This window comes from Variovorax xiamenensis (assembly GCF_050916385.1).
GTDB lineage: Bacteria > Pseudomonadota > Gammaproteobacteria > Burkholderiales > Burkholderiaceae_C > Variovorax.
Map to the genome: position 1 here is coordinate 5,008,804 of NZ_CP139038.1, position 456,411 is coordinate 5,465,214.

Below are 456,411 nucleotides of genomic sequence, written 5' to 3' on the forward strand. Positions count from 1 at the left end.
GAACCGCGCCTTTGGCGGGAGCGGAGCCGATGCCGGCGTGGCCGGCGCTGGAGGCGCTTGCATGGTGGAAGCCGTCATGAGAATGCGGGGGAAGGTGTGTCGGAAACCAGTGCGTGGTAGAGGTCGCTCTCGGCGAGCCCCTGCGCTTCGAAGTCGTTGGCGATGCGGCCCTTGCGCATCAGCAGGATGCGGTCGCAGTTCTGCAGCAGTTCCTGCAGGTCGTCGCTCACCAGGATCACGCCCAGCCCCTGCTCGGCCAGCCGCTGCACGATGCGGTAGATGGTGTCCTTCGAGCCCACGTCCACGCCCACGGTGGGGCCGTGCAATATCAGCACGCGCGGCCCGATGGCCAGCCAGCGCCCGATGAGCACGCGCTGCTGGTTGCCGCCCGAGAGCGACTGCACCGGCCTGTCGACGTCCGGCGTGGCGATCTGCAGCTCGCCCACGGTGCGCTCGGCCAGCGCCTGGCACTGCCGCATGTCGAGCGCGCCGAAGCGCCCGCGCAGGCGGTTCAGCACCGCCGTGACGATGTTGTCGCGGATCGGCTTGTCGAGGAACAGGCCCTCGCTCAGGCGGTCTTCCGGCACGTAGCCGATGCCCTGTCGGATGCCGTCGGTGGGCGTCTTCAGCACGATCTGCCGGCCGTCGAGCAGCACACGGCCGCGGTCGGCGCCCTGCACGCCGGCCAGCGCCAGCGCGAGCTCGTTGCGGCCGGAGTCGAGCAGCCCGGTCACGCCGAGGATCTCGCCCTTGCGCAACGCGAAGCTCACGTCGCTGAACTGCGCGCCGCGGCCCAGCGATTCCACCTTCAGCAGTTCGTCGCCGCCGTGCGTGCCGTGGCGGTAGCGCTCGCCGTCGAGGTGCTTGCCGGTCATCCAGCGCGCGATCTGCGCCTTGGTGAAGTCGCGGATCGGCCCCTGCGCGACCTTCGTGCCGTCGCGGAACACGATGGCCTGGCCGCCCATGGCCATGCACTCGTCGAGCTTGTGGCTCACGAACAGCACGGCCACGCCCTGCTCGCGCAGCACTTCGACCACGTGCACGAGGTTGTCCACCTCCTTCTGCGTGAGCGAGGTGGTGGGTTCGTCCATGATGACCATGCGCGCGCGGGTGGCCACCGCGCGCGCGATGGCCACGAGCTGCCGCGTGGCGATGGGCATCTCGTCCACGCGCCGCGCGAGGAAGGCCGCGTCGGTCGGCAGCTTCACCGCCTGCAGCGCCCGCGTGGCGGTGGCCGCGACGGCTTTGCGGTCGAAGCGCCGTGCCAGCCGGCCGCCGGTGGCAACGAGCTGCTCGCTGAGCGCCACGTTCTCGGCCACGCTCATGTTCGGCAGCAGCGACAGGTCCTGGTAGACCGTCTCGATGCCCAGCGTGAGCGCCTGCAGCGGCGACAGCGACTCGTACGGCTGCCCGTCGATCACGATGCGCCCCTGGCTCGGCGGCTGCGCGCCCGAGATGATCTTGATCAGCGTGCTCTTGCCGCAGCCGTTCTCGCCGAGCAGGTGGTAGATCTCGCCGGCCTCGATGACGAGGTCGATGCCGCGCAGCGCGTGCACGCCCGCGAAGCGCTTGTGCACGTCCTGCACCTCGAGGAAGACCCGGCGCCCGGCCGTGCTCTCGGAGCTTGCCGGGCTTGCTTGCGTGGAAGGCGCGGTAAGAGTCATGGCCGGCGGAAGCTCAGAACGAGTACTTCTTGTAGTTCTGCTTGTCGACCTCGACCCAGGCCTGGCCCGTGACGATGATGCCGACGCCCGGGCCCTTCTTGACCGAGACCTTGTTGTAGCCCGGCACGCCCATGTCGGTGCCGTCGGTGATGGTCTTGCCGTCGAGCAGCATCTTGGCCGCCTTGTTCATGACGATGCCGGCGTCCTTCGGGTCCCAGAAGGCGATGCCGCCGACCGCGCCCGACTCGAGGAACTTGGCCGCCTCGCTCGGCAGGCCCGTGCCGAAGACGCAGATCTTGCCCTGCAGGCCGGCCTCTTCCACCGCGCGGCCGATGCCCAGCACGTCGAGCGACGACGAGCCCTGGAAGCCCTTGAGGTCCGGGTGCTTGCGCAGCATCTCCTTGGCCTTGCCGTAGGCCTTCTCGGCGTCGTTGAGCGACTCGTTCTTGGCGTCGACCAGCTGCATCTTGGGGTACTTCTTCGCGTTGGCCGCGCCGCCGTCGGCCCACTGCACCTGCGACTGGCTGCCCAGCGAGCCGACCAGCGAGGTCCACTTGCCCTGCTGGCCCATGCAGGCGGCCAGGCGCTCGTTGATGCGCGCGCCGTAGGCCGTGTTGTCGAAGGCCTCGATGTCGACCATGGTGTTCTTCTGGTTGTCGGCCTCGTGCGTGACGACCTTGATGCCGCGCTCCATCGCGCGCTTGAGCACCGGCTCCAGCGTGGGCGGGTCCATCGACACCACCGCGATCGCATCGACCTTCTTGGCCACCAGGTCTTCCACCAGGCGCTGCTGCTGGGCGGCGTCCGACTGGGCCGGGCCGATCTGGCGCGTGGCCACGCCCGGCGTGCTGCTGCCGAACTCCTTCACGCCCACTTCCATGCGGTTGAACCAGCTGATGCCGGTAATCTTCACCACGGTGACGATGTCCTGCGGCTTGCCCTGCGCATGCAGCGCCGAGGCGAAGGCCACGGTGCCGAGTGCCAGCACGGTGCAGGCGATCTTGGTTTTCTTCAGCATGTTCGTTTGTCTCCTAGCCCTCGGTGGTTCTCTGCGTCGCGCCAGGAGGGGGCTGATGCGGCGGTGCGCTGGTGCGCGAAACGGAGATGAAGCTGCGCAGGTCGGACAGGCTGAAGCGCGCCGATGCCAGGAAGAACAGCAGCAGCAGTCCCCAGGCGCAGTCGCGGAAGAAGTTGGAAATGCCCAGCAGGTTGAAGGTGCTCGACAGCAGCTGCAGCGCCACGGCCGAGAAGAACAGGCACACCATGCGCCCGTAGCCGCCCTGCGGCCGCACGCCCGCCATCACGGTGATGAGGATGGCGATGAGCAGGTAGGAGTTGCCGTAGTCCGACTTCACGCTGGCCGTGCGGCCCGCGATGATCACGCCCGCCACCGCCGCCAGCACGCCGCACAGCGCATAGGTGGCGATCAGCATGCGGCCCTGCGGAATGCCCGCGTAGCGCGCCGCCTTTGCGTTCGTGCCGAGCAGGAAGAGCCGGATGCCGAACGGGCTCTGCTTGAGCAGCCAGCCCACGGCCAGCAGCATCGCCACGAAGATCGCGAACGGAATGGGCACGCCCAGCACGTTCTCGTTGCCGATGGCCGAGAGCGGCTCCGCGTTGCCCACGCGCAGGCTGGAGCCGCCGGTGAGCACCACGGCCAGGCCGGTGTAGAGCAGCTGCGTGCCCAGCGTGCAGAGAATCGGCGTGAGCCCGGCGCGCGCGATCAGCACGCCGTTGAGCAGCCCGCCCGCCAACCCCGTCGCCAGCGCGATGGCGGCGAAAGACCCGGTGTAGAGCCACGGCGAGGCATCGGCATCCACCAGCATCGGCGCCAGCGTGGCAGCCACCACGCCCGAGAGATTGGCCAGCGCCACGCCCGAGAGGTCGATGCCGCCGTTGCCGGAGATCATCGACAGCGCCACGCCCATGGCCAGCAGGCCGAGCTCGGGCAGCTGGCCGCCCATCGACTGGAAGTTGTAGACGTCGAGGAAATCGCCCTTCGAGAGCACCGTGGCGACCACGAGGATCGCGACATTGATGCCGACCAGGAAGTTGAGCTCGCGGTCTGAAAACCTGAATTTCACGGAAGGCTCCTTTGCGGCTCGCGATTCAGGCCGCGGCCCGGCCCAGCAGCGCATCGACTTCGGCGCGCGTGGGCATCGACGGCGCGGTGCCCGCGCGCGTGACTGAAATGGCGGCCACGGCCGAGCCGAAGCGCGCGGCTTCCAGCGGCGACGCGCCCTCTGCCAGCGCGGCCGCGAAGCCGCCGTTGAAGGCATCGCCCGCGCCGGCCGTTTCCTTCACCGCGCCGGCATGGAACACGGGCAGGTGCACCGATTCGTTCGCGCTGTGCAGCAGCGCGCCCTTCTCGCCGAGCGTGATGAGCGCGCAGCCCACGCCCTTGGAAAGGAAGAAGTCGCCCGCGCGGCGCGCGTCGTCGACGGTCTCGACGGCGATGCCGCTGAGCGCCGCCGCCTCGTGCTCGTTGGGCGTGATGTAGTCGCACAGCGCATATACCGCGTCGTCGAAGGGCAGCGCGGGCGCGGGGTTGAACACCGTCACCGTGCCGGCAGCGCGCGCAAGCTCCAGGCCGCGCTGCGCGGCGCCGGCCGGCTGCTCCAGTTGCGTGACGAACACGCGCGCGCCGCGGATGGCGTCGGCGGCCGCATCGACGTCAGCCGAATCGATGAGCGCCGCCGCACCGGGCACCACGATGATCGCGTTGTCGCCCGTGACCTCGTGCACGTAGATGAAGGCCGCGCCGGTCGGCTGCGTCGCCACCTGCGGCACGCGCGGCGTGATGCCTTCCTGCGCCCACAGTGCCAGCGCATTGGCGCCGAAGGAGTCCTGCCCGAGCTTGGAGATGAAGGTCACCCGGGCGCCGGCGCGCGCCGCCGCAACCGACTGGTTCGAGCCCTTGCCGCCGGGCCCCATGGCGAAGCCGGAGCCGGCGATGGTCTGGCCCACGCCCGGGAGGTCGGCCGCGCGGAAGGCAAGATCTGCCACGAAGATGCCGAGCACGGCCACGCCGTGCTGTTGTTGCTGCTGATGCGGGGAAACGGCGGCCATGGCGATCAGGCCTCGGGGGCGAGCACGCCCTTCTTGAACACGAAGCAGCCGTAGAAGCGGCGCTCGCCGGTGGCGATCACGCAGTAGGCGCGGCGCGCGGCCTCGTAGAAGGCGAAGCGCTCGATGGAGCCCATCGGCCGCGCGCGCCCTTCGGCCACGTCGATCTCGCGCTGCATCTCCTGCTGCACGGGCGGAATCTCGGTGGGCGCACCCATGATCTCCATGCGCCTCGCCGGATCGTCCACCGCGTTGTCCAGCGGCAGCACCGAAAGAATGGCGCGCGCCGCCTCGGTGGTGCCCACGCCGTCGATGCGCAGCAGCCGGCCCAGCGAAGTCTGGCGGGCGACCGAGTCGGCCGGGAAATTGGCGTCGCACAGCACCAGCTCGTCGCCATGGCCCATGGCGCGCAGGGCGTAGAGCACGTCGGCATTGAGCAGCGGGTGGATGGACTTCAGCATGCGGTCTGTCTCCTCGAAATGAACGGCGTCGCGGTTGCGATCCTATGTAAAGAAAACGTTTGCGCAAACGTTTTCTATTTGGGGATTTCCCTTGTTTTCGATGTTGCGAACAACGGCTACGCGTTCATTCGCCATAGGGAATCCAGATGTTCTTGACCTGCGTGGCATGGCGCAGGAATGCAGCACCCTCGGCCGAAGCCGCGTCGTGCCAGTCGGTGGCAAGGCCGTGGTCGACCAGCGTGCGCTTGAGGTTGCCGACCGACAGCCGCTCGGCTTCGCGCGAGAGTTCCTTCGCGCCGAAGACCCAGAGCGCATCGACGTCGTCGTGCTCCGCCAGCGTGCGCGCGAGGCTCGCGGCCGGACCTGTCACGAGGTTGACGACGCCCGCCGGCAGGTCGGAGGTTTCGAGCACCTGGTAGAAGTCGGTGGCGACCAGCGCGTGCTTCTCGCCCGGCACGATCACCGTGCGGTTGCCCATGGCGAGCAGCGGTGCGAGCAGGCTCACGAAGGACAGCAGCGGCGCCTCGTCGGGGCACACCACACCCACCACGCCGATCGCCTCGACCGTGGCCAGCGCCACGCCGCGCAGCGGCGGCACATGCACAGTGCCCTCGTACTTGTCGGCCCATGCGCCGTAGGCGAACAGGCGGCTCACAGATGCATCGACCTCGGCCTGCGCGGCTTTCGCGGCAACGCCGGTCAGGCTCGCAATGCGCGCGGCGAACTCCCCGGCACGCGCCGAGAGGTTTTCCGCGAGGTAGTAGAGCGCCTGCGCACGGCGGTGCGGCGTCGCGCTCGACCAGCCCGCGGCCGAGCGCGCGGCGGCGACGGCGTTGCGGATGTCCTTGCGGTTGCCCACGCCCACTTCGCCGGCGCGCTGACCGTTGGCAGCAAACACAGGACGCGAGAGCTCACCGTCGGGCCGCACCTGCTTGCCGCCGATGAAGAGCTTGGCGGTGCGGTCGATGGCAGGCAGCGCAAGCGGAGACTCGCTCCTCGTGTCCGCAGCTTCGTTGGCCGCGACAGCCGCGCCGGCCAAGCGCGGCTTGCGCTGCGCCCACGCACGCGGCTTCAGGTACTCGTAGCAGCCTTCTCTCCCGCCCTCTCGCCCATAGCCCGATTCGCGATAGCCGCCGAAGCCCACGCCCGCGTCGAACAGGTTGGTCGCGTTGACCCACACCACGCCCGCCTGCAACTGCGGCGCGACGCCCAGCGCGAGGCCGATGGTCTCGCTCCACACGCTGGCGGCGAGGCCGTAGCGCGTGTTGTTGGCCAGTGCGACGGCTTCGTCGGGCGTGCGGAAGGTCATCGTCACCAGCACGGGGCCGAAGATTTCCTCGGTGGCCACGGTGGACGCCGGCTGCACGCCCGTCAGCAGCGTCGGCGGGAAGAAGCTGCCGCCCGGCGGCAGTTCGCCCGGCGCCTGGTAGCAGCTCGCGCCCTCGCGCACGCCGGTGGCGACCAGCGAGCGCACGCGTTCGAGCTGCGTGGCGTCGATCAGGCTGCCCATGTCGATCGCCTTGTCCAGCGGCGAGCCCACGCGCAGGGTCTGCATGCGGCGCTTGAGCCGCGCGATGAAGTCTTCGGCGATGCCTTCCTGCAGCAGCAGCCGAGAACCGGCGCAGCACACCTGGCCCTGGTTGAACCAGATGGCATCGACCACGCCTTCCACGGCAGCATCGATGTCCGCATCGTCGAACACGATGAAGGGCGACTTGCCGCCCAGCTCCAGCGTCAGCGACTTGCCCGTGCCCGCCGTGGCAGCGCGGATGAGCCGCCCCACTTCGGTCGAGCCGGTGAAGGCGATCTTGTCCACGCCCTCGTGCGCGACCAGCGCCGCGCCCGTGGCGCCGTCGCCCGTCACCACATTGAGCACGCCGCGCGGCAGGCCGGCCTGCGCCGCAAGCTCGGCGAAGAGCAAGGCGCTCAGCGGCGTGAACTCGGCGGGCTTGAGCACCACGGTGTTGCCCAGCGCGAGTGCGGGCGCGATCTTCCACGCGAGCATCAGCAGCGGGAAATTCCACGGAATGATCTGGCCGACCACGCCCAACGGCACCTGGTCGGCGAACTCGCGCTCCTGCAGTTGCGCCCAGCCGGCGTGGTGATAGAAGTGGCGCGCGGCCAGCGGCACGTCGAGGTCGCGCGTCTCGCGGATCGGCTTGCCGTTGTCGAGCGCCTCGACCACTGCGAGCAGGCGCGCATGGCGCTGGACCATTCGCGCCAGCGCATACAGATGGCGCGCGCGGCCGTGGCCGCCCAGCGCGAACCAGCCGGGCTGCGCGGCGCGCGCCGCAGCCACCGCGGCGTCCACGTCTTTCGCGGAGCCTTGCGCGACGCGGGCCAGGCGCTGGCCGGTGGCCGGCTCGGCCGTGTCGAAATGCGCGCCCTCCGATGCTGGCGTGAAGCGCCCGTCGATGAAGTGGCCGAAGCCTTCGGCATGGCGCGCGAGCCATTCGCGCGCGTCGGTGTCGCTCTCGGGCGCGGGGCCGTAGTCCATGGTGTCGAAGTAGCGCGCGACGTTGCTGTTGCTGCTGTTGTTGTTGCTCATCGGGCTGCTCATCCGATCGGGTGGCGGTTGTAGGCCGAGTAGCGGCCGGTGACGTGGTGCTCCAACTGGCGCTCGATGTCGGCCAGCAGCGTGGAAGCGCCGATGCGGAACAGGTCGGGCTCGAGCCAGTCGCGGCCCAGCTCTTCCTTCATGAGCACCTGGTAGTCGAGCGCCGTCTTCGCGGTGGAGACGCCGCCCGCGGGCTTGTAGCCCACGCGGAAACCGGTGCGGGCCTCGTACTGCCGGATCATCCGCAGCATCGCGAGCGTGACCAGCGGCGTGGCGTTCACGCCCTCCTTGCCGGTGGAGGTCTTGATGAAATCGGCGCCGGCCATCATGCAGACCATCGAGGCCTTCGCGACGTTGCGCAGCGTCTTGAGTTCGCCCGTCGCGAGGATCGCCTTCACATGCGCATCGCCTGCCGCGCGGCGGAAGTCGAGCATCTCGTCGTAGAGCTTCTTCCACTGGCCCGCCAGCACGTGCTCGCGGGTGATGACGATGTCGATCTCGGAAGCGCCATCGCGCACCGAGGCCTCGATCTCCTTGAGCTTGAGCTCGTGCGGAATCAACCCCGCCGGAAAGCCCGTGGACACCGCCGCCACCGGAATGCCGGTGCCGGCCAGCGCCTCGACCGCCGTCGAGACGAAGCGGTGATACACGCACACCGCGCCGGTGTGCAGCTTGCGGTCGACGAAGCCCAACGCGGCCAGCAGGTCGGGGCGAACCGGCATCACGGCCTTGGCGCAGAGCCGCTTCACGCGCTCGGCGGTGTCGTCGCCGCTGAGCGTGGTGAGGTCGATGCAGGTGATGGCCTTGAGCAGCCAGCCGGCCTGGGCGTCCTTCTTGACCGACCGGCGCCCGGGCAGCGTGGCCACGCGGCGCTCGGCGGCGGAGAGGTTGAAGCGGATGCCGTCGATCCAGCCGGTGTCGAAGGGCTGGGCGGTGTTGCGAGAAGCGGCGATGTGCGTCTGCGCGGGCGTCGACGTCATCGGTGCTGTTGCTGCTGCTGCGGCCGAGGCCGGCGCAGCCGGGCGCGAGCGCACCGCGCCGCTGGGGCGAACGAGGGAAGTGGAAGTCATGGATGGGCGGGCGCCGTGGCGCGCGAGGGCCGCGACTGCGGCGGGCAGGCAAGGGGCATGTCTTTTGTCTCCGGGCTGCGTCGTCTGGCGGCGCGGCCTTGATGTCGTTCGTGTTGGCACAAATGTTATTACAACAACATTTATCTGCGCAATATGTTTTTCAAACAACATTGAAACGGCATGCGATGCCCGATACTCCGTCACGTGGACCTGAGGAGACCGAACATGCGAAGAACCGCCGGAGCCGAGGCCCGGGCCGTGCGCCTGGCCAGGATGCAGGAACTCGTCGAGGCCGGCGGCCCGTTGCCGATCAAGCAGGCGGCGCAGCAGCTCGACGTGACGGAAATGACCATCCGCCGCGACCTGTCGTCGGCCGAATCGCCCCTCTCCGCCCTCGGGGGCTACGTGCTCGCGACCACGCTGCCGGGCGCCGAGCGCTACTCGCTCGACGAGGCCAGCGACCAGCACGCGGCCAACAAGCGCCTGGCCTGCGAACGCGCCGCCGGACTGGTGCAGCCGCACGACAGCCTGTTCATCGACTGCGGCACCACCATGGTCCATTTCGCCGAGGCGCTGCCGCCCGAGATGCCGCTGAGCGTGGTGTGTTACTCCACGAACATTGCCTCGGTGCTCAGCCGCCGCCCGAACACGCAGCTGATGCTGCTGGGCGGGCTGTACCACCCCTCCTCGGCCACCTTCTTCTCGGACGAAGGCCTGCAGTACCTCAGCAGGCTGGGCGTGAACAAGGCCTTCATCTCGGCGGGCGGTGTCGACCTGGAGCGCGGTGCGAGCTGCTCCAACTTCCATGAGGTGCCGGTGAAGCAGGCAGCCATCCGCAGCGCGTCGCAAAGCTTCCTGGTGATCGACGAGAGCAAGCTGGGCACGCTGCGTCCCGCGTTCTTCAGCCCGCTCGACGCCTTCGCGCGCATCGTGGTCGGCGGCTCGCCCGAGGCCTCGCTGAAGAAGCAGTTCAAGGACCTGCCGCTGGAATTCGCGCGCGCCTCCGACGCGTAGAAGAAGCGTGCGGCGGCGGCCGGGGCGCGACATTGCGCCGCCGCATCGATCAAGGAGAATCGCGGCGATGGCGCGGACCGGCACCCGGTCGGCGCACCCCACCCACTACCCGCGATCCCGCGGCCCCGCGATGAACACCGGCACCGTTTCCCTCGACGAGCACTGCCTCAAGATCCTCTCCGCGCTGCAGCACGACGGCCGCCAGACCGTGCAGCAGATCTCCGAGGCCGTCGGCCTGTCGCCCACGCCCTGCTGGAAGCGCATCAAGGACATGGAGGCCGCCGGCGTCATCCGCGGCTACACCACGCTGGTCGACCCCGAGCTGGTCGGCCTGCACGTCTCGGCCGTGGCCGAGGTGAACCTCGACCGCCACAGCGAGACGATGGTGCAGCGCTTCGAGGAGGCCGTGGCCGCGAGCCCGCAGATCATCCGCTGCGTGTCGGCCACAGGCCCCGCCGACTACATCCTCAATGTGACCGTGCCCGACATGAAGCACTACGAGCGCTTCCTGCACGAGGTGCTGTTCAGCCTGCCCGGCGTGACGCACGTGCGCTCGAGCATCGTGCTGCGCGAGATCAAGTCCGAGACCGCGCTGCCGCTGGACCACCTGCTGCCGGGCACGCCGCGCGCAACGGGCTCGCGGCGCGGCTAGGCCCGCATCGACGACAACGACAACGAGAACAACACGAACATGACCTTGCCGAAGACCTTGCCCCGCCTCGCGCTCACCGCGCTCATCCTCTCGATGAACGCCGCGGCCGCCCTGGCCGCGACGCCGACCACGCCGCCGACCGCCACGCAGAGCGCCGCCAAGGCCGTGCCCGGCGCACCGGTGCCCGCGGGCTCACCGCAGCAGACCGGCCCGGTCCACTTCCAGTTCGCCATCTACTACGCCAAGGCACCGGCCACCGACCCGATGGCCGCGCTGCGCGGCGTGCTCGGCAAGACCGGCGGCAGCCCGAAGCTCCAGGCCGCGATGCCGACGCCCTCCTCCGTCAACGCGCCCGTGGTCTTCGCGAACTGGAACACCACCACGGTGCTGAAGGAATACCGTGCGCCCGACATGGAGTCGCTGCAGCGCTTCGGCCGCGGCATCTCGCGCGAGCAGGCGGAAGCGCTGCAGAAGGCGGACAAGGCGCTGATCCTCGATTTCGCGCACCCCGTTCAGCAGTCCGCGGCCGCCATGCAGAAGGCGCTGCAGGTCACCCTGCAGGTCGCGCGCGACACCGGCGGCCTCGTGTGGGACGAGGAGACGCGCGAAGTCTTCTCGCCCGACGAATGGCAGAAGCGGCGCATCGACACCTGGGCCAACGGCCTGCCCGACGTCTCGCAGCACATGACCATCCACGCCTACCGCAGCGGCGAGATGGTGCGGGCCATCACGCTCGGCATGGGCAAGTTCGGCCTGCCCGACGTGGTGGTGAGCGACTTCTCGTGGTCGAGCAACCGCTCGATGGGCAGCCTCATCAACGCCTTCTCGCAGGCGATGGCCGAAGGCATCACGCTGGCGAAGCCCGGCCAGTTCGACATGGACCTGCGCGCGCTCAGGCACGCAGCGGCGCGCGACCCGATGCTCACGGGCCTGAAGCCCAACGCCGCGGCAGTGGCGAGGCTCTCGCTGGTCAACGGCACCTGGGAGAGCGGCGATCCGCAGAACAGGCTCTACGAGATCCGCTTCGACCGCTACAAGGGTCCCGACCGCTATGCGCAGCAGACCGCCATGCTGGTCTCGGTGTTCGGCGCCGACGAAGACTCGGTCACCCGCCTGAAGCACAACGACGAACTGCTCGCCGCCAGCAAGGCCGCCACCGCGCAGTTGCCCAAGCTGCGCGAGGCTTTCGCCAAGGGCCTGCAGCCGGGCGAATACATCCTCGTGAAGGCCCCCTTCACCACGACCGGTGGCGGCAACGAATGGATGTGGGTCGAGGTCACGCGCTGGAACGGCGATGCCATCGAAGGCCTGCTGAGGAACGACCCGGTCGACGTGCAGGGCCTGCACGCGGGCCAGATGGTGAAGGTTTCGCAGGCCAAGGTCTTCGACTACATGCGCCGCTACCCCGATGGCCGCCAGGAAGGCAACGAGACCTCGAAGATCATCGCGCGCATGCAGGGCGCGAAGAAGTAACACCGCCACCTGCGGCGGCGGACGGCCCGCCGGGAATGACGACGGTGAAGGCGCATCCCCTTCCGCCCGGCGCCGGCGCGAGCCCGATGGTGCCGCCCATGCGCTGGCAGGCCTGCCGCGCGATCGACAGCCCCAGCCCCGTGCCCTGGGCGACAGTGGCCGAGCCGCGATGGAACCGCTCGAACACCAGTTCGTGCTCCTGGGGCGGAATGCCCGGGCCGCTGTCGACCACCGACAGAACCAGCCCCTGCGCCTCGCGACGCAGCGTCACCACCACCTGCCCGCCGGTCTCCACGTACTTCACCGCGTTGTCGAGCAGGTTGCGCAGCACCGATTCGAACAGCGGCACGGGTAGCTCGAAGACGAGGCTGTCCGTGGATTCGAGCATCAGCTCCAGCCGCCGCAGGTCGGCGTCCCTCGCGGCCTGCGCCAGATGCCGCCGCGTGAGCTCCGCGACGTCGATGAACTGCGTCTCGGGGCGCTCGCCGCCGTCCATGGTGGCCAATTCGAGCAGTTGCTGGATCAGGTGCGAGCCGCGCGCGATGGCGTGCGCCAGGTGCTGCGCGGCCTCCTGCCGCTCCTGCGGATCGGTCGAGCGGGAAAGCACATGGGCCTGTGCACCGATCACCGCCAGCGGCGTGCGCAACTCGTGCGCCGCGTCGTTCACGAACGAACGCTCGCGCTCGACCTTGCCCCGCAACTGCGCGAGCAGCCCTTCGAGCGCCTTCACCAACGGCTCCAGCTCGGCGTACTTCGGATCGAAACCCAGCGGCGACAGGTCTTCCGCGCTGCGCAGCTTGATGCGCTCGCCGAGCTGCCGCAACGGCTTGATGCCCTGCGCGGCGGCGATCCACACCGGCGCGAGCACGAAGGGAAACGCGATCAGGAAAGGAAGGAAGAGCGAGCTGCCGAAGAAGCCGATGAGCCACGGTATGCCCGAATGCGGTTCGCCCAGCCACACCTGCCAGCGCGCGCTGCTGCCCTCGTACAGCCAGTAGCGCTGGCCGCCGAGCGTCACGTCAACCATCTTGTCGTTCTCGCCGCGCAGCGCGAGGCCTTCGACCTCGGGCGAGACGTACAGCAGGCGCCCCTCGCGGGTCTTCAGCTGGAAGACCACGTTGCCGGGCAGGCCGCCTTCCTGGCGGCGCAGCTCGTTAATGATCCGACCCGTGCCGTCGAGCACGCCGGCCGCGACATCTTCGTTCTCGATGACGGCCAGCGCCGCGTTGATCTCGCGGCCGGCGCGCACCACGTTCGAATCGGTGTTCATGCTCATGCTGAAGCTCACGAACATGTAGACCACCAGCGCGACCCATGCCAGCGAGAAGGCGAGCAGCAGCGACAGCGCCACGCGCCGCACCAGGCTGCGGCGGAACAGCCACATCATGACGCGAGCATGTAGCCGACGCCGCGAACCGTCTTGATCCGCTCCGCGCCGATCTTGCGGCGCAGGTTCGACACGTGCACCTCGATCGCGCCGAAGTCCACAGGCTCGCCCAGCGGGTCGAGCCGCAGCGACAGCGTGCCCTTCGGGATCACCGCGCCGGGCTCGCGGGCGAGCTCCAGCACCAGCTGGAATTCGCGCGGCGACAGGTCCAGCGTCAGCCCGCCCAGCCGGGCGACGTGGCTGCGCGGCTCGATCTCCAGGTCGCCGAAGGACCACACGTCGCTGGCCTGGTGCGCATAGCGCCGGCGCACGGCATGGATGCGCGCCACGAGCTCGGGCGTGGCGAAGGGCTTCACCACGTAGTCGTCGGCGCCGCCGTCCAGCCCCGCCAGCCGGTCTTCCAGCGCGGAGCGCGCGGTGATGACCACGATGGGCACCGTCACGCCCGAACGGCGCCAGCGCGAGAGCAGCTGCAGGCCCGAGCCGTCGGGCAGGCTCACGTCGAGCAGCACGCAGCCGCAGGCATCGCCCTCGAAGGAGCGCGGGGCGTCGGCGATGCGGCGCAGCCACTCGATGCTGAAGCCCTCGGCCTTCAGGGCCTGCGAGAGGGCGCGGCCCAGGTCAAGGTCGTCTTCGATGAGCAGGAGATGCATCGCCCGGATTGTCCGGCGGGAACCTTAAGCATTGCCAAAGGTTCGGAGGCGAACAATGATGCGCTCCTCCCTCTTTTTCCTTCTTCCCGGTCTCCCGGGCCGCCGCCCGCGCGCAAGAGTGGCGGCCAGCGCAAAACGGAGTCGCACAGAGTGAACACCGCCTTCGCAACCCTGCTCGTCGCCGCCGCGTTCCTGTCGGCGTGCGGCAACCACGATGCCGGCCCGCAGCCGGCGGCCCCGGGCCTGCAACAGCGCGCCGACGCCGTGACGGGCCATGTCACCGCAGCGGACGGCGACTTCGGCGGACCCGGCCTGGCCGGCGCCAGGGTGCTCTTTCCGGTCGGCGCCGACGCGAAGGCGATGACGGCCGTGATCGCCGCGCGCCTGGTCGAACGCGGTGCCCTGCGCTGGAACACGCGCATCGCCGAGGCCCTGCCCGAGCTGCGGCGCATGATGCTGCCGGCCTATCGCAACGTGACGCTCGAAGACCTTCTCGCGCATCGTGCCGGCCTGCCGGCCTTCACCACCGAAGACGAGTTCCGCGGCTTCCTGGCCGTTCTTCCGGAGGCCGTCCCGGCCGGCGCCCTGCCCACTACCGATGCCGGGCGTCGCCTCTTCTTCGCGCGCTGGCTGGTGCGGCAGCCGCCCGCGGGCGAGAACACCGGTTTCCTGTATTCGAACGCGGGCTACGCCCTCGCGACCACGATGATGGAACGCGCCACGGGCCTGAGCTACCGCGCGATGTTCGAGCAGGAGCTGGCCCATCCGCTCGGCATTGCCGGCACCTGGCGCGAAGCCGACGCGCGCGGCCCCTCCAGCCCGCAGGCCTGGCTCGACGCGATCATGCCGGCCGGCCGCTTCGCCACCACGGCCTCGACCTACGCGGGCTGGCTGCGCTGGCACCTGCGCGCATTGCAGGGCGACTCCACGCCCCTGCCCTTCGGCTACGTGGAGCGCCTGCGCGGTCTCTCGCCCGGCAGCTATGCGCTCGGATGGACGGGCGCGCTCGTCCAGGGACGGCCCGTGCTTCGACACGCACGCGGCGCCGAAGCCTCGCTGGCCGAGGCGCAATCGGACGCCGTCATCGACACCGACGGCGGCAGCGCGAGCTTCGCGCTGTCGCTCGCCGGCCAGGGCAGCGACAGCCCGCGTGCCTCCGCGATGCTCGACAGGCTCATGGCCGGCCTGAACAGCGACGCGCCCACCGCCAAGCCGCTCTTCGCGCAACTGCGCTGCCGGCTCAGCCGCTGCAGCTTCGTGATGAGGTTGCGCCGCATCGCGTGGCTGCAGGCGCTGCTGCGCTGAAGCAAACGACGCGACACGACGCAACGCAGCGCGACGAACTGGCGCAAACTGGAGACCCGCCCGATCACCGAGGAGCCCCGATGCGCATCCGCGAACTCGCCGCCGGCCTGCAGTTTCCCGAAGGTCCGATCGCCATGGACGACGGCTCCGTGCTGCTGGTCGAGATTGCGCGCGGCACGCTCACGCGGGTGCGCGCCGACGGGCTGGTGCAAGTGGTCGCCGACCTGGGCGGCGGGCCGAACGGTGCGGCCATCGGCCCCGACGGAGCCGTCTATGTCTGCAACAACGGCGGCTTCAGATGGCACACCGAAGCCGACGGCTGCCTGCGGCCCATCGGGCAGGCCGAGGACTATTCGGGCGGACGCATCGAGCGCGTGAACCTCGCCACCGGCCGCGCCGAGCGCCTGTACGACATGATCGACGGCGGCGCGCTGTGCGGCCCCAACGACATCGTGTTCGACGCGCAGGGCGGGTTCTACTTCACCGACCTCGGCAAGGTGCGCGAGCGCGACATGGACCGCGGCGGCCTGTTCTACGGCCATGCCGACGGCAGTGCCGCCGGCGTGATCGCGCGGCCGGTGATGACGCCCAACGGCATTGCGCTTTCGCCCGACGGCGGCACGCTCTACTACGCCGAGACCGAGGGCGCCCGCGTCTGGGCCTTCGACATCACCGCGCCGGGCCGCGTGCGCAAGGACGGCTGGCCCTCACCGCACGGCGGCCGCATGCTCTGCGCCTCGCCGGGCGGACACTACCAGCGCTTCGACTCGATGGCGGTCGACGCGCTGGGCAACCTCTGCGTGGCGACACTGCTGCACGGCGGCATCAGCATCGTGGCGCCCGACGGCAGCACGGTCGAACACGTGCCGCTGCCCGACCGCTACACCACCAACATCTGCTTCGGCGGGCGCGAGCGGCGCACGGCCTACGTCACGCTCTCTGGCAGCGGGCGGCTCGTTGCCATCGACGACTGGCCGACACCCGGCCTCGCACTGAACTTCGAGGCTTAGGAAACGACCTGGTAGTACAGGTTCTGCGGATGCCGGGCCTGCGCGAAGAAGAACCAGCGCTCGGCCAGCAGCCCCGGCGCCTGCACCAGCGCAGCGAGCAGCCAAGGCAGCACACCTGCGCCGGCAATGCCCCAGACCAGCAGCAGCATGGGCAGCACGAAGGCCAGCAACTGGAAGCCCAGCTTCATTTTCTTCAGCGCCGCCAGAGACGCGCCATGGAAGAACTCGCGCGTGTTGAACGAGCCGGCCGACATGCCCATCGACTTCTGCACCAGCTTCTGCGTGCGGATGCCCGTGGCGGACTGCAGCGTCGACTTGTGGCGAATGCCCGCGTTGCGCCTGAGCGCCGTGCCGCGCGCGGCCCACGCAGCGAGGGTTGCGACGAGCGCATACGGCCCGAACACCTGCACGAAGCGAGACTCGCCGGCCAGCGCCGCCATCGCGCAAGCCAGCACCAGCCCCGAAGACAGACCGATCAGCGTGAAATTGACGATGGTCAGTGGATGCGCCCATTCCTCGATGAAGCGCAGGCAGGCGTAGATCATCGCCGTGCAGTACCAGAGCAGCACGGCGCCCCACAGCGCGAACAAGGGCAGCAGCCACGACCACGGCGCCCCCATGCCGGCCCGCAGCGACAGCCACCACACCGCCACCAGCGCGATGAAGGCCGGCAGCACGATCACCTCGCGCGACATCCACGAGGTGCGCCACATCAGCACCGCGCGCCATGCACGCGTCTTGCGGCCCAGGTGCATGAACGAGGCGGCGAGTCCTGCCACGAGAAGCACTTCGGCCACGCCCAGCGCCAGGCCAAGGAAACCCGGCGCCAGTTCGAGCCCGAAGAGCACCGCCAGCGCGAGCGCGAACACCAGCCCCTGCGCAGCGCCGGCCAGCGTGGTGAAGAAAAGAATGGAGAAGGCGGGATGCATGCGGCTTATTCCTGTGCGTCCTGCCCTGCGGGCGTGATGCGCCGTGGCAGGTAGCGGTTGGCCGGGCTGGTCTCCCACTCGGGCATGAGCTGGTAGCCGCCGCGCTCGCGGATCGCCTTCGACACTTCCGAGTCCGGGTCCTTCACGTCGCCGAAGAGCCGCGCGCCGGTCGGGCAGGCCTTCACGCAGGCGGGCTTGCGGTCTTCCTTGGGCAATTGCTCGTCATGGATTCGGTCCACGCACAACGTGCACTTGGTCATGACCTGGCGTTCCTCGTCGAGCTCTCGGGCGCCGTAGGGGCAGGCCCATGCGCAGTACTTGCAGCCGATGCACTTGTCGTAGTCGACCAGCACGATGCCGTCTTCCTTGCGCTTGTAGCTCGCGCCCGTGGGGCACACGGGCACGCAGGGCGGGTCTTCGCAATGCAGGCAGCTCTTGGGGAAGTGGATGGTCTCGGTGACCGGGAACTCGCCGGCCTCGTAGGTCTGCACGCGGTTGAAGAAGGTGCCGGTGGGGTTGGCGGCGTAGGGCCGCTCATCGGCCAGCGGGCCCGCGCTGCCGGAGGTGTTCCATTGCTTGCACGAGGTCACGCAGGCATGGCAGCCGACGCAGACGTTGAGGTCGATGACCAGCGCGAGCTGCTTGGCGAGCGTCTCGCCCTGCTCGGCGCGCCGGCTGCCGCCCGCGGGCGACGGCACGAAGGCCGGAGCCGGCGCCATCAGGTCCTTGAGCCACTGCATCATTTCCGCGCCCTCCCCGCGAAGTAGGTCAACACGCTCGCCGCCTTGCCGAGCACGCCGGGCACCGCCGGCATGCTCGCCATCTGCGGATAGCTCTCTTCAGGCTCGCCCGGTTCGGCCGGCCGTATGCGCACGCGCACGTCGTACCAGCCGGCCTGCCCGGTGATCGGGTCGGAGTTGCTGATGGTCCCGCTCGCGGTGCCTGCGCAGGGCAGCTCCTCGCTGATCAGGTGGTTCAGCAGGAAGCCCTTGCGCGCCTCGTCCGCGCCCGGCGCGAGCTGCCATGCACCGTCGGCCTTGCCGATGGCGTTCCAGGTCCACACCGTGCCGGGCTCCACCGCCTCGCTGTGGCGCAGCATGCAGCGCACCTTGCCCCAGCGGCTCTCCACCCAGCACCAGCCGCCGTCGGCGATGCCCGCGGCTTGCGCGGTCACCGGGTTCACATGCAGGTAGTTGTGGCTGTGGATCTGCCTGAGCCAGGCGTTCTGGGAGTCCCACGAGTGGTACATCGCCATCGGCCGCTGCGTGAGCGCGTTGAGCGGAAACGCTTCGAGGTCGGTAGCCGCTTCTTCGAGTGGCGGATACCAGAAGGGCAGCGGATCGAAATATGTGTCGATGCGCTCGCGCAGCGCGTCGGGCGGCTGCCGCCCCGGGCTCTTGCCCTGCGCGGCGAGCCTGAAGCTCTGCAGCGTGTCGGAGTAAAGCGCCAGCTGCACGGGGTCGTTGCGCTGGCGCCAGCCCTTGTCCTTCGCGAAGTCGAGGTACTCCCGGTTCCAGTTGCGCATGAAGTGCATGGTCTCGGGCATGTGGTACTGGAACACGCAGTTGTTCTTCTCGTAGGCCTCCCACTGCTTCGGATTGGGCGCGCCGCGCAGGTGCTCGGTGCCGTCCTTGCCGCGCCAGCCCATGAGAAAGCCGATGCCCGGCTGCGGCTCGAAGTTGACGATGAAGTCGGGGTAGCCGCTGTACTTGCGCCCGCCCTCGGGCGTGGTGAAGGCCGGAAACTTCAGCCGCGAAGCCAGCTCGATCAGCACCTCCTGGAACGGCTTGCACTGCCCCGTGGGCGGCACCACCGGAATGCGCACCGAATCCACCGGCCCGTCGAATTCGGAAATGGGCCGGTCGAGCATGCCCATCACGTCGTGCCGCTCCAGGTAGGTGGTGTCGGGCAGCACGAGGTCGGCGAATGCCACGGTCTCGCTCTGGAAGGCGTCGCACACCACCAGGAAGGGGATCATGTGCTCGCCTTTCTCGTCCTTGCGGTTGAGCATCTCGCGCACCGCCATCGTGTTCATGCTGGAGTTCCAGGCCATGTTGGCCATGAAGATCAGCAGCGTGTCGATGCGATACGGGTCGCCCTTCACCGCGTTGGTGATCACGTTGTGCATCAGCCCGTGCGCCGACAGAGGGTGCTCCCAGGAGAACGCGTGGTCGATGCGGATCGGCGAGCCGTCGGGGTTGATCGCCAGCTCGTCGGGGCTGGCCGGAAAGCCCAGCGGCGCGGCGTTGAGCGGCGTGTTCGGCTGGATCATGCCGGGGTCGTTGAACGCGCGGTAGTTCGGCACGATGTGGCGCGGGTACGGCGCCTTGTGCCTGAAGCCGCCCGGCGCGTCGATGGTGCCAAGCACGCTCATCAGCACGGCCAACGCACGCACCGTCTGGAAGCCGTTGGAGTGCGCCGCCAGCCCGCGCATTGCGTGGAAGGCCACGGGGCGCGCCTGCGTGGTCTCGTGCTTCTTGCCCCACGCGTCGGTCCACGGGATCGGCAGCTCGAAGGCCTGCTTCAGCGCCGTCTCGCCCATCTCGCGCGCCAGCTTGCGGATGCGCGCCGCGTCGATGCCGGTGATGGCCTGCGCCCATTCGGGCGTGCAGCTCGCCACGCGCTCGCGCAGCAGCTGGAACGAGGGCGCGACGCGCGTTCCATCGGCCAGCGTGTAATGGCCTTCGAGCGCCGGATCGCAGCCGTCGGCAATGCCTTCGGGATACGCGGGCTTCACGCTGCCACTGGCCTTGTCCCACACCAGCTTGTTGTGCGGGTTGCGGCCGTCGCCCGGCGGGCCGCGCTCGGGATCGAAGGCGAACAGCCCCTCGCGCTCGCAGTCGTCGAGCACCACCAACTGCGGCGCGTTGGTGAAGCGCTTGAGGAAGGCGTGGTCCACCAGCTCGTTGCCGATCAGCTCGTGCAGCAGCGCCATGAACAGCGCGCCGTCGGTGCCGGGCTTGATCGGAATCCACTCGTCGGCGATCGCCGAATAGCCGGTGCGCACCGGGTTGATGGAGATGAAACGACCGCCAGCGCGCTTGAACTTGCTGATGGCGATCTTCATCGGGTTACTGTGATGGTCCTCGGCCGTGCCGATCATCACGAAGAGCTTGGCGCGCTCGAGGTCGGGGCCGCCGAACTCCCAGAAGCTGCCGCCGATGGTGTAGATCATTCCCGCCGCCATGTTGACCGAGCAGAAGCCGCCGTGCGCCGCGTAGTTGGGCGTGCCGAACTGCCGCGCGAAGAGGCCCGTGAGTGCCTGCATCTGGTCGCGCCCAGTGAAGAGCGCGAACTTCTTCGGATCGGTGGCGCGGATCTTGGCGAGGCGATCGGTCAGGATGTCGTAGGCGCGCTCCCAGCTGATCGGCTCGAACTCGCCCGCGCCGCGTTCGCTGCCGGCCTTGCGCAGCAGCGGCTGCGCGATGCGCGCGGGCGACACCTGCTTCATGATCCCCGAGGAACCCTTGGCGCAGATCACGCCCTGGTTCAGCGGGTGGTTCGGGTTGCCGTCGATGTAGCGGACCTCGGGGCCCTTCTCGCCCTCGCGCAGGTGCACGCGGATGCCGCAGCGGCAGGCGCACATGTAGCAGGTGGTGGTCTTGACCGTGGTGTCGGCCGTGGGCGTGGGCGCGACCAGCGGGTCGTGCACGGGCTCGCGAGACAGGAAGCTGAACACTTGGCGGTCCTTTGTTTTCAGGCGGGGTTCGCTCGATGGTATGCAGCCTCGATCAAACGAAAAAGCAGAGAATATCGCTCACCATGACCGGAAAAACAGATCAGTCCTCCAGCCAGCGCCTGCGCCTCAACCTGCGGCAGCTCGAGGTGTTCGTCGCCACGGCGCGCGAAGGCAGCACCCGCGCCGCGGCCGACCGCATCGCGCGCTCTCAATCGGCCGCGAGCAGCGCGCTGGCCGACCTGGAGTCTTCCGTGGGCGTGCAGCTCTTCGACCGGCTCGGCCGCCGGCTGGTGCTCAACGAGAACGGCCGCGCGCTGCTGCCCAAGGCACAGGCGCTGCTCGACCAGGCGGCCGAGGTCGAGGCGCTCTTCAGCGGCGAGCATGCGGCGCCGCTGCGTGTGGCGGCCAGCTTCACCATCGGCGAATACCTGCTGCCAGAGCGGGTTTCGACCTGGACCGCGCAGCATCCGCAGAGCCAGGTGCACCTGCACATCGCGAACACGCACGACGTGATCGAGGCGGTCGCGGGCTTCGACGTGGACGTGGGCTTCATCGAAGGCCCGCAGACGCACCCCGACCTCGTGGTGCGCGCCTGGCGCGAGGACGAACTCGTGATCGTCGCCGCGCCAGGCCACGAGCTGGCGGGGCGCATCGCCACGCACAGGCAGCTTTCGCAAGCGACGTGGGTGCTGCGCGAGCACGGCTCGGGCACGCGGCAGGTAACGGACGCATGGCTGATCCAGAACCTGGAGCAGGTGCACGTGGGCTTCGAGCTGGGCAGCACCGAGGCCATCAAACGGGTGGTGGCATCGGGCACCGGGCTCGCGTGCCTCTCGCGCTACACGGTGGCGCAGGCGCTGGAAGACGGGCATCTGGTCGAGCTGCGCACGCGGCTGCCGGCAGGAGTGCGGCGGCTCGCGACGGTGATGCATCGCGACAAGCTGCTGGGCCGCGCAACGGCCGACTTCCTGCGCCACTGCGGCGCCATCGTGCCGCGCCGCTAGGAGCCGTCAGCCGGCCGCTCGCAGCACGCGCGCCGTGTGCCGCGCGATCACGGCTTCTTCATCGGTGCGCAGCACCCATGCACTGACGGGGCTCTCGGCCGTCGTCAGCCGCGCAGCGCCGCTGCGGTTCGCGGTGGCATCGACATCCACGCCCATCCATTCGCAGTCTTCGAGGATGCGTTCGCGCAGCGCGGCGCCGTTCTCGCCGATGCCGCCGGTGAACACGATCGCATCGACTCCACGCAACGCCGCCGCGAGGCTGCCCATGTGCTGCACCACCTGCTCCGCAAAGTGGCCGATGGCTTCCGCCGCGGCAGGCTCGGCGGAAGCCTCCAGCACGCGCATGTCGCTGGACACGCCCGAGATGCCGAGCAGCCCCGATTCGCGGAACAGCAGCGCCTCGACCTTGTCGGCCGACATGCCCTGCGAGCGCATCAGGTACAGCACGACGGCCGCGTCGATATGGCCGCAGCGCGTGCCCATCGTCAGGCCGTCGAGCGGAGAAAAAGTCATGGTCGTCGCGACCGATCGGCCCTGCGCGATGGCGCACATCGACGCGCCGTTGCCCAGGTGCGCAACGATCACGCGCCGCTGCGCCAGTTCGGGTGCGATGCCCGCGAACTGCGCGACGATCGACTCGTAGGAAAGGCCATGGAAGCCGTAGCGCCGCACGCCAGCGTCGTGCAGCGCGCGCGGCAGCGCGAAGCGGCGGTTGATCTCGGGCTGCACCGCATGGAAGGCGGTGTCGAAGCACGCCACCTGCGGCACGCCGTCGAACGCAGCCATCGCCGCGCGCACGCCCGCGAGGTTGTGCGGCTGGTGCAGCGGTGCCAGCGGCTCCACCTGCGCCAGCGCATCGAGCACGGCCGCATCGATGCGCACCGGGGCCACGAAGTCCGCGCCGCCATGCACGATGCGATGACCGACCGCGGCGATGCGCCCTCCTCCCGACTGCTTCGCATGCCAGTCGAGCAGGGCCGCGAGCGCGCCCTGGTGCGAGGCTTGCGCGCCTTCGAGCGGCGTGTCGTGCAGCGTCTGCCCCTCGCCGTCGCGCACGCGCAGCCGCGCCTTCAGGCCCGCGCCGAGCCCGTCGGCCTGCCCCGACCAGCGCGCCGCCGGCAGCGGGGCATCGCCATCGCCTGCCGCGTCGAACAACGCGACCTTGATGGAAGACGAGCCCGCGTTGAGCGTCAGCAGCGAACCGGTCATGAAGTGGCTTGAGTTCAGACGTAGTCCTTGTACTTGTCGAGGAATCGTACCGGCTTCGACAGCGCGTCGCGGCGGAAGGGGTCGCCCAGCTCGCGCGTGCACATGATCTCGATCACGCAGGTCTTGCCTTCGTTCATCTGCATGTCGATGGCCTTCTTCAGCGCCGGGCCCACGTCCTCGAGCCTGTCGACCACGATGCCTTCGGCGCCCATGGCCTTGGCGATGCCCGCGAAGCTCTCGCTCTCGAGTTCGCCGGCCACGAAGCGGCGGTTGTAGAAGTCGACCTGGTTCTTCTTCTCGGCGCCCCACTGGCGGTTGTGGAAGACCACCGCCGTCACCGGGATGTCGTGGCGCACCGCCGTCATGATCTCGACCATGCTCATGCCCCATGCGCCGTCGCCGGCATAGGCCACGGCCGGGCGGTCGGGCGCCGCGCACTTGGCGCCGATCATGGTGGGCAGCGAGTAGCCACAGTTGCCGAAACTCATCGGCGCGAAGAAGCTGCGCGGCTCCTCGAAGCGCAGATAGCTGTTGGCGATGGCGTTGATGTTGCCGATGTCGGTCGAGACCATCACGCGCGGCGGCATGGCCTTCTCGAGCTCGCGCAGCACCTGGCGCGGATGCAGGTAGCTGCCGCCAGTGGGCGTCTTCTCGCCCTTGGCTTCCTCGATGGCGTCGAGGCTGAACTGGTCGCGCTCATGGGTCCACTCGTCGAGCTCTTTCTCCCACGCGGCCTTCTCGGCCTTGATCTTGTCGGCGCGCTCGGCCTTGGTGGCGTCGCAGGCCAGCGTCTTGCCCTGCAGGCGCTTGAGCAACTCCTTGGCCGTGGCCTTGGCGTCGCCGTGGATGCCCACGGTGATCTTCTTAACCAGGCCCAGGTTGGTGTGGTCGGCCTCGACCTGGATGATCTTGGCCTCCTTGGGCCAGTAGTCCATGCCGTGCTGCGGCAGCGTCCCGAAGGGGCCCATGCGCGAGCCGAGCGCGAGCACCACGTCGGCCTGCGCGATCAGCTTCATCGCGGCCTTGGAGCCCTGGTAGCCCAGCGGGCCGGCCCACAGCGGATGGCTCGCGGGGAAGGAGTCGTTGCGCAGGTAGCCGTTGGCCACTGGCGCGCCCAGGCGCTCGGCGAGTGCCTTGCACTCCTCCACCGCATCGCCCATGACCACGCCGCCGCCCGAGAGGATCACCGGGAACTTGGCCGAGGCCAGCAGTTCGACGGCCGCATTCAGGCTGTTCTCGCCGCCCGCGCCGCGCTCCACGCGCATCGGCTTCGGGATCTCGCACTGGATCTCGCCGTAGAAGTAGTCGCGCGGAATGTTCAGCTGCGTGGGCCCCATCTCGGAGATGGCGCGGTCGAAGCAGCGCGCCGTGTACTCGGCCATGCGCTTGGGGTTGTTCACGTGGCCCTGGTACTTGGTGAACTCCTGGAACATCGGCAGCTGGTTGGCCTCCTGGAAGCCGCCGAGGCCCATGCCCATGGTGCCGGTCTCGGGCGTGATCATCACGACCGGGCTGTGCGCCCAGTAGGCGGCCGCGACGGCCGTCACGCAGTTGCTGATGCCGGGGCCGTTCTGGCCGATCACGAGGCCGTGGCGGCCCGACACGCGCGCATAGCCGTCGGCCATGTGGGCGCCGCCCTGCTCGTGCACCACCGGAATCAGGCGGATGCCGGCGGGCGCGAAGATGTCCATCGCGTCCATGAAGGCCGAGCCCATGATGCCGAAGATGTCGGTCACGCCGTTGGCGACCATGGTTTCGACGAAGGCCTCGGAGGGCGTCATCTTCTGCACGCCCTTGACGGCTTCGCGGGTGGGTGCGGCGGGTTGCTTCTGGCTCATGGAAGGCGTCTCCTGAAGGGATGTGGCTGTGGGTTGAAGCGCGAAAAGTCGGAACTTCTTGTTCCGGAATTCGTTTCGGCGGAATATAGGACGCCATCCGCCTTGCGTCAAACAATTTACAAAAATCGGAACGTCTTGTCTCTTTTTTTGTGAAACGCATATGATCCGCGCCATGAAAATCGTCAAAGGCCTCACTCCGGAAGCGCAGGAACCGGCGGGCGACACGCCCACCATGCGCCTGTTCGCGCTGCTCGAAGTCATGGCCGCGAAGGACCAGCGCTACTCGCTGCAGGGCCTGGTGGAAGAAACCGGCCTGCCCAAGCCCACGCTGCACCGGATGCTCCAGCAGCTCGAAGGCGCGGGCCTGCTGCAGCGCGAGGGTGACGGGCGGCACTACGGCATCGGCACACGGCTGCGGCGGCTGGCCGAGAACCTGCTGCTCAACGACAGCCTGCACGGCGCGCGCCACACGGTGCTGCGCCAGCTGGTGGAGGAAATCGGCGAGAGCTGCAACCTCACGGCCCTCTCGGGCAGCGAGGTCGTCTATCTCGACCGCGTGGAAACCGCCGCGCCGCTGCGCTTCTACCTGCACTCGGGCTCGCGCGTGCCGGTGCATTGCTCTGCCAGCGGCAAGATCTTTCTCTCGCAGATGAGCGCGGCGCAGCGCCGCCGGCTGCTGTCGCACGCGCCGCTGGAGCCTTACACGCAAAGGACGCTGACCGACCCCGAGGCGCTGGAGAAGGAAGTGCAGCGCGTGCGCAAGGACGGCTACGCCATCGACCACGAAGAGTTCCTGCCCGGCCTGCTGTGCATCGCCACGCTGGTGCCCTCGGGCGACGACGCGCCCTCCAATCTCTGCATCGCGGTGCAGGCGCCGGTGATGCGGCTGGACGCCGCCAAGGCGAAGACGCTGCTGCCCGCGCTGCAGCGCGCCGCGCAGGCACTGAGCCGCATCGATGCCGACGCGGCCTCCGACCGCGCACTGGCCTGAATCGAACCCATATTTCCCGAGAGCCGCCATGACCGACACCGCCGACCTTCGACCCGACAGGATGCTCAGCGTGCGCGAGGTGTTCGGCATCGACTCCGACCTGCGCGTGCCCGCCTTCGACGAGCGCGACGACCACGTGCCAGAGATCGATGCGGTCTACCGCTTCAACCCCGACGTGACGCTCGCCATCCTCGCGGGCTTCACGCGCGACCGGCGCGTGATGGTTCAGGGCCTGCACGGCACCGGCAAATCGACCCACATCGAGCAGGTAGCGGCGCGCCTGAACTGGCCCTGCGTGCGCCTGAACCTCGACGGCCACATCAGCCGGCTCGACCTCGTCGGCAAGGACGCGGTGGTGCTGCGCGAGGGCAAGCAGGTCACCGAGTTCCAGGAAGGCATCGTGCCCTGGGCTCTTCAGCGGCCGGTGGCGCTGATCTTCGACGAGTACGACGCGGGCCGGCCCGACGTGATGTTCGTCATCCAGCGCATCCTGGAGCGCGACGGCAAGTTCACGCTGATGGACCAGAACCGGGTGCTGCGCCCGCACCCCTTCTTCCGCCTGTTCGCCACGGCCAACACCGTGGGCCTGGGCAATCTCAACGGGCTGTACCACGGCGCGCAGCGGCTCAACCACGCGCAGATCGACCGCTGGAACATCGTGGCCTCGCTCGACTACCTGCCGGCCGCGGAGGAGATCGCCATCGTGCAGGCGCGCGTGCCTTCGCTGGCCGACGCGGCGGGCACGAAGCTGGTGGCGTCGATGGTTGCCGTGGCCGACCTCACGCGCAAGGGCTTCGCGGCGGGTGACCTCTCGACGCTGATGTCGCCGCGCACCGTCATCACCTGGGCCGAGAACGTCGAGATCTTCAGAGACCCGGCGCTGGCCTTCCGCCTTTCCTTCGTCAACAAGTGCGACGACGCGGAGCGCCCGCTGGTGGCGGAGTATTTCCAGCGCTGCTTCGACCGCGAACTGAAGGAGTCGCACCAGCTCTCGCCGGATTCGCGCGAATGAACGCAGGGCCCGCGAGCGCGATGCAGCGCCGCGTGCGGCAGGAAGAGCTCGTCGCGGAGCTCTGCGCGGGCGTGGTCCGCGCATTCAGCGGCGAGCGCGACCTGCACTTTCGCGGACGGCGGCTGCATCGTGGCCGCGCCGCGCTTCCGTGGTTCGCGCCGCACCTGCACCCATCGCCGGAGACCGACGACTTCGCGTCCTTTCGCGGCGTGGCCGACGGCCTCGCACTGCGGCTCACCGCATCGGACGCCGCGCTGCACGAAAGCCTGCGCCCCGAGGAGCCGGTCGAGCGCATGCTGTTCGAGATGCTCGAGCAGTTCCGCGTGGAAGCGCTCGCGCCCGAACTCATGGCCGGCATGCGGCACAACCTGCGGCACCGGCACGAGCAGTGGTCGCTGGCTTTCCATCACTCGGGCCTGACCGACACCGCGCGCGGCCTGCTGCTGTATGCCGTGGCGCAGATCTGCCGTGCGCGCGTCAGCGGCGAGCAGGTGGTGGAAGAAACCGAGGACATGCTCGAAGCCACGCGCTTCGCGCTCGCGCCGCTGATCGGGCACGCATTGGCCGGGCTGCGCAAGGACCGCGCCGACCAGGCTGCATACGCCGTGCACGCCCGCGCCATCGCGCGCACGGTGGCCGCGATGCTGCACGAGGCCGGCGAGGAAGACGGCGAAGACGCCCGCGATGCGCATGTGGACGACAAGCGCAGCGTGTTCAGCCTCGTGGCCGACATGGACCAGGAAATCGTCGAGCGCTTCACCACCGCCGAGTCGGGCCGCAGCGAGGTGCTCGAAGGCGCGGGAGGCGCATACCGCGTCTTCTTCGATGCCTACGACCGCGAGCACGATGCCGCCGCGCTCGCGCGCAAGGAAGTGCTCGCGGACCATCGCGAACGTCTGGACCGTCGCATCGCCGCGCAGGGCGTGAACATCGCCCGCCTCGCGCGCGAGCTGCGCGCCCTGCTCGCCGAGCCCGAGCGCGACGGCTGGGACGGCGCGCAGGAAGAAGGCCTGGTCGACGGCCGCCGTCTCGCGCAGCTCGTGGCCTCGCCCACCGAACGCCGGCTGTTCCGCACCGAGCGCATGGAGCCGATCGCCGACTGCGTCGTCACCTTCCTCATCGACTGCTCGGGCTCGATGAAGGAGCACGCCGAATCGGTCGCGATGATGGTCGACGTGTTCGCGCGCGCGCTCGAGCAGGCCGGCGTGGCCTGCGAGGTGCTGGGCTTCACCACCGGCGCGTGGAACGGCGGACGCCCGCAGCGCGAGTGGGTGCGCGCGGGCCGGCCGCCGCATCCGGGGCGGCTCAACGAGCGCTGCCACATCGTCTTCAAGGCCGCGGCCACGCCATGGCGCCGCGCGCGCCCCGCGATGGCGGCGCTGCTCAAGGCCGACCTTTTCCGCGAAGGCATCGACGGCGAGGCCGTCGACTGGGCCTGCATGCGGCTGCGCCAGCGTAGCGAGGCGCGCAAGCTGCTGCTGGCGATCTCCGACGGCTCGCCGATGGACAGCGCCACGCACCTGGCCAACGACGCGCACTACCTCGACCACCACCTGCGCGACGTGATCGCGCGCCAGGAGCAGCGCGGCGACATCGCCATCGCCGGCATCGGCGTAGGCCTCGACCTGAGCCCCTACTACAGCCGCAGCCACGTGCTCGACCTGACGACCTCCAGCGGCAACGCCATCTTTCGCGAAGTCACCGAACTCATGGCGGGGCGCCATCGGCGCTGAGCCGTCGAGCCGCTGAGGCCTTTGGAACTACATCCAAGTCCCCGATTGACAAAGGGGGCACCGGGTTCATACATTGCGTTTCAAATTCAAGAACGCTGTTCCAATATCTGGAACACGAATGAAAGCCGAAGCCTCATGGACTCCACGCTTGCCAAGGGTCTCGCCGCCATCGAATGGATGGTGCGCCAGCAGCGCGACTGCCGCGTCACCGACCTGGCCCAGGCCTTCGGCATGGCGCGCAGCAATGCGCACCGCACGCTGCAGACCCTGGTGGAGTGCGGCTGGGCCGTACAGGACCCGGACACGAGCACCTATCGGCCGAGCCTGAGGCTCTTCGAGCTGGGCGCCATGGTTTCCGAGGCATCGGACATCGGCTCGCTGCTGCGCCCTCATCTCGCGCGACTGGCGCAGGCCACGGGCGAGACCATCCACCTCGCGGTGCTCGATGGCGCCGAAATCGTCTACCTCGACAAGTTCGACAGCCCCCTGCCCGTGGCCGCCTATTCACGCATCGGCGGCCGCGCGGCCGCGTACTGCGTGGCCTCGGGCAAGGCGCTTCTCGCGGCGGCAGGCCTGGGCGTGCCGGCGCTGCAGGAGTGCCTCGGCACGCTGGAGGCACACACCAAGAACAGCATCACCGACTTCGACACTCTTTTCAACGAGCTGGAACGCTCCCGCGCCCGCGGCTACGCCGAGAACCGCGAGGAATGGCGCATCGGCGTCTGCGGCCTCGGCGTGCCGGTGCTCAACGCACGCGGCGAGGCCGTGGCAGCCGTCGGCATGAGCGTGCCCTCGATCCGCTTCGCGCGCACGCAGGCGCGCGGGCTGGCAGATCACCTGATGGCCTGCGCGCGCGATGCCAGCGTCACGCTGGGCTATCGCGTGGGCACCGCACCGGCCGGGCCGTCGCCGATGTCGATCACAAAGAGAAGGAGACTCGAATGAAGCTGTTCTTCGCTTCCTGGCTGCGCGCCGGGTTGCTGGCCGCCACCGCACTCACCGCCCTCGCATCGCCCTTCGCCGCGCAGGCGGACAACGGCAGCGACTACCCGACGAAGCCGATCCGCCTAATCGTGCCCTACCCGCCCGGCGGCGGCACCGACGTGATCGCGCGCATCGTGCAGGAGCGCTTCTCGACCCTGCTCGGTCAGCAGGTGCTCATCGACAACCGCGGCGGCGCGGCCGGCTCCATCGGCACCGAGCTCGTGGCCAAGTCGCCGCCCGACGGCTACACGGTGCTCTTCACGCTCTCGTCGCACACCATCAACCCCGCCATCTACGCCAAGCTGAGCTTCGACACCGCGAAGGACTTCGCGCCCGTGGGCATGGTCGCGTCGCTGCCGCAGATCCTGGTGGCCAACACGCAGTTTCCGGCGAACACGGTGGCCGAGCTGGTCGCGCTGGCCAAGGCCAAGCCTGACAGCATCTCCTTCGCCTCGGTGGGCAACGGCTCTCCCGGGCACCTCGCGGGCGAGCTGCTGAAGCTGCGCACCGGCACGCAGATGACGCACGTGCCGTACCGCGGCGGCGGCCCGGCCGTAACCGACGTGATGGGCGGACAGGTGCCGCTGCTGTGGGTGTCGATTCCGGCAGCCGCGCAGTTCGTGAAGGCCGGCAAGCTCAAGGCGCTCGCCGTTTCCACCACCAAGCGCAGCGCGGCCTTCCCCGACGTGCCGACGATGCAGGAGGCCGGCATTCCCGATTTCGACGTCGACTCCTGGTACGCCGTGTTCGTGCCTGCAAAGACGCCGAAGCCCGCGATCGACAAGCTCAACCGCGTGATCAATACCGTCATCAAGGAACCGGAAATCCGCGACAAGCTGCTCGCGCAAGGCAGCGAAGGCGTGGGCGGAACGCCCGAGCAACTGGGCAAGGTGGTGAGCACCGAACTCCCGCGCTGGCAGAAGCTCGCGAAAGAAGCCAGCATCAAGGTGGATTGAGCCACACAGGTCCCCATGGAACATACGAACACCCCCTCCTCCCCCATCGCCGAGCTGGTGGCGCGCGCGCGCGCCGCGCAGCGCATCTACGAGACCTGGTCGCAGGCGCAGGTCGACACCGCCGTGGTCGCGGCAGGCTGGGCCATCATCGAACCCGCGCGCAACCGCGAGCTGGCCGAGCTGGCCGTGAAGGACACCGGCGTAGGCAACGTCGAGGACAAGGTGCGCAAGAACCACCGCAAGACCTTCGGCCTGCTGCGCGACCTGCACGACGCGCGCTCGGTCGGCGTGATCGCCGAAGACCCCGCGCGCGGCATCGTCGAGATCGCGCGGCCCGTGGGCGTGGTGTGCGCCATCACGCCGTCTACCAACCCGGGGGCGACACCAGCCAACAAGATCATCAACGCGCTCAAGGGGCGCAACGCGGTCATCGTCGCGCCATCGCCCAAGGGCTGGTCGACGGCGGCGCGGCTCATCGAATTCATCCACCAGCAGTTCGACCGCATCGGCGCGCCGCGCGATCTTGTGCAGCTGCTGCCGGCACCGGTCAACAAGCAGTCGACCGCCGAGCTGATGCGCCTGTGCGACCTGGTGGTGGCCACCGGCTCGCAGGCCAACGTGCGCGCGGCGTACGCGAGCGGCACGCCGGCCTTCGGCGTGGGCGCGGGCAACGTGGCGGGCATCGTCGACGAGACGGCGGATGTAGAAGCCGCAGCCGATCGCATCTTGCGCTCGAAGACCTTCGACAACGCGACGAGCTGCTCGTCGGAGAACAGCCTCGTCATCGTCGACGCGGTGCGCGCGAAGATGCTCTCGGCGCTGAAGGACCGTGGCGCCGTCATGCTCGCCGACGCGCAGAAAGCCACGCTGCAGAAGCTGATGTGGCCCGAGGGCAAGCTCTCGGCTGCCGTCATCGGGCAGTCGGCGCGCGTCATCGCCGAGCGGGCGGCCGAGGTGGATGGCGCCAACCGGGCCGCGTGGCAGGCGATTGCCGAAGCCGACACGCGCATCCTCATGGTCGCCGAGGACGGCGTGGGCCACGACCATCCCTTCTCCGGCGAGAAGCTGAGCCCCGTGCTCGCGGTGTACGCGGCGCGCGACTTCGACGAAGCCGCCGCAACGGTGGCGCGCATCTATTCGTACGAAGGAGCAGGCCATTCGGTAGGCCTGCACAGCGCGATTCCCGAACGCGCGCTCACGCTGGGCCTCACGCTACCGGTGTCGCGCGTGATCGTCGACCAGGCGCACTGCATCGCCACCGGCGGCAGCTTCGACAACGGGCTGCCCTTCTCGCTGTCGATGGGCTGCGGCACCTGGGGCAAGAACAACTTCTCCGACAACATGAACTACCGCCACTACCTGAACATCACGCGCGTGTCGCGGCCGATTCCCGAGGTGGTGCCGAGCGAGGAAGACATCTTCGGCGCCTTCTTCGCCAGCCACGGCGCGAAGTGAACATGACGGCGGCCGCGACCACGGTGCACGCGCTGATCGAGCGCCAGGCACAGCAGCAGCCGCACGCGGTGTACGCGCGCGCCACGGAATCGGAACAGCACATCGCCTACGGCGAGCTCGCGCGCGGATGCCGCCGCGTGGCCTCGGTGCTGCGCGGCCACGGCATGGAGCCGGGCGACACGGTGTCCTTCGTCATGCCCAACGGCCTGCAGACGCTGCGCCTGCTGCTGGGCGCGATGCACGGTGGCTTTCGCGTGAACCCGGTCAACCTGCTGTCGCAGCCCGAGCAGATGCACTACGTGCTCTCTCATTCCGACTGCCGCATGGTCTGCGTCGCGCCTGAATGGGAAGCGCGCGTGCGCGGCATCGTCGACACCTTCGACCGGCCGGTGAAGCTGATCGTGGTCGACCCCGAAGGCGACGCGCTGCCCGGCGAGGAAGAAGCCGCCGAGGACGTGCCGCCGCCCTCGCCCGATGCCGTCGCGTTGCTGATGTACACCTCGGGCACCACCGGCAACCCCAAGGGCGTGATGCTCACGCAGCGCAACCTGGCAGCCAACGCGCACGCCATCAGCGCCGAGCACCAGTTGCGCCCGTCCGACCGCGTGCTGGCGGTGCTGCCGCTCTATCACATCAACGCTTTCACCGTGACCATGCTAGCGCCGCTGGCGCACGGCGGCAGCCTCGCGATGCCGCCGAAGTTCTCGGCCGGCCGCTTCTGGGAGCAGGCCACGCAGACGCAGTGCAGCTGGATCAACGTGGTGCCCACCATGATCTCGTACCTGCTCGAAGGCCCGAGGCCACCGCTCGCGCAGACGCTGTCGATCCGCTTCTGCCGCTCCGCGTCGGCCGCGCTGCCGCCAGAGCACCTGCGCGCCTTCGAACAGATGTTCGGCATCGGCATCGTCGAGACCATGGGCCTCACCGAGACGGCGGCGCCCTCGTTCTCCAACCCGATGGACCCGGCCGCGCGCAAGCTCGGCTCGGTGGGCCGCGCCTCGGGCTGCATGGCCGGCGTGGTGGATGCGAAGCTCGCGGCCGTGCCCGACGGCATCACCGGCGAGATCGTCATCCGCGGGCCCAACGTGATGCTCGGCTACTACAAGAACGAGGAAGCCACCCGCGCGAGCTTCACGCCCGACGGCTGGCTGCGCACCGGCGACCTCGGCCATCGCGACGAGGACGGCTTCTTCTTCGTCACCGGCCGCATCAAGGAACTCATCATCAAGGGCGGCGAGAACATCGCGCCGCGCGAGATCGACGAGGCCCTGCTGAAGCACCCCGCCGTGCTCGAGGCCGCCTCCGTGGGCGTGCCCGACCGCCACTACGGCCAGGAGATCGGCGTGTGCGTCGTGCTGCGCGAAGGCAGCGCCTGCACCGAGAACGAGTTGCGCGACTTCGCCGCCACCGTGCTCGGCCGCTACAAGGCCCCCGGCCACTACCGCTTCGTGCAGGACCTGCCGCGCGGCCCCTCCGGAAAGGTGCAGCGCCTGAAGCTGATGCCGCTCTTCGAGGCATGACGGCGGCCGAACTGCTGGTGCCGCCGCTGGCGCCGGCGACGCTGGCCTACAGCCTGTGCGTGGTGTTCGCGGCCGGCATCGTGCGCGGCTTCGCGGGCTTCGGCTTCTCGGCCATCACCGTGGCGGGCATGTCGCTGGTGGTGTCGCCCGCGCTGGTGGTGCCCGCGATCTTCATGCTGGAGATCCTCGCCAGCCTGAGCCAGCTGCGCGGCATCGCCCGCGACGTGGACATGCCTTGGCTCGGCTGGCTGATGCTCGGCAACCTCATCTGCATTCCCATCGGCGTGGCGCTGCTCGCGTGGCTGCCCGAGACGCCGCTGCGCCTCTTGATCGGCGTGCTGCTGATGGCCGCCGCCCTGCTGCTGCGCGGTGGCGCGCATGTCGCTCTGGAGCCCACGCGCGGTCTGCGGCTGGTTGCCGGGCTGGCTTCAGGCTTCATCAACGGCGTCGCGGCCATCGGCGGCATCGCGGTCGCAGTACTGCTGAGCACCGCGAAGATGGCGCCTGCCGCATTGCGCGCCACGCTGATCGCGCTGCTGCTCTTCAGCGACGTGGTGTCGCTCATCAGCGCCGCGCTGATGCCTTCGTCGGCGCATGCATCGGGCAACTTGCTGGGGCCGGACACGCTCAAGTGGGCGCTGTGGCTCGCGCCAGCGATGCTCGCGGGCATCTGGTGGGGACAGCGCTCGTTCAAGGGCGTGTCGCCGGAGCAGTTCAGGCGGCAGGTGCTGAATCTGCTGATTGCGCTGGCGACGGTGAGCGTGGTGCGGTCGGTCGTGGGGCTGGTCTGGTGAAACCGGTCCGCGATCAGGCCGGCAGGGCCAGTTGCCCTGCGTCATAGGCCTCGCAATAGAGCGCCCAATCCTTTTCGACCTGCGCGGCGCACTGATGCGCCGCGTCCAGCAAGTCCCCTCGCCACGACTTCACCGAAGCACCGAAGTCGATCAACGCATCCGCGATGGCCGAGCCCTGCCGGCCCGAGCTGCGAAGTTGCGCCCAGGCCATGAGCTGCCCCATCTCGTCGATCACGCCGCGGATGTCGTCGAGCCTGGTGCGGCGTACATCCAGCGTCACGCGGTCTTCGCTGGGCTGAAGGCCGCGCAGCACGTACGACGACTTGCGGCCCACGATGGGATGCAGGAAGGCCATCGACACGGCCTGCATGCGACGCTGCAGGCCGACCACGCGGTGCGCCTCCGAAGGCCACACGGGCTGCTTCGTCTTCTTCAGGTGCGGAGCGAGGGACGATGGCAGTGCCTGCTTCAGGTCGAGCAGGAAGTTGGCGTCAGGCGAGCCCTTGCCTTCGACGAGCACGATGTACCGCTCCACGCCGAGGCTGCCGGTGCCGGCGATGCGGCGCGCCACGTCGAGCACGTTGAAGAAGCCCGGGTTGGGCTGCGAAGCGGCGAAGGTGCCGATCAGCTTCGTGACGCGCTCGCGCTGCGCTTCGGTGGCCTGCAGCGCATGCTTGCCGTCGCAGCGGATGAGGCGCCTGCGTCCCTTGCGGTCGCTGCGCCGGTCGAGGAACGCGGGGCGGGTGCGCGCCTTGAGGGTGTCGAGCAGATCCCTGACGAGGCCGCCGGCCGTGTCGCGCTCCACCCAGCGGGCCTTGCCCAGCGAGAGCGCATTGGCGTAGGAGTCGAGAAAGGCCCCGCACAGCGCATCGGCGTCGTCGATCGTCTGGCACAGGCCGTCGCCGGCCACCAGGATGCTCGAAAGAAAGCGCACCAGCTCCCAGGTCACCGGTGCGAGCGCTGCCTCGTCGAAGTCGTTGAGATCGAAGTACACGAGCCGGTTGTCGCCCTTGTAGCTGCCGAAGTTCTCCAGGTGCGCGTCGCCGCACAGCCAGGCTGCCGGCGCCTTGGAGAACAACGCGCCGGCCGGCAGCCGGTCGTAGAACAGGTGGCATGTGCCGCGCAGGAAGACGAAGGGGCTGGAGCGCAGGTTGGCGTACTTCATCGCGAGGCGCTCGGGGTCGCGGCCGGCGTTGAAGTTGCGGATGGTCTTGACGACGTTGGCCATGGCGTTTTTCTTTCTTCCCGCTTTCGCTTTCTCTTGTGGGTGCCGGATTCTCTGGTCGCACACCCACTCGAAGCTGACGAAGCGCCCTGCAGCGGCGCGCGCCCAGGTCAGAGCAGCCCGGCCATACGCTGCGCCGCGGCCTTCAGCGCATCGATGCGCCCGAGCGCGTCGTCCATCGACATGCGCGCCGTCGGCGCATGCACCGCCAGCGCGGCGCGCACCGCGCCGGCCGCGTCGCGCACCGGCACTGCAACCGCCACCAGCCCGGCGATGAATTCCTCGTTGTCGCGCGAATAGCCCTGCTTCGCGATCGCCTCGCATTCGGTGCGCAGCGCGTCGGCCTTCGTGATGGTGTTCGGCGTCATGCGCTCCAGCGGCAGCCCGCCGATGAACGCATCGCGCTCCTTCGCCGGCATCTGCGCCAGAAAGAGCTTGCCGCTGGCGGTGCAATGCAGCGGCACGTGCGAGCCCACGTCGAGCGTGAGGCGCAGCGGCCACTGGGCTTCGACGCGGTCGAGATAGAGCACCTGCGCGCCGTCGAGCGTGGTGAGGTTGCAGGTCTCGCCCACCTGGCGCACCAGCGCCGACAGCACCTCGTGCCGCAGCCCGCGCACCACGCCGTGGTTCAGCGTGTCGAAGGCCAGCCGGCGCAGCGCGGGGCCGACGGTGAAGGAGCGCTCGTCCACGTCGCGCGCGAGAAAACCCGTGGCCAGCAACTGGGTGCAGATGCGATGCGCCGTGCCCTTGGGCAGGCCGAGCTGCGCGGCCAGCTCGGCGAGCGTGAGGGCTCGGCCTTCATTGGCGAGCAGCGCCAGCAGGCGCAGGCTGCGCTCGGCCGAGGAGCCGGAAGCGGATACGGACTCCGGCTCCTCCGGGGGAATCGCCGCGGCAGATGCGCGTGCATTACGTGACATGCAGATAAACCTTATGGGCGGAAAAACATTCCAGGAATCGCTGGCCGTGCAAGAAGCCAGGCGGGGCGATTGTTCCACCGTCGGGCCCCGGGGTATTCCGGAAGCGCCGGGCAGGACATGTATTCGTCGACACATGGCGCGCTCAAAAGATCGATAAAAGCTCGCTTCGTAAACAAAAAATACGTCATTTGTTATCAAGATCAGAAAAATAAGAAGCAAGGCTTAAGAAACAGTATTCGTGGCCGAAAAGAGAAATACGGAAACCGGCCGCGCCCCGGAACGCGGCGCTTCCGGCAATGCGCATTGCCCTTTCTTTTCCTTCTCCAAGGATTTGGACCCATGAAAACTCTTTCGACCCGGCAACTGCTCGCCGGGACCTTCACCATCCTCGTGCTGCTGGTGCTGCTCGTGAGCCTGCTGGCCCAGCGTTCGCTGAGCGCGGCGGACCATCGCTTCTCGGGATACATCGCCGGCATCGCACACCGTCAGGCGCTCGCAAGCGACGTCAGCGTCGCAGCCAGTCAGCGGGCCATCGGCGTGCGCGACATGGTGCTTCTGGGCCATGGGCCCGATCGCGAATCGGCCAAGGCGATGGCGGTCGGCAGCAACGAGCAGCTGGAATCCAGCCTGAAGGAGCTCAAGGAAGCGCTCGAAGCCGGAGACGACATCACGGATCGCGAGCGGGCCATCTTTGCCAGGATCGAAAAGATCGAAAAGCAGTACCTGCCCATCGCGCTGTCCATCGTCGAGCTGGCGGGTGCCGGAAAGCGTGACGAGGCCATCGAGAAGATGAACGTCGAGTGCAGGCCGCTGCTCGTGCAACTTCTCGCCGCTTCGAAGGAATACACGGATCACAACGAAGAGATATCCCGGGCGAGCGTCGAAGCGTCCGCGGCGGCGTATTCCAGGCAGCGGGCGCTGCTGCTCGGCCTGGGCATTCTTGCCGTGCTTGCCGCCGTAGCGCTGGGCGTCTTCATTGCGCACCGTCTTTTCTCGGCTCTTGGCGACGAACCGGCCAGGCTCAGCGTGGCTGCCCACAAGGTCGCCCAGGGCGATCTGGGCGAAATCGACGGCGCCCGCAAGGCACCCGAGGGCAGCGTGCTGGCCTCCATGGCCGTCATGCAGCGCCAGCTGGTGGGCCTCATCGGCCAGGTCCGCTCCTCCGCCGACAGCATCGCCGCCGCGAGCGCCGAGATCGCTCAAGGCAACAACGACCTTTCCCGCCGAACGGAGTCGCAGGCGTCTTCGCTCGAAGAAACCGCGGCTTCCATGGAAGAACTCAATTCCACCGTCAGGCGCAACGCCGACAACGCGACCGAAGCGAACAGGCTCGCCGACAGCGCGAGCACCGTGGCCATGCGCGGCGGCGAGGTCGTGGTGCAGGTGGTGGAGACGATGAAGAGCATCAACGACAGCAGCAGGAGGATCGCCGACATCATCGGCGTGATCGACGGCATCGCCTTCCAGACCAACATCCTGGCGCTGAACGCGGCCGTGGAGGCTGCGCGCGCGGGCGAGCGGGGGCGAGGCTTCGCGGTGGTTGCATCCGAAGTGCGCAATCTCGCAATCCGGTCGGCCGACGCCGCCAAGGAGATCAAGGCACTGATCAGCGCGAGCGTCGATCGCGTCGAGACCGGCTCGGCCCTGGTGGATCGCGCCGGGGCAACCATGTCGGAAGTCGTCGAATCCATCAGGCGGGTCGCGGACATCGTCGGCGAGATCAGCACGGCCAGCTCCGAGCAGAGCCTCGGCGTCGCGCAGGTCAGCGAGGCCGTGATGCAGCTGGACCAGGCGACGCAACAGAACGCCGCGCTGGTCCAGGAAAGCGCGGCCGCCGCCGCAAGCATGAAGTTCCAGGCCGACCAGCTGGTGCAGGCTGTTTCGGTCTTCCGGATCACGGCCGGACGTCCCGACCTGGCACTCGTGGAGCGATCAGCACCGGCACTCCAGATCCCGGCAGAACGCGCCGTGGCCCAGGAGCCGGGAACGGCCAGATAGGAAGGAGGCATTCGGGTAAAACCTTAAAAATGGAACATTGCGTTCCGAAAATCAATGTCCTAGGATTCACCCAGGCGAAGCGATCGCTTCATCGGCCCGTGCCCACAGGGCCTTCCAGAACTTCCCGGGACCACCTTGCATGCCTGAAGAAGAGTTCGACTACATCGTCGTCGGCGCAGGCTCCGCCGGCTGCGTGCTCGCCGGCCGGCTCAGCGAAGATCCGGCCACCCGCGTGCTGCTGCTGGAGGCCGGGCCGGCGGACCGGTCGCTGTGGATTCACCTGCCCATCGGCTACGGCAAGACGATGTGGAGCCCCACCTACAACTGGCGCTTCGAAACCGACCCCGACCCGAACATGAACGGCAGGCGCATCTACTGGCCGCGCGGCAAGACGCTGGGCGGATCGAGCTCGATCAACGGCCTGATCTATATCCGCGGCCAGCGCGAGGACTACGACCACTGGGCCGCGCTCGGCAACGCCGGCTGGAGCTACGACGAAGTGCTGCCCTACTTCATCCGCTCCGAGGGCAACCAGCGCGGCGGCGACGCCTTCCACGGCGGCGAAGGGCCGCTGAAGGTCTCAGACATCGCGGCGAAGCACGAGCTGATCGAGGCCTTCATCGACGGTGCCGCGCAGACCGGCGTGCCGCGCACGAACGACTTCAACGGCGCCGCGCAGGAAGGCGCCGGCTACTACCAGCTCACCACGCACAAGGGCTGGCGCTGCAGCACGGCCAAGGCCTACCTGACGCCGGCGGTGAAGCGCCGCCCCAACCTGCGCATCGAGACCGAGGCGATGGCCGAGCGGCTGGTGTTCGACGGCCGGCGCGCCACGGGCATCACCTATCGCCAGGGCGGCGAGCTGAAGACCGCGCGCTGCCGCGCCGAGGTGCTGCTGTCGGCCGGGTCGCTTCAATCGCCGCAGCTGCTTCAGCTCTCGGGCATCGGCCCGCGCGCGCTGCTCGAGCGCTTCGGCATCGCGCCGGTGCACGAGCTGCCCGGCGTTGGCGAGAACCTGCAGGACCACCTGCAGATCCGCCTGGGCTACGAGTGCACCAAGCCCATCACCACCAACGACCAGCTCAACTCCTGGTTCGGACAGATGGGCATGGGCCTCGAATGGCTGCTGCACCGCACCGGCCCGCTGGCGGTGGGCATCAACCAGGGCGGCTGCTTCATGCGCGCGCTGAAGGACGAAAGCGGCCGGCCGGTGGCGGCCACGCCCGACATCCAGTTCCACGTCGCCACGCTCTCGGCCGACATGGCGGGCGGCAAGGTGCATCCGTACTCGGGCTTCACGATGTCGGTGTGCCAGCTGCGGCCCGAGTCGCGCGGGCACGTGCGCATCCGCTCGCTCGACGCGGGCGAGCCGCCGGAGATGCAGCCCAACTACCTTTCCACCGAACTCGACCGCGCGACCACCGTGGCCGGCGTGAAGGCCGCGCGCGCGATCGCGGAATCGCCCGCCATGCGCCCCTACGTGAAGCGCGAGGTCAAGCCCGGCCGCGATGCCGCGAGCGACGCCGACCTGCTGGAGTTCTGCCGCAACAACGGCGCCACCATCTTCCACCCCACCGGCACCTGCCGCATGGGCAGCGACGCCCTCGCCGTGGTCGATGCGCGCCTGCGCGTGCACGGCGTGGCCGGGCTGCGCGTGATCGACTGCTCGGCGATGCCGACGCTGGTGTCGGGCAACACCAACGCACCCGCCGTGATGATGGCCGAGAAGGCCGTCGACCTGATCAGAGAGGACGCGAGAGCGGCAGCGGCCGCGCACTGAGTTCCCGTTTCGAACCCCACGGTCCGCAGAGACCGCCACGACAACCTCATCGGAGACAGACATGAGCGCAAGCGACGAGAAAGCGATTCGCAGGGTGGTGGTTTCGGCCCTGGTGGGCGCCACCATCGAGTGGTACGACTTCTTCCTGTACGGCGTGGTGGCCGGCATCGTGTTCAACAAGCTCTACTTCCCGGGCAGCGACCCGGTGGTGTCGACCTTGCTGGCCTACACGACCTTCGCGGTGGGCTTCGTCACGCGGCCGCTGGGCGGCGTGATCTTCGGCCACTTCGGCGACAAGATCGGGCGCAAGAGCATGCTCATCATCACGCTGATGATCATGGGCGTGGCCACCTTCCTCATCGGCCTGGTGCCCACCTACGCGCAGATCGGCATCGCCGCGCCGCTGCTGCTCTTGCTGCTGCGGGTGGCGCAGGGCATCGGGCTGGGCGGCGAATGGGGCGGCGCGGTGCTCATGGCGTATGAATACGCGCCGAAGGAAAAGCGCGGCTTCTATGCCTCGCTGCCGCAGATCGGGCTGGCCATCGGGCTGTGCATGGCCTCGGGCGTGGTGGCGCTGCTGTCGTGGCTGCTCACCGACGAGCAGTTCCTCTCGTGGGGCTGGCGCATCGCCTTCCTGATCTCGGGCGCGATGGTGATGGTGGGCATGTACATCCGCCTGCACGTGAAGGAAACGCCGGAGTTCGCGGCGGTGAAGGCGCGCAACGCCGAGCTGCGCATTCCCTTCATGGACATGCTGCGGCGCTACCCCGGCAACGTGCTCAAGGGCATGGGCGCGCGCTACATCGACGGCGTGTTCTTCAACATCTTCGGCGTGTTCTCCATCAACTACCTCACGACCACCATCAAGATCAATCGCACCGAGGCGCTGCTGGGCGTGATGGCCGCGGCGGTGGTGATGTGCTTCGCCATTCCCTTCTTCGGGCGCATGTCCGACCGGCTGGGTCGGCCGCGCGTGTACATGTGGGGCTCGCTCATCACGGCCGTGTCGGCGTTTCCGGGCTTCTGGCTGATGACGCACAGCGGCGGCAACGTGCTGCTCGTCTGGCTGTCGATCATCGTGCCCTTCGGCATCCTCTACGCCTCGGTGTACGGGCCGGAGGCCGCCCTCTTCTGCGACCTGTTCGACGCGAAGGTGCGCTACACGGGCATCAGCTTCGTCTACCAGTTCTCGGGCATCTTCGCCTCGGGCATCACGCCGATCATCGCGACCGCGCTGCTCAAGTCGGGCGGCGGCGAGCCGTGGCAGATCTGCCTGTACGTGCTGTTCGCGGGCGTGGTGTCGGCGGTGTGCGCGTGGATGATCGGGCGCAGCGCCTCGCCCGCGGATTCGCCGGTGGCGGTGGCGTCGCGCTGAAGGCTCTCCCGAAGCTTCTCAAAGGGCCCCCCCCATGCCGAGGGCGCGCATCACGGCCGCGGTGCGCGTTTCCACGCCCAGCTTCACGTACACGTGCTCCAGGTGCTTGTGCACCGTGCGCGGGCTGATCTGGAGCAGAGCGGCGATCTCGGCGTCGGTCTTGCCACGCGAGAGCCAGTGCATGACGTCGCCTTCGCGCGGGGTGAGGCTGGGCGGCAGGGTGGCGGGCAGCGCAGCCTCCGCACGACAGGCCAGCCGGTACAGCAGCGCCACAGCCACTGCGTGCTCCAGCCCCGCGCGGCGATAGTGCTCGGCCTGCATCGAGGCGCGGCGGAACTCGCGCCGGCGCGGCGCCTTCATCGACATGCGGCGGATTGCATGCACGCCGTGGTGCCGCACGGACGACTGTCCGGACTCCAGCTGTTCCAGCAGGCGAAGTGCGCTCGCGCAATCGCCGCGCGTGAGATGCGTCATGGCATGCCCCTTTCACTTTCATCGTGCATACGCATTGCTGCGTATGGCGCCTGCCCGCGTCGAGACGGACGATGGCCGGTGTCCCTCTGCCGCGAAATCAGTATAGGCAGGCAGGGGACGCGCGAGCCGTCCGCCGGCGAAGGGGAAACACATGGCTATCGACGAAACAAGGCTTAACGCGTTCATGGGTAACTTCGTCCATGACATCGGCGCCGTGATGCACGCCGCAACCATCGTCGTGGGCGACCAGCTCGGCCTGTACAAGGAAATGGCCAAGGGCCCCGGCACCGTGGAAGAACTCGCCAAACGCACCGAGACCGATCCGCGCTACCTGCGCGAATGGCTCTCGGCCCAGGCTGCCAGCGGCTACGTGGAATACGAGCCGGCCAGCCAGCGCTTCTCGCTCACGGAAGAGCAGGCCTTCGCGCTCGCAGAGGAAGGCAGCCCGGCCTTCGTGCCCGGCGCCTTCCAGATCGCGGTGGCGCAGTTCAAGGCGGTGCCCAAGATGGTCCAGGCGATGCGTACCGGCCTGGGCATCGGCTGGCACGAGCACGACCCGGCGCTCTTTCACGGCACCGAGCGCTTCTTCAGGCCCGGCTACGCGGCCAACCTCGTGAGCCAGTGGATACCGGCGCTCGAAGGCGTCTCGGCCGCGCTCGAACGCGGCGCGCGCGTGGCCGACGTGGGCTGCGGGCATGGCGCGTCCACGCTGCTGATGGCGCAGGCCTATCCCGAGTCGAGCTTCGTCGGCTTCGACTACCACGGCCCCTCGATCGAGCGCGCGCGCGAGGCGGCGCGCAAGGCCGGCATCGACGATCCGAAGCGGCTGAGCTTCGAGGTCGCGAGCGCGAAGGACTTTCCGGGCAAGGACTACGACCTGGTGGCCTTCTTCGACTGCCTGCACGACATGGGCGACCCCGTCGGCGCGGCGGCGCACGTGCGCGCCAGCCTCAAGCCGCAGGGCACATGGCTGCTGGTGGAGCCCTTCGCCAACGACCGGCTGGAGGACAACATGAATCCCGTGGGGCGCGTGTTCTATTCGGCGTCGAACTTCATCTGCACGCCTGCCTCGCGCTCGCAGGAAGTCGGCCTGTGCCTGGGCGCGCAGGCCGGCGAGGCGCGCCTTCGCGACGTCGCCGCGCAAGGCGGCTTCGCGCACTTCCGCCGCGCGAGCGAGACGCCCTTCAACCTGATCTTCGAAGCACGTCCGTGAGGACATCCAAGGAGCTGCCGCCATGTCACGCCAATACATCGACTGCCGCGAGTACCCGAGCACGACGAACTGCAGCGTCGCGCTGAGCGCCGACACCGAGAGCGAACTGCTCGATGCCGCCGTCCAGCACGCCGTGACCGTTCACGGCCACACCGACACGCCGGAGCTGCGCAAGCAGCTCGCGAGCATGTTCAAGACCGGCACGCCGCCGCTGCAGATGCCGGCTGCGCAGAAGGTGCCTGCCTGACGCCGCTTCGCGCACCCGGCCATCGTCGTTGCTGCAGTGCACAGCGGCGATGAATACCTTCGGATGAATGCAGACCGGCGCCTCGCGATGAAAGCATCGCGCGCCGGTCGAACACGGCCTTGCCCGCCAAGCGCGCTTTGCAAAGTCGCGCTATGGTTCGCTGCCACCCACGGCGAACCAGAAAAAAGGCAAGGCCCATGATCGATATCAACATCAACGGCCAGTCCGTTGCCATCGACGCGCCCGACGACATGCCCCTGCTCTGGGCACTGCGCGACATCGTCGGGCTCACCGGCACCAAGTTCGGCTGCGGCATCGCCCAGTGCGGCGCCTGCACCGTGCACCTCGACGGCCAGCCCGTGCGATCGTGCGTTCTGCCGGTGGGCTCCATCGGCAAGAAGGCCGTCACCACCATCGAGGCCATCGAACAGACACCGGCCGGCAAGAGCATCCAGAAAGCGTGGCTCGACGTCGACGTGGTGCAGTGCGGCTACTGCCAGTCGGGCCAGATCATGTCGGCCACCGCGCTGATACAGCGCACGCCCAACCCCAGCGATGCAGACATCGACCTCGCCATGTCGGGCAACGTCTGCCGCTGCGGCACCTACTCGCGCATCCGGGCGGCCATCAAGCAGGCCGCCACCGGCAAGGCCGAGGTGATGCAGTCGGTGGCGGTGATGCCTGCAAGGAGCGCATCATGAAGCCGGTCGACCGTCTCGCCAGCGGCATCGGTGGCATCAGCCGCCGCGCGGCCCTGCAGGCCGGCGGCCTCGCGCTGGCCTTCACATGGCTGGGCACGGGCAAGGCCTTCGCCGCGATCAGCCCGAGGCAGCAGCCGGGCGACGCGGCCGCCGCGCTCGCCGACGGCAACCCGGCCTTCGCGCCGAACGCCTTCATCCGCATCGATGCCGACGGCGGTGTGCGGCTGGTGATGCCGATGGCCGAGATGGGCCAGGCGATCTACACCGGCTCGGCGATGCTGCTGGCCGAGGAGCTCGGCGTCGATCTCGACCAGGTGCGCGTGGAGCACTCGCCCGCGAACGAGGCGCTCTACGGCATGCCGCTGCTCGGCGGCCAGATCACCGGCGGCTCGACCAGCACGCGCGGCACCTTCGGCGTCTTGCGCGAAGCCGGCGCCGTGGCGCGCACCCTGCTGGTGAGCGCCGCCGCCGCGCAATGGAAAGTCGACCCGGCGAGCTGCACGGTGGCGCGCGGCGTGGTGAGCCATGCGGCCTCGGGCCGGCAGCTCGGCTTCGGCGCGCTCGCCGGTGCAGCCGCAAAGCTGCCGATGCCGGCCAAGGTGGCGCTGAAGGAGCCGAAGGACTTCAGGCTCATCGGCCAGCCGCTGCGGCGCGTCGATTCGGCGGGCAAGGTCAACGGCACCGCGCAGTTCGGCATCGACGTGCGCGTGCCGGGCATGAAGGTGGCGACTGTCAGGGCGAGCCCCACGCTGGGCGGCGTGCTGGCCTCGGTGGACGACAAGGCCGCGCGCGCCATACCCGGCGTGATCGACGTACTGCGCATCAAGGACGCGGTGGCCGTGGTGGGCGAGCATTTCTGGGCCGCGAAGCGCGGCCTCGAGGCGCTGAAGCTGCAGTGGACGCCGGGGCGCAACGCCACGCTCACAACGCAGCAGCTGCGCGCGGCGCTGGCCGACGCGCTCGCGAAGGACAAGGCCATCGTCGGCAAGGAAACAGGCAAGCGGCCCGAAGGCACGCTGGTGCAGGCCACCTACGACCTGCCGATGCTCGCGCACGCGACCATGGAGCCGCTCAACACCACGGTACACGTGCGGCCCGACGGCTGCGACGTCTGGGTGGGCACGCAGGTGCCGGCGCGCTGCGCGGGCGTGGCCGCGAAGATCACCGGCCTGGCCGAAGACAAGGTGACGGTGCACAACCAGTACCTGGGCGGCGGCTTCGGCCGGCGGCTGGAGACCGACTCGGTCGAGCAGGCCGTGGCCTTCGCGAAGCAGGTGCCCTACCCGCTCAAGGTGGTGTGGACGCGCGAGGAAGACATCCGCCACGACATCGTGCGCCCGATGTACCACGACGAGATCTCGGCCGTGGTCGACGGCGAAGGCCGCATCCAGTGGTTCGGCGACCGCATCTCGGGCGGCACGGTGCTCGGCCGCTGGGCGCCCGCCTTCATGGGCAAGGACGGCATGGACGGCGACCTGATCGAATGCGTGGCCGAGCCCTGCTACGACCTGCCGAACCTCAAGGTCGAATGGGTGCGGCACGACATGCCGGCGGGCCTGAACGTCGGCTGGTGGCGCGGCGTGGGCCCCACGCACAACCTCTTCGTGATGGAGAGCTTCATCGACGAACTCGCGCACCGCGCGAAGAAAGACCCGGTGGCCTACCGCCGCGCGATGCTGCAGAAGAACCCGCGCACGCTCGCCGTGCTCGACCTCGCGGCCAGCAAGATCGGCTGGGGCCAGGGCTCGCTGCCCGCACGCGTGGGGCGCGGCGTGGCCGTGGGCGATGCTTTCGGCAGCCGCGTGTGCGCGATCGTCGAGGCCGAGGTTTCGCCGCAGGGCGAGGTGCGCATGCGGCGCGCGGTGGTCGCGCTCGACTGCGGCATCGCGGTGAACGCGGGCTCCATCGAGGCGCAGGTCCAGGGCGGGCTGCTGTTCGGGCTGAGCGCGGCGCTCTACAACGAGATCACGCTGCGCGACGGTGCCATCGAGCAGAGCAACTTCCACGACTACCGCACGCTGCGCATCAACGAGTCGCCGCCGATCGAAGTGCACATGGTGAAGAGCGGCGAGGCGCCTGGCGGGCTCGGCGAGGTCGGCACCGCCATTGCGGCACCGGCGCTGGCCAACGCGATCTTCGCCGCGACGGGCGTGCGCCTGCGCGCGCTGCCTGTGAATCGCTCGCTGCTGGCGCAGGACAAGGAGGCCCTGAAGAAGAAGATCGCCGATGCAGGGCTCGATGAAGGGAGGACGGCATGAAGCGGCTCTTCAAGACCCTGGCGGTGCTGGTCGTCATCGGCGCCGCGCTCTACTTCTTCCTGAACCGCACCGACGGCTCCGCAGGCGAAGCGCCGGCGCTGGCCGGTGCGCCCAACGACGCAGCACTTCTCGTGCGCGGCGAATACCTCGCCAAGACCGCCGATTGCATCGCATGCCACACGGTGCCCGGCGGCAAGGGGCAACCCTTCGCGGGCGGCCTGCCCTTCGTGCTGCCCTTCGGCACGATCTACTCGTCGAACATCACGGCCGACCCCGAGACGGGCATCGGCAAGTGGACCGACGACCAGTTCGTGCGCGCGCTGCACGACGGCGTGCGCGCCGACGGCAAGCGCCTGTACCCGGCCTTCCCGTACACCTCGTACACCGCGCTGAGCCGCAACGACGTGCTGGCGATCAAGGCGTACCTGTTCAGCCTGCCCAAGGTGATCCAGCCGAACCGGGAGGCCGAGCTGGGCTTTCCGTTCAACCAGCGCTGGGCCATGGGTTTCTGGAACGCAGCCTTCTTCAAGAGCAGCCGCTTCGAGGCCGATGCATCGAAGCCGCTCGCCTGGAACCAGGGCAAGTACCTCGCGACCGCGCTGGGCCACTGCGCCGAATGCCACACGCCGCGCAACTTCGCCTTCGCGATGGAAAAGGGCAACGAGCTCGCGGGCGAATCCATCCAGGGATGGCGCGCCTACAACATCACCTCCGACGCGAAGAACGGCATCGGCGCCTGGAGCGACGCCGAGATCGCCGCGTACCTCACGACCGGCCATGCCGAGGGCCGCGGCTCCGCATCGGGCCCGATGGGCGAGGCGGTGGAGCACAGCCTGCAGTACCTGAAGCCGGAAGACGCCTCGGCACTCGTGAGCTACCTGCGCACGGTGCCCGCGAAAAGCGGCAAGAACCCGATCGAGATCGACGCGAAGGCGCCATGGGCGCTCGCGGCGAGCGCCGCCGCGCCGGCCGCCAACACGGCCGAGGGCCACGAGCAGGGGCTCAGGCTCTTCGCCGCCGCCTGCGCGAGCTGCCACCAGTGGAACGGCAAGGGCCAGCAGACCACAGACGCATCGCTGCTCGGAACGCGCGGCGTGAACGACCCCGACGGCTCCAACGTGACGCAGATGATCCTGCAGGGCGTGCGCATGCACGTGCACGACAGGGAGATCTACATGCCGGCCTTCGGCAAGGCCTATACCGACGCCGAGGTCGCGGCGCTGGCCAACTACGTCATCGCGCAGTTCGGCAACAAGCAGGCCGCGGTGACGCCGGAGTTCGTCGCGAAGCAGCGCGCGCTGGGGCCCAACCCCTGACCTGACCGGCTGGCCACGGGGTTTCGCCGCATCTACACTGCGGCCATGAAGAGAACAGGGGAAGCACAGCGTGGCCTGCAGCCGGTGGTGGAGCTGCGGAAGGAAGCTGCGTCGTATGCCTACTCCGTTCGCGCGCCCCGCTCCAGAGGCGTGATACCCCCCAGCTCTTACCGCAACAGCGGCTTCGCCACGCTGGCCGAATGCCTGGGCGACGTGGCGCGCGCGATGGGCGGCGACTTCGCGCGCATCTACGTGCGGCTCGACGGCCTGTGCGTCGGCGAGCGCGACATCGTGGAATTGCGCCGCGAGCCGGAGAAGGTGGCGGACGAACTGAAGGCCGGGCTCGAGGCCGAGCTGATGAAGGCCAGGGCCGCCCGCGCAATCAAGGCCGAGAGCGTGTCTGAGCCCGACGAAGGCTGATCGCGATCACCAGCCCCGCGGCCGCCGCGCATGCGCCGGCCAGGAACACACCGCCGTACCCTGCCCTGTCGGCCAGCAGCCCGGCCAGCGGACCCGTCAGCCCGTAGGCGACGTCCTGGAAAGCCGCGAACCCGCCCAGCGCCGTGCCGCGCAGATGCGGCTGCACCAGATGCACGACCTCGCGCCCCATGGACGGGAAGATCATCGAGCAGCCGAGCCCCGTGAGGAACGCGCCAACAAGGGCGAGCACAGGATCGGACGCGCTCCAGATCAGCGCCTGCCCCACGGTCTCGACGGCAAGCGAACCGATGGCCACAGGAAGTCCGCCCACGCGGTCCGGCAGATGCCCGAAGAGCACGCGCACCAGCACGAAACCGCCGCCGAAGGCCGTCAGGCCCAGCCCGGCGAAGCGCCAGTGCTGGTCGAGGAAGTGCAGCGTGAAGAACGCACCGATCGCCGCGAAGCCGATGCCCTGCAGGCACACGATGGTGCCGTGCGGCCAGACCTGTCCGATCACGCGCCAGAACGGCGGGCGCACGGCTCCGGGGTGTGCGGACACGCCGGCCAGGCGCCAGATCGCCAGCATGCCGAGGCAGGGCAGGATCACTCCGACGCCCATGACGCCGGCATAACCGAAGCGCTGCTGCAGCACGAGGCCGATCGGCCCGCCGACCGCCAGCGCGCCGTAGATGGCGGCACCGACCAGCGCCAGCACCTTCCCCGAGCGCACCGGGCCCACGAGCCCGATGCCCCAGCCGATGATGCCGACGCCGACCAGGCTCTCGCCGAGGCCGACCAGCAGTCGGCCGGCAAGCAGGACGAGGTAGGCCGTCCACGGCGACTGCGACAGCAGGCCCGCGGCCAGCGAGCTCAGCGCCCCGCTCACGTAGAAGACCAGCCCGCGCATCACCGCGGACTTGGCCCCGGCGCGGTCGGACAGGGTGCCGGCATACGCCCGGCTCAGGACGGTGGCGAGAAAGGCGATGCCGACGCCGAGGCCGGCCCACACGTTGCCCAGACCGAGCTGCCCGGTCACGAAGATCGGAACGACGGGCAGGGACATGCCGACGCAGAGATATGAAATGAAGAGGATGGCCGTCAGCAGCAGCAGGCGGCCTTGCGCGGGGTCGCGCGTCGATGATGGTGGCGATGAAGTTGCGGCTCGTGTCGATTGGAAAGTCATGGTGTCGTCCAGGTTCATGGTGTTCTCCCGGTCGATCGGAGCGCGCACGCGAACGCACCCCGACCGGCAAGGATCGTGGAGTGCGTTGGTTGACGTCAGACGCTTACGGCCAGTGCGACTGGCACTGCGGACACCCAGCGGTCCGCGTTGGAGTTGTCGTCAGCCGGCGTAGTAGCCGGGCTGGTCGATGTCGGACAGCAGGCCAGGGCCGGTCGGCGTCCAGTCCAGCCGCGCGCGGGTGCGCTCGCTGGACGCGGCCATGTCGGCGCCCGCGAAGTCTGCGAACCAGCCGAAGTGCTCTCGTCCGCGCGACTCGACCGGCAGGCCGAGCCGGCGGCCGATGACCGCGGCGATGTCCTTGAACGGGACGCCCTCGTCCGCGACGGCATGGAAGACCGCTTCGTCTCCGCCCTGCTCGATCGCGAGGCGGTAGATGCGCGCGGCATCGAGCCGGTGCACGCCGGCCCAGCGGTTCAGGCCTTCGCCGAGGTAGGCCGAGACGCCCTTCTCGCGCGCAAGGCGAATCAGGATCGGAATGAACCCGTGGTCTCCCAGGCCGTGCACCGAAGGTGCGAGCCGGACCGTCGCGGCGCGCACGCCGCTCGCCGCCAGCGCACGCGCGGTGGTTTCGGACTTGCGCACGAAGGACGGATCGGGAACATCCGCTTCGGTCGCGAGCCGCCCCGGCGCGAGCCGCGCGAGACCGGAAGTGACCAGCAGCGGGCGCCCCGAAGTCCCAAGTGCGTTTCCGAGCGTTTCGATCGCAAGCCGGTCCTGCCCGGCGTTCTCGGCGAACTTCGAGAAATCGTGGTTGAACGCGGTGTGGACCACCGCGTCCGCCGCGGAAGCAGCCTCGTGCAAGGCCTCGAGGTCGTCGAGCGTGGCGCGCACAGCCTGCGCGCCCGCCGCCTCGAGCTCGGCGGCCTTGTCGGCGGAGCGGACGAGACCGGCCACGCGGTGGCCCGCGCCGACCAGCTCCCGAACCACGGCCGAGCCGACCCACCCGGTCGCGCCGGTGACGAATATTTTCATTGCTGTGTTTCCTTGGCGGCCGGATTCATCCGAGCCGCATCGACAGTTCGACGTCCTCGCCGAAGGGCGTGGACATGTAGCCCGAGGCGGGCGAGCGCACGTGCGCGAGGTACTCGGGGCTGTAGTCCGCGTTGTCGGCGACGACGAACGCGCCCGGCTTCAGGCGGCTCTCGACCAGCGCGAGGATTTCGGGATAGAGCGCCTTGGCGCCGTCGAGCAGCAGCAGGTCGATGGATACCGGGAGGTCTGTGGCGAGCGTCTTCAGCGCATCGCCTTCGCGGATCTCGACCAGGTCGGCAAGGCCGCCGGCCGCGAGGTTGTGGCGGGCCCGCGCAACCTTGGAAGGCTCGAACTCGGTGGTGATGACGCGGCCGCCGCCGTTGTCGCGCACGGCCGCTGCGAGGTGCAGCGTCGAAATGCCGAACGAGGTGCCGAACTCGACGATGTTTTGTGCGCCGCTGCTGCGCGCCAGCATGTAGAGCAGCACGCCGGTCTCGCGCGAGACGGGAAGCGGAACGTCCTTGAGCCGCGCGTAGAAATCGAGATAGCCGGTCTTGCTGCGCATGAGCTTCGAGCGCTCTTCGTCGGAAAGGCCGGCGACCGCGGCGCTCATGGCCGGCGATGCCTCGGCGGCCTCGTCGAACAGGCGCTCCAGCAAGGGTGCCAGCGGTGTGGTGGTGAGGGTTGTCACAGGGGTTCTTCGTGTTGGAGTGAAGGTGCGCTCATAATATGAAGGAACATTCACATTTCCTATTCGCGTTGCGAACCCCCCCATGGCAGACCGCCGAAGCGCACCGATCTCCTCTAGAAGAAAGCCCAAGCAGGCCCGCTCCAACGAGCTCGTCGCCGCGATCCTCGAAGCGGCCCTTCAGGTTCTGGAGAAGGAAGGCGCCCGGCGCTTCACCACCACGCGCGTGGCCGAGAGGGCCGGCGTGAGCGTCGGGTCGGTGTACCAGTACTTTCCGAACAAGGCGTCGATCCTCTTCCGGCTGCAGAGCGACGAGTGGAAGCAGACGAGCGACATGCTGTGCGGCATCCTCGAAGACGCGCAGCGGCCGCCGCTGGAGCGGCTGCGCATGCTGGTGCACGCCTTCGTGCGCTCGGAGTGCGAGGAAGCCGGCATGCGCGTGGCGCTCAGCGACGCCGCCCCGCTCTACCGCGACGCGCCCGAAGCGCACGACGCACACGCCGCCGGCGACCGCGCCATGCAGGCCTTCATGCGCGAGGCTCTGCCCGATGCCGGCGACGCCGTGCGCGCCATGGCCAGCGACCTGGTCACGACCACCTTCAGCGCGGTCGGCAAGCAGTTCTCGGAAAGCCCGCGGACCGACGCCGAGATCACCGCCTATTCGGACGCGATGGCCGACATGTTCTGCGCCTATCTCCGGAGCCTCGGGCACGGGCACGAGCAGGAAAGCGGGCAGGAGAAGAAGGAAAAGAAGCGCCCTCGCCGCCCGGCGCGCTCCTAGCCCTTTTGTATTTCGCGCGAAACATTGCTTACCTCCTGATGCAGTTCAGGGGATGCCCGCGCCTGGCACCTCCGCGCCTGTAGTGCGTTGTGCCTCAACCCGCGACAGCTGCACGCGTCGCATGTAACGGTCGCACCGCCGATCGGCCCCGCCTGGGTACCCGCTTCCGGGCATATGCCCGGCCGCAACGCGTACTTACATTTTTGACTTGTAAATCGAAAACGACGGCATGTGCAGGCGTGGAAAGACGCGCGCCCGCACGCGGGAGCCTGCCCGTTCAGGTGACGAACGAACAAGTTGACAAGCCATGAACAAGGTTTTTCGGACCCTCTGGAATCCAGCCCGCGGCACCTGGGTCGCCGCACCCGAAACCTCGCGCGGCCATGCGCGCTCGGCCAGGTCGGGTGAATCGGCAAGCTTCGTCCTCGCCCCTGCGCTGGCGGCACTGCTGCTGGGCGCCGGCCCTGCCCTGGCGGCGGGCGGTGCCGGCGGCCAGCCCACCAACGACACCTCGCTGCACGCCGGCTCCGGCGGCGCCAACGGCACCGGCGGCAGCGGCGGTCTCAACGACACCACGGTGAACGCGAACGGGGGCGCCGGCGGATCGTCGACCGACGCGGGCCCGACGGCCGGCTCCAACGCCAACATCGGCTCCTTCGCCGGAGCCGCTGCCGGCACGGGCGGCGCGGCGGGAGCCGGCAGCAACGTCGTCGGCCCCGGCGTGTTGCAGGGCGACAACGGCGCCGCAGGCCAGTCGCAGACCGGCGACTTCAGCAACGGAAACGGCTACGGCGGCGGCGGCGGCGGCGGGTTCCAGGGCTCGTCGATAGGCAGCGGCGTCACCTCCTCTTCCAGCAGCTACACGGGCGGTACCGGTGGCGCGGGCGGCAACGGCTACTGGGCGGCCGGCGGCGGCGGCGCGGGCGGCTACGGCTCCATCCTCTCCGGGCCGACCGGCAACTACACCGCCTCCGGCAGCTCGACGGGCGGTGCCGGCGGCAAGGGCGGCGACGCCTTCTCGCAAGGCGGTGGCGGCGGCAGCGGCGGCGGCGGGTTCTTCCTGAACGCGACCACGCCAGGACTCTCGTACACGAACAGCGGCGCCGTCACCGGCGGTGCGGGCGGCGCGGGCGGCTCCGAACTGCTGCCGGCGCGCAGCAACGCATCCGGCGGTGGAGGCGGCGCCGGCGGCAACGGCATCACGCTGAGCGGCAGCGCGGTGTCGGTGACCAATTCCGGCACGGTGAGCGCGGGCGCCGGCGGCGCGGGCGGGGCCGGTGGCGGCGGTGCGGGCGGCACCGGCGCGCCCGGAGCCGGCGGCGACGGCGGTGTCGGCCTGCAGGCGACGGGCAGCAGCAGCACCACGATCACCAACAGCGGCTCCATCACCGGCGGCAACGGCGGCGTCGGTGGCGCCAACAGCAACGGGGGCGCGAGCGGCGCCAACGGCGCGGGCGGCGTCGGCGTGACGGGCGCCAACCTCTCCATCGTGCACAGCGGCAGCATCACGGGCGGCATGGGCGGCGACGGCATCACCCGCGCGGCAGCCGTGGAGTTCACCGGCGGAAGCAACAGCCTGACGCTGAATGCCGGCGCGATGCTGACGGGCGCCGTCGCCATCGACAGCGGCGCTACAGCCAGCATCATCGCGGGCGCCAACGGCCTGAGCCTGAGCAGCCCGCTGCTGCTGGGCGGCACGGGCACCATCGACACCAACGGCCACGACATGGGATGGTCGGGCCCCATCTCCGGAGCCGCTGGCCTGGTGAAAAGCGGCGCGGGCACGCTGACGCTGTCCGGCGCCAACGTCTACGCCGGCGCCACGAGCGTCAACGCCGGCACCCTTCGCGCCGGAGCGGCCGGCGCGCTCAGCAGCGCCAGCGCCTTCACGGTTGCATCGGGGGCGACGCTCGACCTCGCCGGCCAGAGCCAGACCATCGCGTCGATGGCCAGCGGCGGCACCGTCTCGCTGGTGGGCTCGGCGCCGGGCACCACGCTCACCGTCACCGGCCCGTGGGTGGGCAACGGCGGCACGCTGCGCCTGGGCACGGCGCTGGGCAACAGCAGCAGCGCGACCGACCGGTTGATCCTCAGCGGCAGCACCGCCATCGCCAGCGGCACGACCAACGTGCAGATCACCAACCTCGGCGGGCTGGGCGCGCTGACCACCGGCAACGGCATCGAGGTCGTCAGCGCGATCAACGGCGCCACGACCACCGCGCAGACCACGAAGAGCGCCTTCGCACTCGCGGGAGGCCACGTCGACGCCGGCGCCTACGAGTACCGGCTGTACGCGGCCGATGCCAGCGGTGCCGGCGAGAACTGGTACCTGCGCTCCAGCACCATCGTCACCCCGCCGACCAATGGCGGCGGCGGAGGCGGAAGTACCGGAGGCAGCAGCGGCGGAAGCGGAAGCGGAAGCAGCGGCGGCGGCATCTCCGTGCCTACCTACCGCGCCGAAGTGCCGCTGTACGCCGCGCTGCCCGAGCAGTTCCGCCAGGCCAACCTGTCGATGCTCGGCAGCATGCGCCAGCGCATGGGCGACGACGGCCCTCCGGGCAGCAACGACGCCGGCCCCGCCATGGCCGACCGCGGCTACCGCCAGGTCTGGGCCCGCATCATCAGCACCGACCGGACCATCAGCCAGGGCGGCACCGTGAGCCCCACCAGCAAGGGGCGTCTCACCGGCTTCCAGGCCGGCACCGACCTGTGGGCCGACGCCCACTGGCACGCCGGCGTCTATGTCGGCGAGCTCAACGGCGACATGCGCGTGAACGGCTTCGCGCGCGGCATCGTCAACTACGCGGCCGGCTCCAACGACCTGCGCAGCCAGTACCTGGGCGCCTACGCCACCTGGAAGAGCGACAGCGGCCTGTACGTCGACGGCGTGCTGCAGGCCGGGCGCCACCACTACACGGCATCGCCCGCGCTGAGCTACTCCGGCTCCGGCAAGGGCAACAGCCTGCTGGCTTCCATCGAAGTGGGCCAGTCGTTCGCCATCGCACCGGGCTGGACCATCGAACCGCAGCTGCAGCTGGTGCACCAGCACATCAGCCTGGACGACGCCGGCATCGCCGCCGCGCTGGTGCAGCAGCACAGCCACAGCGGATGGCTGGCGCGCGCCGGCGTGCGGGTGAAGGGCGAGATCGCCACCTCCGCCGGCCTGCTGCAGCCCTACGTGCGCTTCAACGTCTACCGAAGCGGCAGCGGCACCGACACCAGCCGCTTCATCGGCCCCGCGGCGTACACCGACATCGCGACCCGCACCGGCGGCACCAGCACCGAACTGGCGGCGGGCGCCACGCTGCAGCTCACGCCGAACGCGAGCCTGTACGCGGAGCTGGGCAAGCTCTGGGCCTCGGGCGGCGGCGTGCGCACGAAGAGCAGCGGCATCGAGGGCAGCGTGGGCGTGAAGTTCCGCTGGTGAGCTGCCGCGCGGACCTACGGCTGCCCGCCACCGCCGTCCGCGCGAACCGTCCCGACGACGGACAGCACCGCATCGATCACGGCCGCCGGATCGTAGAACTGGATGTCGTGGCTGGACTTCGGCAGCGACAGGTGCCTGCCGCGAGACGACCACGTCGCCTCCTCCGCGTGAAGCTGCTGCCAGATGGCCAGCACCTCGCGGCCCTGCGCGGGCGTGATCTTCATGCCACGGAGTTCGGCCTCGGTGTACGGCGCCATCGCGGTGAGCACCACCAGCGGGCGGCTTCCGAAGTCGCGGAAGGCGCCGGTTTCGGCGAGCACGGCTTCGGTCGCGTCGTTCTCCGCCATCTGCGTGACCATCGACTTGGGGGCGTAGGCGCGGACCGCCTGCGCGTCGTGCTCGCTCTGGTTCGGCGCCCGGGGCAGGAGCCTCGGGGCCGCCGCCCTCAGCAGGCCCGACCACGCCAGCGACACCGCGATGCGCGAACGCAGCGAGCGGGTTTCCGTCATGTAGGCGGCGACGCGCGCCACCTGGTCCGGATGCGACGGGTCCACGAGAACCAGCCCCGCCACCTCGTCGCCGAAGTACCGCGTGAAGGTCGTCGCATAGAGCCCGCCCAGCGACTGGCCGACCAGCACGAAGGGGCCGCGTTCGCCCGCGCGCGCCAGGGCTTCGTGGAGATCGTTCACCACCTGCTTCGCGCTGATCGGCGCGCCCGACGGGTCGCTCCACATCAGCCCCGCGCGGCTGTACGAACATGCGCGGGTGCGCGCCGCGATGGCGGGCTGCACCGCCGACCAGCTCAGCGCGCCATCGACGCTCAGCCCCGCCTCGAAGACGACGGTGGGCGAGCCGGAGCCGCGGCAGTCGAGCTGTATCCGCCGCCCGCCGCCGACGTCGACCATCTTCCCCGGCGCCGGGAAATCGCGTTCCGCCCGGTAGCGTCCCACCTGCTCGTAGACCACGCCCGCAAGCACGGCCAGCGCGAGGATTGCCGCGATCCAGAAGACGATGCGCATCGGAGCCAAGGATGTGTTCGACGAAGGCTTCACCGCGACCATGGTGCCACCGCCGGCCCGCCGAAGCCACCGGTCAGCGCTTCTTCGTGCGGGCGTCGCGCACCGGCCCCGGCACGAAGGCATTGGTGCGCTCGATGTAGTCGCGATAGGCGGGCCGGCGCTCGCCGATGTCGCTTTCGAGCATGCGCACGCCCGAGACCTTCAGCAGCAGCCAGGTCATGAGCAGCGGCGACACGATGCTCCACGCCCCGCCCCAACCCGTACCGCCTACGGCCATGAGCCAGATGCCCCACCACGTGCAGGCCTCGCCGAAGTAGTTGGGATGCCGGGTGTAGTGCCAGAGGCCCCGGTCCATCACCTGGCCCGCGTTCTTCGGGTCGGCCCTGAAGCGTGCCATCTGCGCATCGCCGATGGCCTCGAACAGGATGCCGGACAGCGCCAGCGCCGCGCCGACCGCGTCGAGCAGGCCCAGCGGCCGCGCGGCCGCCATGCCCAGCAGGAAAGGCGCCGACACGATCCACGCCAGCATCGCCTGCAGTGCGAACACGAGGTACAGGCTCCTGAAGCCGAAGTTCGGCTGGTTGCGCGCGCGGATCGCCTGGTAGCGGCGATCTTCGCCGTGGCCCCAGTTGCGCCAGGTGATGTAGATGCACAGCCGCAGCGCCCACGCCGCGCCGAGCACCGCCATGCAGAGCCCGCGCGCCGTCGGCCCCGCCGGCAGCAACGCGAGATACACGAGGCCGGCGCCCGCGATGAAGACCGGCCACATGCGGTCGACAAGGCTCGCGTCATGCCGCACCAGGCTCACCGCCCACGTCAGCAGCGCCAGCGAGGCCGTCCACGCGAGGCCTGCCAGCGCCACCGCCGTCATGCCGCCGCTCATGCGCGGCGCTCGAAGAGATAGTGGCTCACCCACCAGCGCTGCCCGTGGTCGAAGCCGAACAGCTCCGCCACCGACATGAAGAACAGCCGCCAGCGCGTCCACCACACCTTGGCCTCGTCGCCGTAGGTGGCCCGAAAGAGCGGCAGCAGCGCGTCGCGGCGCTCGTCCATGTTGCGCAGCCAGGCCTCGGCGGTGCGCTGGTAGTGGCGCCCTTCCCAGCGCCAGCGGCGCAGCAGGCGCAGGTCGTCCTGGCAATGCAGCGCCAAGTCGTCGCTGGGCATCATCCCGCCGGAGAAGAAGTAGCGGCTCATCCAGTCGCTCGGGTCGCGCACCTCGAAGGGATACGGCGCCTCGCGGTGCGCGAACACGTGCATGAAGAAGCGCCCCTCGGGCCTGAGCCAGCGCGCCACGTTGGCGAAGGCCCGCGGCCAGTTGCGCAGGTGCTCGAACATCTCGACCGACACCACGCGGTCGAAGCGCTCGTCGGTGTCGAAGACGTTGATGTCGCGGGTCAGCACGCGCACGTTGCCCAGCCCGCGCTCTCTCGCCTGCGCCTCGATGTACTCGCGCTGCGAGTTCGAGTTCGACAGCGCCGTGATCCAGCTACCCGGATAGTGCTCGGCCATCCACAGCGTGAGCGAGCCCCAGCCGCAGCCCAGCTCCAGCACGTCCTGCCCGTTCGCCAGGCCCGCGCGCTCGCAGGTGGCTGCCAGCGCGGCTGACTCGGCCTCTTCCAGCGTGCGGGTGCCTTCGGGCCAGTAGCAGCTGCTGTACTTGCGATGGTTGCCCAGCACCTCGCCGAAGAAGGCGGCGGGCACCTCGTAGTGCTGCTCGTTGGCCTTCTCGGGCAGGGGCGCGAGGCTGGCCGCGCCCATGCGGGCGACGAAGTCCTGCGTCAGGTCGGCCACCGCCAGCGCGTTGCCGGCCTGCAACTCGGCGAGCCGGTCCTTCAGCAGCCGGCGGATGCCCTGTCGGACCACGGTATCGGGCACCAGGCCCTTCTCGACCCAGCGGATGGCGAATGCGATGTCCTGCGGCATGTGCGTCTCGTCTTTCCTCGTTGGGCACGCGCGACGAGGCGTGCCGTGAATGGGTGTACGCAGCGAATCGGGTTTTGGATGAGGCTCCCGACCCGATGGCCGAAAGAGCTTCAGCTACAGTCGGCCACAACCCGGCCTTCCTGTCGAGCGGCCGCAACCCCATCTTCCCGACCGCATGCGTGACGTCCTCTATTACTCGCTGATGCTCCTGCTGGGATTCGCCTGGTACAGGTTCGGGCAGAACCTGCTGCGCAAGGGGCTTCGCGACGAGAACGACCAGTTCACCCAGGGCATCGTGGGGCCCGTGGGCTTCCTCATGGCCGCCGGCGTGGCCTGCTACCTGCTCTTCGCCGTGCTGCGTGCGCTGGTTAGGGGCGAGGTTCCATGCGTCGGCAAGGCTTGCTCGGGACAGCTCTACACCCTGGCGGCGCACGCCGGCGAGTACTGGGCCAACCTGTTCTTCATGGCGTGGATCGTGGTCGCCCTCGGCTACGCGATGTATGTGACGCTCAGGATCTGGTTCAGGGCCTAGGGCCATCCGGGCCGGCCGGAAAACTCGCGGGAGAACGCATGGAAATTCGCCAGATAGCCCCATCGGAACTCGGGAGCCTCCTGGAGCTGTACCGGCATCTCCACGAAGTCGACGATCCGTTGCCGGACGCCGCCATCGTCGAAGCCGTCTGGCAGGAACTGATGGACAACCCGCGCTACCGGTACTTCGGGGCCTACGCGGCAGGAAAACTCGTCTCCAATTGCACCATCACCGTCGTCCCGAACCTCACCCGCGGATGCAGGCCCTACGGCGTGATCGAGAACGTCGTGACCCACGCCGGCCACCGCAAGCAGGGCCTTGGCAAGGCCGTGCTCGCCGAGGCGCTGTCCTTCGCATGGGCGCAGGGCTGCTACAAGGTCATGCTGATGACCGGCAGGAAGGACGAGGCGACCTTCCGGTTCTACGAATCGGCGGGCTTCAGTCGCCATGACAAGCAGGCGTTCGTTGCGAAGCCGCCGGCGCCCGGGGCGGAAGCTGCATAAGGCCCGGAGTGCGACTTCCAGCTTTCGCCATGGCCGGCCGGCCTTTCGACAACAAGAAGTCGTGACCGACCGCGCGAGGCGGCGGCGCACACGCGTCGTCACCGCCTTCGGGGGCTGAACTCGTCGCAGCGCCTCTTCCCGGAAGAAAGCAGGCACTGCATTCTCTTGTCCTCGACACCCACCAGATCCATGTACGGACTCGTTCCCGTCGCGCCGTCGGGGTAGGTCACCAGGTAGCTGCGGCTGTCCCCGGGGGCTGTGCGAACCGTCATGGCCATGTCGTCGAACACCCGGGGCTCCAGGGACATGGTTCCCGATGCCGAAGGATCGAAGCTCGGCGGGAAGAAGCCCGACTTGGGCTGCAGCCGGACTTCGTTCTTCGAAGGGTCGTCCTTCACGAAGACCACGGGGAAATACTCGAACCGCATCCTCACGTTCGGAGAGCGGACGGAATCTTTCCTGCTCCTGAATTCGATCTTGTTTCCGTGCGAAACGACTTCTCTTCCGTTGACCAGGGGATTCCTGCTCCTGTATTTGAACGACGTTTCCAGTGACACCAGCTTCCACTGGCAAGGTCCTCCGGCATCGATGGCAAGACGCGCCTTGTACTCACCGTCGGCAGGCTCCCTGACAAGCTCGACCTTCCCGAAGTTCGAGGCTCGCATCAGGGCGGTACCGCTTTGCGACTGACCGCCCACGCCGTAGCTCCTCGCCTCCTCGCACTTTTCCGATTCGTACTCCAGCGAGACAGGCAGGGGCTCGAGGCCACCTTCCGGTTTCACCACCAGCGTCAGCCAGCGGGCATCGGCGGGAGGGCTTTGCGTGCGATCGGCCTTTTGATCCAGATCCAGGGCCGGGGCGCAACCTACCATTGAAAGACAGATCGTCAATATCGGGATGCCGGATTTCTTCATTTTTTTGCCGGCACAAAGTGGCCGGATTTTCCTGAGTCTGATCGGGCAAAAAGTGTATTTGACCCGGCCATTTCCGCGCCCGCCAAAGCACCGGCGCAGATACACGAGCCAGCGACGTTCCGTGATGAAGCAGAATTTGCTTCGCACACCTGCAGCGACTGTTCACCCGGAGCCCGCATGACCCAGCTCGGAAAGCCCGAAGACATCCCCCGCGCATTCGAAGCCGCATGGAACAGCCACGACATGGCTGCCCTCGGCGCCCTCTTCCACGAGGACGCGACGTTCGTGAATCGCTTCGGGCATTACGTGCGCGGCGTTGCGGAAATCGTCGCCCTGCATGAACCCATCCACGCGACCATCTACAGCGATTCCACGCTGGAAAACGAGTTGATCGACGTGGTCGCGCTGGGTGACGATGCCGTAGTCACGCACTTCTGGAGCCGCCTTGCGGCCGGCGCTGCGCATCCGGCGGGGCCCCATGCGGTGGATACGCTGATCCTCGCCGTGCTGACGCGGCAGGCCGATGGCGGGTGGCGGATCAAAGCGCTCGAGAACGTCACGCTGACCAATCCCCGCACGGGAGAAACGGTGCTGAGGGAGCGCAAGAGCGCCTGAGCCGACGGCGCGAAATGCCGCCGCGCTCGCAACTCGATCCATCGTCAACAGCCAAAGGAGACCCCGTGGCTCTTCGCGCCAGCTGCCTGTGCCAGGGCATCGCCATCGAAATCGACGGCCCCGTTCGCAACATGCTGTTCTGCCACTGCTCCATGTGCCGCAAGGCCCACGGTTCGCCCTTCAGGGCGCGGGGCCGCGTCAGGACCGACGATCTGCGATGGGTGCGCGGCGAAGACCTGATGCGGTTCTACGAGTCGTCACCGGGCGAGCACAGGGGCTTCTGCTCGGTCTGCGGCTCCAACATCTTCACCAGGTTCGATGCCCGGCCGCAGGAGCTGGGCCTTGCGCTCGGAATCCTCGACGACGATCCGGGCGGCCGCCCTACATGCCATGTGTTCGTGGGCTCGAAGGCCCCGTGGTACGAAATCGCCGATACGCTGCCCCGGCACGAGGCCTTTCCTCCCGGCTATGCGCCGCCCCAGGCCGAACCGGGCGACGGCTGATCGCGCCTTCAGACCGAAGACGCTTCCCTGTGGCTCGCAACAGCGCGCCGCCCGCGCTTGACGGCGTACATCGCCTCGTCGGCCAGCCGCAACGCCTCGGCCGCCGAAGTGCTGCGCGGATCGACGGCGACCACGCCGACGCTCGCGCCGCGGTAGTCGATCGTGGTGCCCTGCAGCTGCAGCTCGCCGACGGTGCTTTCGCCGAGCCGGTCGGCCAGCGATCGTGCCGCGGCGTTCGGCGACTCGCCGAAGGCGGGGCCGGCACCGATCACCACGAACTCGTCGCCGCCGTTGCGCGCCAGCATGTCGCCCGCGCGCAGCGAGGCCGACAGGCGAGCGGCCATGGCCACGAGGAAATCGTCGCCGATGTCGTGGCCGTGGGTGTCGTTGATCTTCTTGAAGCCGTCCATGTCGATGAAGCCGACCAGCACGCTGGTGTTGTCGCGCTCGCCCTGCGCCATCAGCCGGCGCAGGCTGTCGATGAGGGTCCGGCGGTTCGGCAGGCCGGTGAGCGCGTCGGTGGAAGCCAGGGTGACGACCTCGGCATGCGCCTTCTCCAGCTTCCTGTAGAGCAGCTCGCGCTCCACCTGCTGGCCGATCAGTCGGGCGAACAACTGCAGCACCGGCTCGGCATGCGGCGGCAGGGGCTGCTGCTCGGCGCTCGCGGCGCACAGGGTGCCGAACAGGTCGCCGCTCTCGGTCTTGACCGGGGTGCTCACGTAGGTCTGGATGCCGAGCTGGCGGGCCGCGTCGGAATCGCCCCAGCAGCTGGCGACGTCGCCGGTGTACATGCGGCCCTCCTCCATGGCACGCTTGCACAGGGTGTCGGCCCATGGCACGGTGAGGCCCTCGGGAATGCTCAGTTGCCTCACGTTGCGCGAGAAGAGGATGTGCTGCTGCCCCTTGTCGAGGTCGATGGTGGTCAGATAGGTCGACTCCAGCCCCGTCACAGCGCCGAGCATCTCGAGCATCGGGCGGGTCAGGTCTTCCAGCGTCCGGGCCGAAGCCACCGAGTCGGAGAGTTGTTCGATCAGAGATTCCATGGCCGACATTTTGACGGCGATGCGGCCCGGGCAGCCGTTTCCCCGTCGCCAGGAGGCTTTCGGACGGCGCTGCAACCCGGGATTCATCGGCTTATGCTTGGGCCGGCCTCCGGTTCGCGCGGGCCCCTTCCAGCAGGAAAAACCAGGAAAGACACCCGAAAACTCATGTTTGACCACGTCAAGTTCGGAGTGAGCGACTATGCGGCGAGCAAGGCGTTCTTCCTCAAGGCCCTCGAACCGCTCGGCGTAGCCGTCGTCTCGGAGGGCGTGCCGAGCTACGGCGTCGAGCTCGCCTCGGACAGCAAGGCCTCGCTGTGCCTGTTCCAGACCGACGAGAAGCCGGCGCACCTCCACCTTGCCTTCAAGGCGGCGAACCGCCAGCAGGTCGACGCCTTCCATCGCGCGGCCCTGGAGGCGGGCGGCAGGGACAACGGCGCGCCCGGCCTGCGCCCGCAGTACCACGCGAACTACTACGCGGCCTTCGTCATCGGCCCGGACGGGCACAACATCGAAGCGGTCTGCAGCGAGCCCGTGGCCTGACTGGCCCCGGGGCCGCGGCAGGATCAGCGCGTCGCGCGCGACCAGGCCTCGTACAGGTCCTCGCCTTCGTCGCGCACGGGCAGCGGGCGCACAGGCATCTCGCGCTGCTCGATGGGCCGGGCGATTTCCAGGTAGCCGCGCTCGGCCGAAAGGTCGTGCGGCTCGCCGTCTTCATTGGAGTAGGCGTAGTAGACCTCCTTCACGCCGGCCAGGTACATGGCCGTGAGGCACATGGGGCACGGGTAGCCGCTCGCGTACACGACGCTGCCCGACAGATCGGTGCCGCCCTGCGCCTTGGCGGCGATGCGCACCGCCTGCATCTCGGCATGGGCCGTGGGGTCGCACAGGGCGTCGACCTCGTTGACGGCATGCGCCAGCACCTTGCCGTCGCGCACCAGCACTGCGCCGAAGGGCCATGTCTTTCGCTCGCGCACGTTGCGCATGGCCAGGCGGATGGCGTCGACCATGTATTTCTCGGCGTTCGAATCGGGTTGGAGTTGGGCTTGGGCTTGGGCTTGGGTCATGGTTGGGAGCTCCGGCGGCAATCAGCTGCCGCGATACGTTGAAAAGAACCAGGGCGCGCACAGCATCGGCACGTGGTAGTGCTGCGCGGCGTCGAAGATGGAAAAGCGCACGGGCACCACGTCCGAGAGCCCGTCGGTGGCCTTGAAGTGGTCTCCGACGTGGAAGCGCAGCTCGAAGTGGCCGGTGCGCGCGTCCTTTGCCGCGAGCATGGGCGCGTCGGTGCGGCCGTCGGCGTTGGTGCGGGTGCTGTTGATGCGCGTGGGCGGATTGGTCGCCACGTCGTAGAGCTCCACCTGCAGGCCCGCCAGGGGCCGGCCGTTGGTGATGTCGAGCACGTGCGTCGAGATGCCGGTCATGTCGTTTCCTTTCCTTTTCTTTCGTGACTGCGATGGGCTCAACTGCCGCGCGAATAGGTGTAGCTCCACGGGCCGAACTGGATCGGCAGGTGGATGCGCTCCGCGATGTTCACCACGCGGATGCGCACCGGCAGCTTCGTCAGGAAGGGCGGCATGGGCAGCGCGGCCTTCTTGCCGGCGAAGTAGTCGTCCACGTGCAGCAGCACTTCGTAGTCGCCGGGCCGGTAGCTGTCGCCGACCAGCAAAGGATCTTCCGAGCGCCCGTTGCCGTTCATGACGACGCTGCGCAGCAGCCTGTAGCTGCCGCCTTCCAGCCGGGAGAAGTCGATGCGCAGGCCGGTGGCGGCCGCGCCGTGGAAGGTGTCCAGCGCATGCACCGTCAGGCGCGGGCTCACGCCGTGCAGCACGATGGGGCCGCTGGCCTGGGCCGGGCCCGCCGGCGCGGCACCCGGCTGCTGCTGCGCCAGCGCTGTGCGCGCGCTCAGCGCCGCCGCGCCCAGGGCCAGCCCCGAGAGCGCGAACTGCCTGCGCGCGGGTTGGGATACGACTTGATTCGCCATGCTTTGTCTCCTGTCGTTGTCTGCCCTTTTCCGGGCGAGGGAAGGCCTGGCCGGTGCGGGCAACGCACCGGCCGGCGGGAACCGGAACATGTCGTCGGGAAAGCGAAAAGGAGGTGGAGGCTTCAGCCGTCCACCAGGGCGTCGATGCGCCCGCGGGTGATGAACCCGATCTGTTCGAGCGCAGCGCGGTGCTCGGTCTCGGTGCTCGCCGCCGTGCGCGTGCGCATCGCCTCGAAGATCTGCTGCCTGGTGTTGCGGCGCACGGCGATGATGAAGGGGAAGCCGTGGCGCTCGCGATACGCGCGGTTCAGGCGCTGCATCTCGCCCAGCTCCTCGCGGCTGAGCGCGTCGAGGCCGGCGCTGCGCTGCTCGCCGACAGATTCGGCCGTCATCGTGCCCGACTGGGCCTCGCGGCCGGCCAGCTCGGGGTGGCCGCAGAGGAAGGCGATGCGGCGCTCCTGCGGCGCCTGCCGCACCACGTCGAGCATCGCGGCATGCAGCGCGTCGACGTCGGCAAAAGGCCGGCGCGACCAAGCGGCCTGCGCGACCCAGGGGGAGTTCTCGAAAGTCGGCCCGACGGCGGCGACGAAGGCGTCGCGGTCCATGTCGTTGAGTTCGGCCAGGTTCAGGCGGGTGGCGGTGAGGGACATCGTTCGTTCTCGGTGATGGCTGGTGCGATGGCTGCCGCTCAGCGCGCCGCGGCCGGCTGCTTGCGGTGCGAAGGCACGCAGGCCAGGATCAGCAGGGTGGCGCAGACCTCGACCGCCGCCACCACGTAGAGGCCGGGCGAGAGGCTGCCGGTGGAGGTCTTGATGAGCCCCAGCATCCAGGGCGCGCCGAAGCCGGCCAGGTTGGCGATGGAGTTGATCAGCGCCACGCCGCCGGCGGCCGCGGTGCCGGCCAGGAAGCGGTTGGGCATCTGCCAGAACACCGGAATGGCGCTCATGGTGCCGACGATGGCCAGGGTCAGGCCCACCAGCACGGCAAGCGCGCTATGCCCCAGGAAAAGCGCCACGCCCAGCAGCGACACCGCCCCGAGCGCCGCGGCCAGGCCGCAATGCCAGCGCGACTCCTGCTGCTTGTCGGAGTGGAAGCCGTTCCAGATCATGCCGATGGCGCCGCACAGGTAGGCCACCGCCATGATCCAGCCCACCGCCACCGGGTTGGTGAAGCCCACTTCCTTGACCAGCGTCGGGCCGTAGAAGGTCAGCGAGGAGTTGGCGGCAATGATGCAGAAGAAGATCAGGATCAGCAGCCAGATGCGCCCGCTCCTGAGCGAGGCCAGCATGCTGTGCTCGCGCTGCCCCAGCGAGCGGCCGTCGCGCTCGAGGTCTTCGTGGACCAGCTGGCGTTCGCGTGCCGTGAGCCAGTTGGCCTGCTCGGGCCTGTCGGTCAGGTAGAAGTAGGTGACGAAGCCGGCGATGACCGAGGGAATGCCCTCCAGCAGCAGCACCCACTGCCAGCCCGACCAGCCGTTCACGCCGTGCATGCCCGTCATGATGGTGCCGGCCAGCGGCCCGCCGATCACGCCCGCGAAGGCCGAGGCCGACATGAACATGCCGAAGGCCTTGGCGCGCCGGTCGTTGGGGAACCAGTAGGTCAGGTACAGGATGATGCCGGGGTAGAAGCCGGCCTCGAACACGCCCAGCAGGAAGCGCAGGAAATAGAACATCTCCGGCGTCTTCACGAACATCGTGGCGATGGAGGTCAGCCCCCAGCCGATGGTGATGCGCATGATGGTCTTCTTGGCCCCGATGCGCTGCAGCAGCAGGTTGCTCGGCACCTCGAAGAAGAAGTAGCCCAGGAAGAAGATGCCCGCGCCCAGGCCGTACATCGCCTCGCTCCACTTGAGCTCGTCGAGCATGGTGAGCTTGATGAAGCCGATGTTGACCCGGTCGATCCAGGCCAGCACCCACAGCAGCATCAGGAAGGGAATGAGCCGCCAGATGATCTTGCGGTAGACCCCGTCCAGCTCGGACGGGGTGGATGAAGGCCGGACCGATGCGGCCGCTGTGGTTGATGTCATGCTTGTCTCCATGTCCTTGATGTGGGGCGCCGCGATGCGGACCGGCAAAAGGAGCGCCGCCTGCGGAGGCACTGTAGGCACAATGGTCCCGCCGCGCGCACGGCGCGCGGAATGTGCGGCATAAACCAGAGCGATAGGTCGCGCCCCGCCAGGGCGCGCCATCCGGTCGAACCCCTAGACACATGACGAGAAGCCAGGACCTTGTCGACATCCACCTGCTGCGCGTGCTGGCGGCGCTGGTGGCCGAGCGCAGCGTTTCTCGCGCGGCGGTTCGCATGAACCAGACCCAGCCCGCCATCAGCGCGGCGCTGCGGCGCCTGCGCGACGCCTTCGGCGACCCGATCCTGGTGCGCGAGCGCGGCGGCATGGTGCCCACCGCCCGCGCGCTGCAGCTGCGCGACAGCGCGCGCGAGGTGCTCGGCGAAATCGACCGCATGCTGGCCGGCCCGGAGCGCTTCGAGCCCGCCTCCAGCACCGTGACCTTCACCATCGCCACGCCGGACTACCTGGCCGCCAGCTTCATGGCCGAGGTGGTGGCGCGCTTTCGCGCCGAGGCGCCGCAGGCGCGGCTGCTGATCCACCCGTTGACGCCCGGCTACGACTACGAGCGCGCGCTGGCACAGGGCGAGCTCGACATCGTGATCGGCAACTGGCCGCTGCCGCCCGAGCGCATGCACCTGTCGCTGCTGATCGAGGACGAACTCGTCTGCATGATGAGCCCGAACAACCCGCTGGCCGCACCGGGCGCGATGACGCTGCCGCGCTACCTGGCGGCCGCGCACGTGGTGCCCACGCCCTTCGCCAAGTCGCACCGCGCGGTCGTCGACAGCCACCTGGCCGGACTGCGGCAGACCCGCGACGCGCGCGTCTTCGTGCCCTACTACGCTATGGCGCCCTATCTCGTGGCCGGCAGCGACCTCGTCTTCACCACCGCGCGCCACTTCGCCGAACAGTTCACGCGCAGCCTGACGGTGGTGAACCTGCCGGCGCCCGAAGGATTTCCGCGCATGCGCTTCTACCAGCTGTGGCACGAGCGCTCGCAGCACCAGGGCGCACATCGCTGGTTGCGCGGCCTGCTCTCTACGGTGGGCAGGCACCTGGCAGAGACGGCACCGGGAGCGACGAGCGGGCCGCCCGTCGACGAAGCAGCCGACGGCTAGGACGAGGCCGAGGCCTCGCCGCCTTCGGTCATCCCCCGGCACAGCTCCAGGATCACCCCCCGCAGCCATCGGTGCGCGGGATCGCGGTCGAGGCGCGGGTGCCACATCTGCGAGATGGTGATCTGCTGCGTGGGCATGGGCAGCGAGAACGAACGCAGCGTGCTCTGCGCTCTCAGTCGGTCGAAGTACGAAGCGGGTATCAGGGCCACCAGGTCGGTCGCGGCCGCTATCGACAAGGCGGAGCCGAAGCTGGGCACGGTGACAGCGACGTTGCGCGCCAGCCCCATCGCCGCGAGCGCCACATCCGCCGGACCTTCCTTTCGGCCGTGGCGGGAAGTGACCACGTGGTCGCAGGCGGCGTAGCCTTCGGCGGTGATCTCGCCTTCGGCCAGCAGCGGATGGCCTTCGCGCACCGCGCCGATGAAGCGGTCCCGGTAGAGCGCCTGGATGCGCACCTCCGGCCCCGCCGAATCGCCGAGGACGCCGACATCGAGATCGATCAATCCCTCTCGCAGCGGGCGGACGTCCTTGTCGGGCTTGGGCGCGAAGCGCAGGCGCACGCCGGGTGCTTCCCGGGCGACCCGCGCCACCAGCACATGCGCGAAGGCTTCTATGAAGCCGTCGTTGGCCCTGATGGTGAAGAGGCGCTGGAGCGTGCGAGGGTCCATGCCGGCGTCGGCAGGCTGGAGGACAGCGCGCGACTCCTGCACCAGATCTCTCACGCGGTCGCGCAGTGCCAGAGCATGCGGCGTGGGCACCATGCCGCGCCCGGCGCGCACCAGGAGCTGGTCTCCGGTCGCCTCCCTCAGCCGCGCCAGCGTGCGGCTCATGGCCGATTCGCTCAGCCCCATGCGCTCGGCGGCCCTGGCCACGTTGCCTTCGGAGAGCAGTGCGTTCAACGCGGTCAGCAGGTTGAGATCGGCGTCCGGCATGCCCGACGCTAGCACAGCCTCACGGGTCCAGGCAGGCGCCGCATGCAGGAACAACCTGCGCGCCACGCTCTGGGCCGGCGCTTCATCGCGTCCTATTCTGGACCGACGCGATCGAGCGTCTCTTCAGGCCACTCCCATGCAGCTCTCACCTTCACTCCGCTCCGGTACTTCCAGTACCACTTCTTCTTCCTCTTCCTCTTTCGCCGACTCCCGCACCGCCGAAACCGAAGCGGCGAACGATGCCGATGGCCTGCCGCTGCCTCGGCGCATCGCAGCCGTCGCCGCCATCCTCGGCGCGGGTGCGCTCGTGGTGCTCGACGGCGCGATCGCCAACGTCGCGTTGCCGAGCATCTCCCTGCAACTGCACGCGACGCCTGCCGATGCAGTCTGGATCATCACGGCCTACCAGCTCGCGGTCGTCATGTTCCTGCTGCCCGCCTCGGCCATCGGCGCGAGGCTGGGCTATCACCGCGTGTTCGCCGGCGGCGTCGCGCTGTTCACCGCGGCGTCGGTGCTGTGCGCGCTTTCTCCGTCGTTGCCGTGGCTGGTGGCCGCGAGATGCCTGCAGGGGCTCGGTGCTGCCGCCGTGATGCCGCTCGGCCTGGCGCTGCTGCGCTTCACCTACCCGCGCCGGCTGCTTGCCCGCGCCATCGCCTGGAACGCGCTCGCGATCGCAGGCGCCACGGCGGCGGGGCCCTCCATTGGCGCCCTCATACTTTCGGCGGCGAGCTGGCCATGGCTCTTCGCGGTGAACCTGCCGATCGGCATCCTGGTGCTCGCCGCATGCACGAGGCTGCCGCGCGCTGCGCCGACGAAGGACCGCATCGACTTCTGGAGCATCGCGCTCAACGCGATCATGTTCGCCACGTTCGTGCTCGGCAGCGACCGGCTGCCGTCGAACCTGCTGCATGGCGCGGCGCTGCTCGGGGTCGCGGTCGTCTCCATGGTCCTGCTGGTGCGCCGCGAGATGCCGAAAAAGGCGCCATTGGTCCCGCTCGACCTGCTGCGCGTGCACTCGTTCCGCATCTCGATCATCGCGTCGGTCTGCTGCTTCACGGGCCAGATGGCCAGCTATGTCGCATTGCCCTTCTACATCCAGCACGAGCTGGGCCAGAGCACCGCGGCCACCGGCCTGCTGATGACGCCCTGGCCCCTGGCGGTGATGCTGGCCGCGCCGCTGTCGGCACGCCTGGCCCAGCGGGTGCCCACGGCATGGCTCTGCGCGGCCGGCAGCGCGTTCCTCGCAACCGGGCTGGCGCTGTGCGCGCTGTGGCCGATCCGCGGCAACCCGGCCCTGCCGATCGCGCTCTTCACCAGCCTCGCCGGCTTCGGCTTCGGTCTCTTCCAGACACCGAACAACCAGAACATGCTGCTCTCCGCCCCCAAGGAACGCAGCGGCGCGGCCGGTGGAGCGCAAGGGACTGCACGGCTCACGGGGCTGACGTTCGGAAGCCTGGCGATGAGCCTGGTGTTCGGTCTGCTGCCGTCGCACAGTGCGGTGCATCTGGGGCTGGCGATGGCGGCGCTGGCGGCCTTGGCCGGGAGCGTGGTGAGCCTGCTCCGGAGTCCGGGAAGGCCTGTCACCGCGTGATTGACGAGAAGGCAGGGCCGCCGATGCAGGAGAATCGATTGGCGGTCTCAAGCCAACCCACTGCAGGTGCGATGTGTTCTACATTGAATCGGATGTGCTTCGTCTCCTCCACGCGATTTCGTACTTCCGCTTCATGAAGCCGGAGGGCGCACTCCGGTTCTGGACGAAGCTGCGGGACGACGGAAAAGAGCTGGCCCACATGCTCCGCCAGTTCCCATCCGTGATGTACGAGCCGCTCGACACACTGTATGCATGCGCAAGAGCGGTGGCTTCGCTCGATGAAAAGCTCATCGCCGACCTGTCTGCCCACTACACATGGCGGGGCGTGACGCAAGCATCCTTTCTTGCCGCCCTTCAGCCCCATGCTGCCTACGCAAGCCATCTGCGAATGGCTCGCGACGGGGTTCCTCACAATCAATGGATCGTCGACCTGGCCCTCTGCGAGATACGTGGCTCATCGTGCAAGCCGTATCCCGAGCATCAGGCCGTTATCCGGGAGCTGCGCGAAGTCATCGCCTGCGTCTCGAAACAACCGGTCAGTCTGAGACGAGCGCCAACTGCAGAGGAATTGCTCCACCTGCAATCCGCCTCCGCCGAGATCTCGGATGCATACAAAAGAGGAGGCGTGGCACTGGCGAAGGCCGTGCTGGACGGTTCCGCCTGGCGGCCCTTTCTCTGAGCAGAGATTTCCTCTGGCACAGGAGCACGACGAGCTCGCAGCGGCGCTTCGACCAGGAAACCGCGATTTCTCCTGGTCATGTTGACAAATGTGAACTGGCACACATTCGTGGCCCGAAAGCGAATGCGGCCTCCTACTGCAATCCGTAGTATTCATTTTGTTTCACAACTGTCCTACGGAGCTTGCACGTGATGGCCTGCAGACCCTCGTTCCACCGAACGTACGAGCCGCTGAATGCGGTTCGCGGGTCCGCCGCACGAACGCGTGGCCCCACCGAGTCGAAGGCCACGTCCATGCCGTACACCTAGCCGTCGCCGCGTGCCGCGCGGATGCATTTCGCGAACCGCACGCCCTCTCTCCCGTGACCCGATAGCCGATCGCCGGCGCTCCCCGAAGGAGTGCCGTACTGCGTGAGGCCTTCGCACGTCCGGTGATTCCTGGTTTCCGTCTTGATTCCGCGCCGCAGCGCGGGATGGAGAACTGTTGCCGCAAGAAACGCGGCCTCTTCTCTCTTCACTGGGTTCGAGAAAAAGAAATTCGATCGAGGACGCAAATGGCTGCTCTCTCATCACCGACCGCCTGGCCTGCAGGCATGCATCGCCCCGCCGCATGGGCGCCGCGTGCATCCGCTGGAGGCCGCGCGCATGGCCCGCATGCCGAGGCCGCCGCCGACACCACGGCCAGGGCCGGCGCAACGCCCGCCGATCGTGTCGCGGCGCGCAGGGCCTGCGCCTTCGTGTTCGTCGCGAACCTGCCGCATCTCGCCGAGGCCTATGGGCAGGACTTCGCATCGGCCGCGAGCCTCGAAGTGCAGCGGCGGCTGTGCGCCAACTTCACCGCGTTGCCGTCGTCCGACATGGCCCGGCTGCGCGACGACTGCTTCCTGCTGTGGGCCAACGAGGCCTTCGACGGTGCGGCTTCGGGCGCACACGAGCCCGGCAAGCCGTCGCAGCCTTCGCGCCGGGCGAGCCGTCCCATCGAGACGCTGCTCGCGGTGCTCGGCGCCGAGCCCGTGCGCGCAGGCGGCATCGCCGCGCTGGTGCAGCTGCATGCCGACTGGATCGACGTGCGCTCGCCCGAGCAGCTCGGCGCCTCCGAGATCGAGCTCACGCTGTGGACCGCGCAGCCCTTCCCCGACTCGCGCGAAAGCCGGGCCGACGGCTGGCGCCAGCTCTATCGCGCCGACATGGACGTCGCGGTGCGCGTGAGCGAGGCGTTGCGCGCCGAGGAACTCTCGTTCTCGTGGCAGCCGGTGGTCCACCCCGGCAGCGTCGCGACCACGCTCTACCGCGGCGGCCGCGCGCGCATCGCGCCGGGCCGCGGCGACGCCGCCTCGCTCGTGCCTGAAGTGTTCATGCCGTGCCTGCAGCGCCTGGGCCTCACGCGCGCCTTCGACCGCACCGTGATGCGGCGCGCGGTCGCCGCACTGCGGCTGCAGCCCTCGGCGCACGTCGGCGTGAGCATCTCGGCGCAAGGCATCCAGATCGACCACTGGTGGGCCTCGCTGCTCGCGGTGCTCGACAGGGAGCCCGCGCTGGCCTCGCGGCTCGTCATCGAGATCTCGGACAGCGCCGCGCTGCCCGACCTCGAGGCGGCGCACGACTTCTGCGTGCAGCTGCAGCTGCGCGGCTGCCGCATCGCCATCCGCGACTTCGGCAGCGGCACCGACAACCTCGCGGCCGTGCAGGCCTGCGGACCCGACATCGTGAAGCTCGACGCGGCCCTGCTGCGCCGTGCGCGAGACAGCGAATTCGGCCGCGAGTGCCTGCGCGGAATGCTCGCCATGTGCGCGCACTTCGCGCCGCACGTGGTGGTCGAGGGCATCGAGCGCGACGACGACGTGCACATCGCATCCCGCGCCGGCGCGCAATGGCTGCAGGGCTACGGCGTCGGCCGGGAAGGAGGCAAGGCATGAGCATCCCCACGGACATGGAGCTGCGCCTCGCGCGGCTGAGCACCGACCTGCTGCTGATGCAGCGCGCCGTGCTGGAGCTGATGCAGGAGTGCAGCCCGCAGCCTGCCAACGCCAGCGAACACGACCTCATCGCCGCCGCGCAGTACCGCGCGCTCGAAGCCGCATTGCACGCGCCCAGGCCGCCAGCCTCGCCGTCGCTGCGCGGTGGCGAAGCCGGCAGCGAGGGCGGCGAGCTGCTCGCGTGGCCCGGCTTCCCGAAGCCCGTGCAAAGGGCGATGCGCGCCTGACCCGCCCGCATCGCGTTCACCCGATTCCCATGTTTTCCATTTCCTTCCGCAGGATTCCCATGCCCACCCAACTTGCCCAGGCCTTCACCGGCACTCGCGCAGCGCATGCGCACCGGCCTTCCGCCGCGTCGCGCTCCTCCTTCGCTTCGCGCTCCTTTTCGTTCAATGCCGCGCGCGCCGCGCTGTGCGCGCTGCTCGCCGTCGCGGGCGCATGCGCGTCGGCCAACAACGTCGGCGAGAACAGCGCCTGGCAGTTCCAGACCTCCGCCGACAAGGCCAACCAGGCCGCGGTGCAGGACATGATCCAGCGCAAGAAAGCCGGCTCCTACGGCGCGGCCAACTACACCACCAACAACTACGTAGGCAAGCAGTACAACTGCGACGTCACCTCGACCGCGCAGGGCAACCAGGGCACCAACAGCACCACCGCCAACTCGCCCGGCACCAGCGGCGCGTCGGCCAACTCCACCGGCAACTCGAGCACCGGCGTCGGAGGCACCGGCACGGTGAGCACCGGCCAGGCCAACAGCGGCGCCGTCGGCTCCGCGGTGATCGGTTCCACCACCAGCAACGTGCAGGGCTGGTCGAGCCAGGCCCTGAACTCCAATCAGACCAACACCGGCAGCCAGAGCGCAAGCATCAGCGGCAGCACGGCCTGCGCCTTCGGCGCACTCAACTGACCACCCAACCGACAGGGAAGAAAAAGGAATGACTCCATTCAAGTCGATCCGCGCATTGCCGCGCGGAAAAGCCGCGTCGCGCGCCCTCGCCGCCTCCGCCGCCGTCATGAGCCTGGCCGGCTGCGTCGTCGCGCCGCAGCAGCAGATGGCGCCGAAGGAAGCACCCGTGGTGCTGGGCCCCGCCGTGCGCGAGAACGTCACGCCCATGGAAGCCGTGCTCGCCTGCTTCGGCGACCACGTGGCGGCCACGCAGCGCCCGCCCATCGTCATCACCGTGGGCGACGTGAAGGACTACACCGGCAAGTACAGCATCAACGAAGGCAACGCCATCACGCAGGGCGGCGCGCTCATGGTGTATTCGGCGCTGGGCAAGCTCGGCGGCGCCGTGCAGGTGGCCGAGCGCTTCGACCCGGTGATCGCGGAGCGCGAACTTGGCTATGCCGATCGCCGCCAGCTCGGCGACGGCCGCACCCACCAGCTCGCGGGCCCGAACGGCGGCCAGACGGTGCCGTGGCTGCCGTACTTCGGCGGCTCGATCAACAAGTCCGACTACTTCATCGTGGGCGGCATCACCGAGCTCAACTACAACATCAACTCCGGCGGCGCCGAGATCGGCGTGAACCAGGTGGGCGTGAAGGCGCGCACCTTCAGCCAGTCGGTGGGCATCGACCTGCGCATCGTCGACACCAAGACGCTGATGATCGTGAAGACCATCAGCCTGACGAAGCAGTTCAACGGCTACGAAGTCGGCTTCAACGTCTTCCGCTTCTTCGGCAGCAAGCTCTACGACATCGACGTGGGCGCCAAGGGCCAGGAGCCGGTGCAGATGGGCGTGCGCGCCGCGCTCGAGGAAGGCGTGGTGCGCCTGGTGGCGGCGGTGTCGAAGGTCGACCCGAATCCCTGCCTGGGCATGCGCATGACCGGCGAGCTGACCCTCACGCCCGCCGAGCAGCTGCGCACCGTGCCCAACCCGCTCGTCGACGCGGCGGGCGCCCCGGTGCAACAGGGCGAGGCCGTCAACGCGGCCAGCCAGACGGGCGCGAGCCTCACGGGCTCGAGCCTGCAGATCCCCTTCGAGTTCGGCGCGGCCGCGCTCACGGGCGGCACGCTGAACCTCATCGACCAGATCGCGGCGGCCGCGGCCAAGGCGCCCACCGAAGTCGTGCTGGTCGCGCGCGACACCGAGAACTGGGACGCGGGCAAGCGCGACCTGCTCACCGACCAGCGCATCGGCGTGGTCACCACCGCGCTCGCATCGCGCGGCATCGCGCCCGGCGGCATCAGCGTCACATGGCGTCCAGACAAGGCCGACACGTCGATCCATCGCGACGGCCCCGGCCTGCAGGAGATCGCCAAGCTCCGCGTCCAGGGCGCGGGGAGGGGTGGACCGGCCCGTCCGGTCCGTGAGGAGAACGCAACCGGAGGGAAGTAACCCAGAGGCACCACGAAGTCTTCATCGCAGCACGGCGCGGCATCCGTCATTCCGCCATTCATCGAACCAGTCTTTTTTTCCAGATCCATCAAAGGAAGAACCATGCAGAAGAACCGCAGCAAGAACCCGCGCGGCCGTGCCAACGGCGCGCCGCTCAGCAGCATCGGCCTTGCCGTGCTGGCCACGCTCGTAGCCGGTGGCGCGCAGGCCGCCGACACGACGGTCTCCACCATTCCCGCGGTGGCCGTCAACACCACGGCCTACCAGAGCGTGCAGTCGGTGCAGGACAAGGCGCAGCCGGTGACGGCCACGGCCTCCGGCAGCGTCATCGACCTCAGCACTGACGGCGCGCAGACCGGCAGCAGCAACACCGTCACGCAGAACAGCGTGAAGGCCTCCGCCACGGCCAACGCCTTCACCAACGCAATCGACCTGTCGCTCGCCGGCGGCACCGGCCCGGTGCCGGCGGAAGGCGCGGCCTCGCTGGGCGTGCAGACGAACAGCGGCGTGGTCTCCAGCAACGCCAACGGCAACACGGTGCGCGTCGACCTCGACGGCTTCTCCAGCGGCGGCGCGGCCAACACCGCCAACACCATCTCGGCGAGCACCACGCTCAACAGCGGCTCGTCGACCATCTCCGGCACGGTGCCGGTCGACTACGCCTCGACCACCCCCGGCTCGGTCACGATCAACTACACGCCCGCCGGCGCCGGCAGCACGGCGCACGGCAGCCTGGTCGCGACCTCGGTGCAGCAAGGCACCGGCGCGGCCTCTTCCGCATCGGCCAGCGGCAACGCCCTGGCGCTCTCGCTGACCGCCGACGGCAACAACAACGTCGCCGCGGCACCTGTGCTCGACGGCAACACGGTCTCGGCCACGCTCAAGGGCAACACCGCCAACAGCACCATCGGCGTGCAGTCCGGCGGCGCACCGGCCTTCACCGGCTCGGCCGTGGTCTCCAACCAGCAGCTGAACCAGTCGGCCACGCCGGTCACGCACTCGGCGCAGGCCAACGGCAACAGCGTGATCGCTTCCATCGGCAGCGGCACCGTGGGCGGCACCAACACGCTGAAGGGCTCGCTCTCGGTCCAGGGCAACACCATCTCCAGCGCCGCCACGGGCAACGAAGCCCTCGGCGCGACCGCCGGCACGGCCGGCAACCGCATCGTGCTGGCCGACGGCGTGTCGGTCTCCGGCTCGGGCGCTCCCACCGTCAACACCGGCGCCTACAACGGCGGCAGCCTGTCGAGCACGCTCGCGGCCGATCTGGCCGTGGCCAACAGCCAGGGCAACGTTGGCGTGTCGCTCAGCGCCGCCACGCAGGGCACGGGCGTCGTCGCCGCTGCGCAGTCGATGGACGGCGGCGCGGTCACCGTGGCGAACAACGCGATCACCGCCTCGGCCACCGGCAATGCAGGCTCGAACGCGATCCTGAGCGGCAAGGATGCCGCCGCGTTCACCGCGACCGCCGCTCTGGCCAACCAGCAGAGCAACTACAACGGCGGCGTGAGCGCCATCGCCGGCCCGAGCGTCGTCGGCGCCATCACCGGTTCGGAGAACGGCACCAACAACGCCAGCGCCGTCTCGGTCACGGGCAACCGCACGGCCGCCACTGCCTACGGCAACAACGCCAGCCAGAGCCTCGCGCTCGCAGCCAACGCGCTGCCGCTGTCGGGCGCCGATGCCGTGCTGTCCGGCGGCAGCCTGCCCGACGGCAACGTCGGGGCCTCGGGCGCGGCCACGATCACCAGCCTGCAGGGCAACTACTCGGCACCGGTCTCGGCGCAGACGGTGGGCTCCATCGTCGGCCTGATGGCCGATTCGCGCGGCACCGGCGGCGACACCATCCACGGCAGCACCTTCACCGTGGGCAACAACACGCAGGAAGCCGTGGGCGTGAGCAACAGCGCCAGCAACGCGCTGTCGCTGACCGGCACCACCGTGGGCTCCGGCGCGGGCGTGGCCAGCGTGCAGGTGACCGACGGCGCCTCGCCGGTCGGCGCCCTGCTCGCGGGCTCGACCGCCGCGGCCTACGTCGGCACGCACGCCACCGACAGCACCGTCGCGCTCACCAACAACCTGCAGCGCGCAGTGGCCTATGGCAACTCGGCCGCCAACAGCCTGAACGTGACCGCCAACAGCGCCAGCGTGGCGCCCTCCGAGGCACCCGCCTCGGTGGCGACGCCGGCCGCCGGCTCGGCCGGCGTGGTCGCGGCCTATGGCGTGCTGAGCAACCAGACGGCCGCCGGCGCGGTGAGCGCCGTGGCCGACGGCACCAGCATCTCGCCCCTGGGCGCGCAGGCGGTGCTGATCGAAGGCAACGTCACCCGCAGCGCCGTGTCGAACCAGGGCAACGCCTTCGTCGCAGCCGCCTACGGCAACGACGCGACCAACGCCGCCAAGCTGGCGCTGGGCACCGGCGCCACCGTGGCCGGCGCAGCCTCGGTGGGCAACGTCACCAGCGTGCAGAACGCGGTCGGCTCGGTCACCGCGACGGCCTCGGGCGGCAACGTGGTTTCCACGGCCATCGAGGACAACGTCGCCGCATCGACCGTGGCGACCTCGGGCAACCAGCTGCAGGCCCTGGCCTACGGCAACCGCGCGGGCGGCAACACCCTCGACGTGTCGGGCAACACGCTCGCGACCGTCACGGCCCAGCCGCGCGCGGTGAGCAACGGCGGCACCGCCACCACCGATGCAGCCTTCAGCGTGCAGAGCGTGCAGAACGCCTCGGGCAGCCTGACCGCGTCGCTGCGTTCCGGCGACGGCCCGGGCGCGACCGCTTCGCAGATCCGCACCCAGATCGGCGGCGACGTCACCGGCTCCAGCGTGGCATCGAACGGCAACAGCGCCAGCGCCGCGGCCACGAGCAACAGCGCCACCAACGGCCTGACGCTCGCGGGCAACAGCCTGTCGACCTCCAGCGCGGTGCAGAACGTGCAGGGCAGCAGCGCCTCGGTGCAGGCGCTCGCCGGCCAGGCCGGCACGCCGGGTACGCCGGCTTCGCCCGCCACGCCGTTCAGCTATGGCGCGCGGGTGTTCGACACCGATGCGCTGGGCGGCAATACCTCCGGCGGCACCACCACGATCACCAGCGGCGTGCTGGTCGTTGATATCTCGACCCTCACGTCGGCCGAGATCGCCTACCTGACCAGCCATGGCTGGACCACGGGCAGCGGCGCCACCGCCGGCATGCTGACCGCGGCCGCATCCATCCTGGGGCCTGTCTCCGTCGGCACGTACAGCCAGCTGCTGGCCGGTGCGACGGTTCCGTTCAACGCCACCATCCCCGGCACGTCGGCTGTCGCAGCCATCCCGAACCAGGGCGGCGTCACGGTCGCGGTGGGCGGCAACGTCACGGGCTCGCAGCTCGCGGTCAACGGCAACAGCAGCAATGCTGCCGTCACGGGCAACAGCGCCGCCAACAGCGCCTCGGTCACCGGCAACACCATCGCCTCCGGCGGTGCGACCACGGCCAGCGCCGGCAGCCTCACGGGCGGTGCGACCGGCGCGCAGGCCGACCACACGCTGTCGAACGTGCAGCAGGTCACCGGCGCGGCGGCACTGACGACCAGCGTCTACGGCACCTACGCCATCGACGCGACGGCTGGCGCGGCCATCTCCGGCTCGACGCTGAGCGTGTCCGGCAACAGCCAGCGCGGCAGCGCGGTGGCGAACACGGCCACCAACAGCCTGAGCCTGGCCGGCACCAACGTCTCGAGCACCTCGGCCCTGTCGTCGGCGCAGTCGAGCAACGCGGCCGTCTCGGCGAGCTCGAACCTGGCGCTGTACGCGCCGGGCGCGGTCTCGGCTTCGTCGGTGGACATCTCGGGCAACAAGAACGTGTCGCTGGGCGTGATCAACGACGTCACCAACACGCTGAGCGTGAAGGCCTCCAACGTGACGCCGGCCGGCGCCACCGCCAACGCGCAGCTGGTGGCCGGCACCGCCACGGGTGACCACGTGCTGAACAACGCGCAGTCGGCAACGACCTCGGTGAGCAGCACCGCGACGACGAGCCTGTACAACCAGGACCAGACGGCCGCGGCCACGACGGGCCTTGCCAACAGCACGGCGACCATCAGCGGCAACAGCACGACCGCCGAAGCCTCGGCCAACCGTGCCGACAACAGCGTGGCGCTCAACGGCGCGGCGGTGCTCGGCGCGAGCGCGGGCCTGAACAACACCCAGTCCAGCAGCGCTGCCGTGACGGCCAACGCCTCGACCTCGGCCACGTTCAAGCTCGACGGCACCGCACCGGCAACGGCCGCGGCGCTGAACAGCGGCATCACCATCGACGGCAACAGCACCACGGCGCTGGCACGCGGCAACGCCGCCAGCAACGCGCTGAACGTGTCGGCAGGCAGCGGCTACGCCGCGGCCTCGCCGGTCGCGGGCAGCTCGGCCGGCGGCGCCACGCAGGCCACGGCGGCGCTGCTCAACACGCAGGGCAACACCGGCAACGTGTCGGCCAGCGCGAGCGGCACCTACCAGGTCGCGCTCAACGGCACGAGCGCCGGCACGGCACCCGGCCTGACGAGCGGCACCGCCGCGCTGACCAACAACACCGTCGCCGCGCAGGCCTACGGCAACTCGGCCACCAACGCGGTGACCGTGGCTGCCACGGCGGCCAACCGTCCGACGGTCGCGGTGGGCAACTACCAGACCAACAGCGGCGCCATCACCGCGACCGCCACCGCCGTGAACTACGGCGTGGGCGTCACCGGTGCGACCGCCGGCAGCACGCTGCGCGCCGCAGGCAACCAGGTGACGGCGACCGCGGTGGGCAACTCCGCCGTGTCGACGATCGCCTCGGCCCGCTGAGCGTCGTCCCCCTGCCCCGGCGCGTGCGCTCCCGCGCGCCCGCCGGGGCTTTTCTTTCCGCCCGCCTCGCACGCATCGACAGCCGCGGGCCGGGCATTGCGCAAGCCATGTACCTGCATCCCCTCATCGCCAACGTGCCGCCGGCAGAACGGGCGGCACTCGTCCACAGCTGCGAGCTGCGCTCCTTCAGGCGCAACGAGACCGTGCTGGCCGCCGACACCTGGACCGACCGCATCTACTGCGTGGCCAGCGGGCTTCTGCGCGTCGTCGCCCACGGCAAGGGCAACCCGCAGGCCAGCGACGTCACCACCGACTTCATCCGCCAGGACGATTTCTTCCTGAGCCCCTCCTTCGCGGAGGACCGATACCAGGCCATGCAGACGCTCGTGGCCGCACTGCCTTCGGCCGTCTACCTGGTGCCCGTGGCCGCCATCCGCCGCCTGTGCGGTGCGCATCCTGAAGTGGCCATCGGCCTGCTCGGGCTCGCGATGAAGCGCATGAGCGTCATCCGCAGCCAGCTGCGCCGCATCTCCGCGCTATCGGCCGAAGACCTGGTGGGGCGCGTGCTGCACCAGCTCACGCTGCTCGCGCCCGCGGGCACGGGCGGCTACGACAAGCGCATCACGCAATCGGTGATCGCCTCGTATTCGGGGTTATCGCGCGAGGTGGTCAACAAGACCATGCGCGACATGGAGAACCGCGGCCTTGTGCGGCGCGACGAGCACGGCATCCACGTGCAGCCCGACTTCGCCGCCACCGACTTCGGCGGGCTGCTGCCCATCGAGCAGAGCTTGTCGGCGACGGAGCCGCTGCAGCATGACCCGATGCTTCCGCCGGAGTTCTTCGACATGCCGCGCGTGCGGCGCGCGGGCGAGTCCCGCGAAGATTGAAAGCGAACGCCCGGCCGCGATTGCCGGGCTTTTTTCAGGCGAAGTCGGTCGTCGCGAAATCGTTGGCGACGTGCACGCCGTCATCGTCGCGGCGCACCAGGCCGCGCAGCTCGAAGTCGCGCATGGTCTTGTTGACCACCTCGCGCGACAACCCCGAGTACGACGCGATCACCGATTGCGTGATGCGCTTGTCGTAGCCCCGCTGCCCCGCGGGCGCGAGCCGCGTGAGCTGCTGCAGCACGCGCAGCACGGAGTCTTCGGCAGGAAGCACCGAGATGCGATGGAACTGGCCACGCAGCGTGCTCATGCGCTTCATCGCGAGCCCCAGCAGGCCCAGCGCGACTTCGGGGTGCCTGGCGCACAGGGCCCGTATCTCCGCGATGGGCACCAGGTACACCGACGAAGGCAGGGCTGCAATGAGCGTCTGCTTCGAGCGGTAGCTGTCTTCGCGTATCGACAGGTCGAAGAAGAAGTCGTTGGGGCCGATGAGCTCCGTCGTCATCTCGGAGCCGTCGCGATGGTCCAGCGTGACCACTCGCAACAGGCCGCTTGCAACGCAGTAGATCTGGTCGGTGGAATCGCCGGCCGTCAGCACGACTTCGCTGCGCTTGTAGGAATGCAGGCGGCTGGATTCACCGAGCTTCGCGCGCTCCGCCATCGGCAGGCTCGCCATCAGGGGATGTAGGTACATCTCCGAATGGTGCTTGCCAAGGCCACTTCCGGGGAACACACAAACATGGGAGGCTGCTAATCAGATCGAATCGAATCGGATCGGCTCAGGCAGGCTGCCAAGCCACGTGCACCGCCTGCGCGTCGCGCCGCAGCAGGCCGCGGTGTTCCATGTCGCGCATGGTCTTGTTGACCACCTCGCGCGACAGGCCCGAGTACGAGGCGATCATCGACTGCGAGATGCGCTTGTCGTAGCTTCCCTCGCGCACCGGCGCCAGCTGCGTGAGCTGGTGCAGCACGCGGTGAACCAGTTCTTCCGAAGGCAGCGTGGACACGCGCCGCATCTGGCCGCGCAGCATGCCCATGCGGCTGACCACGAGTCCCAGCAGCGCCATGGCGACTTCGGGGCGGCGCGCGCACAGCTCGCGCATGGCCGCCACTGGCACGAGGTACACCGATGAAGGCAGTACCGCCACCAGCGACTGTTCGGCGCGGTAACTGTCCTCGCGGACCGGGAGATCGAAGAAGCCGTCGGGCCGGATGAACTCGCTCGTGAACTCGGGCTTGTGCTCGCGCTCGGGCGTCACCACGCGCAGCAGGCCGGTCGCCACGCAGTAGAGCTGGTCGGTCGATTCGCCGACCTCGAGCACGGTCTCGTTGCGCTTGAAGTGCCGCAGCTGGCACTGTCGCGCGAGCGACGCCCGCTCTGCGGTCGGCAGGCTGGCTGTCAGGGGATGCAGGTACATGGGCGCGCATGATTCGCGAAGGCGCGCGCTGCGTCTTCTCAATGCGCGCAAACGCCCTCATCCGGGCTCGCCGGCCACCTCATGTGCAGTGCCTCGAGCCATCGCGCGGGCGTCGTTGGGCGTCATCTCGTAGGCCGCGCGGAACGCACGGTAGAAGGTCGCGATGCTGTCGAAGCCGCAGAGGTAGGCGATGTCGGTGACCGAACGCCCCGGCTCCGAGGCCAGCATGCGCGATGCGCACTCCAGCCGCATCGCAGTGAGCGTGCGGGCGAAGGACTGCCCCGTGGGCTCGAACAGCACATGCACCTGTCGCAGCGAGATGCCCAGTTCGCGCGCCACCGCGCCGGGCGACAGGCCGGGCTGCCGCAGGTCGCGCGACAGGATGCCGCGCGCGGCATGCAGCAGACCGCTGCGCAGCGCGGCGCGGCTCTCGGGCAGGCCCGGCGCGAGACGCCCTCGCGACACCAGCGCCAGCCGCGCGACGTGCGCCACCTCGGCCTCGGGGTTGGAGATGTCGGCCGGGCGCGTGGTCAGCGCATGGAACAGCGCCATCAGCGGCCGCGCCACAGGCAGGGCCGTGTCCATCGGCGTGGCGAACAGGTCCTCGGCCTGCGCGCCCAGCAGCAGCTCCTGCGTCAGCGGAATCCGCAGGGTGCGGAAGTCGAAGCCGTCGGAGCGCTCCGGAACCCCGGCATAAGGCAGGTCGGAGTGGTTGACCACGAGATCGCCCTCGCGCACGCGCTGCGGCGGCGCCCGGCCCACGCCGATCCACCCCGGGCCGCGCACCTGCAGCCCGATGCACAGGCTCTGGCCCGCCACCCGCGCGATGTCGGCCGGCGTGCGGCTCACCCGGTAGGAAGACGCGCGCAGCTCGGAAACCGTCGCCCCGCCGACCGCGACCGCGGCGAACCGCCCCTGGAAGGCCTCGCGCCGCGCGCGGTCGAGCTCGATGGTGACGCCGAAGAGATGCCGCCCACGCACCTCGCACCAGTGGTCGAAGCGGTCCTGAGGGCGGATGTCGTCTGTGGAGAAGTTCAGCATGGCCGTCGGCGTCGGGAGCGCGATGTTGCCAGAATAATGAATTCTTCGTACTTTCCTGTTTGGCAGTACGGCACGCCCCCGGAGGGGTCTTTCAGGCGCCGACCAGTCGCCCTGCATTCGAACCCAGGCCCTGGCAGAGCCCATCCGAAGGCCACCGGGCTCTTTGCACCGGAATGTGATCCGCAGCACATTTGCCCCCCGAAAGCGGGTGCGCGAGCGCGAGGCGATTAATACCATTGACCTCGCTTTCCGGTGGTCCGGTCAGCGATCCGCCGACCTCGGGCCGGCACCACTTTCCGCTTTCAAGATGCTGTCCCTCCATGCTCCCGAGGCGGTCGCCGCGCCCATGTACGCAGACCGCCTTCCGCCCCGTGCCTTCGCGCCCCAGCCCGGGTTCGGGCATTCTGCCCATGCAGTGGCGGTGGCCGGCGCGCTGTGCCAGCTGTTCACGCAGGCCAGCGAGGTCCAGCTCGCGTCGCTGCTGCACTCCATCGAGGCCGGCGACGCTCCGGCCGCGGCGCGCACCGCGCAGGGCATCCTCGGCGCCATCGCGTTCACCGCTCGCGGCGAACCGGCGCCCGAAACGACCTCCATCGCCTTGTCTTCGCGCGAGTTGAAGGTGCTGTGCATGATCGCGCGCGGCGCGACCAACCGGCAGATCGCCGAGGAGACGCACCGCTCCATCAACACCATCGAGGCGCAGGTGAAGAGCGTCTACCGCAAGCTCGGCGTGAACTCGCGCACGCAGGCCGTGCGCGAGGCGATGCAGCGCGGGCTGCTGACGTGGCAGCCCGGGCGCGACGACGGGGTGTCGATTGCCGCGGATGGAGCAAGCGTTTCTCCGGCCTGCTGAAGCTGCCGCATCGAGGCTGGACGAACCCGAACGGGCACCAGCACCGGCACCGCCTCGAATGGCCACTGAAAAGACAGCCGCTCCCGAAATGGGCAAGCTACGTCTTTCACCAGCCAACGAGAGAAAGAAATCACCATGGCAAAAGCCTATTGGGTCAGCGCATACCGCGCCATCAAGGACGCCGACAAGCTCGCGGCATACGCCAAGCTCGCAGCCCCTGCGATCACCGCCGGCGGCGGGCGCTTCCTGGCACGCGGCCTGCCCGCCAAGGTCTACGAATTCGGATTGTCCGAGCGCACCGTGCTGATCGAGTTCGACAGCGTCGAGCAGGCTACCGCCACGCACGACAGCCCCGAGTACAAGGCCGCGCTCGCCGCACTGGGCGATGGCGCGGAGCGGGATCTGCGGATCGTCGAAGGAATCTGAGCCGACGGGGGCCGCGTTTCCTCGTCAGTAGGAACCCGGCGGCGGCGTATGCCGCAGGCGCCGCGACGTGGTCATGTTGATGAAGCGCGCGCGCGCCCTGCCCAGCCGGGCACGCCCCGCGCCGACGAAGCCGCCTATTGCCGACTTGATTGCATCCGCGGTGGGCGACTCTCTCGGATACGAGGGTGACAGCCCGCACTTGCGCATCAGCCTGTTCACCTGGTGAATGCGGGCCACTTCGCGCGTTGTCGCGGTGTAGAAGGTCACACCGATCGAGATCGAGAGGCGATCGCCAGGGTCGCCCGAGCCGACCCGTGATCTCGTCATGTGAGGCGAGGTGCTCGGGAAGTAGATGGCGTCTCCCGGCTTCGCGTCGAACTCCAGCCCGAGCGGCAGGAAGGCTTCGTCGAAGCGCACCTTCTTCAGCGACTGCGTGACGATGAAATCTTCAACGGCATCGGCCGGCACGATGCTGCGGTCTCGGTGGTCCCACACGTTGAGCGTCTTGTGGCCGTGCAGTTGCAGCCAGAAGTTGTTCTCCCGGTCGATGTGGAAGGGCGTGACCGAAGGCGGGGCGGAGAAGAAGACGAATCCGTTCACCCTGAAGATGTCCGGCTGCTCGCGCTCGACCAGCGAGCGCATCGAGTTCACCACCGACATCAGCAGCGCCTGGTAGCGGGGAATGACTTCGATGTTGTAGAAGGCGACCGACGAACTCGGCTCCTCCATGCACTCGAAGAACTCCTCGAAGCTGCGCCCGCCGGGAGGCCGCCCCTCGTGCGCCAGCGAGGACGAGACCGTTCTCTTCGGGTCCATGAACCTGCACTGGTCCACCTTCGACAGCTCCATCCCGAGCTTCACGAGCTCGGGCACCTGGAACAGCGGATGTTCGTGGAAGTTGTGGTGCATCGGCGCGATCCTCTGAGTGGAGAAACCGCCAGGATCATCCGTCCAGACCCGATACGTCGTTGCCGACGCTGCGACAGGACTCATGCTGGTCACGAACATCGCAACCTCCAGTTCGCCTTGCGGGCTTTCACCCCCGACCGGGAGCCAAGTCCGCGAACGAAAAGTAATGCTTTGGGATTCAATATTCGGACGAATTTCTGAACATTGCCTGACCACGCAAGCCTCGTCCGATCGCTCCCGCAGCCTCTCTTCATGAGCGGCTGTTCGGGGGCCGCCCGAGGCGGCTCAGGCTTCGCCGATTTCCTGGCGAATCAGCTCCAGCCCCTGCCGGTAGGTGGTTGGCTCGAATCCCGGAAATCGCCGCTTGAACTTCGTGGAGTCGAAGAGGTTGTCGTGCCCGTACCGCGGCAGCAGCTCGGAGATCTCGCGCACCTGCTTCGAGAAGATGCCGGCGGCCATCAGTGTCCACCTGCCGATGACCTTGTGCGCGGCGTCCCTGCCGAACACCCCGCAAGCCATCGCGACGAACTCCTTGTAGGTGAGCCGGTCGTCGCAGCACGGCAGATGCCATGTCTGCCCGAACGCATCGGGCGTGTTTCCGATGGCGGCCAGTGCACGGCTCGCATCGGGCGTCCAGATGAGCGTGCGCAGCCTGTCGTCGCGCACCGGCACGCGGGGCGTCCTTCCGGCCTTGAGCCTGTCGATCACCAGTGCGTTGGTGAAGCTCTGCGTCCTGCCCGGCCCGTAGAACTCCGGAGCCCGGCCGATGAGGACCGGGATGTCGCCGCGCGCCATCTCCTCGAGCACCATGGAAGCCATCGCGGCGCGCACCCTGCCCTTGCGCCCGACCGGCATGAAAGGCGTTTCCTCGGTCTGGAGGCGATCGTCCTGCGGGTACATGTAGGTGTTGTCGAAGTACGCGAACTTCGCGCGCGCCGCGCGACAGGCGTCGAGGGCGTTCTTCAGCATCGCGGGAAACTGCGCTTCCCACAGTTGCGTGTCAGGGGGCAGCCCGGCGGTGAAGTAGACGATGCTGCTGCCCTCGACCGCCTCGGCGGTCTGTCGCGCATCGAGAAGGTTCGCGGACACCAGCACATCGGCGCCGTCGACCTTGCGCGGATGGCGGCTCACCAGCTTCACGTCGCTGGTGTGGCTACGCCGCAATTCACGCGCGAGCTCTGTCGCGATCTGGCCGTTCGCTCCCAATATCGTCTGCATCGGGCTTCCTCGTTCTGTCTGCGTAAAGGCGCGAGACTAAGCTTGAAGCAAGGTTCAATGTCAAACTCCGCGCCTTGCACGAAGCATTGCCCACATGAAGATCGGAGAACTCGCCCAACGCACGAGCCTTGCGCCCTCGCGCATCCGCTTCTACGAACGCGTCGGCCTGCTCAAGGCCGTCGAGCGCCAGGCCAACGGATACCGCAGCTATCCCGCCGATGCCGTGACGGTGCTTCAGCTCATCACCACCGCGCAGAAGGCAGGCTTCAGCCTCGATGAACTGCGCAAACTGCTGCCCGGAGACCTCGCGCAATGGGAACACCATGCGCTGCTCGACACGCTGCGCCGCAAGGTGGACGAGATCGAGGCACAGCAGGCTCGGCTCGCTCAAAGCAAGGCACAGCTGGTCGAACTGATGGAGCAGATCGAGGCGAAGCCGCAGGACATGGATTGCGCGGCCAATGCGAAGCGCGTGCTTTCGCGGATGCGTCTGGCGCCCCCTTCGCCGGCAACGAAAGCGAAAGTCGGGAACGCCGTTCGCAACGGAAGCCAGTAAAACCGGTCATCGATTCATTGAGCAGGGAGCGACAACATGCAGTCACACAAACTCGAACTCTTCGCGGACTACTTCCAGTTCTACCTGCAGGACGAAACGGCGGAAGGCGACCTCTCCGATGCATGGGACGACCCGGCTGTGGAGCGCATGCTCGCCGTGGCACCCGGCGTGGTCGGTCTGGGCACCGCGCGCAACATGGACGTGTCCGTGACGCTCGAGCTTCTGGATTCGGAACCCGCGAACGGCATCGACGAATTCGATCATGTGGTCGAGGGCACGCTGGCAATCGAGACCGGACCGCTGGTCGTGGCCGGCTGCACGGACTACTTTCCGGATGCCGCGCGGTTCGATCTCGAGCCCGGTGCATACAGGGTCAGGCTTTCGTGCTCCGGCTTGAACACGCTGTCGGAAGACGGGCTGGAGGGAGAGGACCGGTATCTAGTGCAGCTCTGGCTGGCTCCGGCGATCGAGCCCGAAGTGCTCAGGCAGCACCTTTCTTAGGCCTCCTTGCAGCCGGCTGGCTGCAGTCCGTCAAGACTTGCTGCGACGCAGGAACATATGCGTGGCACGCTCGCCCGCCACCTGCCGCTCGCACTTGTAGCCCAGAGCCGGAAGATCGAGGCCCGCGAACAGCGCCTCGCCCTTGCCCAGCAGCAATGGCCGCACGGCCAGATGCAGTTCATCGATCAGGCCTGCCTTCAGATATTCGCGCACGGTAGCCGCGCCGCCGCCCAGGCGCACGTCGCGCCCACCGGCGGCGGCTTGCGCCTGCTCCAGCGCGTCATGGATGCCGCCAGTGACGAAGTGGAAAGTGGTACCGCCCTTCATCGTCAACGGCGCACGGGCATGGTGGGTCAGCACGAAGACCGGCACATGGTACGGAGGCTCGTCGCCCCACCAGCCTTTCCAGCTCTCGTCGGGCCACGGACCGCGCACCGGTCCGAACATGTTGCGCCCGAGGATCCAGGCTCCCATCTCGGCGAAGCCTTGCTCGGCCATCTGGTTGTCGACGCCGGTCTCGCCATTGGTCTCGCCCGTCTTCTGCATCTGCTGCCAGACGCGCGTGGGAAAGAACCAGTCCATGAGCTCGGGGCCGCGAACGCCCAATGGGTGCTCCAGGCTCTGGTCCGGGCCGGCGGCGAAACCGTCGAGCGAAACGCCGAAGCTGCGCACAAGCAATCGGGTCATCGAGTCGTCTCCTGCAAATGATGAGTTGCAGTTTAGCGCGGGGGCCATATGCATCGGTTCTTCGAATGCGGCCTCATCCATGAAGGTGTCGAGTATCGAGGGGCATCGAGTACGCACTACGATCGGATGCGATGTGCACGCCTGCACAGCGATTCCGACAATTCGTCTCCAGCCGTTCTCACCCCAAAATGAAACTGCCTACCTTCGACCGAGATGCCGCACGCGCGTTGATCAAGGAGAAAGCCGACGCGCCTTTCCCGGCGTTCGATGTGGGCACCCGTGCGCATCACCGCGTGGACCGGGAGCTCCACGCCGAGGCCGCCCTGCTCTTCTGCCTTGCAGCCGAGCGGGCGGATGCCGAGCATCGTGCCGACCAGTCCAAGCCCAGCCAGGCGATGAACCATCTCGTTCGCGCAGGCATCGCGTTCAATCGCGCGGGAGATGCCAAGACCGCGGAGCCGCTGCTGCGCCAGGCCATTGCCTTCGATTGGGCCGGGCAGGGACTTCCGAACGACAAGCACATGGTGGAGTGGGCTTTCTTCCAGCTGCTGCTGAGCGCCAGGAGCGAACCGGGCCGCTTCGCGCAGTTGTTCGACGAAGCCGTGTCACGATGCGCGGAGGTCGGCAGGGACTACACGGTGATCCATCCGCATCAGGAAGAACTGCTCGAGATCGCCCTCGGCATGGAACATCGCCTCATCGTCGAGAGGCTTGCCGGGAAGATCGCGGAGCGCCGCCCGGCCAGGAAGGCGACCAAGGAACTGCTGGCGCGGGCCAGGGCCTTCCTCGCCGGCACCCAATAACAGGCCCCTACCGGCTGGCCATTGAATCGAGACAAGCTGCCCATGCAATCGAACGGAACCCTGCGCGGCATCGCCGCGATGCTGCTGGCCTGTGCCTTCTTCGCCTGCATGGACGCCGTGCTCAAGACCCTGGCCGGGCACTACCCGCCCGTGCAGGTGATGGCACTGCGCGGCCTCACTGCCCTGCCTTTGGTGTGCCTGTACATCGCCTGGCGACGCGAGACGGCCGGCGTCTTCAACCGCCGCCTGCGCTGGCCGCTGCACCTGCTGCGCACCGCGCTGAACATGACGATGCTCGTGCTCTTCGTCCATGGCCTGAAGACCCTGGGCATGGCCGAGGCCTACACGCTCACCTTCATCGCTCCGCTGCTGATGGTGCTCATCGCCGTGCCGATGCTGGGCGAATCGATCCAGCCGCGGCACTGGATCGCCATCGGGCTGGGCTTCGCCGGCGTCGTGATCGCGCTGCGGCCCGAGCAGGGAGCCTTCCTCTCGACGGGCGCACTGGCGATCCTGGTGGCCGCGGCCTGCTATGCGCTGTCGAACATGCTGGGCAGACTCATCAGCCGCACCGAGTCGAGCGCGGCGCTGGTCTTCTGGACCACGGTGGGCATGGCCGTGGGCGGCAGCCTGGCATCGGCGCCGCAATGGGTGCCCATCCAGGCGGAGCACGCATGGCTGCTCGCAGGCCTGGCCATCAGCGGCTTCCTTGGCCAGTTGGCCATTGCCGAGGCCTTCCGCCACGGCCAGGCCGCGGCCATCGCGCCCTTCGAGTACAGCGCCCTCGCCTGGGCCCTTCTGTTCGACTGGATCTTCTGGCAGGCCGCGCCCGATGCGTGGACGCTGGGCGGCGGGGCATTGATCGTTGCGAGCGGACTGTGGCTGGCGCGGAGCGAGGCACCGAGGGCTGCGCGGGAAAAACAACAGGCCGCCTGAACCGCATCGGGCGCACCGCGGGCCAAAATGCAGCCATGGCCCACCTACCCGCATCAGCTTCCGACGACGACCTCATCGCATTCGCCGACGAATGGGCCAGACTGATGGAGGCCGAAGACTACGTCGCCGCCTATGAGTTCACCGCACACGAGCCGTCCATGCAATGGACGCCTGAGCTCATCGAGCAGGTCGTCAAGTCGTACGGAGAATGCAGTGCCAGCCAGAAGGTCACTCTGGCCGGAGAGCCCACCGACATCTCCCAGCGCAAGGAAGTCACGCGCTGGCAAGACAACGGCCGCGGATGCATCGGCGAGATCTGGTACGACCTGAACATCGACGGGTATGTCTCCGATCTCACTGCGACCTTCAACATCGAAGAAGGCCCGGACGGGCTGACGGTGCGGCTGAACGACATTCATGTGATGTAGCTCCTGTCGTCGCTGCATACGGCCGAAGCTCTTTCGAACAGGCAACCAGTTCATGACCGCTGAAGACATATTCCGGGCATTGGAGGAGTGGAGCGGATGCGCCATCTCGTCTCCCTTGCGGGCGCTGCTGTCCGGCATCAACGACATCTCCATCGGCGAGCTCGCGTACTTCTATGCGCTCGCCGATCTTCTCGAGCGCAACGAGACCTACGAGACCCGCGAGTACTGCCCCGGCTGGCTGACGATCGGCGACGACGGCGGAGGCAGTGCCATAGTCGTGGCTCCGGACCAGTGGCCGACGCCCGTTTACCTGGTCGGCCACGGGAGCATGTCTCGCGCCGACTTCGTCGAAGTGGCCGGCGACCTCGACGAGTGGGTGCGCTCGGGCTGCAAGCTGTAGACCGACTGGCATCCAGGATCTTCGACTCGCGCGGTGCAAGTCGAAGATTCCCCGGCCCCGATCAAGGCGCCAGCGTGAGCTTGTAGATCTTATTGCCGTTGGATGCGCCCACGTAGACGGTCCCGTCGCTGGCCACCGCCACGCCGATCGGGAAGTTGAACGTCAGCGCCGCGCCGGTGCTGTCCCGCAGCGTGGTGATCTCTCCCGCAGGCGTGACCACGCGCGCCACGCCGTCCCAGGCATGGGTCAGGAACACGTTGTCATGCGCATCCACCGTCACGCCGTAGGAGTAGCCGAGCTTGGCCGGCGTGGCGGCCGTTCCGTCGATCACGCCGCCGTTGGCGCAATCGCCCAGCAGCGTGCTCACCGTGGCGCTGGCCACGTCGATCTTGCGCAGGCACAAGCTGTCGGTGTCCGTGTCATACAGCGTGCGGCCATCGCGGCTGATCGCCAGGCCCTGCGGGCGGGCAAACTGGGCGGCCGTGCCGACCCCGTCCAGGTTAGCCTGCGTGCCATCGCCCGCGAGCGTGCTCGTGGTGCCATCGGCCGCGACCTTGCGCACGCGCTTGTTTCCCAGGTCTGCCACGAAGAGATTGCCTGCGCCGTCGAGCGCGATGCTGGCGGGGTTGCTGAACATCGGAACGGCCGGGCTGTCGGCGTACCCGCTGGTGCCGTCGCCGACCCAGGTGCTGTAGGTCGTGGCGTTGGCAGCGATCTTGTTGATGCGATGCTGGTCGCTCACATACAGAGTGCCGTCGGTTGCCAGTGCCAGGCCATACGGCGTGTTCATGGTCGTCCCCGGCGTGACTTCCGCGCCATTGCCGCTGGCCGTGTCGATCCTGTAGACAGAGCCGTTGCCGCCCATGGCCACGTAGAGGTTGGCACCGCCGGCATCGAGCACGAACTGATAGGGATGGTTGTATGTCACCCCCGTGGTCGCCAGCACGTTGGCGACCCAGGGCTTGACTGTCAGCGTGGCGGCGCGACTGGTCACGTTGCCATCGGCGCCAGTAACGCGCACGCGCAGTTGCTGGCCGCTGTCGGCCAGTTGATTGGCGCCCGTGGTGAAGCTGTCGCCCGTGGCACCGGAGACATCGCTCCAGCTGGCACCGCCATCGGCGCTGCGCTGCCACTGGTAGGCCGTGGCATGCACGGCCTGTACCTTCAACGTGGCGGCCACACCCTGGCCAATGGTGGTATCCGATGGCTGCGTCGTGATGGAGGGCGTGGTGTCTTCAGGCGCGGGCGCAGGTGCCGGCGTTCCCTGCGAAGCAGGCGCGGGCGCCGGCGCAGGAGCAACAGCGAAGCCGGGGAAGCCCCCGCCTCCACCCCCACCGCCGCCGCAGGCCGCCAGCAGGAGATTCGTCATGAGCAGCGCGGCTGGTGTACGCCATGCACGGGAAACGGTACGAGTGGTATTCATGATGGGCCTTCCTTGTTTCAAGTGGAGTGAACGAGAAGGCTCCACGGTAGGGTCGGCTACCCCCTCGATCCAGTGTCGAAGGTCATCGGAATGCGCAGAAAAAAAGATGCTCAGGCACGCATGCGAGCATGCGTCGCATCGTGTCTTGTCAGCGACGCGAGGGCCTGCAGCAGCCTGTCCGCGGCCACCGGCTTGAGCAGCACCTGCAGCCCGGAGTCGAACATCTGCTGCTGTCGCCGCGGTGCGGTTTCGCCGGTGATCAGCAGCACCTGCAGGCCGGGGCCAAAGCGCGTGCGAAGCCGCTGCGCGGCGGCCAGCCCGTCGGCACCGTCGGCCAGCCGCACGTCGCACAGCAGCACTTCGACAGGAGCGCTTCCGTGCGCGGCCTGCGCCAGCACGGCCTCGGCTTCGGCCTCGCCGGCCACTGCGTCGATGGCCACGCCATGGGCCTGCAGCAGCCCGGTAACGGCCTGCCGGATCGCGGCTTCATCGTCGATGAGCAGCACGCGCTGCGGCAACGGCGAGGCTGCGCCCGCGCATGCGATGGACGGTACGACACCCAAGGCCGTCACCGCCGGAAGCACCAGACGAAAGCGGCTGCCGCGATGCGGACGCGAGCTCACCTGCACCGGATGCGCCAGCAGGCGCGAGAGCCGCTGCACGATGGACAGGCCGATGCCCAACCCCTTCGCCCGGTCGCGCCCCGGATTACCGATCTGATAGAACTCGTCGAAGATGCGGCCGAGATGATCGTCCGCGATGCCGATGCCGGTGTCGCACACGTCGATCCACACCAGCGGCCCGCGTGCACGGGCGGCCACCACCACCCCGCCGCGCGGCGTGTACTTGAGCGCGTTGTCCACGAGATTGGAAAGCAGCCGCTGCAGCAGCTGCGGATCGCTCAGCACCCAGCAGGGCGTGGCGCGCAGCCGCAGTTGCAGATCGCGGTCGGCCGCCTGCGCCGCATACACATTGTTGAGTGCGAGGAACAGCGGATTGAGCTCCACGGGCCGGATCTGCGGCGCCACCTCGCCGGCATCGAGTCGCGAGATGTCCAGCAGGGTATCGAGCGAATCGCCCAGCGTTCCGACCGCATCCATCAGCCGTGCCGCGTGGTCCCATTCCTCGCTGCCCTGCAGCTTCTTCTCGATGACGGCACCGAACAAAGCGATGGCGTGCAGTGGCTGGCGCAGATCGTGGCTCGCCGCGGCAAGAAAGCGCGTCTTCTCCTCGCTGGCACGCTGGGTGGCGGCGATCTGGTCGCTCAGCTGCTCGGCCAGTGCCTCCTTTTCGAAGCGCATCGTCAGCGCGGCGGTCAGCAGCCGGTGATGCTGCAGCGCGAACATGATCATGACGCACATGTACAGCAGGCAGCCGGTGGCCAGGAACAGGTGCGTGCTGTCGCCGCGCCAGGCCAGCGCCAGGGTCAGGCTCGCCATGCTGGGGACGATGAAGCGCGGAATGTTGCGCTTGAGAACCGCCAGCGACAGCGCTCCGCCAGCGCAGCCGCCCATCATCATCACGATGACCATGACCCAGAGCCCCAGGTTGCGTCCCGCCGGAACGCACAGCCAAGGCGCGAGGCCCCAGACGCAGGAGCGCAGCAGCACGTTGCGCGCATTGAAGCGTGCCCAGTACTCGGGATGGTCGGCCGCATCGGGACTGCGCTGATAGCGGCGATAGGCGCGCCGCAGCGTCAATGCCAGGTGCAGCGCCATCCACAGCACGACCTGCCAGCGCCACGTGGCCACGAACAGGCCGATGCCCAGCGACTGCGCCGTGAGGAAGTCCGCGAGATAGGCCGCCGGCGCATTGGCATGGACCGCGGCCACCTGCTCGCGCAGCACCCGCTGGGCCAGTTCTGGCTGATGCAGGTCATTCATCGCGGGCCGCACGGCGCGGAGGGATCAGATCACCTCAGGCTGCTGATGAGCTGGGCCCGCGAACGCATGCCGAACAGCAACAGCAGGGTGGACACGTGGTTCTTGACAGTGCCTTCGGTGAGGTGCGCCAGCTGCGCGATCTCCTTGTTCGACTTGCCCGACAGCAGCCAGTCGAGGATCTCGACCTGCCGCGCATTGAGCTGCGGCTGCTGCTCGTCGGCCGCCGTCGCCGGCATGGCGCGGACAGCGGCCGGGGACGGCAACGGGGGCGACGATGCCGGCAGAGCGACCAGATCGTTGTCCCTCACGTAGCGCAACACCTCGCCCAGGTGGCCGGTCTTGGGCAGGAAGGCCTGCGCGCCGAGCGCCATCACCCCTTGCATCAGCGCATGGCTGTCCTTGCCCGAGAGCACGACCACGCGCGATGCGGGAAAGGCGCGCTTGAAGCGCACCAGGGTGTCCAGCCCCTGCGAATCGGGCAGGTCGAGATCGAGCAGCACCAGGAAATGCGAGGTGAGATGGAACTCGTACAGCCGCAATGCATCGGCCAGGGAGCGGGCTTCGTGCACCGGCACGCTGCCGGTCTCCGCCAGCAGCAGCGCCCTCAGGCCCAGGCGCACCAGCTCGTGGTCGTCGACCACCAGGATGCCCCGCGCCGGTATGGCGGTGCTGGCCTCGCTGCGCAACGAAGCGAGATGCGGCGGCAACGATGTGGCAGTGGCCATGGTGCGGGCATCTTAGGGCGGGCGTTCACGAACCCGAAATGACCAAAGTCATGAGATCCGCACTCCCGCTGCGGGCCGTCGTTGGTGTGACGACACACAAACGCTGCTCGACCTGATGGAAATCGAATCCACCTCGCGTTGCTCATGATCCGTTCGACACCCGCTTCCACGAGGGAAAGAAGGGGTAGCAGCATCTTTCCGCGTGGCAAGAAAAATCTGTCTACGATGCCGGACGTGCCCTCCCCCTTCGAATTCATCTACCGCACAAATGGGAAGGCATACGCAAGAAGACATATGCCTTCAGGACGCCTGTTGCGAGGCATGCGAAACAACCAGCATCGCCGTTGAAGAAAGGACCCGAGGATATGGCAGTCAAGCGAATGGACAACGTCCTGATCGTCGTCGACGATCTCGAAGCGGTGAAGGCGTTCTTCATCGAACTGGGCCTCACGCTCGAGGGCCAGACCACGGTCGAAGGGGCCGCTATCGGAAGCCTCATTGGGCTGGGAGATGTCCGGGCCACTCTCGCAATGCTGCGCACGCCCGATGGACAGGGAATCGAGCTGGACAAGTTCCACACGCCGGATGCGATCAGGTTCGGTCCCGTGGATGCACCGGTGAATGCACTGGGCCTTCGCCGCGTCATGTTCGCCGTCGATGACATCGATGCCGTCGTTGCGCGAATACAGGCGCACGGCGCGGAACTCATCGGGCGGATGCAGTACGGGGAGTCGTACCGGCTCGCCTATGTTCGAGGGCCCGAGGGCATCATCGTCGGGCTTGCCGAGCAGCTAGGCTAGGGGCGGAAATCTGGCGCGCATGACAATCGGCAACCAGCCTTCGTCGCCCGCACGCAGCAGCAATTGCCCGGGCGCATCAGGGCTGTTCTTTCCATCGGATATGCTGCGCGGCGTTTTTGAACTTGGAGTGAATCGATGGAAGACGTGAAGATCCTTCAGATCATGCCCGCTGAAGGGTGGGTCGCCGTGTATGACGGTGGCGATGAAGGAGAGATGGAAGAGCCGCTGGCCTGCTTTGCGCTGGTGCAGGTCGACTACAAGAATGGCGACGGCATCCAGACCGAAGTGCGCGGAATGGCGCCCGACGAGAAGGTCATGGGCTTCGCGGAAGATGCCACCAACTTCGTGACGGTGCGCCGCGCTGAAGAAGCCGAAGACGAAGAGGAAGAGGACGGCGAAGCCGTCGAATAAGCGCTCCTTCGAGCGCTCCCTTCGGGGTGCCCGCACCCCGCCGATAGACTTGTCGAACTCCCGTCGTCCCGCAGACTCGCCAATGAGAAAGGCCCTGTTCCCCTCTTCAACCTGGGCAGGCATCGGCATGAGCCTTGTCTCGACGCTCGCCGGCGCAACGGCGGGAGTGCAAGTCGAAAAGATTTCGCGGGACATGCCCGCAGGCGTTGCACTCCCGGAGCCCGAGGCGGTTCTTCCCCCAAGCACCGCAGCCGGTACACCCGCGACAGGAGCCGCCTGGCTCACCGACCGAAGAATCAACGCTGTTCGTGCCCAATGGCCCATCGAGGACGACTCGCTGCGCCGCGTGATCATGCACTGGGGCTCCACCGTGGGCGTCAGCGTGCATTGGGACAGCACCCGCGACTACACGCTCACGCCCGAGGTGCGCGCCGGCAGATTCACCGGGTCTTTCAAGGATGCCTTGTTCCAGCTCGCGCAGAAGTATCAGATGCTGGATGCGCCGCTGCTGCTCGAGTTCTCGGAGGACGGGACCGTTCTTCGCGTGCGTGATCAGGAAGATACGCGGTAGCCCCGTCACCCGGATTGCCGGGCCCTCAGCACAACTCGACGGTCTGGCGAAGCAGCCCTGACGGCTCGGCACTCGGTCCGACGAGGATCTCGACTTCGCCCGCCCCGAACAATGGCTGCAGATCGGGTCCGAGATAACGCAACTCGGCAGCCGGCAGTTCCAGTTCGACCGAACCCACTTCTCCGGGCTTCAATCTCAGCTTCGCGTAGCCCTTGAGCTCCAGCAGTGGCCGTGTGACACGTCCCAGCTTGCCGCGAACGAACAGGAAGACAGTCTCTTCGGCCTCTCGCGCTCCCACGTTGCCGAGCCTGACGCTGATCTTCAACACGTCCTGCTCGCGCACGCGCCGCGGCTCGACCTGGAGCTCGTCGTAGCCAAACCGGCCGTAGGTCAAGCCGTGGCCGAAGGCATACAGCGGCGAGTTCTCGACGTCCTGGTACTTGCTCGTGAAGTAGTCCGCAGGGTTCATCGGCCGCCCCGTGGGGCGCTGGCCGTAGTGGATCGGCACCTGTCCGACGACGCGCGGCCAGCTCATCGGCGTGCGGCCGCCAGGCGACACCCGACCCGTGACCACGTCGGCGACTCCATTGCCGGCTTCGACGCCGAGGAACCACGCAGCCAGCAGCGCATCGGCGTGCTCGGACAGCCATGGGACGACGAGCGGGCGCCCCGAGAACAGGATCGCGATGACGGGAATGCCGAGTGAGCGTGCACGTGCCACAACCGCTTCGGCCAGCGCCTGCTGCCGACCGGGAAGCGCGGGCGTGGCGCGGCTGGCCGCCTCGCCGCTCATCGTGGCGCGCTCGCCCAGGCACAGCAGGACGGCGTCGACGCCATCGCACAGCGCGACGGCCGCTTCGATGCCGCTGTCGTCGTCGCTCTCGATTGCGACGCCCGGTGCATGGCGTACCTCGGTCTGCGGCAAGGCGGCGCGCAAGCCTGCCAGCACGCTGACGGCCGGCTCATGCTCGCCGGCACCCCACCACGGCCCCTTCATCTCGGTGATCGCATCTGCCAGCGGGCCGATGACGCACAGTGCCTTCGCCGTCGCAGGCAGGGGCAAGATGTCGCGCTCGTTCTTCAGCATGACGATGGCCTTGCGCGCGGCATCGCGTGCCACCGCGTGTCGCTCCATAACGACCTGTGCCGGCTCCGGTGTCGCGCCGCGGCGGTACGGGTCGTCGAACAGGCCGAGCTGCTCCTTGAGCCTCAACACGCGGCGCACGCTCGCGTCGATCTCCTCGATCGTCACCCTCCCCTGCTCGAGCGCGACCGGCAGTCCCTTGCGGTACGCGTCGGCCATCATGTCGATGTCCACACCGGCCTTCAGCGCCAGCACCGCGGCATCGACGAGGTCGGCCGCGACGCCGTGCTTGATCAGTTCCGCGATCGCGTTGTAGTCGCTGACGATGACGCCGTCGAAGCCCATCTCGCCGCGCAGCCAGTCGCGCAGCAAGGGGATGTGCGCCGTCATCGGCACGCCGTTGAGATCGGTAAAGGCCGGCATCAGCGTCGCCACGCCTGCACGCACGGCTGCCGCGAAGCCCGGCAGATGCACCTCATGCAAGGTGCGCTCGGAGATGTCCACCGAGGCGTACTCACGCCCCGCATCGACCCCGCCGTATGCGACGAAATGCTTCGCACACGCCGCCAGCGACTCTGCCGATGAAAGATCGGCGCCCTGGAAGCCACGCACCTTCGCCTGCGCGATGCGCGCGTTGAGCCAGGGGTCTTCGCCGGGGCCTTCGGCGGTGCGGCCCCAGCGGGGGTCGCGCGACACGTCGAGCATCGGTGCGAAGGTCATCGCCAGTCCGTCGGCGGTACCTTCGCGCGCGGCCTCGCGCGCCGTGCGCTCCCAGAGCTCGTCGTCGAAGGTGCCGGCCTCCGCGAGCGGGATCGGGAAGAGCGTGCGATGCCCGTGAATGATGTCCAGCCCGATCAGCAGGGGAATGCCGAGCCTCGACTTCTCGACGGCCAGCCGCTGCATCTCGTGCGTCGGCCCCGCACCCACCATGTTCAGCAGGTTGCCGACGGTGCCGTCGATGATCGACTGCGTGGAGTCTCCCGCGAGCACCGGTCCGGTGACCGTGTAGCTGGAGGCAGTCATCGTGAGCTGGCCCAGCTTTTCGGCAAGCGTCATCCGGGCCATGAGGGTATCGATGCGACTCATCAGGGATTTCGAATAGAACCCAAGGGGCTTAATGATGGCATGCTGCGGGACAGGACCATCGAACGTGTGGTGCGGTCGATGATTCGGTGAAACCAAACGTGACACCCGGAGCGACAACGATAGGAGCCGTTCATGCAGAAGGATGAGAGAAGCCCGAAGGCGCTGGCAGCCCTGCCCGATGAAGACCTGATCGAGGCCGTGCAGCGACAGACCTTCCGCTTTTTCTGGGACGGTGCGGATGCGGCCAGCGGCCTGGCGCTCGATCGCCGCACGCTGGTCGGGGCCACGGGCGAAGACCTGGCCGACGAGAGGGTCGCGATAGGCGGCACGGGCTTCGGCATCATGGCCCTCATCGTCGCGGTGGAGCGCGGCTGGATCACGCGCGACGCGGCGCTGGAGCGGCTGGGCCGCATGCGCGACGCGCTCTTGCGCGCCAGGCGCTACCACGGCGCCTTCCCGCACTTCATGGACGGTGCGAGCGGCGCGACGATCCCGATGAGCCCGAAGGACGACGCGGGCGACCTCGTCGAGACTTCGTTCCTCTGCATGGGCCTGCTCTGCGCGCGCCAGTATTTCAACGACGACACGGCCATGGCGCGCCGGCTGCGCGCCGACTTCGACACACTGTGGCACGAGGTCGAGTGGGACTGGTTCACCCAGGGCGGGCGCGACGTGCTGTACTGGCACTGGAGCCCGAACCACGGATGGGCCATGAACCACGAGGTGCACGGCTGGAACGAGTGCCTCATCACCTACTTCCTGGCCGCGGCCGCGCCGCGCCATGCGATCGATCCGCGCGTCTATCACCACGGCTTCGCGTCGGGCCCCGACTTCCTCAACGGCCACTCGTACCACGGCATCGAACTGCCGCTGGGCCCGCCGAATGGCGGCCCGCTGTTCTTCGCGCACTACTCGTTCTGCGGCCTCGATCCGCACGGCCTGAAAGACCGCTACGCCGACTACTGGGACCTCAACAGCCGCCACGTGCGGGTGAACCGCGCGCACTGCGTGGCCAATCCACGCGGCTTCCCGGGCTATGGCGAATCGTGCTGGGGCCTGACCGCAAGCGACGACCCCGACGGCTATCTCGCGCACGATCCGAACAACGACAACGGCACCATCTCGCCGACGGCCGCGCTGGCCAGCCTGCCGTACGCGCCTGCGGAGGTAATGCGGGTGCTGCGGCATTTCCTCGCCGTGCACGGCACGCGCGTGTGGCGGGACTACGGCTTCGTCGATGCGTTCTGCGAGGCCCGCGGCTGGTTCGCGGACACCTTCCTTGCCATCGACCAGGGCCCGATCGTCGTGATGATGGAAAACCACCGCACGGGCCTCCTGTGGAAGCTCTTCATGAGCGCGCCCGAAGTGCAGGCCGGGCTGCGCCGCCTGGACTTCAGCAGCCCGCACCTGGAGTCGCCTGCGTGAGCTTCGGCGCGGCGCATCGGCAAGACCCGGCGTTCGAGTCCTGGCTCGAGCGGCAACTCTCGCATTCGGCGAGCGCGATGCTGCGCAGCATCTCGCCGCTGTCGATCGTCAAGCAACGCACGGGCTTCGGCCAGACCGTGCAGCCGGTCGCGGGCGCCATCGTTGCCTCGCCCGTTCTCGGCAACTACGACCCGGATCCGGACTACTTTTTTCACTGGTTCCGGGACTCCGCTGTCGTCATCGATGCGCTGCGCCTGCTCCATGCCGACGGGCGCATCGGCGACGAGGCCCTGCGGCATCTGCGCGATTTCACCCGCTTCAGCCTTGCCGTGAACGGGCTCGACGGCCGTGCCGTTGCCGCGGTGCAGGGCCGCAGGGAGCGCGTGGCCCCGGAACTCATTCAATACCTGCGCGAGGACGACGACCTCGCGCGCGTCCACGACGATGCGGTCGCCGCCGAGACGCGGGTGAACCCCGATGGAACGCTCGACATCCTGCGGTGGGCACGGCCCCAGCACGACGGACCACCGCTGCGCGCGCTGGCGCTGCTGCGCTGGGCGGCCGGCGGCCATCTCGACGCGGACCTCCTGGCCGAGATCGCACCGCTGATCCGCTTCGATCTCGGCTTCACGCTGCGCCATTGGCGCGAACCGTCCTTCGACATCTGGGAGGAGGAAAGCGGCCAGCACTACTACACGCTGCGCGTCTCGGCGGCCGCGCTGGCCGAAGGTGCGGCGTGGCTGGAAGCGCAAGGCGAGACGGCGCAGGCGCTGCGCTGCCGGGAGGAGTCGCAGGCTGTGCTGCGCCTGCTGGACGGCTACTGGGTAGACGAAGGAGATGATGGCGATCGCGCCCTGGCGCGCGGCTACTACCGTTCACGCGTTCTCGCTGATGCACGACCCAGTCCGAAGGCGCTGGACATCGCCGTGATCCTGTCGGCGATCCACAGCCTCGGCGCCGAGTTCGCGCACGGCCCGTCCGATGCGCGCATGCAGGCCACGCTGGAGCGGCTCGACGCATTGTTCGATGCAGCCTATGAGATCAACCACGGCCGTGCCGCAGGCCACGGCACGGCGATGGGGCGGTACGCCGGCGACGTGTACTGCTCGGGTGGCGCCTACTACTTCTCGACGCTCGGCGCCGCCGAGTTCTGCTTCCGCGCCGCGGCGGCGGAGAAAGACGACGCAGGCCGTTGGAGCCAGTGGATCGCGCGCGGCGACGCCTACCTCGCCACCGTGCACGCCTACACGCCGGACAGTGGCGATCTGTCGGAGCAGTTCGACCAGCACAGCGGCGCGCAGACCTCGGCGAAGCAACTGGCCTGGAGCCACGCCGCCTTCATTTCTTGCGTCTCGGCGCGCCGCATCGCGCTCGCCGCTTGCCAGGCGCCACAGCAGGGATGAGTACGAGGCCGGACGACCGCACCGAGCCGGCTGCAAGAGTCGGCGTCTTCCGTCAGGTCGGCGAGCTGCTGGGCGCACTGCGGGTGTCACCGGTCGCGAAGAAGCTGCTCGCCCTGCTGGCCGCGATCGTCGTGGTGGTCGGGCTCACGGCGTACGGGCAGATCGAGCTCAACAGCTGGAACAAGCCTTTCTACGACGCAATCTCGCGCCGCGACCTGAACGAGTTCATCGCGCAGGTCGGCGTCTTCGCGGCGATTGCCGGCGCGCTGCTGGTGTTGAACGTCGCGCAGAGGTGGCTGGGTGAAACCTTGCAGCTGAGACTGCGCGAGGCCGTGGTCAACGACCTCGTGGGGCTGTGGCTGCAGCCGCGCCGTGCTTTCTGGCTTCAGGCCAGCGGCCCGATGGGTGCCCACCCGGACCAGCGCATGCACGAAGACACGCTGAAGCTGTGCGACCTCTCGGTCAACCTCGGCGTGGGCCTGCTGCAGGCGGCGATGCTGTTCGGGAGCTTCGCGAGCGTGCTGTGGGTGCTCTCCAAGGACTTCAGCATCTTCTTCAACGGCCAGGACCATGTGCTGCCGGGCTTCATGCTGTGGGCTGCGATCGCCTATGCGGTCCTCGGTTCGCTGGTCACCTACTGGGTCGGCAACGGCCTGATCTCGCGCAACGCCGAGCGCTACGCGCGCGAGGGCGAGCTGCGCTTTTCGCTGACGCGCATCAACGAGCATCTCGACGGCATCTCCCTGGCCGGCGGCGAGGCCGACGAAAAGCGCCGCGTCGCCGCGCATTTCCTGGACGTCCTGCGCGCCACGTCGCGCGTGGTGCTTGGGCTGACCAACCTGACCTGGGCCACAGCGGGCTTCGGCTGGGTCACCGTCATCGCGCCGACGCTGGTGGCCGCGCCGCTTTACTTCTCGGGAAAAGTCTCTTTCGGCGGCCTCATGATGGCTGCCGCGGCCTTCACGCAGGCGCAGTCGTCGCTGCGCTGGTTCGTCGACAACTTCAGCATCATTGCCGACTGGCGCGCCACGCTGATGCGCGTGACCGACCTGCGCCGGATGCTGGCTTCCGACCTGGAGGCGCAGGCGGGCGACAGCCGCATCGCCTACGAGGAAAGCAAGGAGGGAACGCTCGCGGTCGAAGCGCTGGAGGTCCGCTCCTGGAGCGGCCATGATCGGCTGGACGTTTCGGGCCTCGTCGTTCAGCGCGGCCAGTGCGTGCTGATCCTGGGCACGCCCGGCACCGAGAAGACCCTGCTGTTCCGCGCGCTCGCGGGCCTGTGGCCGTGGGGGTCGGGCACCGTGCGCCGGCCCGGAGGCGAGACAATCCACTACATGCCACGCGGCACGCCCTACATTCCCCGGGGCACGCTGGCCGAAGTGCTGTCATACGCGATGGAACCGTCGACCTATCCGAAAGAAGCCATGGTGAGCGCACTGGCGAGCGTGGGCCTCCAGCGCCTGGAGCCCCTGCTCGACAGAACCGGGCGCTGGGAGAGCGAGCTCAGCATGGACGAGCAGCTGCGGCTCGGCTTCGCCCGCGTGGTGCTGCAGGCGCCGCCCTGGCTGGTGATGGACGAAGCCTTCAGCGCGTTCGACGACGACACGCTCGAACTCATCATCGGCGCACTGGGCAAGCTCACGAACACGGGCATCGTGCACATAGGCTCGGCCGGCGAGGCGCACGACCGGCTGTTCACGCAGGTGGTGCACCTGGTCAAGGCGCCGGACGGCGCGACCGGGGAGCAGCGGCCATGAAACGACGCCCGATGCCACCGGTGAGCCGCGCGCGTCGCGCCCTCATGCGGCTGGCTCTTGCGCTGCCCGCCCTGCCCACCTGGACCCGGGCGGCGGATTTCGGTTTCAAGCCCCCGCGCGACCCCGACGACGCGGCCACGGCGGAGCTGATGCGGGACCTGGCCGAGCGCATCCTGCCGGTGTACCAGGACGCGGACACCGACGCCTTCCTGGCCAACGTGACCGCCCTGCAGATCGTCAGCGGCGCCTACCGTGCGGCCTACGGCAGCAGCCGGTCGCTGCGGGACCGCCGCCAGGGCAAGCCCTTCGACGGCCTCGCCGAGCGCGCGATCCTGGACGGCATCTATGCGAATGCGCGCGCGCTCGAGGCGGACGGGCGCGTCGGCTTCGCCGAAGCCTATTCACGCTCGTTCCAGGAGCTGGTGTCGCCGCTCGACAACGCGCAGGCCCAGGCCATCATGGCGCGGCTGGAGATTCCGCCGGCGGTGTACAGGGAGCCGCTGCGCCAGGCCTTCGATCTCTGGCGCGCGAAGGGCAGCCTGCCGGAGGCAGAGGCCCTGGCGCTCGTGCGGACCTGGCTGTCGTACCAGTCGCGCAACAGCTTCCGCGGGCTGCTGCCCGAATTGTTCGCTGCACAGAACAGCGGCCGCTATGTAGCGGAGGCGGACATCAGGATTCCCGTGCGCGGAGGCGTCATCCATGCCAGCGTGGTCCGGCCCGGCCGTGTGGATGGAAGCCTGCCGACGCTGCTGCGCTTCACGCTCGACCCCGCGGAGGACGACGCCCAGCGCAGCGCCGCCAGGGGCTATGTCGGCGTCACGGCGTACGTGCGCGGACGCACGCCCGACGGCAAGGGCGCCGCGTGGCCCTTCGTTCGCGACGGCGAAGACGCCGCCGCCGTCATCGACTGGATTGCCAGGCAGGCCTGGAGCGACGGCCGCGTCGCCATGCTCGGCGACGGCTACTCCGGCTACGCCGCCTGGGCGGCCGCCCGCAGGAGGCCGCCGGCGCTCAAGGCCATTGCCACGACCGCGGCGATGGCGCCGGGCATCGACTTCCCGATGGCCGGGCAGATCTTCCGCAACAGCATGGTCCGCTGGGCGCAGGAGCACGCGATGGCGGAGCCACTGCCGGCCGGCATCAACGGCGACGCCGACCCCGACTCGGCATGGCAGGCACTCGACGCGCGCTGGTATCGCGGCAACCGCCCCTACTGGGACGTGGATCGCGTCCTGCTGGGCAAGCGCAGCAGGCTTGTGCGGACCTGGCTGACGCACCCGAGCCACGACCGCTACTGGCAGAAGTTCCTGCCGTCGCCGCAGCAGTTCGCGCGCATCGACATCCCGGTGCTCGGCATCGCCGGCTACTACGGCGCCGACGCCGGCGCGCTCTATTTCCACAACGAGCATCTTCGCAACCGGCCGCAGGCCGACACCACGCTGCTGCTGGGCCCCTACGATGCGGCCTCGATCCGGCGCGGCACGCTGCCGACCTTGCGCGGCTACACGCTGGACCCCGTCGCGCGCATCGACCTGCCCGAGCTGCGCTACCAGTGGATCGACCACATCCTCAAGGGCGCGAACAAGCCTGCCTTGCTGGCGGATCGCGTCAACTACCAGGTGATGGGGGCGGACCAGTGGCGCCATGTGCCGGCGCTGGACGCGCCGCAACGCAGCCGCCTGCGCCTCTACCTCGACACCAGCGGGCGCGACGAGCCGCACCGGCTGCTGCAGTCGCCATCGGAAGGCGGCGGCAACGCGCGGCTGTCGGTCGACCTGGCCGACCGGCGCGACGTACGCACCCCGTGGCCGGACGCACTGCGCGTGAAGCAGGTGCCGGTGCGCAATGGCATCAGCTTCATCAGCGACCCGCTCACGGCAGCCACCGAGATCTCAGGCAGCCTGCGCGGCGTGTTCGACATCACGTCTTCTCGGCAGGACATGGACTTCAGCATCTCGCTGTACGAGCAGACTGCCGCCGGCGAATGCCAACTGCTGTTCGACCCCTACGACTTCCGCGCCAGCTATGCCGGCCATCGCGTGCGCCGCCGGCTCCTGCGGGCCGGCGAGCGTCAGTTGCTTCCCTTCGCCACCGAGCGCGTCACCGCCGGCAGGCTCGCGGCGGGCAGCCGCATCGTGCTGGTGATAGGCCTCAACAAGCGCCCCGACCGCCAGGTCAACTACGGCAGCGGCAAGGACGTGAACTCGGAAACCGTCAGCGACGCGAAGTGGCCCGTGCGCGTGCGCTGGCATGCGCGCAGCTACGTCGAGATCCAGACCGGTTAGCTCCGGCTTCTCATCGCGTCGCTGGACCGTTGCCGATCACGACGCCTTCGCAGGGAGCCAGCACCAAGGGCCCATCGATCAATCCGGCGCGTGCAGGATCGGTCGATGCCAGCACGACCGGCCGGTGCGGCACCAGCTCCGACGACACCGGCGCCGGGGCCGCGCCGAAGTTCAACATCACCACCAGCCGCTGCCCTTCGCTTTCGCGCGCATAGGCGAGCACTTCGTCTCCGGCTTCGAGCGCTTCATAGGAGCCCCGATGCAACGCAGGCCGTGCACGGCGCAACGCGATGAGGTGCTTGTGGAGCATCAGCATGGAGCTCGGGTCATGCGACTGTGCTTCCACGTTGTGCGTGGGCCAGTCGTCGGCCAGGCGCAGCCACGGCGTGCCGGTCGTGAAGCCCGCGTGCGCGGCGGCGCTCCACTGCATGGGCGTTCTCACCGGATCGCGGCCCAGGCCCATGCCGGGCTTGTTCTTCTCGAACGGGTCCTGCACCTCGCTGGCGGGAATGGGAACGTCCGCCATGCCGATCTCGTCGCCGTAGTAGATCGTCGGCGTGCCGCGCAGCGTGAGCAGCAGCATGGCAGCGAGCCGTGCCATCCGTGGCCCGGCGCGGCTCGCGATGCGGGACTTGTCGTGATTGCCCAGCACCCAGTTCGGCTGGGCGCCGGCGGGCAAGGCGGCCTCGTAGTCGCGCACGAAGCGGCCGATGTGCGCCGCCTGCCACTCGGTCGAGATCAGCTGGAAGTTGAAGGGCAGCTGCAAGCCCTCCGCATCGAGGCCGTAGTAGGCGACAAGCCGATCGAGCGGCAGATAGAGCTCGCCGATCAGCAGGCGCGACGAGCGCGCGTCGCTGAACTCGTCGACCACGCGGCGCATCTCGGCCACGATAGGCTGCACCTCCGGCAGGTCGGTGTTGTAGAGCATCAGCAGGCGGAGGAACGGGTCCTGGCCTTCTGCGAAATCCGGGTTCGGCGGGTTGTCGCGAAACTGCGCGTCCTTGACGATCTGCGAAAGCACATCGACACGGAATCCGTCGACGCCGCGCCGGAGCCAGAACCGCAGCACCTCGTACATCGCGGCGCGCACCTCAGGGTTGCGCCAGTTGAGGTCGGGCTGCTCCTTCAGGAAGGAATGGGCGTAGTACTGGCCCGTGGCCGGATCGAAAGTCCAGGCCGGGCCGCCGAAATTGCCGAGCCAGTTGTTGGGCGGGCCACCGTCGGGCGCCGGGTCGCGCCAGATGTACCAGTCGCGCCGTGGATCATCGCGCGCGCTGCGGCTCTGCACGAACCACGGATGACGGTCCGACGTGTGGTTGGGCACGAAGTCCAGGATGAGCCTGAGCCCCTTCGCATGGGCCTCCCGAACCAGCGCATCGAAGCCCTCCAGCGTGCCGAAGCGCGGATCGATGTCGCAGAAATCGGAAATGTCGTAGCCGAAGTCGGCCATCGGCGAGGGATAGATCGGCGAGATCCAGACAGCATCGACACCGAGCGAGACCAGGTGATCGAGCCGGGCACGGATGCCGTCGAGGTCTCCGATGCCGTCGCCATTGCTGTCCTGGAACGAACGCGGGTAGACCTGATAGACGATTCCGTACTTCCACCAGTCGTCAGCTGACATCTTGGGCCTCTCATGCCTGGGTGCGGGCGAGAGTCATTGTCTCCACAAACTGGGTGGGGCGGCACCGGGCGCTCGCTCGTCAGGACCACTCCTGTCGGCGATGTAACATCCCGAAATCGTCCGCCGCTCCACCCTGGCCGGACCATCACCAGAGCAGCGACATCCCAGGGTGCTACCGCGAATGGAGCATCCTCATGTGGAGTTTCCTGGGCGATCTCTTGATCGGCCTCTTCGATTTCGTTGCCGACGTCCTGTTGTTCCGAGGGCTGCGACGCAAGCACGGTCACCCTGAACGTGATGTCGCCCAGGACGCGCTCGAAGTCGCGCGCTTCGATTTCGTCACGACGGTTTTCATCGCCCTGGTCTGCGCCGGCCTGATGCTTCTGCTGGCATTCGGCTTCGGTCTTCCGGCGAGCTGGAGCGTCGGGATCGGCATCGCGGTCGGAGGAATCTGGGGCGTATGGCGATACGTCCGATTGGTTCATGAGCGATGAGCGCGGGGCCCGGCCATGGCATGGCCCCCAGGCTTGCAAGAACAACACTCTCCACGTACGAAGGAGCCTTTCATGGCCGAGACAACCAAGGTAAAAGGACCCGCCTCCTACTTCCCCTCCATCGAGAAGACCTACTCCAAGCCGATCGCGCATTGGATGGAGGTTCTTCAGAAGGCGGGCCCCCTGAAGCACATGGAGCTCGTGAATCAGCTCAAGACCCAGCACCAGATCGGTCACGGGCACGCGAACGCCCTGGTCGCGGCATTTCTCGCGAAGAAGTAGCGCTCGTCACGCGCGCCAGGAACGCATGCCTGCGATACGCAGATGCGGCGCCTGGCGACATTCGCGCCCTGGTCAGGCTTCCGAACGCTCCACTATCACCTCGCTGATCTGCACCATGGGTTGAATATCGGTGTAGTTGGCGATGTCGCTCATGATCTCCTGCTGGTGCTGGCCGGAGGCGGCCCGATAGGCTTCGACAGAAGTGCAGACGAAATCGCATTTGGCTACGTAGGCAGGGTCGGTGCCCGGGCCACGCCCCGAGATGCCCTTGTCCACCGCGTAGTACAGGCACGCAGCGCCGAGCAGCCGCTTCATCATGGGCATGTGCCTCTCGCGGTAGTAGGCGTGGTCGAATCGCGCGCCTGCGGCGTACGGGTACATGACACTGACTTTGATCATCGAGATTTCTCCTGTTGTCGAGGCCCGGCTGGAGACAGCCTCAGGCCGGGAATCGGGCACCCGACTCTTCCAAGGGAATGCGCAGCCCGTTCGTGAGGTAGCTGACGGTGCGATAGAAGCCAGCCAGCATCAGCAGCTCAATGACGGCTTCTTCGGCAAAGTACTTTCGCAACTCGCTCCACAGTCCGTCGTCGATATCGGAGTGCTCATGCAGGGAGTCGCACAGCCGCAGAAGAACCTGGTCTTCGGCTGACCAGCAGTCTTCGTTCGCCGAACCCGTGACGGTTGCCTGAACCTGCTGCGGCGTCAGGCCGGCCAGCTTCGAGAAGATGGTGACGTGGACGCCCCATTCATATTCAGACTTGCACAATGCCGTCGTGCGATGAATCACGATCTCGCGCTGCCGGATGCTCAAGTTGCCTTTGTCCAGCAACCCGGCGGCAAAGAACTTCTGGAACAGACGAGGGTCGCGCGCCAACGTCGTGAACAGCTGCAAAGGGGGCTTTCCCTTCATCAGACTGTCGAGAGGCCTGGAAATGTCTTCACCGAACGGTGGCGTCGCTGGCTCGATACGTGCGGGCATACTGATTCCTGATTTCTGATTCAAGGGCCACGTCATCGTAGGCTCGTTGCTGTACAAAGTAAAGCATGACCACACCTCGTATCGGCCAACCAGTCCGCGGCTCCACCACCGGCCGCCCCATCATGGTTGCCCTGGACCTGCTGGGAAGGCGCACCGCGCTGCGCGTGCTCTGGGAACTTCGGGAGGGCTCGCTGACCTTCAGGGCCCTGCAAGACGCCTGCGAGACGAACACCAGGTTGCTCAACACGCGGCTCACCGAACTGAGGGAGGTCGACCTTGTCGAACATGCCGAGGGTGGCTATCGACTGACGGACGAAGGGCGGCGGCTTTCGAAGGCGCTGAAGCCGTTGTCAGCCTGGGCGGAGCAGTGGGGGCATGCGAAGCGGTGAGAAGGTGACTTGCACCATGCGCGTCGGCGCGACGTGGAGTATCACTGTGCCTGTCCGCGGTGATCGCTTTTTGCATGGGGCGTGGCTTCCGCACAGGGCCCATGGCGTCACGGGGCTTGGGTCAGAATCCGGCCGGGGCTGTGTGGAAACGGCCTGACTTGCGAGTATGCCGAACCGGCGACTGATTCATCCAGTTGTTGTGGGCCGCTGGACGCGCAGCGTGGCACGCCCGAGGGGCAAGAAGGCAAGCAAAGGGGGCTCATGCCCCGATCAATCTCATCGCCTTCATCGTTCTGCTCATGCCCAGTATCGAGATCACCCGCTTCATGTTGTAGGCCAGCACGTGCAGGCTCATCTCAGTGCCCACGTTCGCCAGCGTTTTGGTGAGGAAGTGGGTCGAACCCATCCAGTGTTTGAGCGTGCCGAAGACGTGCTCGACGGTGCGCCGTCGTAACGTCATTGCATCAGGCTTGCGATCCAGTCGCTGCTGCGCGCGCTCGAGCACCGCTTCGTGCTCCCATCGCCGCACTCGCCGATAGGCACTGGGTGTGCACTGAGGCTTCAGCGGGCAAATGGGGCAGGCGCTGGTCCAATATAGGTGTGCATGCAGGCCGCTCTTCTCCACAGTGCTGAACCTGAAGATGGCCCGTTGTCCTGCTGGGCATAGGTACTCGTCGTCCTTCGCGATGTAGATGAAGTCGCTCTTGTCGAAGCGACCGTCCGCCTTGGCGCCGGAGGTCATCGGCTTGGGCACGTAGGCCGCGATGCCCGCATCCTCACAAGCCTTGAGTTCCGTGCCGTTGAAGTAGCCGCGATCAGCAAGTGCTTGCAGCTTGGTTTTGTTCATCGCTTCGCGCGCAGCGTTGGCCATCTTGCTCAGCTGCGCGCGGTCGTTGCCGACGTTGGTCACCTCGTGCGCCACGATCAAGTGGTGCTTCGCATCGACCGCCGCCTGCACGTTGTAGCCCACCAGGCCCGAGCCCGTGGCCTGTGAGTTCATCGAGCGCGCGTCAGGGTCAGTGAGCGAGCGTTGGCCGTCGGGCTCGTCCTTCAGCTCTTCTCGGGTGTAGTCGAGCTGCTTCATCTGATTGCGCAGCTTCTTGATCTTGTCCTGCAGTCGCTCGGTCTTGGCTTCAACCTCGGCAGGCTGGGTGCGATCGGCCGTCTCCAGGGCGTCTAGGTAACGCTGGATGCTCTGCTCGATCTGCTTCTGGCGCCCGTCGATCTTGCCGGGTGTGAAGTTGCGGTCTCGACTGTTGACTGCCTTGAACTTGCGGCCATCGATGGCCACCACAGCGCTGGTGAACAGCTTGAGCTCGCGGCACAGGATGATGAATTGACGGCACGCGTTGCGGATGCCCTGGCCGTTGTCCCGACGGAAGTCTGCGATAGTCTTGAAGTCAGGCGCCAATCGGCCGGTGAGCCACATCAGTTCCACGTTGCGCTGCGCTTCGCGCTCCAGGCGCCGGCTCGACTGAATGCGGTTTAGATAGCCGTAGATGTAGAGCTTAAGCAGCACCGATGGGTGGTACGAAGGTCGTCCGGTTGCTGCTGGCTCGACACCTTGGAAGCCCAACGCGTGCAGATCAAGCTCCTCGACGAAGGCATCCACGAATCGCACCGGGTTGTCTTCGCCGATATAGTCGTCCAGGCACTCTGGCATCAAGGTCACTTGCCGCCGGTCCTCGCTCTCGATGAATCGCCTCATGAGCCACCACCTTGTTCAGACGGGTTGGCTCAATATAGGTGACCATCGAGGGTGTTTCCACACAGCCTCGGCCAGAACCGGCCGTTCGCCGAGCCGGCACAATGCGGCCAGAACCAGACATTCGATATGACACCCCGCTTTTCAGTCGATTTCAACGAATTGCTTGAGCGCGATCTCATCATGCTGTCGCAGACCGATTTCCGGAAGGACATCAACGGCTCGTCCGTCCTGCTCGTTGAAGGTCTACCCATTGAGGTTCAAGAAGACAACCTCTATGACGACGGCACGCACGAAGTGCTGTTTGCTCGCGGAGTCGTTGAGGCCAACTCAACGGGCATTGCATTGGGTCTCACGTCAAATGGCGCTGCCGATTGGACTCCAAGGGCTTCTATGACATTGCAGGTTAGCCCCGTGAACGATGAAATTTACGACACTGAGCTTTCGCCCGCAGAGGGCGCACGGGTTGCAAAGCGTGTCTCACGCTGAACTTGCGCTTATCGATACGGCACTTCTTTCGCAAGTCTCCGGCGATTGGAGGAAGGTCGCACGCGTGGTCGGGATGGCGATGCTGTCGACGCGGGACTTCCCAAGCAGGGTTCCCGACACCTTCTTCGCGAAGCGGGTCAGGCTGCTTGTCGAATACGGTCAACTTGAATCGCAGGGCGACCTTCGGTGAATGCGGTTTAGCGAGATACGGCGAACATCTGCCTGACGACAGAATGCGACCAGAAACGGACATCCGATCCATAGAGCCATCTCTGCTCTTCGTCGTTGAACAGGTCTTCCAAATCTCGAACATCGGGTGTGTAGTTGCACCGGGCGTGACGCCGAGGCCAGGTATCCCTGAAGTTCGGGCGGGAGACCCCATTCGGCTGTTGAAGCCCGACGGCGAGGTAGTCGACACACGGATTCACTCGATTCCGCACTTCAACTATGGATCGAGACCACGCCCTGAGGTTCTCACCTTCCCATTCGTGTTGCCGCTGCAGATAGCGAAAGAGGACGTTCCCTTGGGAACTCGCGTCTTCCATCTAGCTTGACGCCGCAATCTGATGTCCGCTTTGGGCCCGACACGGCGGCACAATGGTCGAGGCCAGAGACCGCCCCCGGCAGAAGCAGACATCTCGCCAAGACCATGAACATGAAGCAGACACGCCTGACCTGGCTTGTGAGAATGGGATACGCCTTGATCGTCCTAGGCATTCTTCTACTGTTGCCGCTTGGCGAGCTTCTGCCAGTCAATCTGTTTGGCGGTGCGCATCACTACTACCGCGTGGTCCCGACCGAGCACAGTTGGCTCATGGAAGCATTGTTGATTGGACTCGGCATGCTGTTGGTATTAGTTTGCCGAGCGCTGCGCGACAAAGGCCAGTGATGACTAGGACAGAATCCGGCCAGAAGCGGCCGGTCGCGGCCAACTCTCATCCTTGCCGGTGGTCACCTGTTTCGACCTTCCCCTCATACTTTTACTCTAGAAAATGCATTGGATTCTTCACCGTGACGTTTCCGGTAATGTCCCATATCCAGAATGCAGGCTAGTGAACTCGCACGAAGTCTTGAACTTTCAATACTGGGGAGGCGTCAGCCTAGCAGACCAGTATCCGAGTCTCGAATTCGACGTATCCGACTCACCTGATTCACCTCGGGGTCTCGTTGACTTCATGAGGTCGCTTCACATCGATATCGTTTCTCGCAAGCTTGCCGCGGCTCTTCAACTCGTCGGCGCGGAAGTCGAGTTGTTTCCCGTTGCAGTCTCCTATAACGGTAGCAAGTTCGATGGGCAGCAATTTTTCGCATTGAACTCCCTCATGCGCCCTCGAGCACTCGATCTTAGAAAATCCGATGTTGACCTTGATGAGGAGCTTGGAGACGTCCTTGTCGCTCGGAAAATCGTGCTCGATGAGTCAGGAATCGCCAATTTGAACTGGCTCGTCGTGGATGAACTTAACAAGATTGCCGTGAGCGCCAAGGTTATAGATGCCATCAGCCTGTCGGGGTGTACCGGCTGCGCATTCTCAGAACCGGGTTCGATCAGCCGTTGAAAGTGTTAAGGAAAAGCTCATGTATTGGCAGGCAACGATCGGACGCGACAGTGGACTCGGCCGCTGCGGCATCAGCTAACTATAGTTGCCGGCCAGCTTCGGGCATTCGCTCATACTTCTTCAACTCCTCGCATCCTTATGGCACGCCGCGACTACTCCGAAGACGAAGACTTTTACACGCAAGGCTTCGAAAGCCCCGGTGAGGTTTCCGTCTGGCTCGGCTACTCACGACACGGCGATGGATCGAACGATGTGTTGCAAGATCTCTGCGGAGTCGGCTACTACAGCTTGGACAACCAAGAAGCGAACTGTTTTTCGTTCGAGCTGACAAAGGTGGAGCGCCTGCTGAAAGAGATTTCGTACTCTGTCAGCTTCATAGACGCTGCAGTGAGAACGGCAAAACGTCGAAAACTTTCAGAAGCGCGCTGGGTAACTGTTCAGTTTGATTTTGCGTATGCGCCAGAAAAGGTGAAAAGGCCAGTCGCCGCTGACCCAATATTTTTGGGCGTATTTCGCTACTCGGTGGAGTAGCGCCTTCAGAGAAATGTCCGCTTTGGGGCAGATCGAAAGACCGCAGTGGGCCCGTTGCGGCCTTTCAGCCCCCAAAGAAGCCGACCTTCGCCAACGCTACTGCACCGCCACACCCACTGGTCACCAAAGCCAGCGCCGCTTGCCACACCATCGCGATGCCAACCCGTCCGCGCGACAACGGCAACGGCGGCGAACGCAAGAACACCACCGCAAATACCGCCACAGTCAGGAGGCTGAGCTTTTTTCCACTGCCCCCGCCATGGAATCCACTACAACCAGCCCTACCTAAAATGCAAGGCTCGGGAGCGACTTCTCTCCCGAGACGCTGGAGACGTCCAATGACTACGATTGCCGAGAACACGGGCCTCGTCACGTTCATCAACGTATTCACGGTCGAGCCATCGAATCAGCAGAAATTGCTCGACATACTCGCCCGCGCCACCGAAACATCGGTTCGTGACGTGCCGGGGTTCATTTCGGCGGCGCTTCATCGAAGCGTCGATGGAACGAAGGTCACGATGTACGGGCAGTGGAAGAGCGTGGAGCACTACCAGCAGTACCAGTCGATGCGTTCGGACCCGGTCACGTCGCCCTACGTGGAGCAGGTGCTCGTCATCGCCAGGTTCGACCCCGCGATGTATGAAGTGGTCAAGGTCTTCGACGGACCATCCAGGCCCGCATCCTGATGCCGCCGTCGCCCGCCCCTCATGTCATCCGCCAAGCCTCGGAGTGCCATTCATGCCAAGCGAACTCACGCCGGTAAAGCCGGTTGTTCTCCCCGCGCAGTCTGCCGTCACAGGCATGTATGAATCGACGGACCTTGCGGACGCGTTCGCGGTTCAACTTCCCGTCGGCACTTCCAGCGATCCGGATGTCCTGTGGCGATTCCTCATTTCGCACCAGCCGTCCTGGATCGGATGGCTCACCAACGTCCGGGATTCGATCGTCGCGTGCTTCGGCTTGAAGACCGCCAGGCACCTCGCGACCCTTTCCAGCGAAGCCAATGCCGACCGCATCGGTATCTTCAAGGTCTACGGCAGGAGCGAAACCGAGATCGTCCTGGGCGAGGACGACAAGCACCTCGACTTCAGGCTGTCGGTACTGCACACCCCCAGCCCGTCTCCGGCACTCGGTGGCCTGTTGACCGTGTCGACCGTCGTCCATTGCAACAACCTGCTGGGCCGGGCCTACATACGGGTCATCGCTCCTTTTCATCGCCAGGTCGTGAAGGCGAGTCTTCGTCGCGCTGCGCATATCGGCTGGCCCAAGGCAGTCGCAAGGTAGAGGCCGGCACAGCAGGCGGCATTCGTCAGTTGATGATCTCTCCCATGCCTGTGCGCACACGCTCCTTGAGCTGGCGGATGTACTCCGCGTCGAAGGGCTCCCAGGTCTCCAGTTCGCCGACGATCCGCAGCGGCTGCCGGCTTCGGTACGAACGCGTGGGGTTGCCCGGAAACTTCTTGTCGGTGACGTTGGGGTCGTTCTCGTAGTCGCCCGTAGGTTCGACGATGTAGACGCGGCCGCGGCCCTCGCCCTTCGCCATTTCGGCAGCCAGCCCAGCGCCCTTGGGCAAGGCGGTGAAGTAGACGTGGTTCATGACGACGCGGCCGTCGTAGTTCGACCGAAAGCCGGCGGTGAGCAGATCGCCCACCTGAAGGTCCGCCCGCGTGCCGTGGAAGTAGGGGCCGGTGTCCAAGGTAGCCATCGAGGGTTGCTCCTCTGCGGAAAGGAAAAGCCGCGGAGTCTACTCGCGCGGGCCTTCACGCAAGCCGCTCGACCGAAGCTCGGCGAGGCTTCCCCCGGCCTTGGCAACGCCCTCAACCTCCCCCGGAAGCAAGCCCACGAGCTCCACGCCTGCTCTCACGGAACAAGACGAGCAATCCCGAAATCAGGAAGTAGATGGCCCCGACCGCCGCGTAGCCGCCAAGCGTCTGCAGGACAGGCGCGCTACCACCCTGCTGCGCCACGAAGAACCCGCCGGCCAGCGCTGATTGCGCCCCGCTCAGCATCATCACCCACTGCCCGCCGTTGTCCTTGCGGCGACGCACGGCCGTAGCCAGCTGCAGCAGGCCTGCGACGATGGCCCAGATTCCGAAGATCGCCAGCATGATCTGCAGCTTCAACCCGAGCGATACCGCGACGGCAAGCGTGACGAGCGCACTCATCCAGATGTTGATCAGCTGCGTGGCATTGGCCTTCGCGCCACCCGTCATCCTGACGTCCAGCAGGTTCGCAAGGGCATCCCAAGCGGGATAGACGATCAGCAGCGCGACCGCCAAGGCTGGGGACTGCTTGGCGATGGTGAAGCTTGCCGCGACCCACGCGAAGGAGAAGGCAGCACGAACAAGGTAGTAGTTGCGCAGCCAGATGGCTCGCTGGGATTCGGTTTTCAAGGGGTCGGACATGGCGGGAAAGGCGGCAAGAGCCGCGAGTTGAGAAGGCTCCAACTCATCGAGGAGCGAACGGTGCAACGATTCTTCTGCGCCCCCACTCCGGGCGGTATCCGTCGGATGACCGACAGAAGCCCGAACCGAACTGTGCGATGCTGCGTGCCCGCCGCAGCGATTCACGCCCCATGTCCGACGACACGACGACCATCACCGTTTTCGACGCGGTCCGCGCACTTGCCTTCATCGGCGACCTGAGCATGGGCCAGCCGACCGACCATTCGCTGCGCACGGCCTGGCTGGCCGGGAAGATCGCGGCCGAGGCCGGGTGCGACGCTGCCCAGGTCGAGGCCGTGCGGCATGTCGCGCTCTTGCGCTGGTCGGGCTGCACCGCCAATGCGCAGGAGTTCGCCGACTTCCTCGAAGACGACGTGCAGGGCCGGCGCGCCCTGCTCGCGTCGCCGGCACCCCGCATGCGCCAGCCGCACATCAGCGGGCCGGTGCCCGACGCCGTGCTGGCCATGGCCGACATCCATTGCGAGATTGCCGGCGACATCGCCAACACGCTGGGGTTGAGCCGCGAGACCGAAGCGGCGCTGCGCGCGGTGTTCGAGGCCTACGACGGCAGCGGCATCCCCGGCGTGCTGCAGGGCAACGAGGTTCCGTTCGCGACCTACGTCGTGGCGCTGGCGAGCGACCTGGAGATCTTCGGCCGCCTCTATGGAATCGACGAAGCGCTCACGCTCGCTCGCGGGCGCGCGGACAGCCTCTACCCGGCCTTCCTCGTCGACGCGAGCGCGCCCCGTGCACCGGCATGGATGAAGGAACTGGATTCCCCCGTCGCGCCATGGACCGAGCCCACCGAGCAGCCCCCTTCGATGCTCCGGCGCATGGGCCTGGAACTCGTCGGCGACGTGATCGACCTCAAGCTGCCCTGGATGACAGGCTACTCGCGCCGCGTGGCCCGGCTGGCGCGCGACTGCGGCGTGCAGCTCGACCTCGACGAAGCCGCGTGCCACCGCACGTACAAGGCCGGCCTGATCCACGGCATCGGGCGGGCGGCGGTTCCCAACGCCATCTGGAATGCGCCAGAGCCGCTGCCTGCTTCGTCGCTGGAGCACGTGCGGCTCGTGCCGTACTGGACTTCCCGCGCCGCGGGGCAGATCGACGGCCTCGCGGCGGAAGCGGAGATCGCGTCCTTCGCCTTCGAGCGGCGTGATGGCTCCGGCCACTTCCGCGGCCGTTCGGGCTCGGCGATGCCGCTGGAGGGGCAGATCGTCGCGGCGGCCCAGCAGTGGCAATCGCATCGCACCCGTCGTCCGTGGCGGCCTGAGCTCACAGAGGCGCAGGCGCTCGACTGCATGAGAGAGGATGCCAAGGCGGGCCGCTTCGACGATGAAGTCGTCACGGCGCTGCTCGCATGCGTTGTGCCGGGCAGTGCCTCCAAGCCCGTTGCGCCGCCACAGGGCGACGCGTCTCTTTCACAGCGCGAGCTGGAGGTGCTGCGCAGCATCAGCCGGGGGCACAACACGAAGGAAGTCGCCCGTGCGCTGGGAATCAGCCCGAGCACGGTGCGCACTCATGTCGAGCGCCTGTTCCAAAAGCTCGGGTGCACGACCCGCGCGGCCGCGACGCTGAAGGCCGCGACCAGGGGGCTCATCTAGCCGCCACGGCGGCACGCAACGACTGCAGCGTGCCCTCGGCCGCCTCGATGCGCCGACGCAACTCCTCGTTGACGACGCGCACCAGCGCGCTGAGTTCGGAGCGGCTGGAGCAGACCTCCTCCGTCTCGTTCACACGCTGCGGGCCGATGAGCCTTTCGAGGCCGGCATACGCGTGCCGCATTTCGTGAAGGCTCTCGACGTCGTCGCAGGCCTGCAGCGCAAGCGATTCGACGCCATTGGCTTCGGAAGAAGAAGATTCGGGAAATGAAGAGACGCGCGCGGACGCGCGAGCAGTGGATGCAGCCATCAATGGCCTCCAAGAGGTGCGGTTTGCGGAAACCACCGCTCTCGAGTCCAAACGAGGGCGGCGGCTCGACGGATTGGACTACCGGGCACCTCTTGCGAGAACCGGCCGGGCTTGCGCCCGCCCGTCGAGCCGCCAAAAATGGAGGCACGAATAGCAAAGCCGCAGACCCTGCGGGGTAACTGCGGCTCGCGTCGCAGAGGTGATTCGGGAGTCCAATCCCGATCACGCCTTTTTTTGACGTGACGGGGCGCAGTATAGCTACGGAGGTATTCATCACCCGGCCCCCAATCGGCGATGTCCCTACACCCGACGGCCTCATCCCGGAAGCTGGAACAATCCAGCCACCATGGACGGTCTGGACCTCATCAAAACATTCCGCGAAGTCGCCTTCAGGCGAAGCTTTTCCCGCGCAGCGATCTCGCTGGGCATGTCCAAGGCCACGGTGAGCCGCTATGTGGCTGAGCTCGAAACCCGAAGCGGCGTGCGGCTGCTCAACCGATCCACCCGCTCCCTGAGCCTGACGGACGCGGGCCAGGTGCTGCTCGATCGCAGCACCGAGCTGGTGACGATGGCCGAGAACACGCTGAACGACCTGCAGGCGCATGGCTCGCATCCGCGCGGGCGGCTGCGCATGAGCGCGCCGCACGGGCTCATCGCCGGCTGGCTCTCCGACGTGATCGCGGGCTTCATCAAGCTCTACCCCGACGTGTACGTGAGCCTGGTGTTCACCAACGACGACCTCGACCTGATCGAGGAAGGCATCGACATCCACCTGACCGGCGGGCGCATCGACGACATGAACCTGATCGTGCGCCGCCTCGTGCAGTTCGACATGGTGGTGTGCGCCGCACCCTCGTACTGGGCGCAGCGCGGCATGCCGCAGGTGCCCGAGGACCTGGGCCGCCACGACGTGCTGAGCTTCTCGGCCAAGCAGACCACCAACCTGCCCTTCGAGACCGACGGCGAGCCCTACGAGGTGCCGGTGCACAGCCGCATGGAGGCCAACGACGCCGTCGCGCTCATCGAGCTGGCGCTGCGCGGCGTGGGCGTGGCCTACGTGCCGGAGCCGCTGGCGCAGTCGCACCTGGAGCGCGGGGCATTGGTGCCGGTGCTGCGCGACCACATGCCGCGCGAGCACTGGCTGTATGCGGCCTACTCGCAGCGCCGCCACAACAGCGCCGCAATGCGCGCGATGCTCGACTACCTCGAGCAGTCGATGGAAGCGCTCACCGAAGGCCCTGCCCTGCCACCGCCGGTGCCCGTGACGGTGGCACCGCCGCCACCCGTTACATGCGCCCTTTCCAAGGCACAAGGCGCCGCTCGAGCCACCGCATCAGCAGGTCGAAAAGATAAGCCACCACGCCAATGACGACGATGCCCATGATGACGATGTCGGTGCGCAGGAAGTTCGACGCGTTCAGCACCATCTGACCCAGCCCCATGTTGGCCGCCACCATCTCGGCGGCCACCAGCGTGGTCCAGCCGAAGCCGATGGCGATGCGCATGCCCACCAGGATGTCGGGCAGCGCCGAGGGCAATATCACGTGGCGGATCACCTGCATGTAGCTCGCGCCCATCGAGTACGCAGCGTTGATCTGCTCCTGCGACGCGCTGCGCATGCCCGAGCGCGCGGCCAGTGCCAGCGGCGCGAAGCAGCTCAGGAAGATCAGCAGCACCTTCGGCAGCTCGTCGATGCCGAACCAGATGATGATGAGCGGCAGGTATGCCAGCGGCGGCAGCGGCCGGTAGAACTCCAGCGGCGGATCGAAGATGCCGCGCCAGAAGCGGCTCATGCCCATCGCGATGCCCACCGGAATGGCCGTGACACAGGCCAGCAGGAAGGCCGAGAACACGCGGAACATGCTCGCCAGGAAGTGCTGCCACAGCGGCTTGTCGTTGGCCTGGCCGGTGAGGTATTCGTAGAACTGCTGGAACACCGCCTGCGGCGTCGGCAGGAAGAGCGGCTTGACCCAGCCCATGTTGGTGACGACGAACCACAGCGCCACCAGCGCGATCACCGTGACGATGCTGATCGTCAGGCTCGAGCCTTCGCCCGGCACCTTGAAGGAGCTGGTCTTGAGCTTGGCGCCTGCCGCTGGCGTCGCGGGTGCGGGCGATGCGGCGGGCTTGGAAGGCGATGGCGTCATGGCGACGGGGGATGCGATCGACACCTCAGGCATGGGCAACCTCGCGATGATGAATGATCGACAAGACCTCCTCGCGCATGCGGATGAAATCGGGCTCGGACTTCACCTTGCGCGAATCGCCGTGCGAGAGGTACTGGCGCGAGAACGGTACGTCGTCATAGACATGCGAGATGCGCCCCGGGCTCGGGCTCATCACGATCAGCCGGGTGGCGAGGAACAGCGCTTCTTCCACCGAGTGGGTGATGAAGAACACCATCTTGTTCGACTTGGACCAGGCCTGCAGAAGAATCTCCTGCACCTGCTCACGCGTGAACGCATCGAGCGCGCCCATGGGCTCGTCCATCAGCAGCACAGCCGGGTCGCTGGCGAGTGCGCGCGCGATGCCCACGCGCTGCTGCATGCCGCCCGAGAGCTCGTACACGGCGCGGTCGGCGTACTTCTGCAGGCCGACGAGGTTCAACTTCTCTTCCGCGATGCGGTCGCGCTCGGCCTTGCCCATGCCGCCGAGCCGCAAGCCCAGCGCCACGTTGTCGCGCACATTGAGCCAAGGCATCAGCGCGTGCTTCTGGAACACCACGCCACGGTCGGCACCGGGGCCGGCCACCGGCTTGCCGTCCAGCAGGATCTCGCCGGTCGATGGCGGAAGAAAGCCCGCAATGCTGTTGAGCAGCGTGGTCTTGCCGCAGCCCGAGGCGCCGAGCGCGACGACGAAGTCGCCGTCGTGCATCGTGAGGTTCACGGGCGCCAGCGCCTGGAGCGTGCCGCCCTTGACCGCGTAGTTGACCGTCAGGTCGCGAATGTCGAGCGTGGGCATCTCGTCTTGCCCTTCGTCACTTGCCCATGGCCTTGTCGACGTACACCGTCGTCACGTAGGCGCTGTAGTCGGGCTTCACTTCCTGCACCCGGCCCTGCTCCTTGAGGAAGACGGCCGTGTTCGCCATAGCCTTGGCGGCACCGCCGCCCAGCCAAGTGGGCGAGACCTGCTCGGCCATGGTCGGGAAGGTGTAGAGTGCCATCGCCGGGCCAACGTCCTTCGGGTCGGCCTTGGTCCACTTGGCCATCGCTTTCGTCTGCGGCGAATCGGGCGTCCAGCTCTTGCCCGTTGCCTTGTATTCCTCGTTCGCGCGGTTGAGCGCCTTCACGAAGGCGACCATGAAGGCCTCGTTGGCGGCGGCCCACTTGGCGTTGACCACGATGCCCTCGAAGGTCGGTGCGCCGCGCTTGCCGATGCTGCCCGAGGTGGCGATGGTCTTGCCAGTGGCCTTGATCTTGGAAAGCACCGGGTCCCAGATGAAGGTGGCGTCGATGTCGCCGCGCTCCCATGCGGCAGCGATCTCCGGCGGGCGCATGTTCATCACGTTCACGCTCTTGGCGTCGACCCCGTCCATCTTCATGCCGGCCATGAGTTGGTAGTGCGCGGTCGACACGAAGGGCGTGGCCACCTTCTTGCCGGCCAGGTCCTTCATGCTGTTGATGCCCGAGGCGTTGCGCGCGATGAGCGCTTCGGCGTTCGCGATGTCGGCCGAGATCCAGAACAGCTTGATGTCCTGCCCCTGGCTGGCCGCGGCCGTCAGCGGGCTGGAGCCGGTTTCACCCATCTGCACGTCGCCTGAAGCCATCGCGCGGATCACGTCGCCGCCGCCGGAGAACATGCGCCAGTTGATTTTGTAGCCGGTGGCTTTTTCGACCTCGCCGGATTCCATGACCAGGCGAAGGGGGACAAGCATGTCCTGGTGGGCGAAGGTGACTTCCTTGGCTTGCTGGGCGGAAGCCGTGCCGCACAGGGCTGCGAGCGTGGTTGCCAGGATGGCGAACTGGAGGGGGAGACGGCGGGACATGGTCATCTGGTTTCTCCGGGTGGGTGAATCTCGCCGCGACTTTGCACCCATCGGGGGCGGCCAGGAAGTACCAGCGACTGTGTCGGCATGGAGCCAGTCGGTGAGTGAATACCCTTGTTGTGGTGCGTTCTGCACGGGGGAGGTGCATCTTGTCTTGGGGAGTTTGCTTCCCGGAGCCGGGTCTCGCCCCGGCAGGCGACCTACTTTTCTTTGCTTCGCCAAAGAAACGTAGGCAAAAGAAAGGCGACCCTACTGTCTGTGTCCCTCCGCTTCGCTACGGGCAACCTGCGGTGCTCGACGTAGGAGGGGGTCCGCAGAACTCGCTTCGCTCAAACAGCTGCGGCCCTGATCCCTCCTACGTCTGCGCTCCTCGGCACAGCCAGAAGGGAGCGACACGCGCCGTCGCTGCGCTCGGTTACCGAACTGCCTGGACTGGCCTTCGCTTCGCTCGGCCGGGCATTCCGGTCCCGTGACTTCACCAAACCCAGCGCTTCATTGCTTCATTCCAAGCACAGCAGGCGCGAAGCGCCTGCTGTGCCTTGGGGGCCGAGCGAAGCAAAGGCCCGTGCATCTCCCCTCCCCTCTGGCTGCGCCGAGGAGCGCAGCGTTTCGCGGATCAGGGCTCGCAGCTGTTTGAGCGAAGCGAGTTCTGCGAGACCCCGCGAAACGCGAGCACCGCAGGTTGCCCGTAGCGAAGCGGAGGGTCGCAGACAGTGGGGTCGCCTTTTCTTTGCCTACTTTCTTTTGGCGAAGCAAAAGAAAGTAGGTCGCCCGCCGGGGCGAGTCCCGGCCCCGGGAAGCAAGAAAACTCAGTGCATCCGCCGCCCGGCGACCCGAGACTCCCCCCGAGCCAAAGCCAACTCCTCCACCGCCATCCCCAAAGCCCGAATCCCCGCCGGAATCTGAGTAGCCGCAATAGAAGACAACCTCAACCGAAAAAACGGACATGGATAAGGAGGCCGAGCAAAAAACACATCCCCCGCCTCAATCAACACCCCATGGCTGCGAGCCATCAAAGCCAGCTCAGTCGCATCCACCCACGTAGGCGCCTGCACCCAAATCGAAGCCCCGCCAGAAGGCAACCGAAACTCAAAGTCCGGCAAATGATCCCGCAATGCCTGCGCCGCAATAGCCAACCTCTCCTGCATCGCATGATTAACCCGCCGGGCATGCGACTCGTGATGCCCCAACGAGAGAAACAGCGCATACGCATGCTGCAGAAAAGCACTCGGATGCCGCACCATCGCATGCCGAATCACCCTCAGCTCCTTGATCAAGGCACGCGGCGCCACGATGAACCCCAGCCGCAGCGCAGGCGAAAGGCTCTTCGAAACAGAGCCCACATAGATCACCCGCCCCGTCTTGTCCAGGCTCTTGAGCGCCGGCATCGGCGTACCTTCATACAGGTTCTCCGCCTCGTAGTCGTCCTCGATGATCACGAAGTCCTGCAGCTCTGCCTTGCGCAGCAGCCACTGCCGCCGCTCCAGGCTCAGCGTCGCGGTCGTGGGGCTCTGGTGCGAGGGAGTGACGAACAGGTAGTCCGCAGCGGGCAGCGCATCGACCACCAGCCCGTCTTCATCGACATCGACTTCCACCCACTTCGGCTGCCGCAGCGAGAAACTGTTGCGCGCATGCGGATGCCCCGGCTCCTCCAGCCCCACGCGGGTCTGTTCGTCGAACAGCGCCTCGGCCAGCAGGTAATAAGCATGCTGCGCGCCCATGGTCACGAGAATCTCTTCCTTCAGCGCGAACACGCCGCGCTTGGGTAGCAAGCGCGTGCGGATCTGCTCGATCAGGTCGGGAACGTCATCCGTCTCGAAGTCGGGTGTCCAATGCGGCAGCTGCGAACGCGCCAGGCTGCGCGCGCAGCATTCGCGGAAGTCTTCAGTAGGAAACAGCTGCGGGTCGTAGTTGCCGTAGACGAAAGGGTACGGATAGTCGCGCCACTGGTCGGGCTTCGACAGCGTGGGCTTGTCGACCAGCGAGCGCAGCACGCGGCCCGACCAGTCCGGCGGCTGGGTCGCCTGCCCGCTGCGCCCCACCAGCGGCTCGGCATGCACAGCCGAGAGGGGGCGAGCACCGTGCGCCACGAAGACGCCGCTGCGCGGACGCGCTTCCAGGAAGCCTTCGTCGATGAGCTGCAGGTAGGCCGAGGTGACGGTGTTGCGGCTCAGGCCGAGCAGCGCTGCAAGTTCGCGCGATGAAGGCAACGAGGCGCCCGGCACCAGGTGCTCCTCGAGGATGGCCTGCACCACGGCGGCCCGCAGGCGGGCCTGAAGCGGCAGCGCCGGTTGATCGGGCAGCGCGAAGAGCTGCGCCCACTGGATGGCTCGCGGATTCGGGGGCATGGTGCGCCGCAGTTTAGGGCAGCGCGTGCAATCCGTGGCGCATCCGTGGAGCTCTGGCTCGGTCGAATCCCACCAACTGGCCCTATCGCGCAGGCAGGCCGCTGCCTACGCTTGCCTCATCGAATTTCCGAGCCCTCGTGCAGCAAACGCCATGTCTTCTTCCTCTACCGCCACAGTGACCACCGACACCCTCGCCGCCTTCAGCGACGCCTGGAACCGCCACGACATCGACGCGCTGATGAGCTTCATGACGCCCGACTGCATCTTCCAGACCGCCGCCGGCCCCGACGCCTGCGGCACGCGCCACGTCGGCACCGAAGCGGTGCGCAAGGCCTTCGCCGCCGCATGGGCCACGGTGCCCGACGCGCAATGGAACAACGGCGTGCACTTCGTGCATGGCGACTTCGGCACCTCGCAGTGGACCTTCACCGGCACCGCCGCCGACGGCAGCCGCATCGAGAGCGACGGCATCGATGTCTTCACCTTCAAGGACGGAAAGATCCACCTGAAGAACGTGTTCCGCAAGGCGCGGCCCAACCTGCCCGCCGCGAAGTGACCTGTTCTCCAGCTCTCCTCTTCGATTGGAGCCTTTCATGACCATGACAAGCACTGCGCACCGCCTGGACGCCAGCGCGGCCAGCATCGACAGCGCGGCGCTCCAGCAGCAGCAACAGCCCAAGGCACCGTCACGCCCCTACGACCCGCAGTACGACCCGCTGCTCGCCCCGGACCCCGGCGCCGGCCGCGCCTACGCGCCCACCTGGTGGGTGGCCAGCGCCGGCACGCCGCCGGAGGACGACGGCCCGCTCATGCAGGACATCGACGTCGACGTGGCCGTCATCGGCTCGGGCGCCACCGGCATGTCGACCGCGCTCTATCTCGCACAGGAGCACGGCATTCGCGCCACGGTGCTCGAGGCCAACCAGGCGGCCTGGGGCTGCTCGAGCCGCAGCGGCGGCCAGGGGCAGAACGCGAGCGGCCGGCTCAAGCGCTCGCAGTGGATCGAGCGCTGGGGCCTCGACACAGCGAAGAAGCTCGACGCGGAGATCCGCAGCGGCTTCGAGAACTTCCGCGATCTCACCACGCAGATCGACTGCGACGCCTGCGACGGCGGGCATCTCTACCTCGCGCACCGCAAGGAGAAGCTGCCCATCCTCGATGCCGAGGCGCGGCTCATGCGCGAGAAGTTCGGCTACGCCACGCGGATGATGAGCGCCGAGGAGGTGCGCCGCGACTACTGCGACGAACGCGAGACGGTCGGCGCGCTGTACGAGGCCGAGGGCATCGGCATCCACCCGCTGAAGTTCACCTTCGGGCTGATGCGCCGGGCCCGTGCGCTGGGCGTGACGGTGCACACATCGAGCCCGGTGCAGGGCTGGGAGACCATCGACGGCGTGCACCACCTGCGCACGCCCGGCGGCGTGGTGCGCGCGCGCCGCGTGGCCGTGTGCACCGGCGGCTACACGGGGCAGGCGCTCAGCCCGATGCTGAAGAACAGGATCATGCCGATCCTGTCGAACTCGGTGGTCACGCGCCCGCTGACCGATGCCGAACTGCAGGCCACCAACTTCCGCTCGAAGACCTTCCTGACCGACACGCGCACGCTGCGCTTCTACTACCGGCTGCTCGAAGGCAACCGCCTGCAGATCGGCAGCCGCAGTGCGGTGAGCGGCGCCGACGCCGAGGGCGCGGTGCACCTGAAGCTGCTCACCGACGCCATCGCGCGCAAGTTCCCGCCGCTGGCGGACATCCGCATCGACTACTCGTGGTGGGGCTGGGTCGACATGAGCCACGACATGATGCCGCGCATCACGCAGCCCGATCCCGGCAAGAGCATCTGGTACGCGGTGGGCTATGGCGGCAACGGCGTGTCGTTCTCGACATGGGCCGGCAAGCGGCTGGCCGAGCGCGTGGCGGGCAAGGATGCCGGCAGGGATGTGTTCGAGCTGCCCATCTACGGCTCGCAGCTGCCTTTTCCCAATGTGCTGGGGGTCGTCGAATCGCGTGCGTTCGCGCCGTTCCGGCGCATGGGGCAGCGCATGCTCTACAAGTGGTACTGGCTGCGCGACGAGAAATAGAAAGGAGAAAGAAAGGAAAGGGAAAAGGAAGCCGGGCGCACCGCCTGCGCGCATTCCCCGAAGTGGCGCACGGCACTGCCGCACAACGGGGCAAACCCGCCCCTTCTGGCCCTGCGAGTCGCAGCGGGTTGGCTCTTCGCTGGCATGCACCCAGCGCCTATCTTCGACACACGGTCCTTGCACTGATGAGGGCCGAGTCCCGATTGCCTGTGTCGAACTCTCCGAGGTCCTGTCATGCAGCTTCCGTCTTCCCAGCTCCCCCCGCTTCCTCCCCTTCTCACGCGCCGCACCACCCTGCTTTCCGCCACGCTGCTGGCCGCGAGCACCCTGCTTCCGCTGCCCGCTTCCGCGGCCGAGGAACCGAAACGTGGCGGCACGCTGGTGATCGGCAGCACACAGACGCCGCGGCACCTCAACGGCGCGGTGCAGTCGGGCATTGCCACGGCCATGCCTTCCACGCAGATTTTCGCGAGCCCGCTGCGCTTCGACGACAAGTGGAACCCGCAGCCCTACCTGGCCGAGTCTTGGAAGCTGGCTGACGACGGCAAGTCGCTCACGCTCAAGCTGCGCAAGGACGCGGTGTTCCACGACGGCAAGCCGGTCACTTCGGCCGACGTGGCCTTCTCGATCATGGCCATCAAGGCCAACCACCCGTTCACCACGATGATGGGGCCGGTCGAGAAGGTCGATACGCCCGACCCGTACACCGCCGTCATCCGCATGAGCGTGCCGCACCCGGCCATCGTGCTCGCGATGTCGCCCGCGCTGTGCCCCATTCTTCCCAAGCACATCTACGGCGACGGACAGGATTTGAAGAACCACCCGCGCAACACCACCGACGTGGTCGGCTCGGGCCCGTTCCGCGTGACCGAATTCAAGCCCGCGCAGCGCATCGTGCTGGAACGCTTCGACAAGTTCTTCCTGCCCAACAGGCCGTACCTCGACAAGGTGATCGTCAACGTCACGCCCGACATGGCGAGCCTGGTGCTCGGCTTGGAGCGCGGCGACATCCAGATGGTGCCCTTCGCCACGCTGCCCACCGACCTGAAACGCTTCGCGAACGACCCGAGGGTGTCGCTCACGCCGAAGGGCTACGACGGCATCGGCGCGCTGAACTGGCTGGCCTTCAACACTGCGAAGAAGCCGTTGTCGGACGTGCAGGTGCGCAAGGCCATCGCCACGGCCATCGACAAGAACTTCATCGCCAAGGCGCTGATGGGCGGCTTCGCGACCGTCTCCGACGGGCCGCTGGTGGCCAGCAGTCCCTTCGCCGTGCCCGACCTCGTGCGCTATCCGCTCGACCTGAAGAAGGCCGGCGAGATGCTCGACGCCGCCGGCTACAAGGCCGGCGCGGGCGGCGAGCGCTTCAAGCTCACCATCGACTACCTGCCCGGCGCGGACGACCAGCAGAAGAACGTGGCCGAGTACATCCGCGGCCAGCTCAAGAAGGTGGGCATCACGGTGGAGGTGCGCGCCTCGGCCGACTTCCCGGCCTGGGCCAAGCGGCTGGCCTCGCACGACTTCGACCTGTCGATGGACACGGTGTTCAACTGGGGCGACCCGATCATCGGCGTACACCGCACCTACCTGTCGACCAACATCAAGCCCATCGTCTGGACCAACACCCAGTCGTACGCCAACCCGAAGGTGGACGAGCTGCTCAACACCGCCGGCGGCCTGATCGACCCGACGCAGCGCAAGGCCTACTACGCGACCTTCCAGAAGATCGTGACCGACGAGCTTCCCATCGAGTTCATCAACCAGGTGCCGTACCACACCATCACCAGCAAGAAGGTGGCGAATGTGCCGGTCACGATCTGGGGGCCGCTCTCGCCGCTCGACGAGGTGTACCTGAAGTAGGCGGGCGAGCAACATCATGGGCACGCTTCGCTACGCCGCCTCGCGGCTGCTCCAGGCCCTGGGCCTGGTGCTGGCCGTGGTGGTGCTCAACTTCGTGCTGGTGCACGCGGCGCCGGGCGACCCGGTGGAAACCATCGCGGGCGCCAGCGGCGGCATGTCGCCCGAGCTGATGGCGCAGCTGCGCACGCAGTACGGACTCGACCGCTCGCTGCCCGTGCAGCTGGGCGTGTACCTCGGCAAGGTGGCCCAGGGCGACCTGGGCTACTCGTACTTCTTCAACCTGCCGGTGACGAGCATGATCGCCGAGCGCGTGCCCGCCACGCTGCTGCTGGTGCTCAGTGCGGTGCTGCTGGCCTTCCTCGTCGGCACTGCGCTGGGCGTGCTGTCTTCGCGCAAGCCGAACGGGCTGCTCTCGCAGTTCATCAACGTGCTGTCGCTGGTGGGCTTCGCGGCGCCGGTGTTCTGGCTGGGGATCATGCTGGTGATCTTGCTGGCCTCGGTGTTCCCCGTGCTGCCGGTGGCGGGCATGCGATCGATCGACTCGACGGGCGGCGCAGGCTTCGCCGACATGCTCGACGTGGCGTATCACCTGGTGCTGCCCACGCTCACGCTGAGCCTGGTGTATCTCGCGCAGTACAGCCGGCTCGCGCGCTCGTCGATGCTCGACGTGCTGGGATCGGACTTCATCCGCACCGCGCGCGCCAAGGGCCTGACCGACCGCGTCGTGCTCTACAAGCATGCGCTGCGCAACGCGCTGCTGCCGGTGGTCACGGTGCTGGGCCTGCAGTTCGGCAACGTGCTGGCGGGTGCCATCCTTGTTGAGACGGTGTTCAACTGGCCAGGCCTCGGCCGGCTGGCCTTCGAATCGGTGCTGCGGCGCGACTACCCGACCATCCTCGGCGTGCTGCTCTTCTCCTCCATCGTGGTGGTGGTGATGAACCAGCTCACCGACCTGTGCTATCGCTTCATCGATCCGCGGATCAAGGCCTCATGAGCAAGGTGATTCCAATGCCCACCGCTGCTGCCTCCGCCGCCGCTGCCGCATCCTCCAGGGCCGCCGTGCGCGTGGAGCACCCGGGCGTGGAGGCGATGCGCATGTTCCTGCGCAACCCGGCGGCCATCGCCGGCATGGCGATGCTGATCGTCGTGCTGCTGGCGGCGATCCTCGGGCCGTGGCTCTACCCGGCCGATCCGTTCGAGATCAAGGCCGCGCCGCTCACGCCGCCCTTCAGCGAAGACGCGTGGCTCGGCACCGACTACCTCGGCCGCGACGTGCTCACGGCGCTGATCTACGGCGGGCGTGCCACGCTGCTGGTGGGCGCGGTGGCGGCGCTGCTGTCGGTGCTCATCGGCATCACGCTGGGCGCCTTCGCGGGCTACTACGGCGGCAAGGTCGATGCCGCGCTGATGAAGCTCACCGAATTCTTCCAGGTGCTTCCGGCGCTGCTGTTCGCGATGGTGGTGGTGACGCTGTTCTCGCCCACGCTGGTGACGGTGACGCTGGCCATCGGCATCGTGAGCTGGACCGGCACCGCGCGGCTCACGCGCGCCGAGTTCATGAAGTACCGCGGCCTGGAGTTCGTGCGGGCCGAGCGGGCCATCGGCGCGCGCGACGCGCGCATCATCTGGAAGGTGATCCTGCCGAACGCGCTGCCGCCGCTGGTGGTGTCGGCCACGCTGGCCATCGGTGCGGCGATTTTGTTCGAGGCGGGGCTCTCGTTCCTCGGCCTGGGCGATCCGAACCAGATGAGCTGGGGCCTGATGATCGGCTCCAGCCGGCAGTACGTGCTGTCGTGCTGGTGGGCCGTGGCCTTCCCCGGTGCCGCGATCTTCATCACAGTGCTTGCCGTGAGCCTCATCGGCGACGGCCTGAACGACGCCCTCAACCCGAAACTGAGGGAACGCTGATGCCCCAACAGGACGACGACACATTGCTGCGCGTGCAGGACCTGCACGTCGAGTTCAGCACGCGGCGCGGCAAGGCGCTGGTGCTCAACGGGGTCGACTTCGAGATCCGCGCCGGCGAGACGCTGTGCGTGGTCGGCGAGTCGGGCTGCGGCAAGAGCATGACGGCGCTGGCGCTGCTGCGGCTCATTCCCTCGCCGCCGGGGCGCATCCGCGGCGGCCGGGTGCTGTTCCAGGGCGAAGACCTGGTGCAGGCCACCGACGCCCGCATGCGCGAGGTGCGGGGCAACCGCATCTCGATGATTTTCCAGGAGCCGATGACGTCGCTGAACCCGGTGTTCACCGTAGGCGACCAGATCGGCGAATCGCTGCAGCTGCATGCCGGCATGAACACGCACGCGGCCCGGCAGCGCGCCATCGAGATGCTTCGGCAGGTGGGCATTCCGGCGCCCGAGCGGCGCGTGGACGAGTATCCGCACCAGCTCTCCGGCGGCATGCGCCAGCGCGTGATGATCGCGATGGCGCTGGCCTGCCGGCCCGACATATTGATCGCCGACGAGCCCACCACCGCGCTCGACGTGACGGTGCAGGCGCAGATCTTCGACCTGCTGCGCGAGCTGCAGCGCGAGAAGGGCACGGCCATCATGCTCATCACGCACGACATGGGCGCGGTGGCCGAGATGGCCGACCGCGTGATGGTGATGTACGCGGGCCGAGTCATCGAGCAGGGCACCACCGAACAGGTGCTGTCGGAGCCCGGCCACCCCTACACGCGCGGGCTGATCGATTGCCTGCCCGAACTGGGCAGCAGCGCTGCATACGGCGACGGTGGGCGCGAAGACCTCGCCGAGATCGCCGGCGTGGTGCCCTCGATCTGGGAGCTAGGCACCGGCTGCGCCTTCCGCGAACGCTGCCCGCGCGCGATGCCGCGCTGCGCGGCCGAGGTGCCGCCGATGTTCGCGGTGCATGGCGAAGTGGCTGCCGGCGTGCCGCACGGCGCCGCCTGCTGGCTGCACGCCGAGGCTGCGGCAGCACAACCCGAAAGAGAGGCCGCATGACGTTCATCGGCAAGACCGACACGCTGCTTTCGGTCGACGACCTGAAGGTGCACTTTCCGCGCGGCAAGGCCGGCTGGGGCCGCACGCCCGAGGTGGTGAAGGCGGTGGACGGCGTTTCCTTCTCGGTGCGGCGCGGCAGCACGCTCGCGGTGGTGGGCGAATCGGGCTCGGGCAAGACCACGACCGCGCTGGCGGTGATGCGGCTCGCGCCCGTCACCTCGGGGCGCATGCAGCTGGGCGACACCGACTTGGGCGCGCTGCAGGGCGAGGCGCTGCGGCAGGCGCGCACGCGCATGCAGATCATCTTCCAGGACCCGTTCTCCTCGCTGAATCCGCGCGAGCGTGCCGGCGCCGCGGTACGCGCGCCGCTCGACCTGATGCGGGTGGGCACGCCCGAGGAGCGCACGCGCCGCGTGGCCGAGCTCTTCGAGGCGGTGGGCCTGCGGCCGGAGCAGCAGCACTTGTTTCCGCACCAGTTCTCGGGCGGGCAACGGCAGCGCATCAACATCGCGCGGGCGCTGGCCACCAACCCGGAGCTGGTGGTGTGCGACGAACCGGTGTCGGCGCTCGACATCGCCATCCGCGCACAGATACTGAACCTGCTGGCACGGCTGCAACGCGAGCTGGGGCTGACCTACCTCTTCATCTCGCACGACATGGCGGTGGTGGAGCACATCTGCGACGACATCGCCGTGATGTACCTCGGCCAGATCGTCGAGCGCGCGCCGCGCCGCAGCTTCTTCGCGCGGCCGCTGCATCCGTACAGCGTGGCGCTGATGTCGGCGGTGCCGACCGTGAGCGGCGGACGGCGGCGCGCGGCCAAACGCATCAAGCTGAGCGGAGACCCGCCCAGCCCCATCGACCCGCCCAAGGGCTGCCGCTTCGCAGGCCGCTGCCCGGTGGCGGAAGCGGCCTGCGCGGTGGAACTGCCCCCGCTGCGCGAGGTCGCGCCCGATCATTGGGTACGCTGCAGGCGCGTCGACATCGTCGACGGGCTGCCGCGCCCTCCTCTTTCGATTCCCGAATCGCCATGAATGCCATGAGCCAAGCGAACAACACGACCACCATCTACGCCGCCCGCAAGATCATCACCATGAACCCGATGCAGCCGCACGCCACCCACGTGGCGGTGCGCGACGGCCGCGTGCTGGCCGTCGGCGCGCTCGCGGGCATGCAGGGCTGGGGCCCCTTCACGCTCGACGAGCGCTTCGCCGGCAAGGTGCTGATGCCCGGCCTCGTCGAGGGCCACTGCCACCTGAAGGAAGGCAGCATGTGGGACTGGACGTACCTCGGCTGGTTCGACCGCCGCGACCCCGAGGGCAAGGTGTGGAGCGGCCTGCGCTCGATGGACGAGGTGGTCTCGCGGCTGAGCGAGGTGGCAGCGAAGATGACGGCCGACGGCATTCCCGACAGCGAACCGCTCGTCGCCTGGGGCTTCGATCCGATCTACTTCGGCGGCGAGCGCATGACGGTGCGGCATGTGGACCGCGCGAGCAGCACGCGACCCATCGTCATCGGCCACGCCAACGGCCACCTGATGAACGTCAACAGCGCGATGCTGCGCATCGCAGAGATCACGCGCGACAACGAGGTGGAAGGCGTGGTCAAGTTCGCGGACGGCGAGAGCGAGGGCGAACCCACCGGCGAGCTGCAGGAGCCGGCCGCGATGTTCCTGGTGCTGCGCAAGATCGGCAACGCCGGCCTGCTCGCGCCGATGACCGAGGCCGGCGTGCGCTCCTTCGCGCGGCTGGCCTGCCTGCAGGGCGTGACCACCGCGACCGACCTGGTCAACAAGCTCACGCCCGAGGACTGCGACGTGCTGGAGAAGGCCACGGGCGACAACGGCTTCGGCGTGCGCATCCTGCCCGCGTTCCAGGCATTCCACGGCACGCACGGCGCCGCGCAGGGCGCGGAGCATGTGAAGTCGCTGATGCCGCGCAACACCGACCGGCTGCGCTACGGCCTGGTGAAGATGATGCTCGACGGATCGATCCAGGGCTTCTCGGCGCGGCTGCGCTGGCCGGGGCATTTCAACGGCGCGCCCAACGGCATCTGGGTGACCGCGCCCGCGCAGTACGAGGCCGACTTCGAGACCTACCACCGCGCGGGCCTCACCATTCACACGCACACCAACGGCGACGAGGCCAGCGAGGTGGCCATCGATGCCATCGAGCGGGTGCTGGCGCGCGCGCCGCGCCCCGACCACCGCCACACGCTGCAGCATGGGCAGATGATCGACGCGCCGCTGTTCCGCCGCATGGCGTCGCTGGGCCTGTGTGCCAACCTGTTCGCCAACCACATCTGGTACTGGGGCGACCAGCACTACGAGATGACCATGGGCCCGGACCGCGCCAACCGGCTCGACGCCTGCGGCAGCGCGCTCGCGGCAGGCGTGCCGCTGGCCATTCATTCCGACGCGCCGGTGACGCCGCTCGGGCCGCTATTCACTGCATGGTGCGCCGTGAACCGCATCACGCCCAAGGGCCGGCTGCTGGGCGAGGCCGAGCGCATCACCGTGCCGCAGGCGCTGCGCGCCATCACGCTCGGCGCGGCATGGACGCTGAAGCTCGACGGCGAGATCGGCAGCATCGAATGCGGCAAGCGCGCCGACTTCTGCGTGCTGGAAGACGACCCGCTGGAGATGGACCCGATGGCGCTGAAGGACGCGCGCGTGTGGGGCACGGTGCTGTCGGGCCGCGTGTTCGAGGCGCAGAGGGGTCAGGGGGGCCAGGACGCGTGATGCCGGCAAGGCGACTTCCGTTCACCGTCATTGGCGGTTTTCTCGGCGCGGGCAAGACCACGCTGCTCAACCGCTGGCTGCGCGAGGCGAAGGGCCTGCGCATGGCGGTGCTGGTGAACGACTTCGGCGCGCTCAACATCGACGCCGACCTGATCGCCGCCACGCACGGCGACACCACCGCGCTGACCAACGGCTGCGTGTGCTGCCAGATCGGCGATGACCTGGGCCGCGCGCTGGTGGAGGTGATCGAGGCGAAGACGCCTTTCGACGCTGTGGTGATCGAGGCCAGCGGCGTGTCGGACCCGTGGCGCATCGCGCAGATCGGCATGGCCGCGCCGGAGCTGAGCCTCGAGGGCGTGATCGTGATGGTGGATGCGAGCGTGGCCGCGCGACAGTCGGCCGATCCGCTGCTGGCCGACACGCTGGCGCGGCAGCTGAAATCGGCTGATCTCGTGGTGCTGAACAAGGCAGACATCGCATCGGCCGACGCACTGGCCGCAGCGAAGGCCTGGGTGGAAGCCAACGCACCGGGCACGCCGTGCATCGAGACCACGGAGGCGGCGGTGTCGCTGGCGCTGCTGTCGGGGTTGCCGCAATCCGCCCTCGCGCCGCATGCATGCGGCCCGGATTGCGACCACGACCACGATCATGAGTCGCCCGACCACGGTGCGATCTTCCAGACCTGGAGCGCGCAGCCCGAGGCGACGATCCCGGCCGCCACGCTGCGCGCCTGGCTGCGCGAGATGCCGCCGGGCGTGCTGCGGCTCAAGGGCCTGCTGCGCACCGGCCACGGCACCGGCGGCGACGAGTGGTCCGAAGTCCAGTACGCGGGCCGCCACGGTTCGCTGCGCAGGGCCGCGCCGCCTTCGGGGCTGGCCAGCGCCGGCGTCGTCGCCATCGGCCTGCAAGGGCAGTTGCCTGAAAAGATGCTGAAGGAATTCTTCGCCGCCTGAGCGCTGCCGCGCCCGTCGTGTTGCAATCGCACGTTTTCCAACGTGCAGGCCACCGACGACATGAGTTCCTCCCTACTGATCCGCCCACCGACGCCCGACGACTACGCGGCATGGAAGCCGCTCTGGGACGGCTACAACGCCTTCTACGGACGCGAGGGCCCGACCGCCCTCGCCGACGAGATCACGCAGGCCACCTGGCAGCGCTTCTTCGACGCCTACGAGCCGGTGCATGCGCTGGTGGCCGAGCGCGACGGGCAACTGGTCGGGCTCACCCACTACCTGTACCACCGCAGCACCACACGGCTGGAGCCGACCTGCTACCTGCAGGACCTGTTCACGCTGCCTTCGGAACGCGGCAGGGGCGTCGGCCGGCAACTGATCAACGGCGTGTACGAGCGCGTGAAGCTCGCGGGCGGCCATCGCGTGTACTGGCAGACGCACGTGACCAACACGGCAGGCCGCACGCTCTACGACAAGGTCGCGACGCACGACGGCTTCATCGTGTACGGCACGCTGGTCTGAGGCTCGCGACCTCTTTCTTTGCTCAATACCTGATCGTCACGCCGGCCTTCACGCCGTTGTTGTTCTTGCCGTCCGACTGCACGCCGCCCGAGAAGGAGGTGTTGCCTCCGGTGCTCGCGCCCAGCGAGTACGTGGGACGGGGCGTGGAGGTGTCGGTGCCGATGTAGGTGCCGCTGCCGTCGGGCCGCTGTACGCCGATCGTGGCGCCGTTGACGGTGGCCGAGGTCTCGGTGGAGTTGACGTTGGGGGCGACGTAGACGGAGCCCTTCTCGTCGCTGTCGACGGGCAGCTTGATCGGCTCGGCCCATGCTGCCGTGCCGAGCCCGTTCAACCCCACGGTCATGGCGAGAATCATCATCAGTGAACGCATCGTGTGCATGCTTGTGCAGGCGGCGGCCCGAGCGCGTAGGACGAAAGGAAATTCGGCAAGCAGACCGCTGCCGGAAATTCCCGTGGCTATGCTGTGCCGCAGCCAATCCGATACGCCTTCATGAACACCCAGACCACGTCCGCCGTCCCCGGTCCATCGCCCGATGCACTGGAACGCATGCTCGCCGCCGGCCGCGACGGCGCGCTGCTTCGCATGAGCCTCGCGCTCGCGTATCACCGGCGCGACGATCCGCGAACAGCGCTGGCGCATCTCGAGAAAGCACTCGCCTTCGACCCGGACTTCACCGCCGCCCACCGACTGCAGGGCCTCGTCGCGCTCTCGCTCGGCGACGCGGCACAGGCCGAGTCGGCGTTCGCCAAGGGGCTCGAAGTGGCGCAGCGGCGCGGCGAGCTCCAGCTCGTGAAGGAGCTGAACGTGCGCCTGAAACGGCTCAGGCCCACCCCACCCGCCGCGCCTTGCGCAAGCTGAGTCGAAGCAGCCTGAGTACTTGCGTACTCAGCGGACGAACGAGTGGCAAGCGGCCCGATCACGCTCTACGATTCGTATTCGAAACCCAGTGAGGAGAACGCCCAAAATGCCCATCAACGAAGTCGTCATGCCAGAGCAGTTGCTGAACGCGCTCGACGCCCAGAGCCGCACGCCCATCGCGCGCATCGGCGAGGCGCTGATCTCGCTGGGCATGGTCACCCAGGAACAGCTTCGCGCCGGGCTGGACCGGCAGAAGCAGGACCCGATGGTGCCGCTGGGCGAGACGCTGGTGCGCATGGGCGTGGTGAGCCGGGGCCAGCTGCAGACGGCGCTGGTGCGCAAGATGGGCTATCCGCTGGTCAACCTGCACCTCTTTCCCCCGGCGGCCGAGGCGCTGCGCAAGCTGCCGCACGCGGTGGCGCGGCGCCTGCAGATCATGCCGCTGATGCTGCACGAGGGGCGGCTCATCGTGGCCATCGACGATCCGACCAGCCGGCATTCGGCGCTCGACGAAGTCGAGTTCGTCGCGCAGATGAAGGTCACGCCGGTGGTCGGCCAGTGCCTGGACCTCGACGGTGTGCTGAACACGGTCTACGAGAAGATCGGCGAGCACACCGGCGCCGCGCCCAACCCCTTCGCGGCCAGCCTCGACCCCAGCCAGCCGCTGGACTTCGACGTGGCCGGCACGAGCGAGCTGCTGCAGACGCTGGAAAAGGAAGTCTCCGCCCCACCGTCGGTGAGCGAAGCGCCCATCGAGCAGTCCGACAACTCGCTGGTGCGCATGATCAACAGCATGATCGTCGAGGCGCACCGCGACGGCGTTTCCGACATCCACATCGAGAGCTATCCCGGCCAGGAAAAGACGCGCATCCGCTTCCGCCGCGACGGACTGCTGCACACCTACCTCGAGTTGCCGCCGAGCTATCGCAACGCGATCGTCGCGCGCATCAAGATCATGTGCGACCTGGACATCAGCGAAAAGCGCAACCCGCAGGACGGCAAGATCAACTTCGCCAGGTACTCGCCGCAGCACCGCATCGAGCTGCGCGTGGCGACCATTCCCACCAACAACGGCCTCGAAGACGTCGTGATGCGCATCCTGGCCTCGGCCAAGCCCATTCCGATGGACCGGCTTGGCCTGTCGCCCGACAACTTCGCGCAGCTGACCAAGGCGGTCGAGCGCCCCTACGGCATGGTGCTGTGCGTGGGCCCCACGGGCTCGGGCAAGACGACCACGCTGCACTCGGCGTTGATGCACATCAACACGCCCGAGCGCAAGATCTGGACCGCCGAAGACCCGGTGGAAATCACGCAGACCGGGCTGCGGCAGGTGCAGATCAACCCGCGCATCGACTGGACCTTCGCCAAGGCGCTGCGCGCCTTCGTGCGCGCCGACCCGGACGTGATCATGGTCGGCGAGATCCGCGACGAGGAAACCGCCAAGACCGCCATCGAAGCCTCGCTGACGGGCCACCTCGTGCTCTCGACGCTGCACACCAACAGCGCGCCCGAGACCGTCACGCGCCTGCTCGACATGGGCATGGACCCGTTCAACTTCGCCGACTCGCTGCTGGCCGTGCTCGCGCAGCGGCTGGTGCGGCGCCTGTGCACGCAATGCACCACCGGCACGCCCGCGAGCCCCGAGGCCATCGGCGAACTGCTGGACGACTACATGCACGCCTTCGGCCCCGAGCAGCAGCGCGACGCGGCGCAGCGCCAGGCGGTGCTGGCCGGCTGGGTGCAGCGCCATGGCCGCGACGGGCGGCTGCACACCTACACCAGCAAGGGTTGCAAGCATTGCGGCGACACCGGCTTCAAGGGCCGCGTGGGCATCCACGAGCTGATGAGCATGTCGAGGACGCTGCGGCGGCTGGTGCAGACCGGCGCCCGCGCCGAAGAGCTCCAGCAGGCCGCGCTGCAGGAAGGCATGCGCACGCTGCGCCAGGACGGCATCGAGAAGGTGCTGGCCGGGCAGACCAGCATCGAGGAAGTGCGCGCGACCAGCAACCTGTGAGCGGCTGCGGGCGCCGCGGCAGCGCCGGGGCTACAGCTGGCTCTGCGGAATGAAGGGCGCGATCAGCCGCAGCTTGAGGCGCTGCCACGCGGTGGTCTCGGGCGGCACGTCGAAGGCCGTCTGCGCGCCGTTCTCGTCTTCCTCGATCCACTCGATGTCGCGGCCACTGGCATCGAGCCGCAGCCGGTAGGCGCTGCCGGCATCGGCAAAGCTGTCGAGCTGCTTCGCCATCTGCGGGCTTTCGATGATGAGCCCCAGTTCGGTGTTGAGGTGGGCCGAGCGCGGGTCGAGGTTCATCGAGCCGAGGAACACTTCCTTGTGGTCGACGATGCCGTTCTTCATGTGGAGGGCGCCGGTGCGGTGGCCGAAGATGCCGAGCTTGCCGCGCTTCACGCTCAGCGTGGGGCTCAGCTCGTAGATGGCCACGCCCGCCTTCAGCAGCTCGTGTATGTGCGGCCAGTAGCCCACGTACACCCACGGCTCGTCGGTGGAAGCCAGCGAGTTGGTGACCAGCTCGACCTTGATGCCCGCTGCCTGCGCCTCCGCGAGGCTGGCCACGGCCGCATCCGATGGAACGAAGTACGGCGACACCATCTTGATGCTCGAGCGCGAGGTGCGGAACCACTGGATCACGCCTTCGGTCACCGTGCCCTTGATGGAGTTCTCGCGCTCGTTCAGGCCCGCGGTCTTGGAAAGCGGATCGAACAGCACCCGCGCACGGGCCCACAGCAGCGGGCTGAGCTGGCCCTCGCCCAGCTCGAAGGGCAGGTTGAGCATGGGCAGCATTTCCTGCGGCAGCAGCGACGGTTCGCCTTCCACCGGGTTCGCGATCCTGCCGTCCGGCGGAATGCGCGGCGCCTGCGGCGGCTTGGCCGCAGCGGTGAGCCTGTCGAAGTTCTGCCGCAGCTGCTCGGGCGTGAGAGCGCTGCTGGCGATGCGGCCCACGGGGTAGACGACGGTGCTGTTCCAGTAGTGGTCGAACTCGTCGGACAGCTGTCGCACCACCGGGCCGGCCGCGAACACGTCCATGTCGACGAAGTTGCTGCCGGAGGCATTCATCACGTACTCGTCGGCCATGTTGCGCCCGCCCGCCACGGCCGCGACGTTGTCGGCCACGAAGAGCTTGTTGTGCATGCGCCGGTTGATGCGGCCGAACTCCAGCCCCGAGCTGATGAAGCGCGTCAGGTCGCTGCCGCGCCCGCCGGGAAAGGGGTTGAACAGGCGCACCTGCACGTTGGGATAGCTCGCGAGCGCGAGCAGCAGGTCGTCCTCGCCGGTGGTGTAGAGGTCGTCCACCAGCAGCCGCACGCGCACGCCGCGCTGCGCCGCGTCGCGCAGCTCGCGCATCAGGGCGCGGCCGGTGTTGTCGGCGGCCAGCAGGTAGTACTGCACGTCGAGGCTGCGCGTGGCGAGCTTCGCGAGCTCGATGCGGGTGGCGAAGGACGTGGGGCCGTAGGGCAGCAGCTGGAAGCCCGAGCGGCCGTCCGCCTGCTCGCTCGCGGGCAGAACCCTGCGCGTGATCGCGTCGAGCGGCGTGTCCGTGTAGTCGGCGATGGCTGCGACGGGCCGGTCCGACACCGGGAGCGGCAGGGTGGAACATGCGCTCATCAGCATCGAGAACACGAGCGCCAGTGCGGCAACGGGCGCACGCCAGCATGCGGTCATCATTTCTTCTACTCCCGGCTTGTCGGTTGGGGCTTCGTCCCATCCCGCAGGGGGAGGAACGATCCGGCCGAGAGTATGACGCGGCCCGCCGCGCGTCAGCCCGTGCAGGCGGCGGCGCCCTGCTGCGCCGGGTACTCCATCTCCTGCATCACCCAGTCGCGGCGCGCACCGCCGTGGCGGCCGGCGATCTCGCACAGCGTGCGGTCCAGCTGCGGCACCGGCTTGAGCGTGGCCGACAAGGGCAGCCGGGGCGCGTCGTCGCCGGCGATGGCCGGCCGTGCCACCAGCACCAGTCCGCTGCGCAGCCTGACCGGCCCCGAGGGCGACACGGCCTCGACGCGCACGCGCCCGGTGCGCTCCCATGCATCGGTGGCGAGCGCGAGCGACACATCGTCCATGCCGTCGCGCACGTCGACCTTCCAGCGTTCGCCGCGCCAGAACGCGGCCTTGTTGAGCAGGTAGTTCATGCGCTTGCCAGCGTCGAGGCCGAAGGGCGTGCTGTCGTGCACCGGGCTCCACGAGGCCACGCCCAGTTCGGCCGCGAGCGCGGAGGCTTTCTCGCGCCCGCCGATGGACTCCACCAGCGCCAGCATCGTGGGCACCGACGCGGTGATGCCGGTGGTGGTGGCCACGCCGCGGTCCACCACGTAGCGGCGATGCGGCACGTGCGTCGAGCCGGCGTGGCGCCCCAGCAGCGTGCCGCGGTCGTACCAGTGGCCCGCGAAGCGCCGGCCATCGAGCAGGCCGGCCTGCCCCACCACCAGCGCGCCCGAACACACGCCGACCACCCGTGCGCCCTGCTGCGCCTGCCGCTTCAGCCAGCCGGTGATGTCGGGTGCATCGTCCTTCAGCATCGCGGGGACGATCACGTAGTCGGCGCCCCCGGGATGCGCGCGGTCGAAGCTCGCGAAGTCCTGCGCGCCATCGACCTGCAGCGCGGGGAACAGGTCGACGCGGCCGGCGCGCGGTGCCACGATGCGCACATCGGCGATGTCGGCGCGGCTGAGCACCGCGTACGGCAGCAGCAGGTCGGTCATTTCGGTGCCGTCGTTGGAGGCGAGCACGGCGATCACCGCCCGGCTGCCGCCCGGGTTGCGCGGCTTCATCGCATCGACGAAGGCCTGCTGGTCGCGCTGGAGCGCGGCCGCGTCGTCGCGCGGCGGTGGCGGCAGCGGCGCGCCGGCGGAGCATCCCGCCAGAACAAGCACCGCCATGCCGGCGACGGCCAGCACGCGTGAAAATGACCCGGTGAACATCGACGTTTCTCCATGACTGCAGGCAATGCCCTGAGAGTACGAATGCCCACCCTGCCCAACAATGACGAAGAAGCCGCGGTTCCTGCCAGACATGGCGCCGCCGGCGTCGTGGTGCTGGTCGCGTTCGACGGCGTCGAGGCCATCGACATCGCCGGCCCGGCCAGCGTCTTCAGCAAGGCCGAGCAGATGCGCCCCGGCACCTACCGCCTGCACATCGCGTCGCCGGCAGGCGGCAGCGTGCTCACCAACGGCGGGCTGAGCTTCGCCGGCACGCTGGCGCTGCGTCAGTTGCCGGCGGAGATCGACACGCTGATCGTGGCCGGCGGCGACGAGCCTTCGGTGCGCTTCGCCATCCTCGAGCAGAACGTGAGCGCGTGGATCGCCGAAGTCGCGCCGCGCGTGCGACGCGTGGGAAGCGTATGCACCGGCGCCTTCGCGCTCGCCGCCGCCGGCCTGCTCGACGGCCGCGAGGCCACCACGCACTGGAGCGCCTGCGACATGCTGCAGGAGCTGCGCCCGCAGGTGCGCGTGCAGCGCGAGCGCATCTACGTGCAGGACGGCCCGATGTGGACCTCGGCCGGCGTCACCACCGGCATCGAGCTCGCGCTGGCCCTGGTGGAGGACGACCTGGGTCATGCGGTGTCGATGGACATCGCCCGCACGCTGGCGCTGCCGATGCTGCGCGGCGGCGAGCAGCCGCAGCTGAGCCAGGCACTGGAGGCGCAGGCCACGGCCAGCCACCGGCTGCGCGAGCTGGTCGCGTGGATAGGCACGCATCCGCAGGAAGACCTGTCGGTCGAGGCGATGGCCGCGCGTGCGCGCATGAGCCCGCGCAACTTCGCGCGCGCCTTCGCGGCCCAGACCGGCTGCACGCCTGCGCGCTTCGTCGAGCAGACCCGCGTGGCCACCGCCGCGCAGCTGCTGCGGCAGACGGGCTGGACGCAGGAGAAGATCGCGGGCCGCAGCGGCTTCCGCTCGGTGGATGCATTGCAGCGCGCGTTCGCGAGGCAGCACGGGCAGACGCCGCAGGCCTATCGCGACGAAGGCGGCTCCGCCCGCCGGTGAGCAGGCGCGCGGCGCGACACCTCAGGCTGCCGCAGCCGACAGCTCCTTGTGCCTTGCGATGCCCGCGTCCACCTCGTTCCTGAAGAAGGCGTAGCAGTACCAGCGGTAGGAATCGGTGTTGTAGATGGTGGCGTTCTTGTGCCGCTCCGCAAGGCGCTTCACCTGCTTCGATCCGATGAAGTGCCCCCTGCCTGAAGCCGCCAGCGGTCCATGGGCGTTGTTGCCGGTGCACTGCGGAATGTCGGCATCGGCTCTGGGCGTGTAGTGCGCGGCATCCAGCAGCAGCCGGTGCTGCTGGCACTCGCCGCAGACATCGGCGAGCCCGAGGTTGTGGCCCACCTCGTGGATCAGCACGCCGGCGTGGAAGTGGCCGGCCGCGCCCTTGGGAAACGCCGGCCCGATCGCCATGAGATAGCCGCCGCGACCGCCCTTCAATGCCGCGGCGTCGCCTCTCTCGTTGCTGTCGTAGAGCATCCAGCGCGGATCGTTCAGGTCGGTCTCCATCTGGGCGAGCTTGTCGCGCACGTACTTCGAGCGCGACACGAAGCCGGATTCGGCCGCCGCATTGCCGGCGGCAACGCCCGCCTTGCGGGTGGCGCTGCTGCCGTGCCAGGCACGCGAGCCGAAGATGGTCTCGTAGTTCGTCTTGCCGGGCCATGTGTGCAGGCCGACATCGGCCCTGGCCTTGCGCAGCATCGCCAGGGCGGTGTCGAGGCAGGCCCCCAGCTCGTTGACGCGGGCCTGGTCGAAGCCGACGAAGCGCACATGGCGATGGGCGCCGGCGGCGGGCTTGAGCACCACCTGGTCGACGATCTCCTGGCACCTCTCGGGCGTCAGGTCCTGGTTCATCAGCCCCATGCCGAGCCCCTCTGCGAACTGGATCGCGTGACGGACCTTGGCCAGTTGCAGCTCGATGGGGAAGTTCTGGCGGATGTAGTCGGCGAGTCTGGGCATGCGCGGCACCTTGAAAACTGGAGGCGACGAGTCTCTTTCGAATGAATACTTTTTGCCTCCCATGAATTGGTCACGCAGTCACCGCTGGGCGGGCGCTCCGCCGCTGCCGGTCGGGCCGGATTTACTTGTTTTCGGGTATGGATGCGCTGAAAACAAAACGACACACTCGCCCGCGTTCATTCGTTCGTGCGTCCCGCTCGTTCCCTCTTTCCCCTCATCACAGGAAACACCATGCCCACTCAGGCCGATGCCAGCGGCGCTCCCGCGGAAGTCACAGGAAGCCGCCGGCTGCGGCAGGTGCTGCGTTGCTGGCCCGCCATCGCCCTGCTGGCGGCAGGCAGCGCCTGCGCCGACGGATTCGCCGGCGGGACGGGCGGCAGCGCGGGACCGGCCGATTCCGGCGGAGCGGGCGCAAGCGGCGGCGCCGCGGCGGTCGCCTCGGCGGACGGCTCAACCGCGGTGGGAGCCGGCGGCAACGGCGGCCCGGCCAACTCCGGAGGAACCGGCGGCTCGGGCGGCGCGGGAGCCAGCGCCAGCGCGGGCGGCGCGACAGCCATCGGCGGTGGCGGAACCGGCGGCGAAGGAACGGCGGGCGGCTCTGGTGGCACCGGAGGCAGCGGCGCCAACGCCTCGGCCAGCGGCGCCATCGCCGTCGGCGCGGGAGGCACGGGCGGCCTCGGATGCTGCGGCTTCGCCGGCCAGACCGGCGGCAGCGGCGCGCAGGCGTCGGGCACCTCGGCGATCGCCATCGGCAGCGCCTCGGGCACCACCCAGGGCGCGGTGGCCTCGGGCAACGGCAGCACCGCGATCGGCGGCGCGTATGGCGGATCGGCTGGCGCAGCCGCGCTGGCGACGGGCAGCGTGGCACTCGGCTCGGGCAGCCAGGTCGCCGCCGGCGCGACCAACAGCGTGGCCATCGGGGCCAATTCGATCGCCACCGCGGCGAACACCGTTTCCTTCGGCTCGGCGGGCCAGACGCGCACCCTCGTCAACGTGAGCGCGGGCGCGGTGAACGCCACCAGCACCGATGCCGTCAACGGCAGCCAGCTCTACACGGTGCAGCAGACCTCCAACTCGGCCCTGGGCCTCGCGCAGAACTCGGCGCAGTACGGCGCGGGCGGCACCGCGCTGCAGCTCAACGCCAACGGCGGCGCGGGCACCGTCATCAACAACGTGGCCGCCGGGCAGGCGAGCACCGACGCGGCCAACCTCGGCCAGGTGCAGCAGGCGCAGCAGACGGCCATCACCACGGCCAACAACTTCACCGTGCAGCAGGTCAGCGCGCTGCAGTCGCTGATGAACCAGGCGCTTTCCAGCGGCGTGTGCGCGGTGAGCGCGAGCGGCTCCGTGGCGTGCGGGCCGGGCGCCGGCGCCAGCGGCGCAGGCAGCACCTCGATGGGCACCAACGCGCAGGCCAACGGAGAGAACACCGTGGCCGTCGGCAACGGTGCGCAGGCCAGCCACGCGGGCTCGGTCGCCATCGGGGCGGGCGCGAAGGCGCTGGCCGACCCCACCACCGCCGTCGGCAACAACGCGGTCGCCACCGGCAACAACGCCGTCGCGCTGGGCGCCAGCACGCTGGCCAGCGGCAGCAACGCAGTGGCACTGGGCCAGGGCTCGGTAGCGGACCGCGACAACACCGTGTCGGTCGGCAACGCAGCCACCAACCAGTTGCGCGGCATCACGAATGTCGCGCCCGGCGTGCTGGGCACCGACGCCGTCAACGTCAACCAGCTGCAGCAGGCCGTGGCCAACGCGACCAGCCAGGCCAATGCATTCGCCGCACAAGGCGTGGCGGCTGCATTGGCCATGCCGTCGATGCCGACGCTGGCTGCAGGAAAGAAATGGATGGGCGCGGCCGTGGGCAACTACGCGGGCGCGTCGGCCGTGGGCCTTGCGTTCGGGTATCAGGTCAACGACAACCTGAACCTGGGGGTGGGGGTTTCGACGGCTACGAGCAGTGGGAGCGGGAGCAGGGTTGCTGCGCGGGTGCAGGCGGGGTATGCGTGGTGAGGTGCAACGCTGACGACAAGGCGAAGAAGGCCGTAGCGACCGAAATCTTCTAGGAACGCGACGCTGTCTTTCCGCGGACCCTCAACCAGTACTCGTCCCGGACATCGTCATCGATGACGGGCCGAATGTGAGTCGAGTAGAGCGCGTCCTTCCCATCTCGCCTGGGCCCCGAGATCCAATAGTGCTCGCCGGTTTCCACGTCGAAGTAGTTCGACTTGAACCCGCTGCCCTTGAGGCTGCGAAAGGCCTTTCCTCCGTAGTACAGGGTTGCCCCTGACTTCGAGCTGGTGACCCGGCCGATACGGGCCGGACCTGTCAGCCCGCCCGATTTCGCTTCGACATACATGATGCGGTTCTTCATGATGTTGCCCCCTTGCTGCCCGCCATCTGCATCTTGTTCATGCATCTCAACTTTGCGAAGTTGGTGCAGCCCCAGAAGGGATTGCCACCGTCCTTCGGCTGGCGCTCTACCATCTTCACGCCGCATTTGACGCATGTGGGCCTCCAGTAGTCGCCCTCGTACGCCACTCCAAGAAGCGAAGCCTGCTGCTCGGGCGTGCGCCTCGAAATGAGCTGCAACAGCCCGTGACGGTCCTGGGCGTTGATGCCGTTGGTCTTGGCAAACGTCAGCGCTTCGGATGTGAAGGTCGAGCTGGTGGCGAATGTGCCGTACTGCAGGTCATGCGACTTGAGAACGCCGAAGAACTCTCGCATGTGCTGCACGCCAACCGGCTTGCTGCGCCAGTGCTTGCACTGGACGATCATCGGCTTCGGGCTGTTGGCCGAATACAGCCAGATGTCGATGCCGCCATCGGCCCCGTGCGACTGGCTCTCCGTGCGCACGCCCGCCTGTGCGAACAGTGCCTCGCAAAGCGCCTCGAAACGACGCCACTCGATGTCGTCGAAGACCTGCGGCGACCATCCGCCTCGGGGCTCCGGCCTCGCACCGCTTGCTGTCGACTCGGCCCTTGCAGGTTTTTCTTCCTGCGACTTGGCCACGCTCCTCCGCCAAAACCCAGCCATGTTGTTCCCTCCTGGGAAACAAATGTAGCGAGATGATGCCGAACTGCAAACGACGTTGACCCTACTGCGCCTTCGCTCAGGGAAGATGCTTGCGACCCCGCACACTCTCGCGCACAGGCCCGAACGCCCCGAACCGCACCGGCAACCCGCTCGCCGCCTCCGCATGCGCCACCCATGCATGCGCACTGGCGACGGCATGCGGCTCGTAGATCGGCTCCGCGCCCTGCAGCAGCCGCGTCAGCGCATGCTGATGTTCGAGATCGTGCACACCGCCGAGCGGCAATGACGTGAGCCGTCCGGCATCGACAGTGCGATACCCCGCGCACCAGCGCAGCCCCGCTCCCTCGACGGCATCGAGGTGGCTCACCACCAGCCCGTCCAGCGTTCCGACCGCATCGAGCGCGTAGCGCAGCAGCACCGCGTCGGGATGCCCCCTGCGGAACACGCCCTGCCAGCCTTCGTCCGCGTTGTGCGGCTCTGCCAGCCGCGCGTCGAGCGTGGGGTCGTGCGTGGGCAGCGGGCCGGCGCCGTGGCGCGTGAGGTAGCTGCGCAGCACACCGAGGTGCTGCACGGGCGCGTCGATGCCGGCATCGTTCAGCACGGCTTCGACGGCCGCGGTCGAGATGGTGCTCCAGGTGGTGTGCGGATGGAAGCCGCGCCACTCGTCGAGCAGCACGCCCTGCGCGCCTTCGAAGATCACCGCGCCGGGCCGCGCGAGGCGTTCGGCGATGCGGTCGGTGCTCGCGGGTGGCGATTGAGCCAGGCACGGCGCCACCGCATCGAGCCAGCGCCGCGCGAGCGTGTCGTCCCGCAGCATGGCGACTTCCTGGGCGGCATCGACGTGTTGCAGCGCCTCGCTTGCCGCGAACTCGCGCAGCAGCGTGGTACGCAGCGCTTCCATTTTTTCGAATGCGCGGGCGGGATTGCGCAGGTCGCCGTAAAGCAGCGCTTCACCGGACGAGGCCAGCGCCTGCCGCACGGTCTCGCCCACGCCGACACCGCAGCTGCCGTGTGCCCCCTCGCCCCGCGCCCATTCGCGCAGGCGGCCGGCAGCCTGGTGGAAGGGCGTGGTCACGCGGCAGCGTGCGTCGATCAGCAAGCGCCCGAAGGCGTCTTCCACGCCGGCGCGGCGCAGTGCCGCTTCCTCCACGCGCAGCGCCGTGGGGTGCACCACCACCGGGCTCGCGAGCACGGTGCCCACGCCTGCATGAAAGCTGCCGGCGCCGAATTGCGAGAAGGTGTGGTGCCGCCCGTCGGACAGCACGACGTTGTGCCCGGCCTGCGCGCCGCCATTGAAGCGCACCACGGTGTGGGCGCCCAGCGCGCCGCACAGGTGGTCGGTGAAGAGCCCCTTGCCGCAGTCCCCGAAGCCGAGGCCCAGCAGCGAGACATAGTGCGTGGCCAGGCCGGCCGCGTGCGCGCTCACACGGCCATCAGCCGAAGAGCCGCTTCCACCACGACGAGCGCGGACCGGCGGCCGCTGCCGCCACGCCCGGCGGCGCGTGGCGCGGCGCGTTCGGGTCGAGCAGCGCGGCGTAGGCGTCGAGCGCATGCAGCACGCCGCCGACGCGCTCCTTCTCCATGCCGGTGGCGCTCATCACGCCGGCCAGGGCCTCCAGACTCGGCACGGCCTTCTCGGTGAGGGCGACGATGCCGGCGGCCACGGCGCAGGCGTCGTCGGGCGAGTCCATGCAGATGACGTGGTCGCCCAGCAGCTCGCGCCAGCGCGGCTCGCAGCGGCGACGGCGCTGCGCGTCGGGGATCAGGAAGAACAGGTTCGTGGTCTCCGCCGCGGCGGCGATGACTTCCTCGATGGGAATGTCCTCGTCGAGCTTCTCGCCGACGAGGCCTTCGATCTGGTGGCGCGAGACGGCGGGGTATGGCAGCTCGTCGCCGGTGACGAACAGGTAGCCGCGCTTCCTGCGCTTGACCCAGCAGTCCATGTCGGTGTGCTGCGCCATGACGTAGAAGGCCAGCTCGTAGCTCTCCTCGCCGGTGCCGCCGCCACCGCCTTCGAGGTAGCTCCAGGTGAGCCACTGGTCCATGAGGTTGGCGGTCGATTCGAACTGGCCGACCTGCAGCGGCGCGTGGTCGGAGTTGGCATCGCCGATGGCCATGAACATGAGCTGCGGGTCCGCCACGCCGCAGTCGGTCAGCAGCTTCATGAAGGTGGGCAGCTCGCGGCGCGCCAGGGTCTGCGGGATGTCGCCCATGGAGCCGGTCACGTCCAGCGCGAAGGCGATGCCCAGCGAATTCGGGTGGTCGGCGTTGTCGCGCGACTCGCGCACCTTGAGGCCGTGCGGGTTCATCAGCGGATGGGTGGAGCGCTGCGTGAAGACCTCCGCGCCGGGCCTTGCGGCGCGGTCGGCGATGAGTGCCGTGTGCGCGGCGTGCGAGTAATTTCCGTAGCCCATGGGTTCTGCTCCTCGGTGGCTGGTTGTGCTTTGCTGTGTGCTTCAGGCGCCGGCGCGCGGCGCGGGATCGAAGTGGACGAACTTCGGTGCGCCGAAGGCTTCGCGCGAGGCGGCCGAAAGCGCCTGCTCGATGCCCTGCGCGCCGAGGCGCCGGCAGGCGGCCGCGTCTTCGCTGCATTCGCGCAGCAAGGCGGCGAGCGGCGCCGGAGTGTTGGGGCCAAGGCCCGGCTCACCGGCCGCGCCGCCATGCAGCACGGCGCGCACGGCCCAGGCCGATTGCATCAGGTCGCGCGCCACGGCCGCGTCGTGAGCCGCTCCGCTGGCCTGCTGCGCGCGCGACCAGCCGATGACGAGCACGCCATGGTCGCGCGGATGCACGAGCGCATGCGCAGGCGACAGGTCGCGGTGCGTCCAGCCGGCGCCGTGCACGAAGGCCAGCACTTCCAGCATGCGGCGCCATATCCATACGGCGTGACGCGGGTCGATGCCTTGCGGGTTGGCCTGCTGCACGTCTTGCAGGCTGCCCCAGAAGCCGGTCGGATGGCGCAGCACCAGAGCCTGTCGCGAGCCATCGCTTTGCGCACTCGCCAGCCCTTCGGCCACGCCCATGCCCAGCGGCTGCGGCAGGCGGCGGGTGAAGTAGGCGGCGCCGGGCACCGAAAGATCCTGCAGGGCCTGCAGTACGGTGAATTCGCGCTGCAGCACGCTGTCTGCCGAGCTGTCGCGCGCGAGCTTGAAGGTCACGCGCTCGGGCACCGCGCCCAGGCGCTGGGCCAGCAGCACCTCGCTGTGCTCGCCGGTGGCCAGCGGTGCCAGCACGCGATAGCGACCGCCACGCCACGCCAGAACTCGCCCGCCGGGCACGTCGGCATTGGCCCGGCGCAATGCGGCACGAAAGCTCTCGCGCTCGACGATCTCCTGGCCGCGCACCACGGTGGCGCCGCAATAGCTGCAGTTCACCGTGCGCCAGCGGGCAGCACGCGGCAGCGGCGCGGAGCATTGGGGGCAGCTGAGAGCCTGCAGCGACAGCATGGCCCGCGCCCTACTCTTCCCTGGGCGGCGCCGTCGGGTCCGGCGAGGCCCGCACGCGGTCGATGCGGCGGCCTTCGAGCGCGACGATCTCGAAGCACCAGCCGGCGCAGTCGATGTGCTCGCCCACCTCCGGCAGGTGGCCCGACACGGCCATCAGCAGGCCGGCCACGGTGTTGTAGAGGCCGCGCTCCTCGTCGGGCAGCTCGCGGATGCCAAGGCGCGCGCGCAGTTCCGACACGGGCATGAGCCCGTCGAGCTCCCACAGCCCGTCGGGCCGCTGATGCGCCCAGGCGTCGGTCTGCATGCCGGGCTGCAGCTCGCCGGTGATGGCTTCGAGCAGGTCGCGCGGGGTCATGAGGCCCTGCACCACGCCGTACTCGTCGACCACGAACACGACGCGGCCGGCTCGGGCGCGGAATTGCTCCAGCAGTTCCATGCCGGTGAGGGTCTCGGGCACGAACACGGCGGGCGTGGCCTCCTGGCCCAGCACGCCGGGATGCGCGGGGCCCAGGCGCAGCAGATGCGCCACGCTGATCACGCCGACCACATCGTCCAGCGAATTGCGGCACACCGGGTACCAGGAGTGCACCAGGTTGAGCGCACCGGCGTCGGCCACCTTCTGCAGCGCCTGCTGCACGGTGAACGAAGCGTCGAGCCATTCGATGTCGGCGCGCGGGATCATCAGCGACGACAGGCGCCTGTCATCGAGGTGAAACACATTGCGCACCATCTGGTGCTCGTGCTGCTCGATGACGCCGGCATCCACGCCCTCTTCCAGGCTGGCCGAGATTTCTTCCTCGGTCACCGCGCGGGCCGCGTTGGCGTCGATGCGCAGCAGCTTCAGCATGGCGGCGGTGGCGCCAGCCAGCAGCCACACGAAGGGCTTGGCGCCCTTGGCCAGCCCGCGCATGGGGCGCGAAACCCAGCGCGCCACCGGCTCGGGATAGAGCTGGCCGATGCGCTTGGGCACCAGCTCGCCGAAGATGATGGTGAAGAAAGTGATGCAGGTGACGACCACCGCGGTCGACACGATGCTGGCGGTGCCGCGGCCCATGCCCAGGCCTTCCATCCATACGCCCAGGGGCTCCGCGAAGGCCGCCTCGCCCACGATGCCGCTGAGCATGCCGATGGAGGTGATGCCGATCTGCACCGTCGAGAGGAACTGCGTGGGCGATTCCATCAGCTTCAGCGCGGCCACCGCGCCGGCGTCTCCCGTTTCGGCCAATGCCGCGAGACGTGCGCGCCGGCTGGTGGAAAGGGCCATTTCGGACATTGCGAACAACGCGTTAAGCGTGGTCAGCAAGGCCAGGAGGAAGACATCCATGAACTGAGGGAGAGAATGGGGGAATGGCACTTTACTTGATCGGCGACCTGCAGGGCTGCGACGCCCCCTTCCAGCGCCTGCTCCGGAAGATCGACTTCTCCCCCAGCCGCGACACCCTCGTGCTGCTCGGCGACCTGGTGAACCGGGGCCCCGACTCGCTCGCCGTGCTGCGCCGCGTGCGGGGCTACGGCGCCTCGGCGATGAGCCTGCTGGGCAACCACGACCTGCACCTGCTGGGCGTGGCGCACGGCGCGCGCAAGCCCGGCCGCAAGGACACGCTGGCCGAGCTGCTGGCCGCGGCCGATGCCGAAGAACTGCTCGAATGGCTGCGCAACCAGCACATGGCGCTGCACATGCGCATCGGCAGCGGCGACCTGCTGATGGTGCATGCGGGCGTACTGCCGCAATGGACGGTGGGCGACACGCTGGTGCTGGCCTCCGAGCTCGAATCGGTGCTGCGCGGGCCGGCGCTGGGCGAATTCCTGATGTCGATGTACGGCAACGAGCCAGCGCAGTGGAGCGGCACGCTCACCGGCAGCGCCCGGCTGCGCGCCATCGTCAACGCGCTGACGCGGCTGCGCTTCTGCACGGCCGACGGCGTGATGGAGTTCGACGCCAAGGACAGCGCCGCCACCGCGCCCGAGGGCTACATGCCGTGGTTCGACGTGCCGGGACGCAAGACGGCGAATGCCACCGTCGCCTTCGGCCACTGGTCGACGCTGGGCTGGCTCTCGCGGTCCGACCTGCTTTCCACCGACACCGGCTGCGTGTGGGGCGGCTGCCTCAGCGCGGTGCGCATCGGTGCGACGCTGGACGAGCGCGAGCTCATCCAAGTCGAGTGCGAGCAGGCGCAGAAGCCCGGCAAATAGCCGGCCGCGCCGGGACCGTCAGGCAGACGGCAGCCGGAACTTGTCCAGCGACATGCGCTGCCGCCCCTGCGCATCGAAGTTGCCCGGCGCCAGCCAGCGCTCGAAGGCGGTGCGCAGCGCCGGCCACTCGCTGTCGATGATCGAGAACCACGCGGTGTCGCGGCCCCGGCCCTTGTAGATCACCGCCTGGCGGAACAGCCCCTCGTACTGGAAGCCCAGCCGCAGCGCCGCGCGCTTCGAGGGCTCGTTGAAGTTGTCGCACTTCCACTCGTAGCGGCGGTAGCCCAGTTCGTCGAAGGCGAGCTTCATCAGCAGGTACTGGGCCTCGGTGGACATCGGCGTGTTCTTCAGGAGCGGCGAGAAATTGACGGTGCCCACCTCGATGGCACCGTTGGCCGGGTCGATGCGCATCAGCGCCAGCGAGCCCACGGCGCGGCCGCTTTGCCTGTCGATGACGGCGAAGTGCATCGGGTCGGTGCTCTTCGCGATGCGCTCTGCATAGGCCCGCATGCCGCCCACGTCGGCGGGACGCTCGATGCCCAGGTAGGTCCAGTCGCGGCCGTCGGGTGCCTGCGCGTAGGCGGCATGCAGGTCCTCGGCATGCCGGGCCGGATCGAGCGGCTCGAGCGTGCAGAAGCGGCCCTCCAGCGGGCGGCGCGGCGGCAGGGAGCGCGGCGTCCATTCGGGCAGGTCGGGGCCGATGGACTGGCCGAACTCGTTTTGGCGGACTGACATGAGGGAAGCTCTTTCGATGGATGGTGAACGGCGGGGCCGGAGAACGCTAAAGTAGCCGCAACGTGGCGCCACGAGAAGTGCCATGGAAATCCAATTTCATGGTGCCACGCTCTGCCCTACCCACCCTCCCCGTTCCGCAGTCCGCCCTGCTCGAAGCCCCGCTTTCCCGGGAGCCCGGGGCGGGGCCCATGCAGCGCCAGCTGCACGACCGGCTCAAGAACGCCATCCTCGACGGCAGCCTCGCTCCCGGCAGCCGCCTGCCCGGCTCGCGTGCGCTGGCCGAGGCCCTGGACATCTCGCGCAACACGGTCACCGCGACCTACGAGCACCTGGCGGCCGAAGGCTACGTGCGCCCCGACCGCCAGGGCACGCGCGTGACCGAGCTTTCGTCGCCGGCGCCGTCGAAGCGCGAACGCACGAGCGAGCGCATGGCCAGATCGCCTGCCGTGCCCGCCACCGCGCTGCGCCTCGCGAAGATCTCGCCGAGCCCTTCGCGCGCCGACATGGGCGCCGCGCTGCGTCCCGGCGTGCCCGCGCTGTCGCACTTTCCGCTGGCCGCATGGCGTCGCTCGCTCGACCGCGCGATCCGAAGCGGTGGCTCCCCCGCGCTGGGCTATGGCGATCCGCTGGGCGAGCCGGCGCTGCGCGCGGCCATCGCCCGGCATCTGTCCGTGGCGCGCGGCGTGCGCTGCGAGCCGGGGCAGGTCGTCATCGCCGAGGGCGCGCAGGAGGCCATCTCGCTGTGCGTGCGGCTCTTGTCCAACCCCGGCGAGACCGGCTGGGTCGAAGACCCGGGCTATCGCGGTGCCAAGGCGGCCATGCACGCGGGCGACATGCGCATCGTGCCCATGCGCGTGGATGCCGAGGGCCTGTGCGTGAGCGAGCGCGACTGGCAGAAGAACCCGCCGCGGCTGGTCTACACCACGCCATCGCACCAGTACCCGGCGGGCTCCGTGCTGAGCATCGCGCGCCGACTGGAGCTGATCGCGCAGGCCCGCCGGCACGGCGCGTGGATCGTCGAGGACGACTACGACAGCGAATTCCGTCACACGGGCGAACCCATCGTGGCGATGCAGGGGCTGGTGGACGACGCACCGGTTCTCTACGTCGGCTCCTTCAGCAAGACGATGTTCCCGTCGCTGCGGCTGGGCTTCCTCGTGCTGCCGGCCCGGCTCGCACCCACCGTGCGCACGCCGCTGGAGGAAATGCTGCGCGGCGGGCACCGCTACGAACAGCTCGCCATGGCCGACTTCATCGAGAGCAGCCAGTTCAGCCGCCACCTGGGCCGCATGCGCAGGCTGTACCGCGACCGCCAGCATGCACTGCGGCTCGCGCTCGACAGGCATTTCAAGGTGCCGCACACCATCGACGGCGGCTACTGCGGCATGCACCTCACCGTGCGGCTGCCGGAGCGCTTCGATGACCGGAAGATCGCGGCCGACGCGCTGCGCCACCGCATCGCGCCCACGCCGCTGTCGGGCTTCGCGATGCAACCGATGCCCTCGGACAACGGACTGGTGCTGGGCTACGGCAACACGCCGGCCGAGCTCTTCGAGCCGCTGGTCAGGCGGCTGTCGCAGCTTGCGCGAGCGGCGGAAAAGCGCGACGGCGCCTAGCCGCCCTTGCCCACCACATGCTCGCGCCGGAAATTGCGCGGCGTGCTGCCCACCACCTGCCGGAAGCGCCGGTTGAAATACGCCTCGTCGGTGAAGCCGCACTGGTGCGCGATCTCCCGCACCAGCAGCGATGTGGAGGCCAGCAGCTCCTTCGCGCGCTCGATGCGCCGTTCGGTCACGAGGTCGGTGAAGGTGCGGTCGGTTTCCTTGCGCAGCAGGTTCGCAAGGTAGTTGGGCGAGAGAAAAGCGGCGGCAGCGGCGTCGGTCAGCGACAGCGGCTTGTCGAGGTTGTCGCGCACGTAGCGCACCACGCGCTGCAGGGCGTCGCGTTGCGAGGTCTTGCCGTCGTGCTGCAGCGACAGCCGCATCAGCGCCTGTTCCTGCCGCATGCAGGCCAGCCCGACGATCTGCTGCAGGATGCCCCGCATCGCAGTCTTGGCCCCGAAGCTGCGGCTCGCGTTCAGCGCGTGCAGCTCGTCGAGCCAGCCGCGGATGCGCGCGAAGTCGGCCTCGTCGAAGGCGAAGTCGACATACTCCTGGAACAGGAAGGGCGCGAGGTCGGGGTGGCGCGCCAGCGGCACGTCCTCGAGGTCGAGCGCGTCGACGTCGAGCTCGGGCCACAGGAAGCGCTGGTCGAAGTTGACGATGCAGTACAGCGCGTCGGGCGGATGCGGAATCACGTGCACCCGGTACGGCAGCACGAAGCTCAGGTGGCGCGGGCCGAAGGGGCGCACCTCGCCGCCGATGGACTGCTGCGAGCTGCCCTCGATGCCGACCTGGATCTGGAAATACGCATGCCGGTGCGGCAACGTGAGCTCGTTGCGCGCACCCTGGAAGCGGATGTCGAAGTCGAGGTGATCGGCACGCTCGTGCATGCCGTAGGTTCGGACTGACGTGGGTGTGGAGGAGCGCATCGGGGCAGGCGACTTCGTCTTTCGCCTGCGAGGGTACGCCAACTTGCGGGCCGGCGAACCGGCCACGCCCAGCAGATCCGATGCGCGCGCGGTCTTCAGGCTCAGACGACCGCGACTTCGAGCACGCCCACGCCCGCCACGCTGCCGCGCATGCGGTCGCCGCGCTGCACGGCCGCCACGCCGGCCGGGGTGCCCGTGAAGATCAGGTCGCCGGGCTGCAGCGTGAACAGGGTCGAAAGGTAGGCGATGGTGTCGGGCACGTTCCAGATCATGTCGGCGAGGTCGCCGACCTGGCGCTGAGCGCCGTTCACATCCAGGCGGATCTCGCCCTTGGCCGGGTGGCCGGCCTTGGCCACCGGCACCAGCTCGCCGCAGGGGGCCGAGCCGTCGAAGGCCTTGCCGGTGTCCCAGGGGCGGCCCATCTTCTTGGCTTCGGCCTGCAGGTCGCGGCGGGTCATGTCGAGGCCGACGGCATAGCCGTACACGTGGCCGAGGGCGTCCGCCGCGGCGATGTTCGATCCGCCGGTCTTGAGCGCGACGACCAGCTCGATCTCGTGGTGCACGTCGCTCGACAGCGTCGGGTACGCGAACTCGCCGCCATCGGCCACGATGGCCGAGGCCGGCTTCATGAAGAAGAACGGCGGCTCGCGGTCGGGGTTGTGGCCCATCTCGCGGGCATGCTCGGAGTAGTTGCGGCCCACGCAGAAGATGCGGTTGACCGGGAAGCGGGCCTGCTCGCCCTGGATGGGCAGCGAATGAACGGGTGCGGGGGAAATGGCGTAGGAAGTCATGCGACGACTCTAGCCAGCGCAGCCCCGCGCCCCGGGGACGCATCTACGCGAGTCTTGGACTCAGCTACGGTCCTGCATTCCCCTGCCGGCCTCAGCCGGCCACGCCGAAGCCGGTGTCGAAGGTGCCCTTCACGTCCAGCGGCTGCTTGATGAGCCCCACCTGCCGGTAGAAGTCCGCCGTGCCCTGCTGGTCGGCGATGACCTGCGCATCGATGGCCACCCACTTCTGCTGGCGGCGCTCGAACTGCAGCTTCGCCGCCTCGGGCGGAATGCCGATGATGCGCGCCAGCGCGGCCGAGTAGGCATCGACATTGCGGTACGACCAGAGCTGCGCCTTCACCACGCGCTGCAGGAAGTCCTGCAGCACCGGCCGCTTGGCCACGATGGCGCTGTCGGTGGCCGCGAGGTAGCTCAGCCCCGGCAGCAGCCCGCGCCCGCTGACGAGCACGCGCGCATGGTGGCTGACCTCCGCCAGCGCGGTGTAGGGCTCCCAGGTGGCCCAGGCATCGACCGAGCCCTGCGTGAGCGCGAGCTTGGCGTCCGCCGGCGCCAGGAAGCGCAGGTTCACGTCCTCGGGCTTGAGGCCGGCCGAGGTGATGGCCTTGAGCGTGACGTAGTGGCCGATGGAGCCGCGGTTGGTCGCGACGCTCTTGCCCTTCAGGTCGGCAGCGGTCTTCAGCGGCGAATCGGGCCGCACCAGCACTGCCGTGCCGTAGGAGTCGGAGCGGTTCGCGCCGATGGCCTTCACGCGCGTGCCTGCCGCCAGAGCGAAGATCAGTGGCGCGTCGCCGATGGGGCCGGAATCGACAGCGGCGGCATTGAGCGCCTCGGCCAGCGGCGCGGCGGCCGGGAATTCGGACCACTGGATGTCATAGCCCAGCCCTTCGAGGCCGCCGGCCGCTTCGAGCAGCGCACGCAGGCCGCCCTTCTGGTCACCGGCCTTGAGCACCGGGCGGCCCTGCGCGGAAACCACACCAGGCAATGCGACTGCAGCGGCGACGGACGTGCCCTGAACGAGAAACTGACGACGGGAACTGCTGTGGCTCATGCGGATGCGGTTTGTATTTCTGTTCATGCCAGGGGATCGAAGGAGACGTGATCGGCGAAGCGCACCGGGTCGGTGGTCTTCTTCAGCACGCCCACGCCGCGGAAGTCGCGCGCATAGAACTCGACCTCGTCGCGCAGGTTGCGCCCCAGCGGGTGGTGGCTGTGCGTGAGCGTGCCCAGCAGCGCGCGCAGGTCTTCCACCGCCACGTTGGGCGAATACTTCGAGAAGAGCCTGGCCGACTCGTTCGGGTTCTCGGCCACGTAGTCGGAGGCCTGCGCGATGGCGCGCACCAGCGAGGCGACGGTCGCCTTGTCCTTGCGCACGAGTTCGCCGCGCGCGCCGACGATGCAGCAGACCTTGTCCTTGTATTCGCCCGAGAGGTTGCTCGCCACCTCGACGTAGGCACCCTGGTTGCGCTTCTCGATCAGGTAGATGTTGGGGTCGCCGTCGGCAATGGCCTGGATCTCGCCCTTCTTCACCGCGATGTCGAGCAGGTCGGCCGGGTACTGGCGCCAGGTGACGTCCTTCTCGGCGTCGATGCCGTTCTTGGTGAGCAGGATCGAGAAGAAATTCTTGCCCGGGCTCGCGATGTCCGACACGCCGATGGTCTTGCCCTTCAGGCTCGCGAGATTGGTGACGCCCGCGCTCTTCGCACCCACCAGCCGCACGCAGCCGCCGTGCGAGCTGCCGACGATCTTCACGTCGAAGCCCGATTCGAGCGGCTTGAGCCAGCGGTGGATCATGCCCACGGCCGCGTCGGCCTTGGCGGTGGCGAGCGACTCCAGCAACTGGTCGGTGGAGCCGGTGTAGTTGATGAGGTCGACCTGCAGGCCGTTGCGCTCGAAGTAGCCGCGCTCCTGCGCCACCACCACCGGCGAAAGGCAGAAGGCCGAGGCGTTCCAGGCGAAGGTGAGCTTGCGGGATTGCTGCGAGAAGGCCTGCGAGGCGATCAGGCCGCCGGAGGCGACCACGGCGGCGGCGCCGCCGGCGCGCAGCACGCCGCGGCGGGAGAGAGTGGGGTTCATCGTCGTGGGACTCGGGTCAGAGCAGCAGTTCGGGTTCGGCTTCGACCAGGCCTTCATAGAGGCTGTCGAAGGAGTGGATGGCGCCTTCGGGCCCGCCGATCTGGCTGTGCGTGTGGCGCGCGGTGGCCTCGTCGATGGGCTGGGGCTTGCCCGCGGCTTCGGCCAGCAGCTGCGTGTGGCAGGCGTTGTCGAGCGCGATGTACCACCACGCGGCGGCCTCCACCGTGGGGCCGGCTGTCAGGATGCCGTGGTTCTTGAGGATGGCGCCCTTCTTGTCGCCCAGCGCGTGGGCGATGCGGTCGCCTTCGCTGGTGTCGACCACCATGCCGGTGAAGTCGTCGAACAGCGCCACGTCGTCGTGGAACACGCAGCTGTCCTGCGTGATCGTGTCGAGCTTGCGGCCCAGCGTGGACCAGGCCTTGCCGTAGGTCGAGTGCGTGTGGGCGGCGGCGATGATCTTCGGGTTGTGCTCGTGGATGGCCGCATGGATCGCGAAGGCGGCCTTGTTCAGCGGCCTGTCGCCGATGACGGTCTCGCCCTTCGAGTTGACGAGCAGCAGGTCGGACACCTTGATGCGCGAGAAATGGATGCCCAGCGGGTTCACCCAGAAGTGGTCGGTGAGCTCCGGGTCGCGCGCCGTGATGTGGCCGGCCAGCCCCTGCGCGAAGCCGAAGCGCGCGAACAGGCGGAAGGCGCCCGCTAGGCGCTCCTGCCGGTGGCGGCGCTCGGCCTGCACGGTGGTGCGCGGCGGAATGGGGTCGAACCAGTACTTCTGCTGCGGGTTCGGGTTGAGCTTCAGCGGCTGCTGGGCCGTGTTGCGGTCGATGGAGAGAACTGCGCTCATGGTTCAGGCTGCCTTGCGTTGCGATTGCGCGCGCTGCGCAACGAGTTCGCGCGTGCGCGGGATCAGCTCTCGGCCGTAGTCGAGCGCGTCTTCCAGCGGGTCGAAGCCGCGGATCAGGAAGGTGGTCACGCCGAGGTCGTAGTAATCGAGCAGCGCATCGGCCACCTGCTCTGGCGTGCCGACCAGCGCGGTGCTGTTGGAGCGCCCGCCGATCTCCTGCGCGACCGCCGTCCACAGGCGCTTGTCGAGCCGCGAGCCCTTCTCTGCAGCGGCCAGCAGGCGCTTGGCGCCTTCGCTCTGCTGCGGACCGCCGCGGTTGTAGCCCTGCACCACGCGCAGTCGCTTGGTCTCCGCGAGGATGTTCTCCGCACGCGCCCACGCGGCCTCTTCGGTCTCGGCCAGGATCGGGCGGAACGACACCGAGAAACGCACGCTGCGCCCATGCTTCGCCGCCTCGGCGCGCACGCGCGTGGTGAGTTCGCGCGCCTGGTCGAGCGACTCGCCCCACAGCGCGTACACGTCGGCGTACTTGCCCGCCACCGGAATGGCCGCCTCGGATGCGCCGCCGAAATACACCGGCACATGCGGCCTGCCGTTGCGCGTCTGCACCGGCTTCACTTCGGAAAAAGCGTTCTGGAAGCGGTAGTGCGCGCCTTCGTGGTCGAAGGGCTTCTCCGCCGTCCACACCTTGTGCAGCACCTCGAGGTACTCGTCGGTGCGGGCGTAGCGCTGGTCGTGGTCGAGCCAATCGCCGTCGCGGCGCTGTTCCTCGTCGGAGCCGCCCGAGATGTAGTGCACGCCGAGCCGGCCGCCGCTGAACTGGTCGAGCGAGGCGAACTGCCGCGCGGCCAGCGTGGGCGCGACGAAGCCGGGGCGGTGCGCGAGCATGAAGTGGATGCGCTCGGTGACCGAGGCCCCGTAGGCCACGGTGAGCGTGGCGTCGGGGCTGGTCGAGTGGTGCGGCACCAGCACGCGGTCGAAGCCGGCCGTCTCGTGGGCCTGCGCGAAGGCGCGCACGTAGTCGCGGTCGAGCGAGGGGCCCTTGGCCGCGTGGATCTCCGAGACCTTCTGGCCCTGGATCATGCCGATGAATTCGACGATGCCGTCTTGCTGTGGCTGGCTCATGGTGCTGTCCTTGTTTGAATGTGCATGGGAGGTGGTTGTCAGGCGACGGGCAGGCGCAGCACGCTCTCGAAGCTGCGGTCCCACAGGGGCTTCACGTCGGCCGGGCCGTCGAGCACGCCGATCTTCAGGAAGGTGTCGGCCACGTCCTGGTGGCTGCGCACCACCGCATCGCTCACGGGGCCAAGGCTGTAGTCGCCGCTGCGGCGGTTGAAGAGTTCGACGATGTCGCCTACCGGCACGCGCGTCTCGGCCGACTGGGCCCGGGCGTAGGCCAGGAAGTTGCCGTTGATCCACGCGAACGATCGCTGCAGGCGCTGCAGCAGGTCGGCCAGCGCGGCGCGGCGCAGCTGGTCGTCGAGCGCGCGCGGATTGGCGTAGATCGGGAAGTTGCCCGAGAGGTACCCCACGCCGGTCTTGATGACGCGCGCGCCGTACTGGGTGCGCGCGAGCTGGCCGTTGTAGCCGTAGATGGCCCAGGCATCGAGATCGCCGCGCGCGAAGGCCGAAAGGCCGTCGGAGGGCGTGAGGCTCACGGCCTGGATGTCGCTGAACGAGAGGCCCGCCTCGGCCAGTTGCTTGGCCAGGTAATAGTGCGAAGTAGTGGCACGCACGTAGCCCACGCGCTTGCCCTTGAAGTCGGCGATGCTGCGGATCGGCGCGTCCTTGCGCGCCAGCGTGGCCTGGTTGTTCAGGTCCTCGTGCGTCACTGCCACCAGCTTCACGCTGGACTTCTGGCGCGCCGCGAACACCGGCGGGATCTCACTGCCCGAGCCCAGGTCGAGCGCGTCGCCGTTGATGGCCTCGATGTGCAGCACGCCGTTGTTGAGTTCGCGCCAGTCGATCCTGTAGGGTGTGTCGGCCTGGCCCGACGCGGTGAGCAAAGGCCGCCACAGGCCTTTGTACGTACCCACGCGCAGGGTGACGCCCGACAGGTCTCGCGAAGGCGCGGCGGCCTGCGTCCAGCCCGAGGAGCCGGCGGCGGCCAGCGCCGCGGCGGCTTGCAGCAGGCGGCGCCGGTCCAGGGGAAAGTCTGATTTCATGCGCCCTGACCGTAACCAGACGCAGCATGGAAGCGAACGCAGAAAAACGAGTTTGCATATGCAGGAAGCGTCGTTTTCGCCCGTCAGGCAGCCCGCTACCGTGCGGGAACCATGAGTGCACTCCCCTTGCGCCGCCCCTCGGGCGCGCCCGAACATTCCTCCCCCTCCACCGTCGATGCATCCGTGCTGGCCCGCCTGACGGCCCAGTTCGCGGCCACAGCGGCCGACCATGACCTGAGCGGCGCCTTCCCGCGCGAGAACTTCGCCGCCCTGCAGGCGCACGGTCTGATCGGGCTGGTCGCGCCCGCCGCGCATGGCGGGGGCGGCGCCACGCTGGCGACGGCGCGGCGCGTGATCTCCGCGGTGGCGCGCGGCGAGCCGGCCACGGCGCTGATCCTCACGATGACCTATCTGCAGCACCACGCGCTGGCGCGCCCCGACAGCCGCTGGCCCGCGCACCTGCGCGAGCGCGTGGCGCGCGACGCGGTGGAGAACGGCGCGCTCATCAACGCGCTGCGCGTGGAGCCCGCCCTGGGCTCGCCGGCCCGTGGCGGCCTGCCGGGCACGGTCGCGCGGCGCGATGGTGACGGCTGGAAGATCGATGGCCACAAGCTCTACACCACCGGCATCGAGGGCCTGGGCTGGCTCGCCGTGTGGGCGCGCACGGACGAGGCCGAGCCGCGCACCGGCGTTTTCCTGGTGCCGCGCAACGCGCCCGGCGTGCGCGTGATCGCGAGCTGGGACCACCTGGGGCTTCGCGCCTCGGGCAGCCACGAGGTGGTGTTCGAGAACGTCGCCATCGACGCCGACCACGCGGTCGACCTGCGCGCACCGGCCGACTGGGCGCCCGACGCGGGCAGCCAGACCGACATCGACGCCCACGCCACCCAGCAGGCATGGATGACCGTGCTGCTCGGCAGCCTCTACGACGCCGTGGCCCATGCCGCGCGCGACTGGCTGGTCGGCTTCCTGAACCGGCGCGCGCCCGGCAGCCTAGGCTCGCCGCTGGCCAGCCTGCCGCGCGTGCAGGAGCACGTCGGCGAGATCGAGGCGCTGCTGCGCACCAACCGCGTGCTGCTCGACGACGCCACCGCCGCGGTCGATGGCGGCCACGCGCAGCCTGCCGCCGACAGCGGCCTGCTCAAGTACACGGTGACGGGCAACGCGATCCGCGCGGTCGAGCTCGCCCTGCAACTCAGCGGCAACCACGGCCTCACGCGGCAGAACCCGCTGGAACGGCACTATCGCGACGTGCTGTGCAGCCGCATCCACACGCCGCAGAACGACGCGACCCTGGTCGCGGCGGGCAAGCGCGCGTTGCTGTCCACGGGAGCTGCCGCATGACGTCTTCCCTCTTCTTACCCAAGGCCTCGCGGCGCGGCTGGCTGAAACAGGGCGCAGCGCTGTCGCTGGCCGCCACCGGCTCGCTGCGCGCCTTTGCACAAGCCCAGACGTCGCTGGTGCTCGGCGACCAGGCCGGCGGCCTGCGCTCGCTGTTCGAGGCCTCACGCGCCCTCGAGGGCGCGCCCTTCGCCTACCGCTGGGCCAACTTCCAGGGCGCCGCGCCGCTCTTCGAGGCGCAGCGTGGCGCGGCGGTCGACACCGCCATGGCCGGCGACCTGCCCGTGCTCGCCGCGGCCGTGGGCAAGACGCCGCTGAAGATCGTCGCCACGCGCGTCGGCAAGGCCGATTCGCTGGGCATCGTGGTGCAGCCCGATTCGCCGCTACGCAGCGTGGCGGACCTGCGCGGCAAGACGGTGATCGTGTCGTCGGCGCGCGGCAGCATCTCGCAGTACCAGCTCTACGGCGCGCTCGAAGAGGCCGGCGTGAAGCGCGAGGAGGTGACGGTGAAGTTCGTGCTGCCCACAGACGCGGCCGCGGCCTTCGCCTCGAAGCAGATCGACGCCTGGGCAATCTTCGATCCCTACTACACCATTGCCCTGCAACAGGGCGGGCGCATCCTGCGCGACGGGCGGGGCATCAACACCGCGCTGGGCTTCATCACGGCCACCGAGTCGTCGCTGGCCGATCCGGCCAAGCGCGCGGCCATCGTGCAATTCCTCGACAGGCTGGCCCGCGCGGGCGACTGGGCACTGGCCAATCCCGAGGCCTATGCGCAGGCCTACAGCCAGCTCACGCGGCTGCCCATCGAGTCGTCGCGCATCATCACCGCGCGCGCCTCGGTCGCAGGCCGGCCGGTGAGCGAGGCCGACATCGCCGCGCTGCAGACGGTGGCCGATCGCTCGGCGCGCGACGGCATCCTGCCGGTGCGGGTGGACGTACGCGCAATCACCGACACTGGCGTCTGGAAACGCCCCGCATGACAACGACCTCTCTGACACCCCTTCGCGAATTCGTCGGCGCCTTCGGCCGGCTGCTCGATGGCGCGCCCGACGAGCCGCGCATTCTTTCGGAAGGCGGCGCGCTGCTGCGCACGCTGGTGTCGCGCGACGACTGGCTGCCCGAGGCCTTCGCCCAGCCCGACCCGGTGTACTACCGGCAGTTCCTGCTGCACGCCGACAGCACCGAGCGCTTCTCTGTCGTGAGCTTCGTCTGGGGACCGGGGCAGGCCACGCCGGTGCACGACCATACGGTGTGGGGGCTGATCGGCATGCTGCGCGGCTCGGAGTACAGCCAAGGCTACGCGCTGGGCGCCGACGGGAACGCGCGGCCGCATGGCGAGGCGGTGCGGCTCGACGCCGGCCAGGTGGAGGCGGTGTCGCCCACCGTCGGCGACGTGCACCGCGTGCACAACGCGCACGCCGACCAGGTCTCGATCAGCATCCACGTGTACGGCGCGAACATCGGCGCCGTGCGGCGGCATACTTACCCTGCGGAGGGCGGCCGCAAGCCCTTCGTCTCCGGATACTCCAACACGCTGCTGCCCAACCTGTGGGACCGCAGCGCAGAACTCAGAGCCGCTACAGACGCATGACGACGACGACCGCCACCAGCTTTCCCGTTCTTTCCTTCGCCGCCGTGCGCGAGCGGCTCATTGCCCGCGACGAGACCGCGCTGCTCGATCTCCGCGAGGAAGACCCGTTCGCGCAGGAACATCCGCTGTGGGCGGCCAACCTGCCGCTGTCGCGCATCGAGATCGAGGCCTGGCGGCGCATTCCGCGGCGCGACACGCTCATCGTGCTGTACGGCGAGCACGCCGGTACCGACCTCGCGCCGCAGGCCGCGCTCACCTTCGCCGCGCTGGGCTACACGAACGTGCATCTGCTCGAGGGCGGCCTCGAAGGCTGGCGCAAGGCGGGAGGCGAGTTGTTCCGCGACGTGAACGTGCCGAGCAAGTCCTTCGGCGAGCTGGTCGAGCATGAGCGGCACACGCCCTCGCTTTCCGCCCAAGAGGTGAAGGCGCTGGTCGACGAGAAGGCCGACGTGGTGGTGCTCGACGCGCGCCGCTTCGACGAATACCAGACGATGAGCATTCCCTCGGCCACCAGCGTGCCGGGCGCGGAGCTGGTGCTGCGCGTGCGCGAGCTGGCGCCTGATCCCGCAACGCGGGTGATCGTGAACTGCGCGGGCCGCACGCGCAGCATCATCGGCACGCAATCGCTGGTGAACGCGGGCATTCCGAACCCCGTGGCCGCGCTGCGCAACGGCACCATCGGCTGGAAGCTCGCGGGGCAGGTGCTCGATCATGGCGCGAGCCGGCAGGCGCCTGCCGCCGTGTCCGACGCGCATCGCGCGCAGGCGCAGGCCGATGCGCGGCGCGTGGCCGACAAGGCGGGCGTGCATCGCATCGCGCTGGACGCCATTCACACGCTGGAAGCGCCCGGGCGCACCGTCTACCGCTTCGACGTGCGCACGCCCGAGGAATACGCGGCAGGCCACCTGCCCGGCTTCGCCAGCGCGCCCGGCGGTCAGCTGGTGCAGGAAACCGATCACCAGGTGCCGGTGCGCGGCGCGCGCGTCGTGCTGGCGGACGATGACGGCGTGCGCGCATCGATGAGCTCCTCGTGGCTTGCGCAGATGGGGTGGGAGGTCTACGTGCTGGACGCAGTGCCGACGGCAGCAGATTTCGCCGAGACGACGGCTCCTGCCAGCGCCTATCCGCCGGTTGCCGTGGTGGCGAAGGAGATCGCACCGGCGGAGCTGGCCGTGCTGCTGAAGCAGCCCGGCACCGCCGTGATCGACGTGACCACCAGCGCCAACTATGTGAAGCGCCACATTCCGGGCGCCTGGTATGCGATCCGCGCCCAGTTGCCGCAGGCGCTCGACACCGCCATTCCGCCCTCGTCGCGCTATGTGCTGACCTGCGGCAGCAGCCTGCTCGCCCGCTATGCCGCGGCCGACCTGCGCGCCCTGCTCGACGCGCGCGGCCAGCGCGATGCGGAGGTACTGGTGCTGGCCGGCGGCAATGCGGCATGGTTCGCCGCGGGCCTCGATCAGGAAAGCGGCGAGACCCGCCTCGCGAGCGCACGCACAGACCGCTACCGCCGCCCCTACGAAGGCACCGACGCGCCCGCCGAGGCGATGCAGGCCTATCTGGATTGGGAGTACGGCCTCGTCGAGCAGTTGGGCCGCGATGGCACGCACCACTTCAAGGCGATCTGAAGAGAAAGCGAACAGAGGAAAGAACGGCCTCGGCGAAAGCGTTCTGAAAGGAAGGCGACACGCTGGACACAGTGTGTAGCCCGGGTAAAGGCCGTCATCCGGCGGTACTGGACGACGTTGGAGGTTCACACCCACAACAACTCGTTCCAGGAGCTTCGCCATGAGATTCCCATCTCTTCTTGCAGTGTCCGCCACCGCCGTGCTGGCGGCCACGCTCACCGGCTGCGTGGTTGCGCCCGCAGCCCCTGCCCCCGTGTACGCGGCGCCTCCTGGCGTGGCCTATGTGGCGCCTACATACGTGTCGCCCGGTGTCGGCTTCGTTTGGGCCTACCACCCGCGTTACGGCTGGGGCTGGCATCACCCGCAATACGGCTGGCATCGCGGCTGGAGGTGATTGACTCGCCCCAGGCTGCGCGCACTTCGTGCGCCACGCCAACCCCCACCGGCGGGGGCAACACCTGAGGCCCGGCGGAGCTGGCTCCTCGGTGTTTCGCGAATGGGGGCGTGACTTGAGGCCCGGCCCAGGGCCTCGGTTCGACTCAGCTCGGTTCGGCGCTCTTGAACAGGGCCGCGACCTTGCGCTTGCTCTTGATGTTGCTCGAGACGCCACGTCCGGGCGTCGACGAGGCCTTGGCGGCGGCTTCCCATGCGGGCGTCGCGTCGGGCTGGCCCGGCTCGTAGGGCTTGTCGAAGAACGGATCGCGCGGCGCGGCAGGCGCGCGATGTGGGCGTCCGCCGCCGCGGCGGGGGTCGGCATCACGGCGTTCGCGCGGCTGGTCGAGCACGTCGCGCGCGTCGCCCGATTCGCCTTCCTCGCGCCAGTGGCGGCGTCCGTCGTTGATGCGACCGCGCGGGCGGTCTTCCTCGAATTCCACCGGCTCGAGTTCGATCTTCTTCTTGATCAGCTTCTCGATGTCGGCCACCAGGCGGGCATCGTTGCCGCCGCTGGCGAAGCTCACCGCCAGGCCGGAGGCGCCTGCACGGCCCGTGCGGCCGATGCGGTGCACGTAGTCTTCGGCGTTGAACGGAATGTCGAAGTTGAAGACAGCGGGCACGTCCTTGATGTCGAGGCCGCGGGCCGCGACGTCGGTGCACACCAGCAGGTCGACCTCGCCGGCCTTGAAGGCCGCGAGCGACTTCAGGCGCTCGTCCTGGCTCTTGTCGCCGTGCAGTGCGGAAGTGCGAAGACCATCGCGCTCCAGCGAACGCGCGAGGCGCGCGCAGCCGAGCTTGCTGTTGACGAACACGAAGGCCTGCGTGATGCCGCGCTGGCGCACGATCTGCCTGAGCGCGCGGCGCTTGTCGTCGTCGCTCACGCTGTAGAAATGCTGCTCGACGGTGGAGGCCGTTTCGTTCGGCCGCGCCACTTCGATGGTGACGGGGTTCTGCAGGTAGCTGCCGGCCAGTCGCTTGATTTCGGGCGAGAACGTTGCCGAGAACAGCAGCGTGGTGCGCTGCTTGGGCAGGTAGCTCAGGATGCGCTGCAGGTCGGGCAGGAAGCCGATGTCGAGCATGCGGTCGGCTTCGTCGAGCACGACGTATTCGACCTGGTTGAGCACCGCGTTCTTCGCCTCGATGTGATCGAGCAGGCGGCCCGGCGTGGCCACCAGGACTTCGACGCCCTTCTTCAACTCCAGCGTCTGCGGCTTCATGTCGATGCCGCCGAACACCACCGTGCTGCGCAGGTTGGTGTACTTGGCATACAGCTTGATCTGCTGCGCAACCTGGTCGGCCAGCTCTCGCGTGGGCAGCAGCACCAGGGCCCGGACCGGATGCCGCGCGGGCGAGGTCGAGGCGTTTTCATGCTTGAGCATGCGCTGCAGCAGCGGTAGCGAGAATGCCGCCGTCTTGCCGGTGCCCGTCTGGGCGGCGCCCATCACGTCCTGGCCCGAAAGCACGACCGGAATGGCCTGCTCCTGGATCGGTGTCATGGTCTCGTAGCCCATTTCGGCCACGGCGCGCGCCAGCGGTTCCGCCAGCAGTAGATTGGAGAAGGAGCTTGTCATTGAGCCCTCTATTGTCGCATTGCCGCAAAAAACGGCAGTGACCGCGCCGTGACAACGTCCGCGCGGACGGAATTGCTATTTATTTAATAGCAATCAGGCCAACAACGACAAGCCCTCCAGGAGGGCCGAGCTCAAAGACTGCGTGCGTTGAAGGTATCGCAGGCCTTGATGTCGCCGCTTTGATAACCCGCGCCAAACCAGCGCTGGCGCTGCGCGCTGGAGCCGTGGGTGAAGCTGTCGGGCACCACCGCGCGGCCTGCGGAGCGCTGCAGGGCGTCGTCGCCGATCTTCTGCGCGGCATTCATCGCGGCCTCGATGTCGCCCGGGTCGAGCCACTTCTTCGATTCCTGCGAATGGTGGGCCCACACGCCGGCGAAGCAGTCGGCCTGCAGCTCGACGCGCACGCTCATCGCGTTGTTCTGCGTCTGGCTCAGACGGCTGCGCATGCCGTCGACCTTGGCGGTGATGCCGAGTTCGTCCTGCACGTGATGGCCCACCTCGTGCGCGATGACATACGCCTGCGCGAACTCGCCCGGCGCGCCGAGCTGGTTCTTGAGCGTGTCGTAGAAGCCGAGGTCGATGTAGACCTTCTGGTCGCCCGGGCAGTAGAACGGCCCCATGGCCGACTGCCCGGTGCCGCAGGCCGTGGGCGTCGCGTTGCGGAACAGCACGAGGCGCGGCGGATGGTAGGTGCCTCCGTTCTGGCGGAAGATGTCCGTCCAGACCACTTCGGTGTTCTTGAGCACGGTGGAAACGAAGGCCGCCTCGCGGTCGTTCGAAGGCGGCTTGGGCGCGGGCCCTTGTTGCTGCTGTTGCACCTGGGCAGGGCCACCGCCGCCGCTGAGCAGGCTCAGCACGGTGAGCGGATTGATCCCGAAGACCCAGCCGGCGATCAGCGCGACCGCGATGGTGCCGATGCCGATACCACGGCCGCCGATGAAGCCGCCGCCGCCACCGCCTCCGCCTTCACCGCGGCGGTCTTCGACGTTGTCCGATTGTTCGTTGCCTTCCCATCTCATCGCGCTCTCCTTGCCGGCCTTTTGCAGGAGTAGTTGCCGGCGGTCGCAGGATGGTACTTCGGAAGCCGTCCAGCTCTGTAAGCGGGTATGCCAGGAATGCCGCGAAAGCGGTCAGGTCTTCGGCAGGGTAACGCCGCGCTGGCCCTGGTACTTGCCGCCGCGGTCCTTGTAGCTGGTCTCGCAGACCTCGTCGCTCTCGAAGAACAGCACCTGCGCGCAGCCCTCGCCCGCGTAGATCTTGGCGGGCAGCGGCGTGGTGTTGCTGAACTCCAGCGTCACGTAGCCTTCCCATTCGGGCTCGAAGGGGGTCACGTTGACGATGATGCCGCAGCGCGCATAGGTGCTCTTGCCCAGACAGATGGTCAGCACGTTGCGCGGGATGCGGAAGTACTCGACGGTGCGCGCCAGCGCGAAGCTGTTGGGCGGGATGATGCAGTAGTCGCCGTGCATGTCGACGAAGCTCTTCTCGTCGAAGTTCTTCGGGTCGACGACCGTGCTGTGGATGTTGGTGAAGACCTTGAATTCAGGCGCGCACCGGATGTCGTAGCCGTAGCTCGAGGTGCCGTAGCTGATGATCTTGTGGCCGGAGGCCTCGCGCACCTGGCCCGGCTCGAAAGGCTCGATCATGCCGTGCTGCTCGGCCATGCGCCGGATCCATTTGTCGCTCTTGATGCTCATATGCGCTCGCTGCTGCTGCGGGGAAATCGGGGGCGAATTGTGGCACGCGCGGCCACCCCGCCCCCGCCGCTGGGGCTACAGCGCCTGCGAGATCACCGTGCGCTCGACCAGTCGGTCGTCGCCCAGCACGATCATCGCGAAGAGCATTTCCTCCAGCGAGTTCGCCTGCTTCGTCTTGCGCGCCAGCAGCGGCCTGGCCGCGGGGTTCAGCACCAGGAAGTCGGCCTCGCAGCCCGGCTGCAGGTTGCCGACCACGCCGTCGAGCCCCAGCGCGCGTGCCGCGCCGCCGGTGTGGCGCCACCAGAGTTCCGACGGCGCGATGCTCAGGCCGGCCTTGGTCTGCCCTTCGCGGCCCACGTAGTAGGCGGCCATCATGGTGTGGAAGGGGCTGAAACTGGTGCCGCCGCCCACGTCGCTGGCCAGGCCGTAGGGGTAGCCCACGCGGTCGGCCGCGCCGAAGTCGAAGAAGCCGCTGCCCAGGAACAGGTTGCTGGTCGGGCTCACGGCCGCGGCCGTCTTCGTCTCGCGCAGCAGCGCGCGGTCGGCCTCGTCGAGGTAGATGCAGTGGGCGTACACGGCCCGCTCGCGCATCAGGCCGAAGCCCGCATACACGTCGAGGTACGAGCGAGCCTTCGGGTACAGCTCGCGCACCCAGCTCACCTCGTCGCGGTTCTCGGCCACGTGCGACTGGATCCAGGTGTCGGCGTACTTCGTGGCCAGTTCGCTCGCGCCGCGCATCTGGGCATCGGTGCTCGCTGGTGCGAAGCGCGGCGTGATGGCGTAGCCCAGCCGGTCGACGTTGTGCCACTTGCGGATCAGCGCCTCGGTGTCGACCAGGCTCTGCTCGGTTTCGTCGCGCACGCCGTCGGGCGAGTTGCGGTCCTGCAGCACCTTGCCGGTGATCAGGCGCATGCCGCGGCGCTGCGCGCCCTCGAAGAGCGCATCGACAGAGGCCACATGCGAGGTCGCGAAGGTCAGCGAGGTGGTGACGCCGTTGCGCAGCAGTTCGTCAAGGAAGAACTCCGACACCTCCTTCGAATGCGCGGGGTCGGCGAACTTGCTCTCCGCGGGAAAGGTGTAGTTCTCGAGCCAGGGCAGCAGCCCCGGCGAGGGCGAACCGATGATGTCGGTCTGCGGATAGTGGATGTGCATGTCCACGAAGCCCGGCGCGAGGATGCGCCCCGGCAGGTGGGTCGTGTGCGCGCCGGGATGGCGCGGCGCAACGTCGGCATGGCTGCCGGCGTCGAGCACGCGCTGGCGGCCGGCGGCGTCGGGGGCGACGACCAGCAGGCCGTCCTCATCGAAAACGGGCTTGCCGGAGGCGTCGAATCGCAGGAGGGAGGCGCGGTAGGCTTTTTTCATCGTGGGTGCGGAGGGTAATCCACCCCCGCCCCGCCGCAATTTCCATGCGCATATGAGTGCTATATGCGCAGCGCACTCACCTCGGCGACACAGGCAGCGCGCGAGACTGGATGTCGAACGGCACGCCCGTCGGCACCGGCCCGTCGCCGTCCTTGCGCTTCGTCAGCAGCGAATACTTCGACTCGATGAAATAGACGCGGTCGCCCAGCACCGCGCCGGAGGACGGATCGTTGAGCCCCATCACCACAGTCTGCAAGCCGAGCTTCGCGCCGTCGATATGCGCCACCGTGATCTGCCCGCCATAAGGCCCTTCACCGAAGGCATTGCTTTCGAACAGCACGAGCCGCCCGGGCTTCCATGCGCGGATCGCGTCGACGTTCTTCAGCACGCGCGGCGCCTCGATACGCGTCACCTCGCCCGCCCTGCCGTCCGCGCCAAGGCCGACACGCAGCACGTAAGGCGCAGCCGCCACGAGGCTGACGTAGACATCGCGCCCGCCGTCGATCGCGATGCCGTTCAGGCCCTTGTAGGGGCCCGGGCCGGCGAACGCAGGGTCTTCCTTCCACACCGCGAGCGAATCGGCGCCAGGCGCGAGCTTCAGCACGCGCGGGTGATAAGAGTCGGTCACGTAGAGGTTGCCGCGCGCGTCCTGCGCGAGGTCGTTGCAGTAGCCGTCGTCGGGCATCGCGTAGCTCGCACGCGGCGCGCCGGTGGCAAGGTCGTAGCGCTTGAGCGCGCTCGGCGTCTGCGGCACGGTGGTGAACCCGCTGTTGCCCGAGCAGACCCACAGCGCCCGATGCTTCGCATCGACCAGCACGCCCTGCCCGTTCGCAAGGCCGTTGGCGCCGGGTTTCACCAGCACTTCGGCCTTCGGGGAGGCGCCGGGCTTCAGGCGTGCGACCGCGCCTTCGCGCCAGCTGCCGACGTAGAACGAGCCGTCGGGCCCGATGGCGACGCTTTCGGGATACCAGTCGTCCGGCAAGGCCTGCACCACGGGCGGGGCGGCGACGGCCGCGGTCGTCGCGAGCGCAAGCAGAGCGCCTGCAAGCCGTGAATGCCCGCCCCTCATTGCCACACGCGAAAGACGCGCCCCGTCAACGGACCTTCGACGCTGCGCACATAGGCCAGCGCCACGCGCGCGGCCGGTACGGTCTCGACGCCCGGGAAGAGCGCGCCATACGCAGCCTCCGATTCGGTCAGCAGCGTCGGGCTCACCGCGTTGATGCGCAGGCCGCGCGCCAGCTCGATCGCCGCGCCCTTCACAAAGCCCTCGACCGCCGCATTCACGGCAGCCGCGTTGCCTCCGCCGCGAACCGGATCGTCGGCCGCGACGCCCGTGGTCAGCGTGATGGAGCCGCCGTCGCGCAGCACATGCTGGCCAAGCAGCGCGAGCCGCACCTGGCCCAGCAGCTTGTCCTGCAGGCCCACATTGAAATTCGCCGGGGTCATCTCCGCCAACGGCCCGAAGAAGAGCCCGCCCGCAGCCGAGACGATCGCATCGAGCCGACCGACCGCCGCGTACAACGCCTCGACGCTGGCATCGCTCGTGATGTCGACCTGGTGGTCGCCGCGCGTGCGACCCGCGCGAATCACCTCATGGCCCCGTCCGGCCAGCACCTGCGCCACCGCGCTGCCGACCGCGCCCGTCGCGCCCACAACAAGAACCTTCATGGAAAACCTCGCCAGAGTGAATCAAACAAGCGGTGATTGTTTTGCGAACCATCCATTTGATAAATTGCCTTCCAGTTCAGCCATTCGAAATCAGGAGTTCGCAATATGGACAAGCTGCGCGCCATGGAAGTCTTCGTCGCCACGGTGGACGCGGGCAGCTTCGCCGCCGCCGCCGAGGCGCTCGACCTTTCGGCCGTGATGGTCGGCAAGCACATCCGCGCCCTCGAAGAGCAACTCGGAGCCCGCCTGCTCGAGCGCACCACGCGCCGCCATGCGCTCACGGAGATCGGCGCCGCGTATCTCGAGCGCTGCCGCGACGTGCTGGCCAGTGTGCACACGGCCGACGGCGTGGCCGAGTCGCTGCGTGCCATGCCGCAGGGCGTGCTGCGCGTCACCGCGCCCGTGGCCTACGGCGCGCACCGCCTCACGCCGGTGATCGGCGAATACATCGCCGCCTATCCGCAGGTGAAGGTGGACCTGAGCCTCAACGACCGCGTGGTCGACCTGGCCGAGGAGGGCTTCGACTGCGGCATCCGCTCGGGCGCGGCCATCGACGACCGGCTCATCGCAAGGCCGCTCGCCCTGGCGCGCATGTACGCCGTGGCAAGCCCGGCGTGGGTCGCGCGCCACGGGCAGCCCGGGCACCCGTCAGAGCTGGAGGCCTTCCCGCTGCTCGGGTTCGCGGCGTGGGGGCCGAACCACTCATGGCGCTTCACGCGCAACGGCCAGACGGTGCACGTGCCGGTGCGCGGGCCGCTCACTACGAACAACGGCCAGGCATTGCTGGCCGCGGCCATGGCCGGCGTGGGAGTGATCGTGCAGGCCGATGCGCTGCTCGGCCCCGCCCTCGCATCGGGTCAGGTGGTGCAGTTGCTGCCCGACTGGGAGTTGCCCACGCGGCAGGTGCACATCATGCGGCTGCCCGAGGCACGCCCGAGCGCCAAGCTGCGAACCTTCGTCGACTTCGTGGTCGAACGGCTGGGCTAGCGCGTGACGCGTCCCAGCACGCCCTCGGCCAGCCAGTTCATCGTCAGGATCTGCTCGTCGCTCAACTGCGTGCCCTTGGCGATCACGGTGTGCCCCTCGTTGTCGCGCACGTCGGCCGCCGCGGCGCGGAACGGCTGCAGCTTGCCGGCGGCGATGTCCTTCTGCCGCGCCAGCACCTCGTCCTGCACGGCCTTGGGCACCTTGGTGCCGAAGTCGCCGACGCGGATCATTCCTTCCTTCACGCCGCCCCAGAGGTTGCCGCTCTTCCAGCTGCCGTCGAGCACTGCCTTCGCGCGCTGCGTGTAGTAGCCGCCCCATTGGTGCGTGACCGCGACGATCTGCGCGTCGGGCGCGATCTTGCGCATGTCGGAGTGGTAGGCAATGGCCAGCTTGCCGCGCTCCTGCGCCGCAGCCATCACGGCGGTGGAGCCGGTGTGGAATGCGATCACGTCGGCGTTCTGGTTGAACAGCGCCATGGCCGCGTCGCGCTCCTTCGGCGGATCGAACCACTCGTTGAGCCACACCACGCGCACCTGCGCGGCGGGGTTCACCGAGCGCATGCCGAGCGTGAAGGCGTTGATGCCCTGCAGCACCTCCGGAATCGGAAAGCCCGCGACATAGCCCGCCACGTTGGTCTTCGTCATGCGCCCGGCCGCGATGCCGGCGAGATAGCGGCCCTCGTAGTAGCGCGCATTGGCAGTCGCCACGTTGGACGCGGTCTTGTAGCCGGTGATCGATTCGAACTTCACGTCGGTGAAGTCCCTCGCCACCTTCATCGTCGGCTCCATGTAGCCGAAGCTGGGCGTGAAGATGAGCTTGTTGCCCTGCTGCGCGAGGTCGCGGATCACGCGCTCGGCATCGGCGCCTTCGGCCACGTTCTCGACGTAGGTAGTCTTGACCTTCGCGCCCAGCGCCGCCTCGACGGCCTTGCGGCCTTCCTCGTGCTGGCGCACCCAGCCCGCGTCGGTGACGGGCGTGACGTAGACGAAGCCGATCTTCAGCGGCGCACCGGCCTGCTGCTGCTGTTGTTGCGAAAAGACGGGAGATAAAAAGCCGGCGGCTGCCAGCGCCAGAACGGCGCGGCCCGCGAGGTTTTTGTACATGGTGTTCCTCTACATGGCCCCGGAAAAGCAAAACCCCGCAGCAGGCCGGGACGCCCTGCTGCGGGGTGAAGATTCTAGTGCCGCGCCCTTCTACCAGCGCACGCGCACCCCCAGGCTGCCCTGGATGCCCGAGCCCACGCGCGCGGCGCCGCCGCTCGCGAACAGCTTGCCTAGCTCGCCGTAGATGCTTGTGGCCGGGCCCAGCGCCAGCGTGAAGCCGCCCGCCAGTTCGGTCGAGGTATGGCCGGTCCTGCTTGCGATGTCGGTCGATGCGGCCGGGCCGATGAAGCTCGCGATGTCGCTGCCCGATCCGCCTCGATACACGCTCAGCCTGCCGTAGGGCTCCAGCAGGCCAGTCCCCGTCTCGATGCTGCCCTTGACGCGCACGCCGATGCGCGCGAGCCAGCCGCCACCCGCGTCCTGCCGCACACGCGCACCGGATATCAGCACGTCGTCCGCATTCACGTGCTGATGAATGAGCTGCAGCTGCGGCTCGATGCGCCAGCCGTCCGCCAGCGGCAGCGACTGCCCGATCTCCACGGAAGCGGTAACGCCGCTTCCCTTGCCCGAGGCGCCGGTCTTCAGGCTGGGCTTCACGCTGTAGCGGTAGCTGCCGGCCTGCAGCACGGCGTCGGCATAGAAGCCGTTGCCATGCAGGTAGGTGGCGTAGGTGCCGAGGAAACGCGCGCGAACGTTGTTGGAGCCGACCGCGCCGTAGAAACCGTGCGCGAGACCATCGACACCGATCGTGCCCTCCAGCTGGCCCACGTAGACGCCGACTCGCCAGTTCGGATCGGCCCACAGGTCGGTGCCCGCCTGCGCGCCGCTGAAGCGGCCTTCGCTGCGGGGCTGCACCGTGCCGCCCTGGCTGGTCCGCATGTCGCTGCCGACGAGCCTGCCCCAGGCGCGGCGCCCCGCCTGGGCATCGGCACCCGTCACCCGGTCTTCGCCGATGCGCTGCTGCAGCGTGCCGAGCATGCTCGCATCCATCTGCCGCATCTGCGCCGGCAACGCCGCGAAGAGCGGTACCTCGGCACGATAGGGCGGCAACGGCGGAAACAACGGCGGGGTGCCGGGTGTCACTGGAAGCTCCGAACGCAGATACCAGTTCTCGCCCGAGCCGTCGGCGCTGCCCGCGAAGAGCCGGTATTCGTAGGCACCCGCGTCCACGTGCGCGCCGAGCCCCTGCGCGCCCTTGCGCAAGCCCGCGGGTGCGAGGTCATCCCCGGCGAGCGCGAAGGCATCCTTGGTCGTCTGCACCGTGCTCGTGGCGCCGTTGCGCGCCTCCACCACCGCAATGCCATTGCCCTGCGTCAGCCCGCCCAGGCCGCCGAGGTTGACGATCCGAAGCAGCGTGCTGCCGCTGGCGCTCGCGCCGCTGCCGTCGAGCACGAGCTTGTCGGACGGCCCCGTGTCCGACAGGCGCGTGCCGAGCTGCATCACGCTGCCGGGTCGTCCAACGTAGGCGCCCGTCATGCGCAGCTCGGTCCCGGGATTGGCGCCCACCAGCGACACCGTGCCCGCGTTGTCGAGCGAGGCCAGGCTCTGGTTGAAGCCGGCCGTGTCGAGCATCGCGCCCGCGGCCACGCTGTGTGCAGACACCGGGCTGAACGCATTCGCCGCGCCGGCCTGCAGCGTGCCGCCGCTCACCCGCGTGCTGCCGCGGTAGCTGTTGGCGCCCGACAGCGTCAGCGTGCCCGCACCGCTCTTCTCCAGGCTGCCTTCGTACTGGCGCGGCTGGTAGGTGATGCCCTCGAAGGTGCCTCCATTGACTGCCGCGGCGCGCGCCATGCCGGTGGCGTAGTCGGCCTTGTCCTGCTGCGAGGCGCCCTGCGGCAGGCCGTTCTGCCAGCCCCTGTCGACCAGCGTCTGCGCCCACGCCGCCTGCTCGGCCGCGTCTTCCGCCTTGCGCTGCTGCAAGGCCGTGTCGGAGATGGCGTTCTTCCACTCGTCGCGGGTGTTCGCCGGCAGGTTCACGTTGAAGCGACCCACGAGCTGGCCCGGGCCGTTCATCGCGTTCTGCAGGTTGATGAGGCCCCATCCGATGGAAGTGTCGGGTGCCGCCTGCGGCGAGCCGTCGAGCTTCGTTGCCGTGGTGAACAGCACGTACAGCGCCTGCTCGTTCGTCATGTAGGGAAAGCGCTCCATCACCAGCGCCAGCGCGCCCGAAGCGTGCGGCGCGGCCATCGAGGTGCCGCTGGCGCTCTGGTACTTGTTGTCCAGGACGGTGCTCATGATGCCTCGCGCCGGCGCGGCCAGGCACGAGTACTTCGCGACGCCGCACTTGTTGAAGACCTGGCTCATCGAGCCGATGGTCTCGGCGTTGGGATTCGCCGTCTGCACACCGGTGACCGCCATCCAGTGGCCTTCCAGGTCAGGCTGGAAGTACGGCAGCGATGCGCGCGTGCTGGCGTTCGCATGGCCGTTGTTGCCCGCGCTGAAGACCACCACCGGGGCCTCCCTGCCGCCGGCCTGCGGCCGCGCCGCCTTGGCCGCGGCGTCTAGCCACGTGGTCTGTCCGTAGAAGCCCGCGTACGACTGCTTCAGCAGCGGCAGGCTGTCGTACGACACGTCGCTGGGCTTGCTGCCCCAGCTGTTGTTGATGACGCGCGCGCCCGCATCCACGAGCCCCTGGTAGACCGACTGGAAGTTGGCGGTGGTCGCGTTCGGATGACGGTTGTGCAGGTCGTCTCCCGGCGGGCCACCCAGCGTGGGGCCGAACCACAGCCCGTCGGAGCCGTTGGTGTTGCCCACGACCAGTTGCCCGTTGAAGGCGACGCCGTGCATGTCGTTGGGCTGCACCGCGCCGGCACCCTTGCCGTCGGTGCCGTTGGCCAGCCCGTCGCGCGAGGCCGCCATCGTGCCCGTGACGTGCGTGCCGTGATAGCCGACGTGCGCCGCATCGTCGTTGTAGGCCGGGTCGGGGTTGTAGGTGCCGTACGAGGTCGGCGTGAGCAGCGGCGTGAAGCGCGAAGACGGCGACTGCAGATTGCGCGCGTCGTAGCCCGAATCGACCGCGCCCATGACGATGCCCTTGCCCGTGATGCCGAGCGCATACGCGTACTCGGCCTTCATCGCACGAAGGCCCCAGTCGTTCATGAACTCGCGCGTGCGCCAGCTCGCCGGATCGCCGGGCCTCCCGGGCTCGACGTAGGACTGGGCACCTGCCGTGCAGGCCAGGAAAGGCGACGACAACGCCGCCACCACGGTGCCGTGTACCGCGCGCCGGCTGAATCGATGTTTCTTCGACAAGGAATCCCCCGTGTTGTTGTGGATCTGGATGGGTGCGCCATCTTCAATAACGCAACTTGGTTGCGAACAATCCATGCCCTGATGGCCAACAACATTCTGGGTTCGTGAACAGCCAGCGCCAATACGTGGAATGCATCAAACACAAGGCGCTGGGCAGACGAAATCATTCGCAGGAAAACCCTTAGGGCCGCGACATGCGCCCCTCGGGTTTCCTGTCGTTCGATCTCTTCGCGCTTCAGGCCGGCACTTCGGTCGCAACGCCATAGCGACGTGCCGGACGCGTGGCCGACAACCGCCCCGACATCGCGCGCCGAGCCGCATCGAACGCATCCCACTCCGCGAGCTCCGGCAGCGCGGGAATCGTGACCTGCTCGCCCTGGTCGAGCCCCGCGAGGGCTGCGTCGACCATGTCCTGCGCGGTCATGACGATCTCCTTGGGCAGGTGCTCCATCGGCACGCCCGCGACGCCCCAGAACTCGGTGGCCGTCGCGCCGGGCAGCACGGCCTGCACGCGCACGCCCTTGTCCTTGAGCTCGTGCTGCAGCGACTGGCTCAGCGCGAGCACGAAGGCCTTGCTGCCGCCGTACACGCCGTTGAGCGTCTCGGGCGAGATCGCCACGATGGAGGCGATGTTCACCAGCGTACCGGCGCCGCGCGCCACGAAACCGGGCACGGCCGCGTAGGTGAGCCGCGTGAGCACGCTCACGTTGAGCTCGATCATTTCCTCCATCCTGTCGATGTCCGAATCGAGCAGCGGCGCGGCAGCGCCGAAGCCGGCGTTGTTCACCAGCATGGTGATGTCGCCGCGGGTACGCAGCGCGACCTCGACTAGCGCGATGTCGTCCCGCCTGGTGAGGTCGGCGGGCAGGACTTCGACCTTGCGGCCGGTCTCGCGCGCGAGCTTCGCGGCCAGCGCCTCGAGGCGCTCGCGGTTGCGCGCCACCAGGATCAGGTCGAAGCCGCGCCGCGCAAGGCGGTCCGCGTACACGGCGCCGATGCCGGACGACGCGCCGGTGACGAGGGCCGTGCCCTTTGAAGAACTTGCCGGAGCAGTAGAAGAAGCAGTGGTCATGGAGCTTTCCTTTTTCGCCGCGTCGATATGCGCGGCCGTGGGGAAAGTCTCCTCCTGGAAGGCTATGGCGTAAATGTCATATAGGCCACCTTTCAGGACATCTGGCCGATTCAGGCCGCGACCGCTTCCCGACGCGCGACACGGCGCACGCTCTGCGGTGGCTGCCCCAGCGTGCGCAGGAAAGCGCGACGCATGCGCTCGGGGTCGCCGAAGCCCGTTTCGCGCGCGACCACGCCGAGCGCGAGGCTGCCTTCGTCGATCAGCGCACGCGCCGCCTCCACGCGCAGGTTCTCCACCGCATGCGCGGGCGTCTGCCCGGTCTCGGCCTTGAAGGCGCGGCTGAACTGGCGCGGGCTCAGGTGCGCGACCTCGGCCAGCTCTTCCACCGACAGCGTGTCGCGCAGGTTGGCCCGTGCATGCACCAGCGCCTTCTGGATGCGGTCGGACTTGGGCTCCAGCTCGAGCAGCGCGGAGTACTGCGACTGCCCGCCCGCGCGGCGGTGATACACGACGAGCTTTCGCGCCGCGAAGCGCGCAGCTTCCACGCCGAGGTCTTCTTCCACCAGCGCCAGCACGAGGTCGATGCCCGCCGTCATGCCGGCCGAGGTCCACACCGGCCCGTCGTTGATGAAGATGCGGTCGGGCTGCACCTTGATGGCCGGATGGCGCTTCTGCAGTTCGCCCGCGAAGGACCAGTGCGTCGTCGCCTTGCGCCCGTCGAGCAGGCCCGCATCGGCCAGCCCGAAGGCGCCGGTGCAGATGCTGGTCACACGGCGCGCGTTGCGCAGCCCCGCGCGCAGGAAGCGCCGCATCTTCTCGGAGGTGGGCGCGATGAATAGCGCACCGCTCAGCACCAGGGTGTCGTACTTCGCCGTGCCGAAGCGCTTGCTGTCCGTGCTCACGCCCGACGAGCTGACCACGAGCCCACCCTCTTCCGACAGCAGCTCGACCTGGTAGACCGGCTTGCCGGCATGGATGTTCGCAAGCTCGAACGCCGCGATGGCGGCGAGATCGAGGATCTGGAAGCCGGGGAAGACGAGCACGCCGATGCGTTTCATGGCGATGTCCTGAAAGGAGGTTTTTACGACACGGAAGACACGAGCTTAGACAGCTCGCGCCGACCGCGCCGGCATGAGGGTCACGCAACGCCCCTTCCCGCGCCGCGATGGGTGCCGCCGCCAATCGGCAAGCGCCAGCCCGCGCACGGCGTCCCACAATGGACGCTCCCCATGACGCATCCGACGACAGCGACCGCCCCGCCCGCCGGCCAGGGCGCCAACCTCCACTGGCAGCGCAACCTCGCCGTCTGCATGTTCGGCTCCTTCACGACCATCATCGCGATGACGCTGCTGCTGCCCTTCCTGCCGCTGTACGTCGAGCAGTTGGGCGTGAAGGACCATGCGGCGATCGTGCAGTGGTCGGGCGCGGCGTATGGCGCCACTTTCCTGAGCGCGGCGCTGGTCGCTCCGCTGTGGGGCCGGCTGGCCGATCGCTACGGGCGCAAGCCGATGCTGATCCGCGCGAGCCTCGGCATGGCGGTGGCGATGGCCTTGATCGGCGTCGCGGGCAACGTGTGGCAGCTCGTGGGCCTGCGGCTGCTGGCGGGGCTGCTGGGCGGCTACGCGTCGGGCTCGATGGTGCTGGTGGCCACGCAGACGCCCAAGGACCGCACGGGCTGGGCGCTGGGCACGATGTCCTCGGCCATCATGGCGGGCAACCTGGTGGGGCCGCTGGTCGGCGGCGCGCTGCCGCCGCTCATCGGCATCCGCGCCACTTTCTTTGCGGCGGGCGCGATCATCTTCGTGGCCTTTCTCGCGACGGCCTTCCTGATCCGCGAAGAACGAAAGGCGCCTGCCTCGCGCAAGCAGCAAGGCGAAGCCTCCGAACAGACCGGCTGGGCCGCCGTGCCCGACAAGCGCCCCCTGGTCGCGATGCTCTTCACCGGCATGCTGCTGATGCTGGCGAACATGTCGATCGAGCCGATCATCACGGTCTACGTCGCAACGCTGGTGGAGGACCCGAACCGCGTGACGATGATGGCCGGCTTCGTGATGTCGGCGGCGGCGCTCGGCAGCATTCTCTCGGCCTCGCGCCTGGGCAAGCTGGCCGACCGCGTGGGGCACTGGAACGTGATCGTCGGCTGCCTCGCGGTGTCGGCGCTGCTGCTGGTGCCGCAGGCCTTCGTCGCCTCGGGCTGGCAGCTGGAGGTGCTGCGCTTTCTCATGGGGCTGTCGCTCGGCGGGCTGCTGCCGTGCATCGCGAGCGTGATCCGCCACAACGTGCCAGAGCGCGTGGCCGGCAACATGCTCGGCTACTCGACCTCGGCGCAGTACACGGGCCAGGTGGCGGGGCCGCTGCTCGGCGGCTTCGTGGGCGGGCACATCGGCATGCGTGCCGTGTTCCTCGGCACCTGCGTGCTGATGGCCGCCGGTGCCGGATGGAACTGGCTGGCGAAGCGGCGCCGCTGAAGTAGCGCCGCCTCGACCCCGACCTCACCGACCTCACTCGCGGATGGTCACGCTGCTGTAGGCGGCATCGGCCTTGATCTCCGCTTCCGAGAACGGCAGGCGCAGCCACTGCCCGGCGCTGTAGGCCCGCGTGTAGTCGGCGTGGTGCGCGGAGGCCGGATCGTCCGAGAGCGAGAAGGTCAGGAAGGTGCGGGCCTCCACGCCGCCGGCGGGGAACCGCACGATCTGCATGTAGCTGTTGCCGTTCGGGTCGTCGTCCATGGTGTAGCCGCCCTGGTCGAGCCGGTTCTCCGAGCACATGACCGTGAAGTAGCCCTGGGTGTCGCAGCCGCCGGACAGCGGAATCTTCCGGCCGTTGCGCGTCACGAAGAGAGCTTCGCCGCGCGGCGCGTCGAGCGCGTAGCCGCTGGCCTGCACGCGAAGCACGGCCGCGCCGAAGGCCTGCCGCAAGTCGTCGGCGGCGGAGGGCTTGAGGCCGCGCGGCGTGCCGATGGGGTCGTTCGCGCTGAAGGGCACGGCATAGAGCCTGTCGGCGGGCAGGCGCACGGCACGCGCCCAGAACTCGTCCCACACGTGCGCGCCGCGCGCCGAGGCCACGCCTGTGTTGTTCCATGCCTTCAGCACCGCGCAGGCGGGGCCGGTGTCGACGCTGCGCGGCGGCGAGAACGACTCGCCGGTCTGCGCATCGCCCTTCACCTCGATGCGGGGCACCCCGCACACCATCTCCAGCGCGGGGGCCTTGAACAGCTCGGCGGTATAGGCGCGGCTGTCGAGCGTCGCGCGTCCGACGGCCTCGACCGTCGCCCCCTTGCCGGCGCCCTGCGCGATGAGGTGCCCGAGCCGCGTGCGGAAAGTCTGCGCGTCGCTGCCGGTGGGGCCGAAGATGGCCGCATAGCCGGTGAGCGGTGCCTTCGGGTTGGCGAGCCAGTAGCTGTCGTTCATGTTCGCCACGTAGTCCTCGCGCAGCAGGCCGGGCATGCGCGAGGCGCCGATGGCGCCCTTCTGCACCGAATCGGCATCGGTGCGCCAGTCGCAGGCGCTGCGCGAGCCATCGAACACGGGTACGCGCGGCAGCATGGCGGCCATCGCCTTGCCGGCCGGCGTGGTGCAGCTCGCCACCTGCTCGGGCGACACGTTGGGCACCGCGCCGACGTCGCCGTACCAGGCCTTGGCGCTGCCGCGCCCCACGGCCACGGTGTTGACCCAGGGGATCGATGCTTCCTCGCGCTGGATGGCGATGAGTTCGTCGAGCGACTTCGCCTGTGCCCAGCGCAACCATGTGCGGAAGGTGCGGAAGTTGTCCGCGTTGATGTCGCGGATGGCGAAGGCCGTGGCCTTGCTCCAGGCCAGCGCCGGATCGAGCATGCCCAGGTTCACGAGCGGCCCGTACTCCGAGGCGTAGAGCGTGCGCGTCACCGGCTCGATGCGGCCCGAGGCCTGCTTCACCTTCACGGTGATGGAGCGTGCCTGCATCTTCACCGGCTTGCCGTCACGCAGATAGCTCGTTGCGTCGCCGGGCGCAAGCGTGAGCTGGTAGAGACCGAAGCGCCGCGCCGCCGAGACGGTGTGGCTCCATGCGACGTCGTGGTTGAAGCCGATCAGCAGCACGGGCACGCCGAGGAAGGACGTGCCGCTCGCATCGAGCTGCCCCGGAATGGTGAGCTGCGCCTGGTAGAAGCGGTCGGGCCCGCGCCAGTACCAGTGCGGGTTGCCGAAGAGCAGCGGGCTCGAGTCGCCGGTAGCCGCCGTGCCGAAGCCGATCATGTTGCTGCCCACGCCCGCGGTGCCGCCGACCTGCAGCGCGAGCGGCTGCAACTCGCGCTCCCCGAGCGACGCCACACCGGCGCTCGGCGGCGCGGCATTCGCGATGTTCGCAAGGAAGTTGCTGTAGCCCGCCGCGAGATTGGTGGCGTACATGCGGCGATAGATGTCGGTGGCACTCACCGGCCGCACCCATGCCTCGTTGCGGCAGGCCGCGTGGGCATTGCCCGCATCGACGGCGCCGCTCTTCAGGTCGCGCACGTAGCGGTTGTAGCCGGCGGCGAAACCCTCGACCATGCCGCGGATGGCCACCGGCTGCGCGCGGGCCATGGCATCGACGACGTCGGCGGTGATCACATGCCTGTGGAAGAAATCCGAATCGATGTTCTTCGGCCGGCCGATGGTGCTGCTGGCGGGCAGCTTCGCTTCGGCGCCGAAGAACTCGGAGCGCTCGCCGCGGTAGCTGAGAAAGCCGTCGGCCATGGTGCACAGGTCGTCCTGCGCCTGCGCGTAGCCGTAGCCATAGCCCGCGCCGGCCCAGTCGTCGGCCTTGATGTGCGGCACGCCCATGGCGGTGCGGCGGATCTCGGCCTTGTAGCCGGCGTGGCTCGCCGAATCTCGTAGAGAAGTTGAAGAAGAAGAAAAAGAAGAAGGAGGGGAAGCCGGCCGGTCGGCAATGCCTGTGCAGGCCGCGAGGGCCATGGCAACCGGCACGAGAAAAAGCGGCCGGAGGCCGCCTGGAGATTTCGGGCGCATGCAGTGTTCCTGTTGTGTATGAGGAACGCAGCTGCGTGGGCCGTGAGCGTGCGTGGCGCGTTCGCCGGCTATCTTAAAACCGGCGGCTCGAGGCGCGCCCCGCACGCGCCCTTCTTTACCTGGCTAGCCTGTCGGCAATGTCATTCCGCGACCGACATGGTGTGGTAGTTCGCATCGGCCTTGATCTCCGATTCGGAGAACGGCACCCTGAGCCACTTGCCCTCGCTGTAGGCGCGCGTGTAGTCGCCGTTGTGCGCCGAGGCCGGATCGTCCGAGAGCGAGAAAGTCAGGAAGGTGTGGGCTTCCACGCCGCCGTCGGGGAAACGCACGACCTGCATGTAGCTGTTGCCGTTCGGGTTGACGTCCATGGTGTAGCCGCCCTTGTCGAGCCGGTTCTCCGAGCAGGCGATGGTGAAGTAGCCCGGGCCGCCGCAGCCGCCGTACAGCGGGATCTTCTTGCCGCCGCGCGTGGCGAACAGGTAGTCGCCGCGCGGTGCGTCCACCGCGTAGCCGCTGGCCTGCACGCGCGCCACGGCGGCACCGAAGGCCTCGCGCAGCTGCGTGGCTGCAGCCGCGTTCAAGCCGCGCGGCGTGGCGATCGGATCGGCCGGATCGAAGGGCACGGTGTAGAGCGAGGCGGCCGGAATCTTCGATGCACGGTTCCAGAACTCGTCCCACAGGTGCGCACCCTTCGCTCCGCTCACGCCGGTGCCGTTCCATGCGGAGAGCGCGGTACAGGCGGCGCCCACGTCGATGCTCGGGCCGATGGCTTCGTTGGTCAGCGGATCCTTGCTGACGGCGATGGGCGAGCCGTCGCACACGACGGGCAGCACGTCGGCCTTGAACAGCTCGGCCGTCAGCGCGCGGCTGTCGAGCACCATGCGCTTCACGGTGTCGGGCGTCGCGCCCTTGGCGCCGTAGCTGTCGCTGCCGTCGATACGGCCCTGCGCGAGCAGGTTGCCCATGCGGGTGCGGAAGCTCACGGCCTCGGTGCCGGCCGGGCCCATGATGGCCGGATAGCCTGTCATCGGGGCCTTGGGATTGGCGAGCCAGTAGCTGTCGTTCATGTTGGCGACGTAGTCGTCGCGCTGCAGGTTCGGCATGCGCGAGGCGCCGATGGCGCCCTTCTGCGCCGAGTCGGCATCGGTCTGCCAGTCGCAGGCGCTGCGCGAGCCGTCGAAGATCGGCACGCGCGGCAAGGTCGCCTGCATCGACGCGCCCGCCGGCGTGGTGCAGTCGGTGAACTGCGCGGGCGACACGTTGGGCACCGCGCCGATGTCGGCATACCAGGCCTTCGCGCTGCCACGGCCCACCGCCACGGTGTTGACCCACGGAATGGCGGTTTCCTCGCGCTGGATGGCGATGAACTCGTCGAGCGACTTCGCCTGGTTCCAGCGCAGCCAGTTGCGGAAGGTGCGGTAGTTCTCGCCGTTGATGTCGCGGATGGCGAAGGCCATGGTCTGGCTCCACGCGAGGCCCGCGTTCATCGGCGCCAGGTTGACCATCGGACCGTACTCGCTCTTGTAGAGCGTGCGCGTGACCTGCGTCATCGCGCCGTCCGTGCCCTTGACCTTCACCGTGATGGTCGAGGGCTGCATCTTCACGGCCGCGCCGTCGCGCATGTAGCTGGTCGGGTCGCCCGATGCCAGCTGCAGCTGGTAGAAGCCGAAGCGCCGCGCGGTCGACACGGTGTGGCTCCACGCGATGTTGTCGTTGAAGCCGATGAGGATCACCGGAATGCCCAGGAACGAAGTGCCGCTGATGTTCAGCTGCCCCGGAATGGTGAGCTGCGCCTGGTAGAAGCGGTCGGGCCCACGCCAGTACCAATGCGGGTTGCCGAAGAGCAGCGGGCTCGAATCACCGGTGGCTGCCGTGCCGAAGCCGATCATGTTGCTGCCCACGCCCTCGTGGCCGCCCACCTGCAGCTCGGGCGCCTTGTAGCCGAGCGCCGCGACGTGCACCGCCGGTGCCTTCCTGCCATGGCTGCGCGCGGAGACCTTGGTCGGCCCCGTGGCCGCGGGTGCCGTCGCGCTGGAGATGTTCGCGAGGAAGTTGCTGTAGCCGCCCGCGAGGTTGGCCGCGTACATGCGGCGGTAGATGTCGTCGGTGGTGATGGGCTGCACCCATGCTTCGTTGCGGCAGGCCGCGTGCGCGGCGCCGCCGGCCTTCACGTCGCGCACGTAGCGGTTGTAGCCGGCGGTGAAGCCCTCGACCAGCTTCTTCAGGTTGTCGGGCTGCGCGTCGATCATCTTCTTCAACACGTCGGCCGAGATGACGTGCCGATGGAAGAAGTCGGATTCGATGTTCGCCGGCTGGCCGATGGTGCTGCTGGCCACCAGCTTCGCGTCGGCGCCCAGGTACTGCGAACGCTCGCCGCGGTAGGTGAGGAACGAGTCGGCCATGGTGCACAGGTCGTCCTCCGCCTGCGCGTAGCCGTATCCGTAGCCCACGCCGGGCCAGTTGTCGGCCTTGATGTGCGGCACGCCCATGGAAGTGCGGCGGATCTCGGCCTTGTAGGTGCCCTCGGCCGGCGGGTTGGCCGGCGTGGAAGGCGGCGGGAGGAACAGGAAGCCGCTGCCTCCTCCACCACCGCCCCCACAGGCTGTGACGGCGGCCGCGGTGGCGAGCGCGAGCAACGACAGCGGCACGACGCCGCGACGGATCGAAAGTCTCATGATGTCTCCAGTTGATGCTCTCTTGGCGGAGCGTCCCGGAGCTTAGGCAGCCTCGCGGCCCGCGGCTTGTACGCAGCCGCTGCATTGCTTCAGGCTTTCTTTAGGTTTCAGGCGACCTCAGTGCAGCGGCGCGTTCTGGCCCCAGGCGTGCGACGCATGCTCGTCCGCCGTCACGCGCACGCGGCTCGCAAGGAACGACGGCGGCAGGCCGAAGTAGCGCTGGAAGGTGCGGCTCATGTGCGCAGCGTCGGTGAAGCCGCTGATCAGCGCCACGTCGGTCAGCGAGCGCTGCCCCGTGAACTGCTGCACCGTGCGGCGCACCTTGGTCCACAGCGCATAGCGCTTGACCGACACGCCCACCTGCTCGGCGAACAGGTGCGTGAGGCGGTCGGGCGAGAGACAGGCCACGGCCGCGAGATCGCGCAGCGCGATCTGCCCCGCGTGCGCGCGAATGGACTGCAGCACGCGGTCGACGCGCGGGTCGAGGGGTGCCTGAAGCTCGGGGCTCTCGGTGATGGCCTCGACCATCTTCGCGCTGAGCGCCTGCAGCCGTTCGTTGGGCAGCGCACCGCCTTGCGCCGGTGCGAAGTCGTCGCGCAGCGCGCCGAAGCGCCGCGCGTCGATGGGCTGGATGCCGTGGCCCCCCATGCGCCTGGCGAGCATGCGGTAGGCACTGGAGGCCGGGTCGAGGTTCAGCGAGAGCAGCCCGCAGCCGTCGACGTCGAGCCGCCGCGACACATGCGGCGCCACCAGCGCCGCGGTGCAATGCACGCGCGTGCCGTCGACGGCCTCCAGCATGAAGGGGTGCCCGCTGACCGACGCCAGCAGCGTGGCCGACGAGCGGGCTGTCAGGCCAGACTGGATGGCCGGGGTGATGTAGAGGAACCTGTCATCCCACAGGTGCAGGAAGTTTTGCGTTGCCATGCCGTATCACTTTTGTTCTTGTCTCCAGCGGCGGATTCTCCCGCATCGGCAACCCGGCCGGCAGCACATGCTGGCGCACGGCCTCCAGCAGCAGTGCGGCAAGGCGGCTCGCAGGCGCTTCCGGCAGGGCCTGCGCGCGATAGAGCACGAGCGAGATCTGCGGCAGCGAAGGCAGCGCCAGCGTCGAACGGTCGATGGCCCGCACGTGCGACGGCAGGCCGAAGGGCGTGCGCACCGTGAGGCCCAGCCCGGCCGAGGCCGCGGCCCACAGCGCCGCGAGGCTGGCGCTGCCGAAGGCGCGGCGCCAGGGCACGCCGGCCTTGTCGAGCGCCGAGATGACGATCTCGCGCAGCGGGCACGGTGCGTCGAGCATGATGAGCGGCAGCGGCTCCTTGCTCTTGGGCTGGCGCGCGCCCGCGCCGCGTTGCTCGCGCTGCGTCCACCACGGGGCCTCGACCCGCTCGGGCGTGCGGGGTCCGATCCACAGCAGCGGCAGCCGCGCAACGCGCTCGGCGTACGGCGACAGCGGCTGGTCGCCTGCGTCCCACGCCAGCGCGAGGTCGAGCTGGCCGAGTTCGAGCCGCTCGCGCAGTTCGCCGCTGCGCGCCACGCAGGCCTCGATGCGCACCTTGGGATGCGCGCGCGCGAAGCGGCCCAGCACGGCGGGCAGCAGCGTCTCGCCGAAGTCTTCCTGCAGGCCGAGGCGCACCCAGCCCTGCAGGTCGGCGCCACGCATGGCGGCGCTGGCTTCGTCGTTGAGCTCGAGCATGCGGTGGGCGTAGGCCAGCAGCGTCTCGCCGGCATCGGTGAGCTCCAGCCCCCTGCCCGCCTTGCGGAACAGCACGGTGCCGGCCTGCGATTCGAGCTTCTTCAATTGCGCGCTCACCGCCGAGGTCGATCGACCGAGCTTGTCGGCGGCACGGGCGAAGCTGCCGAGCGCGATGCCGGTGGAGAAAGTGCGCAGCACGTCGAGATCGAACATCACCTGGCTCATGTCGGTTCCTTCGGGGTTCTTCGGGGGCTTTGTCGATCATCCTGTTTTTCAGGACGATCCGCCAATTATTTTCTGATTTTCAAAACCATCGCCGAGGCGGAAACTGCCCGGCAACATGACCCATTCGCCCTCTTTTTCCTCTTCTCCCGCGTCGTTCCCGCCGCGCCACCGCTGGAAGGTGCTGGCCGCGGGCGTGGCCGCCAACGCCGCGTTCTCGGTGGCCTTCAGCGGCATCCCGATGACCGCCGTGCTGATGCGCACCGGCTACCAGCTCGACAACGCCACCCTCGGGCTGGTGCTCGGCCTCATGGGGCTGGGCATCGCCGTGAGCGAGCTGCCCTGGGGCCTGCTGACCGACCGCTGGGGCGACCGCCCCGTGCTGCTGGCGGGCCTGGGCAGCACTGCGCTCGCACTCATTGCGATGGCGCTATGGGCCGCGCCGGCCGCGGGGCACATTCCCGGACTGGGCTGGCTGGGCAGCGGGCTGCTGCTGGTGGGCCTGCTGGGAGGAAGCGTCAACGGCGCCAGCGGCCGCGCGGTGATGACATGGTTCGACGCCAGCGAGCGCGGCCTCGCGATGAGCATCCGCCAGACCGCCGTGCCCATGGGCGGCGGCATCGGCGCGCTGGTGCTGCCCTTCGTCGCGCTGCACTTCGGCTTCGCGGCGCTCTATGGCCTGCTCGCGCTGCTGTGCGCGCTGAGCGCGGCGATGAGCTGGGCCTGGGTGCACGAGCCGCCGATCGTCGCGCGCGACGACAAGGCCTCGCCCGCGGCCACTGCCCCGAAAACCGGCCCACTGCGCGACGCCCGCGTATGGCGCATCGTGGCCGGCATCGGCATCCTCTGCGCGCCGCAGTTCGCTGTGCTGTCTTTCGGCACGGTGTTCCTTCACGACTTCGGCCATGCGGGCCTCGCGACGATCACCGCGACGATGGTGTTCGTGCAGGTCGGCGCGATGGTCATGCGCGTGTGGAGCGGTCGCTGGACCGACCGCAACAGGAACCGGCCGGCCTACCTGCGGGCCTGCAGCGCGCTCACCGTCCTGCTGTTCGCGGGCTTGGCGGCACTGGCGTTGGCCACCGGCACGCACGCAGCCGACTCATCGGCGCTGCGCATCGCGCTGGTCGTGCTGCTGGGCGTGAGCGGCGTGTGCGTCTCGGCCTGGCACGGCGTGGCCTACACCGAGCTCGCCACGCTGGCCGGCGCATCGCGCGCCGGCACCGCGCTGGGCATGGCGAACACCAGCGTGTTCCTGGTGTGCTTCGTCACGCCCTTTTCCATTCCGCACCTGCTGGCGCTGCAGGGCTGGCCGATGGTGTGGCTGGCGGCCAGCGTCTGTGCGCTGGTGGCGATGCCGCTGCTGGTGGCGCGGCCCGCCGCCGCCGATCAGAAGCTCGCGAAGACCGCGTTGAGCCGGTCGACGTAGGCTCGCTTGGCGGCTTCGTCGATGAAGCTGCCCTCGAAGCTGTTGGCCGCGAGCTGCCAGGCCTGCTGCACGCTCAGGCCGGTGGCCGAGAAGGTCTCGGTGAAGTTCTGGTTCATGTAGCCGCCGAAGTAGGCCGGGTCGTCCGAGTTGACGGTGGCCACGAGCCCCGCGTCGAGCAGCGCGCCGAGGTTGTGCTTCGACAGGTCGGGGAACACGCAGAGCTTGAGGTTCGACAGCGGGCACACCGTGAGCGGAATGCGGTCCTGCGCGAGCCGCTTCATGAGCTCGGGGTCTTTGACGCTCTGCACGCCGTGGTCGACACGCTCGACCTTGAGCACGTCGAGTGCGCTCCACACGTATTCGGGCGGGCCCTCTTCGCCAGCATGCGCGACGAGATGGAAGCCCAGCTCGCGGCAGCGCGCGAACACGCGGGCGAACTTCTCGGGTGGATGGCCCACTTCGCTCGAGTCGAGCCCCACGCCGATGAACTTGTCGCGGTAGGGCAGCGCCTGCTCCAGCGTCTCGAAGGCATCTTCCTCGCTCAGGTGGCGCAGGAAGCACAGGATGAGCGCGGCGCTCACGCCCAGCTTCGAGAGCGCATCGACGCAGGCGCGGTGCAGGCCGCTGACCACCGTTTCCATCGCCACGCCGCGCGCGGTGTGCGTCTGCGGGTCGAAGAACATCTCGGTGCGCACCACGTTGTCGGCGGCGGCGCGCTCCAGGTAGGCCCAGGCCATGTCGTAGAAGTCCTGCTCCTTGAGCAGCACGCTGGCGCCGGCGTAGTAGATGTCGAGAAAGCTCTGCAGGTTGGTGAAGGCGTAGGCCTTGCGCAGTTCCTCGACGCTGGCGTAGGGAATGGCCACGCCGTTGCGCTGGGCCAGCGCGAAGATGAGCTCGGGTTCGAGCGAACCCTCGATGTGCATGTGCAGCTCCGCCTTGGGCATGGCGCGCAGCAGCGCGGGCAGGCGCTCGGCGGCGATGCGGTCGAAGCTCTTGTCGTAGGTGGGGCGGAAATCGGTCATGGTGGGGCTGCTGATGCTGATGCGCTGTGACTGCGCAAAACGCAAAGCATAAGGGCAGCGGCGGCCGGCGCCATGCCGGAAAACTTATGGCGTCAATCGACGCTGCGCGCGGAGCTGGTGAGCGAACGCGCGCACAGCAGCAGCGTGGGCGCCAGCTTGCGCACCGCCTCGTCCAGCGTCCAGCGGCTGGTGGGCGCCACCACGTGCACCGAGGCCACCGGCCGGCCCTGCGCGCCAAGCACCGGAGCAGCGATGGTCATGTCGCCGAGGAACAGTTCCTCCGCATTGGTGGCAAAGCCCTGCTGGCGCGCCTGTCGCAGTTCCTCGAGGATCTCGTCCACGCCGGTGCGGGTGTGCATGGTGTGGGCCACGCGATCGGAAGATTCGATGAGCGAGCGCGCCTCCTCCTCGGGCAGAGCGCTCAGGAAGGCGCGCCCAGACGCCGTGCAGTACATGGGAATGCGGCTGCCGATGGGCATGTGCACCGGCACGAACTGCGCGCTCACGAAGCGCGCCACGTAGACCATGTCGAGCCCGTCGGGCTCGGTGAGGCAGGAGGTTTCCGTCGTCACCTTGGTCAGCTCCGACAGGAAGGGGTTGGCCACGTCGATCAGCGCATGGGCCGCAAGGTAGTTGAAGCCGATTTCCATGACGCGCGGCGTGAGCTGGTAGCGCCGCGTCTTCGGGTGCTTGCGCACGTAGCCCAGCTTCTCGAGCGTGAAGACCATACGCTGCGCCGAACTCTTGGTGATGTCGGTGGCCTCTGCCACGTCGGCCAGCGTCATGGTGCGGCGCCGGGCGCTGAAGGCGCGCAGCACGGCCAGGCCCTTCTCCAGCGACTGGTTGAAAAGCAGGCTCTGGCTGTCTTCGGGGGCTGTGTCGGGCGTGAGGTCCATGGCGGTGGAGTATAGCTACAACCCTTTGAAATATCGAATATCGATTCGATAGATTCGACTAGTGGTTTTCATTTATTGATCAAAGATTCAAAAGAATCGAATATTGGCATGCATGTTGCATCGCGGATGCCGACCGTTTTCGCCCACCTCCACTCACCTTTTTCTTCAACTTCCCTTCCTTCGAGGAGTGCTTCCATGAATCGCATCGTTCGTCGCCTTCATCGCCTGGCCCTGGGTCTTTGCGTCGCCGGCGCCGCCTCCCTCGCGGCCGCGCAGGGCGCCACGCCGACCTACAACGTGGGCGCCACGGCCACCGGCGTGCCCTTCACCTTCCTCGACGTGAAGACCAACAGCATCCAGGGAATGATGGTCGACACCGTCACTGCCGTGGGCAAGGCGGGCGGCTTCGGCGTGAACGTGCAGCAGACGGTGTTCTCGGCACTGATTCCCTCGCTCACGGCGCGCAAGATCGACATCGTCTCGGCCGCCATGCTCAAGACGCCGGCGCGCCAGGAGGTGGTCGACTTCAGCGACCCGGTTTACTCGTACGGCGAAGGCCTGATCGTGAAGGCCGACGACGCCCGCGCGTACGTCTCCCTCGACGAGCTCAAGGGCGAGGTGGTGGGCGCGCAGGTCGGCACCGTGTTCCTCGACATGCTCAACAAGAAGGGCATCTTCAAGGAGGTGCGCAGCTACGACTCGGTGGCCGACATGACGCGCGACCTCTCGCTCGGGCGCATCAAGGCCGGCCTCGGCGACCAGCCCATCATGGCCTACCAGATCCGCCAGAACACCTTTCCGGGCGTGAAGCTGGTCGACAGCTACAAGCCGGTGAACGTGGGCGACGTGTGCCTCGTGGTGCGCAAGGGCGATGCAGAGACGCTGGCGCGCATCAACAAGGCGATCGCGACCATCAAGGCCGACGGCACCCTGGCGAAGATCGTCCAGAAATGGGGCATCTGAAGGCGCGCTGACCGATGGCTGCCCCCACCTTCCTACAGCATGCGCAGGACTTCCTGCCGATCCTCCTGCAGGGCGCGATCGTCACAGTGCAGGTGACCGTGCTCTCCTTCCTGCTGAGCAGCCTGCTCGGCCTGGCCCTGGCGCTGATGAAGCTCTCGCCGGTGCGCGCCCTTTCCTGGGCGGCCACGGTAACGATCAACGTGATCCGCGGGCTGCCGATCATCGTGCAGCTCTTCTACATCTACTTCGTGCTGCCGGAGTTCGGCGTGCAGCTCACGGCCTTCCAGGCCGGCGTGATCGGCCTGGGCATCGCCTACTCGGCCTACCAGGCGGAGAACTTCCGCGCGGGCATCGAGGCGGTCGATCCGGGCCAGCGCGAGGCCGCGCAGGCCATGGGCATGCGCTCGGCGCTGATCATGCGGCGCGTGATATTGCCGCAGGCCTTCCGCATCGCACTGCCTCCCTACGGCAACACGCTGGTGATGATGCTGAAGGACTCCTCGCTGGTCTCGACCATCACCGTGGCCGAGATGACGCGCGCGGGCCAGCTCATCGCCTCCTCGACCTTCCAGAACATGACGGTCTACACGCTGGTCGCCCTGCTCTACCTGCTCATGAGCCTGCCGCTGGTGTACGGCCTGCGCCGTCTCGAGCAGCGCTTCGCCGCCGGGAGGAAGCAGCCATGATCCACGTCGAGGGACTCGAAAAGCGCTTCGGCGCGCACCGCGTGCTGCAGGGCGTGAGCCTGCACGTGGACAAGGGCGAGGTGGTGTGCCTGATCGGCCCTTCGGGCTCGGGCAAGTCGACCGTGCTTCGCTGCATCAACGCGCTGGAGTCGTACGAGGGCGGCGAGATCCGCGCCTTCGGCGAGCGCGTGGACCGCAACGCGCCGAACATCCACCGGCTGCGCAGCCGCATGGGCATGGTGTTCCAGCGCTTCAACCTGTTCCCGCACCGCACCGTGCTGGAGAACGTGATGGAGGGCCCGGTGCACGTGCTGCGCCAGAGCGCGACGCAGGCGCGCGAGGAAGCCATGGCGCTGCTCGCCAAGGTGGGTCTGGCCGAGAAGGCGCAGGCCTGGCCGGCGCAGCTCTCGGGCGGGCAGCAGCAGCGCGTGGCCATCGCTCGCGCCCTTGCGATGAAGCCCGAGGCCATGCTGTTCGACGAGCCCACTTCCGCGCTCGACCCTGAGCTGGTCGGCGACGTGCTCGGCGTGATGCGCGCGCTGGCCGACGAGGGCATGACCATGATCGTCGTCACGCACGAGATGGGCTTCGCGCGCGAGGTGGCCGACCGCGTGTGCTTCCTGCACAGCGGCAGCATCGTCGAGGAAGGCCCCGCCGCACAGGTGCTGGGCGCGCCGCGCCAGGCGCGCACGCAAGACTTCTTGCGGCGCGTGCTGCATCCGTCCGGTGCCGCGGCGTCCACGGAGGTGCGCGCATGAGCATCGCGAGTGCCATGCCGCCGTCGCTGTGGGCCGCCACGGCGCCGCCCGCCCCGCCGACGCCGCCGCTGGCGGAATCGCGCAAGGCCGACGTGCTGATCGTGGGCGGCGGCTTCACGGGCCTCTCCGCCGCGCTGCATCTGGCCGAGGCCGGCGCGCAGGTCTGCGTGCTCGAGGCGAACGAGCCCGGCTGGGGCGCGTCGGGGCGCAACGGCGGGCAGGTGAACCCGACGCTCAAGCACGACCCGGACGAGCTCGTGCGGATCTACGGGGCCGAGCGTGCCGAGCCGCTGATCGACGCGGTATCGGGCTCGGCCGATCTGGTGTTCGAGCTGATCGCGCGCCACGGCATCGACTGCCAGCCGGTGCGCAACGGCTGGCTGCAGGTTTCCTATGCGCAGAAGGACGTGGCCGGCCTGCACGCGCGCGCAGAACAGTGGGCGAAACGCGGCGTGAAGACGCAGTCACTCGACCGCGCGGCCGTCGCGGCGCGGCTGGGCACCGACACCTTCGCCGGCGGCTGGCTCGACGGCCGCGCCGGCGGCATCCAGCCGCTGGCCTACACGCGCGGGCTGGTGCGCGCCGCGCAGGGCTTCGGCGCGGCCGTGCATGGCGGCACCGAGGTCACTGCGCTGGAGCGGCGCGGTTCGCACTGGCATGCGAGCACGTCGAGCGGAGCTGTCGTCACTGCCGAACAGGTCCTCATCGCGACCAACGGCTACACAGGCGCGCTGTGGCCCGGGCTGAAGCGCACGGTGCTGGCCGCCAACAGCTTCATCGTGGCCACCGAGCCGCTGCAGGGCGCGGCGGCCGACGCCATCCTGCCGCGCGGCGAGACCGCCTCGACCTCGCAGCGGCTGCTGCTGTATTTCCGCAAGGACGCGCAGGGCCGCCTGCTGATGGGCGGGCGCGGCCATTTCGCCGACCCCGGCGGCCCCGCCGATTTCGCGCACCTGGAACGCTCGCTGGAACTGCTGTTTCCACAGCTCGGGCCGCTGCGCTACGAGTACCGCTGGGCCGGCCGCATCGCCGTCACGCGCGATTTCATGCCGCATGTGCATACGCCGGCGCCGGGCATGACGATCGCGCTGGGCTACAACGGCCGGGGCATCGCGCTGGCCACGAGCATGGGCAAGCACGTGGCGGCACGGATCGCGGGCGCGCAGGCCGACTTTCCCTATCCGGTGACGCCGATCCGGCCGATTCCGCTGCACGGCCTGCAGCGCTTCTACATCGCCGGCGGCGTGGCCTGGTACAGCCTGCTCGACCGGCTGGCCTGAAGAGTCGCCTAGGCGCGCGCGACGCCTTGCCATGGGCGCCGCGCGTGCGTCAAATGGCGGGCATCGACCACAACAGCTTCAGGAGACCCATGCCGATCGACACCCTCGCCACCTGGCACCGGCTCGTCAAGGAACGCGACGTGGCGGGGCTCGATGCCCTGCTCGACGACGACGCCGTCTTCCATTCGCCGGTGGTGCACACGCCCCAGGCCGGCAAGCGCATCACGAAGAAGTACCTGGCGGCGGCGTTCCAGGTCTTCTTCAACGAGAGCTTCCGCTACGTGCGCGAGCTCAGGTCGGAGCATGACGCGGTGCTCGAGTTCACGCTGGAGCTGGACGGCATCCAGATCAACGGCGTCGACATGATGAAGTGGAACGACGAGGGCAGGATCACCGAGTTCAAGGTGATGCTGCGCCCGCTGAAGGCGGTGAACCTGATCCACCAGAAGATGGGCGCCCAGCTGCAGGCGGCTGGCTCCTAGCCTGCAACGCCCCTGCCCCATTTGCGGGACACCGCGGAACCGGCTCTGCCGGCCGCAGGTGTCGCCCTCGGCGAGGGGGCGGCGAAGCGCCACGAAGTGCGCGAAGACTGGGGAGAGCTTTTTATTCCGCGACGACCTGCAGGGTGCCCTGCTGGCTGTACGCTCGCACGCACATGCGGGTCAGCTGCACGAGAAACTGGAACACGGCCGGCTCGCCCAGGCAGTCGGGCGTGATCGCCATGATGTCCTTGCGCAGCTCCATCAGCCGGTTGCCCGACATCGCCATCTCGGCGGAAGCGCCGTAATAGTTCTTCCAGAAGTCCTGCAGCAGGCCGCGCTTGACCTCGTCGATCACCAGCGTGTAGCCGCGCTCCCAGACCTCCTCCTCCATCGGCAGGCAGTCGACCTGCGAATCCTCCAGACGGCCCCCCTGGGGCACCAGGCACACGCGCCGCATGGCCACTCGTTCAACGGTTGCTTGATGCATGTGCATGGCCGGACTCCTGAAATTCGATGACGGCCGCCGGCATTTCGCCGGATGTGGCCCGGGGGGCAGGATGGCGGGTGCTTTTCTTCATGGTCGTTGTCCTCAACGAAGCCACAAGGCGTGTGACAGGCTTTGCACTCAGGCCGCGGCGAGCAGGCGCAGGCGGCTTGCGTTGGAATGGGCCAGGCTCTCCGGCTGGTCCCAGCTTCCGTCCGCGTTCAGCGTGGTCGTCAGTGCGTAGACGCCAGGCGGGTACGGCAGCTCCAGGGGGTTGTTGATCGCGCTCACGTCGATCACGTCGCCTTCCTCGTAGTCGCCGTAGGCAATGAAGTACTTCGGATGCGGCGAGAAGGTCAGGTTCTGGCCGGAGCGCGCCTGCACCGCATACACCGTGCTGCCCCCCATGGTCACGCCCACCGCGGCAGCTGACTTGGCCGGGATGGCCGTCGACTGGGCCAGATAAAGCCGCGACTGCTCCGGCCCCCGCGCGGGGTTCATGAACTGATAAGTGCGATTGCAGTCGAGCGTGATCTTGTTGTTGGAGCCGCTCGGCTCGTAGGTCTCGGTGGGGGTGAACTGCACGCCGGGCTGAAGGTCGCCCGTTTCAGCCCAGGCGAAGCCGACGTCGACGCTCCACTGGAACTTGACGCGGGAGGTCGGCCCCGGATTCGAGAACCTGGCGAACCAGGCCAGCGACAGGGCGTTCGGCGCCAGCTGCGTCGGGTCGTTCTGGAACACCATGAAGTAAGCCGAGTGGCTTGCATGGTTGTTGACCGTGACGGAATAGATCATTCCCATGGCGGCTTCCCGAATGAAACAAACAGAGAGTGGTTGGCGACAGTCCGGGCCACGATGGCACCGGTCTGGACGTCACTCTAGGGAGCGCAGGGAGCGATGAGAATTACAGACGATTACAGAGGTTGCGCTCCGCCACGAATTTCGAAGGGGTAGTTGCCCAGGCGCACCGTACCGCGCCGGCGCTCGACCAGCGGCGGCTCGGCCAGGTGCGGCGGCAGCGCATTCAGGATCTGGTGCTTGGCGCGAAAGATCTGGATGTTCACGTAGGAGGGCTCCACGCCCAGCATGCGCGAGAGTTCGTCCAGCCCGATCCAGCCCTGGCTCTGGGGCGCGAGGCCCCGTTGCGCGTCCTTCTGGCGCAGCCGCGCCAGGGTGACCAGGGTGTAGTGATGGATGCGTTCGCCCAGCGGCACCGACTTGCCCTCCGCCAGCAGGTTCAGGCTCGTGTGCTCCTCGTTCTGGCTGACGTCGAAATGCAACGCGACGTCCGCTGTCGTGGGCATCGGCGCCGATGACGTTATCGGTGTCTCGGAGGTGAAGGCCAGGTCGTCGCACAGCACGAACTCCCAGATGCCGGCCGAGGTGCGCACCATGGCGCCGTCGCTCAGGTGCTCGATGCCCTCGATGTGCTCCAGCATCCACTTGCCGTCCTGGAAATAGACGTTCGCCTCGGGCTGCTGCTCGTCCGGCACCAGGTTCTCGCGCAGGTTCAGCGCCACCTGGGCGCCGCCCCCTTCCACGGGAAAGAGGCAGGTGGTGGGCGGCGCGAGGTCTTCCACGATCCAGATCGCCTCGTCGCCCACGCCCATGCGGACCTCGGCGCCCTCGGGCAGGGGCGTCCAGCGGCCGGCCGGAAGACGCTCGCCGTTGAGCGTGGTGCCGTTGCGGCTCTGGTCGACGATTTCCCAGGAATGCCGGTTCCACCGCACCATCGCGTGGACCTGCGACACGTCCGGCGCCTGCAGCACGGTCTGGCAGACCGAGGCGCGCCGACCGAAGGCATGCACCGGCCGCAGCACGGTGGCGCGCCGGTCGAGCTTGTTCCTGAAAATGGCCATCGGTTGTTTCTCCTTCGCGGTATCAGACGTACAGCGCCTGCGGATTCAGGTCGCCTTCACGCACAGGAGTGTCGCGCCATCCGAGGGCGACCGGCACGCGGTACAGGCGCGGATTGCCAAGCTCCGGCCAGATGTGGCAAAGGCCCGGCACCACCACCTTCACCGTGCACAGGGGAAGGTCGGGGCGCGTGTGGTCGAGGACGATGGTTTCCAGCCCGAGCGAGGCGGCAATGCCGACGCACCGGCGGATCTCCCCGGCGATGTCGGTGCGCGCGGCCGATGCACCAGATGAGGGCGCCGTGCCCGCCGGCACCAGGAAGCCTGGCGCGCCCTGCTCCTCTCCTTTCGCCCCATCCGCCCCACCCGTGGCAGGCACCGCGAAGCTCTTGCCCGCTGCGATCAGCTGGCTCATTTCCGTGAGCGCCCGCTCGCAGGCCAGGGCGCGGTCGGGACTGCAGCCGAAGCCGATGGCCCACGCGCCCGTGTCCAGGTGACGGCCGACGGCGACCACCACCGGAATGCCGAAGTCGTGCGTGATGTCGAGCACCCAGCGCTCCCAGCGCGGGCCGCAGGTGCGCTCGATGCGCTGGAGGATCTCGCCCGGCAGGCTGTCGAGCCCGATCGCCGGCCTGCGGTGCCGCCCGTACCACCAGACGGCGGCGGCATCGCGCTCCACCAGTTCGAGAAAGCCCTGCAGGATGGCTTCCTCGCGCGTGTTTCCTGCCGCGCAGCCGTTCGACGTCCAGCCCGCGTGGAACTGGCTTTGCGCCGGCGCGTTGGCAAAACAGAAGGCCAGCGGCAGGTAGCGGCGCTCGTCGGCGGTCAGCGACCAAGCGGGCGTCCACCACGACGGTGTTTCCTGCGGCGCGACGGGCGGGGCCACGGCATGCGGCGGCTTGTGCGCGCCGAAGCGCTCGCGCTGCCGCTCGCTGAAGAGCGCCAGCGCCCGTGGATCGATGCAGGGCGCGTCCAGCTCGGCGTCGGGCGCGACCACCCAGGCCTCGTCGCCCTGGAAGAAAGCGGAATGCCGCTCGGCCGCCTCGCACAGCGCGCTGGCGCGGGACTGCTCCATCGACATGCCCTTGCCGAGGCACACCTGTGTCAGCGCGCCGGGCAGTTCGTCGTCGCCCATGGGCGGCGTCCTGAAGATTTCGCTGCGATAGACCGTCAGCGCGCCCTCGGCCTCGGCATTCAGCGGCACGATCCGCGAGACCGCGCCGGTGAGCGGGCTGACGTGGCGCATCAGCCGCTCCACCGTGACCGAGGCCGGCACGGTGCGCCAGCCGCCGTCGTGGCTCGCGGTGGGCAGGCCGGGCGCCAGAACGATGCGCTCGCGCTGCCGCCGCGCCACGAGCCCCGGCACTCCGCAGTGCGGGCATTGAGGGCGGACGGCCACGAAATGCGGCTGGGGCGAATCCAGCGTCCGCACCTGTGCTCCGTCCGTGTGGGCCACGATCTGCTGCGCAATGGAAAGCAGCTGGTCGAGTCGTTCGCCGACGAGCCCCGCGCCGGCTCGCACCGGCGCGCCGTTCTCTGCGTTACCGTGCCGCGACTGCCACCAGGCGCGCGCCGGCCGGTTCCTGAGCCAGCGATGCGCGAGGCAGTGCCAGCAGGGGCCGGAAGCCTCTGCCGCATCCGCGCGCGGCCTGAAGACGGGGCCGGCCATCGCCTGCTCGCCCGTCGGCTTGACCAGCAGCCACGGGCGGCCCGAAGCGCGCTGTTCCGCGTCGATGGCGGCGAGCCGGGGGTCGAGATAGTCGTCGCAGAAGACGACGGTGAGTTCCGTGCCGGCGGACAGCGCCAGCGCCTGTGCCCAGCGGCTCGCGGCGTCGTCGTTCACCGCCTTCGACAGCGCGATCACGTCCACGCGATCGGAAAGAGCCGTGCGGCCATGCACGGCCGAATAGTCGGGAACGAGCCACAAGTCCGCGTCGTCGTTTGCGTTTGCGTTTGCGTTTGCAGCGGGCCGCACCAGCCTCTGGCGCGCCAGCGTCTCGAGCGCATGCAGCATCTGCGCGAGTTGGTGTGCCACGGCTGCGTCGGTACGGCAATGTTCGGCGAGGCTCACGCCCTCGCGCAGCACGCGTTCCAGGGCCATGACGCCGGGCGAGCCCAGCACCAGAAGATCGTTCTCGCTGGCCAGCAGCAGGCGGTCCTTCAACGCAACAGGCGGCAGGAACCTGTCGTGCCAGCGGAAGACGCTACCGAAGTAGTCGGGCGCCGCGCCGTCATGCATCGTCTTGCGGTCCTTGCTGTCCCAGGGCGAGCCGGACCACGCCGTAGGGCGATGCGCCCGTCGTGGCCCGGAACGCGGCCTCGAAGAGCTGGTGCTTCTCCGAGAACTGTCCGTAGATATGGTCTTCTGAGAGCACCCGCATCGACGGATGCAGGCGCGCGATCTGCGCGGCGTTCTCGAAGCCCGACACCACGGGCAGCCGCATGCCGCCCACGGCCATCGACTGCGCCGCGAGCACCGGATGCACATGGTCGAGCACGACAACGCACGGCGCGGCGCCTTGAGCGAAGCGCCCGGCGAGGCCACGCAGCAGGGCCTCCAGCGGAGCCTGCGGCAGGTAGGGGCACACGCCTTCGAGCATGGCGAGCACCGGCCGGTCGCCGGGCAGGCCGGCGGCGTCGAGCCAGCCTGGGTCGAGCACCGAGCAGGCGAGGTCGCTCTGGCCCCCGCCTTCATCGTCGCGCGGAATGTGCTGCGCCCGAAGCTCGATGGCATCGGGCAGGTCGATGTTCAGCCAGCGCGAGCGCGCCACCGCTTCGGCTGCGAGCCGGCTGCGGCGCGTGCAGAGCCCGGCGCCCAGCGTGATGCACAGGGCGTCGGGATGGGTAGAGAGGAAACCGGCCGCGAAGCGATCGAAGAGCGCCGCGCGCAGGACGATGCTGCGCACGAAGGCCGGATCGGCCGCGTAGGCCGAGATGTCGAAAGGCAGCGACGCGGCGATGCGCCGTGCCTCGGGATCGGAAAACACCGACGCATCGGCCACGGCGCCGGAATTGGCGCGCGCGGCCAGCGTCAGCAGGAGCGTGGCCGTGGCGCCCTGCAGCGCGCTTGCGGCCGGCCCCTGCCCTGCAGCGGACTCAGCAGGTGAACGGATAGGGGTCGCCCGTGTTGTTGTACGAGGTGAGCGCAACGGCGCGCATGCTCTCTTCCACCGGTGCCGTCGGGTAGTTCAGGCGGATGGCGTTCTTGATGAGCGTGCCGTCCGCGTTCTTCAGGTTCCATTCGCACTTCGTCGCGTCCCAGGTGAGGGCCGAGTTGGTGGTGAACAGGATCTTGAAGTTGAACGGGTTGTTGTAGCCCAGCCATTGGCTAAGCACGTTGGCCTTGTCGGTCTCCGGATCGCGCGTCAGCTGATAGAGCAGCTCGGGCGATTGCCACGCGATGGCGATCGCGCGCAGCACCACGCCACCGAAGGCCAGCAGCGAGCCTTCATTGCCGCCGGGAATGCCCAGGCCGGTGGGCAGCGCGCCGCCCACGATGCCGGGAGGAATCTCGAAGGCGGCCGAGGCGCCCATGAAGTTCGGGAACAGCTGGTAGTAGGCGGCCAGGGCTTCCGTGGCGTTCGACGCCGGTGCCTGCGGCAGCACGATCACGAAGGAGTCGTCGGGGCCGACCCAGCCGGAGGTGAGCATCGGCTTCCATTCGGCGCGCTGGGCCGGATCGGGGCTCTGGAACAGCGACACGTCGAGCTGGGGCCAAGCCGTCGGCAGGCCGAAGTCGCGGTGCAGCATCGGCTGGATGTCCTGCTGGTCGAGCAGGTCGCGACGGTAGGCGTCGTCCTGCCACGAGCGGGCGATGGCGCGCAGGTAGGCCAGGCGGAACTCGAGCAGCGGATCACCGCTTTGGACTTGGAAGGTCATGGTTACTTCATCCTTGGTTCAAGAGGAAATCGGCGCATGCGTCGGCACGCGCGCGGACAACTCCGGCCGCAGCTCGGCCAGATTCTTCAGGCGCGCAGCAATGTCGGGCGAGGCGGAATCCGCCAGTGCCTGCATCGCCGCCAGCGCCTCGTATTCGGTTCTGTGCTTGGCGCCCTCGCGCGCCACCTCGGCGGCCCTGGCGAAGCACGCGGCCACCGCGTCGCGGTCGCCACCCGCCGCCTGCAGGTAGCGGGCCTTCTGCAGGTGCAGCTCCGACCGGTAGAGCCCTTCCTTCAGCTCGTCGGTCATGCGCAGGCATTCGTCGATGCGCTCCAGCGCCTCGTCCCAGCGCTTGTTGGCGGCCAGCGTGTCGGCGGCGAAGGCGCGGTAGTAGGTCTGGCAGTAGCGGCAGCCCATGCCCCACAGCGCCTGCACCCAGCCGTCGGCCTGCGCGATGTTGTCGACGTCGCCGGTGGCCCAGCAGCGGATGATCTCGGCGTAGCCCTGGAACGCCGGCAGGCCGTAGCGCTGCGTGATGCCCAGCAGCTCGCCCGTGCTCACCAGCGCTCGCGCCTTGTCGTTGCGGCCCTGATGGCCCAGGCTCTGGTAGAGCAGCGCCATGCTCAGCGACGGGATGTGCGACATCTCACGGGCCCAGCGCACCGCGTTGGTGGCGTCGGCGCGCGCGGCCACGTCGTGGCCCGCGAACCAGCGCACCAGCGCGCGTCCGGTGGTCGCCCACACGCGGGTGTCGAAGCCGAAGTCGGCCGCATGGTGCGCGTGGGTCTCGGGGTTGTAGCGCTCGACGGCGTCGGTCAGCGACTGCTCGGCGCGCTCGAAGTCGCCGTCGGAATAGTGCGCGAGCCCGAGGTAGGTCTGCGCGGCGACGAACACGCCCTGGTCCTGCTGCTGCACGGCCTGGTCGAGCAGGCGGTTGCTCAGCTGCTGCACTTCGGCGCGGTTGCTCGCCACGTGGTGGAAGGTGATGAGCGTCCACAGGTGCTGCACCTGCTTCTCGCGCGGCACCTCGTCGGACAGCAGCTCCTGCGACAGCGCGATGCGGTCGACCACCTGCGCGTGCGCCCAGCCGTACTTGTTCATCATGGCCTGCGTGACGTAGCTGTTCACGTCCAGCCGCGCCTCGCGCTGCGCCTCGCCTTCAAGCTGCGCCATCCAGCCGTCGATGTGCTGGGCGTACGAAATCGTTTCGTCGTTGAGCGAGCGGTGCTGCGTGATGCGCAGCTGCCGCACCGCCAGCGCCACGGCCTGCGCGTGCTCGCCCGCGTCGGCCCAGTGCTGGGCCACGCTGCCCGGCTCGCTCGCCACGTGCTGCGGCTGGCTGTCGATCAGCGTCTGCGCGACGTTGCGGTGCAGCTGCCGGCGCTGCGCGACGAGCATGCTCTCGTAGGCGGTGTCGCGGATCAGCGCGTGGCGGAAGATGAAGCTGCCCGGCTGGCCGGCCGGCGCGACGAGGCCGGCATCGAGCAGCACGGCCATGTCCTTGTCCATCGCCTCGGCGGTCTTGCCCGAGCAGGCGCACAGCAGCTCCGCCTCGAACTGGCGCCCGATGGTGGCGGCGAGCTGCAGCAGGCCCTTGACGGGGCCGAGCCGGTCGAAGCGGCTGACCAGCGAGTCCCGCAGCGTGACCGGAATGGCCGCCGGCTGCGCCGTGTCCCTGAAGACCCAGACGTTGTCTTTCTCGACCAGGTAGGCGTCGAGCATCATGCGCGCCATTTCCTGGATGAACAGCGGCACGCCGTCGGTGCGCTGCACCACGTTGTCGATCACCTGCGGCGCGACGACGCGCGGCGCCAGCGCCTGGCGCGCAAGCTCGGCGGCCTGCGCGTCCTCGAGCCGGCGCACTTCGATGCACTCGGCCTGCACGGCATCGGGCTTCACCCACTCGGGGCGCGCCGTGAGCACCAGCAGCACGCGCCGCTGCGGCAGTTGCGCGATCAGCTGCTCGACGAACTCGATGGTCGTGGGGTCGGCCCAGTGCACGTCTTCGAGCAGCAGCAGGAGCGGCGCCGACTCGGCCATGTGCAGCAGCCACTGCGCGGTGGATTGCAGCAGCAGCGCCTTCTGCATCGGCGGCGACATCTGGCTTGGCGCGCGATCGCCCAGCGGAAGGGCAAGCCACGCGCAGAAGATCGGCAGCACCGCCTCGCCGTCGCAGCCGGCGGCGTGCAGGGCCTCGCGCAGGTACTCGCGCCGCGCGTCGGGCGAGGCAGCGTCGGGGGCGGCGTCGAGCCGCTGGCGCAGCAGAGCGAGGAACGGCGTCAGCGCGTTGTTCTGGTTCTCGGGCTGGCACTGCGCGACCACGGTCTGCAGGCCTTCCTTGGCCACCTGCTCGCGCAGCACGTCGGCGAGGCACGACTTGCCGATGCCCGGCTCGCCGCGAATCCACACCGCACCGCCCTGCCCTTCGCGGGCCCGGGTCCAGGCCGAGCGCAGTTGCTGCAGCTCGGGCTCGCGGCCGATGCAGGCCTTGTGCAGCGCCTGCTCGGCGAAGCCATCGGATGCCGGCGCCTGTTGTTCGCCGCCGAGGCGGTAGGTCTGCACGCCGCCGGACTGCCCCGGCAATGTGACGGTGCCGGCCTTGTCGAAGCGCGCGTGGCGGCTCAGCAGCCGGTAGCTGCTCTCGCTCGCCAGCAGCGTGCCGGTGTCGGCCACGCCTTCGAGCCGCACCGCGACGTTGACGGCATGGCCCGAGGGAATTTCGCCGGCGGCGACGATGGCCATGCCGGTGTGCATGCCCATGCGGATACCGAGGTGCACGCCATGTTCCTGCTCGATGGCGGCCGAGCGCTGTCGGCTCAGCGCGATCAGCTCCATGGCCGTCCTGCCGGCCTGCCGCGCGTCGGTGTCGCTGGCGTGCGGGTAGCCGAAGAGCACGATCATCCGGTCGCCCAGCGTGCCCGCAAGCAGGCCGCCGCGGCGCGTGGCGGTTTCGGAGAACAGGGCCAGCTCGTTGCGCTGCAGCAGCTCGAGGTTCTCGATGTCGGAAGGCAGGGCGTCGTCGGCGCTCTCGTCGTCGGCGGCGTCGGGCCATACCGAGACGCTGCAGCACAGCACGGTGAGCTGGCGTTTCTCGGAGAAGCCTCGCGTGGTGATCACGGTCTGCGCCAGAGCGTCGTCCTGTGCCTGCTTGGCCGAGCGCAGCACGCCCACGAGGTCGTCCAGCCGCAGGCGGCCGAGTTCGGCCAGCAGCGTGGCGGCGGAGTCGCTGCGGTCGGCCGCCTTCTTCCTCAGGGCCTGGCGCAGCACGGAAGCCACGGGGTGGCCGGCGATCTCGGCAGGCAGCTGCACTTCCTGCGGGCTCAGCTGCTGGTGAAGGATCTCGGCCGCCGAGGCGCCGCGGATGGCGGGCGCGCCGGTGAGGCACTCGATGAACATCAGGCCCCATGCGTAGAGGTCGGACTTCACGCCCGGCGGCTCGCCGCGAAGCTGCTCGGGCGCGCTGTAGGCCGGCGTGCCCAGGGCCTCGTCGGTCATCGTGAGCGTGGGGAACTCGTCGCCCCTGTTCGAGGGAATGACGGTGCCGATGCCGAAGTCGAGCACCTTCGCGTGCGGGACTGCGCCAGTGAACGTGACCATCACGTTGTCGGGCTTCAGGTCGCGGTGCACGATGCCCGCGCTGTGCGCGCAGTCGAGTGCGTCCAGCACTTCCGCCATCAGGTGGCCGGTCTCGGTGGCCGTGAGCGCGCCCTTGCGGCGGATCAGGCTGGTGAGCGTTTCGCCCGGCACGTACTCGAAGACACCGTAGACGCAGGGCCCCTGCTCGCCCTTGTCGAGCAGCTGCACGATGTGCGGATGGTGCAGCGAGGCACAGAGCTTCGTCTCGCGATGGAAGCGCGCCACGCGCTGGCTGCCGACCTGCAGCTTCACGACCTTGATCGCGACCACGGTGCCCGTGCTCTTCTGCAGCGCGCGATACACGGTGCCGTAGCCGCCAGCGCCCAGCTCCTCCAGCAACTCGTAACCGGGAATCTCCAGCGGATCGGGCAGATTCGGCTGCAACGCCGGATGCGTGGGATTGGTGACTGCGTCCTGCATTTCAGTCTCGTCGTGATGGAGCGTTGATGGTCCTCCGGGACTCGCCTCGGCTGCGTTCCGCCCTGCGACGGTACGCAATAGTGACACTAATTGTTACTTTAGCGGAGGCAGAGAGGTTTCAGGTGGGTAACCCCTCAAAAAAAGAAAACCCGCAACACGTGCGGGTTGTTAGAACTTTTCGGTGTATATGTGTGAAATACATCACAACGCGAGTCCATTCGTGAACTCCGCGGAACCGGCTTCGCCGGGCCGCAGATGTTGCCCCCGGCAGGGGGTTGGCGCAGCGGACACGAAGTGCCCGCGCAGCCTGGGGGCGAGCCTTACTTCTTGTCGCCGCCGGGCACTTTGCCTTCCACGCCCTTGACGTAGAAGTTCACGCCCGAGAGGAACTTGTCGTCGGCCACCGCGTCCTTGGCGACCACTTCCTTGCCGTCCTGGCCGAGGATCGGGCCCTTCCAGATCACGAAGCTGCCGTCCTTCAGGCCCTTCTTCACTTCCTCGACCTTGGCCTTGGTTTCGGCCGGCACGTCTTCGGCGATGGAGACGAGGTCGATCGCGCCTTCCTTCACGCCCCACCAGGCCTGGCCGGTGGCCCACTTGCCGTCCAGGGCTTCCTGGGTGGCCTTGATGTAGTACGGAGCCCAGTTGATGGTGGCCGAGGCCAGGTGGGCCTTGGGACCGTAGGCGGTCATGTCGGAGTCCCAGCCGAAGGCGCGCTTACCCTTTTCCTGCGCGGTCTTGAGCACGGCCGGCGAGTCGGTGTTCTGGAACAGCACGTCGGCGCCGCCGTTGATGAGGGCGGTGGCGGCCTCGGTTTCCTTCGGCGGGCTGAACCACTCGTTCACCCACACGACCTTGGTCGTGATCTTCGGGTTCACCGACTGCGCGCCGAGCGTGAAGCTGTTGATGTTGCGCAGCACTTCGGGGATCGGCACCGAGCCGACCACGCCCAGCGTGTTGCTCTTGGTCATGGCCCCGGCGATCACGCCGGCCATGTACGCGCCCTCGTACGTGCGGCTGTCGTAGGTGCGCATGTTGTCGGAGGTCTTGTAGCCGGTGGCGTGCTCGAACTTCACGTCCTTGCTGTCGGCCGCGACCTTGAGCATGGGCTCCATGTAGCCGAAGGTGGTGCCGAAGATCAGCTTGTTGCCCTGGCCGACCATGTCGCGGAACACACGCTCGGCGTCCGCGCCCTCGGGCACGCTCTCGACGAAGGTGGTCTTGATCTTGTCGCCGAATTCCTTCTCGAGCGCCTTGCGGGCGTTGTCGTGCGCGAAGGTCCAGCCGCCGTCGCCAACCGGGCCGACGTATGCGAATGCGATGTTCAGCGGCGCTGCCGGAGCCGGAGCCGCAGCGGCGGGTGCCGGGGCCGGCGCGGGTGCCGCGGCCGGTGCTGCCGCTTCTTCTTTCTTGCCGCAGCCGATCAGGGCCGCCGAAGCGACCGCCGTGAGGGCAGCCAGCTTGAGCAGGGAGCGCTTGTTCAGATCATTCATTGTCGGAAATCCTCAAAAGGACAGGTTGGCGGGAAAACGAAAAACGCGATTATGAGCCGGGGTAGAACGGTTTCCCGATGGAAGCCGGCATGTTGGCGCGGATGAAGGCCGGGTTGCGCGAGATCAGCGCCAGCACCACGATCGGCGCGATGTACTGCAGCATGCTGAGGAACTGCGCCGGCACGTCGACGCCGCTGCTCTGCAGGTGGAAGCCCAGCATCGACACGCCGCCGAACAGGTAGGCGCCCAGCAGCACACGCACCGGCCGCCAGGTGGCGAAGGTGGTGAGCGCCAGCGCGATCCAGCCGCGGCCGGCCACCATGCCCTCGACCCACAGCGGCGTGTAGACGGTCGAGAGGTACGCGCCCGCCAGCCCGCACAGCGCACCGCCCGCGATCACCGCCATGAAGCGGATGCGCCGCACCGGATAGCCCAGCGCATGCGCCGACTCGGGCGACTCGCCCACCGAGCGCAGCACCAGCCCGGCGCGCGTGCGGTAGAGGAACCAGATCAGCCCGAAGGTCAGCACCACCGCGAAATACACCATCGGGTGATGGCGGAACAGCGCCGGCCCGACCAGCGGGATGTCGCCCAGCACCGGAATGGCATACGAGGCGCTTTCCGGCAGCTTCGCCTGCACGAAGCTGATGCCGGCGAAGGCCGAGAAGCCCACGCCGAAGAGACTCAGCGCGAGGCCGGTCGCGTACTGGTTGGTGTTGAGCCAGATCACCAGCACGCCGAAGAAGGCCGCGAGCAGCGCGCCCGCCGCCATGCCGGCGAGAAAACCCAGCCAGGGGTTGTGCGTGACGACGACCGTCGCGAAGCCAGCGATGGCGGCGCACAGCATCATGCCCTCGGCGCCGAGGTTGACGATGCCGGCCTTCTCGTTGATGAGCAGGCCCAGCGCCGCGATGGCGAGCACGGTGCCCGCGCTCAGGGTCGAGCCCAGAAGGAGTGCGTAGCTTTCCATGGTCAGTTGCTCCCTTCGGTGGCACGCGCGACGGGTGCGGTAATGGGCGTGCTCGCCTGCAGCGAGGCAGTGGTCATGGAGGAAGCAGCCTTCGCAGCCGCCTTGCGCTTGATACGGTAGGCGATCAGCGTGTCGCAGGCCAGCAGCGTGAACAGCAGCAGCCCCTGGAACACGCCGGTGAGCGACTTGGGCAGGCCCAGGCGCGACTGCGCCAGCTCGCCGCCGATGTAGAACATGCTCATCAGGATGGCCGAGAAGATCATGCCCACCGGATGCAGCCGACCGACGAAGGCCACGATGATGGCCGCGAAGCCGTAGCCCGCCGGCACATAGGGCGTGAGCTGGCCGAGCGGCCCGGCCACTTCGAGCGCACCGGCCAGTCCGGCCGCGGCGCCCGAGGTCAGCAGCGCGACCCACACCGCGCGACGCGCCGAGAAGCCGGCATAGCGCGAGGCCGCCGGCGCCAGCCCGCCGACCTGCTGCGCGAAGCCCGCGCGCGTGCGGAACAGGAACACCCACAGCGCCCCCGCCCCCACCAGCGCGATCACCAGCCCGATGCTCACGCGCGAGCCCTTGAACAGGCGCGGGATCTGCGTGACCGCCTCGAAGGTCTTGGTCTGCGGGAAGTTGTAGCCGTGCGGGTCCTTCCACGGCCCGTAGACCATGTAGCCCAGAAGCAGCGTGGCCACGTAGACCAGCATCAGGCTCACGAGAATCTCGTTGGCGTTGCACCGGTCGCGCAGGAACGCGACGATGCCCGCCCACACCATGCCGCCGAGAATGCCCGCCAGCAGGATCGCCACGACGATCCACTGCCCCGTGTTCTTGTCGGCCAGCAGCGCCACGCCGCCCGCCGCAATGGCGCCGAACACGAACTGCCCTTCGGCGCCGATGTTCCACACGTTGGAGCGGAAGCACACCGCCAGCCCCAGCGCGATGATGAGCAGCGGCGTCGCCTTCACCATCAGCTCGCCGATGGCGTAGCCGCTCTTGATCGGCTCGTAGAAGAACACCAGCAGGCCCTTGACCGGGTCCTTGCCGAGCGCGGCGAAGAGCGCCACGCCGATCAGCACGGTGATCAGCAGCGCCAGGATCGGCGAGGCATAACTCCAGAAGCGGGAAAGCTCCGGACGCGGTTCCAGCTTAAGCATGGGCCGCCTCCGTGGTCTTGCCTGCGCCTTGCGAGCCCTGCCACAAGCCGCTCATCCACTCGCCGATCTGCGGCAGCGTCGCAGCCGCTCGGTCGATCGAGGGCGACAGCCGCCCCTTGGCGATCACGTGCAGCCGGTCGCTGATGTTGAACAGCTCGTCGAGCTCCTCGCTGATCACCAGCACGGCACAGCCCGCGTCGCGCAGCGCCAGGATCTCGGCATGGATCAGCGCGGCCGCGCCCACGTCCACGCCCCAGGTCGGCTGCGAGACGATGAAGAGCTTCGGTTTTGCGTCGATCTCGCGCCCGACGATGAATTTCTGCAGGTTGCCGCCCGAGAGCGAGCGCGCAGCCGCCTTCGGCCCGCCGGCCTTGACCTTGAAGCGCTCGATGATGGCCTTGGCCTGCCGCTCCAGTGCGCCGGTGCTGATCCACCCGCCCCGGCCCACGGCCTCGCCGCGCGTGAGCAGCAGGTTGTGCGCGAGCCCCAGCGTGGGCACCGCGCCGCGGCCCAGCCGCTCTTCCGGCACGAAATGCAGTCCCAGCGCGCGGCGGGCGCGTGGGCGCAGCCGGCCGGCCGGCTTGTCGAACACCCGCACCATCGCGGCCTCGGCGCGCACGTCCTCGCCGGAGAGCGTGTAGAGAAGTTCCTTCTGGCCGTTGCCCGACACCCCGGCGATGCCGACGACCTCGCCCGCGCGCACCTCGAACGAAATGCCGTCGAGGTCGACGCCGAACTGGTCCTCTCGCGCCAGCGACAGCCCGTCGACGCGCAGCGCCACCGCGCCCGCGTGCACCGGCCGGTGCTGCAGCGGCGGCGGCTCGCTGCCGATCATCAGACGCGACAGCGACTGGGTGCTCTCGTTCTGCGGATTGCACACCCCCGTCACCTTGCCGCCGCGCAGCACGGTGCAGGCGCTGCACAGCTCCTGGATCTCGTGCAGCTTGTGGCTGATGTAGAGGATGCTGCAGCCCTCGGAAGACAGCTTCTTCAGCACCGTGAAGAGCTTGATCACCGCCTGCGGCGTGAGCACCGAGGTCGGCTCGTCGAGGATCAGCAGCCTGGGGTTGGTGAGCAGCGCGCGGATGATCTCCACCCGCTGCATCTCGCCCACCGACAGCGTGTGCACCGGGCGCGAGGGGTCGATGTCGAGGCCGTATTCGCTGGCCTTGGCGGTGATGCTGCGCGTGACCTCGGCCAGCTGCAGCGATTTGTCGAGGCCCAGCCAGACGTTCTCGGCCACGGTGAGCGTGTCGAACAGGCTGAAGTGCTGGAACACCATGCTGATGCCCAGCGCCCTCGCCTGCTGCGGGTTGCGCAGGCTGACGGCCTGGCCGTCGAACATCACCGTGCCTTCGTCGGGCTTCACCGAGCCGTAGATGATCTTCATCAGGGTCGACTTGCCGGCGCCGTTCTCGCCGAGCACGGCGTGGATTTCGCCGGGCGCGACGCTCAGGGAGATGTCGCTGTTCGCCACCACCGCGGGATACCGCTTGGTGATGTTCGCGAGCTGGAGTCTGGGGGTTGTCATGCCGGGTTTCGTGGTTTTGTCTCGTTCATCAGCAACAAAGCGGGAACAGCTATCAGTTTAATAGCGTGTCCCCGCACCCTCGGCGCCCGACGGCGCTCCGCTCAGCTCACTGCTTCAATGCCCGCCGATATAGGCGAACTTGAAGAGGAACACGGCTGCGATGACCCAGACCATCGCATGCACTTCCCGTGCCCGGCCGGTGCACAGCTTCAGCACGGCGTACGTGATGAAGCCGAAGGCCAGGCCGTTGGCGATCGAGTAGGTGAAGGGCATCGCCAGCGCGGTGACCGCGGCCGGGATCACTTCGGTGGTGTCTTCCCAGTCGAGCTCGACCAGGTCGCGCAGCATCAGGCAGCCCACGAAGAGCAGCGCCGGCGCGGTGGCGTAGGCCGGCACCGAGCCCGCCAGCGGCGAGATCATCAGGCACGCCAGGAACAGCAGCGCCACCACCACGGCCGTGAGACCGGTGCGGCCGCCCGCCTGCACGCCCGCCGCGCTTTCCACGTAGGCCGTGGTGCTCGAGGTGCCGAGCAGCGAGCCCGCGAAGATCGCGCCGCTGTCGGCCAGGAGCGCCTTGTTCATGCGCTCCATCTTGCCCGGCACCAGCAGGCCGGCGCGCTTGGCCACGCCCATCAGCGTGCCGGTGGCGTCGAACATCTCGACCAGAAAGAAGACCAGCACCACGTTCAGGATGCCGCCCTTCAGCGCGCCCAGGATGTCCAGCTGCATGAAGGTGGGCGCGATGGACGGCGGCGCGTCGAACACGCCGTGGAACTTGTTGCCGCCGAAGAAGAAGGACAGCACCGTCACGGTGATGATCCCGATCAGGATCGCGCCGCGCACCTTGAGCTTGTCGAGCGCCACGATGATGAGGAAGCCCAGCGTCGCAAGGATCACCGGCGCCGAGTGCAGGTCGCCCAGCGTGACGAAGGTGGCGGGCGAAGCGGCCACCACGCCGGCGCTCTTCAGGGCGATGAGCGCCAGGAACATCCCGATGCCCACCGTGATCGCCGTTCGCAGCGACTGCGGTATGCCCTGTATGAAAAGCTCCCGAAGCCCCGTGACCGTGACGATCAGGAACAGGCAGCCCGAGATGAAGACCGCGCCCAGCGCCACCTGCCACGTGTAGCCCATGCCCAGCACCACCACGTAGGAGAAGTAGGCGTTCAGGCCCATGCCCGGCGCCATGGCGATCGGGTAGTTGGCATACAGGCCCATGATGAGCGTGCCCAGCGCCGCGATCAGGCAGGTGGCCACGAAGACCGCGCCCTTCGGCATGCCCGCGTCGCCGAGGATCGACGGGTTCACGAAGATGATGTAGGCCATCGTCAGGAAGGTGGTGAGCCCCGCGATGACTTCGGTGCGCACCGTGGTGTTGTGCGCGTCGAGCTTGAACAGGCGTTCAAGCAGACCCGAGCCGCTTGCGCTGCCCACAGCCGCGCGCGGGCGCGCGGACTCGACATGCCCCGGCGCGCGGGGCTCGGCGCCTTTCGGCGCCTGTTCAAACGTACTCATTCGCTTGTCTCCAGCTGTTGTAGTGGCGGTTTCATCGTTGACCCCGCTCACGACGCCGGCGCGAACGGGGTTTTCTCAGGGATCCGAGGTTTCAGGTGCGGCGGGCGGGCGCGCCGTGGCGCCGGATACGCCGGACACACCGGGCATGGCGGAGATAGGAGGCCGCAGCGACGCCGCCACCTCCTTGATGCATTCGCGCAGCCAGCGCGCCGAGCTCGACGAATGCGTGCGTTCGTGCCAGAGCTGGTAGTACATGAGCCGCGGCAGCGCCACCGGGCATTCGAGGATCTTCAGCGGCAGCCGCGAAGCGAAGCGCTCGCAGTACTGGCGCCCCGTGGTCAGCACCAGCAGGCTGGAGGCCACCATGTCCGGAATGAGCCCGAAGTGCGCGCAGCGCGCCGTGATGTTGCGCTGCCTGCCCAGCTCGTCGAGCATCTGGTCGATGATGCCGCGCCCGCCCGGGTGCATGGGCGTGGGCGCGATGTGCTCGGCCGCCAGCCAGGTCTCCAGGTCCCAGCCGCGGCGCACCGCCGGATGGTCCTTGTTGACCAGCGAGACCACGTCGTCCCCGAAGAGCCGCGCCATGTGCAGGTCTTCCGGGGGCTTGAGCCAGTTGCCGATCACCAGGTCGACCTGTCCGAGTGCCAGGTGCCCGTGGTAGTCGGAGTCGGGCGAGAGCGCATGGATCTCGATCTGGCACAGCGGCGCGTCGCGCTTGACCTGCGCCACCAGCATCGGCAGGAAGAGCGGGTCCATGTAGTCGCTGGCGGCAATGCGGAAGGTGGTGGCCGCCGACTGCGGATCGAAGCCGCGCGCATCCGAGAACAGCATCTCCGCCGCGCGCAGGATGCTGGCCGCCGGCTCGATCATGCGCAGCCCCGCGTCGGTCGGCACCATGCCCGAACCGGAGCGCACCAGCAGCGGATCGCCCGAGAGCTCGCGCAGCCGCTTCAGCGCCGCCGAGACTGCCGGCTGGTACATGCCCAGCCGGATGGCCGCCCGCGAGACGCTGCGGTCGGTCAGCACGGTGTGCAGAACCCGGATGAGATGAAGATCGATCTTGTCGAAAAGCGCCTGGTCTCTCATGGCTGTTCACACCTTTCCTGTCTGTGCGAACAGTAATACAGCGCGACATTTGGCGAAACCGGGTGTGGGGAGGGTGCAGCTCGGACCGTGCGAGCACGGCCCGTCGTCATTCGGCCGATGCCGCCTGCACCACCGTGATGGCGCGAAGGATCGACTCGCTCGTGGCCGGCGCCTTCAGCGGCGGATCGACCTTGTGGTCGCCCGCGGCCGACACCGCGTCGCGGATCGCGAAGAACACCGAGAACGGCAGCAAGAGCGGCGGCTCTCCCACCGCCTTGCTGCGGTGGATCGAGTCCTCGAAGTTCTGGCCCTCGAACAGGCGCACGTTGAACACCGGCGGGCAGTCGTTGGCCGTCGGGATCTTGTAGGTGCTGGGCGCGTGCGTGGTGAGCTTGCCGCTTTGCGGATGCCACACCAGCTCCTCGGTGGTGAGCCAGCCCATGCCCTGGATGAAGGCGCCCTCGACCTGGCCGATGTCCACCGCCGGGTTCAGCGACTTGCCCGCGTCATGCAGGATGTCGGCGCGCAGCAGCTTCCATTCGCCGGTGAGCGTGTCCACGATCACCTCGCTCACCGCCGCGCCGTAGGCGTAGTAGTAGAACGGGCGGCCCTGCATCTTGTCCTTGTCCCAGCTCAGGCCGGGCGTGGCGTAGAAGCCGTCGGACCACAGCTGCTTGCGGTCGAGGTACGCCTCGCCCACCACGGTGCTGAAGGCCAGCGACTTGCCGTTGACCTCGACCTTGTCGTTCGCGAAGCGCACTTCGCTCGCCTTGCCGCCGTGGCGCTCGGCCGCGCAATCGGCCAGGCGCTCGCGGATCTGGCGGGCGGCGTCCTGCGCGGCCTTGCCGTTCAGGTCGGCGCCGGTCGATGCGGCCGTGGCCGAGGTGTTCGCCACCTTGGTCGTGTCGGTGGCCGTGACGCGCACGCGCTCGAAGCTCACGCCCAACTCGTGCGCCACCACCTGTGCCACCTTGGTGTTGAGGCCCTGCCCCATCTCGGTGCCGCCGTGGTTCACGAGGATCGAGCCGTCGGTGTACACGTGCACCAGCGCGCCGGCCTGGTTGAAGTGCTTCACGTTGAACGAGATGCCGAACTTCAGCGGCGCCAGCGCCAGGCCGCGCTTGAGCACCGTGCTCTTCTTGTTGAAGGCGGCGATGTCCTCGCGCCGCGCACGGTAGTCGCTGCTTTGCTCCAGCTCGGCCACGAGTTCGTGGACGATGTTGTCGGTCACGGTCTGGCGGTACGGCGTGACGTTGTTCTCCGCCTTGCCGTAGAAGTTGACTCGCCGCACGTCGACAGGGTCGCGCTTCAGTTCGCGGGCCACCGAGTCCATGATGTTCTCGATGGCGATCGCGCCCTGCGGGCCGCCAAAGCCGCGGAAGGCCGTGTTGCTCTGCGTGTTGGTCTTGCCCGAGAAGCCGTGCATGGCCACGTTGGGCAGCCAGTAGGCGTTGTCGAAGTGGCACAGCGCGCGCGTCATCACCGGGCCCGAGAGGTCCGCCGAGTGGCCGGCGCGCGAGACCATCGTGATCTCCGCGCCGAGGATGCGGCCTTCGTCGTCGAAGCCGACTTCGTACTCGTACCAGAAGCAGTGGCGCCGGCCCGTGACCATGAAGTCGTCGTCGCGGTCCAGCCGCAGCTTCACCGGGCGCTGCAGCTGCCGTGCCGCGACGGCCGCCACGCAGGCGAAGAGCGCCGACTGCGACTCCTTGCCGCCGAAGCCGCCGCCCATGCGCCGGCATTCGACGTGCACCTCGTTCGACTGCAGGTGCAGCGCATGCGCCACCAGGTGCTGCATCTCGCTCGGATGCTGCGTGGAGCAATGGATGTGCAGAGCGCCGCCTTCCTTCGGAATGGCATAGCTGATCTGGCCTTCCAGGTAGAACTGCTCCTGCCCGCCCACGTCGAAGGTGGCCTTGTGGCGATGCGGCGCATTGGCGATGGCGGCGCGCACCGCTGCCTCGTCGCCCTCGTTGGCGGCACCGCCGCTGCGCACGATGTGCATCGGCGGCACCACGTACTGGCCGCGCTCGTGGGCGGCCTGCGGCGTGAGCACGGGCGGCTGCGCCTCGATGGTCAGCGCGTCCTTGGCCTTCGCGGCGGCACGGCGGGCGGCGTCGCGCGTCTCGGCGATCACGGCGAACACCGGCTGGCCGAGGTAGCGGATCTCGCCGCCGTCGTTCACCGGCAGCAGGATCGGGTCGTCGTGGATGATCGAGCCGCAGTCGTTGGTGCCCGGAATGTCGTCGGCGGTGATGACCGCGACCACGCCCGGCATCGCGCGGATGGCGTCCAGCGAAATCGCCGTGACGCGCCCGTTGGCCGCAGGCGAGAGCCCCAGCGCGCAATGCAGCGTGCCCGTGAGTTCGGGAATGTCGTCGATGTAGGTGGCCTCGCCGGCCACGTGCAGGTGCGCCGACTCGTGCGGGCGGCTGATGCCCACGCGCATGCCGCGCTCATGCGCCAGCGCTTCGGCGCCCACGTCGATGCGCGCAGCGGTGTTGGTCAGGTAGTCGGCAAATGCCTCGGCGGGCTGCAGCAGGCGGGCGTCGATGGGTTTGTTCATGGTCAGACTCCTTCCGCAGTCGCATTGACGGCATGGGGCATCACGCTCCAGACGCTGGTTTCCTCGATGGACAGCGCCTCCTCCGCCCGCGTTTCGAGCCAGAGACGCTGGATCAGGTTCTGCGCCACCAGCAGCCGGTAGTCGGCCGATGCGCGCATGTCCGACAGCGGCTTGAAGTCCTGCGCCAGCGCGAGCCTGGCAGTGGCGACGCTGGCCTGCGTCCACGGCTTGCCGACCAGCGCGGCCTCGGCGTTAGCGGCGCGCTTGACCGTCGCAGCCATGCCGCCGAAGGCCAGGCGAACGGCCTTCACCGTGTCGCTGCCCGATTCGAGCTCGATGGCGAAGCCCGCGCACAGCGCCGAGATGTCGCAGTCGAAGCGCTTGCTGATCTTGTAGGCACGCACCTGGCGGCGCATCGCGGCGTGCGGAATGGCCAGCCCCTGGACGAACTCGCCCGGCTGAAGCTGGTTCTTCATGTAGTCCAGATAGAACTCGGGCAGCGGCATGCGGCGCACGACATCGCCGCGGCGCAGCTCGATCTGCGCGTCGAGCGACATCAGCACCGGCGGCGAATCGCCGATGGGCGAGCCGTTGGCGACGTTGCCGCCCATGGTGCCGGCATGGCGGATCGGCGGCGAGGCGAAGCGCAGCCACACCTCGGCCAGGCTGGGCACGCGCTCGACCAGCGCCGCGAAGGCGGATTCGAGCGAGGCGCCAGCGCCGATGTAGAGCTCACCCTTGCGGTCTTCGATGGTCTTCATTTCGGCCACGTCGCCCACGTAGATGATGTCGCCCAGGTCGCGGAACTGCTTGTTGACCCACAGGCCCACGTCGGTGGAGCCGGCCAGCAGCTGCGCGCGCGGCTTCTGCTCGCGCAGGGCGGCGAGCTGGGCCAGGGTCTTCGGGGCATGGAAGTGGTCGATGCGCGCGCCCAGCGGGGCGGCGTAGTCGAGGCCGTCGTTCTTCAGGGCGGTGAGCGCGGCCACCACGGGCTTCGTGTCGAGGCGCACCGAAGGCAGGTCGAACATGCGCTGGCCTGCGTCGAGGATCGGACGGTAGCCGGTGCAGCGGCACAGGTTGCCCGAGAGGTCGTCGGCCAGCTGCTGGCGCGTGGGCTGCGTGCCTTCGGCCTGATGGTGCTCGTAGGTGGCCCACAGCGACATCACGAAGCCGGGCGTGCAGAAGCCGCACTGGGAACCGTGGCAGTCGACCATGGCCTGCTGGACGGGGTGCAGCGTGTGCACCGGGTGCTTGCCGTTGCTGCCGCTGAGCGTCTTCGGCAGGCACTGCGCCTGCGCCTTGAGGTCTTCGACGGTGAACAGGGCCTTGCCGTGCAGCGTGGGCAGAAACTGGATGCAGGCGTTGACGGTCTGCAGGCTCAGGCCATCGACGGTGCCGGGGACCTGGGGGTCGGCGGCCAACTCGCCGATGACGACGGTACAGGCGCCGCAGTCGCCTTCATTGCAGCCTTCCTTGGTGCCGGTGCAGCGGGCGTCCTCGCGCAGCCAGTCGAGCACTGAACGGGTCGGGTGGACGCCGGTGACGTCGACGATCTTTCCGCGATGGAAAAAGCGGATCGGTTGAATCTTGCTGCTGCTGTCGGTGCTCATGCTTCTTGGGCTCGTGGGCGACCCCTCGTGGGTCAGTCATGGACGTTAGCGGCTTGTCCGGCGTCTTGCATACGCAGGTGCCCATAACGCGTATGTGGGGGCCGGTATGCCACGTACGGGGAAACCCTTGCGTGGAGGTTGCAATTCCCGGGCCACCCGGCGATTCTCGGTGCGGCCGCGGCTCGCGGCCGGCGGCGCTCAGCGGTGCGCGATGGCCACCCAGGCAGTGGCGACCAGCGTCGATCCCGCGACCGCGAGCAGCCCGCCGACCAGCCACTTGAGCGTGCGCGGCGGCAGCTTGTTGGGCAGGCGATGGTGCAGCCGCGTCACGCCGTAGACCACCGGCATCGCGCATCCGGCCAGCAGCGCCGAATGCCACGAGAAGTGCCCCGTGGGCACCACGATCACCAGCCGCACCAGCGAGTTGAACGCGAACATCAGCAGCAGCGCGCGGCGCACCAGTTCGCGGTCCAGCGGCTGGCGGTACATGTGGAACACGATGGGCGGCCCCGAGCTGGAGAAGAGCCCGCCCAGCACGCCCGACAGCCCGCCGATGACGGCGAAGCTCGCGCGCCCCGAGACCGCCGGCAGCGGCCTGGCCTGCAGCACCAGCAGCACCGCGCAGCCCAGGATCGATACGCCCAGCAACCCGCGCAGCCAGTCGACCGCGCCGCCGCTGAGCCACGTGAGCAGCACGAGGCCCACGATCACGCCCACCGTGCTGCCGTTGAGCGCCGGCTTCATGAGCTGCCAGGGCACCACGCCCGGCCGGGCGCGGAAATACGTCCACGCGTTGATGAGGCTCAGCACCGTGGCCGCATTGGCCGTGTCGCTCACGCTGGCGACATGCAGCACCGACACCAGCCCGAGCAGGATCAGGCTGAACGCGAAGCCGGTGAGGTTCTGCGCGTAGGTGGCCAGCGCCACGCAGGCCATGAAGACCAGCACGGGGCCGGCCTGGGAAAGAATCTCTTGCACGGGCTGCTCGCTCAGATTGCGGCGGCAGGCGCGGGACGGAAACGGAATGCGTGGGGGAAAGAGGGAGACGGAACGGACATTCGGGGAGCGATCAGGGCGGCGGGAAGCGCGGGTAGCAGGGAAAGGCGCCTGCCCCGAGGATAACCCCGCCCCCGGACCGGGGCCCGCTCAAGGCTTCTCGGAGAACAGCTCGACGATGACCTGCCGCAGCCAGCGGTTGCCCGGATCGGACTCGAAGCGCTTGCTCCAGTGCAGCGACACCGTGAAGTCGCGCAGCGGAAACGACGGCTCGACGATAGCGTAGCCCCCCTCCTCGGCAAAGCCGCGCGCGATGTTGCGCGGCATCACCACTGCAAGGTCGGTCGCGCGCACGATGGCCGGCAGCACCATGAAGTGCTCGGTCGTGAGGCGCAGCCGGTCTTCCAGGTTCAGCAACTGCAGGATGCGCAGCGTCTCGGCGTGCGTGCGCACCGCCACGTAGTCGAGCTCCTGCAGGGCCTCGAGCAGCACCTGCCCGCTGCGCCTGCGCTTCACGAAGGGGTGGTCCTTGCGCAGCAGCACGATGTAGCGGTCCTTCAGCAACTGGGCGCGCTGCGTGTCCTTCACGCCGGGCAGGAAGCCGAAGGCGAAGTCGACCCTGCCGCTGTCGAGGCCGGTCGCCACGTCGCCCGCCGCCAGCGGCATGGTCTCCACCCGCACGCCCGGCGACAACTCGCGCAGCCGCGCCATCAGTGCCGGCAGGAAGCGCCCCTCGCCGATGTCGCTCATGTGGATGCGGAAGGTCTTGCGCGACACCCGGGGCTCGAAGCGGTCGGGCTCGTGCAGCGCCTCTTCCAGCGTGGCCAGCGCCGACTGCACGGCAACCGCGAGCCGGTCGGCGCGTGGCGTGGGGGCGACACCACCGGGGGCGCGGGTGAAGAGCGCGTCCCCCAGCAACAGCCGCAGCCGGGTCAGGCCGTGGCTGGCCGCCGGCTGGGTCAGGCCCAGTGCCTCGGCCGCCCTGCTCACGCTGCGCGCCCGGTAGACAGCGTCGAAAAGCCGCAGCAGGTTGAGGTCGACCGTCTCGATATGCATTGGATTCATATTGGATAGCTTGCTCATTTTATTGAGGTATGGCGCCCCGCCGACCAAACTCCCGTGTTCCCTCTCGGCCCCCAGAACAAAGAGACACGATGGAAGTTTCATTCAGCAAGGAAGTGGAAATGCTGCGCCTCGGCGCGGGCGACACTTTTCACGGCGAGGGCATCCTCGCGATCACCAAGGGCCTGCTGCAGTCGGGCGTGGCGTATGTCGGCGGCTACCAGGGCGCGCCGGTGTCGCACCTGCTCGACGTGATGGTCCAGGGCAAGGCCTACATGGACGAGCTCGGCGTGCACGTCGAGGCATGTTCCAACGAAGCCTCGGCCGCCGCGATGCTCGGCGCCTCCATCCACTACCCGCTGCGCGGCGCGGTGACGTGGAAGTCGATCGTCGGCACCAACGTGGCGGCCGATGCGCTGTCGAACCTGTCGTCACCGGGCGTGACCGGCGGCGTGCTCATCGTGGTGGGCGAGGACTACGGCGAAGGCGCGAGCGTGATCCAGGAGCGCACGCATGCCTACGCCCTCAAGTCGAGCATGTGCCTGCTCGACCCGCGCCCCGATCTCGGCGTGATGGTGCGTATGGTGGAGGAAGGCTTCCGCCTGTCGGAAAGCTCGAACATGCCCTGCCTGATGGAGCTGCGCATCCGCACTTGCCACGTGCGCGGCAGCTTCGAATGCAAGGACAACGTGCAGCCCGCCGTGTCCACCCGCTCGCTGATGGACGAGCCGGCCAGCTTCGACTACATGCGGCTCGCGCATCCGCCCGTCACTTTCCGGCACGAGAAGCTCAAGGGCGAGGCGCGCATTCCGGCCGCGCGCAGCTACATCGCCGAACACAGCCTCAACGAGCTGATGCCCGGGCGGCGCCACGCCGACCTCGGCATCGTGGTGCAGGGCGGGCTCTACAACGCGCTGATCCGCAGCCTGCAGCAGCAGGGCTTGGCCGATGCCTTCGGAGAGACGGACATCCCGATCCTCGTGCTCAACGTGACCTATCCGCTGGTGCCCGAGCAGGTCGCCGACTTCTGCGTGGGCAAGCGCGCGGTGCTGGTGGTGGAGGAAGGCCAGCCCGAGTACATCGAGCAGGACATCGCCACGCTGCTGCGCCGGCGCGACATCCAGACGCCGCTGCACGGCAAGGACATGCTGCCTTCGGCGGGCGAATACGGCGTGGAAGTGCTCTCTGGCGGCATCGGCGCCTTCGCCGCGAAATACATCGAGCCGGGCGAGGCCTCGTACTCGGCGCAGGCCTGGCTGGCGGGCAACCGCGAGCGCCGCGAAGCCGTGGCGCGCCGGCTGAGCACGCCGCTGCCCAACCGGCCGCCGAGCTTCTGCGTCGGCTGCCCGGAGCGGCCGGTGTTCTCCGCCCTCAAGCTCGCGCAGCAGGAAACGGGGCCGGTGCACGTGGCGGCCGACATCGGCTGCCACGCCTTCGGCACCTTCGAGCCCTTCTCGATGGGCCACTCGATCCTCGGCTACGGCATGAGCCTCGCGAGCCGCGCGGGCGTGGCGCCGATGATGAACCGGCGCACGCTCTCGATCATGGGCGACGGCGGCTTCTGGCACAACGGACTGCTCACCGGCGTGCAGAGCGCGCTCTTCAACGGCGACGACGCGGTGCTGCTGATCTTCAAGAACGGCTACACCTCGGCCACCGGCACGCAGGACATCATCTCGACGCCCGACGACGAGATCAAGGAACGCGCCGAGGACAAGCAGCAGAGCCTGGTCGACAAGAACCAGACCATCGAGGCCACGCTCAAGGGCCTTGGCGTGCAGTGGATGCGCACCGTGACCACCTACGACGTCGAGCGCATGCGCAAGACGCTGACCGAGGCGCTCACCAGCGACTTCAACGGCCTGAAGGTGGTGATCGCCGAGGGCGAATGCCAGCTCGAGCGCCAGCGCCGCATCAAGCCGTGGATCGCCAGCCTGCTGAAGAAGGGCGAGCGCGTGGTGCGCGTGAAGTACGGCGTGGACGAGGACGTGTGCAACGGCGACCACGCCTGCATCCGCCTGTCGGGCTGCCCCACGCTCACGCTGCGCGACAACCCCGACCCGCTGAAGGTGGACCCGGTGGCCACGGTGATCGACGGCTGCGTGGGCTGCGGCTTGTGCGGCGCCAATGCGCATGCGGCCACGCTGTGCCCGAGCTTCTACCGGGCCGAGGTGGTGCAGAACCCGAAGTGGCATGAGCGACTTTTGCACGGGCTGCGCGGTGCAGTGGTTCGCGCATTGCAACCGGCATGAGGGGCGAGGAAACCATGGAACATAACCGCCCCATCACATTGCTCGTCTGCGCCCTCGGCGGCGAAGGCGGCGGCGTGCTCACCGAATGGCTGGTCGACACCGCGCGCCATGCCGGCTACGCGGCGCAGAGCACGTCGATTCCCGGCGTGGCGCAGCGCACCGGCGCCACCACCTACTACATCGAAGTCTTCCCGGTGCCGCTCGCGCAGCTCGGCGGACGCCGCCCTGTGTTCAGCCTCAGCCCGGTGCCGGGCGCGCTGGATGCCATCGTCTCCTCGGAGCTGCTGGAAACCGCGCGCCAGATCGGCAACGGCATGAGCGCGCCGCAGCGCACGCTGGTCATCAGCTCCTCGGCGCGCATCCTCACCACCGCGGAGCGCATGGTGCCCGGCGACGGCCGTGCCGATGCACAGCGGCTGCTCGACGTGGTGAAGGCCTTCAGCCGCGAGCACCATGTGTTCGACATGAACGCCATTGCGCGCGAGAGCGGCACGGTGGTCAGCGCGGTGATGCTCGGCGCCATCGCGGGCAGCGGCCTGTTCCCGTTCCCGCGCGAGGCCTACGAGCACGTGGTGCGCGGCGGTGACACCAGCGCGCCCGAGAAGCTGGGCAGGATGGCCGCCGCCAGCCTGCGCGGCTTTGCATCGGCCTTCGACGCGGTGAATGCCCCGCGCGCGCAGGCCGCCTTCGTGAGCAGCGTGATGGCCGGCGACACCAACGACGCGCCGCCACCGGCCGCCGCCCTGCCCGCCGACCTGGCGCGGCGCTTTCCGCCGGCCGTGCACGACATGCTCGCGCTGGGCCATGCCCGCGTGCTCGACTACCAGGACGCGGCCTACGCCTCGCTCTATGCCGAGCGGCTCGGCCGCCTGCTCGACGCCGAGCGCGCCGCCGATCCGGCCGGCGCGCGGGGCTTCGCCATCACCCGCGAGGCCGCGCGCTGGCTCGCGCTGTGGATGGCCTTCGACGACATCGTGCGCGTGGCCGCCCTCAAGGGCCGCGCCAGCCGGGCGCAGCGCGTGCGGCGTGAGGTGCGCGCCGGCGAGGAAGACCTCGTGAAGGTCTACGACCACTTCAAGCCCGGCGCGACCGAGTTCGCGGCGCTGCTGCCGCCATCGCTGTCGCGCCGCGTCACGGCATGGGACCGTGGCCGCCAGTCGCGCGGCCTCGCGCCGTGGGCGCTGCCGCTGAAGGTGGGTAGCCACTCGGTGCTGGGCATGGCCTCGCTGCGGATGCTGGCCTCGCTGCGCTGGCTGCGCCGCAGGGGCAGCCGCTTCGCGGAGGAGCAGGCCCTCATCGAACGCTGGCTCAAGGCCGTGGAGGCGGGCACGCGCGAGACCTGGGCGCTGGGCCACGAGCTCGCGCTGTGCGGGCGGCTCATCAAGGGCTACGGCAGCACCAACGAACGCGGCAAGCACAACCTGCTGCACGTGATCGACGAGCTCGCCGGTCGAGGCGCGCTGCCCGCCGCCGCGCGGGCCACGGCCATCGGGGCGGCACGAGAGGCCGCGCTGGCCGACGAGGGCGGCAAGGCGCTCGACGCCACGCTGGCCGCGCACGGCGCCGCGCCGAGGCCGGTGCAGGCGCAGCCGATCCGGTGGATGAAGCGACCGCCGTCGGTCAAGGCCTGACGGAGCCGGACGAGACGCAACGAAATAAAAAAAATGGAGACAAGACCGATGACCCACCCCGCCCTCCCCTGGCGACGATGCCTGCTGTGCCTGGCCGCTGCCGCCGTGCTGGCCCCGGCGCATGCGAACAACACGAACAACTGGCCCGCCAAGCCGGTCAAGGTGATCGTCAACTTCCCCGCGGGCGGCGCCGCCGACCAGATCGCGCGCGCCATCTCGCAGCCGCTGCAGGAGTCGCTCAAGCAGCCGGTGGTGATAGAGAACCGCGCAGGCGCGAACGGCAACCTCGGCGGAGAGGCGGTGGCACGCGCGCCGGCCGACGGCTACACGCTGCTGATGAGCTCGGGCGGCATGGTGTCGGTGAACCCGCACCTCTATTCGCGCATGAGCTTCGACCCGGCGAAGGACCTCGTGCCCGTGGCTGCCGCCGCGCGCGTGCTTGTGTTCCTGGTCACGCGGCCCTCGCTGCCGCCCGCGAACGTGAAGGAGTTCATCTCGTACGTGAAGGCCAACCCGGGCAAGCTGACGTACGGCTCGCCGGGCAGCGGCAGCTCGCCGCACCTGGCGGGCGAGATGTTCAAGACACAGGCCAATCTCTTCGCGCTGCACGTGCCTTACCGTGGTGCCGCACCCGCGCTGCAGGACCTGCTCGCCGGCCAGATCGACTACGCCTTCGACCCCGGCATCGCGCTGACGCAGGTGCGCGCGGGCAAGCTGCGGCTGCTGGCCGTGGGCAGCCCGAAGCGCTCGCCGCTCTTTCCCGACGTGCCCACGCTCGACGAAGCCGGCCTGCGCGGCTTCGACGCAGACACCGTGTTCGGCTTCTACGCTCCGGCGGGTACGCCGCCTGAAGTGGTGGCGCAGCTCAACACGCAGATCAACCGCGCGCTCGCACTGCCCGCCGTGCAGGAACGCATCGCGTCGATCGGCGGCGAGGCGCAGCCCGGCTCGCCCGCGGCATTCCAGCAGCGCGCGGCAGCCGATTCGCAGCGCTTCGGCGCGCTGATCCGCGAGCGCCGGATCGCGGCGGACTGAGCGATGGCATTGCTGCTCAACGTGGAGGACTATCGGCGCCGCGCCCGCAGCGCGTTGCCGCGGCTGGTGTTCGACTACATCGACGGCGGCGCGGAAGACGAGCGCTGCCTGCAGCGCAACCGCGATGCGCTCGAGGCGCTGCCGCTGATTCCCGAATGCCTGCGCGACACCAGCAAGGTGGACATCGGCACCGAACTCTTCGGCCACCGCTGGCGCGCGCCCTTCGCCATCGCGCCCATCGGCCTGGCCGGCCTCGTGCGGCCGCGCGCCGACGCCCTGCTGGCCGGCGCGGCGCAGGCGGCGGGCGTGCCCTTCATCCTTTCCACCGCCTCCAACACGCGCATCGAGGACGTGCGCAACGCGGCCCCCGATGCCACGCTGTGGATGCAGCTCTACGTGATGGGCGAGCGCGCCATCGCCGAGCGCATCGTGCGCCGCGCGCGCAACGCGGGTTTCGAGGCGCTGGTGCTCACCGTGGACGTGCCCGTCAGCGGCCTGCGCGAACGCGACCTGCGGCACGGCTTTCGCGTGCCCATGCGCCTCACGCCGGGCACGGTGCTCGACATGGCGCGTCACCCCGCATGGCTGCTGCGGCTGGCCGGCGGCGGCATGCCGCAGTTCGCGAACCTGCTGCCGGACGAGGACGACGGCGCGCCGGTCTCCGCGCAAACACAGGCCGCGCTGCTCTCGCGCGCCATGGACCGCACGCTCACCTGGGAAAGCCTGGGCTGGCTGCGCAAGCTCTGGAGCGGTCCTCTGCTCGTGAAAGGCCTGCTGGGTGCGGAAGACGCGCGCCGTGCGCTGCGACACGGCGCCGACGGCATCGTGGTCTCCAACCACGGCGGCCGCCAGCTCGATGCGGCACCGGCCACCATCGCCGCGCTGCCGGCCATGCTCGATGCGGTCGGCGGACGCATTCCGGTACTCGTGGACAGCGGCATGCGACGCGGCAGCGACATCGTCAAGGCGCTCGCGCTCGGGGCCAGCGCAGCGCTCGTCGGCCGTGCACCGGTCTACGGCCTCGCATGCGACGGCGAACAGGGCGCGCTCTCCGTGCTGCAACTGCTCGCACAGGAAACCGAACGCACGATGACCTTGCTGGGCGCCTCGCGCGTCGGCGAACTGGGCCGCAGGCACGTCGAAATGCATGTGCCGCGTTCGCACCTCGAACACGTCGTGCATGCACCCGTACCGGCGCACGGGAAAGCCTCCATTTACCCGGCGCATGCAGCTGCCTAGATTGCGGATTCACTCGTAGAGAAACACAACACAACGAAGGAGACCATGAAAGCCACTCGCCAACCCCATCCGTCCCGTCGCCTGGCCTCGGCCCTCGCAGCGGCTACTGCAGCCCTCGTGCTTGTTGCTCCAGCCGTTCAGGCGCAGGACAAGCCGGTGCAGCTCAAGCTGTCGAGCTGGGTGCCCGCGCAGCATCCGCTCAACCCCGCGCTGCAGGCGTGGGCCGACGACATCAAGAAGGAATCGGGCGGCACCATCACCGCGATCCTGTTTCCGTCGGAGCAGCTGGGCAAGGCCTTCGACCACTACGACATGGCGCGCGACGGCATTGCCGACTTCTCGTACGTGAACCCGGGCTACCAGCCGGGCCGCTTCCCGGTGATGGCGGGCGCGTCGCTGCCCTTCCTGTTCGCCAACGGCAAGGAGGGCTCGGCCGCCATCGATGCCTGGTACCGCAGCTACGCGGCCAAGGAAATGAAGGACGTGAAGTACTGCTTCGCGTTCGTGCACGACCCCGGCACCTTCCACTCGCGCAAGAAGATCACCGTGCCCGGCGACGTCAAGGGCATGAAGGTACGCCCGGCCACCAGCACCGTGGGCCAGCTCATCACCTCGCTGGGTGGCACCAACGTGCAGGCCTCAGCGCCCGAGTCGCGAGACATGCTGGAGCGCGGCGTGGCCGACGCCATCACCTTTCCGTGGGGCTCGATCGGCCTGTTCGGCATCGACAAGGTCGTGAAGTACCACATGGACGTTCCGCTGTACGTCACGCCCTTCGTGTGGGTGATGAACAAGGGCAAGTACGACGCGATGTCCGTCGCGCAGAAGAAGGTGATCGACGACCACTGCACCAGCGAATGGGCGCAGAAGGTGGCGGGGCCGTGGGCCGACTTCGAGTTCGCGGGCCACGCAAAGATGGCGGCGCTCTCGGGGCACGAGATCTACAAGCTCACGCCGGAACAGCTCGATGCATGGCGCAAGGCGGCGGCGCCGGCGGAAGCGCAGTGGGCCGAGGGCGTGAAGAAGGCAGGCGAAGATCCGAAGACGGTGATGGACGCCCTGAAGGCCAGCCTCGCCAAGTACAAATCGGCGCTCTGAGCGATGGCTACACGGTCCGCCAGCTACATGGACCGCGCGATCAACACGATCGAATGGCTTGCCGCCATCTTCGTGGGGATCGTCGCGCTCAACATCTTCGTGGCCGTGGTGCTGCGCAAGTTCTTCGACACCTCGATTCCTGACGCCTACGACTTCGGCCGCATGCTGCTGGGTATCCTGATCTTCTGGGGCATCGCGGCAACCAGCTATCGCGGCGGCCACATCACGGTCGACCTGGTGTGGACGGCGGCTGGCCCGCGCATGAAGCGCGCGATCGACGTGTTCGCCACGCTGGTGCTGCTGTTCGTGGTGGCGGTGCAGACCATCATGCTGTTCGACAAGGTGCGCGGCACCTACGTCGACAACGTGCAGACCTACGACCTCAACATCCCGACCTGGCCCTTCTACGCCGTGGCCTGGGCCGGCGACGTGTGCGCCGTGCTGCTCATCGCCATCCGCACCTACAGGCTGATCTTTCATCCCGAGCAGCTCGAAGAGACCCACCCCGAACAGAAAGCGGACGAATGAGCGCCGACGCAGTTGCCATCCTGGGCTTCGTCGCCCTCTTCGCATTGATGCTGTTGCGCGTGCCGGTGGGCATGGCGATGGGCCTCGTGGGCGTGGTGGGCTACAGCTACCTCGTCGGGCCCGGCCCCGCGCTGAAGCTGGTCGGCCAGACCTCCATGCGCACCGTGACCGACTACACCTTCGGCGTGATCCCGATGTTCATGCTGATGGGCGCGCTGGTTTCGGTGTCAGGCGTGAGCCGCGAGCTCTTCAAGGCCGCCAACTCGATGATCGGCCACCTGCGCGGCGGGCTCGGCGTGGCCACCGTGGTGGCATGCGGCGGCTTCGCGGCGATCTGCGGCTCGTCGGTGGCCACGGCCGCAACCTTCTCGGCGGTGGCGTATCCGGAGATGCGGCGCTTCAACTACCCGCAGTCGTTCTCCACCGGCGTGATCGCCGCGGGCGGCACGCTGGGAGCGATATTGCCGCCCTCGACCGTGCTCGCGGTGTACGCGATCCTCACGCAGCAGGACATCGGCAAGCTCTTCATGGCGGGCATCGTGCCGGGCATCCTCGCGATGGCCATGTACGTGCTGACCATCGCGGTCATCGTGAAGACGCGGCCCGGCTGGCTGCCCGGCGGCGAGGTCAAGCCGTGGTCGGAGCGCCTGAAGGATCTGAAGAACGTGTGGGCGCCGCTGGTGCTCTTCGTGTTCGTCATCGGCGGCCTCTACGGCGGCTTCTTCACGCCGACAGAGGCAGGCGGCGTGGGCGCGAGCGGCGCGTTCATCCTCGGGCTGGTGCGGCGCAAGCTCGACGGCCCGAAGATCCGCGAGGCGCTGCTGTCGGCCACGCGCACGGCGGCAGCAGTGTTCACGGTGCTGATCGGCGCGCTGCTGTTCGGCTACTTCCTCACCATCACGCAGAGCCCGCAGAAGCTCACCGAATTCCTCACCGGCCTGGGCATCGGCCGCTATGGCGTGCTCGCGCTCATCATGCTCATGTACCTGGTGCTGGGCTGCCTGATGGACGCGATGGCGATGATCATCCTTACGGTGCCCATCATCTATCCGGTGATCGTGCACCTGGGCTTCGACCCCATCTGGTTCGGCGTGATCATCGTGATGACCGTGGAGCTGGGGCTGATCCATCCGCCGGTGGGCATGAACGTGTTCGTCATCAAGAGCGTGGTGAAGGACGTGAGCTTCACCACCATCTTCAAGGGCGTGCTGCCGTTCATCGTGACCGACATCGTGCGGCTGGTGATCCTGATCGCGTTCCCCATCATCGCCTTGTGGCTGCCGACGAGAATGGGCTGATGAGCAATACGAGCACTACTGCAAACAAGGAAGTCGTCTACACGGTACGCGTGGAGTTCGGCGACTGCGACCCCGCCGGCATCGTCTGGTTTCCCAATTTCTTCCGCTGGATCGACGCGGCCTCGCGCCACTTCTTCGCGGAGTGCGGCGTGCCGCGCTGGGAAGAGACCACGCAGACGCTGGGCGTGATCGGCACGCCGCTGGTCGACACGCACACGCGCTTCGTGAAGGCCGCGAGTTATGGCGACACGCTTCAGATCGCGGTGCGCATCACCGAGTGGCGCGAGAAGAGCTTCGTGCAGACCTACCGCGTGACGCGCGGGGACGACCTCATTCTCGAGTGCGAGGAGGTGCGCATCTTCGGTGCGAAGCGCGAAGGCGGAGGGATCAGGGCAGTGGCGATTCCGCCTTCGATACGGGTGCTCTGCGAGTAGCCGTTGCCGGCTCAGCGCGCATCGGCCTGCAGCTTCCCGAGCAGGCCGTCCACACCATGATCGATCAGGTCGAAGACCTCGACGAAGGCCTTCTGGCTGCCGTACCACGGGTCGGGCACGTCGCCTTCGATGCCGTCGGCGTACTCGGTGAACAGGTGGATCTTGCCGGCCGCACCTGCCGGTGCGAGCCTGCGCAGCGCGTCGCAATGCCCGGCGGTCATGCCGATGATCAGGTCGAAGCGCTCGAAGTCGGACTTGCGGACCTGCCGCGCGCAATGCGCGTGCATCTCGATGCCGCGCCGCCTGGCCTCGGCCACCGAGCGCGGGTCGGGTGGGTTGCCGCGCTCCTCGTCGGAGATGGCGGCGCTGTCGACTTCGACATCGAAGCCGGCTGCGCGGGCCTTGTGCGTGAGGAGCACGTGGGCTGTGGGGGAGCGGCAGATGTTGCCGGTGCAGATGAACAAGATGGATGGCGTTTTCATGAGCATTGAGTAGTCCCGTGGTTTTTCCGCCAATCCGGTATTGGTATGAAGCCCATTCCGGTGAAACGACAAATCGAACTTAAGTTCGAAATTGGGATGCAGATAGATCGTTTTGAAGAGACAAGTTGACGTCAAGGTTCAACAAAATGCCGTCGATCCGAACTTTTTTCACAACTCTAACGACCCGCAATGCAATGCTTACATCCTTCCGAATTCGCGGCAGGTACATTTTTCGCCAGCAAAACAAGGAGGTGCTCGTGCCCACGAATGACAACCTGGAAGAAATGGCCTGTGCGTGGCGCAATGCATTCGTCGCGGAATGGATCCTGCTGTCGAAAGGCCGCGCTGCTGGCGCCAATTTCGATGACCTCGTGAGCCGACTCTTTCTGGCCAATGCGCAATCGGACCCCCGACTCGTCGCACAGCAGGAATGGAATCGTCCGGTATTCGCAGTTTCCGATCCCGTCGCAACTTTTACGGCTGCTGCCGTCAGGTATGGGCTGGTGGCACCAGGCGACAGCCTCGATCAAAGGATGGCTGCAGTTGCTTTCGAATTGTTTGGAATGAACCGCACCCCTAGCCGCCCCTAGTGCTTGATAGCCGGTCAACGCACCACGCGCCCAAGAACCGAGTTCGGCAGTCCGAATGCCAATTGAAAGGTTCGCCTGTATCGGCTACAGCTGAATCGCAACACAGAGGCATCAAGGCCCTTTCGCACACTTCCAAATTCTCCAGACGGGTTGACGTTCCGCATGCCGCAGTGCAACAATCCGGAAATCTTCATTTCGGAGCCCCGTGCGTGGACAGTGCCAGTTGGATCAGTGACAAGACGCGTGCCTCGGCAGGCGTGACACATCCGGCCCTCTAGCGCAGGCTTCTCCCGCGCTGCGTGCCGGTGTTGCACACAGCGTGATCCGTTTGCCAATCCGGCGAGCGGCTCCCCTCCTCCCGATACCCGTCGTTTCGTCACTGACTTTTTCAGTCAGCTTGCGTGCGTCCGTGCGCGAGGCCCTTCTGTGCGAAGGAGCCTTGTCATGCGTCACTTTCATCTTCGTCGTCAGCCGCACGAACCGCGCGTTCGTCCGTCGGCACGCTTGATTGCCCCCGCTCAAGCGGCGGCGGTTGAAGCGTCGCCCGTCGTCGATGCAGCGCTGGACCAGGCCGCCGCGCTCTGGACCACGCGCCGCATCCGCAGCTTCCTGCTGCTGCAGCCGGTCTGCGTGCCTCGCCGCTGAGCCACGCCCCGCGCCCTTTTCCTTCTTCACTTCTTCGGCAACCTGCAAGCAACCCAGGAGCACACCATGGATCCCGCCTCTTGTTGGCGCCATAGCGCGCCCCCTTCGTCCAGATCGATTCCAACAACGACGCGGCCCGCTGCCGCGCCTCGCCAAGGGTTGCCGCCGGCAGGCTGACGTCTGCGGCGTTCTCCTTCGGCGGGCAGGCAGTGGCGGCCGCCCCGAAGGAGAACACCATGAAGAACGTCCTCAAATCCTTTTTCGAAAGCTTCCTGCGCAGCCGCCACATGCTGCACCACTTCGAGCGCTGGCAGACGCTGCTGGGCTCGAAGCCCGTCGGAACCGGCTCCATCAGCATGCCGCCCGACATCGCGAAGGCCCTGACCACGGCCTCGCGCACCGATGCTGGCGAGATGCTGGTCAAGCTCGGCAGTTCGCCACGCGGCCTCAGCGAGGGCCACGCACAGGTGCTGCGCAAGCGCCTGGGCAGCAACGAGGTGCGCCACGAGCAGCCGCTTCGCTGGTGGCAGCACCTGTGGCAGTGCTACCGCAATCCGTTCAACCTGCTGCTAACCGTACTGGCACTGGTCTCCTACGTCACCGAGGACATGAAGGCCACGCTGGTCATCGGCAGCATGGTGGTGCTGTCGACGGTGCTGCGCTTCCTGCAGGAATCGCGCTCCAACAAGGCCGCCGACCGGCTCAAGGCGATGGTGAGCAACACCTCCACCGTGCTGCGCCCCGCGCCTGGCCACAAGGAAGGCGCGGCCGGCGACGAGGGATTCGACACCACGCATGCCGGCACGGTGCGCGTCGAGGTGCCGATGCGCGACCTGGTGCCGGGCGAAGTGATCGCGCTCTCCGCCGGCGACATGATCCCGGCCGACTGCCGGCTGCTCACGGCGAAGGACCTGTTCATCAGCCAGTCGGCGCTGACGGGCGAAGCCATGCCCGTCGAGAAGTTCGTGGCCGATCGCGGCGACCATGCGGCGGGCGTGCTCGAGCGCGAGAACCTGCTCTTCATGGGCACCAACGTGATCAGCGGCACCGCCACCGCAGTGATCGTGCACACGGGCGACCGCACCTTCTTCGGCGCGCTGGCCCAGCGCGTGACGGCCACCGACCGCGGCACCAGCGCCTTCCAGGCCGGCATCAACCGCGTGAGCTGGGTGCTGATCCGCTTCATGCTGGTGATGGCGCCGCTGGTGCTGGTGATCAACGGCGTGGCCAAGGGCGACTGGTGGGAGGCGGCGCTGTTCGCGCTGTCGATCGCTGTCGGCCTCACGCCCGAGATGCTGCCGATGATCGTGACCGCCACGCTGGCCAAGGGCGCGGTCGTGATGTCGCGCCAGAAGGTGATCGTGAAGCGGCTCGAGGCCATCCACAACTTCGGCGCGATGGACGTGCTGTGCACCGACAAGACCGGCACGCTGACGCAGGACCGCATCGTGCTCGAGCGCCACACCAACGCATGGGGCGAACAGTCCGACCATGTGCTGCAACTGGCCTACCTCAACAGCTTCCACCAGACAGGCCTGAAGAACCTGCTCGACAAGGCCGTGCTGAGCCACGCCGAGATGCAGCTCGAAACGCGCCTGCAGACGGCCTACCGCAAGATCGACGAGGTGCCCTTCGACTTCTCGCGCCGCCGGATGTCGGTGGTGGTGGCCAACGGCGGCAGCGAGCACCTGCTGATCTGCAAGGGCGCGCTGGAAGAGATCCTGTCGGTGTGCACTTCGGTCGAACGCGGCGCTGAAGTGCTGGCGCTCGACGCCGACGTGCTGGCGCGCATTCACAGCGTGGCGTCGGAGCTCAACGCCCAAGGCCTGCGTGTGGTGGCCGTGGCCAGCCGTTCGCTGAAGCCCGAAGAGCAGAAGCCGGCCTACGGCGTGGCGGACGAGTCGGGGCTCACGCTGCTCGGCTACGTGGCCTTCCTCGATCCGCCGAAGGAATCCACCGCCCCCGCCCTGCGCGCGCTGGCCGAGCACGGCGTGGCGGTGAAGGTGCTGACGGGCGACAACGAGCTGGTCACGCGCAAGGTTTGCGCCGACGTGGGCCTGGAAGTCGGACGCATCGTTCTCGGCGGCGAGATCGAGGAAATGGTCGAGGCCGACCTGCGGCTGGTGGTCGAGGCGCACCAGGTGTTCGCCAAGCTCACGCCCGCGCACAAGGAGCGCATCGTGCACGCGCTGCATGCCAACGGGCACGTGGTGGGCTTCATGGGCGACGGCATCAACGATGCGCCCGCGCTGCGCGCCGCGGACATCGGCATCTCGGTGGACAGCGCGGTGGACGTGGCCAAGGAGTCGGCCGACATCATCCTGCTGGAGAAGAGCCTGATGGTGCTGGAGCAAGGCGTCATCCAGGGCCGCCGCACCTTCGCGAACATGCTCAAGTACATCAAGCTCACCGCGAGCTCGAACTTCGGCAACGTGTTCTCGGTGCTGGTAGCGAGCGCCTTCCTGCCCTTCCTGCCGATGCTGCCCCTGCACCTGCTGGTGCAGAACCTGCTGTACGACGTGTCGCAGATCGCCATTCCGTTCGACAACGTGGACGACGAGTTCCTCAAGAGCCCGCAGCGCTGGAACCCGGCCGACCTGGGTCGATTCATGGTGTTCTTCGGCCCGCTGAGCTCGGTGTTCGACATCCTCACCTTCACGGTGATGTGGTTCGTCTTCGCGGCCAACACGGTGGACCACCAGACGCTCTTCCAGTCGGGCTGGTTCGTCGAGGGGCTGCTGTCGCAGACGCTGATCGTGCACCTGATCCGCACCCGCAAGATCCCGTTCCTGCAAAGCCGCGCCGCGTGGCCGCTGCTGATCATGGGCGCCGCTATCGCCGCCGTGGGCATCTGGCTGCCGATGGGGCCGCTGTCGCACTACTTCAAGCTGCAGGCGCTGCCGCTGACGTACTTCCCGTGGCTGGTGGCGATGCTGCTGGGCTATGCGCTGCTGACGCAGGCGGTGAAGGGGTGGTACGCGCGCAAGTATGGGTGGCAGTGAAGGCTTGCGGCCGCTCGGGCTTCATGACATGTTCATGACACCCGGCGGCTGCACACTGCGGCGTCAACAAGACAAGAAGAGGGAATCCATCGATGCAAGCCATCCAGAACATCAACTTGGCCTCGCTGTTCGACACACTGATCAGCGTGGCTGCGGCCTTCATCCTCGGCTCGGTGATCGGCCTGGAGCGCCAGATAAGGCAGCGCACGGCCGGCCTGCGCACCAACACGCTGGTGGCCGTGGGCGCGGCGGTATTCGTCGACATGGCCTACCGGCTGGACGGCAGCGGTGGCGCGGTGCGCGTGGTGGCCTATGTGGTGTCCGGCATCGGCTTCCTGGGCGCGGGCGCGATCATGAAGGAAGGTGCCAACGTCACGGGGCTGAACACGGCGGCGACGCTGTGGGGGTCGGCGGCGGTGGGCGCCTGCGCTGGTGCCGACCTGCTGGGCGAGGCGCTGATCGCGGCGCTGTTCGTGCTGGCCAGCAACACGCTGCTGCGGCCCGTGGTGAACCGCATCAACCGCCAGCCGATCAGCGAGGAAGCCAGCGAAGCGACCTACGTGGTGCGCGTGATCTGCTCGCGGGCGGCGCGGCCCGAGGTGCTCGACCAGCTGCTGGTGCTTCTTGAGGCCGCGAACTATCCGGTGCGCGATGTCGACCAGCACCCCTTCGGGCCGGCCGACACCGAGATCGGCGCGACGCTCTATGCGACGGCGGTCGAGCCCGCGGAGCTCGACCGTGTCATCGAGGATCTGGAAGCACTCGACGGCGTGCAGCAGGCCTTCTGGAATGCCACCGCCGAGGAGTGATTGAGTCCAAGCGGACTCAGACGCCGAGGATCGAAACCGCCTTGGTGTTCAGGTAGGCCTCGAGCGCCTCGGGGCCGCCTTCCGAACCGTAGCCCGAATCCTTCACGCCGCCGAACGGCATTTCCGGCGACGGGGTGGCGGGCTGGTTGATCCACAGCATGCCCAGTTCGAGCTTCTGGCTCAGCAGGTGGGCGTTCTTGATCGACTTGGTGAAGGCGTAGCCGGCCAGGCCGAAAGGCAGGCGGTTCGCTTCGGCGATCGCTTCCTCGAGCGTGTCGAAGCCGCGGATGGCGGCGATGGGGCCGAAGGGTTCGTTGTTGAACACGTCGGCGTCCAGCGGCACGTCGGTCAGCACGGTGGGCGCGAAGAAGTTGCCGGCGTCGCCGACGCGCTCGCCGCCGGTGGCAACCGTCGCGCCCTTCTTGCGGGCGTCTTCCAGCACGTAGGCCATGGCCGTGAGGCGGCGGGCATTGGCCAGCGGGCCGATGCTGGTGCCTTCGGCGAGGCCGTCGCCGAGCTTCAGGCCTTCGGCGTGCTTGACCAGCAGGCTGGCGAACTCGTTGCGCAGGCTGTTGTGCACCAGGAAGCGGGTCGGCGAGATGCAGACCTGGCCCGCATTGCGGAACTTGGCGGCGCCGGCGGCCTTGACGGCCAGCGCCACGTCGGCGTCTTCGGCGACGATCACCGGGGCATGGCCGCCGAGTTCCATCGTCACGCGCTTCATATGCTGGCCGGCCAGCGCGGCCAGTTGCTTGCCGACCGGGGTCGAGCCCGTGAAGGTGACCTTGCGGATGATCGGGTGGGCGATCAGGTAGCTCGAGATTTCAGCGGGGTTGCCGAACACCAGGCCGACCACGCCGGGCGGAATGCCCGCGTCGACGAAGGCGCGCAGCAGCGCGGCGGGCGACGCCGGGGTTTCCTCGGGGGCCTTCACCAGGAACGAGCAGCCGGTGGCCAGCGCGGCGCCGAGCTTGCGCACGATCTGGTTGATCGGGAAGTTCCAGGGCGTGAAAGCGGCGACGGGGCCCAGCGGCTCCTTCAGCACCAGCTGCTGCGCGGCCAGGTTGCGCGAGGGCACGATGCGGCCGTAGACGCGGCGGCCTTCGTCGGCGAACCATTCGATGATGTCGGCGGCGGCCATGGTCTCGACCTTGGCCTCGCCCAGCGGCTTGCCCTGCTCCTGCGTGAGCAGCTTGGCGATGTCGAGGGCGCGTTCGCGGATCAGGCCGGCGGCGCGGCGCATGACAGCGGCGCGCTCGTTGGCGGGGGTGTTGCGCCAGGTTTCGAAGCCGCGCTGGGCAGCCGCCAGGGCGCGGTCGAGGTCGGCGATGCTGGCGTGCGCCACCTTGCCGATGGCCTTGCCGGTGGCGGGATTGACGACGTCCAGCGTCTTGCCTCCGGTGGCGTCGACCCACTCGTTGTCGATCAGCAGGCGGGTGTCGGTGTAGGTGGCGGTCATGGCGAGCTATTCCTTCAGGACTGGATGATGAAAAGAAGAATGGGGAATTCTGGGTGTGCGGCGCGGCACCTGGAGGGTGTGCATACGGCAACGGCAGCCAGAGGCCGCCGGGGGCATAGATTAACCCGAGTTCACAAACCTCGCCCGCAGGCGGTCACGGAGCAGCGAGCAGCAGGCCGCGTCATGCACGCCGAACATAATCGCCGCCCAACCAACACCAAGAGGGACCAGAGGGAACCATGCACGCAGCGCTGCGCAACAACCTGTTTTTCATCAAGGAACACGTCGGCATCTTCAAGGCGGCCAACAACTACGACATCTTCGACCCGCACTCGCAGCAGAAGATTCTGGAGTGCCGCGAGCCCGACCTGGGCTTCTTCAGCAAGCTGCTTCGCTTCACCGACTACAAGCGCTTCACACCCTTCAACGTGGTGGTGTCGACGCCCGAGGGGCAGAAGGTGCTGTCGGTGAAGCGCGGCGTTTCCATCTTCTTGTCGAAGGTGGAAGTGCTCGACGAGAACGACCGGGTCATCGGCTTCTTCAAGCAGAAGCTCTTTTCCATCGGCGGCAAGTTCGACGTGCTCGATGCGCAGGAACAGGTCGCCTGCACGCTCAAGGGCAAGTGGACCAGCTGGGATTTCCGCTTCGTGCAGGGCAGCAGCGAACTCGCCGCCGTGACCAAGAAATGGGCGGGGCTGGGCAAGGAGCTCTTCACCACCGCCGACAACTACATGCTGTCGATCGACCCGGGCGTGCCGGCCAACGACGCCCGCCGCCTGCTGGTCGTGGCGGCGGTGATGTGCATCGACATGGTGCTGAAGGAGTAGGACGCCCCTCCTGCGGCCTCTCTTACAACACCAGCAGCGCGCGGAAGTCGTTGACGTTGGTGTTCGTAGGCCCCGTCACGAACAGGTCGCCGATGGCATCAAAGTAGCCATAGGCGTCGTTGCGGTCGAGGTGGTCCGACAGCTTCTTCCCCGCGGCGCCGGCGCGCGCCAGCGTGTCGGGGGTGACGAAGGCGCCGGCGTTGTCTTCCACGCCGTCGATGCCATCGGTGTCGGCGGCCAGCGCCCACACCTGCGGCTGGCCCATGAGCGCGCCCGCCAGTCCCATGCAGAACTCGCCGGCCCGCCCGCCCCTGCCCTTGGCCTGGCCCGGCTGGCGGGGACGGATCGTGACGGTGGTTTCACCGCCCGAAAGAATGACGCAGGGCCGCGCGAACGGCTCGCCGCGGTGCGCCACGGCACGCGCCAGCGCGGCGTGCACCTTGCCGACCTCGCGCGATTCGCCTTCCATTTCGTCGCTGAGGATGTGCGCCTCGATGCCGGCCTCGCGCGCCGCCCGCGCCGCCGCTTCCAGCGACTGCTGCGGCGTGGCGATCATGTGCGTCTCGTGGCCCTTGAACGCGGCATCGTCCGGCTTGGGCGTTTCGAGTTCGCCGCTTTCCAGCTTCGCCCGGACCGGCGCCGGCACCTCGATGCCGTAGCGGTCGAGGATGGCCAGAGCGTCGGCGCAGGTGGTGGCGTCGGGCACCGTCGGGCCGCTGGCAATGACGGCCGGGTCGTCGCCGGGCACGTCGCTGATGGTCAGCGTCACCACGCGGGCCGGCGCGCATGCCGCGGCCAGCCGGCCGCCCTTGATGCGCGACAGATGCTTGCGCACGCAGTTCATCTCGCCAATGCTGGCGCCGCTTTCGAGCAGTTGCTTGTTGATGCGCTGCTTGTCGGCCAGCGTCAGGCCTTCGGCCGGCAGCACCAGCAGGGACGAGCCGCCGCCGGAAATCAGGCACAGCACGAGGTCGTCGGCCGTCAGGCCCTGCGTCAGCGCGAGGATGCGCTCGGCCGCCTGCTGGCCTGCCGCGTCGGGCACGGGGTGCGCGGCCTCGACGAGCTCGATGCGCTGCGGCACGCCTTCGGGACGCGGCGGAATGTGGTCATAGCGCGTGACGACCAGCCCCGAGAGCGGCGCATCGGCCGGCCACAGGGCCTCCAGCGCCTGCACCATCGAGCCGCCGGCCTTGCCCGCGCCCAGCACCAGCGTGCGCCCCTTGGGCGGCGGCGGCAGGTGGGGACCCAGCGTGGACAGCGGCAGCGCGCGGTCCACCGCCACGCGGTAGAGGTGTTCGAGGAAGGCGCGCGGGGCTTCGCGCGGATCGGGGGCGGGGCCGAAGGCCGGGGTCGATGCGGTCGTCATTGCTGCTTTGTCTCCAATCCGGCGATTGTGCTGCGGACCGTGACCCGCCTCCTTGCCGCCGGTCAACTTCTTCTATCTGACTAGTTGGTCTTTGCGCCGGCCTGGAACCAGCGGCCGATCAGGGCCCGCTCTTCGTCGGTGATGCCCGTGGCGTTGTTCATCGGCATGATCTTGGTGACCACCACCTGCTGGTAGATCGCCTGCGCATGGGCCGACACCTGCTCGGGCGAATCGACCCGCACGTTCTTCATCTGCACGGCGGCGCCGTGGCACATGAAGCAGCGCTGCTCGAGCACCTTCTGAACGTCCTTGAACTGCACGGCCGGCGCGGCCGCTGCCACCGCGGGTGCGGCGACGGGCTCGGGCTTCATCCAGACGATGGTCAGGCCCAGCACCACGATGCCGACCAGCGCATAGGGCAGCGGGTTGCCCGCATTGCCCAGCTTGAAGCGGTGGCGCACCACGAAGAACTGGCGGATGGCCGCGCCGCCGAGCATGATCAGCAGCAGAACGATCCAGTTGTACTTGTGCGTGTAGGCGAAGCTGTAGTGGTTGCTCAGCATCGCGAACAGCACCGGCAGCGTGAAGTAGGTGTTATGCACGCTGCGCTGCTTGCCGCGCTGGCCGTGCACCGGGTCCACCGGCTTGCCTTCGCGCAGCGCCGCCACGTTCTTGCGCTGGCCGGGGATGATCCAGAAGAACACATTGCCGCTCATGGTCGTGGCCATCATGGCGCCCACCAGCAGGAAGGCCGCGCGGCCCGCGAACCACTGGCACGCCAGCCAGGTCGCGAAGGCGATGAAGATCGCGATCAGCACGCCGACGATGGTGTCGCCGTGCTTGCGGCGCCCGAAGATCTGGCAGATGCCGTCGTAGACCATCCAGAACACGACGAAGAAGGCGAGCGCCACGGCAATGGCGGCGCCGGGCTGCCAGTCCATCTTCGACTTGTCGATGAGGTAGGTGCTCGCGTTCCACAGGTACGACATCGTGAAGAGCGAGAAACCCGTGATCCAGGTGGAGTAGCTCTCCCAGTACGACCAGTGCAGGTGGTCCGGCAGCTTCTTGGGCGCCAGCGCGTACTTCTGCATGTTGTAGAAGCCGCCGCCGTGCACGGCCCATTGCTCCCCGCCCACGCCCTTGTCGAGCGATTCCTGGTCCTGCGGCTTCTCGAGGCTGTTGTCCAGCATCACGAAGTAGAAGGAGGCGCCGATCCAGGCGATGGCGGTGATGACGTGGACCCAGCGCAGCAGCAGGTTGGCCCAGTCGAGGTAATAGCTTTCCATATGCTTCTCTCTCAACCCGCCCGGCGCGTGGGGGCGCCGGGAAAGGGTTTCAGCCTGCTCACCACCGCGGGCGCTGTAAGCAGAGAAAGTGCCGCGAACGCAGGCTCCATGGACAAATGGGCCTCGCTCCGCTGCGGCTTGTTGTGGACCGAAAGTGTATACAGTTTTGGCAAGGGACGGGGCGGTTTTTTCAGGCGCGACCGCCGGGAAAACCCTGTTCAGCCCAGCGATTGCAACAACTGTGCCGCCACCGCCACGGCGATCACCTCGGGCTCCTTGCCCGTGATGCCGGGCACGCCGATCGGGCAGGTGATGCGGGCCAGCTCGTCAGCCGTGAATCCCCGGGCCTCCAGCCGATGGCTGAAGGTGGCCCATTTGGTCTTGCTGCCGATCAGGCCGATGTAGGGCAGGTCGTTGCGCTCGCGCAGCCGCCTGAGGCAGGCGATGACGATGTCAAGGTCTTCGGCATGGCTGAAGCTCATGATGAGCACGCGGCTGCCCGGCGCGAGCGCGGCCACGGCGTCCTGCACGGGCTCGGAATGCTCGGTGTCGATCTGCGCGGGCAGCTCGTCGGGGAAGACACCGTCGCGGCTGTCGATCCAGCGCACCGAGAACGGCAGAGCGGCCAGCAGGCGAGCCAGCGCCGCCCCCACGTGTCCGCCGCCGAAGAGCGCCACGGGCTTGAGCTGCGCGACCAGCTCCCGCTGCAGCCTCGGCGCATCGGCAGCCGTGATGCGCTCGTACGAGAGGAACATCACCCCGCCGCAGCATTGCCCCAGGCTCGGTCCGAGCGGATAGCGCTGGATGCCGTCGAAGGGCTTGCGCGTGCCGGCGAGCATCTCGCGCGCCTCTTTCGTGGCCTGGAATTCGAGCTGCCCGCCGCCGATGGTGGCGGTGAGGCCGTCGGGCCAGACCGCCATCCAGGTGCCGGCCTCGCGCGGCGCCGAGCCCTGCGTGGACTCGACGCGCACCAGCACGCCGTCTTCATGGCGAAGACGCGCCAGCAGTTGATCTACCGCACCGCTCATCTTGATCGCTACCTTCGGTTGCCGGGCGCGCGATGACTCACGGTATAAACCCGGCCATGAATCGCCAGCTTACGCCTCGCCGCCTCGCCCTTGCAGCCTCTGTTCTTTCGGCCCTCTGGCTCGCCGGCTGCGGCTCCACCGGGTCGGTGCCTGGCCAGTTGAGCGGGGCCAGCGGCGATGTCGGCGCAGGCCCGGTGCCGCGCTCGTCGAGCGCTTCTTCCGCACGGGACTACCGCCGCGACGCCGCGCGCCACATCTACGAAACCAACCGCTCGCATATCTACAAAGGCCAGTTGCCGCCGGTGCTCTACGCCGTCGGCACGCTCGAGGTGAACATCGACGCGAGCGGCAAGGTGCGATCGATGCGCTGGCTGCGCGCTCCCAAGCATGCGCCCGAGGTGATCGCCGAAATCGAGCGCATGGTGCTGAAGGCCTCGCCCTTCCCGCCCGCGACGCGCCTGGGCACCGTCACCTGGACGGACACCTGGCTGTGGGACGAAAGCGGCCGCTTCCAGCTCGACACCTTGACCGAAGGCCAGCAGCAAGGGGACTGACCTCAGGAGCCGCGGTACGTGGAGTAGCTCCACGGGCTCACGAGCAGCGGCACGTGGTAGTGCTGGTCGGTGTGCGCCACGCCGAAGTCCAGCGAGACCTTGTTCAGGAAGTTCGGCTCCGGCAGCTTGACGCCGAGGGCCTTGAAGTAGCCGGCCACGTCGAACACCAGCCGGTAGGTGCCGACCTTCAGCGAGTTGTTGTCGTACAGCGGGCCGTCGCTTCGGCCGTCCGAATTCAGCTTGAAGCGCTTCACCAGCGTCGCGGCGTCGCCGTCGGTGGTGTAGAGCGCCACCTCCATGCCGGCCGCGGGGCCGCCATGCATCGTGTCCAGTACGTGAGTGCTCAGGCCCATGGGGCTCTCCTTGGAAATCCGAAAGAGTCGGATCGGTGGGTGCGGGAAATTCCGGTGGACAAAAGTGTATACAGTTACCGGCTTTGGGTCTATCATGAAAAACATGGAGTCCTCCACCACCCGTTCGATCGTCGATGCCCTCACGAAGGCCATCGTCGAGCACCGGCTTCAGCCCGGCACCAAGCTGGCCGAGCAGAAGCTGGCAGATCATTTCGGCGTTTCGCGCACGCTGGTGCGCCAGGCGCTGTTCCAGCTGTCGCAGAACAAGCTCATCCGGCTCGAGCCCGCGCGCGGCGCCTTCGTGGCCGCGCCGGCGGTCGACGAGGCCAAGCAGGTGTTCGCCGTGCGCCGCATGCTCGAGGCCGAGATGACGCGCGAGTTCGTGCGCACCGTCACGCCGGCCAAGATCAAGGCGCTGAAGGAGCACGTGGCGCTCGAGAAGTCCGCCGTGTCCGGCGAAGACATCTCGGGCCGCACCGAGCTGCTGGGCGACTTCCACGTTCGCATGGCCGAGCTCATGGGCAACCAGGTGCTGGCGCAGATCCTGGGCGAGCTCATCTCGCGCTGCGCCCTCATCACGCTGATGTACCAGAGCGCCAGCGCGGCCGAGCACTCCAACGACGAGCACGCCGACATCGTGAAGGCGCTGGCCGCGCGCGACGAGGAGCGCGCCGTGCGCCTCATGACCGAACACCTCGAGCACGTCGAGGCCAACCTCACCTTCGACCGCAAGGTCCCGACCAACGACATCTCGCTGGCGCTGTCCTGATCCACACAATGACCGTCTACGACTCCACCCTGCCCTACCCGCGCGACCTGATCGGCTACGGCCGCAACCCGCCCCATGCGCAATGGCCCGGCGGCGCGCGCGTTGCCGTGCAGTTCGTGCTGAACTACGAGGAAGGCGGCGAGAACGCCACGCTGCACGGCGACGCGGGCTCCGAGCAATTCCTCTCCGAGATGTTCAACCCGGCGAGCTTTCCCGACCGGCACATCAGCATGGAAGGCATCTACGAGTACGGCTCGCGTGCCGGCGTGTGGCGCATCCTGCGCGAGTTCGAGAAGCGCGGGCTGCCGCTCACCGTGTTCGGCGTGGGCATGGCGCTGGAGCGCTACCCCGAGCTGACCGCCGCCTTCAAGGAGCTGGGCCACGAGATCGCCTGCCACGGCTGGCGCTGGATCCACTACCAGAACATCGACGAGGCCACCGAGCGCGAGCACATGCGCCTTGGCATGGAAGCCATCGAGAAGCTCACCGGCGAACGCGCCGTGGGCTGGTACACCGGCCGCGACAGCCCGCGCACCCGCCGCCTCGTGGCCGACTACGGCGGCTTCGAGTACGACAGCGACTACTACGGCGACGACCTGCCCTTCTGGATGAAGGTGCAGAAGACCGACGGCACCGTGGTGCCGCAGCTCATCGTGCCCTACACGCTCGACTGCAACGACATGCGCTTCGCGCTGCCGCAGGGCTACTCGCACGCCGATCCGTTCTTCCAGTACATGAAGGACACCTTCGACGTGCTCTATGCCGAAGGCGACCCCGCCGGCGACAACAGCCCGAAGATGATGAGCATCGGCATGCACTGCCGCCTGCTCGGACGCCCCGGGCGCATCACCGCGCTGCAGCGCTTCCTCGATCACATCGCACAGCACGACAAGGTGTGGGTCTGCCGCCGCGTCGACATCGCGCGCCACTGGAAGCAGGCGCACCCCTTCGAAGCAGGAGCCGCATCGTGAGCCTCACCATCGCCCAACTCAACGCCGCAGCGCCGGCCGAAGCCGTCGCGCTGCTCGACGGCATCTACGAGCACTCTCCCTGGATCGCCGAGCGCGCCCTCGCCGCGCGCCCCTTCCGCTCGCTCGCGCACCTCAAGCACGCGCTGGTGCAGGCGCTGGCCGGCTCGTCCGCCGACGAGCAGATCGGCCTGATCCGCGCCCACCCCGAGCTCGCCGGCAAGGCGATGGTCAGCAAGACGCTGACGGCCGAATCGACCAACGAGCAGAGCAAGGCCGGCCTGACCGACTGCACGCCCGAGGAGTTCGCGAAGATCCAGCAGCTCAACGCCGACTACAACGCGAAGTTCGGCTTTCCCTTCATCCTCGCGGTGCGCGGCCCGCGCGGCACGGGGCTGGCCAAGCGCGAGATCATCGAGACCTTCGCGCGCCGCCTGCACAACCACCCCGACTTCGAACTCGGCGAGGCGCTGCGCAACATCCATCGCATTGCCGAGATCCGCCTGGACGACAAGTTCGCAGCCGACATCACGCTCGGCAACGACGTGTGGGACTGGCAGGAGCAGCTCTCGGTGCACACCGACCCCGGCTACGCCGAGAAGGGCCAGCTCACCGTCACCTACCTGACCGACGCGCACCGCGCCTGCGCCGCGCAGATCTCGGGCTGGATGCGCGACGTGGGCTTCGACTCGGTGCACATCGACGCGGTCGGCAACGTGGTCGGCCGCTATGAAGCCGCAGGCTTCGTCGAAGGTTCTGGCGCCACGCCCGACGCCAAGACGCTGCTCACCGGCTCGCACTACGACACCGTGCGCAACGGCGGCAAGTACGACGGCCGCCTCGGCATCTTCGTGCCGATGGCCTGCGTGCGCGAACTCAAGCGCCAGAACAGGCGCCTGCCCTTCGCCTTCGAGGTGGTGGGCTTCGCCGAAGAGGAAGGCCAGCGCTACAAGGCGACCTTCCTGGGTTCGGGCGCGCTCATCGGCCACTTCGACCAGCGCTGGCTCGACCAGAAGGACGCCGACGGCATCACCATGCGCGAGGCCATGCAGCACGCCGGACTGAAGCAGGAAGACATCCCGAAGATCCAGCGCGACCCGGCGCGCTACCTGGGCTTCGTCGAAGTGCACATCGAGCAGGGCCCGGTGCTCACCGAGCTCGACCTGCCGCTGGGCATCGTCACCTCCATCAACGGCAGCGTGCGCTATGTGGGCGAAGTGATCGGCATGGCCAGCCACGCCGGCACCACGCCCATGGACCGCCGCCGCGACGCTGCAGCGGCAGTGGCCGAGCTGATCCTCTACACCGAGCAGCGCGCGGCGAAGGACGGCGACTCGGTCGGCACCGTCGGCATGCTCGAAGTGCCCAGCGGCTCCATCAACGTGGTGCCGGGGCGCTGCAAGTTCAGCCTCGACCTGCGCGCGCCCAACAACGCGCAGCGCGACGCGCTGGCCACCGACGTGGTCGCCGCGCTGAAGGACATCTGCGAGCGACGCGGCGTGCGCTACGAGCTCGAGGAAACCATGCGCGCCGCCGCCGCACCCAGCGCGCCTGCCTGGCAGCAGCGCTGGGAGAAGGCCGTCGATGCGCTGGGCATTCCGCTCTTCCGCATGCCCAGCGGCGCCGGCCATGACGCGATGAAGCTGCACGAGGTGATGCCGCAAGCGATGCTGTTCGTGCGCGGCATCAACTCGGGCATCAGCCACAACCCGCTCGAATCGAGCACCAACGACGACATCCAGCTCGCCGTGCAGGCCTTCCAGCTTTTGCTGGACAACCTCGCCACCGAACAAGCCCACTGATTCACAGAAGAAAAATCATGACCGACTACGCAAAGCTCGACGCCTGGATCGACGCCCACTTCGACGAGGAAGTGAAATTCCTGCAGCAACTGGTGCAGGTGCCCACCGACACTCCGCCGGGCAACAACGCGCCGCACGCCGAGCGCACCGCCGAGCTGCTGAACGACTTCGGCCTCGAAGCAGAGAAGCACGCCGTTCCCGCACAGGAAGTGAAGGACTACGGGCTCGAATCGATCACCAACCTGATCGTGCGCCGCAAGTACGGCAACGGCGGCCGCACCGTCGCCCTCAATGCCCACGGCGACGTGGTGCCGCCCGGCGAAGGCTGGACGCACGACCCGTACGGCGGCGAGATCGTCGATGGCAGCCTCTACGGCCGCGCCGCCGCCGTGAGCAAGAGCGACTTCGCCAGCTTCACCTTCGCGCTGCGCGCTCTCGAAGCGGTGGCCAAGCCCGCCAAGGGCAGCATCGAGCTGCACTTCACCTACGACGAGGAGTTCGGCGGCATTCTGGGCCCGGGCTGGCTGCTCGAGAAGGGGCTGACCAAGCCCGACCTGATGATCGCGGCCGGCTTCAGCTACGAAGTGGTCACGGCCCACAACGGCTGCCTGCAGATGGAAGTGACGGTGCACGGCAAGATGGCCCACGCCGCCGTGCCGGCCACCGGCATCGACGCCCTGCAGGGCGCGACGAAGATCCTGAACGCGCTCTACGCGCAGAACACGCTCTACAAGCAGGTCACGTCGAAGGTCGAGGGCATCACGCACCCGTACCTCAACGTCGGCCGCATCGAGGGCGGCACCAACACGAACGTGGTTCCGGGCAAGGTGGTGTTCAAGCTCGACCGCCGCATGATCCCCGAGGAGAACCCGGTCGAGGTCGAGGCGACCATCCGCAAGGTGATCGCCGACGCGGCGGCCGAGAGCGAGGGCATCACCGTCGACATCAAGCGCCTGCTGCTGGCCAACTCGATGAAGCCGCTGGCAGGCAACAAGCCGCTGGTCGACGCGATCCAGAAGCACGGCGGCGAACTGTTCGGCGAGCCGGTCAAGGCCATGGGCACGCCGCTGTACACCGACGTGCGCCTGTACGTCGAAGCCGGCATTCCCGGCGTGATCTACGGCGCCGGCCCGCGCACCGTGCTCGAATCGCACGCCAAGCGCAGCGACGAGCGCGTGGTGCTCGAAGACCTGCGCCGCGCCACCAAGGTGATCGCGCGCACGCTCAGCGACCTGCTCGCCTGATCGAACCGGCGGGCCGCCCGGCCCGCCTTGGCCTGCCTCGCCTCAGCCCGCCCTGACGGACGCGGGCGCCGAGCGCGCGGCGGCCCACGCCATCACATCCGGCAACGGCGCGGGCCGCGCGAGGTGATAGCCCTGCACCAGCCCGCAACCCAGGTTGCGCAGCACATCGAGCTCGGCCTGCGTCTCCACGCCCTCCGCAACCACCTGCACGCCCAGCGAGTGACCGAGCTGCACGATGGCATCCACCAGCACCTCGTTGCTCGGCGAGGACGACAGGTCGAGGATGAAGCTGCGGTCGATCTTGACCTGCCGCACGTATTCGCTGCGCAGCGACGCCAGCGACGAGAAGCCCACGCCGAAGTCGTCGACCACGATCGCCACGCCAGCGGCCGAAAGCGCGTTCAGCCGGCCGCGCGTGGCGTGGGTGTCGAGCGCCACTTCTTCCGTGATCTCGATCTGCAGCCGACGCGGGGCGATGCCGCGCAGCTTCAGCATGCCGAGCACGATGTCGTCCACCGCCAGCTGCGCCATCTCGCGCGGCGAGACATTGATCGCCACGGGCACGGCGGCCAGGCTCGAGCCGGCCGCCTCCAGCTGGCGCATGCCCCGGCAGACCTCGTCGACAAGGTGCCGCAGCAGCGGCTCGGCGACGCCGGTGCTGGCGGCCGCGGAGATCACTTCCTCTGGCGCGATATGACCGTGGCGCGGGTGGTTCCAGCGCATCAGCGCCTCGAGGCTGTGAACCTCGCTGCCGTCGCTGCTCATGATCGGCTGGTACCACACGCCGATGCCGCGCGAGCCGATGGCCTGCAGCAGGTCGCGCTCCACGTCGCGGCGCGTGGCCAGGCGCTGGTTGAGCGCGCCGTCGAAGACCTGGTAGCGGTTGCGCCCGGTGCACTTGGCCTCGTGCAGGGCCTCGTCGGCGAAGCTGATCATGTCGGCGACCTCGGCCTCGCCCGAGACGGAGATGCCGATGCTCACGCCCAGGTGGCCGCCGTAGTGCGCCGTAGCGAAGGAAATCGAGCGGATCAGCGCCTGCGCGATTTCGGGGGGCGCCTGCCGCTCGTCGCGCAGGCAGTAGAGCAGCGCGAACTCGTCGCCGCCCCAGCGGCCGAGCACGGCCTGCATTTCGGCGGTTTCGCGCTGCAGCCAGTGGGCCACGTCCTGCAGCACGCGGTCGCCCACCTTGTGGCCGAAGGCGTCGTTCACCGCCTTGAAGCCGTCGAGGTCCAGCAGCAGCAGGCCGTGCTGGCGGCCATCGGGCGCGGCGAGATGCAGGCTCGCCGCGTCGGTGAAGCCCTCGCGGTTGAGCAGGCCGGTGAGCGAATCGTGCGAGGCGCGGAAAGCCAGCTGCTGCGTCGCGTCCAGCGACTGCGCATGCGCCTTGCGCAGCTGCAGCGCCATGGCGGTGGCTTCGTTGCGGATACGGCTGCTCTCGCGGAAATTCCGGTCGCTGTGCAGCGCGCCGCGCACCAGCGCCGCGAGGTACAGCAGCACCATCGCCGCCAGGCTCAGGTTGTCGAAGCCGCCCGCGTAGGCCAGGCAACCAGCCACCGACAGCAGCGCCGGCGTGACGAAGCTGATAGGCACGAATGCATAAGCGATGCCGTAAGTGACCGCACCTGCGCAGATACCGCACACCACCGTCAGGTAGAACACCGCCTGCGGCGACGAGTAGCCGTTGCACAGCAGCGGAATGAGCGCCCACACGCAGCCCGACACCGCGGCCATGGCCGCCGCGACCCGCAGATGCCATTCGACCGGGCGAGCGTCCGGCGAGGTCGCGATGCCGTTCTCGGGCACGACGCCCGGCCACGGCGCGAAAGGCCAGCGGCAGATGTAGCTGCGCACCCCGTTCACCATGAGCGAAAGCAGCAGCCAGCACAGCCCCTCGAACGCGCGACCGGCGTTGAGGGCGACCAGCGCCGCGACGCAGCTCAGCACCACGTTGATGGGAATGGCCGCGAGCACGCTGCGGCGCACCGCCACCATCTGGTCGGTGCGCACCATGCGGGACAGCACCTGGTCGTCGACGGACGCAGTGAGCTGTGGGGAAGGCGCGCTGGGAATCATGAAAGCGCACAGTTTATAGAGCGCAGGCCGCATCGACGCCTTGTTGGTGCGTGGCGACAACGAACTTTCGTTCAACTTTCATCCGGGCGTCATCGCACCAACCCAGACTCGCGGCTTTCTTCGAGACGCGCACTTCAGGTGCGCGTCGTTTTTTTTCAGCCTGCCATGTCCAATCTTCCGACTGCTCTCCCGGCTTCCCTGCCTGCCCTGCCCTCCCTGCCCTCCCTGCCATTTCGCCGCACCCTGTTCTCCACGCTCGCCGTCGGCACCCTCATGCTCACCGGCTGCGGCGGCGGGGGCGGCTCCAGCGGCCCCGCTTTCTTCCCGACAACGCCCAGCACCCCGACCGCGGTTGCGCCCGCGCCGGCACCCGCCCCGGCACAACCGCCGGCCCCCGCCCCGACCGGCCGCTGGACCGTCGGCGACCTGCACATCCACACGATGCAGTCGGACGACACCCAGCAGATCTCCACGCTCGACCAGGTGCTGGCCAAGGCCTTCGACCAGTTCGGGCTCGACTGGGCCGCGATCTCCGATCACCTGCGCCTGTCTTCCTATGACAACGCCGGCAACAAGCTGGCCGCGCAGATTCCGTTTTCGGAAGGCATGGCCAAGTACCAGGTGCCGCGCATCAAGGCGCTGCAGGCCAGCGGCAAGTACGCCGACAAGACGATCTTCGCGGCCTTCGAGTGGGACATGCCCTCGCACGACCACGGCAACGTCGGCATCCTGACCGACAACCCCATGTCGGACGCCGCTCTCAAGGCCGCGAGCCAGTTCGAATACCTCTTCACCAACCGCGACCCGGCGCTTTTCCCGGCGGCGGATGTGGCCGCATGGGGTCCGAAGGCCGGCACCGGCTACAACACGCACGCCGAGACCATGGCCGCGATCGCCTGGCTCAAGAAGAACTTTCCCGACACCAGCTACCTGCAGATCAACCACCCCTCGCGCAACCCAGGCAAGTACACGATCGCCCAGTTGCGCGAGATGAACGACCTCGCGCCGAACATCGTGTTCTCGCTCGAAGGCATGGTCGGCAACCAGATGGAGCCCGACCGCGGCGGCTACAACAGCGCCTACATCGCAGCCAACCTGCCCTCGCGCACCTATGGCGGCGTCGACTACCTCGTCGCCAAGCTCGGCGGCACCTGGGACGCGCTGCTCTCCGAAGGCCGCCGCATCTGGAACGTGGCCGACTCCGACTACCACTTCACCGTCTCGCAAGGCCAGTACAGCAGCGGCTACGCGCCGGGCGAATACGCCAAGAACCACCTGTGGGGCGACGTCAAGGATCCGAAGTCGCTGCTCACGGCCATGCGCTCGGGCAAGCTCTTCGCGGTGAACGGCGGCCTGATCGACGCGCTCGACTTCAAGGTGCAAGGCACCAAGGGCACAGGCGAGATGGGTTCGGAGCTTGGCGCGAAGTCGGGCGAAGACCTGAAGATCACGATCCGCTTCAAGAGCCCCGAGCGCAACAACTTCGAATACCAGCTCGGCAGCGGCATCTTCGCCAACGTGAAGCCGGTGGTCGACCACATCGACTTGATCGTCGGCGACGTGACCGGCCCCGAGTTGGCAGGCACGCCGGGCTATTCGCGCGACACCAACCCGTCGACGCGCGTGCTCAAGCGCTTCACGCGCAGCGACTGGAAGCTCGACGCCGACGGCTACTTCGCGGTGAGCTATACGGTGAAGGCCGGCAACAACCAGTACTTCCGCCTGCGCGGCACCAATCTGGGCACCGACGTGCCCAACGAGACCGCGGGCGGCGAACCTCTGTTCGACGCACAGACCACGGGCACCGACAACGTGGCCCGCTTCAACGCGATCAATGCACGCAACTACAGCGACCTCTGGTTCTATTCGAACCCGGTGTTCGTGAAGGTCGCGGCGCAGTAAGCAGGCAAGCCGCGACCGGCATCCGCGACCGGGCCTGCCCCGGCTCGGATGCCATCGATTCCGGTGGAGCTCGATTGACCCGAGCATCGACGTTTGCGATGCTCGCCGGATGATCAACGAACTCAAGACCTTCATCGCGGTGTGCAAGCTCGGCACCTTCGCGGCTGCCGGCGACCGCATCGGCCTCACGCAGTCCGCCGTGAGCAGCCAGATGAAGCGGCTCGAGGAAGCCCTGGGCTTCGAACTCTTCGACCGCACGGGCCGCTCGGCCACGCTCAACGTCGCGGGGCAGACAACGCTGCCGCGGGCGGAAGAAATCTGCGCACTCTTCGCCAGCCTCGGCGAGCTTCCGGGCGGCGATGCGGCACAGGGGCTCATCCGGGTCGGCTCGATCGCCTCGGCGCAGCCCACGCTGCTGGCGCGCGCGCTGGAACGGCTGCGCAAATCGTTTCCACTCGTTCGCGTTCACGTGTCGCCCGGCGTCTCGATGCGGCTGATGGACGACCTGGATGCTGGCAAGATCGACGCGGCCGTCATCATCCGCCCGCCTTTCGGAATGCCCGCCGACCTGACGTGGCAGCCGCTGGTGCAGGAACCCTTCGTGCTGGCCGTGCCCAAGACGCTGCCCGCCACGAAGGACTGGCGGGCGCTGATCCGGCAGCAGCCTTTTCTTCGCTACGACAGGGCTTCGTTCGGGGGACGGATGGTCGAGGGCTTTCTGCGGCGCGAGGGACTTTCGGTCAACGACGCGATCGAGATCGACGAGATTCCCGGGCTGATCCATTTGGCCGCACGAGGCCTCGGCGTGGCGCTGGTGCCGATGGTAGAGGCGCACCTGCCGTTGCCGCCCGGGGTGCGCATCGTGCCGCTGGGCGATTCCACTTTCCACCGCGAGATCGGCCTGCTGCAGCGCAAGCCCCGGGCGAGCCCGCCGATGGTGGCGCACTTCGCCCAATGCCTGAGGGATGCGGCCGAGGCACCGCCGAACAAGCGCCCCAAGTAGGAGCGCCCGCGCCTCACTCCCCCGGGATGCGCGGCGGATTCAGCTCCACGCGCCGGGCCGCCTTCTTGCGCATGCGGATGTTGAGCATTTCCACGGTCAGCGAGAAGGCCATCGCGAAATACACGTAGCCCTTGGGCACGTGATTGTCGAAGCCCTCGGCCACGAGCACCACGCCCACCACCACCAGGAAGGACAGCGCCAGCATCTTGATGGTCGGATGGGCGGAGACGAAGCGGCCGATCGGGCCGGCGAACAGCATCATCAATAGCACCGAGGCGATCACCGCTGCGATCATGACGCGCACGTCGTCCACCATGCCCACGGCCGTGATGATCGAGTCGAGCGAGAACACAAGGTCGATGATCATGATCTGCAGGATCACCGAGGCGAAGGTCGCCTTGGCCGCGCTCTGCTTGTGTTCGTGCTCGCCTTCGAGCGACTGGTGGACCTCGCTCGTGCTCTTCCAGATCAGGAAGAGCCCGCCCAGGATGAGGATCAGGTCACGCCCCGAGATCTCCTGGTTGAACACGGTGAAGAGCGGCGCGACGAGGCCGACGATCCACGCGAGCACCAGCAGCAGGCCGATGCGCATGAACATGGCCATGAAAAGGCCGATGCGCCGCGCGAACTCCCGCTGGGCCAGGGGCAGCTTGTCGACCAGAATCGAGATGAAGATGATGTTGTCGATCCCGAGGACCAGTTCCAGCGCGGTCAGCGTGGCGAAGGCAATCCAGACCTGGGGATCGGAGAGAAGTTGGAGCATGGACGCGACTCGGTTGCGGCAACGCGCGGTCGGCGACCGCTGCGGGCGAGCGCATCTTAAGGGCGTGCCGGCGCCGCGCGCCAGCGTCCCCGCGCCTCATGGGCCATTGCGGATTCAGCGGGCGAACAGCGAGCCCAGATCGGCGAAAGACTTCATCTCGATGGCGTTGCCCGAGGGGTCGAGGAAGAACATCGTCGCCTGCTCGCCGGGCTCGCCCTTGAAGCGGATGTAGGGCTCGATGACGAACTCGGTGCCGCACGCCACGAGTTTGTCGGCCATGGCCCGCCACTGGTCCATCGGAACGATCGCGCCGAAGTGGCGCACCGGCACGGCGTGGCCGTCGACCTGGCTGCTCTGGTGGTGGCCGCATTCGTCGGGCGCCAGGTGCGCCACGATCTGGTGGCCGTAGAAATCGAAGTCGACCCACTCGGGGGCGCTGCGGCCTTCGGGGCATCCCAGCAGATCGCCGTAGAAGGCACGCGCCTCGGCGATGTCGCGTACGGGGAACGCGAGATGAAAGGGGATGCGGGTGTTCGTGCTGCTGCTCATGGAAGTTCCATCGGTTCGGGGATGGAGACGACTTTAGGCAGTGCTTCTCACAATCGAAAGCGATATGTTTTTCTTCTGAGCCACACGGATTTCGATGAATCGATCCGGCGGCCATCCTCGTGCGGTCGACCCAAAAGGGTGCGCGGCTCGACGGCTCCAGGTCGCGCCAGGAGCCGCCAAAGACCGGTTGCGCCACTTTCCGCCAGCCGGCGAAGTCCCTTCAGCCCCGGGAGCGCATCAGGGAATTTACGGATATATGATTCCCCGAATGGTCTTGATTGCGTTCATTTTTTGTATACAAATAACGCATCCGAAAAGCCGGCGCGAAATTTGCGTCAAAACGGGTCCCAATCCAACCCACTCGCACGAGGAAAGACCATGAGCACAGTCGTCAGCCAGGCCCCCGCGGGGGCAAGCGAAGCCGGCATTGCGCCGCACGCGGAATCGAACGCCCTCATCAAGCCCGGCTACCACCCGCGCCTGACCAACGAAGACCTCGCTCCGCTGAAGAAGCAGACCTGGGGCCAATACAACATCTTTGCCTTCTGGATGTCCGACGTGCACAGCGTGGGCGGCTATATCACCGCAGGCAGCCTTTTCGCGCTGGGCCTGTCGAGCTGGCAGGTGCTGGTGTCGCTGCTGGTGGGCATCGTGATCGTGCAGATCTTCTGCAACCTCGTGGCCAAGCCCAGCCAGGTGACGGGCGTGCCCTACCCCGTGGTGTGCCGCGCGCCCTTCGGCGTGCTGGGCGCGAACATCCCGGCCATCATCCGCGGGCTGATCGCGGTGGCCTGGTATGGCGTGCAGACCTATCTCGCTTCCGCCGCCTTCATGGTGCTGGCGCTGCACATGGCGCCGGGCCTGGCGCCGTACGCCGAAGTCACCAAGTACGGCTTCGCGGGCCTGTCCGCGCTCGGCTGGGTCGCGTTCATGGTCATGTGGGTGCTGCAGGCCTTCGTGTTCTGGCACGGCATGGACGCCATCCGCAAGTTCATCGACTGGGCCGGTCCCGCCGTGTACGTGGTCATGGCCATCCTGTGCGGCTGGCTGGTGTGGAAGGCCGGCTGGAGCAAGATCGACCTGAACCTGGGCGGCATCAAGTTCCAGGGCTGGGACGCGCTGCCCGTGATGCTCTCGGCCATCGCGCTGGTGGTGAGCTACTTCAGCGGCCCGATGCTCAACTTCGGCGACTTCTCGCGCTACGGCAAGAGCTTCGATGCGGTGAAGAAGGGCAACTTCTGGGGCCTGCCGGTGAACTTCGTGTTCTTCTCGCTGCTGACGGTCATCACCACTGCCGCCACGCTGCCGGTGTTCGGCGAGCTCATCACCGACCCGGTGCACACCGTGGGCAAGATCGACAGCACCACCGCCGTCGTGCTGGGCGCGCTGACCTTCATGATCGCCACCATCGGCATCAACATCGTCGCTAACTTCGTCTCGCCGGCCTTCGACTTCTCCAACGTCGCACCGCAGCACATCAGCTGGCGCACGGGCGGCATGATCGCCGCCGTGGGCTCTGTGTTCCTCACGCCGTGGAACCTCTACAACAGCCCCGAAGTCATCCACTACACGCTCGACGTGCTGGGCTCTTTCATCGGGCCGCTGTTCGGCATCCTCATTGCCGACTACTACATCGTGCGCAAGCAGCGCATCGACGTGGACGCGCTCTACAGCATGAGCCCCAAGGGCGAATACTGGTACAGCGGCGGCTACAACCCGAAGGCGATCCAGGCGCTGGTGCCGGCGGCCATCGTGCCGATCCTGTGCGTGATGGTGCCGACGCTGCGCGGCGCCGCCAACTACGCGTGGTTCATCGGCATGGGCCTGGGCTTCATCATCTACGCCGTGCTGAACCGCAACGACAAGACTTGAACTTCTAGAGAGAAAGAAAGGGACCGCGCCGTGCGCATCAAGATCATCAATCCCAACACCACCTGGAGCATGACCGAGAAGATCGGTGCCTGCGCCCGAGCGGTGGCGCACGCCGGCACCGAAATCGTCGCCGTGAGCCCGGCCATGGGGCCGGTCTCCATCGAGAGCCATTACGACGAGGCCCTCGCCGTTCCGGGCCTGCTGCAGGAGATCGCGGCGGGCGAGCGCGAGGGCATCGACGGCTACGTGATCGCCTGCTTCGGCGACCCGGGCCTGAAGGCCGCGCGCGAACTCGCACGCGGCCCCGTGGTGGGCATCGCCGAGGCGGCGATGCACCTGGCCAGCATGATCGGCAGCCGCTTCAGCGTGGTAACCACGCTGGGCCGCACCATCGGGCAGGCCTGGCACCTGGCCGAGATCTACGGCATGGAGCGCTTCTGCGCCAACGTGCGCGCCTGCGAGCTGCCGGTGCTCGAACTTGAGGAGCCCGGCTCGCGGGCCCGCGAGCGCATCGTCGAAGAATGCCGCCGCGCGCTGGAGGAAGACGGCACCGACTGCATCGTGCTCGGCTGCGCCGGCATGACCGACCTGTGCGAGCACATCGAGGGCGTGCTGGGCGTGCCGGTGATCGACGGCGTGGCCGCCGGCACCAAGCTCATCGAGTCGCTGGTGACGCTGAAGCTGCGCACAAGCAAGCGCGGAGAGCTCGCAAAGCCCCTGCCCAAGCCCATCATTGGTGCGCTCGAGGGATTCACCCTCGCGCGGTAGGCCACAATCCGCGAATGCCCCGCGCCAGTTCCAAACCTTCCGTTTCCCCTGCTGCTGCCGTCGTTCCGGACGAGAACGGCGCAGCCGCGACCGACAAGAACAGTTCCATCGAGAGCATCGCCAACGACATCGCCACCGCGATCGTCGAGAAGCGCCTGCCGCCCGGCACCTGGCTGCGCGAAGAGGCGCTGGGCCGGGTGTACTCGGTGAGCCGCACCAAGGTGCGCGCTGCGCTGCTGATGCTGTCGAAGGACAAGCTCATCGAGATGATTCCCGACAAGGGCGCCTTCGTGAGCCAGCCCTCGGTGGAAGAAGCCCGCGAGGTCTTCGCGGTGCGCCGCATCCTCGAGAGCGAAGTGGTGCGGCTCTTCATCGCCGGCGCCCGGGCGCGCGACTACCAGGTGCTGGAGCAGCACATCAAGTTCGAGCGCACCGCGCTGCGCCAGACCACCACCACGGGCACCGTGCGCGAGAAGCTGCTGGGCGACTTCCACGTGGCGCTGGCCGAGGCCACCGGCAACCGCACGCTGGCCGAGCTGGTGCGCGAACTGGTGGCGCGAAGCTCGCTAATCGCCATGCTGTACCACTCGTCGAACGACCCGCACTGCTCGTCGGACGAGCACGCCGAGTTCCTGCGCCTGTGCCGCAAGGGCGACGTGGAAGCCGCCGTGACGAGCATGATCGAGCACCTGGAGCGCATCGAGGCCAGCCTCGAGCTCGGCACCGACAAGCCCGACCGGCAGCTCGACCTGGTCAAGGCCCTGCTGGCCTGACAGCGAAGGAGCAGGCGGCCATGCGCAAGAACCTCGGCCTCGCGCTGCGCCAGATGCGGCTGCTGCGCGGCATCAAGCAGACGCACTTCGCGCAGCTGATGGGCGTGAACCAGGCGACCGTGTCGCGCTGGGAACGCGGGCAACTCGCGCTCTCCCCTTCGCAGCAGGCCATGGCGCACCGGCTGCTCGCGGCGGCATGCGACCCGGCTCAGGATGCCGCGCTGAAGCGGCTGGTCGAATCGTCCACGCGCAAGGTGCACCTGGTCTGCGACCGCACGCACCGGCTGCTGGCGGCCTCGCCCTCGCGCCAGGCCGAATGGCGCGCCGACGCCAGCGAGTTCATGGGCCGTTCGCTGATCGGCTACGCCTCCAGGGAGATCCTGGAAGCCGAGGCCACTCTCGAAGCACTGGGCTGGCACGCGGGCGAGCTGGCGTCGCTCGAGGTCGCCACCGGGCCGAATACCGACCGGATCGTCCCGATCGTGTCCGGCCGCGTGCTGTGGGAGCGCATCGTGCTGTCCGACGGACGCGCGGGGCGCATCGTCACCACCATCGCCTGACCACATTGCCGGCAGGGCCGGCAGGTGCTGCTGTCACATAAGTGGGGCATGCTGTAGTTCAAAAGGGCTACTCGCTAGTTTTTTCTTCCGCGCGAGGGCCGCCGACGAACAATCACCACAGCATGCCCCGGCACCCCCTGCCCCGCGCCAAACCGCATCCTGCGATCGCCCCGTTCTTCCAGCCCATCGTGGATCTGCGCCAGGGAACGATCTTCGGTCACGAGGCCCTGATCCGCGGCGGCGCAGGCAATGCACTCCCCAACCCCGAAGCACTGCTTGCGCAGGCGGCCGCCGAGTCGAGGCTGACCGGCTTCGAGCTGCATTGCGTCGAATCCGTCTTCGCCCACTGGGGCCGGCTGACCAGGCCGGGGCGCCTCTTCGTGAACATGAGCGCCGACACCCTGATCGAGGCCATGGATGCATCGGACGGCCCGTGCTGGCTCGAGCGCATGCTGGCGAGCCACAGCATCGCGGTGCGCGACCTGACGGTGGAGCTCACCGAGCAGAGCGCCGCGGGCGATGAAGAGGCGCTGCGAAGGGCCGTCAAGGCACTTCACGCACTGGGCGCGTACATCGCGCTCGACGACTTCGGCGAGGGCCATTCCAATCTGCGGCGCTGGAAAGACCTCCAGCCCGACTACGTCAAGATCGACAAGCTGCTGACCCAGGGCATCGCAGACTGCCCGCAGAGCGTGGCGCTGGTCCGCGCCATCGTCGGGCTCGGCAACGCGATGGGCAGCGAACTCATCGCCGAGGGCGTGGAAAACACCAAGGACCTGCGGGTGCTGCGCGACCTCGGCATCGCCCAGGGCCAGGGTTTCCTGTTCGGCCTGCCGGCGCCGGAACTGCTGCCGGCCCTGCCCGAGCCCGTGGCCGCCTCCATCAGGGACACCCGCATCGCGGTGATGCCGCATGCGCCGCAAACATCGCAGCCCAATGTGCTGCGCAGCCTCTCGGTCATCCAGGCGCCGGCGCTGAACCCGCAGACACCGGTCGACGAGGTGGCCGCGGTCTTTCAGAAGCACCCGCAGTTGCATGCGCTGGCCGTGGTCGACGGCGGAACGCCCGTCGCGCTGATCAACCGGCAGTCGTTCATGAACGACTACGCGCGGCTGTATTTCCGCGAAGTGCACGGCCGACGTCCCTGCCTGGTCTACGGCAGCAACACGCCCCTCATCGTGGAGCGTGAGGAGAACGTCGAGAGCCTGCTCGGCATCCTGATGTCGGAAGACCAGCGCTATCTGAGCGAAGGCTTCATCGTGACCGAGAAGAAGCGATATGCGGGCCTTGGCACTGGCGACCAGCTCGTGCGCGCCGTCACCGAGGCGCGCATCGAGGCGGCGCGGCACGCCAACCCGCTGACCTCGCTGCCGGGCAACATCCCCATCAACATCCACATCGCGCGGCTGCTCGACAGCGGCGCCAATTTCGCCGCCTGCTATGCGGACCTGAACAGCTTCAAGGTGTTCAACGACCACTACGGCTACTGGCGCGGCGACGAGATGATCCTGCTGCTCGCGCGGCTGGCGACGCAGCACGCCGATGCCCACCGCGACTTCGTCGGCCATATCGGCGGCGACGACTTCCTCATGCTGTTCCAGAGCCCCGACTGGCACCGGCGCTGCGCCGGGCTGATCGACGAGTTCAACCGGCAGGCGCCCGGCCTGTACGACGAGGCCGACCGGCACTCCGGCGGCATCGAAGGCGAGGATCGGCACGGTGTCGTCCGGTTCACGCCCTTCGCCACGCTGGCGATAGGCGCGGTGCGAATTCCGCCCGGCATGTTCAGGCACGCGGAAGACGTGGCCAGCGAGGCCGCCATCGCGAAGCACGACGCCAAGCAGGCGGCCTCCGGGCTCACGGTGCGGGAAGCGCGGCCGCGCGCCTGACGCGCGCATAACTTATGCGTGGACGGTCCATGCGGCCGAAGCTAGTCTTGCGGCCATGACCATCCTGATCACCGGCAGCGCCGGGCACCTCGGCGAGGCCCTGATGCGCACACTGCGCTCGACCTCGCAGGACGCACGCGGCATCGACATCGCCTCCTCCGAATTCACCGACCGCACCGGCTCCATCGCCGACCGAGCCTTCGTGCGCGACTGCATGAAGGGCGTGCGCACCGTCATCCACGCGGCCACGCTGCACAAGCCGCACGTGGCGACGCACAGCCTGCAGGAGTTCGTCGACACCAACATCACGGGCACGCTGGCGCTGCTCGAGGAAGCGGTGGCCGCGGGCGTCGAATCCTTCGTGTTCACGAGCACGACCAGCACCTTCGGCTCCGCGCTCACGCCCGCCGAAGGCATGCCGGCCGCATGGATCACCGAGGACGTGACGCCCGTGCCGAAGAACATCTACGGCGTGACCAAGACATCGGCCGAGAGCCTGTGCGAGCTGTTCCACCGCAGGCAGCGCCTGCCCGTCGTGGTGCTGAAGACATCGCGTTTCTTTCCGGAGGAAGACGACGACGCGACCGCGCGCAGCCTCCACTCGCTGGACAACGCGCAGGCCAACGAGCTGCTGCATCGCCGCGCCGACATCGAGGACGTGGTGGAAGCGCATCTTCTCGCGGCCCGGCGCGCGCCGCGCATCGGCTTCGGCCGCTACATCGTCTCAGCCACCACGCCCTTCACGAAAGACGACCTGCCGATGCTGCGCGAGAACGCGACCGCTGTGCTGCGCCGCCTATTCCCCGAGGCGGATGCGCTCTATGCAAGGCAGGGTTGGACGCTGCCCGCGCAGCTCGATCGCGTCTACGTGAACGAACTGGCGCGGCGCGATCTCGGATGGCAGCCGCGCCATGACTTCGCTCATGTGCTGCGCTGCCTGCGCGAAGGCCGCGATTTCCGCAGCCAGCTTGCGCGCGACGTGGGCAGCAAGGGCTATCACGCCGAGGTTTTCGACGAAGGCCCGTACCCCGTCGCATAGCAAAAAAGGGCGGAGCAAGGCCCCGCCCCGGATACGGGTTTTCCTGAGTCTGGATTGTTGCATAAGTTGTATACAGTTTGGCGTACACAAACAGGTGTGCGCATGCCGAGCCGCGTCGCGCGCCTTCTTTCTCTCGCCGCAGCAGGAGACACACGATGACGGCCGAAAGCTCCCTCTCAACAGTCCATCCCGTGGACCAGCGGCTGCCCACGGGCAAGCTCGCGGCCCTCGGCCTGCAGCACGTGCTGGTGATGTATGCGGGCGCCGTCGCGGTGCCGCTGATCGTCGGGCGCGCGCTCAAGCTCAGCCCCGACGAGGTCGCCCTGCTGATCTCGGCCGACCTGTTCTGCTGCGGCATCGCCACGCTGATCCAGGCGCTGGGCGCCACGCAGTTCTTCGGCATCAAGCTGCCGGTGATGATGGGCGTGACCTTCGCCTCCGTCGCGCCGATGGTGGCCATTGCCAACGCCAACCCCGGCCAGAGCGGCGCGCAGCTTCTCTTCGGCGCGATCATCGGCGCGGGCGTGGTGTCGATACTCATCGCGCCGCTTGTCAGCCGCATGCTGCGCTTCTTCCCGCCGGTGGTCACCGGCACCATCATCGCGGTCATCGGCATCAGCCTGATGCGCGTGGGCATCAACTGGATCTTCGGCAACCCCGTGGGCCCGACCGCCCCCGCGCTCGTCGACCCGGTCTATGCGAAGTGGCTCGCCGAAGTGACATCGCCCGGCAGCTCCATTCCCGCCGTGCCCAAGGGTTTCGCGATCATGCCGACGGTGCCCAATCCCAAGTACGCGGATCTCTCGGGCTTCGGCGTGGCCGCGCTGGTGCTGGTGTCGATCCTGCTGATCGTGAAGTACGCCAAGGGCTTCGTCGCCAACATCTCGGTGCTGCTGGGCATCGTGATCGGTGCAGTCGTGGCCTCGCTCACCGGCCTCATGACCTACGAGAAGGTGGGCAAGGCCGCGTGGGTCGATATCGTGCTGCCCTTCCACTTCGGCATGCCGCAGTTCGACCCGATCCTGATCCTCACCATGACGCTCATCATGATCGTCGTGATGATCGAATCGACCGGCATGTTCCTCGCGCTGGGCGAAATGACCGAGCGCAAGATCAGCCAGAAGGACCTGGCGCGCGGCCTGCGCACCGACGGCCTGGGCACGCTGATCGGCGGCATCTTCAACACCTTCCCCTACACCAGCTTCTCGCAGAACGTGGGCCTCGTGGCCGTCACCGGCATCAAGAGCCGGTACGTGTGCGTGGCCGGCGGCATCATCCTGATCGTGCTGGGCCTGCTGCCGAAGATGGCGGCGCTGGTCGAGTCGCTGCCCACGGTGGTGCTCGGCGGTGCGGGCCTCGTGATGTTCGGCATGGTGGCCGCCACCGGCATCCGCATCCTCTCGGGCGTGGATTTCAGGAACAACCGCCACAACGCGATGATCGTCGCGGTCTCTCTCGGCATCGGCATGATTCCGCTGATCGCCCCCAACTTCAAGCAATGGATGCCGCACGCCATCCACTCGCTGATCGAGTCGGGCATCCTGCTGGCCTCGATCGCTGCGGTGCTGCTGAACCTGTTCCTCAACGGCGCGAAGCACGACGAGAGCGCAGTCATCGCGGCTGCGAAGCACGCCGACGCGCACTGAACAAGTTCTCCCCCAGGCTTCGCGCACTTCGTGTCGCTTGTCCACCCCCTTCCGGGGGCAACACCTGCGGCCCGGCAAAGCCGGTTCCGCGGTGTTCCACGAAAAAATCCGATCTTCAGATCATCGCCAACGGCGTTTTGCGCTTCGGCGGCGGATGCAGGCGATCCAGTTCGGCCAGGGTCGCCGCATCGAGCTTCAGCGCAGCGGCGGCAAAGTTCTCCTTCAGGTGCGCGCTGCGCACCGCCTTCGGAATCGCAGCCACGCCAGGGCGTGCGATCACCGCGGCCAGCGCAAGCTGCGCGGCGGTTACTCCCAGCCGGGCGGCCAGATCGGCCAACCCGTCGTCTCCGGCAAGCGCGCCCTGGTCGATCGGGCTGTAGGCCATCAAGGGCATGCCGCGCTCCCGCTGCCACGGCAGCAGGCTGAACTCGGGGCCGCGCTCGCCGAGCGACAGGTACACCTGGTTGGCCGCGCAAACCGGTCCGTCGCCCGTCGCCTGCACCAGTTCTTCCATGTCGTCGGTGTCGAAGTTGCTGACGCCCCAGTGGCCGATGCGACCATCCGCCACCAGCGAATGCATCGCCGCCACGGTCTCGCGCAGCGGGTGGTTGCCGCGCCAGTGCAGCAGATAGAGATCGATGGCGTCGAGCCCGAGCCGTTTCAGGCTGCGCTCGCAGGCCTCGCGCGTGCCGCGCCGGCTGGCGTTGTGCGGATAGACCTTGCTGACGATGAAGAGCTCCTCGCGTCGCACGTCGCCCGCGCGCAGGGCCTCGGCGACGGCCTGTCCCAGCACGGTCTCGGCGCCGCCCTCGCCGTACATCTCGGCGGTGTCGATGAGGCGATAGCCGAGCCCGATGGCCTCGCGCACCGCCTTGACCTCGGCCGCGCGATGGCTCGCGTTCTCGCCCATGCGCCAGGTGCCGAGGCCCAGCACCGGCATCTCGCCGCCGGAAGGAAGTTGGAGTGTTCGCATCGGGCCATGGTAAGTGGGATGCGTCCGCGTGTCAGCCCGCCGACAGCGGCAGCCACACGGTGGCGCACAGGCCGCGCCCACCCTCGCCGTCGGACAACGCGATGCGTCCGCCATGCTTCTCCAGCACCGACCTGACGATGGCCAGCCCGAGCCCGCTGCCCGACTGCGTCTGGTCCGGATTGCGGAAGAAGCGGTCGAAGACGCGCTCGCGCAGCGCGGGCGGAATGCCCGGCCCCTGGTCCGTCACGCGCAGCACCGCGTCCGACGGCTCGCGCCAGACACGCACCGTGACAGTGCCGCCATCGGGGCTGTACTTGATGGCGTTCTCCACGAGGTTGCTCACCATCGAGATCAGGCTCTCTCGCTCGCCGTGCACCGGCACCGGTTCGGCGCCTTCAGTGGCGAAATCCAGCGCGATGCCGCGCGCCCGCCCGAGCGCCTCGACGAGCGGAATGCGGTCGCGCACCAGCGCATCGAAATCCAGCGTCGCGGGCAAGGCGTCCTGCGGCATCTCGTCGCTTCGCATCAGCTGCTGCAGCTGCCCCACCAGCCGCGCGGCGCGATCGTTGCTTCGCAGCAGGTTGGCCATGAGCTCGCGCTGTCCGGCGTCTTCGGTCTGGGCCTTCAGGGCTTCGACGTTCACGCGCATCGCGTCGAGCGGGGTGCGCAACTCGTTCGCCGCGTCGGCAATCAGGCCGCGCTCGCGCGATGCCCGGTCGCGCACGCTGCGCAGCAGGCTATTGATGCCGTTCACCAAAGGCTGCAGCTCCTTGTGCGGCGGCTCGAAGGTCAGCGGCGAAAGATCGGCCGGGCCGCGCTCGGCGGTCTCCTTCGTCACTTGCCGCCACGGCCGCAGCGCGAGCATCACCGAGAGCCACGCCGGGAAGACGATGAACGGCAGGCTGATGGCCAGCGGCAGCAGGTAGTAGCTGCGATGCTCGATGGTGAAGTTCAGGCGCAGCACGTCGGGCTCGGCCAGCAGCACGCGCGTGTCCAGCAGCGGTGAGTTCATCGAGCGAGCGCGCCACACCCGATCGCCGGCACGCACGTTCTCCAGCCGCCCCGGCATCGCGGTGTGCATGACCGGCGCCGTCGCCGAAGAGTTGTAGATCAGCCTGCCCTGCTGCCACACCTGCATCACGGGCGCCTTGTCCTGGTCGGAGGTGAAGTCGCCCGAGGTTTCCAGCAGCGCCATGTCGAAGGCCTTGAGCGTCTGCTGCTGCCGGTCGGGATCGGAGGCGAGGTTCTGCGCGCAGGAGATGATGCTTTCGAAGACCTTGTCGTAGCGCACCAGGTCCGGCAGGCGGTTGGAGTCGTACAGGAAGAACGCCAGCGTGGCGCTCCACAACAGCCCGGCCACCGCGACCTGCGCCAACAGCAGGCGCCGCACCAGCGAGGGCTGGAGCCACCGTCTGATGCGCCCTGCGAGCGCCTTCGCGGCAACGGACAAGAAATTCATGGGTCTCCTGGCGAGCGGTCTCTGCGGAGCGCATCGCGAGCGCGCGGAGTATCCGGCACGCCCTTGCGGCGTGCTTCAGAAAGCCTTCATGAAAGAGGTTCAAGGGCCTTTTCGTGCTTGCTGGCGAACCCCTGAGCCTTCTAATTTTTCGAATTCAAAGTCAGTTCCGTGACAAGAAATCGGTTCATCTCCGAGTGAAGACCGCCTGCACCGCCTTCTTATTTTGTCAAGACGAACTGGGTGCCAACCCCCTGCGCGGGCCCGGTTCTCGCTTCTAGAATTTTTTCGAAAGCCCTGCGTCACGAGCGCCGGAGTCCCCCCGAACGAAACGAACTTTGAACAGGTTGAGCCAATGCAGAAAAAGCACAGGATTGCAGTCATTCCCGGAGACGGCATCGGCGTCGAGGTCATGCCCGAAGGGCTGCGCGTTCTCGACGCGGTCGGTCGCCGCTTCGGCATCGGCTTCTCCTACGACCACTTCGACTGGGGCTCCGACCACTACGTGCGCACCGGCCTGATGATGCCGGCCGACTGGGCCGACAAGATCCAGGGCCACGACGCGATCTACTTCGGTGCGGTGGGCGCGCCCGACAAGGTGCCCGACCACATCGCCGTGTGGGGCCTGCTCATCAAGATCCGCCGCGACTTCGACCAGTACGTGAACCTGCGCCCTGTGCGCCTCATGCCCGGCGTGCCCGGCCCGCTGGCGCACCGCAAGCCCGGCGACATCGACTTCCTGGTAGTGCGCGAGAACACCGAGGGCGAGTACACCTCCGTGGGCGGCCGCCTGTTCGAAGGCACGCCGCGCGAGATGGCGATCCAGGAGGCCGTGTTCACCCGCACCGGCGTGGACCGCATCATCGACTACGCGTTCCAGCTCGCCAACCGCCGCAAGCGCAAGAGCCTGACGGCCGCCACCAAGTCGAACGGCATCTCGATCACCATGCCCTACTGGGACGAGCGCCTGGCCGAGATCGCCACGCGCTACCCCGACGTGGCGACGAACAAGTTCCACATCGACATCCTGTGCGCGCACTTCGTGCAGCACCCCGACTGGTTCGACGTGGTCGTGGCCTCCAACCTGTTCGGCGACATCCTGTCCGACCTGGGCCCGGCCTGCACCGGCACCATCGGCATCGCGCCCAGCGCCAACCTCAACCCCGAGCGCAAGTTCCCGTCGCTGTTCGAGCCGGTGCACGGCTCGGCGCCCGACATCGCGGGCAAGGGCATCGCCAACCCCATCGGCCAGATCTGGTCCGCCGCGCTGATGCTGGACCACCTCGGCGGCGACGATCCGGTCTACGCGCAAGCCTCGGCCGCCGTGCTCTCGGCCATCGAAACCGTGCTGAGCGAAGGCCCGCGCACCCGCGACATGGGCGGCACGGCCAACACGGTGGACGTGGGCCGTGCGATCGCCGAATGCATCTCGGCAGCATGACGCCCTGCCTCCCCTGTAGCGACCTGAGAGGCTGAGATGGGCCTGTTCCTGCTGAAGCGCACGCTGACGCTGATCGGCACCCTGATCGGCGCCTCGGTCATCGTCTTCCTCGTGCTGGAGATCCTGCCCGGCAACGCCGCGCAGATGCTCATGGGCCCCGACGCCTCCCCCGAGGCGGTCGCCGCCCTGGCCACCAAGCTCGGCCTCGACCAGCCCGCCTGGACCCGTTACTGGCACTGGATCGGCGGCCTGCTCACCGGCAACCTCGGCGACAGCTACGCCTACAGCTCCCCGGTGCTCGACCTGATCCTCGAACGCCTCGCGCTCACCGTGCCGCTGGCCGTGCTGGCCATGGCACTGACTGTCGTGATCGCACTGCTGGTCGGCGTCACGGCCGCAGCCCGCCACAACAAGCTCGGCGACGTCGGCCTGATGGGCATGGCCCAGGTCGGCATCGCCATCCCGAACTTCTGGTTCGCCATCCTGCTGATCCTGGTGTTCTCGGTGCAGCTGCAGTGGTTCTCCGCCGGCGGCTTCGAAGGCTGGGGCGAAGGCATCTTCGCGGGGATCAAGTCGCTGCTGCTGCCGGCGTTGTCTCTGGCGGTGGTGCAGGCGGCGATCCTCGCGCGCATCACGCGCTCGGCGGTGCTCGAGGTGATGCGCGAAGACTTCGTGCGCACCGCGCGCGCCAAGGGCGTTTCGCAGCGCATGGTGCTTTGGACCCATGTGCTGCGCAACGCGATGATCCCGGTCATCACCGTCATGGGCATGCAGTTCTCCGAGCTGCTGGCCGGCACGATCGTGGTGGAGAACGTGTTCTATCTTCCCGGCCTGGGCCGGCTGATCTTCCAAGCCATCAGCAACCGCGACCTGATCGTGGTGCGCAACTGCGTGATGCTGCTGGCGGCCATGGTGGTCATCGTGAACTTCGTGGTCGACGTGCTCTACGCCGTCATCGACCCGCGCATCAAGGCCAGCGACATATGAGCGCCATCAACCCGACCTCCGGCGCGTTGCCCGCCGCCACCGGCGCGGCACTGAAAGCCCCCGGCTTCTGGCACCGCGCGCTGCGCCATCGCAGCTTCTGCATCGGCGGCGTGCTCGCCGCGCTGCTGGTGCTGGCGGCTCTGCTCTCCTACGTGTGGACGCCTTACTCGCCCTACGGCATGGACATGGCGAACAAGCTGCAGGCACCCTCCGGCTCGCACTGGCTGGGCACCGATGCCTTCGGCCGTGACGTGGCCTCGCTGCTGCTCGTCGGCGCGCGCGCATCCATCCTGGTCGGTGTGATCGCGGTCGGCATCGGCCTCGTGGTCGGCACCGCCCTGGGCTTGCTCGCGGCCGCCAAGCGCGGCTGGGTCGAGGAAGCGGTGATGCGGCTGTCCGACTTCACGCTGGCCTTTCCCGCAATCCTGTCGGCCATCATGATGACCGCCGTCTTCGGCGCGGGCATCGTGAATGCCATCGTGGCCATCGGCATCTACAACATCCCGACCTTCGCGCGCATCACGCGGGCGTCGGCCAATGCGATCTGGTCGCGCGAGTACGTCGCCGCCGCGCGCGCCTGCGGCAAGGGATCTTTCTCGATCACCATGCAGCACGTGCTGCCGAACATCTCGGCCGTGCTGATCGTACAGATCACCATCCGCTTCGCCATCGCCATCCTCGCCGAGGCCGCCCTCTCCTACCTGGGCCTGGGCACGCAACCGCCGCAGCCTTCGTGGGGCCGCATGCTGAGCGAAGCGCAGACCCTCATGTTCCAGCAGCCGCTGCTGGCCGTCTTCCCCGGCATGGCCATCGCGCTCGCGGTGCTCGGCCTGAACATGCTCGGCGACGGGCTGCGCGACCTGCTCGATCCGCGCCTCGCACGCGCACGCTAAGCGATATGCCTCTTCTCGAAGTCAACAACCTCCAGATCGGCCTGCAGACCCAACGCGGGCCGGCTCAGGCCGTGCGCGGCATCTCGTTCTCGCTCGAACGCGGCGAGACGCTGGGCATCGTCGGCGAATCCGGCTGCGGCAAGTCGATCACCGTGATGTCGCTGATGGGCCTGCTGCCCTCCAGCGCCAAGGTCGCGGGCAGCATCAAGCTCGACGGGCAGGAGCTCGTCGGCCTGCCCGAGAAGCAGATGTGCCAGATCCGCGGCAACCGCATCGGCATGATCTTCCAGGAGCCGATGACCGCCCTGAACCCGGTGCACACCATCGCGCGCCAGGTGGGCGAGCCTCTGCGGCTGCATCGCGGCCTGACCAAGGAACAGGCCCGCAAGGAAGCGCTGAACCTGCTCGACCGCGTGGGCATTCCCGACGCGGCCTCGCGCCTCGATGCGTACCCGCACCAGTTCTCCGGCGGCCAGCGCCAGCGCATCGGCATCGCCATGGCGCTTGCCTGCGGTCCCGACCTGCTGATCGCGGACGAACCCACCACCGCGCTCGACGTGACCATCCAGAAGCAGGTGCTCGACCTGATCCAGGGCCTGGTCAAGGAAATGGGCATGGCGCTGATCCTGATCTCGCACGATCTCGGCGTGATCGCCAGCAGCGTGAAGCGCATGCTCGTGATGTACGGCGGCAGCGCGGTGGAAAGCGGACCGACCGACGCCGTCTTCGCCAGCCGCGCACATCCCTACACCCGTGGCCTGTTCGCGGCACGCCCCGCCCTCGGCGCGGTGCGCGCCGGCCGGTTGCCCACCATCAGGGGCAGCGTGCCGGAGCTGGTCGACATGCCCCGCGGCTGCGCCTTCGCCGGCCGCTGCGCGCACACCATCGACCTGTGCCAGAGCACGAAGCCGCGCGAAACGCTGCTGCCGAACAACCACACGGTGCGCTGCCTGCGGCTGGGCGAGATCGCCGCATCGAACGCCAGGGCCGCCGCCGCATGAGCCAGTCAGCCACCGCCCGCCAGCCCCTGCTGGCCGTGAACAACCTCTATCGCCACTACGCGCTTCCGCGCGAGAAGCTGTTCGGCCCGCCGCCGACCGTGAAGGCGCTCAACGGCGTGAGCTTCGAAGTGCAGGCCGGCCAGAGCATGGGCATCGTCGGCGAATCCGGTTCGGGCAAATCGACCATCGCGCGCCTCGTGATGGCGCTAGACACGCCCACCTCGGGCACCGTCTCGCTCGAAGGCCGCGACCTGCACGCGCTCTCGAAGGAAGAACTGCGCGTGGCGCGGCGCGACTTCCAGATGGTGTTCCAGGATCCCTACGGCTCGCTCGATCCGCGCCAGACCGTCGCGCGCATCGTCGCCGAGCCCTTGGAAGCACTGGCCGCAACGAGCCGTGCCGAACAACGTGAACGCGCCAGCGAAACGCTCGCGGCCGTGGGCCTGCGCACCACCGACCTCGACAAGTACCCGCACGAGTTCTCCGGCGGCCAGCGCCAGCGCATCGCCATCGCGCGTGCCCTTATTACGCGCCCCAAGCTCATCGTCGCCGACGAGCCCGTCAGCGCGCTCGACGTCTCGGTGCAGGCCCAGGTACTCAACCTCATGCAGGACCTGCAGCAGCAATTCGGCATCAGCTACCTGCTCATCAGCCACGACCTCGCGGTGGTCAACCACCTGTGCGACGAAGTCTGCGTGGTCTTCAAGGGGCGCATCGTGGAGCGTGGCCGTCCGGCCGACCTGTTCGAGCACGCGCAACACGAGTACACGCGCACCCTGCTTTCCGCCGTCCTGCACACGCCCTCCCGCTAGCCGGGCCGGGCCTTCCTCTCCTTTCCACACTCACCTCAGGAACTATCGAATGTTGAAGCGACGCACACTCATGACTTCCGCCATGGCCGCGGCGATCCCGGGTGTCTTCCTGCCCCAGGCCCGTGCTCAGGCCGGCAAGAACACGCTGACGATCGGCATGCCGCTCGAACCGCCGGGCCTGGACCCGACGAGCGGCGCCGCATCGGCCATCGCGGAAATCACGCAATACAACATCTTCGAGACGCTCACCAAGGTGAATGCCGACGGCTCGGTCACGCCGATGCTGGCGGAGAGCTGGTCGTCCTCGCCCGACATGAAGACCTTCGTCTTCAAGCTGCGCAAGGGCGTGCGCTTCGAGAACGGACAGCCCTTCAACGCGAACACGGTGAAGTTCTCGTTCGACCGCGCGGGCGGCGCCAAGAGCACGAACAAGGACAAGCGCTTCTTCAGCGAGATCGGCACCGTCGTGCTCGACGAGCACACGGTGGGCGTCAACAGCACGCTGTCGAACCCCGACCTGCCCTTCATGCTCGGCCAGTCGACCGCCTGCATCGTGGAGCCCAAGAGCGCCGAGACCAACGCCACCGCGCCCGTGGGCACCGGCCCCTACAAGCTGAGCGCATGGCAGCGCGGCGCCTCGTGCACGCTGGTGAAGTCGCCGACCTACCGCGACCCCAACCTCGCGAAAACCGAGAAGTTCGTCTTCCGCTTCATGTCGGACACGGCCGCGCAGACCGCCGCGCTGCTGTCGAACGACATCGACATCTTCCCGCGCGCGGGCACGCGCTCGGTGAGCCAGTTCAAGGGCAACGCGCGCTTCCAGGTGATCGAGGTGGGCACGCGCGGCAAGGTGATCCTGACGATCAACAACCGCAAGAAGCCGCTGGACGACGTGCGCGTGCGCCGCGCGATCCTGGCGGCCATCGACCGCAACGCGATCATCCAGGGCGCGGCCGACGGCTTCGGCAGGCCCATCGGCAGCCACTACGCGCTGGGCGCGCCGGGCTTCATCGACACCACCGCGATGAATCCCTTCGACGTGGAGAAGGCGAAGAAGCTGCTGGCCGAGGCCGGCGTGAAGACGCCGCTGGAGTTGCGCCTGCAGCTGCCCCCGCCCTCCTACGCCCGCCAGGGCGGCGAGGTGATTGCGGCGCAACTCGCGCAGATCGGCATCAACGTGAAGATCCAGAACGTGGAATGGGCCCAATGGCTCAGCGGCACCTTCGGCGGTGCGCACGACTTCGACCTGACCATGGTCGCGCACGTGGAGCCGTTCGACCTGGTGAAGTACACCGAGCCCGACTACTACTGGGGCTACGACTCGAAGAAGTTCCGCGACCTGTTCGTCACCATCCAGAACGAAGAGAACAAGAAGCGCCGCGCCGACCTGCTGGCCGACGCACAGCGCATGCTGGCGACCGACGCGGTCAACGGCTTCCTGTACCAGGCGGTGTTCCCGACCATTGCGCGCAAGGAAGTGAAGGGCCTGTGGCCGAGCATGCCGATCGTGGTGAACGACCTGGCCGCGATCTCGTGGGGCTGATGCGATGAGCACGTCGACATCGAAGCCCCTGTACTCCCTGGGCGTGCAGGAGCTGCACGCGGCCTATGCCGCCAAGGAACTCTCGCCGGTGGAAGTGGCGCGCTCGGTGAACGAGCGTATCGCGGCCTACGAGCCCGAGCTGCACGCCACCTGGCTGTTCCGCCCCGAACTGGCGCTGGAACAGGCGCGTGCATCCGAAGCGCGCTGGCTCGCTGGCAAGCCGCTCGGCACGCTCGACGGCGTGCCCGTGACCATCAAAGACAACCTCGCGACCAAGGGCGATGCGATGCCGCTGGGCACTGCCGCCTACGACCTCGTGCCGATGACCTACGACTCGCCGCCCGCCGCGCGCCTGAAGGAAGACGGCACAGTGCTGGTCGCCAAGACCACCATGCCCGACCTGGGCATGCTGTCGTCGGGGCTGTCGAGCTTTCATGAGCTCTCGCGCAATCCGTGGGACCTGTCGCGCACGCCCGGCGGTTCCAGCGCGGGTGCCGGTGCCGCCGCGGCCGCGGGCTACGGCCCGCTGCACGTGGGCACCGACATCGGCGGCTCGCTGCGCCTGCCTGCGAGCTGGTGTGGCATCTACACGCTCAAGCCCAGCTTCGGCCGCATTCCGCTGAGCTCGCCCTACATGGGCCGCTGCGCCGGCCCGATGACCCGCACCGTGGCCGACTCGGCGCTGATGATGGCTTCGGTCGCGCAGCCCGACGACCGCGACTATTCCGAACTGCCGCCGCCCGTCATCGACTGGAACGCCTTCGAGGTCGATCCGTCGTTCATCAAGGGCAAGCGCGTGGCGCTGCACATGGACGCGGGCTGCGGCCTGCCGCTGGACCCGCAGATCGCCGAAGCCGTGCGCCGCGCGGCGAAGCGCATCGAGGCTGCCGGCGCGCACGTCGAGGAAATCCCGGCCTTCATGACGCCGAAGATGCTCAAGGGCATGGACCACTTCTGGCGCATGCGCTCGTGCATCGACATCCAGGCGATGACGCCGGAGAAGCGCGCGAAGATCCTGCCGTACATCCGCGAATGGGCCGAGAGCGCGGCCGGCTTTTCGGGCGCGCACATCTTCGAGGCCTACAGCGAATTCATCGCCACGCGCGCGGCGGCCATCGCCGCGACCAAGGCCTACGACTTCGTGATCTCGCCGGTGTCGCCCAACCTGCCCGCGCCGGCCGACCATGCCTCGCCGACCAACAATCCGATGCTGCCGCTGGAGCACATCGGCTTCACCGTGCCCTACAACATGTCGGAGCAGCCCGCTGCCTCGATCAACTGCGGCTACTCGGCCGAAGGCTTGCCCATCGGCCTGCAGATCGCCGGGCGTCGCTTCGACGACCTGGGCGTGCTGCAGTTCAGCCGCGCCTTCGAGCAGATCCGCGAAACGCAGAAACCCTGGCCGGAACCCAACGCGACCCGTTGACCCGGCCCCCAGGAGACAAGACACCATGAACGCAGCAGCAGCCCACTACATCGACGGACGCCACGTGCAGTCCGAAGGCAACGCCACCATCGACGTGATCGACCCGAGCGATGGCAGCAAATTCGGCGAGATCGCGCGCGGCACCGCCGCCGACGTCGACACCGCCGTGCGCGCCGCGCGCCAGGCCATGGGCGAGAACTTCGACGGCCCCTGGGGCGGCCTGACCGCGCTGCAGCGCGGCCGCCTGCTGGCCAAGCTCGGCGCAGCCGTCATGGAGCACCACGAGGAGCTGGCCCAGCTCGAGGCACGCGACACCGGCAAGGCGCTGCGCGTGGCGCGCAACGACGCCACCGCGCTGGCCCGCTACATGGAGTACTACGCTGGCGCCTGCGACAAGCTGCACGGCGACACCCTGCCCTACGAGCGCGGCTACACCGTGCTGACGGTGCGCGTGCCGCACGGCGTGACGGGCCACATCATTCCCTGGAACTACCCGATGCAGATCGCGGGCCGCAGCGTGGGCGCCTCGCTCGCCGCGGGCAACGCCTGCGTGGTGAAGCCGGCGGAAGACGCGAGCCTGTCGCTGCTGCGCCTGGCCGAGATCGCGACCGAGGTGGGCTTTCCGGCCGGCGCGCTCAACGTGGTGACGGGCTACGGCAAGGAAGCCGGCGCAGCGCTGTGCGTGCACCCAGGCATCGACCACATCTCGTTCACCGGCTCGACCATGACCGGCCGCAGCGTGGGCCTGGCCGCGGCCGAGCGCCATTGCCCGGTAACGCTCGAACTCGGCGGCAAGTCGCCGCAGATCGTGTTCGCGGATGCCGACCTCGACGCGGCCGAACCGGTGCTGCTCAACGCCATCATCCAGAACGCTGGCCAGACCTGCTCGGCGGGCAGTCGTGTGCTGGTGGAACAGTCGGTTTATGAAGAAGTGGTGCAGCGGCTTGCCAAGCGCTTCACCGCCGTGCGCGCAGGCACGCCCGCCGAAGACCTGGACATGGGCCCGCTCATCAACGAAAAGCAGTTCCGCCAGGTGCGCGACATGGTCGCGACCGCCGAGGCCGCCGGCCTGAAGGTGGCGGCGCGCGGCACGGTGTCGCCCAATGCGTCGTCCACCGGCTACTACCAGGAGGCCGTGCTGTTCCGCGACGTGCCGCACGAGAGCGACATCGCGCAGCGCGAGATCTTCGGCCCGGTGCTGGCCCTGACGCCCTTCGCCGACGAGGCCGAGGCGGTGCGCCTGGCCAACGGCACGGACTTCGGCCTGGTGGCCGGCGTGTGGACCCGCGACGGCGCGCGCCAGCTGCGCATGGCGCACAAGCTGCATTGCGGCCAGGTCTTCGTCAACAATTACGGTGCGGCGGGTGGTGTAGAACTGCCTTTCGGCGGCGTGAAATCCAGCGGCTTCGGCCGCGAGAAGGGCTTCGAGGCCCTGCTCGGATTCACGACCCTCAAGACCATCGCCATCAAGCACGGATGAAGACAACACATGACAACCACCACTGAACAGCAGCAAGCGCCGCGCAAGGTCGGCCTCGTCGGCGTCGGCCTCATGGGCCACGGCATCGCCAGCAACATCGTCAAGCACGGCCACCAGCTCACCGTGCTGGAGCACGCGGGCAACCAGCCCATCGACGGCCTGCTGAAGGCCGGCGCCACCTCGGTGAAGGACGTGGCCACGCTGGCCGCGCAGGTCGACGTGCTGATCCTGTGCGTCACCGGTACCCCGCAGGTCGAGGCCGTGATGCTCGGCGACAGCGGTGCGCTGACCACGCTGCGCCCCGGCACCGTGGTGATCGACTGCTCGACGGCCGTTCCCGCCTCCACCGCCAAGGTCGCGGAAGCAGTGAGCGCCAAGGGCGGCAAGTTCATCGACGCGCCCATGACCCGCACCGCGAAGGAAGCCGCCGAAGGCCGGCTGAACCTGCTGGTGGGCGGCGACGAGCAAGTGCTGGCCTCGTGCCTGCCGCTGCTGCGCTGCTTCGCCGAGAACATCACGCACGTGGGCGGCATCGGCGCAGGCCACGCGATGAAGCTGCTGCACAACTTCGTATCGCTGGGCACCGTGGCGCTGCTGTGCGAAGCCGCCGCTTGCGCTGAACGTGCCGGCGTGAAGCCCGACGTGTTCGTCGACGTGCTCGCCAAGGGCGGCGGCAACGGCGTGGCACTGGAACGCGTCAAGCCCAAGCTGCTGACAGGCAGCACCGATTCGCTGAAGTTCTCGATGGCGAATGCGAAGAAGGACCTGGGGTACTACAACGACATGGCGGAGCAGTCTTCTTCGAGCCATGGCATTGCGCAAGCCGTGGATGCGCTGCTGACTCATGGGGTCGAGAAGTTCGGTGGGGACCGGATGGTGCTCGATCTGGTTGAAGCGTTGCGCTGATTTCTTGCCCGCACTTGCTCTGTGCGGGCCGCTCGCTGTTCGGGGCGCGTGCGCAGGTGGACGCGCACTCGCGCACCAGTGAGTTGGGCGGCAGACTTGCTGCTCGGCAGCAGCGTAGGTCTAGAGCAGAAGGATGAGGCTTGCGATGGCAACTCACCACCAGGAGCCGCCTTCGGCAAACGGCGGGTTTCACGTAGGCTGCTCGTCCCAAATCATTGTCTTCTTGGCTATCGATGTCGCAACGGTTCTTGCGGATAACTTCAGTTCCGCCGGGAGAAGCACCGCATCCGGGTTGGGCCCTCTCATGTAGCCGTCCAGCGAAAAGCTGATGTCAAACACGCCCACCTGATTCAGGGATACCGTCCTTTCCGCTGTTCACCGCATCGACCGGGCTGCGTGCGCCTGTCCCGGGTCCGAACGCAGCGGCATAGAGCAATCCCGCCAAAAAGGTGAAATGGTCTATGAAGGAGCCGAAGTCCATTTGATTGGCTGACCACTTCGAAGGACCGTGAAAGGCAAACGCGAGAAAGACGACGTATGTACCGGCTGCGAGCGACGCCCACTGAAAGTATCGGCCGCTCGCAAGGCATAGCACCAATGCGGTTTCGAAGCCCACGGCCAACCAGGCCAACAGCATGGGCGCCGGAAACCCGGCAGAACCGATGAATCCGGAAGTCGCCCGGATGTCCTTCAGCTTGAAGAGCAGCGCCATGGCGAAAACAAGGACAAATATCCAGCGGGCGAGCAACGCCCCCCGATTCAGCCATGCGATCGTCGCGGAAGGTGGGGCAATCGATGCTTTCATATCGCGTCCTCCCTCGTCAAACGTTGGAGCCTGCTTGAGTGGCTCGATCTTCCTTGCGCAACACGATGTGCGTGGCTGCTTCGGTCACCTTGCGTTCCGCGCAAAAGTAACCTAGCGCATGTAGATCTAGGCCCAGAAAAAGCGGTTCACCGCTGCCCAGGAGCATCGGGGCGATCGCCAAATGCACTTCATCAACCAATCCGGCGCGCAGGTATTCGCGTACGGTGGCGACGCCGCCACCGACGCGCACGTCCTTGCCTGCTGCGGCCGCCCTTGCCTCCTGTAAGGCGGCATGGATCCCGCCTGTAACGAAGTGGAACGTGGTTCCTCCGTCCATCTCGATAGACGCGTGCGGATGGTGCGTCAGGATGAAAACCGGCGTGTGGTACGGCGGGTTGGCCCCCCACCATCCCCTCCAGTCGTCTGACGGCCACGGGCCACGCGATGCAGTGAACATGTTGCGGCCCATGATCCACGCGCCAACATTGGTGAAGCCGCGCGCGACGAACTGGTCGTCCACCCCCGTGCTGCCCCTGTCGTTTCCTGAAAGACGCCCGAAGGTGCGGGTCGGCAGCATCCACTGATGCAGGTCCTCGCCGCGTTTTCCGAGCGGCTCGGTCAGCGACTGCTCAGGACCGGCACCGAACCCATCCAGCGAAACAGTGAAACTCTCTACTCTCAACTTCGGCATGGTCTGTCTCCTTCAAGTTCAGCGGCAATCGCGTATCGCAGCCCTGTGATCTTCATCCGCGAGCACCATGATCGTCCGGAGTTGCCGCCCGGTATAGTGCGGCCACCTCGATCATGATCACCTCCGGCAATCACCCGGCTCGCATCACGGCTCAGCAGTTGCGCGATTTCATCGCCGTCCTCGGCTGTGGTGGCTTCCGCGCGGCCGCCCGGTCGCTGTCCGTTTCACAGGCGGGCCTGACGAAGAGCGTGGCGCGCCTGGAGGAGCAGTGCGGATTCGCCCTGGTCGCGCGGACGAATCGTGGCATTGAGCCGACGGTCCGGGGCGAGGCGTTTTTGCCCTATGCAAAAGCGGCGCTTGGCGAGCTTGAACGCGCCGAGCAGTGGATCAGCGATGCGGGGAAGGCACCGGTCCGGCACGTAGCACTCGGCGTTTCGATTGAGCCGTCGCTTATCCTGGCACCCTCGGTGCTGGCGGATTTCAGGCTCTCGTCGCCGGGTGTAACCGTCCATGTGTCGCAGTGCTCGCCGATGGAGTTGGTGGCACGACTACGGGACAACAGGATCGAGCTAGCCGTCACGCGTGTCCCCGATCCTGAAGCCATGGAAGGAATCCGTGCGGAGCCGCTCTACGAGGCGTCCGCAGTAGTCGTTGCCCGCGTGGGTCATCCGAAGGTAGATGCGCATTCGGTACGCGAGCTTGCTGACGTTCCATGGGTCGTTGTGGGCGATCCTTCGCGTCCGAGCGTCGACGACTTAAGCATCAGGGAGTTGTTCGTCGAACAGCGGCTCGGTATGCCGCAAGTCGCCGCTGTTTGTGACTCGCTTTTCGGCGCAATCTCGATGGTGATGACTTCCGATTGCGTCGCACGGCTGCCCCGGTCGATTCTCGGCCACCCGCTGGCGTCGGGTGTGCTGGTCGAAATTCCTGTGCGCGAGAAAGCCACGCACCTCATTGCGCTCCTGCGCAGGTCTGACCGCCGCCTGGGCAAGGAAGCGCGGCTACTCTCATCGATGCTGAAGTCGTTCTCGCGCGCGCGGTCCTCGTTCGCGCCTGAATAGGAAGTCCGCCGCCACGGCTGTCCGCTTAAGGGTCGAAAGCACGCATAGCCGTTCCCTGTCGGCGACCGACTGCTTTCGGGCAGCCAACCTCGCGCATGCGAGCGGCAGCTCCGGGCCCTAAGCAGACCTCGGAGACTCGCCGAAGCGGTCGTTCGAGAGGTCATCTGTATTCACTCAAACGAGAAATTTCCGCCTTGATTCAGTTCACTGGTCGTCCGCGTACGGGCTCCGCTGCTGTCTAATATATCGATGTCTCAAGATGATGATGGCCTCGACGAACTCTCGGCAGCGCTCGCAGCCGCAGGAGTGCGGAACGAACTCTTTCATGACTGCATTCACATTCCCTTGTGGGAAGACCGAGGTTTTGTCGAGGTGAAGTCCTGGGGCGACGGAGAGCGATCCGTACGGCTCTACAGGGGGAGCGGATCTTGTGACTTGACGGTGGCTCCAGGCGAGTTCAGTTGCGCGCCAAACCAAGCCGCAGAACGCCTGCTTCAAAGGCTTGAGGAGTACGGGGCATCGACGCACCCCATAAGCAAAGGATTGCGATCTGGCAATGGGCGAGTTGGGCAATAAACGCCAAGGTTCTGGCGTGTCGGCAGGCCACTCAGGTTGCGCTCGATGTCTGAGTCGAGTTTTCCCATCGGCTTGTCGCCGAATCGTAGGTGACCTTGCCATTTCGTTGCATTGCCTGCAACCGCTCGTTGACGGTGATGTCAGCACTTTCACTAGGCGAAGTGCCGGCCCTGCGCCTCGCGATGCGGAGGGCATCTTTGCGAACTGCGTCAACCGCAAGGATTTCTCTAAGACGAGATGGGCGCTCGGCGAGGACTTCGAGAATCGAAGCATCGAGAGAGGAAAAGTCGGTCTTCACGCCTGAATGTCGGTTATTGGCCGACTGCCGTCGCACCTAGACTTTGATCTTAGTTTCCAAGAACTCGAGGTACTTCGGATCGTCCTCCATGAAGATTTCCATGCCTCCTCCCATGTACGCGCGAGTAAGTTCATCTGCAGCTCTGTCGAAATTCTCGCTCCCGAAGTTCATCTGCAGCTCTGTCGAAATTCTCGCTCTCGAAGTTCATTTGTCCGAGTCTGAGGTGTATGTAGGGGTTACCTAGGCCATCCGGACACTGGACTGCATTGATGAAGCACTTGTGAGCCTTATCGAATGCACCCATTCGGAAATGTGCGTCACCCAAAGAGACGTACAGCCAGGTCGCTGCACTCCACTGAGTATGGTCATCGGGAAGCATTCGAAGAGCGGCGATGTACCGCCCTTTGGCAGCTTCCAAGTCACCCTTCTGCGCTAGATCATCGCCTTGCTTTGAGAGCAAAACGATCTGGTTGTAGATCTCGTCGGGAAGCTGTGCTGGCATCTGCATTCTGCCGAAACGGTGAACAGCCGGTTCTGGCCGACTGAAGCGGGACGCGGTGCTCTTTAATAGGCACCGCCCTTGGGCACACAGCCATCCGTGTCATGCAGCTTGCCTTCAGTAAGGACGTTTTCCATCTTGCAGACCTCGTTGAAGCTCCAGACCTCAAAGGCATCACCAGGAATCGCATGCTGCTCCAAGTGGGCCTCGAATTCCTCGATGTCCTCGAAGGAAATGACACGTGGCGAACTGGCTCCTCGATAGAACCAATGCTGAACAATGACAGGACCTCTGGCCAACGCATTCTTTATCTTCGCAAGGCTTGCTTCGGACAGAAGCTTGGCTCCTTCTTCAGTCCAGTCGTCAGACGCGTAGCGATCGGGAATTCGTTTCATAGGATATTGCGCAAAGTGAAGTTGTCACGACTCCAGAACCGAACGCCAATGCACGGTGTCTGGATAGCGGCGACCGTGCTTGAAGCACTGGAAGATCTCTACGACAGCGCTAGCGTGGAACCATTCGTCTGATTTGAGACGCAACTCGCCGCCGCCGAAAGCCAGAACCGTTCCGTCGGGGAATACGGGGCTCGGTTTGTCGTGAAAGGCTCGCAATCTCGTCGATGTCGCGGAGTCAAAGCTTTCGACCATACAGGTAACTCCACCGCCTGCAACCTGGACATAGTTTCCTCGGATATCCGTCAGGGATGCGTACGAATGGCGACCGTAGCTCTTGAGCGCGAGAAGCCTTTTTCTGAGGACCTCGTCCGATGGTGCATTCAACGCGGCGAAGTTCTGGCCCTCAAATTTCATTTTCGGGAGGTCGGTTTGAAAATCCAATTCTGCCGATCGTACTTATTCGCTTGCGGTTTTCGAACGACTGCAATCGCAAAGCGGCTGCTCGGATTGTCAGTCGATCAGCACAGAGCAGACAGCCGTCATCGAGGCTTATCACGGATTTCCTTCATCACGAAGGATTCTGCCGTCGTATCCGCAAATCCCCGCTCTCGAGGCGGGCCGCGAACCCCGCAGCCCGCAGACCGGCCACTACCCGCCAGTCTCAGGCGCCCCACGTCGCGCCCTCTCGCTCATCTGAAACAGCTCCCCAGCCTTGCGAGCAAGTTCAGCCGCAAGCCAGAGCAGGTTGTCCAGCCGTCGAGGCCCATCCCCGCTGCACCAGTCGATCTCTTCCCCGTAGCAAACCCACAGCAGAGCTTCAAGCTGAGAGAGGGTGTTTTCGAGAAGATCCGCTGGGTCTTGGGCGTTATCTTCGGAATCTACCGGCGTAGTTGGCCGGGCTATAGTCTTGGTAGCCATTTTTGTGCTGTCCTTTAGAGGGTAGTGCACGAACTTGGTTAGACGGTCGGGGTGCTCGCTACATCCCGGCCGTCGCCTTTTGATACCTCGCATCTGCATCGCTGCTTTCGCACCGACGACCTGCCGCGAGGCAAGCAGCCTTCGAAAATCGGGTTGAGTTGGGTGGGTGGCGCCTTTCTGCTCCCCTTGGTGGGGTATCGAGTGACAGGGGCATTCACTCTAGAGAAGAAGCCGGCGAAGCAACCGCTGCCACAGCGCGAAGTCGCAGAGACTGCGAACTAATGCAGCTTCCGCAACACGCCGCGCGCAGACCTCGCGAGCCCCGAGCCATATCAGCCCACAGCGGCTCCAAAACGCTCACGCCGATGGGGTGCCTTGCGCAGCGAAATAAAGGGGGAGCCCGAAGGGCGGAGGACATTCGCGGAGCAAGGTACCCCGTCGGCGTGAGCGTCGCCCTGAACGACCCCGAACCCCACGCACCGACATGTGCCGAGCGCGCTGGAGTCAAGCCTTACGTGTTCGCAGAAGTGCTCGCCAAGGGCGGCGTCGAAGCGTTGCACTGAGCAAGCGCAACGCCTCCAAAACTCTCAGGGCGCCCGCGTACGGGCGCCCACTGGCCAGGCTCAGTTCACCGTGTGCGAACCCAGGCCCGCCGAGGTGTCGATGGGGAAGTTGTCCCATTGCGTCGCCGTATCGAAAGCGATGCCCGGGTTGGGATCGCCCGATTTGATCGTGGGCTTGCGGCGCAGCGTCTGGTTCAGCGTGCTGGCACCGTTGGCGCTCTTCCACTCGGTTCCGGGGTCGAACCCGACCTGACCGATGCGGTCGATGACCGCGCCCGACTTCTCCAGCGTCAGGGCATCGTCGCCGTTGAAGTTGGCGACGCCGCTGTCCTGAGTGCCGGCCGGTTTGAAGGCAGCCGTGGCGCTGGCGTGCGCCAACACGATCGTGCCACCAGGCGGCAGGGAGCCGCTCAGCGCCTGCGTGCTCGTCGGCGCGGTCACTCCGTTCGAATACAGCTTGACGGCATAGAGGCTCAGGTCGATCGCCGAGGCGGTCGGGTTGTAGAGCTCGATCGCCTTGTTGTTCGACGAGCCTTCCACGTACTCGCTGAAGAACAGGTCAGGCGGGCCGGGCGGCAGCACCACGACCGTGGTGGTGACATTCACATTGCCCGTCTTCGTCGCGGTCTGGCCGGCGGAGTTGGTCAGCGTCACCGTCACACTGAAGGTGCCCGCTGCCGCGTAGGTGTGCGTCACCGCGCCAGTACCGGGTGCCGTGGTGGTAGGACTGCCATCGCCCCAGTCGACCACGAGCGAGGTCATCGTGTTGGCCCCGCCGGGAATGGCCTCGGTGATGTCCACGCTGTAGGTCTCGCCGGTCTTCGCCGAAGCCGGAATCGAGGCGCTGACGATGGGCTCCACCACCACGGTGTCGGCCGCGAGGTTCAGCCCCACGAGCACCGGATCGTGGTCCGACGCGCGGAACGGCGTGGGCGCGTAGCGGTCGTCGGTCGTGAAGTCGGTGTTGTAGTCGAGCGCGGTCGGCTCGTCGGAGTTGATGTGCCACACGCTCACGCCGTTGACCTGCGAAGCCAGGGAGGCAGAGGCATAGGCGTGGTCGAGCGCGCCTGTCTCGCCGCCGAACACGTAGGTGTAGCGGTCGCCGGCGGGCATGCGCTTGAGCAGGCTCTCGTTGGCCGCGCCTTCAAGCACCTTCGTCGGGTCTTCCAGCAGGTAGCTGTTGAAGTCGCCCATCATCAGCACGTCGTTCTCGCCGGTCGTGCCCTTGGCCTTGAGCTTGCTCACGAAGCTGTTGAGCGCGGTGGCCTGTTGGGTGCGCGCCAGGTTCCAGCAGCCCTGGCCCTGGTCGACGTCGCCCGAGGTGGGGCAGCTGCCCTTGCTCTTGAAGTGGTTGACCACGAACCAGAAGCCGCCGTTGTTGCCCACCGCGCTGAAGCGCTGGGCCAGCGGCGGCCGGCCGCTAGCGGCGGTGTAGTCCGTCAGGTCGGTGCCGGTCGGCAGGACGACGTTGCCGACGCGCTGGACCTTCGCGGGCTTGTAGAGGATGTCGACCTTGATCGCATCCGTGCCGAACACGCCGCTGTTGACTGCCGCGTAAGTGTTCGGCCCGAGCTTGGCGTTGAGAGCGGCCAGCAAGTCGTTCGTTGCGACGTCGGTGTTCTGGATCTCCATCAGGCCGATCACGTCGGCGTCGAGCCCTGCGATGGCGGCGACGATCTTGGCCTGCTGTCGCTTGAACTCGTTCAGGTTGTTGGCGCCGCGGCAGTCCGTTGCGACTCCTGTGCCGAGCAGGCAGACCTGGCCAGTCTGCCCTGCGGAGTTCGTGCCGTCCACGAAGGTGGTGAAGTAGTTGAGCACGTTGAGGCTCGCCACCTTGAGCGAGCCGCCGACCACCGGTGCGGTGGGCTGGCGCGGATTGGCCTGCGCGAACACGGGCGCCACCGTCGGCTGGATGCGATAGGCGCCGAAGTTGTGGCTCAGGATGCCGGTGACCTTCTGCGTCGTGTCGCCCATGCGGCGCGTGCCGTCGGTGCCGGCCGCGCTCAGGTAGGGAATGGGGTTCGGGTTGGACACCGAAGCGCCATCGTCCAGCACGATGCGCGAGAGCAGGTTCTGCGCATGCGTCGCCGTCGCGTTGCCGTTGGTGGGGTTGAACTGTCGGCCGTTCAGCGACAGCACCATCTGGCCGTAGCGGCCCAGCTCGAACAGTTCGGTCACGGCCAGGGGCTGCGCGATCTCGACGAGCATGCCTTCGTAGCGCTCGAGCGTGGACTCGTCAGCCACGGGCAGCGTGATCTTCGTCGGGGCAACGGCTACACCGCTGCCGCAGATGCTGATGGCGAGCGGGGTCGGGGCTGTGCCGGCAATCTGCGTGATGCTGTCGGGCTTGGCGCCCGCACCCGCTGTCTGGCCGAACTCGGTCACCACACCGGTGACCTGCACGTAGTCGCCGACCGCCACGCGGGTGGCGTTGCTCGGCGCATAGACGAAGACGCCTTCCGAGGTCATCGGGTCGGCATCGGGCACGAGCTGCTGTACGAAGAACCCATTCAGCTTCACCGACGTGGTGCCGGTGTTCTGGAAGTCGCCGACGACCACGCCGCGCACGGTCACGGCCTGCGAGGCCATGGGGCTGATGTCGCCCGTGCCCTGCACGGAAGAGATAGCTGTCAGCGGTGCACCGGCCGGAATGGCTGCCGCGCATGTGGGCGGCGTCACCACGGGCGTGGTGTTGTCAGGCTGCGCAGCCGGCGGCTGCGTGTTGTCCTGCGACTGGGGCGGTGTGCCGCCGGATGAAGGGGGAATCAGTGGAAAGGAAGCGTTGCCGCCACCACCACCGCCGCCGCAAGCGGTCAGCAGGATGGCCAGTGTCAGCGCCAATGTCTTGAACGGCCACGTGGGCCTCGATCCTCGTCCTCGGTGTGTCATTTGGGGTCTCTCTTGTTGTGGGGGCCGGCAAGCGAACCGCGGCCGTTTTTATGGTTCTTGTGTGTAACCCCCGAGACACCCCAGGCACGCCTGGGTGATAGCGCAGCCGCTAGCTCATGCCGCGCGCCAGCAGATGGTCGACCAGCCGCCGCTGCGGAAAGCTCAATGCCTCTTGCCGCGTGCACAGGTACATCCGTCGTGAAGCCCACGCATCGGTAAGGTTGATGAAGCGCAGCTTCATCTCCTTGCGATAAGTCACCGCGGCACCTTCGGGCAGGATGCCGACGCCCATGCCCGCTTCGATCATCCGGCACACGGCCTCGAAGCTCTTCACCCGCACGCGCAGGCGCAGCACCTTGCGCGCGCTCATCGCTGCGTCTTCCATGGTGCGGGAGATGGCCGAGTCGTCCTCCAGGCCGACGAAGTCGTAGTCGAGCAGTTCCTCGAACGACACCTCGCGGCCGCGCCACGGATGCTTCTGCCGCACGATGGCCACGAGCCGGTCTGTGCGGTAGGGAATGAAGTGCAGCGCGGGGTCTGCCGCCTCGCTGGTGATGACGCCCACGTCGGCCTGCCGGTCTCGGATGGCCTGCACGATGTAGACGCTGCGATGCTCCTCCACGCTCACGCGGATCTCGGGGTAGCGCTGGCGGAAGCTCGCCACGTCGTCGGGCAGGAACTGGCCCATGGCCGATGCGTTGGCATGCAGCCGCACGCGGCCTGTGGCGCCCTGCGCGTAGTCCGAGAGGTCGGCGCGCATGCGGTCGACGTCGCGCAATATCTGCCGCGCATGCACGGCCAGCGATTCGCCGGCGCCGGTGGGCGTCACGCCCCTCGAGGTGCGGTTGAGCAGCGCCACGCCCAGATGCTCCTCAAGGATGGCCAGCCGCCGGCTGGCGGCCGACAGCACCATGTGGCTCTCGGCCGCGGCCTTCGACAGGCTGCCGTGCTCAATGGCGCGCAGGAAAAGCGCCAGCGAATCGAGGTCGGGTCTCATGGGGTTCGGGGTCGGTCTGCAAGGCCGACATTGTCGGGCCAGCGGGGGCTATGGCCTCGGCCGAAATACTTTCGGCGGATAGCGCCCGCAAGAGACAGATCTTCCGCAAAGCGCCGCGCTTTGCCCAAACGAAGAAGCACTTTCAGCGGGCGAAGCGGAAGAATCGTTGCTGTTCCGGCGTCTACCCCGCCGGGGCGTTCCGCGAGCCGGCCCTCTACCGGGGCCATGCCCGCATTCCAACGAGTCCTACCCGGAGTCTTTTCCTGTCATGGCATCCCACGAACTGGCCAGCGTTGCGCTGGACGACAAATACACGGCCACCGAAGGCCGGATCTACCTCAGCGGCATCCAGGCGCTGGTGCGCCTCATGCTCGTGCAGAAGTGGCGCGACCAGAAGGCCGGGCTGAACACCGCGGGCTTCGTCTCTGGCTACCGCGGCTCGCCGCTCGGCGGCCTCGACGAAGCTCTGTGGAAGGCGCAGCCTCAGCTAGAAGCCAACGCCGTGAAGTTCCTGCCCGGCGTGAACGAGGAACTGGCCGCCACCGCCGTCTGGGGCACGCAGCAGGTGCACCTGACGGGCGAGTCCGCCGTCGATGGCGTCTTCGCCATGTGGTACGGCAAGGCGCCGGGCGTCGACCGTTGCGGCGACGTGTTCAAGCACATGAGCCACGCGGGCACCTCGCCCCACGGCGGCGTGCTGCTGGTGGCGGGCGACGACCACGGCGCGTCTTCGTCGACGCTGCCCAACCAGAGTGACCACCTGTTCGCCGCGTCGATGATCCCGATGCTCTATCCGCAGAGCGTGGAGGAGTACATCGAGCTCGGCCTGCACGGCTTCGCGATGTCGCGCTTCGCGGGGCTGCCGGTGGGCTTCAAGGCGCTGGCGGACACGGTGGAATCTTCGGGCTCCATTCCTGCCGGCGCGCTAGAGGTGCACACACGGCTGCCCGCGGACTTCGTCTTCCCGCCCGGCGGCGTGCACGCGCGCCTTTCGACCGACACGCTCGGCGTGCAGGCGCGCAAGCAGGAAGCGCTGATGCAGGACTACAAGATCTACGCGGCCATCGCCTACGCGCGCGAGAACAAGCTGAACCGCGTGACCATCGATTCGCCGAAGGCACGCCTTGGCATCGTGGCCTCGGGCAAGTCGTACCGCGACGTACTCGAGGCGCTGGAAGAACTTGGCATCGACGCCGACGAGGCCGCCCGCATCGGCATCCGACTCTTCAAGGTGTCGATGCCCTGGCCGCTGGAGCCCGATTCGATCCGCGAGTTCGCCGACGGTCTCGAGGAGATCCTGGTGGTGGAAGAGAAGCGCCAGATCGTCGAATACCAGCTCAAGGAGCATCTCTACAACTGGCGCGAGAACGTGCGCCCGCGCGTGATCGGCAAGTTCGACGAGCAGGGCGAATGGGGCGCGCATCCGCGCGGAAAGTGGCTGCTGCCGGCCACGGCCGACTTCTCGGTGGCGCAGATCGCGCGCGTCATCGCAGGGCGCGTGGCGCGCTTTCACACCAGCGACCGCATCCGCATGCGGCTCGCCATCCTCGACGCGAAGGACGTGGTGCTCGGCAAGGCAGTCGCCACGCCCTCGCGCCCGGCCTGGTACTGCTCGGGCTGCCCGCACAACACCTCGACCAAGGTGCCCGAAGGCAGCCTCGCGCTCGCGGGCATCGGCTGCCACGTGATGGCCACCGCCATCTACCCCGAGCACAACCGCACGACCACGCACATGGGCGGCGAAGGCGCGCCTTGGCTGGGGCAGGCCTGGTTCTCCAAGCGCAGGCACGTGTTCGCGAACCTCGGCGACGGCACCTACTACCACTCGGGCTCGCTCGCCATCCGCGCGGCCGTGGCGGCGGGCGTGAACATCACCTACAAGATCCTCTACAACGACGCGGTCGCCATGACCGGAGGGCAGCCGGTGGACGGCCCCATCACCGTGCCGCGCATCGCGCACCAGATGGCCGCCGAGGGCGTGAAGCGCCTCGCGCTGGTGGCCGAAGACCCGTCGCGCTGGGCCGACCGCAGCGTGCTGCCGCCGGAGCGCGAGGGCTTCGTGCTCACCGTGCACCACCGCGACAGCATGGACGCCGTACAGCGCGAGCTGCGCAAGTTCGAAGGCGTCTCGGTGCTGATCTACGACCAGGTATGTGCCGCCGAGAAGCGCCGCCGCCGCAAGAAGGGCGAGTTTCCGCAGGCCGCGCGGCGCGTGTTCATCAACGACGCGGTGTGCGAGGGCTGCGGCGACTGCGGCGAGCAGTCGAACTGCACTGCCCTCTTGCCGAAGCAGACCGACCTGGGCCTGAAGCGCGCCGTGGACCAGAGCGCGTGCAACGCCGACGAGTCGTGCATCAAGGGCTTCTGCCCCAGCTTCGTGACGGTGGAAGGCGTGAAGCCGCGCAAGCAGGCACCGGTCGCCGCGAAGGCCGCGGCCGAAGAGGCGCCGCTGCCCGAGCCGAAGCAGCTCGCGCTCGAAGGCATGCATAACATCCTCATCACCGGCATCGGCGGCACGGGCGTCATCACCATCGGCGCGCTGATCGGCATGGCGGCGCACCTTGAAGGCAAGGGCGTGAGCGTGCTCGACATGACGGGCATGTCGCAGAAGAACGGCTCGGTGACCTCGCACGTGCGCATCGCGCGCGACGCGACGCAACTGAAGGCGCAGCGCATTCCCACCGGCGAGGCCGACCTGATCCTGGGCTGCGACATGCTGACGGCCGGCGCGCCCGACGCCATCGCGCGGATGCGACCGGGCCGCACCTATGCGCTGGTCAACACCTTCGAGCAGCCCACGGGCCACTTCGCACAGCAGCCCGACTGGCAGTTCCCGGCCGCGCAGGTGCGCGCGCTGATCGAGGAATCGGTGGAAGGCCGCGCCGACTTCGTCGATGCTACGCAGCTCGCAACGCGGCTCATGGGCGATGCCATTGCGGCCAACCTGTTCCTGCTGGGCTTCGCCTTCCAGAAGGGCTTCGTGCCGCTGTCGGCCGAGGCGCTGGACAAGGCCATCGAGATCAACGGCGTGGCGGTGAAGGCGAACCAGTCGGCATTCCGCTGGGGCCGCAAGGCGGCGCTCGACCTCGCGGCGGTGACGCGCGAAGCCTCGCCGCAGAAGGTGGTCGCGCTGCAGCGGCCGCAGAGCTTCGAGGCGCTGGTGAAGAGCCGCACCGAGTTCCTCGTCTCGTACCAGAACGCCGCTTACGCACAGCGCTATGCGGAACTGGTGGAGCGCGTGCGCGCGGTCGAACAGCGCGAGCGCGGCAGCAACGTGCTGGCGAAGGCGGTCGCGTCGGGCCTCTTCAAGCTCATGGCCTACAAGGACGAGTACGAGGTTGCGCGGCTGTACACCGACAAGCGCTTCATTGAAAAGCTCGGTGAGCAGTTCGAGGGCAAGCCGGTGCTGCGCTTCCATCTCGCGCCGCCGGTGCTGGGCCGCCGCGACGCCGAGGGGCGTGCGGTGAAGACCAGCTTCGGGCCGTGGATGATGGGCGCGTTCCGCATCCTCGCCGGACTGCGCGGCCTGCGCGGCACGGCCTTCGACGTCTTCGGCCGCACCGCCGAGCGGCGCATGGAGCGGCAGCTCATCGAGGACTACCGCGCGATGGTCGAGGACGTGATCGCGCGCTTCGACGCCGTCGACTTCGACACGGCCCTGTCGCTGGCGCGGCTGCCCGAGCAGATCCGCGGCTTCGGGCATGTGAAGGAGGAAAGCGTCGTGTCGGCGCGGGTGCGATGGAATGCGCTCGCCGGGCAGCTCGACGCGCGCCCGGCGCAGCGGGCGCCGAGCCGGGCGCAGCCGGTGGCGGCCTGAGTGGCCCGAGCGGCCTGAACGGTGGCCGAGCCGGCCCGGAAGGATCAGGGCAAAATCCTTCCGCCGCGCCGGTCGGCCCTGCCCCTCCATGCCGCCCACCTTGTCCACCCCCGCCCCCAGCCCGACGCAGGCGTCGCCCTCGTCGTCGCCGACTTCGCAGGCGCGTCCGCGCCGCCGGCGTCGCAACGCGGTCGCCTGGGTGGCCGCGTGCGCGCTGGCCCTGCTGCTGATCGGCCTCGCGGGCCAGTGGGCCGCCAACCGCGAGGCGAACTTCCAGGCGGACTCGATCCGCCGTGCCATGGAAGTGCATGTGCTCGGCCTGCGCGATGCCGCCGGCAAGTACAGCTACCTGCCCTTCACCGCGGGCCTGCACCCAGACGTGCTGGCCGCGCTGGCCCGCCCCAACGACATTGCCGCCAAGCAGCGCGCCAACCTCTACATCGAACGGGTGAACCGGCAAGCGGGCTCCGACGTGCTCTACCTGATCGACATGCAGGGCCTCACGCTGGCGGCCAGCAACTGGAACACGCCGCAGAGCTTCGTCGGCCAGTCGTACGCCAACCGGCCCTACTTCATCGATGCCCGCGCTGGGCGCAGCGGCCTTTTCTACGGCGTGGGCCAGACCACCGGCGAGCCGGGGCTCTTCATCTCATCGCCGGTGCGCGGCGAAGGCGGCGAGATCCGGGGCGTGGTGACGGTCAAGGTCAGCCTGCGCCAGGTGCAGGAAACCTGGACCTTCGTGCGCGACCCCATTCTGCTGACCGATGCGCGCGGCGTGGTGTTCCTGAGCTCGGTGCCGTCGTGGATGTACCGGTCCTCGCGCCCGCTGCAGGCCACCGAGCTCGAAGGCATGCGGCGCGACCAGCAGTACGGCACGCGCACCAGCTTCGCGGCGCTACCGTGGAAGGTGGAGCGCGAGGAAGGCGAGCTCGGCTACCTGGTGCGCACCGAGATCGGCGGCCGCCCGCGCCAGTACCTCGCGGTGGACGAGCGCCTGCCCGACCTCGGCTGGACGCTGACCGTGATGACCGATCACGCGGAAGTTTCGAACGCGCGCGAGCGCGCCTGGATGCTGGGCCTGCTGTGCGCCGTCGTGCTGCTGCTGGCCGGCCTCTACTGGCAGCTGCGCGAACGCCGCTTCGCCGAGCAGCGCGACGCACGCCGCGACCTGGAGCTGCGCGTGCGCGAGCGCACCCACGAACTCGACGAGGCCCACGCCTTCCGCAAGGCGATGGAAGACTCGCTGCTGGTGGGCATGCGCGCGCGCGACCTGGAAGGTCGCATCATCTACGTCAACCCGTCCTTCTGCGAAATGACCGGCTACGGGGCGGACGAGCTGCTGGGCAAGCTGCCGCCCTACCCCTACTGGCACCCCAACGACGTGACGCAGCACTGGCGCCACTACGACGCCATGATGAGCGGCCAGCCCGTGCGCTCGGGCTTCGAGTCGCGCCTGCGGCACCGCGACGGGCACGAGGTGATCACCATGGTCTACACCGCCGCGCTGATCGATGCCGACGGCAAGCACAGCGGCTGGATGAGCTCGGTGGTGGACATCACCGAGCAGAAGCGCGCCGAACTGCGCCAGCGCCAGAACGACGAGCAGCTGCAGCACGCCCAGCGCCTGGCCAGCCTTGGCGAGATGGCCTCCACGCTGGCCCATGAACTCAACCAGCCGTTGATGGCACTGAGCAATTTCGCGAGCGCCGCCAAGGCCTTCGCCGAGCAGGGCAACCAGCAGCTGCTGGTGAGCAGCCTCGACGAGGCCATGACACAGGCCCAGCGCAGTGCCGAGATCGTGCGGCGCATTCGCGGCTTCGTGCGCCAGCGCACCGTGGGCACCGAGGACTGCGCCGTGGCGGCGCTGGCCGGCAACGCCATCGCGCTGCTGCAAGGCGAGATCCGCGTGCGCCAGGCGCGCGCCGAGCTTCGCATTCCGCCCGGGCTGCCCGAGGTGCGCGGCGACCGCGTGCTGCTCGAGCAGGTGCTGCTCAACCTGCTGTCGAACAGCCTGCATGCCATGCAGGCCGTGCCGCCCGAACAACGGCTGGTGGAGATCGAGGCGGGCCTGAAGGATGGGCGCATGCACATCCACGTGGCAGACCGCGGCCCGGGCATCGACGCCGCCGTAGCCGACCAGGTGTTCTCGCCCTTCTTCACCACCAAGACCGGCGGGCTGGGGCTGGGGCTGAACATCTGCCGCACCATCGTCGAGGCGCACAGGGGCCGCCTCACCTTTGCCGACCGTCCGGGCGGTGGCACAGTCTTCACCCTCGAGCTGGAAATATCGCCTCCGCCATGACCAACAGCAACGCCGCACCCGCCAACAACCTGTGCATCGTGGACGACGACGAGGCCGTGCGCCGCTCGCTGGGCCTGCTGCTGCTGTCGCGCGGATACGCGGTGCAGACCTTCGCATCGGGCGAGGCCTTCCTGGAAGGCACCGACCTGCAGCGCGCCGGCTGCGTGATCATGGACCTGCGCATGGAAGGCATGAGCGGACTGCAGGTGTTCGACACGCTGCGCACCCAGGACAGCCCGCTGGTGGTGATCTTCCTCTCGGGCCATGGCGACATCCCCATGGCCGTGGAGGCCGTGCAGAACGGTGCCTTCGGCTGGCTCGAGAAACCCTGCAACGACGAGCGCCTGCTCGACACCATCGCCCGCGCCCTGCAACAGGCCGGCGAGGTTGCCACCCGCCGACAGGCCCGCCATGCCGCGCAGGCCCTGTGGGACAAGCTCACGCCGCGCGAGATGCAGATCGCCCGCCTCGTTGCCGAAGGCAAGCCCAACAAGCAGATCGCGCAGGAGCTGGCGCCGCTGGAACAGCGCACGGTGGAAACGCACCGCGCGCACGTGTTCGCGAAGCTGGGGCTGGCGAACAGCCATCAGCTGGATCGGTTTTTACGGGAGCATGGGCTGTAGCGCTCGACGAGGTGCCCTTCGGCTGAAGCCCTTCAATGCGCCGCGCTACCTGCCGCGCAGACGAGCACTCCGGCTCATCGCCGCTACGATGATCCAGTCTCCCGGCGATTGCCGGTTCTCTTCAGCGCTTGCGCCCGCGCAGGACGCTGGCGACTGCACGAAGCGGCCGGGTGATGCGCCATGAGTTCGACGCGTGGATGGCCTCGATGGAAGCTGCCAGCTGCGCTACCCGCACACGCAGCCCATGGACTTCCGCATGCGCTTGCTCTTTCGCACCCAGCGTGCGATTGAGCGTCAGGATCTCCGACCGCATCTGGGTCGTCGCCGCGATCAGTCGCTTGTTTTCCTCCCGCGAATCGCCCAGGTCCAGGCCCTGCTGGCGCAGCTTGGCCACTTCCGCCTCGAGGCTTCTTGCATAGACAGTCGCATCGTTGAGTGTCCCTTGCAGGAGGTCGTGCGCATCACGCAAGCTCAGTGCATATTTTTCGGCTTCGTCGGCCTTGTCCATCATGGCGGTCTGTTCCAGACGGATCTGCTGCACGAACGGATCCGGCGTCGATTCCAATTCGCCATAGATGATCGGAAACCGGTCGCCAGTGAGAATGCTCCGCGTACGTGCGTCCATGCAGCACATGGTGAACGCACGTCGTGGCAGCGGCGAAGGATTGACACCGGAGCGATGGATCAACCAGTTGTGCAGGAGCACTGCGTGTCCCGAAGGAACCTCGAGCGGAACGACCGACTCGGGGAGGCAGTGCCGGCGCGCCTGCTCGTCCGTCAGCGTGCTGCCCTGCAAGCTCAACAGGCCGAGCCGATGAGATCCGGGGATCGCATCCATGCAGCCGTTGGCCTGCGTCGCCTCGTCCAGGGCGACCCAGATCGTCACCAGCGGATCGCGATCGAGCTGCCATACCGTTCCACCATCCTGATGCCACGGCAGGTGGGTTCCCTGGCCGGCAGGCTTGTTCATGACCATGGCGCGGAAGATCGACACTGCGGCGTGCGAGCCATACATCTGCGCGCAGATTTCGCGGAACAGCGGCCGGTCGATCAGCCTGGCGAACACGTCGTCCGATTCCAGGCCCTGGATCTTGCGATAGAGATGCGTGCCCTCTTCGAACCGGGCCACCGCGTCCGGCAACGCCTCGTACTCGCCGCCGGTGTCGTGCTGCATCTGGATTGCCGGGTTCGTCACCTGGCCCAGCGCCAGCGCATCGGCACGCTCCTGCAGCGTACGAACCTGTTCGGGATCGAGCACCTGCCCCAGGTGCAGGTATCCATCACGCCAGAACTTCTGCCATTGAGCTTCTGTCAGCATCATTCGATTTCTTTCGTCCCTGGAGGAGAAGGAAGAGTTGTGGCCCGTGGCCTGGGTAGAGTGCATGGCCGGTCGCGCCAGGGCCCCGGCGGCCCTTGCCTGATCGAGGCGCACGGGACGGGGCGGCACAGCCGCCGCGCCAGTGACGATCAAGCGCGCCAGTGCCTCCCGGCGCCGCCGTTCATCGTCGAAGTTGGGCTGCATCCGTGCCTCCAGATGCGCGCGCGCTTCGGTGCGACGACCCCACAGGTCGATCAACCGGGAAGTGAGCTGCCCCTGCAGAACGTCGCTGATGCCGCACGCATCGTCCGCGCAGTCGAAATGGCCCAAGGCCCCTTGCAGCTTGGTACGGGTGTATTCATCGACCCAGACCCCCAGGCATGGCACACCCCCAGCCAGACCGAAGACGATGGGGTGGTAGCGCGAACTCACGATCAAATGCGCCCGGGCGGTCAGGCGTGCGATCTGGTCGGCAGGCAGCACTGGCAGCAAATGCAACGTGACCGTGCGCATGCGCCGCGCCAGCGATCTTCCGACGTCCTCGTCCGACCAGTGTGCCCCCACCGCGGCAGCGACGCGGGCATGCGGAATGAACAGCAGGTGGCATCTTGTGCGCTGCGCCACCTGCGACAGCTGCTCCGCCAACCGGTCAAGCAGGTCATCGTCTCCGTCGGGATCGGCCAAAGGATGAAAGGTCACGCCGATCCACGGCTCGCCTTCCGGAAACGGCAACGGCGGCAGCGCGCGACCAGCGGTTTCGCGCGCCAGATCGGATGCATCGTCGAGTTGATATGAAAGGCGTTCCGGCGATGCGCCAAGCTCCAGCGCGAGTTCGAAGCTCGGCACTTCCCGGACGCCGATCCACGAGGCAGCCCGCAACAACTCCGCCATCATGTCGCGATGTCTTGACGTCAGCTCCGGTCCCAGCGTCTGCCCAAGGAGGACCACCGGGGCACCGTTGGCAACGGCCCGGCGGCAAAGCGCCAGGCGCTCGTAGATGCAGGCGGGCCAGGTGCTTCGAAGGTTGCCGCCGCCAGAGATCACCAGGCCGTCCGTTGCGTCCGCCAGCGCCGCGAAGACAGGAGGCGTACGGCCAGTCCAATGGCTGTTGGACAGCCGGTCGAGCAGCTCTTCGCGCGCCTCGTCCGACTCGCACGCGTCGAAGCCCAGCCGCGCAAACGCAGGGATGCCGTAGGTGCGGGTGGTGAATGCGGGATCGGCTGACACTGCATGCAGCACAGCATCAGGAGCGATGGCACGCAGCAGGCGCAGATTGCTCTCCAGCATGGCCTCATCGCCGGCGTGGTAGCTCGCGGCCCCTCCGACATCCCCGACCAGGGTCCATCGTCGCGGCGCCGCGGCTGTCCGCCTTGGCCCAGGGGCGAGCGCCGGGCCTTCGCTCAGCATGCAGCGACTTCCCGCATGGTGCTGCCGGGCGATGCGATTTCGTCAAGACGCCGCCGCATGCGTTCCGCGCAAGCCTCGGTGCCGAAGCGGACATGCAACTGCTTGCGCGCAGCCTGGGCTCGCCGTTCGGCTTCGTCGCGATGGTGAAACACATTGCGCATCTGCCACGCCGCGTGGCTTTCATCGGGCTCCGCCCAGGATTGACCCTCGTGAAAGGGGTAGTGGCCTTCGGGCACAGGCACCAGCTTGAAATCCACGGGCCATCCGGTATGCCGCGAGACCAGCTCCGTCGTGGCCGAATAGTCGGTGGCGATCACCGGCTTGCCCAGAACCATCGCTTCGGCGATCAGCAATCCCAACCCTTCGCTGCGGTGCAGCGAGGCCACGGCGTCGCAGCAAGCGATCAGCTGCAGCGTCTCCTCGCGTGCGAGGGTGCGTTCGATCAGAACGACATCGGGATCGTCGCGAAGTGCTTCGCGCAAGGCGCGGCCCTGCTCCGCGACGGCCTCCGAATTGAGTGTCTTGATCACCAGCGCCACGCGGTGATGCGCGCCGCCATGACGAAAAGCCTGGCGGAAGGCCCGGACCAGGGCCATCGGATTCTTGCGTTCCATGAACGAAAGAAAGTCGAACGAGAAGAAGAACAGGAAGGTGTCTTCGGGCAAGCCGAAGTGAGCCCTGCCGATGGGCGGCGGCGCATCGAAGGCCAGGGGTAGAGGCATGTGCAGCACGGGCTTGCCGAGCTTGCGAGCCAGCATTGTCTGGATGAAGCGAGTCGGCGCCCATACCTCATCGACCAGATCGAACGCCTGCAGCCACGGCGCGGGAAAGCCTTCGAGCTCCCAGAATGGCATGACAGTGCGATAGGCGTCGGAACGCACCGCCGAGCCCAGGTGCTCCACGACCGCCGGCAACTGGTCGGCATTCACGTTGAATATCTGCACTGGCGCCGCGGTGGTTTCGTCGAAGCAAGGCTCCAGCGAATGGTCCACCACCGCCGACATCGAGTTCAGGCGGATGGGCAGGCCGCGCGCGTCGAATCCGGCATGGCGCAACGCGCGCAGGACCTGGCGGCCGGCTTCGCCGACACCCAGTGCAAGGCGCAGATAGCCGACCACGGCAACATCCGGCGCCGCTTCTTCCTGCTTTGCCGGCGGCCGCCGCATACCGGCTGCCGGGACGGCATTGGCACGCAATGCAACCGGTTCGATCAGGCGCCCGTCCTTCAGCAGGCTGCGGCCGTGATCGATATACCAGTTGAGATAGCTTGCGACACCTTCCTGCCTGCTCAGGTCGAATGTGGATCGCAGCCAAGGCTCCCGCTGGTGCAGGTCAGCCATCAGTTGCGTCACATAGCCCGAGCTCGACGCAATGCCTTGCGCGCACGGAAGCTGCAGGTACTCCTCGTAGGTCTCGAACGGATCGCCGCCCGACCATCGGATGTGGCGCTCGCGGAACATGCGCCGCACCAGATCGGGTATCTGGGTACCGGAGGAAAACCTGCCATAGGCATACGTGGCATTGGGCACTCTACCGTGGCCGTTGGCCAGTACCTGCTCGGCGTAGTCCCGCATCAACGCCTGCAGCAACGGGGAAACGGCGTCGTCGCGGAATGCCTCCGTGTGCTTCGACAGCCGTCGAAGGTCGGTCGGTTCGATGCCGCTGAAATGGAAGAACCGAAGCGGAGCGCCGTCCACGAGCCAATTGCCTGGTGTGCCGCCGAGTGTGCGTTGCTGGAGATTCCAGTAGGCCACGTTGTAGGCAGTGTCCCGGAGAACGCGGGCGCCGTCCGCGAAGCCGGGCACAAGGTCCATGAACTTCTGATCCACGAAGATACCCCGGTCCGGCTCGTTGACGCATTCGTACTGGAGGCGTCGTGACCACCAACGAAGAATGCGATCCGTCTCCTCGCATGCGCCGACACCGAGGAAGCCGAGGTTGTAGACACCTGCCCGCATGATTCCGATGTCGTTCGGGAAGGTCTCCTGCTCCGCGGGCTGCGTCAGATGCGGCGTGAGAACGAAGGACGCACCGTCGTCGAGCAACCCGAACACGGCATCCAGCGGAGCGAACACCTCGATGTCCGGGTCGAGGTAGACGATCTCTTCATGTCCTCGGGCAAGCAGGTGCCTGAACATGAACGGCTTGACGGCCGTGTTGAACTCCATGATGCCGTAGCGGAACGCGAACTCGCGAAAGTCAGGGATCGAGAGGGCGTCGGCCGTGACCACTTCGCAGATCCCCGGGTAGAAGCCAGTATCCGCCACTCTCTCGTCAGCCAGACACAGGTAGATCGCGGCTTCCGGATGATGCCGCCTGGCGCTTTCGAGCAGCACCCGGGCCATTGGAAGATAGTTGTTCGAGCAGACAGTGAAGATCGCGCGGGGGCAAATGGCCATCGGACACCTTGTACTTGGCGCGCCCGGTCCCCGACAAGGCAGCACTGGGCATCGGGTTGCGGCGGCAGCCGATCGGCGCCTGAATCATCGGCGGATTCGGGATTATTACTTGAACGTGACACGTGGACCAAGGCACTGGCAACCGTTTTGCACGGCCGATCCTCGATCGGCATTCGCCGGTCCGAGCCCTATGCCACGAGTCCCCGATCTGCGCAATCGCCTCTTAGGGTGATCCCCCGGTGCCCGCATTCCCCGAACGCGGCTACATAATGCCGCCCCGACAACGAAACCGCCGCGATCGCGCGGAACTGGCAGCAAGAAGAAAACATGGCGATGAGCGGATTGGTGCCCGAAAGGCCATGGGACGATGCAGAACGGCATCTGGCCGGCGCCTCCCTCCGGGACGCGATGATCGCGCTGCTGCTGGCGGTCGCGTCTTTCCTGATCTTCAATGCCAACGGGCGCCTGATCTCGGCCGGCGACACGTATCCGGCGCGGTTCCTGCCGTTCTCGATCCTGAGCAATCACACCGTACTGCTGGACCCGATCGCCAGTTCTGTCGCCCAGGGACGAACGCCTCCGACCGCCCAGGTCGACGACGGCACGGCGTTCTGGATCATGAAGGGGATCGACGGACGACTCGTCTCCAGATTCCCGCTCGTCGTGCCAGTGGTTGTCTCGCCGCTTTACCTGCCGGCCGTGAGTTACCTCGACAGCGTCGCGTGGGATCCTCACATCTTCGACAAAGTAGCCCGCATCATGGAGAAGCTGTGCGCCTCCCTGATCGCGGCGACGTCGGTGGCCTTTCTCTACCTGCTGCTGCGCAGGCGCAGCTCCCCCCGCACCGCGGCATTCCTCAGCGTGGTATTCGCTTTCGGCACCACGGCGTGGGTGATCAGCAGCCAGGCACTGTGGATGCACGGCCTGGCGCAGCTTCTCATCATCACGACAATGTGGCTGGTCACCGGGCCGAGCACGCTGATTCGCGTGGTTGTCGCCGGCTTCCTGTGCGCACTGATCGGTGCGAACAGGCAACCCGACGCCCTGCTGGCCGCCGCGATCGGCCTCCTGGGATTGCGATGGGCACGGAACCGGTGGCCATGGTTCGTCCTCTCGGGCGCCATCCCGGTCATCCTGACCCTGGCCTACAACCTGGGTGCGGTGGGCCATGTGGCCGGAGCCTACGGGTTGAGTGTCAACCCCACGGACATCAACGACAACGTGATGGAGGGCATTGCCGGGCTGCTGTTCAGCCCCACGCGTGGACTGTTCGTCTTCTCGCCCTTCCTGCTGTTCGTCCCTTGCCTGATCTTCTACGCGCTCCGGGAGCGCAGCGAACGGGATCTGACCGTGGCGTTGTGCGTTGCCATGGTCGCACAGGTCGTCGGCTACGCGATGGTCGATTGGCGACAGGGCATCTCCTGGGGGCCGCGGTGGCTCACGGACATGGTGCCGTTGCTGATGTGGATGCTCCCCCCCATTCTTGCGGCCCTGTCGCGGACCGGACGCATGCTGTTCGCTGCAGCGTGCGCCCTGTCGATCGGCATTCAGGTCGTGGGGGCCTTCTGGTATACCGGCGCCATCGATGCGGCAATGATGGCCACGCAGGCCGGAGACCGGACGAAGCCCATGTGGGATCCCCGCAATGCGGCATTCATCGCCGAGCTGAAACACTCGCCGGTACCGCCGGACCTGTTCATGGCCCTGCGTGGCAACGTGGACCTGATCGATACGGTCGATGTCGCCGTGCACGACGCCATCAAGGGAACCCGCATGGAGCGGCAGATCGACGTTGCCGGCTGGGCACTCGTCGACTCGGACTCGCCCCATGACGTCGCGGTGCTGATCGATGGAATCGAGGTGGCTGGAACGAGCCATTTCTTCGAACGCCCCGATGTCCGCGCGACGGTGGGAGTGAAGAGTCCGGCCGGATGGCGGCTGCGGGCTCCTGCAGGCCATCTGGAGCCCGGGAGGCATATGCTGGCGGCCGTCGTTCGCCCGCGCGCCGGCGGCGGCGTCCGCCTCCTGCGCGAGCGCACCTTCGACCTCGCGCCCGAAAGCACGCTCGATCCGAAGGAACGCTATCTCAACTATGCGTCCCGGCTGGCGGTAGACCGCATTGCCCACGGACAGCAGGCACCGGGCTACTGGCTCACCTCGTTCACAGACACTCCCCGTTTCGACAGCCCCAAGCCTGAACTCAACACGTATCTCAACGCGGTCATGCTGGACATCGCCGCACCGATCGCCGCCCCCACCCGGATGCAGGAGATGCTGGACAAGGCGCGCAGCTATCTCACCAGCCAGATCGAGGCCGACGGCCTCGTGCGCTATCACGGCAGGCCTGATGCATCGACGATCGGGGTGCTGGGCTGTGCCATCACGCCCGACTCCGACGACACGGCCCTGGTATGGCGCGTCGCACCGGCAGAAGACCGGAGCCGGCTGGCGGCGGCGCTTCGCACCATCCAGAAATACCGAACCGACGACGGGCTGTATCGCACTTGGCTCGCACAGCGAGCTGACTTCCAGTGCCTGGATCCCGGCTCGGACCCGAACCCCGCGGACATCGGCATTCAGATGCATCTGTACCTGTTGCTCGTCCGGGAAGACCCCGCCGCGGCACGCGCGCTGTGCCAAGCGTTGATGCGGCGCGCCGACGACGGCAGCCTCTGGGTCTACTATTCGGGAGCACCCCCGATGGCTGTGCTTAGGCTTGGAGATCTGCATCGCGCCGGCTGTCCGTTGCAGTTACCCGCCTCGCGCCTGCAACCAGCCGGTCCCGGCCAGCAAATGTGGGTTCGTGCAGCGTCGCTCATCAACCAGCTGGACAGCGCACCGCACAGTCCGGCAATGCGCGCCGAGGTCCTCCGATTGCTGGAAGACCTCGCCTTCAACGATTTTTCGGCCCTGGCCAGCGATCCTCCGCTTCTGTATCACAACGACGTGACCGCCACCGTGCGCCGCTACTACTGGTCGCAGGAGGTGGGCTATGTGCTCTGGTTGAGGCTCTACCACGGCATCAACGGAATCGGGCTGCAGCCGGGCCCTTCAAGCAGCAACCCGGGAGTAGCGGACCGATGATCCAGCGGGATGTCGAACCCGTGGCCGCGCCAGCACGCCTCGCTTCGCTGAGGCGCCTTCTGTCGTGCATCCGCGTCGACGAGGTCTGCGTCCTGCAGGGGGCGCCAGTGATCGGCGCGTGCTTTGCGATGACCGACTTCAGCATGCCCACCCTGCTCGCGATCGCCGCGCTGGTGGCGGGCAACCTTCTACTCGTCGCCCATGTCTTCGTGCTCAACGACTGGTCGGGCATTCACGGCGACCTGAGGGATCCAACCCGCGCTGGCGGAACCTATGTGGCGAAGGGCGAGAATTCGGCAAGGATGGGCAGCCTGGCGCTGGCCCTGCTGGCGCTCAGCCTGCTGATCTTTGCCCTGGTCGGCCGGACATCGTTCGCCATTGCGCTGGCCATCGCCGCGCTGAGCGCCCTCTATTCCCTGCAGGGCGGGATCCACGGCAAGGGCGTGCCGTTGCTGAGCTCCCTCCTCCATCTTTGCGGCGGCACACTTCATTTCCTGCTCGGCTATGCCGCCCTGTCCCCGATCTCGCCGCACAGCGCAGCCATTGGCTGCTACTTCGGACTCGTATTCGCCGCGGGGCATCTGACCCACGAGACGCGCGACCACGAGGGCGACCTGCGCAACGGCATCCGGACAAACGCGGTCATGTTCGGCAAGAAAGGAGCATTCCTCGCCGGACTGCTGCTGTTCAGCGCCGCCTACATGCTGCTGGCCACGCTCGCGTTGCTCGGGCTTGTCCCTCGCGTGCTCTTGTTGTCCATCTTGCTGTATGTCATTCACCTGCGCGCGGCGTGGCGGACCCTGCGAGAGGGCCTCACCTATCCGGGCATACGCAGGCTGCAAACCGTCTACAGGAACATCCATGCAGTCATCGGACTCACCCTGCTGCTCACCTTGCCGCCGTGGTAGCCGCAACGCCCGTCCTCAACGAACGCACCATACGCCATCGAGCGTCAATCGCAATGCTCTCCATCGTGATTCCCGTCCTGAACGAGGTCCGCACGCTCCCCTGCGTTCTCGTCGCCGTCTCCAGGGTTCTTCCCGAGGTGGAGAAGGAAATTCTTCTTGTGGATGACGGCTCCGTCGACGGGACCCGCGAATGGATCGAGGCCAATTTTCCCGGAGAGCGATGCTCGGCTTCGCACCTGGAGATCGGGAGCGACGGGAATCTCGTCTTTGGAAGCGCGTCGGCGACGCCCCCGATCACGGTGCGTGCGCTCTATCACGAGACCAACCGAGGCAAGGGAGCCGGCCTGAATACCGGCCTGACGGCGGCGACGGGAAAGGTCGTGGTCATCCAGGATGCGGATCTCGAATACGACCCCGCGGACTGGAGCGTCATGTACGACCTCATTGCCAATCGCAAGGTCGCCGACGTGGTCTACGGCTCGCGCTTCAAGGGCAGGCGCATCGGTCGCGCGCGCTTCATTTCCCATCCCCAGGTCGTCGCGAACTGGCTGATCTCGACGCTGTTCGCCGTGCTCTTCTGGAAGCGGCTCTCCGATATCGAGGTCTGCTACAAGATGTTCACCAGGGAGGTGAACGACACCCTGGCCATCACATGCCGCGATTTCGGGTGCGAGATCCAGCTGAGCGCGCAGATCGTTCGCTCCCGTCGATGGAACATCTGCGAGGTTCCCATCGGCTATCGGGGCCGAACCTCCGAGGAAGGAAAGAAGATCAACTGGCGCGACGGACTCAAGGCGCTGTGGTATCTCGTGTGGTTTCGCGTCTGCGACCTTCCTTCGGGAAAGCGGACAGCCGCGGACCCCGGGGCCATCGCAAAATAGCGCCCCGCCGGCCCTTCCTCCCGCCGTCTCCTGCAAGGTCTGCCGTCGAGCGACACCTCCCCTTTCATGAAAATCTCAGTCTTCGGCGCCGGCTATGTTGGCCTGACCACTGCCAGTTGCCTTGCGGAGACCGGCAACGAAGTCCTCTGCTTCGACATCGACGAGAGCAGGATGAAGCTGCTCTCCTCGGGCTGCATCCCGATCCACGAAGAAGGGTTGCAGCAGCTCGTGGAGCGCAACATGTCCTGCGGCCGGCTCGGCTTCACGAGCGACGTTGCGTGCGCGGTGCACCATGGCGACGTGATCTTCATCGCGGCGGGCACGCCGTCCGGCGAGGATGGCCGTGCCGACCTGCAACAGGTCATGGCGGCGGGACGCAGCATAGGACTGCACATGCGGGGCCCGAAAGTGATTGCGGTGAAGTCCACGGTGCCGGTGGGAACCGCCGGCAAGCTGCGTGCAGCCATCGAGCAGGAACTCTCGCAGCGGCGGGCAAGCGGTGGCGAAGTGGCAGGCAGCGGCCCGGAGGAGCTTTCCGTCGCCATCGTCTCGAACCCCGAGTTCCTGAAGCAGGGCGCGGCGGTGGCCGACTTCATGCGCCCCGATCGCATCGTGCTCGGCTGCGAGCCGGGCGAGGCGGGTCGGTGGGCTCGCGAGGTCATGGCCCGGCTCTACGCGCCCTTCAACCGGCAGCGCGACCGGACGATCCACATGGACGTGGCTTCGGCCGAGTTCACGAAGTACGCCGCCAACGCGATGCTCGCCACCCGCATCAGCTTCATGAACGAGCTTGCGAACCTTGCGGAGAAAGTGGGCGTGGACATCGAGCAGGTGCGTCGAGGCGTGGGCTCCGATCCGCGCATAGGCCACAGCTTCCTCTATGCCGGCCTGGGCTATGGCGGCAGCTGCTTTCCCAAGGACGTCCAGGCGCTGGTGCACACGGCCGCCGCCCACGGCCAGCGCCTGCAGGTGCTGGAAGCGGTACGGGCGGCAAACGATGCGCAGAAGCTGGTACTGGTCGAAAAGATCGTGCGCCGCTTCGGCGAGGATCTTCGCGGCCGCCGGTTCGGCATCTGGGGGTTGGCATTCAAGCCCGGCACCGACGACATGCGCGAAGCGCCGAGCCGCCCTGTCATCAAGGCGCTGCTGCTGCGTGGGGCGGCAGTGGTTGCGCACGATCCGGCGGCCATCGCCGAGGCACGCAAGACGCTCGCGGACGATCTGCGCGACATGCCGGGGCTGGTGCATCAGCTGAGTTATGCCGATAGCGCCATGCAGGCCGCAGACGGTGCGGATGCCCTGGTGGTGCTCACGGACTGGAAAGCGTTCAAGAGCCCGGACTTCGGAGCGCTGAAGACACTGCTCAGGCAGCCGTCGATCTTCGATGGCCGCAACCTCTACGATCCCGAGATCCGCTCCCAGGGTTTCGACTACCACGCCATCGGTCGCTGAAGAAAATGCTTGAAGAGCCCCTCGCGCCCGTCCGCAATGCGCGGCACCGCATCCTGGTGACGGGAGGCGCGGGCTTCCTGGGCAGCCATCTTTGCGAGCGGCTTCTCGCCCAGGGCCACCAGGTGTTGTGCGCGGACAATTTCTCCACCGGCATACGCCGCAACGTGGAGCACCTGCTCCCAAATCCGCGCTTCGAGCTGATGCACCACGACGTGATCCAGCCATTGCATGTCGAGGTCGACCGGATCTACAACCTCGCCAGCCCGGCCTCCCCGGTGCACTACCAGCACGACCCGATCCAAACCACAAAAACCATCGTCATCGGGGCGCTCAACATGCTGGGACTCGCGAAACGCCTTGGCGCGCGCATCCTGCAGGCATCCACCAGCGAGGTGTATGGAGACCCCGACGTCCACCCCCAGCCCGAGAGCTACTGTGGCCGGGTGAACCCGATCGGCATCCGCGGCTGCTACGACGAAGGAAAGCGCTGCGCCGAGACCCTGTTCTTCGACTACCACCGGCAGCACCGCGTGAATATCCGTGTCGCGCGGATATTCAATACCTATGGCCCACGCATGCACCCCGAAGACGGGCGCGTCGTACCGAACTTCATCGTGCAGGCGCTGCGTGGCGAACCGATCACCGTCTATGGTGAAGGCTTGCAGACGCGCAGCTTCTGTTTCGTCGACGATCTTGTCGAAGGCCTTGACAGGCTCATGGAGACGGAATCAGGTGAACCTGGGCCGGTGAACATCGGCAACCCGGCGGAGGTCAGCGTGCGGGATCTTGCGCAATTGGTCATCGAACTCACAGGATCATCGTCGAAGCTGGTCTTTGCGCCGTTGCCGTCCGACGATCCGATGCAGCGCCGCCCCGACGTGCGCGCCGCCAGGCGCATCTTCGGCTGGCAGCCGGGCGTGCAACTCGAGGAAGGCCTGCGCAGGACTATCGAGCACTTCCGGGGGCAACTGTCGGATGGCAAGCCCCTGCCGCCCCGCTCGGCAGTCATGCACGATCCGGTGTCATGAGCAGCCCGCATCGGGCTTCTAGGTATTTACCCTTGCGTACCGATACGTAGACGGCTAACGGCCGGTTACGGACGACAGCGCCGCACCGGCCGGACAGACTCGCCGCAACGGCCCCCGCGTGCCTTTTTTTCTTACGCCGCGGGCCGCAGCCAGAGACAAGGACCCCTTCATGACCGCCATCGCAAGCGCGGCCGCCGGCGCATCCAGCCCCGACGCGGCACCCGCCTCCGCCAACAACAACACGCCCTATACCTTCGAGGAAAAGCGCAAGCGCATCTTCGCCATCTTCGCGGCCTCTTCCGGCAACCTGGTGGAATGGTTCGACTTCTACGTCTACGCCTTCTGCGCCATCTATTTCGCGCCGGCCTTCTTCCCCAAGTCCGACCCCACCGTCCAGCTGCTGAACACGGCCGGCGTGTTCGCGGCCGGCTTCCTGATGCGCCCGATCGGCGGCTGGCTGTTCGGCCGCATCGCGGACCGCAAGGGCCGCAAGACCTCGATGGTGACCTCGGTGGTCATGATGTGCGTGGGCTCGCTGGTCATCGCCTGCCTGCCGACCTACGCGCAGATCGGCGCGGCCGCTCCGGCGCTGCTGCTGCTCGCGCGGCTGCTGCAGGGCCTGTCGGTGGGTGGTGAATACGGCACCACCGCCACGTACATGAGCGAAGTGGCCATGCGCGGCCAGCGCGGTTTCTTCTCGTCGTTCCAGTACGTCACGCTGATCGGCGGCCAGCTGCTCGCGGTGGTGGTCGTGGTGGTGCTGCAGCAGGTGCTCGACGAGGCCGAGCTCAAGGCCTGGGGCTGGCGCATTCCCTTCGTGCTGGGTGCCGTGGCAGCAGTCGTCGCGCTGATGCTGCGCCGCACGCTGACCGAGACCGCCAGCAACAAGACCCGCGAGGCCAAGGGCGCGGGCACGATGCGAGAGCTCTTCACCAACCACAAGCGCGCCTTCTTCGTGGTGCTGGGCTACACGGCCGGCGGCTCGCTGATCTTCTACACCTTCACCACGTACATGCAGAAGTACCTGGTGAACTCGGCCGGCATGTCGATCAAGACCGCCAGCAACGTGATGACGGCCTGCCTGTTCATCTACATGTGCATGCAGCCGCTGTTCGGCGCGCTGTCGGACCGCATCGGCCGCCGCAGCAACATGCTGCTGTTCGGCGCGCTGGGCGCGCTGATGACGGTGCCGGTGCTGAGCAACCTGCAGAACGTGAGCAGCCCGCTCGTGGCCGGCGCACTGATCACCCTGGCGCTGGCGGTGGTGAGCTTCTACACATCAATCAGCGGCATCGTGAAGGCCGAGATGTTCCCGCCCGAGATCCGCGCACTGGGCGTGGGCCTTTCCTACGCCGTGGGCAACGCCATCTTCGGCGGCAGCGCCGAGTACGTGGCGCTGGGCCTGAAGTCGATCGGGCACGAGTCGTACTTCTACTGGTACGTGACGGCAATGATGGTCGTGGCGTTCACCGTGAGCCTGCTGCTGCCGAAGCAGGCGACCTACCTGCATCACGACAAGTAATCGGCACGGCCATGACATTCCGGGAGGCCCGCGCCTCCCTTGCAAAAAAACGCGGGCCCCTGGGAAAGCTTTTCGAGTCAGCGAGCCGCAAGAAAGCATGAGGGTACGAACATGGCGAGACGAATGGTCCACAACGCAACCATCACCTTGAAGCTGCCGTGCGACATGGACACCGGCGCGAGGGTCACGGCCCTGCGGGCCGCCGGTGTTCCGGTCGATGCGGAGGGCAACGCACAGCAGGGGTTTCTCTTCGTGCGCTCGGGTGACGGCTACAAGAGCCAGGTCAGCATCTTCAGATGGTTTCCCGACGAGGTGGGGCCCATCACCCGCAGCACCCCCAGCGCCCCGGAACTCCCTCGCGAGCATCGTCCGGCGCCGCCGCCGGGCGACACGCTCGATCACTGGCTGGCCCAGATCCTCACGACTCCCATCCCGAGCACCGACACCGCGTTGCAATGCGAGCCCGATGCGCAGCTGACCGCCGCTACCACTGCTGCCGCGGCGGGCTGAAACCGGCCGTCAGAGCTGGATGCTCTCGAAGCTCGTGACGAGCACCAGCCCTTCGCCCACGCGCGGCTGGCCCGCGCTGGCGATGGTGTCGGCCGAGCGGATCAGCTCGCCGAAGTCGAGCCCGGTCTGCGCCTCGATCTTCGCGATGGGCACGCGCCACTGGTTCACGTCCACCGAGGCGAGTGCCTGCGGCGTGCCGAGGCTGCGCCGGGGCTCAGAAAGAAGCTTCGACTGGTCCGCCACCAGCCCCACGGCCCTGGGACCGGCCTGCCCCTTCCAGACCACGACCTTGAAGAACGACGAGGGGATCTGCACGTCGTCGGCCCAGAGGTCGATCTTGTCGTCGAAGATCGGCCCCTGGAAGACGGCCAGCCTGCGCCGCACGTCGCCCGCGAGCGTGCCGTTCTCGAGCACGTAGCGCTCCAGCCCCTGCCAGTACCGCGCACTCTGGTTGAACCTGAAATGCTGTGGCGAGCAGTTGGTGAAATGGAAGGTGTCTGCATTGGCGCGCGCGGCATCCTCGGCGGAGCCCCATGTCGGGTCAGTGCGCCGCGTCAGGTGGCCGCGATCGAAGTAGGTAGACCACGCCGAATAGAAAGTCTGGTCGAGCACGAAGCTCGCGCTGACGCGCGGATCCTTGAACCACACCTCGCCTTCCGAGGCATTGGGCTGGCCGGTCTTGCGGTCGACCTCCAGGTAGGTTTCGCCATCGATGTTGGTCGCGGTGAAGACGGCGATGCGCTTCGACTTGTTGAGCTTCAGGCTGAAGTGCTCGTACTTCAGCTCGCCGCCGGCTGCATCGGGCTCTTCGGCGCGCAGAGGGGCGACCTGCCGCGCCAGCGTGGCGGAGGGCTCCGGAAGCGGCAGTTCCAGTCCGGGAATGAAGCCCGAGTCGTAGCCGTTGCGATTGGCGTAGTCCTGGTCCACCTGCACGGCCTCGGCGCCACGGGCCAGCACCTTCGGCTGGGCGGCTGCATCGCCGGCAAGCGCTGAAGGCTGCGCGACGACGACCACCGGCTGCGCCTGCACCGCCTGCCCGATGCTGATGGTCAGCTCGATGGGCACGGTCAGGCGGATGGAGTTGGAAGGCGATGCGCTGCTCGAGGTGGCCATGGTCTGTTGCTCCGTGGTTGGGTTCGTGATCTCGATGCTCCTGGCCTCCTGCGCCGAAGGCCGGGGCGGCGAAAGCCTGCGGTCGCTGCCCGTGGCCGGGGCGCTGCCCGCTGCCGCGAGCGCCTGGCGCAGCAGGGCCTGCCATTCGGCCGGCAGCCCGCTCATGCGGCTTGAGAGGTCTCTGTAGATGGCGCTGATGCGCACGCCCTCGTTCACGTTCTGCGGCACCTTGTCGCCGAGGGCATTGCGATCGATGAAGGGTTCGCCCCAGTGATGGAGGGCGACCAGCTGCCAGTCGTCGTTGAACACCGGCGAACCCGAGGAGCCCTGCTCCGTGTCGGTCTCGTACAGCAAGGTGCGGTCGGTGCGCGCCGTGAGGATGTTGTTGCGCACCGAGATCATCTTGGGCCAGCCGGAGGGGTGCTGGATGATGTTCGTGTTCATTCCGAGCACGTGCTTGTCGGGCTGGTCGGAGAGCGCGCAGAAGCCCAGATCGGTTGCCTCGGCCTGCCCCGACTGCCTGCGGCCCAGCGCGACGAGGGCGTAGTCGAGCTGGTCGTCTGGAGAGAACAGCGCGAAGCGGTCGGGGTCTAGCAGGAAGGTCGTGGTGGGCCGGGGCACGCCGCGCTCGTCGAGCTCGCGGAAGAAGGTCACCTGAGCGCCGCGCGCCGCGACCTCGTCCTCGATGACATGGCGGTTGGTGATGAAGAGACCGGGGCTGACCATGAAGCCCGTGCCGACCTCCGCCTTGGTGCCGTAGTTGACCTCGACATAGCCCACGGCCCGGGCGGTGATTGCGCCCTGCGACAGGAAACTGGCGCGCTGGAAATCCTCGGTGTCGCCGGTGATGGATTCCGCGCCGCCGCGCGCCATGAGCGTGCGGTGCCTCGCGGCATAGGCGCGCGAGCGGTCGATGTCGGGCTCGGCATCGCGCCAGCGGCCTTCGGCCACCAGCTTCCTCACCTGTTCGCGCTCCGCGGCGGTGCTTTCCAGGCTGGCCTTGAAGGCGTCGATCGCATCTTCGTTCACGGCGGTCCCCCTTGCGATGAAGGCGCGCGCTCCGGGTGAAGCGCGCGGCTGCGGGCCATTGAACCGGCGGAAGGCGTCAAACGGATGACAGACCGGCCACGGCGGCCGGCCTCTTCAGCGGGCCGCCTGCTGCGCCAGCGCGACCGCGTCCGCACCGGCGGGAAAGCGCAGTTGCCCGGTCGTGTCGTTGGCCGCACGCCAGACGGCCTCGGCCACGTCGGACTCCTTCGTCACCTGCGTGGTCTGCGACAGCAGGCCGAAGATCGATTGCGCAAGGGGCGCATACTGCTGCGTGATCAGGCCCTGCATGCGCTCGCCGCCGTTCTCGGTGAATCGCGTCGTGGGCGCGTAGCCCGGCTCGACCAGCTTCACGGCGACATCAAACGCAGCCAGCTCGTGCGCCAGCGAGGCCGTGAAGCCCTCGATTGCCATCTTGCTGGCGGTGTAGACCGCAACCAGCGGCATGGGCGCAAGGGTCGCGCTCGAAGTCACGTTGACGATCACGCCCCCGCGGCGCTCGCGGAACGCGGGCAGCACGGCCTGCGTCATGGCCATCACGCCGAAGGTGTTGGTCTCGAAGAGTTCGCGCGTCGTCGCCATCGGCGTTGCCTCGAAGGCGCCGAACAGTCCGATACCGGCGTTGTTGACCAGCACGTCGATGGGGCCGGCCGCCTCGAGCGCGGCGGCGATGCTCCCGAGCCGGGTCACGTCGAGCTCCAGCACGCGCATGCGCGGGGATTCTTCGAGCAGCTTGTCTCGCGGCGTGCGCATGGTTGCGATCACGTTCCAGCCCTGGGCATGGAAGTGACGCGCGGTGGCAAGGCCGTAGCCGGACGAGCAGCCGGTGATCAGAACAGTCTTCATGGTGGTCCTCTGTGTGTGAGTGCGTGGTTGGAAGGAGCCCGTACGATAGGCTCGATCAACCGGACTATCTACAATCATCAGTCCATCATTCGTTTGCGAAAGTCCAGCCATGGCCATCGATCCGCTCTCGCAGGTGATCTCGCTGCTCAAGCCCAGGGCGGTGTTCTCCAAGGTGATCAGCGGCGCCGGGCGCTGGGGCGTTCGCTACACGCAGTTCGGCCGGCCGAGCTTCTGCGCACTGCTCGAAGGCAGCTGCCTGCTGTCCGTCGATGGACAGGAAACGCTGACCCTCACCGCGGGCGACTTCGTCCTGCTGCCCACCACGCCCGGCTTCACGATGACGAGTCTTGAACCGGGCACGCCGACGCCCGTCGACGCGCTCGAGGCGGCCACGGACACGAGCGGCAGCGAAATCCGACACGGCACGCGCGGCGGCCGGCCCGACGTGCGGATGCTGGGTGGCTACTTCGAGTTCGACTCACCCGACTCGGCCATGCTGGTGTCGCTGCTTCCCGCTGTGCTGCATGTGCGGGGTTCGCAGAAGCTGCCGCTGCTGACGCAGCTGGTGCGCGACGAATCGCTGGACCGTCGGCCGGGCCGCGAGCTGGTGCTCACGCGTCTCGTGGAAGTGCTGCTGGTGGAGGCCCTGCGCACCACCTCGGGCGAACAGGCCTCGCCCGGGCTCCTGCGCGGCCTCGCGGACAAGCGGCTCGCCGCCGCCTTCCGCCACATGCACGGCGATCCCGCGCGCGGCTGGACGGTGGAGCAGCTGGCGCGCAAGAGCGCGCTGTCGCGCTCGGCATTCTTCGATCGCTTCAACCGCGCCGTCGGCATGCCTCCGATGGAGTACCTGCTTTCATGGCGGATGGCCGTGGCCAAGGAGCTTCTGCGCCGCGACGAGCTTGCGATCGCGGAAGTGGCCGAACGGGTGGGCTACGGATCGGCCAGCACGTTCAGCACCGCGTTCAGCCGGCACGTGGGACAGCCGCCGGGGAAGTTCGCGCGCATGCATTGACGCTGCGCGCGAACGCTACCGCCCGAAAGCAGGCCGGAAAGCAGTTCGCCGCGTCACCCGGATCGGGCAACGCGGCGAACATGGTCTCTACCTGATCGGGAGAGGCAGCCTGCCTGCTTATTCCTGAGGCTCCAGCGCGCCCACGGCCGGCGGCAGCGCGGCCCCCTTGCTCTTGCGCACCTTGATCAGGAACGAAGTCACCTGCCACACGATGAACACGCCGACCAGGCTCAGCAGCGTGGCGCTGATCGGGCGGGTGGCGAAGATGCCGAAGCTGCCGCGGCTCAGCAGCATCGCGCGGCGGAAGTTCTCCTCCAGCATCGGGCCGAGGATGAAGCCCAGCATCAGCGGCGCCGCGTCGAGTTCGAGCCGCATGAACATGTAGCCCATGAAGCCGAAGGCGGCGGTGATGAAGATGTCTTCCAGGCTGTTGTTCACGCTGTAGGTGCCGATGCAGCAGAAGAACAAAATCGACGGGAACAGCACCGCGTACGGGATCTTGAACACCGACAGCCAGTAGCGCACCAGTGGCACGTTCAGCACGAGCAGGAACACGTTGCCGATCCACATGCTGGCCACCAGGCCCCAGAAGAGCTCGGGGTGGCTGCCGATCATGTTCGGGCCGGGCTGGATGCCCTTGATGATGAAGGCGGCCAGCATCAGCGCCATCACCGCGTTCTCGGGAATGCCGATGCTCATCAGCGGAATGAAGCTGGTGCGCGCGGCGGCCTCGTCGGCAGCGGCCTGGCCGGCCACGCCTTCGATGCAGCCCGTGCCGATCTCGTGCTTGTACTTGCTGACCTTCTTGTCGATCGCGTAGGCCGCGAACTGGGCGATGGTCGGGCCGCCGCCGGGCAGGATGCCCAGGAAGGAGCCGATCGCGCTGCCGCGCAGTGCGCTGGGAATGATGCGCTTGAACTCGGCCCAGGTCGGGATCAGGTTGATCTTGCCGTTGAAGGGCGAGCGCTCCTCGCGCGAGTCGAGGTTCTTGGTGATCTCGGCAATGCCGAAGCAGCCCAGCGCGATGCTCACGATGCCCACGCCGTCGACCAGGAACGGCAGGTCGAGCGTGAAGCGCTGCATGCCGCTGTTCACGTCGGTGCCGATGGTGCCGAGCAGCACGCCGATCATGCACATCGCCAGGCCGTTGAGCAGGCTGCCGGTGGTCACGAAGCTCACGCACACGAAGCCCACGAGCATCATCGCCACATAGTCGGCGGGGCCGAACAGGAAGGCGACTTCGCCGAGCACGGGCGCCAGGAACGACAGCACCAGGATCGCGACCGTGCCGCCGATGAAGCTGGAGAAGCCCGCGGTGAAGAGCGCCAGGCCCGTCTGGCCCTTGAGCGTCATCGCATAGCCGTCGATGCAGGCCACGATGCTGCTGGCATGCGGGATCTTCATCGTGATGGCGCTGACGCTGTCGCCGTACTGCGCGCCGTAGTAGATGCCGGCCAGCATGATGAGCGCGCCGGTGGTGGGAATCGAGTAGGTCAGCGGCAGCAGCAGGCTGATGGTCGCCAGCGGGCCGAGGCCGGGCAGCAGGCCGACGAGCGTGCCCACCGTGCAGCCGATGGCGCAGAACAGCAGGTTCTGCATGGTCAGGGCATGCGAGAACCCGAACGCGAGGTTGTTGAGAACTTCCATGATGCTCGGTCCTTCCTCAATACAGCGGCAGGTTCAGGCCGAGCAGCTTCTGCAGGGCCAGCGCCATGAGGACCAACCCGGCGGAGATCTTCACGTTGCGCACCACCGAATAGGATGACGCGGCGAAGCCCGAGCAGAAGACCATGAAGATGATCCCGGCGATCATGTTCACGTACATGGAGATCACGGCCAGGCCGCAGAGGCTGCCGAGGATCAGCGCGATGTTCCTGAAGTTGAACTCCAGCGCCACGCGCTCCACGAAGAACGACCGGATCACGGTGGACACCGCGATCACCAGCAGCATGGCGCTGATCATGGCGGGGAACAAACCGGGGCCGGCGCGGCTCAAGTCTCCGATGGGGTAGCGAAGCGAGGTCAGGCCGAAGGCCAGCGCTATCGCCATGAGGAACAAGCCTCTGACAAGGGTTCTGTTTTTCATCTCTTCTTGTGCGATGGGTTTCGAAATCACCGGCACCGGCAAACCGGCGCTGATCGTCTCCATCCGGGCGGAAAGCCGGACCCCTGCATGCTCTGGCGTCAAACTGATTGCAATCTGACGCAGCCGTAAGGGGAATTACGTACGAACGGTCCGGCGAGTACCCCGAGATCGCACAGCAGGCGCGGCCGCAGCGGCCCGGACCATGCCGATCCATCGTTTTCCCTGATTCACCGACAACGCCGATACCGCCGAGGGCGGCGTGGTCCCCGGCCGCGTCAGGTCGGCTCGACCACCGCTTCCCTCGCGACCGCCACCGCCGGCCGCGTGCAGCGCCAGGCCACCAGCGCACCGATGCCCAGGAACAGTGCGGCGATGAAGAACGGCGCACCAGGCAGGCGCGCCGGCGCATCGGTGCCGATGAAGTAGCCGAAGCTGCCGGCGAACATCGCGGGCCCGACGATGCCCGCCACCGACACCAGGCTCGTCAGCGCACCCTGGATGCGCCCCTGCTCCGCCGCATCGACCTGCCGGGTGACCAGTGCCTGCGCGGCCGGCCCGGCACAGGTCAGCAGGGTGCCGAAGGGCAACGCGAGCATGAAGACCCACGCGGCATCGGCCACGCCGTAGATGACGAAGCCGAGCACGCCGCAACCCAGCCCGAACAGCAGCGCGAGACGCTCGCCGAAGCGCTTCACGCCCGGCCCGATCAGCAACACGTTGACCAGCACGCTGAGCACGCCCACCAGCCCGAGCACCCAGCCCACGGTGTCTTCCTTCCACTGGAACTGGTGGTCGGCGAACAGCACGAAGACGCTGGGGTAGACGTACTGCGCAAGGTTGATCAGGAAGATCACCGCCGCCAGGCCGAACACCTGTGGATAGCGCTTCAGCAACACCAGCGAGCCGATGGGGTTGGCATGCGACCAGTCGAGCTTCCTGCTGCGTCCCTCGGGCGGAAGCGATTCCGGCAGCACGAACAAGCCGTAGCAGAAGTTGAGCATCGTCAGGCTGGCCGCGAACCAGAACGGCAGGCGGGCGTCGATGTGGCTCAACTGGCCGCCGAGCACCGGCCCGATCACCAGCCCCACGCCGAAGGCCGCGCCCACGATGCCGTAGCTCTTCGCCCGTTCTTCCGGCGACGTCACGTCGGCGATGTAGGCATTGGCGGTGGTGAGGCTGGCCGAGAACACGCCCGACACCACGCGGCCGATGAAGAGCCACGGCAGGCTGTCGGCCAGGGCCATGAACACGAAGTCGACCGCCAGGCCCAGGCACGACAGCAGGATCACCGGCCGCCGCCCGAAGCGATCGGACAGCGCGCCCAGCACCGGCGAGCAGACGAACTGGATCGCCGCGAACGCCGTGCCGAACACCGCGATCCAGTACGCCGCGGTGGCGGTGCTGCCGCCTGCGAGGCGCTCCACCAGATGCGGCAGGCCGGGAAGGATCAGCCCGAACGCCAGGAAGTCGATCAGCACCGTCACGAAGATGAAGACGAGCGCGGCGCGGCGCACGCGCGGTGCCTGCAGGGTCGAGGTCATCGCCCGCTCCTCAACCGCTGCGGCTCAGGTACTTGCCCACGCGCGGGCGCGCCTCGCGGATGCCGCCGAGCCGGCCGAGCAGTCCGTCGAGGCAGCCGACCAGCAGCGCGATGCTCTTCCTGAGCCTGTCGCGCTCGAACATCAGCATGGGCAGGATCTGCTTGAGCGTGTAGACATTGATGAACAGGATCGCCGGAAAGGCACGCATGTGCGCCAGCGAGAGGTCGAGCGCGTTGCGCGAGATGTAGTAGCGCCGCACGGCCGGGTAGTTGATGAAATGGATCTTCCAGCCGAACAGCGACCTGGCCTCGATGTCGCCGATCTGGTGGCGCAGCACCACCTGCGGATTGAGATAGAGCGGCACCTCGCTGCGCAGGGCGCGCATGCAGTAGTCGGTATCGACGTGGTCGATCACGTAGCGCTCGTCGAAGCGGCCGACCCTGGCCCAGGCGCCGCGCGAGATCAGCGAGCCCGAAGAGATCATGAAGGCGCAACGGACCAGCGGCTCGGTGAAGGGCTTGCTCAGGTCGAACTGGTAGACGCGCTTGCCCTGCAGGCCGAACTGCGGAATCAGCGCATCGAGGTTGGTGTCGTGGACCAGCGGGCCTATGAGGAAGGCCGCGTCTTCCCGGCCTTCGCTGCGCCCCGTTTCCTGCGCCGTCGCCGCGGCCTGGCACATGGCATCGAAGTAGCCGCTCGGCAGCACCGAATCCTGGTCGAGCAGGAAGAACAGTTCAGCGCCCTGCTCTTCGAGCTTCGCGATGCCGCGGTTGAAGGCACCGGCGATGCCGCCGCGATTGCCGTTGTGCAGCACGGTGATGCCCGCTTCGACCAGCGCGCCGTGCCAGTCGCCCGCCTCCGGCGTGTTGTCGACCACGCAAAGACGCTGGCATGAGTGCGCGAGCGAATGGAGATTCGTCAGTTGCCCGTCGGTGGGGAAGTACGTGACGACGACGGCACCGAACGAAAAGGACATCGCGGCTTCTCCGGGGTGGTAGAGGGCTGGGGCATGGGCCCGAACCGGCGCGATTCTAGGTATCGAAACGCGTGCCGATCCGCCATCGGACACACCGGAATGCGGGTATTGCGAAAGAACAACGCGAGCGGGACTGCGAAAGTTCTAGTCCGCATCGAAGCGGACGCGAAACCCCGGCAACGCAACAGCCTCAGCTGCTTTCCAGGCTCCAGTGCACGCGCGAGAAATCGCCGATGGCCAGGTCCTTCTCGTGGATGCTGAAGGTGATGGTGCCGGCATCCCAGAAGCAGAAGCCCGGCTTGCTGTCGGATCGCAACGTCAGCAGGTTCACCCACTCCTCGGGCAGCCCGCCTTTATCGCGCGAGGCCTGCTCCTGTGGGTTCTCGTGCTGCGTGAACACGTGGGCGTTCATCAGGTGCGCGCCGTTCCTGCCCTCGCCGTCGCCGCCGAACTCGGCTTCGAGGGCCCAGTAGGCCTCCTGCTGCCCGTCGTCCTTGTCGATCGCGAGCAATGCGGAGTCCTCGCCGCTCAGGCGCCCGCCACCGGCGTTGTAGAGATTCGGCAGGGAAACGGTCGCGTCGATGCGGACCTTGAAGCCTTCGTGCGCATCGCCCACGCCACAGCCGTCGGAGAACTCCCCGTCCTCGGGCCATGCATGAGGCAGGAGTGCGGACGCGGGTGCATCCGAATGCAGGACGCGCACGCCATCGCCCTCCTCCTGGCCTTCGCCGAAGAAGTAGAGGCGGCCGGTGCGCGGCAGCCACGACTGCAGCGCGGCGATCTCCGCGAGATCGATCTGCGCGTAGAAGCGCCAGAGCCTTCCATCGGTGCTGGGGTAGTCGATGCCGGGCGGCAGGTCGGGCGTGCCGCCGATTCGCGTGCTGCCCGGGGTCGCGTAATCCTCGGACTGCGTGGTGCACAGGCGCAACGCCTGGCGCGCGTTGCGCCGCAGCGGCCCTTCGTAGTCCGTGAGTCCATGCCGCGCGAGTGCATCGCCGAGCAGCGCCACGTGCCGCGGGCTGCTGCATGCCATGAAGGCTTCCCGGTCGACCGCCACCTCCACGTCGGGGCGGTAGCGGATGTCGCGGAACAGCGCTTCGTTCTTCTTCTCGATATCGACTTTCGCGATGTTCTGCAGCGAGGCAGGCAGCGACTCGAACGGGTTCCGGTTGATGCTCAGCAGCTCGAGGGCCGGCAGCTTGCCCACCGACTCGGGCAGCGTGGTGAGCTGGTTTCCGTCGAGCAGCAGCCTGCGCAGCTTCGCGAGTTGGCCGATGCTGTCGGGCAATGCCTCGATGCGGCAGTGCTGAAGCGAAAGCACCTCCAGCTGTTCGAGCGCCCCGAGGTCTTCCGGAAGGCGGGCGAGATAGCGGGTGCGCAGATACAGCTCGCGCAGGCGCGTCAGCTTGCAGAAGGATTCGGGCAAGGCGGTGATGGCCGTCTCGGGTGTGCCGGTCCACAGGTCTTCCAGCGACAGGAACTCGAGCTGCGTGAAGCGCAACAGCTCGTCGCGCCAGCGGGCGTCCCAGGGGCTGACGAGCAGGCGGCGCACGCGTTCGGGCGGTGCGGCCATTGCCTCTTCGAAGCTGCTGTACGTGTAGGGGCGCAGCTGCACTTCTCCCCGCGCGCAGTTCCACACCACATGCACCGCGACGCCTTGCTCGTCCGTCTCGTAGTCGTGCCGCAGCAGGCCGTGCATCTCGATGCGGTCGGGCCGCAGGTCGATCTCGCCGAAGAAGCGCGTGCCGAAGGCGAAGCCTTTCTCCCACATGTAGAAGCCGTGCGTTGGCTGGTTCTTCAGGTAGCGCACCCGCCGGTGCGGCGCGTCGTGGTTGTCGTGGAAGTGGAAGGTCGAAGACCAGAAGGAAGGAGCGATCTGCCCGGGCGCCGGGTTGTCGGAGCCCTCGGGGTCGAAGGGCGGCGCGTGCAGCGTCTTGTCGAAGGCGACGGGCCGCGCCTTCAGGTTGAAGGACATGCCGCCGTCCTCGAAGAGGACTTCCGTGTCCGGCGCGAATTCGAACGCGTACTTGCCGATCTGGAACTGGTTGCTGGACATCGTGAGAAAGGCTCCGCCCGGAATGAGCACGCGAGCCTATCAGCCGCCGCGGCCGGCTTTCTTCGTCCCGGACGACGCGGCGTTCCGCGTGGCCTGCTCGCCGGGCTCGAAGCCCGTCGGAAGACCGAGGCGCATCGCCAGGTGCGCCGCGTCGTAGGGCGCGCGCACCTTGGTGTCGTTGTCGAAATAGCAGTAGACGTCGTGCCTGCCTCGCCGCGCGCCGACATCCGAAGCCAGCCGCGCATCGCGCACCTGCCGGCCCTGGCTCCATGCCTCGATGCGGGCCGCCCAGCGGTCGAGCGCCGCGTCGCCGTATCCGCTGGCGTAGAGCTGCAGGCATTGCCATGAACGCCGCTGCGCCCGCGGCAGGTTTCAGCGTGCTGCGCCGGCCTTCGCGCCCTGCGGATAGCGAACATCGGTCAGGCAGGCGCGCAGCCAGCCGGTGTCTTCGGCGCCGAGTTCGGCTTCGGCATCCAGCTTCGGCGCATCCGTGGGTGCCGAAGCGGCACGGCCGGGCTGCAGGTTCCAACGCGCGCCCGGCCTGCCGGAGCCGTCCGGTTCTGGGCACGGGCTGCCGCCTTCGGAACCATCGCCGCATATCGCCACGGTTTCGAGCCGGCCCCGGACGACGTTGCCGACCAGGCGCGTCTGGTAGTAGCCGCCGCTCGCCCAGTCGTCCTTGAGCGTGCAGACGCGGTCGCGGTGCTGGTAGCTGCGGTCGCTGAAGCAGCCGTAGCTCAGCTGCTGGCCGCCGGGCAGGAAGTCGCACGAGGTCGTGAAGCCCGCGAACGGCCCGCCCGTGAACTGCGCGAGGAACTTGCGCTGCTCCTGCGCCGTTTCGAGCAGGCGCGGCACGGCACGGTCGGCCTTGCCGGGTTCGCTCAGCATGCGGGTGCGGCGGCGCATTTCCTGCAGGAGGCTGCGCGGCAAGGCCGCTGCGTCGGGCGCTCCCGGGTAATCCATCGGCGTATCGAAGCGCACGTCGCGGGCTTCGATCCAGCGCTTCTGGCTGCGCCCCAGCATCGCGCGCAGCTCGGCGTCGTTGCCGGCCTGCTGCATGACGGCGGCGTAGGCCTTGCCCATCTCCGCGTCGGCGGCCTTGAGCTTCGCGTCGGCACAGATCATGTGCTCGACGCGGTTGCCGGCCTTCCTGCAGTCGATCGCGTGCGCGGAGCCTGCGCCGGCGACGAGCAGGGCGATGCAGGCGGCGTGTATTGCGGCGTATTTCATCTGTCTCGATCAGCGGCACTTGACGTCGTAGCCGACGACGTCCGGAAGGCCCTTCTCGCCGGCGGTGACGAGCGACAGCGCTCCGGCCGGGCCGGTGTAGCTGAAGCTGCAGTAGGCAAGGCCCGTTCCGGCGCAGGACTCGACCTCGACGATGCCGCGCTTGATGAAGCCCGCCTGCCGCGATTCGCCGTCCGGCTTGATGCGCACGGGCTTCCAGCCTTTATCGGCCAGCGCCTTGCGCGCCTTGTCGATCGGCATGCCGTAGACGTTCGGCACCTTCGCCTGGCCCTTGCAGACGGACTCCTCGTCGGCCAGCTTGCCCAGGCGCACGGTGCCGTCGGCCTCCACGCGCAGGTCGCCCACCGGGGAGCCGACGATGTCGCCGTCCCACACGCGCACCGTGCCGCCTTCGAGCGCGGTCAGGTTGCCGATGGCCGTGTCTTCTGCCGACTTGCCGTAAGCCAGCGCGACGAGCTTGTCGCCGTCGAACACGGCCACGTTGCCCTGGGTGATGTTGCAGGTGCCGCTGGTGCCGGCTTCCATCCGGCCGGCGAAGCTGATGGCGCGGTAGGCGCCCAGAGGCACGTCGGCCATCACGGCCCAACCCTGCGCGGCCACGAGCCTTGCCGCCGCCGATTTCGGCTGGATCACGCGCCACGGGCAGCCGTCGCGTTCACTGGCGCTGCCGCCCGCCTTGGGCAGGCTGGCGATCGCCTTCATGCGGATGTCCTTCAGGTCGGATTGCACGCGCGGCGACGGCGCGGCGGTCTGCGCCATTGCGGGCAAGACCAGTGCGAGGCCGAGTGCGAAACCAGCGCTGCGCAGGATATTCGATACCGCAAAAACAGAGGAACGGGAGAGAAAGAGCATGGCGGGAGATCAGAAAAAATGGCAAAAAATGAGCTGGATGGCGTTGCTATTTCGAATCGGCAGGAATTATCACTACGGATCGCAACGTTTACATGTCTTCCCGGCACTTAAAGTGAAAGAAGCTACTCCGGGTATCGATTGCCGATACCCAGAGATGCCCGGAACGGCGTGGTAGCACGGAAATCCAACAAGTCAATGAAAAATCAAATTATTTTTCAGCCATCATTGATATCAAAAAAGTGATTACAACTTATATCTGAATGAGGAAATTAAGATTAAAGTGTAAATACATAATTCAAATAGTATCTTCATATTACTATTCGAATGCATGGCTCAATTTAAAATTCAAATAAATTCAACAAAATGACTCCTAAATGAGACATTAAAGACAGCGCACATCCATTCATTCCATAAGATTTGTTTGCAAAAAAAATAATTTAAATATTGCACAGGGAGCCCGAACGGTTTTGGCCGTTCAACGACCTTTGAATGGATGGGACGGGGCTCATGAACAAGACTTATCGTTCGTTGTGGAACGAATCCCTAGGCGCCTGGGTAGCGGCGTCGGAAATCACTTCCTCCGGAGGAAAACGCAGCGGAACCCGCGTGGACGCCACCTCGGGCGGCGCCCTCTTTCTCCCCCCGTCGGGACGATGGCGCACAGGACTCATGACCGCGCTGATGGCGCTCGGCGCAATGGGCGCGGCCTCCCTGGCGCAGGCGCAGGCGGTGGATTGCTCGGCATCGCCTTTCAACCTGTACAACGGCACCGCCTCGTGCATGGGCTTTCAATCGAAAGCCTCGGGAATCGGGGCGACCGCATTGGGTTCGCTGGCGACCGCGGACGTCCTGGGCGGACTGGCGGTCGGATACAACGCCCATAGCGCCGCGCAGAACTCCATTTCCCTCGGTTTCCAGGCCTACAGCCTGGGCGCCAACTCCATTTATCTCGGCGCGCGCACCGCGGCGGGAACGGGTGCGCTGACCGACGGGGCCATCGGTATCGGCACGGACGTGACGGCGAGCAACACCAACACCGTCGCGGTGGGCACCCACGCAGTCGCCAGCGGGGAGAGCTCCACCGCCGTCGGCTTCGGCTCGAACGCGAGCGCATTGCGCACCGTCGCCGTCGGCTTCCAGGCAACCGCGACAGTGCTCGATGCCGTCGCCCAGGGCACCCGCGCCCAGGCGACCGCCCAGAACGCGGTGGCTGTCGGCTTCCAGTCGGTCGCTTCCGAGCTGAACTCGGTCTACATCGGCTCCCGCACCGTCGCGGGAACGGGGTCCACGGCGATCGGCGCCATCGCCGTCGGCACGGACGTGACGGCATCCAAGGACAACGCCACGGCCATCGGCTTCCAGAGCCAGGCCACCGCAGGCAGCGCGGTGGCTCTCGGCCCGACCGCGGTGGCCTCCGGCGCTTCGGCAATGGCGATGGGCACCGGCTCGGCCGCGAGCGATACCAACGCGGTCGCGCTCGGCGCGGCCGCCCGGGCTACCGCGGCGGGCGCAAGCGCCCTGGGCACCTTCGCCAATGCCGCGGGCGTGAACTCCACCGCTGTCGGGGTCAGCTCGACGGCCACCGGCCAGCGTGCGTTCGCGGGCGGCTGGGGAGTCAACGCAACAGGCACCGATTCCGCGGCCATCGGCACATTGGCCAAGGCGGCAGGAATCAGTTCGGCAGCGCTCGGCAACCTCGCCAACGCTTCTGCGGATTTCTCGCTGGCCATGGGCAACCAGGCCCTGTCGAGCGGAGTCGGCTCCGTCGCGGCGGGGTCGGGAGCCAACGCCGCGGCCGACGGGACCGTGGCAATGGGCAACAACGCCGCCGCAACCGTCACCCGCGCAACCTCCATCGGGTTTGGCTCGGCGGCGAGCGGCCAGAACGCCACCGCGGTGGGCGCGCTCGCAAGCGCCTCCGCGGCGCAGGCAGTCGCCATCGGCAACAGCGCCAAGGCCTCCGCGGCCAATGCGATCGCGATGGGCACCAGCACCGTCGCCGATTCCGCGGATGCAGTCGCCATCGGCAACAGCTCGAAGGCCACCGGCGGCAAGGCGGTGGCCATCGGCTCCGGCAACGTCGCCAGCGGCAACGGCGCGGTGGCCATCGGCGACCCGAACACAGCCACCGGCAACGGCGCCATCGCGAACGGCCTGGACAACACCGCCACCGGCGATGGCTCGGTGGCGATGGGCAACACCAACAAGGTCGGCGGCGGCGGCCAGGGCGTGAGCGTGCCCGGCACCCCGGCGCAGGGCGCGGTCGGCATCGGCTACCAGAACACGGTGGTCGGCCAGGGCAGCGTCGCCATCGGCAGCACGAGCAAGGCACTCGCGGCGGGCGCGGTCGCGTTCGGCGACACGGCCGTGGCGAACAACGCGCGCGACGTGGCGCTGGGTTCGGGCTCGGTGACGGCGACCGCAGTGGGCACGCCCGGCGTGACGATCAACGGCAAGGCCTACACCTTCGAGGGTATCAACCCCACGAGCACCGTCAGTGTCGGCACGGCCGGCGCGGAGCGCACCATCACCAACGTGGCGGCCGGCAGGATCTCGCAGACCTCCACCGACGCGATCAACGGCTCGCAGCTTCTCGCCACCAACCAGTCGATCGAGAACCTCAGCACCACCGTCACGGCCAACAAGACCAAGTACTACAGCGTGAACTCCACCGGCGGCGGCAACGAGGACAACCTCGGCGCGACAGGCGCCGATGCCATCGCCTCGGGCAAGAACGCGACGGCGGGCGGAACCTCGGCAGTGGCCATCGGCCTCGGTGCCACGGCCGCCGACGCCAACAGCGTGGCGCTGGGCTCCGGTTCCGCGACGGCGGCGGCGGTCGGCACGCCGACCACGACCATCAACGGCACGACCTACAAGTTCGAGGGGGTTGCGCCCATCGGCACGGTCAGCGTCGGCTCGGTGGGCTCGGAGCGCACCATCACCAACGTGGCGGCGGGCAGGATCTCGCAGACCTCCACCGACGCCATCAACGGCTCGCAGCTGTTCGCCACCAACAGCGCCATCGAGAACCTCAACACCACCGTCATCACCAACAAGACGAAGTACTACAGCGTCAACTCCACCGGCGGCGGCAACGAGGCCAACAACGGCGCGACGGGAGCCGATGCCATCGCCTCGGGCAAGAACGCGGCCGCGGCCGGCACGTCGGCGGTGGCCATCGGCCTGGGTGCCACTGCCGCCGATGCCAACAGCGTGGCGCTGGGCTCCGGTTCCGCAACGACGGCGGCGGTGGGAACCGCCAGCACGACGATCAACGGCACGACCTACAAGTTCGAGGGGGTCTCGCCCATCGGCACGGTCAGCGTCGGCACGGTGGGCGCGGAACGGACCATCACCAACGTGGCGGCCGGCAGGATCTCCGGCACTTCCACCGACGCCATCAACGGCTCGCAGCTCTTCGCCACCAACCAGTCGATCGAGAACCTGAGCACCACGGTCACCGCCAACAAGACCAGGTACTACAGCGTCAACTCCACCGGCGGCGGCAACGAGGACAACCTCGGCGCCACGGGCGCAGACGCCATCGCGTCGGGCAAGAACGCCAGCGCGACCATCGACGGTTCCGTCGCCATCGGCTCGGGCGCCGTGTCCGACCGCGCGATCGCGGCCGGCACCGGCAACATCCCCGCGGGCAGCGCGCTCATCCCGTTCAACACGGCCGACCGCACGCTGCTGGGCGCCCTCTCCGTCGGCAGTGCCACCACCTACCGCCAGATCACCAACGTCGCCGACGGCACGCAGGCGCAGGACGCGGTCACGGTGCGCCAGCTCAGCGGTGCGCTGCAGTCCTTCGCGGTCACGCCGATCAAGTACTTCCACGCCAACTCCGCGGCGGCCGATTCGCTGGCTATCGGCACGGAGTCGGTGGCGGTCGGCCCGCAGACGGTGGTCAACGGCAACAACGGCGTGGGCATCGGCAACGGCGCCGTGGTGCAGCAGAGCGCGCCGGGCGGCATCGCGATCGGCCAGGGCGCGACCTCGCACCTGGCCGACTCCATCGCGCTGGGCACGCAGTCGTCCGCAGCCGCGGTGCAGGGCGTGGCGCTGGGCGCCGGCACCAGCGTGACGCAGGCCGGCGGCGTGGCGCTGGGCGCAGGCTCGGTGGCATCGACGGCCGCGGGCGTGGCGGGCTACGTGCCGCCCACCGCGACCGACGCGCAACGCATCGCCATCGGCGCGACCACCAGCACGCTGGCGGCCGTGTCGGTAGGCAATGCCGCCAGCGGCCAATTCCGCCAGATCACCGGCGTGGCGGCTGGCACGGCCGACAGCGACGCGGTCAACGTGTCGCAGCTGCGCGGCGTGCAAGGCACGGTGGCGGCCATCGACCAGTCGACCGTCAAGTACGACACCAACGTGGACGGCTCGGTCAACTACAACAGCGTGACCATGGGCGGCAGCAATTCCACCGGCCCGGTCACGGTGCACAACGTGGCGCCGGGCGTGGCGGGTACCGATGCGGTGAACGTCAACCAGCTCAACGCGACCAGCGCCGGCCTGAACAACCGCATCAACGCCATGGGCGACCGTATCGACGGCGTCGAGAAGAACGCCTATGCCGGCGTGGCGGCCGCCATGGCGCTGCAGATGCCTGGCAGCTACGTGCCGGGCAAGACGGTCATGCGCATCGGCGCGGGCTCCTTCAAGGGCCAGAACGCCGTGGGCGTGAGCTTCCGCCGCACCGCGGAGAACAACGCCTGGAGCATCACCGGCGGCGTGGCCACCAGCCGTGCCGGCGTGGGCGCCACCGTCGGCGCGGAATGGGTCTTCAACTGAAGGGAAGGCGACACAGATGAACCGGACGAACCCCATCATGAACAAGCCTCTTCGCCCCAGGGCCCTTTTCACCGCTTCCGCGATCTGCATGGCCGCGCTGCTGGCCGGCGGCTGCGCCAGCTACTCCATCACCCCCGAGATGCAGGCCCGGGCCGCCGCGGAAAACCCGGCGCCGCCGAAGGACGAGGACTTCCCCGTGCCGGGCTCGGCCACGTGGAAGCAAGGCGCCTTCCCGAGCCTCGAGGCCCTGCGCGCCATGCGCACCGGCATGGGCAAGGACCAGGTGCGCGAGCTGCTGGGCTTTCCGCACTTCAGCGAAGGGCTGGGCGGCGTGCGCGAGTGGAACTACATCTTCCATTTCCGCACCGGCGCCGGCCCCGAGTACCTCACCTGCCAGTACATGGTCCGCTTCAACGCGGACGTGCTGACGAACGGCATGTACTGGAAAGGGCCCGGCTGTGCCGACCTGCTGCGGCCGCCGCGCGTGGCGGCCGCGCCCGTCGCCATCGCCCAGCCGGCGGCCCCGGCCACGAGGACCACCCTCGGCGCCGACGGCCTGTTCCGCTTCGACGGCCGCTCGCTGTCCGACCTGCTGCCCGAAGGACGGCGCAGGCTGGAGGCGCTGGCAAGCGACATCAGGAGCAGCGCCGGCCCCGTCGAGTCGATCAGGATCACTGGCCACACCGACCGGCTGGGCACCAGTGCCTACAACCAGGCGCTCTCGCTGGCACGCGCCGGGACCGTGCGCGACTACCTGGCGCAGTCGGGCGTGCCGGCGCAGGCCATCCAGGTACAGGGCAAGGGCGAGTCGGAACCGAAGGTGCAGTGCGCGCAGACCCGTCAGACGAAGCGGGCCGAGCTGATCGACTGCCTCGCGCCGAATCGCCGCGTCGAGGTCGAGGTGTTCGTGCGGCGATGAATGCCCGGGCGGGAGCCGGGGGTGCGCAATTCGCTGCTACGCTTCGCGCCAGCGCCGTTGCCCGCCCCACTCCCTTGGCTCTCGCATTCATCGTCCCCCTGATCTCGATCGCATTCGGCATCTTCCTCATCGTCTCCGGTGAGGAGCTCTGCCACTACGGGTGCTGGCTCGACGTGGCCGCGGACTGGCTGCTTCCCGCGGCCCTCGACGGCGCGTCGGGCGGGCTCCCGTTCCTCGTCATAGGCATCGCGCTTCTGGCCCACCTGCTCTGGAAGATGTGGAAGCGCCGCTAGGCGCTGCCCCATCCGCCCCCGAGCGCCTTGTAGAGATTGACGAGGTTCACCGCGTCCTTGAGCTGCAGCTCGATCAGCTGCTGCTGCTCGGCATAGAGTTCGCGCTGGGCGTCCTGGCTGGAGAAGTAGTCCTCCAGGCCGCTGCGGAAGCGGGTGCGCGAGATGCTGGCCACCTTCTCGAGCGACTGCACGCGCAGCTGCTGCGCCTCCAGCTGCGGGCGCAGGTGGTCGCCGGCGATCAGGGCGTTGGCGGTTTCGCGGAAGGCCACCTGCGCCGCCGACTCGTACGAAGCCATCGCGGCCGCAAGCTTTTCTTCGTTGCTCGTGATGTTGGCCGAGCGGCGCCCCCAGTCGAACAGCGGCAGCGACACGCCGAGCACGCCGGCCCAGCTCCTGTTGCCGCTGCTCAGCAGCGTCGACAGTTCGTTGCTGACGCCGCCCGTCAAGGCGGTCAGCGAGATGGTCGGCAGCATCGCTGCCCTGGCCGCGCCGATGCCCGAATTGGCCGCTTCCACGCGGGCCCGCGCCGCCAGCAGGTCGGGCCGGCGCTGCAACAGGCTGGAAGGCAGCCCCGCCGCCACCGACTGGGTTGAGCGCTCGGGCCAGGGCCGTGCGGAGCCGGTGTCGGGCGGCACGGGCTGGCCCACCAGCACGTTCAAACCCTGCAGGTCCTGGGCGACGCGCATGCGGTACTCCTCCTGCCGCACGCGGGCGTTCTGCTGCAGCGACTGCGCGCGGTAGACATCGAGTTGCGCCGCGCCGCCCACAGCCTTGGCGCGGCCGATCATGTCCGCGTTGGCCGACAGCGAAGCCTCGTTGGTGTCGGCCAGCGCGAGCAGCGCACGGTCGGCACGCAGCGTGAGGTACGCGTTGGCGATCTCGCCCACCAGGTTCATGCGCGCCGCCGCGTAGTCCTTGTCGCCGGCCTCGGCCAGCGCGCCGCTTTGCTGGGCCGTGCTCTGCTGGCGGCCGAAGAAGTCGAGCTCGTACGACATCACGCCGGCCTGGACGTCGAAGCTGTTCGACACCCGCCCGTCCGACGGAATGTTCCCCACCGGGCTGAGCGAGCCCTGCGGCGTGGTCTTCGCGCGCTGCGCGTTGCCCGAGAGCCCCAGCTCCGGGAACAGCGAGGCGCGGCTTCCCGCGTAGACCGCTCGCGCCTCGCGCGCACGCGCCGCGTAGACCCGCAGGTCGCGGTTCTGGCTCAGGGCGGTGGTGATCAGGCCGCGCAGCTCGTCGTCCTGCACGAAGCCGCGCCAGTCGGCGGGCTCCGCCGAGGGCACCGTCGTGCCGGCAGGCCAGCCCGACGGCACCGTCAGGTCCGGCTGCTTGAGCGGCGGCGTGAGATTGCAGCCGCTCGTCACCAGCAGCACGCACACCGCCAGCACGAGGAGCGACAGCCGCAGGAACATGCGCACGACACCGGCCCCCGGCGAGCCGAACCCCGCGCTCGCGAGCAGCGCGGAGGCCGCGCCCCAGGGACGCACCTGCACGGCGACGTGGCTCGGGGACACGTTGAAGACATGGCTCACCAGCTGCTCGCGCTGCGCCTCGGTGGCGGCGAAGCGCAGCTCCGCGCTCGCGCGCTTGCGACGATCGATGAAGGCCGGCAGCCAGCCCACGGGGTCGACGTACACCTCCAGCGGCTGCCCCACGCGCATGCGCTTGAGCAGCGTGCCGCCTTCGATCAGGGCGCCATCCGCGGCGATGTTGACGAAGCGCGAATCGCCCTCGCCCGCCGCCGTCCGCACCCGCGTCGCGACGCGCCACGGGAATCGCTCTTCGCCATCGGGCCTCGGCAGGTCGACGCAGGCGATGAGCGCGCCGAGGCACAGGATGAGCGCGATGCCGGTCCACACCAGGTTGAGCTCGTCGCCCGGCGCGAGCGCCGGCCCGGTCATGATGGCCGTGGCGCCGCCCAGCTGCAGGGCGACCAGCAGCCCGCCGAACACGGCGACCAGCTTCCAGTGCACCACCGTCTTCGAGCGGTCCAGGCCCTTGGCCGTCACCTTGAACGGATGGCCGAAGGGCTTGAGCATCGCGCTCAGCAGCGTGCCGGTGACGGCCATTGCCGCCACGAGCTGGCTCACTTCGCTGAACACCGGCAGGCAGCGCCGCTGGCTGATCCAGTAGCTGTAGGCCCAGAACATCATGAGCGGCGGCAGCCCGTAGGCGGCGAAGGCCTGCGGCGTCGCATGGAAGGCCGACACGCCTGCATACCAGTACAGCGCGGGCGCCAGCATGATCAGCGCCATGAAGGGCTTGCCCAGCCAGTGCAGCAGCCCGTGCAGGAAATGCAGCCGCGCCGAAAGGCTGTAGCCCTTGCCGCGCAACGGCCCGTGCTGCAGCAGCGCGAGCTGCACCGTGCCCAGGCACCAGCGGCTGCGCTGGTTGATGTAGTCGACGATGCTCTCGGCCGAGAGGCCGTTGGACAGCCGCTCGCCCAGCCAGCGCGTGATGTGGCCGCGCCGCAGCAGCAGGTAGGTGGTGTGGATGTCCTCGCACACGCTGCCCACCGGGAAGCCGCCTGCGGCGGTGATGAGGTCGCGGCGCACGATGAACGAGGTGCCCACGCAGAAGGCGGAATCGACCGCGTCCTTCGCCGGCTGCAGCACGTCGAAGAACACGCGCTGCTCGTCGACCCAGCTGTCGGTGGCGCGCAGGTTGTGCTGGATGGGGTCGGCGTTGTAATAGAACTGCGGCGTCTGCACCAGCCCGACCTTCGGGTCGTCGAAGAGCCCGAGCATGCGGTAGGCGATCTGGCGGCGCGGGGCGAAGTCCGCGTCGAGCACCAGGATGAAGGGCGCGTCGGTCACCCCCGCCGACAGCCGCAGGCCGTTGTTGAGGTTGCCGGCCTTGGCGTGGCTGTTGTCGGGCCGGCGCGCATAGTGCACGCCCCTGCGCTCGCAGTAGTCGCGCAGCCAGTCACGCCGGGTGTCGTCCAGCACCCAGACCGCCAGGCGCGGGTAGTCGATGGCCTGGGCCGCGATGATGGTCTTCTCGAGCACGGCCAGCTCTTCGTTGTAGGTGCAGATGAAGACGTCCAGCGCCGGCACGTCCTGGCCGCGGCCGCGCAGCGAGGCCTCGCCGCGATCGGCGAGCGGCCGGTTGTCGCGGCGCCGCATCAGCATGTGGATGGACATCAGCGTGTAGACGATGGCCGTCATCTCGAAGAACAGGAACACCCACGCGAACAGGGTTTCGAAGCCGAGGTCCGGGGGCGGCATGGTGGCCGTCACGCGCCATACGGCGTAGCGCATCAGCAGCAGCGCGGTCAGCGCCCCGAACAATGCGCGGTGGGCCGTGCGCTCGACGCGGCCCCACGTCATCAGGAGAAGCGCGAGCCCCGCCACGAGGGCGTTGAGCTGGAACTCCGGCGTGGCGATCAGGTGGGACATGATGGGATGGCTCCTGCTGCGGCGGTCTTGCCGGTGAATGGGTTGAAGCCGTTGGCGGCCAGCGCGATCCACGCGGTGGCGCCGAGGTGCGGCCAGTGGTAGTAGAAGAAGTCGGCACCGGGCGAATCGGGCCCGATGGCAAGCCCCGTGGAAATGCGTGCGCCGGGCGTGGCGTAGTACAGGCCGTTGCCCGCGCGCTGCGATGCCAGCAGTTGCCACAGCGCATCGGGCGCCGAGCCCTTGCTGGCCACCAGCGTGGCGGCGAGCTGCGCGCTGCCCTCGGTCCAGATGCCGTCGGGGTTGCGCGAGAAGCCGTAGCCCTCGCCGGAACGGTGGTGCTTCTGCGCCCAGTCGAGCGCCTTCATCCAGCCGCAGGAACGCTCGGTCGCCGCCAGCAGCGGCCACAGTTGTGCGTCGAGGCCCGAGCCCTCGGTGGAGACGGTCGCGCCATCTTCCCTGGTGCCGATGTGAAAGCGCTGCTCCGACGGGTTCCACATGCGGGCGACGAAGTCGAGCGCGGTGCGTGCCTGCCGGCGCATGGCGTCGTCCTGTCCCCCGGCTCCTCCTGCTCGCGCGGCCCATGCGGCGGCCACCGCGATGTCGATGTTGTGCTCGGTCGACTTCCAGGTCTGCGGGCGCTGGGCGTTGTCCCAGCCGTACCAGCCGCCGTTGTAGCCGTCGGGGTCGTTCTTCGCGCGAGTGCGCTGTTCGATCCAGCCGAGCAGCTTTCGCGTGCCCGCGAGGTAGGCCGGCGAGGGCTCGGCCTGCGACAGGTTCAGCAGCAGCAAGGCAGCCCAGGCCACGTTGCCGGTGGCGGTGCTCACCTGGTAGGCGTCGGCGATCCACTGCTTCCTGCCCTCGTCCCAGCGGCCGGGCAGCGCGGCCTTGTCCTCGGTCATCGGGCCGGCGCGGTAGGCGTTGCGCACGCGGCCGTCGGAGGCGTTCGGATCGCGCTCGATGGCGCGCACGATGGCATCGCCGATGCGCCTGGCGGAAGCCGCGTCGCCGCATGCCAGCAGCGCGATGCCGGCGAGTGCGTTGTCATAGGTGTAGGCGGCGTCGACCAGCGCCGGCTCCAGGGGTGGCGAGCCCTTGTCGTTGCCCGTGGTCCGGTAGCTCGCGAGGAACAACGGGCCCGTGGTGGCGCCCTTCTGTGCGTCCTTCACCGCTTGCCGCAGGCCTTCGCAGCTTTGCTGCGCAAGGCGCTGCTGCAGTTGCGGCTGTGACTGCTGCTGGGCAGAGGATGCCGCGGGCAAAGCCAGCGCCAGCGCGGCAGCCATGCAGGGCGCGAGGGCCCGCAGGATTGGAGGGGCTCGCATGGCTCTTCTTTCGTCGCCCCGGTCATGACCGCAGGCTGGCCGTGACCACCTTGCCCGGCGCGCAAAGATTGCTGCCTTCCACGGACTTCTGCGCCGCGCCGCCCTCGATGTCGGCCACGGCGTAGATGGAGCCCTGCTCGGCGAAGGGGAAGGGCACGCTGTAGGTGCTCTGCAGCGCATCCGATGCAACAGGCAGCAACTGCTGCACGCGCGCCGGCATCGCGGGGCCGTTCTGGTCGAGCTTCACGTCGAGCATCGAACCGATGCTCAGCCGCTTGGCCACCCGAGCCGGAAACACCGCCACCACGCCCAGCCGGCGGCAGTCGGTGACGCGCACCAGCGACGCGCCCGCCGTGACATACGCGCCTTCAGGCGCCAGCACGGTGTGGACCTGGCCCGGCTGCGTCGCCTTGACTTCGTAGGCGGAGAGCTTCTCGACCCGCTGGCGCTCCTCGTTCTCCAGTGCCGTCACCTCCTTCAGCTGCGAGAGGATGGCGGATCCGTCCTGCTTGGCGCGGTTCACGCTGTTGCGCAGCACCTCGCGGCGGCTCTCCAGCGTCTGGAAGATGCTGTTGCCGCCGGTGCCCACGAAGGCGCCCTGCCCCGCGCTGGCCACCGTCTGCGCCTGGCCGGCGAAGGCCTGCTCCGCCACCGCGGCGTTGGCGCGCGCCGTGTTCAGCTGGGCTTCGGACGCATTCATCACCTGCTCGCTGATCGCGCCCTGCTCGAGCAGCGCCTTGTTGACCTTGACCTTGTTCTCCTGCTCGTCCACCACGCTGTGCGCAACGTCGCGCTGGCGCTGCGCGATCTGCCACGCATCCCAGGCCTGCGCGAGCGAGGCCTCGCGATGGACGTTGGCTTCGTGCCCGACGAACTTCAACTCCTGGTTGTCGGCCTTGAAGTGGTTGCCCAGCTGCGAGAGCTGGCTCTGCAGCGCGAGGCGCTGCGAGCTCAGGGTGGTCAGGATCTCCTGGTTGATGGTCGGATTGCGCACCGTGGCCACGACGGTCCCCGGCTCGACCGCGTCGCGCGCATGCACGACCATCTGCGTCACCACGCCGTTGATCGGCGAGGTGATCAGCCCCACTGGCGCCTGCAGCACCGCCCGGGTCGCCTGCGAGGACAACAGCGGCTGGACCAGCGTCGAGACCATCAGCCACAGCACGAATGCCAGCAGGCCATAGGCCGCCAGCTTGGGAACGAAGGCCCCGCGCTGCCGGGACCGGCCGCGCGGACCGGAAAGCCGCCGGGCCGTCGCGTGGCCCACGACCAGCGGGCGCCTGGAGGGAAGAAAAGACCGGAGTTTCGAAGCGTGCATGACCACCCCTTTTGCGGCGGACGTGCGCCGCTCGGAACACCGGGCGCCCATCCATTGGTTGAAAAGACTTGCGCACCGCGCTCGCGAAGCTCGCGGTCATCGGGACTCGCGCCATCCGCTTGCTGCAGTGCAATATCAAGGTACGGCGGATGCCCGTTTTTGGCTGCATCGGAGCGAAACAATGTGTGCAAACTTCACATTTCGGCCACAGCGAGGTCGGGCGAAAGTCCTACAAAGCCACGGGAAGTGGCGCAAGCCGCGATGAGCCGGCGCAGCCGCTAGGCAAAGACGCAATCGGCATGAGGCTCCACAGGGAGCCGCTGAAAACGCGATGCCGATACGCCTCGAAACAGGCCCTGAAGGCCAGGGCGAGGCGGCGGGAGATTCAGTAACGTTACTGACCGATCTCTCCAATCATGAACAACACGAAGCCGGCTTCGCGAGGGTGCCCGGCTTCGGAATCGCTGCAGCACTCCCTCGACTCCGTCGGTGCGAAGTGAAGTCGTCCGACACGACCGCCCGCGACAACAGCCCAGATTGATTCTTTTCTGGAGGCCGCCATGTCCGGACCTGACCTGAAGAAACTCATCGCCATTGCCGCAGCCTGCCTGGCCGTGGCTCACGCAGGGGCGCAGCAGGCGCCGCTTCCGCTCCCGGCGGAAATCGACGCGACCAAGCCGGGCACCCCGAAGGGCGAAGGCAATGCACAGAAGGCCGCCGAGGAAGCAAGACTCGAGGCGATCCACCGCGCGGCCCTCAAGAAATGCGACGACCTGAAAAGCGCCGAGAAGGCCGCCTGCGCGGCACGGGCCGATGCGGAGAAGGCCAGGGGCGGTGCGAACAGCGACGCGCCTCTTCCCGATGCGCCTTCGGCCGCGCCGCCCAGCGGACAACCTCCAACCAGGAGTACGAAATGAGCAGATCGCCCGGTCACCGGAAGCATCCCGACCATCGGGTTCGCGAGACCCGGATGCAGCAACCCGTGGAGGTCGAGACCGAAGGCGTCGTCATCGCCACGTCCAACGACGTCGTGAAGGTCGACGAAGACCACGCCCCCGTGCGCTACTACTTCCCCCGCTCCGACGTGCGGATGGAGAAACTGGCGCGCTCCACGACAACCACCGAATGCCCGTTCAAGGGCACTGCGAACTACTACAGCCTCGACCTGGGCGAGCGGCAGCTGGAAGACGCGGTCTGGAGCTACGAAGACCCGTACGACGAGCATCTGGGCCTGAAGGCGAGGCTTGCGTTCTACGACGACAAGTACCCCGAGATCCACGTGCGGGTCGCGCCCGGCGGATAGCCATAGGCCCGCGAAGCCGATCCACGGCGCGCGCTCAGAACTTCGTTGCCGCTCGCGGCCGCTGTTCCTCGTCGGCGCTGCTTTCGTCATCGGCCGTCGCGATGCGCAGCCGCGCCTGCTCATGCCTGAGCGCGAGTTCGCCTCGTCGCTGGAGCGACGAGGCGTCGTCCTTGCCCTGCTCGTCGTCGAAGTCGACAAGGAACTGCGACTCTTCGAAGCTGAGCCCGTGCAGCACTTCCTGGCTCCTGGCATTGATGGCCAGCAGGCCGTCCGCCAGCAGGCGGGCGCGCCGCTCGTTCGACATCCGAAGCATCTGCATGGGGAGTTTCTTTCGTGGTCCACGCCATTCGCCATGCTCGACGACGCGCCGCCGGAGTCGGTCGGAAGGCGCAGAACGTCGACGTGAGAACTGTCCGGCACGACGCCGCGCGTCAGCATGCACTGACGGCCGTGCCACCCAGCGTCCTATCGACGCACCGGCCGTGCTTTCTAGTCTGGACTTCATACGCCGGACAACCCGAGCGAGCGAGCCGACCGACAACCCGTCCGGCTCTCCCGAACTCCCTGTGTGCAACGAGCGCCGGCGTTCCAAGGAGATGGACATGAAGAAACTCATCTACAGCTGCTTTGCCGCGACCTGCCTCACGGTGCTTTCGGCCCATGCGCAGATGAACGCGCCCGCAACGACGACACCCGCCGCCGACCCGGCGGTCGCCGAACTCAAGGCCGGCCGCGACAAGATTTCCGCCGACTACAAGACCGACCGCGCAGCCTGCGACGCCATGAAGGACAACGCCAAGGACGTCTGCGTGGAAGAGGCCAAGGGCAAGGAAAAGATCGCCAAGGCCGAGCTCGACCAGAAGGTCAGGCCCAGCGACAGCGGTGCCCGCAAGGTGGCGGAAGCCAAGGTCGAGGTGGCCTACAGCATCGCCAAGGAAAAGTGCGACGACCAGAAGGGCGACGCCAAGTCCGTGTGCGTGAAGCAGGCCAAGGCCGACGAGGAAAAGGGCAAGGCCGAAGTCAAGGCCATGAAGAAGTAGGACGGCCTTCCTTGAAGCTCCTGAAAAACGACGTGGAACTTCCGTTGTCGTGCCGGCAATGAAGGCGCAGGAGCAGCGGCCCGACAGCGGCGAACGCGAAGAGCGCCGCGTCTTCGCCTGGGGCATCGTGGCGGCGGTGATCGCGCTGCTCGGCGCGCTTGCGTACTTCCACGTGCTGCAGAAGCGCTTCGAGGTTCCGGTGGAACTGCCGACCACGCCCACCGCGCCGGTCGCGCCCGGCGAATCGTCTCCGGGCAGTCCGTCGCGCGGCAGATAGCCCTTCGCCTCGCATCGCGGCCCGTGACACCACCGGCTTTGCTGTGGTTGTCCTACACATCGGCCGCGGCAGCGGACTAGACCCGTGCATGTGCGGTCGGAGAAACGTACGACACCTGCATGCGGCCGCATTCATTTCATTCTCAGGAAAAGGATTCCAGATGCGAAAGATCAACGCAGTGATGACCCGCGACGTCGAAGTCATCAGCCCCGATGCGACCATCGCCGAAGCCGCGCAGCGCATGCGCGACGGCGACTTCGGAATGATGCCGGTGGGCGAGAACGACCGCATGGTCGGAGCGATCTCGGACCGCGACATCGCCGTGCGCGGCGTGGCCGAAGGACACGACGGCAATGCCAAGGTACGCGACGTCATGTCGGACGGGATTCGCTGGGCCTACGAAGACGACGTGGTCGACCACGCGGCGCAGATCATGGCCGAGCACCAGGTCAGGCGCCTGCCGATCGTCGACCGCGACAAGCGGCTCGTGGGCATCCTGTCGCTCGCCGACGTGGCGGTGAAGGAGCGCAAGACCAGGCCGGCCACGGAAGCGCTCTGCGGCATTTCCCAGCCGGTCGCGGCCTGAGGGCTTGTGGCACGGGATTGCATGGCGTCGCGTCGATGAACTCCGCAGCGATGAAGAAAGCCACGCTGGCGGCCTGCACCACCGCGATGCTTTGCTGTGCCGGGTCTCTCGCCGCCCAACCGGCTCCCGGCCAGCGCGCCCCGGCCGTTGAAGGAGATTCGCGCTCGGGCTCCGATCCGGAGATCGTCGTGAAGCCTCCCTCCAACGCAGACCCACAGCTGGCCAAACCTGCCCCGCCCACCAAGGATCAGGGCCTGATCCAGAAGCCGCCTCCAGCCGATGCGGCATCAGGCGATCGCGACAAGCCCCGCGCCAAACCAGCAGTCCCTCTCCCTCACCCGCATCGCGACCGCTGCAAGGGTTCCGCCGAGGACTGCAGGCGATGAAGCGCTTCGACCCCAGGAGTCCACGCAGATGAAGTTCAAGGTTCTCAACAAGCAGCCGGAGCGGACCATCGCGCTGGTCTTCGACAAGGGAGACGACGTCGTTCCCATCCTCGAGCAGTTCGCGAAGGAGCACGGGCTCTCCGCCAGCCGCTTCAGCGCCATCGGCGCGTTGCGGTCGGCGCAGCTCGGCTACTTCGACTGGGAGCGCAAGGACTACGACCGGATCGTCGTGAATGAGCAGGTCGAAGTGCTATCGCTGAACGGCGACATCGCGCTGGACGGCGACAGCCAGCCCAAGGTGCATGCGCATGCGGTGCTGGGGCGGCGCGACGGCGGCACGGTAGGTGGTCACGTGCTGCAGGCCACGGTGCAGCCGACGCTGGAGGTTCTGCTGATCGAATCGCCCGGCTATCTGCGCAAGACCTGCGATCGTGAAACGGGCCTGGCCCTGATCGACATCGACGCCTGAAGGCGCGCCCTGCTCCCGCTCACTCTTCGTCCTTCTTCGGCTTCCTGGACTGGATGTCCCCGGTCCACGCGGCCACGTCTTCCTGCGTCATCGCGCTTGCCGGGGTGAGGCGCACGTCCGAGTAGCCCATCTGCTCCACATCGGGCAGGTACTGCTCGCGCGAGAGCAAGGTGCCGGCGCACACATGCTCGTCAAGGTGCGGCGGCTCGCGCATCTCGTCCGCCAGCCGGCCGATGAGGCGGGCGACCAGCCATGCGGGAATGCGGTGGCGCTCGCCCGGATAGATGTAGCCGAACAGCGTCACGTGGGCCAGCAGCACCCGCCAGTGCTGGCCGAAGCGCTCCAGCAGGCCGGCCCAGTCCAGCCGCTCGGCGCAGGCCAGCATCAGGTGGGCGATGTCCCCGCCGTCGTAGCGCTCGCGTTCCATGATGAAGGCCTTCGACAGCAGGCAGTCCTCCGCGTTGGCGACGAGCACCGGCACGCCCAGCACCTCGGCCCGGCAGTTGCCGCGGAACCAGCGTTCGTCCACGGGGAACAGGCCATTGCCCGAGTTGAAGATCAGGTCGATGAACTCCTGGCCGTCATGCACCTTGGCCAGCCAGTGCGGATGGCTCATCTCGGCATGCCAGCCGTACTGCGCCAACAACTGCGCGATGCGCTCGTAGTCTTCGCGGCGGATGAAGAGATCCAGGTCCTTGGTGGAGCGGCGGATGCCCGTGTAGCAGGCTTGGGCGAAGGTGCCGCCCACGAGAAACGGAATGCCCGCGCCGCTCATGGCGCGCAAGGTCTGCCGGTAGAAGCCCGCCACGCGAGGATCGATCTCCTCATCCAGCGAAGGCGCGAGAGCGGGAGCATCAGCGGCGACAGCTGCGGGGTCCATGCGGGCAGCGTAGGTTCGGCAAACCGATGCAGGCCCGGCGCGAACGGCCTCATCGGGCGTCGGTGAGCACCTACAGCCGCAGCGGGATGAGGCCGATGACGGCAACCCGGGCAGGGGCGCAGCCTGACTTGGTGTCGCTCGAATCGACGAATCGACGATTGGACCGAAGCCATGCCTCATCCGAAATCCTCTTCCTACGTCCGCTTCGCCGCGGTCGGCGATCTCCATGTCCATCGCGACTCCGCCGGCTCGCTGCAAGGCCTCTTCGCGCAAGCCGCCGACGAAGCCGACGCACTGCTGCTGTGCGGCGACCTGACCGACTACGGCACCGCGGAGGAAGCCAGAATCCTTGCCGGGGAGCTGAGCAGCGTCTCCGTCCCCATCGTCGCCGTTCTGGGCAATCACGATTTCGAATCCGGCACGCCCGAGCGGGTGGTCGAGGCGCTGGCCCAAGCTGGCGTTCGCGTGCTCGACGGCTCCATCTGCGAGATCGAAGGCGTCGGCATCGCGGGCGTCAAGGGCTTCGGCGGCGGCTTCGGACGCGGCTCGCTCGGCGCATGGGGCGAGCCGGCGATCAAGCTCTTCGTGCAGGAGGCGCTGAACGAGGCGATGAAGCTCGAATCGGCACTCGCCAAGCTGCGCACCCGGCGTCGCATCGCGCTGCTGCACTACTCGCCCATCGTCGGCACGGTTCAGGGCGAGCCGGTGGAGATCTTTCCCTTCCTTGGCAGCAGCCGGCTGGAAGAGCCGCTGTTGCGCTACCCGATGGACGCGGTGTTCCACGGCCATGCCCATCGCGGCACGCTCGAGGCTCGCACCATCAACGGCGTACCGGTCTACAACGTGGCCAAGCCGCTGCTGCAGCGCAGCCGGCCCGAGATGCCCCCGTTCTTCCTTTATGAGCTGCCTCGCGAGGCGGCTGGGGAAGAAGCGCTGGCGGCAACGTAGGAAAACTGCGTCGATTCGACTTGCCCGGATCGCGCACGAGCCGCGCACACCAGAGGCCTCGCAGCACGACGAAGGAAGCCTCTGCAAGGCACTCCCAAGCCTCTCCGCAGGCACGCCTGCCTACGAGAACTCGTTGTTGCCTGCACAAAAGGATGGCACTTAGAGTCCGCGCTGGGTCGGGGCCGGCTGGGCCGCTCCACGCGCCCACCTCACAAACAGCAAACCACTCAAGGCCTTATGGTTCTAGCGATCAGCAGCGATGGATCCGGATCGAGGTCCGCCGCTCAAGCAGCGATGGATGCAATGGCGGCAGCCAGGGCTGCCGAAGAGGCGCGCCGCCGGGCCGAAGCTGCGGCGAAGCAGGCGGCCGAAGAAGCCAGGCGACAGGCCGAGGAGGCGCGCAAGCAGGCTGAGGCCGCGCGCCAGAAAGCCGAGGAAGCGCGCAAGGCCGCCGAAGCTGCCGAAGCCAAGGCCGAAAAGAGCAAGGCCGAAGCCGACCAGCAGGAGGCGACCAAGGCGCGCAGCGCGTCCGATGCGGCCGAGCTCGACGCACTCAAACAGGAAGCCGCGAGCAATCTCAAGAACAAGCAGTCCACGCTCGCGGATGCCAAGCTCGACGACATCCGGCAGCGCCGCGCGGACAACAATCCGTCGGAAGCCACGCGCGCCGCGCAGGGCGAGGTCGACGCGGCACAGAAGATGAATGCCATCTTCGAGCCGCCGGCCAACCAGCCCAAGGGCCAGGCCCCCGCGACCAGCCCGGGCACGCAGGACCTGCTCGAGAAGGCGCAGACCGCCGCCAAGCCGGTGTTCAAGGCGCAGGCGAACGGCGGCGACGGCACCAAGGAGCAGAAGGCCGCGGTCGACACCGCCATGACCGACTGGCTGCAGGCCGCCGAGCAGGACATGCGCAAGGCCAGCCTCAAGGCGATCGCCGAAGGCAAGGACCCGAACGCCGCCATCGACAAGGTGGCGGCCGACGCCCACGACGCGCTCGACAAGGGCGGCGTGTTCGACCCGAAGAGCATCGGCAAGTACATCGACAAGGCGCGCGACGGCGTGCGCGCCGACTCGCCCGAGGTGCGCCAGCTGCGCGGCGAGCAATACGACGCCGGCCAGGCCGGCAAGGCGCGCGTGGCCGACGCGCGCAGCCACGCGCAGGACACCGACGCGGCCGCGACCAAGGCCGAGAAATACGCCGCAAGCTTCGGCACCGACGGCGGCGGCAACGACACCATCATCACCGCGCAGCAGAACGCAAAGGCCGAAGCCGAGCGACTGCGCGCCGTGGCCAACCGCGCCAAGTCCGAACTCCAGAGCGCCGAGAAAGCCTTCGGCACCACCGATCCGTCGGACCCGCAGAACCCGAAGACGAACACCCTCGGCACGGTCGATGCCGACTACAACGCACGCGTCGCCGATGCCGAGGTCAACGAGCTGAGCTTCAAGTACGACCAGGCAGTGGCTGGCGGCAATGCCAAGGAGATCCAGAAGGCCGACGCGGCCCTGCGCGATGCGCAGCAGGGCCAGCGCTACATGCACGCGCTGCGCGACGACCTCGACGTCGGGCTCGGGGCCAGCGACGCCGAGAACGCGAAGACCGACGCGGAAAGCGCATGGAAAACGGCATCGCTGCAGCGCCCCGCCAGCGTGACGGTGACCGAGCACGACGGCGACAAGACCACCACCCGCACCATCAAGCCCGACGGCTACGACCCCGCGTTCTGGGCCAAGCCCGGCAGCGAGGAAGGCAAGAAGGTCAAGAACATCGACGGCAAGTACTTCTACGTCGATGGCGACAAGAAGACGGAGCTCGATCCGCTGACCGCAGCGCTCTACGCCGCGAACGAAAAGCAGGATGCGGCCAAGGCCCGCAGCGAGCAGACCACCACCACGCTGAACGCGGTCAAGGACGACCTCTTCGGCGGCGCCGACGGTAGCCGCGCCAAGCTCGACGAGGCCGGCTATCTCGATCGCGCGGACAAGATCAATCAGGCGCTGACCGACGCCAACAACGCCGTCGCCAATGCCAAGCCGCAGGACATGGGACGAGCGCTCGAGCAGCAGCGTGCCGCGCAGGCCGATGCCAATGCGCTGAAAGCCATGCAGGACCTGCGCGCGGCCGAGCGCGACCAGGCCGCGGGCAAGACCGTGGACGGCAACAAGCTCGATGACCTGCGCGTGGCCGCGCGCGAGGCCCAGCGCCAGGCAGACGCCGCGAAGCCGAAGCTCTCGGCGGACGACGAGAAGAAGATGCGCGAGACGCAGCTGCCCGCGGCGAAGGAGGCCTACGACAAGAAGGCCGCGGAAGTGACGAAGCTCACCGCGCCCGGCAGCAAAGCCACCGAAGCCGAGCGGCAGAAGGCGCTCGACGAACTCGACGCGCTGGACCTCTCCAAGCGCGACATCGAGACCCAGCTCGGCCAGGTCGACGCCGAGCGCGCCTGGTATGCCGCTCGCTACCAGTACGACCGCACGACCTTCGCCAAGCCGCAGCTGACGATGTTCATGCACGACGGCAAGTCGACGACCGGCGACGTCTACCCGAAGAACTACGACCCGACCTGGAACATCAAGCGCGGCGAAGACGGCAAGGTCAGCGCCGAGGGCCTGCCGCGCGGCCTCTCGCCCGACGACATCGAGGTGCACGCGGACTGCAACGGCGGCTACAACGTCACCATCAAGAAAGACTCGAAAGTCTTCGGCTGGCAGCAGTCCGACCAGGGAAAGATGGTCGACTTCTCGGTGCGCGCCGGCACCTACAAGATGAACCCCGCCACGGCCGCGCGGTGGAAGACCTCCGAGTTCGGCGACGGCGACCTGGCCAAGGCTCGCGGCGCGCGCGGCGACGTCGAGAAGCGCCTGGCTCAGGCCGCGGCCGATGCGCCGCCGCAGCCCGGCGCGCAGCCGGCGCCCGGACCCGACGGCAAGCCCGCGCCCACGCTGAACTTCGGCGACGACCTCGCGCCGCGCAAGAAGACGGTGGACCAGAACCTCACGGACGCGATCAAGGCGCGCGACAAGGCGCAGACCGCCTACGACGCAGGTACCGGCGACCGCACCGCGCTGGGCAATGACCTCGACGATGCCAAGGCACGCGTCACCATCGCCCAGAACGAACAGACCGCGGTCGATGCCGCGATCGCCTGGCAGGAGGCCAACCACGCCCGCCAGCGCATCGATGCCGACACACGCGCGGGCCGTGCGCAGATGTGCTACGCCACCTCGCCGCAGCAGACCGCCGACGATGCGCGCGACAAGGCCGATGCCGCGCGAAAGGACTGGCTCAGCTCGGTCAACAAGTTCCACGCCGACACCGCGGCGCGCGATCTCGCCGCCGCGAAGTCGGCGCACGAGAAATGGAAGAGCGCCAATCCAGGCCTGGCCGAGACCGGCAGCGACACCTGGAAGAAACTGCAGGCGGCGCAGGCGCAGTCGGACACGGCCGTGCGCTACCAGGCCGCCGGCGCACGCGACAACGCCTACGCGCAGCAGCAGAAATTCACCATCCAGAACCTGCCGTTCAACCAGCGCGACGACAAGCGCGCGCTCTACCGGTTGTTCGAGCAGAACCCGCAGATGATGGCGCAGGCCATCATGAACGACCAGTTCGTGCAGTACGGCGGCGGCCCGATCGAGATGAAGAGCCGCACGCAGCTCGAGAACGAGATCGGCCTGGCGCTCGGCTGGAACCCCAGCCGCTCGCTCGATGCAGCGACGCCGGCCGACAGCGAGCGCATCAGGCAGAACCAGCGCCTCTTCGGCAACCTCGGCGACGCGCAGAAGGACCTGCTCTCGAAGATGGTCGACAAGGTGGTGGAAGTCGGCGGCGAGCACGCGCGCGTGACCGTGCTGCCCGTCGTCTACGCGCTCGACAGCGACGACGGCGGCATCATCAAGACGGCGATCTTCAAGGTGGAGAGCAAGGACAAGCCCGGCGAGACCAAGCTCATCGACGAGCAGGCCTGGACCTACAAGGACCTGACGGACTACCGCGCCAACAACAGCCTGCCGGTCGAGGGCGTGAAGCTCGTGACGCCCGAGGACGCCAGCTATTCGCTCGACCAGAACGGCAACGTCAAGCTATTCGCCGGCGATGCGCGCACCGAGACCGGCTGGGAGACCTTCCGGCGTGAGAACCATCTGGACATGATCGTCGCCGGCGTCGGCCTGGTGGCCGGCGTGGCGCTGACGGTGGGTTCCCTCGGCACGCTCGCTGCGCCGGGCGTGATGCTGGCGGCCGGCGCGTTCACCGTGCTCGCGGCCGGCTACGGCGTCGCGACCTCGGCCGAGGACCTGAACAAGCTCAGCACGCACGGCCAGAGCATCAATCCGGCGAACAGCGAGCAGGCGCGCATGGACTGGCTCAACCTCGGCCTGTCGACGGTCAGCGTGCCGGTGGTGGGCGCGTCCACGCGCGCCACCATGGCCGCGCTGCGCGCGGGCCGGGCCGCCAAGGCGGCCACGGCCGCGGAAGCCGCCGGCGATGCCGTGGCGGCACAGGCACGCACGGCCGACTTCGCGCGCTACGCGAAGACCGCCCAGGCCTGGGGCAAGCCCGCGGCAATGGCCTCCAAGCCGCTTGCCGCCGGCAGTCTCTACGCCGCCGGCGAGGGCGTGAATTCGCTGGTGAAGAACTGGGACCACATGACCCCGGCCGAGCGCGAGCAGCAGATCATGATGCTCGGCCTCAACGTCGCGGGCTTTGCCTCGCCGATCTTCGCCAAGGGGTACGTGCGCGTGCACAACGCGATCAAGCCGCCAGCGGCCCAACCCACTCCGCCCGCCAAGCCCACGCCGTCCGATGCGCTCACGCCTTTCCGCGAGCCGCCTCGCATGACCATCGCATGGCCATCGACACCGCGTACCGTGGCCGCCGACGTGGCCGGTCCGGCGGCGATACCTTCTTCCCTCATGACCGACGCCTCGTTCAATCCGGTCATGGCGACGGTGCGCCGCTCGGCCGACGGTTCCGATGCCGCAGGCACCATGCGTTCTCCGGCTGGCGTGCGCAGCCCACAGGAAAAGCGTACGGCCCAGAGCACGAACGCCGGCGAGGAGATGCCGCTCGCCAATGCTCCCTACAAGAACCCTCCGCGCGCTGGCAGACCGGAGGGAGCGAACGGGAGCAGGAGCCCGGGGGATCTGGTGAGCGTGAAGTCCGCGCCGCTGTCGCGCGCCGAGGGCGGCGACGGAAGCTTCACCGTTCGCATGCCGGCGCAGGACACCGAAGCCGGCGGGTCCACGAGCCATCCGTTTCCGTCGGCCAGCCGTCTCGGTCAGCAGAACTGGTCGGATGCACTGCTGGCCGTGTTCGCCGCGGGCGGCCAGGTCGAAGGCGCGCGCTACTACCTCTACACGCAAGGCAACGACGGCGGCGCTCCCGTCCTTGCTGCGCCAGCGGGCGGGGCTCCCAGGCATTTCGCCACGCTGGACGAAGCACTCGCGGCGGCGCCGCCATCGAAGCGTTCATCGCCGGAAGCCGGGATCGCGATCGTGCACACGACAGGCATCGCGGCGGACGGCAGCGTCCCGCCGGGAGCCGTGATGGCGACGGTGAAGATCGACACCGCGCACGGCGGCGCAGCGAAGGCCACGCAGGCCACCGCCCGTCCGAACGGGCCTGCCTTGCGCATCGCCTACCCCGAGGGCCACTCGTCGGGCCAGCCGCTGATCTACACCACCGCCAGCGGCCGGCGCGTCGACCTGCTCAACACGCAGCCCGGGCGAGCCGGGATGGGCCTCGATGTGTTTCCCCGGCGCGTGGCCGATCTCGAGATCCTCGCGCCGGGCAAGTACGCCGCGCACGACGCCAACGGTCGCCCTGTCAGCGAGGCCGTCCCCGTTCCCGAGGGCTACTTCGCGGTCAACGGACACGGCGTCGAAGGCAGGCTGATCGACGCGAGCGGCAAGCCGGTCACGGCCGAGGCGCTGGCGCAGGCCATCGTCTCGCACGAGAACTATCACGGCCAGCCAGTGCTGATGCTGTCGTGCTTCAGCGGCGACGGCGCGCTGCCTCTGGCGCAACGCCTGGCCACGCTGCTCGGCCACGACGTGTACGCGGCAACGGACTCGGTCACGCTGAACAACCGGAGCCAGGGTGCGGAAGGCCCCGTCTATACCCGAGCCGTCTCCGTCAGCAGCCAGAGCGGCTCCCACAACGCGGGAGTGCTGAAAGCCGCTCCCGGCCAGCAATTGCCGATCGTCGGAATCCGGGAGAACGGCCGGACCGTCTACGACGACATCGGCGTGCAAGGCCCGCCGGTCTTCGCGCGCTTTCGCCCCGGTTTATCACTGGAGCCGGCCGGCGCACGGCCAGCGGTGCCGCGCGCCGCGGCCACCTTGCCGGAGCCCCCTGCAACGACACAGCCGATCGACTTCGGCCAGCCTTCCATGGCCGGTGTCGGCCGTGGACGCGGCAATGTCGACATGCCTTCCGTCAAGTCGACCAGCATGCAATGGGGGCCCGTTGCCTCGGGCGTGGATGCGAACGGCATTCCGCTGCCGCCGACCACGCTCGGCTCCGGCCGCGGCTGGCTGCAGGTCGCGCTGCGAAGCGGCAAGCTCGTCGCGTTTCACCAGCGCGCGAGCGAACAGAGCTCGGGCCTGCGTGGGTTGAAGCCCTCGCCCGACGAGGCGGCAGTGACGGCGCGCATCGCCGAAGAACCGGCCTCGGGCTCGAACGTCCGCTTCGCGGTTCATCAGATGGGCCCCGAAGAGACCATGTATGGCGGCACCGGCGTGCGTGCCAAGCGCAGCAACACCTTCTCGACTTTCGCGGAGGCCAGCGCCGCGGCGCAGCAGAAAGGCGGCGCCTGGGTGTATCGCATCCAGCCCGATGGCAGCGCAGCGCCACTGACGACGCGCGGCCGGGCTGCGTCCGAAGAGATCATGGGTTCGGTACATGTGGGTGCGAACGGCAAGATGATGCCCATCGGCATTCCGAACGTGCATTCGCCCGCATGGCGCACGGGCGCTTCCGCGTCGGCGGCGCCGAGCAAGGCTGCGTCCAACCACCAGGCCGGCGAGTCCACGGGTCTCGCGATGGCGGAGCCCGACATGGACGCGCTGCTCGAAGGATCGAGCGACTACGCCAAGCCGCGCCCCGCCTATGCGGGCCCTGCCTCGCTGCGCGAACTCCAGGCCGGCAAGGCCACGGCCACGCCCGAGGACGTCGAACAGACGCACTACCTTGCAAGCGCCGGCTCGCCGGACGGCCATGCCGCGCGCGACATCCCGCTGCGCACGCGCTTCATGCAATGGGCCCGCGGCCAGGCGCCTTCGTTCATCGGCGCACCGGACTTCGTCGGCGGCCGCTACGTGCTGGCCAGCGACGCGGCCGGCATCAACCAAGGCGCGCCCGATGCCACCTTCTCGCTGCTCGACCGCTCGCATGTGTACTCCAGCTTCGAGACCGCGCGCGCGGCAGCGGCCGCGCAGGCGAAGACCGAGGGAAGCGGCCTCGTGGGCGTGGTGCGGCTGATCGGCCCGAAGACCGAGATGGCCCAGGTCGCGGCCACCGGTCGCTTCACCCAGGCGCAGGTCGACGGCATCGTCGGCGTGCGTCCCGACGGCGCGGTGCATCCGGTCAGCGTCAGCAACCGGCAGGCCGCGCATGCGCCCAAGCCCGGCGAGGTCTTCGTCGATCCGCACAAGACGATGGAGAAGAACGAGCAGGTCATGACGCCGGCGCAGAAGAGGAAGATCTTCGCGAAATCGGCCGCCTACATGATCGGCACCGGCGCGGCCTTCTACGGCGCGATCCGCCTCGGCGGCGGGGCCTTGGGCCTGAACATGACCAACCCCGCGCTCGGCGTCGCCGGCGCATCGCTGGGCGGCTACGTCGGCGCGCGCGCCGTGTTCCTTCGCTACGCCTACGAAGCCTTCTTCTACCGCGGCGGCATCGCGGGCCTGAAGCAGGGCGGCAAGATCCGGCTGCAGAAGTACCTCAACCCCCAGGACCAGGACACCTTCGCGCTGATCGGCAACATCGCGGACCCCGCCAAGCGCGAGGCGTCGCTGTTCCAGCTCAAGAGCCAGCTCGACAGCTGGCACGCGGCCCGGCGCGGCATCCAGGGCCGCAACGACTACGGCGCGGCGCTGAAGGTGCTGGCCAGAGACCCTGCCGACGCGGCCGCCCTCGAAACGCTCTACAAGGGCGCGATCGAGCGCAGCGCACGTCCCGTGATCGGCAAGCGCGGCTGGCTCAACCGCATTCCGCCGGCGCTTCGCAACGAGTACGCAAAGGCGCTGGAGGCCTTCAAGGCCGACCCCCGCGACACCGCGGCCACGGCGCTGCTGATGACCGCCCCCGACGTGGGGCGCGGCACCCAGTATGCGGGTCGCGTGCGCGGACGCCTGCTGCGCAACGTGCCGGGTGCGGACCGCGCGCGCTACCGGGAGGCGGTGAAGACCGTGGCGGACAAGAACGGCGACGTCAACGCCGCGATCAAGACACTGGAGGGCATTCCGCTCGACACCGTCGCGCGACAGACCACGGGCGCCCGCGGCGCATTCCGCGGCATTCCCAAGGCCGACCGCCAGACCATCGCGATGGCAGCGGAGACACTGCGCGTCAATCCCTCGGACGCGCGCTCGCGCGCGGTGCTGGACCAGAGCCCGGGCAAGCTGACGTCGCCGAACTCTCCGGTGGGCCGCACGCTGTTCGGTGCCCGCGTGCTGAGCTTCGGCCTGAGCCATTCGGCGGGCACTCGGCTGTACCTGAACCCCTTCTTCGACGCGCCGAGTCACCAGTGGAGATGGGATGCCACCACGCTCGACGGCGTACGCCAGTGGATCAGCAACGAAGGCAGCCTGCACTACGCCGTGGGCAACGCCACCGGCCTCGGTGCCACCGTGGCGAACCGCTACGCCACCATCGAGCAGACGCGCACCGGCCAGGTCATGAGCGAACGCGGGTCGACCGACCCTGTCGCGTCCGGGGCAAGCCAGGCGCCGCAAACCAAGGCCACGACGCCGCCGCTCGACAAGAACGGCAATCCCATGCCGGTCTACAAGGCCACCAACGGCTACTCATGGTTCAGGCGCGTCCTCATCGGCCTGGGCAATCCGAATGCGATCACGCACAACGGCGTGGCTCCAGACGGCGGGCCGATGGTCAAGCGCACGTTCACGCAGCGCCTGGCGCAGTTCTCGTCGTGGGGCGACTCCAGCGGAACGATCGGCCTGACGATCTCCGACAGCATCCAGGCCTACATGTACATCCGCGCCGGCCAATGGGACCTCGCGACACCGCAGCTGCTGAAGGTGGCGAGCGACATGGGCATCTTCCGCGGCACGCAGAAGGACTACATCGACGAGTACCGCTCGAACCGGCAGATGGGGCCGATGGTCTACCACTCGCGCCTGACCAACTACTTCAACGCGCCGCTGGGCGAGGCCAGGACGAATCCGACCGAGACCTCGCATGGCTGGATCCGCCGCGGCGCACCGCCGCTGGTGCTGCTGGGCGTGGCCGTCGCGGCGCGCGTGGCCGCCGAGGAATGGTCGATGCACGAGAAGAACAAGAAGCCGCAGCAGAACCAGCCGGCCACCACGCCCACGCCCACGCCGTCGCAGAGCACGTCCCCTACGCCGTCGCCCACTCCATCGGCGACGACCACGCCAACGCCGACACCGTCCCCCACGCTGACGCAGACACCGACACAGACACCTTCGCCCACCACGACGTCGAACCCGAAACCGGCGATCCCTCGAGGCGGCGGCGTGCGCTTCATCGCCGACACGATGCAGCCTTCTGCCACGGACCTCCAGGCAATACTCGACGCCGGCACCGCAAGCGACCCGCAGCACGCCAACCCTGCGCTGTCGGACTTCCTCAACATAGACCCGGGCCACACCCGGCGCACGAAGGCCGCCGAAGTGCTGCTCGCCTGAGTCGAACGCGGCCCGGGGGCCGCGGGCTTCAGTCGAAGATGCCGTTCCTCGCTGCCGGCGGCTGCAGCGCGTCGAGCGCCGACAGCCGCCGGTACTCGCCGGGTACCACCGCGTAGGTGCTCATGAAGGTCTTGTGCAGATGGCTCTGGTCGCTGAAGCCGGCAGCATGCGCCGCATAGGTCACGCGCGCGCCGCCGGCCATGAGGTCGCGCGCGTATTCGATGCGGTGCCCCACCAGCAGCTCGTGCGGCGTGAAGCCCCACGCGTCCTTGAATCGGCGATGCAGATGGATCGGATGCCAGTTGACCGCCTCGGCAAGGTCGTCGAGCGTCAGGCGTTGCTGGAAGCCGGTGGCGATCAGGCCGTAGGAGCGGCGCAGGCGATCGTCCGCTTCGCCTGACTCGGCCGTCTTGCCGGCTTGCAGCGGTATCCAATGTGCGAGCAGGCGACGCACCAGCGCGCGCGCCGCGATGCCCGCATCTTCGCGACCCGTGTCGGCGATCTCGTGCAGCAGCCGGTGGCATTCGGAGAACTCCCGGCCCCAGGGCTCGCGCGCGAACACCGAAACCGGATCGGGCGCGGGCGTGCCGTCGTCCGCCTCGAGCACCGGGTTCACGCAGCGGGCCACCGCCACGCTGCAGTACATCGCCTCCTCGCGCCAGGGGGTGACGCGCGCCTTGACCGAATGCCAGACCTGCGGGCCGATGCGCAGCAGCGCGCCTGGAGGCACCACCGTGACGCCGGCGCTGGTTCGCACATGCAACTCGGTGTCGGAAACCGACAGCGTGTAGCCCCCATGCCGGTGTGCCCGGATCTCTCGTTGAGCGAATCGGTTGGCGGTGAATTGCAGGCCGGCCAGCTCTCTGTCGCGCCAATAGGAAGATGCAAGAAGTTCCATGGAAGCTAAGAATCTACATGGCGGGAAAGCCGCCGCTTGCTAATGTCCCGGCATCGATTTGCGCCCACGGATTCAACGATTCGAGCGCATGAATGTGTGTCGATGGCGGGCTGGATTCTATGAATCCCGAACCGTTGCGACAACCGGAATTCCAACGGAGACAGAGCCCATGAGACCGACCCTGAGTCACTGGCGCGCGCTGCTGTGCGGCGCGCTTCTCGCATGCCTTGCATGCCTTTCGAACGCACAGGAGCTGCGCATCGGATTGAGCAGCAATCCTTCGTCGGTCGATCCGCATTTCGTCAACAACGATGCGATCAGCGCAGTGGTGAGCCATGCCTACGAAACCCTCATAGCGCTCGACGCCGACACGCGCCTGGTGCCCGCGCTCGCGACCTCGTGGCGCGCAGTCAACGACACCACCTGGGAGCTCAAGCTGCGCGACGGCGTGAAGTTCCACGACGGCAGCCCGCTCACCGCGCAGGACGTGGTGTTCTCGCTCGACCGCCCCGCGACCATCGTCAACAGCCCGAGCTCTTTCGCCGCCTACACGCGGGCCATCACCGGCAAGAAGGTCATCGATCGCCTCACCGTGCAGCTGACGACCGCCACGCCCGCGCCGCTGCTGCCGAACGACCTGACGCGCATCTTCATCGTCTCGAAGAAGTCGGCCGAGAACGCCACCAGCGACGACTTCAACCAGGCGAAGGTGCAGGCCGGCACCGGCCCCTTCAAGCTCGTGAAGTTCACGCCCGGCACCGGCGTGCAGTTCACGCGTTTCGACGGGTACTGGGGCGCCAAGCCGGCGTGGTCCGGCGTCACGCTGCGGGCCCTGCCGGCCGAATCGGCGCGCATGTCGGCGCTGCTGTCGGGTGACGTGGACCTGGTCGAGAACGTGCAGGCAAACCTGGTTTCGCAGTTCCGCAAGAACAAGGACCTGAGCGTCTTCACCAAGGTCTCGAGCCGGGTGATGTTCCTCTACACCGACCACCGCGAGACCTCGCCCTTCGTCACCGACAAGGACGGCAAGCCGCTCGATCGCAATCCGCTGAAGGACGCACGCGTGCGCCAGGCGATCTCCAGGCTGATCGACCGCGGCGTGCTGGCCGATCGCGTGCTCGACCAGCTCGGCGTGCCCACCGGCAACCTGGCCGCGAGCGGCATGTTCGGCTTCAACCCCGAGCTCAAGCCCGACACCGCCGACGTGCAGGGCGCGCGGCAACTGCTCGCCGAGGCGGGCTATCCCGCGGGCTTCGGCCTCACGCTGTTCGGCCCGAACGACCGCTACGTCAACGACAAGCAGGTCGCGCAGGCCATCGGCCAGATGCTCACCCGCGGCGGCATCGTGACCAAGGTGCAGGTCTCGCCGATGGCGACCTACGTCGGTCGCGCATCCAAGAAGGAGCTGGGCTTCGGCCTTCTCGGCTGGGGCGTGGGAGGCGGCGAGCCCTCGGGCGCGCTGCGCGGCCTGCTCGCCACGCCCGACAAGGAGCGCGGCATGGGCGCGACCAACTGGAGCAGCTACAGCAACCCGCAGTTCGACGCGCTGCTGGGCGAGGCGCTCAACACGGTCGACGACGCGAAGCGCGAGGACCTGCTGCGCAAGGCCACCGCGCTCGCGCTGAAGAAGGACTACGCGATCATCCCGCTCTACCACCAGGTCTCGACCTGGGCCGCGCGCAAGGGCCTGACGATGGTGCCTCGCGTCGACGAGTTCACGCTGGCCTACCAGGTGCATGCCGAAGCGGAGGACCGCAAGTGAACGACATGTCCGGCCTGCCGCAGGTACTGCACCACCTGCCTCCCGCATTCCTGAACGCTTCGGCGCGCACGCTGCACCAGGTATTGCCGAACCCGACGCTGATCCACCTGCCCGGCCTGCAGCCGCGCCCGGTCTTCGTCTCGGTGCTGCTGCACGGCAACGAGGACGTGGGGCTGCTCGCGCTGCAATCGGTGCTCGCGAAATACGGCAATCGCCCGCTGCCGCGCGCGCTCACGATCTTCGTCGGCAACGTGGAGGCCGCGCGGGCCGGTGTGCGCCGCCTGGAAGACCAGCCGGACTACAACCGCATCTGGCCGAACGCCGAGCCGGTCACGCCGCATCAGCGCATGGCGGCGCGCGTCATCGAAGCCATGCGCGCGCGCGAAGTCTTCCTGGCCATCGACCTGCACAACAACTCGGGGCGCAATCCGCTCTACTCCTGCCTGAGCTCGACCGGCGCGGAGCACATGCGGCTCGCGCGCATGTTCTCGCCGCTGGCCGTTCTCATCCAGGCGCCGCGCTCGCTGGGCGCCGCATTCACACGGTTCTGCCCGACAGTGTGCTGCGAGTGCGGAGAGATCGGCAATGCCGAGGGCGTGGCGCAGGCCGCGAGCCTGATCGAGCGCTGCCTCGGCGACGACTTCGGCGACGGTACCGCGCACGACGACATGCAGGCGCTCGACATCTACCAGGCCTTCGCGATGCTCAAGGTCACCGAGGGGCTCACGCTGAGTTGCGATGGCGGTGCAGCCGACCTCCAGCTTTCGCCGGAGATCGAGTCCCTGAATTTCCGCGCGCTCGAGCCCGGCCATGTGATCGCCACCACGCTGTCGCACCCCGATGTCGAGCCGCTGCGCGCCTATCGCCTCGACGGCGAGGCGATCGCGGGCATGCTGGTGCGCAAGGGGTCCGACGTCTGCCTGTCGACGCAGGCCATCGCCGCGATGTTCACCCGCGACCTGCGCGCCATCCGCCAGGACTGCCTCGGCTACCTGATGCAGCGCGTGCCCGCGCACGTGCTCTAGGCCCTGCACGCATTCATCACAACGGAAACTTCATGCTGGTCTATGTGATCCGCCGCCTGGCGCAGAGCGTCGGCGTGCTTCTGGCAATGTCGATGCTGGTGTTCGCCAGCGTCTATCTGATCGGCAACCCGGCCGACATCCTGATCAGCATGGATGCCGATCAGGCCGAGCGCGCACGGCTCGTGCAGGCCATGGGCCTGGACCAGGCACTGCCGCTCCAGTACTGGAACTTCCTGCGGCATGCGCTGCAGGGAGACTTGGGCAATTCGTTCGTTCACGGCGTGCCGGCGATCACGCTGGTGTTCGAGCGGCTGCCCGCCACGCTCGAACTCGCCTGCGTCGCGATGCTGATCGCTATCGCCCTCGGCGTGCCGCTCGGCCTTTGGGCCGGCCTGCGGCCGCAGTCGTGGATCGGCAAGAGCATCATGACCGGCTCGATCCTGGGCTTCTCGCTGCCGACCTTCTGGGTCGGGCTGATGCTCATCGTCGTGTTCGCGGTGCAGCTGGCCTGGCTGCCCGCGGGCGGGCGCGGACCGACGCGCGAAGTACTGGGGCTCTCGCTGTCGATCTTCAGCCTCGATGGCTGGAAGCACCTGCTGCTGCCCGCGGTGAACCTCGCGCTCTTCAAGCTCGCGCTGGTGACGCGGCTCACCCGGGCGAGCACGCACGAGGCGCTGACGCAGGACTACGTCAAGTTCGCGCGCGCCAAGGGCCTCTCCCCGGCGCGCGTCGTGGGCGTGCATGTGCTCAAGAACATCCTCGTGCCGATCGTGACGGTGGTGGCGCTGGAGTTCGGCGCGCTGGTCGCGTTCGCCGCGGTGACCGAGACCATCTTCGTCTGGCCCGGCGCGGGCAAGCTGATCATCGAGTCGATCTCCTCGCTCGACCGCCCTGTCATCGTCGCCTACCTGCTGGTGGTGGTGTCGATGTTCACCCTGCTCAACCTGCTCGTGGACATCGCGTACTCGAGCCTCGACCCCCGCGTCCGGCTCGACGAGCAAGGCGCATGAACCCCATGATCGAAGAAGACGAATCCCCCCTGCGCCGCCTGCTGCGGCAGTACGCGCGTTCCAGGCTCGCGGTGCTCGGCGCGGTTGTGCTGCTGGCGCTCATGCTCGCCGCGCTGCTCGCGCCTTTTCTCGCGCCGCAGAACCCGTACGACCTCGCGCAGCTCGACATCCTCGACTCCCGCCTGCCGCCGGGCTCCCATGGCGGCGACAGGCTCTATCTGCTGGGCACCGACGACCAGGGCCGCGACATGCTCTCGGGCATGCTCTACGGGCTGCGGATCTCGCTGGGCATCGGCGTGGTCTCGACGCTCTCGGCGCTTTCGCTCGGCGCCGCGCTGGGCCTGCTGGCGGCGTACGCCGGCGGGCGGCTCGATGCCTTCATCATGCGCATCGTCGACATCCAGCTGTCGTTCCCCGCGATCCTGGTCGCGCTGGTGCTGATCACGCTGCTCAAGCCCGGCGTCGGCAATGTCGCGATCGCGCTGGTGGCCGTGCAATGGGCCTACTACGCTCGCACGGTGCGCGCCGCCGCGCTCGTCGAGCGCAAGAAGGAATACATCGAGGCGGCGCAGGGCCTGGCCCTGAGCGACGCGCGCATCGTCCTTCGGCACCTGCTGCCCAACTGCCTGCCGCCGGTGATCGTGGTGGCCGCGCTGCAGGTGGCCAACGCGATCTCGCTGGAGGCCACGCTGTCCTTCCTGGGGCTGGGCGTGCCGATCACCGAGCCCTCGCTCGGCCTGCTGATCGCCAACGGCCAGCAATACCTGCTGGCGGGCAAGTACTGGATGTCGCTCTATCCCGGCATCCTGCTGCTGCTCACGATCCTTGCCATCAACCTCGTGGCCGACCAGCTGCGGGACGTGTCGAACCCCCGGCTGCAGAAACAATGACGACCGCTTCTCAACCCGTCCTGCTCGTCGAGGGCCTGAAGACGCAGTTCGCCACGCGCGCGGGCATCGTGAAGGCCGTGGACGACGTGTCGTTCTCGATCGAGCGCGGCCAGATCATGGGCCTGGTCGGCGAATCGGGCTCGGGCAAGTCGATGACGGGCTACTCGCTGATCGGCCTGATCGACCCGCCGGGCCAGGTGGTCGCCGGCCGCCTGCGCCTGGCGCTGCGCACCGGCGAGGTGCTCGACCTGCGGAGCCTGTCGCCGCGTGCCCTGCAAGGCGTGCGCGGCAACCGCATCGCGATGATCTTCCAGGACCCGATGATGACGCTGAACCCGGTGCTGCGCATCGACACGCAGATGATCGAGACGGTGCGCGCGCACCACAAGGTCAGCGAGCGCGTGGCGCGCGAGCGGGCGGCAGCGGCACTCGCGAAGGTCGGCATCGCGTCGCCGCACGAGCGACTGCTGGCCTACCCGCACCAGTTCTCGGGCGGGATGCGCCAGCGCGTGGCCATTGCGATCGCGCTGCTCAACGAGCCCGACGTGATCATCGCGGACGAACCGACCACGGCGCTCGACGTCACGGTCCAGGGCCAGATCCTCGCCGAGATGCAGGCCCTGTGCCGCGCATCGGGCACCGCGCTGATCTGGATATCGCATGACCTCTCCGTGGTGGCGGGCCTGGCCGACACGGTCTCGGTGATGTATGCCGGGCGCATCGTCGAGCAGGGCCCCGTGGCCGAGGTGCTCGAGCGCCCGCGCCATCCGTACACGCGCGGACTGATCGCGAGCGCGCCGTCGCGCAACCCGCGCGGCCGCCCGCTGCAGCAGATTCCCGGCATGACGCCCTCGCTGCTCGCGCTGCCGCAGGGCTGCGCATTCCAGGCGCGCTGCGCCAACGCCGATGTCGTCTGCCGCAACGAGCCGCCACTGGTGGCGCTCGACGGCCGGCGGCTGCGCTGCTTCCACCCGACTCCCCTGCCCTCTTCTTCTCTCGCGATTGCGAACTGACACCATGGATGCCGTCACCCCGTTGCTCGAGCTGCGCGCCAGCACCAAGCGTTTCGTCCGCAAGCCCGATGCCGTGGCGAAGATTGCGCGCCTGTTCGGCGCACCGGTGCCCGCGCGCACCGTGCATGCCGTCGACGGTGTCTCGCTCGCGGTGCGCCCGGGCGAGGTGGTCGGACTGGTGGGCGAATCGGGCTGCGGCAAGTCGACACTCGGGCGCATGGCCGCAGGCCTGCAAGCGCTGAGCGAAGGCGAGCGGTGGTGGCAGGGCGAGAACGCCGAGCTGCGCAAGCGACGGCTCTCGGCAAGCGAACACCGGCGCGACATGCTCGGCGTGCAGATGATCTTCCAGGACCCGTACGCGAGCCTCAATCCGCGCATGCGCGTGCGCCAGATCATCGGCGAGGCGCCCGTGGCGCACGGGCTGGTCGACGCGAAGGAGCAGGAGGCGCATGTGGCCGCGCTGATGCAGAAGGTCGGCCTGGACGCCGGCTTCATGCGCCGCTTCCCGCACCAGTTCTCGGGCGGGCAGCGCGCGCGCATCGGCATCGCGCGCGCACTGGCCGTACGGCCCCGGCTGCTGATCTGCGACGAGGCGGTGGCCGCGCTCGACGTATCCATCCAGGCGCAGGTGATCAACCTGTTCATGGCGCTGCGCGAGGAACTCGCGCTCACCTACCTTTTCATCAGCCACGACCTCGGCGTGGTGCGGCACATCAGCGACCGCGTGGTGGTGATGTATCTCGGGCGGGTGGTCGAATCCGCGGGTGCGGACGCGCTCTTCGAGCAGCCGCTGCACCCCTACACCGAGGGCCTGCTGGCCGAGGCGCCGAAGCTCGAGGTGCGCAAGAAGGCCTTCGTCGCGATCCGGGGCGAGATTCCCTCGCCGCTGAATCCGCCGCGCGGCTGCCATTTCCATCCGCGCTGCCCGCGCGCGACGCGGCGTTGCGCCGAGGAGGTTCCCGCGCTCGCTCGCGTGGCCGGAGACCGCTGGGTCGCCTGCCATCTGGTCGAGGGGGCGGCGAGCGCATGAAGATCGTCGTCATGTGCTGGCTCGCACGGGCCTCGGTCGATGTCTTCGTCGGGCGCAACATCGTCCTGCGACCCGACCTCGCGGCCAAGGCGCCTCATTGCGTTGCCGCGGAGCTCTCCGCGCTCGCGCCCGACGTGGTGATCGCGCGCGAATCGCAGTTCGAAGCGGCGTCCGCGATTGCGGCGAACATCCCGGCCTGCCGCTTCGTCTTCTGCGGCCTTGTGGCCGCGCGGGCCGCGATCGAGTCACCGGCACTCGCGGCGCGCTGTGCCTTCGTCACCGGCTCGACCTGGGAACGCGCCGAGTACGAAGCCTTCCTGCTCGCCGAATCGCTGTGCCGCCCGCGCCATGCGCTGCGCATGAAGGCCCGTGCGCGTGAAGCGGGCGAGGTGATGCTGGTGGGCGCGGGCGTGGTCAATCTCGTCACGGCACTGGCACTGTGCCGGCGCGGCCATCGGGTCTCGGTGTTCGACCGCATGGCCGATCCGCGCGCGCACGGCACGCCTCGGCCCGAGCACACCGGCGCGACCTTCGGCGGCAGGGATGCGCGCATCTTCTCGTACAACGAATCGCGTCATCACCTGGCCTGTTCGCCGCTGCATGCGCCGCACGATACGCCGCGCTTCCGCCTGGGCATCGCGCAGGACGGCTGGCTCTCGCGCCGCTACGAGACCCTGTCGGACACCGATCGCCGCTGGATCGCGCAACTGGAACAGGTGCCGCCGTGGGCAGCGCTGCAGTATGGCAACGACATCGTCGGCTTCAACCGTCAAAGCCACCGGCTGTGGCTCGATTTATTCAGCCTCTATCCAGAGCTGCTGCGCGAGACGCACCATGTAGGACGGCTGCTGCGCATCTACCCGAGCGATGCGTCGCTGCGCGCGGCGCAGACGGCCGAAGCCGAGATCGGCGCGCTGCTCGACACGCTCGCCCTGCCCCAGCTGCGCGAGCGCGAACCTGCCTTGAGCGGCGCGATCGACTCCAGCGCCATCGCCGGCGCACTGGAAGTGCACGGCTTCTCGCTCAACATCGTCTCGTTCTGCCGCAACCTGATCACGCTGCTCGAGCGCCTCGGTGCGCGCTTTCATTGGCAGCAGGAAGCTGGCGAGGTGCGGCACGCAGACTCGGGTGCGGTGACGGGCATCGTCGTCAACGGCGCACTGCGGCGCGCCGACCACTATGTGCTCTCGCCCGGTGCGCAGGCGCGAGGCCTTGCGCCGGGGACGACGGGCCTGGCCGCCATCGGCGCGATGGTGGGCATGTGGGTCACGCTGCCCAACGACGGAGCACCGCTGCACGCACCGCTCAAGGTGCGCCGCCGCTCCTTCGGCAGTGCCGAGGCGGCGCAGGGCGCCAACATCGTGCCCGGCCGCGACCCGACCGGACGGCCCGTATTGCACTGCAGTTCGGGACACGGCTTCGTCGGCGCCTGCGCCGGTGACGTGCGGCTTGCCGACCTGCCCGAACTCGCACGCTGCGTGATGGAAACGGCGGAAGAACTCTTCGGCGACAAGTTCCTGCGCGCCCGGCAGAGCGGCATGCTCGGCGAGCGCCCCGGGTTCTGCGTGCGCCCGTGGACGCCCTCGGGCCTGGGCGTGCTCGAGGTGCAGGAGACCGATTCGGGCGGCAAGCTGGTACTCAGCGGCGGCCACAACACCGGCGGCTTCGCGCAATCGCCGGCCGTCGCCGAAGCCGTGGCCTGCGCGCTCGAGGCGCGTCCGCATGCCATGCACACGCTCTACCACCCGCGGCGTTTTGCCGACGTGTTCGAGGTGGCGGCATGAACGCGCGGCAGCCTTCTCTCACCGCGCTGCTGCGCGACGGCATGCGTACCGGTGCGGCGACGCTGTGGGTCGATGCCGAAGGATCGATGCGCCGCGAGGAGTTCGCGGCCCTCGTGGTCGCGCAGGTGGCGCTGCTGCGCCGGCACGGCATGAAGCCCGGCGATCGCGTGGCGCTGCATGGCACGGCTTCGCGCGGCCTGGTGGCCATGCTCGTGGGATGCCTGCTCGAAGGCGTGGTCGTCGTGCCGATCGACGCGGCACTGCCGCGCGCGCGCAAGCAGGCGATGCTGGACGCATCGACACCCGCGCTTGCGATCGATTTCGCGAAGCAGGCACCGCTGGAAGCGACCGGCGTCGCCTGCATTCCCGGCGAGCTGTCGCCACAGCCCGGATGGACGCTCGACGACCTGATCCTGCCGGAGACGGCGCCCGATGCCGGCTGCTACATCTTCTTCACGTCCGGCACGACGGGCAGCCCCAAGGGCATCCTCGGGCGACGCGGCGGCCTCGCGCACTTCCTGGCGTGGGAAGCCGGCATGCTCGGCCTGCAGCCCGGCGACCGCGTGGGCGTTCTCACCCGCCTGTCGTTCGACGTGGTGCTGCGCGACCTGCTGCTTCCGGTCGTCGCGCGCGTGACCGGCTGCCTGCCGCCTGAAGATTCCCCGATGACCCCGGCCGGCATGCCCGGCTGGCTGGCCACGATGGCGGTCAGCGTGCTCCACGCGGTGCCGTCGCTGGCCCAGGCCTGCCTGGCGGGCCTGCCCGCGGGTGCCCGCAACGACACGCTGCGCCACACGCTGTTCGCGGGCGAGCCGCTGGGCAGCGCGCTGGTCGAGCGCTGGCGCGCGGCATTTCCGGCGAGCGAGGTCTACAACCTGTACGGGCCGACCGAGACCACGCTCGCGAAGTTCTGCGCCCGCGTGCCCACGCCCGCGCCAGAGGGCATTCAGTGCTGCGGCCTGCCGCTGCCTGAAGTCAACGTCAGCATCGTCGACGAGGCGCTGCGGCCGCTGGGCGCGGGCTGCCTCGGCGAGGTCGCAATCCGCACGGTGCATCGCTCGCTCGGCTACCTGGACCCGGCGGAGCCCTCGGCCACGCGCTTCGTCGTTCTCGATGCGGAGCCGGCCTACCTGAGCGGCGATCTCGGCTTCCTCGACGACAACGGCGCACTGCACCTGCGCGGGCGCAAGGACCACCAGGTCAAGATCCTCGGCACTCGCATCGAGCCCGCGGGCGTTGCGGCGGTGATGCAATCGCACGAGTCGGTGACCGACGCCGCAGTCTTGTGCGTGACCAGCGAAGAAGGCGGCGCTCAACAGCTCGTGGGCTACTTCAGCACGCAAGCGGACGCACAGGCCGTACGGCGGAGCCTGCGCCCATTCCTCGCCGAGCGCCTGCCGGCGGCGGCGGTTCCTAGCCACCTGGTCGCTCTCGATGCGCTGCCGCTCACGCCCAACGGCAAGCTCGATCGCGCGCGCCTGCCCGCGCCGCCACTGCGCGCAGACGTCGATCCGGCGGATGCCGACGAGCTCGCACTCGGCGTGGCCGCCGCGATCGCGCGGGTACTGCGGCAGGCGCATGTCGGTGTCGACGACGACTTCTTCGCGCTCGGCGGCGATTCGCTCGCGGCGATGCTGCTGTGCGCGGAACTCGAAGCGCAACTCGGCGTGCATGCGCAGCCGCTGTTGCTGATGCATGCCCCCACCGCGCGCGAACTGGCGCAGCATCTGCGAACGGCCGATGCCGCCGCGCCCGCGCCGATACCGCCCACGCCGCGCACGCGCTGGTTCGCATTGAGCCCGCAGCAGTGGCGCTACTTCCGCACCTTCTGCGCGGGCGGCAACCGCAACTGGTGCAACATGGTGGCGCTGTTCGAGCTGCCCGACGGGGTCGATACCTACGCGGTGGAACGCGCGCTGACCGAGATCGCACTGCGCCATGACAGCCTCTGCCTGCGCTTCGACCTCGACGAAGAGGGTGTGGTGCGCCAGTCGATCGTTCCGACAGCGGACATCGTGGTGCCCCACCTCGACCTCGGCGCGCTCGATGCGACGGCGCTCGCGCACCGCATCGACGCGCTGCGGGTGGCCGAAGGCGAGGCGGAGATCCCGCTGTTCGCCGACGCGCCGCTGTTTCGCGCCACCCTGCTCGCCTTGCCCGGCGAGCGGCGCCGGCTGTTGTGGACCGTCCACCATCTGGTCAGCGACGGCACCAGCCAGGGACTGCTCGCGCGCGAGCTGGCAGCGCGCCTCTCTGGCCTGCCCTGGGCGACGCCGGCGCCGCCGTCGATGCGCGACATCGCGGCCTGGGCACACGCGAGTGCCGCCGCGGCGCAAGACGCTCACGCGCACTTCCGCGCGCTGCTCGGCCCGCCCTACCGGCACCGCTATCTGCCGAACAAGCTGCCCTGCGACGATCCGCAGCGCTGCCATGCGATAGAAGCCGCCTTGCCCGGCCCCTTGCGCGACGCAGTCGGCGCGGCGGCGCGCCGGCTGAAGTGCACGCCCTATGTGCTGTTCGTGGCCGCGTACTTTCGCTGGCTCTCGGCGCTGACCGGCTCCGACGACTTGGTGGTCGTGACTCCTCTGGCCGGCCGCGCCCATCCCCAGATCGCACAGGCCATCGGCGACTTCATCAACCTGGTGCCGCTGCGCGTCTCGCGGCTGGGCACACTGCCGGCACGCCAGTTGATCGAGAACGTGCGCGACGGCATCGCACTCGCCGCGCGCAGCCAGGAGTGCCAGTTCGACCAGATGCTCGACGAACTCGGGCTGCCATTCGATGCCGATCGCAATCCGTTGACCGGCTTCTCTCTCAACTTCATGCCGCAAGGTACAGGCGATGCCCCCGCCCTCGCGACGGTGCGGCATGCGGACCGCGGCTACCGGTTGAAGTACGACCTTCTGATGCTGATCCGCGGATGGCACGACGCCACGCACATCGAGATCCAGTACCGCGCCGGCCTGCTCACCCGGGCCGGGATCGAAGTGTGCTTCACGGACTATTGCGCACACCTGCAGGAGCTGAGCCATGCCTGAGACAACGACGAAGAATCCGGCGCCGGCCAGCGAATACCTGCTGCTGGTGCTGCTCGCAGTCCTTTGGGGCGGCTCGTTCACGCTGATCAAGATCGCCGTGGCCGACTATCCGCCGGCCACGCTGGCCGCGATCCGCATCCTGCTCGGAGGTGCACTGCTGACCGCGCTGGCCATGGCGAAGGGCTTCGCCTTTCCGGCGCGCGCCGGCCGCTGGGGCGCGCTCTGGGTTCAGGGGCTGCTGCAAGGCGCGCTGCCCTTCACGCTGATCGGCTGGGGCGAACTGCATATCGCGAGCGGCCTCGCGGGTGTTCTCAACGCGACCGTGCCGCTCTTCGCCTTCATGCTGTCGGTGTTCGTCGTCGGCTCGGCACCTTTCGTGCTCACGAAGTTCGTGGGCGTGCTGCTCGGGCTCGCGGGCGTCGCCAAGATCGTCGGCACCGGCTCGATCGCCGCGTTGGGGCAAAGCGACTTTCTCGCGATCGTGGCGGTCCTGGGCGCGAGCGCGTCCTACGCGTGCGGCGCGGTGTTCGGCCACCGCTTCGGCGACCAGCCGGCCGTGGTCACCGCTGCAGGCTCGCTGCTGTGCGGCGGGCTCACCATGCTGCCGGTCAGCCTCGCGCTCGACCGGCCGTGGACGCTGGCGCCGGGCCTCGAGGCCACGCTCGCGGTGCTGGCGCTCGCGGTGCTGTCCACCGCGTTCGCCAGCGTCATCTTCTTCCGGCTGATACGCACGCTGGGCCCGGTCGCCACCACCAGCAACGCCTATCTGCGGGCGCTGGTCAGCGTGGGGTTCGGCGTGGTTTTCCTGTCCGAGCCTGTGAGCTGGAGCCTGCTGGCCGCGAGCGCGCTGATCGTCGTCGGGGTGATGCTCGTCACGCTGCCGGGCAGGCCTGGCCGGGAGCTGCGCCGTGCAGGTTGAGATCGCGATCGTCGGCGCCGGTCCCTGGGGCCTGGCGGTGCTCGACCGGCTGGTCACCGCCGCGCGCCGGCAACCGCAGCTCGCGCTCACGGTGCACCTGATCGATCCTGACGAGCCGGGGCCGGGCCTGCACAAGCCACTGCAGGAAGACTTCCTGCTGCTCAACACCGTCACCGGCCAGCTCGACAGCTTCAGCGCACGCCATTTCGGCGAGCCGCCGCTCACGGGTGCGATGCCGTTCATCGACTGGCTGCGCGAGGCGCGCGACATCGAGGCCGATGCCCACGGCTTCCTGCCGCGCGCGCTCTTCGGCGCCTACCTGCGCCACGTGCACGCGGTACTGTGCGACAACGCGCCATCGCACCTGCGGATCTCGTCGGTTCGCCAGCGCGCGCTCGACGTATCGCTCGTGGCCGAGGGAAAGGCACGCGTGCGCCTGGACAACGGCCCGGCACTCACGGTGGACCATGTCTTTCTCTGCACCGGCCACGGGCTGGCGAATTCCACCGGCAAGACACAGCCCTCGTCGCATGCAAGGCCTATAGCCCCCTATCCGCTGGCGCCGCTGCAGGCGCGCATCGAAGCCGGATCGGCAGTGGGCATCTCGGGTACCGGGCTGGTGGCGGTCGACGTGGTGGCGGCGCTCACCGTGGGCCGCGGCGGGCGCTTCGCGCGCGAGGAAGACGGCATGCTGCGCTACCTGCCCAGCGGCCGCGAACCCGTCATGTTCGTCCACTCGCGCAGCGGCGCGCCGTTCGCATGCCGGCCCGCCCAATCGCTCGACCTGTCCGGCAGCTTCGCTCCGATCTTCTGCACCGATACCTACCTGGCCCTGAGGCGGGCAGCACGGGGGCCCGAAGGCCTGCAGCTCGACGAAGACCTGCTGCCGGTGCTTGCGGCCGAGATGCGCGCGACCTATCTGATGCGCGCATTGACGCTGTCGCAGGGCGCCGACGCGGCGGCTGCCTACCGGCGCGCGCTCTGCGTGCTCGCGCCGGCCGATGTCCGGGCCTTTTGCGAAACGGTCCTGCCGTCGATGGTGGAGTTCTTGCCGGAAGTGCTGCTCGCGTCGGTGCCCGCGCCGTCGCAGCGCAGCGCCGCGGAATTCAGCGCGGCCTTCGCGGCGCGCCTGAGATTCGATGTGGGCGAAGCACTCAAGGGCGAAGCGGACAGCCCCTACAAGTACGCGGTGGAGATGCTTCGCGTGTTGCGCGGCTTCATCCGCCAGGCGGTGGAGTTCGATGCGCTCACGCCGGCGTCGCGTCGCCGTTTCTTCGACGTGGTGGCGCCGCGGATCTCGCAGCTGGTCGTGGGCCCGCCGATCGCGCGCGGACTCGAGTGGCTGGCGCTGATGCGTGCCGGGTTGCTTCGCGCCGATCTCGGTCCTTCGCCCGTGCTCGAACGCGATGCGGCGCTCGGCGTCTGGCGGGCACGCTCCCGCGCTTTCGACACGCCCTTCGTGGCCTGCCTCGATCATCTGGTGCACGGACGCTCGGGGCACGGCGCCATCGACGCGGCGGACGACTCCCTGCTCGCCGCGCTGTGCCGCTCGGGGCTGTGCGCCGGTGCCGCGCTGCCGCACGCGGTGGACACGCAGAGGCGGATGCCGCGTACCGACGCCCTCGGGCATCCGCTCGACGCGACGGGCCTGCCGGTGCTCCAGCTGACGCTGCTCGGCGTACCGACCGAAGGCCTGCGCTACTTCAACCACTACCTGCCTTCGCCCAAGAGCCGGTCGCGGGTCTTCGACAGCATCCAGGCGGCGCTCGACGCCCTGTGGGAGCGGCTCTCACCGGTGCCCGCCGGGAGCGTGCAGGCAGCCGATACGCCGGCGTTCGAGCGCGACGGCTGAACGCTGCCCGGGCGCGGCAGGTCGCCCTGGCTGGGAGGTCCAGCGCAGTGCGCGCCGGACCGTCGGTTCCTAGATTTCGCTCAGTACGCCGAAATCGCTGTCGCCCTGCTGCACCGCGTTCACGAGCTGCACCCTGTTTCGTGCGGCGAAGCGGCGGCGCAACTGGCGCATGTGGTAGTCCACGGTATGGGACGACAGGTCGAGCCGGTTGGCGATTTCCTTGTCGCTGCGGCCCTGCAGCAGATGCTGGAGGATGTCCTGCTGCGTCGCCGAGATCTCGATGCGGCCAGTGCCCGGCGCTCCGACGATGCGCGTGTGGCGCGACACGTACTCGTGCACGCTCAGGCCCAGGATCAGCCCCTGCCCGATCACGCTGTCGGTGATCCAGTCGCTTCCGGGCCTGCGCGACAGCAGGCTGATCACCGTGTGCTGGTTCACGTGCGTGGGAGACGCAAGACGGAACAGCAGCCCGCTGCGGATGCCGCTGGCATACAGGTCGTCGAGAAACCGCTGCCGCTCCTCGCTCAGCTCGTCCGATGTCTCCGCCGCCAGGGCTTCGAGCCGGGCCACGTCCCACGCCAGCGGGAGGCTGGAGGCGGGCACGCCCTGCTGCCGGAGATCGACACCGCAGTAGTTGTGGGCGAAGTAGCGCTTCGTCCATTCGGGGTTCGCGTAGGCGGTGAAGAAGCTCAGCGGCCACCAGTGGCCCCGCATGTACGCCACCGCGCCGTAGCCCAGCCAGTCGAAATCGAGCGCGTGGAGCATGCTGCGCACCAATGCCGCGCGGGCTTCGGTGCTGGGCGCATCCATCAGCTCGCCGACTATGGCCGGCACGTCGCCCGCGTGGGGCCGCGCGCTTCGCGGCAGGTAAAGGTGTTCTTCGTCGTAGAACTGCGGAACCGGATTGGCGGGTTGCGACTCTACGTTCGACCGCTGCACCGGATCGAAGTCCTGCGCCTCCGCCGCCGACGCCGGCGAGGCACGATGAAACAAGGTAGACAGAATCATGGGAGGCCTGAAGGATGTGCCGCCATACCGGAGAGGGCGACGGACTTGGGGTCAAAGTACCGCAAGGGTGTGCTCACCGCCTTGTAAATTTTTAGCTTCCGACGCATTTGCCCCCTCCCGGACGGGTGGCGAGCGGCAGTGACCCGCAGCCCGCGCATCCAATTGAATACCTTCGCCTGAACAATGGGCTGCATGCGCGGGTCCGTTCGCGGCCGAGGCTTCACAGATGCGGACTGCGCTGGCATGCTGCACACCGCGCGAGGCAAAAGCCCGACCTCCGCACACACCCGGTCCTCCATGGCGCAGCCTGCCTCCCAGTACTGGCGAGACGCGGATCTCGCAGGTCTTCAATTCACGATCAACCGGTTTCGCCATCGCGAAGTCCGGCCGCACAGGCACGTGGGCTTCACGCTCGCGGTGGCCGACACCGAACTCCAGGTGCGCAGCGGCACCCGCGTCACCGTGGTGCCGCCGGGCGCACTGTTTCGCATTGCGCCGCATGTCTGGCACTCGGTGCAGGCGCGCACCCCGTCCTGGCGCGAGGACGCCCTCTTCTGCAGCCTCGCCGTGGCGCGCTGCATCAGCCCGCCGGACGACGCCCTGCCGTTCGCGCGGCTGGAGGACGACTCGGGTGTCTCGGTATTCATCGATGCCGCCGCGGCGCTCGAATTCCTCGAATGCCACCGCCTGCTGTTCGTTCCAACGAGCACCGGCGATCCCGACGACATCGCGGCGGGCCGCGCCTTGCTGCGCAGGCGCCTCGCGCAATGGCTGCCCGCCCCCTCGCCGGCGGAGGACGACTCTCCCCTCGACGCGGAGCGGCCGTTCCCCGACAGCGGCGACGAACGCCTGAACCGGCTCTACGCCATCATCGCCTCCGGCTTTCATCAGCGCATGACGCTGGACAGCCTGGCCGACGCGGTCGGCTGGCACCCCGTGCACGTGCAGCGTCGATTCAGCGCCGCCTGGGGCTTCACGCCGCACGAGATGCTGGTCGGCCATCGCATCGAGTACGCCCGCGATCTGATCGCCGGCGGCGCCCACGTCACCTATGCGGCGCATGCGGCGGGCTTCACCGACCAGAGCCATCTGCACAAGACATTCATGAGCACCTACGCCGTGCTGCCGGGCGACTACAGAAGGCTCGCAGCCCTCGACGCGCTGCAGCCACTCTCGGCCAGGAACGGCATCGCGGGGTAGGCGCCCGGTCATACGCCTTGCGCCGCGACGATCGAGACGCCGTGGTCCGCCAGGTAGAGGCTGACCGGTGCGCCAGGGGCCAGCGGCTGCCGGACTTCGGGCGACACCACGAAGATGTCGCCCAGCGGGCTGCGGAAGGTGTATTCCATGGTGCTGCCCACGTAGGTCTGCTTGAGCACGCGCGCCGCCATGCCCGTGTGGGCGACCGGCCCGATCACCCAGGCCTCGGGCCGCACCGCGATCTTCACCGGGCCGGGGCGCACGCCCGGCGGCGCCACCACGGTCAGCGCGTCGAGCGACACGCGGCCGTCCTCCCCGCACTCGCCGTCGAACAGCATCGCCTCCCCCATGAAGCCCGCGACGAACTCGGAGTTCGGTGCCTCGTAGAGCTCTTGCGGCGTACCTTGCTGGGCGATCACGCCCTGGTCCATCACGATGATGTGGTCGCTGACGGCAAGCGCCTCGTTCTGGTCGTGCGTGACGTAGGCCACGGTCAGCGCCAGCCGCTGCTGCAGCGCGCGGATCTCTTCGCGCATCGAGCGCCGCAGGCGCGCGTCGAGGTTGGACAGGGGCTCGTCGAAAAGCAGCACGGCCGGCTCCAGCGCCAGCGCACGCGCCAGCGCCACGCGCTGCTGCTGGCCGCCCGAGAGCTCGCTGGGCGTGCGTTCGTTCAGCCCGCGCAGCCCGACCGTCTCCAGCATCAGCGCGGCCTTCTCGCGCGCCCGCGGCACGGGCAGGCCCGACATGCGCAGCCCGTAGGAGACGTTCTCGATCACGTTCATGTGCGGGAACAGCGCATAGCTCTGGAACACCAGGCTCACGTTGCGCTGCGCCGCGCCGAGCGTCGTCACGTCCTTGCCGTCGATCAGGATGCGGCCCGAGCTCGGGCTCTCCAGCCCCGCGAGCATGCGCAGCGTGGTGGTCTTGCCGCAGCCCGAGGGACCGAGGATGGTTGTCAGCGTGCCCCTGGGCACGCCGAAGCTGACGTTCTTCACGACCAGCGGCGCGTCGGAGGCGGCGCCGTAGCGCTTGGAGACATTCTGGAATTCGAAGCCGTACATCTGGATCTGTCTTTCGAAAATGAAAACTCAAGGCTGCGCAGCCACCGGCGATGCGCGTTCAGGCCCGCGGGGGCGCAGCTCGCGGTCCGGGCGGGCCGTGCCCGATGCGCGCCGGCCCAGCTTGCGGTCGCCCACCAGCCACTGGATGGCCGCGGTAGCGAGCGCCATGAACACGATCAGCGCCGTGCTGTAGGCCAGCGCCACGCCGTAGTCGCCCTGCCCCACGCGCCCGATGATGAAGGTGGTGGCCAGCTCGGTCTCGGCCGTCACCAGGAAGATCACCGCCGACACCGTCGTCATCGCACGCACGAAGCTGTAGATCAGCGATGCCGTGAGCGCAGGCTTCAGCAGCGGAAGCACCACCGACCACAGCGTGCGCGCGGTGGAGGCGCGCAGCATCAGCGAGGCTTCGTCCAATGACTTGTCGAGCTGACGGAACGCCGCCGATCCGGCACGCACGCCGACCGGCAGGTTGCGGAAGATGAAGCACATCACGATGATCAGGCCGCTGCCCGTCATCTCGAAGGGCGGCACGTTGAAGGCCACCACATAGCTCACGCCCAGCACGGTGCCCGGGATCGCAAAGGCCATCAGCGCCGAGAACTCGAAGGCACCCTGCCCGCGAAACTGGATGCGCGCCAGCAGCCAGGCGATCAGCAGGCCCAGCCCGGTCGTCAGCGGCGCCGCGATCGCGGCCAGCTGGATGGTGGTGAAGAGCGAGTTCCACGCCAGGCCCGCCCACTGGATCGCGCCGCCATCGAAGGCAATGCCGAAGGCGGTGCGGAAGTGGTCCAGCGTCGGCGTGTAGTTGCGCCCCCAGGTCTGCACGAAGCCGCCCGTGAAGGCAAAGCAGTACACCACCAGCGTGAAGACCAGCCACGGCACCGCGACGGCCAGCGCCACCCGGCGCAGCCCCTTGGGCAGCCGCATCGGAATGCCGGCGTCGCCCTTGCCCGATACCGTGGTGTAGCTCTTGCGACCTAGCACGCCGCGCTGCAGTGCGAACACGCCCAGCGCGAACAGCGTGAGCACCCAGGCGAGCGCGGCCGCCCTGCCCTGGTCGAACTGGGCGCCCACGATGGCGAAGAAGATCTCGGTCGACAGCACCGAGAACTGGCCGCCCGCGACGATGGGATTTCCGAAGTCGGCGATGCTCTCGATGAAGCCCACCAGGAAGGCATTGGCCAGGCCCGGCAGCATCAGCGGGAAGGTCACGTTGCGGAAGGTGCGGGCCGAGTCGGCGCGCAGCGTCTGCGACGCCTCTTCGAGCGACGGCCCGATGCCTTGCACCACGCCGCGCACGATCATGAAAGCGATGGGCGTGAAGGCGAACAGCTGCGCCAGCCAGACGCCGAACCAGCCGTAGAACCAACGCCCCGGCTCGATGCCGAAGGCCCACTCGAGGAACTGGTTGACCAGCCCCGCACGGCCGAACAGCAGCACCAGCCCCAGGCCGACGACGAAAGGCGGCGTGATGATCGGCAGCGGCGCCAGCAGGCGCAGGGCGCGGCGCACGCGCGAATCGCTGCGGTCTTCGATCAGCGCCAGCAAGGTGCCCAGCGCCGTGGTGCTGAGACCCGTGAGCACCGCGAGAAAGAGCGTGTTCCAGGCCACGCCGCAGTTGCGCGCCGAGTTCAGGCAACCCAGGCCCCATGTGCGCTCGTTGCCCACCCGGGCCAGCCAGGCGGCGAGGCTGGGCGTCCCCGTCTCGTCAATGAAGGCACCAGCCAGCGCACGCAGCACCGGGAAGGCCACGAACACCATCAGCAGGCCGCCGCTGCCGACCACCGCCGCGGCCACGAACAGGTCGCCCCTGAAGGCCCCAGAGCGCGCGACGCCGAAGGCCGTGAGCATCATCAGCGACGCGAGCACGGCCACCGCTCCCCAGCCGAATCCCGGCTGGCCCGCGCCGGCCATGCCGAGGAGGCCGCTCCATGCGCCAGCCTCGCCCGTGTTCGGCAACCCGATGGCGAAGCCCTGCGCGAGGACGCCGAGCAGGCCCAGCGCCCCGCTCCATGCCAGCAGGCGGCCCTGCGCGCGTCCCGGCGTCATGCCCGACGCGATCAACCCGGCCAGCAGGGGCCACGCGCCCAGCACCAGCCACGGCCGATGGTGCAGCAGCACCTGCGCAAGCGCCGACGAGGTGTCGTGCCCGACCGCCAGCTCGCTCAGCCCCTGCAACCCGAAGAGGCCGTCGGGCAGGCTGTACCACGGAAGCAGCACGAAGGCCGCGAGGCCCAGGCCGGACCACAGCCCGATGGCGCGGTTGTCATCTTGGAATTTCATGTCGATCCGTCGTTTCAGCGCGGCAGCGCGTTCACTTCGCGCTCCCAGCGCTCGATCAGCCGCTTGCGTTCCGCCGACCGGCCGTACCTGGCGTAGTCGTAGTCGATGAACTTGATCTTCCTGAAGTCCGGGATACGGCTGTCCAGCGGCGTGCCCTTGTTCGAGGGCAGCTGGAACTGCTTGGCCGCCACGCCCAGCTGCTGCGCCGCCGGCGTCAGCGCCCATTCGTAGAACTTCTTCGCGTTCTCGAGATTGCGCGCGCCCTTGACGATCGACATCGATCCGATCTCCGCCCCCGTGCCCTCGCAGGGCGTTTCGGTCGCGATGGGAAAGCCCTGCATCTGCTCGCCTGGCGCGTCATGCACGAAGCTGATCGACACCGTGGTCTCGCCGCGCGCAGCCGCCTTGATCGGGCCGGTGCCCGAGCGGGTGTACTGGCTGACGTTCCTGTGCAGGCCCTTGAGGTACTCGTAGGCCTTGTCCTCGCCCATCAGCTGGACGATGGTGGCGATCATGGTGTAGGCCGTGCCCGAGCTCGCGGGGTTGGCCACCTGCACTTCGCCGCGCAGCGCGGGCGACAGCAGGTCTTTCCAGCATTTGGGCGCGGGCAGCTTCTTCTTGGCCAGCAGCTCCGTGTTGAAGGCAAAGCCCAGCGGCCCCGAGTACACGCCCACCGTGCGCCAGCCCGACTGCTCGGCCTGCGCCTGCGCCCAGGGATGCAGCTGTGCGAGCGAAGGCGACTTGTAGGCCAGCGTCAAGTCCTGTTCGGCGGCCTGCAGGTGCGGATCGCCCGTGCCGCCGAACCAGACGTCGCTCTTCGGATTGGTGCGCTCGGCGATCAGCTGCGCCAGCGCCTCGCCGCTCCCCCGCTTGAGCATGTTGACCTTGATGCCGGAGCTGCGCGCGAAGGTGGTGCTGATGAGCGAGCACCATTCGTCCTGCACCGAGCACACCACGTTGAGCTGGCCCGATCCCTGGGCCTGCGCCAGCAAGGCGGTCCCGGCCAGCGCCACTGCGGGCACGAGCCTGCGGAGGCTTGTGTTTCCTGTCGTCGTCATCTTCTTCATCTCCTGGTTGTTCGTCATGCTTCTGGAGGCCGCAATCGTCCACCGATCGCGACGGCGTCGGACGACATGGGCAGGGAAAGGAAAGGGCGCCGGAGGGCGCCGAAAGGCGCTGAGGGGCGCGGCGCTCAGGGGCCCTGGCCCCAGGTGACCACCGCATCGACACCGATCACGCGGCCGTCGTCGACGCGGTCGTACAGGTCCATGCGGGCGCCCATCGCATCCGCGATCTGGCGGCAGATCGACAGGCCCAGCCCCACGCCGCCCTTGGTCGCGGAGAAGGCCTGGAAGAGCCGGGGCTGCACCTCGTCGTCGAGGCCAGGCCCTTCGTCCCACACCACCAGTTCGGTGCTGTCGGCATAGCCGCGCATCAGCACGCCCAGCCGGCCGGCCACCGGCGTGTGGTGGATCGCATTGGCCAGCAGGTTGCGCAGCAGCTCGCCGAGCATCAGGGCATCGGCCGGCGCCTGCAGCTCCTCGCCTTCGAGCGCGAAGTCGAGCCGCTTGGCCGCGATCAGGGGAGACAGTTCCATCACGGCATCGCGCGCGACCTCGTTCAGGCCGATCGGCTTGAGTTCGCCGGCCCGCTTGAGCTGCTCCAGCTTGCTCAGGCTCAGCAGCTGGTTGGCCATGCCGGTGGCCCTGTCGACCGTGTGAAGCAGCTGCGGAAGCACCTCGGCCAGCGGCACGTCGCCCGCGATCGCCGACTGCAGCTGCGTACGCAGCACCGACATCGGCGTGCGCAACTGGTGCGACGCATCGGCCAGGAAGCGGCGCTGCTGGCCGACCCATTCGCGCTGCCGGCGATGCAGGTCATGCATGCGCTCGACAGCGGGCCTCAGCTCGGCCGGGCCGTCATAGTCCGGCGCATCGGCATTGCGCGCGTCGAGCGCCTGGCGAGCTCGTTCGAGCCAGCGTGCCGCGATGGTCACCCCGCTCAGCACCACAAGCGACATCAGCGCCGCACTCGCGTAGAGCCAGGCCAGCAGGCGGTGCGGCAACGCATGCCAGAGCGCGATGCGCTCGCGCAGCGGCTCCGCCACCTGCACGATCACCCCCTCGCCATTCGCCGCGCCCGGCACATGGCGCAGCGCGGCGGCGGCACGCATCGCCTCGCCGCCGCGCTGGGTGACGTAGAAACTCGGCAGGCCCGAGACCTGCAGCGACCCGCGCCATGGATAGGCCGCAAGGGTGCGGTCGCCGCCGAGCCACTCACCCTGCATATTGCTCACCCTGTAGAACAACGGCTCGATGGTGTGCGTGAATGCAAGGCCGTCGCCCTGCACCGTGGCCTGCTGCACCACCTGCGATATCGCCACGCCCAGGCGCTCGTCCTGCGCAAGCGCCACTTCGACGAAGGCCGCGACCGCTTGCCACAAGGTGGCGAGCCCCACGATCAGCCAGAGCCCGCCGAGCATCCAGGCCAGCAGGAACTGCCGCAGCGAAGCCGCGCGAAAACGTCGTTGCAGCCATGCCTTCACCTACCGCGCCGCCCGTTGCTGCTGCTGCTGTTGCTGCACCACGCTGCTGGCGTCATCGCACAGCAGGTAGCCCACGCCGCGCAGCGTCATGATCTCGACGCTGGCGCCGGCCAGCTTCTTGCGCAGCCGGTGCACGATCACCTCGATGGCCTCGGCATTGGCCTCGTCGGCGCCGAACACCGCGTTCCGCAGGGCTTCCCTGGGCACCACATGGTCGACGCGCGACATCAGGCTCTTGAGCAGGTCGGCCTCGCGCGGCGACAGCTCCAGCGGGCTTTCGTCGCGGTAGAAGGCGTTCGACGCGGCCTCGTAGCGCAACCGGCCGCAGCGCAGTTCGCCGTCCCGGCCCAATCTGCGCGTGAGCGCGCCGAGCCGGGCGATCAGTTCGTCGAGATCGAAGGGCTTGGCGAGATAGTCGTCGGCGCCGGCATTGAGTCCGGCGATGCGCTCGCCCACCGCGCCGCGCGCCGTCAGCACCAGAACCGGAGTGCGGTTGCCGTCGCCGCGCAAGCGCTGCAGCAACTCCAGCCCATCGAGGCCGGGCAGCGAGAGGTCGAGAACCACCACGTCGAAGCGCTTCTTGCGCGCCGCCGCCAGCGCCTCGATGCCGTCGGCGCAGCACAGCACCTCGAAGCCCCGGTGCGACAGGCTTCGGCCCAGCACGCCCGAGAGATCGAAATCGTCTTCAACCAGCAGCAGCTTCATGCCTTGCATGGTGCCATCCGCGGGGCGAGCGCGAACCGGGGGTTGCCCGGCCGAATGGTGAAAGGGAGTCGAAAGGCAGACTCCCGCCGCGCCCCCGACTTCAGGCCGACCTCTGCCCGACCTGGATGCGCCAGCCGTCGAGAAGCGTGTCCGGATCGCCCGCGACGTTGCTCGGCACGCCATCCATCAACCGCCGGTCGAAGCGCGGGTTCAGGTTGAACAGCTGCGACAGCGCCTCGTCGATCACCCGGATCTCCCCGCCCTCGCGCTGCGCCTCGCCGATCTGGATCGGCGTGAGCAGCGTCTTCTGGTTCTCCTCGGACATGCCCCAGAGCGTGGCGGTGGCGGGGTCGCCGCCGTCGACCGTGACGAAGATGGGGGTGGGCTTGCCGGACGTGGGGGGCGGCGTCGTAGGCGTCGACGGGGGTGTCGATGTGGGCGGGGACGTCGGCGTGTTCCGCGAGGGGCTCGAGGATGGCGTAGGGGACGGCGTCGTGGATGGCTTCGCGGAAGTCGATGCGGACGCCCCCGGTGAAGGCGTCGTGGTGTTGGCGGGCGTTGGCGTGACGGTCGGTGCGGGCGTGCCCGGCTTCTGCTCGAACAGCCCGGTGAAGCCGTTCCACACCATCTTCACCACGCTGTCCGACTTCTTCTGGTCACTGCCCGCGATGGCCTTGTACAGCGCGGTGGCCGCCGGCACGAGCGCGATCGCCCCCACGGCGGACCACTTGAGGGCCTTGGTGAGCCTCGGCGCCGCGCCGTTGCGCAACGCCGGGACCTGCTGGAGCCCGACCCATGCGAGCGTCAGCCCGCCCTGTGCGAAGGCGCCATAGGCCAGCACCTCCGGTCCCGCCTCCATCAGGCCCATGCCTACCGCCGTCGCGCGCGCCGCGCTCAGCACGCCCGCGAAATCGCGGTGCTTGTTCCACTTGTCCTTTTCCTTCTTCGTCGCCGCCTGCGTTTCCTTCAGGTCCGGGTTTTCGTTGAGGTATTCCTCCACCGACTTGTTCTGTGCCTTGGCGCCGTTGCTGATCTTCAGATCGATGGTCGCCAGCTTGTCCACCTTGTTGTTGTAGATGTAGTTCGCGCCCAGCGTCCCGATCGAGAGCGAGTCGGCGAAATTCCCGGCGTCCGTCTTCCAGCTCCCCCCCGCGTTCAGCGGCTTGAAGAAGACGCCCGCGAAGGTGTTCATGCTCACGGCGATGGTTGCGCGACGGCTGACCAACCCGATGCGCGTGTTGGGCGAATTGGTGCTGCCGCCCAGGCCCTCGGCCGCCTGCGGATCGACGCCCTTCTCGCCCTTGAACATCGCTATCAGCTTGGTGTAGAGCGCGTCGTGGGCTTCGCGCATGGCGGCGCGCTGGCCGACCGAGTCGTTGAACTTCGCGAGCACCTCGGGAAACTCCCGCAACAGCCGTGCCTGCGGCGAGTCGTCGGGATGAGAGGCATCGGCCGCGCGCTGCAGTTCGTCGGCGCTCATCCGGTCGATGCGAACCAGCAGCTCGTCGCGGATCTTCGACCTGCTCTGCCCATGGAACTCGCCTGCGGCATCGGCCTGCTGCCGGCCGAGGAAATCGCGCAGTCCCGCAACGCCCTTGAGGTAGCCCGACGGAGCCAGGGCCAGGGCGCTGTCGTCGGTCGGCCGGATCGTGTGCAGCTGGAAGTCCTTGCCCGAGGGACCGCCCGGCACGGCCTCGCGCGCCTGGGCGAATTTCTCCCCGAGGGTCGTCACCTCGTCCACCTTGCCGCGCAGGGAGTCGGCCTTGGCGGAGTCCATGATCTTGTCGCCGCGCCAGCCGGAGCCGGCGATCACCTTGTTGACCAGCTTCTCGGCCGTAGCCCGGTCGCCACGCGTGGCGGCGGCCATCGATTCCTTCATGCGCTGCGACGCATTGAGATAGGCCGCGCGACCGAAGCTCGACAGCGGATAGCTCAGGTAGCCCGCCGTCTTGCCGCCGGCCCACTCGGCCGGAAACGCGACGACCGGCTTGATCGCCTCGAAGACGACGCGCGTGCCCCCGGCGATCAGGGACATCCCCTTGGCCCGGATCAATGCGTCCTTGGGCTGCTCGGAGAGCAGGCCCTTCGTGCCCTGCTTCCACGTCGGCACGCCCGTGGTCGCCGCCAGCGTGGCAGCGTCGCGTGCGTTGGGTATGCCGACCGGCATCACCTGCCCTTCGCCGTCGACGTGGAGCGCACCGACGATCTCGCTCGCACCGACCTTGCGGCGCGCTCCGAGCGGCAGCTTGTCGGGGTCGGGCTTCACGCGCTGCACCCAGCCTCCGCCATCGCGCGCCGCGGCCGTGCTGGCATCGGCGAAGTTGTCGAACGTCCTGCGGTTGGGCGCGCGCATGCCGGCCTGGTTGCCGTAGAAGGTGTCGCGTGGGCCCAGCCTGGTGACGACGAAGCGCTCGCTCGAGCCCGGGGCCGGGTCGGCCATCAGCGAGCTCGTCACTGCCGCTTCGTCAATCGAAGGCTGCAGGGGTGCGACACCTGAATCGGGGTCCGCCGCAAGTTGCTGCCTGCGCACCAGGCCGTTGGCATGGTTGGCCACGTTTTCCCACTTGCGGCCCGCGCCATGCGTGGTGGGCGCCAGCGGCGTTCCATCGGCGTCGAAGCCCGGCTTCGCACCACCTGCCGGCGTCCCGGCGATCAGCTCCTGAGGGCCGTGCGCAGGCGCCTCGTCGGGCGATGCGGCCAGGAAGCGCGCCAGCCGGGGCCCCGAAAGCACGGTCCGGTCCACCGGGGAGCTGCCTCCTTCATGCGTCACCATCACCTTGACGTCGGAGGCCTCGAAGCGCTCGACCTGCCGGCCCGCCTGCGCGTCGATCAGTTCGGTGCGACCGCCGCGCCGCAGGAAGTTCACCACGTGCGACTCCGCCCCGGACGCGCCCATGACGACGAATCCGCGCGATCCGTCCGCGAGATTCGACAGGCTTCCCAATGCATCGGCCGCGCTTCCGTGCGAGGTCAGGGGCGCGTCGCCGTAGAGCGCCAGCAACTGGCTCCAGCTCTTGGGGCCCGAAGGCACGGCTTGCATCGCCACGCCCGGGGCGCTCAGGACGCGATCGAGCGTGACGGCACTGTTGACGCAGTTCGCGTCGGAGCCGGTGGGATTGATGTCCGCCGCGATCGGCTCGGCCTTGCCGTGGACGATGCGCCAGGGTGTGCCGCCCTGGCCCTGGCGCTGGCGTTCCGCCGCGGCGCGCTGCGGCGAACGGGTGAACGGCGCATTCGCCGCACTGTTTCCATCGGCATCGGCCCTGATGCGTTGCGTCTCCTGCGGCCTGCGCACCGAGACCGGAACCGCTCCCGGCTCGGCATCGGCGGCGCCACCGCCGGAACGGCGCAGCACCAGCGGGATCACGGCGGCCACCGCCGCATCGCCCGTTTCGGCAGGGGCAGGAGGCGCTCCGTCGGGATGCAGCAGGGTCACGTTGTCCGGCAGCGGCTCTCCTGCGCGGGGCAACTGGGCCGCGGGCGATTCCCGGAAGGACTGCAGCGGATCGTCGGCGGCCACCACGGGCGGGGCCTCATCCGATACGCTCGTGCTGCGCTTGGTACCTGGCGCCTGGACGGTGTCCATCACGGCCGGAGAAGCTTCGGTCGTGCGGCCCGCTGGGGCGGTTGCCTGCGGGCTGCGCAGGTCGTTCACCATCGGCTTCACCGCATTGTGAATGCGCGAGTAGCCACGCGCGAACACCGGCGAAGCGAAGCCCGCCACGTTCAGGCCCAGCATGCCCAGTTGCTTGTTGCGCTCGGCAGGCGTCATCCGGTCCCAGTTGTCGACCAGATAGCGAGCACCTTCCTCGAAGGCCACGGCGCTGCCCACCCCGAGCGGCTTGGCCGCGGCAGCCGCGGGCTTTCCCCAGACCTCGGAACTCTGGGCATAGCGCTTGTAGTCGGTCAGGTGCTTCGCGGCGCCGGACACATCGCCTGCCTCTCGTGCAGCCATTGCCTCCTTGAGCGCCGTGCGTGCGCGCATCGCCTGCATGGTCGCCCGCGTGGAAACGCCGATGACAGGCACGCTGACCGCCGACAGGCCGAGATTCATCCAGTCCATCCGCGCCTGCGCACTGGTCAGTGGATTGATGTCCTGCCCATGCTCCGCCTGCCGGATCAGGCTCTCGGTCGAAGTCGCGACCCCGTAGCCCGCCGCCAGCACCGCCGCCGACCCCGCGATCAGCATCGCGCCGGGAGCTGACAGCGTGCCCATCGACCCGACGGTGAGCACCACGCCCGCCACCAGGCCGACCACGCCGGCCACCACGTCCAGGTGACCGACGCGGCGAACTTCCTCCCATGTGCTTTCCGTGCGCGCATCGCCGCTGAAAAGCTTGACGTTGCCGTCCTGGTCGAGCGAGAACTTGCCGTCTTCCGCCGTGACGAGATCGACGCCCTGCACCGGCAGGTTGTTGTTGGCGCGGTAGTCGCTCAGGTCGTCGTAGTCCCAGCCCTGCTCGTCGACGAGGCGCGACTTGCCGGGCCCGGTCTCGACCTTGAAGATCGCGGTCTTCACGATGCCGCCCTTGTCGCCCTCCAGCCCGTAGACCACCGGCAGCACCATGACCCTGGCCTTGTCGCCGCCCTGCTTGACGAGGGCGTCCACCGTCTTGTCGAGCACGGCCTTCTGGTCCTTGCCGAGGTGGGTGAAGAGGCTTCGCGTCTGCTGCAGCCGGTCGTTGTTGGCGGGCGTGGCGGGGTCCAGCTCCACGTCGGGCTTCCAGCCGAGGCCGGTGGCGACGATGTTCTCCAGATGGGTGCGGTTCTGCACCTGCGTGAAGTCGCCGCCGTATTGCACGTAGTGGCTGTTGATGATCGACTGCGCCATGAGCTTCGGATCGCGCATGAACAGCTTGTAGAGCTCCGCGCCGTTGTCGTGCTGGTCGGGCCTCAGGTTCTGGGCGATGAAGTCCTGCTCGCGCGAAAGGGCTCCCTGGGAGGCGCCGGCCGCCAGGTAGCGCTGGGCGACGTCGACCTTGCCCCTGGCGTCCTGCAGCTTGTTCCAGGTGGTGCTGCTGGTCTCGGCCAGCGAGGGATTGGCGCTCTTCCACTTGTCGTGGGCCGCCTGCGCGGCATCGAGGTCCCGCTTCGTGCTGTCGGAATAGAAGGTGTTGCGCGACGACAGCCATTTGTCGCGCAGGTCGACCACCTTGGCGCGGGCATCGCTCTCCATCTCCGACGGCGGCTTGACGTAGGACATGTTCATGCGCCCGGCACGCTCGTTCGATTCGAAGAGCTGGCGCGTGCGCTGCGCGTCCTGCCAGAGCATCACCGCATCGACGGCCGCCTGCTCGTTCCGGGCGATAGTGACGCGCGCCTTGGCATCGTCCAGGTCGTTCTTCAGCTGGGTGCGGTCGCCGGTGGCGTTGTCATAGGCGGCCTGCGCCTTGTCGAGTGCGGCGCCGGCGTCGCCGACGCCCTTGTCCACATCCTTCTTGCGCTGCGTCATGTCGTCGCCCATGCGCAGATCGGGCACCGGCTTGCCGTCGGGGCCCATGACGGGCTTGGCATCGGGCGCGGTGGGTGCCTCTTCCCGCCGCTCGCCGATCAGCTTCTCCACGGCGCCGCGTTCGGCGCGGGCCTTGGCCAGCGCGCCATCGCCGTTCTCCGAGGTCGCCCACAGCCGCGCCGTGGCGGGGTTCATCTTGTAGTCGCCCTCGAGCACCACGAAGTTGCGCATGTCGCCATTGCGCTGCGACTTCTGCCAGCCGACGACCTCCGAGTTCTTCTTGATGTGGACGGTGTAGCCGCCGCCGCACGGATTGAAGCGCACCTCGATGTCGTCGGGCGAGAGGCCGCGCGGCAGGCCTTCGGCGCTCACCTTGCCGTCGGCGCCGGGCTTGAGATTCCAGGTCGGGTCGTAGTTCTTCGGATAGATGTCGCCGGTCGTCGACTTGCCGTCGTGCATGAACATCGACAGCTGCGGCTTGGCGAAGGTGGTCCTGTCGTACTCGTTGCGCGCGGCGTACCAGTCGCGCTCGGCATCGATCAGGCCGAGCTGGCTCTTGTAGTCGCGCCGGGCGAGATCGATCGCGTCGAGTTCCTTCTGTGCCTTCTGGCGCTCGGCCGCCGTGGCGGTGCTGCCGGGGGCGTTGAGCTTGTCGACCTCCGCGGCCTTGGCGTCGTAGTCCTTCTGCGCCTGCGGCAGCTGCACGTCGCGCATCTTCTTCTCGTCGTCGGGCGAGAGCCTGGGCTTCGTCTCGTCGTCCTTGCGCTGCAGGTCGCGCGCGGTATCGCGCAGCTGCTGCAGCCGCTGCGCGTCCACCGGCTTGCCCGCGGCCTGGTCTCGCTCGGCGGTGCGCAGTTCCTGCATGGCCTTCAGCGCATTGAACTCGGCCTGGGCGGTGCGCTGCTTCTCGAGCGCGGCGCCCAGGTCCTGCGGCGAAGCTTTCTGCACCGCGTCGTTGGCATCGATGAGCCGCTGGTTGATCGCGTCCGCGTTGTCCACGTAGCGCCCCGCATCCACCTTCGGCCCCTTGCCGTCGGCACCGCCGATCAGGTCTTCCTTGAGCTTGTCCAGTGCGGAGGCCGTGGCGGCGGTGTTCTTCCCGGCCGCATCCTTCTTGTCCTTCGCCGCCCATAGCCGGGCCGTGACGGGGTCGAGCTCGGTCTTCCTGTCGCCGTCGACGTAGAAGTACTTGCCGTCGATGGGCTTTACCTTCTCGCCTTCCTTTGTGTCGGGACGCGCCCAGAACGCCGGGTCGTAGCCCTCGGCCTTGACTTCCCTGGTGGTCTGCTTGTCGCCATCGCGCTCGGTCACGGTGTAGGTGCCGGGTCGCTGCAGCGACTGCGCCTTCCAGGCGCTTTCGGCATCGGTGTATTCGATCTTCGCGCCGCTCGCGTCGACGGCAGCCTGCGCGTCGTCGCTCACGGCATGCATGTAGCGCTGGCCGTCCTGCGCTTCGCGCAGCGCCGTCTCGGCCTCCTTGATCTTCTCGGGCTTGCCGCCGGCCACGGCGAGGTCGTACCGGGTGCTGAGGTCTTTCACCTCGGCATCCGCCGCGCGCGCGTTGTAGTCGGCGTTCACCGCGCCGACCACGTTCTTCTTCGGGTTGGTCGGGTCCGACGCATCGCTGGTGCCGAAAGCCTTGACCAGTCCGTCCAGCCGGGTGTCGGCCTCGTTCGCGATGCCGCGCAGCCGCTGCGCCTCGGCCTTGGCGTCCTGCTTGGCGGTGATGATGGTGTCGTTGCCGCCAGGGCCGTCGCCGAAGCTCGCGGCACGCGCCTCGGCCTTGGTTGCTGCCGCCTCGGCATCGCGAGCCTCGGTGCGCGCGTCGGCCACCTGCTTCTTTCCTGCCTGGCCGACGTCGTACTGCTCGGCGCGCAACTGCCGCACCGCGGGGGCCTCGGCCTTCACGCCATCGCGGGCCTTGCCGACGTATTCGCCCATCTTCTGCGGCTCGAAGACGCCGCCCTCGTCGACGGCCTTGTTGAGCCGGGCGGCTTCCTGGTCGATGGCCGCGTTCGGATCCTTCCCTTCGGCCTGTGCCTTCAGGCCCGCGTTGCGCAGGTCGTTCTGGGCCGATTCGAGCCAGTCGTTCATGGACGTGTTGAGCGCGGCCTTCTGCTCGGGCGTGCCGTCGCCACCGGCTGCCTGCGCGCCAAACACGGGCTTGGCGGCGTTCTGTGCCTTCTCCAGCAGATCCTGCGTGGCCTTGCCCGACGGCGCCTGTTCTGCGCCCGGCTGCGCGGCCGGGGCCTCGTACAGGGCGACGGTCTTCTTCGCGGCATCGACCTCGCTCTGTGCCGCCCGCGTCGCCTCCGAGGGGTTCTTCGGTGCGCGGCTCTGGCGCACATCATCCAGCTTGCTCTGCGCGAGGGTCGATTCCTTGTCGCCGAGGTTGGAGGCCGCTTCCTTCTTCAACGCATCGAGTTCGTCGGCCTTGGCCTGAGCTCGCGCCTTCTGCGCCTCGGCCTGGTCGGCTTCGGCCTTGCTCTGCGCGGCCTTGGCCTCGGCCGCTTCGGCGGCCTTCCTCTGTTCTTCCGCCTTCTTTCGCGCCTCCTCTGCAAGGCGCCTGGCCTCGGCCGCCTTGCGCGCGGCTTCTTCCGCGAGCCGGCGCGCCTCGGCCTCGGCGGCGCGGCGCTGCTCTTCGGCGGCACGCGCGGCCGCGGCCTGGTCGATGGCGGCCTGGGACGCGCCCGAGGATGAAACAGCAGCTGCGACCATGGAACCTCCGGAAATGATCGGTTTCAGACAGGAATCGAAAAAGACAGGCGCCCGGCCCCGGCTTCATCCGTGGCCCTGCGCCCAGCGCAGAAGCGTGGCCACCGGGGCGTACAGCGAGCGCGGAATCGGCTGGTCCACCGGCACCTCCGCATAGATGCGCTCGGCCAGCGAGGGATCGAACTCCATCGGCACCAGGCCCTCGCCGGCGAAGCGCCGGATCTGCGCGGCGACCTCGCCCTCGCCGCGCGCGATCACGCGCGGCAGGTCCGTCTCGCCGAGGTATTGCAGGGCGACGGCCGTGCGGGCCGAATGGATCACCGCCGAGGCCATGCGCACGCGGTCGCCCAGGCTCGCGTAGACCGCCTCGAAGTGCGCGGAGCGGCGGCGCGACTGGTTGATCGGATCGCCCTCGACTTCCTTGTATTCCTGGCGAATCTCGTCGATCGACATGCGCTGCTGCTTCATGAATTCGTAGTGCTCGTGGGCATAGTCCACCGCGGCCATGAGCGCGTAGATGACCACCGCCCAGCCGAACGCCACGAGCACCATGTGCGCCGCGGCGGTCATGATGGCGGCCGGGTTGGCATACCCCAGCTTGAGCGAGGTATCGACGAAGCCGCGCACCACCACGAACATCAGGCCCGCGAGCAGCATCGTCTTCACGGTCATCTTCAGCAGGTTGATGAGGTTGCGGGTGGAAAAGATGCGCTGCAGCCCCTGCGCCGGGTTCATGCGGTTCACGTCGGGCTTGAGCCGCTCCCACGCCGCCACGCCTCCCACCTGGGCCAGGGAACCCGCGATGCCGGCCACGGCGGCGATGGCCATGACGGGCAGCGTGCCCCACGCCAGCGCCTCGCCCGTGTGCAGCAGCAGCTCGGCGAAGCGGTCTTCGGGCTGCGTCAGCAGGCTGGTGCTCGTGGCGTGAAGCCAGAGTTCGCGCAGGAGGCTGTAGAGGGCTCCGCCGCCCAGCCACATGCAGACCACGACCACGGCGAACACGGCGGTCGAGGCCACGTCGGTGCTGAACACCACTTCGCCGCGCTTGCGCGCATCGCGCAGCCGCTTGGGGGTTGGGTCCTGGTCTTTCTCCGCCATGTGCCTGATGGAGCTAAAGCGTGGCGCGCAGGAAATCGAGCACGCCGTTCTCGGGCCGCAGGAATTCCTGCAGCGACTCGTACACGAAGAACACGAACAGCAGCATCATCAGGTGCGCCAGCAGGCTCTTGAGCGGCTGCGAGAACACGAACACGTTGAGCTGCGGTGCCACGCGGCTGACGAGGCCCATGCCCAGCTCCACCAGCAGCAGCACGAAGATCACCGGCGAGGCGAGCTTGACGATCCACAGGAACAGCGTGTCGCCCTGGCGAATCGCGAACTGCTCGATCACCAGGCCCAGGTTCGGAAAGAACGAGGCCACGGGCCAGAGCCGGTAGGAATCGACGATCACGCCCAGCATCGCGAGCAGCCCGCCGGCCGAGACGAACAGCGTGATCACCATCCAGCCCAGGAACTCGCCCGTGGGTCCGTTCTCGTGGCCCGCCACGGGGTCGAAGAACGATGCGTTGCTGGAGCCGGTCTGGAAGTCGATCAGGTCGCCCACGCTCTGCACCGCCCAGATGAAGATGCCGAAGCCCAGGCCCAGCAGCAGGCCGATGAAGGCTTCCTTGCTTGCGATCAGCACCCAGGTGCCGATGGAGGCCTGGGGCATGTCCCCCGCCACGGGCGACATGAACAGCGCGAGCAGCAGCAGCAGGCCGTTGCGCACGGTGCCGGTGATCATGCCGCCCGAAAGAAAGGGCACCACCGCGAAGATCGCGAACAGCCGCGGCAGGGTGAGCACCACGGACGAGAAGAACCTCTCGAGGCTGGCCAGTTCGATGGAGGAAGCATCCATGGGCAATCCGTCTTTTCCCGTGCCGCCTAGACCGGGCGTCGCGCGGCCCATGCCTGCGAAGTCGCTTCCTCGATCGCCTCGTCGTGCCGGAGCTCCCGCAGGCGCTGCTGCTCGCTGCGTGCGCGCTGCTGCATCTGCTGCGCCTTCTCGACATCGCCGCTGGCGGCCCGCAGCTTCCGGCGGCTGGCATCGAGCGTGCTTTCGCGCAGCGCGTGGGCCTGCCCGGCCTGCGCGGCGAGCTGGCCCGCCTCTGCGATCCGTGCATCGAGCGCGGCGCTCCAGGCGCCGGCGTGCCGGAGTTGCGCGACGCTGCATTCCCCATGCGACAGCGCGCCGGTGGTCGCCTGCCAGTGCGCGGCCTTGTTCTGCACCTGCTGCTGCTGCCACGCCTGGGCCTGCTGCAGCTCGGCGCGGCTCTGTTCGGCGGCGGCACGGTCGCGCGCGACGACCCCCATGGCCACCGTCTTCTGGCGCTCGCGCACGCCGATCAGCAGCTTCCAGTCGACGCCGCTCATCGCGCGAGCTCCCCTTGCCCGCCGAAGTGCTGCAGCTGCTGCACCGATTGCACATAGGGCAGGCTCGCATCCGGCGGCTGCGACAGGAAGTCGAGCATCGCGGGCCGCGCGCCGATCGCCTCGTCTGCGAGCGCGTCGCTGCCGGCCTTGTATTCGCCGATCTGCACGAGCAGTTCCATCTCCTGGTACTTGGCCAGCAGGCCGCGAAAGTGCGCCGCCGCCGCGCGGTGCTCGCGCGAGGTCACCAGCGGCATCACGCGGCTGATGCTCGCGAGCACGTCGATCGCCGGATAACGGTTGGCCGCCGCGACCTTGCGCGACAGCACGATGTGGCCGTCGAGGATGGAACGCACTTCCTCGGCAATCGGGTCGCTCTCCTCGTCGCCCTCGGTCAGCACCGAGTAGACGGCGGTGATGGAGCCGGTCCTGCCCTGCCCCGCGCGCTCCAGCAGCTGCGGCAGCATCGAGAAGATCGAGGGCGGATAGCTGCGCCGCGTGGGCGGCTCGCCGCTCGCCAGGCCGATCTCGCGCTGGGCGCGCGCGAAGCGCGTGAGCGAGTCGACCAGCAAGAGCACCTTCTTTCCCTGGTCGCGGAAATGCTCGGCGATGGTGGTGGCCGCATAGGCCGACTTGATGCGCTCCATCGGCGGCCGGTCGGAGGTGGAGACCACCATCACCGTCTTCGCCAGGCCCTCGGCGCCGAGGTTGTGCTCGATGAATTCCTTCACCTCGCGCCCGCGCTCGCCGATCAGCGCGATCACGTTCACGTCGGCCGTTGCGCCGCGCGCGAGCATGCCCAGCAGGGTGCTCTTGCCCACGCCCGGCGGCGCGAACACGCCCACGCGCTGTCCTTCGCCGAGCGTGAGGAGGCTGTCGACCGCGCGGATGCCGGTGGCCAGCGGCGCGTCGATCATCCGGCGCGCCAGCGGGCTCACGGGTTCGCGATGCACCGGCAGCAGCGCGCGGGTCTTGAGCGGCCCCTTCTCGTCGATGGGCTGGCCCAGCGCGTCGAGCACGCGCCCGAGCAGGCCCGCGCCGACGGGGCAGACATGGCCGCGTCCCGTAGGCAGCACTTCGGTCAGCGCGGAGATGCCGGTGATCGGCCCGAGCGGCGTGAGGATGGCCGTGTTGTCGCGAAAGCCCACCACCTCGGCCAGCAGCGGCGGCTCGCCCGGCGTGACCAGCTCGCACAGCTCGCCCACGTGGGCCTGGATGCCCGATGCATCGATCAGCATGCCCACCGCCTTGCTGACGCGCCCGCGGATCGTCGCGGGCGTGACGCGGCCCAGTGCCTGCTCGAGCTCGGCGACGATGCCGAGCGCCGCGTCGGACACCGGGTTCACGAACTTCCCTCCGCGCTCTCGGTGAGGCCGCTGCGCTCCACCGCGCGGCGGAATGCCTCGAGCTGCGCCTCCACGCCGATGTCCAGCACGCCGGACGCCGTCTGCAGCACGCAGGCGCCGACGGGCAGCGCCGCATCGGCCACGAAATGCACTGTCATGCCCCAGTTGGCCTCGCTGCGCAGCCGCGCGATCACCCCGCGCAGGATCGCCTCCTGCGCGGGCGCCACGCGCACGGTGATGAAGGGTTCCTGGCGGATCAGGGTATCGACGCGCAGCAGCGCGGCCTCGAACAGCGCCGCGGGATCCGCGTCGGCAATGAACTGCCCCACCGCCTTGACGACGATCTGCGCCATGGACGCGCGCAGGGCATGCAGCTGGCGCTCGGCGGCCATGGTGTCGGTCACCAGCTGGGTCGCGTACTCCGCCTTGGCACGCCGCAGGCCCTCTTCGTAGCCCTGCTTGCGGCCGGCCTCGGCATCCTGCGTGGCCTGCTGCACGATGCGGCGCGCCTCGCGCCGGGCGGTATCGACCACGGTCGATGCGTCGAGCAGCGCCGCGTATTCGTGTTCCTTCAAAACCTTGCGCTCGCTCAGGAGCTGCAGGTTCTCGGTGGTGATCAGAAAAGCCAATCCCATTGGGGCAGTCTTTCGGGAACGATGCACGAGAGCATCAGTTCGTTGAGTTGCAGGAGCTGGCGCCGCTGCAGCGACGGCGCGCCGAGCACCGAGATGCGGCGCGGGAGCTTGTGTCCGAGGCGGCGGCGAACCACATCGCCTTCGGCCGCCGCCGTAGCGAGCAGCAGCCGGTAGCCCCGGTCGACAGCGACCCGGCCGGCGGAAAGCGGTCGCTGCTGAAGCGCGGCGTTGTCCATGCGCAGCTCGGTGAGCTGCGGCACGCGCTCGAGCAGGAAGTCCACGGCGTCTGCATCGAAGCGGCGGGCCTGGCGACGGATCTGCGCCCCCGCCGCGCCGCGCAGCCGGAACAGCGGCAGGTGCACGCAGAAGCCCAGATAGGCCGCGAGCCGGCGCAGTGCGGCGGCGTCGAGCAGCGCCACGCGCTTGAGGCGGGCGTCGAAGTTGTAGTCGGCCGCGCCGCTCGCCGGCCCCTGGCCGCGCCGCAGCTGGCCGGCAAGCACCGCGCGGCCCGCCTCTCCCAGCCGCGCCGGGATGCGGTGGCGCGCAGGCCAGTCGGCGGGAAGCCAGCTCGGGTGCAGGTCGATCTCGGGATGCAGGTTGAAGCGCACCACCAGGCGCACGAGGTCCATCGGGCCGGTTCCGGCCTGCGGGATCTCGCGGACGATGGAAGGCGATGCCGGCATTGCGGATCAGCGCCTGAACACCTGGCGGCGCGTCCAGTTGCGCCAGTCCACGCCCTGCCTGCGCAACAGCGCCGGCAGCACCATCAGGCAGACGGCAGCCAGCAGCAGCAGGCCCAGCAGCACCATCGCGGTCGAGGCCGGGAACAGGCCCAGCACCATCGGCCGCTCCCTGGCACCACCCGCAAGGGCGGCCGCCGACGCCACCGGGCGGCGTGCCTCGAAGAGGGACAGGGACACCTGGTCGTGCGTCAGCCCCTCGATGCTGTGCGCCACCATCTCCTTCACGGCCGGAGCCAGGAGGCGGATGTCCACATCGGGCCGGTGCTTGATGAACACCGCGGCCGACGACGGCCGCATCTTCTCGCTCAGCGGATCGTTGGCCGGAATCACCACGTGCACGCGCGCGGACACCACGCCGTCCACGTTGCGCAGCGTCTGCGACAGCTCCTGCGAGACCGCATAGATGTAGCGCATGCGTTCCTCGGAGGGCGTGGACACCAGGCCCTGCTTCTGGAACACCTCGCCCATGGTGGCGAAGCGCTCGTGGGGCAGGCCCTGGGCGCGAAGCACGTCGAGCGCGGTGCCCATGCGGCTTTCGTCCACCTCGACCTGCCAGTTGTTGCCCTCCACGCGGCTCTTGCCCGCCTCGATGCCTTCGGCCGACAGCGCGGCGACGATCTCGTTGGCCTCCTGCTCGTTGAGGTTGGAGTAGAGGCCGACCTTGCAGCCGCCCAGTGCCATCAGCAGGGCCAGCGCCGCGAGCCAGCGGCTGCGACGCGGATTGAATGAAAGGGTGCGGGACAGCAGGTTCACGGCATCCTCATTGCTGGTTCTTCAGCAGGGTGCCGAACAGGCTGGTGGCCGCGCTCGCCAGGCCCGTGGAAATGTGCATCTTCGCGAACATCATGTGGGCCTCCATCGCGTGGTCGGTCATCGCGAACATGGTCTTGATGGGGTCGGACATGTCGATCGACTCGAGCATGCTGTGGCGCATCTCCTCGTAGGAGCGCACGTTGCCCGAGAACTGCGACGCGAGGGCCTTGGCCGCGTCGCCCAGCGCGCTGGGGGCCGCCACCGAGGACGGCGGCGCCTGCACGCCCTGCATCATGTTGGCGAACATCCGGGTCTCGCCCGGATCGAGGCGCGAAGGGGCTCCGGCCTGCTGCTGCGCGGCGGGCCCGGATACGCCGGCCGGCTGCGCGCCTGCCGCGACGAGCGCGGTGGGATCGGTCATGGTTCACCTCTTTCGGGGGTCCTTGGAGAAAAGGACCGCGCGATGCACCCCGGGGGCACCGCGCGGACCTGCTTACGAGGACTTGGCCGACTGGCGGATGTCGTTGCCGGTGGACTTGGCCACCTCGCCGCCGGCGGCGCTCGCACCGTTGACCGTGTGCGCGGTGGAAGCCGCGCCCTGGATGCTGGTGGAGGCGGCCATGCTGGCCGACATCAGCCTGGCGTTGTCTGCCGCGGCCTGGTTCATCTGCTGGATAGAGCTGTCAACTGCGCCTGCCATGTGTATCTCCTGGTCAAAAAAGGATGATTTACGAGGGTTGAAGCGCTCCGTCCCGGCGGGACGGAGCCATTCCACGCGGCGCACGGATGTGGCGCCGAATGAAATCCGGGGTGCGCGCGAGAGGGGTGTTGCCTGTGGCCATGCCCTCACCTCCCGCGCCTGTTGTTGTTGTCGGGCACGCCGCCGCTCAGGACCAGCCCGTCGGCGTCGATGCGCTTGAGTTCGGCGCCGGAGCGCAGCACCGAGCCTTCGTAGTACCGGCTGCCGTTGGACAGCTGGATGTGGCGCAGGCCGTTGCCGTCCTCGGTGATGCTCACCATGCGCGCCGGCAGCACGCTCTGCCAGCCGTCCCACTGCGTGCGCAGGTCGGTCTCCTTGGGCTCGGCCGCGGGCTTCTCGCGGTACTGCACCTTGTCGGAGACAAGCACCGAGGGATGCAGGTCTTCGCTGAGCCTGCGGATCTTCTGGCGCACCGCGGCGTCTTCCACCGTGCCGCTGAGCACCAGGCGGCCCTGCCCGGTGTAGGCGACCGCCACGCCGGGGTCGCCCACGTAGCGGCGGGCCTGCTCCACCATGTCCTCGGCCGAATGCACGTTGACGCTGACCTGGCTGCCGAAGGGCTCCATCGCCTGCTGCAGGGCCTCGCGGCGCTGCCTCGACTCCACATAGCCCTTCACGCCGAGCCGGCCGCCCTGCGCGGCCACCACTTCCACTTCCGGGAACGGCACGAGCGCCTTCTCAACCGCGGCCAGGTCCACGCGGCCGGTGCGCCGCGCGCTGGCGCCGGCATCGCCGAGCGACACGGCCGCCAGGCCGACGAGCGCCAGCAGGGCCATCACCCCGCCCGCCCAGTAGCCCAGGCGCCGCGACGAGGCCCCCGACGGAATCGGCTGCGCGCCACCGGCGGGCTGCGCCTCGTGGTCCGGGGCGAACATGCGGTCCTCACGCACCTGGGCCGCGTAGCTGCGGTCGAGCTGGAAGTCGATCTGGCCCAGGCTCACGACGTCGCCCGCGACCACGCTCCTGCGCGGCTGCCGCATGTCCTCGCCGTTGAGGCGTGCCGAGGCCGTGCCCAGGCGCTGCATCGACACCACCAGCTCGCCGACGGTGAACGCCAGGTGGCGCGGCAGCACGTCGCCGCCCGGCAGCATCACTTCGCAGTCGCCGCCCGAACCGAGCACATTGAGCCCGGGCTTGAGCGCGATGGTGCGCCCCTTCACCGCGCCGCTGAGGAAGCGCAGGCACCAGCCGTCGCCGAGCGCCGCCCGCGCCGGCTCGGCTGCGGCCTGCTCTTCGCCGTCGATGGAGATGTCGTCCGTCTCTTGCACGCTCAGCCTCCCACTTCCGGCAAGGGCAGCGTCGGCACGTTCGCCGTGGCGCCGGGCAGCACCAGGCGCGGCGTCAGCAGGTAGAAGCGCTCCATGTTGGACTGCTTCTTCTCGGTCGAACGGAAGAGTCCGCCGACGCCCGGAATGTCCTTGAGCAGCGGCACGCCAGTGACGGCATTGCTCTTCTCCTCGGACGAGTAGCCGGCGATGAGAAGGCTCGCGCCCTCCTCGACAAGCGCCTGCGTGTTGACGGTGCGGCGCCGCACGATCGGAATCTTGTCGACCGACATCGGGCTGAGGTCGCCGTCGACGATGTCGATGGACATCATCACGCCGCGGGAGGCCTTCTCGTCGATGACCAGCGGCGTCACCCGCACGGCGGTGCCGGCCGTGATGCTGAACAGGCCCGCATCCTGGAAGCCGTCCACGCGCACGTAGAACTCGCTGAGGTTCTCCAGCACGGCCTCGGTGTTGTCCAGCGTCATCACCTTGGGGCGGGCCACGAAGTTCGCGTTGCCGTTGGTGGCCAGCGCGGTCACGCGGGCCAGCAGGTAGTTGCGCGCACTGTTGCCGATGGCCGCGGTGAACATGCCGCCCAGCGGCGTGAGCGGATTGCCCGAGCCGTCGGAGCTGCCGATCTGCCCGGCCTCGCTGCCCGTGCCGCCCCAGGTGAGCTGCCCGCGATCGCCGCGGCCCGTCTGGAAGTCGGCGTGCCGGCCATGCAGGCGCCAGTCGATGCCCAGGCTGTTGAGCGTGTCGGAGCTGATGTCCATGATGGTCACTTCGATCTCGACCAGCCGCGGGCGCACGTCCATCGACTCGATCAGCTTCGCGTACTGCGCCATCTTGTCGGGCATGTCCCGCACCAGCACCGCGTTCATGCGCGTGTCGGCCTGGAACTGGGGCAGCTCGCCCCCGGCGATATTCGCAATGCCGCCCTGCGTTGCCGCATCGCCGCCGCCGCCCGCGATCTCGACCTTGGGCGCGTTGATGGTCTCGCCGCTGCGCAGCTTGATCTGCCGGTTCGGCCCGAGCGACATGCCGCCGCTCATGCCCCGGGGGCCGCCGCTGCCCGACGGGGCATTTCCGCTGGCACGGCCATAGAGGCTGCGCAGCACGTTGGCCACGCCGGGGATGACCGTCTCCTTGCCGGAGCGGTTGATCCGGAAATCGGATGCCCAGGCGTACTTGAGCGGGAACAGCCGGATCTCCGCGCCCTCGGCCATCGCGCTCTTCTGGTCGGCCAGCTTCACCGCCTGGCGCACCATCTCGACGTAGCGGCGCGGGCCGGTCACGTACACGCTGGCGTCGCGCTCGCTGATGCTCAGCGGATAGCGTTCGTCGGAGATGTGCAGGCGCACCAGCGTCTCGGCGATGCGCCCCGCGTTCTCGGCGGCGATGGGCAGCACCTCGCTCTTCGCGTCGGAGGCCAGGTCGATGAAGAGGAAGGCGCCGTCGAAGTACCAGGTCAGCCCGTTGACCGCGCACACGCTGTTGAGCGTGGTCAACGCGGAGCCCGCGAACTTGCCGCTGATGACGCCGGCCACCTTGGAATCGATCACCGCCGTGACGTTCTGCGACGAGGCCAGCTCGCGCAGGAAATCGGCCAGGGGCTTCTCGTTGGCAACGATCTGGAACGGCCGGTTGCTCCAGCGCAGTTCGGCCGCGCGACCCTGCGGCTGCACCGCCAGCAGCACGAGCGCGGCGCAGACCCACAGCAGGAAACGGCGGTGGCAGAAGGCTTTCAGGCGCGGAGCGAGCATGTCGGGGAAGTACTTCTTCACGGCAGGGAACTCAGCGTCTGGATGGCGCGCTCGGCGAAGCGCATCACGTCGCGCCCCATCCAGCCCGCGGTGGCGATGATCGCGACCATCACGGCGATCATCCGGATCGACTGGCCGATGCTCTGGTCCTGCACCTGGGTCACGGCCTGCAGCACGGCCACCACGAGGGCCGTGAGCGTGGCCACTGCCACTACCGGCAGCGAGATCCACAGCACGAGGAGCAGGCCCTCGCGCGTGATGTCCAGGATGTTCTGCGGAGTCATGGCGTTCTTCTTGTGGTGCGCCTTCGAAGGCGATGGGAGGTTCATCGAGATCAATGGGCCTGCGGATTGGTGACCCAGCCCACCGGCTGCAGGGCCACGTCTTCGTCGACTTCCTGGTAGGACAGCACCGGCAGCAGCGGTGCCACCGGCTCGATCAGCGTCTTGATGTAGCGGCGCACGTCCGAGGACGCGATGGCCACCACGCGGGTCGCCGCCGAGCCGAGGATGCGGCGCACCTGCTCGCGGATGTCCTGCGTGACCGCCGGGCTCAGCAGCAGCAGGTTGCCGCGCGGCGAGCGCTCGATGGCGTTCTGCACGCGCTCCAGCAGGCTGGACTCGAACAGGATGGCCTCGAGCTGCCGGTTCGGCCCCACGTAGCGGCTGGTGATGTAGCGCCCGAGATCGATGCGCACCAGCTCGGTCAGCGCAATCGCGTCCTGCTCCTTGGGTGCCCAGGTTGCGAGGCACTCGAAGATCGCGTGCAGGTTGCGGATCGGAATGCCTTCCTGCAGCAGCCTGCGCAGCACCTCGGCGATGCGCTGGCCCGAAGCCACGCGCGACACCTCGGCCGCGAGCTCGGGCGCATCGCGTTGTACCGAATGCAGCAGGCGCTGCACTTCCTGCAGGCCGATGAGCTCGCGCACGTTGCCGCGCACCGCGTGGTCCAGGTGCAGGCCGACCACTTCCTCGTTGTTCCAGGCCCTGAAGCCGTCCGCTTCGCCCGGAACCCAGACCACCCGCGCGAACGGGCCGAAGGGCTCCGCCACTTCGGCGCCGGCCGGCGGCGCGGCGGCCTCGGCCGGATCGAGCATCCGCCATCCGGGCCGGAGCGTGCCCTGGGTCACGGCGACGTCGTGCACGAGAACCTGATAGCCATGCTCGGCAAGGCCGTCCGCGTACGCGAGCTGCAGGCGCGGGAACACGGGGCCGAGGTCGGACTCGACCGAGGTCTTGACCCTGGCCAGATGCAGGTCGAGCGCATGGCGGTCCACGCCGCCGCGCAGGCCGCTGGACAAACGCACCGCCAGAGGCGCGGCGATGGCGTGATCGCCGTCGTCGACATCCTCACTGGCGTCGCCTTCGCGGTGCGAGATCCAGCCCGGCGTCTGGTTCTTCTTGCGCCGCATGCGCACCGCGAAGCCCAGGCCCAGAAGCACAGCCGCCAGCAGGCCGAACACCCACTTCGGAAAGCCCGGCACGATGAGGAAGCTCGCGACCGCGAGGCCCGCGATGATCAGCGCGCGCGGATGCGCCATGAGCTGCTGCCCGATCTGGCTGGCGAGCTGCGTGTCGCGGCGCTCGCCGGTGCTCACGCGCGTGATGACGATGCCGGCCGCGATCGACACCAGCAGCGACGGAATCTGCGAAACCATGCCATCGCCCACCGTGAGGATCGCGTAGCGCTGCAGCGCGCCGCTCAGGCTCATCTCGTGCATCATCGTGCCGATGGCGATACCCGCCAGGATGTTGACCAGCGCGATCACGATGCTCGCGATGGCGTCGCCCTTGACGAACTTCATGGCGCCGTCCATGGCCCCATGGAGCTGGCATTCCTGCTCCAGCATCTGGCGACGTTTCTGCGCCTGCGCGGACGACAGCACACCGGCGCGCACGTCGGCGTCGATGCTCATCTGCTTGCCCGGCATCGCATCGAGCGCGAACCGCGCAGCCACTTCGGCCACGCGCTCCGAACCCTTCGCGATCACGATGAACTGCACGATCGCGATGATCAGGAACACCACGCCGCCGACCACCACGTTGTTGCCGACGATCAGCTTGCCGAAGGTGTCGATGATGTGGCCCGCATGGGCATGCAGCAGGATCAGCTTGGTCGATGCAATGTTGAGCGCAAGGCGAAACAGCGTGGTGAACAGCAGCAGCGAAGGAAAGGTCGACAGCGACAGCGCCGACGGCACGTACATCGCCACGATCAGCAGCACGAGGCTGATGGCGAGGTTGCTCGCGATCAGCAGGTCGAGCAGCGGCGTCGGCAGCGGCAGCACGAACAACGCGACGATCACAACCAGGAGAGCCGCCAGCAGCAGGTCGTTGTAGCGGCCGGCGCTGCCCAGCAGGTCGCGCACGCCACCACGGTAGGTTGAGAAGGATCGCGGAGAACTCGCCATGGCGTCTTTGTCTTGCGGGTTTTGCGAAGCGCCGCGCGATGCAGGTCGCATCGCATTGCTTCGCTTCGTTTTCGATCGCGGGGAATCGCGTCGCGACGGACTCTATGCGCCGCCGTCCATTCGCGGCAACAACGAGTTTTCGTAGATGGCCGGCGTGTGTGGCGTGCGCGGCACTACGTGTTTGCGGACTACCTTCGCGCAACGCGTCTGGCTAAGCTGCCGGTCCCGATGCGAACTGACTCGCGTTGCTCCGAGGCATGAAGAAGGTGACAAAAAGTAGAGCCACCCGCATCCGCGTATCGAACGAAAGCGTGCATGCCGAACACAGGGGCTGACGTGGTGACGGAGCTCGACGAAGCCCGCGCATTGCCGCGTGCCGATGCCACCAGCGTGCGCGCACTGAATCGCCTGTACGGTGCGGCGCCGCTACCGGACATGGCTGTCGCGCGCGGTGCGCGCTACCGCATCCGCTGGCACCATGACGAGACCTTCGGGCACACGGCGCGCGAGAGCTTCCGCTTCAGGCTCGGCGCGCATGTCGGCCATCTCGCGGTGGACACGCCGAGCCTTCAGTCGCTGCTGGGCGAGCGCCGCATCGACCTGCTGCCGCGCGACCTGCGCTACATCCTGCTCGCCGATGCGCTGCATCCATTGGTCGACGCACTCGAGAAGGCATTGCGTCTTCACTTCGAATGGCAGCCCTCGGAAGCGGAAGCCCGCGAGGCCCATGAGCGCGGCCAGCAGGCAACGCCGCTGCATTGCGACCCCGAACGCGCCGCCTTCTTCGTCGCGATGCCCCTCGAAGGCAGCGCCGTGCTGCGAGGCTTCGTGCAGTTCGAGGACGCCGTCACGCTGGACACGCTGCTGCCGGCGGCCACCGGCTCGCGCCACAAGGCTCATGCGGACGATGCCTTCGACGCGCTGCGCCTGCCTGTGAGCTTTCGCCTCGGCAGCACGCCGATCCGGTTGCGCGAGGTCGGCAGCATCCGTCCGGGCGACATCGTCGGCATCGAACAGTGGAGTTCCTCGGGGGCCGCCATCGTGGTGACGGCCGAGCTCGGGGGCCCTGCGGGGCGACATCTTTCCGCCTTTGCCGAAGGCTCGCGCATCACCATCCAGCAATCCAGAGACAGTGCCATGAAGCCAGACACACCTGCCCTCGCGAGCGATGCCGCGGACAACGCCAACCTGCCGATAGACCGGCTCGACGCTCTGGAGGTCACGCTGCGCTTCGAGGTCGGCGACCTCTCGGTGTCGCTGGGCGAACTCAAGAGCATTCGCGCCGGCCATGTCTTCGACCTGGGCCATCCGCTCAACCGAAGCCCGGTGCGCATCCTTGCGCACGGCAACGTGCTGGGCAAGGGCTATCTCGTCGCGGTGGGCGATCGTCTGGGCGTGCGCGTGTCGGAGTTCGCGCCGGGCGAAGTCTGAGGGGCAGCCCCGCACCCGGGCCACATCCATGCAAGGCGGACTCCCCGAACCCCTCACGCTGGTCGCGCTGATCGTCGCATTCGGCATCGCGCCGTTCGTGGCGCTGATGGTGACGAGCTACACCAAGCTGGTCATCGTGTTCGGCCTGCTGCGCACTGCGCTGGGCCTTCAGCAGACGCCGCCCAACATGGTGCTCAACGGCATCGCGATCATCCTGTCCGTCTACATCATGGCGCCGGTGGGCATGGACATCGGCGACGCATTGCGCGGTCGCAGCTTCGGCGCCAAGGGCGAAGGGCTCGGCGACATCATGGCCGTCGTCGACGCGGCCAAGGCACCGGTGAAGGAGTTCCTGCAGAAGCACACGCACGAGCGCGAGCGGCAGTTCTTCCTGAAGTCGGCAGCCAACATCTGGCCGAAGGCGCGTGCCGAGCAGCTCAGGGACGACGACTTCATGGTGCTGGTGCCGAGCTTCACGCTCAGCGAACTGACGCGCGCCTTCCAGATCGGCTTCATCATCTATCTCGTGTTCGTCGTGGTCGACCTGATCGTCGCCACGGTATTGCTGGCGCTGGGCATGTCGATGATCTCGCCCACCACCATTTCGCTGCCGTTCAAGCTGCTGCTGTTCGTGATGCTGGACGGCTGGACCCGGCTGGTGCACGGGCTGGTGCTGTCGTACCGTTGAAGTGATCGGGGGCGTCGGCCCGAAGAGCGTCTTCCACGCCATCGGCATCGGGTGAGCGGGCGAGCCCGTTCACCGGTGCTTCGTTCGGCTTCCACGCGGGATGCGGAAGCCCGAATCCCTACAGGGCTTGCAGCCCTTCCACCCCCCTATCTCCCCGCCCGAGCCTTCATTTCCATCCCGGATAGGCCCGGGAATACCCTCTGACGCCCTCAGGTCTTCTTGCCTACATTTCTTGCATGCAAGACACGGCATCTCTTGCATGCAAAACCCAGACAAGACAGACAGGAGACATCCTCATGCCCCGCTTCGCCAAGTCGCTTTTCGGTCAGGTGGTCATCGCGCTGGTGCTCGGCGTGCTCGTGGGGCTGGTCGCTCCCGAGTACGCCGCCAAGCTCAAGCCGCTCGGTGACGGATTCATCAAGCTGATCAAGATGATCATCCCGGTGCTGGTGTTCTGCGTGGTGGTGCATGGCATCGCCGGCGCGGGAGATCTCCGGCGCGTGGGCCGGGTGGGCGTGAAGTCGCTCATCTACTTCGAGGTGCTGACCACCATCGCGCTGGCGATGGGCCTGGTGCTGGCCTTCGTGTTCCAGCCCGGCGCGGGCATGAACGTCGACCCGTCCAAGCTCGACCCGGCCGCGATGAGCGCCTACGCGTCGAACGCCGACAAGCTCACGAGCGGCGGCACGGTCGAGTTCCTGATGAAGCTCATTCCGACCACGGTGGTGAACGCCTTCGCCACCGGCGACGTGCTGCAGGTGCTGCTGTTCGCGGTGCTCTTCGGCTGCGCGCTCACGCTGCTGGGCGAGCGCGGCAAGCCGGTGGCCGCGGTGATCGACGCAACCTCGCTGGTGCTCTTCAAGATCATGGGCATCATCATCAAGCTCGCGCCGCTGGGCGTGCTGGGCGCCATCGCGTTCACGGTGGGGCAATACGGCATCGGCTCGCTCAAGCAGCTGGGCATGCTGGTGGCGCTCTTCTACGGCGCGGTGCTGGTTTTCGTGTTCGTGGTGCTGGGGGCGGTGATGCGCATGTCGGGCTTCAGCCTGATCAAGCTGCTGCGCTACCTGCGCGAAGAGCTCACCATCGTCTTCGCCACCACCTCGTCTGACAGCGTGCTGCCGCAGGTCATGGCCAAGCTGCGCCGCATGGGCATCCGCGACTCGACGGTCGGCCTCGTCATTCCCACGGGCTACTCGTTCAACCTCGACGCCTTCTCGATCTACATCACGCTGGCGGCCGTGTTCATTGCGCAGGCCACCAACACGCCGATCTCGATGGCAGACCTGCTGACGATCCTGGCGATCGCGCTGGTCACCTCCAAGGGCGCACACGGCGTGCCGGGCTCGGCCATCGTGGTGCTGGCGGCCACGCTGCACGCCATTCCGGCTATTCCCGCCATCGGGCTCGTGCTGGTGCTGTCGGTCGACTGGTTCATGGGCATCGCCCGCGCGCTGGGCAACCTGATCGGCAACTGCGTGGCGACCGTGGCCATCGCCGCCTGGGAAGGCGACATCGACCGCGAACGCGCCCATGCGGTGCTCGACGGCAACTATTCTCCCGATGACGAGCCGCTGGCAGAAACCGAGGCCGCGCCAGTGCCCGTGGTAAACACCGCAAGCCACTGAAAGAGAAAAGCGAAAGCACCCGGACCACCGACATGCCCACCCCCGACGTCAGCCCCACCGTCATTGCCGAACGCGTCGTCGAGGCCATCCTCGCGCAGAAGCTCGCACCGGGCGAGCGGCTCGGCGAGCAGGCGCTGGCCGAGAACTTCTCGGTGAGCCGCACGATGGTGCGCGAAGCGCTGATGCAGCTGCAGGCGCGCGGCTTCGTCGAAGTGCAGTCGCGCCGCGGCTGGTACGTGGTGGAGCCCTCTGCGGAGGAAGCGCGCGATGCCTTCTCGGCCCGACGCATCGTGGAGGCCGGCATCCTCGAGGCCAGCGAAGGCCGGCCGCTCGCGAAGGTGATCCGCAAGCTGCGCGACCACATCGCCGACGAACAACGCGCCATCGAGGGCGCCGACGCCGCGACGCGCGCCTTCCTGCTGGCCGACTTCCATGTCTGCCTGGCCGAGCAGATGGGGCACCAGCTGCTGGTCGACGTGCTGCGCGACCTCACGGCGCGCACCACGCTGGCGGCCACGCTCTACCAGTCGAAGCACGAGGCCGGGCAGTCTTGTGCGGAGCACGAGGCGATCGTCGCGGCGCTCGAAGCTGGGGACACGGCTGGGGCGCGGCAGCTGATGCTGGAGCACATTGGCAATGTCGAACGCGCACTGGAGGTGGATGCAGCCGCGGAGCAGGATGCGCCGAGCAGGCTCAAGGCCACGCTGGCGCCGGTGGCGCTGCCGCGGGCGCGGCGCTGAGGCTGTGCATTAATTCCGCGCAGCGCTATCGAATTGGCAGCACCCGGCGCAATACCGGCGCGCACATCAGGCGAATCGGCCACCCAAAACTACCGCGGCGCACAAGGGCGCACCCGCTGACACGGCCGTGGGTTCCGGCTCGGCTACAGTCCGAGACACTTATGAACTCACCCCAACTCCAGCGCGGCGTGTTCCTCGCCCTTCTCGCCGCCGTGACCGTCGCCTTCCTCTGGGTGCTGATGCCGTTCTTCGGCGCGGTGCTGTGGGGCGTGGCGCTGGCGATCCTGTTCACGCCGCTGTACAAGCGGCTGCTGAAGCGGATGCGCGGCAAGCCCAATGCGGCGGCACTGTCGACGCTGGCGATCTGCCTGTTCATCGTGATCCTGCCGCTGGCGATGGTGGGGGTTTCGCTGGTGCAGGAGATCGCTCTGGTCACGCAGAGCATCCGCTCGGGCCAGATCAACTTCGCGGCCTATTTCCAGCAGATCCTCGACGCCTCGCCGCAGTGGCTGCTGAACCTGGTGGAGCGCTTCAACCTCGGCGACATGGCGGCCTGGCAGGCGCGCATCTCGGCAGCCGCCGGGCAGGCAAGCCAGATCATCGCGAGCCAGGCGCTGGCCATTGGACAGAACACCTTCGACTTCATCGTCAGCTTCTTCGTGATGCTGTACCTGCTGTACTTCCTGGTGCGCGACGGGGCAACGCTGTCGAAGACGATGCGCGACGCGGTGCCGCTGGCCAAGCCGCACACGCACTACCTGCTGAACAAGTTCACCACCGTGATCCGCGCCACCGTGAAGGGCAACGTGGCGGTGGCCGTCGCGCAGGGCGCGCTCGGCGGGCTGGCGTTCTGGTTCCTGGGCGTGCAGGGCGCGCTGCTGTGGGCGGTGCTGATGGCCTTCCTGTCGCTGCTGCCCGCGGTGGGCGCGGCGCTGATCTGGGGGCCGGTGGCCATCTACTTCCTGGCCACGGGGCATTTCTGGCAAGGCGGCGTGCTGATCTTCGTGGGCGTGTTCGTGATCGGCCTGGTCGACAACATCCTGCGCCCCGTGCTGGTCGGCAAGGACACGCAGATGCCCGACTACATCGTTCTGATGTCGACCATCGGCGGCATGGCGATCTTCGGCATCAACGGCTTCGTGATCGGGCCGGTGATCGCGGCGCTGTTCATGGCGGCATGGGGTCTTTTCGCCGACTCCGGCCACGTGGGCGCCGGGCACGAGCAGCCCGAAGGCGCGCAGGCCACGCAGGGCGCCAAGGACGACAAGGCCAGCTGAGGCGCCCGCCGTCCGCTCCCCGCCGCGCGCATTTCGCGCGCGCAATCCCGCATTCCGTCGCATCAGGCTGGGCACCGCGCCCGGCCTGCGGGATCGTCGGGCCTTCCATAACCAAAGAGGCCCGTCATGCAACTCCGCCTTCTCCCGCTTCGCCCCGCCGTGCGCGCCCTGTGCGCGGCCGCGATCCTCGCGCCCCTCGGCGCCCTTGCCGCCGACCTGAGCCTGAGCGTCGCCGACGGTCCGGCCGCGGACGCCACGCTCTACGTCGCGGTATACGGCGACGCCGCCAGCTACGCGGACGGAAAGCCCGTGGCCTCGCAGACCGCGCCGATGCGCGACGGCAAGGCCCGCCTAGTGTTCACTGGGCTGGCGCCCGGGCGCTACGCGCTGCGCGTGTTCGCCGACGAGAACGGCAACGGCAAGCTCGACACCAACCTCATGGGCATGCCCATCGAGCGCTACGGCTTCTCGAACGACGCCAAGGGCAACCGCGCGGCGCCCGGCTTCGAGGCGGCGGCGATCAGCGTCGATGCCGACATGCAGACCGTGATCCACCTGCACTGAGAAGAAAAGGAGCACCGCCATGGAACGACGCGAACTCCTGCGCCTGCTGGCTTCGGCCGGCGCCCTACCCCTATTTGCGCCGCTGGCGCGCGCAGCCGGCACGGCGGACGACTGGCAGTCCCAGTTCGAAGCCTCGAGCGCCCCCTGGAAGAACGGCTTCGCCACGCCGTCCGGCGACTTCCCGCTGACCCGCGCGACGGTGCGCGGGCGCTTCCCCGATGCCGTGGCCGGCACGCTGTTCCGCATCGGCCCGGCCGGCCATGACCTGGGCGGCGAGCGCTACCACCACTGGTTCGATGGCGACGGCATGGTCCATCGCTTCGTGATCGAAGGCGCCGATGTGTGGCACCAGGGCCGCTATGTCGCCACGCCCAAGCGCGTGGCAGAAACGAAGGCCGGCCGCCGCCTTTTCGACGCCTTCGGCACCACGCCGCCGGGCGTCGAGCCGCCGACCTCGGCCGACAGCATCAACGTCGCCAACACCAGCGTGCTGCCGATGGCCGGCGAGGTACTGGCGCTGTGGGAAGGCGGCTCGGCCACGCGTGTCGACGCACGCACGCTCGACACGCTGGGCGTGAAAACCTGGCGCGCCGACCTCGCGGGCATGCCGTTCTCGGCCCACCCCAAGGTCGATCCGGACGGTACGGTGTGGAATTTCGGCGTGAGCTCCGGCCAGGGCCTGCTGGCGCTGTACGAGATCGCACCCGAAGGCGCACTGCGTCGCGCAGCGGTGGTGCCGGTGGCAGACATGCCGATGGTCCACGACTTCGCCGTGACGGAGCGGCACCTGGTGTTCCTGCTGCCGCCGCTGGTCTACGACGGCAAGCGCAAGGAAGCCGGCGCCACCTTTCTCGACGCGCACGTCTGGCGGCCCGAACTCGGCATGCGCGCGCTGGTGATCGACAAGCAGAACTGGGAACGCCGCCAGATGCTCGCGCTGCCGGCCGGCTTCCTGTTCCACGTCGGCAACGCCTGGGAGGAAGACACGCCGCGCGGCACGCAGATCCACATCGACTACGTGCGCTCGGAGAACGCCGATTCGGTGTTCACGAGCAACCGTGAAGTGATGCGCGCGCGCCGCGTGAAGACCACCGAGCCGCACCTGACCGTCGCCACGCTGAACCTGGCTTCCGGCCGGGCCACGCAGACGGCACTGGCGCAGGAGGCCGAGTTCCCTCGCATCGACCCGCGCCGCGTCGGCCTGCGACATCGCCAGGTGGTGCACGCCACGCAGATCCGGCGCGACCTGCCCGGCTTCGGCGCGATCGCGCGCACCGACGTCGAGACCGGCCGCAGCCAGCGCTACAGCTACGGTGCGCAGGCCATGGTGGAAGAACACGTCTTCGTGCCCGACGGCTCGAAGCCGGGCTGGGTGCTGGGCACGGCGTTCGACTTCGGAAAGCAGAAGACGGTGCTGTCGTGCTTCGCGGCCGACAACCTGGCTGCCGGACCGGTGGCGCAGGCCACGCTGCCTTACGCCCTTCCTCTGGGCCTGCACGGCGCCTTCGTGAGCGCCTGAAAAAGAAGTTCAGGCCGCCCACCAGCCTTCGTCGAAACGCCCCTGCAGGAAGGCCACGAAGCCCGACACCTTGCCCGGCACCAGCTTGGGCGAGGGAAAGACGGCGTGGATCTCCTGCTCGGGCAGCGCATGGTCGCCCAGCACCTCGCGCACCTTGCCGCTGGCCAGCGAGTCGCTGGCCACGTAGCGCGGCATGAGCGCGATGCCCAATCCGTCGCGCGCCGCCGCCAGCACAGCCGAGAGGTTGTTCGAGCGGAAGCGGCCCGACACGGGCACCGTCACCGGCTCGCCCCTGGGCGTGTGCATGCGCCAGAACTCGTCGCCCACCACGCTGCTGTAGATGAGCGCCACGTGCGCGCTCAGGTCCTGCGCGCGCTTCGGCGTGCCGTGCTTCTTCAGGTAGGCGGGCGAGGCGACCATCACCCACGGGTTGGCGCCCAGGTAGCGCGCACCCAATGACGAGTCGGCCAGCTTGCCCATGCGGATGGCCACGTCGATGCCCTGCGCGATGAGGTCCACGTAGCGGTCCTCGAAGCTCAGGTCGAGCTGCACCTGCGGATGCCGGCTCATGTACTCGAGCGCCAGCGGCACCACCACGCGCCGCCCGAAGGCCACCGAGGTGCCCACGCGCAGCAGCCCCTGCGCCTGGGTCTGCCGCAGTTGCACGATGCTGTCGGCTTCCTCCGCCTCGCGCACGATGGTCTTGCACTTCTCGTAGTAGAGCGCGCCCGGCTCGGTGAGGCTCACGCCGCGCGTGTTGCGGTTGAGCAGGCGCACCTTCAGCCGCTCCTCGGTGGCCGCGATCTGCTTGGTCACCGTGGGCTGCGTGGTGTTGAACTCGCGCGCGGCCTTCGAGAAGCTTCCCGTCTCGACCACGCGCACGAACATTTCCATTGCCAGCAATCTGTCCATGGGCCGGATCGTAGTCAGTTATTCCAACCTGGAATAGGTTTTATGGTCCGCAGCCGTCTTCTTGGAATCCGCCCCGCTTCCTACAGTGAGCCCATCCCAAAGGAGACTCAGATGGCAAAGATGACAGCGGTCCAGGCCGCGGTTCTGGTGATGGAAAAAGAAGGCGTCACGCAGGCCTTCGGCGTGCCGGGCGCGGCGATCAACCCGATGTACTCGGCACTGCGCCAGCGCGGCAGCATCGCTCACATCCTCGCGCGGCACGTTGAGGGCGCCTCGCACATGGCCGAGGGCTATACCCGCGCCGTGGCCGGCAACATCGGCGTGTGCATCGGCACCTCGGGCCCGGCGGGCACCGACATGATCACGGGCCTGTACTCGGCCTGGGCCGATTCGATCCCCATCCTCTGCATCACCGGCCAGGCGCCCCGCGCACGCCTTTACAAGGAAGACTTCCAGGCGGTGGACATCGAATCGATCTCCAAGCCCGTCACCAAGTGGTCGGTCACGGTGCGCGAGCCGGGCCAGGTGCCGCAGGTGTTCCAGCAGGCCTTCCACCTGATGCGCTCGGGCCGCCCGGGCCCGGTGCTGATCGACCTGCCTTTCGACGTGCAGATGGCGCAGATCGAGTTCGACATCGACAGCTACGAACCGCTCAAGCCCTACAAGCCGGCCGCCACGCGTGCCCAGATCGAGAAGGCCATCGCCATGCTCAACGCGGCCGAGCGCCCGTTGATCGTGGCCGGCGGCGGCGTCATCAACGCCGACGCGTCCGACCTGCTGGTGCGCTTCGCCGAGGCCACCGGCGTGCCGGTGATCCCCACGCTCATGGGCTGGGGCTCCATTCCCGACAACCACCCGCTGATGGCCGGCATGTGCGGCCTGCAGACCAGCCACCGCTATGGCAACGCCACGATGCTCGCCAGCGACTTCGTGCTCGGCATCGGCAACCGCTGGGCCAACCGCCACACCGGCTCCGTCGACGTCTACACCAAGGGCCGCACCTTCGTGCACGTGGACATCGAGCCCACGCAGATCGGCCGCGTGTTCACGCCCGACTTCGGCATCGTCTCCGACGCCAAGGCCGCGCTCGAACTCTTCGTCGAAGTGGCCGAGGAAATGAAGGCCGCCGGCCGCCTGACCGACCGCCGCGAGTGGGCCAAGGCGTGCATCGAGCGCAAGAAGACCATGCTGCGCAAGACCAACTTCGACGAAGTGCCGATGAAGCCGCAGCGCGTGTACCAGTGCATGAACAACAACTTCGGCAACGACACCTGCTACGTGAGCACCATCGGTCTCTCGCAGATCGCCGCAGCGCAGTTCCTGCACGTGTACAACCCGCGCCACTGGATCAACTGCGGCCAGGCCGGCCCGCTGGGCTGGACCATTCCCGCGGCCCTGGGCGTGCGCGCCGCCGACCCCACGCGCAAGATCGTCGCGCTCTCGGGCGACTACGACTTCCAGTTCATGATCGAGGAACTGGCCGTGGGTGCGCAGTTCAAGCTGCCGTACATCCACATCGTGGTCAACAACTCCTACCTCGGCCTGATCCGCCAGGCGCAGCGCGGCTTCGAGATGGACTACTGCGTGCAGCTCGCGTTCGACAACATCAACGCGGCGCCCGACGCGGGCATCGAGAGCAGCTACGGCGTGGACCACATGAAGGTCGTCGAGGGCCTGGGCTGCAAGGCGATCCGCGTGAACAGGCAGGAAGAAATTGCACCGGCCATCCGCCGCGCCGAGGCCCTGATGGCCGAGTTCAGCGTGCCGGTGGTGATCGAGGTGATGCTGGAGCGCGTGACCAACATCGCGATGGGCACCGAGATCGACAACATCACCGAGTTCGAGCCGCTGGCCGAGACGCCCGCCGACGCGCCCACCGCCGTCGCGGCGCTGCTCGACTGAGACGAAGGAAGAGAAAAGACATGCCCAAGTTCGCAGCCAACCTGACGATGCTCTTCACCGAGCTGCCCTTCATGCAGCGCTTCGAGGCCGCCGCCAAGGCCGGCTTCAAGGGAGTGGAGTACCTCTTCCCCTACCCCTTCGAGAAGAAGGAACTCGCCGCCGCCCTGCGCGACAACGGCCTGCAGCAGGTGCTTCACAACCTGCCCGCCGGCGACTGGGACAAGGGAGAGCGCGGCATCGCCTGCCATCCCGACCGCACCGGCGAGTTCGCCGAAGGCATCGGCGTGGCGATCGACTACGCGACCGCTCTCGGTTGCCCGCAGGTCAACTGCCTCGTGGGCAAGGTGCCAGCGGGCGTCGACAGGGACGCGGCCCACAAGACGGTGGTGGCCAACCTTCGCCTCGCCGCGCGCGAGCTGGAGGCAGCGGGCCTGCGCCTGCTGATCGAGCCCATCAACACCTTCGACATTTCGGGCTTCTTCCTCACGCGCACCGACCAGGCGCTGGCGCTGATCGAGGAAGTCGGCTCATCCAATCTGCGCGTGCAGTACGACATCTATCACGCGCAGCGCACGGAAGGCGAGCTGGGCAACACGCTCACGAAGCACCTCGCGCAGATCGGCCACATCCAGCTGGCCGACAACCCGGGCCGCGGCGAGCCGGGCACAGGGGAGATCAACTACCCGTGGCTGTTCCAGCACATCGACTCGCTGGGCTACGACGGCTGGATCGGCTGCGAATACAAGCCCCGCGCCACCACGGTCGAGGGCCTCGGCTGGCGCCAGGCGCTCACGCAGCAATGAATGAATGAAATCGGACAAGGAAACAGAGACATGACGACCCAGCAACAGAAGATCGGATTCATCGGCCTCGGCATCATGGGTGCGCCCATGGCGGGCCACCTGCTCGACGCGGGCTACCAGCTCTTCGTGAACACGCACGGAAACACGCCGGAGCCTTTCGTCTCGAAGGCCACCATCTGCGCCTCCGCAGCGGAAGTGACGCGCCAGGCCGACGTGATCTTCATCATGGTGCCGGACACGCCCGACGTCGAGAAGGTGCTCTTCGGCGCACCCGGCTCCGAAGGCGTGGCCGCCGGCCTGAAGGACTCCAGCGGCAAGATCGTGGTCGACTGCAGTTCCATCGACCCGATCGCCACCAAGGACTTCGCGCGCCGCATCACCGCGCTGGGCGCCGGCTACATCGACGCGCCGGTCTCCGGCGGCGAAGTGGGCGCCAAGGCCGCCAGCCTCACGATCATGTGCGGCGGCGACGAAGGCACCTTCGGGCGCGTGAAGCCGCTGCTCGACAAGATGGGCAAGAACGTCACGCTCGTGGGCGGCGCCGGCGACGGCCAGGTCTGCAAGGTGGCCAACCAGATCATCGTGGCGCTGAACATCGCAGCCGTGGGCGAGGCGCTGGTGTTCGCCTCGAAGGCCGGCGCCGATCCGGCCAAGGTGCGCCAGGCGCTGATGGGCGGCTTCGCCAGCTCGCGCATTCTCGAAGTGCACGGCGAACGCATGATCAAGCGCACCTTCGCGCCGGGCTTCCGCATCGGGCTGCACCAGAAGGACCTGAACCTCGCGATGCAGAGCGCCCGTTCGCTGGGCGTGTCGCTGCCGCAAACGGCCGGCGCGGCCCAGTTGATGAACGCGTGCGCAGCACTGGGTTACGGCCAGCTCGACCACTCGGCGCTGGTGCGCGCGCTGGAAGCGCTCGCCCAGCACACCGTCACGCCGGACTGACCAGGTACTCCCCCAGGCTTCGCGCACTTCGTGTCGCTTCTCCTTCCCCCTCGCCGGGGGCAACACCAGCGGCCCGGCAAAGCCGGTTCCGCGGTGTTCCTCGCAAAGGATCAGGGTTTTGCAGCGGTCTCCAGGGATTCCTTGAGATTGCGCCGGCGCCACGCCCAGGTCTTCACGGCCTGCGGCAGGATGCCCAGGCACGAGGCGTAGTACGTCACCTTGAAACCCCAGAAGCGCGGCCCGATCGGTGTGTCCCGGAACAGGTCACCGGCAAGGATGGACAGCAACGCCTCCTGCATGCGCCAGATGTTGCGCGGCGCCATGAACAGGCGGCGAATGGCCGGCGAGGTGATGCGGTAGATGAACCACGAGAACATCTTCGGCCCTCGCTTCATGACCTTCTCGTAGTGGCGGAAGGCACGCTCGGCTTCCTTTGCCTCGCCCTTCAGCCAGTGGTCGGCCGCCGTCGCGGCCTCGAAGCCGCTGTTCATCGCCAGGTACACGCCCGACGAGAACATCGGATCGACGAAAGCATAGGCGTCGCCCACCATCATGAAGCGGTCGCCGCGGCAGAACTTGGAGTCGTAGGCGTAGTTGCCGGTGGAGGTCGCGCCTTCCATCAGCGTGGCGTTCTTCAGCCGTGCCGCCAGCTTGGGTGCCAGCGCGATGGTCTCCATCAGGAACTCTTCGAGCGAACCCTTGCGGCGCTTGAAGTAGGCCGGCGATGCCACCGCGCCCACGCTCACCGTGCCGTCTTTCAGCGGGATGTACCAGAACCAGCCATGGTCGAACCAGAACAGCGAGATGTTGCCCTCGAAGCGGCCGGGCCGGCGCTGGGCGTTGGCAAAGTGGCCGTAGAGCGCGGCGCTCGCATGCTTGCGGTTGCGCTGCTTGGCGTCGAACTGGTTCGACAGCAGCGTGTCGCGCCCGCTCGCATCGATCACGAAGCGCGGCCGCCAGCTGGTTTCGGTGCCGTCGTCGGCCTTGACCTTCACCAGCGGGCGGTTGTCGGCCGTGCCCTTGCCGGCGTCCATGTCCACGCCGGTGACGCGCTGTCCCTCGAAGGTGCGCGCGCCCCGGTTGCCGGCATGGCGGAACAGCAGTTCGTCGAATTCCGAACGGCGCACGTGCACGGCGTAGGGAAAGCTCTTGTCCATCGCCTGGCCGAAGTCGAAGTGGCTGCTGTGGTCATGCCAGGGCGAGACGAACTCGGCGCCGTGCTTTCGCAGGCCGATGGCCTCGACCTCGGTGCGCACGCCGAGGCGGTCGAACAGCGGCATGTTCATCGGCAGCAGCGACTCGCCGATGTGAAAGCGCGGATGCTGCGCCTTCTCGAGCAGCACCACGTCGTGCCCCTTGTCCGCGAGCAACGCGGCCACCGTGGAGCCCGAAGGGCCGCCGCCGATGACCACGACATCGGGGTCGTTGCTGGTGAAAGGTCCGGATGTCATGCGTTGTTGCCCCTCTTGTCGTGGTGTTGTCGTTGTCGGCGATACCCCGGCCCGATTCCCGGCTGGACGGCCGGTCAGTTAACCAGTTGGTAACGATCTGCAGTTTAGCGAACCCGCCAGCCCCCCCGATCCACCGGAACCCGCCTTATCAGGCAGAAGCTATGAATCCAGGCGTTTTCGGCATTTCCCCAGTAAGAAGAGGCCCTGCTTTTGCGGTAGCCTCATTGCCCGTCAGAAACAAGGAGACTTTCATGGCTGCACCCCTTTCACCCGCAGAAGAAGCACTTCGCGAGGCAGCGCGCGAATACCACCGCTCGCCCGTCAAGGGCAAGATCTCGATCACCCCGACCAAGCCCCTGCTGAACCAGCGCGACCTGTCGCTGGCCTATTCGCCCGGCGTGGCCTATCCCTGTCTCGACATCGCCGCCGACCCTGCAACGGCTTCCGAATACACCGCCCGCGGCAACCTCGTGGGCGTCGTCACCAACGGCACCGCCGTGCTCGGCCTGGGCGACATCGGCCCGCTGGCCGCCAAGCCGGTGATGGAAGGCAAGGGCTGCCTGTTCAAGAAATTCGCCGGCATCGACGTGTTCGACATCGAACTGGCCGAGCGCGACCCCGACAAGCTGGTCGACATCATCGCGGCGCTGGAGCCCACGCTGGGCGGCATCAACCTCGAAGACATCAAGGCGCCCGAGTGCTTCTACATCGAGAAGAAGCTGCGCGAGCGCATGAACATCCCGGTGTTCCACGACGACCAGCACGGCACGGCCATCATCTCGGCCGCCGCGCTGCTCAACGGCCTGGAGCTGGTGGGCAAGAAGATCGATGAAGTGAAGATCGCCGTCTCGGGCGCGGGCGCCGCAGCCATCGCCTGCCTCGACGTGATGGTCGGCCTGGGCGCCAAGCCCGCCAACATCCACGCCTGCGACTCCAAGGGCCTGATCTACATGGGCCGCGCGGGCGGTTTCGACGAATCCAAGGCACGCTACGCCCAGAAAGACACCGGCGCCCGCACCCTGGCCGACGTGGTGAAGGACGCCGATGTGTTCCTGGGCTGCTCGGCCCCCGGCGTGATGACGGCCGAGATGGTCAAGACCATGGCCAGCCAGCCCATCATCCTGGCGCTGGCCAACCCCGAGCCCGAGATCCGCCCCGAGCTGGCCAAGGCCGTGCGGCCGGACTGCATCATCGCCACCGGCCGTTCGGACTACCCGAACCAGGTCAACAACGTGCTGTGCTTCCCGTACATCTTCCGCGGCGCGCTCGACTGCGGCGCCAGCAAGATCACGGAAGAGATGAAGCTGGCCTGCGTGCGCGAGATCGCCGAGCTCACCAAGGCCGACATCAGCGAAGAGGTGGCCACCGCCTACGCCGGCCAGGAGCTGGCCTTCGGCCCCGACTACATCATTCCCAAGCCCTTCGATTCGCGCCTGATCCTGCGCATCGCGCCGGCCGTGGCCAAGGCGGCCGCAGCCTCGGGCGTGGCCACGCGCCCGATCGAGGACATGGACGCCTACCGTCAGCACCTGACGCGCTTCGTCTACCAGACCGGCATGTTCATGCGCCCGGTGTTCAGCGCCGCCAAGATCGCCACCGCCAAGCGCGTGGCGTACGCCGAGGGCGAGGACGAGCGCGTGCTGCGCGCCGCCCAGTGGGCGGTCGACGAAGGCCTGGCCAAGCCGATCCTGGTGGGCCGCCCCGCCGTGATCGACGCGCGCATCAAGAAGGCCGGCCTGCACATCCGCGCGGGCGTCGACTTCGAGATCGTCAACCCCGAGGACGATCCGCGCTTCCGCACCTACTGGGAGAGCTTCCACAAGATCATGGGCCGCCGCGGCGTGACGCCGGAGGCCGCCAAGACCATGGTGCGCCGCTCGAACACCACCATCGCCGCGCTGATGATGCACCTGGGCGACGCCGACGCCATGATCTGCGGCCTGGTCGGGCGCTTCGACGTGCACCTGGAGCACATCCGCAACCTGATCGGCCTGAAGCGCGGCGCACCGGGCTTCGCGACGCTGAACGCGCTCACGCTCGACAAGCGCACGGTGTTCATCACCGACACCAACGTCAACGAAGACCCCAGCGCCGAGCTGCTCGCCAGCATCGCGGTGATGGCCGCCGAGGAAGTGCGCCGCTTCGGCCTGCCGCCGAAGGTGGCGTTCCTGTCGCACTCGAACTACGGCACCTCCAGCCGCTCGTCGGCCCGCAAGATGCGGCTGGCGCGCGACCTGTTCGCGCAGATGGCGCCCGACATCGAATGCGACGGCGAGATGCACGGCGACGCGGCGCTGTCGGAGGAAATCCGCCGCACCGCCCTGCCCGAGACCACGCTGAGCGGCGAGGCCAACCTGCTGGTGTGCCCGAACCTCGATTCGGCGCACATCCTCTACAACGTGCTGAAGATGACCGGCGCCAACGGCATCACCGTGGGCCCGGTGCTGCTGGGCGCCGCGAGCTCGGCGCACGTGCTCACGCCTTCGTCGACGGTGCGCCGCATCATCAACATGACGGCGCTGGCGGTGGCGAAGGTCACGGTCGACAAGTAAGAGAGGCGGCGGGCCCCGGCCCGCTCAGGCATGGAACGGTGACGCGACCGGCACGTCGTCCGGGTCGAACACCTTCCATGCCAGCAGTTCCTCTTCCTCCGGCGGCGGCTCGCAGCCGCCCACGCGGCTGGGCTTCCAGCCGAAGCGCTGCCGCGTGTCGGCCAGTATCTCGGCGCGCTTGAAGGCGGCCAGCGCCGAATCGATGACCGGCACGCCCAGCACGTCCTGCAGCTGGCGATAGAAACCGAACTCCAGCGTGCAGCCCAGGATCAGCGCCTCGGCGCCGTCCTCCTCGATGGCGCGGCGGCCCTGCTCGATCATGCGGCGCGCGGTTTCCTCGCGGTCGCGCTGGAAGTCTTCCACCCCGAGCTGCAGCGCGCGGCACGAGGCCAGCAGATGGCCGTGCCCGTACTCGCGCACGCGCGACTCGATGCGCGGCACCCACTTTCGTCGCCCGACGATGACCGACACCTTCTGCGCCAGGTTGGCCGCCACCTCGAAAGAGGCCTGGCAGGGCGCGACAACCACCGTCTCGCCCGAGATCTCGCGCGCCTCGACCAGCACCGGGTCGTAGAAGCAGCCGAGCACCACCGCGTCGAACTTCTTCACGGCCGCGTCGCGCACCACGCGAACGATGTCGGCGCCCAGCAGCGCCTCGTAGCTCTGGTACTCGACGTGATGGCGCACCGAGGCGTTGCGCAGCGAAACCACCTCGACCTCGGTGCCGGGGTTCTTCACCTCGGCGAATTCACGGGCGAAGCGCTCGTTGTAGGTGTCGTTGCCGACCGTCCGTATCCATCGCACGCGCAGCGTCATGGCGGCTCCTCCTTGCGCGCGCTCAGGCCAGCGCTTCCTCGGCGGGCGCGAAGGCCTCGCCGAGCGACTTCTCGAGCGGCCGGTAGAGCTCGGGCATGAACATCGTGCGCGACAGCAGCAGCCGCGCGCGCGGCGCGACCAGCACGCGCAGCCGCGCGCCCTGGCGCACGTGGGCCGACACCACCGGCTTGCCGTCGTCCGAGAAGGTCATCACGAGGTCGGGGAAGCGCGCGATGCGCTTTCCTTCCTGCTCCAGCAGCATGTATTCGTTGATGAAGCGCAGCGTGGTGCGCGCGGCGTCGTCGAGTTCGACGATGCCCACGTCCAGCCCCTCCTGCTGTTCGCAGCGGTAGGTGCGCACCTCGCCCTCGGCCACGATGCGGCCTTCCAGCGAGCGGGCGACCGCATCGACACCGCCATCGAGGTAGGTCTGGCCCAGCGCGATGGCATGGCTGATGGCGCCCGGCGCCCCGTGCCGGCGCGCATAGCCCACGCTGACGGGGTTGCGCGCCACCGCCACGAGGCCGCCTGCCTCGACGGAGGCGCGGCGCACCACGGCGGAGGTCTGCTCCAGGCGGCCCGACACCACGCCTTCGACATAGCGATGCGGCTCGCCGCCCGCGTAGGCCTGCACCGAGAGGTAGTCGGGCTCGGTGTGCAGGCCCAGCGCGCCCATCACGCTCGACGGATGCGCGCGGCCGTTGCAGGCCAGGTCGATCACGGGCAGCCCGCTCATCGCGGCATGGAACCAGCCGTTGACCGTGGTCTCGGCGCCGTTCTCGTTGGCATGCAGGCCGACCAGCTTCTGGCCCGCCGGCAGTTCGCGGCGCAGCAGCTCCAGCGTGCGCAGCAGGTGTGCGGGCTGCACATGCGGATCGGGCGCGGCCGGGGCGCCGACCAGCGCCATGGTGGCGGTGAGCGCCGAGTCGTCGAATTCGTCGATGCTCCACAGCTGCGGCGTGCCCACCTGCAGCGCGAGCTTCGCGGCACGCTCGCCGGATTCGATCAGCCCGCCGCCACCGCCGCCGAGGATGGCTCCGCCCCAGATGGCCGCGCGGACGTCGTCGCTTGTCAGATTGCGTTTCATGGATTCGTGGTTCCTGTGTGATGAAGGGAATGAGGAAAGGCGGAGCGCGGTGCCGTGGCGCTACTTGTGCAGGCTCTTCACCGCGCCGGAGAAGAAGCTGTAGAGCGCGTCGCCCGCGATGACGCCGCCCGCGAACACTTCGAGCCGCTCTCGCGCCGAGGCGCCGAGAACGCGATGCACGACCAGCCGGCAGGCGATGCCGGCCGCGACCATCCAGCCCGCCATCGGGCTCGCGATGAGCAGGCCGGTGGCGAACAGCACGCCGAGTTGCTGGCGCGCGCCGCCCACGATCTGCAGCAGCGCGCCGGGCAGCGCCCACAGCGCGAGGTTGCGCGCCGTGTCGCCCGAGATGCCGGCCTTGATGGCCGCCACGTAGGCCGCGTTGATGGGTGCCGTCTGGTGATTGGCGAAGAACAGCCTGTAGCTGCAGGCCACGACCACGATGGCCACGGCGAAGCCCACCATGCCCGCGATCATCTGTTCGCGCCGGCCCTCGGTCTCGAAGGGCGTGCCCGACGTCTCGCCGCGCAGCAGGTGCCCGGCCTTGAGGTCGTAGCCCATGTCGGCGAAGGCCGGCCCGGTGGCCGCCGAGAAGCCCGCCAGCACCACGAGTGCCTCGGGCGGAAAGCCGATCAGGATGCCGATCAGCAGCGAGATCAGCGCCACCGCGAAGGCCGGGAACCAGCCCGAGTGCATGGCCGCGATACCCACGATCAGCTCGTGCACGAAGGCCGCGAAGGTGCCGTAGATGACGAAGCACACGAGCATGCCGGGCGACATGCCGGTGTACACGCCCGTGCCCACCGCCAGCAGCACCATGATCGCGAGATAGCCCACGCCGCCGAGACGCAGCGAGCGGCCCAGCGCGGTGGCGCCGCGTGCCTCCAGCGACGCAGCTGCTCCTGTGCCGGGCGCGGCGGAGCCGTGCTTCTTCAGCACCACGCGCCCCACTTGCACCAGCGCCACGATGCCCGCGCCGATCATCATTCCGTGCGGCACGTAGCGCGCGCCGATGTCGAAGCCGAAGAGCTGCGCCGAGTAGCCCCGCAGCAGCAGGCCGATGCCGAAGGCCGTCATCGCGCCGAGCCCGCCGATCAGCGCCACGCCGAAGGCCGACATCGGCAGCTTGAACACCGCGCCCGCCACGCCCGTTGCCAGCCCGCCCAGCAACAGCCAAGCCTGCTTGCCACCGCCGTCGCCCGCCTTGATCGCCTCGGCCGCCGCGATGCCCAGCGGCCACGGGTTCTTAGCCGGGAAGGCGGGCGTGTCGAACATGCGGTAGAGCAGCCAGGCATCGAGCAGCATCGCCAGGCTCACGCCGACGAGCATGGGCACCACCATGTCGGGCAGCCCGAACAGGAAGGGAATGCCGATGGGCAGGAACAGGCTGTTGGCCGCACCGAAGGTGGCCGACGAGATGCTGGTCTGCGCGAGGTTCTGCGCATGCACCGAGCGGAAGCCCCGGAACATGGCCAGCGGCACGCGCGCCAGCGTCATCGCCGCGAGCGCACCGATCAGCGAAGTGCTCGGCGTGATGCCCAGGCTCGCCAGCATCTGGATGCCGACGATGGCGCCGAACACGCTCAGCACCACCGTGAGGATCAGGTTGGCCGGCGCCAGTGCCTTCGGGTGCAGCTCGGGTGACGGATGGGCGGCGTCGCCCTCCTGCAGCGGCATCGCCGCTGTTGCCTCGTGGTTCATGGTCATTTTCTGAAGTTCCATTTTTTGGAACTCAATCCAATAAAATTGAACCAAATGATAGAACCCGCCGAAGCGCTGTCAAGGCTGGTTCACCCCGAGCCGGCGGACGCGTTGCGCGCCGAACCTATGATTCCCACCCGCCAACCCATCTGAACTATGAGCACTCTCGCCAACGCCATGGACGTCCTGAAGCTGATCGCGCGGCTGCGCCGCGACATCACGGTGACCGACGTGGTGACGGAGCTGGGCCTGCCGAAGAGCTCGGCCTCGCGCACCCTCAGCATGATGGCGGGCTACGGCTTTCTCGATCGCGACGCGGCCACGCGCGCCTACCGGCCGGGCGGCGTGATCATGGAAGCCTCGTACCACTTCCGCGCCTCGCGCAACGCCGCCTCGCTGGTGGAGGAAGCGCTCGACGCGCTGGTGGCCGAGACACGCTTCACCGGCTACATCAACGTGCTCGACGGCGCCGACACGCTCGTGATCCAGATGCGCGCCGGCGCCGGCGCGCTGCAGATCTACACGCCGCCGGGCAGCCGTGCCCCGGCCTACTCGAGCGCCATGGGCCGCGCATTGCTGGCGCGCATGAGCGATACCGAAGTGACTGCGCTGCTGGGCGGCCGGCTCGACCAGGGACGCGGCGACGCACCGCGCACGCGCAAGGACCTGCTCGCGCGCCTCGCCGTCATCCGCGAAACCGGCTGGGCCCTGTCGCGCGGCGAGTACGTGACCAACGTGGCAGGCATCTCTTCGGCCGTGTTCGACCCGGCGACGCGACAGGCCTACGCCTTCGGCATCGCGCTGCCCGCGGAGCTGCTGTCGGACGCGCTGGTCGAGCGCTTCGGCGCCATCGTGCGCGATGCCGCCGCGAGCGTCGGCAAGCGCGTCGGCGATCCTTACTGGCTCGCATTCGGTGCAAGCGCCCCCTGAAACCGAAGGGATTTCCCGCGAAAGGTGCGAAATACGAGGGCGACGCACCAGCTCGATCCACAGGAAGGGTTCGCACCAATCACGTGCGGGCACCGTTTTTGCTTGAATGCAGAAGCATTCAATCCCCTTTCATCCAACGGATCGATCTCCGCATGAACAAGCGCCAACTGCTCCAGTCCTTCCTCGCCGCCTCGGCCATCAGCTTCGGCCTCGCACCGGCCTTTGCACAGAGCCCGACGCCGATCAAGTTCCAGCTCGACTGGCGCTTCGAAGGACCCGCGGCGCTGTTCCTGCATCCCGCCGCCAAGGGCTACTTCAAGGCCGCCGGCCTCGACGTGACCATCGACGCCGGCAACGGCTCGGGCGGCACCGTCACGCGCGTGGCCTCGGGCGCCTACGACATGGGCTTCGCCGACCTCGCGGCGCTGATGGAGTTCCACGCCAACAACCCCGACAGTCCCAACAAGCCGGTCGCGGTGATGATGGTCTACAACAACACGCCGGCATCGGTCATGACGCTCAAGAAGAGCGGCATCACCAAGCCGGCCGACCTCACGGGCAAGAAGCTGGGCGCGCCGGTGTTCGACGCGGGCCGCCGCGCGTTCCCGATCTTCGCGAAGGCCAACAACATCGGCACGGTCAACTGGACCGCCATGGACCCGACTCTGCGCGAGACCATGCTGATGCGCGGCGACATCGACGCCATCACCGGCTTCACCTTCACCTCGCTGCTCAACCTCGAGGCGCGCGGCGCCAAGACGGCCGACGTGGTGATCCTCCCCTACCCCGACTACGGCGTGAAGCTTTACGGCAACGTCATCATCGCCTCGCCGAAGCTCATCAAGGAGCACCCGGAGGCGGTGAAGAAGTTCCTCTCGGCCTTCGCCAAGGGCGCGAAGGAAGTCATCGCCAACCCTGCCGTGGCCATCGAATCGGTGAAGGCGCGCGACGGCATCATCGACAGCAAGCTCGAGACGCGCCGCCTGCAGCTGGCCATCGACACCGTCATCAACAGCGCAGACGCGCGCGCCGAGGGCTTCGGCGCGGTCAACGCGGGGCGCATGTCGCTGATGGCCTCGCAGGTGTCGGACGCCTTCAACACCAAGACGCGCGTGAGCCCCGACGCGGTGTGGACGGCAGCGCTGCTGCCGCCGGCCGCCGAACTGAACATCCTGAAGAAGTGATGGCCGCCGCATCGCAGGACGCGGCCGCAGCCCCTTTCGTCGCTCCCTTCGTCGATTTCCAGGACGTCTGGCTCGCCTACAACGAGGAGCTGCTGCGCGCCAACCACTTCGCGGTCGAGGCCATCGACCTGAAGGTCAAGCGCGGCGAGTTCATCGCCATCGTCGGCCCCTCGGGCTGCGGCAAGTCGACCTTCATGAAGCTCACCACCGGGCTGAAGATGCCGTCGATGGGCAAGATCCGCATCGACGGCCAGCCCGTGACCGGGCCGTTGAAGATCTCGGGCATGGCCTTCCAGGCGCCTTCGCTGCTGCCGTGGCGCACCACGGTCGACAACGTGCTGCTGCCGCTGGAGATCGTCGAGCCCTACCGCTCCAGCTTCAAGTCGAAGCGCAAGGAGTACGAGGAGCGCGCCCGCCGCCTGCTGCAGAAGGTGGGCCTGGGCGGCTACGAGGACAAGTTCCCGTGGCAGCTCTCGGGCGGCATGCAGCAGCGCGCGAGCATCTGCCGCGCGCTCATCCACGAGCCCAAGATGCTGCTGCTCGACGAGCCCTTCGGCGCGCTCGACGCGTTCACGCGCGAGGAGCTGTGGTGCATCCTGCGCGACCTGTGGACCGAGCAGCAGTTCAACGTGATCCTGGTGACGCACGACCTGCGCGAATCGGTGTTCCTCGCCGACACGGTGTATGTGATGAGCAAGAGCCCGGGCCGCTTCGTGGTGAAGCGCGAGATCGACCTGCCGCGCCCGCGCGAGCTCGAGCTCACCTACACGAAGGAGTTCACCGACATCGTGCTGGAGCTGCGCGGGCACATCGGCGCCATCCGCAATACCGGCGCGAGCGCCGCCCAGTCCGCCGCGGCCGTTTCCCACTGAGGCGCAGGATCTCATGAGAAACACCAAGCAAATCGAACGCTGGTCGCCGTGGCTTCTGCTCGTGGCGGTGATCCTGCTGTGGCAGATCATCTGCTCGGCCTTCGAGGTTTCCGACTTCATCTTCCCGAGCCCGTGGCGCATCTGGAACCAGTTCTGGGAATTCAAGGAAGTCATCGCGGGCCACGCGTGGCGCACCTTCTGGGTCACGATGGCGGGCTTCGGCCTGGCGATCGTGGTGGGCGTGCTGCTGGGCTTCGTGATCGGCAGCTCGCGCATCGCGTACGCGGCGATCTACCCGCTGATGACGGCCTTCAACGCGCTGCCCAAGGCGGCCTTCGTGCCGATCCTGGTCGTGTGGTTCGGCATCGGCATCGGGCCGGCGATCCTCACGGCCTTCCTGATCAGCTTCTTCCCGATCATGGTCAACATCGCGACCGGCCTCGCCACGCTCGAACCCGAGCTGGAAGACGTGCTGCGCGTGCTGGGCGCCAGGCGCTGGGACGTGCTCATGAAGATCGGCCTGCCGCGCTCCATGCCCTATTTCTTCGGCTCGCTGAAGGTGGCGATCACGCTGGCCTTCGTGGGCACCACCGTCAGCGAGATGACGGCGGCCAACGAAGGCATCGGCTACCTGCTGATCTCGGCCGGCTCGGCCATGCAGATGGGCCTGGCCTTCGCGGGCCTGATGGTGGTGGGTGCGATGGCGATGCTGATGTATGAACTCTTCAGCGTGGTCGAGAAGCACACCACGGGTTGGGCGCACCGGGGCTCCCAGAACCAGTGAGCCACCGTGCCGATGCGGGCCATGCAGGCTGCGGCTACGAGGCCGAACGCTGCAGCCGCATCGACACCGAGAACCGGTCCGCCGGGTGGACCGACACCGAGACCTCGAAGGCCAGCCCCTCGGCATCGAGATAGCGGCGCACGATCTTCAGCGCCGCCGCACCCTGCTCCACCTGCAGGGCCTTCGCCATCGCCGCGTCCCTGACGATGTCGGCGCGCACGTCCTGGTGGATCTCCACGATCTGCCGGCCGTAGCGCTCGGCGATCAGTGAGCTGACGAGGGTGCCGGGCGACTCCCGCACCAGGTCGCGAACTTCCGAATACGCCGGGTCGACGTACAGGTCGGTCCATCCGATGGGTCCGCCTTCTCCGCCGGTGTCGAGCCGCAGGCTGGAGATGCGCAGCCAGCGCGTGCCGGGCGCGCAATCCAGGTCCCTGGCCACAGGAGCCGCCACGGCCACCTCCTCGATCGACTGCACCTGCCGCAGGTACTCGGTGCCGAAGTGCACGAGATCGTCCACCGACGCGATCGAGGGACGGAAGGTGTCGCGCGGCTTGGTCGCCTCGACGCGGGTTCCCGCGTTCTTGCGCCGCGACACGAGGCCCAGCCGCTGGAGTTCGGCCAGCGCCGCCCTCACGGTATGGCGGCTGGTCTTGTAGTGGTCGCAGAGCTCGAGTTCCGTCGGGAGCACCGAGCCGACGGCGAAATGGCCGCTGGCGATGGCTTCGGTGAGGTGACGCGAGATGTCGCTGTGGTGAGGCTTGGATGGCGAAGACATGTTGCCCCCGAGGATCGCATTCATGGCGTCAAGGGTAAACCCCGATTCGTTGAATATGTTCGGACATATTAAAGTTGAATATGTCCGAACATATTTGCGTTCGCTGCTTCCACTTTCAACAACTCCCATGACCCTTACCCGCTCCTCGATTCCGATGGCCAGCACCGTCGTCGACTCCATCCTGTTCCGCGACGCCTTCGGCACCCAGAAGATGCGGCAGCTCTTCTCCGACGGCGCGCTGGTCCAGCGCTACATCGATGCCGAGATCGCACTGGCCAAGGCCGAGGCGCGCACGGGCGTGATCCCGGCCGAGGCGGCGGAGGCGATCGCGCGCGAATCGCGGATCGAGCGCATCGACTTCGACCACATGCGCGAGGAGACGGACATCGTCGGCTACCCCATCCTCCCGCTGGTGCACCAGCTGGTCGGAATGTGCGGCGAGGCCGGCCGCTACGTGCACTGGGGCGCGACCACGCAGGACATCATGGACACGGCAGTCGCCCTGCAGGTGCGCGACGCGCTCGACAGCATCGGCGAGGACATCCGCGAGCTGCGCGGCATCCTCGCCTCGCTCGCGAAGAAGCACCGCGACACGCCGATGGCCGGCCGCACCCACCTGCAGCAGGCACTGCCCATCACCTTCGGCTACAAGGCCGCGATCTGGCTCGCCATGTTCGACAGGCACCAGCAGCGCATCGCCGAGCTGCGTCCTCGCGTGGCGGTGGTCGAGTTCGCCGGTGCCGCGGGCACGCTGGCCTCGCTCGGCGACAAGGGCTTCGAGGTGCAGAAGGCCATGGCCGAGGAGCTGGGACTGGGCGTGCCCGCCACCACCTGGCACGTGGCGCGCGACGGCTTCGCCGAGGCGGTGAACCTGCTCGCGCTCGTCACCGGCTCGCTGGGAAAGATCGCACTCGACATCATGATCATGGCCTCCACCGAGTTCGCCGAGGTCTACGAACCCTTCGTCAAGGGGCGCGGCGCGTCGAGCACGATGCCGCAGAAGCGCAACCCGATCTCCAGCGAGCTGATGCTGGCCGCCTCCAAGGCCGTGCGGCAGCACGCGGGGCTGATGGTCGATGCGATGGTGCAGGACTTCGAGCGCGCCACGGGCCCATGGCATGCCGAGTGGATCGCCATTCCCGAGAGCTTCATCCTGACTTCGGGCGCCCTGCACCAGGCGAAGTTCGCGCTCGGCGGCCTGATCGTGGACGAGGCGCGCATGAAGCACAACCTGGGCATCAGCCGCGGCCTCATCGTGGCCGAGGCCGTGATGATGGGCATGGCGCCCCACATCGGCCGCCAGCAGGCGCACGACGTGGTCTACGACGCCTGCCGCACCGTCAACGAGAAGGGCGGCACGCTGGCCGAAGCGCTGGCGGCGCTGCCCGAGGTCACGAAGCACTTCGACCGCGCGGCCATCGATCGCCTCACCGATCCGGCGAACTATCTGGGCCTTGCTCCGCAGATGGTGGACCGCGCGCTCGCAATGTCCGCCGAAGTTGCAGCCTGAACCACCAACCCCGAGGAGACAAGACAGATGATCGACATCAGGAAGCTGGCCGCCCGCGCGCTGCTGGCCATGACATTCGCTGCCACGGCGCACGGCGCAGGCGCGCAAACCTACCCTTCACGCCCCGTGACCTGGATCGTGCCCTTCGCGGCGGGCGGTCCGACCGACGCGCTCGCGCGAGCCATGGCCGAAAGAGTGGCGCGCGAACTGGGCCAGCCCATCGTCATCGACAACGCGCCGGGCGCCGGCGGCACCGTGGGTGCCGGCAAGGCATCCCGCGCGGCGGCCGACGGCTACACCATGCTGGTCGGGCACATGGGCTACATGGGCGCGGCGCCCGCGCTGTACAAGAAGCTCGCCTACGACCCGGTGAAGGACTTCGCGCCCGTGTTCCGCTTCCCCGACACGCCGCTGGTGCTGATGGTGCGCAACGAACATCCCGCGAAGGACATCAAGGCGCTGGTCGACTTCGGCAAGGCCAACCCCGACAAGCTCTTCATCAGCAATGCCGGGGTGGGCTCCAGCTCGCACCTGATCGCGGCGCTGTTCGCCGCCTCGGCCGGCATCAGGATCTCGCAGGTTCCGTACAAGGGAGCGGGCCCTGCGCTGATCGATGTGATCGGCGGGCAGGTCGACGGCATCTTCGACCAGACCAACACGGCCCTGCCGCAGATCAAGGAAGCGAAGGTCCGTGCACTGGCCGTCACCTCGAAGGTGCGGCTGCCGCAGCTCAAGGACGTGCCCACGCTCGCCGAGACGGTGCTGCCCGGCTTCGAGGCCTCGACCTGGTACGGCATCTACGCGCCCAAGGGCACGCCGCAGCCGGTGCTCGACAAGGTGCAGAAGGCCTACCTGAAGGTGATGGGCGACAAGGCGTTCACCGATCGTCTCGCCGAGCAGGCGATCCAGATGCTGCCGGCCGAGCTGTACACGGGCGCCGCATTGGGCAAGCACACCGAGGCGGAGGTGGCGCGCTGGAAGGCCGTGGCGGCCAAGGCCAACATCTCGCTGGACTGAGCCGCATGGCCGCCAGCATACGCATCGAACACGACGCGTTCGGGCCAGTGGAGATTCATGCCGGCATGTACTGGGGTGCGCAGACGCAACGCGCCGCCGACGTCTTCGACGTCGGAACGGAGCGCTTCGCGGCATGCCTGCCACGCGCCTTCGGACTGCAGAAGATCGCGGCCGCGAGGGCCAATGCACGCTGCGGCGCGCTCGACGAATCGCTGGCCCAGGTGATCGCCGCGGCGGCCGGGGAGGTGTCGCGCGGCCTGTTCGACGAGCACTTCCCGCTCACGATCTGGCAGACCGGCTCAGGCACCCAGACGAACATGAATGCCAACGAGGTGATCGCGAACCGGGCCAACGAGCTGCTCGGGCAGCCGCTGGGCACGAAGTCGCCGGTGCATCCGAACGATCATGTGAACGCATCGCAGTCGTCGAACGACAGCTTTCCGACGGTGATGCACATCGCCGCCGCGATGGAGCTGACGCAGCGGCTCGTTCCTTCGCTCACCGTGCTGAATAACGCTCTGCAGGACCGGGCGCGCGCATTCGCCGACGATGCGAAGGTGGCGCGCACGCACCTGATGGACGCAGTGCCGATGACGATGGGCCAGGCGTTCGAGGCATTCGCTTGGCAAACGGGCAGCGGCATCGCACGGTTGAAGGACGCATTGCCGCGACTGCTGCTGCTCGCCCAAGGGGGCACGGCGGCGGGAACCGGGCTCAATGCGCCGCAGGACTTCGACGTGTTCTTCTGCGAGGAGATCGCCGGGCTCACGGGTCTGCCGTTCACGCCCCATCCGTGCAAGTTCGAAGGCATGTCGGGCCACGATGCGCTGGTGGAGCTTTCCGGCGCGCTGAACGTGATCGCCGCCTCGCTGACGAAGATGGCCAACGACATCCGCTGGATGGGGTCGGGGCCGCGCTGCGGCATAGGCGAGCTGCTGGTGCCGGACGACGGACTGACCTCGTCGATCATGCCGGGCAAGCGCAACCCGACCATCGCGGAGGTGGTGGCCCAGGCGGCCATGCAGGTGGCCGGAAACCACGTGACGGTGACGATAGCCGGCGCCTCCGGCAACTTCGAGCTCAACGTTGCCAAGCCGGTGCTGATCCACAACGTGCTGCAGTCGATCCGCATACTGGCGGACAGCTCGCTCGTCTTCGCGAACAGGCTGGTGGCCGGGCTCGACGTCGATCGCGAGCGGCTCGAAGCGAACCTGGGCAATGCGCTGCTGTCGGTGACGGCGCTCAACCCGGTGCTCGGCTACGACAAGGTGGCGCGCATCACGCGCACTGCCGTGGAACGCCGCGTTGCGCCAAGAGAAGCGGCCGTCGAACTGGGCTACCTCGACGCCGAGGAATACGACCGGCTGGTCGACCCGCTTCGCATGGCAAGGGGAAAGAGCTAGCCCAGCAGCAAGGAAGCCTCGTCCCGCCAGTAGGCCACCGCGGCCAGCCACCCTTCCCACACGCAGCCGTTGCAGCCGCGCCCGCAGCAGGTGGTGGGCTCCTGCGGCGGCGCGCGCATCGAAAGCCCTTCCGCATCGAGTTGCGCACGGACACGGCCGATCAGCGCCTGTGCGCTGGCGAGGTCAATCGGAGGAAGAAGGTCTTGGTCGGCGAGAGGCATGGCGGCAGGCTGCGATTGTCGGTGCTTCAGGAGGCCTTCAGCCGTCGCGCGACGGACGGCCACAGAATCGTGCGATGCCGTCCTCCGCCCCGCTCCCGCGCCTGGCGCATGTCGACCTGCTGCGAGGGCTGCTCGCGATCTTCGTGGTGCTGCTGCACGCCAACCTGCGCATTCCCTTCGGGCCGCCGGAGCTGGCCCAGTGGCTGGGGCCGCGGACCACGGGCATCCTCTTTCGCAGCGGCTACTACGCGGTGATCGTGTTCTTCGTGGTCTCGGGCTACCTGATCACGAGCGCGTCGATACGGCGCTGGGGCGATCTGTCGCGCGTGCGGCCCGCATCGTTCTACCGCTTTCGTGCGGCGCGCATCCTGCCGCCGCTGTTGCTGCTGCTCGCGGTGCTGGCTGGGCTGCATCTTGCGGGCAGTGCATGGTTCGCGCTCGATGCGTCCAAGGTCTCGCTGTGGCGGGCGCTGCTCGCCGCGCTGGGGCTGCACATCAACTGGCTGGAGGCGCGGGTCGGCTACCTGCCGGGGCCGTGGGGCGTGCTGTGGTCGCTGTCGGTGGAGGAGGTCTTCTACCTTTGCTTTCCGCTGGTGTGCGTGCTGTGCGGCAGCGAGCGGCGGCTGGCGCTGCTGCTGGTCGTGCCCATCGTGCTGGGCCCGCTCGCGCGCAGCGTGTTCAGCGACAACGAGCTGTGGCAGGACCACTCGTACCTCTCGGGCATGGATGGCATCGCCTTCGGCTGCCTTGCCGCACTCCTCGCACACCGCGTGCCCCGCGCTCCGACTGCGGCGGTGCGACGGGCCGTTCTGCTTGCGGGCATCGTGCTCGCCGCAGCGGTCTTCTGCTTCCGCAAGGAGGTGTACCAGCTCGGCCTCACGCGCTTCGGGCTGCAGGTGACGCTGCTGGAGCTGGGCGTCGCGCTGATGCTCGTCGCGGCGCACTGGCGTCCGTGGGCGTGGTCCGCCGGCGCTGCGGTCGCACCGCTGCGCTGGTTCGGGCGCAACAGCTACGAGGTCTACCTGAGCCACATGTTCGTGGTGATTCCAGGCGCGTGGGTTTTCCAGTGGCTGGGAGCATCGCCCTCCTGGATTGCGCTGTGGTTCGTCGCCGTTGTCACGGCTTCCGGACTGCTGGGGCAGCTCGTCGCCCGTTGGTTCTCCGAGCCCTGCAACCGCGCGCTCAGAGGTCGAGGTTCAGCTCCAGCCGCATCTTCGCCCCACCCGATTCGCTGGAACCGATCGTGAGCTGCCCGCCGTGCAGCCGTGCGACCTCGGCCACGAGATGCAGGCCCAGCCCCGCGCCGCGCCCGCGCGGCACCAGCCGGTGGAACGGCGCCACCACGCGCTCGCGGTCGGCCTCGGGAATGCCCGGCCCCGAGTCGAGCACTTCGAAGCCCGAGGGCTCCCACAGCCGCACCTGGATGTCGCAGCCCTGTCCGCCATGCTCGATGGCGTTCTGGATCAGGTTGCTCAGCGCGCGTTCGAGCGAAGGCGCATCGCCGCGCACCCACAGCGGCCTGGGCGCTTCGACAGACAGCGTGCAGCGGTTCATGATGGCCAGCGGCGCGATGTCGCCGGCCACGCGCTCGCACAGCGCCTTCAGGTCGACCTGCTGCTGGTCGTGCGCTGCGATGTGGTCCAGCCGCTGCAGATCGAGCAGTTGCTCGGCCAGCGTGGCGAGCCGCGCCGAGGCCTGCAGGAGCTTCACCTTGAGCGGTCCGTCCTGCAGGCCCTCGAGGTGGATCTGCAGCGTGGTGATGGGCGTGCGCAGCTCGTGCGCGGCGTCGGCCAGGAAGCGCTCCTGCCGGTCGTAGCCTTCGTTGAGACGGTCGAACGCGCGGTTCACCGCATTGACCAGCGGGCGGATCTCGCTCGCCACGTTGGCCAGCGGCAGGCGCGTGGTGCGCTCGTGCACGTCGATGCTCTCGGCATGCTCGGCCGTGGCCACCACGCCCTTGAGGCCGCGCTTCACGACGAAAGGCGTGGCCAGGATCACGCCGAGGCAGGTCACCAGCGCCATCGGCGCCACCAGGAACAGGAAGGCGATGGCTGTGCCCTTGAGCGTGGTCTTCACGGTCAGGGGACTGCCGGTCTGCGTCATCACGGCCACCAGGCCCGCGCGCGTTTCCACGCGATCGAAGCGGGCCTTGGGACGGGTGTTGTCGCTCTCGGGGTTGATGGCCATGCGCTCCATGCCGTCGAGCGATTCGAAGAGCGCGGCATAGATGGCCGGCACTTCGCCGTTGCGCACCTCGGAGCCCTTCGCGTCGCGCGCGATGAACCAGAACGGCGGGTCGGCCTCGCGCAGGCGCTGCACTTCCGGCGTGGGCTCGACCACGAGCTGCCCGTCGGGGCCGCGCGCCAGCGCCCGCTGGATGGCGGTGATGGTCTCCTGCCCGGTCTCGTCGACCACGCGGCCCAGCACCCAGGCCAGGCCGAGGAAGCCGCCCATCACCAGCGTGCCGACCACCACCTGCAGCAGGATCAGGCTCCAGATGAGCTGCCAGCGCAGCGAAAGCAGGCCCTGCCTCATGCGGTTGCCGTCATGCCGCGGGACGCGCCGCGCAGATCAGGTAGCCCACGCCGCGAATCGCATGGATCTCGACCTGCGCCCTGGCCTTGTCGAGCTTGGAGCGCAGCCGGGAGACGTGCGTGTCGAGCGCGTTCGACTGGATGTCGTCCGCATGGCCGTACACGCGGTCCTGCATGGCCTCGCGCAGCACGGTGCGGCCGCGATGCTCGAGCAGCGCTTCCAGCACCAGCAGCTCGCGCCGCGGCAGCGTGAGGCACTCTTCGCCGACGTGCGCCTGCCGCGTGTGATGGTCGAAGCGCAGCTGCCCGAGCGTCATGACGAGGTTCGCGCGCACCGCGGGGCGCCGCGCCAGCGCACGCACGCGAGCCATGAGCTCGTCCATGGAAAAGGGCTTGGCGAGATAGTCGTCGGCGCCGCCGTCGAGGCTCAGCACGCGCTCGGCCACGTCGGTCATGGCGGTGAGCACCAGCACGGCGGCGGGGATGTCGTTCTGGCGCAGGAAGGCAACGAGCGAAAGGCCGTCGCCGTCGGGCAGGCCGCGGTCGAGCACGATCACGTCGTGCTGCGCGGACAACGCGGCGTCTTCGGCCTCGCGCAGCGAGCCCGCCACGTCGACCACCGCCTGGTTCTGCCGCAGCGCCGAGGCCAGGGCCTGAGCCAGGTCGACTTCGTCTTCGACGAGCAGGATTCTCATGGGAGTACGGAGGAAAGAGAGGCCACAGGAGGCCAGCGAGAGGCCAATGGAAGGCCGGGGCCGGCCATTCTAGGAGAGGCGTTCCCGCAACCGGCGCAATGTTCACGCAATGCAGTTGCATAAGCTGCAACGCCGATGACCTTCCGCGCCGCGCCCTCCTCCCCTGCAAGTTCCACTCCCTGGTACGTCGAGCTGGGCCGGCGGATCGCCACGCTCTGGGTGGTGAAGATGATCGGTACCACCGTCGGTATTACAGGCTTCTTCGTCGTGTACTTCTGGGTGATGCACAACCCGCCGACGGAGCCCACGGTGATGCCCCTCACGGCGCTCGACCACTGGGTGGGCGTGAGCGACGACGCGATGCTGCTCTATGGCTCGCTGTGGTTCTACATCTCGCTCGGGCCGGCCCTGACGAAGAACAAGGCCGAGCTCTGGGCCTGCGCGCGCGACGCCGCCATCATGGCTGGCGTGGGCCTCGCGGTGTTCTGGTTCTTTCCCACGACGGTGCCAGCATTCGCGATCGACTGGACACAGTACCCGGCGCTGCAGTTCCTGAAGACCGCCGACGCGGGCGGCAACGCCTTCCCTTCGCTGCATGTCGCGTTCGCCGTCTTCACCGCCGTGCTGATGGAGCGCCAGTTGCGCGAGGTGCGCGCCCCGGCATGGGTGCGCGTGCTCAACCTGCTGTGGGCCTTCGGCATCGTCCATTCGACGCTGGCCACGCGACAGCATGTGCTGCTCGACGTGCTCGGCGGCACGCTGCTCGCGGCGCTCGTCTGCTGGGCTCGCAGCACGCGCGAACGGCTGGTGCTGGCCCAGGCCTGAGCGACGGCGAGCCGAGTTCAGGCGGCTTGCGCGCCCACGGCCGCCACCTGGGCATCCTGCGTCGACTGCATGCCCGAGACGCCGATGGCGCCGACCAGGCAGCCTTCGTGCATCAACGGCAGGCCGCCCTCGAGCGGGCATGCGCCTTCGGTGGCCAGCAGGCGCAGGTTCAGCCCGCCCGTGGCCAGCGCCTCTTCGAACACGCGCGTCGGCCGCTTGAAGCGCACGGTGCTGCGCGCCTTGGCCTGCGCGATCTCCACGCTGCCGGTCTGCGCGTGATCCATCTTGTGAAGCACAACGAGGTTGGCCGCGCTGTCCATCACCGCGATGACCATCGGCCAGCCATGGGCCAGCGCCTCGGCCTCGGCGGCCGCCGCCACGCGGCGCGCGACTTCGAGAGAAACGGGTGGCCCATAGGCGATGACGGGCTGCTGCTGCGGGATCGGCGTGGTGCTCATGGCGGGAACTCCTCGAAGTGATGAACGATGCACCGGACGATAGCGGCGGGCAGAATGCCTGCCCATTCCCCATAAATTCGCATCCGTTGTGCACGAATCGCCAGCTCCCCACCCCGGCTCCGGCACGCTCGCGTCCCTGTCGTGGGACGACGTACGCTTCTTCGTCGCCGTCGCGCGCGAGGGCAGCCTCTCGGGAGCGGCGCGGCACCTGCGCGTGGAGCATTCGACGGTCGCGCGGCGGGTCGGCGCGCTGGAGTCGCACATCGGCGTGCGTCTTTTCGACCGCCTGCCGCGCAGCTGGGCGCTGACACCCGAAGGCGAGACGCTGCTCGCGCCCGCCGAACGGATGGAGCAGGAAGTGCTGGCCTTCGCGCGCGCCGCCGCAGCGAACACCGCGGGCCAGGGCACGGTCCGCGTGTCGGCACCGCCGGCCTTCGCGAGCCACTTCATCGTGCCGCTATGGGCTGCGAGCGCCAACCGCTGGCCGGGCATCGAGCTGGACATCGTCGGCGAACTGCGCAGCGCCAACCTGCAAAGGCGCGACGCGGACATCGCCATCCGCTTCATGCGCCCCACCGAGCCGGGCCTGGCGGCGCGCAAGCTCGGCGAACTGGCCTTTCGCCTCTATGCCGCGCCGGCGTGGCTCGCGCGTCCGCAGGCCGACTGGCGATTCCTGGGCTACAGCGATCCGCCGGGCAACGTGCCGCACCAGCAGCTGCTGGCGGACATCGCCGGCGCACGCCCTTTCGTGCTGCGCAGCAACGATCTGGCTGCGCTGCACAACGCCTGCCGTGGAGGACTGGGCCTCGCGATGCTGCCGGACTTCATGGCGCGCGAGGACCACGCGCTCACCGAAGTGCCCGGCGAAGGCCGGCCCGTGATGCGAGAGGTATGGAGCGTGGTGCACCCCGACGTGAGGCGCTCGCCGCGCGTCAGGGCCGTGGCCGATGCGCTGGCGGAGATGGTCGGCGCCCACGCCGGGCGCCTGCGTTGAGGGGCACGGCGTGGCGCGCCCCTCCATCGACGGCTACCAGAAGATCCAGAGTGCCAGGCCGCCGAAGATGGCCCACTTCACGAGGTAGTACACCCGCTTGTCCCACGCCTTGAGGCGCTTGCCGACCACGCGGATCTGGTAGATGTACTTGAAGGCGCGGTTGATGCCACCGGTCTTGTCGCCGGCATCGTTGGGCGATGCGGCAGCGGCCAGCAGGTTCTTCGCGAACCAGCGGTTCACCGCGCTGGCCCAGCGGTACTTCAGCGGACGCTCGATGTCGCAGAACAGGATCACGCGGTCGTGGTCGGTCGTGTTCTCGGCATAGTGGATGTAGGTTTCGTCGAACACCACGGCCTCGCCGTCACGCCAGTGGTAGCGCTGGCCGTCCACGTCGATGTAGCAGCCCTCGACGCCCGGCGTCCACAGGCCCAGGTGGTAGCGCAGCGAACCAGCGAACGGATCACGGTGGCGCACGAGGCGGCTGCCCGGCGGGAGCTCGGCGAACATGGCGGCCTTGATGGTGCCGATGCCCTTCAGCAGCTCGGTGGTGCGCGGGCACAGCACGGCGGCCGAGGGATGCGCATCGTCGTACCACTTCAGGTAGAAGCGCTTCCAGCCGCTCTTGAAGAAGGAGTTGAAGCCCACGTCGTTGAACTGGCTCGAGGCCTTGATGCTGCCGCCGTTGCGCATGGCCAGGGCTTCCTCGCGGATCACTTCCCAGTTTTCCTCGAGCACGCGCATCTCGGGGAACTCCGCGGGCGACAGGTAGGGCGTACCCGGCACCTTCGAGAAAAGGTACATGAAGACGTTCAGCGGGGCGAGGAAGGTCGAGTGATCAGAGAGCTGTCTGAAGAAACGATGCCGCACCTGGCCGCGGAAATGAACGTAGAGCGCGCTGAGCGCGAAGATGGCAAGAATGACCCACTTCATGGGAAAGCGTCCTGTAAACAGCGCCGGGTAGTGTAATTCCTCGCCCCAATTCGGGCCTGACCAGGCCCTTTTAGGCCCATTCATGCCCTTGGCCGTGCCTGGGGGAAGATTTCAGCTGCACAGCATGGGTTGCGGCGCGTCGGCCATGGCCAGCGGCAGCCGCACGGTGGCCAGCAGGCCGCCGCTCGCGGTTTCGCCGAGCGTCACCTCGCCGCCGTGCCGGTCGACCACCGACTTGACGATGGCCAGGCCCAGCCCGCTGCCGCTCTGGCTCTGGTCCGGATTGCGGAAGAAGCGGTCGAACACCCGCTCGCGCAGCGCGGGCGGCACGCCGGGGCCCTGGTCCGCCACCGTCAGCAGGGCCTGCGCGCCGTCGCGCGACACGTGCACGACCACGGTGCCGTCGGACGGGCTGTACTTGATGGCGTTGTTGATGAGGTTGTCGATCATCGAGACCAGGCTCTCGCGCTCGCCGAGCACCGGCACGCGGTCTTCGCACACCAGCTCGAGTTCGATATTGCGCGAGCTGGCCAGGCTTTCGATCATGGCCAGCCGGTCCTGCACCAGCGCGTCCAGCGAGAGCATCACCGGCAGCGTGTTGTCCGAAACCGCGTCGCTGCGCATCAGCTGCAGCAGCTGACCCACGAGGCGCGCGGCGCGGTCGTTGCTGCGCAGCAGGTTGCCCATGAGTTCGCGCTGGTGCTCGTCGGTGCTCTGCTCCTTCAGCGCCTCCACGTTCACGCGCATCGCGGCCAGCGGCGTTCGCAGCTCGTGCGCGGCGTCGGCGATCAGGCTGCGCTCGCGCGAAGTGCTGTCGCGTACCCGCTGCAGCAGGCTGTTGATGCTCTGCACCAGCGGCTGCAGTTCCTTGTGCGGCGGCGTGTACGACAACGGCGTGAGGTCGGCCGGCCCGCGCTCGGCGGTCTCCTGGCTCACCCGCCGCCATGGCCGCAGCGCGAGGCGCACCGAGAGCCACGCGGGGAAGATCAGGAAAGGCAGGCTGATGACCAGCGGCAGCAGGTAGTAACCGCGGTACATCACGGTGACCGTGAGCCGCCAGACGCTGGGCTCGGCCAGCATCACGCGGATGTTGGAATCGGGCGAGGCCAGCGTGCGCGCGCGCCACTCGCGGTTGCCGGCCTTCACGGTCTCGATGAGGTTCGGCGCGGTGTTGAGGATGACGGGCACGGCCGCCGTCGAGCGATAGACCAGCCTGTCGCCCTGCCACACCTGCATCACCGGCGAGGTGTCGGAGGCCGCGTCGCCGTCGCCCACGGTTTCCAGCAGCGCGGCATCGAAGGCGGCCAGGGTCTCCTGCTGCTTGTCGGGACGGTCGGCCGTGTTCTTCGCGATGGCGATCACCGTCTGGAAGATCTTCTCGTACTTCAGCAGCTCGGGGTCTTCGTAGGAGTCGTACAGCAACAGCGCGATGGCCATGGTCCACAGCAAGGCGACCACGCCCATCTGCGCAAGCAGCAGGCGCCGCATCAGGGAAGGTTGTTTCCAGTTCTTCCAGCGCTGCGCCAGCGCCTGAATCATTTCTGCGTGCTCCGCGCCAGCGATTGCACGTCGATCACGTAGCCGATGCCGCGTACCGTGCGGATGTAGCCCTGGCCGATCTTCTTGCGCAGGTTGGAGATGTGCACCTCGAGCGAGTTGCTGCCGTTGGCCTGTCCGCCGGGCAGCACCTGCTCTTCCATCACGCGGCGCGTGACCACGCGGCCGGTTCGCTTGAGCAGCAGCGCCAGCAGGTCGAACTCGCAGCGCGAAAGCTCCACCGGCTCGCCGTCGACGATCACGCCGCGCGTGGGCTCGTGCAGCGCCAGGCCGCGCATGCGGATGGTCTCGTCGTTGAAGCCGTAGCTGCGGCGCGCGAGCGCACGAACGCGCGACAGCAGCTCGGCCAGCGCGAAGGGCTTGACCAGGTAGTCGTCGGCGCCGTCGTCCAGGCTGCGCAGCCGGTCGTTGAGCGCGTCGCGCGCGCTGAGCACCAGCACCGGCAATATCTGGCGGTCACGGCGCAGGCGGAACAGCAGGTCGAGGCCGTCGCCGTCGGGCAGGCCGAGGTCGAGCAGCACCATGTCGAAGGTGCCGCCATCGAGAGTGCGCAGGGCGTCGTCGAGTCTGCGGACCCACACCACATCCATGCCTTGATTGGCCAGCGCAATGCGCACGCCATTGCCGAGGTCAAGGTCGTCCTCAACAAGCAAGAGATTCATGAGCCTCCACGTGAACTGACCACTCCGTTTCCGGAATGTGGGCGGAAGTATCTGCCAAGCGGCTGCGCGGTACTTCAGGAAATCTTCATGAATGCCGAAGCAGGCCTTCAGGTGCGGCTTGGACACTCGAGCCACTCCCTGAAAACGGAAACGGAACCCCCAAGTGAATCGATTGCTCTCGCTGCCGGCTGGTACTGCCCGATCGGACCGCTACCGCCTCCGGCGCCGGGACGTGCTCCGTGTCGTGGCGCTGGCCGGTGCCACCACCGGCATCGCGGCCTGCGGCGGCGGCAGCCACGGCCATGGCGGCGTCGGGGTCGGGGTCGGCACGGGTGGAGGCAAACCCACGGTCATCGACCGCCGGGTGAAGGTGTCGGCCACCCCCGAGGTGTCGCTGCAGGTGCGCGACTGGCAGCCGCCCGGCAGCAGCACCGGCCCCGTCATCGTGCTGCTGGCCGGGCTGGGCGGCAATGCGCGCTACTTCGACAGCCTCGCCCCCGCGCTGGCCGCGCGGTCGCGCGTGATCGCCATCAGCCGGCGCGGCTACGGCCTTTCGGACAAGCCGATGCCGGTGAAGACCGCCACGCAGTACTACGAAGTCGACACGCTGGTCGCGGACCTGAAGGCGGTGCTCGACGCGCTGGGCGTGCAACGCGCGGTGCTGGGTGGCCATTCGATCGCGGGCAACGAGCTCACGCGTTTCGCGGGCCTGCATCCGCAGCGGACACAAGGCCTCATCTACCTGGACACCACCTTCGACTACACCGTCGACGCCGACAGCGGCGGCGAGACAGTGCCGGACAACCGCCTGCTCCACGAGCCCAAGCCGACGCCGGACGACGGCCGGTCCCTGCAAGCCGCGATCGCCTTCTTCCGGCGCAACTCGAAGAACTGGTGGCCTGCGCTGGAAGCGAATCTGCGCGACGCCATCGACATACGCAGCGACGGAAGCGTGCGCCTCAATACCCCCGATGAAGTGGAGACCGCCGTGGACACAGCCGGACACTCGTTCTCGCCGGACTACAAGGCCGTGCGTGCGCCGTCGCTAGTCGTGACCGCCCTGCCCGCCGAAAGGCGCGACATGTTCCCGTGGCTCGAGCTGCCGCTCGACGCGAGGACACAGAAAGACGCTGACGACTATCTGCGCATCTTCCGCCGCGTGTGCATCACGAATTCGAATCAGCTCGTGGCGGCGCTCAATACGCCGAACCGCCTGACCCTGGACAACGCCAGCCACGGCGACTTCATCATGGAGCGCGAAGCCGAGGTGCTTCGCGCCATCCAGTTCATGACATGGGCCTGAGCTATGCCGATGCTTCCTTCGCGCGCAGCAGCTTGATCAGCGCCGCGAGCTCTTCGCCGCCGAGGCCGGCTTCGTCCGCCCGCCGGAAGATGCCTGCGGCGAAGGCCGGGAACTCGGTATTGATGCCCGACGCCTGCGCCGTCTGCAGGATGCGCTGCGTCGCCTCGACCGAGATGCGCATCGGGCTCTGCGAGATGGCGAAATCGCCCGACTGGATGACGGAGCCCTCGTGCTGAAGAAAGCCGGCGAAGGTCGGCATGATGCCCGCGACGATGCGGCCGTACTCGGCCACGTCGAAGCCCTCGTTCTCGGCGATGCGCGCGCCGTGGATGAAACCAAGCATCGTGCCGTAGATGGTGGAGAGCGTGGCGAGGTCCATGGCCGCCGCCGCGCTCGCGGCCTCGCCCAGATAGACGATGCCACCGGCCAGCGCCTTCAGCCAGGGCTCTGCTTCGTCGAACACCGGCTTCGCGCCCGACACCAGCAGCGGCGTGTCGGGCTGGCCCATCTGGTCGGGTGCGGCCTGGATCGCGCCTTCGAGGTAGGCGGCGCCCTGCTTGTGCGCCCACGCCTGCGCGTCGCGCGCGTCCTGCGGGCTGCCGGTGGTCAGCTGCACCAGCAGGCGGCCGTCCATGGCGGCGGCCACGCCGTCGAGCGCGAAGATGGCCTCGGCGGCGCGGTAGTCGTAGACGCACATCACGACCACCCGTGCCGCGCGCACGGCCTCGCTCGCGCTGCGCGCCAGCACCGTGCCCTTGGCGACCAGCGCACTGGCCTTGTCCGCGCTGCGGTTCCATACGGTGACCTTGTAGCCCTGGTCCAGATAGATCTGCGCGATGGCTGCGCCCATCGCGCCCAGGCCCAGAACCGAAACTTCCTTGATGTCGTTGCTCTTGCTGCTCATGACGATTCGCTCGTTGCGTGTTGTGAAGATGGACGTATCGTAGGAATCGGGCTCCGGAACGGTCAAGTACCTACAATTAAGTTAGGTACTTACCAAAATGTATGTATTACCTACTGATGGGGATGAAGATGAAATCCAAGAAACCCTACAACTGCGGCATCGGCCCGGCCTTCGACGTGATCGGCGGCAAGTGGAAAGCCGTCATCCTGTGGGAGCTGCATGTGCAGCCGCTGCGCTTCGGCGAACTGAAGCGGGCGCTGCCCGACATCAGCGAGAAGATGCTGATCCAGCAGCTGCGCGAGATGGAAACCGACGGCATCGTCCACCGCGAGGTGTTCCACGAAGTCCCACCGCGCGTGGAGTACTCCGAAACGAAACTGGGTGCCACGCTCAATGCGGCACTCGCGCCGCTGGCCGACTGGGGCGATCGCTATGCCAAGCGCGTGGAAGCGGCGCGCACGCGGGCCGAGGCCGCGAAGTGACGACGATGCAGGCGAAGGCCGCGGCCGCGCTGCTTTCGCTGTGCGCGGCCCTGCATGCTTCGCCGGGCATGGCGCAGACGGAGTGCACGCCCTCGCCCTACTGGGCCGGCCCTTCGATGCGCTCGGCGCCCGAGGCGATCTGGCAGAAGGACTTCAGGCGCTCCATCGACGGCGAACTGCCCGCCGCGCTCCAGAAGACGCTCGGCGGCGCGCTCGACAAGATGCTCGAGCACGTACCCGCAGCGAGCGTCGCGGTCGCGATCCCCGGCGAAGGCACATGGTCCGCCACGCGCGGGCTGGCACGCAAGGAGCCGCCGCAGCCCGCGGTGCCCGACCAGCCCTTCCAGGTCGCGAGCACCGCCAAGACGCTGACGGCCGCCGTCGTGCTGCAGCTCGTGGAGGAAGGCAGGCTGAAGCTCGACGACACCATCGACAAGTGGTTTCCCGATGCGCCGAACGCGAAGCTCACCACCGTCGAGCAGCTGCTGCGCCACACCAGCGGCCTCGTGAGCTTCAACGCGCTGCCGTTGCTGGGCACAACCTACCGCACGCCCGCCGAAGTGATCGCGCTCGGCACGTCGCAAAAGCCGCAGTTCTGCCCCGGCGCGAACTGGAGCTACAGCAACACCGGCTACGCGATGCTCGGCGTGATCGTCGAGAAGGTCGATGGCGCTCCGTTCGCGGACGTGCTGTCCAGGCGCCTCATCAAGCCGCTGGCACTCACCCACACGGTCATGCGCAAGCCTGGTGTCGAGCTGCCTGTCGCCACCGGGCACGCGGCGGGACGGCCGGTCGAGGCACCCGACCAGTACGCCACGCCCTATGCCGCCGGCGCGCTGGCATCGACGGCCGGCGATCTCGCGGTGTTCTGGCACGCATTGCTCGCGGGCAAGGTGCTGCCGGGCCAATCGGTGCACCGCATGTTCACCGGCATGCCCGCGATGATCGGGCCCTATGCGGGCAGCAACTCGTTCTACGGCATGGGCGTGCAGCTCTACGACGTGCCCGACGGCCCCGGGCTGATGCTCGGGCACAGCGGCGGCATCGAAGGCTTCACGAGCATCGTGGCCTACGTGCCGGCTGACGACGTCTACATCGCCGTGGCGTTCAACGAGAAGAAGGTGCCGGCCGAGGCTGGCCTGTGGGCGCTGCTGCGCGCAGTGCGGACATATCGCGCGCTGCAGTGATTGGCGAGAGGAAGAGCCGGCTCACTCGGCCCAGCCGGTCTCGATCTCGGTCTTCACTTCGGTCATGAGCTTGTGCACCGGGCACTTGCCGGCCACGCGCAGCAGTTCGTCTCGCTGCGCCTCGCTCAGGTTGCCGCTCAGGCGCAGGCCCGATTTGAGGCGGTAGACGCCCTTGCGCTCCTCGCTGTCGTCGCGGTCGACCACGACCTCGATGTCTTCCACCGGAATACCCTTGCGGCGCGCGTAGATCAGCACGGTGAGCGCCTTGCAGGCCGCGAGCGACGCGTCGTACAGGTCGTGCGGCTCCGGGCCGGCGTCGCTGCCGCCACCGGCCGGCGATGCGTCGACCGGGATCTCGTGGTTGCGGATCTTCAGGATGTGGCGCGTGCCAGTGGTGCCGTCGCGGCGGATCGTGATGCTCATGCGTGTGTCCTCTGGGAAGGGATTGCGGTGTGATGAGAAAGCGTCTTCACGTACAGGATGGTTGTGAAGCCGCTGTGCCATTCGAGGTCGGGGTAGCGGTCGGCTTCGCGATAGCCGAGCGCGAGATAGAAGCCCTGGCTCTGCGTGTTGAAGGTGTCGGTCTCCAGCCGCGCCAGTTCCACGCCATCGGCGCGCATGCCGTCTTCGGCAAAAGCCATCAGCGCCCGGGCGATGCCCTTGCGCCGATGCCTGGCCGGCACGTGCAGCGCGTGCACGAAGTCGCCCTCCCAGTGCACCATGCCGACCACCTCGCCGTCGATCTCGGCCACGAAGAAGGCCGGGCCCTTCTCGTCGATGTAGCCCACGGGCTCGCCGCTGTCGCGGTAGGCCTTCGCGGCCTCGGGCGTGAGCTGCGGCAGCCAGGTGCCGGCGAAGGTGTCGTCGAGGATGGCCTTCACCGCGTCGAAGTCGTCGAGGCGCCAGGGCCGGATGGAGACGTCCGGAACGTCGTTGTTCGTGCTCATCGGTTCAGCGGTCCACGGCCAGCATCAGTGTTTCCTTGATTTCTTCCATCACCACGTAGCTGTGCGACTCGGCCGCCACCGGCAGCTTCTTCAGGATGTCGCCCAGCAGGTGGCGGTACTCGCTCATGCCGCTCAGCCGCGCCTTCACGAGGTAGTCGAAGCTGCCCGACACCAGGTGGCATTCGAGCACCTCGGGCATGTGCAGCAGTTCCTTGCGCACCTTGTCGAACACGTCGCCCGACTTGGCCGAGAGCTTGATTTCGACGAACACCAGCAGCGTCCGGCCCAGCGCCTCGGGCGACACGTGGGCGTGGTAGCCGGTGATGACGCCGTCGCGCTCCATGCGCTTCACGCGCTCGGCGCAGGGCGAGGCCGACAGGCCGATGTGCTCGGCCAGTTCGGTCATCGACATGCGGCCCTGGCGCTGCAGGACGTCGAGGATCTTGCGGTCTATGCGGTCGAGTTCGGGCATTTCACTTCGGAGGGCGCCTTGGGCGATTCGCGGCAGTGTATTCCACTGCCAAATCGTTGAAATCAGTGGAATCCACTGCATTGAGGACTTTAGATTCCATTCATTCCATTTGAATCGGCGAATACACCATGAAAGTCATCGTTCTCGGCGGCGGCGTGATCGGCACCACCACGGCGTACTACCTTGCCCGCTCGGGCGCCGAGGTCACCCTGCTCGACCGGCAGGCCGGCCCCGCCGAGGAAACCAGCTTCGGCAACGCCGGCCAGGTGTCTCCCGGCTACTCCACGCCGTGGGCCGCGCCGGGCATTCCGCTGAAGGCGATCAAGTGGATGTTCAAGAAGCACGCGCCGCTGTCGATCCGCCCCGACGGCACCCTGTTCCAGCTGCGCTGGATGGCCGCCATGCTGCGCAACTGCTCGCCCGAGGCCTACGCGGTGAACAAGGAACGCATGATGCGCGTGGCCGAATACAGCCGCGGCTGCCTGCAGCAGCTGCGCGCCGACACCGGCCTGCACTACGAGCAGCGCACCGGCGGCACCCTGCAGCTGTTCCGTACGCAGGCCCAGCTCGACGCGGTGGAGCGCGACATCGCGGTGCTCGAGGAATGCGGCGTGCCCTACGAACTGCTCGACCGCGACGGCCTCGCCCGCATCGAGCCCGCGCTGGCCGGCGCGCGCGACCGGCTCACCGGCGGCCTGCGCCTGCCCAACGACGAGACCGGCGACTGCCACCTGTTCACCCGCGGCCTCGCCGAAATCGCGCGCGGCATGGGCGTGGACTTCCGCTTCGGCCAGACCATCGCCGCCCTCGAAACCGACGGCGGCCGCATCACCGGCGTGCGCACCACCGCCGGCAAGATCCTCACGGCCGACCGCTACGTGATGGCCTTCGGCAGCTACTCGCGCGCCGCCATCGCCTCGCTGGGCCTGGACATCCCGGTGTACCCGGTCAAGGGCTACTCGCTGACCGTTCCGCTCATCAACGAATCGCTGGCGCCGCAGTCGACAGTGCTCGACGAGACCTACAAGGTGGCCGTCACGCGCTTCGACAACCGCATCCGCGTGGGCGGCATGGCCGAGCTCGGCGGCTTCGACCTGCGCCTGAACCCGGCGCGCCGCGCCACGCTCGAGAAGGTCGTGACCGATCTCTTCCCCGGCGGCGACGTGCCCCGCGCCACCTTCTGGACCGGCCTGCGCCCGATGACGCCCGACAGCACGCCCATCGTCGGCGGCACGCGCTACGCGAACCTGTTCCTCAACACCGGCCACGGCACGCTGGGCTGGACCATGGCCTGCGGCTCGGGCAAGCTCATCTCCGACATGGTGATGGGCCAGCGCCCCGAGATCCGTACCGACGGCCTCGCGATGGACCGCTACGAGAAGGGCTCCTCGCGCGGCGCATCGCGCCCGAGCCCGGTGGCCACGCCGGCCTGAGGCTGCGCTTCGCCCGCCCCGAAGGCCGCCTTTCTCAGGCGGCCTTTGCAATCGGGATCACGGCGTTGTCGTCCATGCCGCGATAAACCTCCGCCTCGCCGTGCTTCGCGAGCAACTGCATCAGGTGCTTGCGGATCAGCATGCCGGGGCGGTCCGACTCCATCGAATACTCCACGCCGCGCCGGCGCGTGTCGACCAGCGCATCGGGGTCGGTCGACTCGAGGATGTCCTTGTCTTCGCGCGTGATCGCGTCGTCGAAGTCGATCAGCATCTGCGCCGCGCAGTCGGCCTCGGTGTCGTTGCGGAACAGCCATTGGCACAGCTGCATGCGGCCGTCGTCGATGGGCGTGAAGCAGTTGATGATGATGTGGCGCACGCCGCTCGGGTACTCGATGTCGAGCCGGCGCGAGAACGGCAGGAAGTACGCGTTGCGCATGTGGCGCGTGGTGATCGGATCGGTCACGCCGCTGATTGCATGGAACTTCACCGGATTGGTCGCCTCGATGACCGTCTCCGCGTAGAAGCCCGAATCGTTCTCCACCAGCTCGTACTTGCTCGGCTTCGGGCTCGCCGCCACGCCGAAGGTGGCGCGGTGCACGAAGCTGAAGTGCGAGTTGTCGAAGGAGTTCTCCAGCGCGCGCATCGGGCTGGTCTGCCACTCCTCGTAGAACTGGAAGATGGTGCGGTAGCCCGGGTCGTCGAACTCCGGAATCGCCGGGATGTCGGCGATGGGCTCCTCCAGCGCCACCCATGCATAGCCGTAGCGCGCGGTGCAGCGGTAGGCGGTGGTGCGGTATTCGGGCGAGATCTTCCGGTCGGGCTCGTACTGCGGGATGCGGATGACCTGGCCGCTTCGATCGTAGGTCCAGCCGTGGTAACCGCACTGGATCGCGCCCGTGCCGCAGGCCTGGCCCGCGCTGTCCACGCACCAGCCCTTGGAAAGCTTCGCTGTCCGGTGGCAGCAGCGGTCGCGCAGCGCGGCGGGCTGGCCGTCGGCATCGATGAAGAGGACGATGTCTTCGCCCAGCAGCCTGAAGGGCTTCGGGCCGTTGGCCAGTTCGGTGAGCGGCATGACGGCATGCCAGAACTTGCGGAAGACGGGTTGACGGGTGACGAGCATGCGCGGACTCCTTCTGAGGTCGTGTGGGGACGAACTGAAAGAGCAATTTCCTGCCTGGGCCCGGCGAATGCCGGAGGCTGAACGCTTCTACTCTGCGCAAGCTGCCTTGCAAGTTGCGCGCCCGGATTGTGCGCGTGGCCGGCCACGTCTCCAAGCCCCGGGGCCAATCCCGAGCAAAAGCCCTTGGCATGCCTCGTGCATCACCCGCCCCAAGAGTAGAAGCGTTCAGCAGCGCACGCACCACGACTGTGCGCCCGCCCGGAAATTGCTCTTGAACCGCCCGCCGCCCTCCTTCCGATGATCTTCTTCAGGAAGGGGCGAACGGATTCAAGACACGAAGCTTCCGAGGCCCCACATGCAACGTCGATCCTTCCTCGCGGCCAGCGCCGCAGCCATCGCCGCTCCCGCCGTGCTTGCGCAAGGCGGCAAGCTCACCCCGCTCAAGTTCACGCTCGACTTCCGCATCAACGGGCAGACAGCCCCCTTCTTCCTCGCGCTGGCCAAGGGCTACTACAGGGAAGAAGGGCTGGACGTGAGCATCGACACCGGTGCCGGCTCGGTCGCCTCCATCACGCGCATCGCGAGCGGCGTGTACCAGTTGGGCCTGGGCGACATCAGCTCGCTGATCGAGTTCAACGCCCAGAACCCCGGCACGCCCATGGTGCAGGCCGTCTACCAGTACTACAACCGCGCACCGTTCGCGATCATCGGCCGCAAGGACCGCGGCGTGACGGGCGACTTCAGGAGCCTCGCAGGCAAGAAGGTGGCGGCGGCTGCCGTCGAATCGACCCGCCGCGCCTGGCCGATGGTGGCGCGCAAGCAGGGCATGCGCGCCGACGCCTTCCAGTGGCAGACCACCGACTTCAGCGCGCGCGACAACGTCATGGTGCGCGGCGACGTCGATGCCGCTACCTACTTCCACGACTCGGCCATTTCGCTCTTCGCGCGCATGAAGCCGGAGGAGCTGTCGGTGCTCAAGTACGCCGATGCGGGCGTGAACCTGTACGGCAACGCCATCCTCGCGGGCAGCAACCTCGTCGCGCAGAACCCCAAGGTGGTGGCCGCCTTCCTGCGCGCGAGCAACCGCGCCATCGTCGAGACCTTCGCCAATCCGGCGCCGAGCATCGCGGCCATGCGGCAGCGCGAGCCCATCCTCGATGAGAAAATCGAACTCGAGCGCTGGGGCATCACGGCGCAGTACGTCGGCGCGGCCGACACCCGCGGCCATGGCCTCGGCGACATCCGCAAGCTCACGCTCGAGCAGCAGGTCGACGAGGTGGCCGAGGTCTTCGGCCTCAAGGTCAAGCCCGCGTCCGACGCCATCTTCAACACTTCGATGCTTCCATCGCGCAGCGAACGCACTCTTCCGACGCTTCCCAAGGCATGAACGATCTCAGCGACAACAACAGCCCCATCTTTCCACCGGAGACGGCCCTCGACGAGCGCGACGGCCGCTACCTGCGCAAGGCCATCGTCTGGTCGCACGCGGCGCGGCGCAGGGGCAACCGCCCCTTCGGCTGCGTCATCGTCTCGGCCGCGGGCGAGGTGCTCTCCGAGGCCGCCAACAGCAATGCCGAGACCGGCGACTGCACCGCCCACGCCGAGGTCAACGCGCTGCGCGGGCTGGCCGGGCGCGGTCTCTCGCGCGAGGAACTGGCCGGCGCCACGCTCTACGCCTCGGGCGAGCCCTGCGTGATGTGCGCGGGCGCGATCTTCTGGTCGAACATCGGCCGCGTGGTGTTCGGCATCGACGCCGAGCGGCTGCGCGTGTTCCGCGGCGAGCGGCAGGACCAGCGCGACGCGGAGCTGTCGTGCCGCGACGTGTTCCGCGCCTCGCCGCATCCCATCGAGTGCATCGGCCCCGCACTGATCGACGAGGCCAGCGCAGCGCACGACGGCGCCTGGAAGGCCTGAGAGCCCCGAAGCAGCCGAACTAGACTCCCCGGATGCCCTGGCACGCCCGTCTCCATCTCGCCTACCAACAGGAAGCCGCCCGCACCGTCGCCCGCTTCCGCCATGACGGCCCGCTGCGCATCCTGCAGAGCCTGTACCCCGAAGGCGATGCCGTCTGCCACAACGTGCTGGTGCATCCGCCGGGCGGTCTGGTGGGCGGCGACACGCTCGACATCGAAGTCGAGGGCGTCGATGGCAGCCACGGGCTCATCACCACGCCCGGCGCCTCGCGCTTCTATCGCAGCGACGGCGAGCTGGCGCTGCAGCGCACCCGCATCCGCCTTGCAGCCGGTGCGCGGCTCGAATGGCTGCCGCTCGAAGCCATCTGCTACAGCGGCTGCCGGGCGGAGAACCGGCTCAGCATCGAGGCCGAGCCCGGTGCCGAGCTGATCGGCTGGGACGTGACCGCGCTGGGCCTGCCCAACGCCGGCCAGCCCTTCGAGCGGGGCACCTATCTGCAGCACATCGAGGTGCCCGGCACATGGCTCGAGCGCGGGCGAATCGACGCGGCCGACCACCGGCTGCTGCAAAGCCCCATCGGCCTGGGCGGCCATCGCTGCATGGCATCGCTCTTCTTCGTGGCGGGCTCGCCGGTGGCGCGCGCCCGCCGCGACGCCCTGCTCGCGCATGCACGCACGCTGCTCGAGGCGAGCCCCCTGGCCGACAGCGCCGGCGCCACCAGCCCGCATGCCGAAGTGGTGGTGCTGCGCGTGCTGGCCCCCGTGGTCGAGCCCGCGATGCAGCTGCTGCGCCAGGTCTGGCAGGCATGGCGCGGCGAGCTGTGGCGGCTGCCAGCGGCCACGCCGCGCATCTGGTCGACCTGAGGCCGTTTCTCTACGCGCTCCGGGCACCGGAGCCGAATCTGTAGGCGCCGTCTGACGGACAGCCGCCGCGCAAAGGCGCACTCTGCCTCTTTGCCCAGCGGATGACGAGGATCGGCCATGTCCACTGACGACACCCCGGACGCCAGCGCAGACAGCAGCACGCAGCTTCACCGGCAACTGGCGCGGTTCAACGCCGCGCGGCTGAGGCCCGGCATCCCTTCGCCACGGTGGAAGGACGAGCTCGCCGACGAGCATGCCTGCCGCCTGCTGGAAGGCGACTATCTCGAAGCCCTGCGCGCCACGGTGCAGGCCGCGGCATCGGCCTCCACCGGCAACGCGGCCCACTTCGCCGCATGGTTCGAGTCGCTGGAGCAGGCCGGGCCGGGCCAGCACCATCCGCTCTTCGACTGGCTGGCCGGCGAGGCCACGCTAGCGCAGATGCGCTGGTTCCTCACGCAGGAGGCCGCGGGCGAAGCCGGCTTCGAAGACCTGCTGGCCTGCACGCAGGTCAAGCTGCCGCCCCGGCCCAAGCTGGAATGCGCGCGCAACTTCTGGGACGAAATGGGGCACGGCAAGCAGAGTGCCATGCACGGCCAGATGCTGGAGCAGATGGTGCGCGAGCTCGACCTGCATCCGGCCATCGACACCACCGTCTGGGAATCGCTCGCGCTTTCCAACACGATGGTCGCGCTGGCGACCACGCGGCGCTATGCCTACCACTCCATCGGCGCGCTCGGCGTCATCGAGCTCACGGCCCCGGGGCGCGTGAAGCAGGTGGCGGCCGGCATGCGCCGCCTGGGCCTGGGCGGCCGCGCGCGCGCCTACTTCGACCTGCATGCGGCGCTCGACATCTCGCACTCGCGCGCGTGGATACGCGAGGTGATCCAGCCGCTGGTCGATGCCGACCCGGCCTGCGGGCAGTTCATCGCCGAAGGCGCGCTGATGCGGCTGGCCTGCGGGGAGCGCTGCTTCGAGCGCTACACCGCCGAACTGCGCGAGACCGAGGAGCTGGCCGCATGATGGACGCGGCCGGCGTGCTGCGGCAGGTGGCTGGCACGGGTTATCGCTTCACCACCGTCACGCCGCTCACCCACCAGCGCGTGCTCGCGCGGCGCGGGCGCGAGCCGGGCACCACGCTGCGCGACATCTTCGGATGGAACCTGTCGTTCGAGCCCCGTGCGCTGCCGCCCGAGCTGCTGGCGGCCATGGAGCACGCCGGCATCGTGCGGCGCAACGGATCGCTGCTGCGCAGCACGGTGCGCATCGCCAGCCTGGAGGACGACCTGTTCTTCCACTCCGCCTATCCGACGGTCGAGGAGAACGCCGTGTTCTTCGGCCCCGACACCAGCCGCTTCGCGCGTTTCATCCGCCATGAACTGGCCGGGCACCAAGGGCGACAGAAGCCCCTGCGCGTGCTCGACGTGGGATGCGGCAGCGGCGCGGGCGGCATCGCGGTGGCGCGCGCGCTGGCGGCCACGGGCACGCCCGCGACGCTCGTGATGAACGACATCAACCCGCTCGCGCTGCAGTACACGGCCGTCAATGCGGAAGCGGCGGGCATCGCGGTGACGCTCGCGCAGGGCGATGCGCTGTCGGCGGTCGATGGCGACTTCGACCTCATCGTGTCGAACCCGCCCTACCTCGACGATGCCGCGCAGCGCGCCTATCGCCACGGCGGCGCGCGGCTGGGGCGGGCGCTGAGCGCGCGCATCGCGGCCGAGTCGCTGAAGCGGCTGGCGCCGGGCGGGCAACTGCTGCTCTACACCGGCGTGGCGATGGTCGATGGCGAAGACCCGTTCCTGGCCGAGATGCAGCCGCTGCTGGCGGCGCCGGGCTTCGACTGGTCGTACGCCGAGATAGACCCCGACGTGTTCGGCGAGGAGCTGGAACGGCCGGTGTACGCGCACATCGACCGCATCGCCGCCGTGGGCCTCGTCGCCACGCGCAGGCCGGAGGCCGGGTGATGGCGGCCGAACTGGAGCTTGGCGGCACCGACACCTCGCGGCTGGCCGTGGTGCGCGAATGCAGCGTGCTGGAACGCATGCCCAAGTGGCTCATCTGCGTGCCGCTGGTGGTGCAGTGGCTGTGGCTCTCGCTGCGCCACGGCGGTGCCACCGTGCCCTGTGCCGCCAATCCGCACATCACCTCGGGCGGACTGGCGGGCGAAGGCAAGCTCGAATACTTCCGGGGCATGGGGCGGCTGGCGCGATCGGTCACCGCAGACTACTGCGCGGTGTTCAACAACAGTACGGCGACGGAAGAATCGCTGCGGCAAACGATCGCCGCCGGAGGCCTCACCTTTCCCATGGTCGCCAAGCCCGATCTCGGCCTGTGCGGCTACGGCGTGCGGCTGCTGCCCGACATGGCTGCGCTTGCGGCCTACCTGGCGGTCTTTCCCCAGGGCGAGACAGTCGTGCTGCAGCGCTACCTGCCGCAGGAAGGCGAGGCCGGCATCTTCTACGCACGCGACCCCGTCACCGGCGATGGCCGCATCGTCGGGCTGGCGCTGCGCTACTTTCCGCGCGTGACGGGCGATGGCCGCAGCACCGTAGCCCAGCTCGTGGCGGCCGACGTGCGCGCTCGCCGCATCGCGCGTTCGCCGCGCCACGAATGCAGCGTGCCGCCCGACAGCGTGCCGGCTGCCGGCCAGCAGGTGCGGCTCGCCACCATCGGCTCGACGCGCGTGGGCGGGCTCTACCGCAATGGGGCGGCGCTCATCACCGCCGAGCTGGTGCGCGCCATCGACGCCGTCGCGCGCGACATGCCCGACTTCCGCTTCGGCCGCTTCGATGTGCGCTACGAAAGCCTGCGCGAACTCGGTGCGGGGCGCGGCTTCACCATCATGGAAGTCAACGGCGCGGGCTCCGAAGCGATCGAGGCCTGGGACCCCGACATCGGCGTGATCCAGGGCTTTCGCATGGTCTTCGCCAAGCAGAGGCTGCTGTTCGCCATCGGCGCGGCGCAGCGCAAGGCCGGCGTGCGGCCCATCGGCCTGCTCGCGCTCGCACGGCTCAACCGGCGGCAGAACCGCCTGGTCGGCCGCTATCCACCCTCCAACTGAGCCTTCGCAAGCACATGGACATCGCCTCCTCGCAAGCCCTGCCCCGCCACCAGTTCGCCTCGCCCGCCGCCACGCCCGCGCTGGAAACCCGCTGGGCCGACTGCGAGGACGACGTGCGCGACGCCCAGCGCCTGCGCTTTCGCGTGTTCGCTCAGGAGATGGGCGCCCGCCTGACGCCGCCCGAGGGCACGCCGCCCGGCCTCGACGTCGACCGCTTCGACAGCTATTGCGACCACCTGCTGGTGCACGCGGTCGACCCGGTGAATGGCCCGGGCCCGCTCATCGGCACCTACCGCGTGCTCACGCCGGGCGCGGCGCGCCGGGCCGGCGGCTTCTACACCGACACCGAATTCGACCTGTCCCCGCTCGCCCCGCTGCGCGGCAACGCGCTGGAGCTGGGCCGCTCGTGCGTGGACGCCGACTGGCGCTCGGGCAGCGTCATCATGGCCCTGTGGACCGCGCTGGGGCAGTACATGGTCGACCACGCGCTCGACACCATGATCGGCTGCGCCAGCATCGGCATGGACGACCAGGGCGCGACGGCCGCGCGGCTGTGGCACCGGCTGTGCCGCACGCACCTGGTGGAAGAGCGCTGGCGCGTGGAGCCGCGCATCGCGCTGCCGCTGGACGCCGAGCCGGACACCGATGCCGACAGCGACACGCCGCCGCCGGCCGCACCGCCGCTCATCAAGGGCTACCTGCGCTGCGGCGCGCGCCTGCTCGGCCCACCCGCGCTGGACGTCGCCTTCAACACGGCCGACCTGCCGCTGATGCTGCGGGTGGACGACGTGGCGCCGCGCTACCGGCAGCATTTCTTCGGGGTGGCGGGCTGAACCCGGCTCGCGGGTAGAAGGCGAAAGCAAGGCGAAGGGAAGGCGGAAGGGGGCCGCAAGAAGGGCCAGGGGAGCGCTTCGGATACAGTCCCGCACCTACCGCCTCCAGACCCGACGCCAGAGTGACCCTCCGAAAATCCGCCAGCAGCCTGGTTTTCCGTCTTCTCGTCATGGGTCTGGTGATGGCGCTCATCGGGACCGCCGCCAGCTACATCCAGCTCACCCGCTTCCTGCGCGAGGACCTGACGAAGTCGGTGGCGACGCAGCAAAGCGCACTGGCTGCCTACGTGGCCCGCGACGTCGACAACTACCTCGGCGAGCGGCTGTCCTTTTTGGAGCGCCTGGCGGGCGCCCTGCCCCCCGAACTCCTGACGCAGCCCCGGCAGCTGCAGACATGGCTCGCCGATCACGGCACGCTGAGCGCCCTCTTCCCGCTCGGCCTCGGCGTTGCCGACACCGCCGGCAAGCGGCTCGACGATGCGGGACAGCCGGTCACGGAGGGTCCGGAATTCGCCGCCGCGCTCGCCGGCCGCCGCGCGGTGGGACGCCCCCACGCCACCCCGTCGGGGCACTCGGCGCTGCCCATGGCCGTGCCCATGCGCAACAGCGCCGGCCAGGTGGTCGCGGTGCTGCTGGGCACCGCCGACCTCACGGCCGATGGCCTGCTCGACCATCTGCAGGACGGGCGAGTGGGCCAGTCCGGCGGCATCCTGGTGATCTCGCCGCGCGACCGGCTCTTCGTCGCCTCCACGGACGTCTCGATGTCGCTCACGCCCACGCCGCGCGATGGCGTGAACCTGCTGCACGACCGCGCCATGGCGGGCTTTCGCGGCAGCGGGACGACGCGCAACGCCAAGGGCATCGACGAGATCTCCGCCATCGCCTCGGTGCCCAACAGCGGCTGGTTCGTGGTGGCGCGGCTGCCCGTCTCGGAGGCGCTGGCCCCGGTGGGGCGCATGCAGTCCTTCATCCTGCAGCAGCGCGCGCCCGCCGTTTCGGCGGTGCTCATCATCATCGGGCTGATCATGGCCTGGCTGCTGCGCCCGCTGCTGCGCGCCGCCGACCAGGCCGACCGCATGACCCGCGGCGAGCTCGCGCTCGCGCCGTTGAAGGTGGTGCGCGACGACGAGATCGGCCACCTCACGCAGGCCTTCAACCGGCTGCTGGCCAAGCTGCTCGACAACCAGGAGGCGCTGGCGCGCCTCGCCCACCACGACACGCTGACCGGCCTGCCCAACCGCAAGCTGCTGGACGACCGGCTGCAGCAGGCGCTGGCCCACGCCGGACGGCACGGGCACATGGTGGCTGTGCTCTACCTCGACCTCGACGGCTTCAAGGGCCTCAACGACACCTACGGCCACGAGGCCGGCGACCGGGCCCTCAAGGAAATCGCATGCCGGCTGCAGGAGCTGGTGAGGCAGACGGACACAGTGGCCCGTATCGGCGGCGACGAGTTCGTGCTGCTCGCCACCGGCCTCAAGGAGCCCGCCGAACAGGGCGCGCTGGTGCTTGCGCAGCGCTGCATCGACGCGATCACCGAGCCGCTGCCGCAGGAGCAGGCCGACATGGCGATCGGCGTGTCGGTCGGCATCGCCCTGGGCAACGGAAGCGAGGCGCCGCAGGAGTTGCTCGCCGCGGCCGACAGGGCCATGTACCGGGCCAAGCAGGGCGGGCGCGGCAGCTACGCGATGACGGGGCCGGCCTCCAGCAGCTGATCTCCGGGCCTACGCCGGCACGTCCGTGCGCGGCAGCCGCAGGTGCTTCTTCAGCGTCTCGAACACCTGCCGCGTGACCGGGTTCACCACGTGGCTGCGCACGTAGAGGTAGTAGGCAAGGTCGGGCAGCCTCGGCATGCCGTCGCCCGCACCGAGCACGCGCAGGCCGGCGTCGAGCTGTTCCACGCCGCGCGCCGTCACGCCGAGCCCCGCTCGCAGCGCGGCCTTGATGCCGATCAGGCTCGACGAGGTGTAGCGCGGCGTCCAGGCCACGCCCGCCGTGTCCAGCGCCTCGTGGCCGATGCGGCGGAAGATGCTGGGCCCGTCGGCCATGATGAGCGGCACCGGCTTGGTCGGGTCGTGCACGTAGCTCGCCGCGCACAGCCACACGGTGGGCGAGTTGCGCAGCACCACGCCCTCGAACTGCGACTGCGCGTCCGCGCGGTTGGAGATGATCATGTCGACCTCGCCGCTCTTGAGCGAAGTCATCAGGTAGGGGCTGCGGCCGATGTGGATGTCGAGCTGAAGCAGCGGCGAGGTGCGCGCCACCTCGGCCAGCAGCAGCGGCAGCATGGTCTCGGCCACGTCGTGCGGCGCGCCGATGCGCAGGTTGCCCTCGAGCTGCCCCTGCCGCAGGCTGCGCAGCGCCTCGTCGTTCAGCGCCAGCATGTGGTGCGCGTAGGTCAGCAGCCTCTCGCCGTGCTCCGTCAGCCGCTTCTGCCGGCCTTGCTTGGCGAAGAGCGGGTGGCCGATCTGCTCCTCCAGCCGCTGCATCTGCTGCGTGATGGCCGACTGCGTGCGCCCCAGGTGCACCGCCGCCGCCGCGAAGCTGTGATGGCTGACGACGGCCGCGAAGGAGCGCAGCAGTTCGAGATCGAGCGTGGGCATGTATTAATTTTATTGAAGTGTTTCCTGCGCCGGCTGGATTGTTGCGTCACGTCCCCGTCACTACAGTGGATGCACACCAAACAGGCAACCCCACTGGAGAAACCGCATGAGCACCCCATCCGAGCAACGCAGCCGGGCCGTCGAGGCGTCCATCGCCGACATGAAGAAGGCCATAGGCGGCGCTGAAGCCACCCGGGAAAAACTCGACGTGGTGCTCGATTCGCTGCAGGGCCTGGCCGCGCACACCGAATACTGGGGCGCCGCCGACTTCCCGCCGCCCGAGGCCGGCGAGCACCAGGCCCGCTACCTGATCGCCGAAGACCCGGACCAGAGCTATGCGCTCTACCTGAACGTGATGCGCCCGGGCAAGAAGATCGTTCCGCACAACCACACGACCTGGGCCTGCATCGCGGCCGTGGAAGGCACCGAGCACAACCGCGTGTACGAGCGCACCGACGACGGCAGCGTGCCGGGCGTGGGCAAGCTGAAGCAGATCGAGCTGGTCGTCGTAGCACCGGGCAAGGGCATCGCGCTGATGCCCGAGGACATCCACTCGGTCGAGATCCAGGGCGAGCAGGTCATCCGCCACCTGCACATGTACGGCCGCGCCCTCGAGACGCTGAACAGCCGCACCGCCTACGACCTGGCTGCCGGCACGTACCAGACCATGGGCATCGGCGTGCAGACGCGCCGCTAGCCGCTTCCCCATTCGCATCCCTTCCTCATGCGGGCCGCGCGCCGTGGCCCCGCAGGACTTCGTTCGTCCCGACGACTTGCCCTCATGACTTCCTTCATCGACCCGAAGACCCTCAAATCCTGGCTGCACGACGGTGGCGAGATCGCATTGCTCGACGTGCGCGAGCACGGCCAGTACGGCGAGGCGCACCTGTTCTACGGAATCCCCCTGCCCTTCAGCCGCTTGGAGATCGATGCACCGCGCCTCGTGCCGCGCCGCGGCGTACGCACGGTGATCTACGACGAGGGCGATGCCGACGTGGCGGAACGCGCCGCCGCACGGCTCGCCGCGTTGGGCTACGCCGACGTGCACGTGCTGCGCGGCGGCGCCCCTGCGTGGAAGGCGGCCGGCTACGTGCTCTTCGCGGGCGTGAACCTGCCATCGAAGACCTTCGGCGAGCTGGCCGAGGAGGTCTATCACACGCCCCGCGTCAGCGCCGACCAGCTGGCCGACATGCTGGCGCGCAAGGACAAGGTGGTGGTGCTCGACGGTCGCCCCACCGGCGAGTTCCGCAAGATGAACATCCCCGGCGCCACCTGCTGCCCCAACGGCGAGCTGGCCTACCGCGTGCGCCGGCTGGTGCCCGACACCACCACGCCCATCGTCATCAACTGCGCGGGCCGCACGCGCAGCATCATCGGCGCGCAGACGCTCATCAACCTCGGGCTGCCCAACCCCGTGTATGCGCTGGAGAACGGCACGCAGGGCTGGTATCTCAACGATCACAAGCTGGAGCACGGCGGCACGCAGCGCTATGCCGACGACAGCGGCAACACCGACCTGCGCCCCGCCGCGAAGGCGCTGGCCGCGCGCTTCGACGTGCCGACGGTGAATGCGCAGACCGTGCGCCAGTGGGCCGACGACGCGGGACGCAGCCTCTTCCTGTGCGACGTGCGCACGCCGGAGGAGTTCGCGGCAGGCAGCCTGCCCGGCGCGCAGCACACGCCCGGCGGCCAGCTGATGCAGGCCGGCGACCAGTACTTCGGCGTGCGCGGCGCGCGGCTGGTGCTCTTCGACAGCGACGGCGTGCGCGCACCGACCATCGCGAGCTGGCTGCGGCAGATGGGGCACGACGCGAGCGTGCTCGAGGGCGGACTGGCGAGCGGGCTGTCGCTCGCGCCCGTTGCAACGCCGAGCGCACCAGCACTGGCCACCATCGATGCACAGGCACTCGCCGCGCGCATCGAGCGCAACGACGTGGCGGTGATCGACCTGCGCGGCAGCATGCAGTTTCGCGCCGGCCACATTGCGCAGGCGCGCTGGTCGATCCGGCCCCGCCTGGCCGGCGACCTGAAGAACGAGACGCGCCAGCTCGTGCTGGTGGCGGACGACGCCGCGCTCGCCGCATGGGCCGCGGCCTCCGAACTCGCCGGCGTCTCGCCGGCCCCGCTGCTGCTGTCCGGCGGCATGGCCGCCTGGAACGCCGCCGGCCTGCCGGTGGAAGCCACGCCCGCGCTGCCCGCCGACGCGGACTGCATCGACTACCTGTTCTTCGTGCACGACCGGCACGACGGCAACAAGGAGGCCGCGCGCCGCTATCTCGCATGGGAGACCGGCCTCGTCGCGCAGCTCGATGCGCATGAGCGCGCCGCCTTCCGGCTGCCGGGCACCGCGTCGCACGCCTGAGCCACCTCCCTCCCGCTTTCCGTTCGTCCTTGTCAGTTCCCAGCCCCAGGAGTTCCGTCATGCCGTTCGCCAGCCGCATCCCGCACATCGCCCGTCTTGCCGTCGCCGCCGCATGGCTCGCGGCACTCGCACTGCAGCCCGCCACAGCCGACCCGATGGCGTCGCGCAACGGCTTTCCATCGCAGACAGTGAAGTTCATCTCGCCCTTCCCTCCGGGCGGCGGCAACGACGCGACCGCGCGCCTCGTCACCACGAAGCTGCCGGAGATCATGGGACAGCCCGCCCTGGTCGACAACCGCGGCGGCGCGGGCGGCAACATCGGCGCCAAGGCCGTGGCCGACGCCAAGCCCGACGGCTACACCGTGCTCACCTCGCAGGTGTCGATCATGGCCGTGAACCCGTCGCTGTACGCATCGCCCGGCTTCGACCCGATCAAGAACTTCGTTCCCATCACGCAGATCAACGCCGCGCCGCTCGCGCTGGTGGTGGAGGCCAACTCGCCGATCAAGAGCTTCGCCGACCTCGCCGCGAAGGCGAAGGCCAATCCGGGCAAGGTGACCTACGCGACGCCGGGCAACGGCACGCTCTCGCACCTCGTCGGCGTGGTGCTGGCAAAAGACAACGGCGTGGAAATGACGCACGTGCCCTACAAGGGTGCCGGCCCGGCGCTGACCGATCTGATCGGCGGCCAGGTCGATGTGATGGTCACCTCCACCGCCTCGGTGGCCGGCTTCGTGCAGAACGGCAAGCTGCGCGTGCTGGCCGTGACCAGCCCGCGCCGCATCGGCGTGTTCGCCAAGGTGCCGACGCTGGAAGAGCTGGGCTACAAGGGCGCGCGCTTCGAGGACTGGTACGGCTTCTTCGCCCCCGCCGGCACGCCGCCCGAGCGCGTGGCATTCCTCAACGAAGCCATCGTTCGCACCCTGCACCTGCCCGACGTGACCAAGCTCGTGACCGACGGCGGCAGCGAGGTGGTGGCGAGCACGCCCGAAGCCTTCGCGGCGCAGCTGAAACAGGACATCGAGCGCTGGTCGCGCATCGTCAAGCTTTCCGGTGCGCGCGCCGACTGATTGGCGCAACATAGCGGCCCGCCTCCTCATCGACTCCTCGAACATGTCCGATTCGCACACCGTTCCCGCCGGCCTGGCGCTGGACACCCGGCTCACCCGCACCGGCAAGAACCCCTCCCACGCCGGCGGATCGCCCGTCAACACGCCGCTGGTGCGCGCCAGCACGGTGCTCTTCGACAGCGTGGGCGCGATGCGCGACGCACGCACGCGGCGCGACGAGGAGCGCATCTTCAGCTACGGCGCACGCGGCACGCCCACCACCTTCGCGCTGGAAGATGCGGTGAGCGAGCTGGAGGGCGCCTACCGCACGCGGCTCTTTCCCACGGGCCTCGCGGCCATCGGCATGGTGCTGCTGTCGTACCTGAAGCCGGGCGACCATGTGCTGATGTCAGACAGCGTCTACGAGCCCACGCGTAACCTCGTGCACTCGTTCCTGGAGCCGTACGGCATCCGCAGCACATTCTTCGCAGCGGACGGCAGCGGCATCGAGGCGCTGTTCGAGCCGAACACGCGGCTGGTGTACGCCGAGTGCCCCGGTTCGCTTGTCTACGAGATGTGCGACCTGCCGAAGCTCGCCGAATTGGCCCACTCGCGCGGCGCGCTGCTCGCGGCCGACAACACCTGGGGCTCCGGCGTCCAGTACCGCCCGCTCGCGCTGGGCGCCGACATCTCGACCATGGCCGCGACCAAGTACCTCTCGGGCCACTCCGACGTGATGATGGGCACCGTCGCCACCACCGAAGCCGCATGGCGCCCGCTCAACGAACGCTGCGACGCCTTCGGCATGACCGTAAGCCCCGACGACGCATGGCTGGTGCTGCGCGGCATGCGCACCCTGTCGGCGCGCCTGCAGGTGCACGAGCGGCACGCGCTCGAAGTCGCACACTGGCTCGAGAAGCGCCCCGAGGTCGCGACCGTGTTCTGCCCCGCCCTGCCGCAGCATCCGGGGCACGAAATCTGGAAGCGCGATTGCACCGGCACGAACGGGCTGCTTTCCATCGAACTGCAGCGGGGCGTCGAGAACGCAGCGGTCGAGCGCTTCGTCGATGCGCTCAGCCTGTTCGGTCGCGGCTCCTCATGGGGCGGCTACGAAAGCCTCGTGGCCTGGACCAACATGCGCGCCGCGCGCAGCGTGACGGACTGGAGCAAGCGGGGGCCGGTGGTGCGGCTGCATGTCGGGCTGGAGGCGCCGGCGGATCTCACGGCGGATCTGGCGCGTGGGTTCGATGCGATGAACCCAACAGCCTGAAGTGACAGCGATGGGCAGATACAACCGAGGAACTCAGCGGTTCATGAACTCGTTAGAAAAGAACTCATGCTGAACGTATTCCGCGAGATTTAGACCGTAGATGATTACGTCGTTGCCGACGATGGAAATGACGGGTGACAACGTACGGTCCCTGAACACCGCCAGCGCCCTGTGCCCATAGAGCGGTACAAAACCAATCAGATCCCGCACGTCAAATCCTTCAGCCTCGAGCACGTCGTCGACAAAGGACCTGAACTCCGCTATCTGATCGAGCCACCCCTGAACGTGCAGCAGGTCATCGGGGTACTTGTAGAACTGTCGGGAATACGAGGGCTTGGCATCTTCATGGCTGCCGTGGACGTTGATGCATTCGCGATCGAATCCGTTGATGCACCGAACCATCTCCTGGTAATCCAACGGTAGAGGAAATCCAAGCCGCTGCTCGAAAAGCTGGATATCGGGCTCGCTCATCCCAGCATTCCATCTCGTCCCCGACACGATCTGAAAGCCGAAGACATGAGGCTCGACGTCAACTTCGACCCACTGCGCCTCCGTTCGGGCCTTGAACTGCATCCAATCCATCGGGTTTCCAGCGCGATCCATTCGGAGGCACCCGGTCAAGCTACTTTCGCGGCCAGTCCAGAGACTGCGGCGTACTGAACTCCAGCACCGGTGAACCGTTCTGGAAGGCGTTGAATTGCACGAGGATCTTCTTTGCCTTCTTCGCCGATGCGATGAACTTGTTGGCGCCTTGAAGAAAGATCGTCTCGCTGCTGTGGTCAGCCGGCCCATTTCCGCCGAAGCGGACCGGAGGCCCATCGTCGAACTTGATCGACACCTTGCAGTCGTAGCTGCTGCAGAGCATCTGCCCCTTGTCGATTGAAATGAGAACATCGAGGCCGTACTGGGGATGCTGGCGAACGGTGATATAGCCCCGGTTCTTGCCTTGATAGGGAAAACTGAAATCCAGCGAGTTGTCCGAGACCGTCTGCGCGCTTGCAGATTTCTTTCCCGTCATCTTGTCGGCGGACTCTTCGTAATTCCAGCCTACGGCATGCGCGGCCGAGCAAGCGGCCAACAAAACGGCAACGCCGAACTTCTTCATTTCCTCGCTCCTTGTGTTGAAGGAGCGACCTTACCTCATCGTCAGCGGCGCGAAGGCAGAGGTCCGCTAGCGATTTCCCCGATCAACGCGCCAGATGCCTGTCGAAGAACCGCGCGATATCGCCGAACGCCTCCTTCGTCTCGGGCGCATCCGGATTGATGCCGTACTGCGCGTGCGACTGCCCTTCGTACACGTTGAGCTCCGCCTCCACGCCCGCGCGGCGCAGCTTGCGATGCGTGCGCACGGTGTTCGAGAGGAACAGGTCGCGCGTGCCGCTGGTCAGGATCGCGGGCGGAAAACCCTTGAAGTCGCCATAGATCGGCGAGAGCTGCGGGTCCTTCAGGTCGCGGCCCGCCGCGTACAGCAACGCGGCGCGGCCCAGCCATCCGTCCCAGGTGACGAGGATGTTGTCGATCCACTCGTTGGTCTGGTAGCTGTCGCCGATCTTCGAGATGTCGGACCACGGCGTGCCCGGTGCGATGGCGGCGGGCAGCGGCACGTTCTCGGCCTTGGCACGCAACACCAGCGCCAGGGTCATTGCGCCGCCGGTCGAAGTACCGAAGACCGCCATGTTCCTCGGCCTGTTGGTCTTCAGCAGTTCCTTCCACACGGCCATGGCGTCGTCCATGGCGGCCGGGTACGGAAAGTCCGGTGGCATGCGGTAGTCGACCGAGACGACCTTGTAGCCACCGATGCCCGCGAGCAGGATCGCCTCGGGCAGGGCCGATTCGCCGGGGCCGAACACGTAGCCGCCGCCGTGCACGTGCATCAGCAGCCGCTTCTCGTTGCCCGGCGCGATCTTGTTGGGCGTGACGATGAAGGCGTTCACGCCCGCGATCTTCGTGGCCTGCACGGAGACGCCGAGCTTCTGCTTCAGCGCGGGTATCGCCGCGATCACGGGCGCGGCGCGGCTGTTGATGAGCTGCTTCCACTCCGCCGCGTCCTTGGGCGCCGCGTTGAAATGCGGCGGGTACGGCGCCGCGATCAGCGCCTGCATCTGCGGGCTCACCTCGTTCGTCGGCACGGGGCTGAGCTGGGCCGGCGAACGTCGGGCACCGGGCTGCGCATTGGCCGTGGCCTGCGCGGCCGCCTTCTCGGCATAGGTCTGCGGGGCCTGGGTGGAGCATGCGGAAAGCACGGCGGCAATGAGCAGCGCCGCGACGCGCGAGGTCTTGGGAATCATCGGCTTCCTCTTCTTCGTCTTGTGTGGATGGCACCGGCGCGGGGCCGGGCGCATCGATGCTCGCATCGCACGCACACGGCAAGCACCCGTTGAAACCCGAAGCGGAGCGCGAGCCTTGGCGCCCGATGCGGACAAAAGCACTCAAACAGGAGGAAGGATCAGCGCCACTGCGCCAGTATCCGGCGAACTTCTTCATCGCTGGTCGCACCGAACGACCGGTACCAGTGGCCGACCGCGACAAAGGGCTCAGGCACCTGCATGCACACGACCTCGTCGGCACAGGGCGCCCCCATGCCGCGCAATGCCTGGCACGCCTCCACGCTGCCCACGGGCACGGCCACGACGACCGACGCGGCACCGAGCGCCCGTGCGGCGATCACCGCCGCGCGCATCGAAAGGCCCGTGGCGAGCCCGTCGTCGACCAGCAGCGCCGTCATGCCGTGCAGGTCCAGCGGCGCGCAGTGCTCGCGGTACTCGTGCTCGCGCCGCTGCAGTTCGCGCCGCTCCCGCTTCAGGACGTGTGCCACGGCCGGTACGTCTTCGCCGGTCACATGGATGCCGCCCGCGGCGATGGCGCCGACTGCGTATTCCTCGTGGCCCGGGAAGCCCAGCTTGCGCACTACGAGCACGTCGAGCGGAAGGTGCAATGCACGGGCCACCTCGGCGCACACCGGCACGCCGCCGCGCGGCAATGCGAGCACGATGCAACGCTGCGCATCGCGGTACTGGCTCAGCAGTGGCGCGAGCTGCCGGCCGGCATCGGTTCGGTCACTGAACATGGCACGCCTCTTTGCACGCGCTTCATCCGTGGCTGCCGGGCGCGTGGGCATCGCCGCCCTCGAGGACAGTTTCAGCGCGCATGCCCATGCCGCCGCCACTTCCGCCGCCACCACCACTCTTCGAACCGCCAGCGCGCCCGCCACCGGCGCCCTCGCCGCGCGCGGGCGTGCCCTTGGCTCGCACGGGGCCCTGCCTGGGAATGCTCAGTTCCGCCGGAACAGGATCGAGGTCGAGCACGTCGCGAATGAAAGTGCGCAGCGCCACGACCAGCTCGGCGGTCTCGACCGCTCGGCCCGCGACCATGTCGTTGGCGGCCTTGGTCGCGAGGCGCACGTGCGTCTCGGTGCCCAGCAGGATCACGTCGGAGAGCGCGGCTTCCACCGCATCGCGGATGCGCCGGCGCCGGTCCGAGGCGGACAAGCCGGCTTGAGCATCCGCATCCTCCGGCGACGCAGCCCCCGCCCGCTGCCTGAGTTCACGCAGATGACTGGGGTCGACGGCCAGGTCTCCGGTGAACGAGCCACCCAGCACCTTGTAGGCCGCGATGAGCGTCTTGAGCCGTTCGTTGATCTGCCTGTTCTGCCGCTCGCGCCGCTGCTGCACGCTGTGCATCACCAGCAGTCGGATGCCGACCGCCACGACGGAAACAAGCACCAGTCCCAGCAGCGTCGTGAAGAGGCCCTGCCAGGAACTGAAGTCGAGCACATTGCGCATGGTTGACTGTCCTTGCGTCGAGGGCGACCGGATGCCCTCGCCATGCGGCATTGTGCGACCGTCGCTCGGACGCGGCCGTAGTCGGATGCCAATTCAGTCAGTCGCAGGCGCGCTTGCCGGCCGGCGAGGTCCGCAGCCGATTCAGGAAGGTGAGCTGCACCTTCGCCGTCTCGCTGCCCTGCATCGCCGCGCGGCGCATCCACACGCCCGCTTCGCAGCGGTCGGCCTTCACGGCGCTGCCGTAGAGCGTGGAGCCGGTCATCAGCACCATGCCGAGCATTTCCTGCGCCTCGGCATGGCCCTCGGTGGCAGCCTGCCGCAGGTGCTCGAGCATCGCGCGGTAGTCGCGCCCGGCCTGGGCCTCGAGCGCGAGCTGGAAGCGCTGCTCGGCCTGCAGGTCGATGTCCGCGCCGCCCGAGGGACGCGCCGCGCTGATCGCAGCCACGAGCAACAGCGCACCCGACAGCAGGACGCGCAGGCGCAGCGACAAGCCGGTCATCTGGTTGAGGTTGAGTTGTTCGGATGGCATCGAGGTTCTCCACGAATGATGTTGTCGTGGAGGCATCGTCGCGCCGCGGCACCGAACGGAAAAGCTGGAATTCGCGCAGGCGGGCTCAGCCGCAGACTGAGGCGGCAGCGCCCTCCTCCGCGCTCAACGCACCCGGGCGCGCGTCAGCAGGTAGTTCTGCTGCACCACGTTGTCGACGTAGTACGGCCCGGCAAGCGCGTCGAATTCGGCCCGCAGCGCCGCCAGCTTCTGCGGGTCGCCGGCGAGGTTTTCAACGAGCTTGCGCATCGGGCCGACCGAGCGCTCGAGGAACAGGCGGAAGTGCTCGATGCTCAGGGCCGGAAACTGCATGGTGCCGCGCCCGAAGAACGGCGCCTCGAAATGCGGGCCCAGGCGCTCCGCGACGATGCCCGGGTTGCCCCACTGCGGCGGAGGCGACGCACCGGCCGGCGGGGGCGGCGAGTTGCGCCCGATGAAGGCGAACATTCGCCCCACGAAATCTTCCGGCGGCCAGGTGGCGAAGGCGATGCGGCCGTGGGGCCTGAGCACGCGGCGCATCTCGGCGATGGCCACCTCGGGGCGCGGCGCGAACATGTGGCCGAACTGGCTGAGCACCACGTCGAAGGAAGCGTCGGCGTACGGCAGGTTCTCGGCATCGCCTTCGGTCCAGTCGATGTCATCGAGCCCGGCGATGCGGGCGTTCTCGCGCGCGGCCTCGATCAGCTCGGGCGTCAGGTCGAGCCCCGTGACGCGTGCGCCGCGGCGTGCCGCCGAGACGGCCACGACGCCGGTTCCGGTTCCGACGTCCAGCACCGACTCGCCCTGCTCGACCTGCGCGAACCTGACGAGGTGCCCGGCCACCGGAGTCGTGAACATGGCGGTCGGCGCGAAGGTCGACCACATCTCGCGCTGCCGGTTCTTGAACTCTGCAAAGGGATCCTGGGACATATCACCCTCCATGCCAGCCACGAGGCTGCGGACATGGGCGGGACTCTAGGCCCGGCTAACGACCCCGTCCATCCCTCGGGACGGGGCTTCCATAGGCAAGAGCTGTAACGCAATGCCGCGCCGCGCTCAGCAGCAGCGGCCCTTGCCCGCGCCGTAGCGCGCCTCCAGCCGCTCGCGGAAGAAGGCCTCGTAGCTCATGGGCGCCCGGTCGGGGTGGGTGGCCGCCATGTGCGTCAGGTAGGCGTCGTAGTCGGGCAGCCCGACCATGAGCCGCAGCGACTGCTTGAGCGAGCGCGCGAAGTAGCGCCCGGCTTCCGGCAATGCGAGGCCCATGGCTTCAGTGGGCGGCCGTGGTGGCGGCGCCCATCGCCTCGAACGGCGTCTCTTGCGTGGTCGGCCGGTTGGCCGCGCGCGCCGCGATGCAGGCCTTGATGCTGTACACCAGCACGCTCAGCACCACGAAGATGAAGAGCGCGCACAGCGCGGCGTCGAGGCGGTCGTTGAAGACGATGCGCGACATGGCCTCGGGCGTCTTCGCCGGCGCCACCAGCACGCCGTTGGCGATGCCCTCGGTGTACTTGGCCGCGTGCGAGAGGAAGCCGATCTTCGGGTCGGACGAGAAGATCTTCTGCCAGCCCGCCGTGAGCGTGCACGCCAGCAGCCACGCGGCCGGCGCAATGGCCACCCACGCATAGCGCTCGCGCTTCATGCGGAACAGCACCACCACGCCCAGCATCAGCGCGACGGCTGCCAGCATCTGGTTGGAGATGCCGAAGAGCGGCCACAGCGTGTTGATGCCGCCCAGCGGATCGACCACGCCCTGGTAGAGGAAGTAGCCCCAGGCCGCCACGCACAGCGCGGTGGCGACGAGGTTGGCCGGCAGCGAGTCGGTGCGCTTGAGCGCAGGCACGAAGCTGCCCAGCAGGTCCTGCAGCATGAAGCGGCCGGCGCGGGTGCCGGCGTCCACGGCCGTGAGGATGAAGAGCGCCTCGAACAGGATCGCGAAGTGGTACCAGAAGGCCATCATGGCCTGCCCGCCGATCGCCTGGTGCAGGATGTGGGCCATGCCCACGGCCAGCGTCGGTGCGCCGCCGGTGCGCCCGAGGATGGTGGTCTCGCCCACGTCCTTGGCGGTCTGCACCAGCATCTCGGGCGTGATCACGAAGCCCCAGCCCGACACGGTGGCAGCCACCTGCTGCGCGGTCGTGCCGACCAGCGCGCCGGGGCTGTTCATCGCGAAGTA

At 68.1% G+C, this 456,411-nt stretch carries 391 protein-coding genes and 1 pseudogene (2 of these 392 cut by a window edge); 202 read left to right on the top strand and 190 right to left on the bottom strand.

Annotated features, from left to right (window positions below; translation table 11 throughout):
* From SFB74_RS22860 to deoC, 8 genes are all read right to left on the bottom strand, one after another.
* Positions 1-78: the 5' portion of an ABC transporter permease gene (locus tag SFB74_RS22860; RefSeq protein WP_432726569.1), read on the bottom strand. Its footprint begins 975 nt before the window's first position; only the first 78 of its 1,053 coding nucleotides appear in the window; its start codon is at positions 76-78; the stop codon falls past the left edge of the window.
* On the bottom strand, positions 75-1,664 hold the full coding sequence (locus SFB74_RS22865) for a sugar ABC transporter ATP-binding protein (RefSeq protein ID WP_432726571.1): 1,590 nt from the start codon (positions 1,662-1,664) through the stop codon (positions 75-77). The genes SFB74_RS22860 and SFB74_RS22865 overlap by 4 nt, the downstream gene beginning before the upstream one ends.
* A gap of 13 nt (positions 1,665-1,677) precedes the next feature.
* Positions 1,678-2,682, bottom strand: coding sequence for a substrate-binding domain-containing protein (locus tag SFB74_RS22870; RefSeq protein WP_093305307.1), 1,005 nt, complete (start codon positions 2,680-2,682; stop codon positions 1,678-1,680).
* Positions 2,683-2,695: 13 nt separating this feature from the next.
* Positions 2,696-3,748, bottom strand: a complete 1,053-nt coding sequence (locus tag SFB74_RS22875; RefSeq protein WP_432726572.1) for an ABC transporter permease — start codon at positions 3,746-3,748, stop codon at positions 2,696-2,698.
* Between the two features lie 25 nt (positions 3,749-3,773).
* Positions 3,774-4,733 carry a ribokinase gene (locus SFB74_RS22880; protein WP_432726573.1) on the bottom strand — a complete coding sequence of 320 codons (960 nt, stop codon included), beginning with the start codon at positions 4,731-4,733 and terminating at the stop codon, positions 3,774-3,776.
* A 5-nt stretch (positions 4,734-4,738) separates the two neighbouring features.
* The gene (locus SFB74_RS22885; protein ID WP_432726574.1) at positions 4,739-5,191 is read right to left on the bottom strand and encodes an RbsD/FucU family protein; all 453 of its coding nucleotides are present in this window, start codon (positions 5,189-5,191) and stop codon (positions 4,739-4,741) included.
* Between the two features lie 124 nt (positions 5,192-5,315).
* Positions 5,316-7,739, bottom strand: a complete 2,424-nt coding sequence (locus SFB74_RS22890; protein ID WP_432726575.1) for an aldehyde dehydrogenase family protein — start codon at positions 7,737-7,739, stop codon at positions 5,316-5,318.
* Positions 7,740-7,747: 8 nt separating this feature from the next.
* Positions 7,748-8,728 (bottom strand): deoxyribose-phosphate aldolase, encoded by a 981-nt coding sequence (gene deoC, locus SFB74_RS22895; protein ID WP_432731983.1) that lies wholly within the window; start codon positions 8,726-8,728, stop codon positions 7,748-7,750.
* Positions 8,729-9,043: 315 nt separating this feature from the next.
* Between deoC and SFB74_RS22900 the strand changes: the two genes are divergently transcribed.
* The 3 genes from SFB74_RS22900 to SFB74_RS22910 all read left to right on the top strand — a co-directional run bounded on the left by SFB74_RS22900 (position 9,044) and on the right by SFB74_RS22910 (position 11,957).
* Positions 9,044-9,832, top strand: a complete 789-nt coding sequence (locus tag SFB74_RS22900; RefSeq protein ID WP_093200195.1) for a DeoR/GlpR family DNA-binding transcription regulator — start codon at positions 9,044-9,046, stop codon at positions 9,830-9,832.
* Between the two features lie 130 nt (positions 9,833-9,962).
* The gene (locus SFB74_RS22905) at positions 9,963-10,484 is read left to right on the top strand and encodes an Lrp/AsnC family transcriptional regulator (RefSeq protein ID WP_432726576.1); all 522 of its coding nucleotides are present in this window, start codon (positions 9,963-9,965) and stop codon (positions 10,482-10,484) included.
* A 39-nt stretch (positions 10,485-10,523) separates the two neighbouring features.
* Positions 10,524-11,957, top strand: a complete 1,434-nt coding sequence (locus tag SFB74_RS22910) for a DUF2314 domain-containing protein (protein WP_432726577.1) — start codon at positions 10,524-10,526, stop codon at positions 11,955-11,957.
* Here the strand turns inward: SFB74_RS22910 and SFB74_RS22915 are convergent.
* Positions 11,926-13,344 carry a sensor histidine kinase gene (locus SFB74_RS22915; protein WP_432726578.1) on the bottom strand — a complete coding sequence of 473 codons (1,419 nt, stop codon included), beginning with the start codon at positions 13,342-13,344 and terminating at the stop codon, positions 11,926-11,928. The genes SFB74_RS22910 and SFB74_RS22915 overlap by 32 nt on opposite strands.
* The gene (locus SFB74_RS22920) at positions 13,341-13,997 is read right to left on the bottom strand and encodes a response regulator (RefSeq protein ID WP_432726580.1); all 657 of its coding nucleotides are present in this window, start codon (positions 13,995-13,997) and stop codon (positions 13,341-13,343) included. The genes SFB74_RS22915 and SFB74_RS22920 overlap by 4 nt, the downstream gene beginning before the upstream one ends.
* 150 nt (positions 13,998-14,147) lie before the next feature.
* On the opposite strand from SFB74_RS22920, the gene SFB74_RS22925 reads away from it, so the two are divergent.
* Positions 14,148-15,302, top strand: a complete 1,155-nt coding sequence (locus SFB74_RS22925) for a serine hydrolase domain-containing protein (protein WP_432726581.1) — start codon at positions 14,148-14,150, stop codon at positions 15,300-15,302.
* Between the two features lie 80 nt (positions 15,303-15,382).
* Positions 15,383-16,312, top strand: coding sequence for an SMP-30/gluconolactonase/LRE family protein (locus tag SFB74_RS22930; RefSeq protein ID WP_432726583.1), 930 nt, complete (start codon positions 15,383-15,385; stop codon positions 16,310-16,312).
* On the opposite strand, the gene SFB74_RS22935 is transcribed toward SFB74_RS22930, so the two are convergent.
* The 3 genes from SFB74_RS22935 to SFB74_RS22945 are packed head-to-tail and all read right to left on the bottom strand — an operon-like array spanning position 16,309 to position 20,920.
* Positions 16,309-17,241, bottom strand: a complete 933-nt coding sequence (locus tag SFB74_RS22935) for a dimethyl sulfoxide reductase anchor subunit family protein (protein WP_432726584.1) — start codon at positions 17,239-17,241, stop codon at positions 16,309-16,311. The genes SFB74_RS22930 and SFB74_RS22935 overlap by 4 nt on opposite strands.
* A 5-nt stretch (positions 17,242-17,246) precedes the next feature.
* On the bottom strand, positions 17,247-17,984 hold the full coding sequence (locus SFB74_RS22940; RefSeq protein WP_432726585.1) for a 4Fe-4S dicluster domain-containing protein: 738 nt from the start codon (positions 17,982-17,984) through the stop codon (positions 17,247-17,249).
* On the bottom strand, positions 17,981-20,920 hold the full coding sequence (locus SFB74_RS22945; RefSeq protein WP_432726586.1) for a molybdopterin-dependent oxidoreductase: 2,940 nt from the start codon (positions 20,918-20,920) through the stop codon (positions 17,981-17,983). The genes SFB74_RS22940 and SFB74_RS22945 overlap by 4 nt, the downstream gene beginning before the upstream one ends.
* 83 nt (positions 20,921-21,003) lie before the next feature.
* On the opposite strand from SFB74_RS22945, the gene SFB74_RS22950 reads away from it, so the two are divergent.
* Entirely contained in the window at positions 21,004-21,924 is a 921-nt protein-coding gene (locus SFB74_RS22950; RefSeq protein WP_432726587.1) for a LysR family transcriptional regulator, read from the top strand.
* A gap of 6 nt (positions 21,925-21,930) precedes the next feature.
* Here the strand turns inward: SFB74_RS22950 and SFB74_RS22955 are convergent, their stop codons facing one another.
* A complete protein-coding gene (locus SFB74_RS22955) occupies positions 21,931-23,133 on the bottom strand; it encodes an acetate/propionate family kinase (RefSeq protein WP_432726588.1) in 1,203 nt (400 codons plus the stop codon).
* A 14-nt stretch (positions 23,134-23,147) separates the two neighbouring features.
* Complete coding sequence (gene xsc, locus SFB74_RS22960; protein ID WP_432726589.1) at positions 23,148-24,971, bottom strand: sulfoacetaldehyde acetyltransferase; 1,824 nt, start codon at positions 24,969-24,971, stop codon at positions 23,148-23,150.
* A gap of 160 nt (positions 24,972-25,131) precedes the next feature.
* On the opposite strand from xsc, the gene SFB74_RS22965 reads away from it, so the two are divergent.
* The 8 genes from SFB74_RS22965 (at position 25,132) to SFB74_RS23000 (ending at position 34,416) form a co-directional block, all read left to right on the top strand.
* Positions 25,132-25,962, top strand: a complete 831-nt coding sequence (locus SFB74_RS22965) for an IclR family transcriptional regulator (RefSeq protein ID WP_432726590.1) — start codon at positions 25,132-25,134, stop codon at positions 25,960-25,962.
* Between the two features lie 28 nt (positions 25,963-25,990).
* The gene (locus SFB74_RS22970) at positions 25,991-26,974 is read left to right on the top strand and encodes an AAA family ATPase (protein ID WP_432726591.1); all 984 of its coding nucleotides are present in this window, start codon (positions 25,991-25,993) and stop codon (positions 26,972-26,974) included.
* Positions 26,971-28,707 carry a cobaltochelatase CobT-related protein gene (locus tag SFB74_RS22975; protein WP_432726592.1) on the top strand — a complete coding sequence of 579 codons (1,737 nt, stop codon included), beginning with the start codon at positions 26,971-26,973 and terminating at the stop codon, positions 28,705-28,707. Before SFB74_RS22970 ends, SFB74_RS22975 begins: the two co-directional genes overlap by 4 nt.
* A gap of 135 nt (positions 28,708-28,842) precedes the next feature.
* On the top strand, positions 28,843-29,652 hold the full coding sequence (locus SFB74_RS22980; protein ID WP_432726593.1) for an IclR family transcriptional regulator: 810 nt from the start codon (positions 28,843-28,845) through the stop codon (positions 29,650-29,652).
* Positions 29,649-30,647 carry a tripartite tricarboxylate transporter substrate binding protein gene (locus SFB74_RS22985; RefSeq protein WP_432726595.1) on the top strand — a complete coding sequence of 333 codons (999 nt, stop codon included), beginning with the start codon at positions 29,649-29,651 and terminating at the stop codon, positions 30,645-30,647. Before SFB74_RS22980 ends, SFB74_RS22985 begins: the two co-directional genes overlap by 4 nt.
* A gap of 15 nt (positions 30,648-30,662) precedes the next feature.
* Complete coding sequence (sauS, locus tag SFB74_RS22990; RefSeq protein ID WP_432726596.1) at positions 30,663-32,102, top strand: acylating sulfoacetaldehyde dehydrogenase; 1,440 nt, start codon at positions 30,663-30,665, stop codon at positions 32,100-32,102.
* 2 nt (positions 32,103-32,104) lie between these two features.
* Positions 32,105-33,622 (top strand): AMP-binding protein, encoded by a 1,518-nt coding sequence (locus SFB74_RS22995; protein ID WP_432726598.1) that lies wholly within the window; start codon positions 32,105-32,107, stop codon positions 33,620-33,622.
* Entirely contained in the window at positions 33,619-34,416 is a 798-nt protein-coding gene (locus tag SFB74_RS23000; protein ID WP_432726599.1) for a sulfite exporter TauE/SafE family protein, read from the top strand. Before SFB74_RS22995 ends, SFB74_RS23000 begins: the two co-directional genes overlap by 4 nt.
* A gap of 13 nt (positions 34,417-34,429) precedes the next feature.
* On the opposite strand, the gene SFB74_RS23005 is transcribed toward SFB74_RS23000, so the two are convergent.
* The gene (locus SFB74_RS23005) at positions 34,430-35,644 is read right to left on the bottom strand and encodes a DUF2252 domain-containing protein (protein WP_432726600.1); all 1,215 of its coding nucleotides are present in this window, start codon (positions 35,642-35,644) and stop codon (positions 34,430-34,432) included.
* Positions 35,645-35,751: 107 nt separating this feature from the next.
* On the bottom strand, positions 35,752-36,558 hold the full coding sequence (locus SFB74_RS23010; RefSeq protein WP_432726602.1) for an IclR family transcriptional regulator: 807 nt from the start codon (positions 36,556-36,558) through the stop codon (positions 35,752-35,754).
* Between the two features lie 117 nt (positions 36,559-36,675).
* Here SFB74_RS23010 and SFB74_RS23015 point away from each other — a divergent pair, with 117 nt between their 5' ends.
* From SFB74_RS23015 to SFB74_RS23025, 3 genes are all read left to right on the top strand, one after another.
* Entirely contained in the window at positions 36,676-38,556 is a 1,881-nt protein-coding gene (locus SFB74_RS23015) for a methyl-accepting chemotaxis protein (RefSeq protein WP_432726603.1), read from the top strand.
* Positions 38,557-38,695: 139 nt separating this feature from the next.
* Complete coding sequence (locus SFB74_RS23020; RefSeq protein ID WP_432726604.1) at positions 38,696-40,336, top strand: GMC family oxidoreductase; 1,641 nt, start codon at positions 38,696-38,698, stop codon at positions 40,334-40,336.
* A gap of 61 nt (positions 40,337-40,397) precedes the next feature.
* Entirely contained in the window at positions 40,398-41,711 is a 1,314-nt protein-coding gene (locus SFB74_RS23025) for an MFS transporter (RefSeq protein WP_432726605.1), read from the top strand.
* An 18-nt stretch (positions 41,712-41,729) separates the two neighbouring features.
* Here the strand turns inward: SFB74_RS23025 and SFB74_RS23030 are convergent, their stop codons facing one another.
* Positions 41,730-42,185: a response regulator transcription factor gene (locus SFB74_RS23030; RefSeq protein WP_432726606.1), complete on the bottom strand. Its 456-nt coding sequence runs from the start codon at positions 42,183-42,185 to the stop codon at positions 41,730-41,732.
* 151 nt (positions 42,186-42,336) lie between these two features.
* Between SFB74_RS23030 and SFB74_RS23035 the strand changes: the two genes are divergently transcribed.
* The 6 genes from SFB74_RS23035 (at position 42,337) to SFB74_RS23060 (ending at position 48,340) form a co-directional block, all read left to right on the top strand.
* Positions 42,337-43,398: a class I SAM-dependent methyltransferase gene (locus tag SFB74_RS23035; protein WP_432726608.1), complete on the top strand. Its 1,062-nt coding sequence runs from the start codon at positions 42,337-42,339 to the stop codon at positions 43,396-43,398.
* 22 nt (positions 43,399-43,420) lie between these two features.
* Positions 43,421-43,645 carry a DUF1059 domain-containing protein gene (locus tag SFB74_RS23040; protein WP_432726609.1) on the top strand — a complete coding sequence of 75 codons (225 nt, stop codon included), beginning with the start codon at positions 43,421-43,423 and terminating at the stop codon, positions 43,643-43,645.
* Positions 43,646-43,842: 197 nt separating this feature from the next.
* Positions 43,843-44,346 (top strand): (2Fe-2S)-binding protein, encoded by a 504-nt coding sequence (locus SFB74_RS23045; RefSeq protein ID WP_432726610.1) that lies wholly within the window; start codon positions 43,843-43,845, stop codon positions 44,344-44,346.
* A complete protein-coding gene (locus SFB74_RS23050) occupies positions 44,343-46,604 on the top strand; it encodes a molybdopterin cofactor-binding domain-containing protein (protein WP_432726611.1) in 2,262 nt (753 codons plus the stop codon). The genes SFB74_RS23045 and SFB74_RS23050 overlap by 4 nt, the downstream gene beginning before the upstream one ends.
* A complete protein-coding gene (locus SFB74_RS23055; protein WP_432726612.1) occupies positions 46,601-47,920 on the top strand; it encodes a c-type cytochrome in 1,320 nt (439 codons plus the stop codon). The genes SFB74_RS23050 and SFB74_RS23055 overlap by 4 nt, the downstream gene beginning before the upstream one ends.
* Before the next feature lie 45 nt (positions 47,921-47,965).
* Entirely contained in the window at positions 47,966-48,340 is a 375-nt protein-coding gene (locus tag SFB74_RS23060; RefSeq protein ID WP_432726613.1) for a hypothetical protein, read from the top strand.
* Here the strand turns inward: SFB74_RS23060 and SFB74_RS23065 are convergent.
* The 3 genes from SFB74_RS23065 to SFB74_RS23075 all read right to left on the bottom strand — a co-directional run bounded on the left by SFB74_RS23065 (position 48,303) and on the right by SFB74_RS23075 (position 51,246).
* Positions 48,303-49,541, bottom strand: a complete 1,239-nt coding sequence (locus SFB74_RS23065) for an arabinose transporter (RefSeq protein ID WP_432726614.1) — start codon at positions 49,539-49,541, stop codon at positions 48,303-48,305. The two genes, SFB74_RS23060 and SFB74_RS23065, sit on opposite strands and share 38 nt — an antisense overlap.
* Positions 49,542-49,682: 141 nt before the next feature.
* Positions 49,683-50,555 carry an SDR family oxidoreductase gene (locus tag SFB74_RS23070; protein ID WP_432726615.1) on the bottom strand — a complete coding sequence of 291 codons (873 nt, stop codon included), beginning with the start codon at positions 50,553-50,555 and terminating at the stop codon, positions 49,683-49,685.
* Positions 50,556-50,580: 25 nt separating this feature from the next.
* Complete coding sequence (locus SFB74_RS23075) at positions 50,581-51,246, bottom strand: O-methyltransferase (RefSeq protein WP_432726617.1); 666 nt, start codon at positions 51,244-51,246, stop codon at positions 50,581-50,583.
* 82 nt (positions 51,247-51,328) lie between these two features.
* On the opposite strand from SFB74_RS23075, the gene SFB74_RS23080 reads away from it, so the two are divergent.
* Together SFB74_RS23080 and SFB74_RS23085 are read left to right on the top strand one after the other, a co-directional pair.
* Positions 51,329-52,024 (top strand): TetR family transcriptional regulator, encoded by a 696-nt coding sequence (locus SFB74_RS23080; protein ID WP_432726618.1) that lies wholly within the window; start codon positions 51,329-51,331, stop codon positions 52,022-52,024.
* A 307-nt stretch (positions 52,025-52,331) separates the two neighbouring features.
* A complete protein-coding gene (locus SFB74_RS23085) occupies positions 52,332-55,451 on the top strand; it encodes an autotransporter outer membrane beta-barrel domain-containing protein (RefSeq protein ID WP_432726619.1) in 3,120 nt (1,039 codons plus the stop codon).
* Positions 55,452-55,465: 14 nt separating this feature from the next.
* On the opposite strand, the gene SFB74_RS23090 is transcribed toward SFB74_RS23085, so the two are convergent.
* The 3 genes from SFB74_RS23090 to SFB74_RS23100 form a co-directional block, all read right to left on the bottom strand.
* Positions 55,466-56,470, bottom strand: a complete 1,005-nt coding sequence (locus tag SFB74_RS23090) for an alpha/beta fold hydrolase (protein WP_432726620.1) — start codon at positions 56,468-56,470, stop codon at positions 55,466-55,468.
* 73 nt (positions 56,471-56,543) lie between these two features.
* The gene (locus tag SFB74_RS23095; RefSeq protein WP_432726621.1) at positions 56,544-57,353 is read right to left on the bottom strand and encodes a DUF1295 domain-containing protein; all 810 of its coding nucleotides are present in this window, start codon (positions 57,351-57,353) and stop codon (positions 56,544-56,546) included.
* A complete protein-coding gene (locus tag SFB74_RS23100; RefSeq protein WP_432726623.1) occupies positions 57,350-58,393 on the bottom strand; it encodes an SAM-dependent methyltransferase in 1,044 nt (347 codons plus the stop codon). The genes SFB74_RS23095 and SFB74_RS23100 overlap by 4 nt, the downstream gene beginning before the upstream one ends.
* Before the next feature lie 175 nt (positions 58,394-58,568).
* Here SFB74_RS23100 and SFB74_RS23105 point away from each other — a divergent pair, with 175 nt between their 5' ends.
* Positions 58,569-58,925, top strand: a complete 357-nt coding sequence (locus SFB74_RS23105; RefSeq protein WP_432726624.1) for a hypothetical protein — start codon at positions 58,569-58,571, stop codon at positions 58,923-58,925.
* A gap of 38 nt (positions 58,926-58,963) precedes the next feature.
* A complete protein-coding gene (locus tag SFB74_RS23110) occupies positions 58,964-59,428 on the top strand; it encodes a GNAT family N-acetyltransferase (RefSeq protein WP_432726625.1) in 465 nt (154 codons plus the stop codon).
* 98 nt (positions 59,429-59,526) lie between these two features.
* On the opposite strand, the gene SFB74_RS23115 is transcribed toward SFB74_RS23110, so the two are convergent.
* Positions 59,527-60,342, bottom strand: a complete 816-nt coding sequence (locus SFB74_RS23115) for a hypothetical protein (protein WP_432726626.1) — start codon at positions 60,340-60,342, stop codon at positions 59,527-59,529.
* A 177-nt stretch (positions 60,343-60,519) separates the two neighbouring features.
* Between SFB74_RS23115 and SFB74_RS23120 the strand changes: the two genes are divergently transcribed.
* Together SFB74_RS23120 and SFB74_RS23125 are read left to right on the top strand one after the other, a co-directional pair.
* Complete coding sequence (locus SFB74_RS23120; protein WP_432726627.1) at positions 60,520-60,957, top strand: YybH family protein; 438 nt, start codon at positions 60,520-60,522, stop codon at positions 60,955-60,957.
* A 65-nt stretch (positions 60,958-61,022) separates the two neighbouring features.
* A complete protein-coding gene (locus SFB74_RS23125) occupies positions 61,023-61,460 on the top strand; it encodes a GFA family protein (protein ID WP_432726628.1) in 438 nt (145 codons plus the stop codon).
* Between the two features lie 8 nt (positions 61,461-61,468).
* On the opposite strand, the gene SFB74_RS23130 is transcribed toward SFB74_RS23125, so the two are convergent.
* Entirely contained in the window at positions 61,469-62,503 is a 1,035-nt protein-coding gene (locus tag SFB74_RS23130; RefSeq protein WP_432726629.1) for a sensor domain-containing diguanylate cyclase, read from the bottom strand.
* Positions 62,504-62,668: 165 nt separating this feature from the next.
* Between SFB74_RS23130 and SFB74_RS23135 the strand changes: the two genes are divergently transcribed.
* Positions 62,669-63,043 (top strand): VOC family protein, encoded by a 375-nt coding sequence (locus SFB74_RS23135; RefSeq protein ID WP_432726630.1) that lies wholly within the window; start codon positions 62,669-62,671, stop codon positions 63,041-63,043.
* A gap of 23 nt (positions 63,044-63,066) precedes the next feature.
* Here the strand turns inward: SFB74_RS23135 and SFB74_RS23140 are convergent, their stop codons facing one another.
* The 5 genes from SFB74_RS23140 to SFB74_RS23160 form a co-directional block, all read right to left on the bottom strand.
* A complete protein-coding gene (locus SFB74_RS23140) occupies positions 63,067-63,567 on the bottom strand; it encodes a nucleoside deaminase (protein WP_432726631.1) in 501 nt (166 codons plus the stop codon).
* Between the two features lie 21 nt (positions 63,568-63,588).
* Positions 63,589-63,924, bottom strand: coding sequence for a hydroxyisourate hydrolase (gene uraH / locus SFB74_RS23145; protein ID WP_432726632.1), 336 nt, complete (start codon positions 63,922-63,924; stop codon positions 63,589-63,591).
* Between the two features lie 38 nt (positions 63,925-63,962).
* Positions 63,963-64,484 (bottom strand): hydroxyisourate hydrolase, encoded by a 522-nt coding sequence (locus SFB74_RS23150; RefSeq protein ID WP_432726633.1) that lies wholly within the window; start codon positions 64,482-64,484, stop codon positions 63,963-63,965.
* Positions 64,485-64,606: 122 nt separating this feature from the next.
* Positions 64,607-65,134 (bottom strand): 2-oxo-4-hydroxy-4-carboxy-5-ureidoimidazoline decarboxylase, encoded by a 528-nt coding sequence (gene uraD / locus SFB74_RS23155; protein WP_432726634.1) that lies wholly within the window; start codon positions 65,132-65,134, stop codon positions 64,607-64,609.
* Positions 65,135-65,172: 38 nt separating this feature from the next.
* The gene (locus SFB74_RS23160; protein WP_432726635.1) at positions 65,173-66,510 is read right to left on the bottom strand and encodes an MFS transporter; all 1,338 of its coding nucleotides are present in this window, start codon (positions 66,508-66,510) and stop codon (positions 65,173-65,175) included.
* A gap of 182 nt (positions 66,511-66,692) precedes the next feature.
* On the opposite strand from SFB74_RS23160, the gene SFB74_RS23165 reads away from it, so the two are divergent.
* Positions 66,693-67,670: a LysR substrate-binding domain-containing protein gene (locus SFB74_RS23165; protein WP_432726636.1), complete on the top strand. Its 978-nt coding sequence runs from the start codon at positions 66,693-66,695 to the stop codon at positions 67,668-67,670.
* Here the strand turns inward: SFB74_RS23165 and SFB74_RS23170 are convergent.
* The gene (locus SFB74_RS23170; RefSeq protein ID WP_432726637.1) at positions 67,667-68,602 is read right to left on the bottom strand and encodes a LysR family transcriptional regulator; all 936 of its coding nucleotides are present in this window, start codon (positions 68,600-68,602) and stop codon (positions 67,667-67,669) included. The genes SFB74_RS23165 and SFB74_RS23170 overlap by 4 nt on opposite strands.
* Before the next feature lie 136 nt (positions 68,603-68,738).
* Here SFB74_RS23170 and SFB74_RS23175 point away from each other — a divergent pair, with 136 nt between their 5' ends.
* The 8 genes from SFB74_RS23175 to SFB74_RS23210 all read left to right on the top strand — a co-directional run bounded on the left by SFB74_RS23175 (position 68,739) and on the right by SFB74_RS23210 (position 80,900).
* The gene (locus tag SFB74_RS23175) at positions 68,739-70,193 is read left to right on the top strand and encodes an MFS transporter (protein ID WP_432726638.1); all 1,455 of its coding nucleotides are present in this window, start codon (positions 68,739-68,741) and stop codon (positions 70,191-70,193) included.
* A gap of 73 nt (positions 70,194-70,266) precedes the next feature.
* Positions 70,267-70,872, top strand: a complete 606-nt coding sequence (locus SFB74_RS23180) for a hypothetical protein (RefSeq protein ID WP_432726639.1) — start codon at positions 70,267-70,269, stop codon at positions 70,870-70,872.
* 592 nt (positions 70,873-71,464) lie between these two features.
* A complete protein-coding gene (locus tag SFB74_RS23185) occupies positions 71,465-72,787 on the top strand; it encodes an EAL domain-containing protein (RefSeq protein WP_432726640.1) in 1,323 nt (440 codons plus the stop codon).
* A complete protein-coding gene (locus SFB74_RS23190) occupies positions 72,784-73,074 on the top strand; it encodes a hypothetical protein (protein ID WP_432726641.1) in 291 nt (96 codons plus the stop codon). The genes SFB74_RS23185 and SFB74_RS23190 overlap by 4 nt, the downstream gene beginning before the upstream one ends.
* Positions 73,075-73,133: 59 nt before the next feature.
* Entirely contained in the window at positions 73,134-73,754 is a 621-nt protein-coding gene (locus tag SFB74_RS23195) for a hypothetical protein (protein WP_432726642.1), read from the top strand.
* 28 nt (positions 73,755-73,782) lie between these two features.
* Entirely contained in the window at positions 73,783-75,186 is a 1,404-nt protein-coding gene (locus tag SFB74_RS23200) for a CsgG/HfaB family protein (protein WP_432726643.1), read from the top strand.
* A gap of 102 nt (positions 75,187-75,288) precedes the next feature.
* Positions 75,289-80,010, top strand: a complete 4,722-nt coding sequence (locus SFB74_RS23205; RefSeq protein ID WP_432726644.1) for a beta strand repeat-containing protein — start codon at positions 75,289-75,291, stop codon at positions 80,008-80,010.
* Positions 80,011-80,117: 107 nt separating this feature from the next.
* Complete coding sequence (locus SFB74_RS23210; protein ID WP_432726645.1) at positions 80,118-80,900, top strand: Crp/Fnr family transcriptional regulator; 783 nt, start codon at positions 80,118-80,120, stop codon at positions 80,898-80,900.
* 34 nt (positions 80,901-80,934) lie between these two features.
* Here the strand turns inward: SFB74_RS23210 and SFB74_RS23215 are convergent, their stop codons facing one another.
* From SFB74_RS23215 to SFB74_RS23225, 3 genes are all read right to left on the bottom strand, one after another.
* Positions 80,935-81,591 carry a Crp/Fnr family transcriptional regulator gene (locus SFB74_RS23215; RefSeq protein ID WP_432726646.1) on the bottom strand — a complete coding sequence of 219 codons (657 nt, stop codon included), beginning with the start codon at positions 81,589-81,591 and terminating at the stop codon, positions 80,935-80,937.
* 85 nt (positions 81,592-81,676) lie between these two features.
* The gene (locus SFB74_RS23220) at positions 81,677-82,315 is read right to left on the bottom strand and encodes a Crp/Fnr family transcriptional regulator (RefSeq protein ID WP_432726647.1); all 639 of its coding nucleotides are present in this window, start codon (positions 82,313-82,315) and stop codon (positions 81,677-81,679) included.
* 57 nt (positions 82,316-82,372) lie between these two features.
* Positions 82,373-83,356, bottom strand: coding sequence for a helix-turn-helix domain-containing protein (locus SFB74_RS23225; protein WP_432726648.1), 984 nt, complete (start codon positions 83,354-83,356; stop codon positions 82,373-82,375).
* 307 nt (positions 83,357-83,663) lie between these two features.
* Between SFB74_RS23225 and SFB74_RS23230 the strand changes: the two genes are divergently transcribed.
* Together SFB74_RS23230 and SFB74_RS23235 are read left to right on the top strand one after the other, a co-directional pair.
* Entirely contained in the window at positions 83,664-84,209 is a 546-nt protein-coding gene (locus SFB74_RS23230) for a response regulator transcription factor (protein WP_432726649.1), read from the top strand.
* A gap of 135 nt (positions 84,210-84,344) precedes the next feature.
* Complete coding sequence (locus tag SFB74_RS23235) at positions 84,345-84,635, top strand: DUF1330 domain-containing protein (protein WP_432726650.1); 291 nt, start codon at positions 84,345-84,347, stop codon at positions 84,633-84,635.
* A gap of 24 nt (positions 84,636-84,659) precedes the next feature.
* Here SFB74_RS23235 and SFB74_RS23240 read toward each other — a convergent pair whose 3' ends face one another.
* Together SFB74_RS23240 and SFB74_RS23245 are read right to left on the bottom strand one after the other, a co-directional pair.
* The gene (locus SFB74_RS23240; protein WP_432726651.1) at positions 84,660-85,544 is read right to left on the bottom strand and encodes a JmjC domain-containing protein; all 885 of its coding nucleotides are present in this window, start codon (positions 85,542-85,544) and stop codon (positions 84,660-84,662) included.
* 285 nt (positions 85,545-85,829) lie between these two features.
* Positions 85,830-86,762 carry an NAD-dependent epimerase/dehydratase family protein gene (locus tag SFB74_RS23245; protein WP_432726652.1) on the bottom strand — a complete coding sequence of 311 codons (933 nt, stop codon included), beginning with the start codon at positions 86,760-86,762 and terminating at the stop codon, positions 85,830-85,832.
* Between the two features lie 94 nt (positions 86,763-86,856).
* Here SFB74_RS23245 and SFB74_RS23250 point away from each other — a divergent pair, with 94 nt between their 5' ends.
* Positions 86,857-87,318: a MerR family transcriptional regulator gene (locus tag SFB74_RS23250; RefSeq protein WP_432726653.1), complete on the top strand. Its 462-nt coding sequence runs from the start codon at positions 86,857-86,859 to the stop codon at positions 87,316-87,318.
* A gap of 36 nt (positions 87,319-87,354) precedes the next feature.
* A complete protein-coding gene (locus SFB74_RS23255) occupies positions 87,355-87,819 on the top strand; it encodes a hypothetical protein (protein ID WP_432726654.1) in 465 nt (154 codons plus the stop codon).
* A 30-nt stretch (positions 87,820-87,849) separates the two neighbouring features.
* On the opposite strand, the gene SFB74_RS23260 is transcribed toward SFB74_RS23255, so the two are convergent.
* Positions 87,850-88,506: a dihydrofolate reductase family protein gene (locus SFB74_RS23260; protein WP_432726655.1), complete on the bottom strand. Its 657-nt coding sequence runs from the start codon at positions 88,504-88,506 to the stop codon at positions 87,850-87,852.
* 188 nt (positions 88,507-88,694) lie between these two features.
* Here SFB74_RS23260 and SFB74_RS23265 point away from each other — a divergent pair, with 188 nt between their 5' ends.
* From SFB74_RS23265 to SFB74_RS23280, 4 genes are read left to right on the top strand one after another with little or no spacing between them, the layout of a single operon-like run.
* Positions 88,695-89,309, top strand: a complete 615-nt coding sequence (locus tag SFB74_RS23265) for a hypothetical protein (protein ID WP_432726657.1) — start codon at positions 88,695-88,697, stop codon at positions 89,307-89,309.
* A gap of 42 nt (positions 89,310-89,351) precedes the next feature.
* Entirely contained in the window at positions 89,352-90,245 is an 894-nt protein-coding gene (locus SFB74_RS23270) for a DMT family transporter (protein ID WP_432726658.1), read from the top strand.
* Between the two features lie 35 nt (positions 90,246-90,280).
* Positions 90,281-90,673, top strand: a complete 393-nt coding sequence (locus tag SFB74_RS23275; RefSeq protein WP_432726659.1) for a DUF7668 domain-containing protein — start codon at positions 90,281-90,283, stop codon at positions 90,671-90,673.
* Positions 90,674-90,725: 52 nt separating this feature from the next.
* Positions 90,726-91,073, top strand: a complete 348-nt coding sequence (locus SFB74_RS23280) for an SMI1/KNR4 family protein (RefSeq protein ID WP_432726660.1) — start codon at positions 90,726-90,728, stop codon at positions 91,071-91,073.
* A gap of 61 nt (positions 91,074-91,134) precedes the next feature.
* Here the strand turns inward: SFB74_RS23280 and SFB74_RS23285 are convergent, their stop codons facing one another.
* The 3 genes from SFB74_RS23285 to SFB74_RS23295 form a co-directional block, all read right to left on the bottom strand.
* A complete protein-coding gene (locus SFB74_RS23285; protein WP_432726661.1) occupies positions 91,135-92,496 on the bottom strand; it encodes a hypothetical protein in 1,362 nt (453 codons plus the stop codon).
* A gap of 110 nt (positions 92,497-92,606) precedes the next feature.
* On the bottom strand, positions 92,607-94,379 hold the full coding sequence (locus SFB74_RS23290) for an ATP-binding protein (RefSeq protein WP_432726662.1): 1,773 nt from the start codon (positions 94,377-94,379) through the stop codon (positions 92,607-92,609).
* A gap of 29 nt (positions 94,380-94,408) precedes the next feature.
* Positions 94,409-95,104: a response regulator transcription factor gene (locus tag SFB74_RS23295; protein ID WP_432726663.1), complete on the bottom strand. Its 696-nt coding sequence runs from the start codon at positions 95,102-95,104 to the stop codon at positions 94,409-94,411.
* Between the two features lie 365 nt (positions 95,105-95,469).
* Here SFB74_RS23295 and SFB74_RS23300 point away from each other — a divergent pair, with 365 nt between their 5' ends.
* The 3 genes from SFB74_RS23300 to SFB74_RS23310 all read left to right on the top strand — a co-directional run bounded on the left by SFB74_RS23300 (position 95,470) and on the right by SFB74_RS23310 (position 96,886).
* On the top strand, positions 95,470-95,904 hold the full coding sequence (locus tag SFB74_RS23300) for a VOC family protein (RefSeq protein WP_432726664.1): 435 nt from the start codon (positions 95,470-95,472) through the stop codon (positions 95,902-95,904).
* A gap of 135 nt (positions 95,905-96,039) precedes the next feature.
* Complete coding sequence (locus SFB74_RS23305; protein ID WP_432726665.1) at positions 96,040-96,315, top strand: hypothetical protein; 276 nt, start codon at positions 96,040-96,042, stop codon at positions 96,313-96,315.
* Between the two features lie 82 nt (positions 96,316-96,397).
* Complete coding sequence (locus tag SFB74_RS23310; RefSeq protein WP_432726666.1) at positions 96,398-96,886, top strand: TcpQ domain-containing protein; 489 nt, start codon at positions 96,398-96,400, stop codon at positions 96,884-96,886.
* A 25-nt stretch (positions 96,887-96,911) separates the two neighbouring features.
* Here the strand turns inward: SFB74_RS23310 and SFB74_RS23315 are convergent, their stop codons facing one another.
* On the bottom strand, positions 96,912-99,056 hold the full coding sequence (locus SFB74_RS23315) for a glycoside hydrolase family 3 N-terminal domain-containing protein (protein WP_432726667.1): 2,145 nt from the start codon (positions 99,054-99,056) through the stop codon (positions 96,912-96,914).
* 132 nt (positions 99,057-99,188) lie between these two features.
* Between SFB74_RS23315 and SFB74_RS23320 the strand changes: the two genes are divergently transcribed.
* Genes SFB74_RS23320 through SFB74_RS23335 form a run of 4 tightly spaced genes read left to right on the top strand, consistent with a single transcriptional unit; the run spans position 99,189 to position 105,926 of the window.
* The gene (locus SFB74_RS23320; RefSeq protein ID WP_432726668.1) at positions 99,189-100,481 is read left to right on the top strand and encodes a glucoamylase family protein; all 1,293 of its coding nucleotides are present in this window, start codon (positions 99,189-99,191) and stop codon (positions 100,479-100,481) included.
* On the top strand, positions 100,478-101,884 hold the full coding sequence (locus SFB74_RS23325) for a glycoside hydrolase family 15 protein (protein WP_432726669.1): 1,407 nt from the start codon (positions 100,478-100,480) through the stop codon (positions 101,882-101,884). Before SFB74_RS23320 ends, SFB74_RS23325 begins: the two co-directional genes overlap by 4 nt.
* Positions 101,881-103,641, top strand: a complete 1,761-nt coding sequence (locus tag SFB74_RS23330) for an ABC transporter ATP-binding protein/permease (protein ID WP_432726670.1) — start codon at positions 101,881-101,883, stop codon at positions 103,639-103,641. The genes SFB74_RS23325 and SFB74_RS23330 overlap by 4 nt, the downstream gene beginning before the upstream one ends.
* The gene (locus SFB74_RS23335) at positions 103,638-105,926 is read left to right on the top strand and encodes a CocE/NonD family hydrolase (protein ID WP_432726671.1); all 2,289 of its coding nucleotides are present in this window, start codon (positions 103,638-103,640) and stop codon (positions 105,924-105,926) included. Before SFB74_RS23330 ends, SFB74_RS23335 begins: the two co-directional genes overlap by 4 nt.
* A gap of 10 nt (positions 105,927-105,936) precedes the next feature.
* Here the strand turns inward: SFB74_RS23335 and SFB74_RS23340 are convergent, their stop codons facing one another.
* A complete protein-coding gene (locus SFB74_RS23340; protein WP_432726672.1) occupies positions 105,937-107,550 on the bottom strand; it encodes an alpha-amylase family glycosyl hydrolase in 1,614 nt (537 codons plus the stop codon).
* Between the two features lie 194 nt (positions 107,551-107,744).
* Here SFB74_RS23340 and SFB74_RS23345 point away from each other — a divergent pair, with 194 nt between their 5' ends.
* Together SFB74_RS23345 and SFB74_RS23350 are read left to right on the top strand one after the other, a co-directional pair.
* Entirely contained in the window at positions 107,745-108,044 is a 300-nt protein-coding gene (locus SFB74_RS23345; RefSeq protein WP_432726673.1) for a hypothetical protein, read from the top strand.
* Positions 108,045-108,116: 72 nt separating this feature from the next.
* Positions 108,117-108,326: a DUF4287 domain-containing protein gene (locus SFB74_RS23350; RefSeq protein WP_432726675.1), complete on the top strand. Its 210-nt coding sequence runs from the start codon at positions 108,117-108,119 to the stop codon at positions 108,324-108,326.
* 72 nt (positions 108,327-108,398) lie between these two features.
* Here SFB74_RS23350 and SFB74_RS23355 read toward each other — a convergent pair whose 3' ends face one another.
* Both SFB74_RS23355 and SFB74_RS23360 read right to left on the bottom strand, forming a co-directional pair.
* On the bottom strand, positions 108,399-108,725 hold the full coding sequence (locus SFB74_RS23355; protein WP_432726676.1) for an EthD family reductase: 327 nt from the start codon (positions 108,723-108,725) through the stop codon (positions 108,399-108,401).
* 40 nt (positions 108,726-108,765) lie between these two features.
* Positions 108,766-109,308 carry a carboxymuconolactone decarboxylase family protein gene (locus SFB74_RS23360; protein WP_432726678.1) on the bottom strand — a complete coding sequence of 181 codons (543 nt, stop codon included), beginning with the start codon at positions 109,306-109,308 and terminating at the stop codon, positions 108,766-108,768.
* A 65-nt stretch (positions 109,309-109,373) separates the two neighbouring features.
* Here SFB74_RS23360 and SFB74_RS23365 point away from each other — a divergent pair, with 65 nt between their 5' ends.
* A complete protein-coding gene (locus SFB74_RS23365; protein ID WP_432726679.1) occupies positions 109,374-109,697 on the top strand; it encodes a winged helix-turn-helix transcriptional regulator in 324 nt (107 codons plus the stop codon).
* 259 nt (positions 109,698-109,956) lie between these two features.
* On the opposite strand, the gene SFB74_RS23370 is transcribed toward SFB74_RS23365, so the two are convergent.
* Positions 109,957-111,405: an IS1182 family transposase gene (locus tag SFB74_RS23370; RefSeq protein WP_432726680.1), complete on the bottom strand. Its 1,449-nt coding sequence runs from the start codon at positions 111,403-111,405 to the stop codon at positions 109,957-109,959.
* Positions 111,406-111,531: 126 nt separating this feature from the next.
* Here SFB74_RS23370 and SFB74_RS23375 point away from each other — a divergent pair, with 126 nt between their 5' ends.
* The 7 genes from SFB74_RS23375 (at position 111,532) to SFB74_RS23405 (ending at position 115,262) form a co-directional block, all read left to right on the top strand.
* Complete coding sequence (locus tag SFB74_RS23375) at positions 111,532-111,891, top strand: hypothetical protein (protein ID WP_432726681.1); 360 nt, start codon at positions 111,532-111,534, stop codon at positions 111,889-111,891.
* Positions 111,824-112,081, top strand: a complete 258-nt coding sequence (locus SFB74_RS23380; RefSeq protein WP_432726682.1) for a DUF3658 domain-containing protein — start codon at positions 111,824-111,826, stop codon at positions 112,079-112,081. The genes SFB74_RS23375 and SFB74_RS23380 overlap by 68 nt, the downstream gene beginning before the upstream one ends.
* Positions 112,082-112,546: 465 nt before the next feature.
* Positions 112,547-112,780 carry a hypothetical protein gene (locus SFB74_RS23385; protein ID WP_432726683.1) on the top strand — a complete coding sequence of 78 codons (234 nt, stop codon included), beginning with the start codon at positions 112,547-112,549 and terminating at the stop codon, positions 112,778-112,780.
* A 163-nt stretch (positions 112,781-112,943) separates the two neighbouring features.
* Positions 112,944-113,447 (top strand): imm11 family protein, encoded by a 504-nt coding sequence (locus SFB74_RS23390; RefSeq protein ID WP_125948610.1) that lies wholly within the window; start codon positions 112,944-112,946, stop codon positions 113,445-113,447.
* 138 nt (positions 113,448-113,585) lie between these two features.
* Entirely contained in the window at positions 113,586-113,978 is a 393-nt protein-coding gene (locus SFB74_RS23395) for an immunity 22 family protein (protein ID WP_432726684.1), read from the top strand.
* A gap of 338 nt (positions 113,979-114,316) precedes the next feature.
* On the top strand, positions 114,317-114,664 hold the full coding sequence (locus tag SFB74_RS23400; RefSeq protein WP_432726685.1) for an antibiotic biosynthesis monooxygenase family protein: 348 nt from the start codon (positions 114,317-114,319) through the stop codon (positions 114,662-114,664).
* Between the two features lie 52 nt (positions 114,665-114,716).
* Positions 114,717-115,262 (top strand): DUF2867 domain-containing protein, encoded by a 546-nt coding sequence (locus tag SFB74_RS23405; RefSeq protein WP_432726687.1) that lies wholly within the window; start codon positions 114,717-114,719, stop codon positions 115,260-115,262.
* Positions 115,263-115,287: 25 nt separating this feature from the next.
* Here SFB74_RS23405 and arr read toward each other — a convergent pair whose 3' ends face one another.
* On the bottom strand, positions 115,288-115,683 hold the full coding sequence (arr, locus tag SFB74_RS23410; protein WP_432726688.1) for an NAD(+)--rifampin ADP-ribosyltransferase: 396 nt from the start codon (positions 115,681-115,683) through the stop codon (positions 115,288-115,290).
* Between the two features lie 112 nt (positions 115,684-115,795).
* Positions 115,796-116,383, bottom strand: a complete 588-nt coding sequence (locus SFB74_RS23415) for a DUF308 domain-containing protein (RefSeq protein WP_432731984.1) — start codon at positions 116,381-116,383, stop codon at positions 115,796-115,798.
* Between the two features lie 170 nt (positions 116,384-116,553).
* On the opposite strand from SFB74_RS23415, the gene SFB74_RS23420 reads away from it, so the two are divergent.
* Positions 116,554-118,029 (top strand): HD domain-containing phosphohydrolase, encoded by a 1,476-nt coding sequence (locus tag SFB74_RS23420; RefSeq protein ID WP_432726689.1) that lies wholly within the window; start codon positions 116,554-116,556, stop codon positions 118,027-118,029.
* On the opposite strand, the gene SFB74_RS23425 is transcribed toward SFB74_RS23420, so the two are convergent.
* Positions 118,022-118,336, bottom strand: coding sequence for a hypothetical protein (locus SFB74_RS23425; protein WP_432726690.1), 315 nt, complete (start codon positions 118,334-118,336; stop codon positions 118,022-118,024). The genes SFB74_RS23420 and SFB74_RS23425 overlap by 8 nt on opposite strands.
* A 346-nt stretch (positions 118,337-118,682) precedes the next feature.
* On the opposite strand from SFB74_RS23425, the gene SFB74_RS23430 reads away from it, so the two are divergent.
* Complete coding sequence (locus tag SFB74_RS23430) at positions 118,683-119,705, top strand: LysR family transcriptional regulator (protein ID WP_093199993.1); 1,023 nt, start codon at positions 118,683-118,685, stop codon at positions 119,703-119,705.
* On the opposite strand, the gene SFB74_RS23435 is transcribed toward SFB74_RS23430, so the two are convergent.
* The 4 genes from SFB74_RS23435 to SFB74_RS23450 form a co-directional block, all read right to left on the bottom strand.
* Complete coding sequence (locus tag SFB74_RS23435) at positions 119,623-120,516, bottom strand: ABC transporter permease subunit (protein ID WP_093199990.1); 894 nt, start codon at positions 120,514-120,516, stop codon at positions 119,623-119,625. The two genes, SFB74_RS23430 and SFB74_RS23435, sit on opposite strands and share 83 nt — an antisense overlap.
* The gene (locus SFB74_RS23440) at positions 120,509-121,297 is read right to left on the bottom strand and encodes a taurine ABC transporter ATP-binding protein (RefSeq protein WP_126024400.1); all 789 of its coding nucleotides are present in this window, start codon (positions 121,295-121,297) and stop codon (positions 120,509-120,511) included. Before SFB74_RS23440 ends, SFB74_RS23435 begins: the two co-directional genes overlap by 8 nt.
* 16 nt (positions 121,298-121,313) lie before the next feature.
* Complete coding sequence (gene tauA, locus SFB74_RS23445; RefSeq protein WP_093199983.1) at positions 121,314-122,327, bottom strand: taurine ABC transporter substrate-binding protein; 1,014 nt, start codon at positions 122,325-122,327, stop codon at positions 121,314-121,316.
* An 803-nt stretch (positions 122,328-123,130) separates the two neighbouring features.
* A complete protein-coding gene (locus tag SFB74_RS23450) occupies positions 123,131-124,669 on the bottom strand; it encodes a PLP-dependent aminotransferase family protein (protein WP_093199978.1) in 1,539 nt (512 codons plus the stop codon).
* 151 nt (positions 124,670-124,820) lie between these two features.
* On the opposite strand from SFB74_RS23450, the gene SFB74_RS23455 reads away from it, so the two are divergent.
* From SFB74_RS23455 to SFB74_RS23500, 10 genes are all read left to right on the top strand, one after another.
* The gene (locus tag SFB74_RS23455) at positions 124,821-125,225 is read left to right on the top strand and encodes a nuclear transport factor 2 family protein (protein WP_093199976.1); all 405 of its coding nucleotides are present in this window, start codon (positions 124,821-124,823) and stop codon (positions 125,223-125,225) included.
* A 37-nt stretch (positions 125,226-125,262) separates the two neighbouring features.
* Complete coding sequence (locus tag SFB74_RS23460) at positions 125,263-126,747, top strand: NAD(P)/FAD-dependent oxidoreductase (RefSeq protein ID WP_432726695.1); 1,485 nt, start codon at positions 125,263-125,265, stop codon at positions 126,745-126,747.
* 234 nt (positions 126,748-126,981) lie between these two features.
* The gene (locus SFB74_RS23465; RefSeq protein ID WP_432726696.1) at positions 126,982-128,607 is read left to right on the top strand and encodes an ABC transporter substrate-binding protein; all 1,626 of its coding nucleotides are present in this window, start codon (positions 126,982-126,984) and stop codon (positions 128,605-128,607) included.
* Between the two features lie 16 nt (positions 128,608-128,623).
* Positions 128,624-129,601: an ABC transporter permease gene (locus SFB74_RS23470; protein ID WP_432726697.1), complete on the top strand. Its 978-nt coding sequence runs from the start codon at positions 128,624-128,626 to the stop codon at positions 129,599-129,601.
* A 14-nt stretch (positions 129,602-129,615) separates the two neighbouring features.
* Positions 129,616-130,515 carry an ABC transporter permease gene (locus tag SFB74_RS23475; protein WP_432726698.1) on the top strand — a complete coding sequence of 300 codons (900 nt, stop codon included), beginning with the start codon at positions 129,616-129,618 and terminating at the stop codon, positions 130,513-130,515.
* Positions 130,515-131,570, top strand: a complete 1,056-nt coding sequence (locus tag SFB74_RS23480) for an ABC transporter ATP-binding protein (protein WP_432726699.1) — start codon at positions 130,515-130,517, stop codon at positions 131,568-131,570. Before SFB74_RS23475 ends, SFB74_RS23480 begins: the two co-directional genes overlap by 1 nt.
* Entirely contained in the window at positions 131,567-132,604 is a 1,038-nt protein-coding gene (locus SFB74_RS23485; RefSeq protein WP_432726700.1) for an ABC transporter ATP-binding protein, read from the top strand. The genes SFB74_RS23480 and SFB74_RS23485 overlap by 4 nt, the downstream gene beginning before the upstream one ends.
* 5 nt (positions 132,605-132,609) lie before the next feature.
* Positions 132,610-134,310 carry an amidohydrolase gene (locus tag SFB74_RS23490; protein WP_432726702.1) on the top strand — a complete coding sequence of 567 codons (1,701 nt, stop codon included), beginning with the start codon at positions 132,610-132,612 and terminating at the stop codon, positions 134,308-134,310.
* Positions 134,310-135,263 carry a CobW family GTP-binding protein gene (locus tag SFB74_RS23495; protein ID WP_432726703.1) on the top strand — a complete coding sequence of 318 codons (954 nt, stop codon included), beginning with the start codon at positions 134,310-134,312 and terminating at the stop codon, positions 135,261-135,263. The genes SFB74_RS23490 and SFB74_RS23495 overlap by 1 nt, the downstream gene beginning before the upstream one ends.
* 60 nt (positions 135,264-135,323) lie before the next feature.
* The gene (locus SFB74_RS23500) at positions 135,324-135,785 is read left to right on the top strand and encodes a GNAT family N-acetyltransferase (RefSeq protein ID WP_093200438.1); all 462 of its coding nucleotides are present in this window, start codon (positions 135,324-135,326) and stop codon (positions 135,783-135,785) included.
* 22 nt (positions 135,786-135,807) lie between these two features.
* On the opposite strand, the gene SFB74_RS23505 is transcribed toward SFB74_RS23500, so the two are convergent.
* On the bottom strand, positions 135,808-136,155 hold the full coding sequence (locus SFB74_RS23505) for a hypothetical protein (RefSeq protein WP_432726704.1): 348 nt from the start codon (positions 136,153-136,155) through the stop codon (positions 135,808-135,810).
* Between the two features lie 120 nt (positions 136,156-136,275).
* On the opposite strand from SFB74_RS23505, the gene SFB74_RS23510 reads away from it, so the two are divergent.
* On the top strand, positions 136,276-136,644 hold the full coding sequence (locus SFB74_RS23510; RefSeq protein ID WP_432726705.1) for a tetratricopeptide repeat protein: 369 nt from the start codon (positions 136,276-136,278) through the stop codon (positions 136,642-136,644).
* A 106-nt stretch (positions 136,645-136,750) separates the two neighbouring features.
* The gene (locus tag SFB74_RS23515) at positions 136,751-138,658 is read left to right on the top strand and encodes a GspE/PulE family protein (protein WP_432726706.1); all 1,908 of its coding nucleotides are present in this window, start codon (positions 136,751-136,753) and stop codon (positions 138,656-138,658) included.
* Between the two features lie 30 nt (positions 138,659-138,688).
* Here SFB74_RS23515 and SFB74_RS23520 read toward each other — a convergent pair whose 3' ends face one another.
* Together SFB74_RS23520 and SFB74_RS23525 are read right to left on the bottom strand one after the other, a co-directional pair.
* Positions 138,689-140,326 carry a phospholipase D family protein gene (locus SFB74_RS23520; RefSeq protein WP_432726707.1) on the bottom strand — a complete coding sequence of 546 codons (1,638 nt, stop codon included), beginning with the start codon at positions 140,324-140,326 and terminating at the stop codon, positions 138,689-138,691.
* Positions 140,327-140,418: 92 nt separating this feature from the next.
* Positions 140,419-141,579, bottom strand: a complete 1,161-nt coding sequence (locus SFB74_RS23525; RefSeq protein WP_432726708.1) for a DJ-1/PfpI family protein — start codon at positions 141,577-141,579, stop codon at positions 140,419-140,421.
* Positions 141,580-141,621: 42 nt separating this feature from the next.
* Here SFB74_RS23525 and SFB74_RS23530 point away from each other — a divergent pair, with 42 nt between their 5' ends.
* The gene (locus SFB74_RS23530) at positions 141,622-142,644 is read left to right on the top strand and encodes a GlxA family transcriptional regulator (RefSeq protein ID WP_432726709.1); all 1,023 of its coding nucleotides are present in this window, start codon (positions 141,622-141,624) and stop codon (positions 142,642-142,644) included.
* Positions 142,645-142,665: 21 nt separating this feature from the next.
* Here SFB74_RS23530 and SFB74_RS23535 read toward each other — a convergent pair whose 3' ends face one another.
* On the bottom strand, positions 142,666-143,598 hold the full coding sequence (locus SFB74_RS23535; RefSeq protein WP_432726710.1) for a hypothetical protein: 933 nt from the start codon (positions 143,596-143,598) through the stop codon (positions 142,666-142,668).
* A 231-nt stretch (positions 143,599-143,829) separates the two neighbouring features.
* On the opposite strand from SFB74_RS23535, the gene SFB74_RS23540 reads away from it, so the two are divergent.
* Positions 143,830-145,611 (top strand): YadA family autotransporter adhesin, encoded by a 1,782-nt coding sequence (locus SFB74_RS23540; RefSeq protein WP_432726711.1) that lies wholly within the window; start codon positions 143,830-143,832, stop codon positions 145,609-145,611.
* Positions 145,612-145,660: 49 nt separating this feature from the next.
* Here SFB74_RS23540 and SFB74_RS23545 read toward each other — a convergent pair whose 3' ends face one another.
* The 6 genes from SFB74_RS23545 to SFB74_RS23570 form a co-directional block, all read right to left on the bottom strand.
* A complete protein-coding gene (locus SFB74_RS23545; protein ID WP_432726712.1) occupies positions 145,661-145,972 on the bottom strand; it encodes a 1-deoxy-D-xylulose-5-phosphate synthase in 312 nt (103 codons plus the stop codon).
* Positions 145,969-146,610, bottom strand: coding sequence for a restriction endonuclease (locus tag SFB74_RS23550; RefSeq protein ID WP_432726713.1), 642 nt, complete (start codon positions 146,608-146,610; stop codon positions 145,969-145,971). The genes SFB74_RS23545 and SFB74_RS23550 overlap by 4 nt, the downstream gene beginning before the upstream one ends.
* Positions 146,611-146,710: 100 nt before the next feature.
* The gene (locus tag SFB74_RS23555; RefSeq protein WP_432726714.1) at positions 146,711-148,060 is read right to left on the bottom strand and encodes an adenylosuccinate synthetase; all 1,350 of its coding nucleotides are present in this window, start codon (positions 148,058-148,060) and stop codon (positions 146,711-146,713) included.
* A gap of 7 nt (positions 148,061-148,067) precedes the next feature.
* Entirely contained in the window at positions 148,068-149,048 is a 981-nt protein-coding gene (locus SFB74_RS23560) for a VWA domain-containing protein (RefSeq protein WP_432726715.1), read from the bottom strand.
* Positions 149,049-149,090: 42 nt separating this feature from the next.
* The gene (locus tag SFB74_RS23565; protein ID WP_432726716.1) at positions 149,091-150,080 is read right to left on the bottom strand and encodes a lipopolysaccharide kinase InaA family protein; all 990 of its coding nucleotides are present in this window, start codon (positions 150,078-150,080) and stop codon (positions 149,091-149,093) included.
* 10 nt (positions 150,081-150,090) lie between these two features.
* Positions 150,091-151,404, bottom strand: a complete 1,314-nt coding sequence (locus SFB74_RS23570) for a hemolysin family protein (RefSeq protein ID WP_432726717.1) — start codon at positions 151,402-151,404, stop codon at positions 150,091-150,093.
* Between the two features lie 23 nt (positions 151,405-151,427).
* Between SFB74_RS23570 and SFB74_RS23575 the strand changes: the two genes are divergently transcribed.
* Positions 151,428-152,273: a symmetrical bis(5'-nucleosyl)-tetraphosphatase gene (locus tag SFB74_RS23575; protein ID WP_432726718.1), complete on the top strand. Its 846-nt coding sequence runs from the start codon at positions 151,428-151,430 to the stop codon at positions 152,271-152,273.
* 18 nt (positions 152,274-152,291) lie between these two features.
* Here the strand turns inward: SFB74_RS23575 and SFB74_RS23580 are convergent, their stop codons facing one another.
* Positions 152,292-153,008, bottom strand: a complete 717-nt coding sequence (locus SFB74_RS23580) for a GNAT family N-acetyltransferase (protein ID WP_432726719.1) — start codon at positions 153,006-153,008, stop codon at positions 152,292-152,294.
* 98 nt (positions 153,009-153,106) lie between these two features.
* On the opposite strand from SFB74_RS23580, the gene SFB74_RS23585 reads away from it, so the two are divergent.
* Positions 153,107-154,624 (top strand): PLP-dependent aminotransferase family protein, encoded by a 1,518-nt coding sequence (locus SFB74_RS23585; RefSeq protein WP_432726720.1) that lies wholly within the window; start codon positions 153,107-153,109, stop codon positions 154,622-154,624.
* Here the strand turns inward: SFB74_RS23585 and SFB74_RS23590 are convergent.
* From SFB74_RS23590 to SFB74_RS23620, 7 genes are all read right to left on the bottom strand, one after another.
* Entirely contained in the window at positions 154,621-155,538 is a 918-nt protein-coding gene (locus SFB74_RS23590; RefSeq protein ID WP_432726721.1) for an AraC family transcriptional regulator, read from the bottom strand. The two genes, SFB74_RS23585 and SFB74_RS23590, sit on opposite strands and share 4 nt — an antisense overlap.
* 101 nt (positions 155,539-155,639) lie before the next feature.
* Entirely contained in the window at positions 155,640-156,329 is a 690-nt protein-coding gene (locus tag SFB74_RS23595) for a fumarylacetoacetate hydrolase family protein (protein ID WP_432726722.1), read from the bottom strand.
* Positions 156,330-156,420: 91 nt separating this feature from the next.
* Positions 156,421-157,377: an ABC transporter substrate-binding protein gene (locus tag SFB74_RS23600; RefSeq protein WP_432731985.1), complete on the bottom strand. Its 957-nt coding sequence runs from the start codon at positions 157,375-157,377 to the stop codon at positions 156,421-156,423.
* 23 nt (positions 157,378-157,400) lie between these two features.
* Entirely contained in the window at positions 157,401-158,402 is a 1,002-nt protein-coding gene (locus tag SFB74_RS23605) for an ABC transporter substrate-binding protein (protein ID WP_432726723.1), read from the bottom strand.
* A 16-nt stretch (positions 158,403-158,418) separates the two neighbouring features.
* On the bottom strand, positions 158,419-159,246 hold the full coding sequence (locus tag SFB74_RS23610) for a class II aldolase/adducin family protein (RefSeq protein ID WP_432726724.1): 828 nt from the start codon (positions 159,244-159,246) through the stop codon (positions 158,419-158,421).
* Between the two features lie 3 nt (positions 159,247-159,249).
* Positions 159,250-160,371: an LLM class flavin-dependent oxidoreductase gene (locus tag SFB74_RS23615; protein WP_432726725.1), complete on the bottom strand. Its 1,122-nt coding sequence runs from the start codon at positions 160,369-160,371 to the stop codon at positions 159,250-159,252.
* A 38-nt stretch (positions 160,372-160,409) separates the two neighbouring features.
* The gene (locus SFB74_RS23620; protein WP_432726726.1) at positions 160,410-161,411 is read right to left on the bottom strand and encodes an ABC transporter substrate-binding protein; all 1,002 of its coding nucleotides are present in this window, start codon (positions 161,409-161,411) and stop codon (positions 160,410-160,412) included.
* A gap of 111 nt (positions 161,412-161,522) precedes the next feature.
* Between SFB74_RS23620 and SFB74_RS23625 the strand changes: the two genes are divergently transcribed.
* The 5 genes from SFB74_RS23625 (at position 161,523) to SFB74_RS23645 (ending at position 166,368) form a co-directional block, all read left to right on the top strand.
* On the top strand, positions 161,523-162,755 hold the full coding sequence (locus SFB74_RS23625; RefSeq protein WP_432726727.1) for an acyl-CoA dehydrogenase family protein: 1,233 nt from the start codon (positions 161,523-161,525) through the stop codon (positions 162,753-162,755).
* Complete coding sequence (locus SFB74_RS23630) at positions 162,752-163,735, top strand: ABC transporter substrate-binding protein (RefSeq protein ID WP_432726728.1); 984 nt, start codon at positions 162,752-162,754, stop codon at positions 163,733-163,735. Before SFB74_RS23625 ends, SFB74_RS23630 begins: the two co-directional genes overlap by 4 nt.
* Complete coding sequence (locus SFB74_RS23635) at positions 163,732-164,346, top strand: cysteine dioxygenase (protein WP_432726729.1); 615 nt, start codon at positions 163,732-163,734, stop codon at positions 164,344-164,346. The genes SFB74_RS23630 and SFB74_RS23635 overlap by 4 nt, the downstream gene beginning before the upstream one ends.
* On the top strand, positions 164,343-165,974 hold the full coding sequence (locus SFB74_RS23640; protein ID WP_432726730.1) for a rhodanese-related sulfurtransferase: 1,632 nt from the start codon (positions 164,343-164,345) through the stop codon (positions 165,972-165,974). The genes SFB74_RS23635 and SFB74_RS23640 overlap by 4 nt, the downstream gene beginning before the upstream one ends.
* Positions 165,975-166,134: 160 nt before the next feature.
* Complete coding sequence (locus SFB74_RS23645; protein ID WP_126024346.1) at positions 166,135-166,368, top strand: hypothetical protein; 234 nt, start codon at positions 166,135-166,137, stop codon at positions 166,366-166,368.
* A 145-nt stretch (positions 166,369-166,513) separates the two neighbouring features.
* On the opposite strand, the gene SFB74_RS23650 is transcribed toward SFB74_RS23645, so the two are convergent.
* The 6 genes from SFB74_RS23650 to SFB74_RS23675 form a co-directional block, all read right to left on the bottom strand.
* On the bottom strand, positions 166,514-167,980 hold the full coding sequence (locus tag SFB74_RS23650) for a DEAD/DEAH box helicase (protein ID WP_432726731.1): 1,467 nt from the start codon (positions 167,978-167,980) through the stop codon (positions 166,514-166,516).
* 131 nt (positions 167,981-168,111) lie between these two features.
* Positions 168,112-168,999, bottom strand: coding sequence for a KPN_02809 family neutral zinc metallopeptidase (gene ypfJ, locus SFB74_RS23655; RefSeq protein WP_432726732.1), 888 nt, complete (start codon positions 168,997-168,999; stop codon positions 168,112-168,114).
* A gap of 111 nt (positions 169,000-169,110) precedes the next feature.
* Entirely contained in the window at positions 169,111-169,677 is a 567-nt protein-coding gene (dcd, locus tag SFB74_RS23660) for a dCTP deaminase (RefSeq protein ID WP_019655140.1), read from the bottom strand.
* A 75-nt stretch (positions 169,678-169,752) separates the two neighbouring features.
* Complete coding sequence (gene guaD / locus SFB74_RS23665; RefSeq protein ID WP_432726733.1) at positions 169,753-171,039, bottom strand: guanine deaminase; 1,287 nt, start codon at positions 171,037-171,039, stop codon at positions 169,753-169,755.
* 76 nt (positions 171,040-171,115) lie between these two features.
* On the bottom strand, positions 171,116-172,108 hold the full coding sequence (locus SFB74_RS23670) for a hypothetical protein (protein WP_432726735.1): 993 nt from the start codon (positions 172,106-172,108) through the stop codon (positions 171,116-171,118).
* The gene (locus SFB74_RS23675; protein WP_432726736.1) at positions 172,105-172,710 is read right to left on the bottom strand and encodes a short chain dehydrogenase; all 606 of its coding nucleotides are present in this window, start codon (positions 172,708-172,710) and stop codon (positions 172,105-172,107) included. The genes SFB74_RS23670 and SFB74_RS23675 overlap by 4 nt, the downstream gene beginning before the upstream one ends.
* Positions 172,711-172,815: 105 nt before the next feature.
* On the opposite strand from SFB74_RS23675, the gene SFB74_RS23680 reads away from it, so the two are divergent.
* Positions 172,816-173,697, top strand: a complete 882-nt coding sequence (locus tag SFB74_RS23680) for a LysR family transcriptional regulator (protein ID WP_432726738.1) — start codon at positions 172,816-172,818, stop codon at positions 173,695-173,697.
* On the opposite strand, the gene SFB74_RS23685 is transcribed toward SFB74_RS23680, so the two are convergent.
* The 4 genes from SFB74_RS23685 to SFB74_RS23700 form a co-directional block, all read right to left on the bottom strand.
* Positions 173,694-174,800, bottom strand: coding sequence for a BMP family ABC transporter substrate-binding protein (locus SFB74_RS23685; RefSeq protein WP_432726739.1), 1,107 nt, complete (start codon positions 174,798-174,800; stop codon positions 173,694-173,696). The genes SFB74_RS23680 and SFB74_RS23685 overlap by 4 nt on opposite strands.
* Positions 174,801-174,890: 90 nt before the next feature.
* Positions 174,891-178,052 carry an autotransporter outer membrane beta-barrel domain-containing protein gene (locus SFB74_RS23690; RefSeq protein ID WP_432726741.1) on the bottom strand — a complete coding sequence of 1,054 codons (3,162 nt, stop codon included), beginning with the start codon at positions 178,050-178,052 and terminating at the stop codon, positions 174,891-174,893.
* A gap of 235 nt (positions 178,053-178,287) precedes the next feature.
* A complete protein-coding gene (locus SFB74_RS23695) occupies positions 178,288-179,124 on the bottom strand; it encodes an SDR family NAD(P)-dependent oxidoreductase (RefSeq protein WP_432726742.1) in 837 nt (278 codons plus the stop codon).
* A 110-nt stretch (positions 179,125-179,234) separates the two neighbouring features.
* Positions 179,235-180,182, bottom strand: coding sequence for a GlxA family transcriptional regulator (locus SFB74_RS23700; protein ID WP_432726743.1), 948 nt, complete (start codon positions 180,180-180,182; stop codon positions 179,235-179,237).
* 171 nt (positions 180,183-180,353) lie between these two features.
* Between SFB74_RS23700 and SFB74_RS23705 the strand changes: the two genes are divergently transcribed.
* Complete coding sequence (locus SFB74_RS23705) at positions 180,354-181,592, top strand: MFS transporter (RefSeq protein ID WP_432726745.1); 1,239 nt, start codon at positions 180,354-180,356, stop codon at positions 181,590-181,592.
* A gap of 33 nt (positions 181,593-181,625) precedes the next feature.
* Here SFB74_RS23705 and SFB74_RS23710 read toward each other — a convergent pair whose 3' ends face one another.
* The 4 genes from SFB74_RS23710 to SFB74_RS23725 form a co-directional block, all read right to left on the bottom strand.
* Positions 181,626-184,109, bottom strand: coding sequence for a penicillin acylase family protein (locus SFB74_RS23710; RefSeq protein ID WP_432726747.1), 2,484 nt, complete (start codon positions 184,107-184,109; stop codon positions 181,626-181,628).
* A 140-nt stretch (positions 184,110-184,249) separates the two neighbouring features.
* Entirely contained in the window at positions 184,250-186,784 is a 2,535-nt protein-coding gene (locus SFB74_RS23715) for a penicillin acylase family protein (protein WP_432726749.1), read from the bottom strand.
* A 117-nt stretch (positions 186,785-186,901) separates the two neighbouring features.
* Positions 186,902-187,708 carry a helix-turn-helix domain-containing protein gene (locus tag SFB74_RS23720; protein WP_432726751.1) on the bottom strand — a complete coding sequence of 269 codons (807 nt, stop codon included), beginning with the start codon at positions 187,706-187,708 and terminating at the stop codon, positions 186,902-186,904.
* A complete protein-coding gene (locus SFB74_RS23725; protein WP_432726753.1) occupies positions 187,674-188,702 on the bottom strand; it encodes a LysR substrate-binding domain-containing protein in 1,029 nt (342 codons plus the stop codon). The genes SFB74_RS23720 and SFB74_RS23725 overlap by 35 nt, the downstream gene beginning before the upstream one ends.
* Positions 188,703-188,817: 115 nt before the next feature.
* On the opposite strand from SFB74_RS23725, the gene SFB74_RS23730 reads away from it, so the two are divergent.
* Positions 188,818-190,128 carry an MFS transporter gene (locus tag SFB74_RS23730; RefSeq protein WP_432726755.1) on the top strand — a complete coding sequence of 437 codons (1,311 nt, stop codon included), beginning with the start codon at positions 188,818-188,820 and terminating at the stop codon, positions 190,126-190,128.
* Here SFB74_RS23730 and SFB74_RS23735 read toward each other — a convergent pair.
* The 3 genes from SFB74_RS23735 to SFB74_RS23745 all read right to left on the bottom strand — a co-directional run bounded on the left by SFB74_RS23735 (position 190,089) and on the right by SFB74_RS23745 (position 192,243).
* Positions 190,089-191,150, bottom strand: a complete 1,062-nt coding sequence (locus tag SFB74_RS23735) for an adenosine deaminase (RefSeq protein ID WP_432726757.1) — start codon at positions 191,148-191,150, stop codon at positions 190,089-190,091. The two genes, SFB74_RS23730 and SFB74_RS23735, sit on opposite strands and share 40 nt — an antisense overlap.
* Before the next feature lie 92 nt (positions 191,151-191,242).
* The gene (locus tag SFB74_RS23740; RefSeq protein WP_432726759.1) at positions 191,243-192,046 is read right to left on the bottom strand and encodes an IclR family transcriptional regulator; all 804 of its coding nucleotides are present in this window, start codon (positions 192,044-192,046) and stop codon (positions 191,243-191,245) included.
* A gap of 68 nt (positions 192,047-192,114) precedes the next feature.
* Positions 192,115-192,243 carry a hypothetical protein gene (locus tag SFB74_RS23745; RefSeq protein WP_432726761.1) on the bottom strand — a complete coding sequence of 43 codons (129 nt, stop codon included), beginning with the start codon at positions 192,241-192,243 and terminating at the stop codon, positions 192,115-192,117.
* On the opposite strand from SFB74_RS23745, the gene SFB74_RS23750 reads away from it, so the two are divergent.
* The 5 genes from SFB74_RS23750 (at position 192,242) to SFB74_RS23770 (ending at position 196,215) form a co-directional block, all read left to right on the top strand.
* Positions 192,242-193,009, top strand: coding sequence for an ABC transporter substrate-binding protein (locus SFB74_RS23750; protein WP_432726763.1), 768 nt, complete (start codon positions 192,242-192,244; stop codon positions 193,007-193,009). The genes SFB74_RS23745 and SFB74_RS23750 overlap by 2 nt on opposite strands.
* Positions 193,010-193,023: 14 nt before the next feature.
* Positions 193,024-193,695 (top strand): ectoine/hydroxyectoine ABC transporter permease subunit EhuD, encoded by a 672-nt coding sequence (gene ehuD, locus SFB74_RS23755; protein ID WP_432726765.1) that lies wholly within the window; start codon positions 193,024-193,026, stop codon positions 193,693-193,695.
* On the top strand, positions 193,692-194,453 hold the full coding sequence (locus tag SFB74_RS23760; RefSeq protein ID WP_432726766.1) for an amino acid ABC transporter ATP-binding protein: 762 nt from the start codon (positions 193,692-193,694) through the stop codon (positions 194,451-194,453). The genes ehuD and SFB74_RS23760 overlap by 4 nt, the downstream gene beginning before the upstream one ends.
* Positions 194,450-195,733: an NAD(P)/FAD-dependent oxidoreductase gene (locus tag SFB74_RS23765; protein ID WP_432726767.1), complete on the top strand. Its 1,284-nt coding sequence runs from the start codon at positions 194,450-194,452 to the stop codon at positions 195,731-195,733. The genes SFB74_RS23760 and SFB74_RS23765 overlap by 4 nt, the downstream gene beginning before the upstream one ends.
* Before the next feature lie 89 nt (positions 195,734-195,822).
* On the top strand, positions 195,823-196,215 hold the full coding sequence (locus SFB74_RS23770) for a nuclear transport factor 2 family protein (protein ID WP_432726768.1): 393 nt from the start codon (positions 195,823-195,825) through the stop codon (positions 196,213-196,215).
* A gap of 121 nt (positions 196,216-196,336) precedes the next feature.
* Here the strand turns inward: SFB74_RS23770 and SFB74_RS23775 are convergent, their stop codons facing one another.
* The 17 genes from SFB74_RS23775 to SFB74_RS23855 form a co-directional block, all read right to left on the bottom strand.
* On the bottom strand, positions 196,337-196,708 hold the full coding sequence (locus SFB74_RS23775; RefSeq protein WP_432726769.1) for a hypothetical protein: 372 nt from the start codon (positions 196,706-196,708) through the stop codon (positions 196,337-196,339).
* Positions 196,709-196,840: 132 nt separating this feature from the next.
* Positions 196,841-197,500 carry a hypothetical protein gene (locus SFB74_RS23780; RefSeq protein WP_432726770.1) on the bottom strand — a complete coding sequence of 220 codons (660 nt, stop codon included), beginning with the start codon at positions 197,498-197,500 and terminating at the stop codon, positions 196,841-196,843.
* 113 nt (positions 197,501-197,613) lie between these two features.
* The gene (locus SFB74_RS23785) at positions 197,614-198,558 is read right to left on the bottom strand and encodes an FHA domain-containing protein (RefSeq protein WP_432726771.1); all 945 of its coding nucleotides are present in this window, start codon (positions 198,556-198,558) and stop codon (positions 197,614-197,616) included.
* A gap of 22 nt (positions 198,559-198,580) precedes the next feature.
* Positions 198,581-200,794: a TOMM precursor leader peptide-binding protein gene (locus SFB74_RS23790; RefSeq protein WP_432726772.1), complete on the bottom strand. Its 2,214-nt coding sequence runs from the start codon at positions 200,792-200,794 to the stop codon at positions 198,581-198,583.
* On the bottom strand, positions 200,787-201,557 hold the full coding sequence (locus SFB74_RS23795) for a class I SAM-dependent methyltransferase (RefSeq protein ID WP_432726773.1): 771 nt from the start codon (positions 201,555-201,557) through the stop codon (positions 200,787-200,789). Before SFB74_RS23795 ends, SFB74_RS23790 begins: the two co-directional genes overlap by 8 nt.
* Before the next feature lie 94 nt (positions 201,558-201,651).
* Positions 201,652-202,434, bottom strand: coding sequence for a BMA_0021/BMA_0022 family TOMM bacteriocin (locus SFB74_RS23800; RefSeq protein WP_432726775.1), 783 nt, complete (start codon positions 202,432-202,434; stop codon positions 201,652-201,654).
* Between the two features lie 18 nt (positions 202,435-202,452).
* Positions 202,453-206,490: a TOMM system kinase/cyclase fusion protein gene (locus tag SFB74_RS23805; RefSeq protein ID WP_432726776.1), complete on the bottom strand. Its 4,038-nt coding sequence runs from the start codon at positions 206,488-206,490 to the stop codon at positions 202,453-202,455.
* Between the two features lie 320 nt (positions 206,491-206,810).
* Positions 206,811-207,983 carry a BMP family ABC transporter substrate-binding protein gene (locus SFB74_RS23810; protein WP_432726778.1) on the bottom strand — a complete coding sequence of 391 codons (1,173 nt, stop codon included), beginning with the start codon at positions 207,981-207,983 and terminating at the stop codon, positions 206,811-206,813.
* A 49-nt stretch (positions 207,984-208,032) separates the two neighbouring features.
* Positions 208,033-208,953, bottom strand: a complete 921-nt coding sequence (locus SFB74_RS23815; protein ID WP_432726780.1) for an ABC transporter permease — start codon at positions 208,951-208,953, stop codon at positions 208,033-208,035.
* Positions 208,954-208,955: 2 nt separating this feature from the next.
* Positions 208,956-210,104: an ABC transporter permease gene (locus SFB74_RS23820; RefSeq protein WP_432726781.1), complete on the bottom strand. Its 1,149-nt coding sequence runs from the start codon at positions 210,102-210,104 to the stop codon at positions 208,956-208,958.
* Positions 210,097-211,635: an ABC transporter ATP-binding protein gene (locus tag SFB74_RS23825; RefSeq protein WP_432726782.1), complete on the bottom strand. Its 1,539-nt coding sequence runs from the start codon at positions 211,633-211,635 to the stop codon at positions 210,097-210,099. The genes SFB74_RS23820 and SFB74_RS23825 overlap by 8 nt, the downstream gene beginning before the upstream one ends.
* Positions 211,636-211,749: 114 nt before the next feature.
* Positions 211,750-213,150 (bottom strand): NCS2 family permease, encoded by a 1,401-nt coding sequence (locus tag SFB74_RS23830; RefSeq protein ID WP_126024316.1) that lies wholly within the window; start codon positions 213,148-213,150, stop codon positions 211,750-211,752.
* A gap of 75 nt (positions 213,151-213,225) precedes the next feature.
* On the bottom strand, positions 213,226-214,236 hold the full coding sequence (locus SFB74_RS23835; RefSeq protein WP_432726783.1) for a LysR family transcriptional regulator: 1,011 nt from the start codon (positions 214,234-214,236) through the stop codon (positions 213,226-213,228).
* 106 nt (positions 214,237-214,342) lie between these two features.
* Positions 214,343-216,802, bottom strand: a complete 2,460-nt coding sequence (xdhB, locus tag SFB74_RS23840; RefSeq protein ID WP_432726784.1) for a xanthine dehydrogenase molybdopterin binding subunit — start codon at positions 216,800-216,802, stop codon at positions 214,343-214,345.
* A 2-nt stretch (positions 216,803-216,804) separates the two neighbouring features.
* Positions 216,805-218,412 (bottom strand): xanthine dehydrogenase small subunit, encoded by a 1,608-nt coding sequence (gene xdhA / locus SFB74_RS23845; RefSeq protein WP_432726785.1) that lies wholly within the window; start codon positions 218,410-218,412, stop codon positions 216,805-216,807.
* Positions 218,413-218,610: 198 nt separating this feature from the next.
* The gene (locus tag SFB74_RS23850) at positions 218,611-219,390 is read right to left on the bottom strand and encodes a TSUP family transporter (protein WP_432726786.1); all 780 of its coding nucleotides are present in this window, start codon (positions 219,388-219,390) and stop codon (positions 218,611-218,613) included.
* A gap of 168 nt (positions 219,391-219,558) precedes the next feature.
* Entirely contained in the window at positions 219,559-220,473 is a 915-nt protein-coding gene (locus tag SFB74_RS23855; RefSeq protein ID WP_432726787.1) for a LysR family transcriptional regulator, read from the bottom strand.
* Positions 220,474-220,562: 89 nt separating this feature from the next.
* On the opposite strand from SFB74_RS23855, the gene SFB74_RS23860 reads away from it, so the two are divergent.
* From SFB74_RS23860 to SFB74_RS23895, 8 genes are read left to right on the top strand one after another with little or no spacing between them, the layout of a single operon-like run.
* On the top strand, positions 220,563-222,722 hold the full coding sequence (locus SFB74_RS23860; protein ID WP_432726788.1) for a thiamine pyrophosphate-dependent enzyme: 2,160 nt from the start codon (positions 220,563-220,565) through the stop codon (positions 222,720-222,722).
* 14 nt (positions 222,723-222,736) lie between these two features.
* Positions 222,737-224,353, top strand: coding sequence for an indolepyruvate oxidoreductase subunit beta family protein (locus SFB74_RS23865; protein WP_432726790.1), 1,617 nt, complete (start codon positions 222,737-222,739; stop codon positions 224,351-224,353).
* Between the two features lie 48 nt (positions 224,354-224,401).
* Entirely contained in the window at positions 224,402-225,388 is a 987-nt protein-coding gene (locus SFB74_RS23870) for a Bug family tripartite tricarboxylate transporter substrate binding protein (RefSeq protein WP_432726791.1), read from the top strand.
* A gap of 3 nt (positions 225,389-225,391) precedes the next feature.
* Positions 225,392-226,627: an alpha-hydroxy acid oxidase gene (locus tag SFB74_RS23875; RefSeq protein ID WP_432726792.1), complete on the top strand. Its 1,236-nt coding sequence runs from the start codon at positions 225,392-225,394 to the stop codon at positions 226,625-226,627.
* 45 nt (positions 226,628-226,672) lie between these two features.
* Entirely contained in the window at positions 226,673-227,725 is a 1,053-nt protein-coding gene (locus tag SFB74_RS23880) for a TRAP transporter substrate-binding protein (RefSeq protein WP_432726793.1), read from the top strand.
* Positions 227,726-227,728: 3 nt separating this feature from the next.
* Positions 227,729-228,253, top strand: a complete 525-nt coding sequence (locus SFB74_RS23885) for a TRAP transporter small permease (protein ID WP_432726794.1) — start codon at positions 227,729-227,731, stop codon at positions 228,251-228,253.
* A complete protein-coding gene (locus SFB74_RS23890) occupies positions 228,250-229,551 on the top strand; it encodes a TRAP transporter large permease (RefSeq protein WP_432726795.1) in 1,302 nt (433 codons plus the stop codon). Before SFB74_RS23885 ends, SFB74_RS23890 begins: the two co-directional genes overlap by 4 nt.
* Entirely contained in the window at positions 229,551-229,985 is a 435-nt protein-coding gene (locus tag SFB74_RS23895) for an acyl-CoA thioesterase (protein ID WP_432726796.1), read from the top strand. Before SFB74_RS23890 ends, SFB74_RS23895 begins: the two co-directional genes overlap by 1 nt.
* Positions 229,986-229,996: 11 nt before the next feature.
* Here SFB74_RS23895 and SFB74_RS23900 read toward each other — a convergent pair whose 3' ends face one another.
* Positions 229,997-230,467 (bottom strand): low molecular weight protein-tyrosine-phosphatase, encoded by a 471-nt coding sequence (locus tag SFB74_RS23900; RefSeq protein WP_432726797.1) that lies wholly within the window; start codon positions 230,465-230,467, stop codon positions 229,997-229,999.
* A 257-nt stretch (positions 230,468-230,724) separates the two neighbouring features.
* On the opposite strand from SFB74_RS23900, the gene SFB74_RS23905 reads away from it, so the two are divergent.
* From SFB74_RS23905 to SFB74_RS23920, 4 genes are all read left to right on the top strand, one after another.
* On the top strand, positions 230,725-231,057 hold the full coding sequence (locus SFB74_RS23905; protein ID WP_432726798.1) for a hypothetical protein: 333 nt from the start codon (positions 230,725-230,727) through the stop codon (positions 231,055-231,057).
* A 444-nt stretch (positions 231,058-231,501) separates the two neighbouring features.
* Positions 231,502-231,702: a hypothetical protein gene (locus tag SFB74_RS23910; RefSeq protein ID WP_432726799.1), complete on the top strand. Its 201-nt coding sequence runs from the start codon at positions 231,502-231,504 to the stop codon at positions 231,700-231,702.
* Positions 231,703-231,938: 236 nt separating this feature from the next.
* Positions 231,939-234,704, top strand: coding sequence for a magnesium-translocating P-type ATPase (gene mgtA / locus SFB74_RS23915; RefSeq protein WP_432726801.1), 2,766 nt, complete (start codon positions 231,939-231,941; stop codon positions 234,702-234,704).
* A gap of 92 nt (positions 234,705-234,796) precedes the next feature.
* A complete protein-coding gene (locus SFB74_RS23920) occupies positions 234,797-235,513 on the top strand; it encodes an MgtC/SapB family protein (RefSeq protein ID WP_432726802.1) in 717 nt (238 codons plus the stop codon).
* Between the two features lie 16 nt (positions 235,514-235,529).
* Here SFB74_RS23920 and SFB74_RS23925 read toward each other — a convergent pair whose 3' ends face one another.
* Positions 235,530-236,972, bottom strand: coding sequence for an NAD-dependent succinate-semialdehyde dehydrogenase (locus SFB74_RS23925; RefSeq protein ID WP_432726803.1), 1,443 nt, complete (start codon positions 236,970-236,972; stop codon positions 235,530-235,532).
* A 239-nt stretch (positions 236,973-237,211) separates the two neighbouring features.
* Between SFB74_RS23925 and SFB74_RS23930 the strand changes: the two genes are divergently transcribed.
* Positions 237,212-237,799: a phospholipid scramblase-related protein gene (locus SFB74_RS23930; RefSeq protein ID WP_432726804.1), complete on the top strand. Its 588-nt coding sequence runs from the start codon at positions 237,212-237,214 to the stop codon at positions 237,797-237,799.
* 22 nt (positions 237,800-237,821) lie between these two features.
* Here SFB74_RS23930 and SFB74_RS23935 read toward each other — a convergent pair whose 3' ends face one another.
* From SFB74_RS23935 to xdhC, 3 genes are all read right to left on the bottom strand, one after another.
* Positions 237,822-239,165: a glycerate kinase type-2 family protein gene (locus SFB74_RS23935; protein WP_432726805.1), complete on the bottom strand. Its 1,344-nt coding sequence runs from the start codon at positions 239,163-239,165 to the stop codon at positions 237,822-237,824.
* An 80-nt stretch (positions 239,166-239,245) separates the two neighbouring features.
* Entirely contained in the window at positions 239,246-240,451 is a 1,206-nt protein-coding gene (locus SFB74_RS23940) for a urate hydroxylase PuuD (protein ID WP_432726806.1), read from the bottom strand.
* Between the two features lie 218 nt (positions 240,452-240,669).
* Positions 240,670-241,479 (bottom strand): xanthine dehydrogenase accessory protein XdhC, encoded by an 810-nt coding sequence (gene xdhC, locus SFB74_RS23945; RefSeq protein WP_432726807.1) that lies wholly within the window; start codon positions 241,477-241,479, stop codon positions 240,670-240,672.
* A gap of 56 nt (positions 241,480-241,535) precedes the next feature.
* Here xdhC and SFB74_RS23950 point away from each other — a divergent pair, with 56 nt between their 5' ends.
* The gene (locus SFB74_RS23950; RefSeq protein ID WP_432726808.1) at positions 241,536-242,033 is read left to right on the top strand and encodes a hypothetical protein; all 498 of its coding nucleotides are present in this window, start codon (positions 241,536-241,538) and stop codon (positions 242,031-242,033) included.
* Positions 242,034-242,035: 2 nt separating this feature from the next.
* Here the strand turns inward: SFB74_RS23950 and uraH (SFB74_RS23955) are convergent, their stop codons facing one another.
* Positions 242,036-242,386: a hydroxyisourate hydrolase gene (gene uraH, locus SFB74_RS23955; protein WP_432726809.1), complete on the bottom strand. Its 351-nt coding sequence runs from the start codon at positions 242,384-242,386 to the stop codon at positions 242,036-242,038.
* Between the two features lie 94 nt (positions 242,387-242,480).
* Here uraH (SFB74_RS23955) and SFB74_RS23960 point away from each other — a divergent pair, with 94 nt between their 5' ends.
* The 4 genes from SFB74_RS23960 to SFB74_RS23975 are packed head-to-tail and all read left to right on the top strand — an operon-like array spanning position 242,481 to position 247,169.
* Positions 242,481-243,155, top strand: a complete 675-nt coding sequence (locus SFB74_RS23960) for a GntR family transcriptional regulator (protein WP_093058863.1) — start codon at positions 242,481-242,483, stop codon at positions 243,153-243,155.
* Between the two features lie 8 nt (positions 243,156-243,163).
* Positions 243,164-244,126, top strand: coding sequence for an allantoinase PuuE (gene puuE / locus SFB74_RS23965; RefSeq protein WP_432726810.1), 963 nt, complete (start codon positions 243,164-243,166; stop codon positions 244,124-244,126).
* Positions 244,123-245,925 (top strand): 2-oxo-4-hydroxy-4-carboxy-5-ureidoimidazoline decarboxylase, encoded by a 1,803-nt coding sequence (gene uraD, locus SFB74_RS23970; RefSeq protein ID WP_432726811.1) that lies wholly within the window; start codon positions 244,123-244,125, stop codon positions 245,923-245,925. The genes puuE and uraD (SFB74_RS23970) overlap by 4 nt, the downstream gene beginning before the upstream one ends.
* 17 nt (positions 245,926-245,942) lie before the next feature.
* Complete coding sequence (locus tag SFB74_RS23975; RefSeq protein WP_432726812.1) at positions 245,943-247,169, top strand: M20 family metallopeptidase; 1,227 nt, start codon at positions 245,943-245,945, stop codon at positions 247,167-247,169.
* A 42-nt stretch (positions 247,170-247,211) separates the two neighbouring features.
* Here SFB74_RS23975 and SFB74_RS23980 read toward each other — a convergent pair whose 3' ends face one another.
* The gene (locus SFB74_RS23980; protein ID WP_432726813.1) at positions 247,212-249,242 is read right to left on the bottom strand and encodes a putative bifunctional diguanylate cyclase/phosphodiesterase; all 2,031 of its coding nucleotides are present in this window, start codon (positions 249,240-249,242) and stop codon (positions 247,212-247,214) included.
* Positions 249,243-249,407: 165 nt separating this feature from the next.
* On the opposite strand from SFB74_RS23980, the gene SFB74_RS23985 reads away from it, so the two are divergent.
* Together SFB74_RS23985 and SFB74_RS23990 are read left to right on the top strand one after the other, a co-directional pair.
* On the top strand, positions 249,408-251,144 hold the full coding sequence (locus SFB74_RS23985; protein WP_432726814.1) for an S-layer protein: 1,737 nt from the start codon (positions 249,408-249,410) through the stop codon (positions 251,142-251,144).
* A gap of 109 nt (positions 251,145-251,253) precedes the next feature.
* A complete protein-coding gene (locus SFB74_RS23990; RefSeq protein ID WP_432726815.1) occupies positions 251,254-252,147 on the top strand; it encodes a LysR family transcriptional regulator in 894 nt (297 codons plus the stop codon).
* Between the two features lie 13 nt (positions 252,148-252,160).
* Here the strand turns inward: SFB74_RS23990 and SFB74_RS23995 are convergent, their stop codons facing one another.
* Both SFB74_RS23995 and SFB74_RS24000 read right to left on the bottom strand, forming a co-directional pair.
* Positions 252,161-252,910, bottom strand: coding sequence for a TerC family protein (locus tag SFB74_RS23995; RefSeq protein WP_432726816.1), 750 nt, complete (start codon positions 252,908-252,910; stop codon positions 252,161-252,163).
* Between the two features lie 114 nt (positions 252,911-253,024).
* Positions 253,025-253,402 carry a VOC family protein gene (locus SFB74_RS24000; protein WP_432731986.1) on the bottom strand — a complete coding sequence of 126 codons (378 nt, stop codon included), beginning with the start codon at positions 253,400-253,402 and terminating at the stop codon, positions 253,025-253,027.
* Between the two features lie 435 nt (positions 253,403-253,837).
* On the opposite strand from SFB74_RS24000, the gene SFB74_RS24005 reads away from it, so the two are divergent.
* From SFB74_RS24005 to SFB74_RS24035, 7 genes are all read left to right on the top strand, one after another.
* Positions 253,838-255,331, top strand: a complete 1,494-nt coding sequence (locus tag SFB74_RS24005) for an NCS1 family nucleobase:cation symporter-1 (protein WP_432726817.1) — start codon at positions 253,838-253,840, stop codon at positions 255,329-255,331.
* A 30-nt stretch (positions 255,332-255,361) separates the two neighbouring features.
* Positions 255,362-256,099, top strand: a complete 738-nt coding sequence (locus tag SFB74_RS24010) for an aspartate/glutamate racemase family protein (protein WP_432726818.1) — start codon at positions 255,362-255,364, stop codon at positions 256,097-256,099.
* Between the two features lie 14 nt (positions 256,100-256,113).
* Positions 256,114-256,872 carry a GntR family transcriptional regulator gene (locus SFB74_RS24015; protein WP_432726819.1) on the top strand — a complete coding sequence of 253 codons (759 nt, stop codon included), beginning with the start codon at positions 256,114-256,116 and terminating at the stop codon, positions 256,870-256,872.
* A 20-nt stretch (positions 256,873-256,892) separates the two neighbouring features.
* Entirely contained in the window at positions 256,893-257,432 is a 540-nt protein-coding gene (locus SFB74_RS24020) for a helix-turn-helix transcriptional regulator (RefSeq protein ID WP_432726820.1), read from the top strand.
* 122 nt (positions 257,433-257,554) lie between these two features.
* A complete protein-coding gene (locus SFB74_RS24025; RefSeq protein WP_432726821.1) occupies positions 257,555-259,321 on the top strand; it encodes an EAL domain-containing protein in 1,767 nt (588 codons plus the stop codon).
* Positions 259,322-259,376: 55 nt separating this feature from the next.
* Entirely contained in the window at positions 259,377-260,360 is a 984-nt protein-coding gene (locus SFB74_RS24030; RefSeq protein WP_432726822.1) for an NAD-dependent epimerase/dehydratase family protein, read from the top strand.
* 155 nt (positions 260,361-260,515) lie between these two features.
* Positions 260,516-262,006: a nucleobase:cation symporter-2 family protein gene (locus tag SFB74_RS24035; protein ID WP_432726824.1), complete on the top strand. Its 1,491-nt coding sequence runs from the start codon at positions 260,516-260,518 to the stop codon at positions 262,004-262,006.
* A 115-nt stretch (positions 262,007-262,121) separates the two neighbouring features.
* Here SFB74_RS24035 and SFB74_RS24040 read toward each other — a convergent pair whose 3' ends face one another.
* Both SFB74_RS24040 and SFB74_RS24045 read right to left on the bottom strand, forming a co-directional pair.
* Positions 262,122-262,979: an aldo/keto reductase gene (locus SFB74_RS24040; RefSeq protein ID WP_432726826.1), complete on the bottom strand. Its 858-nt coding sequence runs from the start codon at positions 262,977-262,979 to the stop codon at positions 262,122-262,124.
* 31 nt (positions 262,980-263,010) lie between these two features.
* Positions 263,011-264,438: a sensor histidine kinase gene (locus SFB74_RS24045; RefSeq protein WP_432726827.1), complete on the bottom strand. Its 1,428-nt coding sequence runs from the start codon at positions 264,436-264,438 to the stop codon at positions 263,011-263,013.
* A gap of 352 nt (positions 264,439-264,790) precedes the next feature.
* Here SFB74_RS24045 and SFB74_RS24050 point away from each other — a divergent pair, with 352 nt between their 5' ends.
* The 9 genes from SFB74_RS24050 to SFB74_RS24090 are packed head-to-tail and all read left to right on the top strand — an operon-like array spanning position 264,791 to position 274,924.
* The gene (locus tag SFB74_RS24050) at positions 264,791-265,876 is read left to right on the top strand and encodes a tartrate dehydrogenase (protein WP_432726829.1); all 1,086 of its coding nucleotides are present in this window, start codon (positions 264,791-264,793) and stop codon (positions 265,874-265,876) included.
* Positions 265,877-265,912: 36 nt separating this feature from the next.
* Complete coding sequence (locus tag SFB74_RS24055) at positions 265,913-266,863, top strand: ABC transporter permease (protein WP_369661268.1); 951 nt, start codon at positions 265,913-265,915, stop codon at positions 266,861-266,863.
* The gene (locus tag SFB74_RS24060) at positions 266,860-267,756 is read left to right on the top strand and encodes an ABC transporter permease (RefSeq protein WP_432726831.1); all 897 of its coding nucleotides are present in this window, start codon (positions 266,860-266,862) and stop codon (positions 267,754-267,756) included. Before SFB74_RS24055 ends, SFB74_RS24060 begins: the two co-directional genes overlap by 4 nt.
* A gap of 5 nt (positions 267,757-267,761) precedes the next feature.
* On the top strand, positions 267,762-268,757 hold the full coding sequence (locus SFB74_RS24065; protein ID WP_432726832.1) for an ABC transporter ATP-binding protein: 996 nt from the start codon (positions 267,762-267,764) through the stop codon (positions 268,755-268,757).
* Positions 268,754-269,569, top strand: a complete 816-nt coding sequence (locus tag SFB74_RS24070) for an ATP-binding cassette domain-containing protein (protein WP_126471593.1) — start codon at positions 268,754-268,756, stop codon at positions 269,567-269,569. The genes SFB74_RS24065 and SFB74_RS24070 overlap by 4 nt, the downstream gene beginning before the upstream one ends.
* Positions 269,570-269,618: 49 nt before the next feature.
* Positions 269,619-271,112 carry an ABC transporter substrate-binding protein gene (locus SFB74_RS24075; protein WP_093308066.1) on the top strand — a complete coding sequence of 498 codons (1,494 nt, stop codon included), beginning with the start codon at positions 269,619-269,621 and terminating at the stop codon, positions 271,110-271,112.
* Between the two features lie 4 nt (positions 271,113-271,116).
* The gene (locus SFB74_RS24080) at positions 271,117-272,538 is read left to right on the top strand and encodes an amidase (RefSeq protein WP_432726834.1); all 1,422 of its coding nucleotides are present in this window, start codon (positions 271,117-271,119) and stop codon (positions 272,536-272,538) included.
* Positions 272,539-272,563: 25 nt separating this feature from the next.
* A complete protein-coding gene (locus SFB74_RS24085) occupies positions 272,564-274,018 on the top strand; it encodes an aldehyde dehydrogenase family protein (RefSeq protein ID WP_432726835.1) in 1,455 nt (484 codons plus the stop codon).
* A 9-nt stretch (positions 274,019-274,027) separates the two neighbouring features.
* The gene (locus tag SFB74_RS24090; RefSeq protein WP_432726836.1) at positions 274,028-274,924 is read left to right on the top strand and encodes an NAD(P)-dependent oxidoreductase; all 897 of its coding nucleotides are present in this window, start codon (positions 274,028-274,030) and stop codon (positions 274,922-274,924) included.
* A 331-nt stretch (positions 274,925-275,255) separates the two neighbouring features.
* Here SFB74_RS24090 and SFB74_RS24095 read toward each other — a convergent pair whose 3' ends face one another.
* Both SFB74_RS24095 and SFB74_RS24100 read right to left on the bottom strand, forming a co-directional pair.
* The gene (locus SFB74_RS24095; protein WP_432726837.1) at positions 275,256-275,729 is read right to left on the bottom strand and encodes a DoxX family protein; all 474 of its coding nucleotides are present in this window, start codon (positions 275,727-275,729) and stop codon (positions 275,256-275,258) included.
* Positions 275,730-275,745: 16 nt separating this feature from the next.
* The gene (locus SFB74_RS24100) at positions 275,746-276,420 is read right to left on the bottom strand and encodes a dihydrofolate reductase family protein (protein ID WP_432726839.1); all 675 of its coding nucleotides are present in this window, start codon (positions 276,418-276,420) and stop codon (positions 275,746-275,748) included.
* A gap of 113 nt (positions 276,421-276,533) precedes the next feature.
* Between SFB74_RS24100 and SFB74_RS24105 the strand changes: the two genes are divergently transcribed.
* Positions 276,534-277,481 carry a LysR family transcriptional regulator gene (locus SFB74_RS24105; protein ID WP_432726840.1) on the top strand — a complete coding sequence of 316 codons (948 nt, stop codon included), beginning with the start codon at positions 276,534-276,536 and terminating at the stop codon, positions 277,479-277,481.
* Positions 277,482-278,088: 607 nt separating this feature from the next.
* Here SFB74_RS24105 and SFB74_RS24110 read toward each other — a convergent pair.
* From SFB74_RS24110 to SFB74_RS24135, 6 genes are all read right to left on the bottom strand, one after another.
* On the bottom strand, positions 278,089-278,355 hold the full coding sequence (locus SFB74_RS24110) for a hypothetical protein (RefSeq protein ID WP_432726841.1): 267 nt from the start codon (positions 278,353-278,355) through the stop codon (positions 278,089-278,091).
* A gap of 130 nt (positions 278,356-278,485) precedes the next feature.
* Positions 278,486-278,863: a tetratricopeptide repeat protein gene (locus SFB74_RS24115; RefSeq protein ID WP_432726842.1), complete on the bottom strand. Its 378-nt coding sequence runs from the start codon at positions 278,861-278,863 to the stop codon at positions 278,486-278,488.
* Between the two features lie 56 nt (positions 278,864-278,919).
* On the bottom strand, positions 278,920-279,249 hold the full coding sequence (locus SFB74_RS24120) for a hypothetical protein (protein WP_432726843.1): 330 nt from the start codon (positions 279,247-279,249) through the stop codon (positions 278,920-278,922).
* A 24-nt stretch (positions 279,250-279,273) separates the two neighbouring features.
* A complete protein-coding gene (locus tag SFB74_RS24125; protein WP_432726844.1) occupies positions 279,274-279,690 on the bottom strand; it encodes a hypothetical protein in 417 nt (138 codons plus the stop codon).
* 1,100 nt (positions 279,691-280,790) lie between these two features.
* Positions 280,791-283,619 carry an ExeM/NucH family extracellular endonuclease gene (locus SFB74_RS24130; RefSeq protein ID WP_432726845.1) on the bottom strand — a complete coding sequence of 943 codons (2,829 nt, stop codon included), beginning with the start codon at positions 283,617-283,619 and terminating at the stop codon, positions 280,791-280,793.
* Between the two features lie 109 nt (positions 283,620-283,728).
* Entirely contained in the window at positions 283,729-284,616 is an 888-nt protein-coding gene (locus tag SFB74_RS24135) for a LysR family transcriptional regulator (RefSeq protein WP_093197325.1), read from the bottom strand.
* Positions 284,617-284,884: 268 nt separating this feature from the next.
* Here SFB74_RS24135 and SFB74_RS24140 point away from each other — a divergent pair, with 268 nt between their 5' ends.
* From SFB74_RS24140 to SFB74_RS24150, 3 genes are all read left to right on the top strand, one after another.
* Complete coding sequence (locus tag SFB74_RS24140) at positions 284,885-288,433, top strand: indolepyruvate ferredoxin oxidoreductase family protein (protein ID WP_432726846.1); 3,549 nt, start codon at positions 284,885-284,887, stop codon at positions 288,431-288,433.
* An 88-nt stretch (positions 288,434-288,521) separates the two neighbouring features.
* Positions 288,522-290,735 (top strand): ATP-binding protein, encoded by a 2,214-nt coding sequence (locus SFB74_RS24145; RefSeq protein WP_432726847.1) that lies wholly within the window; start codon positions 288,522-288,524, stop codon positions 290,733-290,735.
* Positions 290,732-291,358: a response regulator transcription factor gene (locus SFB74_RS24150; RefSeq protein WP_432726848.1), complete on the top strand. Its 627-nt coding sequence runs from the start codon at positions 290,732-290,734 to the stop codon at positions 291,356-291,358. Before SFB74_RS24145 ends, SFB74_RS24150 begins: the two co-directional genes overlap by 4 nt.
* Before the next feature lie 121 nt (positions 291,359-291,479).
* Here SFB74_RS24150 and SFB74_RS24155 read toward each other — a convergent pair whose 3' ends face one another.
* Both SFB74_RS24155 and SFB74_RS24160 read right to left on the bottom strand, forming a co-directional pair.
* Positions 291,480-294,083 carry a phytanoyl-CoA dioxygenase family protein gene (locus SFB74_RS24155; RefSeq protein WP_432726849.1) on the bottom strand — a complete coding sequence of 868 codons (2,604 nt, stop codon included), beginning with the start codon at positions 294,081-294,083 and terminating at the stop codon, positions 291,480-291,482.
* Positions 294,077-296,482, bottom strand: coding sequence for a glycosyltransferase (locus SFB74_RS24160; RefSeq protein ID WP_432726850.1), 2,406 nt, complete (start codon positions 296,480-296,482; stop codon positions 294,077-294,079). The genes SFB74_RS24155 and SFB74_RS24160 overlap by 7 nt, the downstream gene beginning before the upstream one ends.
* A gap of 327 nt (positions 296,483-296,809) precedes the next feature.
* Between SFB74_RS24160 and SFB74_RS24165 the strand changes: the two genes are divergently transcribed.
* The 7 genes from SFB74_RS24165 to SFB74_RS24195 all read left to right on the top strand — a co-directional run bounded on the left by SFB74_RS24165 (position 296,810) and on the right by SFB74_RS24195 (position 305,867).
* Complete coding sequence (locus tag SFB74_RS24165) at positions 296,810-299,566, top strand: hypothetical protein (protein ID WP_432726851.1); 2,757 nt, start codon at positions 296,810-296,812, stop codon at positions 299,564-299,566.
* Positions 299,563-300,474, top strand: coding sequence for a UbiA family prenyltransferase (locus SFB74_RS24170; RefSeq protein ID WP_432726852.1), 912 nt, complete (start codon positions 299,563-299,565; stop codon positions 300,472-300,474). Before SFB74_RS24165 ends, SFB74_RS24170 begins: the two co-directional genes overlap by 4 nt.
* Before the next feature lie 53 nt (positions 300,475-300,527).
* The gene (locus tag SFB74_RS24175) at positions 300,528-301,355 is read left to right on the top strand and encodes a glycosyltransferase family 2 protein (protein ID WP_432726853.1); all 828 of its coding nucleotides are present in this window, start codon (positions 300,528-300,530) and stop codon (positions 301,353-301,355) included.
* Between the two features lie 66 nt (positions 301,356-301,421).
* Positions 301,422-302,807 (top strand): UDP-glucose dehydrogenase family protein, encoded by a 1,386-nt coding sequence (locus SFB74_RS24180; protein ID WP_432726854.1) that lies wholly within the window; start codon positions 301,422-301,424, stop codon positions 302,805-302,807.
* A 5-nt stretch (positions 302,808-302,812) separates the two neighbouring features.
* Positions 302,813-303,835 carry a UDP-glucuronic acid decarboxylase family protein gene (locus SFB74_RS24185; protein WP_432726855.1) on the top strand — a complete coding sequence of 341 codons (1,023 nt, stop codon included), beginning with the start codon at positions 302,813-302,815 and terminating at the stop codon, positions 303,833-303,835.
* A gap of 169 nt (positions 303,836-304,004) precedes the next feature.
* A complete protein-coding gene (locus SFB74_RS24190) occupies positions 304,005-305,357 on the top strand; it encodes an MFS family transporter (RefSeq protein WP_432726856.1) in 1,353 nt (450 codons plus the stop codon).
* 123 nt (positions 305,358-305,480) lie between these two features.
* On the top strand, positions 305,481-305,867 hold the full coding sequence (locus tag SFB74_RS24195) for a hypothetical protein (RefSeq protein ID WP_432726857.1): 387 nt from the start codon (positions 305,481-305,483) through the stop codon (positions 305,865-305,867).
* Positions 305,868-305,876: 9 nt separating this feature from the next.
* Here SFB74_RS24195 and SFB74_RS24200 read toward each other — a convergent pair whose 3' ends face one another.
* Together SFB74_RS24200 and SFB74_RS24205 are read right to left on the bottom strand one after the other, a co-directional pair.
* Positions 305,877-308,009: a DNA/RNA non-specific endonuclease gene (locus SFB74_RS24200; protein ID WP_432726858.1), complete on the bottom strand. Its 2,133-nt coding sequence runs from the start codon at positions 308,007-308,009 to the stop codon at positions 305,877-305,879.
* A gap of 114 nt (positions 308,010-308,123) precedes the next feature.
* Positions 308,124-308,873 (bottom strand): SDR family oxidoreductase, encoded by a 750-nt coding sequence (locus SFB74_RS24205; RefSeq protein WP_432726859.1) that lies wholly within the window; start codon positions 308,871-308,873, stop codon positions 308,124-308,126.
* 109 nt (positions 308,874-308,982) lie between these two features.
* Here SFB74_RS24205 and SFB74_RS24210 point away from each other — a divergent pair, with 109 nt between their 5' ends.
* Complete coding sequence (locus SFB74_RS24210; RefSeq protein ID WP_432726860.1) at positions 308,983-309,888, top strand: AraC family transcriptional regulator; 906 nt, start codon at positions 308,983-308,985, stop codon at positions 309,886-309,888.
* A 117-nt stretch (positions 309,889-310,005) separates the two neighbouring features.
* Here the strand turns inward: SFB74_RS24210 and SFB74_RS24215 are convergent, their stop codons facing one another.
* From SFB74_RS24215 to SFB74_RS24250, 8 genes and pseudogenes are all read right to left on the bottom strand, one after another.
* Positions 310,006-311,535, bottom strand: a complete 1,530-nt coding sequence (locus SFB74_RS24215; RefSeq protein ID WP_432726861.1) for a tripartite tricarboxylate transporter permease — start codon at positions 311,533-311,535, stop codon at positions 310,006-310,008.
* A gap of 16 nt (positions 311,536-311,551) precedes the next feature.
* Entirely contained in the window at positions 311,552-311,938 is a 387-nt protein-coding gene (locus tag SFB74_RS24220) for a tripartite tricarboxylate transporter TctB family protein (RefSeq protein WP_432731987.1), read from the bottom strand.
* 311 nt (positions 311,939-312,249) lie between these two features.
* Positions 312,250-313,515: a TCR/Tet family MFS transporter gene (locus tag SFB74_RS24225; protein ID WP_432726862.1), complete on the bottom strand. Its 1,266-nt coding sequence runs from the start codon at positions 313,513-313,515 to the stop codon at positions 312,250-312,252.
* A gap of 10 nt (positions 313,516-313,525) precedes the next feature.
* The gene (locus tag SFB74_RS24230) at positions 313,526-314,491 is read right to left on the bottom strand and encodes a glycosyltransferase family 2 protein (RefSeq protein ID WP_432726863.1); all 966 of its coding nucleotides are present in this window, start codon (positions 314,489-314,491) and stop codon (positions 313,526-313,528) included.
* A gap of 190 nt (positions 314,492-314,681) precedes the next feature.
* Entirely contained in the window at positions 314,682-316,547 is a 1,866-nt protein-coding gene (locus tag SFB74_RS24235; RefSeq protein ID WP_432726864.1) for a DUF1963 domain-containing protein, read from the bottom strand.
* Between the two features lie 39 nt (positions 316,548-316,586).
* Positions 316,587-316,880 (bottom strand): annotated as a pseudogene (locus tag SFB74_RS24240) (DUF72 domain-containing protein); the annotation flags it as partial.
* Between the two features lie 39 nt (positions 316,881-316,919).
* A complete protein-coding gene (locus tag SFB74_RS24245; RefSeq protein WP_432726865.1) occupies positions 316,920-317,777 on the bottom strand; it encodes a lysozyme inhibitor LprI family protein in 858 nt (285 codons plus the stop codon).
* 9 nt (positions 317,778-317,786) lie between these two features.
* Complete coding sequence (locus tag SFB74_RS24250) at positions 317,787-318,554, bottom strand: PASTA domain-containing protein (RefSeq protein WP_432726866.1); 768 nt, start codon at positions 318,552-318,554, stop codon at positions 317,787-317,789.
* 600 nt (positions 318,555-319,154) lie between these two features.
* Here SFB74_RS24250 and SFB74_RS24255 point away from each other — a divergent pair.
* The 3 genes from SFB74_RS24255 (at position 319,155) to SFB74_RS24265 (ending at position 324,659) form a co-directional block, all read left to right on the top strand.
* Complete coding sequence (locus tag SFB74_RS24255; RefSeq protein WP_432726867.1) at positions 319,155-323,447, top strand: ESPR-type extended signal peptide-containing protein; 4,293 nt, start codon at positions 319,155-319,157, stop codon at positions 323,445-323,447.
* A gap of 37 nt (positions 323,448-323,484) precedes the next feature.
* Entirely contained in the window at positions 323,485-324,366 is an 882-nt protein-coding gene (locus tag SFB74_RS24260; RefSeq protein WP_432726869.1) for an OmpA family protein, read from the top strand.
* A gap of 74 nt (positions 324,367-324,440) precedes the next feature.
* Positions 324,441-324,659: a hypothetical protein gene (locus SFB74_RS24265; protein ID WP_432726870.1), complete on the top strand. Its 219-nt coding sequence runs from the start codon at positions 324,441-324,443 to the stop codon at positions 324,657-324,659.
* Here SFB74_RS24265 and SFB74_RS24270 read toward each other — a convergent pair.
* The 3 genes from SFB74_RS24270 to SFB74_RS24280 are packed head-to-tail and all read right to left on the bottom strand — an operon-like array spanning position 324,656 to position 330,694.
* Complete coding sequence (locus SFB74_RS24270) at positions 324,656-328,057, bottom strand: efflux transporter outer membrane subunit (protein WP_432726871.1); 3,402 nt, start codon at positions 328,055-328,057, stop codon at positions 324,656-324,658. The genes SFB74_RS24265 and SFB74_RS24270 overlap by 4 nt on opposite strands.
* Entirely contained in the window at positions 328,045-329,376 is a 1,332-nt protein-coding gene (locus tag SFB74_RS24275) for a hypothetical protein (protein ID WP_432726873.1), read from the bottom strand. The genes SFB74_RS24270 and SFB74_RS24275 overlap by 13 nt, the downstream gene beginning before the upstream one ends.
* A 22-nt stretch (positions 329,377-329,398) precedes the next feature.
* Positions 329,399-330,694: an HlyD family secretion protein gene (locus SFB74_RS24280; RefSeq protein ID WP_432726874.1), complete on the bottom strand. Its 1,296-nt coding sequence runs from the start codon at positions 330,692-330,694 to the stop codon at positions 329,399-329,401.
* 560 nt (positions 330,695-331,254) lie between these two features.
* Here SFB74_RS24280 and SFB74_RS24285 point away from each other — a divergent pair.
* Together SFB74_RS24285 and SFB74_RS24290 are read left to right on the top strand one after the other, a co-directional pair.
* Positions 331,255-331,611, top strand: a complete 357-nt coding sequence (locus SFB74_RS24285) for a hypothetical protein (protein ID WP_432726876.1) — start codon at positions 331,255-331,257, stop codon at positions 331,609-331,611.
* Complete coding sequence (locus tag SFB74_RS24290; RefSeq protein WP_432726877.1) at positions 331,608-331,997, top strand: DUF427 domain-containing protein; 390 nt, start codon at positions 331,608-331,610, stop codon at positions 331,995-331,997. The genes SFB74_RS24285 and SFB74_RS24290 overlap by 4 nt, the downstream gene beginning before the upstream one ends.
* 34 nt (positions 331,998-332,031) lie before the next feature.
* Here the strand turns inward: SFB74_RS24290 and SFB74_RS24295 are convergent, their stop codons facing one another.
* The gene (locus tag SFB74_RS24295; protein ID WP_432726878.1) at positions 332,032-332,316 is read right to left on the bottom strand and encodes a hypothetical protein; all 285 of its coding nucleotides are present in this window, start codon (positions 332,314-332,316) and stop codon (positions 332,032-332,034) included.
* A gap of 283 nt (positions 332,317-332,599) precedes the next feature.
* On the opposite strand from SFB74_RS24295, the gene SFB74_RS24300 reads away from it, so the two are divergent.
* The 4 genes from SFB74_RS24300 (at position 332,600) to SFB74_RS24315 (ending at position 334,755) form a co-directional block, all read left to right on the top strand.
* Positions 332,600-333,037 (top strand): hypothetical protein, encoded by a 438-nt coding sequence (locus SFB74_RS24300; protein ID WP_432726879.1) that lies wholly within the window; start codon positions 332,600-332,602, stop codon positions 333,035-333,037.
* A gap of 49 nt (positions 333,038-333,086) precedes the next feature.
* Positions 333,087-333,314 carry a hypothetical protein gene (locus SFB74_RS24305; protein WP_432726880.1) on the top strand — a complete coding sequence of 76 codons (228 nt, stop codon included), beginning with the start codon at positions 333,087-333,089 and terminating at the stop codon, positions 333,312-333,314.
* Positions 333,315-333,474: 160 nt separating this feature from the next.
* The gene (locus tag SFB74_RS24310; protein WP_432726881.1) at positions 333,475-333,900 is read left to right on the top strand and encodes a CBS domain-containing protein; all 426 of its coding nucleotides are present in this window, start codon (positions 333,475-333,477) and stop codon (positions 333,898-333,900) included.
* Between the two features lie 414 nt (positions 333,901-334,314).
* Positions 334,315-334,755 (top strand): PPC domain-containing DNA-binding protein, encoded by a 441-nt coding sequence (locus SFB74_RS24315; RefSeq protein ID WP_432726882.1) that lies wholly within the window; start codon positions 334,315-334,317, stop codon positions 334,753-334,755.
* Between the two features lie 19 nt (positions 334,756-334,774).
* Here the strand turns inward: SFB74_RS24315 and SFB74_RS24320 are convergent, their stop codons facing one another.
* The gene (locus SFB74_RS24320) at positions 334,775-335,635 is read right to left on the bottom strand and encodes a nucleotidyltransferase (RefSeq protein WP_432726883.1); all 861 of its coding nucleotides are present in this window, start codon (positions 335,633-335,635) and stop codon (positions 334,775-334,777) included.
* A gap of 171 nt (positions 335,636-335,806) precedes the next feature.
* On the opposite strand from SFB74_RS24320, the gene SFB74_RS24325 reads away from it, so the two are divergent.
* The gene (locus SFB74_RS24325; RefSeq protein WP_432726884.1) at positions 335,807-336,583 is read left to right on the top strand and encodes a metallophosphoesterase family protein; all 777 of its coding nucleotides are present in this window, start codon (positions 335,807-335,809) and stop codon (positions 336,581-336,583) included.
* Between the two features lie 303 nt (positions 336,584-336,886).
* Complete coding sequence (locus SFB74_RS24330; protein WP_432726885.1) at positions 336,887-346,480, top strand: DUF4781 domain-containing protein; 9,594 nt, start codon at positions 336,887-336,889, stop codon at positions 346,478-346,480.
* 28 nt (positions 346,481-346,508) lie between these two features.
* Here SFB74_RS24330 and SFB74_RS24335 read toward each other — a convergent pair whose 3' ends face one another.
* Positions 346,509-347,378 carry a helix-turn-helix domain-containing protein gene (locus SFB74_RS24335; RefSeq protein ID WP_432726886.1) on the bottom strand — a complete coding sequence of 290 codons (870 nt, stop codon included), beginning with the start codon at positions 347,376-347,378 and terminating at the stop codon, positions 346,509-346,511.
* A gap of 169 nt (positions 347,379-347,547) precedes the next feature.
* On the opposite strand from SFB74_RS24335, the gene SFB74_RS24340 reads away from it, so the two are divergent.
* The 10 genes from SFB74_RS24340 to SFB74_RS24385 are packed head-to-tail and all read left to right on the top strand — an operon-like array spanning position 347,548 to position 361,701.
* Positions 347,548-349,140 carry an ABC transporter substrate-binding protein gene (locus tag SFB74_RS24340; protein WP_432726887.1) on the top strand — a complete coding sequence of 531 codons (1,593 nt, stop codon included), beginning with the start codon at positions 347,548-347,550 and terminating at the stop codon, positions 349,138-349,140.
* A 5-nt stretch (positions 349,141-349,145) separates the two neighbouring features.
* A complete protein-coding gene (locus SFB74_RS24345) occupies positions 349,146-350,165 on the top strand; it encodes a M14 family metallopeptidase (RefSeq protein WP_432731988.1) in 1,020 nt (339 codons plus the stop codon).
* A gap of 32 nt (positions 350,166-350,197) precedes the next feature.
* Positions 350,198-351,175, top strand: coding sequence for an ABC transporter permease (locus tag SFB74_RS24350; RefSeq protein WP_432726888.1), 978 nt, complete (start codon positions 350,198-350,200; stop codon positions 351,173-351,175).
* Entirely contained in the window at positions 351,172-352,065 is an 894-nt protein-coding gene (locus SFB74_RS24355; RefSeq protein ID WP_432726889.1) for an ABC transporter permease, read from the top strand. The genes SFB74_RS24350 and SFB74_RS24355 overlap by 4 nt, the downstream gene beginning before the upstream one ends.
* Positions 352,062-353,078 (top strand): ABC transporter ATP-binding protein, encoded by a 1,017-nt coding sequence (locus SFB74_RS24360; RefSeq protein WP_432726890.1) that lies wholly within the window; start codon positions 352,062-352,064, stop codon positions 353,076-353,078. Before SFB74_RS24355 ends, SFB74_RS24360 begins: the two co-directional genes overlap by 4 nt.
* A gap of 4 nt (positions 353,079-353,082) precedes the next feature.
* A complete protein-coding gene (locus SFB74_RS24365; protein WP_432726892.1) occupies positions 353,083-354,108 on the top strand; it encodes an ABC transporter ATP-binding protein in 1,026 nt (341 codons plus the stop codon).
* Positions 354,105-355,892, top strand: coding sequence for an NAD(P)/FAD-dependent oxidoreductase (locus tag SFB74_RS24370; RefSeq protein WP_432726893.1), 1,788 nt, complete (start codon positions 354,105-354,107; stop codon positions 355,890-355,892). Before SFB74_RS24365 ends, SFB74_RS24370 begins: the two co-directional genes overlap by 4 nt.
* The gene (locus SFB74_RS24375) at positions 355,889-358,930 is read left to right on the top strand and encodes an AMP-binding protein (protein ID WP_432726894.1); all 3,042 of its coding nucleotides are present in this window, start codon (positions 355,889-355,891) and stop codon (positions 358,928-358,930) included. The genes SFB74_RS24370 and SFB74_RS24375 overlap by 4 nt, the downstream gene beginning before the upstream one ends.
* Positions 358,923-359,849 (top strand): DMT family transporter, encoded by a 927-nt coding sequence (locus SFB74_RS24380; RefSeq protein ID WP_432726896.1) that lies wholly within the window; start codon positions 358,923-358,925, stop codon positions 359,847-359,849. The genes SFB74_RS24375 and SFB74_RS24380 overlap by 8 nt, the downstream gene beginning before the upstream one ends.
* Positions 359,839-361,701 (top strand): FAD/NAD(P)-binding protein, encoded by a 1,863-nt coding sequence (locus tag SFB74_RS24385; protein ID WP_432726898.1) that lies wholly within the window; start codon positions 359,839-359,841, stop codon positions 361,699-361,701. Before SFB74_RS24380 ends, SFB74_RS24385 begins: the two co-directional genes overlap by 11 nt.
* Positions 361,702-361,770: 69 nt before the next feature.
* On the opposite strand, the gene SFB74_RS24390 is transcribed toward SFB74_RS24385, so the two are convergent.
* Positions 361,771-362,709: a LuxR C-terminal-related transcriptional regulator gene (locus SFB74_RS24390; protein WP_432726900.1), complete on the bottom strand. Its 939-nt coding sequence runs from the start codon at positions 362,707-362,709 to the stop codon at positions 361,771-361,773.
* 297 nt (positions 362,710-363,006) lie between these two features.
* Here SFB74_RS24390 and SFB74_RS24395 point away from each other — a divergent pair, with 297 nt between their 5' ends.
* Positions 363,007-363,909 (top strand): helix-turn-helix domain-containing protein, encoded by a 903-nt coding sequence (locus SFB74_RS24395; protein WP_432726903.1) that lies wholly within the window; start codon positions 363,007-363,009, stop codon positions 363,907-363,909.
* 8 nt (positions 363,910-363,917) lie between these two features.
* On the opposite strand, the gene SFB74_RS24400 is transcribed toward SFB74_RS24395, so the two are convergent.
* From SFB74_RS24400 to sctV, 19 genes are all read right to left on the bottom strand, one after another.
* A complete protein-coding gene (locus SFB74_RS24400; RefSeq protein WP_432726905.1) occupies positions 363,918-364,970 on the bottom strand; it encodes an ABC transporter ATP-binding protein in 1,053 nt (350 codons plus the stop codon).
* A 27-nt stretch (positions 364,971-364,997) separates the two neighbouring features.
* A complete protein-coding gene (locus SFB74_RS24405; RefSeq protein WP_432726906.1) occupies positions 364,998-367,256 on the bottom strand; it encodes an ABC transporter permease in 2,259 nt (752 codons plus the stop codon).
* A gap of 14 nt (positions 367,257-367,270) precedes the next feature.
* Positions 367,271-368,314: an ABC transporter substrate-binding protein gene (locus SFB74_RS24410; protein ID WP_432726907.1), complete on the bottom strand. Its 1,044-nt coding sequence runs from the start codon at positions 368,312-368,314 to the stop codon at positions 367,271-367,273.
* 134 nt (positions 368,315-368,448) lie between these two features.
* Positions 368,449-369,801 (bottom strand): sensor histidine kinase, encoded by a 1,353-nt coding sequence (locus SFB74_RS24415; protein WP_432726908.1) that lies wholly within the window; start codon positions 369,799-369,801, stop codon positions 368,449-368,451.
* The gene (locus SFB74_RS24420) at positions 369,802-370,515 is read right to left on the bottom strand and encodes a response regulator transcription factor (RefSeq protein ID WP_432726909.1); all 714 of its coding nucleotides are present in this window, start codon (positions 370,513-370,515) and stop codon (positions 369,802-369,804) included.
* Between the two features lie 91 nt (positions 370,516-370,606).
* Entirely contained in the window at positions 370,607-378,676 is an 8,070-nt protein-coding gene (locus SFB74_RS24425; protein WP_432726910.1) for a DUF4781 domain-containing protein, read from the bottom strand.
* Positions 378,677-378,739: 63 nt separating this feature from the next.
* Positions 378,740-379,771, bottom strand: coding sequence for an EscU/YscU/HrcU family type III secretion system export apparatus switch protein (locus SFB74_RS24430; protein WP_432726911.1), 1,032 nt, complete (start codon positions 379,769-379,771; stop codon positions 378,740-378,742).
* Between the two features lie 13 nt (positions 379,772-379,784).
* Positions 379,785-380,570, bottom strand: coding sequence for a type III secretion system export apparatus subunit SctT (gene sctT, locus SFB74_RS24435; RefSeq protein ID WP_432726912.1), 786 nt, complete (start codon positions 380,568-380,570; stop codon positions 379,785-379,787).
* Between the two features lie 26 nt (positions 380,571-380,596).
* On the bottom strand, positions 380,597-381,085 hold the full coding sequence (locus SFB74_RS24440) for a serine kinase (protein WP_432726913.1): 489 nt from the start codon (positions 381,083-381,085) through the stop codon (positions 380,597-380,599).
* A complete protein-coding gene (locus SFB74_RS24445) occupies positions 381,082-382,428 on the bottom strand; it encodes a FliI/YscN family ATPase (RefSeq protein ID WP_432726914.1) in 1,347 nt (448 codons plus the stop codon). Before SFB74_RS24445 ends, SFB74_RS24440 begins: the two co-directional genes overlap by 4 nt.
* Entirely contained in the window at positions 382,425-383,063 is a 639-nt protein-coding gene (gene sctL / locus SFB74_RS24450) for a type III secretion system stator protein SctL (RefSeq protein WP_432726915.1), read from the bottom strand. The genes SFB74_RS24445 and sctL overlap by 4 nt, the downstream gene beginning before the upstream one ends.
* Positions 383,045-383,746, bottom strand: coding sequence for a type III secretion system protein (locus SFB74_RS24455; protein ID WP_432726917.1), 702 nt, complete (start codon positions 383,744-383,746; stop codon positions 383,045-383,047). The genes sctL and SFB74_RS24455 overlap by 19 nt, the downstream gene beginning before the upstream one ends.
* A gap of 6 nt (positions 383,747-383,752) precedes the next feature.
* Entirely contained in the window at positions 383,753-384,559 is an 807-nt protein-coding gene (sctJ, locus tag SFB74_RS24460) for a type III secretion system inner membrane ring lipoprotein SctJ (RefSeq protein ID WP_432726918.1), read from the bottom strand.
* 7 nt (positions 384,560-384,566) lie between these two features.
* Positions 384,567-384,980 (bottom strand): hypothetical protein, encoded by a 414-nt coding sequence (locus tag SFB74_RS24465; RefSeq protein ID WP_432726919.1) that lies wholly within the window; start codon positions 384,978-384,980, stop codon positions 384,567-384,569.
* 72 nt (positions 384,981-385,052) lie between these two features.
* A complete protein-coding gene (locus SFB74_RS24470; protein ID WP_021004014.1) occupies positions 385,053-385,259 on the bottom strand; it encodes a hypothetical protein in 207 nt (68 codons plus the stop codon).
* Positions 385,260-385,405: 146 nt separating this feature from the next.
* Positions 385,406-386,587 (bottom strand): FHA domain-containing protein, encoded by a 1,182-nt coding sequence (locus SFB74_RS24475; RefSeq protein ID WP_432726921.1) that lies wholly within the window; start codon positions 386,585-386,587, stop codon positions 385,406-385,408.
* Between the two features lie 2 nt (positions 386,588-386,589).
* Positions 386,590-388,371 carry a type III secretion system outer membrane ring subunit SctC gene (sctC, locus tag SFB74_RS24480; protein ID WP_432726922.1) on the bottom strand — a complete coding sequence of 594 codons (1,782 nt, stop codon included), beginning with the start codon at positions 388,369-388,371 and terminating at the stop codon, positions 386,590-386,592.
* Positions 388,368-388,634 carry a type III secretion system export apparatus subunit SctS gene (gene sctS / locus SFB74_RS24485; protein WP_432726923.1) on the bottom strand — a complete coding sequence of 89 codons (267 nt, stop codon included), beginning with the start codon at positions 388,632-388,634 and terminating at the stop codon, positions 388,368-388,370. Before sctS ends, sctC begins: the two co-directional genes overlap by 4 nt.
* A 50-nt stretch (positions 388,635-388,684) precedes the next feature.
* Entirely contained in the window at positions 388,685-390,760 is a 2,076-nt protein-coding gene (gene sctV, locus SFB74_RS24490) for a type III secretion system export apparatus subunit SctV (RefSeq protein WP_432726924.1), read from the bottom strand.
* 315 nt (positions 390,761-391,075) lie between these two features.
* Between sctV and sctQ the strand changes: the two genes are divergently transcribed.
* The 7 genes from sctQ (at position 391,076) to SFB74_RS24525 (ending at position 398,607) form a co-directional block, all read left to right on the top strand.
* On the top strand, positions 391,076-392,191 hold the full coding sequence (sctQ, locus tag SFB74_RS24495) for a type III secretion system cytoplasmic ring protein SctQ (protein ID WP_432726926.1): 1,116 nt from the start codon (positions 391,076-391,078) through the stop codon (positions 392,189-392,191).
* Between the two features lie 28 nt (positions 392,192-392,219).
* Positions 392,220-392,879, top strand: a complete 660-nt coding sequence (gene sctR / locus SFB74_RS24500) for a type III secretion system export apparatus subunit SctR (RefSeq protein WP_432726927.1) — start codon at positions 392,220-392,222, stop codon at positions 392,877-392,879.
* A gap of 296 nt (positions 392,880-393,175) precedes the next feature.
* Entirely contained in the window at positions 393,176-394,507 is a 1,332-nt protein-coding gene (locus SFB74_RS24505) for a C4-dicarboxylate transporter DctA (protein ID WP_432726928.1), read from the top strand.
* A 32-nt stretch (positions 394,508-394,539) separates the two neighbouring features.
* Positions 394,540-395,247, top strand: coding sequence for a GntR family transcriptional regulator (locus SFB74_RS24510; protein WP_432726929.1), 708 nt, complete (start codon positions 394,540-394,542; stop codon positions 395,245-395,247).
* Positions 395,248-395,408: 161 nt separating this feature from the next.
* Positions 395,409-396,524 carry an AI-2E family transporter gene (locus tag SFB74_RS24515; protein ID WP_432726930.1) on the top strand — a complete coding sequence of 372 codons (1,116 nt, stop codon included), beginning with the start codon at positions 395,409-395,411 and terminating at the stop codon, positions 396,522-396,524.
* Positions 396,525-396,650: 126 nt separating this feature from the next.
* The gene (locus tag SFB74_RS24520) at positions 396,651-397,088 is read left to right on the top strand and encodes a DUF2141 domain-containing protein (protein WP_432726931.1); all 438 of its coding nucleotides are present in this window, start codon (positions 396,651-396,653) and stop codon (positions 397,086-397,088) included.
* A 19-nt stretch (positions 397,089-397,107) separates the two neighbouring features.
* Positions 397,108-398,607: a carotenoid oxygenase family protein gene (locus tag SFB74_RS24525; RefSeq protein WP_432726932.1), complete on the top strand. Its 1,500-nt coding sequence runs from the start codon at positions 397,108-397,110 to the stop codon at positions 398,605-398,607.
* Positions 398,608-398,616: 9 nt separating this feature from the next.
* On the opposite strand, the gene SFB74_RS24530 is transcribed toward SFB74_RS24525, so the two are convergent.
* Positions 398,617-399,519, bottom strand: coding sequence for a LysR family transcriptional regulator (locus tag SFB74_RS24530; protein WP_432726933.1), 903 nt, complete (start codon positions 399,517-399,519; stop codon positions 398,617-398,619).
* Positions 399,520-399,630: 111 nt separating this feature from the next.
* On the opposite strand from SFB74_RS24530, the gene gcl reads away from it, so the two are divergent.
* From gcl to SFB74_RS24545, 3 genes are read left to right on the top strand one after another with little or no spacing between them, the layout of a single operon-like run.
* Positions 399,631-401,421 carry a glyoxylate carboligase gene (gene gcl, locus SFB74_RS24535; protein WP_432726934.1) on the top strand — a complete coding sequence of 597 codons (1,791 nt, stop codon included), beginning with the start codon at positions 399,631-399,633 and terminating at the stop codon, positions 401,419-401,421.
* A gap of 20 nt (positions 401,422-401,441) precedes the next feature.
* Positions 401,442-402,224: a hydroxypyruvate isomerase gene (gene hyi, locus SFB74_RS24540; RefSeq protein WP_432726936.1), complete on the top strand. Its 783-nt coding sequence runs from the start codon at positions 401,442-401,444 to the stop codon at positions 402,222-402,224.
* A gap of 30 nt (positions 402,225-402,254) precedes the next feature.
* On the top strand, positions 402,255-403,166 hold the full coding sequence (locus tag SFB74_RS24545) for a 2-hydroxy-3-oxopropionate reductase (protein WP_432726937.1): 912 nt from the start codon (positions 402,255-402,257) through the stop codon (positions 403,164-403,166).
* 110 nt (positions 403,167-403,276) lie between these two features.
* Here the strand turns inward: SFB74_RS24545 and SFB74_RS24550 are convergent, their stop codons facing one another.
* Positions 403,277-404,617: an NAD(P)/FAD-dependent oxidoreductase gene (locus SFB74_RS24550; RefSeq protein ID WP_432726938.1), complete on the bottom strand. Its 1,341-nt coding sequence runs from the start codon at positions 404,615-404,617 to the stop codon at positions 403,277-403,279.
* Positions 404,618-404,868: 251 nt separating this feature from the next.
* Between SFB74_RS24550 and SFB74_RS24555 the strand changes: the two genes are divergently transcribed.
* Positions 404,869-407,169, top strand: a complete 2,301-nt coding sequence (locus tag SFB74_RS24555) for an NADP-dependent malic enzyme (RefSeq protein ID WP_432726939.1) — start codon at positions 404,869-404,871, stop codon at positions 407,167-407,169.
* 24 nt (positions 407,170-407,193) lie between these two features.
* Here the strand turns inward: SFB74_RS24555 and SFB74_RS24560 are convergent, their stop codons facing one another.
* Genes SFB74_RS24560 through SFB74_RS24570 form a run of 3 tightly spaced genes read right to left on the bottom strand, consistent with a single transcriptional unit; the run spans position 407,194 to position 410,779 of the window.
* A complete protein-coding gene (locus SFB74_RS24560) occupies positions 407,194-407,985 on the bottom strand; it encodes an aspartate/glutamate racemase family protein (protein WP_432726941.1) in 792 nt (263 codons plus the stop codon).
* 22 nt (positions 407,986-408,007) lie between these two features.
* The gene (locus SFB74_RS24565; RefSeq protein ID WP_432726942.1) at positions 408,008-409,072 is read right to left on the bottom strand and encodes a DUF917 family protein; all 1,065 of its coding nucleotides are present in this window, start codon (positions 409,070-409,072) and stop codon (positions 408,008-408,010) included.
* 60 nt (positions 409,073-409,132) lie between these two features.
* The gene (locus SFB74_RS24570) at positions 409,133-410,779 is read right to left on the bottom strand and encodes an OPT/YSL family transporter (protein WP_432726943.1); all 1,647 of its coding nucleotides are present in this window, start codon (positions 410,777-410,779) and stop codon (positions 409,133-409,135) included.
* 150 nt (positions 410,780-410,929) lie between these two features.
* Between SFB74_RS24570 and SFB74_RS24575 the strand changes: the two genes are divergently transcribed.
* The 4 genes from SFB74_RS24575 to SFB74_RS24590 all read left to right on the top strand — a co-directional run bounded on the left by SFB74_RS24575 (position 410,930) and on the right by SFB74_RS24590 (position 414,543).
* Positions 410,930-411,703, top strand: coding sequence for an IclR family transcriptional regulator (locus tag SFB74_RS24575; RefSeq protein ID WP_432726944.1), 774 nt, complete (start codon positions 410,930-410,932; stop codon positions 411,701-411,703).
* Between the two features lie 152 nt (positions 411,704-411,855).
* Positions 411,856-412,887 carry an ABC transporter substrate-binding protein gene (locus tag SFB74_RS24580; RefSeq protein ID WP_432726945.1) on the top strand — a complete coding sequence of 344 codons (1,032 nt, stop codon included), beginning with the start codon at positions 411,856-411,858 and terminating at the stop codon, positions 412,885-412,887.
* Positions 412,887-413,759 carry an ABC transporter ATP-binding protein gene (locus tag SFB74_RS24585; protein ID WP_432726946.1) on the top strand — a complete coding sequence of 291 codons (873 nt, stop codon included), beginning with the start codon at positions 412,887-412,889 and terminating at the stop codon, positions 413,757-413,759. Before SFB74_RS24580 ends, SFB74_RS24585 begins: the two co-directional genes overlap by 1 nt.
* A 13-nt stretch (positions 413,760-413,772) precedes the next feature.
* The gene (locus SFB74_RS24590; RefSeq protein WP_432726947.1) at positions 413,773-414,543 is read left to right on the top strand and encodes an ABC transporter permease; all 771 of its coding nucleotides are present in this window, start codon (positions 413,773-413,775) and stop codon (positions 414,541-414,543) included.
* Between the two features lie 34 nt (positions 414,544-414,577).
* On the opposite strand, the gene SFB74_RS24595 is transcribed toward SFB74_RS24590, so the two are convergent.
* On the bottom strand, positions 414,578-415,321 hold the full coding sequence (locus tag SFB74_RS24595) for a GntR family transcriptional regulator (protein WP_126471665.1): 744 nt from the start codon (positions 415,319-415,321) through the stop codon (positions 414,578-414,580).
* 127 nt (positions 415,322-415,448) lie between these two features.
* On the opposite strand from SFB74_RS24595, the gene SFB74_RS24600 reads away from it, so the two are divergent.
* From SFB74_RS24600 to SFB74_RS24610, 3 genes are read left to right on the top strand one after another with little or no spacing between them, the layout of a single operon-like run.
* Positions 415,449-416,831 (top strand): class-II fumarase/aspartase family protein, encoded by a 1,383-nt coding sequence (locus SFB74_RS24600; RefSeq protein WP_432726949.1) that lies wholly within the window; start codon positions 415,449-415,451, stop codon positions 416,829-416,831.
* Positions 416,832-416,858: 27 nt separating this feature from the next.
* Positions 416,859-417,848 carry a tripartite tricarboxylate transporter substrate binding protein BugD gene (locus SFB74_RS24605; RefSeq protein ID WP_432726950.1) on the top strand — a complete coding sequence of 330 codons (990 nt, stop codon included), beginning with the start codon at positions 416,859-416,861 and terminating at the stop codon, positions 417,846-417,848.
* Between the two features lie 5 nt (positions 417,849-417,853).
* Positions 417,854-419,251, top strand: a complete 1,398-nt coding sequence (locus tag SFB74_RS24610) for a class II fumarate hydratase (protein ID WP_432726951.1) — start codon at positions 417,854-417,856, stop codon at positions 419,249-419,251.
* On the opposite strand, the gene SFB74_RS24615 is transcribed toward SFB74_RS24610, so the two are convergent.
* Positions 419,248-419,472, bottom strand: a complete 225-nt coding sequence (locus tag SFB74_RS24615) for an oxidoreductase-like domain-containing protein (RefSeq protein WP_432726952.1) — start codon at positions 419,470-419,472, stop codon at positions 419,248-419,250. The genes SFB74_RS24610 and SFB74_RS24615 overlap by 4 nt on opposite strands.
* Before the next feature lie 74 nt (positions 419,473-419,546).
* Here SFB74_RS24615 and SFB74_RS24620 point away from each other — a divergent pair, with 74 nt between their 5' ends.
* Positions 419,547-420,719: an acyltransferase family protein gene (locus SFB74_RS24620; RefSeq protein ID WP_432726953.1), complete on the top strand. Its 1,173-nt coding sequence runs from the start codon at positions 419,547-419,549 to the stop codon at positions 420,717-420,719.
* On the opposite strand, the gene SFB74_RS24625 is transcribed toward SFB74_RS24620, so the two are convergent.
* Both SFB74_RS24625 and SFB74_RS24630 read right to left on the bottom strand, forming a co-directional pair.
* Positions 420,655-422,007 carry a sensor histidine kinase gene (locus SFB74_RS24625; RefSeq protein ID WP_432726954.1) on the bottom strand — a complete coding sequence of 451 codons (1,353 nt, stop codon included), beginning with the start codon at positions 422,005-422,007 and terminating at the stop codon, positions 420,655-420,657. The two genes, SFB74_RS24620 and SFB74_RS24625, sit on opposite strands and share 65 nt — an antisense overlap.
* 10 nt (positions 422,008-422,017) lie before the next feature.
* On the bottom strand, positions 422,018-422,701 hold the full coding sequence (locus tag SFB74_RS24630) for a response regulator (RefSeq protein WP_432726955.1): 684 nt from the start codon (positions 422,699-422,701) through the stop codon (positions 422,018-422,020).
* A 135-nt stretch (positions 422,702-422,836) separates the two neighbouring features.
* Between SFB74_RS24630 and SFB74_RS24635 the strand changes: the two genes are divergently transcribed.
* Positions 422,837-423,526 (top strand): phosphatase PAP2 family protein, encoded by a 690-nt coding sequence (locus tag SFB74_RS24635; RefSeq protein WP_432726956.1) that lies wholly within the window; start codon positions 422,837-422,839, stop codon positions 423,524-423,526.
* Between the two features lie 17 nt (positions 423,527-423,543).
* Here SFB74_RS24635 and SFB74_RS24640 read toward each other — a convergent pair whose 3' ends face one another.
* On the bottom strand, positions 423,544-423,984 hold the full coding sequence (locus SFB74_RS24640; RefSeq protein ID WP_432726957.1) for a GlcG/HbpS family heme-binding protein: 441 nt from the start codon (positions 423,982-423,984) through the stop codon (positions 423,544-423,546).
* Between the two features lie 136 nt (positions 423,985-424,120).
* Between SFB74_RS24640 and SFB74_RS24645 the strand changes: the two genes are divergently transcribed.
* Positions 424,121-424,978 carry a LysR family transcriptional regulator gene (locus SFB74_RS24645; protein ID WP_432731989.1) on the top strand — a complete coding sequence of 286 codons (858 nt, stop codon included), beginning with the start codon at positions 424,121-424,123 and terminating at the stop codon, positions 424,976-424,978.
* A gap of 33 nt (positions 424,979-425,011) precedes the next feature.
* Here SFB74_RS24645 and lpxO read toward each other — a convergent pair whose 3' ends face one another.
* The 3 genes from lpxO to SFB74_RS24660 form a co-directional block, all read right to left on the bottom strand.
* On the bottom strand, positions 425,012-425,908 hold the full coding sequence (lpxO, locus tag SFB74_RS24650; protein WP_126023442.1) for a lipid A hydroxylase LpxO: 897 nt from the start codon (positions 425,906-425,908) through the stop codon (positions 425,012-425,014).
* Positions 425,909-426,019: 111 nt separating this feature from the next.
* Positions 426,020-427,447, bottom strand: a complete 1,428-nt coding sequence (locus SFB74_RS24655) for a sensor histidine kinase (RefSeq protein WP_432726959.1) — start codon at positions 427,445-427,447, stop codon at positions 426,020-426,022.
* Positions 427,444-428,127, bottom strand: a complete 684-nt coding sequence (locus tag SFB74_RS24660) for a response regulator (RefSeq protein ID WP_093197474.1) — start codon at positions 428,125-428,127, stop codon at positions 427,444-427,446. The genes SFB74_RS24655 and SFB74_RS24660 overlap by 4 nt, the downstream gene beginning before the upstream one ends.
* A 232-nt stretch (positions 428,128-428,359) precedes the next feature.
* Here SFB74_RS24660 and SFB74_RS24665 point away from each other — a divergent pair, with 232 nt between their 5' ends.
* Positions 428,360-429,430: an alpha/beta fold hydrolase gene (locus SFB74_RS24665; RefSeq protein WP_432726961.1), complete on the top strand. Its 1,071-nt coding sequence runs from the start codon at positions 428,360-428,362 to the stop codon at positions 429,428-429,430.
* Between the two features lies 1 nt (position 429,431).
* On the opposite strand, the gene SFB74_RS24670 is transcribed toward SFB74_RS24665, so the two are convergent.
* Positions 429,432-430,334, bottom strand: coding sequence for an NAD(P)-dependent oxidoreductase (locus SFB74_RS24670; RefSeq protein WP_432726963.1), 903 nt, complete (start codon positions 430,332-430,334; stop codon positions 429,432-429,434).
* 128 nt (positions 430,335-430,462) lie between these two features.
* Here SFB74_RS24670 and SFB74_RS24675 point away from each other — a divergent pair, with 128 nt between their 5' ends.
* Positions 430,463-430,816: a winged helix-turn-helix transcriptional regulator gene (locus tag SFB74_RS24675; RefSeq protein WP_093198433.1), complete on the top strand. Its 354-nt coding sequence runs from the start codon at positions 430,463-430,465 to the stop codon at positions 430,814-430,816.
* 5 nt (positions 430,817-430,821) lie between these two features.
* Positions 430,822-432,003, top strand: a complete 1,182-nt coding sequence (locus SFB74_RS24680) for a serine hydrolase domain-containing protein (protein WP_432731990.1) — start codon at positions 430,822-430,824, stop codon at positions 432,001-432,003.
* Between the two features lie 21 nt (positions 432,004-432,024).
* On the opposite strand, the gene SFB74_RS24685 is transcribed toward SFB74_RS24680, so the two are convergent.
* The 3 genes from SFB74_RS24685 to SFB74_RS24695 are packed head-to-tail and all read right to left on the bottom strand — an operon-like array spanning position 432,025 to position 433,422.
* The gene (locus SFB74_RS24685) at positions 432,025-432,426 is read right to left on the bottom strand and encodes an OsmC family protein (RefSeq protein ID WP_432726964.1); all 402 of its coding nucleotides are present in this window, start codon (positions 432,424-432,426) and stop codon (positions 432,025-432,027) included.
* Positions 432,423-432,950: a GNAT family N-acetyltransferase gene (locus tag SFB74_RS24690; protein WP_432726965.1), complete on the bottom strand. Its 528-nt coding sequence runs from the start codon at positions 432,948-432,950 to the stop codon at positions 432,423-432,425. Before SFB74_RS24690 ends, SFB74_RS24685 begins: the two co-directional genes overlap by 4 nt.
* A 4-nt stretch (positions 432,951-432,954) precedes the next feature.
* Positions 432,955-433,422 (bottom strand): winged helix-turn-helix transcriptional regulator, encoded by a 468-nt coding sequence (locus SFB74_RS24695; protein WP_019656974.1) that lies wholly within the window; start codon positions 433,420-433,422, stop codon positions 432,955-432,957.
* 128 nt (positions 433,423-433,550) lie between these two features.
* Between SFB74_RS24695 and SFB74_RS24700 the strand changes: the two genes are divergently transcribed.
* Positions 433,551-434,855, top strand: a complete 1,305-nt coding sequence (locus SFB74_RS24700; RefSeq protein ID WP_432726966.1) for a D-amino acid dehydrogenase — start codon at positions 433,551-433,553, stop codon at positions 434,853-434,855.
* A gap of 34 nt (positions 434,856-434,889) precedes the next feature.
* Here the strand turns inward: SFB74_RS24700 and SFB74_RS24705 are convergent, their stop codons facing one another.
* Positions 434,890-435,975: a Rieske 2Fe-2S domain-containing protein gene (locus SFB74_RS24705; RefSeq protein ID WP_432726968.1), complete on the bottom strand. Its 1,086-nt coding sequence runs from the start codon at positions 435,973-435,975 to the stop codon at positions 434,890-434,892.
* A 355-nt stretch (positions 435,976-436,330) separates the two neighbouring features.
* On the opposite strand from SFB74_RS24705, the gene SFB74_RS24710 reads away from it, so the two are divergent.
* The 8 genes from SFB74_RS24710 to SFB74_RS24745 all read left to right on the top strand — a co-directional run bounded on the left by SFB74_RS24710 (position 436,331) and on the right by SFB74_RS24745 (position 444,361).
* A complete protein-coding gene (locus tag SFB74_RS24710; protein ID WP_432726969.1) occupies positions 436,331-437,362 on the top strand; it encodes an ABC transporter substrate-binding protein in 1,032 nt (343 codons plus the stop codon).
* Complete coding sequence (locus SFB74_RS24715; RefSeq protein WP_432726970.1) at positions 437,359-437,889, top strand: nucleoside deaminase; 531 nt, start codon at positions 437,359-437,361, stop codon at positions 437,887-437,889. Before SFB74_RS24710 ends, SFB74_RS24715 begins: the two co-directional genes overlap by 4 nt.
* 32 nt (positions 437,890-437,921) lie before the next feature.
* The gene (locus SFB74_RS24720) at positions 437,922-438,752 is read left to right on the top strand and encodes an urease accessory protein UreD (RefSeq protein WP_432726971.1); all 831 of its coding nucleotides are present in this window, start codon (positions 437,922-437,924) and stop codon (positions 438,750-438,752) included.
* A 117-nt stretch (positions 438,753-438,869) separates the two neighbouring features.
* Positions 438,870-439,772: an iron-containing redox enzyme family protein gene (locus tag SFB74_RS24725; RefSeq protein ID WP_432726972.1), complete on the top strand. Its 903-nt coding sequence runs from the start codon at positions 438,870-438,872 to the stop codon at positions 439,770-439,772.
* Entirely contained in the window at positions 439,769-440,716 is a 948-nt protein-coding gene (locus tag SFB74_RS24730; RefSeq protein ID WP_432726973.1) for a methyltransferase, read from the top strand. Before SFB74_RS24725 ends, SFB74_RS24730 begins: the two co-directional genes overlap by 4 nt.
* On the top strand, positions 440,716-441,813 hold the full coding sequence (locus SFB74_RS24735; RefSeq protein WP_432726974.1) for a hypothetical protein: 1,098 nt from the start codon (positions 440,716-440,718) through the stop codon (positions 441,811-441,813). Before SFB74_RS24730 ends, SFB74_RS24735 begins: the two co-directional genes overlap by 1 nt.
* A gap of 14 nt (positions 441,814-441,827) precedes the next feature.
* The gene (locus SFB74_RS24740) at positions 441,828-442,646 is read left to right on the top strand and encodes a GNAT family N-acetyltransferase (RefSeq protein ID WP_432726975.1); all 819 of its coding nucleotides are present in this window, start codon (positions 441,828-441,830) and stop codon (positions 442,644-442,646) included.
* Positions 442,647-442,816: 170 nt separating this feature from the next.
* A complete protein-coding gene (locus SFB74_RS24745) occupies positions 442,817-444,361 on the top strand; it encodes a diguanylate cyclase domain-containing protein (RefSeq protein WP_432726976.1) in 1,545 nt (514 codons plus the stop codon).
* Between the two features lie 9 nt (positions 444,362-444,370).
* On the opposite strand, the gene SFB74_RS24750 is transcribed toward SFB74_RS24745, so the two are convergent.
* Positions 444,371-445,249: a LysR substrate-binding domain-containing protein gene (locus SFB74_RS24750; protein WP_432726977.1), complete on the bottom strand. Its 879-nt coding sequence runs from the start codon at positions 445,247-445,249 to the stop codon at positions 444,371-444,373.
* Positions 445,250-445,355: 106 nt separating this feature from the next.
* Here SFB74_RS24750 and SFB74_RS24755 point away from each other — a divergent pair, with 106 nt between their 5' ends.
* The 4 genes from SFB74_RS24755 to metC all read left to right on the top strand — a co-directional run bounded on the left by SFB74_RS24755 (position 445,356) and on the right by metC (position 449,930).
* On the top strand, positions 445,356-445,946 hold the full coding sequence (locus tag SFB74_RS24755; RefSeq protein WP_432726978.1) for a hypothetical protein: 591 nt from the start codon (positions 445,356-445,358) through the stop codon (positions 445,944-445,946).
* Between the two features lie 84 nt (positions 445,947-446,030).
* A complete protein-coding gene (locus SFB74_RS24760) occupies positions 446,031-447,611 on the top strand; it encodes a rhodanese-like domain-containing protein (RefSeq protein ID WP_432726979.1) in 1,581 nt (526 codons plus the stop codon).
* A gap of 59 nt (positions 447,612-447,670) precedes the next feature.
* Positions 447,671-448,681, top strand: coding sequence for a Bug family tripartite tricarboxylate transporter substrate binding protein (locus SFB74_RS24765; protein ID WP_432726981.1), 1,011 nt, complete (start codon positions 447,671-447,673; stop codon positions 448,679-448,681).
* A gap of 43 nt (positions 448,682-448,724) precedes the next feature.
* Positions 448,725-449,930, top strand: a complete 1,206-nt coding sequence (gene metC, locus SFB74_RS24770; RefSeq protein WP_432726982.1) for a cystathionine beta-lyase — start codon at positions 448,725-448,727, stop codon at positions 449,928-449,930.
* Positions 449,931-449,963: 33 nt separating this feature from the next.
* Here metC and SFB74_RS24775 read toward each other — a convergent pair whose 3' ends face one another.
* The 9 genes from SFB74_RS24775 to SFB74_RS24815 form a co-directional block, all read right to left on the bottom strand.
* Positions 449,964-450,512 carry a hypothetical protein gene (locus SFB74_RS24775; protein ID WP_432726983.1) on the bottom strand — a complete coding sequence of 183 codons (549 nt, stop codon included), beginning with the start codon at positions 450,510-450,512 and terminating at the stop codon, positions 449,964-449,966.
* 40 nt (positions 450,513-450,552) lie between these two features.
* Positions 450,553-451,035 carry a hypothetical protein gene (locus SFB74_RS24780; protein ID WP_432726984.1) on the bottom strand — a complete coding sequence of 161 codons (483 nt, stop codon included), beginning with the start codon at positions 451,033-451,035 and terminating at the stop codon, positions 450,553-450,555.
* Positions 451,036-451,117: 82 nt separating this feature from the next.
* The gene (locus tag SFB74_RS24785; protein ID WP_432726986.1) at positions 451,118-452,218 is read right to left on the bottom strand and encodes an alpha/beta hydrolase; all 1,101 of its coding nucleotides are present in this window, start codon (positions 452,216-452,218) and stop codon (positions 451,118-451,120) included.
* 158 nt (positions 452,219-452,376) lie between these two features.
* Entirely contained in the window at positions 452,377-452,997 is a 621-nt protein-coding gene (locus SFB74_RS24790) for a phosphoribosyltransferase (protein ID WP_432726988.1), read from the bottom strand.
* 22 nt (positions 452,998-453,019) lie between these two features.
* Positions 453,020-453,712, bottom strand: coding sequence for a hypothetical protein (locus SFB74_RS24795; RefSeq protein WP_432726990.1), 693 nt, complete (start codon positions 453,710-453,712; stop codon positions 453,020-453,022).
* Positions 453,713-453,809: 97 nt separating this feature from the next.
* The gene (locus SFB74_RS24800) at positions 453,810-454,241 is read right to left on the bottom strand and encodes a sel1 repeat family protein (protein WP_432726992.1); all 432 of its coding nucleotides are present in this window, start codon (positions 454,239-454,241) and stop codon (positions 453,810-453,812) included.
* Between the two features lie 123 nt (positions 454,242-454,364).
* Positions 454,365-455,168, bottom strand: coding sequence for a class I SAM-dependent methyltransferase (locus SFB74_RS24805; protein WP_432726993.1), 804 nt, complete (start codon positions 455,166-455,168; stop codon positions 454,365-454,367).
* Positions 455,169-455,294: 126 nt separating this feature from the next.
* On the bottom strand, positions 455,295-455,501 hold the full coding sequence (locus SFB74_RS24810) for a YbdD/YjiX family protein (RefSeq protein ID WP_007837269.1): 207 nt from the start codon (positions 455,499-455,501) through the stop codon (positions 455,295-455,297).
* Between the two features lie 4 nt (positions 455,502-455,505).
* A protein-coding gene (locus SFB74_RS24815) for a carbon starvation CstA family protein (RefSeq protein ID WP_432726994.1) crosses the window boundary here: on the bottom strand, positions 455,506-456,411 show its 3' portion. Its footprint extends 1,167 nt past the window's final position; 906 of the gene's 2,073 nt are visible here — the last part of the coding sequence; its start codon lies off the right edge, out of view — the gene reads right to left on this strand; its stop codon occupies positions 455,506-455,508.

Bases quoted from the DNA above. Each gene is read 5' to 3' on its own strand.
- SFB74_RS22865 (WP_432726571.1), bottom strand. From the start codon at position 1,664: ATGACTCTTACCGCGCCTTCCACGCAAGCAAGCCCGGCAAGCTCCGAG.
- SFB74_RS22870 (WP_093305307.1), bottom strand. From the start codon at position 2,682: ATGCTGAAGAAAACCAAGATCGCCTGCACCGTGCTGGCACTCGGCACC.
- SFB74_RS22880 (WP_432726573.1), bottom strand. From the start codon at position 4,733: ATGGCCGCCGTTTCCCCGCATCAGCAGCAACAACAGCACGGCGTGGCC.
- SFB74_RS22885 (WP_432726574.1), bottom strand. From the start codon at position 5,191: ATGCTGAAGTCCATCCACCCGCTGCTCAATGCCGACGTGCTCTACGCC.
- SFB74_RS22890 (WP_432726575.1), bottom strand. From the start codon at position 7,739: ATGAGCAACAACAACAGCAGCAACAGCAACGTCGCGCGCTACTTCGAC.
- deoC (WP_432731983.1), bottom strand. From the start codon at position 8,728: ATGACGTCGACGCCCGCGCAGACGCACATCGCCGCTTCTCGCAACACC.
- SFB74_RS22900 (WP_093200195.1), top strand. From the start codon at position 9,044: ATGCGAAGAACCGCCGGAGCCGAGGCCCGGGCCGTGCGCCTGGCCAGG.
- SFB74_RS22905 (WP_432726576.1), top strand. From the start codon at position 9,963: ATGAACACCGGCACCGTTTCCCTCGACGAGCACTGCCTCAAGATCCTC.
- SFB74_RS22910 (WP_432726577.1), top strand. From the start codon at position 10,524: ATGACCTTGCCGAAGACCTTGCCCCGCCTCGCGCTCACCGCGCTCATC.
- SFB74_RS22915 (WP_432726578.1), bottom strand. From the start codon at position 13,344: ATGATGTGGCTGTTCCGCCGCAGCCTGGTGCGGCGCGTGGCGCTGTCG.
- SFB74_RS22920 (WP_432726580.1), bottom strand. From the start codon at position 13,997: ATGCATCTCCTGCTCATCGAAGACGACCTTGACCTGGGCCGCGCCCTC.
- SFB74_RS22930 (WP_432726583.1), top strand. From the start codon at position 15,383: ATGCGCATCCGCGAACTCGCCGCCGGCCTGCAGTTTCCCGAAGGTCCG.
- SFB74_RS22935 (WP_432726584.1), bottom strand. From the start codon at position 17,241: ATGCATCCCGCCTTCTCCATTCTTTTCTTCACCACGCTGGCCGGCGCT.
- SFB74_RS22940 (WP_432726585.1), bottom strand. From the start codon at position 17,984: ATGATGCAGTGGCTCAAGGACCTGATGGCGCCGGCTCCGGCCTTCGTG.
- SFB74_RS22950 (WP_432726587.1), top strand. From the start codon at position 21,004: ATGACCGGAAAAACAGATCAGTCCTCCAGCCAGCGCCTGCGCCTCAAC.
- SFB74_RS22955 (WP_432726588.1), bottom strand. From the start codon at position 23,133: ATGACCGGTTCGCTGCTGACGCTCAACGCGGGCTCGTCTTCCATCAAG.
- xsc (WP_432726589.1), bottom strand. From the start codon at position 24,971: ATGAGCCAGAAGCAACCCGCCGCACCCACCCGCGAAGCCGTCAAGGGC.
- SFB74_RS22965 (WP_432726590.1), top strand. From the start codon at position 25,132: ATGATCCGCGCCATGAAAATCGTCAAAGGCCTCACTCCGGAAGCGCAG.
- SFB74_RS22970 (WP_432726591.1), top strand. From the start codon at position 25,991: ATGACCGACACCGCCGACCTTCGACCCGACAGGATGCTCAGCGTGCGC.
- SFB74_RS22975 (WP_432726592.1), top strand. From the start codon at position 26,971: ATGAACGCAGGGCCCGCGAGCGCGATGCAGCGCCGCGTGCGGCAGGAA.
- SFB74_RS22980 (WP_432726593.1), top strand. From the start codon at position 28,843: ATGGACTCCACGCTTGCCAAGGGTCTCGCCGCCATCGAATGGATGGTG.
- SFB74_RS22985 (WP_432726595.1), top strand. From the start codon at position 29,649: ATGAAGCTGTTCTTCGCTTCCTGGCTGCGCGCCGGGTTGCTGGCCGCC.
- sauS (WP_432726596.1), top strand. From the start codon at position 30,663: ATGGAACATACGAACACCCCCTCCTCCCCCATCGCCGAGCTGGTGGCG.
- SFB74_RS22995 (WP_432726598.1), top strand. From the start codon at position 32,105: ATGACGGCGGCCGCGACCACGGTGCACGCGCTGATCGAGCGCCAGGCA.
- SFB74_RS23000 (WP_432726599.1), top strand. From the start codon at position 33,619: ATGACGGCGGCCGAACTGCTGGTGCCGCCGCTGGCGCCGGCGACGCTG.
- SFB74_RS23005 (WP_432726600.1), bottom strand. From the start codon at position 35,644: ATGGCCAACGTCGTCAAGACCATCCGCAACTTCAACGCCGGCCGCGAC.
- SFB74_RS23010 (WP_432726602.1), bottom strand. From the start codon at position 36,558: ATGTCACGTAATGCACGCGCATCTGCCGCGGCGATTCCCCCGGAGGAG.
- SFB74_RS23015 (WP_432726603.1), top strand. From the start codon at position 36,676: ATGTATTCGTCGACACATGGCGCGCTCAAAAGATCGATAAAAGCTCGC.
- SFB74_RS23020 (WP_432726604.1), top strand. From the start codon at position 38,696: ATGCCTGAAGAAGAGTTCGACTACATCGTCGTCGGCGCAGGCTCCGCC.
- SFB74_RS23025 (WP_432726605.1), top strand. From the start codon at position 40,398: ATGAGCGCAAGCGACGAGAAAGCGATTCGCAGGGTGGTGGTTTCGGCC.
- SFB74_RS23030 (WP_432726606.1), bottom strand. From the start codon at position 42,185: ATGACGCATCTCACGCGCGGCGATTGCGCGAGCGCACTTCGCCTGCTG.
- SFB74_RS23035 (WP_432726608.1), top strand. From the start codon at position 42,337: ATGGCTATCGACGAAACAAGGCTTAACGCGTTCATGGGTAACTTCGTC.
- SFB74_RS23040 (WP_432726609.1), top strand. From the start codon at position 43,421: ATGTCACGCCAATACATCGACTGCCGCGAGTACCCGAGCACGACGAAC.
- SFB74_RS23045 (WP_432726610.1), top strand. From the start codon at position 43,843: ATGATCGATATCAACATCAACGGCCAGTCCGTTGCCATCGACGCGCCC.
- SFB74_RS23050 (WP_432726611.1), top strand. From the start codon at position 44,343: ATGAAGCCGGTCGACCGTCTCGCCAGCGGCATCGGTGGCATCAGCCGC.
- SFB74_RS23055 (WP_432726612.1), top strand. From the start codon at position 46,601: ATGAAGCGGCTCTTCAAGACCCTGGCGGTGCTGGTCGTCATCGGCGCC.
- SFB74_RS23060 (WP_432726613.1), top strand. From the start codon at position 47,966: ATGAAGAGAACAGGGGAAGCACAGCGTGGCCTGCAGCCGGTGGTGGAG.
- SFB74_RS23065 (WP_432726614.1), bottom strand. From the start codon at position 49,541: ATGAACCTGGACGACACCATGACTTTCCAATCGACACGAGCCGCAACT.
- SFB74_RS23070 (WP_432726615.1), bottom strand. From the start codon at position 50,555: ATGAAAATATTCGTCACCGGCGCGACCGGGTGGGTCGGCTCGGCCGTG.
- SFB74_RS23080 (WP_432726618.1), top strand. From the start codon at position 51,329: ATGGCAGACCGCCGAAGCGCACCGATCTCCTCTAGAAGAAAGCCCAAG.
- SFB74_RS23085 (WP_432726619.1), top strand. From the start codon at position 52,332: ATGAACAAGGTTTTTCGGACCCTCTGGAATCCAGCCCGCGGCACCTGG.
- SFB74_RS23090 (WP_432726620.1), bottom strand. From the start codon at position 56,470: ATGCGCATCGTCTTCTGGATCGCGGCAATCCTCGCGCTGGCCGTGCTT.
- SFB74_RS23095 (WP_432726621.1), bottom strand. From the start codon at position 57,353: ATGAGCGGCGGCATGACGGCGGTGGCGCTGGCAGGCCTCGCGTGGACG.
- SFB74_RS23100 (WP_432726623.1), bottom strand. From the start codon at position 58,393: ATGCCGCAGGACATCGCATTCGCCATCCGCTGGGTCGAGAAGGGCCTG.
- SFB74_RS23105 (WP_432726624.1), top strand. From the start codon at position 58,569: ATGCGTGACGTCCTCTATTACTCGCTGATGCTCCTGCTGGGATTCGCC.
- SFB74_RS23110 (WP_432726625.1), top strand. From the start codon at position 58,964: ATGGAAATTCGCCAGATAGCCCCATCGGAACTCGGGAGCCTCCTGGAG.
- SFB74_RS23115 (WP_432726626.1), bottom strand. From the start codon at position 60,342: ATGAAGAAATCCGGCATCCCGATATTGACGATCTGTCTTTCAATGGTA.
- SFB74_RS23120 (WP_432726627.1), top strand. From the start codon at position 60,520: ATGACCCAGCTCGGAAAGCCCGAAGACATCCCCCGCGCATTCGAAGCC.
- SFB74_RS23130 (WP_432726629.1), bottom strand. From the start codon at position 62,503: ATGGAATCTCTGATCGAACAACTCTCCGACTCGGTGGCTTCGGCCCGG.
- SFB74_RS23135 (WP_432726630.1), top strand. From the start codon at position 62,669: ATGTTTGACCACGTCAAGTTCGGAGTGAGCGACTATGCGGCGAGCAAG.
- SFB74_RS23140 (WP_432726631.1), bottom strand. From the start codon at position 63,567: ATGACCCAAGCCCAAGCCCAAGCCCAACTCCAACCCGATTCGAACGCC.
- uraH (WP_432726632.1), bottom strand. From the start codon at position 63,924: ATGACCGGCATCTCGACGCACGTGCTCGACATCACCAACGGCCGGCCC.
- SFB74_RS23150 (WP_432726633.1), bottom strand. From the start codon at position 64,484: ATGGCGAATCAAGTCGTATCCCAACCCGCGCGCAGGCAGTTCGCGCTC.
- uraD (WP_432726634.1), bottom strand. From the start codon at position 65,134: ATGTCCCTCACCGCCACCCGCCTGAACCTGGCCGAACTCAACGACATG.
- SFB74_RS23160 (WP_432726635.1), bottom strand. From the start codon at position 66,510: ATGACATCAACCACAGCGGCCGCATCGGTCCGGCCTTCATCCACCCCG.
- SFB74_RS23165 (WP_432726636.1), top strand. From the start codon at position 66,693: ATGACGAGAAGCCAGGACCTTGTCGACATCCACCTGCTGCGCGTGCTG.
- SFB74_RS23170 (WP_432726637.1), bottom strand. From the start codon at position 68,602: ATGCCGGACGCCGATCTCAACCTGCTGACCGCGTTGAACGCACTGCTC.
- SFB74_RS23175 (WP_432726638.1), top strand. From the start codon at position 68,739: ATGCAGCTCTCACCTTCACTCCGCTCCGGTACTTCCAGTACCACTTCT.
- SFB74_RS23185 (WP_432726640.1), top strand. From the start codon at position 71,465: ATGCATCGCCCCGCCGCATGGGCGCCGCGTGCATCCGCTGGAGGCCGC.
- SFB74_RS23190 (WP_432726641.1), top strand. From the start codon at position 72,784: ATGAGCATCCCCACGGACATGGAGCTGCGCCTCGCGCGGCTGAGCACC.
- SFB74_RS23195 (WP_432726642.1), top strand. From the start codon at position 73,134: ATGCCCACCCAACTTGCCCAGGCCTTCACCGGCACTCGCGCAGCGCAT.
- SFB74_RS23200 (WP_432726643.1), top strand. From the start codon at position 73,783: ATGACTCCATTCAAGTCGATCCGCGCATTGCCGCGCGGAAAAGCCGCG.
- SFB74_RS23205 (WP_432726644.1), top strand. From the start codon at position 75,289: ATGCAGAAGAACCGCAGCAAGAACCCGCGCGGCCGTGCCAACGGCGCG.
- SFB74_RS23210 (WP_432726645.1), top strand. From the start codon at position 80,118: ATGTACCTGCATCCCCTCATCGCCAACGTGCCGCCGGCAGAACGGGCG.
- SFB74_RS23215 (WP_432726646.1), bottom strand. From the start codon at position 81,591: ATGTACCTACATCCCCTGATGGCGAGCCTGCCGATGGCGGAGCGCGCG.
- SFB74_RS23220 (WP_432726647.1), bottom strand. From the start codon at position 82,315: ATGTACCTGCATCCCCTGACAGCCAGCCTGCCGACCGCAGAGCGGGCG.
- SFB74_RS23225 (WP_432726648.1), bottom strand. From the start codon at position 83,356: ATGCTGAACTTCTCCACAGACGACATCCGCCCTCAGGACCGCTTCGAC.
- SFB74_RS23230 (WP_432726649.1), top strand. From the start codon at position 83,664: ATGCTGTCCCTCCATGCTCCCGAGGCGGTCGCCGCGCCCATGTACGCA.
- SFB74_RS23235 (WP_432726650.1), top strand. From the start codon at position 84,345: ATGGCAAAAGCCTATTGGGTCAGCGCATACCGCGCCATCAAGGACGCC.
- SFB74_RS23240 (WP_432726651.1), bottom strand. From the start codon at position 85,544: ATGCACCACAACTTCCACGAACATCCGCTGTTCCAGGTGCCCGAGCTC.
- SFB74_RS23245 (WP_432726652.1), bottom strand. From the start codon at position 86,762: ATGCAGACGATATTGGGAGCGAACGGCCAGATCGCGACAGAGCTCGCG.
- SFB74_RS23250 (WP_432726653.1), top strand. From the start codon at position 86,857: ATGAAGATCGGAGAACTCGCCCAACGCACGAGCCTTGCGCCCTCGCGC.
- SFB74_RS23255 (WP_432726654.1), top strand. From the start codon at position 87,355: ATGCAGTCACACAAACTCGAACTCTTCGCGGACTACTTCCAGTTCTAC.
- SFB74_RS23260 (WP_432726655.1), bottom strand. From the start codon at position 88,506: ATGACCCGATTGCTTGTGCGCAGCTTCGGCGTTTCGCTCGACGGTTTC.
- SFB74_RS23265 (WP_432726657.1), top strand. From the start codon at position 88,695: ATGAAACTGCCTACCTTCGACCGAGATGCCGCACGCGCGTTGATCAAG.
- SFB74_RS23270 (WP_432726658.1), top strand. From the start codon at position 89,352: ATGCAATCGAACGGAACCCTGCGCGGCATCGCCGCGATGCTGCTGGCC.
- SFB74_RS23275 (WP_432726659.1), top strand. From the start codon at position 90,281: ATGGCCCACCTACCCGCATCAGCTTCCGACGACGACCTCATCGCATTC.
- SFB74_RS23280 (WP_432726660.1), top strand. From the start codon at position 90,726: ATGACCGCTGAAGACATATTCCGGGCATTGGAGGAGTGGAGCGGATGC.
- SFB74_RS23285 (WP_432726661.1), bottom strand. From the start codon at position 92,496: ATGAATACCACTCGTACCGTTTCCCGTGCATGGCGTACACCAGCCGCG.
- SFB74_RS23290 (WP_432726662.1), bottom strand. From the start codon at position 94,379: ATGAATGACCTGCATCAGCCAGAACTGGCCCAGCGGGTGCTGCGCGAG.
- SFB74_RS23295 (WP_432726663.1), bottom strand. From the start codon at position 95,104: ATGGCCACTGCCACATCGTTGCCGCCGCATCTCGCTTCGTTGCGCAGC.
- SFB74_RS23300 (WP_432726664.1), top strand. From the start codon at position 95,470: ATGGCAGTCAAGCGAATGGACAACGTCCTGATCGTCGTCGACGATCTC.
- SFB74_RS23305 (WP_432726665.1), top strand. From the start codon at position 96,040: ATGGAAGACGTGAAGATCCTTCAGATCATGCCCGCTGAAGGGTGGGTC.
- SFB74_RS23310 (WP_432726666.1), top strand. From the start codon at position 96,398: ATGAGAAAGGCCCTGTTCCCCTCTTCAACCTGGGCAGGCATCGGCATG.
- SFB74_RS23315 (WP_432726667.1), bottom strand. From the start codon at position 99,056: ATGAGTCGCATCGATACCCTCATGGCCCGGATGACGCTTGCCGAAAAG.
- SFB74_RS23320 (WP_432726668.1), top strand. From the start codon at position 99,189: ATGCAGAAGGATGAGAGAAGCCCGAAGGCGCTGGCAGCCCTGCCCGAT.
- SFB74_RS23330 (WP_432726670.1), top strand. From the start codon at position 101,881: ATGAGTACGAGGCCGGACGACCGCACCGAGCCGGCTGCAAGAGTCGGC.
- SFB74_RS23335 (WP_432726671.1), top strand. From the start codon at position 103,638: ATGAAACGACGCCCGATGCCACCGGTGAGCCGCGCGCGTCGCGCCCTC.
- SFB74_RS23340 (WP_432726672.1), bottom strand. From the start codon at position 107,550: ATGTCAGCTGACGACTGGTGGAAGTACGGAATCGTCTATCAGGTCTAC.
- SFB74_RS23345 (WP_432726673.1), top strand. From the start codon at position 107,745: ATGTGGAGTTTCCTGGGCGATCTCTTGATCGGCCTCTTCGATTTCGTT.
- SFB74_RS23350 (WP_432726675.1), top strand. From the start codon at position 108,117: ATGGCCGAGACAACCAAGGTAAAAGGACCCGCCTCCTACTTCCCCTCC.
- SFB74_RS23355 (WP_432726676.1), bottom strand. From the start codon at position 108,725: ATGATCAAAGTCAGTGTCATGTACCCGTACGCCGCAGGCGCGCGATTC.
- SFB74_RS23360 (WP_432726678.1), bottom strand. From the start codon at position 109,308: ATGCCCGCACGTATCGAGCCAGCGACGCCACCGTTCGGTGAAGACATT.
- SFB74_RS23365 (WP_432726679.1), top strand. From the start codon at position 109,374: ATGACCACACCTCGTATCGGCCAACCAGTCCGCGGCTCCACCACCGGC.
- SFB74_RS23370 (WP_432726680.1), bottom strand. From the start codon at position 111,405: ATGAGGCGATTCATCGAGAGCGAGGACCGGCGGCAAGTGACCTTGATG.
- SFB74_RS23375 (WP_432726681.1), top strand. From the start codon at position 111,532: ATGACACCCCGCTTTTCAGTCGATTTCAACGAATTGCTTGAGCGCGAT.
- SFB74_RS23380 (WP_432726682.1), top strand. From the start codon at position 111,824: ATGAAATTTACGACACTGAGCTTTCGCCCGCAGAGGGCGCACGGGTTG.
- SFB74_RS23385 (WP_432726683.1), top strand. From the start codon at position 112,547: ATGAAGCAGACACGCCTGACCTGGCTTGTGAGAATGGGATACGCCTTG.
- SFB74_RS23395 (WP_432726684.1), top strand. From the start codon at position 113,586: ATGGCACGCCGCGACTACTCCGAAGACGAAGACTTTTACACGCAAGGC.
- SFB74_RS23400 (WP_432726685.1), top strand. From the start codon at position 114,317: ATGACTACGATTGCCGAGAACACGGGCCTCGTCACGTTCATCAACGTA.
- SFB74_RS23405 (WP_432726687.1), top strand. From the start codon at position 114,717: ATGCCAAGCGAACTCACGCCGGTAAAGCCGGTTGTTCTCCCCGCGCAG.
- arr (WP_432726688.1), bottom strand. From the start codon at position 115,683: ATGGCTACCTTGGACACCGGCCCCTACTTCCACGGCACGCGGGCGGAC.
- SFB74_RS23415 (WP_432731984.1), bottom strand. From the start codon at position 116,383: ATGTCCGACCCCTTGAAAACCGAATCCCAGCGAGCCATCTGGCTGCGC.
- SFB74_RS23420 (WP_432726689.1), top strand. From the start codon at position 116,554: ATGTCCGACGACACGACGACCATCACCGTTTTCGACGCGGTCCGCGCA.
- SFB74_RS23425 (WP_432726690.1), bottom strand. From the start codon at position 118,336: ATGGCTGCATCCACTGCTCGCGCGTCCGCGCGCGTCTCTTCATTTCCC.
- SFB74_RS23430 (WP_093199993.1), top strand. From the start codon at position 118,683: ATGGACGGTCTGGACCTCATCAAAACATTCCGCGAAGTCGCCTTCAGG.
- SFB74_RS23435 (WP_093199990.1), bottom strand. From the start codon at position 120,516: ATGCCTGAGGTGTCGATCGCATCCCCCGTCGCCATGACGCCATCGCCT.
- SFB74_RS23440 (WP_126024400.1), bottom strand. From the start codon at position 121,297: ATGCCCACGCTCGACATTCGCGACCTGACGGTCAACTACGCGGTCAAG.
- tauA (WP_093199983.1), bottom strand. From the start codon at position 122,327: ATGACCATGTCCCGCCGTCTCCCCCTCCAGTTCGCCATCCTGGCAACC.
- SFB74_RS23450 (WP_093199978.1), bottom strand. From the start codon at position 124,669: ATGCCCCCGAATCCGCGAGCCATCCAGTGGGCGCAGCTCTTCGCGCTG.
- SFB74_RS23455 (WP_093199976.1), top strand. From the start codon at position 124,821: ATGTCTTCTTCCTCTACCGCCACAGTGACCACCGACACCCTCGCCGCC.
- SFB74_RS23460 (WP_432726695.1), top strand. From the start codon at position 125,263: ATGACCATGACAAGCACTGCGCACCGCCTGGACGCCAGCGCGGCCAGC.
- SFB74_RS23465 (WP_432726696.1), top strand. From the start codon at position 126,982: ATGCAGCTTCCGTCTTCCCAGCTCCCCCCGCTTCCTCCCCTTCTCACG.
- SFB74_RS23470 (WP_432726697.1), top strand. From the start codon at position 128,624: ATGGGCACGCTTCGCTACGCCGCCTCGCGGCTGCTCCAGGCCCTGGGC.
- SFB74_RS23475 (WP_432726698.1), top strand. From the start codon at position 129,616: ATGCCCACCGCTGCTGCCTCCGCCGCCGCTGCCGCATCCTCCAGGGCC.
- SFB74_RS23480 (WP_432726699.1), top strand. From the start codon at position 130,515: ATGCCCCAACAGGACGACGACACATTGCTGCGCGTGCAGGACCTGCAC.
- SFB74_RS23485 (WP_432726700.1), top strand. From the start codon at position 131,567: ATGACGTTCATCGGCAAGACCGACACGCTGCTTTCGGTCGACGACCTG.
- SFB74_RS23490 (WP_432726702.1), top strand. From the start codon at position 132,610: ATGAGCCAAGCGAACAACACGACCACCATCTACGCCGCCCGCAAGATC.
- SFB74_RS23495 (WP_432726703.1), top strand. From the start codon at position 134,310: ATGCCGGCAAGGCGACTTCCGTTCACCGTCATTGGCGGTTTTCTCGGC.
- SFB74_RS23500 (WP_093200438.1), top strand. From the start codon at position 135,324: ATGAGTTCCTCCCTACTGATCCGCCCACCGACGCCCGACGACTACGCG.
- SFB74_RS23505 (WP_432726704.1), bottom strand. From the start codon at position 136,155: ATGCGTTCACTGATGATGATTCTCGCCATGACCGTGGGGTTGAACGGG.
- SFB74_RS23510 (WP_432726705.1), top strand. From the start codon at position 136,276: ATGAACACCCAGACCACGTCCGCCGTCCCCGGTCCATCGCCCGATGCA.
- SFB74_RS23515 (WP_432726706.1), top strand. From the start codon at position 136,751: ATGCCCATCAACGAAGTCGTCATGCCAGAGCAGTTGCTGAACGCGCTC.
- SFB74_RS23520 (WP_432726707.1), bottom strand. From the start codon at position 140,326: ATGATGACCGCATGCTGGCGTGCGCCCGTTGCCGCACTGGCGCTCGTG.
- SFB74_RS23525 (WP_432726708.1), bottom strand. From the start codon at position 141,579: ATGTTCACCGGGTCATTTTCACGCGTGCTGGCCGTCGCCGGCATGGCG.
- SFB74_RS23530 (WP_432726709.1), top strand. From the start codon at position 141,622: ATGCCCACCCTGCCCAACAATGACGAAGAAGCCGCGGTTCCTGCCAGA.
- SFB74_RS23535 (WP_432726710.1), bottom strand. From the start codon at position 143,598: ATGCCCAGACTCGCCGACTACATCCGCCAGAACTTCCCCATCGAGCTG.
- SFB74_RS23540 (WP_432726711.1), top strand. From the start codon at position 143,830: ATGCCCACTCAGGCCGATGCCAGCGGCGCTCCCGCGGAAGTCACAGGA.
- SFB74_RS23545 (WP_432726712.1), bottom strand. From the start codon at position 145,972: ATGAAGAACCGCATCATGTATGTCGAAGCGAAATCGGGCGGGCTGACA.
- SFB74_RS23560 (WP_432726715.1), bottom strand. From the start codon at position 149,048: ATGGGCTACGGAAATTACTCGCACGCCGCGCACACGGCACTCATCGCC.
- SFB74_RS23565 (WP_432726716.1), bottom strand. From the start codon at position 150,080: ATGCTGTCGCTGCAGGCTCTCAGCTGCCCCCAATGCTCCGCGCCGCTG.
- SFB74_RS23570 (WP_432726717.1), bottom strand. From the start codon at position 151,404: ATGGATGTCTTCCTCCTGGCCTTGCTGACCACGCTTAACGCGTTGTTC.
- SFB74_RS23575 (WP_432726718.1), top strand. From the start codon at position 151,428: ATGGCACTTTACTTGATCGGCGACCTGCAGGGCTGCGACGCCCCCTTC.
- SFB74_RS23580 (WP_432726719.1), bottom strand. From the start codon at position 153,008: ATGTCAGTCCGCCAAAACGAGTTCGGCCAGTCCATCGGCCCCGACCTG.
- SFB74_RS23585 (WP_432726720.1), top strand. From the start codon at position 153,107: ATGGTGCCACGCTCTGCCCTACCCACCCTCCCCGTTCCGCAGTCCGCC.
- SFB74_RS23590 (WP_432726721.1), bottom strand. From the start codon at position 155,538: ATGCGCTCCTCCACACCCACGTCAGTCCGAACCTACGGCATGCACGAG.
- SFB74_RS23595 (WP_432726722.1), bottom strand. From the start codon at position 156,329: ATGACTTCCTACGCCATTTCCCCCGCACCCGTTCATTCGCTGCCCATC.
- SFB74_RS23600 (WP_432731985.1), bottom strand. From the start codon at position 157,377: ATGAGCCACAGCAGTTCCCGTCGTCAGTTTCTCGTTCAGGGCACGTCC.
- SFB74_RS23605 (WP_432726723.1), bottom strand. From the start codon at position 158,402: ATGAACCCCACTCTCTCCCGCCGCGGCGTGCTGCGCGCCGGCGGCGCC.
- SFB74_RS23610 (WP_432726724.1), bottom strand. From the start codon at position 159,246: ATGAGCGCAGTTCTCTCCATCGACCGCAACACGGCCCAGCAGCCGCTG.
- SFB74_RS23615 (WP_432726725.1), bottom strand. From the start codon at position 160,371: ATGAGCCAGCCACAGCAAGACGGCATCGTCGAATTCATCGGCATGATC.
- SFB74_RS23620 (WP_432726726.1), bottom strand. From the start codon at position 161,411: ATGAAATCAGACTTTCCCCTGGACCGGCGCCGCCTGCTGCAAGCCGCC.
- SFB74_RS23625 (WP_432726727.1), top strand. From the start codon at position 161,523: ATGAGTGCACTCCCCTTGCGCCGCCCCTCGGGCGCGCCCGAACATTCC.
- SFB74_RS23630 (WP_432726728.1), top strand. From the start codon at position 162,752: ATGACGTCTTCCCTCTTCTTACCCAAGGCCTCGCGGCGCGGCTGGCTG.
- SFB74_RS23635 (WP_432726729.1), top strand. From the start codon at position 163,732: ATGACAACGACCTCTCTGACACCCCTTCGCGAATTCGTCGGCGCCTTC.
- SFB74_RS23640 (WP_432726730.1), top strand. From the start codon at position 164,343: ATGACGACGACGACCGCCACCAGCTTTCCCGTTCTTTCCTTCGCCGCC.
- SFB74_RS23645 (WP_126024346.1), top strand. From the start codon at position 166,135: ATGAGATTCCCATCTCTTCTTGCAGTGTCCGCCACCGCCGTGCTGGCG.
- SFB74_RS23650 (WP_432726731.1), bottom strand. From the start codon at position 167,980: ATGACAAGCTCCTTCTCCAATCTACTGCTGGCGGAACCGCTGGCGCGC.
- ypfJ (WP_432726732.1), bottom strand. From the start codon at position 168,999: ATGAGATGGGAAGGCAACGAACAATCGGACAACGTCGAAGACCGCCGC.
- dcd (WP_019655140.1), bottom strand. From the start codon at position 169,677: ATGAGCATCAAGAGCGACAAATGGATCCGGCGCATGGCCGAGCAGCAC.
- guaD (WP_432726733.1), bottom strand. From the start codon at position 171,039: ATGAAAAAAGCCTACCGCGCCTCCCTCCTGCGATTCGACGCCTCCGGC.
- SFB74_RS23670 (WP_432726735.1), bottom strand. From the start codon at position 172,108: ATGAGGGGCGGGCATTCACGGCTTGCAGGCGCTCTGCTTGCGCTCGCG.
- SFB74_RS23675 (WP_432726736.1), bottom strand. From the start codon at position 172,710: ATGAAGGTTCTTGTTGTGGGCGCGACGGGCGCGGTCGGCAGCGCGGTG.
- SFB74_RS23680 (WP_432726738.1), top strand. From the start codon at position 172,816: ATGGACAAGCTGCGCGCCATGGAAGTCTTCGTCGCCACGGTGGACGCG.
- SFB74_RS23685 (WP_432726739.1), bottom strand. From the start codon at position 174,800: ATGTACAAAAACCTCGCGGGCCGCGCCGTTCTGGCGCTGGCAGCCGCC.
- SFB74_RS23695 (WP_432726742.1), bottom strand. From the start codon at position 179,124: ATGACCACTGCTTCTTCTACTGCTCCGGCAAGTTCTTCAAAGGGCACG.
- SFB74_RS23700 (WP_432726743.1), bottom strand. From the start codon at position 180,182: ATGAAACGCATCGGCGTGCTCGTCTTCCCCGGCTTCCAGATCCTCGAT.
- SFB74_RS23705 (WP_432726745.1), top strand. From the start codon at position 180,354: ATGACGCATCCGACGACAGCGACCGCCCCGCCCGCCGGCCAGGGCGCC.
- SFB74_RS23710 (WP_432726747.1), bottom strand. From the start codon at position 184,109: ATGCGCCCGAAATCTCCAGGCGGCCTCCGGCCGCTTTTTCTCGTGCCG.
- SFB74_RS23715 (WP_432726749.1), bottom strand. From the start codon at position 186,784: ATGAGACTTTCGATCCGTCGCGGCGTCGTGCCGCTGTCGTTGCTCGCG.
- SFB74_RS23720 (WP_432726751.1), bottom strand. From the start codon at position 187,708: ATGGCAACGCAAAACTTCCTGCACCTGTGGGATGACAGGTTCCTCTAC.
- SFB74_RS23725 (WP_432726753.1), bottom strand. From the start codon at position 188,702: ATGAGCCAGGTGATGTTCGATCTCGACGTGCTGCGCACTTTCTCCACC.
- SFB74_RS23730 (WP_432726755.1), top strand. From the start codon at position 188,818: ATGACCCATTCGCCCTCTTTTTCCTCTTCTCCCGCGTCGTTCCCGCCG.
- SFB74_RS23735 (WP_432726757.1), bottom strand. From the start codon at position 191,150: ATGACCGATTTCCGCCCCACCTACGACAAGAGCTTCGACCGCATCGCC.
- SFB74_RS23740 (WP_432726759.1), bottom strand. From the start codon at position 192,046: ATGGACCTCACGCCCGACACAGCCCCCGAAGACAGCCAGAGCCTGCTT.
- SFB74_RS23750 (WP_432726763.1), top strand. From the start codon at position 192,242: ATGAATCGCATCGTTCGTCGCCTTCATCGCCTGGCCCTGGGTCTTTGC.
- SFB74_RS23745 (WP_432726761.1), bottom strand. From the start codon at position 192,243: ATGGAAGCACTCCTCGAAGGAAGGGAAGTTGAAGAAAAAGGTGAGTGG.
- ehuD (WP_432726765.1), top strand. From the start codon at position 193,024: ATGGCTGCCCCCACCTTCCTACAGCATGCGCAGGACTTCCTGCCGATC.
- SFB74_RS23760 (WP_432726766.1), top strand. From the start codon at position 193,692: ATGATCCACGTCGAGGGACTCGAAAAGCGCTTCGGCGCGCACCGCGTG.
- SFB74_RS23765 (WP_432726767.1), top strand. From the start codon at position 194,450: ATGAGCATCGCGAGTGCCATGCCGCCGTCGCTGTGGGCCGCCACGGCG.
- SFB74_RS23770 (WP_432726768.1), top strand. From the start codon at position 195,823: ATGCCGATCGACACCCTCGCCACCTGGCACCGGCTCGTCAAGGAACGC.
- SFB74_RS23775 (WP_432726769.1), bottom strand. From the start codon at position 196,708: ATGCACATGCATCAAGCAACCGTTGAACGAGTGGCCATGCGGCGCGTG.
- SFB74_RS23780 (WP_432726770.1), bottom strand. From the start codon at position 197,500: ATGGGAATGATCTATTCCGTCACGGTCAACAACCATGCAAGCCACTCG.
- SFB74_RS23785 (WP_432726771.1), bottom strand. From the start codon at position 198,558: ATGGCCATTTTCAGGAACAAGCTCGACCGGCGCGCCACCGTGCTGCGG.
- SFB74_RS23790 (WP_432726772.1), bottom strand. From the start codon at position 200,794: ATGCATGACGGCGCGGCGCCCGACTACTTCGGTAGCGTCTTCCGCTGG.
- SFB74_RS23800 (WP_432726775.1), bottom strand. From the start codon at position 202,434: ATGACCTTCCAAGTCCAAAGCGGTGATCCGCTGCTCGAGTTCCGCCTG.
- SFB74_RS23805 (WP_432726776.1), bottom strand. From the start codon at position 206,490: ATGCAGGACGCAGTCACCAATCCCACGCATCCGGCGTTGCAGCCGAAT.
- SFB74_RS23810 (WP_432726778.1), bottom strand. From the start codon at position 207,983: ATGAATGATCTGAACAAGCGCTCCCTGCTCAAGCTGGCTGCCCTCACG.
- SFB74_RS23815 (WP_432726780.1), bottom strand. From the start codon at position 208,953: ATGGAAAGCTACGCACTCCTTCTGGGCTCGACCCTGAGCGCGGGCACC.
- SFB74_RS23820 (WP_432726781.1), bottom strand. From the start codon at position 210,104: ATGCTTAAGCTGGAACCGCGTCCGGAGCTTTCCCGCTTCTGGAGTTAT.
- SFB74_RS23825 (WP_432726782.1), bottom strand. From the start codon at position 211,635: ATGACAACCCCCAGACTCCAGCTCGCGAACATCACCAAGCGGTATCCC.
- SFB74_RS23830 (WP_126024316.1), bottom strand. From the start codon at position 213,150: ATGAGTACGTTTGAACAGGCGCCGAAAGGCGCCGAGCCCCGCGCGCCG.
- SFB74_RS23835 (WP_432726783.1), bottom strand. From the start codon at position 214,236: ATGAGAGACCAGGCGCTTTTCGACAAGATCGATCTTCATCTCATCCGG.
- xdhB (WP_432726784.1), bottom strand. From the start codon at position 216,802: ATGAACAAACCCATCGACGCCCGCCTGCTGCAGCCCGCCGAGGCATTT.
- xdhA (WP_432726785.1), bottom strand. From the start codon at position 218,412: ATGAGCACCGACAGCAGCAGCAAGATTCAACCGATCCGCTTTTTCCAT.
- SFB74_RS23855 (WP_432726787.1), bottom strand. From the start codon at position 220,473: ATGAATCCAATGCATATCGAGACGGTCGACCTCAACCTGCTGCGGCTT.
- SFB74_RS23860 (WP_432726788.1), top strand. From the start codon at position 220,563: ATGGAAGTTTCATTCAGCAAGGAAGTGGAAATGCTGCGCCTCGGCGCG.
- SFB74_RS23865 (WP_432726790.1), top strand. From the start codon at position 222,737: ATGGAACATAACCGCCCCATCACATTGCTCGTCTGCGCCCTCGGCGGC.
- SFB74_RS23870 (WP_432726791.1), top strand. From the start codon at position 224,402: ATGACCCACCCCGCCCTCCCCTGGCGACGATGCCTGCTGTGCCTGGCC.
- SFB74_RS23875 (WP_432726792.1), top strand. From the start codon at position 225,392: ATGGCATTGCTGCTCAACGTGGAGGACTATCGGCGCCGCGCCCGCAGC.
- SFB74_RS23880 (WP_432726793.1), top strand. From the start codon at position 226,673: ATGAAAGCCACTCGCCAACCCCATCCGTCCCGTCGCCTGGCCTCGGCC.
- SFB74_RS23885 (WP_432726794.1), top strand. From the start codon at position 227,729: ATGGCTACACGGTCCGCCAGCTACATGGACCGCGCGATCAACACGATC.
- SFB74_RS23890 (WP_432726795.1), top strand. From the start codon at position 228,250: ATGAGCGCCGACGCAGTTGCCATCCTGGGCTTCGTCGCCCTCTTCGCA.
- SFB74_RS23895 (WP_432726796.1), top strand. From the start codon at position 229,551: ATGAGCAATACGAGCACTACTGCAAACAAGGAAGTCGTCTACACGGTA.
- SFB74_RS23900 (WP_432726797.1), bottom strand. From the start codon at position 230,467: ATGAAAACGCCATCCATCTTGTTCATCTGCACCGGCAACATCTGCCGC.
- SFB74_RS23910 (WP_432726799.1), top strand. From the start codon at position 231,502: ATGCGTCACTTTCATCTTCGTCGTCAGCCGCACGAACCGCGCGTTCGT.
- mgtA (WP_432726801.1), top strand. From the start codon at position 231,939: ATGAAGAACGTCCTCAAATCCTTTTTCGAAAGCTTCCTGCGCAGCCGC.
- SFB74_RS23920 (WP_432726802.1), top strand. From the start codon at position 234,797: ATGCAAGCCATCCAGAACATCAACTTGGCCTCGCTGTTCGACACACTG.
- SFB74_RS23925 (WP_432726803.1), bottom strand. From the start codon at position 236,972: ATGACCGCCACCTACACCGACACCCGCCTGCTGATCGACAACGAGTGG.
- SFB74_RS23930 (WP_432726804.1), top strand. From the start codon at position 237,212: ATGCACGCAGCGCTGCGCAACAACCTGTTTTTCATCAAGGAACACGTC.
- SFB74_RS23935 (WP_432726805.1), bottom strand. From the start codon at position 239,165: ATGACGACCGCATCGACCCCGGCCTTCGGCCCCGCCCCCGATCCGCGC.
- SFB74_RS23940 (WP_432726806.1), bottom strand. From the start codon at position 240,451: ATGGAAAGCTATTACCTCGACTGGGCCAACCTGCTGCTGCGCTGGGTC.
- xdhC (WP_432726807.1), bottom strand. From the start codon at position 241,479: ATGAGCGGTGCGGTAGATCAACTGCTGGCGCGTCTTCGCCATGAAGAC.
- SFB74_RS23950 (WP_432726808.1), top strand. From the start codon at position 241,536: ATGAATCGCCAGCTTACGCCTCGCCGCCTCGCCCTTGCAGCCTCTGTT.
- uraH (WP_432726809.1), bottom strand. From the start codon at position 242,386: ATGGGCCTGAGCACTCACGTACTGGACACGATGCATGGCGGCCCCGCG.
- SFB74_RS23960 (WP_093058863.1), top strand. From the start codon at position 242,481: ATGAAAAACATGGAGTCCTCCACCACCCGTTCGATCGTCGATGCCCTC.
- puuE (WP_432726810.1), top strand. From the start codon at position 243,164: ATGACCGTCTACGACTCCACCCTGCCCTACCCGCGCGACCTGATCGGC.
- SFB74_RS23975 (WP_432726812.1), top strand. From the start codon at position 245,943: ATGACCGACTACGCAAAGCTCGACGCCTGGATCGACGCCCACTTCGAC.
- SFB74_RS23980 (WP_432726813.1), bottom strand. From the start codon at position 249,242: ATGATTCCCAGCGCGCCTTCCCCACAGCTCACTGCGTCCGTCGACGAC.
- SFB74_RS23985 (WP_432726814.1), top strand. From the start codon at position 249,408: ATGTCCAATCTTCCGACTGCTCTCCCGGCTTCCCTGCCTGCCCTGCCC.
- SFB74_RS23990 (WP_432726815.1), top strand. From the start codon at position 251,254: ATGATCAACGAACTCAAGACCTTCATCGCGGTGTGCAAGCTCGGCACC.
- SFB74_RS23995 (WP_432726816.1), bottom strand. From the start codon at position 252,910: ATGCTCCAACTTCTCTCCGATCCCCAGGTCTGGATTGCCTTCGCCACG.
- SFB74_RS24005 (WP_432726817.1), top strand. From the start codon at position 253,838: ATGAGCACAGTCGTCAGCCAGGCCCCCGCGGGGGCAAGCGAAGCCGGC.
- SFB74_RS24015 (WP_432726819.1), top strand. From the start codon at position 256,114: ATGCCCCGCGCCAGTTCCAAACCTTCCGTTTCCCCTGCTGCTGCCGTC.
- SFB74_RS24020 (WP_432726820.1), top strand. From the start codon at position 256,893: ATGCGCAAGAACCTCGGCCTCGCGCTGCGCCAGATGCGGCTGCTGCGC.
- SFB74_RS24025 (WP_432726821.1), top strand. From the start codon at position 257,555: ATGCCCCGGCACCCCCTGCCCCGCGCCAAACCGCATCCTGCGATCGCC.
- SFB74_RS24030 (WP_432726822.1), top strand. From the start codon at position 259,377: ATGACCATCCTGATCACCGGCAGCGCCGGGCACCTCGGCGAGGCCCTG.
- SFB74_RS24035 (WP_432726824.1), top strand. From the start codon at position 260,516: ATGACGGCCGAAAGCTCCCTCTCAACAGTCCATCCCGTGGACCAGCGG.
- SFB74_RS24040 (WP_432726826.1), bottom strand. From the start codon at position 262,979: ATGCGAACACTCCAACTTCCTTCCGGCGGCGAGATGCCGGTGCTGGGC.
- SFB74_RS24045 (WP_432726827.1), bottom strand. From the start codon at position 264,438: ATGAATTTCTTGTCCGTTGCCGCGAAGGCGCTCGCAGGGCGCATCAGA.
- SFB74_RS24050 (WP_432726829.1), top strand. From the start codon at position 264,791: ATGCAGAAAAAGCACAGGATTGCAGTCATTCCCGGAGACGGCATCGGC.
- SFB74_RS24055 (WP_369661268.1), top strand. From the start codon at position 265,913: ATGGGCCTGTTCCTGCTGAAGCGCACGCTGACGCTGATCGGCACCCTG.
- SFB74_RS24060 (WP_432726831.1), top strand. From the start codon at position 266,860: ATGAGCGCCATCAACCCGACCTCCGGCGCGTTGCCCGCCGCCACCGGC.
- SFB74_RS24065 (WP_432726832.1), top strand. From the start codon at position 267,762: ATGCCTCTTCTCGAAGTCAACAACCTCCAGATCGGCCTGCAGACCCAA.
- SFB74_RS24070 (WP_126471593.1), top strand. From the start codon at position 268,754: ATGAGCCAGTCAGCCACCGCCCGCCAGCCCCTGCTGGCCGTGAACAAC.
- SFB74_RS24075 (WP_093308066.1), top strand. From the start codon at position 269,619: ATGTTGAAGCGACGCACACTCATGACTTCCGCCATGGCCGCGGCGATC.
- SFB74_RS24080 (WP_432726834.1), top strand. From the start codon at position 271,117: ATGAGCACGTCGACATCGAAGCCCCTGTACTCCCTGGGCGTGCAGGAG.
- SFB74_RS24085 (WP_432726835.1), top strand. From the start codon at position 272,564: ATGAACGCAGCAGCAGCCCACTACATCGACGGACGCCACGTGCAGTCC.
- SFB74_RS24090 (WP_432726836.1), top strand. From the start codon at position 274,028: ATGACAACCACCACTGAACAGCAGCAAGCGCCGCGCAAGGTCGGCCTC.
- SFB74_RS24095 (WP_432726837.1), bottom strand. From the start codon at position 275,729: ATGAAAGCATCGATTGCCCCACCTTCCGCGACGATCGCATGGCTGAAT.
- SFB74_RS24100 (WP_432726839.1), bottom strand. From the start codon at position 276,420: ATGCCGAAGTTGAGAGTAGAGAGTTTCACTGTTTCGCTGGATGGGTTC.
- SFB74_RS24105 (WP_432726840.1), top strand. From the start codon at position 276,534: ATGATCACCTCCGGCAATCACCCGGCTCGCATCACGGCTCAGCAGTTG.
- SFB74_RS24115 (WP_432726842.1), bottom strand. From the start codon at position 278,863: ATGCAGATGCCAGCACAGCTTCCCGACGAGATCTACAACCAGATCGTT.
- SFB74_RS24120 (WP_432726843.1), bottom strand. From the start codon at position 279,249: ATGAAACGAATTCCCGATCGCTACGCGTCTGACGACTGGACTGAAGAA.
- SFB74_RS24130 (WP_432726845.1), bottom strand. From the start codon at position 283,619: ATGACACACCGAGGACGAGGATCGAGGCCCACGTGGCCGTTCAAGACA.
- SFB74_RS24135 (WP_093197325.1), bottom strand. From the start codon at position 284,616: ATGAGACCCGACCTCGATTCGCTGGCGCTTTTCCTGCGCGCCATTGAG.
- SFB74_RS24140 (WP_432726846.1), top strand. From the start codon at position 284,885: ATGGCATCCCACGAACTGGCCAGCGTTGCGCTGGACGACAAATACACG.
- SFB74_RS24145 (WP_432726847.1), top strand. From the start codon at position 288,522: ATGCCGCCCACCTTGTCCACCCCCGCCCCCAGCCCGACGCAGGCGTCG.
- SFB74_RS24150 (WP_432726848.1), top strand. From the start codon at position 290,732: ATGACCAACAGCAACGCCGCACCCGCCAACAACCTGTGCATCGTGGAC.
- SFB74_RS24155 (WP_432726849.1), bottom strand. From the start codon at position 294,083: ATGCTGAGCGAAGGCCCGGCGCTCGCCCCTGGGCCAAGGCGGACAGCC.
- SFB74_RS24160 (WP_432726850.1), bottom strand. From the start codon at position 296,482: ATGGCCATTTGCCCCCGCGCGATCTTCACTGTCTGCTCGAACAACTAT.
- SFB74_RS24165 (WP_432726851.1), top strand. From the start codon at position 296,810: ATGGCGATGAGCGGATTGGTGCCCGAAAGGCCATGGGACGATGCAGAA.
- SFB74_RS24170 (WP_432726852.1), top strand. From the start codon at position 299,563: ATGATCCAGCGGGATGTCGAACCCGTGGCCGCGCCAGCACGCCTCGCT.
- SFB74_RS24175 (WP_432726853.1), top strand. From the start codon at position 300,528: ATGCTCTCCATCGTGATTCCCGTCCTGAACGAGGTCCGCACGCTCCCC.
- SFB74_RS24180 (WP_432726854.1), top strand. From the start codon at position 301,422: ATGAAAATCTCAGTCTTCGGCGCCGGCTATGTTGGCCTGACCACTGCC.
- SFB74_RS24185 (WP_432726855.1), top strand. From the start codon at position 302,813: ATGCTTGAAGAGCCCCTCGCGCCCGTCCGCAATGCGCGGCACCGCATC.
- SFB74_RS24190 (WP_432726856.1), top strand. From the start codon at position 304,005: ATGACCGCCATCGCAAGCGCGGCCGCCGGCGCATCCAGCCCCGACGCG.
- SFB74_RS24195 (WP_432726857.1), top strand. From the start codon at position 305,481: ATGGTCCACAACGCAACCATCACCTTGAAGCTGCCGTGCGACATGGAC.
- SFB74_RS24205 (WP_432726859.1), bottom strand. From the start codon at position 308,873: ATGAAGACTGTTCTGATCACCGGCTGCTCGTCCGGCTACGGCCTTGCC.
- SFB74_RS24210 (WP_432726860.1), top strand. From the start codon at position 308,983: ATGGCCATCGATCCGCTCTCGCAGGTGATCTCGCTGCTCAAGCCCAGG.
- SFB74_RS24215 (WP_432726861.1), bottom strand. From the start codon at position 311,535: ATGGAAGTTCTCAACAACCTCGCGTTCGGGTTCTCGCATGCCCTGACC.
- SFB74_RS24220 (WP_432731987.1), bottom strand. From the start codon at position 311,938: ATGGCGATAGCGCTGGCCTTCGGCCTGACCTCGCTTCGCTACCCCATC.
- SFB74_RS24225 (WP_432726862.1), bottom strand. From the start codon at position 313,515: ATGACCTCGACCCTGCAGGCACCGCGCGTGCGCCGCGCCGCGCTCGTC.
- SFB74_RS24230 (WP_432726863.1), bottom strand. From the start codon at position 314,491: ATGTCCTTTTCGTTCGGTGCCGTCGTCGTCACGTACTTCCCCACCGAC.
- SFB74_RS24235 (WP_432726864.1), bottom strand. From the start codon at position 316,547: ATGTCCAGCAACCAGTTCCAGATCGGCAAGTACGCGTTCGAATTCGCG.
- SFB74_RS24245 (WP_432726865.1), bottom strand. From the start codon at position 317,777: ATGAAATACGCCGCAATACACGCCGCCTGCATCGCCCTGCTCGTCGCC.
- SFB74_RS24250 (WP_432726866.1), bottom strand. From the start codon at position 318,554: ATGGCGCAGACCGCCGCGCCGTCGCCGCGCGTGCAATCCGACCTGAAG.
- SFB74_RS24255 (WP_432726867.1), top strand. From the start codon at position 319,155: ATGAACAAGACTTATCGTTCGTTGTGGAACGAATCCCTAGGCGCCTGG.
- SFB74_RS24260 (WP_432726869.1), top strand. From the start codon at position 323,485: ATGAACAAGCCTCTTCGCCCCAGGGCCCTTTTCACCGCTTCCGCGATC.
- SFB74_RS24270 (WP_432726871.1), bottom strand. From the start codon at position 328,057: ATGTCCCACCTGATCGCCACGCCGGAGTTCCAGCTCAACGCCCTCGTG.
- SFB74_RS24275 (WP_432726873.1), bottom strand. From the start codon at position 329,376: ATGCGAGCCCCTCCAATCCTGCGGGCCCTCGCGCCCTGCATGGCTGCC.
- SFB74_RS24280 (WP_432726874.1), bottom strand. From the start codon at position 330,694: ATGCACGCTTCGAAACTCCGGTCTTTTCTTCCCTCCAGGCGCCCGCTG.
- SFB74_RS24285 (WP_432726876.1), top strand. From the start codon at position 331,255: ATGTCCGGACCTGACCTGAAGAAACTCATCGCCATTGCCGCAGCCTGC.
- SFB74_RS24290 (WP_432726877.1), top strand. From the start codon at position 331,608: ATGAGCAGATCGCCCGGTCACCGGAAGCATCCCGACCATCGGGTTCGC.
- SFB74_RS24295 (WP_432726878.1), bottom strand. From the start codon at position 332,316: ATGCAGATGCTTCGGATGTCGAACGAGCGGCGCGCCCGCCTGCTGGCG.
- SFB74_RS24300 (WP_432726879.1), top strand. From the start codon at position 332,600: ATGAAGAAACTCATCTACAGCTGCTTTGCCGCGACCTGCCTCACGGTG.
- SFB74_RS24310 (WP_432726881.1), top strand. From the start codon at position 333,475: ATGCGAAAGATCAACGCAGTGATGACCCGCGACGTCGAAGTCATCAGC.
- SFB74_RS24315 (WP_432726882.1), top strand. From the start codon at position 334,315: ATGAAGTTCAAGGTTCTCAACAAGCAGCCGGAGCGGACCATCGCGCTG.
- SFB74_RS24320 (WP_432726883.1), bottom strand. From the start codon at position 335,635: ATGGACCCCGCAGCTGTCGCCGCTGATGCTCCCGCTCTCGCGCCTTCG.
- SFB74_RS24325 (WP_432726884.1), top strand. From the start codon at position 335,807: ATGCCTCATCCGAAATCCTCTTCCTACGTCCGCTTCGCCGCGGTCGGC.
- SFB74_RS24330 (WP_432726885.1), top strand. From the start codon at position 336,887: ATGGCGGCAGCCAGGGCTGCCGAAGAGGCGCGCCGCCGGGCCGAAGCT.
- SFB74_RS24335 (WP_432726886.1), bottom strand. From the start codon at position 347,378: ATGGAACTTCTTGCATCTTCCTATTGGCGCGACAGAGAGCTGGCCGGC.
- SFB74_RS24340 (WP_432726887.1), top strand. From the start codon at position 347,548: ATGAGACCGACCCTGAGTCACTGGCGCGCGCTGCTGTGCGGCGCGCTT.
- SFB74_RS24345 (WP_432731988.1), top strand. From the start codon at position 349,146: ATGTCCGGCCTGCCGCAGGTACTGCACCACCTGCCTCCCGCATTCCTG.
- SFB74_RS24350 (WP_432726888.1), top strand. From the start codon at position 350,198: ATGCTGGTCTATGTGATCCGCCGCCTGGCGCAGAGCGTCGGCGTGCTT.
- SFB74_RS24355 (WP_432726889.1), top strand. From the start codon at position 351,172: ATGAACCCCATGATCGAAGAAGACGAATCCCCCCTGCGCCGCCTGCTG.
- SFB74_RS24360 (WP_432726890.1), top strand. From the start codon at position 352,062: ATGACGACCGCTTCTCAACCCGTCCTGCTCGTCGAGGGCCTGAAGACG.
- SFB74_RS24365 (WP_432726892.1), top strand. From the start codon at position 353,083: ATGGATGCCGTCACCCCGTTGCTCGAGCTGCGCGCCAGCACCAAGCGT.
- SFB74_RS24370 (WP_432726893.1), top strand. From the start codon at position 354,105: ATGAAGATCGTCGTCATGTGCTGGCTCGCACGGGCCTCGGTCGATGTC.
- SFB74_RS24375 (WP_432726894.1), top strand. From the start codon at position 355,889: ATGAACGCGCGGCAGCCTTCTCTCACCGCGCTGCTGCGCGACGGCATG.
- SFB74_RS24380 (WP_432726896.1), top strand. From the start codon at position 358,923: ATGCCTGAGACAACGACGAAGAATCCGGCGCCGGCCAGCGAATACCTG.
- SFB74_RS24390 (WP_432726900.1), bottom strand. From the start codon at position 362,709: ATGATTCTGTCTACCTTGTTTCATCGTGCCTCGCCGGCGTCGGCGGCG.
- SFB74_RS24395 (WP_432726903.1), top strand. From the start codon at position 363,007: ATGGCGCAGCCTGCCTCCCAGTACTGGCGAGACGCGGATCTCGCAGGT.
- SFB74_RS24400 (WP_432726905.1), bottom strand. From the start codon at position 364,970: ATGTACGGCTTCGAATTCCAGAATGTCTCCAAGCGCTACGGCGCCGCC.
- SFB74_RS24405 (WP_432726906.1), bottom strand. From the start codon at position 367,256: ATGAAATTCCAAGATGACAACCGCGCCATCGGGCTGTGGTCCGGCCTG.
- SFB74_RS24410 (WP_432726907.1), bottom strand. From the start codon at position 368,314: ATGACGACGACAGGAAACACAAGCCTCCGCAGGCTCGTGCCCGCAGTG.
- SFB74_RS24420 (WP_432726909.1), bottom strand. From the start codon at position 370,515: ATGCAAGGCATGAAGCTGCTGCTGGTTGAAGACGATTTCGATCTCTCG.
- SFB74_RS24425 (WP_432726910.1), bottom strand. From the start codon at position 378,676: ATGGTCGCAGCTGCTGTTTCATCCTCGGGCGCGTCCCAGGCCGCCATC.
- SFB74_RS24430 (WP_432726911.1), bottom strand. From the start codon at position 379,771: ATGGCGGAGAAAGACCAGGACCCAACCCCCAAGCGGCTGCGCGATGCG.
- sctT (WP_432726912.1), bottom strand. From the start codon at position 380,570: ATGGATGCTTCCTCCATCGAACTGGCCAGCCTCGAGAGGTTCTTCTCG.
- SFB74_RS24440 (WP_432726913.1), bottom strand. From the start codon at position 381,085: ATGAGCGGCGTCGACTGGAAGCTGCTGATCGGCGTGCGCGAGCGCCAG.
- sctL (WP_432726915.1), bottom strand. From the start codon at position 383,063: ATGGGATTGGCTTTTCTGATCACCACCGAGAACCTGCAGCTCCTGAGC.
- SFB74_RS24455 (WP_432726917.1), bottom strand. From the start codon at position 383,746: ATGCCGGCATCGCCTTCCATCGTCCGCGAGATCCCGCAGGCCGGAACC.
- SFB74_RS24465 (WP_432726919.1), bottom strand. From the start codon at position 384,980: ATGACCGATCCCACCGCGCTCGTCGCGGCAGGCGCGCAGCCGGCCGGC.
- SFB74_RS24470 (WP_021004014.1), bottom strand. From the start codon at position 385,259: ATGGCAGGCGCAGTTGACAGCTCTATCCAGCAGATGAACCAGGCCGCG.
- sctS (WP_432726923.1), bottom strand. From the start codon at position 388,634: ATGACTCCGCAGAACATCCTGGACATCACGCGCGAGGGCCTGCTCCTC.
- sctV (WP_432726924.1), bottom strand. From the start codon at position 390,760: ATGGCGAGTTCTCCGCGATCCTTCTCAACCTACCGTGGTGGCGTGCGC.
- sctQ (WP_432726926.1), top strand. From the start codon at position 391,076: ATGCCGAACACAGGGGCTGACGTGGTGACGGAGCTCGACGAAGCCCGC.
- sctR (WP_432726927.1), top strand. From the start codon at position 392,220: ATGCAAGGCGGACTCCCCGAACCCCTCACGCTGGTCGCGCTGATCGTC.
- SFB74_RS24505 (WP_432726928.1), top strand. From the start codon at position 393,176: ATGCCCCGCTTCGCCAAGTCGCTTTTCGGTCAGGTGGTCATCGCGCTG.
- SFB74_RS24510 (WP_432726929.1), top strand. From the start codon at position 394,540: ATGCCCACCCCCGACGTCAGCCCCACCGTCATTGCCGAACGCGTCGTC.
- SFB74_RS24515 (WP_432726930.1), top strand. From the start codon at position 395,409: ATGAACTCACCCCAACTCCAGCGCGGCGTGTTCCTCGCCCTTCTCGCC.
- SFB74_RS24520 (WP_432726931.1), top strand. From the start codon at position 396,651: ATGCAACTCCGCCTTCTCCCGCTTCGCCCCGCCGTGCGCGCCCTGTGC.
- SFB74_RS24525 (WP_432726932.1), top strand. From the start codon at position 397,108: ATGGAACGACGCGAACTCCTGCGCCTGCTGGCTTCGGCCGGCGCCCTA.
- SFB74_RS24530 (WP_432726933.1), bottom strand. From the start codon at position 399,519: ATGGACAGATTGCTGGCAATGGAAATGTTCGTGCGCGTGGTCGAGACG.
- gcl (WP_432726934.1), top strand. From the start codon at position 399,631: ATGGCAAAGATGACAGCGGTCCAGGCCGCGGTTCTGGTGATGGAAAAA.
- hyi (WP_432726936.1), top strand. From the start codon at position 401,442: ATGCCCAAGTTCGCAGCCAACCTGACGATGCTCTTCACCGAGCTGCCC.
- SFB74_RS24545 (WP_432726937.1), top strand. From the start codon at position 402,255: ATGACGACCCAGCAACAGAAGATCGGATTCATCGGCCTCGGCATCATG.
- SFB74_RS24550 (WP_432726938.1), bottom strand. From the start codon at position 404,617: ATGACATCCGGACCTTTCACCAGCAACGACCCCGATGTCGTGGTCATC.
- SFB74_RS24555 (WP_432726939.1), top strand. From the start codon at position 404,869: ATGGCTGCACCCCTTTCACCCGCAGAAGAAGCACTTCGCGAGGCAGCG.
- SFB74_RS24560 (WP_432726941.1), bottom strand. From the start codon at position 407,985: ATGACGCTGCGCGTGCGATGGATACGGACGGTCGGCAACGACACCTAC.
- SFB74_RS24565 (WP_432726942.1), bottom strand. From the start codon at position 409,072: ATGAAACGCAATCTGACAAGCGACGACGTCCGCGCGGCCATCTGGGGC.
- SFB74_RS24570 (WP_432726943.1), bottom strand. From the start codon at position 410,779: ATGACCATGAACCACGAGGCAACAGCGGCGATGCCGCTGCAGGAGGGC.
- SFB74_RS24575 (WP_432726944.1), top strand. From the start codon at position 410,930: ATGAGCACTCTCGCCAACGCCATGGACGTCCTGAAGCTGATCGCGCGG.
- SFB74_RS24580 (WP_432726945.1), top strand. From the start codon at position 411,856: ATGAACAAGCGCCAACTGCTCCAGTCCTTCCTCGCCGCCTCGGCCATC.
- SFB74_RS24585 (WP_432726946.1), top strand. From the start codon at position 412,887: ATGGCCGCCGCATCGCAGGACGCGGCCGCAGCCCCTTTCGTCGCTCCC.
- SFB74_RS24590 (WP_432726947.1), top strand. From the start codon at position 413,773: ATGAGAAACACCAAGCAAATCGAACGCTGGTCGCCGTGGCTTCTGCTC.
- SFB74_RS24595 (WP_126471665.1), bottom strand. From the start codon at position 415,321: ATGTCTTCGCCATCCAAGCCTCACCACAGCGACATCTCGCGTCACCTC.
- SFB74_RS24600 (WP_432726949.1), top strand. From the start codon at position 415,449: ATGACCCTTACCCGCTCCTCGATTCCGATGGCCAGCACCGTCGTCGAC.
- SFB74_RS24605 (WP_432726950.1), top strand. From the start codon at position 416,859: ATGATCGACATCAGGAAGCTGGCCGCCCGCGCGCTGCTGGCCATGACA.
- SFB74_RS24610 (WP_432726951.1), top strand. From the start codon at position 417,854: ATGGCCGCCAGCATACGCATCGAACACGACGCGTTCGGGCCAGTGGAG.
- SFB74_RS24615 (WP_432726952.1), bottom strand. From the start codon at position 419,472: ATGCCTCTCGCCGACCAAGACCTTCTTCCTCCGATTGACCTCGCCAGC.
- SFB74_RS24620 (WP_432726953.1), top strand. From the start codon at position 419,547: ATGCCGTCCTCCGCCCCGCTCCCGCGCCTGGCGCATGTCGACCTGCTG.
- SFB74_RS24625 (WP_432726954.1), bottom strand. From the start codon at position 422,007: ATGAGGCAGGGCCTGCTTTCGCTGCGCTGGCAGCTCATCTGGAGCCTG.
- SFB74_RS24630 (WP_432726955.1), bottom strand. From the start codon at position 422,701: ATGAGAATCCTGCTCGTCGAAGACGAAGTCGACCTGGCTCAGGCCCTG.
- SFB74_RS24635 (WP_432726956.1), top strand. From the start codon at position 422,837: ATGACCTTCCGCGCCGCGCCCTCCTCCCCTGCAAGTTCCACTCCCTGG.
- SFB74_RS24640 (WP_432726957.1), bottom strand. From the start codon at position 423,984: ATGAGCACCACGCCGATCCCGCAGCAGCAGCCCGTCATCGCCTATGGG.
- lpxO (WP_126023442.1), bottom strand. From the start codon at position 425,908: ATGAAGTGGGTCATTCTTGCCATCTTCGCGCTCAGCGCGCTCTACGTT.
- SFB74_RS24655 (WP_432726959.1), bottom strand. From the start codon at position 427,447: ATGATTCAGGCGCTGGCGCAGCGCTGGAAGAACTGGAAACAACCTTCC.
- SFB74_RS24660 (WP_093197474.1), bottom strand. From the start codon at position 428,127: ATGAATCTCTTGCTTGTTGAGGACGACCTTGACCTCGGCAATGGCGTG.
- SFB74_RS24670 (WP_432726963.1), bottom strand. From the start codon at position 430,334: ATGAGCAGCAAGAGCAACGACATCAAGGAAGTTTCGGTTCTGGGCCTG.
- SFB74_RS24675 (WP_093198433.1), top strand. From the start codon at position 430,463: ATGAAATCCAAGAAACCCTACAACTGCGGCATCGGCCCGGCCTTCGAC.
- SFB74_RS24680 (WP_432731990.1), top strand. From the start codon at position 430,822: ATGCAGGCGAAGGCCGCGGCCGCGCTGCTTTCGCTGTGCGCGGCCCTG.
- SFB74_RS24685 (WP_432726964.1), bottom strand. From the start codon at position 432,426: ATGAGCATCACGATCCGCCGCGACGGCACCACTGGCACGCGCCACATC.
- SFB74_RS24690 (WP_432726965.1), bottom strand. From the start codon at position 432,950: ATGAGCACGAACAACGACGTTCCGGACGTCTCCATCCGGCCCTGGCGC.
- SFB74_RS24695 (WP_019656974.1), bottom strand. From the start codon at position 433,422: ATGCCCGAACTCGACCGCATAGACCGCAAGATCCTCGACGTCCTGCAG.
- SFB74_RS24700 (WP_432726966.1), top strand. From the start codon at position 433,551: ATGAAAGTCATCGTTCTCGGCGGCGGCGTGATCGGCACCACCACGGCG.
- SFB74_RS24705 (WP_432726968.1), bottom strand. From the start codon at position 435,975: ATGCTCGTCACCCGTCAACCCGTCTTCCGCAAGTTCTGGCATGCCGTC.
- SFB74_RS24710 (WP_432726969.1), top strand. From the start codon at position 436,331: ATGCAACGTCGATCCTTCCTCGCGGCCAGCGCCGCAGCCATCGCCGCT.
- SFB74_RS24715 (WP_432726970.1), top strand. From the start codon at position 437,359: ATGAACGATCTCAGCGACAACAACAGCCCCATCTTTCCACCGGAGACG.
- SFB74_RS24720 (WP_432726971.1), top strand. From the start codon at position 437,922: ATGCCCTGGCACGCCCGTCTCCATCTCGCCTACCAACAGGAAGCCGCC.
- SFB74_RS24725 (WP_432726972.1), top strand. From the start codon at position 438,870: ATGTCCACTGACGACACCCCGGACGCCAGCGCAGACAGCAGCACGCAG.
- SFB74_RS24730 (WP_432726973.1), top strand. From the start codon at position 439,769: ATGATGGACGCGGCCGGCGTGCTGCGGCAGGTGGCTGGCACGGGTTAT.
- SFB74_RS24735 (WP_432726974.1), top strand. From the start codon at position 440,716: ATGGCGGCCGAACTGGAGCTTGGCGGCACCGACACCTCGCGGCTGGCC.
- SFB74_RS24740 (WP_432726975.1), top strand. From the start codon at position 441,828: ATGGACATCGCCTCCTCGCAAGCCCTGCCCCGCCACCAGTTCGCCTCG.
- SFB74_RS24745 (WP_432726976.1), top strand. From the start codon at position 442,817: ATGGGTCTGGTGATGGCGCTCATCGGGACCGCCGCCAGCTACATCCAG.
- SFB74_RS24750 (WP_432726977.1), bottom strand. From the start codon at position 445,249: ATGCCCACGCTCGATCTCGAACTGCTGCGCTCCTTCGCGGCCGTCGTC.
- SFB74_RS24755 (WP_432726978.1), top strand. From the start codon at position 445,356: ATGAGCACCCCATCCGAGCAACGCAGCCGGGCCGTCGAGGCGTCCATC.
- SFB74_RS24760 (WP_432726979.1), top strand. From the start codon at position 446,031: ATGACTTCCTTCATCGACCCGAAGACCCTCAAATCCTGGCTGCACGAC.
- SFB74_RS24765 (WP_432726981.1), top strand. From the start codon at position 447,671: ATGCCGTTCGCCAGCCGCATCCCGCACATCGCCCGTCTTGCCGTCGCC.
- metC (WP_432726982.1), top strand. From the start codon at position 448,725: ATGTCCGATTCGCACACCGTTCCCGCCGGCCTGGCGCTGGACACCCGG.
- SFB74_RS24775 (WP_432726983.1), bottom strand. From the start codon at position 450,512: ATGGATTGGATGCAGTTCAAGGCCCGAACGGAGGCGCAGTGGGTCGAA.
- SFB74_RS24780 (WP_432726984.1), bottom strand. From the start codon at position 451,035: ATGAAGAAGTTCGGCGTTGCCGTTTTGTTGGCCGCTTGCTCGGCCGCG.
- SFB74_RS24785 (WP_432726986.1), bottom strand. From the start codon at position 452,218: ATGATTCCCAAGACCTCGCGCGTCGCGGCGCTGCTCATTGCCGCCGTG.
- SFB74_RS24790 (WP_432726988.1), bottom strand. From the start codon at position 452,997: ATGTTCAGTGACCGAACCGATGCCGGCCGGCAGCTCGCGCCACTGCTG.
- SFB74_RS24795 (WP_432726990.1), bottom strand. From the start codon at position 453,712: ATGCGCAATGTGCTCGACTTCAGTTCCTGGCAGGGCCTCTTCACGACG.
- SFB74_RS24800 (WP_432726992.1), bottom strand. From the start codon at position 454,241: ATGCCATCCGAACAACTCAACCTCAACCAGATGACCGGCTTGTCGCTG.
- SFB74_RS24805 (WP_432726993.1), bottom strand. From the start codon at position 455,168: ATGTCCCAGGATCCCTTTGCAGAGTTCAAGAACCGGCAGCGCGAGATG.
- SFB74_RS24810 (WP_007837269.1), bottom strand. From the start codon at position 455,501: ATGGGCCTCGCATTGCCGGAAGCCGGGCGCTACTTCGCGCGCTCGCTC.